426 protein-coding genes, 5 tRNA genes, 1 pseudogene and 6 riboswitches (2 of these 438 only partly in view) are annotated in these 449,970 nt (G+C 69.0%); of the genes and pseudogenes, 186 read left to right on the top strand and 246 right to left on the bottom strand.

Translation table 11 applies throughout. The features are described from left to right. On the bottom strand, positions 1-313 hold the 5' portion of the coding sequence (locus tag AC1MFI_RS08895) for a hypothetical protein (RefSeq protein ID WP_479816243.1). The gene continues 440 nt to the left of window position 1, outside the view; the window shows 313 of its 753 coding nt (coding positions 1-313); the start codon lies at positions 311-313; its stop codon lies off the left edge, out of view. Positions 314-493: 180 nt separating this feature from the next. On the opposite strand from AC1MFI_RS08895, the gene AC1MFI_RS08890 reads away from it, so the two are divergent. The 6 genes from AC1MFI_RS08890 to AC1MFI_RS08865 all read left to right on the top strand — a co-directional run bounded on the left by AC1MFI_RS08890 (position 494) and on the right by AC1MFI_RS08865 (position 6,859). Next, a complete protein-coding gene (locus tag AC1MFI_RS08890) occupies positions 494-1,201 on the top strand; it encodes a winged helix-turn-helix transcriptional regulator (protein ID WP_479816240.1) in 708 nt (235 codons plus the stop codon). A gap of 211 nt (positions 1,202-1,412) precedes the next feature. After that, a complete protein-coding gene (gene mshD, locus AC1MFI_RS08885) occupies positions 1,413-2,384 on the top strand; it encodes a mycothiol synthase (protein ID WP_479816237.1) in 972 nt (323 codons plus the stop codon). A gap of 75 nt (positions 2,385-2,459) precedes the next feature. Next, the gene (locus tag AC1MFI_RS08880) at positions 2,460-4,682 is read left to right on the top strand and encodes an RNA degradosome polyphosphate kinase (protein WP_479816235.1); all 2,223 of its coding nucleotides are present in this window, start codon (positions 2,460-2,462) and stop codon (positions 4,680-4,682) included. Beyond that, positions 4,682-5,650 (top strand): NUDIX hydrolase, encoded by a 969-nt coding sequence (locus tag AC1MFI_RS08875; RefSeq protein ID WP_479816233.1) that lies wholly within the window; start codon positions 4,682-4,684, stop codon positions 5,648-5,650. Before AC1MFI_RS08880 ends, AC1MFI_RS08875 begins: the two co-directional genes overlap by 1 nt. A 134-nt stretch (positions 5,651-5,784) precedes the next feature. After that, on the top strand, positions 5,785-6,024 hold the full coding sequence (locus AC1MFI_RS08870; RefSeq protein WP_479816231.1) for a hypothetical protein: 240 nt from the start codon (positions 5,785-5,787) through the stop codon (positions 6,022-6,024). 67 nt (positions 6,025-6,091) lie between these two features. After that, complete coding sequence (locus AC1MFI_RS08865) at positions 6,092-6,859, top strand: 4'-phosphopantetheinyl transferase family protein (RefSeq protein ID WP_479816229.1); 768 nt, start codon at positions 6,092-6,094, stop codon at positions 6,857-6,859. A gap of 104 nt (positions 6,860-6,963) precedes the next feature. On the opposite strand, the gene AC1MFI_RS08860 is transcribed toward AC1MFI_RS08865, so the two are convergent. Both AC1MFI_RS08860 and AC1MFI_RS08855 read right to left on the bottom strand, forming a co-directional pair. After that, positions 6,964-8,331 (bottom strand): M1 family metallopeptidase, encoded by a 1,368-nt coding sequence (locus AC1MFI_RS08860; protein WP_479816226.1) that lies wholly within the window; start codon positions 8,329-8,331, stop codon positions 6,964-6,966. Beyond that, positions 8,321-12,244, bottom strand: coding sequence for a Pls/PosA family non-ribosomal peptide synthetase (locus AC1MFI_RS08855; RefSeq protein WP_479816224.1), 3,924 nt, complete (start codon positions 12,242-12,244; stop codon positions 8,321-8,323). The genes AC1MFI_RS08860 and AC1MFI_RS08855 overlap by 11 nt, the downstream gene beginning before the upstream one ends. 144 nt (positions 12,245-12,388) lie before the next feature. Between AC1MFI_RS08855 and AC1MFI_RS08850 the strand changes: the two genes are divergently transcribed. The 7 genes from AC1MFI_RS08850 (at position 12,389) to AC1MFI_RS08820 (ending at position 18,090) form a co-directional block, all read left to right on the top strand. After that, complete coding sequence (locus AC1MFI_RS08850) at positions 12,389-13,168, top strand: thymidylate synthase (protein ID WP_479820834.1); 780 nt, start codon at positions 12,389-12,391, stop codon at positions 13,166-13,168. After that, a complete protein-coding gene (locus AC1MFI_RS08845; RefSeq protein WP_479816222.1) occupies positions 13,165-13,728 on the top strand; it encodes a dihydrofolate reductase in 564 nt (187 codons plus the stop codon). Before AC1MFI_RS08850 ends, AC1MFI_RS08845 begins: the two co-directional genes overlap by 4 nt. Positions 13,729-13,835: 107 nt before the next feature. After that, positions 13,836-14,801 carry a hypothetical protein gene (locus AC1MFI_RS08840; RefSeq protein ID WP_479816220.1) on the top strand — a complete coding sequence of 322 codons (966 nt, stop codon included), beginning with the start codon at positions 13,836-13,838 and terminating at the stop codon, positions 14,799-14,801. A 16-nt stretch (positions 14,802-14,817) separates the two neighbouring features. Further along, entirely contained in the window at positions 14,818-15,480 is a 663-nt protein-coding gene (locus AC1MFI_RS08835; protein ID WP_479816218.1) for a hypothetical protein, read from the top strand. A gap of 1 nt (position 15,481) precedes the next feature. After that, a complete protein-coding gene (locus tag AC1MFI_RS08830) occupies positions 15,482-15,898 on the top strand; it encodes a hypothetical protein (protein ID WP_479816216.1) in 417 nt (138 codons plus the stop codon). Between the two features lie 56 nt (positions 15,899-15,954). Then, positions 15,955-17,094, top strand: coding sequence for an aspartate-semialdehyde dehydrogenase (asd, locus tag AC1MFI_RS08825; RefSeq protein WP_479816214.1), 1,140 nt, complete (start codon positions 15,955-15,957; stop codon positions 17,092-17,094). A 567-nt stretch (positions 17,095-17,661) separates the two neighbouring features. Continuing rightward, a complete protein-coding gene (locus AC1MFI_RS08820) occupies positions 17,662-18,090 on the top strand; it encodes a hypothetical protein (protein ID WP_479816212.1) in 429 nt (142 codons plus the stop codon). A gap of 306 nt (positions 18,091-18,396) precedes the next feature. Here AC1MFI_RS08820 and AC1MFI_RS08815 read toward each other — a convergent pair whose 3' ends face one another. The 6 genes from AC1MFI_RS08815 to AC1MFI_RS08790 form a co-directional block, all read right to left on the bottom strand. Then, positions 18,397-20,166, bottom strand: a complete 1,770-nt coding sequence (locus tag AC1MFI_RS08815) for a DUF222 domain-containing protein (protein ID WP_479816210.1) — start codon at positions 20,164-20,166, stop codon at positions 18,397-18,399. 290 nt (positions 20,167-20,456) lie between these two features. After that, positions 20,457-21,548, bottom strand: coding sequence for a UDP-N-acetylmuramate dehydrogenase (locus AC1MFI_RS08810; protein WP_479816208.1), 1,092 nt, complete (start codon positions 21,546-21,548; stop codon positions 20,457-20,459). Next, positions 21,545-21,985: a MaoC family dehydratase gene (locus tag AC1MFI_RS08805; protein ID WP_479816206.1), complete on the bottom strand. Its 441-nt coding sequence runs from the start codon at positions 21,983-21,985 to the stop codon at positions 21,545-21,547. The genes AC1MFI_RS08810 and AC1MFI_RS08805 overlap by 4 nt, the downstream gene beginning before the upstream one ends. 2 nt (positions 21,986-21,987) lie before the next feature. Then, entirely contained in the window at positions 21,988-22,437 is a 450-nt protein-coding gene (locus tag AC1MFI_RS08800) for an FAS1-like dehydratase domain-containing protein (RefSeq protein ID WP_479816204.1), read from the bottom strand. A 77-nt stretch (positions 22,438-22,514) separates the two neighbouring features. Beyond that, complete coding sequence (locus AC1MFI_RS08795) at positions 22,515-22,745, bottom strand: hypothetical protein (protein ID WP_479816202.1); 231 nt, start codon at positions 22,743-22,745, stop codon at positions 22,515-22,517. Positions 22,746-22,779: 34 nt separating this feature from the next. Continuing rightward, positions 22,780-23,727, bottom strand: a complete 948-nt coding sequence (locus tag AC1MFI_RS08790) for a DUF2797 domain-containing protein (RefSeq protein ID WP_479816200.1) — start codon at positions 23,725-23,727, stop codon at positions 22,780-22,782. Between the two features lie 191 nt (positions 23,728-23,918). On the opposite strand from AC1MFI_RS08790, the gene AC1MFI_RS08785 reads away from it, so the two are divergent. Beyond that, positions 23,919-24,341: a pyridoxamine 5'-phosphate oxidase family protein gene (locus AC1MFI_RS08785; RefSeq protein ID WP_479816198.1), complete on the top strand. Its 423-nt coding sequence runs from the start codon at positions 23,919-23,921 to the stop codon at positions 24,339-24,341. A gap of 6 nt (positions 24,342-24,347) precedes the next feature. Here AC1MFI_RS08785 and AC1MFI_RS08780 read toward each other — a convergent pair whose 3' ends face one another. Continuing rightward, a complete protein-coding gene (locus tag AC1MFI_RS08780) occupies positions 24,348-25,418 on the bottom strand; it encodes an ATP-dependent DNA ligase (RefSeq protein ID WP_479816196.1) in 1,071 nt (356 codons plus the stop codon). A 49-nt stretch (positions 25,419-25,467) separates the two neighbouring features. Next, complete coding sequence (locus AC1MFI_RS08775) at positions 25,468-26,034, bottom strand: type 1 glutamine amidotransferase domain-containing protein (RefSeq protein ID WP_479816194.1); 567 nt, start codon at positions 26,032-26,034, stop codon at positions 25,468-25,470. A gap of 193 nt (positions 26,035-26,227) precedes the next feature. Between AC1MFI_RS08775 and AC1MFI_RS08770 the strand changes: the two genes are divergently transcribed. Then, the gene (locus AC1MFI_RS08770) at positions 26,228-27,493 is read left to right on the top strand and encodes a DDE-type integrase/transposase/recombinase (protein ID WP_479816192.1); all 1,266 of its coding nucleotides are present in this window, start codon (positions 26,228-26,230) and stop codon (positions 27,491-27,493) included. 104 nt (positions 27,494-27,597) lie between these two features. Here AC1MFI_RS08770 and AC1MFI_RS08765 read toward each other — a convergent pair whose 3' ends face one another. Beyond that, a complete protein-coding gene (locus tag AC1MFI_RS08765) occupies positions 27,598-28,182 on the bottom strand; it encodes a helix-turn-helix domain-containing protein (protein WP_479816190.1) in 585 nt (194 codons plus the stop codon). 93 nt (positions 28,183-28,275) lie between these two features. On the opposite strand from AC1MFI_RS08765, the gene AC1MFI_RS08760 reads away from it, so the two are divergent. The 3 genes from AC1MFI_RS08760 (at position 28,276) to AC1MFI_RS08750 (ending at position 31,203) form a co-directional block, all read left to right on the top strand. Beyond that, positions 28,276-29,343 (top strand): NAD(P)/FAD-dependent oxidoreductase, encoded by a 1,068-nt coding sequence (locus AC1MFI_RS08760; protein WP_479816188.1) that lies wholly within the window; start codon positions 28,276-28,278, stop codon positions 29,341-29,343. Further along, on the top strand, positions 29,333-29,962 hold the full coding sequence (locus AC1MFI_RS08755) for a class I SAM-dependent methyltransferase (RefSeq protein ID WP_479816186.1): 630 nt from the start codon (positions 29,333-29,335) through the stop codon (positions 29,960-29,962). The genes AC1MFI_RS08760 and AC1MFI_RS08755 overlap by 11 nt, the downstream gene beginning before the upstream one ends. Before the next feature lie 71 nt (positions 29,963-30,033). Then, positions 30,034-31,203, top strand: a complete 1,170-nt coding sequence (locus AC1MFI_RS08750) for an RtcB family protein (protein ID WP_479816184.1) — start codon at positions 30,034-30,036, stop codon at positions 31,201-31,203. A 163-nt stretch (positions 31,204-31,366) separates the two neighbouring features. Here the strand turns inward: AC1MFI_RS08750 and AC1MFI_RS08745 are convergent. The 7 genes from AC1MFI_RS08745 to AC1MFI_RS08715 all read right to left on the bottom strand — a co-directional run bounded on the left by AC1MFI_RS08745 (position 31,367) and on the right by AC1MFI_RS08715 (position 38,172). Further along, positions 31,367-31,440: transfer RNA gene (locus AC1MFI_RS08745), tRNA-Met, on the bottom strand. A 55-nt stretch (positions 31,441-31,495) separates the two neighbouring features. Then, positions 31,496-31,567: transfer RNA gene (locus AC1MFI_RS08740), tRNA-Thr, on the bottom strand. A gap of 127 nt (positions 31,568-31,694) precedes the next feature. Then, entirely contained in the window at positions 31,695-33,608 is a 1,914-nt protein-coding gene (locus AC1MFI_RS08735; RefSeq protein WP_479816183.1) for a DEAD/DEAH box helicase, read from the bottom strand. A 336-nt stretch (positions 33,609-33,944) separates the two neighbouring features. Next, the gene (locus tag AC1MFI_RS08730; protein WP_479816182.1) at positions 33,945-34,601 is read right to left on the bottom strand and encodes an MOSC domain-containing protein; all 657 of its coding nucleotides are present in this window, start codon (positions 34,599-34,601) and stop codon (positions 33,945-33,947) included. A gap of 36 nt (positions 34,602-34,637) precedes the next feature. Continuing rightward, complete coding sequence (locus AC1MFI_RS08725) at positions 34,638-35,312, bottom strand: response regulator (protein WP_479816181.1); 675 nt, start codon at positions 35,310-35,312, stop codon at positions 34,638-34,640. Then, on the bottom strand, positions 35,309-36,850 hold the full coding sequence (locus AC1MFI_RS08720; protein WP_479816180.1) for an ATP-binding protein: 1,542 nt from the start codon (positions 36,848-36,850) through the stop codon (positions 35,309-35,311). Before AC1MFI_RS08720 ends, AC1MFI_RS08725 begins: the two co-directional genes overlap by 4 nt. Then, on the bottom strand, positions 36,850-38,172 hold the full coding sequence (locus AC1MFI_RS08715; RefSeq protein WP_479816178.1) for a glycosyltransferase 87 family protein: 1,323 nt from the start codon (positions 38,170-38,172) through the stop codon (positions 36,850-36,852). Before AC1MFI_RS08715 ends, AC1MFI_RS08720 begins: the two co-directional genes overlap by 1 nt. A gap of 146 nt (positions 38,173-38,318) precedes the next feature. On the opposite strand from AC1MFI_RS08715, the gene AC1MFI_RS08710 reads away from it, so the two are divergent. Together AC1MFI_RS08710 and AC1MFI_RS08705 are read left to right on the top strand one after the other, a co-directional pair. After that, positions 38,319-39,518, top strand: a complete 1,200-nt coding sequence (locus AC1MFI_RS08710) for an amidohydrolase (protein ID WP_479816176.1) — start codon at positions 38,319-38,321, stop codon at positions 39,516-39,518. A 6-nt stretch (positions 39,519-39,524) separates the two neighbouring features. Beyond that, positions 39,525-39,950 carry a hypothetical protein gene (locus AC1MFI_RS08705; protein ID WP_479816175.1) on the top strand — a complete coding sequence of 142 codons (426 nt, stop codon included), beginning with the start codon at positions 39,525-39,527 and terminating at the stop codon, positions 39,948-39,950. Positions 39,951-40,019: 69 nt separating this feature from the next. Here AC1MFI_RS08705 and AC1MFI_RS08700 read toward each other — a convergent pair whose 3' ends face one another. Both AC1MFI_RS08700 and AC1MFI_RS08695 read right to left on the bottom strand, forming a co-directional pair. Next, positions 40,020-41,183, bottom strand: coding sequence for a cystathionine gamma-synthase (locus tag AC1MFI_RS08700; RefSeq protein ID WP_479816174.1), 1,164 nt, complete (start codon positions 41,181-41,183; stop codon positions 40,020-40,022). A gap of 27 nt (positions 41,184-41,210) precedes the next feature. After that, the gene (locus AC1MFI_RS08695; RefSeq protein WP_479816173.1) at positions 41,211-42,587 is read right to left on the bottom strand and encodes a cystathionine beta-synthase; all 1,377 of its coding nucleotides are present in this window, start codon (positions 42,585-42,587) and stop codon (positions 41,211-41,213) included. 190 nt (positions 42,588-42,777) lie between these two features. On the opposite strand from AC1MFI_RS08695, the gene AC1MFI_RS08690 reads away from it, so the two are divergent. From AC1MFI_RS08690 to AC1MFI_RS08680, 3 genes are read left to right on the top strand one after another with little or no spacing between them, the layout of a single operon-like run. Beyond that, positions 42,778-43,854: a tartrate dehydrogenase gene (locus tag AC1MFI_RS08690; protein ID WP_479816172.1), complete on the top strand. Its 1,077-nt coding sequence runs from the start codon at positions 42,778-42,780 to the stop codon at positions 43,852-43,854. Positions 43,855-43,890: 36 nt separating this feature from the next. Continuing rightward, a complete protein-coding gene (locus AC1MFI_RS08685; protein ID WP_479816171.1) occupies positions 43,891-44,862 on the top strand; it encodes a DNA-3-methyladenine glycosylase family protein in 972 nt (323 codons plus the stop codon). A 48-nt stretch (positions 44,863-44,910) separates the two neighbouring features. Next, positions 44,911-45,201 carry a putative quinol monooxygenase gene (locus AC1MFI_RS08680; protein ID WP_400482395.1) on the top strand — a complete coding sequence of 97 codons (291 nt, stop codon included), beginning with the start codon at positions 44,911-44,913 and terminating at the stop codon, positions 45,199-45,201. 57 nt (positions 45,202-45,258) lie between these two features. Here AC1MFI_RS08680 and trxA read toward each other — a convergent pair whose 3' ends face one another. Continuing rightward, complete coding sequence (trxA, locus tag AC1MFI_RS08675; protein ID WP_479816168.1) at positions 45,259-45,642, bottom strand: thioredoxin; 384 nt, start codon at positions 45,640-45,642, stop codon at positions 45,259-45,261. An 89-nt stretch (positions 45,643-45,731) separates the two neighbouring features. On the opposite strand from trxA, the gene AC1MFI_RS08670 reads away from it, so the two are divergent. Beyond that, positions 45,732-46,163 carry a DUF1810 domain-containing protein gene (locus AC1MFI_RS08670; protein WP_479816166.1) on the top strand — a complete coding sequence of 144 codons (432 nt, stop codon included), beginning with the start codon at positions 45,732-45,734 and terminating at the stop codon, positions 46,161-46,163. A 44-nt stretch (positions 46,164-46,207) separates the two neighbouring features. Here AC1MFI_RS08670 and AC1MFI_RS08665 read toward each other — a convergent pair whose 3' ends face one another. Continuing rightward, positions 46,208-46,645, bottom strand: coding sequence for a MarR family winged helix-turn-helix transcriptional regulator (locus tag AC1MFI_RS08665; protein WP_479816164.1), 438 nt, complete (start codon positions 46,643-46,645; stop codon positions 46,208-46,210). A 95-nt stretch (positions 46,646-46,740) separates the two neighbouring features. Here AC1MFI_RS08665 and AC1MFI_RS08660 point away from each other — a divergent pair, with 95 nt between their 5' ends. Beyond that, positions 46,741-47,226, top strand: a complete 486-nt coding sequence (locus AC1MFI_RS08660; RefSeq protein WP_479816162.1) for a DUF6314 family protein — start codon at positions 46,741-46,743, stop codon at positions 47,224-47,226. On the opposite strand, the gene AC1MFI_RS08655 is transcribed toward AC1MFI_RS08660, so the two are convergent. After that, positions 47,200-48,228: an acyltransferase family protein gene (locus tag AC1MFI_RS08655; RefSeq protein ID WP_479820758.1), complete on the bottom strand. Its 1,029-nt coding sequence runs from the start codon at positions 48,226-48,228 to the stop codon at positions 47,200-47,202. The two genes, AC1MFI_RS08660 and AC1MFI_RS08655, sit on opposite strands and share 27 nt — an antisense overlap. Before the next feature lie 213 nt (positions 48,229-48,441). Between AC1MFI_RS08655 and AC1MFI_RS08650 the strand changes: the two genes are divergently transcribed. Beyond that, the gene (locus AC1MFI_RS08650) at positions 48,442-50,547 is read left to right on the top strand and encodes an acyltransferase family protein (RefSeq protein WP_479820757.1); all 2,106 of its coding nucleotides are present in this window, start codon (positions 48,442-48,444) and stop codon (positions 50,545-50,547) included. Positions 50,548-50,622: 75 nt separating this feature from the next. Here AC1MFI_RS08650 and AC1MFI_RS08645 read toward each other — a convergent pair. Continuing rightward, a tRNA-Tyr gene (locus AC1MFI_RS08645) sits at positions 50,623-50,704 on the bottom strand. An 89-nt stretch (positions 50,705-50,793) separates the two neighbouring features. Beyond that, positions 50,794-51,168 carry a hypothetical protein gene (locus AC1MFI_RS08640; protein ID WP_479820756.1) on the bottom strand — a complete coding sequence of 125 codons (375 nt, stop codon included), beginning with the start codon at positions 51,166-51,168 and terminating at the stop codon, positions 50,794-50,796. 164 nt (positions 51,169-51,332) lie between these two features. On the opposite strand from AC1MFI_RS08640, the gene AC1MFI_RS08635 reads away from it, so the two are divergent. After that, entirely contained in the window at positions 51,333-51,821 is a 489-nt protein-coding gene (locus tag AC1MFI_RS08635) for a YajQ family cyclic di-GMP-binding protein (RefSeq protein ID WP_104051037.1), read from the top strand. Between the two features lie 70 nt (positions 51,822-51,891). Here the strand turns inward: AC1MFI_RS08635 and htpX are convergent, their stop codons facing one another. Further along, positions 51,892-52,770 (bottom strand): zinc metalloprotease HtpX, encoded by an 879-nt coding sequence (gene htpX, locus AC1MFI_RS08630; protein ID WP_479820755.1) that lies wholly within the window; start codon positions 52,768-52,770, stop codon positions 51,892-51,894. Between the two features lie 116 nt (positions 52,771-52,886). Next, the gene (locus tag AC1MFI_RS08625; RefSeq protein ID WP_479820754.1) at positions 52,887-54,173 is read right to left on the bottom strand and encodes an MFS transporter; all 1,287 of its coding nucleotides are present in this window, start codon (positions 54,171-54,173) and stop codon (positions 52,887-52,889) included. A 117-nt stretch (positions 54,174-54,290) separates the two neighbouring features. Between AC1MFI_RS08625 and AC1MFI_RS08620 the strand changes: the two genes are divergently transcribed. Continuing rightward, the gene (locus AC1MFI_RS08620; RefSeq protein ID WP_479820753.1) at positions 54,291-54,986 is read left to right on the top strand and encodes an SDR family NAD(P)-dependent oxidoreductase; all 696 of its coding nucleotides are present in this window, start codon (positions 54,291-54,293) and stop codon (positions 54,984-54,986) included. 34 nt (positions 54,987-55,020) lie between these two features. Here the strand turns inward: AC1MFI_RS08620 and AC1MFI_RS08615 are convergent, their stop codons facing one another. Continuing rightward, complete coding sequence (locus AC1MFI_RS08615; protein ID WP_479820752.1) at positions 55,021-55,725, bottom strand: esterase/lipase family protein; 705 nt, start codon at positions 55,723-55,725, stop codon at positions 55,021-55,023. Positions 55,726-55,820: 95 nt separating this feature from the next. On the opposite strand from AC1MFI_RS08615, the gene AC1MFI_RS08610 reads away from it, so the two are divergent. The 7 genes from AC1MFI_RS08610 (at position 55,821) to AC1MFI_RS08580 (ending at position 61,264) form a co-directional block, all read left to right on the top strand. Then, positions 55,821-56,288: a Fur family transcriptional regulator gene (locus AC1MFI_RS08610; protein ID WP_479820833.1), complete on the top strand. Its 468-nt coding sequence runs from the start codon at positions 55,821-55,823 to the stop codon at positions 56,286-56,288. A gap of 27 nt (positions 56,289-56,315) precedes the next feature. Beyond that, complete coding sequence (locus tag AC1MFI_RS08605) at positions 56,316-57,803, top strand: catalase (RefSeq protein WP_479820751.1); 1,488 nt, start codon at positions 56,316-56,318, stop codon at positions 57,801-57,803. 113 nt (positions 57,804-57,916) lie between these two features. Further along, positions 57,917-58,456, top strand: coding sequence for an N-acetyltransferase family protein (locus AC1MFI_RS08600; RefSeq protein ID WP_479820750.1), 540 nt, complete (start codon positions 57,917-57,919; stop codon positions 58,454-58,456). 61 nt (positions 58,457-58,517) lie between these two features. Next, the gene (locus tag AC1MFI_RS08595; RefSeq protein ID WP_479820749.1) at positions 58,518-59,528 is read left to right on the top strand and encodes an adenosine deaminase; all 1,011 of its coding nucleotides are present in this window, start codon (positions 58,518-58,520) and stop codon (positions 59,526-59,528) included. 81 nt (positions 59,529-59,609) lie between these two features. After that, positions 59,610-59,996 carry a DUF7793 family protein gene (locus AC1MFI_RS08590; RefSeq protein ID WP_479820748.1) on the top strand — a complete coding sequence of 129 codons (387 nt, stop codon included), beginning with the start codon at positions 59,610-59,612 and terminating at the stop codon, positions 59,994-59,996. 108 nt (positions 59,997-60,104) lie between these two features. After that, positions 60,105-60,743 carry a YitT family protein gene (locus AC1MFI_RS08585; RefSeq protein WP_479820747.1) on the top strand — a complete coding sequence of 213 codons (639 nt, stop codon included), beginning with the start codon at positions 60,105-60,107 and terminating at the stop codon, positions 60,741-60,743. 131 nt (positions 60,744-60,874) lie between these two features. Further along, the gene (locus AC1MFI_RS08580) at positions 60,875-61,264 is read left to right on the top strand and encodes a DUF7793 family protein (RefSeq protein WP_479820746.1); all 390 of its coding nucleotides are present in this window, start codon (positions 60,875-60,877) and stop codon (positions 61,262-61,264) included. 181 nt (positions 61,265-61,445) lie between these two features. Here the strand turns inward: AC1MFI_RS08580 and AC1MFI_RS08575 are convergent, their stop codons facing one another. Together AC1MFI_RS08575 and AC1MFI_RS08570 are read right to left on the bottom strand one after the other, a co-directional pair. Further along, positions 61,446-63,995 carry an MMPL family transporter gene (locus tag AC1MFI_RS08575; protein WP_479820745.1) on the bottom strand — a complete coding sequence of 850 codons (2,550 nt, stop codon included), beginning with the start codon at positions 63,993-63,995 and terminating at the stop codon, positions 61,446-61,448. A gap of 60 nt (positions 63,996-64,055) precedes the next feature. After that, a complete protein-coding gene (locus AC1MFI_RS08570) occupies positions 64,056-64,730 on the bottom strand; it encodes a TetR/AcrR family transcriptional regulator (protein ID WP_479820744.1) in 675 nt (224 codons plus the stop codon). Positions 64,731-64,859: 129 nt separating this feature from the next. Between AC1MFI_RS08570 and AC1MFI_RS08565 the strand changes: the two genes are divergently transcribed. The 3 genes from AC1MFI_RS08565 (at position 64,860) to AC1MFI_RS08555 (ending at position 69,219) form a co-directional block, all read left to right on the top strand. Continuing rightward, entirely contained in the window at positions 64,860-65,834 is a 975-nt protein-coding gene (locus AC1MFI_RS08565) for an aldo/keto reductase (RefSeq protein WP_479820743.1), read from the top strand. 91 nt (positions 65,835-65,925) lie between these two features. Beyond that, positions 65,926-67,368, top strand: coding sequence for a DUF2254 family protein (locus AC1MFI_RS08560; protein ID WP_479820742.1), 1,443 nt, complete (start codon positions 65,926-65,928; stop codon positions 67,366-67,368). Between the two features lie 66 nt (positions 67,369-67,434). Beyond that, the gene (locus AC1MFI_RS08555) at positions 67,435-69,219 is read left to right on the top strand and encodes an N-acetylglutaminylglutamine amidotransferase (RefSeq protein WP_479820741.1); all 1,785 of its coding nucleotides are present in this window, start codon (positions 67,435-67,437) and stop codon (positions 69,217-69,219) included. A gap of 13 nt (positions 69,220-69,232) precedes the next feature. On the opposite strand, the gene AC1MFI_RS08550 is transcribed toward AC1MFI_RS08555, so the two are convergent. Then, positions 69,233-69,979 (bottom strand): GAF and ANTAR domain-containing protein, encoded by a 747-nt coding sequence (locus tag AC1MFI_RS08550; RefSeq protein ID WP_479820740.1) that lies wholly within the window; start codon positions 69,977-69,979, stop codon positions 69,233-69,235. Between the two features lie 132 nt (positions 69,980-70,111). Here AC1MFI_RS08550 and AC1MFI_RS08545 point away from each other — a divergent pair, with 132 nt between their 5' ends. Together AC1MFI_RS08545 and AC1MFI_RS08540 are read left to right on the top strand one after the other, a co-directional pair. Next, the gene (locus AC1MFI_RS08545) at positions 70,112-71,029 is read left to right on the top strand and encodes a cation diffusion facilitator family transporter (protein WP_479820739.1); all 918 of its coding nucleotides are present in this window, start codon (positions 70,112-70,114) and stop codon (positions 71,027-71,029) included. Between the two features lie 2 nt (positions 71,030-71,031). After that, the gene (locus tag AC1MFI_RS08540; RefSeq protein ID WP_479820832.1) at positions 71,032-71,352 is read left to right on the top strand and encodes an ArsR/SmtB family transcription factor; all 321 of its coding nucleotides are present in this window, start codon (positions 71,032-71,034) and stop codon (positions 71,350-71,352) included. A 45-nt stretch (positions 71,353-71,397) separates the two neighbouring features. Here the strand turns inward: AC1MFI_RS08540 and AC1MFI_RS08535 are convergent, their stop codons facing one another. The 5 genes from AC1MFI_RS08535 to AC1MFI_RS08515 all read right to left on the bottom strand — a co-directional run bounded on the left by AC1MFI_RS08535 (position 71,398) and on the right by AC1MFI_RS08515 (position 78,273). Then, positions 71,398-71,814 (bottom strand): DUF779 domain-containing protein, encoded by a 417-nt coding sequence (locus tag AC1MFI_RS08535; protein ID WP_479820738.1) that lies wholly within the window; start codon positions 71,812-71,814, stop codon positions 71,398-71,400. An 8-nt stretch (positions 71,815-71,822) separates the two neighbouring features. Continuing rightward, on the bottom strand, positions 71,823-73,346 hold the full coding sequence (gene exaC / locus AC1MFI_RS08530) for an acetaldehyde dehydrogenase ExaC (protein WP_479820737.1): 1,524 nt from the start codon (positions 73,344-73,346) through the stop codon (positions 71,823-71,825). 137 nt (positions 73,347-73,483) lie between these two features. Beyond that, entirely contained in the window at positions 73,484-75,310 is a 1,827-nt protein-coding gene (locus AC1MFI_RS08525) for a M23 family metallopeptidase (protein WP_479820736.1), read from the bottom strand. A 133-nt stretch (positions 75,311-75,443) separates the two neighbouring features. Beyond that, positions 75,444-76,790 (bottom strand): GAF domain-containing protein, encoded by a 1,347-nt coding sequence (locus AC1MFI_RS08520; protein WP_479820735.1) that lies wholly within the window; start codon positions 76,788-76,790, stop codon positions 75,444-75,446. 61 nt (positions 76,791-76,851) lie between these two features. After that, positions 76,852-78,273 (bottom strand): FAD-dependent oxidoreductase, encoded by a 1,422-nt coding sequence (locus AC1MFI_RS08515; RefSeq protein ID WP_479820734.1) that lies wholly within the window; start codon positions 78,271-78,273, stop codon positions 76,852-76,854. A gap of 104 nt (positions 78,274-78,377) precedes the next feature. On the opposite strand from AC1MFI_RS08515, the gene rarD reads away from it, so the two are divergent. After that, complete coding sequence (gene rarD / locus AC1MFI_RS08510) at positions 78,378-79,412, top strand: EamA family transporter RarD (protein ID WP_479820733.1); 1,035 nt, start codon at positions 78,378-78,380, stop codon at positions 79,410-79,412. A 36-nt stretch (positions 79,413-79,448) separates the two neighbouring features. Here the strand turns inward: rarD and AC1MFI_RS08505 are convergent, their stop codons facing one another. From AC1MFI_RS08505 to AC1MFI_RS08485, 5 genes are all read right to left on the bottom strand, one after another. Beyond that, the gene (locus AC1MFI_RS08505) at positions 79,449-79,970 is read right to left on the bottom strand and encodes a MarR family winged helix-turn-helix transcriptional regulator (RefSeq protein WP_479820732.1); all 522 of its coding nucleotides are present in this window, start codon (positions 79,968-79,970) and stop codon (positions 79,449-79,451) included. Positions 79,971-80,079: 109 nt separating this feature from the next. Beyond that, positions 80,080-80,922, bottom strand: coding sequence for a universal stress protein (locus AC1MFI_RS08500; RefSeq protein WP_479820731.1), 843 nt, complete (start codon positions 80,920-80,922; stop codon positions 80,080-80,082). A gap of 93 nt (positions 80,923-81,015) precedes the next feature. Further along, a complete protein-coding gene (locus tag AC1MFI_RS08495; protein ID WP_479820730.1) occupies positions 81,016-82,536 on the bottom strand; it encodes an APC family permease in 1,521 nt (506 codons plus the stop codon). Then, positions 82,533-83,432, bottom strand: a complete 900-nt coding sequence (locus AC1MFI_RS08490) for a universal stress protein (protein WP_479820728.1) — start codon at positions 83,430-83,432, stop codon at positions 82,533-82,535. The genes AC1MFI_RS08495 and AC1MFI_RS08490 overlap by 4 nt, the downstream gene beginning before the upstream one ends. Beyond that, the gene (locus AC1MFI_RS08485; RefSeq protein WP_479820831.1) at positions 83,429-84,862 is read right to left on the bottom strand and encodes a flavin monoamine oxidase family protein; all 1,434 of its coding nucleotides are present in this window, start codon (positions 84,860-84,862) and stop codon (positions 83,429-83,431) included. The genes AC1MFI_RS08490 and AC1MFI_RS08485 overlap by 4 nt, the downstream gene beginning before the upstream one ends. 116 nt (positions 84,863-84,978) lie before the next feature. On the opposite strand from AC1MFI_RS08485, the gene AC1MFI_RS08480 reads away from it, so the two are divergent. Further along, positions 84,979-85,650 carry a TetR/AcrR family transcriptional regulator gene (locus AC1MFI_RS08480; protein WP_479820727.1) on the top strand — a complete coding sequence of 224 codons (672 nt, stop codon included), beginning with the start codon at positions 84,979-84,981 and terminating at the stop codon, positions 85,648-85,650. Here AC1MFI_RS08480 and AC1MFI_RS08475 read toward each other — a convergent pair. After that, positions 85,638-86,216: a TetR/AcrR family transcriptional regulator gene (locus AC1MFI_RS08475; protein WP_479820725.1), complete on the bottom strand. Its 579-nt coding sequence runs from the start codon at positions 86,214-86,216 to the stop codon at positions 85,638-85,640. The genes AC1MFI_RS08480 and AC1MFI_RS08475 overlap by 13 nt on opposite strands. 220 nt (positions 86,217-86,436) lie before the next feature. Here AC1MFI_RS08475 and AC1MFI_RS08470 point away from each other — a divergent pair, with 220 nt between their 5' ends. Continuing rightward, entirely contained in the window at positions 86,437-87,039 is a 603-nt protein-coding gene (locus AC1MFI_RS08470; protein WP_479820724.1) for a GNAT family N-acetyltransferase, read from the top strand. Positions 87,040-87,101: 62 nt separating this feature from the next. Here the strand turns inward: AC1MFI_RS08470 and gabT are convergent, their stop codons facing one another. Continuing rightward, a complete protein-coding gene (gene gabT, locus AC1MFI_RS08465) occupies positions 87,102-88,487 on the bottom strand; it encodes a 4-aminobutyrate--2-oxoglutarate transaminase (RefSeq protein ID WP_479820723.1) in 1,386 nt (461 codons plus the stop codon). Positions 88,488-88,513: 26 nt separating this feature from the next. Next, positions 88,514-89,944 (bottom strand): aminobutyraldehyde dehydrogenase, encoded by a 1,431-nt coding sequence (locus AC1MFI_RS08460; RefSeq protein ID WP_479820722.1) that lies wholly within the window; start codon positions 89,942-89,944, stop codon positions 88,514-88,516. Between the two features lie 166 nt (positions 89,945-90,110). Here AC1MFI_RS08460 and AC1MFI_RS08455 point away from each other — a divergent pair, with 166 nt between their 5' ends. Beyond that, positions 90,111-91,538 carry a PucR family transcriptional regulator gene (locus AC1MFI_RS08455; RefSeq protein ID WP_479820720.1) on the top strand — a complete coding sequence of 476 codons (1,428 nt, stop codon included), beginning with the start codon at positions 90,111-90,113 and terminating at the stop codon, positions 91,536-91,538. Positions 91,539-91,675: 137 nt separating this feature from the next. Further along, complete coding sequence (locus AC1MFI_RS08450; RefSeq protein ID WP_479820718.1) at positions 91,676-92,941, top strand: GAF domain-containing sensor histidine kinase; 1,266 nt, start codon at positions 91,676-91,678, stop codon at positions 92,939-92,941. Here the strand turns inward: AC1MFI_RS08450 and AC1MFI_RS08445 are convergent. Beyond that, positions 92,938-94,623, bottom strand: a complete 1,686-nt coding sequence (locus AC1MFI_RS08445) for a sensor histidine kinase (RefSeq protein ID WP_479820717.1) — start codon at positions 94,621-94,623, stop codon at positions 92,938-92,940. The two genes, AC1MFI_RS08450 and AC1MFI_RS08445, sit on opposite strands and share 4 nt — an antisense overlap. 233 nt (positions 94,624-94,856) lie before the next feature. On the opposite strand from AC1MFI_RS08445, the gene AC1MFI_RS08440 reads away from it, so the two are divergent. The 3 genes from AC1MFI_RS08440 (at position 94,857) to AC1MFI_RS08430 (ending at position 96,803) form a co-directional block, all read left to right on the top strand. Continuing rightward, on the top strand, positions 94,857-95,957 hold the full coding sequence (locus AC1MFI_RS08440) for a SpoIIE family protein phosphatase (RefSeq protein ID WP_479820716.1): 1,101 nt from the start codon (positions 94,857-94,859) through the stop codon (positions 95,955-95,957). A 62-nt stretch (positions 95,958-96,019) separates the two neighbouring features. Further along, positions 96,020-96,352 (top strand): STAS domain-containing protein, encoded by a 333-nt coding sequence (locus AC1MFI_RS08435; RefSeq protein WP_479820715.1) that lies wholly within the window; start codon positions 96,020-96,022, stop codon positions 96,350-96,352. Then, positions 96,345-96,803, top strand: a complete 459-nt coding sequence (locus tag AC1MFI_RS08430; RefSeq protein WP_479820714.1) for an ATP-binding protein — start codon at positions 96,345-96,347, stop codon at positions 96,801-96,803. The genes AC1MFI_RS08435 and AC1MFI_RS08430 overlap by 8 nt, the downstream gene beginning before the upstream one ends. Positions 96,804-96,816: 13 nt before the next feature. On the opposite strand, the gene AC1MFI_RS08425 is transcribed toward AC1MFI_RS08430, so the two are convergent. Beyond that, positions 96,817-97,785 (bottom strand): alpha/beta hydrolase, encoded by a 969-nt coding sequence (locus tag AC1MFI_RS08425; protein ID WP_479820713.1) that lies wholly within the window; start codon positions 97,783-97,785, stop codon positions 96,817-96,819. Between the two features lie 125 nt (positions 97,786-97,910). On the opposite strand from AC1MFI_RS08425, the gene AC1MFI_RS08420 reads away from it, so the two are divergent. The 3 genes from AC1MFI_RS08420 to AC1MFI_RS08410 all read left to right on the top strand — a co-directional run bounded on the left by AC1MFI_RS08420 (position 97,911) and on the right by AC1MFI_RS08410 (position 99,506). After that, entirely contained in the window at positions 97,911-98,546 is a 636-nt protein-coding gene (locus AC1MFI_RS08420; protein ID WP_479820711.1) for a trimeric intracellular cation channel family protein, read from the top strand. 61 nt (positions 98,547-98,607) lie between these two features. Next, a complete protein-coding gene (locus tag AC1MFI_RS08415; RefSeq protein WP_400482346.1) occupies positions 98,608-99,033 on the top strand; it encodes a hypothetical protein in 426 nt (141 codons plus the stop codon). Then, the gene (locus AC1MFI_RS08410) at positions 99,033-99,506 is read left to right on the top strand and encodes an HIT family protein (protein WP_479820710.1); all 474 of its coding nucleotides are present in this window, start codon (positions 99,033-99,035) and stop codon (positions 99,504-99,506) included. Before AC1MFI_RS08415 ends, AC1MFI_RS08410 begins: the two co-directional genes overlap by 1 nt. 169 nt (positions 99,507-99,675) lie before the next feature. Here the strand turns inward: AC1MFI_RS08410 and AC1MFI_RS08405 are convergent, their stop codons facing one another. From AC1MFI_RS08405 to AC1MFI_RS08390, 4 genes are all read right to left on the bottom strand, one after another. Further along, positions 99,676-100,500 carry an endonuclease domain-containing protein gene (locus AC1MFI_RS08405; RefSeq protein ID WP_479820709.1) on the bottom strand — a complete coding sequence of 275 codons (825 nt, stop codon included), beginning with the start codon at positions 100,498-100,500 and terminating at the stop codon, positions 99,676-99,678. A gap of 287 nt (positions 100,501-100,787) precedes the next feature. Continuing rightward, positions 100,788-101,882 carry a polyprenyl synthetase family protein gene (locus AC1MFI_RS08400; RefSeq protein ID WP_479820708.1) on the bottom strand — a complete coding sequence of 365 codons (1,095 nt, stop codon included), beginning with the start codon at positions 101,880-101,882 and terminating at the stop codon, positions 100,788-100,790. A gap of 9 nt (positions 101,883-101,891) precedes the next feature. Continuing rightward, positions 101,892-103,208 carry a geranylgeranyl reductase family protein gene (locus AC1MFI_RS08395; RefSeq protein ID WP_479820707.1) on the bottom strand — a complete coding sequence of 439 codons (1,317 nt, stop codon included), beginning with the start codon at positions 103,206-103,208 and terminating at the stop codon, positions 101,892-101,894. After that, a complete protein-coding gene (locus AC1MFI_RS08390) occupies positions 103,209-103,970 on the bottom strand; it encodes a demethylmenaquinone methyltransferase (RefSeq protein ID WP_479820705.1) in 762 nt (253 codons plus the stop codon). Between the two features lie 157 nt (positions 103,971-104,127). Here AC1MFI_RS08390 and AC1MFI_RS08385 point away from each other — a divergent pair, with 157 nt between their 5' ends. The 4 genes from AC1MFI_RS08385 (at position 104,128) to AC1MFI_RS08370 (ending at position 108,004) form a co-directional block, all read left to right on the top strand. After that, complete coding sequence (locus tag AC1MFI_RS08385; RefSeq protein ID WP_479820704.1) at positions 104,128-105,468, top strand: isochorismate synthase; 1,341 nt, start codon at positions 104,128-104,130, stop codon at positions 105,466-105,468. A gap of 118 nt (positions 105,469-105,586) precedes the next feature. Next, the gene (locus tag AC1MFI_RS08380; RefSeq protein WP_479820703.1) at positions 105,587-106,372 is read left to right on the top strand and encodes a transporter substrate-binding domain-containing protein; all 786 of its coding nucleotides are present in this window, start codon (positions 105,587-105,589) and stop codon (positions 106,370-106,372) included. An 82-nt stretch (positions 106,373-106,454) separates the two neighbouring features. Continuing rightward, positions 106,455-107,240 (top strand): amino acid ABC transporter permease, encoded by a 786-nt coding sequence (locus tag AC1MFI_RS08375; protein WP_479820702.1) that lies wholly within the window; start codon positions 106,455-106,457, stop codon positions 107,238-107,240. Positions 107,241-107,245: 5 nt separating this feature from the next. Next, positions 107,246-108,004, top strand: a complete 759-nt coding sequence (locus AC1MFI_RS08370) for an amino acid ABC transporter ATP-binding protein (RefSeq protein ID WP_479820700.1) — start codon at positions 107,246-107,248, stop codon at positions 108,002-108,004. Here AC1MFI_RS08370 and menD read toward each other — a convergent pair whose 3' ends face one another. The 4 genes from menD to AC1MFI_RS08350 form a co-directional block, all read right to left on the bottom strand. Beyond that, positions 108,005-109,792 carry a 2-succinyl-5-enolpyruvyl-6-hydroxy-3-cyclohexene-1-carboxylic-acid synthase gene (menD, locus tag AC1MFI_RS08365; protein WP_479820699.1) on the bottom strand — a complete coding sequence of 596 codons (1,788 nt, stop codon included), beginning with the start codon at positions 109,790-109,792 and terminating at the stop codon, positions 108,005-108,007. 109 nt (positions 109,793-109,901) lie between these two features. Further along, complete coding sequence (locus tag AC1MFI_RS08360; protein ID WP_479820698.1) at positions 109,902-111,962, bottom strand: PhoX family protein; 2,061 nt, start codon at positions 111,960-111,962, stop codon at positions 109,902-109,904. A 134-nt stretch (positions 111,963-112,096) separates the two neighbouring features. After that, a complete protein-coding gene (locus tag AC1MFI_RS08355; protein ID WP_479820697.1) occupies positions 112,097-112,900 on the bottom strand; it encodes a gamma-glutamyl-gamma-aminobutyrate hydrolase family protein in 804 nt (267 codons plus the stop codon). Positions 112,901-113,030: 130 nt separating this feature from the next. Beyond that, positions 113,031-114,071 (bottom strand): o-succinylbenzoate synthase, encoded by a 1,041-nt coding sequence (locus AC1MFI_RS08350; protein ID WP_479820696.1) that lies wholly within the window; start codon positions 114,069-114,071, stop codon positions 113,031-113,033. An 84-nt stretch (positions 114,072-114,155) separates the two neighbouring features. Here AC1MFI_RS08350 and AC1MFI_RS08345 point away from each other — a divergent pair, with 84 nt between their 5' ends. The 3 genes from AC1MFI_RS08345 to AC1MFI_RS08335 all read left to right on the top strand — a co-directional run bounded on the left by AC1MFI_RS08345 (position 114,156) and on the right by AC1MFI_RS08335 (position 116,930). After that, a complete protein-coding gene (locus AC1MFI_RS08345) occupies positions 114,156-115,073 on the top strand; it encodes a phosphatase PAP2 family protein (RefSeq protein ID WP_479820695.1) in 918 nt (305 codons plus the stop codon). A 105-nt stretch (positions 115,074-115,178) separates the two neighbouring features. Continuing rightward, positions 115,179-116,327: a zinc-dependent alcohol dehydrogenase gene (locus tag AC1MFI_RS08340; protein ID WP_479820693.1), complete on the top strand. Its 1,149-nt coding sequence runs from the start codon at positions 115,179-115,181 to the stop codon at positions 116,325-116,327. A 9-nt stretch (positions 116,328-116,336) separates the two neighbouring features. Continuing rightward, the gene (locus AC1MFI_RS08335; protein ID WP_479820692.1) at positions 116,337-116,930 is read left to right on the top strand and encodes a hypothetical protein; all 594 of its coding nucleotides are present in this window, start codon (positions 116,337-116,339) and stop codon (positions 116,928-116,930) included. 91 nt (positions 116,931-117,021) lie between these two features. Here AC1MFI_RS08335 and AC1MFI_RS08330 read toward each other — a convergent pair whose 3' ends face one another. The 5 genes from AC1MFI_RS08330 to AC1MFI_RS08310 form a co-directional block, all read right to left on the bottom strand. Then, positions 117,022-118,260 carry an MFS transporter gene (locus AC1MFI_RS08330; protein ID WP_479820691.1) on the bottom strand — a complete coding sequence of 413 codons (1,239 nt, stop codon included), beginning with the start codon at positions 118,258-118,260 and terminating at the stop codon, positions 117,022-117,024. Between the two features lie 138 nt (positions 118,261-118,398). Then, a complete protein-coding gene (locus AC1MFI_RS08325) occupies positions 118,399-118,695 on the bottom strand; it encodes a hypothetical protein (protein ID WP_479820690.1) in 297 nt (98 codons plus the stop codon). Between the two features lie 155 nt (positions 118,696-118,850). Further along, a complete protein-coding gene (gene crcB, locus AC1MFI_RS08320; protein WP_479820689.1) occupies positions 118,851-119,231 on the bottom strand; it encodes a fluoride efflux transporter CrcB in 381 nt (126 codons plus the stop codon). Then, complete coding sequence (locus tag AC1MFI_RS08315; protein ID WP_479820688.1) at positions 119,228-119,716, bottom strand: fluoride efflux transporter FluC; 489 nt, start codon at positions 119,714-119,716, stop codon at positions 119,228-119,230. The genes crcB and AC1MFI_RS08315 overlap by 4 nt, the downstream gene beginning before the upstream one ends. Continuing rightward, positions 119,709-120,455 carry a dienelactone hydrolase family protein gene (locus tag AC1MFI_RS08310; protein ID WP_479820687.1) on the bottom strand — a complete coding sequence of 249 codons (747 nt, stop codon included), beginning with the start codon at positions 120,453-120,455 and terminating at the stop codon, positions 119,709-119,711. The genes AC1MFI_RS08315 and AC1MFI_RS08310 overlap by 8 nt, the downstream gene beginning before the upstream one ends. Before the next feature lie 113 nt (positions 120,456-120,568). On the opposite strand from AC1MFI_RS08310, the gene AC1MFI_RS08305 reads away from it, so the two are divergent. From AC1MFI_RS08305 to AC1MFI_RS08290, 4 genes are all read left to right on the top strand, one after another. Then, entirely contained in the window at positions 120,569-121,105 is a 537-nt protein-coding gene (locus AC1MFI_RS08305; protein WP_479820686.1) for a GNAT family N-acetyltransferase, read from the top strand. Positions 121,106-121,164: 59 nt separating this feature from the next. Beyond that, on the top strand, positions 121,165-121,467 hold the full coding sequence (locus tag AC1MFI_RS08300; protein WP_479820685.1) for a hypothetical protein: 303 nt from the start codon (positions 121,165-121,167) through the stop codon (positions 121,465-121,467). Between the two features lie 69 nt (positions 121,468-121,536). Then, a complete protein-coding gene (locus AC1MFI_RS08295; protein ID WP_479820684.1) occupies positions 121,537-122,556 on the top strand; it encodes an NAD-dependent epimerase/dehydratase family protein in 1,020 nt (339 codons plus the stop codon). 220 nt (positions 122,557-122,776) lie between these two features. Next, positions 122,777-123,391, top strand: coding sequence for a nucleoside/nucleotide kinase family protein (locus AC1MFI_RS08290; protein WP_479820683.1), 615 nt, complete (start codon positions 122,777-122,779; stop codon positions 123,389-123,391). Positions 123,392-123,504: 113 nt separating this feature from the next. Here AC1MFI_RS08290 and AC1MFI_RS08285 read toward each other — a convergent pair whose 3' ends face one another. From AC1MFI_RS08285 to AC1MFI_RS08260, 6 genes are all read right to left on the bottom strand, one after another. Then, entirely contained in the window at positions 123,505-124,413 is a 909-nt protein-coding gene (locus tag AC1MFI_RS08285; protein WP_479820682.1) for an aldose 1-epimerase family protein, read from the bottom strand. Beyond that, complete coding sequence (arfA, locus tag AC1MFI_RS08280) at positions 124,410-125,921, bottom strand: arabinosylfuranosidase ArfA (protein WP_479820681.1); 1,512 nt, start codon at positions 125,919-125,921, stop codon at positions 124,410-124,412. Before arfA ends, AC1MFI_RS08285 begins: the two co-directional genes overlap by 4 nt. Before the next feature lie 48 nt (positions 125,922-125,969). Further along, on the bottom strand, positions 125,970-126,896 hold the full coding sequence (locus tag AC1MFI_RS08275; RefSeq protein ID WP_479820679.1) for a carbohydrate ABC transporter permease: 927 nt from the start codon (positions 126,894-126,896) through the stop codon (positions 125,970-125,972). Positions 126,897-126,899: 3 nt separating this feature from the next. Further along, positions 126,900-127,850: a carbohydrate ABC transporter permease gene (locus AC1MFI_RS08270; protein WP_479820677.1), complete on the bottom strand. Its 951-nt coding sequence runs from the start codon at positions 127,848-127,850 to the stop codon at positions 126,900-126,902. A gap of 103 nt (positions 127,851-127,953) precedes the next feature. Further along, the gene (locus AC1MFI_RS08265) at positions 127,954-129,306 is read right to left on the bottom strand and encodes an ABC transporter substrate-binding protein (RefSeq protein ID WP_479820675.1); all 1,353 of its coding nucleotides are present in this window, start codon (positions 129,304-129,306) and stop codon (positions 127,954-127,956) included. Positions 129,307-129,592: 286 nt separating this feature from the next. Next, positions 129,593-130,609, bottom strand: coding sequence for a LacI family DNA-binding transcriptional regulator (locus AC1MFI_RS08260; RefSeq protein WP_479820673.1), 1,017 nt, complete (start codon positions 130,607-130,609; stop codon positions 129,593-129,595). 144 nt (positions 130,610-130,753) lie between these two features. On the opposite strand from AC1MFI_RS08260, the gene AC1MFI_RS08255 reads away from it, so the two are divergent. After that, complete coding sequence (locus AC1MFI_RS08255; protein WP_479820671.1) at positions 130,754-132,028, top strand: FAD-binding protein; 1,275 nt, start codon at positions 130,754-130,756, stop codon at positions 132,026-132,028. Positions 132,029-132,057: 29 nt separating this feature from the next. Here AC1MFI_RS08255 and AC1MFI_RS08250 read toward each other — a convergent pair whose 3' ends face one another. Both AC1MFI_RS08250 and yczE read right to left on the bottom strand, forming a co-directional pair. Continuing rightward, entirely contained in the window at positions 132,058-132,921 is an 864-nt protein-coding gene (locus AC1MFI_RS08250) for an MBL fold metallo-hydrolase (protein ID WP_479820670.1), read from the bottom strand. Positions 132,922-132,995: 74 nt separating this feature from the next. Continuing rightward, the gene (gene yczE, locus AC1MFI_RS08245) at positions 132,996-133,622 is read right to left on the bottom strand and encodes a membrane protein YczE (protein ID WP_479820669.1); all 627 of its coding nucleotides are present in this window, start codon (positions 133,620-133,622) and stop codon (positions 132,996-132,998) included. 50 nt (positions 133,623-133,672) lie between these two features. Here yczE and yczR point away from each other — a divergent pair, with 50 nt between their 5' ends. Then, on the top strand, positions 133,673-135,097 hold the full coding sequence (yczR, locus tag AC1MFI_RS08240) for a MocR-like transcription factor YczR (protein WP_479820668.1): 1,425 nt from the start codon (positions 133,673-133,675) through the stop codon (positions 135,095-135,097). Between the two features lie 13 nt (positions 135,098-135,110). Here the strand turns inward: yczR and AC1MFI_RS08235 are convergent, their stop codons facing one another. After that, positions 135,111-137,648, bottom strand: coding sequence for an excinuclease ABC subunit UvrA (locus AC1MFI_RS08235; RefSeq protein WP_479820829.1), 2,538 nt, complete (start codon positions 137,646-137,648; stop codon positions 135,111-135,113). Between the two features lie 157 nt (positions 137,649-137,805). On the opposite strand from AC1MFI_RS08235, the gene AC1MFI_RS08230 reads away from it, so the two are divergent. Next, positions 137,806-138,081, top strand: a complete 276-nt coding sequence (locus AC1MFI_RS08230) for a hypothetical protein (protein ID WP_479820667.1) — start codon at positions 137,806-137,808, stop codon at positions 138,079-138,081. A 15-nt stretch (positions 138,082-138,096) separates the two neighbouring features. On the opposite strand, the gene AC1MFI_RS08225 is transcribed toward AC1MFI_RS08230, so the two are convergent. The 3 genes from AC1MFI_RS08225 to pdhA are packed head-to-tail and all read right to left on the bottom strand — an operon-like array spanning position 138,097 to position 141,825. Continuing rightward, a complete protein-coding gene (locus AC1MFI_RS08225) occupies positions 138,097-139,557 on the bottom strand; it encodes a dihydrolipoamide acetyltransferase family protein (protein ID WP_479820666.1) in 1,461 nt (486 codons plus the stop codon). Position 139,558: 1 nt separating this feature from the next. Beyond that, on the bottom strand, positions 139,559-140,635 hold the full coding sequence (locus AC1MFI_RS08220) for an alpha-ketoacid dehydrogenase subunit beta (RefSeq protein ID WP_479820665.1): 1,077 nt from the start codon (positions 140,633-140,635) through the stop codon (positions 139,559-139,561). Next, positions 140,632-141,825, bottom strand: coding sequence for a pyruvate dehydrogenase (acetyl-transferring) E1 component subunit alpha (gene pdhA / locus AC1MFI_RS08215; RefSeq protein WP_479820827.1), 1,194 nt, complete (start codon positions 141,823-141,825; stop codon positions 140,632-140,634). Before pdhA ends, AC1MFI_RS08220 begins: the two co-directional genes overlap by 4 nt. 240 nt (positions 141,826-142,065) lie before the next feature. On the opposite strand from pdhA, the gene AC1MFI_RS08210 reads away from it, so the two are divergent. The 3 genes from AC1MFI_RS08210 (at position 142,066) to AC1MFI_RS08200 (ending at position 146,002) form a co-directional block, all read left to right on the top strand. Next, entirely contained in the window at positions 142,066-142,509 is a 444-nt protein-coding gene (locus AC1MFI_RS08210) for an Lrp/AsnC family transcriptional regulator (protein ID WP_479820664.1), read from the top strand. 102 nt (positions 142,510-142,611) lie between these two features. Next, positions 142,612-144,741 (top strand): heavy metal translocating P-type ATPase, encoded by a 2,130-nt coding sequence (locus AC1MFI_RS08205; RefSeq protein WP_479820663.1) that lies wholly within the window; start codon positions 142,612-142,614, stop codon positions 144,739-144,741. Between the two features lie 532 nt (positions 144,742-145,273). Further along, a complete protein-coding gene (locus AC1MFI_RS08200; RefSeq protein ID WP_479820662.1) occupies positions 145,274-146,002 on the top strand; it encodes a DUF305 domain-containing protein in 729 nt (242 codons plus the stop codon). Between the two features lie 113 nt (positions 146,003-146,115). Here AC1MFI_RS08200 and AC1MFI_RS08195 read toward each other — a convergent pair whose 3' ends face one another. Further along, a complete protein-coding gene (locus AC1MFI_RS08195) occupies positions 146,116-146,379 on the bottom strand; it encodes an HPr family phosphocarrier protein (RefSeq protein WP_479820661.1) in 264 nt (87 codons plus the stop codon). Positions 146,380-146,696: 317 nt separating this feature from the next. Between AC1MFI_RS08195 and AC1MFI_RS08190 the strand changes: the two genes are divergently transcribed. Next, on the top strand, positions 146,697-147,101 hold the full coding sequence (locus AC1MFI_RS08190; protein WP_479820660.1) for a hypothetical protein: 405 nt from the start codon (positions 146,697-146,699) through the stop codon (positions 147,099-147,101). Between the two features lie 46 nt (positions 147,102-147,147). Here AC1MFI_RS08190 and AC1MFI_RS08185 read toward each other — a convergent pair whose 3' ends face one another. The 10 genes from AC1MFI_RS08185 to AC1MFI_RS08140 form a co-directional block, all read right to left on the bottom strand. After that, on the bottom strand, positions 147,148-147,981 hold the full coding sequence (locus tag AC1MFI_RS08185) for a GAF domain-containing protein (protein ID WP_479820659.1): 834 nt from the start codon (positions 147,979-147,981) through the stop codon (positions 147,148-147,150). Between the two features lie 185 nt (positions 147,982-148,166). Continuing rightward, the gene (locus AC1MFI_RS08180) at positions 148,167-148,787 is read right to left on the bottom strand and encodes a hypothetical protein (protein WP_479820658.1); all 621 of its coding nucleotides are present in this window, start codon (positions 148,785-148,787) and stop codon (positions 148,167-148,169) included. Positions 148,788-148,956: 169 nt separating this feature from the next. Further along, positions 148,957-149,736, bottom strand: coding sequence for an enoyl-CoA hydratase/isomerase family protein (locus tag AC1MFI_RS08175; RefSeq protein WP_479820825.1), 780 nt, complete (start codon positions 149,734-149,736; stop codon positions 148,957-148,959). A 53-nt stretch (positions 149,737-149,789) separates the two neighbouring features. Beyond that, positions 149,790-150,920: a 1,2-phenylacetyl-CoA epoxidase subunit PaaE gene (gene paaE, locus AC1MFI_RS08170; RefSeq protein WP_479820656.1), complete on the bottom strand. Its 1,131-nt coding sequence runs from the start codon at positions 150,918-150,920 to the stop codon at positions 149,790-149,792. After that, positions 150,920-151,432, bottom strand: a complete 513-nt coding sequence (gene paaD, locus AC1MFI_RS08165) for a 1,2-phenylacetyl-CoA epoxidase subunit PaaD (protein WP_479820655.1) — start codon at positions 151,430-151,432, stop codon at positions 150,920-150,922. Before paaD ends, paaE begins: the two co-directional genes overlap by 1 nt. Further along, positions 151,426-152,250, bottom strand: a complete 825-nt coding sequence (gene paaC, locus AC1MFI_RS08160) for a 1,2-phenylacetyl-CoA epoxidase subunit PaaC (RefSeq protein ID WP_479820654.1) — start codon at positions 152,248-152,250, stop codon at positions 151,426-151,428. The genes paaD and paaC overlap by 7 nt, the downstream gene beginning before the upstream one ends. After that, positions 152,247-152,498, bottom strand: coding sequence for a 1,2-phenylacetyl-CoA epoxidase subunit PaaB (gene paaB, locus AC1MFI_RS08155; RefSeq protein WP_479820823.1), 252 nt, complete (start codon positions 152,496-152,498; stop codon positions 152,247-152,249). Before paaB ends, paaC begins: the two co-directional genes overlap by 4 nt. Positions 152,499-152,600: 102 nt before the next feature. Next, complete coding sequence (paaA, locus tag AC1MFI_RS08150; protein ID WP_479820652.1) at positions 152,601-153,581, bottom strand: 1,2-phenylacetyl-CoA epoxidase subunit PaaA; 981 nt, start codon at positions 153,579-153,581, stop codon at positions 152,601-152,603. A 108-nt stretch (positions 153,582-153,689) separates the two neighbouring features. After that, a complete protein-coding gene (locus AC1MFI_RS08145) occupies positions 153,690-154,082 on the bottom strand; it encodes a DUF7793 family protein (RefSeq protein ID WP_479820650.1) in 393 nt (130 codons plus the stop codon). 124 nt (positions 154,083-154,206) lie between these two features. Then, a complete protein-coding gene (locus tag AC1MFI_RS08140) occupies positions 154,207-154,662 on the bottom strand; it encodes a helicase associated domain-containing protein (RefSeq protein ID WP_479820648.1) in 456 nt (151 codons plus the stop codon). A gap of 115 nt (positions 154,663-154,777) precedes the next feature. On the opposite strand from AC1MFI_RS08140, the gene AC1MFI_RS08135 reads away from it, so the two are divergent. Both AC1MFI_RS08135 and AC1MFI_RS08130 read left to right on the top strand, forming a co-directional pair. After that, entirely contained in the window at positions 154,778-155,392 is a 615-nt protein-coding gene (locus AC1MFI_RS08135; protein ID WP_479820646.1) for a TetR/AcrR family transcriptional regulator, read from the top strand. 115 nt (positions 155,393-155,507) lie between these two features. Further along, positions 155,508-155,726, top strand: a complete 219-nt coding sequence (locus AC1MFI_RS08130; RefSeq protein WP_479820644.1) for a hypothetical protein — start codon at positions 155,508-155,510, stop codon at positions 155,724-155,726. Between the two features lie 116 nt (positions 155,727-155,842). On the opposite strand, the gene paaZ is transcribed toward AC1MFI_RS08130, so the two are convergent. Genes paaZ through AC1MFI_RS08110 form a run of 4 tightly spaced genes read right to left on the bottom strand, consistent with a single transcriptional unit; the run spans position 155,843 to position 160,837 of the window. After that, positions 155,843-157,930: a phenylacetic acid degradation bifunctional protein PaaZ gene (paaZ, locus tag AC1MFI_RS08125; RefSeq protein ID WP_479820643.1), complete on the bottom strand. Its 2,088-nt coding sequence runs from the start codon at positions 157,928-157,930 to the stop codon at positions 155,843-155,845. 14 nt (positions 157,931-157,944) lie between these two features. Further along, on the bottom strand, positions 157,945-158,892 hold the full coding sequence (locus AC1MFI_RS08120) for a 3-hydroxyacyl-CoA dehydrogenase family protein (RefSeq protein WP_479820642.1): 948 nt from the start codon (positions 158,890-158,892) through the stop codon (positions 157,945-157,947). Further along, on the bottom strand, positions 158,889-159,629 hold the full coding sequence (locus AC1MFI_RS08115; protein WP_479820640.1) for an enoyl-CoA hydratase/isomerase family protein: 741 nt from the start codon (positions 159,627-159,629) through the stop codon (positions 158,889-158,891). Before AC1MFI_RS08115 ends, AC1MFI_RS08120 begins: the two co-directional genes overlap by 4 nt. Next, positions 159,629-160,837: a thiolase family protein gene (locus AC1MFI_RS08110; protein WP_479820638.1), complete on the bottom strand. Its 1,209-nt coding sequence runs from the start codon at positions 160,835-160,837 to the stop codon at positions 159,629-159,631. The genes AC1MFI_RS08115 and AC1MFI_RS08110 overlap by 1 nt, the downstream gene beginning before the upstream one ends. A gap of 200 nt (positions 160,838-161,037) precedes the next feature. Here AC1MFI_RS08110 and AC1MFI_RS08105 point away from each other — a divergent pair, with 200 nt between their 5' ends. Further along, entirely contained in the window at positions 161,038-163,233 is a 2,196-nt protein-coding gene (locus AC1MFI_RS08105; RefSeq protein WP_479820637.1) for a S9 family peptidase, read from the top strand. Here AC1MFI_RS08105 and AC1MFI_RS08100 read toward each other — a convergent pair. From AC1MFI_RS08100 to AC1MFI_RS08080, 5 genes are read right to left on the bottom strand one after another with little or no spacing between them, the layout of a single operon-like run. After that, entirely contained in the window at positions 163,164-164,243 is a 1,080-nt protein-coding gene (locus AC1MFI_RS08100) for a LacI family DNA-binding transcriptional regulator (RefSeq protein WP_479820635.1), read from the bottom strand. The genes AC1MFI_RS08105 and AC1MFI_RS08100 overlap by 70 nt on opposite strands. Further along, positions 164,243-165,712 (bottom strand): GH1 family beta-glucosidase, encoded by a 1,470-nt coding sequence (locus AC1MFI_RS08095; protein WP_479820634.1) that lies wholly within the window; start codon positions 165,710-165,712, stop codon positions 164,243-164,245. Before AC1MFI_RS08095 ends, AC1MFI_RS08100 begins: the two co-directional genes overlap by 1 nt. Next, positions 165,709-166,623, bottom strand: coding sequence for a carbohydrate ABC transporter permease (locus tag AC1MFI_RS08090; protein WP_479820633.1), 915 nt, complete (start codon positions 166,621-166,623; stop codon positions 165,709-165,711). Before AC1MFI_RS08090 ends, AC1MFI_RS08095 begins: the two co-directional genes overlap by 4 nt. Continuing rightward, entirely contained in the window at positions 166,620-167,609 is a 990-nt protein-coding gene (locus AC1MFI_RS08085) for a carbohydrate ABC transporter permease (RefSeq protein WP_479820631.1), read from the bottom strand. The genes AC1MFI_RS08090 and AC1MFI_RS08085 overlap by 4 nt, the downstream gene beginning before the upstream one ends. Before the next feature lie 3 nt (positions 167,610-167,612). Then, positions 167,613-168,905: an ABC transporter substrate-binding protein gene (locus AC1MFI_RS08080; protein WP_479820629.1), complete on the bottom strand. Its 1,293-nt coding sequence runs from the start codon at positions 168,903-168,905 to the stop codon at positions 167,613-167,615. 463 nt (positions 168,906-169,368) lie between these two features. Between AC1MFI_RS08080 and AC1MFI_RS08075 the strand changes: the two genes are divergently transcribed. Beyond that, positions 169,369-169,800 carry a hotdog fold thioesterase gene (locus AC1MFI_RS08075; RefSeq protein ID WP_479820628.1) on the top strand — a complete coding sequence of 144 codons (432 nt, stop codon included), beginning with the start codon at positions 169,369-169,371 and terminating at the stop codon, positions 169,798-169,800. Then, positions 169,797-170,660 (top strand): SGNH/GDSL hydrolase family protein, encoded by an 864-nt coding sequence (locus AC1MFI_RS08070; protein ID WP_479820627.1) that lies wholly within the window; start codon positions 169,797-169,799, stop codon positions 170,658-170,660. The genes AC1MFI_RS08075 and AC1MFI_RS08070 overlap by 4 nt, the downstream gene beginning before the upstream one ends. Here AC1MFI_RS08070 and AC1MFI_RS08065 read toward each other — a convergent pair. After that, the gene (locus tag AC1MFI_RS08065) at positions 170,657-171,391 is read right to left on the bottom strand and encodes a DUF4386 domain-containing protein (RefSeq protein WP_479820626.1); all 735 of its coding nucleotides are present in this window, start codon (positions 171,389-171,391) and stop codon (positions 170,657-170,659) included. The genes AC1MFI_RS08070 and AC1MFI_RS08065 overlap by 4 nt on opposite strands. 106 nt (positions 171,392-171,497) lie before the next feature. Here AC1MFI_RS08065 and AC1MFI_RS08060 point away from each other — a divergent pair, with 106 nt between their 5' ends. The 4 genes from AC1MFI_RS08060 to AC1MFI_RS08045 are packed head-to-tail and all read left to right on the top strand — an operon-like array spanning position 171,498 to position 175,379. Beyond that, complete coding sequence (locus AC1MFI_RS08060) at positions 171,498-172,358, top strand: TetR/AcrR family transcriptional regulator C-terminal domain-containing protein (RefSeq protein WP_479820625.1); 861 nt, start codon at positions 171,498-171,500, stop codon at positions 172,356-172,358. Further along, positions 172,355-173,308, top strand: coding sequence for a 1,4-dihydroxy-2-naphthoyl-CoA synthase (locus AC1MFI_RS08055; RefSeq protein ID WP_479820623.1), 954 nt, complete (start codon positions 172,355-172,357; stop codon positions 173,306-173,308). The genes AC1MFI_RS08060 and AC1MFI_RS08055 overlap by 4 nt, the downstream gene beginning before the upstream one ends. Before the next feature lie 7 nt (positions 173,309-173,315). Beyond that, positions 173,316-174,446, top strand: coding sequence for an AMP-binding protein (locus AC1MFI_RS08050; RefSeq protein WP_479820621.1), 1,131 nt, complete (start codon positions 173,316-173,318; stop codon positions 174,444-174,446). A 51-nt stretch (positions 174,447-174,497) separates the two neighbouring features. Continuing rightward, positions 174,498-175,379 (top strand): 1,4-dihydroxy-2-naphthoate polyprenyltransferase, encoded by an 882-nt coding sequence (locus AC1MFI_RS08045; protein ID WP_479820620.1) that lies wholly within the window; start codon positions 174,498-174,500, stop codon positions 175,377-175,379. 27 nt (positions 175,380-175,406) lie between these two features. On the opposite strand, the gene AC1MFI_RS08040 is transcribed toward AC1MFI_RS08045, so the two are convergent. After that, a complete protein-coding gene (locus AC1MFI_RS08040; protein WP_479820619.1) occupies positions 175,407-175,712 on the bottom strand; it encodes a DUF4229 domain-containing protein in 306 nt (101 codons plus the stop codon). 30 nt (positions 175,713-175,742) lie between these two features. On the opposite strand from AC1MFI_RS08040, the gene AC1MFI_RS08035 reads away from it, so the two are divergent. Continuing rightward, on the top strand, positions 175,743-176,189 hold the full coding sequence (locus tag AC1MFI_RS08035) for a PLD nuclease N-terminal domain-containing protein (RefSeq protein ID WP_479820618.1): 447 nt from the start codon (positions 175,743-175,745) through the stop codon (positions 176,187-176,189). A gap of 185 nt (positions 176,190-176,374) precedes the next feature. On the opposite strand, the gene ccsB is transcribed toward AC1MFI_RS08035, so the two are convergent. The 5 genes from ccsB to AC1MFI_RS08010 form a co-directional block, all read right to left on the bottom strand. Then, positions 176,375-177,409 (bottom strand): c-type cytochrome biogenesis protein CcsB, encoded by a 1,035-nt coding sequence (gene ccsB, locus AC1MFI_RS08030; RefSeq protein WP_479820616.1) that lies wholly within the window; start codon positions 177,407-177,409, stop codon positions 176,375-176,377. Beyond that, positions 177,406-179,133: a cytochrome c biogenesis protein ResB gene (gene resB, locus AC1MFI_RS08025; protein ID WP_479820615.1), complete on the bottom strand. Its 1,728-nt coding sequence runs from the start codon at positions 179,131-179,133 to the stop codon at positions 177,406-177,408. The genes ccsB and resB overlap by 4 nt, the downstream gene beginning before the upstream one ends. Positions 179,134-179,188: 55 nt before the next feature. Continuing rightward, a complete protein-coding gene (locus AC1MFI_RS08020; RefSeq protein WP_479820821.1) occupies positions 179,189-179,905 on the bottom strand; it encodes a cytochrome c biogenesis CcdA family protein in 717 nt (238 codons plus the stop codon). Positions 179,906-180,010: 105 nt separating this feature from the next. Next, positions 180,011-180,580 carry a TlpA family protein disulfide reductase gene (locus tag AC1MFI_RS08015; RefSeq protein ID WP_479820819.1) on the bottom strand — a complete coding sequence of 190 codons (570 nt, stop codon included), beginning with the start codon at positions 180,578-180,580 and terminating at the stop codon, positions 180,011-180,013. A gap of 90 nt (positions 180,581-180,670) precedes the next feature. Then, the gene (locus AC1MFI_RS08010) at positions 180,671-181,345 is read right to left on the bottom strand and encodes a histidine phosphatase family protein (RefSeq protein ID WP_479820614.1); all 675 of its coding nucleotides are present in this window, start codon (positions 181,343-181,345) and stop codon (positions 180,671-180,673) included. A gap of 170 nt (positions 181,346-181,515) precedes the next feature. Here AC1MFI_RS08010 and AC1MFI_RS08005 point away from each other — a divergent pair, with 170 nt between their 5' ends. Both AC1MFI_RS08005 and AC1MFI_RS08000 read left to right on the top strand, forming a co-directional pair. Continuing rightward, entirely contained in the window at positions 181,516-182,073 is a 558-nt protein-coding gene (locus tag AC1MFI_RS08005; RefSeq protein WP_479820613.1) for a YceI family protein, read from the top strand. A 197-nt stretch (positions 182,074-182,270) separates the two neighbouring features. Next, positions 182,271-182,912, top strand: a complete 642-nt coding sequence (locus AC1MFI_RS08000; protein ID WP_479820611.1) for a hypothetical protein — start codon at positions 182,271-182,273, stop codon at positions 182,910-182,912. A 23-nt stretch (positions 182,913-182,935) separates the two neighbouring features. On the opposite strand, the gene AC1MFI_RS07995 is transcribed toward AC1MFI_RS08000, so the two are convergent. Further along, positions 182,936-183,643: a redox-sensing transcriptional repressor Rex gene (locus AC1MFI_RS07995; protein WP_479820610.1), complete on the bottom strand. Its 708-nt coding sequence runs from the start codon at positions 183,641-183,643 to the stop codon at positions 182,936-182,938. A gap of 128 nt (positions 183,644-183,771) precedes the next feature. Continuing rightward, a complete protein-coding gene (locus AC1MFI_RS07990) occupies positions 183,772-184,044 on the bottom strand; it encodes a glutaredoxin family protein (RefSeq protein ID WP_479820609.1) in 273 nt (90 codons plus the stop codon). A gap of 60 nt (positions 184,045-184,104) precedes the next feature. On the opposite strand from AC1MFI_RS07990, the gene AC1MFI_RS07985 reads away from it, so the two are divergent. Continuing rightward, a complete protein-coding gene (locus tag AC1MFI_RS07985) occupies positions 184,105-184,911 on the top strand; it encodes an HAD family hydrolase (protein ID WP_479820608.1) in 807 nt (268 codons plus the stop codon). 133 nt (positions 184,912-185,044) lie between these two features. Here the strand turns inward: AC1MFI_RS07985 and AC1MFI_RS07980 are convergent, their stop codons facing one another. The 4 genes from AC1MFI_RS07980 to AC1MFI_RS07965 all read right to left on the bottom strand — a co-directional run bounded on the left by AC1MFI_RS07980 (position 185,045) and on the right by AC1MFI_RS07965 (position 187,503). After that, positions 185,045-185,143, bottom strand: a complete 99-nt coding sequence (locus AC1MFI_RS07980) for a 30S ribosomal protein bS22 (protein WP_003792170.1) — start codon at positions 185,141-185,143, stop codon at positions 185,045-185,047. 193 nt (positions 185,144-185,336) lie between these two features. Further along, complete coding sequence (locus tag AC1MFI_RS07975) at positions 185,337-185,549, bottom strand: helix-turn-helix domain-containing protein (protein WP_400482261.1); 213 nt, start codon at positions 185,547-185,549, stop codon at positions 185,337-185,339. Between the two features lie 178 nt (positions 185,550-185,727). Beyond that, the gene (locus AC1MFI_RS07970) at positions 185,728-186,249 is read right to left on the bottom strand and encodes an ArsR/SmtB family transcription factor (RefSeq protein ID WP_479820607.1); all 522 of its coding nucleotides are present in this window, start codon (positions 186,247-186,249) and stop codon (positions 185,728-185,730) included. A gap of 51 nt (positions 186,250-186,300) precedes the next feature. Further along, on the bottom strand, positions 186,301-187,503 hold the full coding sequence (locus AC1MFI_RS07965) for an acetoin utilization protein AcuC (RefSeq protein ID WP_479820606.1): 1,203 nt from the start codon (positions 187,501-187,503) through the stop codon (positions 186,301-186,303). A gap of 135 nt (positions 187,504-187,638) precedes the next feature. Between AC1MFI_RS07965 and AC1MFI_RS07960 the strand changes: the two genes are divergently transcribed. Genes AC1MFI_RS07960 through AC1MFI_RS07950 form a run of 3 tightly spaced genes read left to right on the top strand, consistent with a single transcriptional unit; the run spans position 187,639 to position 190,961 of the window. Further along, positions 187,639-189,051 carry a TrkH family potassium uptake protein gene (locus AC1MFI_RS07960; RefSeq protein ID WP_479820605.1) on the top strand — a complete coding sequence of 471 codons (1,413 nt, stop codon included), beginning with the start codon at positions 187,639-187,641 and terminating at the stop codon, positions 189,049-189,051. Next, positions 189,044-189,712: a potassium channel family protein gene (locus tag AC1MFI_RS07955; protein ID WP_479820604.1), complete on the top strand. Its 669-nt coding sequence runs from the start codon at positions 189,044-189,046 to the stop codon at positions 189,710-189,712. Before AC1MFI_RS07960 ends, AC1MFI_RS07955 begins: the two co-directional genes overlap by 8 nt. A 25-nt stretch (positions 189,713-189,737) precedes the next feature. Beyond that, positions 189,738-190,961 carry a glycosyltransferase 87 family protein gene (locus AC1MFI_RS07950; protein ID WP_479820603.1) on the top strand — a complete coding sequence of 408 codons (1,224 nt, stop codon included), beginning with the start codon at positions 189,738-189,740 and terminating at the stop codon, positions 190,959-190,961. Here AC1MFI_RS07950 and proC read toward each other — a convergent pair. From proC to trhO, 6 genes are all read right to left on the bottom strand, one after another. Then, positions 190,927-191,784 carry a pyrroline-5-carboxylate reductase gene (proC, locus tag AC1MFI_RS07945; RefSeq protein WP_479820602.1) on the bottom strand — a complete coding sequence of 286 codons (858 nt, stop codon included), beginning with the start codon at positions 191,782-191,784 and terminating at the stop codon, positions 190,927-190,929. The genes AC1MFI_RS07950 and proC overlap by 35 nt on opposite strands. A 256-nt stretch (positions 191,785-192,040) precedes the next feature. Continuing rightward, entirely contained in the window at positions 192,041-192,838 is a 798-nt protein-coding gene (locus tag AC1MFI_RS07940) for a sugar phosphate isomerase/epimerase family protein (RefSeq protein ID WP_479820600.1), read from the bottom strand. Position 192,839: 1 nt separating this feature from the next. After that, positions 192,840-193,853, bottom strand: a complete 1,014-nt coding sequence (locus AC1MFI_RS07935) for a Ppx/GppA phosphatase family protein (RefSeq protein ID WP_479820598.1) — start codon at positions 193,851-193,853, stop codon at positions 192,840-192,842. A gap of 60 nt (positions 193,854-193,913) precedes the next feature. Next, entirely contained in the window at positions 193,914-196,661 is a 2,748-nt protein-coding gene (gene topA, locus AC1MFI_RS07930; RefSeq protein WP_479820596.1) for a type I DNA topoisomerase, read from the bottom strand. Positions 196,662-196,784: 123 nt separating this feature from the next. Then, on the bottom strand, positions 196,785-198,569 hold the full coding sequence (locus AC1MFI_RS07925) for a DUF7059 domain-containing protein (protein WP_479820594.1): 1,785 nt from the start codon (positions 198,567-198,569) through the stop codon (positions 196,785-196,787). Then, entirely contained in the window at positions 198,569-199,495 is a 927-nt protein-coding gene (trhO, locus tag AC1MFI_RS07920) for an oxygen-dependent tRNA uridine(34) hydroxylase TrhO (protein ID WP_479820592.1), read from the bottom strand. Before trhO ends, AC1MFI_RS07925 begins: the two co-directional genes overlap by 1 nt. A gap of 86 nt (positions 199,496-199,581) precedes the next feature. Between trhO and AC1MFI_RS07915 the strand changes: the two genes are divergently transcribed. Further along, entirely contained in the window at positions 199,582-200,232 is a 651-nt protein-coding gene (locus tag AC1MFI_RS07915) for a GNAT family N-acetyltransferase (protein ID WP_479820590.1), read from the top strand. A 48-nt stretch (positions 200,233-200,280) separates the two neighbouring features. Next, positions 200,281-202,767, top strand: coding sequence for a DEAD/DEAH box helicase (locus AC1MFI_RS07910; RefSeq protein WP_479820588.1), 2,487 nt, complete (start codon positions 200,281-200,283; stop codon positions 202,765-202,767). A 201-nt stretch (positions 202,768-202,968) separates the two neighbouring features. Here the strand turns inward: AC1MFI_RS07910 and AC1MFI_RS07905 are convergent, their stop codons facing one another. The 7 genes from AC1MFI_RS07905 to ssd all read right to left on the bottom strand — a co-directional run bounded on the left by AC1MFI_RS07905 (position 202,969) and on the right by ssd (position 208,375). Next, entirely contained in the window at positions 202,969-203,355 is a 387-nt protein-coding gene (locus tag AC1MFI_RS07905) for an Rv3654c family TadE-like protein (protein WP_479820586.1), read from the bottom strand. After that, positions 203,348-203,821, bottom strand: coding sequence for a TadE family type IV pilus minor pilin (locus AC1MFI_RS07900; RefSeq protein ID WP_479820584.1), 474 nt, complete (start codon positions 203,819-203,821; stop codon positions 203,348-203,350). Before AC1MFI_RS07900 ends, AC1MFI_RS07905 begins: the two co-directional genes overlap by 8 nt. Further along, positions 203,821-204,375 (bottom strand): DUF4244 domain-containing protein, encoded by a 555-nt coding sequence (locus AC1MFI_RS07895; RefSeq protein ID WP_479820582.1) that lies wholly within the window; start codon positions 204,373-204,375, stop codon positions 203,821-203,823. The genes AC1MFI_RS07900 and AC1MFI_RS07895 overlap by 1 nt, the downstream gene beginning before the upstream one ends. A 193-nt stretch (positions 204,376-204,568) precedes the next feature. After that, positions 204,569-205,177, bottom strand: a complete 609-nt coding sequence (locus AC1MFI_RS07890) for a type II secretion system F family protein (RefSeq protein WP_479820580.1) — start codon at positions 205,175-205,177, stop codon at positions 204,569-204,571. Beyond that, complete coding sequence (locus tag AC1MFI_RS07885; RefSeq protein WP_479820578.1) at positions 205,174-205,923, bottom strand: type II secretion system F family protein; 750 nt, start codon at positions 205,921-205,923, stop codon at positions 205,174-205,176. Before AC1MFI_RS07885 ends, AC1MFI_RS07890 begins: the two co-directional genes overlap by 4 nt. Positions 205,924-206,000: 77 nt before the next feature. Continuing rightward, positions 206,001-207,308, bottom strand: a complete 1,308-nt coding sequence (locus AC1MFI_RS07880; protein WP_479820577.1) for a TadA family conjugal transfer-associated ATPase — start codon at positions 207,306-207,308, stop codon at positions 206,001-206,003. After that, on the bottom strand, positions 207,305-208,375 hold the full coding sequence (ssd, locus tag AC1MFI_RS07875) for a septum site-determining protein Ssd (RefSeq protein WP_479820576.1): 1,071 nt from the start codon (positions 208,373-208,375) through the stop codon (positions 207,305-207,307). The genes AC1MFI_RS07880 and ssd overlap by 4 nt, the downstream gene beginning before the upstream one ends. Before the next feature lie 105 nt (positions 208,376-208,480). Between ssd and AC1MFI_RS07870 the strand changes: the two genes are divergently transcribed. Next, entirely contained in the window at positions 208,481-210,175 is a 1,695-nt protein-coding gene (locus AC1MFI_RS07870) for a bifunctional 3'-5' exonuclease/DNA polymerase (RefSeq protein WP_479820575.1), read from the top strand. A gap of 103 nt (positions 210,176-210,278) precedes the next feature. Continuing rightward, a complete protein-coding gene (locus AC1MFI_RS07865; protein WP_479820574.1) occupies positions 210,279-211,769 on the top strand; it encodes a WXG100-like domain-containing protein in 1,491 nt (496 codons plus the stop codon). Here AC1MFI_RS07865 and AC1MFI_RS07860 read toward each other — a convergent pair. The 3 genes from AC1MFI_RS07860 to AC1MFI_RS07850 all read right to left on the bottom strand — a co-directional run bounded on the left by AC1MFI_RS07860 (position 211,681) and on the right by AC1MFI_RS07850 (position 214,686). After that, positions 211,681-212,367: an NUDIX hydrolase gene (locus tag AC1MFI_RS07860; protein WP_479820573.1), complete on the bottom strand. Its 687-nt coding sequence runs from the start codon at positions 212,365-212,367 to the stop codon at positions 211,681-211,683. The genes AC1MFI_RS07865 and AC1MFI_RS07860 overlap by 89 nt on opposite strands. A gap of 111 nt (positions 212,368-212,478) precedes the next feature. Beyond that, positions 212,479-213,282 (bottom strand): endonuclease III, encoded by an 804-nt coding sequence (nth, locus tag AC1MFI_RS07855; RefSeq protein WP_479820572.1) that lies wholly within the window; start codon positions 213,280-213,282, stop codon positions 212,479-212,481. A gap of 63 nt (positions 213,283-213,345) precedes the next feature. Beyond that, a complete protein-coding gene (locus tag AC1MFI_RS07850; RefSeq protein WP_479820571.1) occupies positions 213,346-214,686 on the bottom strand; it encodes a PrgI family protein in 1,341 nt (446 codons plus the stop codon). Positions 214,687-214,969: 283 nt separating this feature from the next. On the opposite strand from AC1MFI_RS07850, the gene acs reads away from it, so the two are divergent. After that, entirely contained in the window at positions 214,970-216,928 is a 1,959-nt protein-coding gene (gene acs, locus AC1MFI_RS07845; RefSeq protein ID WP_479820570.1) for an acetate--CoA ligase, read from the top strand. 78 nt (positions 216,929-217,006) lie between these two features. Here acs and AC1MFI_RS07840 read toward each other — a convergent pair whose 3' ends face one another. After that, entirely contained in the window at positions 217,007-217,429 is a 423-nt protein-coding gene (locus AC1MFI_RS07840; protein ID WP_479820569.1) for an organic hydroperoxide resistance protein, read from the bottom strand. Between the two features lie 104 nt (positions 217,430-217,533). Here AC1MFI_RS07840 and AC1MFI_RS07835 point away from each other — a divergent pair, with 104 nt between their 5' ends. From AC1MFI_RS07835 to AC1MFI_RS07820, 4 genes are all read left to right on the top strand, one after another. Next, on the top strand, positions 217,534-218,118 hold the full coding sequence (locus AC1MFI_RS07835) for a TetR/AcrR family transcriptional regulator (protein WP_479820568.1): 585 nt from the start codon (positions 217,534-217,536) through the stop codon (positions 218,116-218,118). A gap of 127 nt (positions 218,119-218,245) precedes the next feature. Further along, positions 218,246-219,571 carry an MFS transporter gene (locus AC1MFI_RS07830; protein ID WP_479820567.1) on the top strand — a complete coding sequence of 442 codons (1,326 nt, stop codon included), beginning with the start codon at positions 218,246-218,248 and terminating at the stop codon, positions 219,569-219,571. 7 nt (positions 219,572-219,578) lie between these two features. Next, complete coding sequence (gene aroQ / locus AC1MFI_RS07825) at positions 219,579-220,064, top strand: type II 3-dehydroquinate dehydratase (RefSeq protein WP_479820566.1); 486 nt, start codon at positions 219,579-219,581, stop codon at positions 220,062-220,064. Positions 220,065-220,119: 55 nt separating this feature from the next. After that, positions 220,120-221,985, top strand: a complete 1,866-nt coding sequence (locus AC1MFI_RS07820; RefSeq protein WP_479820565.1) for a dipeptide ABC transporter ATP-binding protein — start codon at positions 220,120-220,122, stop codon at positions 221,983-221,985. A gap of 3 nt (positions 221,986-221,988) precedes the next feature. Here AC1MFI_RS07820 and AC1MFI_RS07815 read toward each other — a convergent pair whose 3' ends face one another. The 4 genes from AC1MFI_RS07815 to AC1MFI_RS07800 all read right to left on the bottom strand — a co-directional run bounded on the left by AC1MFI_RS07815 (position 221,989) and on the right by AC1MFI_RS07800 (position 227,485). Further along, positions 221,989-223,401 (bottom strand): reverse transcriptase family protein, encoded by a 1,413-nt coding sequence (locus AC1MFI_RS07815; protein ID WP_479820563.1) that lies wholly within the window; start codon positions 223,399-223,401, stop codon positions 221,989-221,991. Between the two features lie 349 nt (positions 223,402-223,750). Beyond that, on the bottom strand, positions 223,751-224,692 hold the full coding sequence (locus AC1MFI_RS07810) for an ABC transporter permease (protein WP_479820562.1): 942 nt from the start codon (positions 224,690-224,692) through the stop codon (positions 223,751-223,753). Next, positions 224,689-225,693, bottom strand: a complete 1,005-nt coding sequence (locus tag AC1MFI_RS07805) for an ABC transporter permease (RefSeq protein WP_479820561.1) — start codon at positions 225,691-225,693, stop codon at positions 224,689-224,691. Before AC1MFI_RS07805 ends, AC1MFI_RS07810 begins: the two co-directional genes overlap by 4 nt. Before the next feature lie 100 nt (positions 225,694-225,793). Beyond that, entirely contained in the window at positions 225,794-227,485 is a 1,692-nt protein-coding gene (locus AC1MFI_RS07800; RefSeq protein WP_479820560.1) for an ABC transporter substrate-binding protein, read from the bottom strand. Between the two features lie 213 nt (positions 227,486-227,698). Between AC1MFI_RS07800 and AC1MFI_RS07795 the strand changes: the two genes are divergently transcribed. After that, the gene (locus AC1MFI_RS07795; RefSeq protein WP_479820559.1) at positions 227,699-228,703 is read left to right on the top strand and encodes a DUF2332 domain-containing protein; all 1,005 of its coding nucleotides are present in this window, start codon (positions 227,699-227,701) and stop codon (positions 228,701-228,703) included. Positions 228,704-228,725: 22 nt separating this feature from the next. Here AC1MFI_RS07795 and AC1MFI_RS07790 read toward each other — a convergent pair whose 3' ends face one another. Beyond that, on the bottom strand, positions 228,726-229,925 hold the full coding sequence (locus AC1MFI_RS07790) for a MarP family serine protease (RefSeq protein ID WP_479820558.1): 1,200 nt from the start codon (positions 229,923-229,925) through the stop codon (positions 228,726-228,728). 242 nt (positions 229,926-230,167) lie between these two features. Between AC1MFI_RS07790 and AC1MFI_RS07785 the strand changes: the two genes are divergently transcribed. Further along, entirely contained in the window at positions 230,168-230,845 is a 678-nt protein-coding gene (locus AC1MFI_RS07785; RefSeq protein WP_087028341.1) for a Crp/Fnr family transcriptional regulator, read from the top strand. 72 nt (positions 230,846-230,917) lie between these two features. Here AC1MFI_RS07785 and AC1MFI_RS07780 read toward each other — a convergent pair whose 3' ends face one another. The 3 genes from AC1MFI_RS07780 to sp36 are packed head-to-tail and all read right to left on the bottom strand — an operon-like array spanning position 230,918 to position 232,485. Then, positions 230,918-231,832 carry an NUDIX hydrolase gene (locus tag AC1MFI_RS07780; RefSeq protein ID WP_479820556.1) on the bottom strand — a complete coding sequence of 305 codons (915 nt, stop codon included), beginning with the start codon at positions 231,830-231,832 and terminating at the stop codon, positions 230,918-230,920. Between the two features lie 3 nt (positions 231,833-231,835). Beyond that, on the bottom strand, positions 231,836-232,327 hold the full coding sequence (locus AC1MFI_RS07775) for a RidA family protein (protein WP_479820554.1): 492 nt from the start codon (positions 232,325-232,327) through the stop codon (positions 231,836-231,838). A gap of 2 nt (positions 232,328-232,329) precedes the next feature. After that, positions 232,330-232,485: a Sp36 family protein gene (sp36, locus tag AC1MFI_RS07770; RefSeq protein WP_479820553.1), complete on the bottom strand. Its 156-nt coding sequence runs from the start codon at positions 232,483-232,485 to the stop codon at positions 232,330-232,332. A 35-nt stretch (positions 232,486-232,520) separates the two neighbouring features. On the opposite strand from sp36, the gene AC1MFI_RS07765 reads away from it, so the two are divergent. From AC1MFI_RS07765 to AC1MFI_RS07740, 6 genes are all read left to right on the top strand, one after another. After that, positions 232,521-234,833 (top strand): transglycosylase domain-containing protein, encoded by a 2,313-nt coding sequence (locus AC1MFI_RS07765; protein ID WP_479820552.1) that lies wholly within the window; start codon positions 232,521-232,523, stop codon positions 234,831-234,833. A 1-nt stretch (position 234,834) separates the two neighbouring features. Continuing rightward, positions 234,835-235,782: a metallophosphoesterase gene (locus AC1MFI_RS07760; protein WP_479820551.1), complete on the top strand. Its 948-nt coding sequence runs from the start codon at positions 234,835-234,837 to the stop codon at positions 235,780-235,782. 110 nt (positions 235,783-235,892) lie between these two features. Continuing rightward, positions 235,893-237,716: an ABC transporter ATP-binding protein gene (locus AC1MFI_RS07755; RefSeq protein WP_479820550.1), complete on the top strand. Its 1,824-nt coding sequence runs from the start codon at positions 235,893-235,895 to the stop codon at positions 237,714-237,716. Then, positions 237,713-239,581: an ABC transporter ATP-binding protein gene (locus AC1MFI_RS07750; RefSeq protein ID WP_479820548.1), complete on the top strand. Its 1,869-nt coding sequence runs from the start codon at positions 237,713-237,715 to the stop codon at positions 239,579-239,581. Before AC1MFI_RS07755 ends, AC1MFI_RS07750 begins: the two co-directional genes overlap by 4 nt. Positions 239,582-239,678: 97 nt before the next feature. Continuing rightward, positions 239,679-239,755 (top strand) — tRNA-Pro (locus AC1MFI_RS07745). Positions 239,756-239,857: 102 nt separating this feature from the next. After that, positions 239,858-240,694 carry a formate/nitrite transporter family protein gene (locus tag AC1MFI_RS07740; RefSeq protein ID WP_479820547.1) on the top strand — a complete coding sequence of 279 codons (837 nt, stop codon included), beginning with the start codon at positions 239,858-239,860 and terminating at the stop codon, positions 240,692-240,694. Positions 240,695-240,725: 31 nt separating this feature from the next. Here AC1MFI_RS07740 and AC1MFI_RS07735 read toward each other — a convergent pair whose 3' ends face one another. Both AC1MFI_RS07735 and purD read right to left on the bottom strand, forming a co-directional pair. Then, positions 240,726-241,625 carry a phosphoribosylaminoimidazolesuccinocarboxamide synthase gene (locus AC1MFI_RS07735; protein ID WP_479820545.1) on the bottom strand — a complete coding sequence of 300 codons (900 nt, stop codon included), beginning with the start codon at positions 241,623-241,625 and terminating at the stop codon, positions 240,726-240,728. Further along, positions 241,622-242,914 (bottom strand): phosphoribosylamine--glycine ligase, encoded by a 1,293-nt coding sequence (gene purD / locus AC1MFI_RS07730; RefSeq protein WP_479820544.1) that lies wholly within the window; start codon positions 242,912-242,914, stop codon positions 241,622-241,624. Before purD ends, AC1MFI_RS07735 begins: the two co-directional genes overlap by 4 nt. A 111-nt stretch (positions 242,915-243,025) precedes the next feature. Here purD and AC1MFI_RS07725 point away from each other — a divergent pair, with 111 nt between their 5' ends. Continuing rightward, a complete protein-coding gene (locus tag AC1MFI_RS07725; protein WP_479820542.1) occupies positions 243,026-244,696 on the top strand; it encodes a molybdopterin-dependent oxidoreductase in 1,671 nt (556 codons plus the stop codon). Positions 244,697-244,834: 138 nt separating this feature from the next. Here AC1MFI_RS07725 and AC1MFI_RS07720 read toward each other — a convergent pair whose 3' ends face one another. Next, complete coding sequence (locus AC1MFI_RS07720) at positions 244,835-245,236, bottom strand: hypothetical protein (RefSeq protein ID WP_479820541.1); 402 nt, start codon at positions 245,234-245,236, stop codon at positions 244,835-244,837. 189 nt (positions 245,237-245,425) lie between these two features. Between AC1MFI_RS07720 and mobC the strand changes: the two genes are divergently transcribed. The 4 genes from mobC to AC1MFI_RS07700 all read left to right on the top strand — a co-directional run bounded on the left by mobC (position 245,426) and on the right by AC1MFI_RS07700 (position 248,693). Continuing rightward, positions 245,426-245,731 (top strand): plasmid mobilization relaxosome protein MobC, encoded by a 306-nt coding sequence (mobC, locus tag AC1MFI_RS07715; RefSeq protein ID WP_479820540.1) that lies wholly within the window; start codon positions 245,426-245,428, stop codon positions 245,729-245,731. Next, the gene (locus tag AC1MFI_RS07710; RefSeq protein ID WP_479820539.1) at positions 245,728-247,293 is read left to right on the top strand and encodes a relaxase/mobilization nuclease domain-containing protein; all 1,566 of its coding nucleotides are present in this window, start codon (positions 245,728-245,730) and stop codon (positions 247,291-247,293) included. The genes mobC and AC1MFI_RS07710 overlap by 4 nt, the downstream gene beginning before the upstream one ends. Before the next feature lie 91 nt (positions 247,294-247,384). Beyond that, entirely contained in the window at positions 247,385-248,062 is a 678-nt protein-coding gene (locus tag AC1MFI_RS07705) for a hypothetical protein (RefSeq protein ID WP_479820538.1), read from the top strand. A gap of 139 nt (positions 248,063-248,201) precedes the next feature. After that, the gene (locus AC1MFI_RS07700; protein WP_479820537.1) at positions 248,202-248,693 is read left to right on the top strand and encodes an SRPBCC family protein; all 492 of its coding nucleotides are present in this window, start codon (positions 248,202-248,204) and stop codon (positions 248,691-248,693) included. A 42-nt stretch (positions 248,694-248,735) separates the two neighbouring features. Here AC1MFI_RS07700 and AC1MFI_RS07695 read toward each other — a convergent pair whose 3' ends face one another. The 14 genes from AC1MFI_RS07695 to AC1MFI_RS07630 form a co-directional block, all read right to left on the bottom strand. Then, positions 248,736-249,818, bottom strand: coding sequence for a patatin-like phospholipase family protein (locus AC1MFI_RS07695; RefSeq protein WP_479820536.1), 1,083 nt, complete (start codon positions 249,816-249,818; stop codon positions 248,736-248,738). Beyond that, entirely contained in the window at positions 249,815-252,286 is a 2,472-nt protein-coding gene (locus AC1MFI_RS07690) for a ThiF family adenylyltransferase (protein WP_479820535.1), read from the bottom strand. The genes AC1MFI_RS07695 and AC1MFI_RS07690 overlap by 4 nt, the downstream gene beginning before the upstream one ends. After that, positions 252,283-253,596: a ComEC/Rec2 family competence protein gene (locus tag AC1MFI_RS07685; RefSeq protein WP_479820534.1), complete on the bottom strand. Its 1,314-nt coding sequence runs from the start codon at positions 253,594-253,596 to the stop codon at positions 252,283-252,285. Before AC1MFI_RS07685 ends, AC1MFI_RS07690 begins: the two co-directional genes overlap by 4 nt. Positions 253,597-254,021: 425 nt before the next feature. Beyond that, positions 254,022-254,765 (bottom strand): GolD/DthD family dehydrogenase, encoded by a 744-nt coding sequence (locus tag AC1MFI_RS07680; RefSeq protein WP_479820533.1) that lies wholly within the window; start codon positions 254,763-254,765, stop codon positions 254,022-254,024. Positions 254,766-254,853: 88 nt separating this feature from the next. Next, complete coding sequence (locus AC1MFI_RS07675; protein ID WP_479820532.1) at positions 254,854-255,723, bottom strand: inositol monophosphatase family protein; 870 nt, start codon at positions 255,721-255,723, stop codon at positions 254,854-254,856. A gap of 66 nt (positions 255,724-255,789) precedes the next feature. Continuing rightward, positions 255,790-256,821 carry a zinc-dependent alcohol dehydrogenase gene (locus AC1MFI_RS07670; protein WP_479820531.1) on the bottom strand — a complete coding sequence of 344 codons (1,032 nt, stop codon included), beginning with the start codon at positions 256,819-256,821 and terminating at the stop codon, positions 255,790-255,792. Between the two features lie 2 nt (positions 256,822-256,823). Further along, positions 256,824-257,582, bottom strand: a complete 759-nt coding sequence (locus AC1MFI_RS07665) for an SDR family NAD(P)-dependent oxidoreductase (RefSeq protein WP_479820530.1) — start codon at positions 257,580-257,582, stop codon at positions 256,824-256,826. 11 nt (positions 257,583-257,593) lie between these two features. Continuing rightward, positions 257,594-258,631 (bottom strand): NAD(P)-dependent alcohol dehydrogenase, encoded by a 1,038-nt coding sequence (locus tag AC1MFI_RS07660; RefSeq protein WP_479820529.1) that lies wholly within the window; start codon positions 258,629-258,631, stop codon positions 257,594-257,596. Continuing rightward, complete coding sequence (locus AC1MFI_RS07655; protein WP_479820528.1) at positions 258,621-259,316, bottom strand: beta/alpha barrel domain-containing protein; 696 nt, start codon at positions 259,314-259,316, stop codon at positions 258,621-258,623. The genes AC1MFI_RS07660 and AC1MFI_RS07655 overlap by 11 nt, the downstream gene beginning before the upstream one ends. Beyond that, positions 259,313-260,782, bottom strand: a complete 1,470-nt coding sequence (gene xylB, locus AC1MFI_RS07650; RefSeq protein ID WP_479820527.1) for a xylulokinase — start codon at positions 260,780-260,782, stop codon at positions 259,313-259,315. The genes AC1MFI_RS07655 and xylB overlap by 4 nt, the downstream gene beginning before the upstream one ends. 9 nt (positions 260,783-260,791) lie before the next feature. Further along, positions 260,792-261,418, bottom strand: a complete 627-nt coding sequence (locus AC1MFI_RS07645) for an SIS domain-containing protein (RefSeq protein WP_479820526.1) — start codon at positions 261,416-261,418, stop codon at positions 260,792-260,794. A gap of 82 nt (positions 261,419-261,500) precedes the next feature. Continuing rightward, entirely contained in the window at positions 261,501-262,574 is a 1,074-nt protein-coding gene (locus AC1MFI_RS07640; RefSeq protein WP_479820525.1) for a substrate-binding domain-containing protein, read from the bottom strand. Between the two features lie 46 nt (positions 262,575-262,620). Then, the gene (locus AC1MFI_RS07635; RefSeq protein WP_479820524.1) at positions 262,621-263,604 is read right to left on the bottom strand and encodes an ABC transporter permease; all 984 of its coding nucleotides are present in this window, start codon (positions 263,602-263,604) and stop codon (positions 262,621-262,623) included. Positions 263,605-263,623: 19 nt separating this feature from the next. After that, positions 263,624-265,180 (bottom strand): sugar ABC transporter ATP-binding protein, encoded by a 1,557-nt coding sequence (locus AC1MFI_RS07630; RefSeq protein WP_479820523.1) that lies wholly within the window; start codon positions 265,178-265,180, stop codon positions 263,624-263,626. Between the two features lie 169 nt (positions 265,181-265,349). Here AC1MFI_RS07630 and AC1MFI_RS07625 point away from each other — a divergent pair, with 169 nt between their 5' ends. Next, on the top strand, positions 265,350-266,255 hold the full coding sequence (locus AC1MFI_RS07625) for a sugar-binding transcriptional regulator (protein WP_479820522.1): 906 nt from the start codon (positions 265,350-265,352) through the stop codon (positions 266,253-266,255). Between the two features lie 137 nt (positions 266,256-266,392). Here the strand turns inward: AC1MFI_RS07625 and AC1MFI_RS07620 are convergent, their stop codons facing one another. Continuing rightward, on the bottom strand, positions 266,393-266,854 hold the full coding sequence (locus AC1MFI_RS07620) for a DUF4913 domain-containing protein (RefSeq protein ID WP_479820521.1): 462 nt from the start codon (positions 266,852-266,854) through the stop codon (positions 266,393-266,395). Between the two features lie 4 nt (positions 266,855-266,858). Further along, a complete protein-coding gene (locus tag AC1MFI_RS07615; RefSeq protein WP_479820520.1) occupies positions 266,859-268,502 on the bottom strand; it encodes a type IV secretory system conjugative DNA transfer family protein in 1,644 nt (547 codons plus the stop codon). A gap of 203 nt (positions 268,503-268,705) precedes the next feature. On the opposite strand from AC1MFI_RS07615, the gene AC1MFI_RS07610 reads away from it, so the two are divergent. Further along, the gene (locus tag AC1MFI_RS07610; RefSeq protein ID WP_479820519.1) at positions 268,706-269,752 is read left to right on the top strand and encodes an FAD-dependent monooxygenase; all 1,047 of its coding nucleotides are present in this window, start codon (positions 268,706-268,708) and stop codon (positions 269,750-269,752) included. A 521-nt stretch (positions 269,753-270,273) separates the two neighbouring features. On the opposite strand, the gene AC1MFI_RS07605 is transcribed toward AC1MFI_RS07610, so the two are convergent. Both AC1MFI_RS07605 and AC1MFI_RS07600 read right to left on the bottom strand, forming a co-directional pair. After that, positions 270,274-270,861 carry an NAD(P)H-dependent oxidoreductase gene (locus AC1MFI_RS07605; protein WP_479820518.1) on the bottom strand — a complete coding sequence of 196 codons (588 nt, stop codon included), beginning with the start codon at positions 270,859-270,861 and terminating at the stop codon, positions 270,274-270,276. A 436-nt stretch (positions 270,862-271,297) separates the two neighbouring features. Continuing rightward, on the bottom strand, positions 271,298-272,575 hold the full coding sequence (locus tag AC1MFI_RS07600; protein WP_479820517.1) for a DUF3500 domain-containing protein: 1,278 nt from the start codon (positions 272,573-272,575) through the stop codon (positions 271,298-271,300). A 142-nt stretch (positions 272,576-272,717) separates the two neighbouring features. Here AC1MFI_RS07600 and AC1MFI_RS07595 point away from each other — a divergent pair, with 142 nt between their 5' ends. From AC1MFI_RS07595 to purM, 6 genes are all read left to right on the top strand, one after another. Beyond that, complete coding sequence (locus AC1MFI_RS07595; RefSeq protein WP_479820516.1) at positions 272,718-273,722, top strand: asparaginase; 1,005 nt, start codon at positions 272,718-272,720, stop codon at positions 273,720-273,722. A gap of 13 nt (positions 273,723-273,735) precedes the next feature. Further along, positions 273,736-274,101, top strand: a complete 366-nt coding sequence (locus AC1MFI_RS07590) for a sterol carrier family protein (protein ID WP_479820515.1) — start codon at positions 273,736-273,738, stop codon at positions 274,099-274,101. Further along, a complete protein-coding gene (locus tag AC1MFI_RS07585; protein WP_479820514.1) occupies positions 274,098-275,588 on the top strand; it encodes a DUF2079 domain-containing protein in 1,491 nt (496 codons plus the stop codon). Before AC1MFI_RS07590 ends, AC1MFI_RS07585 begins: the two co-directional genes overlap by 4 nt. 19 nt (positions 275,589-275,607) lie before the next feature. After that, positions 275,608-276,030: a hypothetical protein gene (locus AC1MFI_RS07580; RefSeq protein WP_479820513.1), complete on the top strand. Its 423-nt coding sequence runs from the start codon at positions 275,608-275,610 to the stop codon at positions 276,028-276,030. A 73-nt stretch (positions 276,031-276,103) separates the two neighbouring features. Then, entirely contained in the window at positions 276,104-277,663 is a 1,560-nt protein-coding gene (gene purF, locus AC1MFI_RS07575) for an amidophosphoribosyltransferase (RefSeq protein WP_479820512.1), read from the top strand. Further along, positions 277,660-278,772 carry a phosphoribosylformylglycinamidine cyclo-ligase gene (purM, locus tag AC1MFI_RS07570; RefSeq protein ID WP_479820511.1) on the top strand — a complete coding sequence of 371 codons (1,113 nt, stop codon included), beginning with the start codon at positions 277,660-277,662 and terminating at the stop codon, positions 278,770-278,772. The genes purF and purM overlap by 4 nt, the downstream gene beginning before the upstream one ends. Positions 278,773-278,841: 69 nt before the next feature. Here purM and AC1MFI_RS07565 read toward each other — a convergent pair whose 3' ends face one another. Beyond that, the gene (locus AC1MFI_RS07565) at positions 278,842-281,880 is read right to left on the bottom strand and encodes an endo-1,4-beta-xylanase (RefSeq protein ID WP_479820510.1); all 3,039 of its coding nucleotides are present in this window, start codon (positions 281,878-281,880) and stop codon (positions 278,842-278,844) included. 86 nt (positions 281,881-281,966) lie between these two features. After that, a complete protein-coding gene (locus AC1MFI_RS07560) occupies positions 281,967-283,106 on the bottom strand; it encodes an endo-1,4-beta-xylanase (RefSeq protein ID WP_479820509.1) in 1,140 nt (379 codons plus the stop codon). Between the two features lie 177 nt (positions 283,107-283,283). Here AC1MFI_RS07560 and AC1MFI_RS07555 point away from each other — a divergent pair, with 177 nt between their 5' ends. From AC1MFI_RS07555 to AC1MFI_RS07545, 3 genes are all read left to right on the top strand, one after another. Beyond that, positions 283,284-284,309 (top strand): LacI family DNA-binding transcriptional regulator, encoded by a 1,026-nt coding sequence (locus AC1MFI_RS07555; RefSeq protein WP_479820508.1) that lies wholly within the window; start codon positions 283,284-283,286, stop codon positions 284,307-284,309. Positions 284,310-284,402: 93 nt separating this feature from the next. Next, complete coding sequence (gene xylA / locus AC1MFI_RS07550) at positions 284,403-285,593, top strand: xylose isomerase (protein WP_479820507.1); 1,191 nt, start codon at positions 284,403-284,405, stop codon at positions 285,591-285,593. 3 nt (positions 285,594-285,596) lie between these two features. Then, entirely contained in the window at positions 285,597-287,069 is a 1,473-nt protein-coding gene (locus AC1MFI_RS07545) for a xylulokinase (RefSeq protein ID WP_479820506.1), read from the top strand. A 92-nt stretch (positions 287,070-287,161) separates the two neighbouring features. On the opposite strand, the gene AC1MFI_RS07540 is transcribed toward AC1MFI_RS07545, so the two are convergent. The 5 genes from AC1MFI_RS07540 to AC1MFI_RS07520 form a co-directional block, all read right to left on the bottom strand. Beyond that, on the bottom strand, positions 287,162-287,779 hold the full coding sequence (locus tag AC1MFI_RS07540; RefSeq protein ID WP_479820505.1) for a hypothetical protein: 618 nt from the start codon (positions 287,777-287,779) through the stop codon (positions 287,162-287,164). Between the two features lie 385 nt (positions 287,780-288,164). After that, complete coding sequence (locus tag AC1MFI_RS07535; protein WP_479820504.1) at positions 288,165-290,507, bottom strand: beta-xylosidase/alpha-l-arabinosidase; 2,343 nt, start codon at positions 290,505-290,507, stop codon at positions 288,165-288,167. Positions 290,508-290,509: 2 nt separating this feature from the next. Continuing rightward, positions 290,510-291,328: a carbohydrate ABC transporter permease gene (locus AC1MFI_RS07530; RefSeq protein ID WP_479820502.1), complete on the bottom strand. Its 819-nt coding sequence runs from the start codon at positions 291,326-291,328 to the stop codon at positions 290,510-290,512. Next, positions 291,328-292,284 (bottom strand): carbohydrate ABC transporter permease, encoded by a 957-nt coding sequence (locus AC1MFI_RS07525; protein ID WP_479820500.1) that lies wholly within the window; start codon positions 292,282-292,284, stop codon positions 291,328-291,330. The genes AC1MFI_RS07530 and AC1MFI_RS07525 overlap by 1 nt, the downstream gene beginning before the upstream one ends. A gap of 9 nt (positions 292,285-292,293) precedes the next feature. Beyond that, entirely contained in the window at positions 292,294-293,592 is a 1,299-nt protein-coding gene (locus tag AC1MFI_RS07520; RefSeq protein WP_479820498.1) for an ABC transporter substrate-binding protein, read from the bottom strand. A gap of 163 nt (positions 293,593-293,755) precedes the next feature. Here AC1MFI_RS07520 and AC1MFI_RS07515 point away from each other — a divergent pair, with 163 nt between their 5' ends. After that, positions 293,756-294,835 (top strand): LacI family DNA-binding transcriptional regulator, encoded by a 1,080-nt coding sequence (locus tag AC1MFI_RS07515; RefSeq protein WP_479820496.1) that lies wholly within the window; start codon positions 293,756-293,758, stop codon positions 294,833-294,835. Between the two features lie 83 nt (positions 294,836-294,918). Further along, entirely contained in the window at positions 294,919-296,082 is a 1,164-nt protein-coding gene (locus AC1MFI_RS07510; RefSeq protein WP_479820494.1) for an ROK family protein, read from the top strand. 109 nt (positions 296,083-296,191) lie between these two features. Here AC1MFI_RS07510 and AC1MFI_RS07505 read toward each other — a convergent pair whose 3' ends face one another. Next, a complete protein-coding gene (locus AC1MFI_RS07505; RefSeq protein ID WP_479820818.1) occupies positions 296,192-296,431 on the bottom strand; it encodes a DUF3073 domain-containing protein in 240 nt (79 codons plus the stop codon). A gap of 304 nt (positions 296,432-296,735) precedes the next feature. On the opposite strand from AC1MFI_RS07505, the gene AC1MFI_RS07500 reads away from it, so the two are divergent. Continuing rightward, entirely contained in the window at positions 296,736-297,956 is a 1,221-nt protein-coding gene (locus AC1MFI_RS07500; protein ID WP_479820492.1) for a septum formation family protein, read from the top strand. Between the two features lie 73 nt (positions 297,957-298,029). Here the strand turns inward: AC1MFI_RS07500 and clpB are convergent, their stop codons facing one another. Then, positions 298,030-300,654, bottom strand: a complete 2,625-nt coding sequence (clpB, locus tag AC1MFI_RS07495) for an ATP-dependent chaperone ClpB (RefSeq protein WP_479820490.1) — start codon at positions 300,652-300,654, stop codon at positions 298,030-298,032. A gap of 186 nt (positions 300,655-300,840) precedes the next feature. Here clpB and AC1MFI_RS07490 point away from each other — a divergent pair, with 186 nt between their 5' ends. Both AC1MFI_RS07490 and AC1MFI_RS07485 read left to right on the top strand, forming a co-directional pair. Next, complete coding sequence (locus AC1MFI_RS07490; RefSeq protein WP_479820488.1) at positions 300,841-302,823, top strand: penicillin-binding transpeptidase domain-containing protein; 1,983 nt, start codon at positions 300,841-300,843, stop codon at positions 302,821-302,823. Positions 302,824-302,970: 147 nt separating this feature from the next. Further along, positions 302,971-304,464: a flotillin family protein gene (locus AC1MFI_RS07485; RefSeq protein ID WP_479820486.1), complete on the top strand. Its 1,494-nt coding sequence runs from the start codon at positions 302,971-302,973 to the stop codon at positions 304,462-304,464. 69 nt (positions 304,465-304,533) lie between these two features. Here the strand turns inward: AC1MFI_RS07485 and AC1MFI_RS07480 are convergent, their stop codons facing one another. Together AC1MFI_RS07480 and AC1MFI_RS07475 are read right to left on the bottom strand one after the other, a co-directional pair. Further along, a complete protein-coding gene (locus tag AC1MFI_RS07480; RefSeq protein WP_479820484.1) occupies positions 304,534-304,935 on the bottom strand; it encodes a YccF domain-containing protein in 402 nt (133 codons plus the stop codon). Positions 304,936-305,039: 104 nt separating this feature from the next. Next, complete coding sequence (locus AC1MFI_RS07475) at positions 305,040-306,716, bottom strand: DEAD/DEAH box helicase (RefSeq protein ID WP_479820482.1); 1,677 nt, start codon at positions 306,714-306,716, stop codon at positions 305,040-305,042. A 353-nt stretch (positions 306,717-307,069) separates the two neighbouring features. Here AC1MFI_RS07475 and AC1MFI_RS07470 point away from each other — a divergent pair, with 353 nt between their 5' ends. From AC1MFI_RS07470 to AC1MFI_RS07460, 3 genes are all read left to right on the top strand, one after another. Then, on the top strand, positions 307,070-307,240 hold the full coding sequence (locus AC1MFI_RS07470) for a hypothetical protein (RefSeq protein ID WP_479820481.1): 171 nt from the start codon (positions 307,070-307,072) through the stop codon (positions 307,238-307,240). A 50-nt stretch (positions 307,241-307,290) separates the two neighbouring features. Continuing rightward, on the top strand, positions 307,291-308,169 hold the full coding sequence (gene trmB, locus AC1MFI_RS07465) for a tRNA (guanosine(46)-N7)-methyltransferase TrmB (protein WP_479820480.1): 879 nt from the start codon (positions 307,291-307,293) through the stop codon (positions 308,167-308,169). Positions 308,170-308,413: 244 nt separating this feature from the next. Then, positions 308,414-309,445 (top strand): DUF695 domain-containing protein, encoded by a 1,032-nt coding sequence (locus tag AC1MFI_RS07460; RefSeq protein ID WP_479820479.1) that lies wholly within the window; start codon positions 308,414-308,416, stop codon positions 309,443-309,445. A gap of 72 nt (positions 309,446-309,517) precedes the next feature. Here AC1MFI_RS07460 and AC1MFI_RS07455 read toward each other — a convergent pair whose 3' ends face one another. Beyond that, a complete protein-coding gene (locus AC1MFI_RS07455) occupies positions 309,518-310,105 on the bottom strand; it encodes a TetR/AcrR family transcriptional regulator (RefSeq protein ID WP_479820478.1) in 588 nt (195 codons plus the stop codon). A gap of 26 nt (positions 310,106-310,131) precedes the next feature. On the opposite strand from AC1MFI_RS07455, the gene AC1MFI_RS07450 reads away from it, so the two are divergent. After that, positions 310,132-311,316, top strand: a complete 1,185-nt coding sequence (locus tag AC1MFI_RS07450) for an MFS transporter (RefSeq protein ID WP_479820477.1) — start codon at positions 310,132-310,134, stop codon at positions 311,314-311,316. Positions 311,317-311,330: 14 nt separating this feature from the next. Here the strand turns inward: AC1MFI_RS07450 and AC1MFI_RS07445 are convergent, their stop codons facing one another. After that, positions 311,331-312,014, bottom strand: coding sequence for an SDR family NAD(P)-dependent oxidoreductase (locus AC1MFI_RS07445; RefSeq protein ID WP_479820476.1), 684 nt, complete (start codon positions 312,012-312,014; stop codon positions 311,331-311,333). Positions 312,015-312,130: 116 nt separating this feature from the next. On the opposite strand from AC1MFI_RS07445, the gene AC1MFI_RS07440 reads away from it, so the two are divergent. Then, positions 312,131-312,538 carry a DUF5655 domain-containing protein gene (locus AC1MFI_RS07440; RefSeq protein WP_479820474.1) on the top strand — a complete coding sequence of 136 codons (408 nt, stop codon included), beginning with the start codon at positions 312,131-312,133 and terminating at the stop codon, positions 312,536-312,538. Here the strand turns inward: AC1MFI_RS07440 and AC1MFI_RS07435 are convergent. The 6 genes from AC1MFI_RS07435 to AC1MFI_RS07410 all read right to left on the bottom strand — a co-directional run bounded on the left by AC1MFI_RS07435 (position 312,495) and on the right by AC1MFI_RS07410 (position 319,765). After that, positions 312,495-313,196 (bottom strand): PspA/IM30 family protein, encoded by a 702-nt coding sequence (locus AC1MFI_RS07435; RefSeq protein ID WP_479820472.1) that lies wholly within the window; start codon positions 313,194-313,196, stop codon positions 312,495-312,497. The genes AC1MFI_RS07440 and AC1MFI_RS07435 overlap by 44 nt on opposite strands. A 46-nt stretch (positions 313,197-313,242) precedes the next feature. After that, positions 313,243-313,809, bottom strand: coding sequence for a hypothetical protein (locus AC1MFI_RS07430; RefSeq protein ID WP_479820470.1), 567 nt, complete (start codon positions 313,807-313,809; stop codon positions 313,243-313,245). A gap of 94 nt (positions 313,810-313,903) precedes the next feature. Then, on the bottom strand, positions 313,904-315,805 hold the full coding sequence (locus tag AC1MFI_RS07425; RefSeq protein WP_479820469.1) for an alpha-amylase family glycosyl hydrolase: 1,902 nt from the start codon (positions 315,803-315,805) through the stop codon (positions 313,904-313,906). Between the two features lie 3 nt (positions 315,806-315,808). Further along, positions 315,809-316,747 (bottom strand): sugar ABC transporter permease, encoded by a 939-nt coding sequence (locus AC1MFI_RS07420; protein WP_479820467.1) that lies wholly within the window; start codon positions 316,745-316,747, stop codon positions 315,809-315,811. Continuing rightward, on the bottom strand, positions 316,747-318,345 hold the full coding sequence (locus AC1MFI_RS07415) for an ABC transporter permease subunit (protein WP_479820466.1): 1,599 nt from the start codon (positions 318,343-318,345) through the stop codon (positions 316,747-316,749). Before AC1MFI_RS07415 ends, AC1MFI_RS07420 begins: the two co-directional genes overlap by 1 nt. Before the next feature lie 121 nt (positions 318,346-318,466). Then, positions 318,467-319,765 (bottom strand): sugar ABC transporter substrate-binding protein, encoded by a 1,299-nt coding sequence (locus AC1MFI_RS07410; RefSeq protein WP_479820465.1) that lies wholly within the window; start codon positions 319,763-319,765, stop codon positions 318,467-318,469. A gap of 257 nt (positions 319,766-320,022) precedes the next feature. Here AC1MFI_RS07410 and AC1MFI_RS07405 point away from each other — a divergent pair, with 257 nt between their 5' ends. Next, positions 320,023-321,765, top strand: coding sequence for a glycoside hydrolase family 13 protein (locus AC1MFI_RS07405; protein WP_479820464.1), 1,743 nt, complete (start codon positions 320,023-320,025; stop codon positions 321,763-321,765). An 86-nt stretch (positions 321,766-321,851) separates the two neighbouring features. Then, complete coding sequence (locus AC1MFI_RS07400) at positions 321,852-322,865, top strand: LacI family DNA-binding transcriptional regulator (protein WP_479820463.1); 1,014 nt, start codon at positions 321,852-321,854, stop codon at positions 322,863-322,865. Positions 322,866-322,927: 62 nt separating this feature from the next. On the opposite strand, the gene pulA is transcribed toward AC1MFI_RS07400, so the two are convergent. After that, positions 322,928-326,008, bottom strand: a complete 3,081-nt coding sequence (pulA, locus tag AC1MFI_RS07395; RefSeq protein WP_479820462.1) for a pullulanase-type alpha-1,6-glucosidase — start codon at positions 326,006-326,008, stop codon at positions 322,928-322,930. Positions 326,009-326,163: 155 nt separating this feature from the next. Between pulA and AC1MFI_RS07390 the strand changes: the two genes are divergently transcribed. Continuing rightward, on the top strand, positions 326,164-327,207 hold the full coding sequence (locus AC1MFI_RS07390; protein WP_479820461.1) for a LacI family DNA-binding transcriptional regulator: 1,044 nt from the start codon (positions 326,164-326,166) through the stop codon (positions 327,205-327,207). On the opposite strand, the gene AC1MFI_RS07385 is transcribed toward AC1MFI_RS07390, so the two are convergent. The 6 genes from AC1MFI_RS07385 to AC1MFI_RS07360 form a co-directional block, all read right to left on the bottom strand. Beyond that, on the bottom strand, positions 327,204-327,632 hold the full coding sequence (locus tag AC1MFI_RS07385) for a heat shock protein transcriptional repressor HspR (protein WP_479820460.1): 429 nt from the start codon (positions 327,630-327,632) through the stop codon (positions 327,204-327,206). The two genes, AC1MFI_RS07390 and AC1MFI_RS07385, sit on opposite strands and share 4 nt — an antisense overlap. A 52-nt stretch (positions 327,633-327,684) precedes the next feature. Beyond that, positions 327,685-328,686, bottom strand: coding sequence for a DnaJ C-terminal domain-containing protein (locus AC1MFI_RS07380; protein WP_479820459.1), 1,002 nt, complete (start codon positions 328,684-328,686; stop codon positions 327,685-327,687). Between the two features lie 178 nt (positions 328,687-328,864). Then, positions 328,865-329,527: a nucleotide exchange factor GrpE gene (locus AC1MFI_RS07375; RefSeq protein WP_479820458.1), complete on the bottom strand. Its 663-nt coding sequence runs from the start codon at positions 329,525-329,527 to the stop codon at positions 328,865-328,867. 2 nt (positions 329,528-329,529) lie between these two features. Further along, positions 329,530-331,398 (bottom strand): molecular chaperone DnaK, encoded by a 1,869-nt coding sequence (gene dnaK / locus AC1MFI_RS07370; protein WP_479820457.1) that lies wholly within the window; start codon positions 331,396-331,398, stop codon positions 329,530-329,532. Between the two features lie 140 nt (positions 331,399-331,538). Next, positions 331,539-332,852 carry a DUF2252 domain-containing protein gene (locus AC1MFI_RS07365; RefSeq protein ID WP_479820456.1) on the bottom strand — a complete coding sequence of 438 codons (1,314 nt, stop codon included), beginning with the start codon at positions 332,850-332,852 and terminating at the stop codon, positions 331,539-331,541. Between the two features lie 78 nt (positions 332,853-332,930). Beyond that, positions 332,931-333,647, bottom strand: coding sequence for an EAL domain-containing protein (locus AC1MFI_RS07360; RefSeq protein WP_479820455.1), 717 nt, complete (start codon positions 333,645-333,647; stop codon positions 332,931-332,933). A gap of 237 nt (positions 333,648-333,884) precedes the next feature. Between AC1MFI_RS07360 and AC1MFI_RS07355 the strand changes: the two genes are divergently transcribed. Then, entirely contained in the window at positions 333,885-334,109 is a 225-nt protein-coding gene (locus AC1MFI_RS07355) for a hypothetical protein (RefSeq protein WP_479820454.1), read from the top strand. Between the two features lie 84 nt (positions 334,110-334,193). Here AC1MFI_RS07355 and AC1MFI_RS07350 read toward each other — a convergent pair whose 3' ends face one another. Further along, the gene (locus tag AC1MFI_RS07350; RefSeq protein WP_479820452.1) at positions 334,194-334,796 is read right to left on the bottom strand and encodes a LysE/ArgO family amino acid transporter; all 603 of its coding nucleotides are present in this window, start codon (positions 334,794-334,796) and stop codon (positions 334,194-334,196) included. A gap of 68 nt (positions 334,797-334,864) precedes the next feature. Here AC1MFI_RS07350 and AC1MFI_RS07345 point away from each other — a divergent pair, with 68 nt between their 5' ends. Together AC1MFI_RS07345 and AC1MFI_RS07340 are read left to right on the top strand one after the other, a co-directional pair. Beyond that, positions 334,865-335,767, top strand: coding sequence for a LysR family transcriptional regulator ArgP (locus tag AC1MFI_RS07345; protein WP_479820451.1), 903 nt, complete (start codon positions 334,865-334,867; stop codon positions 335,765-335,767). 100 nt (positions 335,768-335,867) lie between these two features. Beyond that, positions 335,868-335,942, top strand: a riboswitch (cyclic di-GMP riboswitch). Positions 335,943-336,079: 137 nt separating this feature from the next. Beyond that, complete coding sequence (locus AC1MFI_RS07340; RefSeq protein ID WP_479820450.1) at positions 336,080-336,895, top strand: response regulator transcription factor; 816 nt, start codon at positions 336,080-336,082, stop codon at positions 336,893-336,895. Between the two features lie 5 nt (positions 336,896-336,900). Here AC1MFI_RS07340 and AC1MFI_RS07335 read toward each other — a convergent pair whose 3' ends face one another. The 5 genes from AC1MFI_RS07335 to AC1MFI_RS07315 form a co-directional block, all read right to left on the bottom strand. Then, positions 336,901-337,356 (bottom strand): hypothetical protein, encoded by a 456-nt coding sequence (locus AC1MFI_RS07335; protein ID WP_479820449.1) that lies wholly within the window; start codon positions 337,354-337,356, stop codon positions 336,901-336,903. A 110-nt stretch (positions 337,357-337,466) separates the two neighbouring features. Beyond that, positions 337,467-337,727, bottom strand: a complete 261-nt coding sequence (locus tag AC1MFI_RS07330) for a DUF6221 family protein (RefSeq protein ID WP_479820448.1) — start codon at positions 337,725-337,727, stop codon at positions 337,467-337,469. Between the two features lie 111 nt (positions 337,728-337,838). Further along, positions 337,839-339,368, bottom strand: coding sequence for a sensor histidine kinase (locus AC1MFI_RS07325; RefSeq protein WP_479820447.1), 1,530 nt, complete (start codon positions 339,366-339,368; stop codon positions 337,839-337,841). Beyond that, positions 339,365-340,141, bottom strand: coding sequence for a response regulator transcription factor (locus AC1MFI_RS07320; protein WP_479820446.1), 777 nt, complete (start codon positions 340,139-340,141; stop codon positions 339,365-339,367). The genes AC1MFI_RS07325 and AC1MFI_RS07320 overlap by 4 nt, the downstream gene beginning before the upstream one ends. Positions 340,142-340,285: 144 nt before the next feature. Further along, positions 340,286-342,436 carry an MMPL family transporter gene (locus AC1MFI_RS07315; RefSeq protein ID WP_479820445.1) on the bottom strand — a complete coding sequence of 717 codons (2,151 nt, stop codon included), beginning with the start codon at positions 342,434-342,436 and terminating at the stop codon, positions 340,286-340,288. Positions 342,437-342,535: 99 nt separating this feature from the next. Here AC1MFI_RS07315 and AC1MFI_RS07310 point away from each other — a divergent pair, with 99 nt between their 5' ends. The 8 genes from AC1MFI_RS07310 (at position 342,536) to AC1MFI_RS07275 (ending at position 348,931) form a co-directional block, all read left to right on the top strand. Further along, the gene (locus tag AC1MFI_RS07310) at positions 342,536-343,006 is read left to right on the top strand and encodes a MarR family winged helix-turn-helix transcriptional regulator (RefSeq protein WP_479820444.1); all 471 of its coding nucleotides are present in this window, start codon (positions 342,536-342,538) and stop codon (positions 343,004-343,006) included. A 29-nt stretch (positions 343,007-343,035) separates the two neighbouring features. Next, positions 343,036-343,833: a methyltransferase domain-containing protein gene (locus AC1MFI_RS07305; protein WP_479820443.1), complete on the top strand. Its 798-nt coding sequence runs from the start codon at positions 343,036-343,038 to the stop codon at positions 343,831-343,833. Between the two features lie 121 nt (positions 343,834-343,954). Then, positions 343,955-344,464 (top strand): low molecular weight protein-tyrosine-phosphatase, encoded by a 510-nt coding sequence (locus tag AC1MFI_RS07300; protein WP_479820442.1) that lies wholly within the window; start codon positions 343,955-343,957, stop codon positions 344,462-344,464. A gap of 23 nt (positions 344,465-344,487) precedes the next feature. After that, complete coding sequence (locus tag AC1MFI_RS07295; protein ID WP_479820441.1) at positions 344,488-345,105, top strand: LysE family transporter; 618 nt, start codon at positions 344,488-344,490, stop codon at positions 345,103-345,105. Positions 345,106-345,108: 3 nt separating this feature from the next. Continuing rightward, complete coding sequence (pabB, locus tag AC1MFI_RS07290) at positions 345,109-347,136, top strand: aminodeoxychorismate synthase component I (protein ID WP_479820440.1); 2,028 nt, start codon at positions 345,109-345,111, stop codon at positions 347,134-347,136. A gap of 55 nt (positions 347,137-347,191) precedes the next feature. Further along, the gene (locus tag AC1MFI_RS07285) at positions 347,192-347,803 is read left to right on the top strand and encodes a GNAT family N-acetyltransferase (RefSeq protein WP_479820439.1); all 612 of its coding nucleotides are present in this window, start codon (positions 347,192-347,194) and stop codon (positions 347,801-347,803) included. 138 nt (positions 347,804-347,941) lie between these two features. Continuing rightward, a complete protein-coding gene (locus tag AC1MFI_RS07280; RefSeq protein ID WP_479820438.1) occupies positions 347,942-348,067 on the top strand; it encodes a hypothetical protein in 126 nt (41 codons plus the stop codon). Between the two features lie 174 nt (positions 348,068-348,241). Then, positions 348,242-348,931 carry an LmeA family phospholipid-binding protein gene (locus AC1MFI_RS07275; protein ID WP_479820437.1) on the top strand — a complete coding sequence of 230 codons (690 nt, stop codon included), beginning with the start codon at positions 348,242-348,244 and terminating at the stop codon, positions 348,929-348,931. Between the two features lie 84 nt (positions 348,932-349,015). Here the strand turns inward: AC1MFI_RS07275 and AC1MFI_RS07270 are convergent, their stop codons facing one another. Next, positions 349,016-350,035, bottom strand: a complete 1,020-nt coding sequence (locus AC1MFI_RS07270; RefSeq protein ID WP_479820436.1) for a LacI family DNA-binding transcriptional regulator — start codon at positions 350,033-350,035, stop codon at positions 349,016-349,018. A gap of 230 nt (positions 350,036-350,265) precedes the next feature. On the opposite strand from AC1MFI_RS07270, the gene AC1MFI_RS07265 reads away from it, so the two are divergent. The 5 genes from AC1MFI_RS07265 to AC1MFI_RS07245 all read left to right on the top strand — a co-directional run bounded on the left by AC1MFI_RS07265 (position 350,266) and on the right by AC1MFI_RS07245 (position 355,998). Then, a complete protein-coding gene (locus AC1MFI_RS07265; RefSeq protein WP_479820435.1) occupies positions 350,266-351,243 on the top strand; it encodes an ABC transporter substrate-binding protein in 978 nt (325 codons plus the stop codon). A gap of 103 nt (positions 351,244-351,346) precedes the next feature. Beyond that, complete coding sequence (locus AC1MFI_RS07260) at positions 351,347-352,870, top strand: sugar ABC transporter ATP-binding protein (protein WP_479820434.1); 1,524 nt, start codon at positions 351,347-351,349, stop codon at positions 352,868-352,870. Continuing rightward, on the top strand, positions 352,867-353,898 hold the full coding sequence (locus tag AC1MFI_RS07255) for an ABC transporter permease (RefSeq protein ID WP_479820433.1): 1,032 nt from the start codon (positions 352,867-352,869) through the stop codon (positions 353,896-353,898). The genes AC1MFI_RS07260 and AC1MFI_RS07255 overlap by 4 nt, the downstream gene beginning before the upstream one ends. Then, a complete protein-coding gene (gene yjfF / locus AC1MFI_RS07250) occupies positions 353,898-354,911 on the top strand; it encodes a galactofuranose ABC transporter, permease protein YjfF (RefSeq protein WP_479820432.1) in 1,014 nt (337 codons plus the stop codon). Before AC1MFI_RS07255 ends, yjfF begins: the two co-directional genes overlap by 1 nt. A gap of 208 nt (positions 354,912-355,119) precedes the next feature. Beyond that, positions 355,120-355,998 (top strand): aminodeoxychorismate lyase, encoded by an 879-nt coding sequence (locus AC1MFI_RS07245; protein ID WP_479820431.1) that lies wholly within the window; start codon positions 355,120-355,122, stop codon positions 355,996-355,998. A gap of 108 nt (positions 355,999-356,106) precedes the next feature. Beyond that, a riboswitch (SAM riboswitch) is annotated at positions 356,107-356,224 on the top strand. Between the two features lie 33 nt (positions 356,225-356,257). Here the strand turns inward: AC1MFI_RS07245 and AC1MFI_RS07240 are convergent. After that, on the bottom strand, positions 356,258-356,389 hold the full coding sequence (locus AC1MFI_RS07240; protein WP_479820430.1) for a hypothetical protein: 132 nt from the start codon (positions 356,387-356,389) through the stop codon (positions 356,258-356,260). Between AC1MFI_RS07240 and AC1MFI_RS07235 the strand changes: the two genes are divergently transcribed. Genes AC1MFI_RS07235 through AC1MFI_RS07225 form a run of 3 tightly spaced genes read left to right on the top strand, consistent with a single transcriptional unit; the run spans position 356,388 to position 358,811 of the window. After that, positions 356,388-357,302 carry an ABC transporter substrate-binding protein gene (locus AC1MFI_RS07235; RefSeq protein WP_479820429.1) on the top strand — a complete coding sequence of 305 codons (915 nt, stop codon included), beginning with the start codon at positions 356,388-356,390 and terminating at the stop codon, positions 357,300-357,302. The two genes, AC1MFI_RS07240 and AC1MFI_RS07235, sit on opposite strands and share 2 nt — an antisense overlap. Positions 357,303-357,312: 10 nt before the next feature. Then, complete coding sequence (locus AC1MFI_RS07230; RefSeq protein ID WP_479820428.1) at positions 357,313-358,077, top strand: amino acid ABC transporter permease; 765 nt, start codon at positions 357,313-357,315, stop codon at positions 358,075-358,077. Then, positions 358,074-358,811, top strand: a complete 738-nt coding sequence (locus AC1MFI_RS07225; protein ID WP_479820427.1) for an amino acid ABC transporter ATP-binding protein — start codon at positions 358,074-358,076, stop codon at positions 358,809-358,811. Before AC1MFI_RS07230 ends, AC1MFI_RS07225 begins: the two co-directional genes overlap by 4 nt. 39 nt (positions 358,812-358,850) lie before the next feature. Here AC1MFI_RS07225 and AC1MFI_RS07220 read toward each other — a convergent pair whose 3' ends face one another. From AC1MFI_RS07220 to AC1MFI_RS07210, 3 genes are read right to left on the bottom strand one after another with little or no spacing between them, the layout of a single operon-like run. Next, on the bottom strand, positions 358,851-359,648 hold the full coding sequence (locus AC1MFI_RS07220; protein WP_479820426.1) for an energy-coupling factor transporter transmembrane component T family protein: 798 nt from the start codon (positions 359,646-359,648) through the stop codon (positions 358,851-358,853). After that, complete coding sequence (locus tag AC1MFI_RS07215) at positions 359,645-361,135, bottom strand: ABC transporter ATP-binding protein (RefSeq protein WP_479820425.1); 1,491 nt, start codon at positions 361,133-361,135, stop codon at positions 359,645-359,647. Before AC1MFI_RS07215 ends, AC1MFI_RS07220 begins: the two co-directional genes overlap by 4 nt. After that, entirely contained in the window at positions 361,132-361,740 is a 609-nt protein-coding gene (locus AC1MFI_RS07210) for an ECF transporter S component (RefSeq protein WP_479820424.1), read from the bottom strand. Before AC1MFI_RS07210 ends, AC1MFI_RS07215 begins: the two co-directional genes overlap by 4 nt. A 63-nt stretch (positions 361,741-361,803) precedes the next feature. Beyond that, a riboswitch (TPP riboswitch) is annotated at positions 361,804-361,927 on the bottom strand. A gap of 87 nt (positions 361,928-362,014) precedes the next feature. Here AC1MFI_RS07210 and AC1MFI_RS07205 point away from each other — a divergent pair. Beyond that, positions 362,015-362,275: a DUF4235 domain-containing protein gene (locus AC1MFI_RS07205; protein ID WP_400482099.1), complete on the top strand. Its 261-nt coding sequence runs from the start codon at positions 362,015-362,017 to the stop codon at positions 362,273-362,275. An 88-nt stretch (positions 362,276-362,363) separates the two neighbouring features. Here the strand turns inward: AC1MFI_RS07205 and AC1MFI_RS07200 are convergent, their stop codons facing one another. The 3 genes from AC1MFI_RS07200 to AC1MFI_RS07190 all read right to left on the bottom strand — a co-directional run bounded on the left by AC1MFI_RS07200 (position 362,364) and on the right by AC1MFI_RS07190 (position 364,877). Then, positions 362,364-363,887, bottom strand: a complete 1,524-nt coding sequence (locus tag AC1MFI_RS07200; RefSeq protein WP_479820423.1) for an arsenic transporter — start codon at positions 363,885-363,887, stop codon at positions 362,364-362,366. A gap of 116 nt (positions 363,888-364,003) precedes the next feature. After that, the gene (locus tag AC1MFI_RS07195; protein WP_479820422.1) at positions 364,004-364,426 is read right to left on the bottom strand and encodes an arsenate-mycothiol transferase ArsC; all 423 of its coding nucleotides are present in this window, start codon (positions 364,424-364,426) and stop codon (positions 364,004-364,006) included. Positions 364,427-364,475: 49 nt separating this feature from the next. Then, a complete protein-coding gene (locus AC1MFI_RS07190; RefSeq protein WP_479820421.1) occupies positions 364,476-364,877 on the bottom strand; it encodes an ArsR/SmtB family transcription factor in 402 nt (133 codons plus the stop codon). Between the two features lie 101 nt (positions 364,878-364,978). Between AC1MFI_RS07190 and AC1MFI_RS07185 the strand changes: the two genes are divergently transcribed. Both AC1MFI_RS07185 and AC1MFI_RS07180 read left to right on the top strand, forming a co-directional pair. Continuing rightward, complete coding sequence (locus AC1MFI_RS07185) at positions 364,979-365,425, top strand: arsenate reductase ArsC (RefSeq protein ID WP_479820420.1); 447 nt, start codon at positions 364,979-364,981, stop codon at positions 365,423-365,425. Positions 365,426-365,462: 37 nt separating this feature from the next. Beyond that, positions 365,463-366,797 carry an FAD-dependent oxidoreductase gene (locus tag AC1MFI_RS07180; protein WP_479820419.1) on the top strand — a complete coding sequence of 445 codons (1,335 nt, stop codon included), beginning with the start codon at positions 365,463-365,465 and terminating at the stop codon, positions 366,795-366,797. A 79-nt stretch (positions 366,798-366,876) separates the two neighbouring features. Here the strand turns inward: AC1MFI_RS07180 and AC1MFI_RS07175 are convergent, their stop codons facing one another. Both AC1MFI_RS07175 and AC1MFI_RS07170 read right to left on the bottom strand, forming a co-directional pair. Beyond that, positions 366,877-368,004, bottom strand: a complete 1,128-nt coding sequence (locus tag AC1MFI_RS07175; protein ID WP_479820418.1) for an FUSC family protein — start codon at positions 368,002-368,004, stop codon at positions 366,877-366,879. Positions 368,005-368,119: 115 nt separating this feature from the next. Beyond that, positions 368,120-369,184 carry a phosphatase PAP2 family protein gene (locus AC1MFI_RS07170; protein WP_479820417.1) on the bottom strand — a complete coding sequence of 355 codons (1,065 nt, stop codon included), beginning with the start codon at positions 369,182-369,184 and terminating at the stop codon, positions 368,120-368,122. Positions 369,185-369,343: 159 nt separating this feature from the next. Between AC1MFI_RS07170 and AC1MFI_RS07165 the strand changes: the two genes are divergently transcribed. Then, complete coding sequence (locus tag AC1MFI_RS07165) at positions 369,344-369,991, top strand: 4a-hydroxytetrahydrobiopterin dehydratase (RefSeq protein ID WP_479820416.1); 648 nt, start codon at positions 369,344-369,346, stop codon at positions 369,989-369,991. Between the two features lie 23 nt (positions 369,992-370,014). Then, positions 370,015-371,568 (top strand): FAD-dependent monooxygenase, encoded by a 1,554-nt coding sequence (locus AC1MFI_RS07160; RefSeq protein WP_479820415.1) that lies wholly within the window; start codon positions 370,015-370,017, stop codon positions 371,566-371,568. 63 nt (positions 371,569-371,631) lie between these two features. Here AC1MFI_RS07160 and AC1MFI_RS07155 read toward each other — a convergent pair whose 3' ends face one another. The 7 genes from AC1MFI_RS07155 to AC1MFI_RS07125 all read right to left on the bottom strand — a co-directional run bounded on the left by AC1MFI_RS07155 (position 371,632) and on the right by AC1MFI_RS07125 (position 378,505). After that, entirely contained in the window at positions 371,632-372,012 is a 381-nt protein-coding gene (locus AC1MFI_RS07155) for a response regulator transcription factor (RefSeq protein ID WP_479820414.1), read from the bottom strand. A gap of 127 nt (positions 372,013-372,139) precedes the next feature. Further along, positions 372,140-372,592 (bottom strand): monovalent cation/H(+) antiporter subunit G, encoded by a 453-nt coding sequence (gene mnhG / locus AC1MFI_RS07150; protein ID WP_479820413.1) that lies wholly within the window; start codon positions 372,590-372,592, stop codon positions 372,140-372,142. 4 nt (positions 372,593-372,596) lie between these two features. Then, positions 372,597-372,854 (bottom strand): MrpF/PhaF family protein, encoded by a 258-nt coding sequence (locus AC1MFI_RS07145; RefSeq protein WP_479820412.1) that lies wholly within the window; start codon positions 372,852-372,854, stop codon positions 372,597-372,599. Next, complete coding sequence (locus AC1MFI_RS07140; protein ID WP_479820411.1) at positions 372,851-373,399, bottom strand: Na+/H+ antiporter subunit E; 549 nt, start codon at positions 373,397-373,399, stop codon at positions 372,851-372,853. The genes AC1MFI_RS07145 and AC1MFI_RS07140 overlap by 4 nt, the downstream gene beginning before the upstream one ends. Then, positions 373,396-375,006, bottom strand: a complete 1,611-nt coding sequence (locus tag AC1MFI_RS07135) for a Na+/H+ antiporter subunit D (protein WP_479820410.1) — start codon at positions 375,004-375,006, stop codon at positions 373,396-373,398. The genes AC1MFI_RS07140 and AC1MFI_RS07135 overlap by 4 nt, the downstream gene beginning before the upstream one ends. After that, positions 375,003-375,512, bottom strand: a complete 510-nt coding sequence (locus AC1MFI_RS07130) for a Na(+)/H(+) antiporter subunit C (protein ID WP_479820409.1) — start codon at positions 375,510-375,512, stop codon at positions 375,003-375,005. Before AC1MFI_RS07130 ends, AC1MFI_RS07135 begins: the two co-directional genes overlap by 4 nt. Further along, the gene (locus AC1MFI_RS07125; RefSeq protein ID WP_479820408.1) at positions 375,509-378,505 is read right to left on the bottom strand and encodes a Na+/H+ antiporter subunit A; all 2,997 of its coding nucleotides are present in this window, start codon (positions 378,503-378,505) and stop codon (positions 375,509-375,511) included. Before AC1MFI_RS07125 ends, AC1MFI_RS07130 begins: the two co-directional genes overlap by 4 nt. Positions 378,506-378,659: 154 nt before the next feature. Here AC1MFI_RS07125 and AC1MFI_RS07120 point away from each other — a divergent pair, with 154 nt between their 5' ends. After that, positions 378,660-380,048, top strand: a complete 1,389-nt coding sequence (locus AC1MFI_RS07120) for an MFS transporter (protein WP_479820407.1) — start codon at positions 378,660-378,662, stop codon at positions 380,046-380,048. A 30-nt stretch (positions 380,049-380,078) separates the two neighbouring features. Here AC1MFI_RS07120 and dcd read toward each other — a convergent pair whose 3' ends face one another. Further along, complete coding sequence (gene dcd / locus AC1MFI_RS07115) at positions 380,079-380,654, bottom strand: dCTP deaminase (protein WP_400482082.1); 576 nt, start codon at positions 380,652-380,654, stop codon at positions 380,079-380,081. Positions 380,655-380,686: 32 nt separating this feature from the next. Beyond that, a complete protein-coding gene (gene kynA, locus AC1MFI_RS07110) occupies positions 380,687-381,541 on the bottom strand; it encodes a tryptophan 2,3-dioxygenase (RefSeq protein WP_479820406.1) in 855 nt (284 codons plus the stop codon). A 69-nt stretch (positions 381,542-381,610) separates the two neighbouring features. Between kynA and AC1MFI_RS07105 the strand changes: the two genes are divergently transcribed. From AC1MFI_RS07105 to AC1MFI_RS07060, 10 genes are all read left to right on the top strand, one after another. Next, positions 381,611-382,660, top strand: coding sequence for a M4 family metallopeptidase (locus tag AC1MFI_RS07105; protein WP_479820405.1), 1,050 nt, complete (start codon positions 381,611-381,613; stop codon positions 382,658-382,660). Further along, positions 382,657-383,106 (top strand): protealysin inhibitor emfourin, encoded by a 450-nt coding sequence (locus tag AC1MFI_RS07100; RefSeq protein WP_479820404.1) that lies wholly within the window; start codon positions 382,657-382,659, stop codon positions 383,104-383,106. The genes AC1MFI_RS07105 and AC1MFI_RS07100 overlap by 4 nt, the downstream gene beginning before the upstream one ends. Before the next feature lie 25 nt (positions 383,107-383,131). Further along, positions 383,132-383,202, top strand: a tRNA-Gly gene (locus AC1MFI_RS07095). A gap of 100 nt (positions 383,203-383,302) precedes the next feature. Next, a complete protein-coding gene (gene panD, locus AC1MFI_RS07090; RefSeq protein ID WP_479820403.1) occupies positions 383,303-383,734 on the top strand; it encodes an aspartate 1-decarboxylase in 432 nt (143 codons plus the stop codon). Between the two features lie 189 nt (positions 383,735-383,923). Continuing rightward, the gene (locus AC1MFI_RS07085) at positions 383,924-385,243 is read left to right on the top strand and encodes an extracellular solute-binding protein (protein ID WP_479820402.1); all 1,320 of its coding nucleotides are present in this window, start codon (positions 383,924-383,926) and stop codon (positions 385,241-385,243) included. Beyond that, positions 385,240-386,253: a carbohydrate ABC transporter permease gene (locus AC1MFI_RS07080; protein WP_479820401.1), complete on the top strand. Its 1,014-nt coding sequence runs from the start codon at positions 385,240-385,242 to the stop codon at positions 386,251-386,253. The genes AC1MFI_RS07085 and AC1MFI_RS07080 overlap by 4 nt, the downstream gene beginning before the upstream one ends. Beyond that, on the top strand, positions 386,253-387,101 hold the full coding sequence (locus AC1MFI_RS07075) for a carbohydrate ABC transporter permease (protein WP_479820400.1): 849 nt from the start codon (positions 386,253-386,255) through the stop codon (positions 387,099-387,101). The genes AC1MFI_RS07080 and AC1MFI_RS07075 overlap by 1 nt, the downstream gene beginning before the upstream one ends. 31 nt (positions 387,102-387,132) lie before the next feature. After that, complete coding sequence (locus tag AC1MFI_RS07070; protein WP_479820399.1) at positions 387,133-388,497, top strand: ABC transporter ATP-binding protein; 1,365 nt, start codon at positions 387,133-387,135, stop codon at positions 388,495-388,497. A gap of 192 nt (positions 388,498-388,689) precedes the next feature. Further along, on the top strand, positions 388,690-389,070 hold the full coding sequence (locus AC1MFI_RS07065) for a hypothetical protein (RefSeq protein WP_479820398.1): 381 nt from the start codon (positions 388,690-388,692) through the stop codon (positions 389,068-389,070). A gap of 26 nt (positions 389,071-389,096) precedes the next feature. Further along, positions 389,097-390,083: a hypothetical protein gene (locus AC1MFI_RS07060; RefSeq protein ID WP_479820397.1), complete on the top strand. Its 987-nt coding sequence runs from the start codon at positions 389,097-389,099 to the stop codon at positions 390,081-390,083. Here the strand turns inward: AC1MFI_RS07060 and AC1MFI_RS07055 are convergent. The 10 genes from AC1MFI_RS07055 to AC1MFI_RS07010 form a co-directional block, all read right to left on the bottom strand. Continuing rightward, positions 390,080-391,171 (bottom strand): SDR family oxidoreductase, encoded by a 1,092-nt coding sequence (locus AC1MFI_RS07055; protein WP_479820396.1) that lies wholly within the window; start codon positions 391,169-391,171, stop codon positions 390,080-390,082. The genes AC1MFI_RS07060 and AC1MFI_RS07055 overlap by 4 nt on opposite strands. 113 nt (positions 391,172-391,284) lie before the next feature. Beyond that, positions 391,285-393,267, bottom strand: coding sequence for an NHL domain-containing thioredoxin family protein (locus AC1MFI_RS07050; protein WP_479820395.1), 1,983 nt, complete (start codon positions 393,265-393,267; stop codon positions 391,285-391,287). Then, positions 393,264-395,399 (bottom strand): bifunctional copper resistance protein CopD/cytochrome c oxidase assembly protein, encoded by a 2,136-nt coding sequence (locus tag AC1MFI_RS07045; protein WP_479820394.1) that lies wholly within the window; start codon positions 395,397-395,399, stop codon positions 393,264-393,266. The genes AC1MFI_RS07050 and AC1MFI_RS07045 overlap by 4 nt, the downstream gene beginning before the upstream one ends. Positions 395,400-395,535: 136 nt before the next feature. After that, positions 395,536-395,814, bottom strand: a complete 279-nt coding sequence (locus AC1MFI_RS07040; RefSeq protein WP_400482070.1) for an HU family DNA-binding protein — start codon at positions 395,812-395,814, stop codon at positions 395,536-395,538. Positions 395,815-396,090: 276 nt separating this feature from the next. After that, complete coding sequence (rpsN, locus tag AC1MFI_RS07035) at positions 396,091-396,396, bottom strand: 30S ribosomal protein S14 (RefSeq protein ID WP_133081339.1); 306 nt, start codon at positions 396,394-396,396, stop codon at positions 396,091-396,093. Between the two features lie 2 nt (positions 396,397-396,398). Continuing rightward, positions 396,399-396,566 carry a 50S ribosomal protein L33 gene (gene rpmG, locus AC1MFI_RS07030; protein ID WP_019481734.1) on the bottom strand — a complete coding sequence of 56 codons (168 nt, stop codon included), beginning with the start codon at positions 396,564-396,566 and terminating at the stop codon, positions 396,399-396,401. After that, the gene (gene rpmB / locus AC1MFI_RS07025; RefSeq protein WP_043441573.1) at positions 396,566-396,802 is read right to left on the bottom strand and encodes a 50S ribosomal protein L28; all 237 of its coding nucleotides are present in this window, start codon (positions 396,800-396,802) and stop codon (positions 396,566-396,568) included. Before rpmB ends, rpmG begins: the two co-directional genes overlap by 1 nt. Positions 396,803-397,106: 304 nt before the next feature. Continuing rightward, a complete protein-coding gene (locus AC1MFI_RS07020) occupies positions 397,107-398,249 on the bottom strand; it encodes a glucose-1-phosphate adenylyltransferase family protein (RefSeq protein WP_479820393.1) in 1,143 nt (380 codons plus the stop codon). A gap of 22 nt (positions 398,250-398,271) precedes the next feature. Further along, the gene (locus AC1MFI_RS07015) at positions 398,272-398,850 is read right to left on the bottom strand and encodes a MarR family winged helix-turn-helix transcriptional regulator (protein WP_479820392.1); all 579 of its coding nucleotides are present in this window, start codon (positions 398,848-398,850) and stop codon (positions 398,272-398,274) included. A 98-nt stretch (positions 398,851-398,948) separates the two neighbouring features. Next, a complete protein-coding gene (locus AC1MFI_RS07010; RefSeq protein ID WP_479820391.1) occupies positions 398,949-399,731 on the bottom strand; it encodes an SGNH/GDSL hydrolase family protein in 783 nt (260 codons plus the stop codon). 82 nt (positions 399,732-399,813) lie between these two features. Here AC1MFI_RS07010 and AC1MFI_RS07005 point away from each other — a divergent pair, with 82 nt between their 5' ends. Continuing rightward, on the top strand, positions 399,814-400,812 hold the full coding sequence (locus AC1MFI_RS07005; protein WP_479820390.1) for a diacylglycerol/lipid kinase family protein: 999 nt from the start codon (positions 399,814-399,816) through the stop codon (positions 400,810-400,812). Between the two features lie 49 nt (positions 400,813-400,861). Here the strand turns inward: AC1MFI_RS07005 and AC1MFI_RS07000 are convergent, their stop codons facing one another. The 7 genes from AC1MFI_RS07000 to AC1MFI_RS06970 form a co-directional block, all read right to left on the bottom strand. Then, on the bottom strand, positions 400,862-402,088 hold the full coding sequence (locus AC1MFI_RS07000) for a M23 family metallopeptidase (protein ID WP_479820389.1): 1,227 nt from the start codon (positions 402,086-402,088) through the stop codon (positions 400,862-400,864). Positions 402,089-402,091: 3 nt separating this feature from the next. Further along, a riboswitch (cyclic di-AMP (ydaO/yuaA leader) is annotated at positions 402,092-402,310 on the bottom strand. A 161-nt stretch (positions 402,311-402,471) separates the two neighbouring features. After that, positions 402,472-403,524: a siderophore-interacting protein gene (locus AC1MFI_RS06995; RefSeq protein ID WP_479820388.1), complete on the bottom strand. Its 1,053-nt coding sequence runs from the start codon at positions 403,522-403,524 to the stop codon at positions 402,472-402,474. Next, positions 403,521-404,444 carry an ABC transporter ATP-binding protein gene (locus AC1MFI_RS06990; RefSeq protein WP_479820387.1) on the bottom strand — a complete coding sequence of 308 codons (924 nt, stop codon included), beginning with the start codon at positions 404,442-404,444 and terminating at the stop codon, positions 403,521-403,523. The genes AC1MFI_RS06995 and AC1MFI_RS06990 overlap by 4 nt, the downstream gene beginning before the upstream one ends. 2 nt (positions 404,445-404,446) lie before the next feature. Then, positions 404,447-405,412 carry a FecCD family ABC transporter permease gene (locus AC1MFI_RS06985; protein ID WP_479820817.1) on the bottom strand — a complete coding sequence of 322 codons (966 nt, stop codon included), beginning with the start codon at positions 405,410-405,412 and terminating at the stop codon, positions 404,447-404,449. A 107-nt stretch (positions 405,413-405,519) separates the two neighbouring features. Continuing rightward, complete coding sequence (locus tag AC1MFI_RS06980; protein ID WP_479820815.1) at positions 405,520-406,566, bottom strand: FecCD family ABC transporter permease; 1,047 nt, start codon at positions 406,564-406,566, stop codon at positions 405,520-405,522. 153 nt (positions 406,567-406,719) lie between these two features. Then, complete coding sequence (locus tag AC1MFI_RS06975; RefSeq protein ID WP_479820386.1) at positions 406,720-407,730, bottom strand: glutathione S-transferase family protein; 1,011 nt, start codon at positions 407,728-407,730, stop codon at positions 406,720-406,722. A gap of 80 nt (positions 407,731-407,810) precedes the next feature. Next, positions 407,811-408,902, bottom strand: coding sequence for a YihY/virulence factor BrkB family protein (locus tag AC1MFI_RS06970; RefSeq protein ID WP_479820385.1), 1,092 nt, complete (start codon positions 408,900-408,902; stop codon positions 407,811-407,813). A gap of 149 nt (positions 408,903-409,051) precedes the next feature. Between AC1MFI_RS06970 and AC1MFI_RS06965 the strand changes: the two genes are divergently transcribed. After that, the gene (locus AC1MFI_RS06965) at positions 409,052-410,134 is read left to right on the top strand and encodes an NAD-dependent epimerase/dehydratase family protein (RefSeq protein ID WP_479820384.1); all 1,083 of its coding nucleotides are present in this window, start codon (positions 409,052-409,054) and stop codon (positions 410,132-410,134) included. A gap of 12 nt (positions 410,135-410,146) precedes the next feature. On the opposite strand, the gene AC1MFI_RS06960 is transcribed toward AC1MFI_RS06965, so the two are convergent. From AC1MFI_RS06960 to AC1MFI_RS06950, 3 genes are all read right to left on the bottom strand, one after another. Continuing rightward, complete coding sequence (locus AC1MFI_RS06960) at positions 410,147-412,216, bottom strand: ATP-binding protein (RefSeq protein ID WP_479820383.1); 2,070 nt, start codon at positions 412,214-412,216, stop codon at positions 410,147-410,149. 247 nt (positions 412,217-412,463) lie between these two features. Next, complete coding sequence (locus AC1MFI_RS06955) at positions 412,464-413,507, bottom strand: NAD(P)-dependent alcohol dehydrogenase (protein ID WP_479820382.1); 1,044 nt, start codon at positions 413,505-413,507, stop codon at positions 412,464-412,466. Positions 413,508-413,656: 149 nt separating this feature from the next. Next, positions 413,657-414,406, bottom strand: coding sequence for a DUF7793 family protein (locus AC1MFI_RS06950; RefSeq protein ID WP_479820381.1), 750 nt, complete (start codon positions 414,404-414,406; stop codon positions 413,657-413,659). A 164-nt stretch (positions 414,407-414,570) separates the two neighbouring features. On the opposite strand from AC1MFI_RS06950, the gene AC1MFI_RS06945 reads away from it, so the two are divergent. Further along, entirely contained in the window at positions 414,571-415,941 is a 1,371-nt protein-coding gene (locus tag AC1MFI_RS06945; protein WP_479820380.1) for a dihydrolipoyl dehydrogenase family protein, read from the top strand. Between the two features lie 47 nt (positions 415,942-415,988). Here the strand turns inward: AC1MFI_RS06945 and AC1MFI_RS06940 are convergent, their stop codons facing one another. Then, entirely contained in the window at positions 415,989-416,585 is a 597-nt protein-coding gene (locus AC1MFI_RS06940) for a nitroreductase family protein (RefSeq protein ID WP_479820379.1), read from the bottom strand. A 92-nt stretch (positions 416,586-416,677) separates the two neighbouring features. After that, on the bottom strand, positions 416,678-417,337 hold the full coding sequence (locus AC1MFI_RS06935; protein WP_479820378.1) for a GNAT family N-acetyltransferase: 660 nt from the start codon (positions 417,335-417,337) through the stop codon (positions 416,678-416,680). Between the two features lie 225 nt (positions 417,338-417,562). Here AC1MFI_RS06935 and AC1MFI_RS06930 point away from each other — a divergent pair, with 225 nt between their 5' ends. Continuing rightward, positions 417,563-417,889, top strand: a complete 327-nt coding sequence (locus AC1MFI_RS06930; protein WP_479820377.1) for a hypothetical protein — start codon at positions 417,563-417,565, stop codon at positions 417,887-417,889. A 26-nt stretch (positions 417,890-417,915) separates the two neighbouring features. On the opposite strand, the gene AC1MFI_RS06925 is transcribed toward AC1MFI_RS06930, so the two are convergent. Beyond that, positions 417,916-418,899 (bottom strand): bile acid:sodium symporter family protein, encoded by a 984-nt coding sequence (locus tag AC1MFI_RS06925; protein ID WP_479820814.1) that lies wholly within the window; start codon positions 418,897-418,899, stop codon positions 417,916-417,918. A gap of 102 nt (positions 418,900-419,001) precedes the next feature. Between AC1MFI_RS06925 and AC1MFI_RS06920 the strand changes: the two genes are divergently transcribed. Further along, on the top strand, positions 419,002-419,361 hold the full coding sequence (locus tag AC1MFI_RS06920; RefSeq protein WP_479820376.1) for a hypothetical protein: 360 nt from the start codon (positions 419,002-419,004) through the stop codon (positions 419,359-419,361). Positions 419,362-419,464: 103 nt separating this feature from the next. Then, positions 419,465-419,731, top strand: coding sequence for a DUF6480 family protein (locus AC1MFI_RS06915; RefSeq protein WP_479820375.1), 267 nt, complete (start codon positions 419,465-419,467; stop codon positions 419,729-419,731). Positions 419,732-419,789: 58 nt separating this feature from the next. Here the strand turns inward: AC1MFI_RS06915 and AC1MFI_RS06910 are convergent, their stop codons facing one another. From AC1MFI_RS06910 to AC1MFI_RS06890, 5 genes are all read right to left on the bottom strand, one after another. Continuing rightward, positions 419,790-420,116 (bottom strand): PRC-barrel domain-containing protein, encoded by a 327-nt coding sequence (locus tag AC1MFI_RS06910; protein WP_479820374.1) that lies wholly within the window; start codon positions 420,114-420,116, stop codon positions 419,790-419,792. An 81-nt stretch (positions 420,117-420,197) separates the two neighbouring features. Then, the gene (locus tag AC1MFI_RS06905) at positions 420,198-421,250 is read right to left on the bottom strand and encodes an iron-siderophore ABC transporter substrate-binding protein (RefSeq protein WP_479820373.1); all 1,053 of its coding nucleotides are present in this window, start codon (positions 421,248-421,250) and stop codon (positions 420,198-420,200) included. 103 nt (positions 421,251-421,353) lie between these two features. Continuing rightward, on the bottom strand, positions 421,354-421,776 hold the full coding sequence (locus tag AC1MFI_RS06900) for a ChaB family protein (protein ID WP_479820372.1): 423 nt from the start codon (positions 421,774-421,776) through the stop codon (positions 421,354-421,356). Positions 421,777-421,975: 199 nt separating this feature from the next. Then, positions 421,976-422,821: a phosphatidylinositol-specific phospholipase C/glycerophosphodiester phosphodiesterase family protein gene (locus tag AC1MFI_RS06895; protein ID WP_479820371.1), complete on the bottom strand. Its 846-nt coding sequence runs from the start codon at positions 422,819-422,821 to the stop codon at positions 421,976-421,978. 102 nt (positions 422,822-422,923) lie between these two features. Next, positions 422,924-423,916: an ATP-grasp domain-containing protein gene (locus tag AC1MFI_RS06890; protein ID WP_479820370.1), complete on the bottom strand. Its 993-nt coding sequence runs from the start codon at positions 423,914-423,916 to the stop codon at positions 422,924-422,926. 231 nt (positions 423,917-424,147) lie between these two features. On the opposite strand from AC1MFI_RS06890, the gene AC1MFI_RS06885 reads away from it, so the two are divergent. Next, the gene (locus AC1MFI_RS06885) at positions 424,148-424,459 is read left to right on the top strand and encodes a hypothetical protein (protein ID WP_479820369.1); all 312 of its coding nucleotides are present in this window, start codon (positions 424,148-424,150) and stop codon (positions 424,457-424,459) included. Between the two features lie 58 nt (positions 424,460-424,517). On the opposite strand, the gene AC1MFI_RS06880 is transcribed toward AC1MFI_RS06885, so the two are convergent. Together AC1MFI_RS06880 and AC1MFI_RS06875 are read right to left on the bottom strand one after the other, a co-directional pair. Continuing rightward, on the bottom strand, positions 424,518-426,089 hold the full coding sequence (locus AC1MFI_RS06880; protein WP_479820368.1) for an AbgT family transporter: 1,572 nt from the start codon (positions 426,087-426,089) through the stop codon (positions 424,518-424,520). Positions 426,090-426,164: 75 nt separating this feature from the next. After that, positions 426,165-427,484 carry a M20 family metallopeptidase gene (locus AC1MFI_RS06875; protein ID WP_479820367.1) on the bottom strand — a complete coding sequence of 440 codons (1,320 nt, stop codon included), beginning with the start codon at positions 427,482-427,484 and terminating at the stop codon, positions 426,165-426,167. A gap of 182 nt (positions 427,485-427,666) precedes the next feature. Here AC1MFI_RS06875 and AC1MFI_RS06870 point away from each other — a divergent pair, with 182 nt between their 5' ends. The 4 genes from AC1MFI_RS06870 to AC1MFI_RS06855 all read left to right on the top strand — a co-directional run bounded on the left by AC1MFI_RS06870 (position 427,667) and on the right by AC1MFI_RS06855 (position 430,715). Continuing rightward, positions 427,667-427,888 (top strand): hypothetical protein, encoded by a 222-nt coding sequence (locus AC1MFI_RS06870; RefSeq protein ID WP_479820366.1) that lies wholly within the window; start codon positions 427,667-427,669, stop codon positions 427,886-427,888. A 34-nt stretch (positions 427,889-427,922) separates the two neighbouring features. Continuing rightward, positions 427,923-429,560 carry an ABC-F family ATP-binding cassette domain-containing protein gene (locus tag AC1MFI_RS06865; protein ID WP_479820365.1) on the top strand — a complete coding sequence of 546 codons (1,638 nt, stop codon included), beginning with the start codon at positions 427,923-427,925 and terminating at the stop codon, positions 429,558-429,560. A gap of 60 nt (positions 429,561-429,620) precedes the next feature. Then, a riboswitch (guanidine-III (ykkC-III) riboswitch) is annotated at positions 429,621-429,688 on the top strand. A gap of 9 nt (positions 429,689-429,697) precedes the next feature. After that, the gene (locus tag AC1MFI_RS06860) at positions 429,698-430,012 is read left to right on the top strand and encodes a DMT family transporter (protein ID WP_479820364.1); all 315 of its coding nucleotides are present in this window, start codon (positions 429,698-429,700) and stop codon (positions 430,010-430,012) included. A 190-nt stretch (positions 430,013-430,202) separates the two neighbouring features. Continuing rightward, positions 430,203-430,715, top strand: a complete 513-nt coding sequence (locus AC1MFI_RS06855; RefSeq protein WP_479820363.1) for a hypothetical protein — start codon at positions 430,203-430,205, stop codon at positions 430,713-430,715. 2 nt (positions 430,716-430,717) lie between these two features. On the opposite strand, the gene AC1MFI_RS06850 is transcribed toward AC1MFI_RS06855, so the two are convergent. Continuing rightward, positions 430,718-431,914: a TerC family protein gene (locus AC1MFI_RS06850; protein WP_479820362.1), complete on the bottom strand. Its 1,197-nt coding sequence runs from the start codon at positions 431,912-431,914 to the stop codon at positions 430,718-430,720. A 380-nt stretch (positions 431,915-432,294) separates the two neighbouring features. Between AC1MFI_RS06850 and AC1MFI_RS06845 the strand changes: the two are divergent. After that, positions 432,295-433,158, top strand: a pseudogene (locus AC1MFI_RS06845) (aldo/keto reductase). 119 nt (positions 433,159-433,277) lie between these two features. Here the strand turns inward: AC1MFI_RS06845 and AC1MFI_RS06840 are convergent. Genes AC1MFI_RS06840 through AC1MFI_RS06830 form a run of 3 tightly spaced genes read right to left on the bottom strand, consistent with a single transcriptional unit; the run spans position 433,278 to position 435,773 of the window. Further along, positions 433,278-433,943, bottom strand: coding sequence for a cyclase family protein (locus AC1MFI_RS06840; RefSeq protein ID WP_479820361.1), 666 nt, complete (start codon positions 433,941-433,943; stop codon positions 433,278-433,280). Next, positions 433,930-435,354: a purine-cytosine permease family protein gene (locus tag AC1MFI_RS06835; protein WP_479820360.1), complete on the bottom strand. Its 1,425-nt coding sequence runs from the start codon at positions 435,352-435,354 to the stop codon at positions 433,930-433,932. Before AC1MFI_RS06835 ends, AC1MFI_RS06840 begins: the two co-directional genes overlap by 14 nt. Beyond that, the gene (locus AC1MFI_RS06830; protein WP_479820359.1) at positions 435,351-435,773 is read right to left on the bottom strand and encodes a YybH family protein; all 423 of its coding nucleotides are present in this window, start codon (positions 435,771-435,773) and stop codon (positions 435,351-435,353) included. The genes AC1MFI_RS06835 and AC1MFI_RS06830 overlap by 4 nt, the downstream gene beginning before the upstream one ends. A 160-nt stretch (positions 435,774-435,933) precedes the next feature. Here AC1MFI_RS06830 and AC1MFI_RS06825 point away from each other — a divergent pair, with 160 nt between their 5' ends. Further along, on the top strand, positions 435,934-436,632 hold the full coding sequence (locus tag AC1MFI_RS06825) for an SDR family oxidoreductase (protein ID WP_479820358.1): 699 nt from the start codon (positions 435,934-435,936) through the stop codon (positions 436,630-436,632). A gap of 18 nt (positions 436,633-436,650) precedes the next feature. On the opposite strand, the gene AC1MFI_RS06820 is transcribed toward AC1MFI_RS06825, so the two are convergent. From AC1MFI_RS06820 to AC1MFI_RS06810, 3 genes are read right to left on the bottom strand one after another with little or no spacing between them, the layout of a single operon-like run. Then, entirely contained in the window at positions 436,651-437,394 is a 744-nt protein-coding gene (locus tag AC1MFI_RS06820) for a YqjF family protein (protein ID WP_479820357.1), read from the bottom strand. Continuing rightward, positions 437,394-438,557, bottom strand: a complete 1,164-nt coding sequence (locus AC1MFI_RS06815) for a glycoside hydrolase family 26 protein (RefSeq protein WP_479820356.1) — start codon at positions 438,555-438,557, stop codon at positions 437,394-437,396. Before AC1MFI_RS06815 ends, AC1MFI_RS06820 begins: the two co-directional genes overlap by 1 nt. Before the next feature lie 45 nt (positions 438,558-438,602). Further along, a complete protein-coding gene (locus AC1MFI_RS06810) occupies positions 438,603-439,670 on the bottom strand; it encodes a spore photoproduct lyase family protein (RefSeq protein WP_479820355.1) in 1,068 nt (355 codons plus the stop codon). Positions 439,671-439,759: 89 nt separating this feature from the next. Between AC1MFI_RS06810 and AC1MFI_RS06805 the strand changes: the two genes are divergently transcribed. The 4 genes from AC1MFI_RS06805 to AC1MFI_RS06790 all read left to right on the top strand — a co-directional run bounded on the left by AC1MFI_RS06805 (position 439,760) and on the right by AC1MFI_RS06790 (position 441,732). After that, the gene (locus AC1MFI_RS06805; RefSeq protein WP_479820354.1) at positions 439,760-440,401 is read left to right on the top strand and encodes a hypothetical protein; all 642 of its coding nucleotides are present in this window, start codon (positions 439,760-439,762) and stop codon (positions 440,399-440,401) included. A 45-nt stretch (positions 440,402-440,446) separates the two neighbouring features. After that, positions 440,447-440,923 (top strand): MarR family winged helix-turn-helix transcriptional regulator, encoded by a 477-nt coding sequence (locus AC1MFI_RS06800; protein WP_479820353.1) that lies wholly within the window; start codon positions 440,447-440,449, stop codon positions 440,921-440,923. After that, positions 440,920-441,177, top strand: a complete 258-nt coding sequence (locus AC1MFI_RS06795) for a hypothetical protein (RefSeq protein ID WP_479820352.1) — start codon at positions 440,920-440,922, stop codon at positions 441,175-441,177. Before AC1MFI_RS06800 ends, AC1MFI_RS06795 begins: the two co-directional genes overlap by 4 nt. Positions 441,178-441,369: 192 nt before the next feature. Then, a complete protein-coding gene (locus AC1MFI_RS06790) occupies positions 441,370-441,732 on the top strand; it encodes a hypothetical protein (protein WP_479820351.1) in 363 nt (120 codons plus the stop codon). Positions 441,733-441,889: 157 nt separating this feature from the next. Here the strand turns inward: AC1MFI_RS06790 and AC1MFI_RS06785 are convergent, their stop codons facing one another. From AC1MFI_RS06785 to AC1MFI_RS06765, 5 genes are all read right to left on the bottom strand, one after another. After that, positions 441,890-442,522 carry a uracil-DNA glycosylase family protein gene (locus AC1MFI_RS06785; protein WP_479820350.1) on the bottom strand — a complete coding sequence of 211 codons (633 nt, stop codon included), beginning with the start codon at positions 442,520-442,522 and terminating at the stop codon, positions 441,890-441,892. Positions 442,523-442,631: 109 nt separating this feature from the next. Continuing rightward, a complete protein-coding gene (locus tag AC1MFI_RS06780; protein WP_479820349.1) occupies positions 442,632-442,769 on the bottom strand; it encodes a hypothetical protein in 138 nt (45 codons plus the stop codon). Between the two features lie 30 nt (positions 442,770-442,799). Next, positions 442,800-443,846: an L-glyceraldehyde 3-phosphate reductase gene (mgrA, locus tag AC1MFI_RS06775; RefSeq protein WP_479820348.1), complete on the bottom strand. Its 1,047-nt coding sequence runs from the start codon at positions 443,844-443,846 to the stop codon at positions 442,800-442,802. 133 nt (positions 443,847-443,979) lie between these two features. Beyond that, entirely contained in the window at positions 443,980-445,101 is a 1,122-nt protein-coding gene (locus tag AC1MFI_RS06770) for a Gfo/Idh/MocA family protein (RefSeq protein ID WP_479820347.1), read from the bottom strand. After that, a complete protein-coding gene (locus tag AC1MFI_RS06765) occupies positions 445,098-445,832 on the bottom strand; it encodes a sugar phosphate isomerase/epimerase family protein (protein WP_479820346.1) in 735 nt (244 codons plus the stop codon). The genes AC1MFI_RS06770 and AC1MFI_RS06765 overlap by 4 nt, the downstream gene beginning before the upstream one ends. A gap of 114 nt (positions 445,833-445,946) precedes the next feature. On the opposite strand from AC1MFI_RS06765, the gene AC1MFI_RS06760 reads away from it, so the two are divergent. Next, positions 445,947-446,969 carry a LacI family DNA-binding transcriptional regulator gene (locus tag AC1MFI_RS06760; RefSeq protein WP_479820345.1) on the top strand — a complete coding sequence of 341 codons (1,023 nt, stop codon included), beginning with the start codon at positions 445,947-445,949 and terminating at the stop codon, positions 446,967-446,969. A 115-nt stretch (positions 446,970-447,084) separates the two neighbouring features. Beyond that, a complete protein-coding gene (locus AC1MFI_RS06755; RefSeq protein ID WP_479820344.1) occupies positions 447,085-447,558 on the top strand; it encodes an aminoacyl-tRNA deacylase in 474 nt (157 codons plus the stop codon). Positions 447,559-447,580: 22 nt separating this feature from the next. Here AC1MFI_RS06755 and AC1MFI_RS06750 read toward each other — a convergent pair whose 3' ends face one another. After that, positions 447,581-448,039 (bottom strand): GNAT family N-acetyltransferase, encoded by a 459-nt coding sequence (locus AC1MFI_RS06750; protein ID WP_479820343.1) that lies wholly within the window; start codon positions 448,037-448,039, stop codon positions 447,581-447,583. Positions 448,040-448,062: 23 nt separating this feature from the next. Beyond that, positions 448,063-448,734, bottom strand: a complete 672-nt coding sequence (locus AC1MFI_RS06745; protein WP_479820342.1) for a peroxiredoxin-like family protein — start codon at positions 448,732-448,734, stop codon at positions 448,063-448,065. A gap of 272 nt (positions 448,735-449,006) precedes the next feature. After that, positions 449,007-449,081, top strand: a riboswitch (cyclic di-GMP riboswitch). Between the two features lie 108 nt (positions 449,082-449,189). On the opposite strand from AC1MFI_RS06745, the gene AC1MFI_RS06740 reads away from it, so the two are divergent. Beyond that, positions 449,190-449,970, top strand: partial view of a glycoside hydrolase family 26 protein gene (locus tag AC1MFI_RS06740; protein ID WP_479820812.1) — the 5' portion only. It continues 362 nt past the right edge of the window; the window shows 781 of its 1,143 coding nt (coding positions 1-781); it begins with the start codon at positions 449,190-449,192; its stop codon lies off the right edge, out of view.

Genomic DNA, 449,970 nt, shown 5'->3' with positions numbered 1-449,970 from the left:
TTCCACGCACGAGCTGGATCATGAAGACGGCACCGACCCCGAGGGCCACCGACGCCGGGAACCAGGTCAGGAACGACGGTCCCGGGCTGGTGGCCGTCAGGACGACGGCGAGGAGTGCTGCCAGCCCGATGGCGGCGGACTGGCTCTTCTTGGCCGGTACGCGCAGGATGTGGGGCCAGCCGACAGCGGCGACCATACAGGCGAGAGCCGCAGCGATCGCCACGGCGGGGAGGGAGACATAGGAGGAACCGACGATCGCCCCGGTCGCCAGAGCCGCGGCTCCGGCCGCTGGGGCAACACTCGTCCTCTTCACCCTGCAATACTGCCCTACCGGCACGTGGGGTGGGAAAACGCGGGCTCGGTGGTGGGGCGCCGGCGTGCGCCGCATCACAGGGGCTGCGGCTATACTTGTCGAAATCTCTACCGCCGTGGCCCCTCGGGCCCTGACGGCGCCGCTGCCCGATGATGCGCATTCCCGACCCGTGGAGGACACATGCCGCACATCCTGATGCTCACGAACACCACCGGCTCGTCGGTCGACATACTGCCGGCCCTCGAATTGCTCAACCACAAGGTGCACATCCTCGCGGCAGAGCCCACAGCACTCCTCGAGACCGAACCGTGCGACGTCGTCCTGGTGGACGCGCGCAAGGACCTCGTCGGCGCCCGCTCCCTCACGCAGCTGCTCAAGGCGACCGGCCTGAGCGCCCCCCTCGTCCTCGTCCTCACCGAAGGCGGCATGGCGGCGGTCGCCGCCAACTGGCTGGCGGACGACGTCGTGCTGGATTCGGCCGGACCCGCCGAGGTCGAGGCCCGCCTGAGACTGGTGATCGCGCGGTCGACGGCGACCAGCGAGGAGGCGAGCACCGAGATCCATGCTTCCGGCGTCGTGATCGACGAGGCCAGCTACACCGCCCGGGTCGGAGGAGAGCCGCTGAACCTTACGTACAAGGAGTTCGAACTCCTCAAGTACCTCGCCCAGCATCCCGGCCGCGTGTTCACCCGCGACCAGCTCCTGCACGAGGTGTGGGGCTACGACTACTACGGAGGCACGCGCACCGTCGACGTCCACGTGCGGCGCCTGCGCGCCAAGCTCGGCGCCGACCATGAGCAGCTGATCGGGACGGTGCGGAACGTCGGATACCGCTTCACGCTGACGCGCCTTCCGGAGGACCGCAGTACCGTCAACCAGGACGCCTGAGCGCCGGCAGAGAACGAAGAAGCCCCTTCCACCCGCGGGTGAAAGGGGCTTCTTCGTGGTCCGGACGGAACCGGAACCGGAAGTGGAGGACATACGGGTCGAACGTATCGCGGGCACCCCACTGGTGCATCCCCCTCGAGCAGTTCACGACATTACCCCACGCCGGACCGGCGGCCAAACCCGCCTGCCGGACGGGGACTAGGCTGGGCGCATGACCGCCGCAGAGCACTCCCCCATCTGGTCCATCGACAGGATCGCCGGCACCCCGGCACCCGAGATCCTCGGGGAGATACGGCGCCTCGCCGGCTCGGCAGCCGAAGCCGACGGCAACCCGCCCCTGTCCGAGCAGACCCTCGTGACCCTTCGCGCACAGGACGCCGGGGACCGCCTGCTCGTCTTCACCGCGCGCACCCCGGGACCGCAGGAGAGCGACCTGGCCGGCGTCGCCGTCGTCACCCAGGGCGCGGAGGACGGGGCCGTCCTAGAACTCGTCGTCGGGCCGGACTGCCGTGGCGAGGGCGCGGGCACCGCGCTCATCGAGGCGGTCCTCGCCGAGCGCATCAGCGACCTCCGCGGCTGGTCGCACGGCAACCACTCCGCCGCTGCGGACCTCGCCGCGCGCTTCGGCTTCGAACCCGTGCGGGAGCTGTGGCGGATGCGCCTGACGCGCGCGGCCGTCGAGGAATCCGTCCCCGAACTGCGCCTGCCCGCCGGCGTCGTGCTGAGGACGTTCGTGCGCGGCCAGGACGAGGACGCCTGGCTGGCAGCCAACGCCGCGGCCTTCGCGCACCATCCGGAGCAGGGCGCCACCACGCGCGCGGACCTCGAGGCGCGCATGGACGAGGACTGGTTCGACGCCGACGGCTTCCTGCTCGCCGTGCGGCAGCAGGATGGCAGCCTCCTCGGCTTCCACTGGACGAAGATCCATGCCGGATCAGGCAGCCACCCTGCCATGGGCGAGGTGTACGTGGTGGGGGTGACTCCCGAGGCGCAGGGCATGGGGCTCGGGAAGGCGCTCACGATCGCCGGGATCGAGCACCTGCACGGCAAGGGCCTGCAGGCCATCATGCTGTACGTCGACGCCGACAACACGGCTGCGGTGGCGCTCTACCGGAAACTCGGGTTCACGCGCTGGGACGTCGACGTCATGTACGCGGGCAGGACGGCCCGACCCACCTTGTAAGGTTATTTTCGAGGCGCGCCCGGCTGTCCCAGCGGGGTGGCCGCCACCATGTCCGCCCACTCTGCAGGAGACGCAATGGATTCAGGAACCACACGCCGGGGTGCGTCCTTGTACGGGTCGTCCGAGACGGCTCCGGCCCGGGCCACCCAGGACCGCATCGACATCCCCGAATTCGCTCCCAGCCTCCTGCCCTCGGGGGATATCCGTCCGGACCGCTTCCTGGACCGTGAGATCAGCTGGCTCGACTTCAACGCGCGTGTCCTCGAGCTGGCGGAGGATCCCGAGCTCTTCCTCCTGGAGCGGGTCAACTTCCTCTCCATCTTCGCGTCCAACCTCGACGAGTTCTTCATGGTGCGCGTCGCAGGGCTCAAGCGGCGCATCGCCACGGGCCTCGCCGTCCCCTCCGCGGCAGGGCTGAGTCCCATCGAGCAGCTCGAGAAGATCATGCAGGACGGGTACCGGCTCCAGCAGCGGCATGCCGCAGTCTTTGCAGAGCACATCCGCCCGGCTCTCGCCGAGGAGCAGATCCACCTCACCTCGTGGGACGAGCTCGACCAGACCGCACGCGCGGAACTCCACAAGATCTTCGCCGAGAAGGTCTTCCCGATCCTCACGCCGCTCGCCGTCGATCCTGCGCACCCCTTCCCGTACATCTCGGGCCTGTCCCTGAACCTCGCCGTCGTCGTCCGCAACCCCATCAGCGAGAAGGAGCTGTTCGCCCGCGTCAAGGTGCCGGACCAGCTGCCGCGCCTCATGTCCGTGGACGGACCCCGTGCCGGCAACGTCGCGGGCCGGATAGCGCGCTTCATCCCCCTCGAGGAAGTCATCGCCGTCCACCTGGACCAGCTGTTCCCGGGCATGGAGGTCCTCGAGCACCACCTGTTCCGCGTCACGCGCAACGAGGACCTCGAGGTGGAGGAGGACGATGCCGAGAACCTCCTCCAGGCCCTCGAGAAGGAACTGCTGCGCCGCCGCTTCGGCCCGCCCGTACGCCTCGAGGTGACCACGGACATCAACCCGAGCATCCGGGCCCTCCTGTCCCGGGAACTCGGTGTCGAGGAGGACGAGGTCTACAACCTCCCGGCCCCCCTGGACCTGCGCGGGCTCAGCGTGATCGCGGGGATCGATCGCGGCGACCTCCACTACCCGAAGCACGTCCCGCACACGAGCCGCCACCTCAACGAGAGCGAGACGTCGAAGGCCGCGAACGTCTTCGCGGCGATGCGCCGCAGGGACATCCTGCTGCACCACCCGTACGACTCGTTCTCGACATCGGTCCAGGCGTTCCTCGAGCAGGCCGCCGCCGATCCCAAGGTGCAGGCGATCAAGCAGACGCTGTACCGCACGTCGGGCGACTCCCCCATCGTCGACGCCCTGATCGACGCCGCCGAGGCGGGCAAGCAGGTGCTGGCGCTCGTGGAGATCAAGGCCCGCTTCGACGAGCAGGCCAACATCTCCTGGGCCCGCAAGCTCGAGCAGGCCGGCGTCCACGTGGTCTACGGGATCGTGGGTCTCAAGACGCACTGCAAGCTCTCGCTCGTGGTGCGGCAGGAGATCGACGGCCTGCGCCGCTACTGCCACATCGGCACGGGCAACTACCACCCCCGCACGGCCCGGTACTACGAGGACCTCGGCCTGCTCACAGCCAACGAGCAGGTGGGCCAGGACCTCTCCCGCCTCTTCAACCAGCTCTCCGGCTACGCCCCCAAGTCGACCTTCAAGCGCCTCCTCGTCGCGCCGCGCTCCGTCCGCTCCGGCCTGATCGACCGCATCGAACGGGAGATCGCGAACAAGCAGGCGGGCCTCGCCGCGCGCGTGGTCATCAAGGTCAACTCGATGGTGGACGAGGCGATCATCGACTCGCTCTACCGTGCCTCGCAGGCGGGCGTGAAGGTGGACGTGATCGTCCGCGGCATCTGCTCGGTGCGCCCGGGGGTCCCGGGGCTGAGCGAGAACGTGACGGTCCGTTCCGTCCTGGGACGGTTCCTGGAGCACTCGCGGGTCTTCGCCTTCGCGAACGGCGGCGATCCCGCCGTCTTCATCGGTTCCGCGGACATGATGCACCGCAACCTGGACCGCCGCGTCGAGGCACTCGTCCAGCTCAGCGCGCCCGACGACATCTCCTACCTGATGACCCTCATGGACCGTTACATGAACCCGTCCGTGTCCAGCTGGCACCTCGACGAGACGGGCTGCTGGACGCGGCACCACAAGGACGACGACGGCGCTCCCCTCGAGGACATCCAGTCCTGGCTCCTGGCCTCACGGGCCCGCCAGCGAGCGGTATCGCGCCGCTGATGGCCGCCCCCACGAAGGACGCCACCGCCGGCACCACGCGGAGCGGCGACGCCACCGTCGCCGCTGCCGGAACGCTCTGCTGGCGGATCGAGAAGGGCCTGCTCGAGGTCCTGGTCATCCATCGTCCCCGCTACAAGGACTGGTCCTGGCCCAAGGGCAAGCTCGATCCGGGGGAGACGACGCCGGAGTGTGCCGTCCGCGAGACCTTCGAGGAGGTGGGGTTGAGCGTCAAGCTCGGGATCCCGCTCGCCACCATCGCCTATCCGGTGTCCTCCGGCGAGAAGGTGGTGCACTACTGGGCGGCCAGGACCGAACGCCTGATCCCCACCCCTGACGGCAAGGAGGTGGACCGGGTGCAGTGGGTGTCGCCGGAGAGGGCGCGTGACCTGCTGACGAACCCGTCCGACGTCGAACCCCTCGACGCCCTCGTCGAGGCGCACCGCTCGAAGGACCTGCAGACGTGGCCCCTGATCGTGGTGCGGCACGCCAAGGCCAAGCCGCGGTCCTCGTGGAGCCAGGCCGAGGGCGAGAGGCCCCTCGCGGCCACCGGACGGCGGCAGGCCATCGCGGTGAGCCGCCTCCTGCAGGCGTGGAACCCCGAGCGGGTGGTCAGCAGCCCCTGGGTGCGCTGCGTCCAGACCATCTCCCCCTACGTCAACCAGCGCAGCGCGAAGCTCAAGCTCGTCGACGCCCTGACCGAGCACGATGCCGCCCGCAAGCCGGGGCGCGCCAGGACCGCCGTGGAGAGGACCTTCGACAAGCGCCGGTCCGTCGCCGTCTGCACGCACCGTCCGGTGCTGCCGCTCGTGTTCTCCGTCCTGGGCGACCACATGACGAGCACCCTGCGCCGACTGCTTCCCACCGAGGATCCCTACCTCGCGCCGGGCGAGGCCGTGATCTGCCAGGTGAGCAGCACGAACCAGGGGCGGATCGTCTCGGTGGAGCAGTTCCGCGCCTACGACGACTGATCGCGAGGGCCGACGGGGATGATCGGTCGGCGTAGTTTCACCGCCGGTGCTGCCGCCGTTCATGCCGCGTTCACGCCCGCTGCGTACTCTCTGGACGAGACGCAGGGACCAGCACCAGGGACGGGAACACAGCAATGGCCGATGTCAGGGGCCTCGTACGGGGGCTTGCACCGCACGAGATCGAGGAGATACACGGCATCGGGCCCGCAGGGCCACTGACACCGAAGCTCCTGCACGCCATCGACCGTGCAGCCGGCGGACCCGGCGAGGGCCGCGGCTACTACGTGTACGGCACGCCCGCCGATGCCGACCGGCCCCGTCCCTTCGTGCTGCGCGAGGACGTGTGCGCCGAGCTGTTCGGCCTCCGCACCTAGGCACCATCTGCGGCGCGGTCCCCCGTTGATCCTGCCCGGGCACGCCCTCCTCGGGGAGGATAGCGGGATGGATCCCTTCCAGCGGGCAGCAGGCGCGGTAACGGTACCGGCCGGACCAGGAGCGGACGTCCTGCTCCGGCTGCATGGCACCGGACCCCAGGGCACCGGCACGGGATCGGTGCTGCCTCCGGTCGCCGCCATGTCGCTCGTCCTCGACGACGTCGAACTGGCTCGCGCCGCGCGCCTGACCGACCCCGCCCTCTCCGAATCCTTCATCGCCGGACGGTACCTGCTGCGCGCGCTGACAGCCGAACTGCTCGGCGTCCGGCCCGGCCGCCTCACGTCCGGCTTCACCTGCCCGCGATGTGCCCGGGCCGGCAGGTCGGACCATGGACGGCCCGGGTACACCCTCGACGGCGGGGTGCTGCCCGTGGCGCTCAGCCTGTCCCGCGCCGGCCAGGCCGTCCTGCTCGGTGCCGTGGACCTGCGCGGTGACGGCCCGGGCGTCGGCGCCGGGATCGGGATCGGAGTCGACCTCGAGAGGGTGGCGGACGTGGGGTTCGACGGGTTCGACGACGTCGCGCTCACGCCCGGGGAGCGGTCCTCCCTCCAGCGGTTGCCGGCGGCACACCGGGCTGCTGCGCGGGCACGCCTCTGGACGCGGAAGGAGGCCCTGGTCAAGGCCCTGGGCACGGGTTTCACCGATCGGGGCCCGAGCGGGATGGAGGTTCTGGCGGACGGGAGGATCACCGACGTCATGGGGGTCGAGGGTGTGCTGCTCCGGACCCTGGGGCTCGCGGCCGCCGTCGCCGTCGTCCCCGCGCCTGCCGGCTGACTGCAGCCCCGCCGGAGAGTGCCGGCCCTGCCGGAGAACGCCGGCCCTACCGGAGAGTGCCGGCAGCGAGGACCGGGAGCCCGCCATGGAGCGCCGTGGGCCCGTCAGAGGGCGGGGAGTTCCTCCGCGAACAGCCAGGGGGACAGCAGCGCTTCGGCGCCGATACCGTCGAGCATCCGGGCGGCGAGCGCGATGAAGTCCGGCGTGGTCACGGAGCCGAACCGGCACTCCTCCGACCACGAGCGCAGGAGACCGAAGAAGCCGTCGTCGCCGGCGGCCTTCCTCAGCGCATGCAGTGCCAGCGCGCCGCGCTTGTAGACGCGGTCGTCGAACATGTCCTGCGGCCCCGGATCCCCGATGACGAGGTCCTGAGGTTCCCGGGCGAGACGCTGGTGCGTGGACCGCGCGTGCGCATCGGCCGTCGTCGCACCGCTCGCCTCGGACCAGAGCCACTCGGCGTAACAGGCGAAGCCCTCGTGCAGCCAGATGTCCTGCCAGCGGGCGGCCGTGACCGCGTTGCCGAACCACTGGTGTGCCAGTTCGTGGGCGATCAGCCGCTGCGCATCCCAGCCCTGGTCGAGGTGGTTGCGGCCGATGATGGACAACGTCTGCGCCTCGAGCGGGATCTCCAGCTCGTCGTCCGTGACCACCACGAGGTACTGCGGGAACGGGTAGGGGCCGAAGCGCTCCTCGAAGGCGGCCATCATCTCGTGATGGCGAGCGAGGGCGATCCTCGCCGCGGGTGCAAGGGCCGCGGGCACGGCCGCGTACTGCGGTACGGGGCGTCCGGGCCGGCGCGCGGCGACATGCCCGGGCAGGCTGACGGCCGGCTGTGCGGGGTCGTTCAGCGCCACGAGGTCGTAGCGGCCGATCTGCACGGTCGCGAGGTAGGTGGCCATCGGCTCCGCCTGCTCGTAGACCCACGTGGTGCGGCTGGACTTGGCGATGCGCGAGACCAGCACACCGTTGCAGACGGCGCGGTAGCCGGCGTCGGTGGTCACAGTGAACCGGTAGCGGCCCTTCCGGGACGGGTGGTCGTTGCACGGGAACCAGGACGGCGCTCCGGTGGGTTGGCCCGCCACGATGACGCCGTCGGTCAGTTCCTCCCACCCGACCTCCCCCCAGGTGCCGGAGATGGGCGCCGGGTTGCCCTCGTAGCGGACGTCCAACCTGAACTCGGCGTCGTCGGGCACAGGGTCGCGGAAGCCGATCACGAGCTTGCCGCCGCGATCCCTGAAGGACCGCACGCGCACGGTGTCGGACGTGACCTTCGTGGTCCCCAGCCCGCGGAGGTCGAGCTGGAGCTCGTGCAGTTCGCGATGGGCGGTCATCGTGAGCACGGCGCGGCCGGACAGACGGTTGCTGGCGAGCTTGTAGTCGAGCGTGAGGTCGTAGTGCTGGACGCTGTACGCGGTGCTGCCATTGGCCGGGGTGTAGGAATCGGGCGCCGAACCGGTGGGGCTACTGCTCACGCATCGTCCCCGGTCCGGCCCACGAGCTGACCGGGTTGCCCATCCAGTAGCTTCCTGCGGGGACGGTCTCGCCGCGCATCACGAGGGATGCCGGGCCCACGGTGGCGCCTGCAGCGATCTCCGCAGCGGGAAGGATCACGCTGTGCGGACCCAGGGTTGCGCCTGCGGCGAGCTCCACGGTGTCCATGCTCATGATCCTGTCATGGAAGAGATGGGTCTGCACCACGCAGCCACGATTGACGGTGGAACCATCGCCGAGCGTCACGAGGTCCGCCTCCGGCAGCCAGTAGCTCTCGCACCAGACGCCTCGTCCGATCCGCGAGCCGAGCGCCCTCAGCCACCAGACCAGTGCCGGCGTGCCGCTGGCCGCCCGGGCGAACCACGGCGCGCTCACGCTCTCGATGAAGGTGTCCACGACCTCGTTGCGCCAGATGAAGGAACTCCACAGCGGATGCTCGCCCGCAGGGATCCGCCCCACCAGCAGCCACTTCGCGATCACGGCGCTGCCCGCCGCGACGGCCCCGAGGGCCATGAACACCACACCGCTGAGGAGCGCTGCGACCGCATGGCCGGCCTCCAGGGCCAGGGCGTCGAAGATCACCAGCGCGCCCGCCGCGATCATCACGGTGAGGATGACCGGTACCACCCGGCACAGTTCCCAGAAGGCACGGGCGGCCTTCAGCCTCCGCGGGGGCTGGAAGGTGCGGCTCTGGTCGCCCGTCACCGCGAGGCGGCGCAGGCGCGACGGCGGGCTGCCCAGCCAGGAGCTGCCGGCCTTGGCCTTCGCCGGCGTGGCCGAGAGTACGGCGACGAGCGAGTTCTTGGGTACGCGACGTCCGGCGGACGTCATGCCCGAGTTGCCCAGGAACGCGCGCCGGCCGATCTTCGCGGGGGCGATCCTGAGGTAACCGCCGCCGAGTTCGTAGGAGGCCACCATGGTGTCGTCGGCGAGGAAGGCGCCCTCGGCGATGGTTGTCATCTTCGGGATCAGCAGCACGGTGGATGCCTCGACGTTCCGGCCGACGCGCGCCCCGAGCAGCCGGAGCCACACCGGGGTGACGAGGCTCGCATAGAGCGGGAAGAGGAGATCCCGCGCCACGTCGAGGGTGCGTTCGGTGGCCCAGATCTGCCATCCCATGCGGCTGCGGGCGGGGTAGTACCCCTCGCGCAGGCCCACGCCGAGCAACCGCACGGTCGCGAGAACGAGGAGCGCGTTGACCAGGAGCCAGAGGACCGCGGCGAGAACGACGGGACCGGCGAGCGTCGGCCACGCGGCGGAGAGCGACGGAGCACCGCGGAGGGCGGCCGCCACGGGCAGGGACGCGACGACGGCCGAGATGAAGGGAATCAGGGCCAGGGCACCCGAGGCTCCCGCGAAGGCCAGGAAGGCCATCCGTGCGTGCAGCGGCGATCGCGATGGTGGAGCGTCGGGCCAGTCCTGCTTGGCCCGACCCGCCCGGACGGCGGGCGAACCGGAGAACAGCTGGCCGGCCTCGACCGCGCCCTGCACCGCGGAGCCGGGCGCCACCTCGGCCCCGGCGCCGATCCTCGACCCCGGCATGAGGGTGCTGCGGGCGCCGACCACCGCGCCTGCTCCGACGTCGATGGCTCCGATGTGCACGTGGTCACCGTCGATCCACCAGCCGGAGAGGTCGACCTCCGGCTCCACGGAGGCTCCTGCCCCGAGGGTGAGGAAGCCCGTCACGGGCGGCACGGAGTGGAGGGCGACGTCGGGACCGATCCGCGCACCGAGGGCCCGCGCGTACACGGGCACCCAGGGGGCGCTCGCGAGGCCGACGGCGCCGACGCTGTCCGAGATCTGCTCCGCGAGCCAGAGGCGCAGGTGCACCTTCCCCGAGCGCGGGTAGACGCCCGGCTGGACGTCGCGGAGGAGGATCCTGGCGGCGGCGACGGACAGTGCCATGCGGCCGAACGGGCTGACGAAGACGAGCCAGGACGCGGCGACCCAGGCCCACGGCAGCGCCGGAGCCGCCGTCAGGACGTCCAGGCCGGCCAGGAGGTTCGTGGCGATCATGGCGTAGGTGAGCCAGCGCATGCCCGCGAGGAACTGGAGCGGGATGCCAATGGCGGTCTGGAAGACCTGTGACTTCCGGGCGGTACGGCGCACAGAGCGGACAGGGGCGGCGGGTTGCTCGCCGCCGTCGCCCGTGCTCGCCGCGAAGGCCGCGAGCGCGCCGAGCCGCGGATGCGCGTAGATGTCCGCGACGGTGATCACGGGGTAGCGCGCGCGGATCAGGGACACGAGCCGCGCGGCTGCGAGGGATCCGCCCCCGTGCAGGAAGAAGTCGGCGTCCTCGTCGGCCGGGACGGTGCCCAGGACGGCCGACCACTGGTCGGCGATCCACTGCACGCGTGGGTCGAGGTCCTCGAGCGCCGTCGCGTCACCGACTTCCCCCATGCCGGCCAGGGGCCAGGGCAGCGCGTTCCGGTCCACCTTGCCGCTGGTCTTGGTGGGCAGTGCGTCGGTGACGGTCAGGAGTGGGACGAGGGCCGCGGGGAGCTGCTCGGCCAGCAGGGCACGGAGGACCGGTAGGTCGGGTGTGCCGGCGGCCGCGACGAGGTATCCGACGAGCAGCTGGTTGCCCGAAGGCGTGGTCCGGACGGCGGCGGCCGCGCCGGCGATCCCGGGAAGGCCCTGCAGAGCGGCGTCGACCTCACCGAGTTCGATGCGCCGTCCGCCGAGTTTGACCTGGTCGTCCGCCCGGCCGATGAAGACGAGGCCGGCAGCCTCGAGCTTCACGAGGTCGCCCGAGCGGTAGGCGCGGTTCCAGCCGAGCGTCGGCATGGGCGCGTACTTCTCGGCATCCTTCGCGGGGTCGAGGTAGCGGGCGAGGCCCACTCCCCCGATGATCAGTTCGCCCACGGCTCCTTCCACCACAGGGACGCCGGATTCGTCCACGACGGCGAGGTCCCAGCCGTCGAGCGGGAGGCCGATCCGAACAGGCCCGTCACCCCCGAGACGTGCGGCGCAGGCGACGACGGTCGCCTCGGTGGGACCGTAGGTGTTCCACACCTCGCGGTCGTGCACGGCGAGGCGCTGCGCGAGTTCCGGCGGGCAGGCCTCTCCGCCGAAGATCAGGAGCCGCACGTTCTCGAGCGCGTCGGCGGGCCACAGGGCGGCGAGTGTCGGCACCGTGGAGACGACGGTGATGCCCCGGGCTATCAGCCAGGGGCCGAGGTCGACGCCGGTCCGCACGAGCGCGCGGGGCGCCGGGACGAGGCACGCGCCGTAGCGCCAGGCCAGCCACATCTCCTCGCACGAGGCGTCGAACGCCACGGACAGGCCTGCCAGTACGCGGTCCGCGGGGCCGATCCGCTCCCGCTGCAGGAACAGACGGGCCTCGGCGTCGACGAACGCCGCCGCGGAGCGGTGCGTGACGGCCACGCCTTTCGGAGTCCCGGTGGACCCGGAGGTGAAGATGATCCAGGCGTCGTCGTCGGGAGTGGGTTCCCCTCCGATCCCCCGGGCGGGCCCGGCGGGGGTGAGCACCAGGCCTTCACCGACGACGACGGCGGCCCGGGACTCGGCGAAGACGACGTGCGCGCGCTCGTCGGGGTCGTCGGCGTCGACCGGCACGTAGGCCGCGCCCGCGGTGAGCACACCGAGGATCGCGATGTAGAGCTCGTTGGTGCCCGAGGGCAGGCGGACCCCGACGGTATCGCCGCGTCCCACTCCTGCTTCCCGCAGTGTCCCTGCGAACGCCTCCGCGGCGGTGACCAGCTCCGCGTAGCTGAGCGCGGAGGCGCCGTCGTCGAGCGCGGAGGCGCTCGGATGCGTCCTCGCGGTGGCGTGCAGGATGTCGAGGAGCGTGCGGGGCGTCGGCGCTAGCCCGGACGCCCCGAACTGCGCGGCGTAGGGCGCGGTGGTGGTCTCGGGCGAGGGGATGGTCACGGGGGGAGTCTTCCGGTGGAAAGTGAACGGAAGGTGTCGCAGGTAGCGCCCGTCCACTGTTCCGGCGAACTCTACCGGGGTCCTAGACTTGACGGGGTGAGCACCCCCATCCCCACCCCGTACGAGGATCTGCTGCGCGACGTGATGGCGAACGGCGCAGCGAAGAGCGACAGGACGGGCACCGGGACACGCAGTGTCTTCGGCCGGCAACTGCGCTTCGACCTCAGTGAGTCCTTCCCGCTCATCACCACGAAGCGCGTGCACTTCAAGTCCGTGGCGCTCGAGCTGCTCTGGTTCCTGCGCGGTGATTCGAACGTCCGCTGGCTGCAGGAGCGGGGCGTGTCCATCTGGAACGAGTGGGCGGACGACGACGGCGAGCTGGGCCCGGTCTACGGGGTCCAGTGGCGCTCGTGGCCGACCCCCGATGGTGGGCACATCGACCAGATAGCCCAGGTGGTCGAGGCCCTGAAGAGCGATCCGGATTCCCGCCGCCACCTCGTCTCCGCGTGGAACGTCTCGGAGATCGCCGACATGGCTCTGCCGCCATGCCACGTGTTCTTCCAGTTCTATGTGAGCCCGGGGGCCGACGGCGGCCCGGGAAAGCTCTCCTGCCAGCTCTACCAGCGGTCCGCCGACACCTTCCTCGGCGTCCCCTTCAACATCGCGTCCTACGCCCTGCTGACGCTGATGGTCGCCCAGCAGACCGGCCTCGAACCCGGTGAGTTCATCTGGACCGGCGGTGACGTCCACGTGTACGACAACCATGTGGAGCAGGTCACCGAGCAGTTGTCCCGGGAGCCATACCCGTACCCGCGGATCGAGCTGAAGCGGAAGCCCGCCAGCATCTTCGACTACACCCTGGAGGACTTCGACGTGGTCGGCTACCGGCACCACCCCACCATCAAGGCCCCGGTGGCGGTATGAACGAAGCACCGTCGCACCCCATCCTCAGCGTGCCCGACGCCGTCGGGTCCGGCCCCGTGATCGGCATGATCTGGGCGCAGACCGAGGACGGCGTGATCGGCAGGGACGGCGGCATCCCCTGGCACGTGCCGGAGGACATGGCGCACTTCAAAGCCACGACCACGGGACATCCGGTCATCATGGGCCGGCGCACGTGGGAATCCTTTCCCACGAAGTTCCGTCCGCTGCCGGACAGGACGAACATCGTCATCTCGCGCTCGGCCGAGGACCTGCCGGGCGCCGTCGTCGTCGCTTCGCTCGACGCCGCCCTCGAGGCCGCCCGCGCGAGCCCGGGTGCGGAGGAGATCTGGGTCATCGGGGGCGGTCGTGTCTACGCCGACGCCATGGCCCGGGCGAACGCCGCCCTGGTCACCGTCGTCGAGTCCACCGCGGAGGGCGACACGCTGGCCCCTACCCTCGGACCCGACTGGGCGCTGGCCGCACTCACGCCCGAGAGCGGCTGGCTCGAATCGACGAGCGGTACGCGCTACCGCATCAGCCTCTGGGCGAAGCAGGACTAGGATGGCGGCGATGGGCAGGTCTCCCCATCGCTGGAAGAGCCAGAGCCGCCTAGGCTCGATCACGCGCGGCCCCGACCACGGGGGCGGCTGAACAACTGGGGATGGTCATGTCGGACGTCTGGGGATCCAACCCTGCACAGCTGCGCGAACTGGCACGGCTGTGCGCGCAGGGTTCCGCCACGATCACGGCGGCGAGCGCCGCCATCACCTCCTCCCTCAACAACCCCTTCCTGTGGAAGGGGGGCGACGCCGATCGAGTCCGCGGCCAGTGGAACGGCTCCATGCGGTTGCAGGTCTTCGCCGCGACCGATGCGCTGGAAAAGGTGTCCGCCGAACTGCTCGGGCACGCCGACGAGCAGGATACGGCGAGCGGGGAGGACGGCGGTGCCGCCCTCCCACCCGGACCGCTGGGCGGTCCGGGTGGCGGGTCTGGAAGCTCTGGCCCCGAGGATCGGCGGAATCCCCTCGCGGCGGGATGGGAGGGCTTCACCGAGGGGTGGAACGCCTACAACACCGTCAAGGCGATCCCGAACATGCGTGCTGGACTCTACGACTTCGTGAGGATCCGGGCACTGGGAGGACCATGGACGGATGCAGCCTTCGCATCCCTGAGGAGTTCCGACGCCTTCAGCGGCGTGTTCAACGCATCCTCGGACCTCTTCGACGGCAACTTCCACGTGGCAGCGGGGCTCGCCGAGGGTACAGCTGCCTTCCGGAACTTCCAGATCCTGGGCAATACCCTGGGCGGCATCGGCATAGCCGTCGACGTCGTCGACATGGGTATGGACCTCTCCGACGGCGATTACGGTGGTGCCTTCTATTCCGGCGCCAAGGCGGTCCTCGGCGGCCTGTCGTTCGCGCCTCCGCCCGTAGGCACGGCAGCCATGGTGGCCAGCGGGGCGCTCGCCCTGTACGACAACGTACCCATCGTCCATCACACCGTGAACGCCGTCGGTGGTGCCATCGCCGACGGCGCCACAGCAGCGGCCGGTGTCGTCGCAGATGCTGCCGACGCAGTCGGTGACACACTGTCCGACGGCGCAGAGGCCGTCGGTGACTTCTTCGGATTCTGAGAGCAAGGACAGGAACATGACGGACACGATCCCTGACCGCGCGGGCGCCGGCCCATCCCCCGCGGCACCCGACGCCATCGGCTTCGGCTACGCCGAGCTGGCCGCACTCCTGGCGATGCGACCAGGACCGATATCGACGGCGAGCGCCGCAGCGCTCCGCATGACCTCGGAGGCAGCAGACGGCGAGGTGCTCCGGGCGGGCGCGTCATCGCTCGTCGCGCACGGTCTGGCGACGGTGGGTGAGGAGCGTGAGCTGATCGTCGGCGGCGCTGTCGCCGCCGTGCTCACCGCTCTCTCGGAGGCCGAGCGACGTGTCGACGTCGCATTGCTCACGCCGGGTGAATCCGGCGACAGCGTCCTGCAGGTCGAATCGTCGGACATCTCGATCCTGCTGCAGCCCCGCGCCTACTTCTGCTGGTTCGCCATGGCGCAGGATCCCGCGCTGACAGGAGCGCAGGCTCTCCTCGCGATGGTTTCCGCCCATCTCGGATCCACGGCGGGAGGCGGTGCCAGCGTCTACCGCCGGGAGACACCCGAGAAGGGCCGGTTGCTGGTGAGGAAGGACGCGACGGGCTGGACCATCGGCTACACGTACGGGGGGATCGACGAGATCGAGCAGCGCGCCGGGCTCGACGACGACGCCCTGCTGGCCGAGCTGTCGTCCGTCCGAGGAGACTGACGTGGTGTACGACGCTGCTCGCCGGCGACGGGACGACGCGACGACGGCCGAACACGAACGTCTCGTGCGTGAGACCGGGCAGATCCGACGGCTGTCCCGCGCCCAGGACGGCGAACTGGTCAGTTACCTGCCGGAGGAGTACGGCAACGGGCGGGTGGGCATCGGACCGAAGCTCACGACGGCCCGCGGTTACGTGGTCTTCGTGTGTCTCGCGTCTCTCGTGACTCTCGGCACCGTCGGCCTGATCGCGTCCCTCTACTTCAGGGACATACCGGATCCGCCGGCTTTCGTCTGGGTCATCCCCCTTCTGTTCCTCGGCGTGACCGCGCTGTTCACGCGGTACATGCTGATCGAGATCCGCGCCGACCGACTGCGCAGGGAACGCGGGTTGCCGACACCGTCGCGATCGCCCTATTAGGCCGGGCCGGGTCATAAAGATGAGCGGCTGGAGCGCCGCCGCCTAGACTGGACGGCATGACTTCAGCACCTGATAGCTCAGCCCTGCCGTCCGTCGGAATCGTCGGTTGGCGCGGGATGGTCGGCTCGGTCCTCATGCAGCGGCTCCAGGACGAGGGCGATTTCGCGCGCATCAACCCCGTCTTCTTCTCGACGTCGGCCGCCGGCGGTGCCGCGCCGTCGTTCGCCGAAGGCGCCGGCACGCTCCAGGACGCGTACGACGTCGAGACGCTCGCCAAGTTGCCGATCATCGTGACGGCGCAGGGCGGGGACTACACCGCCGAGGTCTACCCCAAGCTGCGCGACGCCGGCTGGGCCGGCCTCTGGCTCGACGCTGCGTCCACGCTGCGCATGGAGCAGGACAGCATCATCGTGCTCGACCCCGTCAACCGGTCCGCGATCGACGCCGGGCTCGCGAACGGCGTCCGCGACTTCATCGGCGGCAACTGCACCGTCTCCTGCATGCTCATGGGCCTCGGCGGGCTCTTCCGCAACGGGCTGGTGGAGTGGGGCACGTCGATGACCTACCAGGCGGCCTCCGGTGGCGGCGCCCGGCACATGCGGGAACTCCTCAACCAGTTCGGTGCGCTTCACGGCACGGTCGCCATGAACCTCGAGGACCCGGCCTCGGCGATCCTCGACATCGACCGGGCCATCCTCGCGAAGCAGCGGCACCCGAGCCTCGAGGCGAGCCAGTTCGGGGTACCTCTCGCCGGCTCGGTGATTCCCTGGATCGACAGTGACCTCGGGAACGGCCAGTCCAAGGAGGAGTGGAAGGCCGGAGCGGAGACGAACAAGATCCTCGGCACCGGCAGCCGCATCCCCTTCGACGGTTTGTGCGTCCGTGTGGGTGCCATGCGTTCGCACTCGCAGGCGCTGACCCTGAAGCTCACGCAGGACCTCCCCGTGAGTGAGATCGAGTCGATCATCGCGGCGGACAACGAGTGGGTCCGGGTCATCCCGAACACGAAGACCGACACCCTGGCGGGCCTGACGCCGGTCGCTGCCACGGGCTCACTGGACATCCCGGTGGGACGTATCCGCAAGCTCGAGATGGGCCCCGACTACATCAGCGCCTTCACGGTGGGCGACCAGCTGCTGTGGGGTGCGGCCGAGCCGCTGCGCCGGATGCTGATGATCGCAACGGGGAACCTCTAGGCCTCCACCGCTGCCAGCGGGCGCGGCACTCTGCGCGGCCACCTGGTAGATCAAGGCGATGACGACATCGCGGGGCCGCACGCTGCTGCCGTTGGACATCTGATCGAGGCGCAGGAACGCCTCACCGCTCTTCCGCACCGGTACCGACCCGGGTTGCTCGGGGTCGGGATGTCGTAGCGGTGGATGTGCAAGCTGTCGCGCCGGCTGGTCGAGAGCACGCGCTCCAGGGACTGGCGCATGGTCCGCGCGCAGAGCGTCCTCGGACTGCAGCGGGTTCTCGGGGTAGGACTCGAACGCCCGGTGCCGACGACGTCATGCATGCCGTACCGGTCGCCCCTGCCACTGCCGTGTTGACGTCCAGGATGACGACGTCCGTGCTCCGCCCTTCCACTCCCCTGTTCCGCCATTCCCGTCCTCCTCGCCCACGACCATCCCACCAGCGAGCCGGGCCGGCCACGTGCAGTCGGACGACCATCCGACGCGGCCAGTATTCCGGGCCTTCCGTCGGCACGTCCTGACTCGCCGCACGGCGGACAAAAGGTCGGTGCCCGGCGGAAGGATGTGCGCATGGACCCCGTGAACGCAGACACCATCCTCAAGCGCTTCTTTGCGTGCAGCGGCCACGTGCGGCACCCGGAGAGCCTCCTGCGCTACGAGCGGGTGCAGTGCCACCTCCGGGACTACCTTGAGCATGTCGCCGTCACCCGTCTCGCGACCGCTGACCGCGCGTTGCTCGAGCTGGAGCGACAGTTCGGCACGGCAGAGCCCTTCGTTCAGGTGATGGGTGCCCGGGAGCTGCTGCATGCCCTGCCGGACTTCCTTGCAGCCCCCCATCTCCTTCCCGACTTCCACGACCGTCTTGCCCAGATCAGCGTGGCCTCCCGCCTGGCGCAGTGGCTGTGCTCGCGGCGGCTCGTGCAGCGCGAGGACAGCTGGGGCGACGTCGTCCTCACGCGCGCCGCCGCTGAGCAGGCACGGCGCTCCGTCGCACTCTAGGAGGACTGCGCCGGGACGTTGGCACAGGTAGGTGAGTGAAGACGGGGCTGTCCGGTAGACGGTGTCCGGGGCCGGGTGGACCGCGCGTGGCCGTGCAAGGTGGGGCCCGTCGTCCTGCGCGACCTGTCGTGGTGCGAGACGTGTCATGGTGCGAGACCTGTCGTGGTGCGGGCTGGGCGGTGCTCAAAGGGGTCGACCTGTTCTGGCCGGGGCGATGAAGGCGGGCCGGAGCTTTTCACGCGGTGGTTCCGGGAGGGGCTGGTGTGTCCTGTCCCGTTCTGGCCTGTTCTGGCGTGTTCTGGCGTGTCATACCCGGGACTGCTGTGTTCCGGCGGGGTGGGTGGTTGGCGGTCTGGGGTGGTCGTGGGGTAGCTGCTGGTGTAGCTGGTCGTGGGGTACTTGTGGTTGGTACTGGTACTGGTGCTGGCGGGGTGTTGGGGGGTGGACGGTTCGTCCGGTCTGCCGGTAGGTGTTGATGCGTGGTTGGCCGGCCCGGCCTGGGTGTCCGGGTGCGTGGAACCGGGGGATGCCGTGGCGGGGTTCGACGGTCCAGGTGCCCTGGTGGATGAGGTGGTGGTGTCGTGAGCACAAGAGGACACCGTTGCCGATGCTGGTGGTGCCGCCCCGGGACCAGGGGGTCATGTGGTGGGCTTCGCACCAGGGCGCCGGGATGGTGCAGTCCGGGAAGGCGCAGCCCTTGTCCCTGGCGACCAGTGCCCGGCGCAGGTGCGGGGGGAAGAGGCGTCGGGTCCGTCCGACGTCCAGGACCTGTCCGGCGCCGCCGAGGACGACGGGGATGATGTCCGCGTCGCAGGCCAGTTTCCGGATGGTCCTGGCGCTGACCTGCCCGGCGAAGACCGCGTCTCCCGGGCGCTGGCCCGGCCGGAGGGTCCGACCGGTGAGGTCCTCGGTGAGGTCCTTGTAGTCGATGGTCACCATCACCTGGGGCCGGTGGCCGCCGGTGGCGGGAAGACCCTGCGTGCTGAGGGCGATCCTGCAGGCCGCGACGAGTCCCTCGAGCAACGCCTGAGCCCTCGTGGCCCCGCCCGCACCAAGAAGCCGACCCGAACCAGCACCCGCGACTGCACCCGATGCCGGGTCCGATCCTGAGCCTGGGTCCGATGCTGCACCCGATGCCGGGTCCGATGCGTCGACTGTCGCTGGTTCCGACCTGGTGGCACTGGTGGCACTGGTGGTGTTGGGGTGGGGTGGGAGGGTGCGGGGGTTGGCGGTGGCGTTCATGACGGTGGTGAGGTGTTCGAACTGTTCGTCGGTCGCGCCGATCTCCAGGACGTGCAGTCCGTGGCGGCGGCCCTTGAGGAAGACTCCCTGCCGTGCGTGGAGCACTTTGTCCGTGGGTTCCTGTCCGTCCTGGTCCAGCACTCCCTCCCAGCGTCGGGTCAGGACCCGGAGGATGTCCTCGTCGGACTCCACGGCCTGCCGGGTGAGGTGGTCCTCCATCGATTCGGTCTGCTCCGGGGTCGCGAAGGAGTGCACCCGCGCCAGGGCCTGGGCGATGATCGTCGCGGCCCGACCGCTGATCAGGCACCCCTCCATGGCCGCACCCAGGGTCTCCAGCCGGGCCGGGATCGCCGCACCGGTCGGGGACGGCCCGGGGAGCAGCGCCTCAGCAAGACCCAGCCGCCGTTTCGCCTCGCTCCGACTGATGCCCAGGGTCGCCCGCAGGAATTCCGCACAATCCCCGACTCCATCCCCAGCCCGCCCCGCCAACCCCGAAGACCCGGCACCCAAGGACATAGCGCTGGTGTTTGAGGAGGCCGTGTCCGAGGAGGCAGTGTCCGAGGAGGCGGTGTCCGAGGAGGCGGTGACGCGGGGTGCGGGCCCTGCTCCGGAGTGGTGTTCCTGGGCCAGGCGGGCGGCAAGGACCTGCAGATGGTCCACGATCCTCGAGGCCTGTTCGACATCGACGATGACCTGCAGCGCTTCCTGTCCGGACAGCATCCGGTGGTGCCCGCCCACGTCCCGGACGCACTCGGTGAGGGCAGCGCACGCCGCGCCCACCGCGTCCAGGGCACTGGAGGTCTGCGTGAAGCGCTCGAGCGGGGCGATGACCATACCCCGATTTTATCGAACATGTGTACTAACCACGAGGGAGACAGGGCATTGTGGAGGACAGGACAACACCCCTATCCACATACCCACGCCCACGGGGACTCCCTCGAAACCGCAGCCCGGCCGAACCCGCCAGGCACGGCCTCATGGCGCCCCTGTCCCCGCCCGACAGCCTCGGCTAGGGCAGCCCCCTGAAGGACGGGCCCCCTGCAGGACAGGCCCCTCGGCAGGGAATCAGGTCAACAGGTCCTGCAGGCTCGGAAGCGCCGATTGGTGGGACCCGGGGAAAAAGCTCAGAGCTTGCAGTTGATGAGCAGCGGCTCGGGTTCCAGGCGGATGCCGAAGGACCGTTCCACGCCGTCGCGCACCAGCCGGGCAACCGCCAGCAGGTCCGACGCCGAAGCGCCTCCCCTGTTGGTGACCGCGAGGGTGTGCTTGGTCGAGAGGGACGCACGCCCGCCCGCCGCAGCCCGGCCGTCGTCGTCTCCGAGGCCGAAGCCCTTGGAGAAACCGGCGTGTTCGATCAGCCAGGCCGCGCTGAGCTTCACCCGACCCTCCGTCCCGGACGGGTACCGGGGAGCGTCCTCCGGCAGGCCCTCCGCCACCTCCTGGGCGACGATGGGGTTGGTGAAGAAGGATCCTGTGCTCCAGGTGTCCGGATCGGGGGCGTCGAGCACCATGCCCTTGCCGGCCCGCAGCTTCAGCACCTCGCGGCGCACGTCGTTCACATATGCCCGCGCCCCCACGTCGATCCCGAGTGCCCGCGCGAGCTCCACGTACTGTATCGGCGTGCTCATGCGCCCCAGCCCCAGCTGGAACTCGACCGAGAGCACCACATAGCGCGGGGATCCGTCGACGGTGGTGCGCTTGAGGAGGGAGTCCCGGTAGCCGAACTTCAGTTCGAAATTGGTGAAGCTCCTGATGCTGTCCGTCTCTCGGTCGTACGTCCGCACCGTGGCGATGGTCCGGGACACGTCCGAGCCGTACGCACCTACGTTCTGGACGGGTGTGGCGCCCGTGGAACCGGGGATGCCCGAGAGTGCCTCGAGGCCCGAGAACGCATGCATCACCGTGTACCTGACGAGCTCGTCCCAGTCCTGGCCGGCCTGCACCTTGACCATGACGCCACCGCACGTGGCGTCGTCGTCGTCGACCGTGAAACCCGTCGAGGTGATGTGGACGACGGTCCCCTCGAAGCCGTCGTCCCCGATCAGCAGGTTGGATCCCCCGCTGAGGATCAGCAGCGGCTCACCAGCGGCATCGGCGGCGCGGACCGCCTCGACGATCTCCTGTTCGGTCGAGGCCTCCACGAGCGTGCGTGCGGGTCCTCCCACGCGCGCCGTGGTGAGGTCCGCGAGACGCGTACCGGTCAGGGGGGCCGTCATGGCAGCTTCACCACGGCCTGCGCCTTCACGAGGACCTTCTGCCCTGCGAACGTGACCGTGAGGTCGATACGCGCCGTCGATCGCCCGGTGTCGATCGCACCGACCACCCCGGTGACCTCCACGACCGCTCCGGGCTCGCCCGGCTGCGCCGTCGTGTCCTGGACGACCACGGGCTTGGTGAAGCGCGTCTGGTAGTCGACGACGGCGGCCGGGTCGCCGGCCCAGTCGGTCACGAGCTGGACGGCGGCCCCCATGGTGAACATCCCGTGGGCGATGACGCCGGGGAGACCGACGCCCTCCGCGAACGACTGGTTCCAGTGGATGGGGTTGAGGTCACCCGAGGCACCGGCATAGCGCACGAGGTCCTGGCGTGTGATGCCGATGGTGGTGGAGCCGATCTGCCGGCCCACCTCGAGGGTGGAAAGCGATACTGCCATGGCTACTGGTCCTCTCCGCGTACGAGGATGGACGACGTCGACGTGGCCGTCGGCACGCCGTCGACGGTCGAGATCTCGGCGCGCGTGGTGATCATCGCTCCCCCGCCCATGGCCCGCACGGAGTCCACGTGCAGTTCGGCGACGAGCTGGTCCCCGGCGATGATGGGGCGGTGGTGGATGAAGCGCTGGTCGGCGTGGACCACCCGGGTGAAGTCGATACCGGCACTCGGGTCGCTGATCAACCGGGCGTCGGCACGCTGGGCGACGATGATGGCGAAGGTCGGCGGGGCCACGAGGTCGGCATGGCCGAGGGAAACGGCGGCATCGACGTCGAAGTGCGCCGGGTGCGTGGCCTTCACGGCGCGGGCGAAGTCGCGGATGGCCTCCCGGCCCACGGAATAGGTCTCTCCTGCGAGGTAGCTGCGCCCCTGCAGGTCTGGGTCGATGGTCATGGATCCTCCGGTGGAAGCGGCGTGGGAGTAGGCGATGGATCGCGTGCGGTGTCGAGCGGCGAGGAACTGCGCGAGGCTCAGCGCCTGTCCTTCACGCGGCGTCGGACGTCGCGCGAGCGGACGACCAGGCCCGCGAGGTGGCACACCATGCCGACCACGATGATCGGGATGCCGGTGAGGACGAGGGAACGCTGGTCGGTGGCGGCACCGACCACCGCGACGAGGATGCCGATCGCCGTGGTCACGAGTGCGGAGACCACCAGCTTGCGGTAGAGATCCGAGCCGGTCTCCCAGGGCGTATTCAGCATGGTTCGATTCTACTGCCGGCCGCGGGGCGGTGAATCAGAAGAGTGCTTCCTGGACGGTCGGGACGGGAGTGCTGAAGTCGCCGAACCGCAGCCGCCGACCCTTGAGCTGCGCGAGATCGGCGACGAAGACGAGGTCCGTGCCGTCGATCGTGACCAGGGCCGACGGGCCGAGGACGGCGCGGAGACTGAATCCGTGCCGGCCGACCCCGAGGAACTCCGGGTAGGGCTGCAGACCGCTGTGCCCGAGGACGGCGGAGGTCGACGGCGGCGGCTCGAACTCCTCGTGCACCACCTCGAAGCCGTCGATCCCGAGCCCGCCCCCGAGCAGTCCCCGGACCGCCAGCGCGAAGCCGTCGTTGATGTGCTCGAGCTGCGCCGGGGGCAGCGGCGTGCACAGGGACGCCGCCTTCGTCGCGGATCTCACGGCCTGCTGCAGGCCGACGGTGCGGGTCACCTCGTCCTCCAGGATCCGGACCACCCGCCCGTCCTCGGCGAGCGCGACGAACTGGGCCGCCACCGCGCCCTGCTCCACGAGCCGTGCCCGCTTCCTGGGGTGCGAGGCCGTGCCCACCTTGGTCGAGCCGTCTGCGAAGGTCGCGACGTACAGCCAGTGGGGCTGGTCGAGGTAGCGCTTCAGCCCTGCGGGGGCTATGCCGGATCGGTGGATGTCATGCATGAAGCGCACGTCGTCCTGGGCGAAGCACCGCGCGCACTGGTAGCCGCGTTCCGCCGGCGACTGATCGGCGCACGGCGCCCACGTGCGGTCCTCGCGTCCGTGGACCCGATGAAAGCCGAGGCAGTACTTCCCCTCCGCCGTGACCTCGAAGGCGAGCCTCGTACCGGGCGCGAGCAGGACGTCGTGCCGCCCCTCGCCCTCCCGGCCGGGGCCTTCGGGTCCGTGCGGCGCCGGAACCGCCCGCAAGGACAGGGCAGGTCCCGAGGCGTGCCAGGTCACGCCGCTGCAGAGATAGGTGGGTCCCACCCGTCCAGCGTAGGGGCACCGACGACGACGGCGGGCTGGGACGGCACCGAAGGGGGTCCGCCCGCGTCGGCCCCTCCGCGCATTCAGGGTCGCCGGACCCTGTTGCCGGCCGTGGACGTCCGGCACACTGGTTCGCACCACTCCGCGTTCCACCGAGAGGCCGGACGCCTGACGACCAGGAGGACACCGCCATGGAAAGTGACGAACGACCCGGGACAGTCCTGTCCGACGACGAGTCGTGGGACGTGCTGAAACGCTGTCGGTACGGGCGCCTCGCCATGAGCGTGCTGGGCGAGCCGGACATCTATCCGATCAACTTCGTGGCGCACGACGGGTCGCTGTTCATGCGGACGAATCCGGGCACGAAGCTGGCCGAACTGACGGTGAACGAGCGGGTCGCCTTCGAGGTGGACGAGGTGACCGATGACGAGGCCTGGAGCGTGGTGCTCAAGGGCACGGCGAGGGTGATCGTGTCGCAGTCCGAGGTGGACGAGGCGGACAAGCTACCGCTCACCCCCTGGATCCCGACGCGGAAATACACGTACGTCCAGATCACGCCAACACACATCCACGGCCGCCACTTCGAGTTGGGCGAAGAGCCGGAACGCTACTGACGGTGGTCAGGTGGGAGGGCCTGCGCCGCCCGCCAGCACGCGGCTGAGGTCGTACGCCGCCGGGATGTCGAGCTGGTCGAAGGTGCAGGACTGCGGCTCGCGGTCCGGCCTCCACCGTTCGAACTGGACGGTGTGGCGGAAGCGGTCGCCCTCCATCTGGTCGTACCGCACCTCGACCACGCGGCGTGGGTGCAGCCGGATGTAGGACACGTCCCTGGCCGAGGCGAAGCGGTTGCGGTCGGTCGCACCGAGTTCGGCATCGCCGTCGTCGTTGCGCATCACATCGGCATCCAGTTCGTCCACGAGTTCGAGCCTGCGCTTGTCGGAGAACGCCGAGACGCCCCCGACGTTCCGCAGCTCGCCGTCGTCGTCGTACAGGCCGAGCAGCAGGGAGCCCACGCCCTGGCCGGACTTGTGCACCCTGTAGCCGAGCAGCACGGTATCGGCGCTGCGATGGTGCTTGACCTTGAGCATGCGCCGCTTGTTGGGCTCGTAGCCCGCCGCGAGGGGCTTCGCGACGACGCCGTCGAGCCCGGCCCCCTCGAACTCCACGAGCCAGCGCCGGGCGAGCTCGACGTCGTCCGTGACCTGCGACAGGTGGACCGGCGCGGAGAAGGCCTCCCCGATGCCCTCGAGCGCCATCCTGCGCTCGCTGAAAGGCATGCCGGTGAGGTCGTTGTCGTCGATCGCGAGGAGATCGAAGGCCACGTACGACGACGGCGTCTGCCCGGCCAGGAGCCGTATCCTGCTCTCGGCCGGGTGGATGCGCTGCGACAGCGCCTCCCAGTCCAGCCTCTCCGCGCCTGGCTCGCCCTGCCGTGCCACGATCTCCCCGTCGAGGACGCAGCGCTCCGGGAGATTCTCGAGCAGGGCGTGCACGAGCTCCGGGAAGTACCGCGTGAGCATCTTCGAACCCCGGCTCCCGATCTCGCAGGAGCCGTCCTCGATCCTCACGATCGCCCGGAAGCCGTCCCACTTGGGCTCGTACACGAGCCCACCGGGAACGCTGTCGGGTTCGGGCACGGAGTCAACGGCCTTCGCCAGCATCGGCTGGACGGGGAACGGCAGGTCGGTCATGTCCCGATCCTGTCGCACGGGACCGGCGCTTGGCTACGCGTCGCCGTGATTACGCAGTCTGCCCCTCGTGCGGGCCTTCCTCGATCTCCTCGAGGAGCTTGTCGTTGAAGGCGTCGAGATCATCGGGGTTGCGGCTCGTCACCAGCCCCTGGTCCACCACCACTTCCTCGTCACTCCAGTTGGCGCCGGCGTTCCTCAGGTCGGTGGCGAGCGTGTGGTAGGACGTCAGGTCGCGTCCGCTGACCACTCCTGCCTCGATCAGCAGCCATGGGCCGTGGCAGATCGACGCCACGGGCTTGTGCTGCTCGAAGAATGCCCGGGTGAAGGCCTGGGCGTCCCTGTCGACGCGCAGGAAGTCGGCATTGACCACGCCGCCCGGCAGGACCAGGGCGTCGTAGTCATCGGCCTTCGCCTCGGACACCGCCAGGTCCACCTGGAACGTGTCGCCCTTGTCCATGCCGTCGAAACCCTGCAGCGTCCCGGTCTTGGGTGAGACCAGCGTGGGGACGCCGCCCGCCTCCTCGACCGCCTTCCAGGGGCTCGTGAGCTCGATCTGCTCCACCCCGTCCGTGAGCAGGAACGCGACCTTCTTGCCTGAGATGTTGTGTTCGGACATGCTGTTCTCCCTTGCGTAGAGCGTGGCTGTCGTACGGTTTCAAGCCTAGGAAGCGCCGCGATGATAAGCAAGCTGACGACGAGACTCAGAGAAAGTCCCCGCGTAGCCAGGGGTCGTGCCTCATAGAAAAGTCCCCGGCAAAGGACGGGGTGGGGTTCGGCGACGATGGGGTATGCCGGATAAGGATGTCTCGTTGGCCACCAGGGTCGAGATCACCAAGAAATACGCTGCCGCCTACGAGGCCGCTTCGAAGAAGGACAAGTCGAAGATTCTGGACCAACTGGTCGAGGTCACCGGCTGGAACCGGGATCATGCCCGCCAGCAGCTACGACGCCGGCTGACCCAGCCCAGAGGACGCGCTACCGCCACTGTGGCAGTGATCGATCGGCGCAAGAGCCGGGGCCGGAAGTACTCCTACGACGCGATCAAAGTCTTACAGCACGTGTGGGCCACCGCCGGGGGTATCTGCGGCAAATACCTCGCCGCCTCAATGGCTGACTGGATCCAGGCGATGGAAGCCGCCAGGGCCCTGGTTCCTGGCCAAGACCGCTATAGCCAGCAGGTCCGGACTGAACTGCTGGCCATGAGCGCAGCCACCATCGATCGGTACCTGGCACCAGCGAAGGCCAGGGACCCTATCCGAGGGAAGTCCGCCACCAAACCGGGCAAACTGCTGCGCAACTCCATCAGTGTGCGCAAAGCAGGCGATGAAATCGAAGCCGAACCAGGGTTCTTCGAAGTCGACACCGTGGCCCACTGCGGGCCGACTTTGAAGGGTGAGTTCGCCCGGACGGTGAACTTCACCGATATGCATACCGGGTGGGTCTTCACCCGCGCGATCCGCAATAACGCGATGGTCAACATCGTCGCCGCCTTTGAGGAGTTCATCACCACGGTGCCGTTTATGGTCACCGGCATCGACTCCGACAACGGCAGCGAGTTCATCAACCACCAGGTGTTGGGTTGGTCTGCTGAGCGGAAGATCTTCTACACCCGGTCCCGGCCGTATCAGAAGAACGATCAGGCCACCATCGAGTCGAAGAACAACCACCTGGTCCGCCGCTACGGGTTCTACTACCGCTACGACACCGCGATCCAACGCGAACTACTTAACAGACTCTGGGACCTGGTCTGTGACCGGCTGAACTACTTCACCCCCACCACCAAGCCCACCGGCTACACCGCCGATGCCATCGGGCGTCGTCGCCGGGTCTACGACAAACCCCGCACCCCCTACCAGCGGCTATTCGATGCCGGAGTCCTCAACCCAGCCCAACAGCAGGAGCTGGCCACCTACAAGGCCTCGCTGAACGTCGTTGAGATCGCCGCTGAGATCGACACGATCCAGCAACGGCTGATCGCCTTGGCCGCGATCCCGACTCGGCGCCTGGAGCGGGAGCTCGAGGACCAAGCCGCTCGGGCAATGCCCGAGGCCGATTGGATCAAACTCTACGGCTGACCCGGACCTGTTTCGCGGGGACTTTTACATGAGGCACGGGGGATCACTTCCCGGGGACTTGACCGTGAGGCATCACGGCTGAGCATTCGCCCGCGGGCACGCGGTCACGACCGGCGTGGACGGGCGCGCACGTGCATCCGCTCGCCCTGCCGGCCGAAGAGGCTGATGAACTCGACCGCCTCCCCGTCGGCGCTGGCGAACCAGTGGGGCGTGTGGGTGTCGAATTCGGCCGCCTCGCCGGGTCCGAGCACGAAGTCGTTGTCACCGAGCACGAGCCGCAGGGAGCCGTTGAGGATGTAGAGCCATTCGTAGCCCTCGTGCACCTGCAGCGCGGGTTCGGTGCCGCGCGCGTCGCCCGCGAGCACCATCTTGTACGCCTGCACGCCGCCCGGCCGCCTCGTCAGGGGGATGGCCGTGGTGCCGTGGTACTCGATCGGGCGCAGGTGGATCCGGGGATCGCCGGTGGGAGGCGCGCCGACCAGGTCGTCGAGCGGGACGCCGTAGAGCTGCGCGATGGGCAGCAGGAGTTCCAGGTTCGGGCGCCGCTGGCCGGACTCGAGCCTGGAGAGGGTGCTGACGGACACACCGGACGCTGCGGACACCTCGCCGAGGGTCAGGTGACGTTCGGTGCGCAAGGCGCGGAGCCGGGGCCCGACGGCGTCGAGTACGGACGTGAGGTCTGCTTCCATGCGTCCTATCTTGCCACCATGGCAAAGAACTTTGCACAATTCGCGCTGGTCCGCTGATGCTGGAACCATCAGCGGACCAGAAGGAGAACAACCATGCCAGCCATCACCCAGCCCCTGCAGGACAGGTACGACGTCGTCGTCGTCGGAGGCGGAGCCGCGGGACTCAGCGCCGCCGTCACCCTCGGCCGTGCGCTCCGCTCCGTCCTCGTGGTCGACGCCGGCGAGCCCCGTAACGCTCCCGCACAGGGCGTCCACGGTTTCCTGACGCGCGAGGGCATGCAGCCGCTCGCCCTGCTCGCCGCGGGCCGTGCGGAGGCGGAGTCCTACGGGTCCACCGTCCTGGCCGCCGAGGTCTTGCGGGTGCGGGGCGACACCGACGGATTCGCGGTGGAGCTGTCCGACGGGCGCACGGTCCTGGGCCGTCGACTGCTCCTCGCCACCGGGCTCGCCGATCGGCTCCCCGACATCCCGGGGCTCCGGGACCAGTGGGGTGCCGGTGTGGTCCACTGCCCGTACTGCCACGGCTACGAGATCCGCGGCCGACGCATCGGCGTCCTCGGGACGGGTCCCCTGTCCATCCATCAGGCCCTTCTCTTCCGCCAGTGGTCGGAGGACATCACACTGTTCCTCAATGACACCGTGAAGCCCACCGACGAGGAGTGGGACCGCCTCGCCGCGCGCTCCATCCGGGTGGTCGACGGCGCCGTGTCCGGCGTGGCCGCGACCGACGGCGTCCTCACGGGGGTGACTGTGGCAGGCAGGAGCTTCGACCTGCAGGCCCTGGCCGTCGGAACCCGCATGGAGTCCCGGGGCGGACTGCTGGAACCGCTCGGGATCACTGCCCAGGACCATCCGTCCGGCTTGGGCCGCTTCGTCGAGGCCGGCCCGAGGGGCTCGACGGCGGTGCCGGGCGTCTATGTCGCCGGCAATGCCTCGAACCTGGCCGCCCAGGTCATCGTCGCGGCAGCTGAGGGCACGATGGCGGGCGCGGCGATCAACGCGGACCTCGTCGAGGAGGAGACGGCCTGGGCCGTCGAGGGCTACAGCGGCCCCTTCTCGGCGTCGTCGGAGGCCGAGGTCTCGGTGCGCGTCCTTGGCACGCGCCGCCATGGGCTCGATGATGGGGCAGGAACGGAAGAAGGGGTGCGCCGTGCGGGTTGAGTACACGCAGGAGTTCTGGGACGACCGCTACCGGCAGCGCACGAGGATCTGGAGCGGCAACCCGAACCGGCAGCTCGTCGCGGTGGCCGGGGACCTGGCGCCGGGCCGGGCGCTCGACGTCGGCTGCGGCGAGGGCGCCGATGCCGTGTGGCTCGCCACGCGCGGGTGGGACGTACTCGGCGTCGACGTCTCCGAGGTGGCACTCTCCCGCGCCCGGGCCCATGCGGAGGAACTCGGCGAGCAGGTCGCGGACCGCATCGAGTGGCGGCAGGTGGACCTGCTGGCCTCGCCCGGGCTGCCCGGCGGTCTCGACCTCGTGTCCGTCCAGTTTCTGCACCTCCCGGAACCGGAGCGCTCACGCATCTTCCGGGCACTGGCGGAGCTCGTCGGCGTCGGGGGAACCCTCCTGATCGTCGCCCACGACCCCTCGGACCTGCACACCGGGATCGGCCGGCCGCCGCACGCTGACATCTTCTACCGGCCGCAGGACATCGCGGTGCTGCTCGACGACGCCTGGGACATCAGGGTGTGCGAATCGCGTCCGCGGGTGGAGCGGACATCGGACGGCCGCGACGTCGACATCAGCGATGCCGTGCTCATGGCGATACGGACCCGCTGAGGCCTGCGCAAGGGCCCGGCGGGACGGCATCCGGCGTGCTGTCCCACCGGGCTCCTCGGTAGCCTCGAGCAATGCAATGGATCACCGAGAACTACGTCAATTTCGCCAGCATCATCGATGACGCGACGCTGGCGCAGAACAGGATGACGAGTTCCATGCCGTTCGTGTACCCGCACTTCGCCTCCATGCCCGACGCCCACCTCGGTCTGGGCTGCGCCGTCGGCTCCGTCCTGCCGACCCTCGGAGCGATCATCCCGGCGGCGGTCGGCGTGGATATCGGCTGCGGCATGGTGGCCGTGCGGACCGATCACACCGCGGGCAGCATCGGACGCCTGGATCGCCGCATCCTGCGCCGATCGATCGAACGTGCCGTCCCCCTCTCGGCCGGCAACAACAACAAGCGGGTGAGCACCACGGCCCAGCCCCGCATCGCCACCCTCGAACAGGACGCCCGGTCGGCGGGATTCGACCCGTCGAGCTACGTGAAGGACTGGCGCCTGCAACTCGGCACCCTCGGCTCCGGCAACCACTTCATCGAGGTGTCCCTCGACGAGGAGGACAACGTCTGGCTCTTCCTGCATTCGGGCTCGAGGGGTATCGGGAACCGGATCGCGCAGCGTCACATCCGTGCGGCGCAGGACTACTGTGCGGGCCGGTCCGTTTCCCTGCCGCACCGGGACCTGGCGTACCTGGAGGAGGGCACGCACGAGTTCGACCGCTATATCGGCGAGTTGCTGTGGGCGCAGAAGTTCGCCCTGCTCAACCGCGAGGAAATGATGGACCGCGTGGTCGGCCAGTTCACGCACTGGATCGGCAAGCCCGTGCAGGAGCGCGAGCGCATCAATTGCCATCACAACTACACGCACCGGGAGACGCACTTCGGCAAGGACGTGTGGCTCTCCCGCAAGGGTGCCATCGCGGCGGACCCGGGGCGTCCGGGCCTCATTCCCGGCTCGATGGGCACACGCTCCTACGTGGTGACGGGGAAGGGCAACAGGGAGGCGATGAACTCGGCCCCCCACGGGGCGGGGCGGGAGTACTCGCGCAACGCGGCGCGGAAGACGTTCACGCAGGACCAGCTCCGCGCCGCGATGCGGGACATCGAGTTCCGGGACACCCCGGCGTTCCTCGACGAGATCCCGGCGGCGTACAAGGACATCGACGCCGTGATGCAGGACGCCCGGGACCTCGTGGACGTCCGGCACACCCTCCGCCAGATCGTCAACGTGAAGGGCGACTGACGGGCCGGACGCGTCGACGGAGTGGCAACCGTTGGACTGGCGCCATGTCGCAGCCGCTTCGATGCCTGGATCGAAGCCCGGCAGGAACGCCTGCCGGGCTTCGTCGTTCCGGAATCCCGAGAATGGAAAAGGCCCCGGAGCCGAAGCTCCGGGGCCTTGCCTGTAGCGGTGGTGGGACTCGATCCCACGACCTCACGATTATGAGTCGTGCGCTCTAACCAGCTGAGCTACACCGCCCTAAATGAGGCTGCCCGCACCGATCAAATGATCGTCACGGGCCCCCTCATTCACGAGCCCCCCACCGGAATCGATCCGGTGACCTCGTTCTTACCAAGAACGCGCTCTACCACTGAGCTAGGGGGGCAACAGCAAGAAACTTTACCAGTTCCCGGCCGCTGGTGCGAAATCGACAGCCGCCCTGGTGGACGGACCCCGGATTCCGCATCGGACCCGTGCAGGCACGGGTCCGACGAGGTTCGGCTAGCTAGTTCCTACCACTGCTCGGACTGCGCCGAGGAGCGTCCTGCACCGGCGCCGGCACCCTTTGCGGAGCGGGGCTTGCGGTTGGCGTCTCCCGAGAACCGGGTGTCGCCGTCACGCTTCGGGAAGTCCTTCTTGAAGGGCTTCTTGAACTCGCCCGCACCGCGGTTGCCCGCAGGCTTGCGGCCCTTGTCGAGCTCGAGGTGGATGAGCTCGCCGCCGATGCGCGTCTTGGAGAGCGCACGCAGCTGGTCCGTGGACAGGTCAGCGGGCAGCTCCACCAGGCTGTGGTCAGCACGGATGTCGATGCCACCGATCTGCGAGGAGGACAGGCCGCCCTCGTTGGCGATCGCACCCACGATCGAGCCGGGCATCACGCGCTGGCGACGGCCCACCGCGATGCGGTAGGTGGCGTTGCCCTCGGTGAGCGTGCGCGTCGGGCCACGCGACCCGAAGGCATCCTTGCGTCCTTCGGCACGCTCGCGCTGCCCGGCGGGAGCGACGGGGATGTCCTGCACGAGGATCGGCTGGCTACCCTGCGCCATGACGGCGAGGGCTGCAGCGATCTCGTTGGCGGGCACGTCGTGCTCGCGCTCGTAGGTGGCGATGAGGTCGCGGAACAGCGCGACATCCTTGCCTGCCAGTGTCTGCGTGATCTTGTCCGCGAACTTGCTGAGGCGCAGTTCGTTGATCTTCTCCGTGGAGGGCAGCTGCATCTGCTCGACCGGCTGGCGCGTGGCCTTCTCGATGGAGCGGAGCAGGTACTTCTCACGGGGGGTGATGAACAGGATCGCGTCACCTGAACGCCCTGCGCGGCCGGTGCGGCCGATGCGGTGGACGTAGGACTCCGTGTCGTTCGGGATGTCGTAGTTGACGACGAGCGAGATGCGCTCCACGTCCAGCCCACGGGCGGCGACGTCCGTGGCGACGAGGATGTCGATCTTGCCGTCACGCAGCGCCTCGACGGTGCGCTCGCGCTGCTGCTGCGGGATGTCGCCGTTGATGGCTGCGGCCGAGAAGCCCCGTGAACGCAACTTGTCCGCCAGGTCTTCGGTGGCCGCCTTGGTGCGGACGAAGGCGATGATGCCGTCGTAGTCCTCCACCTCGAGGATGCGGGTCATCGCGTCGAGCTTGTGCGGGCCCATGACCTGCAGGTAGCGCTGGCGCGTGTTGGTGCCCGTCGTCGTCTTGCCCTTGACCGAGATCTCGGCCGGATCGTTCAGGTACTTCTTGGCGATCCGGCGGATGGCCGGGGGCATGGTCGCGGAGAACAGTGCAACCTGCTTCTCGGCCGGGGTGGAGGCGAGGATCTTCTCGACGTCCTCGGCGAAGCCCATGCGCAGCATCTCGTCGGCCTCGTCGAGCACGACGTACTCGAGGTTGGAGAGATCCAGCGACCCCTTCTCGATGTGGTCGATCACGCGGCCGGGGGTGCCGACGACGACCTGGGCACCGCGGCGCAGGCCGTTCAGCTGGGGACCGTAGGGCGATCCGCCGTATACGGGGAGGACGGTGAAGCCCTCCATGTGCTTGGCGTAGGAGGTGAAGGCATCGGCCACCTGCAGCGCGAGCTCGCGGGTCGGTGCGAGCACCAGCACCTGCGTGTTCTTGCTGGGGCCACCGTTGACGTCAGCCAGTTCCGCCATCTTCGACAGCGCGGGAACGGCGAACGCGGCGGTCTTGCCGGTGCCGGTCTGCGCCAGCCCGACGACGTCGCGGCCTTCGAGCAGCACGGGGATGGTCGCTGCCTGGATGGGTGAGGGCTTCTCGTAGCCGAGGTCGGTCAGGGCCGCGAGGATGCGGCCGTCGAGGTTGAGCTCGGTGAAGCGGATGGTCACGCCGTCGTCGTCGGATCCTGCTGCGGGAACCGCTGCGGTGGCCTCGGTGACGGGGGTGGTGATCTGCTCGGACAGGTTTTCAGGCACGGAAGAATTCCTTCAGGTAGGTGCCGGACGGCCTGACAGGAAGGAGCCTGCAGTGCCGAATGAACATGGAAATCCGGCACTGTTTCAATCCCGGGGCCGAACTTCCTCGTCACACCGTGTTCTCTGCTCTCTCAGCAGTGATGTGTGACTTTTCTTCTAGCCGGCGCTCCCTGATGAATCTGCTCGCGAGTCTGTGCTCCGAGCCCCAACACAACCTATCCGGCCCGAAAGGGGCGGAAATAAAGGGAATACCGGTGTGGGGGATGCTTCCAGTCTACCGCACGGCGGGAGCCGCGCGCTCCATCCGGGGCCCTGAGGGAGGTGACGTTCGGCACGTCAGGCCGGCAGGGCAACCCTCAGCGCCCGGAGCGCCGCCTTGCGGACCTGGGGGGTGAGTGTCAGGTGCCCCGCGGCTGCGGAACCGAGCAGCCTGTCGGCCTGCGGCTCGTCGAGGCCCGCGTGGACCTGCGCCGCGGTGACACCGTGCTCGGGGACGCTCACCACGCGGATGGTGTCGCCCGCGACGATGCTGCCCTTCGCGACGACGCTCAGGTAGGTTCCCACACGATTCGCCTCGGCGAAGCGCTTCACCCAGGACTTCTCCCCGAGGTAGCGGGCGAAGTTCACGCAGGGCGTGCGCGGCATGGTGACCTCGAGCAGCACCTGGTCCCCCACGCTCCAGCGCTCACCGATGACGGCTCGGGAGGCGTCGATCCCCGCCACCCGGAGATTCTCGCCGAAAAGACCCGGCGTCACCTCGCGGCCCAGTTCCTGCGACCAGAAATCGGCGTCGTCCTGCGCATAGGCGTAGAGGGCCTTCATGGGTCCACCGTGATGTTTGCGGCTGGCCTGGATGTCACCCGTGAGGCCGAGGGGGTGCACGTTCACGGGCCCGTCCGCCGCTCGCTTGTCGATCGCGGTGACGCCGGTGGAGTCCCTCGTGGGCAGGAGTTCATGCACACGGCAGACGGCGAGGAGGGTACCGGTGGTCATGGCGACCATCCTATGCGGGGGCTGCGGCGGGCGGGCTCACGGCTCGAAGCGGTAGCCCATCCCGCTCTCGGTGACGAAGTACCGGGGTGTGCCCGGGTCCGGTTCGAGCTTCTTGCGCAGCTGCGCCATGTACACGCGCAGGTACTGCACGTCCTTCGCATAGGCCGGCCCCCACACATCGAGCAGGAGCTGCTGCTGGGAGACGAGCCGGCCCGGGTGGGCGATCAGCCGATCCACGATCTTCCACTCGGTCGGCGTCAGGCGCACGTCCCCGCCGTCCTTCACCACGCGGCGGGCACCGGCGTCGAGCGTGAAATCGGGTGTCTCGATGACCGGCGCCTCGACCGCGACCGCCGCACGCCGCGTCGCTGCCCGCAGCCGCGCCAGCAGCTCCTCGAGGCCGAACGGCTTCGTCACGTAGTCGTCGGCCCCGGCATCGAGCGCATCGACCTTGTCCTGCGAGCCGTGGCGGGCGGACAGCACGATGATGTGCACCTGCGACCAGCCGCGGATCCGGCGGATGACGTCCACGCCGTCGATGTCCGGCAGGCCCAGGTCCAGCACGATGATGTCCGGGTGGTGCTCCGACGCGGCGGCCAGCGCCGTCTCGCCGTCGACCGCCGTCACGCACACGTAGCCATGGGCGCGGAGGTTGATCTCGAGGGCACGGAGGAGCTGCGGTTCGTCGTCGACCAGCAGCACGCGCGTCATGGCTCGACGACGCCGGTCGAGATGGGCAGGCGGATCACGAGCGTCAGGCCGCCGCCAGGCGTCTGTTCGGCGTCGAGCATGCCGCCCATCACCTCGGTGAAGCCCTTGGCAACCGCCAGTCCGAGCCCCACGCCGGCGCCGGACGGCGCGTCGTCGAGCCGCTGGAACGGACGGAACATGGCCGCGACGTCCTCCCGTGACACACCGTGCCCGTGGTCGATGACGCGCAGTTCGCTGGCAGGGAAACCGTTGACGAGTGCCCTGCCCGTCCCGCCCACCGACGCCGTGACCTCGATCGGCGCGTCGGGCGCGTACTTGACGGCGTTCTCGACGATGTTCGCGAGCACGCGCTCCAGCAGCCCGGGGTCCGCCTCGATGGCCGGCAGGTTCGGTGGGATGTGCACGCGGACGCGGTCCTCGGCGACGTTCGCGAGGGCGGGCCCGACGACGTCGGTCCATGTGAGCGGCCGCACATGCGCGTTGACCGCGTCACCGGTGATGCGCGACATGTCGAGGAGGTTGTTCACGAGCGCATCCAGCCGGTCGGAGTAGTCCTCGATGGTCTCGAGCAGCTCGTCCTCGTCCTCCTGGGAGAAGGTCACGTCGGACTGCCGCAGGCTGCAGACCGCGAGCTTGATGCCGGCCAGCGGCGTGCGGAGGTCGTGGGACACCGAGCGCAGGATCGCCGTACGCATGACGTTGCCCTCGACGAGCCTCCGGTTGGTCCGCGTGCTCGCGAGGAGCTCCTGCCGCTGCAGCAGCGATCGCAGCTGGCCGGCGAAGGCCGTCAGCAGGCCGCGATCGCGCGCCGAGAGCGGGTGTCCGTACAGGGCGAGCGAGAACTCACCGTCGACCGGCTCCACCGCCGTCGCGTTCTCGAGGGTCCACCGGTCCGGCTCCTGCCGGGCCGAGGGCTGCTTCCCTGGACGCTGCTGCCCGGGCCCGGCGTCGGCCCCAGCCGTCTCTCGCACTGCGAGCACCTTGCGCTCCACGCCCTCCGCGCCGTCCTGCCCGTCACCCGTGCCGCCGACACGTCCGAACAGGGCCACGCCGTCGTCGTCGAACTGGGCCTGGACGTGGCGCAGGAACCCCTGCAGGGTGTCCTCCTCCGCAAGGACCCCGCGCGCGAGTTCGCCGAGCAACGCCGCTTCCTGCTGCGCCAGGACCGCCTCCCTCGAGCGGCGGGCCGACAGCCCGACCACGAGCGACACCGTGACCGCGACGGCGATGAAGATGAGCACCGTGACAACGTTCTCGGCGTCCGCGATCTCGAGCGAACCGAACGGCTCGGTCGACGTGTAGTTGAGGATGATGCTGCTCCACAGGGCCGCGAGCAGGGCGGGCCAGAGTCCGCCGATCAGGGCGACGGCGATGACGCCCGCCAGCTGGAAGAGCACGTCGACGGCCAGCAGGGACGTGCCGACCGAGAACAGGGCGGCCTCGAGCAGCGGGGGCAGGACCAGGGCGACGGCGCATCCGGCAGCGAAGCGCAGGCGGCCCAGCGGTGCCGCAAGGGTGCGCCGGGCCGCCGAGACCATCAGCGGTTCCGCGATCCGGTGGCGGCGCCGTCGTCCAGGGCGCGGATGCCGGCCTCGTCGTCGCCGGGTGATCGTTCGTCCTCCGGTCCGGTGGCGGGGAGGGTCCGGGACAGGAGGATCCAGAAGGTGGTGATGGCGAGGGCGCAGAAGACTCCGGCACTGGAGGCCATGAGCCAGCCGGTGGTCAGCTGCGAGTCGAGGTCCTCGGCGCCGAGCAGTACGCCGATCGTCTTCGGGGAGTAGACGAAGACGAGGAGGGTGATCGCGAACAGGACCGCAGCCGCCCTCCGGTACGCCCGCAGTGGTGCGGGAAGCCCGGCGGCCTGGCCGGCGAGGACCGCAAGGACCACGACGATCCAGACCCAGTGGTGGGACCACGAGATCGGCGAGATGAGGAGCATGAGCAGCGAGGTCATCGCGATCGGCAGGAACCGGTCACCACGCCGCTGAGCCGCCCGGACGATGTACGCCGTCGCGGCGACGAGCAGCAGCGAGACGAGCAGCCACGGCGCGGTGGAGGGGAAGTCGGGCCCCAGGAAATGGAGGATGGCCCCGCGGACCGAGAGGTTGTCCACATAGCCTTCACCACCGATGCGGCCCGTGTCACGGAGCATCTGCAGCCAGTAGGTCGCCGACTCGCCGGGCAGGAGGAGGAACCCGAGCGCGATGGTCCCGAAGAACCCGCCCGCCATCGTGAACAGCTGCTTCCACTCGCCGCGCACCAGGAAGTAGAGGCCGAAGACCAGGGGCGTGAGCTTGATGCCCGCAGCGATGCCCGTGAGCAGCCCCGTGGGCAGCCGGCGGTGCGGACCGGAGAGCAGGTCCGCGGCGATCATTGCGAAGAGCAGGATGTTCACCTGCGAGAAGGCCATGGTCTCGCGCCACGGACCGAGCAGGCAGACGACGCCGGTGCCCGCGATCGCCAGGGGCAGCGCGGACGGATGGGCCAGGACCTCCCGTACGCCTGCGAACCCGCCGAGATAACGCGTGATGAGCAGTGACGTCGCGGCGGCGACGAGGACCGACAGCCCCACGAAGAGGATCGCGCCGGTCTCCGCGCTCACCAGCGTCAGTACGGTGAAGGCCAGCGCGGCGAACGGCGGATACGTGAACAGCAGCGAGCCCTCCCCCTCGCCGAAGGACCGCGTGTAGAGCGATCCGTCGCCGTCCACCACCGACTGTCCGCCCATGCGGTAGACGCGGAAATCGAGGCCGATGAAATCGGCCCAGGCGAACGCCCAGACCGCCAGTGCCGCAGCCACGACCACTGCGGCGACGACGCCCAGCGCCCTGACCGTTGCCGGGGTACTGCGCTCGCTCATGCTTTCCTTCCGAAGGACCGGGTACCGGTGCCGGCCCGGGTTCTCCCCGCGGAACGGCTCATCCAGTGTAGGCACGGCCCGGAGAGGCGCTCGCGGACGGGTATGTTGGAAATCACCCCGTCCCCTTGCGAAAGGCCGATGCACCGATGCCCTCCCCCAGCGGAAACACCCCTCCCGCCACCGCCATCACCAACGCCCATGTCGTCCCGATCGACGGCGAGCCCTTCCACGGCACCCTGGTCATCGAGGACGGCCGCATCACGGCCCTCGGCGCCTCCGTGGCGGTGCCCGAGGGTGCCACGGTGATCGACGCCGACGGCAAGTGGCTGCTGCCCGGCTTCGTCGACGCCCATGTGCACCTCGGCACGCACGAGGAGGGCGAGGGTGCTGCCGGTGACGACACGAACGAGATGACCAATCCGAACACCGCAGGCGTCCGGGCGATCGACGCCGTCAACCCCTACGACCCCGGGTTCGACGATGCCCTCGCGGGCGGCGTGACCACCGTGAACGTCAACCCCGGCTCCGGGAACCCGATCGGCGGGCTCGCCGTCGCGATCCACACGCACGGCCGCTACCTCGAGGAGATGGTGCTGCGCTCCCCCAGCGGACTGAAGTCGGCGCTCGGCGAGAACCCCAAGCGCGTGTACGGCGGCAAGGACAAGACGCCGTCCACCCGCCTGGGCACCGCCCTCGTCATCCGCGAGGCGTTCATGAAGGCGCAGAACTACATGGGCAAGGCCGACGAGAACGCGCGTGACCCGCACCTCGAGGCTCTTGCCATGGTGCTGCGCCGCGAGATCCCGTGGCGCCAGCACGCGCACCGGGCGGACGACATCGCGACCGCCATCCGCATCGCCGACGAGTTCGGGTACGACCTCGTGCTGGACCACGGCACCGAGGCGCACCTGCTCGGCGACGTGCTGGCCGAACGCGGCACGCCGGTGCTGATCGGACCGTTGTTCACCACGAAGTCGAAGGTGGAACTGCGCGGCCGCTCGATCGCCAACCCGGGCAAGCTCGCGAAGGCCGGCGTCGAGATCTCGATCATCACCGACCACCCCGTGATCCCGATCAACTTCCTGGTGCACCAGGCGACGCTGGCGATCAAGGAGGGGCTCGACCGGGAGACCGCGCTGCGCTCCATCACGATCAACCCGGCGAGGGTCCTCGGCCTGGCGGACCGCCTCGGCTCGCTCGCTGTCGACAAGGATGCGGACCTGGTGCTGTGGAGCGGCGACCCGCTCGACGTCATGCAGCGGGCCCTGCAGGTGTGGATCGGCGGCACGGAGGTCTACTCCTACGACACCGAAACCTCCACCGGTACCGTCGCCCCGCGAGGATAGGCGGCCTTGGGTCCCCGTACGAACGCACTGCCGCCGCGGCCCTTCACGCTGCGCGCGGCGATCGTCCTGTGGCTCGTGATCGCGGTGCTGCTGCTGATCGCGGCGGGCACCTTCATCACGTCGGCCGCGATGCAGGACCTGGACCGGGCAGGCTTCATCGGGCTCGGGGCGCTCTTCGGGGCACTCGCCATCCTGCAAGTGGTCCTCCTGCTTCCGCTGCGCCGGGGCAGGAGGGGTGCGCGGGAACTGCTGAGCACCATCGGCATCATCGTCGGGGTGCCCATCCTCGTGCGCGGGACGCCGGGCCTGTCCCTGATCGCCGGGGCCATGCTGGTCGCGGTGCTGCTGATGTGGCTTCCGCAGAGCAGCGACTACTTCCAGCTGACCCAGCCGAAGGCGAAGAAGCGCTTCCGGCTGCCGGGTTCCCGCTAGCGGGGCCTGCCGGCGCCTCCGGACACGCGGAAGGCCCCTCCCTGCGGAGGGCCCTCCGGTGGAGCAGGGCTAGCGCAGCGCGGCGATGGCCTGCTCGAGGTCGCCGATCAGGTCCTCGATGTCCTCGATGCCGACGGACAGCCGGATCAGGTTCTCGGGGACGGCGAGCTCGGTGCCCTTGACGGAGGCGTGCGTCATGTCGGACGGGTAGTTCATGAGGGACTCGATGCCGCCGAGGGACTCGGCGAGCAGGAAGACGTGCGTGGACTCGGCCACCTTCCTCGCAGCCTCCGCCCCGCCCTTGAAGGTCACGGAGATCATGCCGCCGAAGTCCTTCATCTGGGCTGCCGCGAGGTCGTGGCCCGGGTGCTCCGGGAGGCCCGGGTAGTACACGCGCTCCACCTCGTCCTGCTCCTGCAGCCACTGCGCGATCGTCATCGCGTTCGAGGAATGCCGGTCCATCCGGACGCCGAGGGTCTTGAGCCCGCGCGTCGTGAGCCAGGCTTCCATCGGCGCGGACACGGCGCCCACGGCGAACTGCACGAAGCCGACCTTCTCGGCGAGCTCGTCGTCGTCCACCACGACCGCGCCGCCGCTGGCGTCGGAGTGTCCGCCGATGTACTTGGTGGTCGAGTGCACGACGACGTCGGCACCGAAGGTGAGCGGCTGCTGCAGGTACGGCGACGCGAACGTGTTGTCGACGACGAGCAGGGCGCCGGCCTCGTGCGCGAGCTGGGCAGTCGCAGCGATGTCGGTGATCTTCATCATCGGGTTCGACGGCGTCTCGACCCAGACCATCTTCGTGTTGTTCGCGGCGATGGCGGCCCGCACGGCGTCGGCATCGGCCATGTCGACGGCGGTGTTCGTGATGCCCCACTGGGACAGCACGCGGTCGATCAGGCGGTAGGTACCGCCGTAGGCGTCGTTGCCGAGCACGATGTGGTCGCCCGGACGGAGGGCTGCCCGGATGAGCGCGTCCTCGGCGGCGAGACCGGACGAGAAGCTGAAGGCGTGCTTCCCGCCTTCGAGCGCCGCGATCTGGACCTGCAGGGAATCGCGGGTGGGGTTGGTGCCGCGCCCGTATTCGTAGCCGTTGCGCAGCTTGCCGATGCCGTCCTGCGCGAAGGTGGTGGTCTGGTACAGCGGCGGGATCACCGCTCCGGTCGTGGGATCGGGGGTCTGGCCTGCGTGGACGGCTCGGGTATTGAAACCCTGGGCGTTCGAGTGCGTCACGATGCTCCTGAGATGCGGGTGGGGTTGTTACTTGCTCATGTATGTCAGCAAGTCGTGGCGCGTGAGAATTCCCACGGGCGACCCGACGAACGTCACCATCAGCGTGTCGCTGTCCTGGAGCCGCTCCCGCGCCGTCCCGATGGACTCGAGCGAGCCGATGAGGGGAAGCCTCGCGTCCATGTGCTGGGAGATCCGGTCCGTCAGCTTCGCCTCGCCGTGGAAGATCTTGGCGGTCAGGGAGCGCTCGTCGACCGACCCCAGCACCTCGCCCATCTTCACGGGTGGCTCCTGCGACAGCACCGGGATGCTGGAGACGCCGTACTCGTCCAGGATCGAGATGACGTCGCGCACCGTCTCGGTGGGATGGGTGTGCACGAGATCCGGGATGGAGCCGCTCTTGGCGCGCAGCACCTCGCCGACGCTGGCGTCGTCACCGCTGTCCATGAAGCCGTAGGACTTCATCCAGTCGTCGTTGAAGATCTTCCCGAGGTAGCCCCGGCCGCCGTCGGGGAGGAGGACGACGACGACGTCGTCCTCGGTCAGGTCCCTGGCCACGCGCAGGGCCGCGACGACGGCCATGCCGCAGGAGCCGCCGACCAGCAGGCCCTCCTCGCGGGCGAGGCGCCGGGTCATCTCGAAGCTCTCGGCGTCGGTGACGGCGTGGATCTCGTCCGGGATGGAGGGATCGTAGGACTCGGGCCACATGTCCTCGCCGACACCTTCGACGAAGTAGGGGCGGCCGGTGCCCCCGGAGTAGATGGAACCGTCGGGATCGGCACCGATGATCCGCACGGGTCCGCCCTCGCGGTCCGCCGAGACCTCCTTCAGGTAGCGACCCGTACCCGTGATGGTGCCGCCCGTGCCGACGCCGGTGACGAAGTGCGTCAGCCTGCCGTCGGTGTCGTTCCAGATCTCGGGACCGGTGGTCTCGTAGTGGCTGAGCGGTCCGTTCTGGTTGGAGAACTGGTCGGGCTTGTAGGCGCCGGGGATCTCGCGGACGAGGCGGTCGGACACGCCGTAGTAGGACTGCGGGCTGTCCGGGGCGACGGCGGTGGGCGTGACGACGACCTCCGCACCGTACGCCTTGAGCACGTTGCGCTTGTCCTCACCCACCTTGTCCGGCACCACGAAGACGCACTTGTAGCCGCGCTGCTGGGCGACGAGGGCGAGGCCGACGCCGGTGTTGCCGGAGGTCGGTTCGACGATGGTGCCACCGGGCTTGATCTTGCCCTCGGCCTCGGCTGCGTCGAGGATCTTCGCAGCGATGCGGTCCTTCACCGACCCGCCCGGGTTGAGGTACTCGACCTTCGCGAGGACGGTGGCCTTGATGCCGTCGGTGACGGAGTTGAGCTTGACCAGCGGGGTGTTGCCGATCAGGTCGACGATGGAGTCTGCGTACTTCATGACTACAAAGCTACCGGCTGGCCGCCCTACCTCCGCGCCGCCGTTACGTCCGGGGACGTGCCCGGCGGTTGTGGTGCATCGTCGTGGCCCTGCGCGCGACGGGCGTCGGGCGCCGTCGTCGTGCTGTGGCTGACCGGCAGCCGAGCCTAGGCTGGACAGGAGAGCCACCTGTCGAGAGGGAGCAGCAGCCATGACGAACACCTACAGGATCGCGGTCATCGCGGGGGATGGCATCGGCAAGGAGGTCATGCCGGAGGGGCTGCGCTCGCTCCGGGCGGCAGCGGACAGGTACGGGTTCACGGTGGACGCCGTCGAGTTCGGCTACGCCAGCGCCGAGTACTACCAGGAGCACGGGCAGATGCTCCCCGACGGCTGGTTCGAGGAACTGCGCACCTTCGATGCGATCTTCTTCGGGGCCGTCGGCTGGCCCGACGTCGTCCCGGACCACGTGTCCCTCTGGGGCAGCCTGCTGCAGTTCCGGCGCCACTTCGACCAGTACGTGAACCTGCGCCCGGTGCGGTTGCTGCCGGGCATCACGAGCCCCCTGGCGGGGCGCGAGCCCGGCGACGTCGACTTCTACGTGGTCCGGGAGAACACGGAGGGCGAGTACTCCAGCGTGGGCGGCAGGATGTTCGAGGGCACCGACCGGGAGACCGTCATCCAGGACACGGTGATGACGCGCACCGGGGTGGACCGCATCCTCCGCTACGCCTTCGAGCTCGCACGGAAGCGGGGCGCGAAGCACCTCACCTCGGCGACGAAGAGCAACGGCATCTCGATCACCATGCCTTACTGGGACGAGCGCGTGGAGGCGATGGCGGCGCACTACGGCGACGTCCGCGTGGACAAGTTCCATATCGACATCCTCTGCGCGAACTTCGTGCTCCACCCGGACTGGTTCGACGTCGTCGTGGCCAGCAACCTCTTCGGCGACATCCTCTCCGACCTCGGTCCGGCCTGCACCGGGACCATCGGCGTGGCGCCCAGCGGCAACATCAACCCGGACCGCACCTTCCCCAGCCTCTTCGAGCCCGTCCACGGGTCCGCCCCCGACATCGCCGGCAAGGGGATCGCGAACCCGGTGGGACAGATCTGGAGTGCCTCGATGATGCTCGAGCACCTCGGCGAACCGGAGGCCGCCGCCGGGATCCTCTCCGCCATCGAAGCGGTGCTCGCCTCCGGAGGCGATTCCCTGACGCGGGATCTGGGCGGAACGGGGACGACGGCGTCGCTCGGCACGACGATCGCGGACGCCGTCGCGGGTTGAGCGGGCCCGGTCGGCCGGCCGTGACACCATGGATGCATGACCATCGTCCCAGCCGTCGTGCCTCCGGGTGCGGAGGCCACGGAGTGGATACCCGGCGGCCCGTACAACCTGGCCGGGACGGTCGGCACCCTCCAGTGCGGGGCGCACGACCCCGCCTTCATCGTGCAGGGACCGGACTCCTGGCTCGCGTTCCGGACCGCGGACGGACCGGCCACCCTGGCCCTGCGGCAGCACGGCTCGCTCAATGACAGCCGCATCCAGGCAACCGCCTGGGGGCCCGGCGCGGCCCGGGCCCTCGAGTCCGTTCCCCGCCTCCTCGGCACGGACGACGACTGGAGCGCCTTCGACCACGCGGAATTCCGTGCAACGCTTCCCGAGCTCGCCCGCAAGGGCAGGTACCTCGATCCGGGGCTGCGCCTGCCCGCCTGCGGCCGCATGCTCGACACCGTGGCCCGGGCGATCCTCGAACAGAAGGTCACCGGCATCGAGGCCAAGCGCGCCTGGCGCTACCTGCTGACCCGCTACGGGGATCCCGCTCCCGGTGCCGGGAACGTCGCTCCCGCCGGGCTCCGCCTCCCCCCGACCGCCGAGCAGTGGCGCCGCATCCCCTCCTGGGACTGGCACAGGGCCGGCGTCGATTCGAAGCGCTCGGCGACCGTCCTCAAAGCGGCACTCGTGGCGACCGGCCTGGAACGCCTCGCATCCCTCCGGGGCGCAGCCGTCCATGCGGGTTTGCGGTCCGTACCCGGCATCGGCGTATGGACGGCGGCGGAAGTGGTGCAGCGGACGCATGGCTGCCCCGACTCCATCTCGGTGGGCGACTACCACCTCGCGGCCTACGTCGGCGCGGCGTTGACGGGACGGCGCACGGACGACGCCGGGATGATCGAGCTCCTCGAACCGTGGAAGGGCCAGCGGCAGCGGGTGGTCCGGTCCCTCTACTCCAGCGGATTCCGCAAGCCGACCTTCGGGCCCCGGCTCTCCCCCGAGGACCACCGCCGGCGCTAGGGGACGCAGGAATGCGGAGGACGGGCGGGCCGCCGCTAGGGTTGGAGGATGAGCCAAACCGTAGACGTCACCGCAGTATTCACCCCGCTCGACGGAGAGTTCTTCCGCGTGAAACTCGCCCTGGACATCGCCATCGAACAGGTCGTGCAGGAGCCCGGGTGCATCCGGTACGAGATCACCGACGCCCAGGAGGACAGGATCGTCCTCACCGAGCAGTGGGAGTCCACCGAGTTGCTCGACACCCACCTGCGCGGGCCGGCCGTACAGGACCTCGGCGAATCGCTGAGCGCACTGCTCGCCAGGCCGGCGGAGGTCGTCCGCTCGGACCAGGCGGCCTAGCAGGACGCGAAGGAGCCCCGCACTCGGTGAGTGCGGGGCTCCTTGGCGCCTGCGGTCCTACTCGGCGCCGGGGGCGCCCTGGGCCTGCTGCTGCGCGATCTGCTCGTGCACCGCCTTCATGTCCAGGCCCTTGACAGCCTCGACCAGCTCGCCGAACTGCGTCGCGTTGAGCGCACCGGGCTGGGAGAAGACGAGAACCTTGTCCCGGAACGCCATGAGCGTCGGGATGGAGGTGATTCCTGCTGCAGCGGCCAGCGACTGCTCCGCCTCGGTGTCGACCTTCGCGAAGGTGACGTCCTCGTGCTGCTGCGAGACGGCCTCGTACACCGGCGCGAACTGCTTGCACGGCCCGCACCAGTCGGCCCAGAAGTCAACGAACACGATGTCGTTGCCCTCGATGGTTTCCGGGAAGCTTGCCTCAGTGATATTGATTGTCGACATCCCTTAACGCTAGCGACCACCCTCGGGCCTGTCAGGCCTGTTCGCTACCGATGAAGAATCCTTGAGCACGTCGACGTACGGAGGTACGCGTGAACGACCCCTATGACCTGGCGAGGTTCGTCGAGGCCCAGGACGCCCATGGCACGTACACGCAGGCCCTCGACGAACTGCGGCGTGGGCGCAAGACCGGGCACTGGATCTGGTTCGTCTTTCCGCAGATCGCAGGACTCGGCAGCAGCCCGACCTCGGTGCGCTACGCCCTGACGTCACTCGACGAGGCGCAGGCATACCTTGCGCATCCGGTGCTGGGACCCCGCCTGCTGGAGAGTGTCCATGCCCTCCTCAACCTGCAGGGCGACGATCCGGTCGAGGTACTCGGCGGGATCGATGCCCGCAAGCTGCAGTCCTCCATGACGCTGTTCAACCGGGCCGGCCCCCAGGAGCCGTGGTTCAAGGCTGTGCTGGATCGGTACTACACGGGAGCGGAGGACGAGGCGACGATGTCGATCATCGCGGGATGACGCCGTCGTGCCCTGGTTCCTCCCCAATGGTCGGGCGGCCGTCCCTACGCGGTGTGGTTCAGTCTTCCGATGATCGGCAGGGCTGCGGCAAGGGTGGTGCGGTCGTCCTCGTCGAGATGCTCGAGCAGCGCGGCGACGCGCTGGTTGCGGCGCCGGCCGGCATCCTCCCACGCCGCACGGCCCTTGTCCGTCAGCTGGACGAGGACCGCACGGGAGTCGGTCGGATCCGGCCCGCGGCTGACGAGGCCCGCCTGCTCCAGCTTGATGATCTGCTCGGTGGCGGAGGGCACCCGGATACCGAGGTTCGCGGCCACCCTGCTCACCCGGAGTGGTTCCTCGGCAGCCATGCTCAGGGTGCTCATCTGCATGGTGGTCAGTTCCCCGTCACCGTCCATGGACCGGCTCAGGTAGACGGCGTGGCGCAGGGTCGTGCGGAAGGACTGCGCGAGTTCCAGCAGGCGCGGATCCGAAGTGGGACTCATAGTTAGGTAGCCTAACATTTCTTGCGCTCTCCGGCAAGATGCGCAGCCCCCCTGACGGCGCTAGCGTGATCCGGAGGACACGTCAGGGGGAAAGAATGCAGGACGCCGCGCCACGGGCCACCATCTCCGTCGAGGATCCGCTCGCGTTCCTCACCGGGAGGTGGTCCACGCAGCGAGGATTGCTCGACCGCTCCACCGGCCTACGGGGAACCTTCTCCGGGACCACGACCTTCACGCCCGACGACGGCGGTCTCCGCTGGGACGAGGAGGGCACGGTGTCCTGGCCCACCTTCCAGGGGCCGGCCTCCCGCTCCTACAGGGTCGCGGCCGGGCATGCGGCCCTCGAGGTCCGTTTCCCCGACGGCCGGCTGCTCTGCCGCCTCGACCTCCGCTCCGGGGCGGCGCGGGATGAGCACGCGTGCACGCCGGACACCTACCTCGTGGACTTCCGGATCACGTCTCCCGGCACCGTCGAGTACTCCTGGGACGTCACGGGACCGGCGAAGGACCTCCTGCTCACGACGACGCTCTTGCGGGAGGACCGAAGGGGCGGGTCAGGCCCCCGCCCGGCGGAGGTGTGACGCGCGCTCGCGTGGTCGCTGCTTCAGCGCCGGCAGTTCGAACAGCAGGTTGACCGAGAGATGCTCCCTCGTGGAGTACATCCAGGCGAGTCCGAGCGGGGCTCCGACGGCGACCACGAGCAGCAGCGGGAACAGGAACCACTCCCCCACGAGGCCCGCGGCGTCGGCCAGGGCAAGGGTGATCATGATCGGTCCGAGATGGGCCACGTAGAAGACGATCGAGTAGCGCCCCACGAACTCGAGGGCAGCCGTCACCCGATTGCTGCCGAGCCTCGGGAATGCCCAGCACACGACGACGAGACCGCCGAGGACCCCCCAGGCATACTCCGCGCGGTACAGGACGACGTGGTCGAGGACGTTGAGAACGCCCACGGCCACGGCCGACACGGCCCCCGCGGCCGGCACCCACCGCCGTGCGAGAGCGTGTTCCACGGAGCGGGGGTGCCGGGCACACCAGGCTCCGAGGAAGAAGAAGGCGGCGAGGAAGGCCATCATCCCGGGGCGGCTGCCGTCGGGCAGCACAAGCGAGGCCACGAGCCCCGTGGCCGAGGCGATCAGTGGCGGGATGCGCCGCAGCGGGTAGGCGAGCGCGTAGAAGACGAGGATGAACCAGAGGTACCAGAGGTAGGTCGGGGCGAGGTAGAAGACCTGCAGGACACCGCCCGGGCGGAGGTCGCCGCTCGCCGCCAGGATGATCAGCGACCATACAACGTAGGGCCACGCCACCATGGAGACCTTGCCGGCAAAATACTCCCGCCCGGTCTTGGCCACCGATCGCGGGAGGAGGATGCCCGAGAGGAACATCAGGACGGGCATCCGGAAGGGCTCGAGGAAGTGGTTGAACCCGTCGACACCGGCAATGGCTGCACCCGCGAGCCGGAGGGACTCCCCTGCGTGCAGCACCACGACGAGGAGGATGGCGACGCCGCGCAGGCTGTCCAGCCAGCCGATGCGTGTACCCGTGGTCGTGCTGATCGTGGCCTCCCCCGTCGTCGATCTCAACCGTATGCATGCGTGTGGGAGGTTCGTTGGAGGACCCCAGGAGGATGGCCCTCCTGGGGCGATCCGCGCCTGAGGTGGTAGAACCTGCCGGGATGCACCCGGTCGCCTTCCCGATCAGATCAGGCTGCCGGATACAAGACCGGTACGGCCACGTCGCGGCACTTACGCTGGGACCAACGTCCGGAACTCGCACAGTCCCTTCAGGAGGTCCCCTTGGCCGGTGATCTGCTCAGCCCGGCCACGCGCACGAAGGACGTCGCGAGGACGTCGTCCTTCCGCCCGGACATCCAGGGTCTGAGGGCGGTGGCGGTGATCGCGGTGCTGCTGTACCACCTCGAGGTGCCCTTCGTGCCGGGAGGGTTCGTAGGCGTCGATGTCTTCTTCGTCATCTCCGGGTTCCTGATCACCGGGCTCCTGCTCAGGCAGCTCATCGATACCGGACGTATTTCGCTGACCGGTTTCTATGCCCGCAGGGCCAGGCGTCTGCTGCCCGCCGCGACTCTCGTCCTCGTCGCCACCGCGGCGCTGACTGCCGCGTTCCTGCCCGTCACGCGCTGGGCTTCCATCGGTCGGGACACCATCGCATCGGCTTTCTACGTGCAGAACTGGCGGCTGGCCGAGGACTCGGTGGACTACCTCACGAGCGATGCCGCTCCCAGCCCTCTCCAGCACTACTGGTCGCTCGGTGTGGAGGAGCAGTTCTATCTGGCGTGGCCCCTGCTGCTCATCGCCGCCGGCGGGCTCCTGACGAGGAAGAAGCACCATCCTGGGCCCATCGCCGGCGCCGGGCTGTGCCGACTGCTGGTCTTCGCGCTCGCCCTGGTGCTCCTGCCTTCGCTGGCCTGGTCCATCCACTACACGGCGGCAGAGCCCGGGCCCGCCTACTTCGCCTCGACCACGCGGTTCTGGCAGCTCGCGCTCGGCGCGCTTGTCGCCGTGACCGTCGCGCAGCTCGAGAAAGTACCCAACGGGGTCGCGACGATTACGGGCTGGGCCGGGCTGGCCGGCATCCTCGGCTCGGTGGTCTTCATCGACGGCTCGGTCCCCTACCCCGGAGCGGCTGCCCTGATCCCCTCCGTCTCTTCCGCCCTCGTCATCGCGTCGGGCGTGCGACGGGCGGCGCTCGGACCCGAGCTCGTGCTCGGCACCCGGCCCATGGCCTTTCTCGGAGACATCTCCTATTCCCTGTACCTCTGGCACTGGCCGCTGATCATCCTCGCGACGGCGCGTCTCGGCGAACCGGGCCACGAGGTGAGCATCGCCATCATCGGGCTCTCCCTCGGCCTCGCATACCTCACCCACCGGTTCGTCGAGCAGCCGTTCACCGGATGGCGGGCCGTCGGTGGTGCCGCCCGTCGCGGCATCCATGCCGGCGTGGTCCTCATGGTGGTCGGAGGCATCGCGGGCAGCCTGCTCGTCCACGCGGTCCGCGTGGAGGTCGAGGAGGCGGAGTCCGCCCGCCATCGGGCGGGGTCGGGCCTCCACGGGGCGATGACCCTGCCGGCGGCGCCTCGGACGTCGAGGCACGAACCGCAGGGAACCGCGGACGTGGTGACGCCGATGCCCGTCGTCGCAGCGAAGGACTTCCCGACCTGCGACTCGGCGAGGATCAGCGAGATCCGGATCACGTCCTGCGAGTACGGAGACGCGGATTCGGACCGTCACGTGGCCCTGGTGGGCGACTCGCACGCGAAGCAGTGGATCCCGGCCCTCGACCGCATAGCCCGGGATCGTGGCTGGAGACTCACGGCATACATCCACGACGCCTGCCCCTTCGCGACCGGGGAGCTGGAGCGGAAAGGCAGGCTGTACACGACCTGCATGGACTGGAACGCCCGGATGCAGGAGCTGCTGGGAGACGACAGGCAGCTCGGCATGGTCATCACCAGCAGCTACACGATGGCCGCCGGGGTCTCCGGGGCGGACGATGACGTCGTCGCCATGGCGGAAGCCTTCCGGCGATCCTGGAGCACCTTCACGCAGCGCGGGATTCCCGTCGTCGTCATCAGGGACACCCCCGCCCCGGGGATCAATATCCCGGAGTGCGTCGCGATGAACCTCGAGGCCCTGGCCGAATGCTCGGTGCCGCGCCGGGTCGCGGCCGACGACAAGGGCCTGGCCCAGCTGCTGGCGGCGGAATCCCTCCCCGGGACCACCGCGATCGACCTCAACGACTTCATCTGCCCCGCGGAGCAGTGCCCTCCGGTCATCGGAGACGTGCTCGTGTACCGCGACAGCGACCACCTGACCGCGACGTACGTGACATCACTCGCGGGCCGTCTTGCCGAACCGCTCGAGGCCCTGGTCCCCGCGCGATGACCAGCTCGGCCGGCTCGAACACAAGAGGCCGGTACTTCCGCTGTTCCCAACGGTAGTACCGGCCTCTCCTTGCTGTGGCAGATGAGGGATTCGAACCCCCGTAGGCGTTGCCAGCTGATTTACAGTCAGCCCCCTTTGGCCGCTCGGGTAATCTGCCGAACGTCTTCACAGGAAGACCGCCCGCAGCAAGCGCGGGCAAGACAACTTTACAGACAAACCGCCCCTGTGACGAATCGAGGCCGGGCCCTACAGACCTGCGGCCACCCGACGCTCGATCTGCGCGTAGAAACCGTCCGCCTGCTCGGGCGTGACCAGGTGCAGCAGCACGGCGCGGTCCAGGTCGGCGCGCACTCCCGCGAGGCGTTCCTCCGACGACTCCGGCCCGGTCGTGGCGGCGACGGGGGCAGCAACGGTGGCCGACGACGGCGAATCGAGCCCGAGCGTGAAATCGCCGGCCTCGTGGTCCGTGCTGTCCGGGCTCGTGGTGATCACCCGCAGCGGTACGGCCGGTGCCGGTGCCGCTGTCAACCCCGTCAGCGACGCCGCAGTGGCGGCGGCGAGAAAGGACCCCGCCACAGCCGTGCGGAGGCGTACCTGGTAGCGACGTCGTGGGTCGGGCATGTCGGGTCTCTCTCCTCGGGATCTGCTGGTCATCCCACCGTTCCATCGAACCGTGAGCGCGCCCCCGGTGCTGCCTGACCGTCGGCTGCGAAGGACTCCGCACTGCCGCACGGGCGTTGCGGATAGTCTTTAAGGCAAGAACCCAACCACCCCTAGGAGGCATCGTGGCGAGCGAATCCACGTTCGACGTCGTAAGCAAAGTGGACAAGCAGGAGGTCGCCAACGCGCTGAACCAGGCGCAGAAGGAGATCGCCCAGCGCTACGACTTCAAGGGAGTCGGCGCCGAGGTGGACTTCAGTGGCGAGAAGATCCTCATGAAGGCGAATTCGGAGGAGCGCGTCCTGGCTGTGCTCGACGTCCTGCAGTCCAAGATGATCAAGCGCGGCATCTCCCTGAAGTCCCTCGACACGGGCGAGCCGTTCCCCTCCGGCAAGGAGTTCCGCCTGGAGACCTCCATCAAGGAGGGCATCGCCCAGGACATCGCGAAGAAGATCAACAAGCTGATCCGCGACGAAGGGCCCAAGGGCGTCAAGTCGCAGATCCAGGGCGACGAGCTGCGTGTCAGCTCCAAGTCGCGCGACGACCTGCAGGCCACCATGGCCCTGCTCAAGAACTTCGACGAGGCAGACCTGCAGTTCGTGAACATGCGCTGACCCGAGCACGAGGCACAGACGACGGCGGCCCCACCTGCGGAAGGTGGGGCCGCCGTCGTCGTGAGGCAGTTCAGTTGAGCGGGCGCCCCGCCATGCCCTCGAGGCGCGCGATGCGCTGGTCCATCGGCGGGTGGGTGGCGAAGAGCCGGCCCACGCCACCGCCCTTGAACGGATTGGCGATCATGAGGTGCGAGGTGTTCACGAGCCGCTGGTCCTGGGGAAGCGGCGCGCGCTGCGTCCCCCGCTCGAGCTTGCGGAGGGCGGACGCGAGTGCCAGCGGATCGGCCGTCAGGACGGCGCCGTCCTCGTCGGCGTCGTACTCACGGGTGCGGCCGATGGCCGTCTGGACGAGGCCCGCGGCCAGCGGGGCGAGGAGGGCGAGCAGCAGCGCGCCGATGGCGTTGCCGCCCTGGTTCCGGTTGCCGCCCATCATGCCGGTGAAGGCGAACATCTGTGCCACCGAGGTGATGACGCCTGCGACGGCGGCCGCGATGGAACCGGTGAGGATGTCGCGGTTGTAGACGTGCATGAGCTCATGCCCGAGGACGCCGCGCAGTTCGCGCTCGTCGAGCAGCTGCAGGATTCCCTGGGTGCAGCACACCGCGGAATTCTCGGGATTGCGGCCGGTCGCGAAGGCGTTCGGAGCCATGGTCGGCGAGACGTAGAGCCTCGGCATCGGCTTGTTGGCCCTCGAGCTGAGCTCCCGGACGATCCGGTACATGGCCGGCGCCTGCTGCTCCGTGACCTCGACGGCACCCATGCTGCGGATCGCGATCTTGTCGCTGTTCCAGTAGCTGTAGGCGATGGACCCGACGCCGAGCAGTGCGAACAGCCAGATGAACATCGAACTGCCGGTCGCCGCGGCGATCACCGCGCCGAACACGAGGAAGATCCCCATGAGGGCACCGAACAACAACGCCGTCTTGGCACCGTTGAAATGGTTGTGCACGTCTGACTCCTTGCGATCCGGAGGCCTCGCAGCCCATCGATACAACGGAGGGGCGGAGCGGCCTGTTCCGATCATCGTACGGCGAGGCGCTGCGCGATTGCTGGGAGGGACCGAGGTCAGGGCTCGGGACGGCGGGAGTCGTACTGGGCGAAGCGCGGCTGCCAACGGGCGACGGCGAGGACCAGCACGATGCAGGCGACACCTCCGACGACGGCGGTCCACCCCTCCCCCAGCCAGGCCGCCTGCCCGCCGGCCACCATGTCACCGAGACGCGGACCACCGGCCACGACCACGATGAACACGCCCTGCAACCGCCCGCGCATGGCGTCGGGCGTGGCGGACTGGAGGATGGTGTTGCGGAACACGCTGCTGACGGAGTCCGCGATGCCCGCGAGGACGAGGCAGGCCGCGGCGGGCACCACCCACGCCGACAGTTCTCCCTCGCCGGGGGCCGGCAGGGACGACGAACTCGCCATGACGACCACGAGACCGAAGCCCGCCACGGACGCACCCCACCCGACGATCGACCAGATCACGGCCTGGCCGTGCTTGTGGACCCGGCCGAGGGGTCCGGAGAACAGTCCCGCCAGCACAGAACCGAATGCGGCCGAGGCGAGCAGGAGACCGACGGTCAGCTCGCCCCCGCCGATGAGTACCGCGCCCACCGCAGGCAGCAGCGCCCGCGGCTGGGACGTGATCATGGCGATGAGGTCGAGGACGAAGGTCATGCGGATGTTCGGCCGTGTACCGAGGAATCGGAACCCCTCGAGAACCGTGGCCAGGCCTGCCCGCCGGGTAGGGCCCTCGGGAGGCAGGGGCGGAAGCCGGAAGACCGCCCACAGCGCGAAGGTGAAGGTGACGACGTCGACCGTGTACGTCCAGGCGTAGCCGACCTGCGCCACCAGGAGCCCGGCCAGCAGGGGCCCGACGGTGAACGCGAGACCGAAGGTGATCATGCTCAGCGCATTCGCGGCGGGCAGCAGTTCCGGGCGGACGAGGCGCGGGATGATCGAGCTCCTCGTGGGCTGGTTGATGCCCGCGGCCCCGGACTGGATGGCGATCAGGATGTACAGCAGCCAGACGCTGTCGACGCCCATCCACGCCTGTGCTGCGATGGCCGTCGTGGTGCCCCACAGCGCGAAGCCGGAGTAGAGGGCGACGGTGCGACGGTCCTGGGCGTCGGCGATCGCCCCGCCGTAGAGGCCCGCGACGACCAGGGGTACGAGGGCGAACAGGCTGAGCAGGCCGACGCTGAACGTGGACTGCGTCAGGGAGTAGATCTGGAGGCTCACCGCCACGATGGTGAGCTGCGTGCCGACGGCCGAGAGCGCCGTGCCGATGTAGAGCCTGCGGAATGCCGGGCTCTCCTTCAACGAGGTGATGTCGGCGAGGAGTCTGGGCACGGGGAAAGTCTAGCCGCGCATTGATTCGCTCCAGCAACGACTCCGGCCGGGGAGGACCGGCGGTCCGTGGATCAGCCCGCCCTGCACGGACGCACGGGAAAGCGACAAGCTGGGGACATGACAAACACACTCATCACCGGGGCCAACAAGGGCCTCGGCTACGAAACCGCCCGCCAGCTCATCGGCCTCGGCCACACCGTGTATCTCGGAGCGCGCGACGAGGAGCGCGGACGGGCCGCCGCCGCGGCCCTGGGCACACCCTTCGTGCTGATCGACGTGACCGACGACGCCTCGGTGCAGCGCGCGGCCGAAGCGGTACGGCAGCAGGCCGGCACCCTCGATGTCCTGATCAACAATGCGGGGATCAGCGGCGCCCGCAAGCCATTGACCGATTTCACCGGCGCCGACGCGCTCGAACTCCTGGACACCAACGTTGCGAGCCTCGTGCGGGTCACCAACGCGATGCTGCCGCTCATGCAGGCCTCGGGGAATCCCGTGATCGTCAACGTCTCCAGCGGCCTCGGCTCCATCCCGATCGCCCTGGACCCCGCCCGCGTTGAATCGACGACGCCGCCGCTGCTCTACTCGGCCACGAAGGCCGCCGTGACAATGCTCAGCTTCCAGTATTCCCGGGCGCTGGCCGGCATGCGCGTGAACGCCGTCGACCCGGGCTACACGGCCACCGACCTCAACGGCAACCAGGGTACGCAGTCGATCGGGGAGGGCGTCATCGCGATCGTCAGGATGGCGACCCTCGGACCGGACGGGCCGACCGGCACGTTCCAGGACCGCAGCGGGCCCGCACCCGTGTAGGCCTGTCCACAGCCGGCGGCAGAGCGCGGCGCCCTCAGGCGGCGTCACGCTCGCCCGCCCCGATGGCCCGGCCGATCTCCCGCAGGACGCGCGCATCCGCGATGGGACGGAAATGGCCCATCGTGTCCAGCCGGACGTTGCGCGCGCCCTTTACAAAGCTGCCGCCCGGGATATGCGGATCGAACCGGCCGTAGATGGACGTGATGCGGGAATTGAGTTCGAGGTTCGCAAGGAGGGCCTGCAGCGTCCTGTCGTGGGGGGAGAAGGCGCGGATGCTCGGCAGGAGGAAGAAGTTGGCGTAGACGGATCCCGAGAAGGGGGTGTTGATCGCCACCAGGCGGCTGATGCGTGGGGCGACACTGGACATCGTCATGAGGAACTTGCCGATCAGGCCGCCCTTGCTGTGCGCGACGATGACGACGTCGGTGAGGTCGTGCTCTTCCAGGTACCCGGCGGCGAGCTGGGCCATGGCAGCCACCGTGCCCCGGTTGTACCCGAGCTTCTGCACCACGTGGACCGGATGCCCCGCCCGGTGCAGGTCGGCGGCGATCGGCCGCATGAACTGCCACGTCTCGTAGATGCCGGGAATGAGCAGCACGGGCGCCTTGCCGCCGGGTGCTCCGGGCGCAGGAGTCAGGTACTGTCCCGGATCCTCTCGGAAGAGGAAGCCCTGCACCTGCCAGAAGCCGACGTACGCATAGTCCAACAGCCAGGCCCAGCCGCGCTCGAGAAGGTTCACCCTTTCCACGGTACCCACCGCGCGGACCACGTGGGGCGCAAGTTAGCGCGGCCTTATTATGACTAATTCAGATTTACTGGTTGACTGAGGCCATGATGCAGACAGCCAAGACACCGGAGGCCCGCGAGGTCCAGTGGTCCGCTGCCCTGCACTCCCACCACCGCCGCGTGACGCGCCAGCGCCTCGCCGTCCTCGCCGCCGTCGAGCGGGTGCCGCACGCCACGGCCGACGACGCCGCGAGCGCAGTACGCGCGGAACTGCCCCACATCACGGTGCAGTCCGTCTACGTGATCCTTGCCGACCTCACCGACATCGGCCTGCTGCGGCGCATCGAGACGCCGCACTCCCCCGCCCGCTTCGAGACCCGCGTGGGCGACAACCACCACCACGCCGTCTGCACCGGCTGCGGCCGGATCGAGGACGTCGACTGCGCGGTGGGGCACGCGCCCTGCCTGACCCCCGAGTGGTCCCCCGGCGCCTCGCGCATGACCATCCAGATCGCCGAGGTCCTCTACCAGGGCCTCTGCGACGACTGCCGCCCGGCAGTCCCGAGCCACCACTGATCCCCAACCCCTAGGAATAGGAGCACTATGTCCGCGAACTTCAGCACCACGCAGTCCGGCGCCCCCGTCATCGACGACAGCAACTCGTCCGTCCTCGGCCGCGACGGCGCCATCCCGCTGACCGACCACTACCTCGTCGAGAAGCTGGCCCAGTTCAACCGCGAGCGCGTCCCCGAGCGCGTGGTCCACGCCAAGGGCGGCGGAGCCTTCGGTGTCTTCGAGACCACCGAGGACGTCAGCATGTACACCCGGGCAGCGCTGTTCCAGAAGGGCGCGACGACGGAGACCCTCCTCCGCTTCTCCTCCGTGGCCGGCGAGCAGGGTTCGCCCGACACCTGGCGCGACCCGCGCGGCTTCGCCCTGAAGTTCTACACCTCAGAGGGCAACTACGACCTCGTGGGCAACAACACCCCCGTGTTCTTCATCCGCGACGGCATCAAGTTCCCCGACTTCATCCACTCGCAGAAGCGCCTTCCGGGCACCAACCTGCGCGACGCCGACATGCAGTGGGACTTCTGGACCCTCAGCCCCGAGTCCGCGCACCAGGTGACCTGGCTGATGGGCGACCGTGGCCTGCCGAACTCGTGGCGCACGATGAACGGCTACGGCTCGCACACCTACATGTGGATCAACGAGTCCAACGAGAAGTTCTGGGTCAAGTACCACTTCAAGTCCAACCAGGGCCACGAGGTGCTCACGGTCGACGAGGCCGAGGCGCTGGCCGGCTCTGACGCCGACCACCACCTGCGCGACCTCTCGGAGAACATCGCCAGGGGCAACCACCCGAGCTGGGACCTCAAGGTCCAGATCATGCCGTACGACGACGCGAAGACGTACCGCTTCAACCCGTTCGACCTCACCAAGGTGTGGCCCCAGGGCGACTACCCCCTGATCCCGGTGGGCAAGCTCACGCTGAACCGCAACCCGGAGAACTACTTCGCGCAGATCGAGCAGGCCACGTTCGCGCCGTCGAACTTCGTACCGGGCATCGCCGCCAGCCCGGACCGGATGCTCCAGGCCCGCATCTTCTCCTACGCGGACGCACACCGCTACCGGGTGGGCACCAATCATGCCCAGCTGCCGGTCAACATGCCGAAGAACGAGGTGCGCAACTACTCGAAGGACGGCGCTGCGCGCTACTACTTCAACTCGGCCTCGACGCCGGTGTACGCACCGAACTCGGTGGGCGGACCGGCTGCCGATCCCGCGCAGTACGGTGCGCACGGCGGCTGGGAGAACGACGGCGACCTCGTCTACGCGGCGCACTCGCTGCACGCGGAGGACGACGATTTCGGCCAGGCCGGCACGCTCTACCGCGACGTGTTCGACGACGCGCAGCGTGCGCGCTTCCTCGAGACGATCACCGGTGCCGTCGGTGGCGTGAAGAGCGACGAGATCCGCGCACGGGCCGTCCAGTACTGGGCCAACGTGGACGCCGAACTCGGCGCTAAGCTCGCCGCCAACCTCGGGCACGGCGTCACGCCGGCCACGGAGTCGGAAGCGGCGCTCTACTAGGGCCGGCTCCGGCACTCGATGAGACGGCAGTGCGGACCCGGGCGGGTCCGCACTGCCGTCTCTCTGCCCACTGTGCCCTGCCGCCGGCCCCCGGATGTTGGCACAATGCACTCATGCGCTCCCCTACCGTCCGCCAGGCGACCGTCCACGATGCCGCCGCCTGCGCTGCCATCTACGCGTACCATGTCCTGCACACCGTCGCGTCCTTCGAGACGAAGCCACCGGGGGCGGCCGAAATGGCGGACCGCATCTCGGACGCCCTGGCCACCCACGCCTGGCTCGTCCTCGTGGACGAGGGCGCCGTCGTCGGCTACGCGTATGCAGGTGACCACCGCGCCCGGGCGGGCTATCAGTGGACCTGTGAGGTGAGCGTCTACCTGCAGGAGGGCCGACGACGGTCCGGCGGCGGCAGGGCCCTCTACGATGTGCTGCTTCCAGCCCTGGCCGCCCGAGGGTTCCGCACGGCGCTCGCCGGGATGACCCTGCCGAACGAGGCGAGCGAAGGGCTGCACCGGGCCTTCGGCTTCGAGCCGGTCGGCGTGTACCGCAACGTCGGGTTCAAGGACGGCCGCTGGCACGACACCAAGTGGCTTCAGAAGGATCTCTCGCCTCTCGGCGGCATCGACGTGGGACACCCCGCAGTGCCGGCCTGACGCCGGTCCGCCCCGGGCGCCGGTGTGGCAGGCATGGGGCGTTCCCTCCTAGGCTGGGGCGATGCTCCCACTGCCCTGCGCCGAACTGCACCTGCACATCGAGGGCACCCTCGAGCCGGACCTCATCTTCGCCCTCGCCGCCCGCAACGGCCTCCGGCTACCATACGCCGATGCGGCGGACCTAGCCGCGCGGTACGACTTCACGGACCTGCAGTCCTTCCTGGACCTGTACTACGCGAACATGGACGTGCTGCGCACCGCGGACGATTTCGCCGACATGACCCGGGCCTACCTGCGGCGCGCCGCGGCAGCGGGCGTGCGCCACGCGGAGATCATGATGGATCCGCAGGCGCACCTCGCCCGCGGTGTGGCCCTGGAGACGTGTGTCGGCGGTGTGGCCGCAGCGCTCGCGACGAGCGAGACCGACGTCGGCATCAGCACCGCCCTCGTCGCCGCTTTCCTGCGCGACCGTCCCGCCTCGGAGGCACTCGGGGTCCTGCGGGACCTCATCGCGATGAAGGCTCCGATCGTCGGCATCGGGCTGGATTCGGCGGAGGTGGGCTACCCGCCGTCGCTCTTCGCCGAGGTGTACGACGCCGCGCGGGCTGCCGGGCTGAAGTGCATCGCGCACGCGGGAGAGGAAGGTCCTCCCGCGTACGTCTGGGAGGCACTCGACATCCTGCGCGTGGACCGACTGGACCACGGTATCCGGTGCCTCGAGGACGAGGCACTCGTCGAGCGCCTCGTCGCGGATCGCGTCCCGCTGACCGTCTGCCCGCTTTCGAACGTCAGGCTCCGCGCCGTGGACACCATCGGGGACCACCCACTGCCGGAGATGCTCGCCCGCGGGCTGAACGTCTCCGTCAACTCGGATGATCCCGCGTACTTCGGCGGCTACGTGGACGACAACGTGGCCGCTCTCCAGGAGGCGTTCGGGCTGGGAACGGACGACCTCGCGACACTCGCCGCCAACTCCTTCCGCTCGGCATTCCTCGACGAGGGGCGCCGCGCCGTCCTACTGGGCGAGGTGGAGGCGTGGCGGACCGCGCTGCACGCGCCCGGTACCCGGTAAGGGCCCCGGCAGTGGGAGACTGCTGTCGGGACTCCTGAGCGATCGGGTACAGGTGCGGGACGGGACGGGAGAGGCATCAGCGTGGATGACTTCACGATCGACCATGACACGGGCGTCCTCGAGGTGACCTGGCGCCCCGGCATCGTGATCGGCCCTGCCCACCTCGACGTCCTCGCGAACACGATCACCCACTTTCCCCACTGGCACCGCACGCCGATACTCGTACGCCTCGACCTCGTGCGGCACATCACCCCCTCCGCGCGCCAGATGCTCGTCGCGTACCGGCACCTCGCTCCCATCGCCCTGACCGGCAACGATCCCGTGGATCGGGTCCTCGCGGCCTTCATCACCCAGTCCCGCAGCCGCACCCGGTACTTCCCGCGGACCGCCGAGGCCCGGACATGGCTCTCCTCCATCCGGCAGGAGGAGCCGGCTCCGGAACCCGTGCCGTCGCCGTCCCTCACCTGACCTGACCTGACCCGCCCGAGCCGGCCCACCGCGCTTCCGGATGTGCTTTCCTTCACAACCGCGCCTTTCCGTGGTGCCCGTGCATCCAGCCGGTGATAGCTTGCCGCCATGGATACGACAACGGCGAGACCGGACTCCGACACAGCGGACCCCGTGGTCCGGCACTCGGCACTGGAGGACGTCCTCGGCATCGTCACGGGTACGTTCACCGTGTCCCTCGGCCTGTTCCTGCTCAAGGCGAGCGGCGCTGTCACCGGCGGTACCGCCGGTCTCGCGCTGCTCCTGAGCTATGCGGGCGGGATACCGTTCAGCGTCCTGTTCTTCACCGTGAACATCCCGTTCTTCGCACTGGCGGTCTGGAAGAAGGGCTGGGATTTCACGCTGCGCACCATGCTCGCCGTCGCGCTGGTCTCGGGCCTGTCCTACCTCCACCCGCTGGCCCTCGGCGGCCTGACCCTCGACCCGCTCTACGCTGCCCTCGGCGGGAACCTGCTGGCAGGCGTCGGGCTCCTGATCCTCTTCCGGCACAAGGCGAGCCTCGGCGGCTTCAACATCCTCGCACTCATCCTGCAGGAACGCCTCGGCTGGCGGGCAGGGTACGTGCAGATGGCACTCGACACGACCGTCGTGCTCGCCGCCTTCACGGTCGTCGGCCCCGCGAGTGTGCTGCTGTCGGCCATCGGCGCCGTGCTGCTCAACCTGGTCCTGGCCCTCAACCACCGACCCGGTCGCTACCTCGGCACGTGACGCGCCACCGAGGGGCAGTATGGGTCGTCGATCACGCTCCTGCCAGGTTCCACGACCACGGCCCACTCGGTTGGAACGGCTAGGGGCGGGACGGTGCGGCCATTAGACTGCGGACAGGGATGGGGGCGGCCATGGGGGCACCGCAGGACAGATTTTCAGTGCAGGTGGAGAACGGGCTGGTCGCCGTGCGCTGGGAGCCGCGGATCGTCCTCCGTGATTCCGACGGCGAACAGCTGACCGCGCAACTCCGCAGCGCACAGCCAGGGCTCCGTGTCCATCTCCTCATGTTCCTCAACGGCATGGAGTCGCTCAGCCAGGATTCGCTGGCCTTCTTCGCCAGGCGCGCGCCGTTGTCCGCCGTCGCGCTCGTGGCACCGTCCGTCCTCGATCAGGCCCTGATCGAGCTGTACCTGGAGGTCTACCGGCCCCCGTACCCCGTGGGCTACTTCCAGAACGGGGCCTCGGCGCGGGCCTGGCTCGGGCTCCAGCCCACTCTCGGCCCGGCCGCTCCGCGGAACTGAGGAGCGGCAGTCCCGCTCGGTCGGTCGGCGTCCGCGCCGCAGGTCGGGCGTAGCGTGGGGAGATGAACGATGCACAGGGCGCCGACGGCCGCGCTCCGGCCGACACCGTGCCACCCTGCGACAGCCACCACTTCCGCCGCGCGAACCTCCTCCGGCCCTGAACCGGACGCGGCGAAGGGGGCTACACCGGAACAGGCTCCTTCTCCTTCTCCTCGCGGAGGAGCTTGGCCCCCTCGACGTCGACGTCCGGCAGGATCCGCTCCAGCCAGGCCGGGATCCACCAGGCGCGCTTGCCGAGCAGGTACATGGCCGCCGGGACCAGCGTCATGCGGACCACGAAGGCATCCAGCAGTACCCCGAAGGCGAGCCCGAACCCGATGGGCCGCACCATGGCCAGGTGCGAGAACACGAAGCCCGCGAACACGGAGACCATGATGATCGCGGCCGCCGTGACCACGCGCGCCCCATGGCTGAAGCCGATGCGGACGGCCGCCTTCGGATCGTCCCCGTGCACATAGGCCTCGCGCATGCCGGAGACGAGGAACATCTGGTAATCCATCGCGAGGCCGAACAGCACGCCGATCAGGATGATCGGGAGGAAACTCAGGATGGGCCCGGGATTCGTGACGCCGAAGAAGTCAGCCAGCCAGCCCCACTGGTAGATGGCCACGGTCGCACCGAAACTGGCCAGCAGCGAGAGCAGGAAGCCCGCCGTCGCGATGATGGGCACGAGGATCGAGCGGAAGACCAGCAGCAGCAGGATCAGCGACAGCCCCACCACGATGCCGAGGTACAGGGGCAGCGCCTCCATGAGCTTGGCGGACACGTCGATGTTCGCCGCGGTCTGGCCGGTCACCGCGATCGGGACGCCGGTCTGCTCCTCGAACTCGTCGGTCGCGGCGCGCAGGTCGCGGACGAGGTTCTCCGTGGTCTCGCTGGCAGGTCCCTCCTCGGGGATCACCTGGAAGATGGCCGTTCGGCCGTCCTCGCTCACCGCCGCGGGTACTGAGGCTGCGACGTCGGGAACCTCGCTCAGGAGGTCGTTGACGTCCAGCCGCAGGGCGGTGAGTTCCGCCTCGTCGGCCGTCTCGGGCATGGAACCGACCACGATCAGCGGACCGTTGGTGCCTGCACCGAACCTGTCCCCGATGGTGGTGTAGGCCTTGAACGCGGTCGAATCGGCGGGCTCGGTACCGCCGTCGGGCAGCCCGACGCGCAGCTGCGCCGCGGGAATCGCGATCACGCCGAGCAGGACGACGCCTGCGATGACCGTCAGGACGGGCTTGCGGGTGGCGAGGCCGCCCCAGCCCGCCCCCTGCGCGGCGCGCTCGTCGGCACGCGACGCGCCGTCGCCGGTGTCGATGGAGGCGGCGGCGGAGTGCTTGTGGCCGTGGGCCTTCGCCCAGCGCCGCCGGGAGACGACGCGCCGCCCGATCAGGGCGAGCAGAGCCGGTGTGAGCGTGAGTGCCACCAGGACCGACACCGCGACCGTGCCGGCCGCGGAGAGGCCCATGACGGTGAGGAACGGCAGCCCCGGGACTGCCAGTGCGGCGAGGGCCACGACCACCGTGATACCCGCGAAGAGGACGGCGTTGCCGGCGGTGCCCGTGGCGCGCGCGATGGACTCCTGCATCTCCATGCCGTGCAGCAGCTGCGTCCGGTGCCGGTTGACGATGAACAGCGAGTAGTCGATGCCGACCGCGAGGCCCAGCATCAGGGCGAGGACCGGGGAGATGCTGTTCATCTCGACCAGGCCGGAGAGCGCGAAGGTGATGCCCACGCCCACCCCGACGCCCACGATGGCCATGAGGAGCGGCAGCCCGGCGGCGATCAGCGTGCCGAGCATGAGGATGAGCACGACGGCGGCTACGGCCAGGCCGATGGCCTCGGTGGCGCCGACGATGCCGGAGACGTCCTCGACGATCTCCTTGCTGTACTCCACTGTCACCCCTGCCGATTCGGCCTCGGCGGCCTGCTCCTGCACGGCCTCGCGCAGCTCCGGTGAGACACCGTTGATCTGCTGCTCGAACTGCACGCTCGCAACGGCGGTGGTGCCGTCCTCGGACAGGAGCCGGACCCCCGAATTCGCCTCGAGCTGGCGCTGCGCGAGGTCGAGCTCGGTCCTGCCGGATTCGAATTCCTCACGGCCCGACTCGAGCTGGGCCCTGCTGGCGTCGAGCTGGGCCTGGCCCTGCGCGAGCTGCTGGGCCGTCGCGGCAGCCTGCGCCGGTGGCAGCTGCGCGCGGGCCTGGTCGAACTGGGCACGCTGCTGGTCGAGCTGGGCCTGCCCCTGCTCGAGCTGCTGCTCCCCGGCGCTCAGTTGCTGCTCGCTGGCATCCAGCTGCGCGCGCCCGGACTCGATCTCCCGGGCACCGGAGGCCACCTGGTCCGCGACGTCGAACGGGTCGACGACGCCACGCACGCCGTCGAGCCCTGCGACCGCGGCGAGGGCTTCCTGCACGTCCTCACGCTGCTCGGCGGAGAAGGGCGCGCCGTCGGCCGTGCTGAAGACCACGGTGCCGGTGCCGCCCACCGCCTCGGGCAGTTCCTCCCTCAGGCGGTCCGAGATGCGCTGCGACTCGGTGCCGGGGATGGTGAAGTTGTTCGTCAGCGTGCCGGAGAACGCGACCGCAGCGCCACCGACCGCGAGCATGATCGCGAGCCAGGCCGAGATGACCCACCACCGCCTCCGGAACGCGAACGAGCCGAGACGATAGAGCAGAAATGCCATGGAGTGGTCCTAGCGGAGAAGGAGCGGACAGCGGAACGGGAGGAGCGGAGAAGGCAGGAGTCAGGAGCCGTGCAGCGGGACGGCTGCGGCGGCAGTGGCAGGATCCACCGTGGGATCGGTGAATCCGTCGCGCAGCATGGTCAGCGACGCGAGGATGCGCGCCTCGAGCTGCTGGCCCGAGTCGTCGGCGGTGTCGGGGGTGTGGGCTGCCCAATCACGCATGGCGGCCTTGGTGCAGGAGAGCACCGATCCCACGAGGGAGGTGAGGTAGAGGTCCGATGCGGCGGACCCGAGGCGACGGCGCATGCCCTCGACGATGCGGGCCTCGGCCCGCTCCCAGGCGTGCAGCTGGGCGCGCAGGAGGTCCGGGTCCCTGTCCGCCATGCGGAAGAGCTCGCCGTGCTGCGAGAGTCCTTCCATCCGCGTGGTCTCGATGAAGGCCTGGACGATGGAGTCGAACAGAGGCTCGTCCTGCGGCAGCCGTCCGAAGACCTCGAGAGCCACCTCGAGGAATCCGTCCGTACGGACGGTCAGGGCGTCGTCGGCGCTGTGGAAGTAGTTGAAGAAGGTGCGGCGGGACACACCCGCCCGCGCGGCGATCTGGTCGACCGTGAAGGAGCCCGGCCCCTCGGACAGGGCGAGCTCGAAAGCGGCGTCGGCGATCGCACGGCGCGTGTCGATCTTGTTCTGCTCACGGCGGCCCAGGGGCTCCGCGCTGTCGGTTGTACTCGGCACGGTCCCAGCGTAGGCGAGAAATTGCACTCTGTGCAATCAGGCACCCGGCGGGAAATATCCACTCCCCCGTCGCCCCTCCCGGCGTACTCTGGCCCCGGCACCATTCCCTCCCCACAAGGCGGCCCCTCAATGAAGACCATCACCCTCGGCTCCGGCCTCGACGTCTCCCGGCTCGGGCTCGGCTGCATGGGCATGTCGGCGTTCTACACCGGCAGCGGAAAGAACGACACCGGTTCCACGAAGACGATCCAGCGCGCCCTCGACCTCGGCGTCACGTTCTTCGACACCGCGGAGATGTACGGCCCCTACACCAACGAGGAACTCGTGGGCCGCGCGCTCAGGGACAGGCGCGAGGACGTCGTGCTCGCCACGAAGTTCGGCACCATCCGCCACACGGCGGGGGACACGATGGGTGTGGACGGCAGCCCGGAGAACGTACGCCTCTCGGTCGAGGGTTCACTGAAGCGCCTCGGGACGGACTACATCGACCTGTACTACCAGCACCGCATGGACCCGTCCGTACCCGTCGAGGACACCATGGGGGCCCTGGCCGAGCTGGTGCAGGAGGGGAAGATCCGGCACATCGGGCTGTCGGAAGCCGCACCCGGGACGATCCGCCGGGCACACGCCGTCCACCCCGTGACGGCCCTGCAGACCGAGTACTCACTGTGGAGCAGGGATCCGGAACACGAGATCCTTCCGCTCCTGAGGGAGCTCGGGATCGGCTTCGTCCCCTACTCGCCGCTCGGCCGCGGCTTCCTGACGGGAACCATCCGCTCCGTCGATCATCTCGACGAGTCCGACTTCCGCCGCAACAATCCCCGATTCGCCGGGGATAACCTGCAGGCCAACATCCGGATCGTCGAACAGGTCGACGCCGTCGCCCAGCAGCTCGGCGCGACCCCGGGCCAGGTCGCCCTCGCCTGGCTCCTGGCGCAGGGAAGCGACATCGCGCCCATCCCGGGCACCAAGCAGGTGCGCTACCTGGAGGAGAATGTCGCAGCGGACGACCTGACCCTCTCGGAGGACCATCTTGCGCAGCTCGACGCCGTCGCCGCCCCCGTGGGGGACCGCTACGGGGACATGTCCGGCGTGAACCGCTAGCAGGACAGCCAGCAGGAGCCAGCGCCACCGGACGGTTCGCAACCGCAAACTTCCTGCCTGGGCGCTGGTGGCCCCGTGATAGACCGTAAGCATGCTTGCTGATTCGCCAGGGGTCCGCCCTGACCCGCTCCGCAGTTCCGGCCGGCTCCACGAAGCCAACCGGTTCCAGCGCGGGGTCGCGGAGTTCCTGCGCCTCCCGCTGCTGGTGACCATCGCCTTCTGCCTTTTGGCCGTGGGCACATCCCTCCTGGACCGCCTCACTCCCGACGACGCCGGTTTCCGCACCTTCGTCCGGTCGATCGTGTCCGAGGGCGGCGCCATGGACTTCCTCTCCGCCGTGGCCACGAGCCTTCTGACGGTCACGTCGATCACCTTCTCCGTGCTGCTCCTCGCGGTGCAGCAGACGGCGAGCTCACTCACCCCGGTGGTCTTCGACCAGTTCCTGCGCAGGACCGCGAACCAGGTGTACTTCGGGTTCTTCATCGGAGCGACAGCCTTCTCCTTCCTCGTCCTCGGCCTCGCACACCGGCAGCCCGCCCCGCTCTACAGCGCCGCCCTCACACTCGTCCTGGTGGTTGCGTCCCTCGTGGTCCTGCTCATGCTGATCCACTCGACGATCGACCAGATGCGCCCCGAATCCGTGCTCCGTTCCATCCATGAGCTCGCGTTGCGGGCCCGCGAGGTGGAACTGAAGATGCTGGGCCGCACCAGGATGGCCAGGCACTCGGACCCGGACCGGCCCGAGCGCAAGGTCCACGTCGTGGACACCGGGTTCGTCGTCACCGTCGACATCGAGAAGCTCGGGAAGATCGCCAGAGCTGCGGGCAGGGACGCCGAGGTGCTCGTCGAGGGCAGGCTCGGCGAGTACATGGTGTTCGATGACCTCCTCGTGCGGCTCGTGGGCGTCGATCCGGAGGACTCCGGTTATGACGAGGACGTCATCGGCGCCTTCGGTATCGACGACATCCGCGACGTGAACGTGGAGTCCGGATACGCCCTGGACCAGTTGGAGAACATCGCCTGGGAGACGGGCACCAGCGCCTCCCAGAGCCCCCACACGGCGGCGACCGCGATACGCACGCTCAGCGACCTCCTGGGCCGGTGGCTCATGGCCGGCGAACGCGACCGCTCGGTCAGGAGCACCGAGCGGGACGAGCTCCCGGTCGTCTACACCGACGGCGCCGTCGAGCGGGGCCTCCTCGCACTGTCCACCCTCCTGGTGGGGTCCTCCGAGTCCCGCCAGGCCCAGACGACGGCGAAGATCCTGCACTCCTTCGCCCGCCTGCTGCCCAGGCTGCAGGACAGCGACCGGGCAGCCTTCGACGACGCCCTGGATTCAGCGCTGCCCGCGGTGATCCAGCAGGCGGAGATCCCGCCGCTCCGGGACGCCCTCGCCGAACTCGAGAAGGTCATGCACCGGCACGGACACGACACCGAACGCGTCCGGCTCGTCCGGAACCTCATGACACGGGCGACGGTGCAGATGATGCCGAAGCCGTCGGACGAACCCGAGGCCGCTCACCCCGGAAGGTAGGCGACGGGCGGACGCATCAGGGGCTCGGCAGCGAGGCGGAGCCCAGAACCAGAAGGAGGAGACGATATGTGTGGAATCGCCGGGGAGGTAGCCTTTCGGGGTGCCCGTGCCGAACAGGAACCCGTGGCACGCATGACCGCCGCAATGGAGGCACGCGGACCCGACGGGCACGGCAGCTGGACCAACGGCTGGGTGGCACTGGGGCACCGGCGCCTCACCGTCATCGACCTCTCGGACGCGGGTGCCCAGCCGATGCACGACGCCGCGTCCGGCCTCTCCATCGTGTTCAACGGGTGCATCTACAACTATCCGGAGCTCAGGGCCGAGCTCGGCGGCGACCGGGTCTTCACCTCGACCAGCGACACCGAGGTCATCCTCCGTGCGTACGAGCGCTGGGGCGAGGACTTCGTGGACCATCTGGTGGGCATGTTCGCCGTCGCCATCGTGGACGAGCGCCGGCAGCGCGTCGTCATGGCCCGGGACCGGCTCGGCATCAAGCCCCTCTACATCGCCGAACTGCCCGGGCGCCTGCGCTTCGCCTCCACCCTTCCCGCCCTGGTGGCCGGTGGCGGCATCGACACCTCGATCGACGAGGTGGGCCTCCACCACTACCTCAGCTGGCACTCGATCATCCCCGCCCCGCGCACCATCCTGCGCGGGGTGCGCAAGCTCCCGCCGGCCACCGTCCGGGTCATCGAGGCCGACGGCAGCCAGCGCGACCGCGTCTACTGGAGACCCGACTACGTCCGCGATCCGGCCAAGGCCGGATGGAGCGCGGGTGACTGGCAGGACGCGCTGCACGCCTCCCTGACCACGGCCGTCCGCCGGCGCCTCGTCTCGGACGTACCGGTCGGCGTGCTGCTCTCGGGCGGTGTCGACTCGAGCCTGATCGTCGCCCTGCTCGCCGAACTGGGGCAGGAGGGACTCAGCACCTTCAGCATCGGGTTCGACGGCGCGGGCGGCGAGGAAGGTGACGAGTTCCGCTACTCGGACCTCATCGCGCAGAAGTACGGGACCACGCACCACAGGATCCACATCGACAGCAGTGAGCTGGTGCCCGCCATCGAGGACACCATCGGAGCGATGACCGAGCCCATGGGCACCCAGGACGTGACGGGCTTCTATCTCCTGTCCAAGACCGTCTCGGAGCACATCAAGGTGGTGCAGTCCGGCCAGGGCGCCGACGAGGTCTTCGCCGGCTACGCCTACCATCAGCCCGCCGGCTCAGCCGTACGTGGTGCCGCCCTGGACGCGTTCCGGGGAGCGTTCCTCGACCGCACGCACGAGGAGATCTCCGACGTCGTGCAGCCGGAGTGGTTCGTTCCCGCGGATGTGAGCCGCGAACTGCTGGCGGCCCACCTCGACACTCCCGGCGCGGACACGGCGCTCGACGCCGTCCTCCGGCTGGACACGCACCTGCTGCTGGTGGACGATCCCGTGAAGCGCGTGGACAGCATGACCATGGCGTGGGGCCTGGAAGCGCGGGTGCCCTTCCTCGACCAGGACCTCGTGAGCCTGGCCGCGCAGTGCCCGCCGGAGCTGAAGGCGACGCAGGGCGGGAAGGGAATCCTCAAGGACGTGGCGCGGAAGGTCATCCCCGCCGAGGTGATCGACCGGCCCAAGGGGTACTTCCCGGTGCCGCCGGTCAAGTACCTCGTGGAGCCGCTCCTCACGACGGTGCGGGAGGCCCTCAGGGCTCCCGAGGCGAAGGACCGCGGGCTCTTCCACGCGGACTATGTCGACCGCCTGCTCGACGAACCGAACAGCCACTACAGCCCGGGCGGCAACAACATGCTGTGGCAGCTGGGCGTCCTCGAACTCTGGCTGCAGCGGCACGGCATTACGGGATGACGGCGGCGGAGCCTCAAACCCGTCGCGTGGGACGCGTGGGGAGGCTTCCCGTTCTCGTCAGCTCGTCGGCGACGGCGAGGAGCTTGACGTTGGTCTGGGAGGACACCTGGACCAGCATGATGAACGCCTGGCCGGCAGTGATGCCGTACCTCTCCATCAGGATGCCCTTGGCCTGCCCGATCATGTCCCGCGTAGCAATGGCGTCCTTGAACTGGTGCAGCTTCTGGGCGTCCGCGAAGGCCACGGCGGCGTGTGACGCGACGAGCCTGCCCACGTAGTCGGACTCCTCGGTGAAGGCGTGCGGGGTGCGCCCCACAAGGTTCAGCGCGCCGAGATTGTCACCCTGCACGAACAGCTGGAAGGAGAGCATGCTGCCGGCTCCGGCCCCTGCCGCTTCCGCCGAGAACGCGGGCCAGCGTTCCTCGGTGCGCAGGTCCGGCACATTGACCGTCTGCTCCTCGTAGGCGGCGCTCATGCACGGTCCTTCGCCGGTCCGCTCCTGCAACTGGTCGAGGGTCCGTGCGAGATCCCCCGACGGTGCACGGGACTCGACGCGGCGACGCCCGCGCACCAGCGTGATGGATCCTTCGTCCGCACCGGGCACGAGGGTGACCGCAGCGCGTACGAGCTGCTCGAGCACCGCATCCTCGGAGTTCTCCCGCTGGAGGGTACGCGCGAGGTCGCTCAGCTTGCCGGCGACGTCGTCCCGCGGGGCACTCCAGCCTTCGCCACCCATGTCCTGCGTGTCATCCGTAGCCATGTGAGCCCTCCTGCCACGCTCGGCACCCTGCTCGGAGCGGACGAGCGGCGCGGTCGGTGGCCGCAGACCACAACGGTACCAGCGATCCCTGTCCCGGCCCCCGCGATTCACGGAGCGCTGTACTATCGAAGCATGGGTTCGCACCACCACCACACACCGACGACAGCGGCCGCTCGCGGGCCGCTCGCCGGTGCGCTCATGATCACGCTGGGCGTCTTCGCGCTCCAGATCGTCGGGGCACTGTGGACCGGCAGCCTCGCACTGCTCTTCGACTCCGTGCACGTGCTGACGGACGCAGCGGGGCTGGCGATGGCCCTCGGGGCTGCCACGCTCTCGGTCCGGCCGGCGACTCCGCAGCGGTCATGGGGGTTCCGGCGGGCCGAGGTCATCGCCGCACTGCTGCAGGCGGCGTTCCTGCTCGCGGTCGGCGCCTACGTGCTGGTCGAGGGCGTCCGACGCCTGATCACACCCGAGGACGTCGCCGCGCCGGAGATGATCGTGTTCGGCGCCGTGGGCCTCGCCGGCAACCTCGCCGCCCTGGCACTCCTCGCCCGGCACCGCAGCGCTACCTTCAACCTGCGGGCCGCGTTCCTCGAGGTGCTCAACGACGCGCTGGGCTCGGTGGCCGTCATCGCCGCTGCCGTCGTCATCACGCTGACCGGCTGGATGCGGGCGGACGCCATCGTGGCCCTGCTCATCGGCGCCCTGATCATCCCGCGGACCCTGAAGCTGCTGCGGGAGACCATCGACGTGCTGCTGGAATCCACACCGGCCGGCATCGACCTCGAGGAGGTGCGTGCCCACATCGCCCGGCTGCCCCAGGTCCGGGACGTCCATGATCTCCACATCACCCAGATAGCCACCGGCCTGCCCGTCCTCACGGCGCACATCGTCGTCGAGGATGCCTGCTACCGCGACGGATCCGCCCACGCCGTGCTCGATCAGCTCCAGGAATGCGTCGGGCAGCATTTCGACGTCAGTATCGACCACTGCACCTTCCAGATCGAGCCGCTGGGCCATGTGCCGCACGAGACGGAGCTGGCGCACTGATGCTGGGGACCCTGACCTCGACCTCGGTACTGGAGCGCGTCGGGACCGCCCTGTCCGATCCCACGCGCGTGCGCATCCTGGTGGCGCTCCGCGACGAGCCGGCCTACCCCAGTGAGCTGGCCGATGCGCTCGGGGTCAGCCGCCAGAGCCTCTCCAACCACCTCGCGTGCCTCCGGGGGTGCGGCCTGGTGGTGTCCGTCCCGGAGGGCAGGCGCTCGCGCTACGAGCTCGTGGGCCCGAAGCTCGGCCACGCCCTCACCGATCTTCTCGGGATCGTCCTCGCCGTGGACCCGGAGCACCGGGACCACGGGCCCACCTGCTGAGGGGCAAGGCAGAGGGGACCAGTTCGAACCGGCCCCCTCCTCCAACTAGCCCATCAGCCTCGAGCGGATGAGGAACCGCTTGCCCTCGGGCGCCTCGACGGAGAACCCGCTCCCCCGCCCCGGCACCACGTCGACCGTCAGATGCGTATGGCGCCAGTACTCGAACTGCTCCCGCGACATCCAGAACTCGATGAGCCGCTCGCCCGCGGGTGGATCGTCCTCAGCCCCGTGGGGGCGGGTCGTGACGTCCAGGATCCCGAGCAGCACATCCGCCTCCGCCGTGATGAACTCCCCCGCCGGGTAACACATCGGCGACGAGCCGTCGCAGCACCCGCCGGACTGATGGAACATCAGCGGCCCGTGGAGGAGCCACAGTTTGTCCAGCAGCTCGACGGCGCTGTCCGTCAGCGCCACCCGTGAGACGGTCTCGCCCGGGATGGTCACCGAGGCTTCGACGGTCATGGCATCACCTAGAAGAACCCGAGCTTGGACTCGGAGTAGCTGACCAGCAGGTTCTTGGTCTGCTGGTAGTGATCGAGCATCATGGCATGGTTCTCGCGGCCGATGCCCGAGGACTTGTACCCGCCGAACGCAGCTCCCGCCGGGTAGGCGTGATAGTTGTTCACCCAGACCCTGCCGGCCTGGATCTCGCGACCGGCGCGATAGGCGACGTTGCCGTTCCGCGACCACACACCGGCCCCGAGGCCGTACAGGGTGTCGTTGGCGATCTCCAGGGCCTCTGCGTAGTCGGTGAACCGGGTCACCGAGACCACCGGGCCGAAGATCTCCTCCTGGAACACCCGCATGCTGTTGGTGCCCTCGAAGACGGTGGGCTTCACGTAGTAGCCCTCGGCGAGATCGCCGCCGAGCATGTTCCGCTCGCCGCCGGTGAGGACCCTGGCGCCCTCCTGGCGGCCGATGTCCATGTAGGAGAGGATCTTCTCGAGCTGGTCGTTCGAGGCCTGGGCGCCCACCTGCGTGTCCGTGTCCAGCGGGTTGCCCTGCACCATCTTCTCCACCCGGGCGATGGCATCGGCCATGAACGAGTCGTAGATCGATTCCTGCACGAGCGCGCGGGAGGGACACGTGCAGACCTCGCCCTGGTTCAGCGCGAAGAGCGCGAAGCCCTCCAGTGCCTTGTCGTAGAACGCGTCGTCATCGTCCGCGACGTCGGAGAAGAAGATGTTCGGGCTCTTGCCGCCGAGCTCCAGCGTGACGGGGATGAGGTTCTGGCTCGCGTACTGGCTGATGAGGCGGCCGGTGGTCGTCTCACCGGTGAATGCGATCTTGCGGATGCGCTTGCTCGACGCGAGCGGCTTCCCGGCCTCGACGCCGAACCCGTTGACGACGTTCACCACACCCGCCGGCAGGATGTCGCTGATGAGCTCCATGAGGACGAGGATCGACGACGGCGTCTGCTCCGCCGGCTTGAGCACGACGGCGTTTCCGGCGGCGATCGCGGGGGCGAGCTTCCACGTCGCCATGAGGATCGGGAAGTTCCACGGGATGATCTGCCCGACGACGCCGAGCGGCTCACGGTAGTGGTAGGCCGTCATGTCCTCGTCCAGCTGGGACAGCTGGCCCTCCTGGGCGCGGATGGCCGCGGCGAAGTACCGGAAGTGGTCGATGGCGAGGGGGATGTCCGCGGCGAGGGTCTCCCGGACGGGCTTCCCGTTGTCCCAGGTGTCCGCCACCGCGAGCATCTCGAGGTTCTCCTCCATACGGTCCGCGATCCGGTTGAGCACCATGGCCCGCTCTGCGGCGGAGGTTTTGCCCCAGGAGGGTGCGGCCTTGTGCGCGGCGTCCAGCGCCAGTTCGATGTCCTCGGCGGTACCGCGGGCCACCTCGCAGAAGGGCTTGCCGGTCACCGGGGAGATGTTCTCGAAGTACTGGCCCTTGATGGGTGGAGCCCACTCACCGCCGATCCAGTTCTCGTACCTCGGCTTGAAGCTGACCTTCGATCCATCCTGGCCAGGCTGGGCGTAAACAGTCATCGTCGAACTCCTTGAACTCCGTGGATGCGGGACGTCGTCGTCCCTGGTGCCCACACTAGGAGCCACATGGTTGCATCGACGTTGCATGGGAGCCGAGGCCCTGGCGGTCCCCGTCCACCGCCCTAGCTGCAGCCGCCCTACCCCTGTTCGCGCGCGGGCGCTACTGCACCCTCCGTCGGCTGGGACGGTGCGGGCAGCCCCGGTTCCTCACCGGCAGCCGGCACAGGAGTCGCTGCGGGGTCGTTGCCCGGCGCGGGCTCGGACGGCACGCCGGACTCGCCGCAGGTCGGATCCACGTCCTCGCCTACGGCCGGCTCCGTACCCGGCGCAGGCTCCGTGCCCGGCGCAGGCTCCACCTCCGGCGCGGGAGTGTGCGGCTGCGGCTGGGTACCCGGCGCCGGCTCGGTGCCCGGCGCAGGTTCCACCTCCGGCGCGGGAGTGTGCGGCTGCGGCTGGGTACCCGGCGCAGGCTCGGTGCCCGGCGCAGGTTCCACCTCCGGCGCGGGAGTGTTCGGCTGCGGCACGAGTGCCCCTCCAGAGGAGGGAGTCACCGAATCCGGCGTCACTGAATCCAGAGTCGGCGAATCCGGCATAGACGGATCCGTGTCGCACGACGTACCAGGGTCCGGATCGATGGGATCCGCAGGGGGATCCGTCGGATCCGGGTCGACCGTGACCGGGGAAGTTGCGCCCGGCGTGCCACCCTCAGGCGCCGGAGGAGACACCACGCCCGGCGTCCTATCAGGAGGCGTGCCACCCTCAGCCCCACCCGGAGACACCACGCCCGGCGTCCTATCAGGAGGCGTGCCACCCTCAGCCCCACCCGGAGACACCACGCCCGGCGTCCTATCAGGAGGCGTGCCACCCTCAGCCCCACCCGGAGACACCACGCCCGGCGTCCTATCAGGAGGCGTGCCACCCTCAGGCGCCGGAGGAGTGAGCGGACCGGGACCGGAGGACGAACCTCGCGGAGGCGTCGGAGGCGTCGGAGGAACCGGAGGCGTCGGATCGGAAGGCTGTCGGCCGGCGTCCGAGCCGGCGGCGGAACCGCCGTCCGATCCGGAAAAAGCCTCGGCGAACGTGTCGGTGGCAGGAACCGGGACGTGCTGGTCGGAGCGCGTGGAGGACCGGGCCCACGCCGGTACATCGGCGGCGCCGCTGCCGCCGGGCGTGTAATCCTTCAGCTCGCCCTTGCGGACTCCGTGCTCGGTGGGGACCAGCTTCCAGCGCAGCGGGTCGACGTGCTCGCCGTGGAGGATGGTCTCGAAATGCAGGTGGCAGCCGGTGGAGGAGCCGGTTGTGCCGACTTCCGCGATCGGGTCTCCGCCCCTGACGGTCTCTCCCGCGACGACCGAGATGCCCTGCAGGTGGTTGTAGCTCGTGATGAGGCCGTTCCCATGATCCACCTCCACGCGGTTGCCGCCGCCCCACTGGTGCCAGCCGACAGCCCGCACGGTGCCGGAGTCCGCGACGAAGACGGGGGTGCCGCAGGGGGCGGCGTAGTCCTGGCCCGTGTGGAACTCCCCTGCCTCGCCCGTGATGGGGCTGGTACGTAGACCGAAGGAGGAGGTCGGGGCGAGCCCGTCCAGCGGCGCTAGGAGATCGCCCTCCGCAGGTCGATTCGGGCTCGCGCCGGCTGCAGCCCCTGGGCCGCCAGCAGTCGCGTCGGCCTTCGGAACGGTACCGGCCCGCGGTGTCGTGGCGTCGAGGCTGTCCGGCGGCGCCAGGAGGGACGGACCGACGATCCCTGTAGGACGGGAGTCCTCTCCCTGGAGCAGACCGCTCGACTCGCGCTGGCCCGAGGGTGACAGCGCGGACGCCGGCTCCCAGGACTGCGGAACGATTCCCTGGAACCCGACGAAACAGACGATCATCGCCAGGCTTGCATTCATCTTCGCGCGGGATGAACGGTCGATACGCCCGTGCACCCGTGCGGTGCCCGAGTGCTGTCCAGCCTGCGTCACGAAAAAATCCCCTTGTCGATGCGGTGCCCCTGGTACGCCGGAGCGACGGAGGTCGCTGCCACGGAAGGCCTCCGGTCACCGCTCACAACGTTAGCCCGATCACAGCAGGGTCGCGAGGGATTATCGCGGTTCGCTAACAAAATTTCGGATTGCTCGGGCGGACAGCGGCTGAAGGGGCGAGTTCCGCCTCGAGCCATTCGCAGTGCGCGACGACGGCGGCGCGCCGGGGCGAGCGTTGGGGCAGCACCCGCAGCGCCCATTGCCATGCCTCGGTGTCGTACTCCGCCTCGGCGAGCGTCAGGTACTGCAGGACTGTCTCGGGCGCCCCGTCATTGAGGACCGCCTCCCGCAGGAGGGCCGACACGTCACCGCGGAGCCGCACGATGGCGGGAGCCTGCGACCGGGGAAGGACCGCGCCGCGGTAGATGCCGAGCGCCATGCGATGGGCACCGCGGTGGAGGTAGTTCAGGACCTGCACGGCATCGACGACCAGCTCGGACGGCAGCCGGTACGGCCGGGACTGCGGCACGACCCCCTCGCCGTGACCCGCCAGCACCCTGCGCAACCGCAGCATCTCGGCCCGGACGGTGATATCGGAGGCGTCCTCCGGGTACGCCATGATGGCCAGCTGGTCCGCCGTGAGCCCTTCGGGGTGCAGTGCCAGCAGGGTGAGCAGTTCGGCATGGCGGAGGCTGAGTTCCAGCGAGCTGCTCCCGGCATGGACGATCCCATGGTCCGTGCCCAGGATCTGCAGGCTGTTCCGGTAGAGGATGGCCGGCGTGCGCGCCGGCCGCTTCCTCCTCGGGAGGCGGCTCTGGAGGCGATGGATGCTGAGGTGGGCCTCCGCCGCTGCGACCGCGGCCTCCACGAGGGACAGCGTGTGGGTGGCGACGGCCTCCGACGACCCGGTGATGTCGATGACGCCGAGTACCGTACCGGAGTCCGGGTCGTGGAGCGGAACCGCGGTGCAGCTCCAGGGATGGGCCTGCGGGCTGAAGTGCTCGGCACCCGCGATCTGGACGCTGCGCTGGAGCGCCAGCGCGGTACCCGGCGCACTCGTGCCGACGGTCGCCTCCGACCAGTCGGCTCCGGCCATGAACATCATGCCCTCGGCCCGGCGGCGCAGGTCGCGGTCACCCTCCACCCACAGGAGCCGGCCGTTCTCGTCGCCGACCGCCACGAGCATCCCGGACTCGAGGCTGGGCCGCACCAGGAGGCGGTCGATCACGGGCATGATCGCGGCGAGCGGGTGGCCCTGGCGGTAGGCCTCGAGCTCCTCTTCCGAGCAGAACAGCCTCGCCCGCGCCGTGGCGGGGCTAGGGAGCGAGGCCAGCGACCTGAGCCAGGATTCGTGGACCATGCCACGGAGGTTGCTGCCGACGCTCGTACCCTGGCCCAGGGCTTCGTGCGCGGCGAGGGCCTTCCGCTGCAGCACCTCGGAGGAGAGCTCCGCTACAGGGATCGAACGGGACGGCGACATCGGCACTCCGCTTCGTGACCTGTCCCGCGTGGGGCGTGGGACAGGTCACAGTGTAGCGGGACTATTCACCGCGAGAAATGGTCACCATGTCGTCGCGGGGAACGAGCTTCACGCGCTCGCGGACGAGTTCGGCGTTGCCCGAGGTGTTGACGAAGTTGGAGCCGAGCTTCAACTCGTGGGCGTCCAGCTTCAGCCAACCGTCCCAGGTTGTGTAGCGCACGCCGCGCTCTTCGAGGAGGTTGATGATGGCGTCCTCGGACGGGTCCTCGGCGGGAGGGAGGTTCAGCCGGTCCTCGAGGAGGAACCCGATGGTCTCGAGCGCATCGCCCTTCGTGTGCCCGATGAGCCCGACGGGGCCGCGCTTGATCCAGCCCGTGGCATAGATGCCCGGTACGGGCTTCCCCTCCTCGTCGATCACGCGGCCTCCCTCATTGGGGATGACGCCGCGCTTCTCATCGAAGCCCACCTCCGGAAGCTCTGACCCGAAGTAGCCGATGGCGCGGTAGACGGCCTGCACGGGGTAGTCGATGGTCTCTCCCGTTCCACGGACATTCCCGTCGCCGGTCAGCTCCGTGCGCTCGAACTTCATGCCCGCGACCCTGCCCGGCGTCTCGGGCGCGTCGTAGATCTCGACGGGCGAGTGCAGGAAGTGGAGGTGCAGTCGGCGCGATGCCCCGCTCGGCTCGTCCTCGACGAGCCAGTTGGTGAGCGTCTTGACCATCGTCTTGGTCTGGTTGTTCGTTGCGATCTGCTCCTCGGAGCCCGCGTCGAAGTCGAAGTCCTCGGGATAGAGCACGATATCGACGTCGCGCGAGTGCGAGAGTTCCCGCAGTTCGAGCGGCGTGAACTTCACCTGTGCGGGCCCACGGCGACCGAAGACGTGGACGTCCGTGACGGGAGAGGCCTTGAGTCCCTGGTAGACGTTGTCCGGGATCTCCGTGGACAGCAGGTCGTCGGCGTGCTTCGAAAGGATGCGCGCGACGTCCAGGGCCACGTTGCCGTTGCCGATCACGGCGATCTCCCTGGCCTCGAGCGGCCACTCACGGCTCACGTCCGGGTGCCCGTCGTACCAGGAGACGAAGTCGGCGCCGCCGAAGGAGCCCTCCAGGCCGATGCCCGGGATGTTCAGGTCCGCGTCCTTGATAGCGCCGGTCGCGAAGATCACGGCGTCGTAGAAGCGGCGGAAGTCGGACAGGGTGAGGTCCTGCCCGTAGTTCACGTTGCCGAGGAAACGGATGTCCCCGCGGTCCAGCACCTTGTGGAGCGCGTTGACGATCCCCTTGATGCGGGGGTGGTCAGGAGCAACCCCGTAGCGGATCAGGCCGTACGGTGCCGGGTACTGGTCGAACAGGTCGATACTGACGGCGAAATCGCCGCCCTGGACCTCGTTGGACTTCGTCAGGATGTCGGCGGCATAGACGCCTGCCGGACCGGCGCCGATGATCGCGACCCGCAGCGGTCGTGCCGCAGCTGAGGTAGACACTGATTAGCCTTCTTCCCGGTGGAATGCTCCTGGTGGAAACAGCGGCGCAGAATAAGCGCACACTTCCCTATTCTAAATGCCGTCGGGCAGCACAGTCGAAAACAGTGGCAGGGATCTCCTCGTCCCACTCCGTGGAGGCGGGGAATAAAGGCTCCACCCGGCCCGTTCCGGACCTCGTGAGTGGAACAGGTGCGGAAGGCAGTCGTCCGGCACGGAGCGAGAACTCCGTCGGCATCCTCTTCGGGATCAGCGCCTACGGGCTGTGGGGCCTGCTGCCGCTCTACTTCCTGATCCTTGCGCCGGCCGGGCCCGTCGAGATCGTGGCGAACCGGGTGGTCTGGTCCCTCATCTTCTGCACACTCCTGCTGACCGCCATGCGCTCCTGGCGACCGGTGCTGACAGCCTTGCGCACCCCGCGGATCGTGGGGACGCTGACGGTCGCGGCGCTGCTGATCGCCGTCAACTGGCTGGTCTACACCTATGGAGTGACCTCCGGTCAAGCCATCGAGGCCTCCCTGGGCTACTTCATCAACCCGATCGTCTCCGTCCTGCTGGGCGTGATCGTGCTGCGTGAGAAACTGCGTCCGCTGCAGTGGACCGCGATCGGCATGGGGGTCCTCGCGGTGGTCGTCCTGGCCGTCGGGTACGGGGCCGTGCCCTGGATCGCACTGACGCTCGCCTTCTCCTTCGGGCTGTACGGCTTCGTGAAGAAGAAGGTGGGTTCGCGCGTTGACGCCGTCTCGAGCCTCAGCATCGAGACGGTGGTGCTGACGCCGATCGCCGTCGGGGTGATGCTCTGGCTCAGCTCGACCGGCGGCGCGACCCTGCTGAGCGAGGGGCCGGGCCACTTCTGGATCATGGTCGCCTCCGGCGTCATCACCGCGGTGCCCCTGATCTTCTTCGGGGCTGCCGCGCGCAGGCTCCCGCTGACCACGATCGGACTCCTGCAGTACCTCGCCCCCGTCCTCCAGTTCCTGCTGGCCCTGCTGGTCCTGAAGGAGGAGATGCCGTTCGAGCGGTGGATCGGTTTCGGCCTCGTGTGGGTGGGCCTGATCCTGCTGACCATCGACATGCTGCGGACCGTGCGCCGCCAGCCCCGGCTCGCCGAGGCACCGGAGCCGGCAGTCACGGCTGCCTGACGACCGCCGGCCCTGCCGACACGGATCAGCCGCGGATCATCGCCCCGCTGGGGGCAGCGCGACCGGCGAGGTGACCGGGCCGTCGGGGACCTCGGCGCTCAGATAGGCCGCGTTGAAACGCGAGAGGAGGCCTACGAGCTCGACGACGTCGGCCCGGTCCCAGCCCTCGAGCTGCCTGCGGAAGTGCGTGCGCCTGCGCTCACGTGCGCGGTCGACGCGCCGGGTCCCCTCCTCCGTCAGCGTGACGGGGTGCGAACGCTCGTCGTCGCCCGTGTTCCCGCGCTCCACGAGGCCGAGACGCTGCAGCGCAGCAACATGTCCGCTGACGGCCGGCTTGCCCATGCCGAGTGTCGCGGCCAGGTCCGTCACCCTGGAGGAACCCAGCATGCGAACGGCGGAGAGCACGCTGTAGGCGCCGGGCTCCATCGCCCCATCGATCCCGCGGGCGAGCGTCCAGCAGACGAGCTGCTCGTTGCGGCACATCGCTGCGGCCTTCTCCTCGACGACGTCGAGCACGGCGCGACGGGATGGGTCTGCGCTGCCTTCGTGTCCTCCCATGGCCGAATAGTAGGCACGTAGAGGGGCGTCCGGACCCGAAATCGCCCGCATTACCTACCGTGACGCAGGTCCGGGCCGGACGCCTCGCAGCCGCCCCGCGCTCCGGACGTCAGCCGGCGGTGCGCACCCAGTCGCGGGGCACCACGACCATCGGCACGGGCAGGGCCCGCAGCATCTTGTTCGCCGTCGCTCCCAGGAAGATCTGGCGGTGCTGGGCGAGGCGGCTCGATCCGACGATGACGAGCTCGCCGGCATCCCACTCGATGTCGTCGATGGCCTCTTCGATCGTGCGCCCGTGCGCCACGATGATGGAGGCCTCGTGCCCCGTGGGCAGCTGCTCCACGGCGCGGGCGAGCACCGAATGTGCATGCTGGTGCGCCTTGTTGATCGCCTCGCCGGAATCCGCGGCCTCGTGGACGTCGAGTGCGACGAGCGAGATCAGACGCAGGGGCAGTCCGCGGCGGGCCGCGGACTCGACGGCGACATCGAGCACGGCCTCCGCACCGGCCCGCGCTCCGACGGCACAGGTCATCCGGCTGAAGGTGGCCCGGTGGCGGTAGCCGCGCGGCGCGAGCGCCACGGGAACGCGGGAACTGTGGAGTACTGCATTGGCGACGCTGCCCACGGTGAAGCGGCGGAGAAGGCCGTTGCTGGAGGCACCGATCACGATCAGGCCTGCGTCGATCTCGTCCGCCACCTCGAGCAGCCCCTGGGCGAACGAATCGGCGAGGCGGACGTGCGTGGTGACCTCGACGCCGTCGGGCACGCCCTGCGCCGCCCGGTCGAGCGCCTCCTGGGCCCTCCGCCCGCCCGGCGCCATGCTGCCGTCCTGCGGCCAGTCGAGGACCGTCACGAGGTCGATCGCAGCGGACTGCGTGAGGGCCAGCGAGGTGGCCAGTTCCAGGGCGTCCTGCCCGCGGTCGTTCTCGGTGTAGCCGACGACGTAGCGCACGGATCTCCTCTGCCTCGTTGGGATGCGCAGCAGCCTGGCCGACAGGCGCCGCAGAGTCGGTCCACTCTAGCGCAGCGCCTGCCGGCCGGACCGCTACTCCTGCGGGGCGGACCCCTGCGTGAGCACTTCCTGCCGGAAGAAGGCCGGGTTGATGCGCGACCAGACCAGCATCAGTACGGCTCCCAGGAGGATCACGCCGATCCCGAGGATGAACACCATGCCGATCCCGAACAGTTCCGAACCGGAGCCGTACGCGGGGTCCATCGAATCGACGGCGGTCTTGAAGAACATGACCATCAGGATGACCCCGCCGAGCAGGGGCGCCAGGAAGCGGAAGACCATGTTCCGCGCGGACGAGAAGGCCTGTGCGCGGAAGTACCAGACACAGGCCAGCGCGGTGATGCCGTAGTAGAAGCAGATCATCAGGCCGAGCGCCGTGATGGTGTCCCAGAGCGCGTTCTCCGACACCACCCGTGTGAACACGTAGAACCCGGCGGCGGCCGCTGCCGCCGCGACGGTGGCGTAGCTCGGCGACTTGTACTGCGGGCTGATGCGCCCGTAGCCCTTGGGCAGGGCCTTGTAGTGGCCCATGGCGAGCAGCGTGCGGGCCGGGGAGACGAACGTGGACTGCAGGGACGCGGCGGAGGAGCTCAGGACGGCCATGGACATCAGGATGGCGAACGGGCCCATCACCGGCCCGGCGAGCGTCGCGAAGATGCTCTCCTGGTTGTCCGGGTTCCCGGCGCCGAGTTCGCCGTCGCCCACGCCTGCGAAGGCGAGGGTCGCGAGCGCGACCGTGAGGTAGATGACCACGATGACGACGACGGTCAGCGCACCTGCCCGGCCCGGCGTCTTCTTCGAATTGGTGGTCTCCTCGTTCATCGTGAGGGTCACGTCCCAGCCCCAGTAGATGAAGATCGAGAGCGAGACGCCCGCGGCGAAGGCGGAGAAGGAGCCGACCGCGAACGGGTTGAACCAGTCGGCGCTGATACTCGTCGCGTCGAAGGCGGTGCCGTTGGCCACATGGACGAAGGCCGCGATCGCGAACCATGCGAGGACAACGAGCTGGAAGGAGACCAGCACGTACTGGACGGTCTTGGTGGCCTCCATGCCGCGGTAGGACACATAGCACGCGAGGGCGATGAACACGAGAGTGGTGGCGATGTTCAGCGGGAGGTTGAGCGTGAGGTCCGCGATCGCGGGGTCGTTCATCAGCTGCGAGAGCATCAGGTAGAAGAAGTCCACCGCCACGGCGGCGAGGTTGGACAGCACGATCACGGTGGCGGCGATGAGGCCCCACCCGCCCATCCAGCCCACCCACGGCCCGAAGGCGCGCGTGGCCCAGGTGAAGGACGTCCCGGAGTCGGGCATGGCGCTGTTCAGCTCACGGTAGCCGAGGGCCACGAGCAGCATGGGGATGAATCCCACCAGGAAGATGGCCGGCAGGTTCACCCCGACCTCCGCCACCGTGGGCCCGAGGGCCGCGGTGAGGGTGTAGGCGGGTGCCACGCAGGACACCCCGATGACGACGGCGCCCAGCAGGCCCACCGTCCCTGAGTCCAGGCCCTTCCTGCTGAGCCCTGTTCCCCTTTGTGTTGTCTCGTCGATACTCATGCGTCCGCCTCTGTGGGTAAGGCGCCCGGGCCGGAAGTGGTGCCGGGCGTTGCGTACGTACGCGGGACGACGACCATGGGGATGGTCAGCGTACGCAGGATCTTGTTGGCCGTGGAGCCGAGGAAGATGCGCATGTGCTGCGCGAGGCGGCTCGAGCCGACCAGCAGCACCTCCCCCTCGTCCCAGGACAGGGCCTCGACGGCCTCCTCGACGGAATCACCGCGCGCCGTCTCGACACTCACGCGTCCGCCTGCGGCCAGCGACGATGCGGCCTCCGCCAGCCGGCGGTTCGCCTCGTCCTCGGCGCCGTCCGGGTCGGGCTGACCGGAGTCGAGCGCGACGAGGGACACGAGCCGCAGGGGCAGACCGCGGCGCTGCGCCGAGGACACCGCCACGGCGACGACGTCGTCGGCCCCTGCCCGGCGCCCGACCGCGCAGGTGAGGCGCGTGACGGGCTCCGTCCGCCGGTACGCCCTGGGTGCGAGGGCGACCGGGACGGGGGACGCGTGGAGCAGGCTGCGGGCGACGTTGCCGATGTTGAAGCGGCCGGCCAGGCCGCGGGAACTGGCCCCGATCACGATGAGCGAGGCTTCGGTGTCCTCCGCCGCCTGAATGAGGCCCTCGGCATTCGATTCGGCGCGGACCACCACGCCGCGGGCCGTCACGTCGTCGGGTACGAGCGCGAGGCCCTGGTCCAGCCACTCCTGCATCTGGGCGGTCAGGAGGGTGTCGAAGCTCTTGTCCGGCGGGTAGGTGCCCGCGTAGAGCGAGTGCTCGGGGGTGACGAGCACGAGGTCCAGCGTGGCGTCCTGGCGCCGTGCGAGCGCGACGGCCAGGCAGACGGCGTCGTGCCCGCGCTCGTCCGCGGTGTAGCCGACGATGTAGCGCATGCTCATGCCTCCTTGGTGGTGCCGGCGGACTGCAGGCCCGGGGTCAGGACCTCGTGGATAGCGGCGGCGGTGCGCTGCCCCATGCGGATGGCCCCGTCGACGTGCTGGTAGCCCTCCGCGGCGATGTCGGAGCATGACCAGTAGATGGGGCCCACCGGGGTGCGCTGGTCACGTCCGTACCGGTGCAGGCCACCGAGGTCGTAGCTCGAGGCGTAGGCGCCGCGTGTCCATTCCTCGGACGCCCAGTCGGATTCGTAGTACACCTCCGGCTCGAGTGCCTGCGGGCCCAGGAAGCCTGCGATGGACGCGAGGATGCGTTCGCGACGCTCGTGCGGCGGGAGCTCGAACATCGCGTCCGCCTTCTCGTCGGAGACGAAGCCCACCAGGGTTCCGCGCGGATCCTCGTGGTTGCTGTTGTCGTACACCTCCTGGACGACCGACCCGGCGCTGAAGCCTGTCCCCGAGAGCCCTTCCTCGCGCCAGAACGGGGTCGTGTAGACGGCGTGCACCTTGATCACCAGGCCCAGCGACTGGTGCTGGTGCATCTGGTGCTGTCGGCGTGGCAGCGGCGGCTCGTAGCTGATGCGCGAGTACAGGTTCGGCGGCACGGCGACGACGGCGTAGCGCGCGTGCACCGTCGTCGTGTCCGAGACCACCGTGACGCCCTCCGGGCCGCCGCGCCCGTCCATCCCGCTCCAGCGCAGGGTGCGTACCGGGCTGTTCAGGATCACCGAATCCCCGAGGTCGGCTGCCATGCGTTCCGACACCGACTGCATTCCACCGATCACGCGCTTGTCGAGGATGAAGTCCTCGTCCACGAGGTTCGAGAAGGAACCGGCGGTGGCGGCCATGAGGATCGCCTGCAGCGCGGAGAAGGAGTGCGCGGGCTTGGTCAGCATTCCGCCGGCGATGAAGAGGCCGATGTTGTCGCATGCCTCCTCGTCGTCCGACTGCCGCCTCAGCCAGTGGTGGAAGGAGATGGTGTCGAGGGCGCGGGCATCGGGGTGGTTCCAGGGGGCCTCCGGTCCCGCTTCGGCGACGAGCCGGTCGAGCAGGGCGATCAGCCGCTCCATCTCCTCGCGCGTGTAGTCGCTGACGGGGAACATCTCTCCCGAGTAGCGGACGGGTCTGCCGTCGGGGCCGATATAGACGGAGTCGCCCTCACGGTAGCGGGAGAAGGTTCGGAGGCCCAGCTCGTCGAGGAGGTCGATGAGGGCGGTCTGGTCCGGCGAGACCCACTGGCCCCCGACCTCGAAGACGGCGCCGTCGATGATGTCCGTATGCGTCCGCCCGCCTACGCGGTCCCGCGCCTCGAGGACGGCCACGGTGTGCCCGGCCCTCACCAGTTCCCGTGCCGCGGTCAGGCCCGAGGGCCCGGCTCCGATGACGACGACGTCGCGCTCCAAGATGTCCACGTGATCCTCCCGTGTCCGCATGACGCGGACCACAAAATGAATGTCATTCATTATTTCGCCCTACTATAGCCATGGGCGCCCGGCGAGGGAAGGGATCGCCCGTAGAGTTAACGCCACGGCAACAGGGAGCAGGATCGATGACCGCAGCAACACCTGCGCCCCGGCGCGCCGGGAGGCCTCCACGCAGCGTCCTCTCGAAGGGCCGGATCACCGCAGCCGCACTCGACCTCATCGCCGCGGAAGGGTATGCGGGACTGACCATGTCAGCCCTCGCACGGCGGCTCCGGGTAGCGCCATCCGCGCTGTACAACCACGCCGAGTCGAAGCAGGAGGTCCTCGGATGGGTCCAGGACCACGTCATGACCATGGTGGACTTCAGCGCCTTCGGCCGCGAACCATGGGACGAGGCGGTCCGGCAGTGGGCCTGGTCCTACCGGGAGGTCTTCGCCCGGCACGCACCCCTCGTGCCCGTCATCGCCGTCATGCCCGTCACGGACGCCGCGGAGACCCTGCGCATGTACGAGGAGGTGGCACGGGGCTTCCTGGAGGCGGGGTGGCCCGAGGACCGGATCGTGCCGGCGATCGTCGCCCTCGAGTCCTTCATCTACGGATCGGCGCTCGATGTCGCCGCGCCGGGAGACATCTTCGACTCGGGCACGCTGGCGGACCAGTTCCCCCTCTTCACCTCCGCCGTGCGTAGCGCCACCGACTCCGCGGGATCCGCCCGCGCTGCGGATGCCGCCTTCCGCGCCGGCCTGGACGGCATGATCACAGGGCTCCGGCAGCAGCTCGCGGCCTATTCGTCCTGACGCGGAGGGCGGACGAGCCTGCCCATCCGGTATGCGGTGGAGTGCAGCACATCGACGAGGGCGGCGCCGTCGGTGTCGAGCCAGTCCGTGAGTGCCAGCTCGAACACCATGACCGCATAGCGTGCCACCAGGCGGGCCTCACCCCGCTCCACACCGTGCCGTAGAAGCGCCTCGGTGATGACGTCTGCCAGGAGCACATTCTTCAGCAGTGCGCGCTCGCGCAGGCCCGGGTCGGAGCCGATGATGGCGCGCCGCGTCCGCATGTCCTCCCGCCAGCCCTCGAGCGGCCCGGCTGCCATCGCCTCGAAACCGTGCATCACGAGCCCGAGCGGCGACAGGAATGCAGGAGCCCCGGCCACGAGGGCTGCGACGACGGCGGGAAGTTCCCGCTCGCGCAGGAAGAGCACCTCGCGCTTGTCCGGGAAGTGGCGGAAGAACGTCCGGGTGGTGAGGCCCGCCCGGGCGGCGATCTCCGGCACGGACGTACCCGTATAACCCTCCTCGCTGAAGAGTTCGAGAGCCGCACGTTCAAGGCGCAACGCCGCATCAGGGGCCCATCGACTCATGGCTCAACCGTAGTCGACGACACGAAATGTCATCACCTGATGTCACAGCAATGACACGCCGTGACATCACCTGGCACCCGATCCCGGAGGGACAGGTAGCGCCGCACTCGTGAGCCTGCTGATTGCTAGAGCGGCTAGCTTTACGGATCCTGAGCTGACTGTTACGGTCGGAGGACGGTCAAGCAGCGGCCCATCACTCTCTGATTCCTCGAGGTTCGTCATGTCGGTTGCCCCTCCCTCCCTGGCCAGCGCTCCCCAGCAGGCCGATCGTGACTCGCTGAGCACGTGGCCGGATCTGGACACTGTGGATTTCGCCGCCACACCGGATTCCCCCGGTGGCCTCGGCCCGGCGGCCCCTGATCTCCCCCATGACCTGTCCGCCGTCACCACCCGCGAGTTGCGCATCCTGTGCAACGAGCTCTACCGCGCGCTCGATACCGACTATCCGCCGTTCGGAGTGCAGGAGGACTACGAGGCGGTCGCCGAGGTGCTCGCCGAGCGCGAGGCACACGCGGCCGAGCGCACCGAGAGCGTGAAGCTTCGCGAGAAGTTCCGCGACAACCCGCTGAACTCGCGCTTCGAGCTGTTCCATGACGGCACCATGGTCGGATACGTGAAGTACGACATGCGGGCGGGCCGCATCCACCTGCTGGAGACCGTCGTGGGAAACGACCACCGCCGGGCCGGCCTGGAACCCGTCCTCGTCCGCGAAGCGCTGCTGAACGCCCATCGCCGCCGCCTGGCCCCCGTGCCCTACTGCAGGCACGTGCAGGCCTTTCTGGCCGACAACCCGGGGTTCCGGGCGTTGATCCCGATCGGCTGACACCCCGTCCGAACGCGCAGAAGGCCCGCAGCAGCGCTGCGGGCCTTCTGCGCTTTCCGGGGTCAGCCCGCGTTGGCCGCTCTGATCGCGCGTGCCAGCACGTCGAGGCCGTCGGCGAGCAATTCGTCGGTGATCACGAGCGGCGGCAGCAACCGGACCACGTTGCCGTAGGTGCCGCAGGTCAAAATGATGACACCTTCGCGCAGGCACTGGGCGGCGATGGCCTTGGTGGCATCCGCGTTGGGCGCCTTGCCACCGGGCTCCACGAACTCGATCGCCAGCATGGCTCCGCGGCCGCGGAGCTCACCGATGATGCTGTGCTCGCCCAGTTCGGCCTGCAGGGTGTCGAAGCGCTCGGTGACCTGGGCCTCGATGCTCCGGGCGCGGCCGGCGAGGTCCTGCTCCCTCATCGTGGAGATCGCCCCCAGCGCTCCCGCGCACGCCACCGGATTGCCGCCGTACGTGCCGCCGAGGCCACCGGGGTGCACGGCGTCGAGCAGGTCAGCCCGGCCCGTGATGGCCGAGAGCGGCAGACCGCCCGCAATGCCCTTCGCCATCGTGATGATGTCCGGCACCACGCCCTCGTGGTTCACCGCGAACCACTCGCCCGTGCGGCAGAAGCCGGACTGGACCTCGTCGGCGATGAAGACGACACCGTTGGCCCTGGCCCACTCGGCCAGGGCCGGGAGGAAACCTGCCGCCGGGACGATGAAGCCGCCCTCGCCCTGCACGGGTTCGATGATGATCGCGGCGACCGACTCGGCGCCGATCTGCTTCTCGATCATCGTGATGGCCCGCTGCGCGGCCTCGGCACCCGTGATGGCGGGGTTCTCCTCCCGGAACGGGTAGCTCATCGGCACACGGTAGATCTCGGGGGCGAACGGACCGAAGTTCGTCTTGTAGGGCATGGACTTGGCGGTGAGCGCCATCGTCAGGTTGGTGCGGCCGTGGTAGGCGTGGTCGAACGCGACGACGGCGTTCCTGCCGGTGGCCAGGCGTGCCACCTTGACGGCGTTCTCCACCGCTTCGGCACCCGAGTTGAACAGGACGGTGCGCTTCTCGAAGTCCCCGGGGGTCAGCTCCGCGAGCTGCTCGGCGACGGCGATGTACCCCTCGTAGGGAGTGACCATGAAGCAGGTGTGCGTGAAGTGCTCCACCTGCTCCTTCACGGCCCCGACGACTGCGGGATCGGAGGCTCCGACGCTCGTCACGGCGATGCCCGAGCCGAAGTCGATGAAGGAGTTGCCGTCGACGTCGTGGATCACGCCGCCGTCGGCGTCGGCGACGTAGACGGGGACGGTCGAGGCGACCCCCTTCGCGACGACGGCGGCGCGCCGCGCGGCCAGTTCGGTGGACCTGGGGCCGGGGAAGTCCCCGATGATGCGGCGTCTCTGCTCGAGCCGGAAGCTCGGCGCGGCGGTACCGGGAGGAGTTGCGTACGTTGTCATGGGGGTTCCTATCCTGAACGGGACGGTCAGACGTCCAGCACGCTCATGACGTGCTTGATGCGGGTGTAGTCCTCCACGCCGTACATGGAGAGGTCCTTGCCGTAGCCGGAGTGCTTGAAACCGCCGTGCGGCATCTCGGCGGTGAGCATGATGTGGGTGTTGATCCAGACGGCACCGAAGTCGAGGTCGCGCGAGACGCGCATCGCTGTTCCGTGGTTCGAGGTCCAGACGCTGGACGCGAGGGCGTAGTCCACCCCGTTGGCGAGCTCGACCGCCTCCTCCTCCGTGGTGAAGGTCTGCACCGTGAGGATCGGCCCGAACGTCTCCTGCTGCACAACCGGGTCCTCCTGACGGGCTCCGGTGATGATGGTGGGCTCAAAGAAGTAGCCCTTGTCTCCGGCACGCTTCCCGCCGGTCGCGATGCTGCAGTGGGCCGGCAGAGCATCCACGACGGCATTCACGGCGTTGAAGTGGTTGATGTTGTTGAGGGGCCCGAAGTAGTTCTCCGAATCGTCCTCGCTGCCGGTCTTCAGGGTGGCCGTGTGCTCCACCATGGCAGCGACGAGCTCGTCGTGTGCCTCCTCCTGCACGAGCACGCGGGTGATGGCGGTGCAGTCCTGGCCCGCGTTGAAGAAGGCGAACTCGGTGATCGCCTCGGCGGTCCTCCGCAGGTCCGCGTCGGCGAAGACGACGGCGGGCGCCTTCCCGCCGAGCTCGAGATGTGCCCGCTTGAGGTCCCTGGCCGCGCTCGTGGCGACGGCGATGCCTGCACGCACGGAGCCGGTGATGGACACGAGCCCCGGGACGGGGTGCTCGATCATGGCGGCACCGGTCTCGCCCGTGCCGAGCACCACGTTGAGGACGCCGTCGGGCAGGATCCCCTGCGACAGGCGCGCCAGCACGAGGGTGGATTCCGGCGTGGTGTCGCTCGGCTTCAGGACGACGGTGTTGCCGGCGGCGAGCGCGGGGCCGATCTTCCAGATGGCCATCAGGAAGGGGTAGTTCCAGGGGGCGACCTGGGCGACGACGCCGATGGGCTCGCGGCGGACGTAGGAGGTGTGGCCCTCGAGGTACTCGCCCGCGGACTTGCCTTCGATGATGCGGGCAGCACCGGCGAAGAACCGCAACTGGTCGGCGCCCGCGGCTACTTCCTCGGCTGCGATCATCTCGCGCACCTGGCCCGTGTTGCGGTGCTGCGCCTCGACGAGTTCCTCGCTGGCACCCTCGATGGCGTCGGCGAGCCTGAGCAGCAGCAGCTGGCGCTGGCTCGGTGTGGTCCGCTTCCAGGTGGCGAAGGCACGCGCCGCGGCCTGCATCGCGTCGTCGACGTCGGCGGTCGACGAGACGGGTGACTGCGCCACCACCTCACCGTTGGTCGGGTTGACGATGTCCAGGAGATCGGTCCCTGCGGGCGTCACGAACGCGCCGTCGATGTAGTTCTGAAGGGTCTCGGCCACGCTGCAGTGCCTTTCACGAGGTGGTGTCCGCAGGAAGTCCGGGTGGTTCCGGGCCGCGGGTATCGACAGAACGGTACCGGCCGACGATGACCCGTGCCACGTGTACATGCACAGTATCGAGGGGAGGTCGCGGTGCATCGGCACAGCGTCAGCGTAGGCTTGTCCCATGGCCATCTCGTTGACCGATCTCCTCGCCGACGCGGCCCTCGGGCTCGTGATCGAGGGCCGTACGGAGGCTCCCCCGCACCCCATCCAATGGGTCGCGGTCACGGAGCTGGAGGATCCGCGGCCCTTCCTCGGCGGAGCGGAGGTGGTCCTGACCACCGGGCTCCGGCTGAAGACCGGCGCCGCGCAGCGTGCCTTCGTGCGGCGGGCACACGAGGCGGGGGCGCTGGCCCTCGGGTTCGGCGTCGGCCTCACGCACCGCCGGATTCCCGCGGCCCTGCTCGCGGAGGCGGACGAGGTCGGCCTGCCGGCCTTCCGCGTGCCGTACGAGGTCCCGTTCATCGCGATCGGCAGGAGGGTCGCCGACGCCCTGTCCGCCGACCACTACGCGGGCCTCGAGGAACTCCTCGAGGGCCATGCCGTCCTGGCCTCAGCACTGCTCGGGGCCGGTGGCCTGGGAGCCCTCCTGGGCGAACTCGCCCGCATGCTCGGCACCGACGTCGCGCTCTTCCAGTACGGGGCGCGCATCGCCGGCGCCACCTGCCCCGCCCGTCCGGTGGACACCACGGGGTCGACGGCATGGCACCGGCTCCCGATCGCCACGGGTCTCAAGGACCGCTGCACCCTCGCGATCGCGGAACCCTACGGGCACGCCGCCGTCGTCGACTACGCGCAGAACCTGATCTCGGTCGAGCTGACCAACCAGGCCCGTAACCGGACGGGCGCCCGGACCGCGGTGGGCCAGCTGCTCGAGGACGTCGTGCGGGGCACGCTCACCGGAGCGGAGGCCGCCGTGAGGCTTGCCGGCTCGGGCATGGACACGGCCCAGCGACACCGCGTGCTGATCGTCGACGTCGCCTCGGGGCAGCGCCGTTCCCTGCGGACCCTCCCGCTGCCCGACGGGTGGGAGGGTGCCTCGGCGGGGCTCGTCGACGAACGCCTCGTGCTCGTCCTCCCCGCCCCTGCCGCCCCGGATCCCGCCGAGCTCAGCCGCTACCTGCACGGGGCCGGATTGACGTCGCGGATCGGCGTCGGCGGCACCTACGCCCACCCCAACGGGGTGCGCTGGAGCTATTTCGAGGCCCGCGAGGCCCTGCAGCGCGGGCAGGCCCTCAACCTCGCCGACCGGCTGAGCCTGACCTCCCTGCTCATGTCCAGTGCCGACGCCCCCCTCGCCGATCTCGCCGCCGAGACGCTCCAGCCGCTGGAGGCCTTCGACGAAGCGCACGGCTCCGGCCTCCTGTCCACGCTCCAGCGCTACCTGGACCTCGACGGTTCGGTGTCCGCGGTCGCCGCGGATCTCGACCTGCACCGCAACACGGTCCGGTACCGCCTGCAGCAGGTCGTCGCCCTGACCGGCTACGACCCCGCCGTCACCGCCGACCGCGTGCATCTGTACCTCGCCCTGCGGGTCCGCGCGCTCGGGTGACGCCACCGGCCACGGCTCCAGGCCACCCATCCGGGCCCTCCCGCACCGGCCGACGGTCCCACCACCACGCCACCGGCCCGTCCGCATGGAATAGTTGGAGCCACATTGACAGGTCTCACAGATCCACGGGGGTATGCATGTCACTGCTTCACGCCGATGAGATGGAGGTGCAGGAGCTCGCCCGCCAGGCGGTCCTGCAGGACTACCGGCTGCCCTACGGCGAGACCGGTGGCAGGCCCGTGGAGAAGCTCGACTACGAGACTCCCCCTGAACTGCTCAACCTGGTGAAGCTCGCCGTGCGCGTCAGCGGGATGGACGCCGGCGTCATCAACATCATCACCGCGGACCAGCAGCACCAGATCGCCGCCGTCGGGGTGGACGCCTCCGTCTGCTCACGGGACGACTCGATGTGCTCCAAGGTCTTCACCTCGGGCGCCATGACAGCTCTCACGGACGCATCGCTCGACCCACGTTTCGCCGACAACCCCTTCGTCAACGGTGGAATCGCCGACGTGCGGGCCTACGCCTCCGTCCCGCTCGTCACCGCGGACGGTTTCGCCCTCGGCACCCTGTGCGTCTTCTCCCTTCGAGCCCTCGGTTTCGGCACCGAGCAGAGGGACGGACTCGAGATCCTCGCCCGCCAGGTGGTGGAGGTCCTCGAACTGCAGTTCAGGACCCGCCAGCTCGTCGAAGCCCTCGACGTCGTGCGCCGCAGCAACGAGGACCTGGCGGGTTTCGCCGCCCGGGTGAGCCACGACCTGAAGAATCCTCTGACGGCGATCCTCGGCTACACGGAACTCAGCGAACAGGACACGGAGGTCGCATCCTCCGGACCCGCTGCACGCTATTTCAGCATCATCCGCGGCAGTGCCCGACGCATGCTGTCCACGGTGGAGGAGGTCCTGGAGTTCTCACGGATCGGCGGAGCGATCAGCCGCCGGAAGATCCGCCTCAGCACCATGATGAACGCCGTGCTGCAGGACGTGCTCCCGCTCAGCGACGCCTACGACGCCGTCGTCACGGTGCGGGACGCCCAGCTCACGGTGGACCAGGCGCAGGTCACCGCGCTGCTCCAGAATCTCGTGTCCAACGCCATCAAGTATTCGACGCCGGGCGTCCCCCCTCGCGTCGAGGTCCTCGCGAGCATCGGCGACACCCAGGTACTGCGCGTCATCGACCACGGCAAGGGGATCGACCCCGCGGACCGGCTGCGGGTGCTGGAGCCGCTCGTCCGGCTGCACCGCGACGGCGATCCCTCGGGCAGCGGAATCGGCCTCGCCACCTGCGCCCGGATCGCGTCCGCGCACGAGGGCTCCATCAGCCTCGCCGAGACTCCGGGCGGCGGGACCACGGTGACCGTGGACCTCGGGCCGGCTGCCCGAGAACGGGCTGGGACTGCCTAGAGCTCCTGGGACTGCAGCTGCTGGTCCCGGCCGGCGTGCGCGAGCGGCAGGCGGAACGTGAACGTGGATCCTTCGCCCTCGGCGCTGCGGCAACTGATCGTTCCGCCGTGGCGCTCCACGATGGCCTTCGAGATGGCGAGACCGAGGCCGACGCCGGGGATCGCCGCATTGCGTGCCGCCGACGTCCGGAAGAACTTCGAGAACAGACCCTTGAGTTCCTCGGGGGACATCCCGCTGCCCTGGTCCGCCACGCTGCACTCGACGGCGCCGTCGACCTCCGCGGCCCGGACCGTCACGCGCCCTCCACCGGGTGAGTACTTGATGGCATTCGAGAGCAGGTTGTCCAGCACCTGGCTGATCCGCGGAGCGTCGCACAGCGCGACGAGTCCCGGAGCGGTGTGGTCCTCGAAGTGCACCAGCGGATTGGCATTGCGCTGCTCCGCCGTCGTGACCCGCTGACGCACGAGCCCGGAGAAGTCGGTGGGCCGGGGCACGATCTCCGGTGATCCCTCCGCCGTCGAGAGCAGGTCCACCACGAGCTTGTGCAGGCGCTCGGAGTTCCGGGACACCACTTCGAGGCCCGAGGCGACCTCGGGCTCGAGATCGGGCATGCCGGTCAGCAGTTCGAGGTACCCCCTGATCGCGGTGAGCGGCGTCCGGAGTTCGTGGGACACGGTGGCCACGAACTCGTCCTTCGCGTTGAGGGCCCTCACGAGTTCGGTGACGTCGTTGTACGTCACCACGGACCCCTCCCGGTGGCCCGACTGGTCGGTCATCAGGCGGGACGACGTCGAGAGCACCCGCTGGTCGGGCCGCTCGCCCCACCACAGGAGGTAGTCGGAGAACACCTGGCCCTCGGCCGCCCGCCGGGTGGGCCGCCGTGCCTCCGGCATGACCGTCCCGCCGTCCTGCTGGAAGATCCGCAGGTCCGCCTCGGCGGTGTCGCTGCTGCCTCCGGCGAGAACCTTGAACTGCTCGAGCTTGCGGTTCGCGAGGACCTGCCGCCCGGTCTCGTCGACGGCGATCAGCCCGATGTCCACACTGTTCACGACGGTCTCCAGGAGCCGTTCACGGCGGGCACTCTCCTCCAGGAGCACCTGCAGGGCGCGGTCCTTCTCCTCGACGACCGCCTGCTGGGCCATCATGCTCGCCGTCATCACCCGGATGGTCACACCGATGGCCAGCATGATGAACGGCAGGAGGAAGGACTGCGTCAATGACTGCGAGGTGACCGCCACATCGGTGACGAACACGGGCACCCAGACGATCGCGAGGGAGGCGAGGAAGCCCGCGGCGAGGACGGCCCGCGGGAACAGCCCCGAAGCGGCCAGCCAGATGATGGGGAACACGGTGAGAAGGCCGACGCCGGTGATCACGGTGCCCGCCCCGTGGCGCATGAGTCCGATGGGGATGAAGTCGAGCAGCGGGATGACGAGGAAACTCGCGTGCGGGAGCCGGTCCCACGGCACGAGGACGCACAGCGCCAGCAGGACGGCCTGCAGCCCGATGCCGACCATGAAGGCCTGGCTCGCGAAGAGGTCCCGGTGGAAGAAGAAGCCCCCCACGACGATCAGCACGACCGTCAGGGACAGCGGGAGCTGACTGAGGACGACGCGGGCCCGCAGGGTCAGTTCGTGGAACTGCCTCGTATTGAGCGTCAGGTAGGAAAGCACCCTGTCCATCTGCCGGCCGTCCCCCCTGTCCGTCGTCGAGCTCTTCCACCACTTTCGTGGCGGAGCAGGCACGCAGAGGCGCACCGGCCCCCAAAGAATAGCGTGGCAGTCCCTCGAATCCGGCCGCCGCGGAGTGGTACCGACCTCAAGATCCCATCAAGTTCAGCGCAACATAGCCATGATCACGGCGAAGCTACTGCGTGCGTGCAGCGGATCCAGCGCCGTAGCGTTTAATGAGGATCATGACTGCCTCCCCGGAGCTCCGCCGTGCACTGGTCGTCGAGGACGACGTCGACATCCGGGGTCTGCTCGTCCAGATCCTCAAACGCGAGGGCTTCGAGGTGACCGAGGCCGCCACCGCCCGCGAGGGACTTGAGAAGGCCCGCGCCGGTGCCGACCTCATCACGCTCGACCTCAACCTGCCCGACGGCGACGGCGTGGACGTCTGCCGCCAGATCCGAACCTTCTCCGACGCCTACATCCTGATGATCACGGCCCGCACCGATGAGATCGAACGCCTGACCGGGCTCGAGACCGGCGCCGACGACTACATCAGCAAGCCCTTCAGCCCCCGGGAGCTCGTGGCGCGCATCAATTCCCTCTTCCGGCGCCAGAGCCGCCAGGCCGCAGCCGACGTCGCCAACGCCGACGAGCGCCAGCGCGCCGCGGAGGTCCAGCAGAACCTCCTGCCCCGCGACCAGCTCCGGCTCCGGGACTACGAGCTGGCGGGGCGCTTCAGGCCCTCCCGCAGCGTCGGAGGCGACTTCTACGACTGGTACGGCACACCGGACGGACTGCACCTGACCGTCGCCGACGCGATGGGCAAGGGCATGGGTGCGGCCCTGATCGCGGCGACCGTCCGGGCCATCATGCGATCGGTCGCGTCCCAGCCGAGCATCGAGACCGCCTTCGCGACGGCGGCACGAGCCACCGAAGCCGACCTCGAACACACCAACTCGTTCGTGACGCTCTTCCACGGCCGCCTCGATGCCGCCACCGGCGTCGTGGGCTATGTCGACGCCGGCCACGGGCTGGCGCTGCACGTCGCGGCGGACGGCGGCGTCACGCGGCTGCCCTCCGCCGGCCCTCCCGTCGGCGCCTGGCCCGACCAGACGTGGTCGGCGGGCACGGTGCAGCTCGGGCCGGGCGACTCCCTCGCGATCGTCAGCGACGGCCTGCTGGACATCTACGAGACGGTGGACGAGTTCACGGAAGCCGTGGCCGGCGTCGTCACGGCCGCCGCAGGCGCCGAGGACGCCTGCGCGGTCCTGCTGGACATGGCGGACGTACCCGAGGTGGCCGACGACGTCACCGCCGTCATCCTCCGCCGCCCGCAGCGCTGACGCAGGGAAACTGCTGGGGAAGACCCCAGGACCACGGACAGGTATCGGAAAAGGAAGCACACATGGAATTCACCACGCAGGACAAGGGACGCTACACCGAGGTACTGGCCAATGGCCGCCTGAACATGGTCGCCGCACCGAAGTTGCGCGAGGTCATCAACGACGTCGTCGGCGCGGGAGGAAAGCGGATCGTGGTCAACCTCTCGGAGACCACCTTCATGGATTCCTCGGGACTCGGAGCGCTCATCGGGTGCCTCAAGCTCGCACGCCAGTCCGGCGGGGACCTGCGGATCGCCGCCGTGCAGCCGCAGGTCACCATGGTCCTCGAGCTCACGAGCATGCACCGCGTCCTGACCCCCCACGCGACGCCCGAGGAAGCCTTCCTCAATGACTGACATCCTCGCCCGGCGCACCCTCGAGCAGCCTGCCGCAGAGCAGGCGATCGAGGATCTGCACGGTGTCCTCGACCAGCTGTGGGTGGACGCCGCCTTCGTGCCGGCCATGGACCAGATGGCCTTCACCACGGCCGTGATCGAGGCTGCGAGCAACGTCGTCCAGCACGGTGTCCCCGCGGCGGGCGCCGATCTCCTCCTGGGCGTCGAGCTCACGGTCGCCGCCGGACGCCTGCGGGCCGTCATCAGCGAGATCGGCGCGGCGCCACTGGACCCCGTGCCGGACCTCGACGGGCCGCCCGACGCACCCCTCGAGGAGGACGCGCTGCTGGAGGACTACGACGAGTCCGGCCGCGGCCTCTCGATGATCCGCGCGCTCGTCACCACCGTCACCGTGGAGCGCCAGGGCGACACCAACGTGTGGGTGCTGTCCCGCGATTCCGCCGGGGCCTGACCGCGCCGGTCCCCTAGGGGAGTGACGGCCGGCCGAGGAAGGCTGCGACGTCGGCGTAGACCTCCCGGGACTCCGGCAGGCGCGGGAACGCCGGGAACACGTGGAACCCGCCGGGATACACCTTCAGGGTGACGTCGGCGCCGGCAGCGACCGCCCGGTCCCGGAACACCAGGGCGTCCGCCATGCAGACATCACGCGTGCCCTGGTAGATGCGTGTGGCCGGCACCGCGGCCAGCAGGTCGTCCGGCGCGCAGGCGGGGCTGACGAGCGGAGTCCGGGGATCGTCCCCACCGGCCCACCACAGCCCTGCCTGCACGCCGCCGGCCACGGAGAGCATGGGGTCCACGGCGTCGTACATCGGGATCCCGGGATTGGTGGCGGTGACGTCGAGCCAGGGCGAGAAGGCGACGATACGGCCCGGGGCGGGCAGTCCGGCGTCCCGGAAGGCCCAGGGCTGGGCGATGGCGAGCCCGCCACCGGCAGAGTCACCCATCAGTGTGACGTCGGACGGCTCGGCGGTGCGGAGGACCTCCCTGTAGACGGACACCAGATACGGGAAGGCCTCCCGGTAGGTGCTCTCCGGTGCGAGGCGGTAGAGCGGCACGGTGACGGCCGCGCCCGTCCGCTTGGTCAGCTCGGCGATGATCCACCAGTGCGGGCGCCCGAGCTCATTGATGTAGATGCCCCCGTGCGTGTAGATGATGTGGGAACGGGTGGCCCCGAGGATCGGACGGACGGTGATGGTACGGACGCCGTCGATCCGCTTCTCCTGGATGGTGTGGGTCTGCTTGAACGTCCAGGGGATGGCGGCCATCGCGGGGTACGTCCGGCCGGGGTACTTCGAGTTCACCCAGTCGGTCCCGGTCAGGTTCCGCTTGGTCGGCAGGAAGCCGATCAGCCGCGAGGCGATGCGCATGGCCCGCGAGCCGTCGGCGGTGCTCGGTCGGGCCGTCTCCGTGCCCACCGGGCGTCCGCTCGTCATGAGGCCAGCCTAGCGCCGGGCGGATCGGGCGCGCGGGCTCTGTCATGCTGGTCAGGGCCGTGGCGCGCCGGTTGACGAACGGCTGCCGCCCTGTCCGCAGCCGTTCCGGTCCGCCGAAGGAAGAGATGGATACCGCTTCGCATATTGCCCTCGCCGCCGACCTCCTCGGTGTCTTCTTCTTCGCCGTCTCCGGTTCCCTCCTGGCGGCGCGCAAGGGATTCGACATCGTCGGGTCGCTCCTCCTCGCATCCCTCGCCTCACTGGGCGGCGGCGTGGCCCGCGACCTCATCATCGACGTCCCACCGGCCGCCTTCACCAATCCCGCCTACCTGCTGCCCCCGCTCCTCGCCACGATCCTCGTCTACTTCGTCGTCTCCGGCGTGGAGCGGGTCAAGCGGGTCCTGGTGATCTTCGACGCCGCCGGCCTCGCCCTGTTCTGCATCACCGGCACCATCAAGGCGCTCGACGTCGGGCTCAATCCCGTGTCCGCCGTCCTGCTGGGTGTCACGACCGCCGTCGGCGGCGGCCTGCTGCGGGACGTCGTCGCCAACGAGATCCCGCAGCTCTTCGACCCGCGGGACATCTATGCCCTTCCCGCGATGCTGGGCGCCGTCGTCGTCACCGCCCTGTACCTGACGGACACCTTCACCCTGGTCACCGGCACGCTGGCGGCGTCGCTCGTGTTCTCCCTGCGCGTCCTCGCCTGGCGCTACGGGTGGCACGCGCCGCTCGCGGCCCGGACGGCCGGCGCACGACGGTGACCTGCGCGACGGCCGCGGCCGCTAGGATGGGACCACCCCCACCACCACTCCTGGAGTACTTGTGACTGAGCTGTTTTCCGACAAATTCCGCGCCCTGGTGCCCTCGTACTTCGAGGACGAGTGGGTCGAGGAGGACGGCCTGTCCGAGGACGAGCTCGCCGGGATGCTCGAGGGCAAGGACTTCGAGCTGCCCCTGGCCCTGCGCGAGTTCTACCGCGCCGTCGGTGCCACCGAGGACATCATGGAGGCGTTCCACTTCTTCTGGGACCCCGACGAACTCGAGATCGAGGACGGCTTCCTCCTGTTCCTCGAGGACGAGGACGAGCAGTACACGTGGGGCATGAAGGCTGACCAGCTGAACGTGCCGGACCCCATCGTCTGGCGCCGCAACAATGCCCGCGGTGAGTGGCAGAGCGAGGAAGGCACCTTCAGCGAGTACGTGCTCGACCTGTTCGAATGGGTCTTCGAGGAGGACGAGGAGGACTGATGGAGTTCGTCCACCACGCGCCCGAGGGCTACCAGTGCCCTTTCTGCGACCTGGCGCGCGGGGATTTCAGCAACCCGAAGAACCTCTGCCGCCCGGGCGACGTCGTCTACTCGGACGACCTGGTGCTCGCGTTCATCGCCTCCCACGGCTTCGACCCGAACCCCGGCCACGTGCTGATCACGCCGCGGCAGCACATCGAGCTGCTGTACGAACTGCCCGACGACGTCGCCGCTCGCATCATGACGCTGACCCGCGACATCGCCATCGCCATCAAGCTGGCCTGGACCCCCGACGGCGTCTCCACCCGGCAGCACAACGAGCCCGCCGGCAGCCAGCACGTGTGGCACTACCACCAGCACGTCCTGCCCCGCTGGCACGACGACGGCTTCTACTTCACGCCGAAGAGGCCCGTCGTGGATCCCGCCGTCCGGGCGCGCAAGGCCGACGAGCTGAGGACGTTCCTCCCGTCGTAGCCGCGCCCGCTTGCCCTGCTGTCACCCCGCCGCCACCACCACCCATCAGCCTGCCGCCGCCAAGTGCGGCTTCGTGCGCGGGCTTTCTGGCGGAAATGCGTGTCGTGCGAGGGCACGCCGGTTATCAGGGACAGTCGGCTCCCAAGGGCGTGCACGACGCCGCAGCCCATCAGGGGACAGGACGGCGTCCGAGCGCCTCGAGGACCAGAGCGATGACGTCACCCGGCTGGAACAATACGTCCTCGTAGCAGAAGCGCAGCACGGTGTAGCCGGCGATCACCGTCATGTTGTTCCTTCTGCGGTCGTGCCGGAGCGCCTGGCGGTCGGAGTGGAACGCTGCGCCGTCGATCTCGACGACGAGGCAGTCCTCCACGAGGAAGTCGACCCGTCCCACGCCCTTGATCGGGACCTGCGAGCGAACGCGGAGTCCGGCCCCGCGCAGCAGGAGCCGCGCTGCGACCTCGATGGCGGACTCGCCGGTGAGGTCCACCGACGCCAGGGCGGCGCGGGCCGGGCCGTTGAACGGACCCGTCAGCCGGCATTCGAGGAACGCCGCCACCGTGTCCCCGCGGCGGAGCGCGCACTCCACCATGGGCACGGACTCCTCGGCCGGCCGGCACTGCAGGACGTGCACGAGGACATCGGCGAGTCCGACAAGGGGCAGACGTGGGTGCGGAGGAACGGCCCTTCCCCGATGATTGGTGCATCCCTCCGCCGATCGCCCCGATCGGCTGACATGCAGCTCCGACGCGGGCCGGATGCACCAGAGCCCGTAGTGGGCGGCCGCGGACAGGCAGGTCAGGCGTGCTCCGGCCGACAGCGCGCGGACGAAGTCGGACGGCGCATCGGGAAGGGCCAGGACTCCCCGTCGTACCCGGAGGACCCTGCCGTCGTCGACATGGCGCTCGATCACGCGCTCCCCCACCCCGCGCTCCAGCAGGGCGCCCGTGCGGGCCACTCCTCCACAGGACCTGAGAATCTGCTCGAGTGTCATGGAACAACCCAAGGTGCTGCAACCCGTCGTCGTCACAGCGCTGCGGCTATGTGGACAAGGTGCAAGCCCGGGCGGGCGAATGCCGAGCACGCCATGCCGTCGCGGCCAGCCGCCGATGCGGCACCGTGCACGGGCTTCAGTACGTGAAGCGCGTGTCGTAGCGCGACACGCCGGTTATCAAGGACATCGAGCCTGAAAGGTCGTGCGTGTTGCTGCAGGACACGCCGCTACCAGGGGGCGGTCGGCTGAAGACGCAGGGACGACGGCGGCAGGGCCGGCGAGACGGGCTAGACGTCCCTGCTGACGACGGCCTGTGCGAAGCTCGCCAGCGCCTGCTTCACGACGCCGTCGGGCAGCGGATCGAGGGCCGCCACGGCGTCGTCCGCCCACTGCTGAGCCACTGCCCAGGCCTCCTGCGTCTGCGGGTGCGAGCGGACGGCGGCGACAGCCTCGGCCAGTGCCTCGTCCGAGGACAGGTCGCCGTCGACGAGCGCGACGACGTCGGCCGCGGAGGAGTCTCCGGCGGCGGCGGCGCGGCGCAGCAGGATGACAGGCAGGGTGGGTACGCCCTCGCGCAGGTCCGTGCCGGGCGCCTTGCCCGACGTCACCTTCAGGCCGGTGACGTCGATGACGTCGTCCGCGAGCTGGAACGCGACGCCGACCTTCTCGCCGTAGGAGACCATCACCTCGACGACCTCCGGCGAGGTGTCCGCGAAGAGTGCACCGAGCTGCCCGGAGGCCGCCACGAGGGAGCCGGTCTTGTCCGCGATGACGGAGAGGTAGTGCTCCAGGTCGTCCTGGCCGTCGCGCGGACCCACGGTCTCGTGCAGCTGGCCGAGGCACAGCCGCTCGAAGGTCCGTGCCTGGATGCCGAGGGCCTCGCCGCCCAGTTCGGAGACGAGGATGGAGGCCCGGGCGAAGATGAGGTCGCCGGTGAGGATGGCGACGGAATTGCCCCACACCTCGTGAGCGGTGGGGGCTCCCCGCCGGTAGGGGGCGGAGTCCATGACGTCGTCGTGGTACAGCGTGGCCAGGTGCGTCAGCTCCACGACGACGGCCGCCTGGACCACCTTGGCGTGGGCCGGGTTGCCGAGGTGGGAGGCGAGGATCGTCAGGAGGGGGCGGATGCGCTTGCCGCCGGCCTCGACGAGGTGGCGGCTCGTGGCGTCGGCCAGGGGATCGGAGTTCGCGATGGCTCCGCGGAGCTGCTTCTCCACCTCGGCAAGGCAGGACGAGACGGACGGCCCCAGCTCCGGGTCCTCGGCGATGAGGGCGAAGCCGGGAGGGAGACGCAGAGCGTCGGCGTCGTCCGGGGTGTCCGCCGTGTCCATCGCGCTGTTCGGACCCACGCTGGTCCACCCGGAGTTGAAGGATTGTGTCACTGTCTAAGACTAACGAAGTGGGGCGGCGCTTTGCGCACGCAGGTGGTCCGTCAGGGACGGCTGGTTGGAGGTGGGCGGTACGAGCGACTCGAGCAGGTGGATCACGCGGTCCTCGAAGCCGCGGCCCCCGGCGTCGGTGAGGTTGGCGAGCATCCGCACCACGAAGCGCATGAGGACGGGCACCGGCATGCCGGTGCGCAGGGCCAGGGAGAGGATCGCGGGCTTGCCGATGAGCTGCGCGAAGATGCGGCCGAGCGTGAAGTGGCTGCCCCACTGCTCCCGCACGTACGGTGCATACCCCGACATGACCTGGTCGCGCCCGAGCGGCGACGCCACCCCCTGGGCCCGCTCGATGAACTCGGCAGCGTAGCGCGCCGACTCCATGGCGTAGGAGATCCCCTCGCCGTTGAACGGCGACACCATGCCGCCGGCGTCGCCGAGGAGCAGCAGCCCGGGACTGTAGTGCGGCGTGCGGTTGAAGCCCATGGGCAGTGCGGCCCCGCGGATCTCCCCGACCTGGTTCTCGGGGGTGAAGCCCCACTCGGACGGCATGCCGGCCGTCCAGTCCCGCAGGACCTGCTTGTAGTCCAGCTTGCCGAACTCCGCGGAGGAGTTGAGGATGCCGAGGCCCACGTTGGAGGTCCCGTCCCCCACGCCGAACACCCAGCCGTAGCCGGGCAGCGGCTTCCCGGCGGCGTCGGGCAGCTCGAGCCAGCCCTCCATCCAGTCGTCATCGGTACGGGGGCTCGTGAAGTACGTGCGGACGGCGACGCCGAGGGGTCGGTCGTCACGCTTCTGCAGGCCGAGGCTCACAGCGGTACGCGTCGAGTTGCCGTCCGCGGCGAGCACGACGTCGGCGGTGAAGGTGCGCGTCTCCCCCGTCTTGCGACCGTCGGCGTCGATCAGGTTGGCGGTCACGCCGGTGACGCGGCCGGCGTCGTCGCGCAGCGCGGAGGTCACCGAGTGGCCTTCGAGGATCGTGGCGCCGGCGGACCGGGCATGCTGCGCCAGGGCGTCGTCGAAGCCGAGGCGCGTGCGGACCAGGCCGTAGTCGGGGAAGTCGCTGAGTTCGGGCCAGGGCACCTCGACGGTCCGCTTGCCGGCGATGAGCCGCAGGCCCCTGGTGCGACGCCAGCCCTCGCTCTCGTCATGCGGCAGGCCGAGGAGCTGCAGTTCCCGCGTGGCGCGGGGCGTCAGCCCGTCGCCGCACACCTTTTCGCGGGGGAAGAACGTCTTCTCGAGGACCGTGACCTCGATCCCGGCGCTCGCGAGGTAGTAGGCCGCGGTGGAACCGGCCGGGCCGGCACCGACGATGAGGACGGACACCTAGACGGCCGCCGACGTCCGGCGCAGGCGGACCTGACCGGGCAGGAGCGGCTCCTCGCCGGGCGCCGCGGGAGCCTTGGTGGCGCGGTGGACGGCGACGATCCCGCCGTTCAGGTTCCGGTACTCGACGTCCTTCCAGCCGCTGTCGCCGATCCATGCCGCGAGCTCGTCCTGGTTCGGCCAGGCACGGATGGACTCCGCGAGGTAGACGTAGGCGTCGGGGTTCGAACTCACCTTCCGCGCGATCGCCGGGAGTGCGCGCATCAGGTACTCGGTGTAGGTGGTCCGCCACAGCGCCACGGTGGGCGAGGAGAACTCGGCGATGACCAGCCGACCGCCCGGCTTCGTGACGCGCAGCATCTCCGCGAGCGCCTTCTGCGGCTCGTTCACGTTGCGGAGCCCGAAGGAGATGGTGGACGCGTCGAAGGAGTTGTCGGCGAACGGCAGGTTGGTGGCGTCACCGGCGACGAAGTCGATGTCCGGCCTCCTGCGCTTGCCGACCTTCAGCATGCCGAGCGAGAAGTCGCAGGCGACGACGTCGATCCCGGCGTCCGCGTAGGGCTCGCTGGAGGTGCCGGTGCCCGCGGCGAGGTCCAGGACACGCTGTCCCGGCTCGGCGCCGACGGCGTCGACGACGACTCGGCGCCAGCGGCGCGTCTGTCCCATCGACAGGACGTCGTTGACGACGTCGTACTTGGGCGCCACGTCGTCGAACATGGCTGCTACTTCGTCAGGGCGCTTCTCCAGCGATGCACGATTCACTCGGCCATTGTCTCAAACAAACGCGGCGTGCCCGACCGGCAGGCGGGACCGCGTGGCTCCCGCTTCCCGTCACACCGCGCCCGTCGCTGGGCGACGTGCCCAACCTCACGGCACAGCAGGGATGCGGCGGGGTGCCGCGGAGTAGGCTTGAAGCATCATGAGCACTCCGTCCCTCACTGCGCTGACGCCTGCGCCCGGACAGTCCCGCGGGCTCCGCAGCATCACGGTGGCACGTGGCGACATGGATCCCCGGACCGGCCTCCTCGAGTACGTGGTCCGAAACGACGCCCATACGTGGATCCGCCGTGGCGGCGGTCTGGTCGCGTACGGCGAGACCGCCCGTTTCACCGTCACCGGTCCGGACCGGTTCACGCTGGCGCAGGAATGGTGGCGCCGCGAGCTCGCCGGCGCGGAGGTCCTGGACGACCTCGGCGTTCCCGGGTCCGGCCTGATCGCCTTCGGGTCCTTCGCCTTCTCCAAGACCTCCCCGCACGAGTCCCGCCTGATCGTTCCCGAAGTGGTCATCGGCTGCAGTGAGGGCAGGGCGTGGCTGACCTACATCACGGACGACGCCGAGGCGGAGCTCAGCGCGGAGACGGCGGAAGCCGCCCTCGCGGCCTATCTCCTCGAGCCCGACGCCGGCCGCTCCCCCGGGCCCGGCGACCGCCTCGGTGCTGGAGTGCTGAGCGAGGAGCAGTACAAGCACGCCGTCGCCGAGGGCGTGAAGCATGTCCAGGCAGGCGAGCTGAGCAAGCTCGTGCTGGCGCGGGATGTCGTAGCGGAGCTGGAGACGCCCGTAGCCACTGCTCAGGTGCTGCGCGAACTCGCCGTCCGCTACGAGGACTGCTGGACGTACGCGGTCGACGGCCTGATCGGCTCGACGCCGGAGATGCTGATCAAGGTGGAGAACAACACCGCGCAGGCGCGCGTGCTGGCCGGTACCCTCGACCGGGCCAACGCCCCTGCGGGTGATCCGGGCTATCCCACCCGCGTCCTCGCCGGGTCCGAGAAGCAGCTGCACGAGCACCAGATCGCCATCGACTCCCTCACCGAGACGCTCCAGCCCTTCACGAGCTCGATGACCTCGCACAGCGAGCCCTTCGTCCTCCAGCTGCCGAACGTCTGGCACCTCGCGTCGGACGTCACCGCGCAACTGGCGGCCGACGGCGACGGCCAGGTGCCGACGTCGTTGGCCCTGGTCCAGGCCCTCCACCCCACGGCTGCCGTCTGCGGAACGCCGACGACGGTCGCCGGGGCGCTCATCCGCCGCCTCGAACATCTCCAGCGCGGGCCGTACGCGGGACCGGTGGGCTGGATCGACGCCGGCGGTAACGGCGAGTGGGGCATAGCCCTGCGCGGCGCCGTGGTCGAGACGCCCACGCGGGTCCGGCTCTACGCGGGCTGCGGGATCGTGGAGGGCTCCCAGCCGGAGGCAGAACTGGCGGAGACCTGGAGCAAGTTCCGCCCCATGATCGAAGCTCTCGGCCTGTCCCGCTGACCGAGGACCTTGGTTACCAATAGGCAATACCTGTAGCCTGTGACGCACATCTCTCTTTCCTAGCTAGAATCAGCAGGATCTTTTTCCGATCCGACCCGTCCGCCCAAGTGAGGTACCCATGTTCTCGAAGAAATCCGCAATGCTGGCCGCCATGGCAGCCGGCGCCCTCGCGCTGAGCGCGTGCGGCGGCTCGTCCGAGGAAGGCTCCGGCGAGGCCGGCGGCCTGAACCTCGTGTCCGAGGGCTCGCTGACCGTCTGCTCCGACATTCCCTACCCGCCCTTCGAGTTCGAGGAGAACGGCGAGTACACCGGCTTCGACATGGACCTCATGAAGGAGATCGCCTCGGGCATGGACCTCGAGCTCGCGGTGCAGGACGTCGAGTTCAACGGCCTCCAGAGCGGCGCCGTCCTCGCGGCCCGCCAGTGCGACATCGGCGCCAGTGCGGTCACCATCACCGAGGAACGCAAGGCGAACCTCGCCTTCTCGGACCCGTACTACGACTCGCTCCAGTCCCTCCTGGTGCCCGTGGGTTCGGACATCGCCTCGATCGACGACCTCGCGGGCAAGAAGGTCGGCGTCCAGCAGGGCACCACCGGCGAGACCTACGCCTCGGAGAACGCACCCGAGGCCGAACTGATCCAGTTCCCGTCGGACGCCGAGATGTACGCCGCCATCCAGGCCGGCAACGTCGACGCCCTCCTGCAGGACCTCCCCGTCAACATCGGCCACACCGAGGACGGCGAGTTCACCATCGCCGAGGAGTTCAAGACCGACGAGCAGTACGGCTTCATCATGGCCAAGGACGGCAGCGAGGCCCTGGTCTCCGCGGTGAACGAGCAGCTGACCGCCCTGCGCGACAACGGCAGGTACCAGGAGATCTACGACACCTACTTCGCGGAGTAGACCCGCCCTACCCGGACGGCGCCGAGGGTCCCCGCCCCGGCGCCGTCCGGGTGCCACCTCCCGAAGGAAGGTAGTACCCCGCGTGAAACGCTCGACACGCAGACGCCTCATCCAGGGCGTCCTCTATGCGGTGTTCGCCGCCCTCGTCCTGTTCGTCATCCTCGCCGTCGACTGGGGCCGGATCCAGCCGTATTTCCTCAACCTCGACGTCGCCGCATCGACCTTCCCCGAGGTCGTCACGATCGCCGCGAGGAACACCGTCGTGTACACGGCGATCGCCTTCGTCGGTGGGATGCTGCTCGGACTCCTGCTCGCGCTCATGAAACTCTCCCCGGTGCTGCCGTACCGCTGGCTCGCCACCGTGTACATCGAACTGTTCCGGGGGCTTCCCGCCCTGCTCGTCATCTTCGGCTTCGCCTACGCACTGCCGATCGCCATCGGGTGGCGGCCGCCGGGCGGCAATGCGGGTGCAGGCCTGATCGGCCTGATCGTCGTCTCCGCCGCGTACATCGCCGAGACCATCCGCGCCGGTATCGAGGCGGTCCCCAAGGGGCAGGTCGAGGCCGCCCGCTCCCTCGGGATGAACCCCGCCTGGACCATGGTGACCGTCGTCCTCCCCCAGGCCTTCCGGATCATCACGCCTCCCCTGACCAACGAACTCGTGATCCTCATCAAGGACACCTCGCTGCTCTTCATCGCGGGTATGGCCATCGCGGACCGGGAGCTGACCACGTTCGCCCGTGATGCGCTGACCAGCCAGGCGAACGCGACGCCCCTCGTGGTGGCCGCGCTGATGTACCTGGTGATCACGCTGCCGCTGACCCAACTGGTCGCGAAGCTCGAACGACACAACAAGAGAGGCCGGTGATCCGGATGTCCCAGCCAGCATCGGGTACCGCGGCTGTGCCCGCCATCGAGGTCCGCGCACTGTGCAAGAGCTTCGGCAGCAACGAGGTGCTCAAGGGCATCGACTTCCACGTGGACCACGGCGAGGTGGTCTGTGTGATCGGGCCCTCGGGATCCGGCAAGTCCACGCTGCTGCGCTGCGTCAACCGGCTCGAGGAGCCGACCTCCGGCACCGTCATGGTGGAGGGTGTCGACATCACGGACAGCGAGACGGACCTCGATGACGTGCGCACGCGCATCGGCATGGTGTTCCAGCAGTTCAACCTGTTCCCGCACCTCACGGTCCTGAAGAACCTGACCCTCGCGCAGCAGCGGGCGAAGAAGCGCGGCAAGGCCGAGGCCACGGAGGTCGCACGCCGCAACCTCGCCAAGGTGGGCCTGGCCGAGAAGGCCGACGCGTTCCCCGCGCAGCTCTCGGGCGGCCAGCAGCAGCGCGTGGCGATCGCCCGCGCGCTCTCGATGGATCCGGACATGATGCTCTTCGACGAGCCCACCAGCGCGCTCGACCCCGAACTCGTCGGCGACGTGCTCGAGGTCATGAAGCAGCTGGCCAGGGAGGGCATGACCATGATGGTCGTCACGCACGAGATGGGCTTCGCGCGCGAGGTCGGCGACCGCGTGGTCTTCATGGACGGCGGCGTCGTGGTGGAGCAGGGTGAACCCGCGGACGTCCTCGGGAACCCCCAGCACGAGCGGACGAAGCTCTTCCTCTCGAAGGTGCTGTAGCTAGAAGACCGTCGCGTCCGCCACGGCACGGCGGACGCGTGCGTGGAGGTCCCGGAGCGTACTGCGGTCGGCCCGGACCTCGAGGATGGAGCGGCCCGTGATGGGCCGCTCCATCGCCGTATCCAGCTCGTCCAGCGTCGTCACCCGCTCGTACCGCAGCCCGTAGGCCGCGGCGAGGGCGGCCACGTCGACGGTGTGCGGCGTTCCGAAGAGACGCTCGACGGCGGCGCCGTAGCGCGCCGTCGTGGTCTCCGCGCCGTGCTCCAGCAGTCCGAAGATCCCTCCGCCGCCGTCGTTGAGGACCACGATGTGCAGGTCCGGCTGCGGCTCACCGCTGCCGAGGAGCAGTCCGCCGACGTCGTGCAGGAACGTGAGGTCGCCCAGAAGGGCGCGCGTCGGGATGCCGGCCGCCAGGGCAACGCCCGTAGCCGTGGAGATGGTGCCGTCGATCCCGGCCAGCCCACGGTTGGCGAAGACCTCCAGGGGATGCCAGTCCGTGGCCGCCACGAGGTCCACGTCGCGGATGGGATTGGAGGAACCCAGCACCAGGTTGCCGTCCGTGTGCTCCCAGACGGCATCGGCCAGGTGGAGTCCGGTGATGCGCTCCTCGTCGGCGAGGAGGGACTGGATCGCGGCGTCCGCCGTCGCCCCCGCCTCCCGCCAGGAACGGAGCCAGCCGTCCTCGCCGCGGCCCGCGAAGGCGAGCAGCTCCGGCAGGTTGTCGATGATGCGCTCCGCGCGCCGGCCCTCCTCGAACCAGGCCACGGGCCCCGGCAGGTACAGTGCGTGCTCGACGTCGGGACGCGCCAGCAGGGCGGTCACCGGACGGGAGAGCGTGGGGCGCCCGAAGGTCACCACGCGCGTGACGGCGGGGCCGATGTGCTCGAGCAGCAGCCGGTACGGGGCGATGGCGCTGCTGCCGAAACGCGCGTTCGACGACGGCTCGGCGAGCAGCGGGAGGTCCAGGTGGGCCGCGAAGACGGCCGCGAGCTCGCCCGCGTCGTGGCCCGCGACGACGACGGTGGTACTGCCGGCGCTCGGGCGGGCGCCGGCCTCCCCCCGGTCCGCCAGGACCGCGTCGGGGGTCGGGGCCGGCGCGTCGTCTTCCGGGCCGTAGACGCCGTCGGACACGGCGGTTCCGTCCTCGACGGCGCTGCCGGGGTCCACGCCCGCGGTGCCGGCATGCGACCCGTCGAGGCCACGGACGGGAGCGCCGCCGGGCACCAGCGGGTCACGGAAGGCGAGGTTGAGGTGCACCGGCCCGGGCGGCGCAGCCGCACCGACCGCCGGACGGCCGAGGGCCGCGCGGAGGGCCTCCGCGACGGGGGCCGTGGGATCCTCGCCGGCGCCGACGTCGAGTGCCGCACGTACGTGCACGCCGAACAGTCCGGGCTGCACGGTGGTCTGGTTGGCGCCGGTCCCCCGGAGCTCGCCGGGCCGGTCGGCGGAGAGGACCACCAGGGGCACGGCGGCATGGTTCGCCTCCATGACCGCGGGAAGGAGCTCCCCCACCGCAGTACCCGACGTCGTCACCACGGCCGCCGGCCGCTGCCCTCCGAGCGCCAGGCCCAGGGCAGTGAAGGCGCCCGAGCGCTCGTCGATGCGCACGTGCAGGCGCACCCGGCCGGCCGCCTCGGCCTCCGAGAGGGCGTAGGCGAGGGGCGCGCTGCGTGATCCGGGAGCGACGACGACGTCGGTGACGCCGCCGGCGACGAGCGCGTGGACCACTCGTGCGGCCGAAGCGGCGGAGTCGAGGGGAGCTGGGCGGGCTGCAGCGGAATCGGTCACGGATCCATCCTCACATCCCGGACGCGAACGCACCCCCTCCCGCAGGGAGGGGGTGCGTCGAGGGGTGGACAGCGCTGCCGTCCTCGCCCCGTGGGGTGCTCCCCGGAATCTAGGCGCGGTAGACCTGGACCACCGATGGGCGCGGAAGGGCGGCCGCACCGTTCGCGGGCACGGTGCCGGCCGGCACGTAGTCGGGGAAGTAGGAGGTCTGGGCCGCCCAGCTCCCGTCCTCGCCGGGGTGCTGCACGGCGACGAACACGGTGCCGTCCTGGTCGTGGATGACCGGACCGCACGTCTCGGCGTCCCGCGGCACCGCGAGGAACTGCTGCACGCGGCCGCGCTCGGTGCCCTCCAGGCCCACCTTGAACAGGCCGTCGTTGAAGCCCACCGTGCTGGGCTGGCCGTCGGTGGAGATCCACAGGTTGCCCTGGGAGTCGAAGGCCACGTTGTCGGGGCAGGAGATCGGCGAGACCTTGTCCTTCGGGTAGCCGCCGAAGTAGGTGGCCTGGTTGCGGGCCGGATCGCCGCAGACCAGGAGCAGGTTCCAGGTGAACCGGGTCCCGGACGCGTTGCCGCCCGCCTCGGTCAGCTCCACGATGTGGCCGTCGCGGTTCTGCGTGCGCGGATTCGCCTCGTCCGCGGGGGCATTCGAGCCGACGCCGCGGTTGGTGTTGTTGGTGCAGGCGACATAGACCTTGCCCGTGGCCGGGTTGGGCTCCACGTCCTCGCAGCGGTCCATCTTCGTGGCGCCCATCTTGTCGGCGGCGAGGCGCGTGAAGACGGCGACCTCGGCGGCCGTCATGCCGGCCACGACGGACTGGTTGTCGATGAGCAGCGGGAGCCACTCGCCGACGCCGTCGAACGCGCCGTCGGAGGGCAGCGTGCCGGTGCCGTTGATCTCGGCCACGGAGTTGCCCTGGAAGCGCGCGACGTAGAGCGAACCCTCACTCAGCAGCGTCATGTTGGCCTTGCGCGCAGCGGCGCTCGTGCCGGGCTGCACGGTGTTCTTCGAGACGAACTTGTACAGGTAGTCGAAGCGCTCGTCGTCGCCCATGTACGCCACGACGCGGCCGTCGGAGGCCACGGTGACGTTGGCTCCCTCGTGCTTGAAGCGTCCGAGCGCGGAGTGCTTCTTCGGAGTGGAGGTCGGATCGAAGGGATCGACCTCGACGATGTAGCCGAAGCGGTGCTTCTCGTTCTCGTAGCCGGCGTTCCGTGTGTCGAAGCGCGGCTCGTCGATCTCCCAGCCACGTGCGGTCGGGCGGTTCGTGATGCCGTAGCGGCGGTCGCCGTCGCTGGTGCCGGTGGCCACGAAGTAGCCGTTGAAGTTCTCCTCGCCGGAGAGGATGGTGCCCCAGGGCGTGGTGCCGCCGGCGCAGTTGCCGAGGGTGCCGAGGATGCTGCGACCCGCGGGGTCGTCCTTGGTCTTGAGCAGGTCGGAGCCCGCGGCGGGGCCTGTCACCTCGTACGGAGTGGTGGTCAGGTAGCGGCGGTTCAGCGGGGCGCCCTGCACGTAGGACCACGGCTTGTTCTTGTTCTTGCGCTCGAGTTCGACGACGGACAGTCCGTGGGCTGCCTTGCCGATGCCGCGCACCTCGGCGGCGGGCGTGGTCGGCGGGACCATGATGGTCTCGTTCGTGTACTCGTGGTTGGCGAAGAGCACCGCGCGGCGGCCCTTGCTGCCCTCGACCTCGAGGACGTCGGTGTAGTCGCAGTTGTACCCGAACTGCAGCGACTGCGCGGCGGCGGTCTGGTGCTCGGCGTCGAACGCGGGAGAGGTGCTGAACAGCGGATCGCCCCAGCGGATGACGGGCTTCCAGCCGTAGCCCTGCGGCACCGTCATGTCGTCGACCAGAGCATCGACGGGCGCGATGGGGTCGAACGGCAGGTTGCTCTTCAGGTAGCCCTTGCCGGGCGGCGGTGCGGCCTGGGCCGAGCCGGCTCCGGTCTGCATGCCGACGAGGAGCGTCAGCGCACCCGCAGCACCGGCGCCGAGAGCGCTGCGGCGCGAGAACTCACTCGAGACGATGTCCCGGAAGTAGTTGTTGGCGGATGTGTTGCAGACGGCGTCGGAACACGCATTGTCACACTTGAGTGCGCAGGTGACGGCACTGCGCTTCCCCTTGGTGTGGCCGAGCATGGGCAGCAGGCGGCGCGTGGTTTCAGTCATGGGGGTGATACCTCTTCCAGGGATGAACGGTGTCCGCCCCCACCCTGTCGAGGGCACCTGAACATCCATGGTGCGAGACGGTGAACTCCGGGTGAACGGCGCCCGAACAGGCCCTCCCCGCCGGATCGGGCTCCTCAGCCGGCCGGCAGGCTCATCGCCCGGAGGTTTCCTTCCAGGTGCAGTGGGCGGGTCCGGCCCAGCTGCCGTTCCCGGGCGGCCTGCACGAAGGCGTCGAACAGCGCAGTCTCGGTGGGGCTCTGCTCGGGGTGCCACTGGACGCCGATGCAGAAGCGGTTCTGCGGCAGTTCGATGGCCTCGACGATGCCGTCACTGCTCCAGGCCGAAGCCTGCAGCCCGAGCCCCAGCCTGTCCACGGCCTGGTGGTGGGAGACCGGGACGGCGTCGAGGTGAGTCGCCCCCATCAGCTGCGCCACCTGGGAGCCCGGCCGGAGATCCACCGGGATCGGGTTGAACCGGTGCTCGCCGAGCTGGTACACCGTCGTGCCGCCGAGATCGGGCAGGTGCTGGTGCAGCGATCCGCCGAGCGCCACGTTCAGCATCTGCTCACCACGGCAGATACCGAGCAGTGGCAGGTCCGTCCGGACGGCCTCACGGACCACGGCGTGGTCCCACGCGTCCCTCAGCCGGTGCGGATGGTCCGTCTCCCCGTGGGGCTCTGCGCCGTACCGCGACGGGTCGACGTCCCACCCGCCGACCACGATCACGCCGTCGAGCCTCGGCAGCAACTCCTCGACGACTCCGCCGTCGGTCCCCTGCGGCGGGAGCAGCACCGGGATGGCACCGGCGGCGAGGACGGGCGCGAGGTAGTTCTGGGGCAGGAAGGCCGCCTCGACGGTGCCGCATCCCGCCGTTCCGGCAGGATCGAGGTAGGACGTCAGCCCGACGACGGGGCGCGGCAGGGAATCCGAAGATGTCAAGGTTCTGTTCCTCTCACAAAGACCATTGACAATTAAATCTAGCCCGCGAGTGTTGAGCCCGTATTTCAGGGGTGTGATGTTCCCGTGTCGTTCTTCCCCGAGCGGCTCTCGAGCCTCCGGCCCGACGCTCCTAGCCGAGGGCGTCCCGCTGCGCCCCGGACAGGACGGCGTGCGCCCGGCCCAGGCGTTCCAGCCACCACTGCCTCCGCTCGGGCGGGGCGGCGAAACGGTGCAGCTTCTCCTCGGAGACCTCCACGTCCCGCACCGCGACCGCACCGTCACGCGGCATGAGCGGGGCATCGGTGACGTCACCGGCCATGAGGGAGACCGTTGCGAGCCCGCACGCGTAGGGCAGCTCCGGCAGGGCGGCGGCGAGAGCCACCCCGGCACGGATGCCGACGGAGGTGTCCAGGGCGGAGCTGACGACGGCGGGGAGGCCGGCGCTGCCGATGATCTCCAGCGCCCGCCGCACGCCCCCGAGCGGAGGAGCCTTGATGACGAGGACGTCCGCGGCATCCTCCCGCGCGACCTTGAGCGGATCCTCCTGGCGCCGCACGCTCTCGTCCGCGGCCACGAGGACGTGCGACCCGCGTCGGCGCAGTTCGAGCCGCACGGTGCGCAGCCCGGGGATGTCCGCCACCGGCTGCTCCACGTACTGCAGGCCGAAGCGCTCCAGAGCGTCGAGGGCGTCGAGGGCCTGGCCGACGCCCCATCCGCCGTTGGCGTCGACCTTGATCCCCGCGTCGGGCAGGAGGCGCCGTACCTCGGCGACCCGCGCGACGTCGTCGGCCAGTTCCTGCCCCTTCTCGGCGACCTTCACCTTGACCGCTCCCACGGCTCCGAAGCGCGCCAGCACGCCCTCCACCGCCCCGGGCCCGACGGCGGGCACCGTCGCGTTCACGGGGACGCAGGCGCGTACCGGGTCGGGGAACCCGTACCAGGCCGCCTCGACGGCGGATGCGAGCCAGGGTGCCGACTCGGCGTCGTCGTACTCCAGGAACGGGCAGAACTCGCCCCAGCCGGCCGGGCCACGGACCAGCAGGGCCTCCCGCTCGAGGACGCCGCGGAACATCACGCGCATGGGCACCGAGACCACGCGCGCCGATGCGGTCAACTCCACGAGGGAGGGCAGTGGCAGCGGATCCGGCGGGGTCGGAGGTCGAGTGTGCACAACCTCAGGCTACGGGAGCAGCAGGGCTGCCCGGATGCCGCGGCCGGCTACGGGACTCCGCGAATGGTGTGGAACGATTGGGGCGTGACGTCGCAGCGAACCTCCACCGGACCGGCGCGGGCAGCACGCTCGCCGCTGCTGTTCGTGCTGGCAGCGGTGGCCTGCGCGACGGCTCTCGGCTGGACCTACTGGGCGTTCGTGAGGACCACCACGGGCCAGTTCGCCGACGAATCGGCCTGGCGCGAGGCCGGCGTGGCAGCACCGGACACGCAGCTGCCGTTCCTGCGCTTCCTCGACACGCTGCCCACCATCTCGGTGATCGTGGCGGCAGCGGCCATCCTCTTCGTCGCCGTCCGGCGCCGACGGTATGCCGCGGCACTCATCGCGGTGGCCGTGATCGTCGCCTCCAACCTCACCACGCAGCTCCTCAAGAACGTCGTGTTCGACCGGCCGGATCGCGGTGTCGCGACGCTCGACTTCAATTCATTACCGTCCGGGCATACAACGCTCGCGGCATCCGCAGCCGCCGCCGTCTTCGTGATCATGGCGCCGCGGTGGCGCCCCTTCGCCGCAGCGGCGGGCGGTGCGTACTCCGTCCTCGCAGGGGCCGCGACGTTCATCAACCTGTGGCACCGACCGGCGGACGTCGTCGCGGCCCTCCTGGTCGTGGGGACCTGGACCCTCCTCGGCGGGCTCATCATCATGCGGACCGGCGACCAGTGGAACAACTGGCGGGGCTTCGGTGCGCACTGGGCCTCCTCACGCGGGTGGCTGGTGCTGTGCTGGGTGCTGGGACTCGGCTGCCTGGCCCTGTCCGGTGTGCTCTACGCCTCCGTGCAGGCCATCGGCCCGGCTCCGGAACCGGGGTCCGCGAACGTGCCCCTGTTCTTCTGGTGGGGCCTGGCCTGGGTCGTCGGGGTCGGGTTCACGCTCGCGGCAGCGGCAGGCTGGCTCTTCGCGGCGCAGGCCCGCCGGACGGCGGACCACGCGCACCGGCCGTAACACCCCGGGGGCTCCTCTGCACGCCCTTTCCGCGCACCGCCCGGCCGTTGATGTGCCGGTGCGGCGGTGCGACGCTGGCCGGACCAGCGACGAAAGAGGCAGCCGATGAGAGCCATGGTGTACCGCGGTCCCTACAAGATCCGGGTCGAGGAAAAGCCGATGCCGAAGATCGAACACCCGAACGACGCCATCATCCGGGTGACGACCGCCGCGATCTGCGGCTCCGACCTGCACCTCTACCACGGGCTGATGCCGGACACCCGGGTGGGCCACACGTTCGGCCACGAGTTCATCGGCGTCGTCGAGGAGGTGGGTCCCTCCGTCCGGAACCTCCAGCGGGGCGACCGCGTCATGGTGCCCTTCAACGTCTACTGCGGCTCCTGCTACTACTGCGCCCGCGGCCTGTACTCCAACTGCCACAACGTCAACCCGAACGCGACGGCGGTCGGCGGTATCTACGGCTACTCCCACACCACCGGCGGGTACGACGGCGGCCAGGCAGAGTTCGTGCGCGTGCCCTTCGCCGACGTCGGGCCCACGATCATCCCCGAATGGATGGACAGCGAGGATGCGGTACTGCTCACCGACGCCCTGGCCACGGGCTACTTCGGAGCGCAGCTCGGCGACATCGGTGAGGGCGACACCGTGGTGGTGTTCGGGGCGGGGCCGGTAGGGCTCTACGCCGCGAAGTCGGCCTGGCTCATGGGCGCCGGGAGGGTGATCGTCATCGACCACCTCGAGTACCGGCTCGAGAAGGCACGGGTGTTCGCGCACGCCGAGACCTTCAACTTCGCGGAGTACGACGACATCGTGGTGGAGATGAAGCGGACCACGGACTACCTCGGAGCCGACGTCGTGATCGACGCGGTCGGGGCGGAGGCGGACGGCAATTTCCTCCAGCACGTGACGGGAACCAAGCTGAAGCTGCAGGGGGGGTCCCCCATCGCCCTCAACTGGGCCATCGATTCCGCGCGCAAGGGCGGCACGATCTCCGTGGTCGGGGCCTACGGGCCCATCTTCAATGCCGTGAAGTTCGGGGATGCGCTCAACAAGGGACTGACGCTGCGCATGAACCAGACCCCGGTCAAACGGCAGTGGCCCCGATTGTTCGAGCACATCCGCAACGGCTACCTCAAGCCCAACGACATCGTGACCCACCGGATACCGCTCGAGGACATCGCCGAGGGGTACCACATGTTCTCGGCGAAGCTCGACAACTGCATCAAGACGCTGATCATCGCGAACCCCAGCTAGGAGACCTGCATGCCGTCATCTATGCCGCCAACGCCATATGTCGCGGACAAGCCCCGGGACATCCCGACCGCGGAGGCCCTCCGTGCCCGGATTCCGGGGTGGGGGGTGGACCTCGACCCGAAGGACCGCCCTTCCGTCCCACGGGAGGTCTTCGACCCCGGGAGCACGGGGGCGCACTGGGACTACCCCGAGGAGCAGCAGGGCAGGGAGGGCCTGGAGCGGTCCATCGAGCACGGGCAGCTGACCCCGGTCTTCGGCACCAGTGCGCCGCTGCACGGAGTTTCCGGGAGCATCCGCAGGTATGCCTACCGCTACGGGGAGGGCCGCGCGGCGCACTGGCTCATCCTGATCGTCGCCGACCGCGTGGACGCCTGGGGTGGGCACCTGAGGTCGTTCGCGTCCCTCCGGCCGGACAATCCCATCACCGAGACCGGCGTGCTGTCCGAAGGGCGCAGGCACGGCATCGCGTCCAGGCTGGGCAGGAGGCGCGTCGACGTGAACCACCAGTGGCTGGACCCGATCGTCGTCGGCGGACCGTGGGTGGCGGCGACCGCGGGGGCGGCGCTGGCGGCCCGGGCCATCGCCCGCCGGCGGCGGCGCTGAGACCCGGTCCGACGTCGTCGCGCCGCGGCGCCGGGAGGCTGCTCGGCGGGCGCTGTGGGGACGACGCCGGCCTCATGCGGGGTGCCACGCGTCAACCGCGCACCGCAGCCGGCTGTGCGGACCCCGGTGCGGCGCGCGGGATCCAGTACCAGAGGACGGCCGCGCCGAGGAACCCGAGGACGGCCGTCGCCCAGATTCCGGCGGACAGCGTGGCCAGGGCCGTCACGAGTGCGAGCAGCGCCGGCCCGCCCATGTTCCCGGCATCGGTGAGCAGGCGCCAGATCCCCAGGAACTGCGGCCTCCCGGGGGACGGCGACAGGTCGGCCCCGAGCGTCATCACGATTCCCGACCCGATGCCGTTGCCGAAGCCGATGAGCAGGGCGACCAGGAGCAGGCCCGTCGCGTCCCCCGCGAGCGGCAGCAGGGCGAGGGCCGTGCCCATGATCAGCATGCACGGCACGGCGATCCAGCGGCGGCCCCTGGTATCCATGACCTTCCCGGCCGGGTAGAAGATCAGCATGTCGATGGCCCCGGACAGGCCGTAGATCAGGGCGGTAGCCGAGGCATCCAGCCCGATGCTCTCGGCCCACAGGGGCAGCACGGCCTGGCGCGTGGCGCGCACCGCGGCGATCAGCAGCACGCCGATGCCGACGGTGATGAAGATGCGGGTATGGCTGCGCAGGACCGAGCGCAGCGTCGGCGCCGGTGGTGGAGCCAGTGCGGCACCGAGGGGCGACGTCGCTGCGGACCTGCCCCGGCCGGAGGCCTCCAGCTCGGGAACGCGCCAGCTGAGGGCTGCCGCGGCGAGGCTCGCGACGCCGCCGACCCAGTATGCGCCGTCGAGGCCCAGCCGGCTCATGGCGAGGGCGGCTGCGAAGGGGCCCGCGAAGACACCGATCCTCGTGACGCCGCCGAGCGTGGACAGCGCCCGGGCCCGGAAGTACGGCGGTACCGCCTCGGTGAGGTAGCTCTGCCGTGCCAGCCCGAATACGGCCCCCGCCATGCCGACCATGAAGACCGCGGCGGCGAAGACCGGGAGGGTCGGGGCCGCGAGTGCCAGGAACATCGCCGCAGCGCACCAGATCGCCGCCCCCACGAGGGCCTTCCGCTCGCCGAGACGCGTGGCGATCAGGGTGGCCGGCACGTTGGTGACGAGCGAGCCGATCCCGGAGAGCGTGATGACCAGGGCCGCGGTCGCCACGTCTGCGCCGAGGTCCCGGGCGGTGAGGGCGATGACGGGCAGGATGGCACCGGTTGCGACCCCGTAGAGCAGCGACGGACCGTAGGCTCCGACGGCGATCGCACGGAGGTCGAAAGTTTCCCTGGGCACTCGTCCACCCTAGTCCGAGGGGATGCGCCCCGGCGGAGTGCTGCGGTGGAGACCTCCACGGCGGGTGAACAAGCCTCGCCCTCGATCCCGAGCGGATCGGTGCAGCAGGACGGCCCGAACGTCGCCCGGTGCGAGGAGCTACTCCCCGCCGCCGTCTCCTCCGCCACTGCCGCAGTCGACGTACCCTAACGGATCGGCCTGCTGCCCGCCGTCCGCGACTCCCGCGAATGTCTGTCCCGAATCACCCGCGCGCAGCGAGGCGATCGTCGTGTAGTCCGGCGCACCGCCGTCGTGTTCCCGGGCCGCACCGTCGGCCGGGTCCAGGGGCACTCCGGGAGACGATCCACCGGGCACGTGGGCTATCCGGTCCGCGCCTGCTGCGTCGTCCACCAGGAGCAGCCGCAGCGGCACCTCGACGTCCTCATCCATCGCCATGGGATCCTCCTCGACCACTCGCGGCGCCTGTGCGCCGTCCCTGGACTGATCGTCCCCCTTCCCCGGCTGCTGTCAAGAGGCGGGGTACGCTGCCGGACGGGCTCGGTGACCGGCGCCGCCCTGCGCCGTGGAAGAGGCTCCGGCACAGGGAAGGTCTAGGCCAGCAGCAGTCCGGCCGCGAGGCCGAGTCCCGCCGCGGCCAGTGCCGCCACGGCGGTTCCGGCGCCCGACAGCAGCGCTGCCCGCATGCGGCCCGCCTGGAGCAGGCGCACGGTCTCGCTGCTCGCCGTGCTGAACGTGGTGTAGCCACCGAGGAAGCCCGTTCCGCCGAGCAGTGTCCACGTGGGCGGGAGTGCTGCGGCGAGGACGAGCCCGGTCAGGAGCCCGAGCAGCAGGGATCCGCTGACGTTGATGGCCATCGTGCCCACCGGGACCTGCCCGCGGGCGCGTGAGCGGATGATCCCGTCGAGCAGGAAGCGCGCCACCGACCCGAGCCCACCGGCGATCCCGAGCACCAGCACGGCGCCCACGCTCACGGAACGGCTCCCGGCGCAGCCGGCGGCGGGCGCCGGATGCGGCCTCCGACCACGATGCCCGCGGCGGTGGCAGCCAGCCCCATCAGCACGGAGCCCGCGAGGTAGGCCACGCCTTCGGCCGTGCGTCCAGCACCGAGGAGGAGCGCGGAGTCGACGGCGAGCGCGCTGTAGGTGGTGAAGCCGCCGAGGAACCCCGTGCCCAGGAAGAGGCGCAGGGCCCGACGTCGGCCCTCGTCCGGGCCCCGCCGCGCGAGTGCGTCGAGGAGGAGGCCGAGGGCGAAGGCGCCCGCGAGGTTGATGGAAAGGATTCCGAGCGGAAGGCCCGCGGGAGTCGGGAGCGCCTCCGCCAGGCCGAAGCGGGCCAGGGTTCCCGCCATTCCGCCCAGGAAGACGAGGCCGAGGTACGCGGGGCGGAGGTGAGGCGGCCCCCCATCGCGCGCAGCGAGCCCGTTCGGGCGACGCCGTGGGGTGCTCGGATCAGCCAACGTGCAGCGCGAGGAAGTCCAGGGTCAGCTTCCACGCGTCCTCGGCCGGGCCCGGCCGGTAGGCGAAGCGGTTCGAATCGTTGAAGAAGGCATGCCCTGCGTCCGGGTACACCGTGGCGGTGAAATCCGCGCCGGCATCCGCCATCGCCGCTTCGAGCGCTGGAAGGCCCGTGATCAGGCCCTCGTCGTCCTGTCCGTAGAAGGCGAGGACGGGCGCGGTGATGCGGGCGAGTTCCTCGTGGCCGAAGTCGGCATGGCCGTAGAACGGGATGCAGGCCCGAAGGCGCGGCTCGTGCACGGCGAGGGAGAAGCTGTAGGACCCTCCGAAGCAGAACCCGGTGACGCCCACCCGTCCTGCGACCTCCGCGTCGTCGTGCAGGAACCCGAAGCAGGCCCTGACCCGCTCCGTGGTCAGGGCTGCGAACCCCGGGTCCCGCAGCGGCGCCAGGAGCGCCCTGAGCTTCGGCTGGGCCTCGTTGCGCGCTTCGGCGTCCGGTCCCGCGAGGGCCTCCCCGATGCCGGCCGTGTTCTCCTCCGTGATGCCCTGGTCACCGAGGAGGTCGGGCGCGACGACGACGTAGCCTTCGCGGGCGAAACGGTCCGCGACGTCGCGTGTGTGGCCGACGAGCCCCCAGACCTCGTGGATGAGGACGAGCCCGCCCCTGACCGGCCCGTCGGACCGCGCCACGTAGGCGGGGAGCGGGCCGACGTCGGTCGGGAGGTCCTGCAATGAGCTCATGCGCCTAGGCTTGCACGCTTCGCGATGCTGCGCCAACCGCCTGCCCGGTCGTCCGCGATGATCGTCCGGAAGATGCCGCTGCCTGCTTCTGCCGCCTCGACTACAGTTGCCGGGTGTCCGCACCCACCCTGCCATCCGGAGCCCGGCTGCGTCTGCTCGCACCGGGGGATTCCGCCGACCTCGCCCGGGCGTATCGGGAGAACCGCGGGCACCTCGCTCCCTGGGAACCCCTGCGCGACGACGCCTTCTTCACTGCGGAGGGCCAGGCGGAGCAGGTGTCCCGAAGGCTGGAAGGCATGGCATCGGGCACCGACGTGCCCTGGGTGCTGGAGTATGAGGACCGGATCGTCGGCACGATCACGCTGAGCGGGATCGTCCGAGGGCCCTTCCTCAGCGCCCATGTCGGGTACTGGGTGGATTCACGCCTGCAGGGCCGGGGCGTCTGCTCGGCGGCGCTCCAGGTGGTGCTGGCGTACGCCCGGGACGAGCTCGGACTGCACCGGGTTCAGGCGTCCGTCATGCCCGGCAATGCGGCGTCGACGGCGGTCCTCCACAGGGCGGGCTTCGCCCTCATCGGCACCGCGCCGTCGTATCTTCGCATCGCCGGGTCCTGGCGGGACCACCTGCTCTACCAGCGCCTCCTCCACTGATCGCGGTACGGGGAGTACTATCGGTGCCACCACCCTCAGTCAACGACGACGGACGTGTGATGAACACCAGGTTCCTTGTTCCACTCGGCATGCTCAGTACCTCCCTCGGGATCCTCGCACTCTTCGCCGGGGCCCGGGACTACCCCCTCCTCCTGATAGCCGCCGGCGGCATCGTCCTCGCGCGATCCTGCTTCCACCCGGGCCGATGCCCGCGGGCGTCGCAGCCCGCCACCGACAGCGGACAGGCCGGTTTCTCGATGCCTCCGGTGGGCACCTGCCCTCCCGAGAGGTTGCGCGAGGCGCGCGACCTCGCTGCGCGCGTCGTGGAGTCGTCGAACGCCGCCCGGCGGGACCGGCCGTGACGTGACCGCTGCCCGACGCGTCGGCTTGCTCTCTTCCGCCACCCGCGCACGTCCTGTTGAGTGGGCGGTATGAGACGCATCCTGATCCTCGGCGGCACCGCGTGGCTCGGCCGTGAACTCGCCACCCAGCTCCTGGAGGGTGGTGACGCCGTCACGTGCCTCGCCCGCGGCACCGCAGGCCCGCCTCCACCCGGCGTCTCGTTCGTCGCCGCGGACCGTGCCCGTCCGGGAGCCTACGATGCCGTCCGGGACACGGACTGGGACGAGGTCATCGAGGTCTCGTGGGACCTCGGGCACGTCACCGGGGCACTCGATGCCCTCGGCGCACGGGCCGAGCACTGGACGCTGATCTCCTCCTGCTCCGTCTACGCCTCGAACGCCGGATGCGGGGCGGACGAGTCGGCCGCGCTGGTGGACCCGCGCGACGACGCCGACGGGGACTACGCAGCGGCCAAGGTGTCGTGTGAGCGGGCATCGGCGGCGGTGCTCGGTGATCGCCTGCTCATCGTCCGTGCCGGCCTGATCGGCGGGCCGGGCGACGGCAGCGACCGCTTCGGCTACTGGGTGGCGCGCTGCGCGCTCGCGCAGGACGAGGACGTTCTCGCGCCCACCCTCGCGGACCGGTACGTGCAGGTGATCGACGTGCGTGATCTCGCGGCATGGACCATCAGGGCCGGCCGGGCCGGTGTCACGGGGGCGATCAACGCCGTCGGGGACGTGCACACCTTCGAGGACCTGCTCGCCCGGGCGCGCTCGGCCGCCGGCCACACCGGGGCCGTCGTCGAGGCCGCACCGGGATGGCTGGTGGACCAGGGCGTCGCCTGTTGGGCGGGCCCGCGCTCCCTGCCGCTCTGGCTTCCGGAGGACTTCAGCGGTTTCAGCCGTCGCAGCAACGCCGCGTTCCACGCTGCGGGCGGCGTGCTCCGGAGCCTGCGTGACACCCTCACCGACACGCTGGACGACGAACGCGCACGCGGCCTCGACCGGGAGCGACGGTCCGGGTTGACCCGGGCGGAGGAACGCGAACTCCTCGCGACGCTCGCGGACCGATCAGCGGACCGATCAGTGAACCATCAGCGCCGTCCCTGACGTGGGCGAGCGGTGACCACTCGGTGGCACCTCGGACGAGCAAGCCCGCCGGCAGCGAGGGCGCCGACGATCGTGTCCGCCATGCCTGTCCCCTCCTCATCGGCGGCCGGTGCGCCCCTACCGCCGGCACCACGGTTCGGCGTCGATCACCGGCGCTCGAGGACTCCGGGCTCCGCGCGGGGTACCGGACACACCGGGAACGGCCCCGGCACGGCTCCCGTTGAACACCAGGACCACGTTCTCGAAAGGCACACCCCTGCGCATCCTCCTGACAGGTATCGACGGCTCCGGCAAGAGCACGGCCGCCCTCGGCCTCACCCGCGCCATCACGGAGCGCGGAGGCCGCGCGGTCATGCTCAGGACCCCCGCGGGGCGCAGGACCATGGCCGGCTGGTGGGCGGCTCTCGGATGGACGCCCGGCCCGAGGCTGCAGGACGCCCTCGAGACAGGCGCGCGGGTGTTCAACGCGCTCCTCAACGAACTGCGGCTGCGCCGGTTCGACGGCATCGTCGTCCTGGATCGAGGACTCGTCTGCCAACTCGCGCTGCGTGAGGCGCGCGGCCTGCCGCGCGGGATCCTCCTGCCCTGGCTGCAGGGGGTCCTTCCCGCTCCCGACGTCGTCCTGCACTTCGAACTACCCGTCGACGTCGCCCTCCGACGCGTCGCTGCACGCGGCACCGACGCCGAGACCGGGTCGGGTCTCGCGGCACTGGCGTCCGGCTACCGGAAGCTCCCTGAGTACGCGTCCTTCACGCTCATCGACGCCGACCGCTCCGCCGACGCGATCGTGGAGGACCTGCTCGCCGTCGCGTGCGGCCAAACGGCCGCGCCGTGAATTCGTCGACCACTCGGGCGGACGGCAAAGACCCCCGGTAGAGCGATCGGGTGGCCATGTCTGTCCGCTCGACGCCGGGAGACCCCCTGCCGCCGACGCGACGCGTGGCGGAGCTACAGGGCCGAGATCGTCCAGCCGGTCCGGTGCGTCTCCCCCGGCTCGAGGACCACGAGGTCCTCACCGGTGTTGAAGGCGTCGGGCGGGCAGGTCATGGGTTCGACGGCGAGGCCGAGCCTGGTGCTCTCGGGTTTCTTCGGCAGGTCGGCCGTGTGGATCTGCACCCAGGGGCAGGTCTCGTCCCACACCATGGCGGCACCGGTGCCGGAGGCCGGATCCGTGACCCGCACCGCGGCCCGCCCGGAATCGTCGCGGGCGAGGCCCGTGAAGGCATGGTCGATCCGGACGTCGCCCAGCGCACGGGCGGCCCGGAAGTCGAAGGCCGTACCCACCACGGGTTCCTTGGTGACCGGCAGCAGGCGGTCGGGGGTGACGGTCAGGACGGTCGAGGCGGGGAGCTCGAGCACCCACTCGTCGAGCGGCGACGGACCGGCGACGAGGTACGGGTGGGGGCAGACGCCGTAGGGCGCCCGCCGCGATCCCGTGTTCAGGGCGGTGACGTCCGTCCGGAAGCCCTCCGCACCGACACTGAAGCGTGCATGCAGCGCCACCGTGAAGGGGTACGCCTCCGTCGGCTCGATGGTGCAACCCAGCACCACTGCGGACACCGTGTGCTCCACGAGTGTCCAGGGGAGGTCGAACACGAGCCCGTGGAGGGCCGTGCCGCGCTCGGGCTCGTTGATCGGCAGTTCGTACGAGGAGCCGTCGAACGAGTAGCGTCCGTCCGCGATGCGATTGGGCCACGGAGCGACGAAGGCTCCCCGGAAGTTCGGCATCTCCTCGTCGGCTCCGAAGCCGACCACGAGGGGCCGCCCTTCGTGGGTGAGTTCGCGGACGGCGGCTCCGAGACCGAGGACGACGGCCGTGTAGCCGCCGCCCTCGATCCTGTATTCGGGCTGGTTCATGCGAGGGATACGGCCGTCCAGGACACGGGGGGAAGCGTGATGGTGACGGCGCCGCCGTCGAGCTTCGCTGAGGTGTTGGTCTTCATGGTCACGCGCTCGGGCTCCTCGAGGGTGTTCTTGGCATACACGTCCGTATCGTACAGCGACTCGGCGGTCACGGTGCTGAACCCGTCGAGCGCGGCGATGTCGATGGTCACGGTCGTCTCCTCGGTCTGCGAGCGGTTGACGAGGAACACCGCGGTGGCGCCCGTCTCGTCGTCGTGCGTGGCCACGGCGTCCACGAGCGGCACGACGCCGTACTCGCCGGTCTCGTACGTGCCGGCGTCGAGCTTGAGCTCGAGCACCGAACCCTGCGCCAGCTTCGACGTGATGGAGAACGGGAAGAACGTGGTCTGGCGCCAGGCAGGTCCACCCGGCTCCGTCATGATCGGGGCGATCACGTTGACGAGCTGCGCCAGCGACGCCGAGGTGACGCGGTCGGCGTGCTTGAGCAGCGAGATCATCAGGTTGCCGAACACGACGGCGTCGGCCACCGAGTAGCAGTCCTCGAGCAGGCGCGGGGCCACGGGCCAGTTGTCGAGGCCCTCGATCTTGTCCACGTTCTCGAAGCGGCTGATGTACCAGACGTTCCACTCGTCGAAGGAGATGTTGATGGTCTTCGAGCTGCCGCGGACGGCCTTCACGTGGTCGGCAGTGGCGACGACGGATTCGATGAAGTGGTCCATGTCGACCGCCGATGCGAGGAAGGAGCCGAGGTCCCCGTTCTTCTCCTCGTAGTACGCGTGGCAGGAGATGTAGTCGACGACGTCGTACGTGTGCGAGAGCACCACGCGCTCCCACTCGCCGAAGGTCGGCATGTGGGCGCTGGAGGAGCCGCAGGCCACGAGCTCGATGGAGGGATCCAGCTGGCGCATGGCGCGGGCCGTGATGGCCGCGAGCTTGCCGTAGTCCTCGGCGGAGCGGTGGCCGAGCTGCCACGGGCCGTCCATCTCGTTGCCCAGGCACCAGATCTTGACGTCGAACGGGTCGGGACGACCGTTGGCCATGCGCTGGTCGGCGAGTGCGGTGCCCTTGGGCAGGTTCGAGTACTCGAGGAGGTCGAGTGCCTCGGACGTCCCCCGTGTGCCGAGGTTCACGGCCAGCATCAGGTCGCTGTCCACCTTCTGCAGCCAGGACGCGAACTCGTGCATGCCCACCTGGTTGGTCTCCGTGGAGTGCCAGGCGAGGTCGAGTCGCGTGGGGCGCTCCTCACGCGGCCCTATGCTGTCCTCCCACCGGAAGCCGGAGACGAAGTTCCCCCCGGGGTAGCGGATGGTCGAGACGCCCATCTCCTTGACGAGCTCGATGACGTCCTGGCGGAAGCCCTCGTCGTCCGCGGTCGCGTGGCCGGGCTCGTGGATGCCGTCGTAGACATGGCGGCCGAGGTGTTCGACGAAACCGCCGAAGATGTTGCGGTTGATCCGCCCGACCGTGAAGGAGGGGTCGAGTGTGAGGCGTGCGTTCTGCATCGAACTGCTTTCTGTTCGGGGTGGCGTGCGGTCGGGACGGGATGCGGGCTACTTGAGCGAGCCCAGCGACAGCCCGCCCTGCCAGTACTTCTGGAGGGAGAGGAACGCGATGATCAGCGGGATGATCGAGATGAAGGCGCCCGTGGTGATGAGGTTCCACAGCGCCTCGCCGCCGCTGCCGGCGTTGGAGAGGGCCTGCCAGCCGTTGAGGCCCACCGTGACGGGGAGCAGCAGCGGGTCGCTGAGGACGGCGAGCGGGAGGAAGAAGTTGTTCCAGGTCCCGACGACGGACAGCAGGAGCACCGTCACGATGGCCGGGCGCAGGAGCGGCAGGGCGATCTGGAAGAACGTCCGGATCTCCCCGGCGCCGTCGATCCGTGCTGCGTCGAGGAGTTCGTCCGGCACGGCCTCCTGGGCGAAGACCCTCATGAGGTACACGCCGAACGGGCTCAGCAGCGAGGGCAGGATGACGGCCCAGATGGTGTTGACGAGCCCGACCGAGCTCAGGAGGACGAAGGTCGGGATGACGAGCGCCGTCAGCGGCACCATGACCGCTCCGAGCAGGATGCCGAAGAAGGCGGCCCGTCCGCGGAAGTTGTACTTGGCGAAGCCGTAGCCGGCGAGGACCGCCAGGATGGTGGCGCCGACGCCGCCGGAGATGGCATAGAGGAACGAGTTGCCGAGCCAGCGCCAGTAGATGCCGTCCTGGCGCTCGAACAGGCCCTGCAGGTTGCTGAAGAAGTGGAATTCGTCGTCGAACCAGAGCGGTCCGCCTGATCCACCGAACAGTCCCGCGGTGTCCTTGGTGCTCGCGACCGTCAGCCACCAGAGGGGGGTGATGAAGTAGATCACGAGGATCAGCAGGAAGATGTGGGAGCCGATGCGGGGGCCGCCGTTGCGGGCCCGGTTCCGTGATGCGGAGCCGCGGCCCTTCCGGCCGTCCTGCCGCTGTGGGGTGTCTGTGACGAGTGCCATGGCTTATTTCAGTCCGCTCTGCTTGCGGGTCAGGAAGAGGAAGATGAAGGAGAAGACGAACACGACGATGCCGAGGGCGAACGAGATGGCAGAGGCGTAGTTGAACTGGCTGTAGGAGAACGCCAGCGTGAACGCATACATGTTCGGCGTGTACGAGACCGGGATGGCTCCCTGCGCCACCCCTCTCAGGACCTGCGGTTCGGTGAAGAACTGGAGGGTGCCGATCAGGGCGAAGATGACCACCATGACCAGGGAGGAGGAGATCATCGGGACCTTGATGCGCAGGGCGATCTGCCGGTCGGAGGCGCCATCGAGCACGGCCGCTTCGTAGATCCCGGGGTCGATGCCCCTCAGGGCGGCGTAGATGATGATCATGTAGTAGCCGGCCCACTGCCAGGTGACGATGTTCACGAGGCTGCCGAAGATGTTGTCCTGTGCGAGGAATTCCGGTGCCGCCAGTCCGAAGATGCCGAAGATGGTACTGGCCGGACCGAACCGCGGGCTGTAGAGGAAGCCCCACATCAGGGCGCCGATGACCACGGGTACCGCGTAGGGGATGAAGATCATCAGGCGTGAGAACTTGGAGGCCCAGGTGGCCAGGTTGTCGAGGACGAGGGCCGCGACGAGGGCCACGAGCATCTGCGCCGGGATCATGATCAGGGCGAACTTCGCCACGGTGCCGAGGCCCTGGAGGAAGATCGGGTCGGAGAACGCCTTGAGGTAGTTGTCCGCCCCGACGAACTTGTTGCCGGTCGCGAGGGTGCTGGTGAACAGGCTCATCCGGAAGGCGTAGACCAGCGGAAGGATGAGGAACGTCAGGAAGATGAGGGCGAAGGGCGCCACGAAGAGCCATCCCCAGCGCTGCTTGCGCCGGTAGTTCCTGTCCGGGCGGTGCTTGACCTGGTGGGCTGCCTCGGCGGGGTGTGACGACGTCGGCGCGGTGGTCGTGGCCATGGTGGTCTTTCCTCGAGCTGTGGGACGGATGTGCGGTGGACGGACGCCACCGGGGGCGGAGGGAAGGTGCCCGCCACGCAGGCGGGCACCTTCCGACGGCGGCCTACTTCAGGGTGAAGCCCTGCTCGGTCGCGTACTTCTCGAGCGATACCTGGAGGTCGTCGAGCGCCTGGCCGGCATCCTTCTCGCCCTGCACCATCGCGTAGAGCTGCTCGGTGAGCTGGTCGTAGGCGTAGTTCTGGAACGGGCTGAAGGTCGCACCCTCGTAGCCTGCGGCGGCGTCGAGGAACACGTCCTTGTTGATCTGCTGTCCGCCGAAGAACTCGTATGCCTTGTCGGCGAACTCCGGGGAGTCGAGGACCGGGGCGTAGGACGGGAAGAGTGCTCCCTTGTCGACACCGAGGTTCATGCCCTCCTCGTTGCCGAAGATGCCCATGGCGACCTTCGCTGCGAGCTCCTTGTCCTTCGCCTGTTCCGTCACGGCGAAGGTGGAGCCGCCCCAGTTCACCTGGACGGGATTGGTTGCGTCCCACTGCGGCAGCGGCGCCGCACGCCAGACGGCGGTCGGATCGGCGTCGGACAGTCCCTGCAGGTAGCCGGGGCCCCAGGCCGCGGCGAGGTAGACGGCGTAGGAACCGTCGACGAGCTTGGTGTTGTAGTCGGCCGTGAAGGCGTCGTCGGTCGCGACCAGGCCGTCCTTCACGAGGCCGTCCCAGTACTCGAGGACCTTCTTCGCGCCCTCGTCGTTGACCTTGATGCCGATCTCCTGCGGGTTCGCCGAGTCGTACTCGAACGGTACGGAGCCGGCCTGGGCGAAGAGCGCCTGGTTGAAGGCACGGCCGTTGGTCGGGAAGTCGCCGATGACCGCGCCGCTGCCGGACTCCTTCAGCTGACGGGCCGCTGCCTCGAACTCCTCCCAGGTGGTCGGAACCTGGATGCCTGCGGCATCGAAGAGGTCCTGGCGGTAGAGCATGCCCATGGGCCCGCCGTCGACCGGGATGGCGTAGACGGCGTCACCGCTGCTCGCGTCCTCCCAGGCGCCCTCGGCGTAGTCCGCCTTGACGTCGTTGGCGCCGAACTCCGTGAGGTCCACGAGCGAGTCGCGGATCGTGAAGCTGGAGAGGACCTCCGATTCGAGCTGGATGACGTCGGGAGCGCCGGAACCGGACTCGATCGACGTCGAGAACTTCGTGTACTCGTCATTGCCCTGGCCCGCGTTGGTCCAGCAGATCTGGACGTCGTCATTGGCGTTGTTGAACTGGTCGACGACCTCGTTGAACGCCGGGTACCAGGCCCAGACCGTCACCTGGGGCGCTTCGGCGTTGACGATGGTGTTGGTGCAGGAGGCCGCTTCCGAGCCGCCTCCCCCGTCGCTTCCGCTTCCCCCGGAGCAGCCGGTCAGTGCTACGGCAGTGGCGGCGACGATGCCTGCCGATGCCAGAAACTTGGCTTTCATATCTCTTGCTTCCTCTCGCGGTGGTACTCCACCGTGGTCCGCCCCGGAGGGCGGCCGGTCCAGGTGCTGCAGGGAGGAGGATCGCCGGGGCACAGGTGCTGCGCCCGCTCGAATCTTCCTTGATCCGGGTCCGCCCTCCTGCAGTCCACCTCGCTGGGAGAGGGGTTCCGCAAGAGCCGGTTCCGTCGTTTACATCGTTGTAGGTAAACGATGTAGAAAGAAGCATGCAGAGTGAACCGGGTCACTGTCAAGCAGCTGAGCGAAAATTTCGGTCGCGGTCGGAGCACTAGTCCGGGAGAGCGGAGGATTCGCGTTCGATCACGTGGAAACGCGCCTCGATCTCGCGTGGCGGGACGACGCCCTCCCGCGCCGAGATGCGCTCCTGCAGGACACGCACGGCGGTGTCGGCGATCTCGTCCCGACCAGGATCGATGGTCGAGAGCGTGGGCAGGGAGTACCTGCCCTCGTCGAGATCGTCGAAGCCGATGACGGCGACGTCGTCGGGTATCCGGAGCCCCGCCTCCTGCAGCACGCGCATGGCCCCGAGGGCCAGCGTGTCGTTCAGACCGAACACCGCGTCGAATTCGACCCCGGACTCGAGCAGTTGCCGCATCGAGGTGGCACCGTTCGAGCGATGCCACAGGGTCGTATAGCCCAGCAGCTTCGGGTCGAACGGCACGCCGGCCTCCGCGAGGGCCTGCCGGTACCCCCGCAGGCGGAGTCCGGCAGAGCCGATCACCTCGCCCTCGTGCGCACCGACGACGGCGATGCGTCGCCGCCCTTTCGACAGCAGGTGTGCCGTGGCGGCCTGCGCCGACTCGACATTGCTCATGGTCACGTGGTCGGTGGGGCCCCCGAAGATCCGTTCGCCGAGGAGGACGAGCGGGAAGTTCACGTTCAGGTGGTGTGCGTCCTCGTTCGACATGCCGAGGGGGCTGAACAGCAGACCGTCGGTCATCTGGAGCCGCGGGCTGGAGAGGATCTCGAGCTCGTGGGCGCGATCCCCTCCGGTCTGCTCGATGAGGACCTTGAGGCCGCGCCGCTCGGCGGCCTTGATGATCGAGTCCGCCAGCTCGGCGAAGTAGCTGAGCGAGAGCTCGGGGACCGCGAGCCCGATCACGCCCGTCCTGCCCGAGCGCAGGCTGCGCGCCGAGAGGTTGGGGCTGTAGCCGAGTTCGGAGATGGCCTCCATGACGCGCTGCTTGGTGTCCGCGCGGATGTGCTGGTAGTCGTTGATGACGTTGGAGACGGTCTTGATCGAGACGCCGGCCGCCAGCGCAACATCCTTCAGTGTCGCTGCCATTCCGCTCCCTCGATCCAGCCGTGATGCCCGATACCTCACGCGTGAGGAGAGTCTACAACGTTGTAGGATGGGCGGGCACCCTGTGCGGGCGTGGTGCTGCAGCACCTGTCCCATCGTCGCGATACCGGTTAGACAAGGACCACCATGATCGAGGAACAGGTACGGGACAGGCTCAACTGGGCGGGCAATTACGAGTATCGCGCCCGGACGATCGAGCACCCCACGTCTCTCGCGGACCTGCAGCGCGCAGTGGCCGGAGCCACGCGCGTCAGTCCGCTCGGCTCGCGCCACTCCTTCAACGACATCGCCGACAGCCCCGGGACCCTGGTGTCCCTGGACGTGCTCGATCCCGGCGTCGAGATCGATGAGGCCGCGCTCACGGTGACGGTCGGCGCCGGCGTTCGGTACGGCATCCTCGCCCAGCACCTCCAGCGCCGCGGCTTCGCGCTCCACAACCTGGCGTCCCTCCCGCACATCTCGATCGGCGGGGCCATCGCCACCGCCACCCACGGCTCGGGGAACGCGAACGGCAACCTCGCCACCGCCGTCGTCGGCATGGAACTCGTCACGGCATCGGGCGACGTCCTGACCGTGGCCACGGGCGACGAAGGCTTCGACGGCATGGTGGTGGGCCTGGGTGCACTCGGCGTCGTACACCGCGTGACCCTGCGCATCGAGCCCTCCTTCGACGTGCGCCAGGACGTGTTCACCGATGTGCCGTGGGACGGGGTGCTCGCTGACTACGACGCCGCGACCTCCTCCGCCTACAGCGTCAGCCTCTTCACCGACTGGTCCGGCGACAGCATCGGACAGGCCTGGCTCAAGAGCCGCATCGACAGCCCCACCGCCGCACCGGGCGAGTTCTACGGGGGAACACCCGCTGACCGCGCCTACCACCCGGTGCCGGGTGTAGCCGCGGATCACTGCACGCAGCAGCTCGGCGTGCCGGGGCCGTGGTCGGATCGCCTCGCGCACTTCCGTCTCGCCTTCACCCCCAGCAATGGGGAGGAACTGCAGACCGAGTACCTCGTGGGCCGCGAGCACGCCGTCGAGGCCATCGAGGCGATGCGCGCCCTCGCGCCGCGGATCACCCCCCTGCTGCAGGTCTCCGAGGTGCGTTCGATGGCTGCCGACGAGCTCTGGCTCAGCAGCAACTACCAGCGCCCCGGCATCGGCCTGCACTTCACCTGGAAGCCGCTGCAGCAGGAGGTCGAGGCGCTCCTGCCCGAACTCGAGGCGGCACTCCTGCCCCTGGGCGCCCGGCCGCACTGGGGAAAGGTGTTCATGGCGGACGCCGCGCAGCTCGCACCGCTCTACCCCCGCTTCGAGGACTTCCGGGCACTGGCCGGGCGCATGGATCCCGAGGGCAAGTTCCGCAACGCCTTCCTCGAGCGCACGGTCTTCGGCGCGTCGGCCTAGCCGGGAACACGCCGAGCGGGCGAGCCCCGCTAGTGCTTGCGCGTGAGCCACTTCCAGTGCGCGAGGGTGCGCAGCCGGATCAGGAGGACCCTCGACTGCTCGGGGCCGTACGGCAGGATGGGGATGGCCTTCGTCATGTCGAGCGATGCCTCGTCCATGGCCAGCCGCGTCACGCGGATGGCGCTGCGCATCTTGTTCATCTGCGTGATGACCTCGGCCACTGCCACCGGCTCCCCGTGGCCCGGCACGAACACCTCGTAGAGGTCCTCGAGCGCCACCATCTTGCCGAGCGTCCGCACCCAGTCGGCGGGGAACGAGTCCTCGAATGCGGGATCGGCCCCCTCCTCCACCACGTCTCCGGTGAACAGGACGTTGCCCACGCCGACCAGGAGGTCGTGGTCGGTGTGGGCCTGGCCGAGGTGGAAGAGCGTGACCGACTGCTCCCCGAGGTCGAGGTCCACAGGCTTGCCCTCGACGAGCCGGGTGGCCGGGAGGATGCTCGTGGAAGTCCCGTCGCCCGCGCCCATGGCCGGCTCCACGGCGGCGACCAGCGCACGCTGCGCCTCGCCGGTCTCCGCCTGCACCTCCCTGCACCGCGCCGTCGCCCAGAACTCCTCCACACCCTGCCCGGCGAAGTAGGCGTTACCGAAGAAGTGGTCTGCATGGGCATGCGTGTTCACGACGATCAGCGGAAGGGCGGTGACGTCCCGGACCTGGGAGTACACCTCTGCGGCACCCAGGGGCCCCGGTCCGGTATCGACGACGAGGGCGCGCTCGGTCCCGACGATCAGCCCGACGTTCGTCCGGAAGCCGGCGGTCCGCAGCACGTAGATGCCCTGTCCGAGCTCACGCCACGGCCCGTGGGTCTCGGCACTGGGGGCGTCGGTCGTCATGGTGTCCTCTCGATGGCGGGACTTCCAGTCTAGGTGCGCAGCCGCGGGACGCCGTGGTGCCCGCGACGGCGTGGTCAGGTACCCGCGGCGACGGCGTCCGGCGCCGCGCGGGGACGCTCGGGAACGAGGAACACGGGCAGCGACACGTTGATCATCGGCCCGATGAGGAGCGCGAACGCCACGGTCCCGAGACCGACCGATCCCCCGAGCAGCCAGCCGAGCAGCAGTACCGTTCCCTCGATGGCCGTGCGCACGAGCCAGATCGGCAGCCCGAAGCGGCTGTGGAGGCCGGTCATCAGGCCGTCGCGGGGGCCCGGCCCGAAGCGTGCGCCGATGTACAGTCCGCTCGCCACGGCCAGGAGGACGAGTCCCCCCGTGAACAGGAGCACGCGCGCCCAGAGCTGGGTCGGCTCGCCCAGGATCGCGAGCCCCACCTCGGCGCTCGGTCCCACGAACAGGACGTTGAGGACCGTGCCGACGCCGGGGCGCTGGCGGAGCGGGATCCAGAGGAGCAGGACGATCCCGCCGATGATGTTGGTCATGAACCCGAACGGGATGCCTGTCTGCAGGGAGCCGCCCTGGCTGAGCACGTCCCACGGCGAGACCCCGAGGGTCGCCCTGATCATCATCGCGAGCGACAGTCCATAGAGGAAGATACCGATGATGAGCTGCAGGCCGCGGCGGGCACCAAGAATCGTCATGCTCCCAGTAGAGCCGCTGATTGGCCTTACATCAAGATGCCAATTATGGCATGGTGGCCTCCATGATGGTCCTCACCGCCCGCCGTCTCGCAACCGATCTCGGAGCCTGGCGCGCCGCGGGGCCCGCCTACGGCGCCCTCGCCGACCGCATCCGGCTGCTCGCCCTCGACGGACGGATTCCCCTGGGGGCCCGCCTGCCGGCCGAGAGGGAGCTCGCGGCACAGCTCGCCGTCAGCCGGACCACGGTGGCCGCGGCCTATGCCCGCCTGCGGTCGGCCGGCTATCTCGAGAGCACACGCGGCTCGGGCAGCGTCGTCGTCATGCCGGGACGCGGTGCGCCGGGGCACGACGGCGGCGGTGACGGTGTCGTCCTGGATCTCAGCACGGCCGCGCTCCCCGCAGCCCCGCAGGTGGGCGAGGCAGCGGCCCGGGCGTCGAGCCAGCTGCCGGCCTACCTCAACGGCAACGGCTACGATCCGCTCGGCCTCCCGCGGCTGCGGCAGGCCCTCGCGGACCGGTACTCGGCGCGGGGCGTGCCCACGGCGCCCGGGCAGATCATGGTCACGCTCGGCGCCCAGCACGCCATCTCGCTGCTCGCACGGACCCTCCTCGGCCGCCAGGACACCGCACTCGTCGAGGCACCCAGCTACCCGCACGCCTACGAGGCCCTCCGCTCGGCCGGGCGCAGCCTCGTCCCCGTGTCCGTGGATGCGCACCGCGGCTGGGACGACGACGGCCTCGAGCAGGCGTTCCGCCGGGCGCGCCCGGCGCTGGCCTACGTCATGCCGGACTTCCACAACCCCACCGGCGCGGTGATGCCCGCCGGGCAGCGCGACCGCCTCATGGCCGCGGCCGGACGCCAGGGCACCGTGGTCATCGCCGACGAGACCATGGCCGAACTGCGCATCGACGGCGTCGCCGAGCTCCCCCTCGCCGCGTACGGGCCGGCCGTGCTCATCGGCTCCATGGGCAAGACCGTCTGGGGCGGGCTGCGCATCGGCTGGATCCGCGCGGACGAGGCCCTGGTCCACCGCCTCGTCCAGTCCCGGTATGCGCAGGACCTGGGAACACCGGTCCTCGAACAACTCATAGCGCTGGAGATGCTCGGGAACTACGACGAGCTGCTGCGGTTCCGGGCGAAGCAGCTGGCCGAAGGCCGCCACACGCTCGAAACCCTCCTCGGGGAGGTGCTGCCGGAGTGGGAGGTACCTCGCGTGTCCGGCGGGCTCTGCACCTGGGCCGACCTGGGTGCGCCGGTGAGCTCGCAACTGGCCCTCGCCGCCCGCGACCGCGGGCTGCTGCTCGGCGCCGGCCCCCGCTTCGGTATCGACGGGGTGTTCGAGAGCTTCCTGCGGGTCCCCTTCAGCTACGCCCCCGAGGACACGCGGCGGGCCGTGGGCATCCTCGCGGCCGCCTGGCGGTCGCTGGACGCCGCGGCACCCCTGCGGGACGACTTCGTGCCGGCGCTCGTGTAGGAGCGCCGGCGCCTCAGCTGCTCGGGGTCGGATGCCGGCGATCGAGATGCGCTGCGAGGTACGGGGCCGTGACGCTCACCTCCGGCGCGAGCGCGGCGATCCGGCGAGGAGTACCTGCGGCCACGATCCGCCCGCCGTCCGAGCCACCTCCGGGCCCGAGGTCGATCACCCAGTCCGCCGCCGCCACGACCGCCATTGTGTGCTCGACGACGACCACCGTGTTGCCCGCGCCCACGAGCCTGCGCAGCTGCGCCAGGAGCAGGACGACGTCGGCCGGGTGCAGCCCGGTGGTCGGCTCGTCCAGCAGGTAGAGGGTGTGTCCGCGCCGGGCACGCTGCAGCTCGGTGGCGAGCTTGATGCGCTGCGCCTCCCCTCCGGACAGCTCGGTGGCCGGCTGGCCCAGCCGCAGATAGCCCAGGCCGACCTCGCGGAGCGTGGCGAGGGAGCGGGACGCGGACGGGATGTCGGCGAGGAACACGGCGGCGTCGTCGACCGTCATCGCGAGGACATCGGCGATGGTGCGCCCCCTGAGCGTCACCGAGAGGGTGTCCTCGTTGTAGCGCGCTCCGTGGCACACGGGGCAGGGTCCGTAGCTTCCGGGCAGGAACAGGAGCTCGACCGAGACGAATCCCTCGCCCTGGCAGGTCTCGCACCGGCCGCCCTGCACGTTGAAGGAGAACCGTCCGGCGCCGAAGCCCTTCGATCCGGCGGCGTCCGTCGCGGCGAAGGCCTTCCGGACGGCGTCGAAGAGCCCGGTATAGGTGGCGAGGTTGGAGCGCGGGGTGCGGCCGATGGGTTTCTGGTCGACCCGCACGAGGCGGTCGATGCATTCCAGGCCGGTGATGTCCGCGACGACGGTGCTGCCCGCCTCGGCGTCATCCTCCCCCGGCTCCGCGTCCACCGGGGTGTCGTTGCGCACGTGCTGCCCGACGGCCTCGGCGAGGACGGTGCTCACCAGCGTCGATTTGCCGGATCCCGACACCCCCGTCACCGCGGTGAGCACACCCACCGGCACGTCGGCGTCCAGTCCGTCCAGGTTGTGCCGCCGGATGCCCCGGAGCCGCAGCCAGCCTGCCGGCTCGATCACTGCCCCATCCTCCGGGGCTGGTGCGGCCCCCAGCGACAGGAACGGAGCCGTGACGGATCCACGGACCTGCGCGAGGCCGTCGACGGGACCGCTGTAGATGATCGTGCCGCCGCCCTCCCCCGCGCGCGGACCGACGTCGACGATCCAGTCCGACCGCCGGACGACGTCCATGTTGTGCTCGACGACGAAGACGCTGTTCCCGGCGTCCTTCAGTGCTTCGAGCACGGCCAGGAGCGGCTCGACGTCGGCGGGATGCAGCCCTGCGGACGGCTCGTCCAGGACGTAGACGACGCCGAAGAGACCCGACCGGAGCTGCGTGGCGATCCGCAGCCGCTGCATCTCGCCCGGCGAGAGCGTGGGCGTCCCGCGGCTGAGGCTCAGGTACCCCAGGCCGAGGTCCACGAGGGTCCGGACCCGCTGGACCAGGTCCCTGCTGATGGTCGCCGAGACGTCCGCCCCCTCGCCCGAGGAGGCCGATCGGAGCGCTGCAGCGGGCCGTTCGATGGCGGCTGCGGGCTCGAGGTGGGCCACGAGGTCGGCCAGGGGCAGGAGATTGGCCTCCGCGATGGAGAGTCCGCCGAACGTCACCGCGAGCGCCTCCGGCCGCAGCCCGCTGCCACCGCAGGCCCCGCAGGGACCGGACTCCATGAAGGGCAGCACGCGATCGCGCATCTGCTGGCTCTTGGAATCGTGCAGCGTGTGCAGCACGTAACTCTTGGCGCTCCAGAAACGCCCCTTGTACGGCTTGGCCACGCGATCGCGCTGCGGCACGACTTCGACGACGGGCTGTTCCTCGGTGAACAGGAGCCAGGCCCGTGTCTCCTCCGGCAGCTCCCGCCAGGGGACGTCGATGTCGTGACCGAGCTCGCCGACGACGTCCCGGAGGTTCTTGCCCTGCCAGGCGCCGGGCCACGCTGCGATGGCGCCCTCACGGATGGTCAGGGACGGGTCCGGGACGAGCGTCTGCTCCGTGACGTCCCGCGCAATCCCGAGGCCGTGGCAGCGGGGGCAGGCACCCGTGGCGGTATTGGGCGAGAAGGCGTCCGATTCGAGCCTGCCCGCGGCATCCTCCGGATAGGTTCCGGCTCGGGAGTAGAGCATGCGGAGGGAGTTGGAGAGCGTGGTGAGCGTTCCCACCGTGGAGCGCACGCTCGGCGTGCCCCGTCGCTGCTGCAGGGCGACGGCGGGAGGCAGCCCGGTGATCGACCGGACCTGCGGATTATGTCCCTGCTGGATGAGCCGGCGCGCATACGGTGCCACGGATTCGAGGTAGCGGCGCTGGGCTTCCGCGTAGATGGTCCCGAAGGCGAGCGAGGACTTCCCGGACCCCGAGACACCGGTGAAGGCGACGACCGCGTCCCGCGGGCAGTCGACGTCGACGCCGCGCAGGTTGTTCTCGCCGGCGCCTCGCACGCGGACGAATCCTTCCCGGGTACTCGTCGCATCGGCAGGGGCGTCGTTCATCAGCTCGGTCACCAACCCCACCCTACGGTCGTGCGGGGCACTCCGAGGCACGGCCCCCGGCGCCGCTGATCATAGGCCGCGACTCATGCGAGTGGAAGGCACGCACCGGACCGATCGCGTGGTCGACCCGGGCAGCGCACCTTCCTAGGGTGGAGGGATGGCTGACATCAATGAAGAGTTCCCGACGCTGGACGACCTCAACCCCGACAACGACGCCCTGCCGCGGCCCTCCCGCCAGACGCACGGCAAGGCCGACGACCACGTGGACGACGACGCCCTCGCCCTCGCCACCGAGCGCGAAGAGGTTGCGCTCGGGCTCAAGGACTACGTCCCGGAGGACGTCCCCCCTGCCACGGACCCGCTTCCCGAGCAGTCGTCCGCCGAAGCCGACCTGGCCCAGCGCGGACTGCTGCACGGCCCCGACGACAGCTGACGATTCCAGCTCGCGCTACAGGTCGGCGAGCATGCCGCCCGGGTTCTCCATTGCGTCCGCGACGAACCGCAGGAACCCTCCGGCGGTGCCGCCGTCACAGACGCGGTGGTCGAACGCGAGCGTCAGCTCGGTCACCTTGCGCACCGCGAGATGACCGTCCAGGACCCACGGGCGGTCCATGATGCGTCCCATGCCGAGGATCGCGGACTCCGGATGGTTGATGATCGCCGCACTGCCGTCGATGCCGAAGACTCCATAGTTGTTGAGCGTGAAGGTGCCGGAGGAGAGGTCCGACGGCGTGGCCCTCCCCTTCCGCGCCAGTGCCGCGAGGCGGCGGATCTCGGCGTCGAGCTCACGCGCCGACATGGTGTCGGCACGCCGCACGCTCGGCACCACGAGGCCCCTGTCGGTCTGCGCGGCGATGCCGAGGTTGACGCCCTCGACCCGCACGAGCTCCTGGCTGCCGTCGTCGCCCGTCTCGATCCTGCTGTTCAGTTCCGGGTAGCGGGCGAGGCCGGCGACGACGAAGCGTGCCACGAACGCCAGGATCCCGGGCGCGTCGTCCGGTGTGCGGCGCTTGATGCCGTCCCGCAGCTCGACCAGGGCCGTGACGTCGACGTCCACCCAGACCGTCGCCTCCGGGATCTCGCGCCGGCTGCGGGACATCGCATCCGCGATCGTCCGGCGGACCCCGCGCAGCGGCGTCCGCTCGAGCACCGTGAGTCCGGAGCGGGCGTCCGGGGCCCCGGACGGCGTGACCTCCGCAGCCGCCTGCGAACGGGCCGCGATGGCCTGCTCGACATCGCGGCGCAGGATGAGCCCCTTCTCCCCCGAGCCGCTGAGGGCGTCGAGGCGCAGGCCGTGCTCCCGCGCGAGCCTGCGGACCAGCGGGGAGACGCAGAGAGGCGCCATCCGGTCCGCCGCCGGCTCCGGGGGAGCCGGCGGCGTCGCGGCCGCAGCGCTTCTCGGCGCGATCCCCTTCCGCGGTCGCGACCGTCCGCCGGACAGGCCGCCGGGGGTGCCGTACCCGATCAGCACGTTGCCCGATCCCTCGCCGGCCACGGGAGTGCTGTCGTTCCCGCCTGTCGCCGACGTCGGCACGCCTGCATCCTCGCGCAGCTCGGCGGCCGCGGCCCGCGTCCCGGAATCGCCGCGGGGGGTCGACGGGGCCGCCGTCGGCCCGGTGGGCGCTGCGGTTGTCGGTATCCCGAAGCCCGCCGGCCGGACCGACAGGAACGGCGCCCCGACGTCGAGCACCTCCCCTGGCCGTCCGTGCAGGACGGCGACGGTGCCGGCGAAGGGGGACGGCACCTCGACCACGGACTTGGCGGTCTCCACCTCGGCGACGGGCTGATCGACGACGACGGTGTCTCCCTCGGCCACGAGCCAGGACACCAGCTCGGCCTCGGTCAGGCCCTCCCCGAGATCAGGGAGGGAGAAGACCAGGAGCTTCGGCGTGACGGTCGGTGCGCTCATGTCAGTCCTCCCACTGCAGGTTGTCCACCGCGTCGAGGATGCGGTCCACGCTCGGCAGGTAGAGGTGCTCCAGCTTGGGCGACGGATACGGGATGTCGAAGCCGGTGACGCGGAGCACCGGCGCGGCGAGCGAGTGGAAGCAGCGCTCCTGCACGCGTGCCACGATCTCGGAGGCCACCGAGGCGAAGCCCGGAGCCTCGGCCACGACGACGGCGCGGCCCGTCCGGCGGACGCTCTCGCACACGGTCTCGTCGTCGAACGGGACGATGGAGCGGAGGTCGATGACCTCGATCGATCGGCCCTCCTCGGCGGCCGCAGCAGCTGCGGCGAGCGCCGTCGGGACGGACGGGCCGTAGCTGATGAGGGTCGCATCGGCGCCCGGCCGGGCGACGACCGCGCGCCCGATCCGCCGGGGTGCGTGCCCATCGTCGAAGGTCCTGCGGAGCTCCGCGAGATCGACCTCCTCCTTGGACCAGTACAGCTTCTTCGGCTCGAGGAACACCACGGGATCCGGTGACGCGATGGCCTCGCGGAGCATGAAGTAGGCGTCGCGGACGGTTGCGGGGGCCAGCACCGTGAGGCCGGGCGTGTGGGCGTAGTAGGCCTCGGACGAGTCGCAGTGGTGCTCGACGCCACCGATACCGCCGGCGTACGGGATGCGGATGACGATCGGCAGGCGCACCTTGCCCCGCGTGCGGTTCGGCATCTTCGCCACGTGGCTGACCACCTGCTCGAAGGCAGGGTAGGCGAAGGCGTCGAACTGCATCTCGACCACCGGCTTCATACCGTTCATCGCCATGCCCACGGCCATGCCCATGATGCCGGCCTCCGCGAGCGGCGTGTCGAAGCAGCGCCCCTCGCCGAAGCGTGCGGTCAGGCCGTCGGTGATGCGGAAGACCCCGCCGAGCACGCCGACGTCCTCGCCGAACATCAGGACGGCGGCATCGGCCTCCATCGCATCCGCGAGCGCGGCATTGAGCGCCTTCGCGAAGGTCGTCGTCGCCCTGGGCGCCGGTGCGGGGATGGCCTCGGGCCGGCGTGCGGCCTCCGGAGCCCGCGCTTCCGTGGCCTGCGTCATCGCTCCTCCCCGTCCGACCGGTCCTGGGTGCCGTCGTCCTCTGCATCGGCTCCGGCGTCCGCTCCGGTGCCTGCGTCCGCGTCCCGCGCCAGTTCCTCGCGCAGTTGCTCCGCCTGTTCGCGCAGCTGGGACGTCTTCTCCGTGTACACGTACTCGAAAAGCTCTGCCGGGTTCACCTCGGCCTCCGTGCTGAGTCCTCTGCGGATGGTTGCGGCGATCGCATCCGCCGCATCGGCAAGCGCCCGCTCGCCCTCCTCGTCCAGCAGGTTCAGCGCCCGCAGGTACGTGCGCATCCGGACGATCGGGTCCTTCGGCACCCAGCGCTCCACCTCGTCGGCGGAGCGGTAGCGCGTGGCGTCGTCGGCGTTGGTGTGCGCCTGCATGCGGTAGGTGTGGGCCTCGATGAGCGAGGGGCCCCCGCCGTCGCGGGCCCTGTCCACGGCGGCTCCGAGAACCGCGAGGAGGGCTGCGAGGTCGTTGCCGTCCACGCGCTCCCCGGGCATCCCGTAGCCGATCGCCTTGTGGGCGAGCGACGGAGCCACCGACTGGTTCCTGAGCGGCACGGAGATGGCGAACTCGTTGTTCTGGATGAAGAAGACCACGGGTACGTGGAAGACGGCGGCGAAGTTCAGAGCCTCATGGAAGTCGCCCTCGCTGGTCGCCCCGTCCCCGCACATGGCCAGGACCACCGTGGATTCCCCGCGGAGCTTCGCGGCATGGGCGACACCGACGGCGTGGAGGAGTTGGGTGGCGAGCGGCGTCGCCTGGGTGGCGACGCGGTGCTGGTGCGGGTCGTAGCCGCCGTGCCAGTCGCCGCGCAGCAGGGTGAGTACCTGGAGCGGATCGACGCCGCGCGTGATGACCGCCACGGTGTCCCGGTAGGTGGGGAAGAGCCAGTCCTCGTCGCCGAGCACGACGGCGGCGGCCACCTGGCAGGCCTCCTGGCCGTGGGACGAGGGGTAGACCGCCATGCGTCCCTGCCGGACGAGCGCGTTTGCCTGGTCGTTGATGCGCCGACCCGCCACGAGGTGCCCGTAGGCCCTGAGCAGTTGCGTGCCGTCGGGAAGGGGATACCGGTCGTCGTGGGTGTGCTGCCCATCCGGGTCCACCAGTCGAACAGGCTCCGCCGAGGGGAGCAGGGCACTGCCCGCCGTGGGCTGCGCACCGCCGTCGGGCGCTCCCCCCATCATGCTTCCGCGGCCGCCGTTGGTTGCCGTACTCATGTCCGCCTCCACTACCGGCCGCCCACGCGGCGCCCCTTCGAGGCGCCGGGCGGTAGCTCCGGCGCTGGATGCTGTGGGATCCAGTATGGTCAGCTGGCTCTCTTTGTATCCACGAAGGCGGGAAAGTGTGGATGATCACGATTTCTGAGGGGTATTCTGTGGACGAATCGGCAGTGTGAGCTGCATTACGCGAAGGAGCGTGGACACGTGGTGGATGGAGTTCTCGACGACGTCGACCGGAAGATCCTCGCCGAGCTCACGCGGGACGGGCGGCAGTCCGTCACCTCCGTGGCGGAACGCGTCCACATCTCCCGCGCCCATGCCTACTCCCGGATCGCCAGGCTCACCGAGGACGGCGTCCTGACGCGGTTCACGGCGATCATCGACCCGGCCAAGGCGGGCCTCCGATCCTCCGCCTACGTCACGCTGAAGGTGCGGCAGCATTCCTGGCGCGAGCTTCGGGACCGCCTCCGGCACGTCCCGGAGATCCATCACATCGCGCTCGTCGGCGGGGACTTCGACGTCATCCTCCTGGTGCGGGCCGAGGACAACGTCGGGCTGAGGCGCGTCATCTTCGACCAGTTGCAGTCGATGCCCGGAGTGCTGGACACGCAGACCTTCCTCGTCTTCGAGGACCTCGACACACGGTGAACCCGGGCGGACGGCATGGCAGGGTGCGGCGCGGAGCCGGTGGGCCGATCGCGCAGGCCCAGGACCTTGGCAGCATACCCGTGGGGGGTATACCATGAACCCATGGAACCGGCACAGCAGCACTCCCACCGCCACGGCCTCGGGCCCGGCCTCGAGGCCGGACACCACCGCATGGAGGATCACGGAGCCCTGACGTCCCATCCGGCCGGACCCGAGAGCCATGGCGGTCACGGCGGCCATGAGGGCCACGGCGATCATGTGGGCCGGTTCCGGCGCCTGTTCTGGATCATGCTCGTCCTGGCCGTACCTGTGGTTCTCCTCAGCAGCATGTTCGCGATGATCCTGGGCTACAGCCTGCCGGACATCCCCTTCGTCGCCTGGGTCTCCCCTGTACTGGGCACCGTCATGTATGTCTGGGGCGGCGCGCCGTTCCTCACGGGAGCCGTGGGTGAGCTCAGGAGTCGCAAGCCCGGCATGATGCTCCTGATCGCCCTGGCCATCACGGTGGCATTCGCCGCCTCCTGGGGTGCGAACCTCGGGCTTCTGCATCATGCGTTGGACTTCTGGTGGGAACTGGCCCTGCTGATTGTCATCATGCTGCTCGGGCACTGGATCGAGATGCGTTCCCTCGCGCAGACGTCGTCGGCCCTCGAATCGCTGGCTGCCCTGCTTCCCGATGAAGCCGAGAGAATCGAGGGCGACCGGATCACCACGGTCACCCCGTCCGAGCTGATGGTCGGGGACCTCGTCATGATCCGGCCCGGCGGCAGAATCCCGGCCGACGGGCGGGTCCTTGCCGGGACCGCCGACGTCGACGAATCGATGATCACCGGTGAATCCCGGCCGGTACGCCGCGGGCCCGGCGATCCCGTCGTCGCAGGAACCGTGGCCACCGACACCGCCCTGCGGATCGAGATCACCGCGGTGGGAGAGGACACGGCGCTGGCCGGCATCCAGCGGCTGGTCGCCGAAGCACAAGGCTCCTCCTCGCGTGCGCAGCGCATAGCCGACACGGCAGCAGGCTGGCTCTTCTGGTTCGCCCTCATCGCCGCGGCCATCACCGCCGTGGCATGGACCCTGCTGGGGTTCCCGGATGACGCCGTGATCCGCACCGTCACCGTTCTGGTCATTGCCTGCCCCCATGCCCTGGGATTGGCCATTCCGCTGGTGGTCTCGATCGCCACGGAGCGGGCTGCGCGCGGCGGCGTCCTCGTCAAGGACCGGCTGGCACTGGAGACCATGCGCACCGTCGATGCCGTGCTGTTCGACAAGACCGGCACCCTCACCAAGGGCCGGCCGGTCGTCAGTCACGTCGCATCCGTGGCCGGGCACACCGGACACGATGTCCTCAGCCTGGCTGCCGCAGCCGAGACGGACAGCGAGCACCCCCTCGCTCGAGCGATCGTCGACGCTGCCCGGCAGGGAGACCTCCCCGTGCCGCGGGCGACGGATTTCCGGTCATCGACCGCAGTGGGAGTCAGCGCAACCATCGACGGGCGCACCATCAGCGTGGGCGGTCCCGGGATGCTCCGACAGCACGCCGGCACACCGCTGCCCGAGACCGAAGCATGGAAGGACCACGGGGCCATCATCCTGCATGTCATCAGCGACGGTGCAGTCATCGGCGCGGTCGGCCTGGCCGACGAGGTCCGCCCGGAATCACAGCAGGCCGTCGACGCGCTGCACGCCCTCGGCATCGAGGTGGTCATGATCACCGGCGACGCCGAAGCCGTGGCCTCCTCGGTGGGAGCCGAGCTGGGGATCGACCGCGTCTTCGCCGGCGTCCTTCCCGAGAACAAAGCGGAGAAGGTTGCCGCACTGCAGCAGGAAGGCCGGAAGGTCGCGATGGTCGGCGACGGCGTCAACGACGCTCCTGCCCTCGCACAGGCCGACGTCGGCATCGCCATCGGCGCCGGCACGGACGTCGCCATCGCCTCCGCCGGCGTGATTCTCGCCAGCGATGATCCGCGTTCGGTGCTGTCGGTCATCGAGTTGTCCCGGGCGAGCTACCGCAAGATGAAGCAGAACCTGTGGTGGGCAGCGGGCTACAACCTGATCTCCGTGCCGCTGGCGGCGGGGGTCCTCGCACCCGTCGGATTCGTCCTGCCCATGGCTCTCGGCGCGGTCCTCATGTCCGTGTCCACGATCGTCGTCGCCCTGAACGCGCAACTACTGCGACGACTGGACCTCAGGACTCACCACGGTGTCCCCACGGGACAGGCACGACGCTGAGGAAAGGAGCAAGGACAATGACCCGGAACCCGGGTGTACGCGCGCTGATGTCCCTGCCGCGTTCCGTCCTCCCGTCCCTCCTGACCCTGGCAGGCCTGACGGCCATCATGGCCGGAATCCTTGCCATGCACGTCCGGATGGGCGGCCACGGTTCCACCGCCCCGAGCAGCCTCTGCGGTGGCGGCTGCGTGGACGAGATGATGCTGGGAATGTGTGCTGGCGATGGTCGTCGTCGGCATCGCGGTTCTGCCGGTTCCTGCCGGCCGCGCCCTCCTGTCCGCCATGCGCCGACGGGGGCTCCCTGCGCCGTCGGGGACGAACCGACCAGCGCCTCCTCCTTCACTGACTCGGCTCTGCATCAGCCGCACCTAGGATCCGCGGCCCGCACCCGCCCTTTACCGTGGGCGGCAGGACCCCTGTCCGGGCAGGACCGCGCTCGTACGCGCGGCCCGGCCCTCGCGGTGTCCGTCGTCTTCCTGCACCACACCACCCGTTGATACCCCACATCCGAGCATCGAAGGATCTGACCACCATGAAGCATTCCCTGTCTCTTGCGTCCCTGTCCGTGGCCGCCCTCATCACCCTGTCCGCCTGCGGCTCATCCTCGGGCGGAGACGCCGAGGGCGTGGGCGGCACGGGTGGGGAGAGTTCCGTGGCGACCGCCCCCAGCACCACCGCCGAAGCCGGCACCGGGTCCACCGCCGATGCGACGTCAGGCGCATCCGAGGCCACGGCCGAGCACAACCAGGCGGACCTGATGTTCACCCGGATGATGATTCCCCACCACGAGCAGGCCGTGGAGATGAGTGACCTGATGCTCTCCAAGGACGACATCAGCCCGGAGATCGAGGACCTCGCGACACGCATCAAGGACGCCCAGGGGCCCGAGATCGAGACCATGAAGGGCTGGCTGGAGGCCTGGGACGACGTCATGGGGCCGGACAGCATGGAAAGCGCGGAGATGGGAGACATGGACCATGGGGGTGGAGACACCGACGGGCACACCATGGGATCAGGGTCGGGACGCATGGACGGCATGATGAGCGAGGACCAGATGTCCGAGCTCGCGGCCGCCGGGGGAACCGAGGCGTCGCGCCTGTTCCTGGAATCCATGATCGCCCACCATGAAGGCGCGATCGAGATGGCGCGGGACGAGATCGACAACGGCCGGAACCTGGAGGTGATCGAGCTGGCCAGGACCATCGAGACGACCCAGGAGTCCGAAATCGCCGAGATGAAAGAGCTTCTCGCGGGTCTGTGATCTGCGCGAGCAGAGGCGAGCCGGATGGATCAGTTCCCGGCGCTGGGTGGGCGATCGACAACACCCCGGTCGCTTCACGGAGTGCGTGTGGCCGGTGGCGTGCAACGGAACGCTCAGTCGCCGGACAGCACGGCGACGATGGCGTTCAACGTGTGATCGGCCCCCACCCCGTCGCAGGTGACGGTCAATGATTCTCCGGCTGCGACCCCGAGACTCAGAACAGCCATCAGCTTGGACGCGTCGACCTGGTACAGCGGATCCCCGGTCAGGGCCAGGAGGACCTTCGCGCCGCAGTCTTCGACAATGGCTGCAATGCGGGTAGCCACGATCGCATGGAGCCCGCCCTCGGTGCGGACGATGACCTTCCGTTCGACCACGAGGTTCCCCTTCCGTCCGTCGGACCGACTCCGACGAGTCTTGCAGTATCGACGGCAAATGAGAAAGACCATCGGCACCCGGGTCGGGCGAGTCCCCTGGAGGCGTGGCTCGATCCCTGGCCCTCGACGCCGGGCGTGCGCGCCGTTTGCGACGAAGACAGGTAGCGCCTACTCGTGTGCGGACCGCGAGGACCGGTCACTGTTGCCAGAGTTGCCGGCGTGGCACGGGGAACAGGAAGCAGCAGGTATGCCATGGCGCAGGACGGTCCGATCCCGACTGGTCTGCGCCACCTGCAGCCGGCATGGGGAGGCACAGCATGATTCCAGTCCTCGACACGGCCGTCTTCGAGCAACTCGCCGAAGACCTCGGCTCCTACGCCGTCGTGTCCGATTTTCTGGCCTCCTTCGCTTCGCTGCTGACCGATCGCATCCAGCGGATAGAACGATCCGCCGGAGAGCAGGACGAAGCGGAGCTCATCACGGCGTTACTGAGCCTGCAGGCAAGTGCTGCGATGTCGGGGGCAGCCCAGCTAGAGGCATCAGCAACCCGCGCACTGGCCCAGCAGCCGGTTGGCTCGACGCCCACCGGGCCGCTCGTGCTGAGACTCCGGAAACAGGCCGACGCGTTCAGGGATGCTCTTGCCGACTTCCACCACGCCGGTTACGCCCCTGATGCACAGGCTCACCACTCGGGACGGTGGAGTTCCGCGACGGGGAACTGATGCGCCGGTCCGCACGCACTGCCACGACTGGTGCACGAGGGCACCGCTAGGGCTCGGAGAGCGGCTCCGAGCATGTTTCCCCTGGCTCGTCGGGCAGGATTCGTGGCCCATTGACCTCGTCCTCGACCTGCCGGGCGAGCGTGCGCAGCTTCTTGCCATCACGCATGGAGTATTCCCGTGGTTCCTGGTCGATCACGCACAACGTACCGATCGTCCAGCCTCCGGGACCCCGCAGCGGATAACCGGCGTAGAACCGGATGTAGGGCTCCCCCAGAACCAGCGGGTTGTGCTTGAACCGATCATCCTCACGAGCGTCCCTGACGATCAGCGGACCCGCAGTGCGGATCGTCGCGTTGCAGAAGGAGATCTCCCGCGGCATGTCCTGCCGGACCGGCCCGATCACGGACTTGAGGAACTGGCGGCGGTCATCGATCAGCGCGACGATGACGGAGCTGACGCGGAAATAGTCCTTCGCTTCCCTGGTGATCCGGTCGAATCGCTCCTCCTGCACGGTGTCCAGCAACCCGGTCCGGGTCACCGCGTGCAGGCGTTCCTGCTCCTGCTCCTCAGTGGTGAACAGGAAAGCTCCCGCGGCACCCAGCGCTCGCCGGGAGTCCGCCGATGAGCCCGACGGTGCATCATCGGAGCAACGGTTGATCCTGTTCCTGGCACCGAACCCGGACAACAGCTCGTTGGTCGCATCGGCCAGGATGTCGCACTCCTGGTCCTGCAGCACCAGCAAGCCTCCCAGGTACGCCTCGAGCTCGAAGAGAGAGACCGCCCCGCCCAGGCCGTAGTAACCGACCCACACGTTGTCGAGGGTGAGTGCCGTCTCGGACAGGGCCCTTCTCAGCTGCTGGATCTGAAGCTGTGCGCTCATCGTTCAAAACCTCCGCGTCGGCGGCCCCGCCCAAGGCGTCGGGCTGCCGTCGTATCACCTAGCCATGTGGTCGCCGCGCCCATTCATCAGCAAGCTTATTGCCTCAGGTTAGCAGTCCGGACCGCGGCGGCGGTCCTGTCCCGCGCCGGCCCGTGGGCCATGACCGCTCCGGATGTGCCTTCCCGCTAGCTGCGGCGCCGGACCGCCTTGGCTTCGGGGCTGAAGGTGACTGCCTGGAGACTGATGACGGGCGTGTACCACTGGGCCTCCGATGCCGGCAGTCCTGTCAGCCGCGTCCTGATCCAGGCACTGAGGTCGCCCGTCTGCCGGGTGTCGTCGATGACCTGTCGAAGCAACCAGCCTCCGCTTCGCGGCAGCGGTACCTTGGTCCCGTTGAGGAAGGACAGGACGAACTTCACATGCGCCGGAGCCCTCTGCTGCGACGATTCCTGGTCTGCCTCGTGCCGCAGGGCGGTCAGGGCGTGGTCGAAGAGGAGCTTCGAGCGGTCGAAGGCAGGGTGGGCGGGACGGATCACCGTGTGGAACGACACCCGGTGAAGGGGATGGACATCGGAGATGACGGTGAGGGCACCAGTCCGGGCCCGAATCTGCAGCCACACCAGATCATCCGGCACTCCGGACTGCTCGGCCAGGATGGGACGGACGCTGCAGGCGTCCCAGAGGGAGTCGATGGTGTGGTGCGACACGGGGAGATCCGGACAGGTCATGACGAACCCGTCTCCGACTTCCTCGACATCTACCTTGAAGACCAGCATCGCGTACCGCCTGCCGGGTGTGGACGACACCCGTGTTCTCAAGGTAGGAGCATGGTCACGCTACCGCCAGCAGCAAGGGGCCTCGCCGCTGCTGCAGAAGATGTGTACAAAACGGCATGACAGGAGTATCGGCCTCGCTGCGCGCGCTGATCGTCCTCCGGCCAGGCGGGTCGGTCGCACCCCGGGGGAACGTCGGGTATCAGGAACCGAAGCGCGGCGCCCGCTTCTCCCGGAACGCCTCGAGGCCCTCCCGGTAGTCGTCCGACCCGCTGAGTGCGCCCTGCACATCGTTCTCCGCGCTGATCGCCTGCCACAGGCCGAGCCGCTCGTCGCGGATCCTGCCGACGAGTTGCTTGGAGGCGACGAGGGCCGGCACCGGCCCGCCGGCGGCGTGCGCGGCCTTGGCCCGCGTGAACTCGAGCAGACCGTTCGCGGGCACGGCGCGGCTGAAGAGTCCGCCGTCAACGGCCTCGGCCCCGCTCATGAGGTCGCCCGTGTACATGAGGTCGAGGGCGCGGTGCGGCCCGAGCCGCTCCGTGAAGAGCCAATGACCGCCCGAATCGAGCACCAGTCCGAGGCTGGCGAACGGCGAACCGATCTTCGCGTCCTCCGCGACGTACACGACGTCGGTGGCGATCAGCAGGCCCAGCCCGACGCCGAGGCACGCACCCTGCGCCGCGGCGAACGTCGGTGCCGGGAAGTCCGCCATCGTCCGCAGCAGGGGACTCACGGTGGTATCGAGGAATCCGTAGGCGTCGTCGGCCCCCGGTTCGATCGATCCGAGGTTCCGGCCCGCACAGAACGCGCGCCCCTCCCCCCGCAGCACGAGAGCCCGGACCGTGCCCTCGCGGACGCCGGCTGCGGCGTCGTCGTAGGCCGACGAGAGGTCGGCGAGCGCCTGCTCGTCCACCGCGTTGAGCCGGGAGGGCGCATCGAGCACCACCTCGGCGATACCGTTCGCGATCGTGAGGCGGATCATGCCGTTGTCCGCATCCGGGGGCGACGGCGTCGTGGGGGCGGCCATGATTGCTCCTAGGCGTCGTAGTCGACGGACACGGCGTCGCTGGTCGGGTGGGCCTGGCAGGTGAGGACGAAACCTTCGGCGACCTCGTCGGGCTCGAGCGCATAGTTCTCCTGCATCTCCACCGTTCCCTCGACCACCTTCGCCCGGCACGTTCCGCAGACTCCGCCCGCGCAGGCGAAGGGCACATCCGGCCGAACCCGGAGCGCGGCGTTGAGGATGGACTCGCGCGCGTGGGTGGGGCTCTGCACCGATCCGCGCAGCCCGTCGAGGTTGAAGGAGATGGTGTAGTTCTCGCCGTTCCCGGCCGGGGCTACCGGCCGGCCGATGCTGCCCTCCGGACGGGCAGGCTCCCCGGTGGTGAAGAGCTCGAACCGCACCCTGTCGGCAGGTACGCCCCGCGCGGCCAGGACGTCCCTGCACAGCTGCACGAGGTCGAAGGGGCCGCACAGGAACCATTCGTCCACGTGCTCGGCGGCGACCACCGTGCCGAGCAGTTTCTCCAGCTTCTCGGCGTCGATCCGCCCGGACAGCAGGGGTGAGATCCGCTGCTCCCGGGACAACACGTGATGCAGTGCGAAGCGGGCCGGGTAGCGATCCTTCAGATCGGCCAGTTCCTCGAGGAACATGACATCCATTGCCGCACGGTTCGCGTAGATGAGGTCGAAGCGGACGTTCGGGCCGCTCGCGAGCATGGACCGGGCGATGGCGATCACCGGCGTGATGCCGGACCCGGCCGCGACGGCGACGAGTGAGAGCGCCTGCTGCCCCGGAGTGGTCTGCGGTGTGAACTGCCCGAGAGGGCTCATCACGTCGAGGGCGTCCCCTGCCTTCAGGGTCTCGTTCACCCACGTCGAGAAGACCCCGCCGAGGTCCCGCTTCACCGCGACGCGCAGCTCCCCGGGGCGCGGGTCGGCGCAGATCGAGTAGTTGCGCCGGATCTCCTTCGGTTCACCGTCGACCTCGAGCAGGGCGCGCAGTGCGACGTACTGCCCGGGCAGGTAGTCGTACTTCTCCTGCAGCTCAGGGGGCACCTCGAGCGTGACCTCGACGGCGTCCTCCGTCAGCCGGCGCACGCCGCTCACGGTCAGTCGGTGAAAGGCGCTGCGCCGCCTGGTCGAGGGGGCGAGGACAACGGCCATCAGTGCACCTTGAAGTAGTCGAAGGGTTCCCGGCAGTCGGTGCACACGTAGAGCGCCTTGCAGGACGTGGATCCGAAGCGGGTCATCTCGCGCGTATTCAGGGACGAGCACTGGGGGCACTTGACGCTCAGCCCGATCCGCACCGGGCCGGTCGCCGCCGTCCCCGAGGGAGGCGCGATGCCGTACGCCGAGAGCTTGGCCTTGCCGCCGTCGCTGAGCCAGTCCGTGGTCCAGGCCGGTGCGAGCACCAGGCGGACGACGACGTCGTCGTATCCGCCTCCGTGGAGCGCAGCCGCCACGTCATCCCGGATGGCGTCCATGGCCGGGCAGCCCGAGTACGTCGGGGTGATGGTGACGAGCACCTGGCCCGACTCCGTGACACGCGCGTCCCGCAGCACGCCGAGGTCCTCGATCGTGAGGACGGGGATCTCCGGGTCGCAGACGGTGGCGGCGATGTTCCAGACCTCGGCGTCGGGCGTGGCGGAGGGGCGCGGCCCCGTGACGGTCACCACGACGCTCCCGGATGCTCGCGGGCGAGGACCTGGAGCTCGGCGAGGATGTACCCGAGGTGCTCGCTGTGACGTCCGAGCCGCCCACCGCCCACGGCCCCGGGTACCGCGGGAAGCGCGAGCTCGGCCTCGTCGAGGACGCGCTGCACGGCGGCGTCGAAGGACGCCCGGAGGGTGCTGGGACGGACCCCGGCGTCGCCCACCGCGTCGACGAGCGGGTAGTCGGTGAACAGCTCGTCCACGTAGGGCCACGTCAGCTCGAGTCCGGCGATCATGCGGCGGCGGGATTCGTCGGTGCCGAGGGCGAGGCGGAGGAGCCACTGGATGCTGTGGTCGCGGTGGTAGTCCACCTCCTTGACGGCCTTCGCGGCGATCGCGGCGAGCGTCGCATCGCTCGAGTGGACAAGGCGTGAATACAGCTCCCACTGGTAGAGCGCGACGGCGAACTGCCGCGCTATCGTGCGGGCGAAATCGCCGTTGGGCTGCTCGACGAGGTGCACCGAACGGAACTCGGGCTCGCGTCGGAAGTAGGCGAGATCATCCTCGGTCCTGTCCCATGCACGGCCGGCGTAGGTCAGGAAGGACCGCGCATGGCCGATCTGGTCCAGCGCGATGTTCGCGAGGGCCACGTCCTCCTCGAGTTCGGGAGCGCGTGAGATCCACCAGCCGAGGCGCTGCGCCAGGATCAGGGCGTCGTCGCCGAGCCACAGCGCGTACTGCCCGACGGCCTCGCCGGGCTTCGTCTCCAGCAGCGCGATGTCCTCCGGGCGCAGCGCGTTGCCCGGCGTGATGCGCGTGGCGCTGGCGTCGGCCTCGCTCACAGGTGCTTCACCCCCTCGCTCTTGGTGTAGTACGTGGCGTGGCGGTAGTCCTTGCCCTGCGGCGACTCGAAGAAGGTGTCCTTCGCATCGGGATCGCTTGTGATGATCGCGGCCGCAGGGACCACCCAGAGGCTCACGCCCTCGTTGCGCCGCGTGTACAGGTCGCGGGCGTTGCGCACCGCCATCTCGGCGTCGGGGGCGTGCAGCGACCCCGCATGGACGTGCGAGAGGCCGCGCGACGACCGCACGAAGACCTCCCAGAGCGGCCAGGCTGCGCGCGTCCGGTGCGGCTCCGACGACGGCGCCGTCGCCGTCGCCCCGTCGTCGCCCGTCGTCGATCCCCCGGTCACCTAGGCCACCTCCGCCGTCGTGAGGGCCCGCTTCGCCGCGTAGGCCGCCGCGGCGTCGCGCACCCAGGCGCCCTCTTCGTGGGCCTCACGGCGCCGCTCCATACGCTGCGCGTTGCAGGGACCGCGACCGGCGAGGACCTCCTTGAACTCGTTCCAGTCCAGTGGCCCGTGCTCCCAGCGGCCGGCCTCCCCGTTGTAGCGGACGTCCGCGTCGGGCAGGTCGAGGCCGAGGACCTTGATCTGCTCCACCACCATCCCCACGAAGCGGGAGCGCAGCTCGTCGTTGGAGAACCGCTTGATGTTCCACTCCATGGATTTCCGCGAGTTCGGCGACTCCTCGTCCGGGGGCCCGAACATCATGAGCGACGGGGCGTACCAGCGGTCGACGGCGTCCTGCGCCATCGACCGCTGCTCGGGAGTCCCGCTCGCGAGCTCGAGGAGGATCTCGAACCCCTGCCGCTGGTGGAAGGACTCCTCCTTGCAGATGCGGACCATCGCGCGCCCGTAGGGTCCGTAGGACGCGCGGCACAGGGGCACCTGGTTGCAGATGGCGGCGCCGTCGACGAGCCAGCCGATCGCACCGATGTCGGCCCACGTCAGGACGGGGTAGTTGAAGATGCTCGAATAGCGCGCCCTGCCTGCGATGAGGTCCTCGGTCATCTGGTCGCGGGAGGTCCCGAGGGTCTCTGCCGCCGAGTAGAGATAGAGTCCGTGCCCGGCCTCGTCCTGGACCTTGGCCATGAGGACGGCCTTGCGTTTGAGCGACGGCGCCCGGGTGATCCAGTTCGCCTCCGGCTGCATGCCGATGATCTCGGAGTGCGCGTGCTGGGAGATCTGGCGGGTCAGGGACCTGCGGTAGTCGGCGGGCATCCAGTCACGGGGTTCCACGCGGGAGTCCCGGGCGATGAGCTCGTCGAAGAGCCGCTCGCCGGCGGCGTCGGAGTCCGCGCGGTGTCCTGCGTCGATTGCCGTAGACGTCATGGTGCCTGCCTCGCTCGTCGGGACGCCCGGACTAATTACCGACCGTTCGTTCAGTATAAGGAGGCGGTGGAGCGCCGGTCAACGGCGCGCGGCGCCGTCCCGCGCGGCTTACTCGTCCTCGCGCGCCGTGCGCGCCGCAAGGGAGGCCTGCAGCCACTCCCGGGCGCTCGACTCCGAGGTGAAGAACCGGGTGGCGTGCACGGCCTTGCAGGCTCCGGCGGCCAGGACCTCGTCCATGGGCCCCTCTCCCACGAGTGCCGCCGCCACCACGAGCACCTCGGAATTGAACACGGCCCGGGCACCTGGAGGAAGGTCGATGATGCTCGTCATGTGGACGAGGATCGCGTAGGGGGCGCCTGCGGACATCAGCCTGCTCGCGGCGAGGACGGCACGGGCGTCGTCGGGCGTGATGCCTACCCGCGCGCTCCACCGGAGCCGCTGGATCTCGGGTGCCACCAGCGTGAGCGTCGCCTTGCCGCCCGCCGCCACCAGGGTTCCCATGTCTTCCCCTCGGATGAGCAGTGCGGCAGGGGGTCTTGCGCTGCATGTGCGCAGAAACTATCACGGGTACGGGCGGCACGACAGGGCCCACCCGGCCGGACCGGGCGCTTGAACCGTTCCGGCCTCAGGCCATGTGCGCGAACTCGCGCGCGCCCCGGCTCCCGGCGGCCTCGAGGATGCCGCGCAGGGCCTCGGCCGGCGCCGTTGCAGAGGTACGGCCCGCCAGTTGCGCATGCATCCAGGCCGCGAGCCGCTTCTCACCCGCGGACGCAGGAGAGGTCAGGGACGGGAGCCGCGACTCCTCCTCGAGGAACTCCGCGATGCTGGCGACCTTCAGCCAGGCCGCACCGGTGCGCGGGTCGGCATTCCCCTCCCCCGCAGCGAGCAGACCTGCTGAGCGGAGCTGCTCGACGCGGGTGCCGTCGAGCCGGCCGGCGCGGACGGCCTTGCGCTGTTCGTCCAGCCACAGAGCCAACCGGTGCTCCCCAGGGGTCGAGGCCCGGGGGGACGGCTCCCGGCCCTCCCCGGAGATGAAGATCGCGAGTGCCCGGAGTCGGAGCTCCCAGGATGTGGTCGGCACGTCAGCGCCCTCTCAGAGGTCAAGCAGGATGGTACTAGTAAGGCTACTACCATCTAGACAGGCTAACTATCCTTGACGCGCCGGGCCGCCCGAACGGTCATGCGAAAATGGCCGTATGACTGCCACAGGGTCCACGCCGACGTCGACCGCCCGGCGGGGCCGGCCGGGCTACGACCAGCAGTCGGTCCTCGCCGTCGCGGTCGCCGCCTTCAACCGCCACGGATACGAGGCGACGTCGATGGGCATGCTGGCCGAGGACCTCGGCATCAGCAAGTCCGCCATCTACCACCACGTACCGTCCAAGGGCGACCTGCTGCGGCTCGCGCTCGACCATGCGCTCGGGGGGCTGGAGGCGGTGCTCGAGGACGGCCGGGCGGGTTCCGGTCCTGCCGATGCCCGTCTCGAGTTCGTGCTTCGCGGAACGATCGCCGTCCTGACCGAGCGGCTCCCGTTCGTCACCCTCCTGCTGCGGCTGCGGGGCAATACGGAGGTGGAGCGCGAGGCACTGGACAGGCGGCGGACTTTCGACCGCGAGGTGTCGGCGCTCGTCGACGCGGCCCGGCACGAGGGCTCCATCCGCAAGGACATCGACCCCCGGACCACGACGCGCCTGATCTTCGGGACGATCAACTCCATCGTCGAGTGGTACCGGCCCGGCGGCCCCCTGACGGCGGAGAAACTGGCCGACGACGTCATCGGCATGGTGTTCGACGGGCTCCACCGGCGCTGACCGCGCGTAGTCGTCGGACCGGCGCCCTCAGGGGATCGAAGCCGTCCACCTACGCGCCCAGGGCACGCCGAACCCCTCACCGACGCGTCACGCTGCTCGCACGGACGTCGTGGAAGTGCCGACGAACCGTGGCGGAGTCGCCCGTACGCGCGGCACCAGTAGCCCGGCTCCCACCGGGGCCCATGAGCAGGGAAGGGCGGTCCGGATCGCTCGCTGGATCTCCGCGCTGGAGGGCTACGACGGCGACAGGGTGGCGGCGCTGGCGGCGGGCACGGACGTGGCCTGCACCAGCGCGGCGCGGCAGCGCGGACTGTGGGTGCTGCGCCGACCGTGACTCCTCCACGTGGGCGTCGGTCACGGACGGGCCAGGGCCGGCTTCCACGTCGCGTCCCAGGTGCACGTTGCCGGTGTGGGCCGAGGCAGGAGCGGGCGCCCTCCCGCGGGCGCCGGCTACTTCCGCACGAGGGTCAGGACGTCGTAGGTCGCCACGATCTCGTCCTCCTGGTTCTGTAGCACGGCATCCCAGGCGACCTCGCCGTACTCGTCCGTCTCGCGCGGCGTGATGCGTTTGGCCGTCAGGGTGACGCGGATCGAGTCCCCCGCGGCGACCGGCGTGAGAAAACGCAGGTTCTCGAGGCCGTAGTTGGCGAGGACGGGCCCGGGAGCGGGGTCCACGAAGAGGCCGGCGCCCCAGGAGACCAGCAGGTAGCCGTGCGCCACGATGCCCGGGAAGAACGGATTGGCGGCAGCAGCCTCCTCGTCCGTGTGGGCGTAGAACGTGTCGCCGGTGGTCTCGGCGAACGCGGTGATGTCCTCCAGCGTCACCTGCCGCAGCTCGGACCGGACGGCATCGCCGATCCGCAGCGTCGAGAGGTCCTTCCGGAACGGATGCACGACGTCGAACCTGCGGTCCGCCCCGGCGTGCCACTCCCCCGTGACGGCGGTGAGCATGTTCGGCGACCCCTGCACGGCGGTGCGCTGCATGTGGTGGAGGACCGAGCGCATGCCGCCCAGCTCCTCGCCGCCGCCTGCCCGGCCCGGCCCGCCATGCACCAGGTGCGGGACGGGCGAGCCGTGTCCGGTGGAGGTGCGGGCGTCCTCGCGGTTGAGGATGAGCACCCGCCCGTGGTGCGCGGCGATGCCGAGGACCAGTTCCTGCGCCACGCGCGCATCATCGGTGCAGACCGTCGCGACGAGGGACCCCGAGCCGAGGGTGGCGAGGTGGACGGCGTGGGCGAGGTCGCTGTAGCCGATGACCGATGCGACCGGGCCGAAGGCCTCCACCGAGTGCAGGGCGCCCGCCTCCACGTCCTGCCAGGTGAGCAGCACCGGCTCCATGAACGCACCATCAGGGGCCTTCCCGGAGGTGTTGTCGGCGAGCACGACGTCGGGCGCGTCGAGCGAACCGAAGGCCACCGACGCCCCTCCGTCGATCAGCTCGCGGACGGCGTCCTGCACCCCTTCGAGCTGGGCGAGTGACGCGAGCGCACCCATGGTGACGCCCTCGGCGCGGGGATCACCGAGTGTCACCCGCGACCGGATGCGCTCGCCGGCAGCCCGCACGACGTCGTCGACCAGGGCCTCGGGCACGATGGACCGCCGGATGCCGGTGCACTTCTGGCCCGCCTTCACCGTCATCTCGGTGACGAGGGATTTCACGAAGGCGTCGAACTCCGGCGTCCCGGGGACGGCGTCGGGGCCGAGGATGGCGGCGTTGAGGGAGTCGGTCTCGCAGGTGAAGCGGACGCCTCCCCGCTCCACCGACGGATGTGCCTTGAGGTGGTTCGCGGTCGAGGCGGAGCCGGTGAAGGATACGAGGTCGCGGTAGTCGAGGTGGTCGAGGATGTCGCGGGCCGGTCCGGAGATGAGCTGCAGCGCGCCGTCGGGGAGGATCGCCGAGCCGATGATCAGTTTCACGACGGCGGCGGTGAGGAACCCGGTGGGTGTCGCGGGCTTGACGATGGTGGGCACGCCGGCGAGGAACGCGGGCGCGAGCTTCTCGAGCATGCCCCACACCGGGAAGTTGAAGGCGTTGATCTGCACCGCGACGCCGGGGATGCGCGTGTGGATGTGCGTCCCGAGGAAGGAGCCGTCCCTGGACAGCACCTCGGGAGGGCCGTCGACGATCACGTGCGAGTTCGGCAGCTCGCGGCGGCCCTTCGATCCGAAGGTGAACAGCACGCCGATGCCGCCGTCGATGTCCACCATCGAGTCGACCCTCGTCGCCCCCGTCCGCGCAGACAGCTCGTACAGCGGCTCACGGTGCGCGTTCAGGTGCTGCGCCAGTTCCTTGAGCTTCAGGGCACGCTCGTGGAACGTGAACCGGCCGAGGGCGGCCTGGCCCGTGGTCCTCGCGTGGCGGACGGCGGCTGCCGTGTCGATGCCGGCGGTGCTGACGACGGCGAGCTCCTCGCCCGTGCTGGCATCGCGCACCACCGTGCCGTCGCCATCGGCCGCCGAGCGCTCCGGCGCCCACCAGGAGTCCTCGAGGAAACTGGGGACGACATCGATCTGTACTCGTTCCGGGGCGGTTGTCATGGTCCGCTCGCCTTTCACTGGTGCTGCGGGGATGGGTCCGGGCGCGTACCGGACGGGAGGTGGTCGGTCGATGGAACAGCAGGCGACGGGGAGGCAGGCGACGGCGGGGCGACGTCCCAGGCGAAGAAGCCGCGGCCGCTCTTGCGCCCGACCTCGCCCCGCGCCACCTTCTCGCGCAGGATCGCCGGTGGGGCGAAGCGCGGCCCGAGGGTGGATTCGAGGTACTCGGCGATGCCGAGGCGGACATCGAGCCCCACGATGTCCGTGGTGCGCAGCGGGCCGACCGGGTGCCTGTAGCCGAGGACCATGGCGGCGTCGATGTCCTCGGCCGACGCCACGCCCTCCTCCAGCATCCGCATGGCCTCGAGCGCGATGGCCACCCCGAGGCGCGAGCTCGCGAACCCGGGGGTGTTCCGCACGACGACGGGCGTCTTGCCGAGCTTCGTCACCCAGGACCGCGTCTCCGCCTCGAGCTCGGCCGACGTGCGGGCCCCCAGGACCACCTCGATCAGGGCCGATGCGGGCACGGGGTTGAAGAAGTGGAGGCCGCAGAAGCGCTCCGGGCGGCGCAGCGCGTCCGCGAGCGCGTCGACCGAGAGGGACGACGTGTTCGTCGCGAGCCACGCGCCGTCGTCGAGCACATCCTCGACGGCGCGGAGCGCGGCGCGCTTCAGGGGGAGGTCCTCCGGGACGGCCTCGACGACGAGGGCGCAGGGGCTGAAGGCCGCGTAGTCCGTCGACACCGAGACGCGGGCCTCGAGATCCGCGAGCGTGGCCGTCGTCGCCCCTCGTTCCACGCTGCGTGCGAAGGCCTCCCGGACGCGGTCGAGGCCGGCCGCCACCGAGGCGTCGTCCCGTTCGACGACGACGACGTCGGATCCGGCGAGGCAGAAGGCGTGGGCGATGCCCGCTCCCATGCGTCCGCCCCCCAGCACGCCGACGCGGTGGGGGAAGCCGCTCATGAGTCCTTCTTCCGGTCGAGGAAACGCTGCATGCGCTCGAACTTCGCCGCGGACTCGAAGAGCACCGCCTGCGCGAGCTGATCGATCACGGGATGCGCGTCGCGTGGCGCGTGGAACACGCTCTTGGTGATCCTGACGGCGAGCGGGTCCAGCCGGCCGATCCGGTCCGCGAGCTCGTGCGCGGCCTGGAGGAGGTCCTCGGGGGCATGGATCGCGGTGACGAGTCGCGCGGCGAGGGCTTCCTCGGCCGAGAGGATCCGCCCGGCGAGGAGGATCTCCAGGGCGAGCGGCTCCCCCACGAGTTCCTTGAGCCGCCAGGTGGCACCGGCGGCGGGCAGGATGCCGAGGCCGGTCTCCGGGTTGCCGATCCTCAGGCGGGGCGTCGCAAGGCGGAAGTCCGCGGCGAGGGCCAGTTCCGCCCCACCGCCGAGGGCAAAGCCGTCGAGGGCCGCGATGACGGGCATGGGGAGCTTCGCGATCCGCGCGAAGAGTGTCGAGTTGATGCCCGCCAGCGCATCGTCACGCCTGCGTTCCCGCAGCTCCGCGATATCGGCGCCGGACGCGAAGACGCCCTCCGCCCCGGTGAGGATGAGCATCCGTGGTTCGCGCTCCAGGCCTTCGCACACCGCATGCAGGTCGTCCACCATCCGACGGTCGATCGCGTTGCGCACCTCCGGCCGGTGCAGTGCGACGACGAGGCGGTCCGGGCCCTCGGTCAGTTCCAGCGACGCGTGCATCACACGGCCTCGATGAGCATGGCGGTACCCTGTCCGACGCCGACGCACAGGGTCGCGAGGCCGAGGCGCCGGGACGGTCCGGAGAGCTCGCGTTCCATCCTGCCTAGCAGGGTGACGGCGATCCGGGCGCCCGAGGAACCGAGCGGGTGCCCGAGGGCAATGGCGCCGCCGTCGCGGTTCACGATCTCCTCGTCGAGTCCGAGGCGCCGGATGCACGCGAGCGACTGTGCGGCGAAGGCCTCGTTGAGTTCGACGGCGCCGAGGTCGGCGACGGTGAGCCCCGTGCGCTCGAGGACCCTGTGCGTCGCCGGCACGGGACCGATGCCCATGATCTCCGGCGGGACACCCGCTGACGCCCCGTCGAGGATCCGGGCGCGGGGGGTCAGCCCGTACCGCCCGATGGCGGCCTCGGAGGCGACGACGACGGCCGAGGCGCCGTCGTTCAGCGAGCTCGAATTCCCGGCCGTGACGATGCCGTCGGGGCGGACCACGGGGCGGAGCCGGGCGAGGACCTCGAGGGTGGTGTCCGCCCGGGGTCCCTCGTCCGTGTCCACTGAGAAGGACGTCCTCCCGCGGTTGACCTGCACGGGCACGATCTCGTCGCCGAACCGTCCCGCCTCCATCGCCGCGAGTGCGCGCTGGTGGGATCGCAGCGCGAAGGCGTCGGCGTCGTCGCGCGTGATGCGATCCAGCGCCGCGAGCTCCTCCGCCGTCTCCGGCATGGAAGAGGTGGCCTTGTCCCTGGCGGCGAGCAACGGGTTGGTGAAGCGCCAGCCGATCGAGGTGTCGAACACGGCGCCCGGCGTGGCGAACGCCCTGTCGGGCTTCTCCATGACCCACGGCGCGCGGCTCATGGACTCGACCCCGCCGGCCACCACGACATCCGCGGCTCCCGCCTTGACCATGTGGGAGGCCATGATGATGGCCGAGAGGCCGGAGGCGCAGAGCCGGTTGACGGTGATGCCGGGGACGCTGTCGGGGAAGCCCGCGAGCAGCGCCGCGAGCCGGGCCACATTGCGGTTCTCCTCGCCCGCTCCGTTGGCGTTGCCGAGGATCACCTCGTCGACGGTGGCCGGATCGGCGCCGGCACGCTGGATGACGGCGGACAGCACCAGGGCGGCGAGATCGTCGGGGCGGACGCCGGAGAGCGCTCCGCCGTAGCGGCCCACCGGCGTGCGGACGCCGCCCACCAGGAAAGCCTCGGCCATCTTCGTCTCCCTCGTCGTCTCCGGTCCGTCGGCGAATTACCGAACGTTCGTTCTGTAAAAAGCCAGCTCCAGAATTGCATGCCCACCCGGGACGGTCAACCGGGTGCTCCTGCAGGGATCGGCAGGAGCATCGGCAGGGGTATCGGCAGGGGTATCGGCCGGGCATCGCCCGCCGGACCGGCAGTGGCAAGATGGGAACCATGACCGTTGATGCCACCGCACCCGTCGTCCCCGTCCCGCCCCCGGCCAGGAAGGTGCCCCACCTGCGCACGCACCACGGCGATACGTTCGTGGACGCCTACGAGTGGATGCGCGAGAAGGAGAGCCCCGAGCTGATCGACTACCTCAAGCGCGAGAACGAGTACACGGACGCCGTCACGCGTGACCAGGAGCCGTTGCGCGAGGCGATCTTCAACGAGATCAAGGACCGCACGCAGGAGACCGACCTGTCCGTCCCCGCCCGCAAGAAGGGCTGGTGGTACTACTCGCGCACGGAGGAGGGGAAGCAGTACGGCATCCAGTGCCGCGTGGCCGCCGAGGACACGGGGGATCTCGGCCGTGACTGGACGCCGCCCGAGGTGGTCGCCGGGCGGCCCGTCCCCGGCGAGCAGGTCCTGCTCGACGGCAACGAACTCGCCGAGGGCAAGCCGTTCTTCTCCCTGGGAGGGATGTCCGTCACCGAGGACGGCACCCTGCTCGCCTATTGCGAGGACAACGCCGGCGACGAGCGCTTCACGCTGCGCATCAAGGATCTCGGAACCGGGGCGCTCCTTCCCGACGAGGTGCCGAACATCTTCTACGGTCTGTCCTTCTCGCCCGACGGCTCGCGCGTCTACTACACGGTCGTCGACGACTCCTGGCGCCCGTACCAGGTGCGGGCGCACACGCTGGGCACGCCCGTGGCGGACGACGTCGTCGTGTACCAGGAGGACGACGTCGCCCTGTGGACGGGCTTCGAGGTATCGGCGGACCGGACGCAACTGCTCATCAGCATCGGCTGCTCGGAGTACAGCGAGTACCGCGTCCTCGATCTCTCCCGGCCGGAGGGCGGGCTCACCACGCTGATCCCGCGCGACGAGCGCATCCTCTACGACGCCGAACCCGTCAGCATCGGCGGCGTCCCGCACTACCTGCTGACCCATGACCGCGGCGCGAAGAACTCCATGGTGAGCCTGGTCGCTGCCGCGGAGTTCTCGCGGCCGCTCGCCGAGCAGGCGTGGACGACGGTCGTCCCGCACGACGACGACGTGCGCGTGAACGGCGTGGCGGTCACCCGCACCCACCTGGTGCTGTCCGTGCGGAAGGACACCATCGAGCGCGTTCAGGTCCTCCCGATCGCCGGCCTCGGGACGCCGGACCAGGGGCTGCCGACGGAACCGGACTTCGACGAGGAGCTCTTCACGAGCAACCTCGCCAATGCCGAGTTCGACTCCCCGATCATCCGGCTGTCCTACGCCTCCTACCTCACTCCCCCGCGCGTCTACGACTACGTCCTCGAGGGCGGCTCATTGGAGCTGCGCAAGGAGACGGAGGTGCGCGGCGGCTACGACCCCGCCGACTACGTCGCCGAACGGCAGTGGGCGCCCGCCGCCGACGGGACGCTGATCCCGCTCTCCGTCGTCCGCCGTGCGGACCTCGCACAGGACGGCACCCATCCCGCCGTGATCTACGCCTACGGGAGCTACGAGGCCAGCATGGACCCGGCGTTCTCGATCGCCCGGCTTTCCCTGCTGGACCGGGGCATCATCTTCGTCACCGCGCACATCCGCGGAGGCGGCGAGATGGGCCGCAGCTGGTACGAGCAGGGCAAGAAGCTGGCCAAGAAGAACACCTTCACGGACTTCGTCGACGCCACGACCCATCTGGTCACCTCGGGCTGGGTCGATGCCGGGCGGATCGCCGCGATGGGCGGGTCCGCGGGTGGCCTGCTCATGGGCGCCGTCGCCAACCTCGCACCGGAGAAGTACCGGGCGATCGTGGCGCAGGTACCCTTCGTGGACGCCCTGACGACGATCCTCGACCCGGAACTGCCGCTCTCGGCCCTCGAGTGGGAGGAGTGGGGCAATCCCATCACGGACCCCGAGGTGTACCGCTACATGAAGGAGTACACCCCGTACGAGAACGTGCGGCCCGTGGCGTATCCGCGGATCGCCGCCGTGACGAGCTACAACGACACGCGGGTGCTGTACGTGGAACCCGCGAAGTGGGTCGCGCAGCTCCGCGAGACGACCACCGGCACCGAGCCGATCGTCCTGAAGACGGAGATGGACGGCGGGCACGGCGGGGCGAGCGGACGGTACTCGCGCTGGCGCGACGTCGCGTGGGACTACGCGTTCGCCGCGGATGCCGTGGGAGCCACCGAGGTGCTGGCGCGTTCCACGAGCTCCGTCGAGTAGACGACCGGCTCCGGGTGCGAGCCCGGAGCCTCGATCTCCTCGAGGAGCATCGACCCCGCCTTCACGGCCATCTCGACCATGGGCTGCGTGATGGTGGTGAGCGGCGTCGGCGCCGTCTCGGCCACCGCGTGGTTGTCATAGCCCATCAGTGCGATATCCCCGGGGACCGTCTTGCCCGCGGCGTGGATGACCTCCATGACGCCGAGCGCCATGAGGTCCGACGCCGCGAAGATCCCGTCGATATCCGGATGCTCGGCCAGCAGCCTGCGTGCTGCCACGGCGGCGCCGTCCGTGGTGAAGTCCGCGTGGACCACGGGGCCCTCGGGCAGGCCCGCTTCGGCGAGGCCGGTCCTCCACCCGCGCAGGCGGTCGACGGCGGCGGTCATGTCCGCAGGACCGGCGACCGTCGCAAGGCGCCGCCGGCCGATGCTCGCCAGATGCTGCGCGGCAAGGCGTCCGCCCCCGACGTTGTCGGTGTCCACATATGTCACGTCGTAGGTCGTGTCCCACGGCCGACCGATGAAGATGGTCGGGAGGCCCGTCTGCGCCAGCGACCTCGCCCAGGAGTCGGACTTGTGGTGCGAGACCACGATGGCGCCGTCGACGTGCCCGCCCCGCAGGTAGCGGAGGGTGCGGGACGAGTCGTCGTGGGTCCTCGACATCAGCAGCACCAGCTGCACGTCGGTCTCCCGGAGCGCCTCCGTGATGCCGGTGATGACGACGGCGAAGAAGGGATCCATCATGACGCGGACGTCCGGCTCCGGGATGACCAGGGCTATCGAGGACGTGCGGCGCGTCACCAGGCTCCGCGCCGCCCTGTTCGGGATGTACCCGAGGTCGACGACGGCACGGTCCACCGCCGCCTGGGCCTCAGGGCTGACGCGGTCCCCTCCGTTGATCGCTCGCGATGCGGTGGATCGCGAGACGCCGGCAGCCCGTGCAAGATCCTCGAGCGTGGGGCTCGGGCGGTGCGCGGCCTGGCGCAGCGATCGGGGCGGGGAGGCGTTCATCACCTCGACAATACGACACCCTCCTTCTGGGAGCCCGTGGCCGCGTTCTTGTCAGGCAGCACGTTGGAGGCAGCGAGACGCGCGTACCACAGGGCACTCGCCTTCGGGATGCGCTCCTGCGTCTCGTAGTCCACGCGCACGAGGCCGAAGCGCTGGTGGTATCCCCAGGCCCACTCGAAGTTGTCCATGAGCGACCACGCAAGGTAGCCGCGGAGGTCCACACCGTCGTCGATCGCGTCCTTCATGGCCCGCACGTGGACCTCGAAGAAGCCGAGGCGGTCCTGGTCGTCGACGAAGCCGTCGGCGTCCGGGACGTCGTTGTAGGCGGCGCCGTTCTCCGTGATGTAGATCGGGATGCCGGCCGGCCCGGTGTAGTCGTCCTGCAGCCGGTTCAGGAGGCGGCGGAGCCCATCGGGCTGCACCTCCCAGTCCATCGCAGTCACGGGCAGCCCGCGCGGTACCGAACGCACGCCGTGCGCAGCGACGTAGGGCGAGGAGACCGGGCGTTCGAGCGGTGCGTGGCCCTCCTGCGGGGCGGCCTCGCCGGACGGCTCCTTGGTCACGGCCTCGCCGTGGTAGTAGTTCACGCCGAGCACGTCGATCGGGGTCGCGATGATCTCCAGATCGCCCGCACGGATGTGATCGGTCAGCCCCAGATGCTCGACGTCCTGGAGGACGTCCTCGGGGTAGGCGCCCCGCAGCACGGGGTCGAGGAAGATGCGGTTGAACTGTCCGTCGATGCGGCGGGCGGCATCGCGATCCGCCTCGCTCGAGGGGTCGAGGGGGTCCGGCACCGTCAGGTTCAGGGTGATGCCGAGCGTCGCGTCCGCATCACGGCGGCGCAGTTCCTGCGTCGCGAGCCCGTGTCCGAGCAGGAGGTGGTGCGCAGCCGCGAGGGCCGCCGTCGGCTCCTGCCGTCCCGGTGCGTGCACGCCGGCCGCGTACCCGAGGAAGGCCGCGCACCAGGGCTCGTTGAGGGTGGTCCAGATGCGGACGCGATCGCCGAGGGCCTCGTGCATCACCGCTGCGTACTCGGCGAAGCGGTAGGCGGTGTCGCGGTTGGTCCAGCCGCCCTTGTCCTCGAGGGCCTGCGGGAGGTCCCAGTGGTAGAGGGTGAGCCACGGCTTGATGCCGGCCTCGAGAAGCTGGTCCACGAGCGTGGAGTAGAAGCGGATGCCCTCCACATTGGGGGTGACGCCGTCGGCCATGCAGCGGGACCACGACGTCGAGAAGCGGTACGCCTGCAGGTTGAGGCTCTTCATGAGCGCGACGTCGTCCGCCGAGCGGTGGTAGTGGTCGCACGCCACGTCGCCGTTGTGTGCATCCGCCACGGCTCCCGGGACCCTGGCGAACGTGTCCCAGATGGACGGCCCCCTGCCGCCCTCCTGGGCCCCGCCCTCGATCTGGTAGGCGGCGGTGGCCGCTCCCCAGAGGAAACCCTCGGGGAAGGTGATGTCGGTGCTGCTCATCCTTTGACTGCTCCTTGCATGATTCCTGAAACGAGTTGGCGTCCCGCTACGGCGAAGAGAAGCAGCAGGGGGATGGTGGACAGCACTGCTCCGGCGAGCACGATCGAGTAGTCGACGAAGTGCGCTGCCTGAAGCAGTTGCAGTGCCACCGGGAGGGTGGGATTGGACGGATCCAGCACGATGAACGGCCAGAAGAAGTTGGTCCAAGTCGCCACGAACGTGAAGAGAGCCAGCATCGCCGCTGCCGGCCGTGCGGCCGGGAGCCCAACGTACCAGAAGGCCTGGATCATGGACGCGCCGTCGATCCGGACTGCCTCGATGAGCTCGTCCGGCAGGGCGTCCCGCAGGTACTGCGTCATCCAGAAGACGCCGAAGGCCGTGACCACGCCAGGGACGATGACCGCCCAGAGCGAGCCCGTCCAACCGAGCTTCGCCATGACGATGAACAGCGGCACCACGCCCAGCTGGGTGGGAACGGCCATCGTCGCGATCACGAAGACGAGCAGGCCCTTACTGCCCCGGAAGCGGAGTTTGGCGAAGGCGAAGCCGGCGAGGGTGGAGAACAGCACCACGGACGCCGCCGTCACGGTGGAGACGATGATGCTGTTGCCGAGTGCTTTCCAGAACGGGATGCTGTCCAGCACGGTGGCCGCGTTGGCGAAGAAATTGCCACCCGGCAGCAAGGGGACACCCTTGCTGATCACCGAGCTGTCATGGCTCCCCACGAGGAAGGACCACCAGAGCGGGAACAGCGAGCCGAGGATGACCGCCCCGAGGAATCCATAGGTCAGGAAGCCCGGGCGCCGCATGGTACCGCCCGCAGCGCCGCGGCGCTTGGCGCCGAGCCCGCGCTGGGCCGCGCGGGCAGCGCCCTTGCCTGCGGTCTGCTCGATCATGGGGATGGAGCTCATCGTCGGCCTCCCTGGCTTGCGATGCGGCGGGTGATGAGGAAGTTGGCCATCGCGATGATGACGATGATCAGGAACAGGAGCCAGGCGACAGCCGAGGCCCTGCCGAAGTTGCGCTGGCCCCAGCCGAGCTCCCAGATGTACATGGTGAGCGTCTGCCATTGCCGGTCAGCCCCGCCGAGGCCCGCCTGGTCGAAGACCCTGGCCTCGTCGAAGATCTGGAGTCCGCCGATGGTGGCGGTGATGACCACGAAGATGATGGTCGGGCGCAGCATGGGGACGGTGACGGAGAAGAATTGCCGGAGCCGCCCGGCACCGTCGATGGTCGCCGCCTCGTAGACGTCACGGGGGATGGCCTGCATGGCGGCGAGGAAGATGAGGGCGTTGTAGCCCGTCCAGCGGAAGTTGACCATCGTCGCGATGGCCGTGTGACTCGCGAGCGAGTCGGCGTGCCAGCGGACCGGGTCCAGCCCGATCCCCGTCAACAGCTCGTTGAACAGGCCTGCCTGGTCAGCGAAGAGGTTGTTGAAGATCAACCCGACGGCCACGGGGGCCACCACGAAAGGTACGAGGACGCCCATCCGCCAGAACGTCTTGGCCCTCAGGTTGGCGTCGAGCACCGCCGCGATGGCGATGGCGAGGACTACCTGCGGGACGGACGAGAGGAGGAAGATGCTGAACGTATTGCCTACGGCATTCCAGAAGAACGGCTGCGAGAGCACGAACTGGAAATTCTCGAGCCCCGTGAACGCGCCCTGGCCACCGATGAGGTTCCAGTTGTGGAGCGAGACCCATGCGGTGTAGAGCAGGGGGAACAGGCCCGTGATGGCGAAGAGCACGAAGAACGGCGAGATGTAGATATACGGGGACAGCTTGACGTCCCACTTCGAGACCTTCTGGGAGAAGGCCAGCCGCTTCACGCTCTTGTCGCGCGGAGCCTGCCGGTTCGTGTCGGGAGGTGGGGATTGGACCCGGTCCGTGACGGCCATCTGCTACAGAGCGCCTACAGCGGTGACGAACTTCTCCCAGGAGGAGGCGGGGTCGTCGGTCTTGTCGACGTCGACACGGGTCAGGGCCTGCTGCATCGCATCATTGATCGCGAAGTACTTGGGGCCCTTGAACGGCGTGACCTCGACGGCGGTCGCGCGGTTGGCCAGGATCTGGCCGGTCGGCGCGTCGTTGAAGAACGGATCGACCTGTCCCTGCAGTTCCTCGCTCTCGAGCGCCTCGACCTGGCTGGGGAACGTGCCCTTCGACTCGAAGGCCTTGACCTGCTGCTCGGGCGCCGTGAGCCAGTCGGCGAGCTTCTTGGCTTCGGCCTGGTTCTCACCCTGGGTGGGGACGGTCAGGTACGAACCGCCCCAGTTGCCGCCGCCGCCGGGGAAGACATCGGCGATGTCCCAGCCCTCGACACCTTCGGCGTTGCCCTCGATGACGCCGAGCATCCAGCCGGGGCAGAGCTTCGTGGCGAACGCATCGGACTGGAAGCTCGCTACCCAGTCGTCCTCCCACTGCGTGAGGTGTGCGGAGAGCCCGTCCTCGACCGAGGCCTGCAGGACCTGCTCGTAGATGTCCTTGACCTCGGGGTTCTCCGTGGCCATGACCGTTCCGTCATCTTCCTCGTAGGCGTTCTGGACCTGGTTGATCATGCCCTGGTAGGTGGCTCCGGCCGAGTCGAACCAGGCCACGCCGCCGCTCGCGGCGACGAACTTCTTGCCGGCGTCGAAGTAGTTCTGCCAGTCACCCTCGAGCATCTCCGCGACGGCCTCGCGGTCGCTGGGCAGCCCGGCCTTCTCGAACAGGTCTGCCCGGTAGCACACGGCCTGGGGGCCGACGTCGGTCCCGTAACCGATGAGCTGCCCGTCCTCGGTGGTGGCGGCTTCGGTCTTCCAGTCGAGCCACCGGCCCTCCACGGCAGGGTCGGAGAGGTCGGCGAACTGGTCGGGGAACTCCAGCAGTTCGGGCAGCCAGTCGACCTCGATGGCCTCGATGTCGGAGAGGCCCGAACCCGCGGCGAGTCGGGTGGTGAGGTTGTCGCGGGCCTCGTTCGAGGTGGCGGCCTTCTTGTGCTCGATGGTGACGTTCGGGTTGAGCTCTTCGTATTCCTTGAAGAGTTCCTCGTAGCCGAACTCGTTGAACGTGCCCACGGCGAGGGTGACGTCCTCCGCGCCGGTCTCTCCTTCGACTCCGGCATTCTCCGTACCGCCGGATCCACAGGCGGTGAGTGCCAGGGCGAGGCATGCGGCGGCGGCGGACAGTGCGGTGATGCGTGCTCTGCTGTGCACGGGTGACTCCTTTGTCAGCTCTGATCCCGCTGCGGGGTGCAGCGGGCTCTGGGTAGGACTTTCCTGGTGGGCGTGGTGTCCGGACGGGACGCGGCCGTCGGGCCGATCGGTGCGGATCGGGTCCAGGACGATGGTGCGGCGGCGGGCACGGGAGCACCCGCGACCCGCCACCGGGCGAGTGGTGGCATCAGCGCGAGTCGCGATCCGGGCCGGGAGATCAACCCCGGTGGGAGCGCTCTCACGCTGTGGATCCATCCTGACTGTGACGTAGCACACTGTCAAGTGGGAGCGCTTCCACGCGGTCCGCCATGGGCCGAAACCCTGCATAAACGCAGGTCAGAGAGGGGTCGACGAATTCTCTGTGATCGTATTGTTATGACCCGCTGCTTCCCGGCGCTGTGTTCACGGAGGCTAGAGTGGCGGACGAACCCCGCCGGATCACACCGCCAGGAGCACCCCCGCAATGACGCATGAGCCACATTCCCCGTGGACCATCACGCTCGGTGAGCTCGACGAGAAGATGGGCGTCGCCATCGTCGAGCAATCCGTCGACCGTGTCGTGGCGACCATGCCGGTGGAGGGCAACCGCCAGTCCTTCGGGCTCCTCCATGGCGGGGCCTCCCTCGCCGTCGGCGAGGCCGTCGGGTCCTGGGCCGCAGTGATCCACGCCTCGATCCTCGGGAAGACGGCGGTCGGGGTGGACGTCTCAGCCACCCACCACAGGGGCGCGCGGGAGGGTACGGTCACCATCACCGCCACGCCGATCCACCTGGGCCGGACCCTGACCACCCACGAGGTACTGATCACCGATCAGGCAGGTCGGCGCCTCTGCACCCTCCGTATCACGAATCTGCTCCTCGACAGGCCCACGTCCGCGAGTACGGTTGGGCCATGACCTCCCCCATGCGCCCCCTCCGGAACCACATCCTCAGGACCGTCACCCTCGCGGCCGCCACCTGCGCCGTCCTTGCCGGCGGAGCAGGCCCGGTCGTCGCAGCGCCGAAGGAGCCCCTCGCCTACGTGGCCCTGGGGGATTCCTACGCCTCCGGCTACGGTGCGGGCTCCTACGTCAATGCCTGCGGACAGTCTCCGCTCGGCCTGCCCGGGATCCTGGACGGCAGGAAGCAGGTGGAACTCGTGGCGGACGCGACCTGCGCCGGCGCGAAGGTCGCGACGGAACCCGGTGGCGCCCTCGACCTTCCGGAGCAGGTGGCGCGGACACGTGCCGCCGGAGCACTGTCCCCCTCCACGGACCTGGTCACCATCTCCGCCGGCGGCAACGACGCGGGATTCGGGGAGGTGGCCGGCGTCTGCGCCACCCAGCCGGCCCCCGTGTGCGCGCAGGCCGTCGCAGGCCGGAACGAGGCGTCGCTGCCGGTCCTGGCCTTGGACCTCGATGCCCTGTACCGGTCCATCCGGACCGCCGCACCGAATGCCACCGTGGTGGTCACGGGATATCCGCATCTGTTCTCGCCGGAGTTCGGCAACCCCGTCATCCCCGTGGCATCGCAGGCCGCCTTCAACGCCGGCACGGACGCACTCAACACCGTTCTGCGCCAGCAGGCCACGGCGAACGGTTTCACGTTCGTCGATCTGGTCCCGAAGTTCGACGGCCACGGCCTCGGCTCGCCGTCGCCCTGGATCACCTTCCGCGCCGGCGCCGGGGACAACCTGCACCCCACGGCCGAAGGCTACAAGTCCGGCTACTTCCCCGCCGTGCGCAGTGCGGTGAACGTCGCCCAGCTGCAGCGCTAGGCACGAGGGGCCCGGCCCGCCTCCCCCACCCTGCCCGGCAGGGCTGCAGCGCGGGAGCCCGTCCGGCGGAACCCCATGAACGTGAGATAGATGCCCAGTGATGCCTCCCACGCGATCTCCGGGAGCGTGGCCAGCCCGGACCAGACCGACGTCTGCTCGTACGCCCCGAAGAGCACCGCGATTCCGGACACCGACATGAGAGGCCCGCCGATGAGCCCCAGCAGCGCCATGCGGCGAGGCACGAGGCCCGACCGGTACATGAGGAACCCGAGCAGCAGGCCGTTCCCGATCCCGACGGTGAACCCGGGCCCGAGCAGGAACGTCCAGTCATGGAGTGCCACGAGGGCGCGGGCCACGGGCACGTAGGACTCGCCGTCCCCGCCGCCCTCCTGGGCTGCGGCCTGGCGAAGGGTCACGACGGCCAGCACGCCGAGCATCCCGACGACGATGAGCGCGCACTCGATGATCCGCGCAGCGACGTAGCCGAGTGCCGCAGCCTCGTGGTGACGCCGGAGCACGGGGAAGAGGACGATCGCCGTGCCGACGTTCGTGATCACCAGCACTATCTCGCACACGGCGCCGAGGAGGATGCGGACGTCCGCTCCCGGTCCGCTGACGTAGTCCGGGTCGCCGAGCACCGGCGCGTAGAGCACGGCGCCCGTGATCGCCGAGACGAACGTGACGAGGAAGAAGATCCCGGCTACCCGGGCAACCCTGTCGTCGGATGTCATGATGCTCCTGTCGGCCTGATGTGTACGGCGTACACTTGTGCCTCGACGGTAGGTGTATTGCGTACACTTTGTCAATGGACCAGTACGCACCCCGGGAGGAGCATCCGTGGCCCAGCAGGAAGAGTCAGGGCGCCGCCGCCTCAACAGGCAGGCGGTACTGCGTGCCGGCATAGTGCTCGCCGATGGCGTGGGGATCGACGGCTTCACGATGCGCACGCTCGCGCAGGGGCTCGGAGTGGTTCCGATGGCCCTGTACAAACATGTCGCGAACAAGGAGGACCTGCTCGACGGGATGGTGGACATCGTCTGGGGCGAGGTGACCGAGCCGGGCGCCGAGCAGGGATGGAAGCGCGCCATGCGCGAGCGCGCCGTCTCGCTCCGCGCCGCGCTCACCCGGCACCGCTGGGCGATCGGACTGATGGAGGCCCACGGCAGACCGGGACCGGAGAGCCTGCGGCAGCACAACGCCATGATGGGCTGCCTGCGCGAGAGCGGCTTCTCCTTCCGGACCACCGTCCACGTGACCTCCGCCCTGGACGCCTACGTCTACGGCTTCGCCCTGCAGCAGAAGACGCTCTCGTTCGAGACGCCGGAGGAGTCCGCCGAGGTCGCGGCTGCGACGCGGGAGGGGCAGCCGGCCGACGCCGCGGAGCTGTACCCCTACCTGATGGAGGTCGTCGTCGAACTGGCGCGGTCGGGCTACGACTACGACGAGGAGTTCGCCGTAGGACTGGACCTGCTCCTCGACGGGATCGATGCGCTGCGGGAGTCGTGGCGCTCGGACACGGCCGGAGACCCCGCTGCCACGCCGGCTCGTGGCAACACCTACCACCCTCCGGATCACGCCGGACCTCGCCTGCCCCCACGTCCGCCGGGTCGACCGGACCCGGAGGCCGCCGGTCCTGCATCCCCGAGCGGACCGGCGGGAGTTCCCGCCCACCGACGCGCGGCTAGACTCGACGGGTGACTTCAGAGCTCCCCGCCAAGGCATCCGACATCTTCGACCCCACCCGATGGCGCATCGTCACCGGGTTCGAGGACTTCACGGACATGACGTACCACCGCCAGGTGGAGCGCGACGCCGAGGGCACCGTGGTGCGCGACCTCCCCACCGTCCGGATCGCCTTCGATCGCCCCGAGGTCCGCAACGCCTTCCGCCCCGGCACCGTGGACGAGCTGTACCGCGCCCTCGACCACGCCCGGATGACGCCCGACGTCGCCACCGTGCTGCTGACCGGTAACGGCCCGAGCCCCCGCGACGGCGGCCACTCCTTCTGCTCCGGTGGCGACCAGCGCATCCGAGGCCGCGACGGCTACCGGTACGCGGAGGGCGAGACGACGGAGACGATCGATCCCGCACGCGCCGGGCGCCTCCACATCCTCGAGGTGCAGCGGCTCATCCGCACCATGCCCAAGGTGGTCATCGCCGTCGTCAACGGCTGGGCGGCAGGTGGCGGACACAGCCTGCACGTCGTCGCCGACCTGACCATCGCCTCCGCGCAGCACGCGAGGTTCAAGCAGACCGACGCCACCGTGGGCAGCTTCGACGCCGGCTACGGCTCGGCGCTCCTGGCCCGGCAGATCGGGCAGAAGAAGGCACGGGAGATCTTCTTCCTTGCGCGCACATATTCCGCGCAGGACATGGTGGAGATGGGCGCGGTCAACGAGGCGGTGGACCACGAGGAACTGGAGACGACGGCGCTCGCGTACGCCGCCGACATCGCCCGCCAGAGCCCGCAGGCCATCCGCATGCTCAAGTTCGCCTTCAACCTCGCCGATGACGGCCTCGCGGGCCAGCAGGTCTTCGCCGGCGAGGCGACCCGCCTGGCCTACATGACCGACGAGGCAGTGGAGGGCAAGGAAGCATTCCTCGAGAAGCGCAGCCCGGACTGGTCCTCGTTCCCCTACTACTTCTAGGAGCGGCGTGGAACTCCTGCCCATCCACACACCCGAGGGATTCGATCCGCTCGGGCTGCTGAAGCCCCTCGCAGCGGCGCTGGCCGGCGAGGGACCCGCCGTCGCGCCCCACGCGCGACCGGACCAGGCTTTCGACGGCCTCCTGCCCAACGACGAGATCGCTGCAGTCATCAGCACCTCGGGGTCGACCGGCACCCCCAAACAGACGATGCTCAGCGTCGACGCCCTCGCCGCCTCGGCCATGGGCACGGCATTCGCCCTCAAGGCCGAGGGCCAGTGGCTGCTCACGCTGCCCGTGCACTACGTCGCCGGTCTCCAGGTCCTCGTGCGGTCCCTCTACGCCGGGACGCAGCCGTGGGTCATGGACACCGCTGCGGGCTTCACACCGGAGTCCTTCACGGACGCCGCCGCGGAACTGACGGATCGCGTCCGCTTCACGTCACTGGTTCCCACCCAGCTCCACCGGCTGCTGGCCGATCCCTCCCCCGAGACACTCCGGCTGCTGCGACGCTTCGATGCCATCCTCCTCGGGGGCGCACCGGCGGGGGCGCCGCTGCGCGCCCTCGCCCGCAGCCACGACCTGAGGATCGTCGAGACCTACGGCATGAGCGAGACCTGCGGCGGATGCGTCTACGACGGAACCCCGCTCGACGGCGTCGAACTCCGTTCCGTGGACGGCCGCCTGCGCATCGGCGGCCCGGTCCTGGCGGACGGCTACCTGAACGCTCCGGAACTCACCGAGGAGCGGTTCGTCTTCAACTCCGGCCAGCGCTGGTTCGTGACGGACGACGCCGGTGACGTGGCCCTCGACGGGTCCGTCACGGTGCACGGCCGGCTCGACGACGTCATCGTCACGGGCGCCCTGAAGGTCTCCGCCGCCAGGGTCTCCGACGTCATCGAGGCGCTGCCCGGTGTCGAACAGGCCATGGTGCTCGGCATCAGCAGCACCGAGTGGGGTACTGCCGTCGCAGCGGCGATCGTGGGCGATGTCGAGGCCGACGTCATCCGGCAGGCGATCCACGTGGAGCTGGGGGCGCACGCCGTCCCCAAGGCCATCGTGACGCTCGACGCCTTCCCCCTGCTGCCGGGCGGAAAGCCCGACCGCCGGACCATCCGGACTCTCCTCGAACGCGCCTAGGCCGTTCCCCGGGCACCCGCACCACCACCGACCCACCAGAAGGAAGAACCTGTGGCGACTGCCGCTCAATGGCTTGAAGGAGCCCGCCCCCGCACCCTCCCCATGGCTTTCGCTCCGGTGATCATCGGAAGCGCCGCCGCGTACGGCCTCGGATCCTTCAAGCCCCTCAACGCGGTCCTCGCAGCAATCGTCTCGGCGCTGCTGCAGGTCGGCGTGAACTACGCCAACGACTATTCCGACGGCATCCGCGGAACGGACGACGAGCGCGTGGGGCCGCTCCGCCTGACAGGTTCGGGCGCCGCCCCTCCGCAGCAGGTCAAGCTCGCCGCCTTCGCGTGCTTCGGCCTCGCGGTCCTCGCGGGCCTGGCGCTGATCATCCTGTCGCAGGCCTGGGTGCTGCTGCTCGTCGGCGTGGGCTGCATCGCCGCGGCGTGGGGTTATACGGGCGGGAAGAACCCCTACGGCTACCTCGGTCTCGGCGACGTCTTCGTGTTCGTGTTCTTCGGGCTCGTCGCCACCCTGGGGACCACCTTCACGCAGGCGGACAGGCTGAGTGGAGCGGCCTGGATCGGCGCAGTCTCCACCGGCCTGATCGCCATGGCCCTCCTGATGGCCAACAATGTCCGTGACATCCCGACGGACAGCGTGGTGGGCAAGAAGACCCTCGCAGTCCGGCTCGGCGACACCGCGGCCCGGATCAGCTACGTCATGATGCTCGCCGCGGCCGTCCTGCTGCCGCTCTTCCTGAGCAACGAGTACCCGTGGGTGCTCCTGGTCCTGCTGCTCATCCCGGCGTGCCTGATGCCGAGCTGGCTGATGCTCACGGGCAAGAAGCGCAAGAGCCTGATCCCGGTACTGAAGCAGACCGGACTGATCAACCTCGCCTTCAGCGTGCTGTTCGCTGCGGGGATCGCGATCACGGTTCTCGCCTAGGCCGCACGCCGCCGTACGGCTCGGGGCTCAGGCGGCGTTGCCGCGCGGCCTACGGTCCGAGTTCACCCGGGTGTTGGGGTCGAGGGAGTCCTCGGCAGCGGCGTCGTCGACCTCCACGGCCGTCCGGATCGGTGGGGCCCCGGGCGTGAACCGGCGCTGCAGGGCTGCCGCGGCGGCATCGCGGAGCTCGCGGAAGAAGAGGTAGGTCACGCACCAGGCGAGGATGGCGGCCACCACCGCGGACAGGAAGAGCCCCAGGCCCAGCAGCACGCATGCCACGTAGAACACGACGATCAGCAACAGACGCAGGGCGGTGAATTTGAGGAAGGCCACGCTCCAAGTTTACTCGCCTACAATTGGCGCATGCCTCGCCTCCTGCTCTTCGCCGCGATCCTGGGGGTCGCCGTCGTGATCTACGCACTGATCGACTGCGTCATGAGCCGAAAACACGAAGTGCGGAGCATCTCGAAGACCGCGTGGTTCGTCACGATCCTCATCCTTCCCCTGATCGGCGCCGGAATGTGGTTCCTGTTCGGCCGTCCGCGCAGTGATGGGCCTTCCGGTCCGCAGCGCCCGGCCCCCCGCAACCCCACGGCTCCCGACGACGATCCCGCGTTCCTGCAGAACCTCGAGGCACAGCGCCGCCAGCGGGCCCGCGAGCAGGAGCGCCGCCGCCGCGAGGAGGAGCAGCGGGAGCGCGAGGCCAAGGCCCGCGAGGCCGGCAAGGACACTCCGCCGAAGGACGACAAGCAGGACGGCGAGGGCAACGACGACGCCGGATCGGGCTCCACGGGAGCGCATCGCCCCTGACCCGCGCTTCCCCTGCGCGGGAACTGCCCGCTGAGCTGCTTCCCCGCCGGGAGACCGCCAGTGACGCAGGCCCCCGTCCGCAGCACGCTCGCCAGGACCGGGCACCCGCGGAAACGCGGAAGCCCCGCAGCTGATGCCACGGGGCTCCCGATCCCTGCCTGCGCCCTGCTGGGGACGCGCTCTTCCTAGACTCCCGCGTAGCTGTGCAGCCCCGAGAAGTAGATGTTGACGATCGTGAAGTTGAAGACGATGCAGAGGTACCCGACGATCGACAGCCAGGCGGCGCGTGTGCCCGTCCAGCCGCGCGTGGCGCGGGCGTGCAGGTAGCCGGCGTAGACGGTCCAGATCACGAACGTCCAGACCTCCTTGGTGTCCCAGCCCCAGTAGCGGCCCCACGCCTGCTCGGCCCAGATGGCGCCCGCCATGAGGGTGAAGGTCCAGCCTACGAACGCGACGGCGTTGAGCCGGTAGGAGAGGTTCTCGAGGCTCAGTGCGGAGGGCACGAGGCGGAGGAACTTCGCAGTGTCCGCCTTGCCGGCGAGGAGCTTCGCCTCGCGTGAGGTCTGCAGGAGCTGCAGCACGGACATGGCGAACGTGATGGTGAACAGCGCCGAGGAGGCGACGGCGATGGAGACGTGCACGATCAGCCAGTAGCTCTGCAGGGCCGGGATGAGGCGCGCGACGGGGGTAGGGAACCCGACGGTCGCAGCACACAGCATGATGACCACGAGTCCCACCACGAAGGAACCGACGAAGCGCAGGTCCTTGCGGGTGAGCGTGATGAGGAAGATGGCCGCGACGAGGAAGGCGCCCGTGGTGCAGAACTCGTACATGTTGCCCCACGGCACCCGGTGAGCTGCGACGCCGCGGGTGATGACCGCTGCCCCGTGGATGACGGCTGCCAGTACGGTCAGCGAGACGGCGATGCGGGCCGTCCCGCGCCGCGGCCCGGCGCCGTAGTCCATCGAGTCGTCGGCCGTGGTGGGGTGGGCAGGCGCGGTGGCCGTCGTCGAACCGGTGCTGCCCACCCCGGCACCCGCGAGTGCACGGGCGGGCACGGCCTGCTCGCTCGCCAGCCGCGTCTCCAGGCTGCCGATGGTCGAGCTGGACTTCACGAGGTCGAGCACGAAGAAGACGAGGGCCACCACATAGGCGATGGAGGCCAGCAGCATGAAGAGCTCACTGACCTGCCCGAGCTCAGCGTTGACTGGTGGTGTCATGAGTTGTCCTTTGCGTTGTGGTGCGACTGCCCCGTGCCGGGTGCCGGCGTCGCGGCCCCCGGCTCCCTATTTTCACCCGTGGCGCCGGACGGCACCAACCAGCGGTCCGCCAGCAGCTTCTCGACAGCCTTGCCCTCCATCGGGAGCCGGTGGTCCTCACCGCGCGCCAGCAGCCCGTACTCGACCATGATGCGTCCGTCGGGGTGCTCGCCGGTGCGCACCCACAGCCTGCGCCGTCCGATGAACAGGGACGCGGACAGGCCGAGCAGCGCGAGGGTCGAGAACACGAGGGCTCCCACCTCACCCGGATCGTGGTGGATGTCGAGGGCCACGTAGCGCTTGAGGCCGTCGAACGTGACCGACCCCTTGCCTTCGGGCAGGTCGTAGGTGTCGCCGACGCCGAGGACGATCCCGCCGTCGTCGTTGTTCCGGCTGTTGAGCTCGGTGAGGTTCTCGGTGTCCAGTACGTAGACGTTCTCAGGGGTGCCGTCGTCGAGCCCCAGGTCCCCGTAATAGGAGTTGAGGTTGAGTTGCGGGTTGAAGGGGTCCGGATCCCGCGAGAAGGACACGCCCTCCTCGTCCACGAACGCGGTGGGGAGGAAGAATCCCACGAACCCGAGCTGGTCCGGCTTCGCATCCGGAGCCTTGAGGACGATCAGCGAGGTGTACAGGCCGTCGGACGGGACCGAGACGACCGGCCCCTGCGACGCGATGTTGCCCTCGCCGTCGCGCACGGTCACCACCGGTGCGTACCCGTTGCCGACGAGGTATACGTTCGTCCCGCCGATCGTGATCGGCGCGTTGACCTTGAGGACCTGCTGCTCCTCGTCCTGTCCGGGGCCGTCCTGCGTGGTGACGTTGGCCGTGAAGTCGAGCGGCTGGCCGTAGTGGCTCTCCTGCTCCCGGTCGAAGCGGACGTCGAAGGAGTCCAGCCGGAGGGAGTAGGGCTCCAGCTGGTCGTCCGAGAAGTTGGAGCCCGGGTTGAAGCTGTCGTACCCGATCAGGGTGTTGACGAAGCTGTCACCCTCGACGATCACCTTCTGGCCGTTGTAGCCGAAGAGCCCGCCGACGGCGACCGACACCAGGACCCCGATGAGCGAGGTGTGGAAGACGAGGTTGCCGAACTCCTTGGCGAGGCCGCGCTCGGCACCCACGGACGGACGGTCGGTCCCGGCGTCGCGCACATCCACCCGGTAGCCCCGCTTGCGGAGCACCGCGGCCGCCTGCTCGGCCGCGGACGACGGCGTGAGGCCGGCGTCGCGCGCCTGGTCCGCCGGCACCTCGAGCGTCCCGTAGACGGGCAGGCGTGAGAGGCGCTTGGGCGTGCGCGGCGGCTTGGACCGGACCGCCCTGAAGTGGGCGATCGCGCGGGGCACCACGCACCCGATCAGGGAGATGAAGAGCAGGAGGTAGATCGCGGAGAACCAGACGGACGAGTAGACGTCGAAGAGCTGGAACCAGTCGAGGACGGGCCCGGAGTCCGGGTTGTCCTGGATGTACTGCGTGACGACCGCGGGATTCGCGGGCCGCTGCGGGAACAGCGATCCGGGGACCGCAGCGACGGCGAGCAGGAGCAGGAGGAACAGCGCCGTGCGCATGCTCGTCAGCTGCGTCCAGGCCCACCGCAGGGTGCCGAGGAACCCGAGTGAGGGCAGGACGACGTCGGCCCTGGAATCCCGGGCACCCGCCGTGTCCCTCGTGTCCTGCGTGACGTCCTGCTTCACTGTGCCCTTCCCATCAGAATCGGTTCGCGTGCGTGGCTTCCGTTCATCGCCGTGCTCAGATCGGCAAGACCACGGTGCCGATCAGGAGGTCCTGCAGCCGCGTGATCCAGAAGTTCCAGACACCGGTCACCATGAGCACTCCGACGAGCACCAGGAGCCCCCCGCCGGCGCGCTGCAACAGCAGCCGGTGCTTCCTGAAGAAGGCGAGGGCGCCCATCCCGCGCCGCACCCCGAGCGCGATCAGCAGGAACGGCAGGCCAAGGCCGAGGCAGTAGACGAAGGTCAGGACAGCGCCCTTCAGCGCCGTCGCGTCATTGCCCGAGATGGCGAGGAGCTGTACCGCACCGAGGGTGGGGCCGATGCACGGCGCCCAGCCGAGTCCGAAGGTCAGCCCGAGCATCGGTGCTCCGAGGAGTCCCGTGGGAACACGCGCATGAAGTCGGCTCTCGCGCTGGAACCAGGAGAAGCCACCCATGAAGACGATGCCCAGGAGGATCACGACGACGCCGAACACCTGGATGAGCCAGCCCTGCGACACGCGCAGGAAGGCCCCGAGCTGCCCGAACAGGGTGCCGTAGGCCATGAACACCACCGAGAAACCGAGCACGAACAGCCCGATCCCCGCCACCATCCGGCCCTTCTTCTGCTTCTCGAGATCCACCCCGGTCAGTCCCGTGACGTACCCGAGGTACCCGGGGACCAGGGGCAGTACGCACGGTGAGGCGAAGGAGACGAGGCCCGCCAGCAGTGCGACCGGCAGGGCGAGGAGCATGGAGCCGTTGAGGACGGCGTCGGCGAAGGCGTTCCCCGCAGCGAGGGGGACGCCTGCGGTCGACGGCGTCACGAGCCCGGTCACCGGCAGGACCCGGCAGCCGCGCTACTCGGCGAGCGCATCGCTGATCAGGGCCTTGAGGGTGCTGCGATCGGCCAGGCCGAGGATGCGCGCGGACACGCGCCCCTCGCGGTCGAGGACGATCGTGGTGGGGACGGCCTGCGGTGGGACGTACTGCGTCATGTCGAGCAGCACCCCGCCGTCCTTGTCGTCGAAGCTCTCGTAGGGGATGGCGAAGCTGCGCTCGAAGGCCTCCGCCGTGGCCTGCTCGTCGCGGATGTTGACGCCGTAGAACGCGGCGCCCTGCGGCCCGTACTCGTCATGGAGCGAGACGAGGTCCGGTGCCTCTTCGCGGCAGGGGGCGCAGGAGGCGTACCAGAAGTTGAGGACGGTGACCTGGCCGTTCCACTCCGCACTGGACACGGGGGTGCCGCCGAACAGGGTGCCGGACACCTCGACGGGCTCGCCCCGATCCGCTTCCGCGTACTCCGTGACCGAGCCGTCGCCGGCGATGTAGTTCTTGCCGTCACCCGCAGCGGCCTGCTGCGCGAGGGGATCCTCGGCCGAGCAGGACGTCGCCACGAGCGAAACCGGCACGGTGAAGGCCAGGGCCATGCCCAGCTTCAGCAGGAGGCGGCGCTTCGTGGGACGGACGGTTGTGGTCACGGCTACTTCCGTTGATTTCTACGACGTGTAGTAATTCTATTACGCCCCGGGGACATTCGCCGCACCGGGCAGCAGGTCGGCGCACGGCTCCGCGTAGCGCACGCGCCGGATGGTGTCGCCGTCGAAATCGAGCGACGTGATGGAGGTGAGGGTGCACTCGCGCTGGCGCGGATCGTGCCAGAGCCGGCGGTGCTCGGCGGCGAGCCTCGTGACCCAGATCGGAAGCTGGTGGCTCACGAGGATGGCCTCGACGGGCCGGTCCGTCGCTTCCCCGGCGAGTTCGAGGGCACGACGGCGGGCGTCCTGGACGCCCGCGAGGACACGTTCGGCCTGCTGGTTGTAGGGCTCCCCCCACGAGGGCCGGAACGGATTGACGAGGAGCGGCCAGTACCGCGGCTGGCGGAGCCTGCTCTTGATCTTCGACATCCCCTCGAAGCGGTTCTCCGCCTCGATGATGCGGCCGTCGGTGGTGATCGTGAGGCCGAGCGCCTCGGCGACCGGCTGCGCCGTCTCCTGGGCGCGGGTCAGCGGGGACGCCACGAGGTGCACGATGCGGGCGCCCTCGTCCCGTCGCTGCGCGAAATAGCCCGCCATCCGATCGGCCATCTGCCGGCCCAGCTCGGACAGGTGGAACTCGGGGAGCCTCCCGTAGAGGACCCCCTCCGGGTTGTGGACCTCACCGTGGCGCACCAGGTGGACGGTTGCTCGCTGCATCCCTCCAGTTTCCCGCATGCCCCCACCCCACGGCCAATCGGACCTTCCGCCCCCGGCGGAACGCCTGCAGAATTAGTTGAACCTTTGAGTGTAGAGTGGAATAAAACATGCAAACGCATGCTTCTACAGATCGTCAGCATTCACCAGCCACCACCCTTCAGGAGTTCCCCATGACTGTCCCCTCAGGCCTCACCTCCGGCACCTGGTCCTTCGATCCCGCCCACAGCGAGGTCGGCTTCAGTGTCCGCCACGCCGGCATCAGCAAGGTCCGCGGCTCCTTCAAGGACGTCGACGCCTCACTCACCGTCGGCTCCTCCCTGGAGGACTCCAGCATCACGGCGACCATCAAGACCGCGTCCTTCACCTCCGGAGACGAGAACCGCGACGGCCATGTCAAGGGCGCCGACTTCTTCGACGTCGAGGAGTTCCCGGAGATGACCTTCGTCTCCACCTCGCACACCGGCTCCGGTGAGACCTACGAGATCCACGGTGACCTGACCATCCGCGGCATCACCAAGGCAGTGGTCCTCGACGCCGAGTTCAACGGCGTGGCCGTGGATCCCTTCGGTGCCACCCGCGCCGGCGTCTCCGCCTCCACCAGCATCTCCCGCAAGGACTTCGGCCTCACCTGGAACGCAGCCCTCGAAGCCGGCGGCGTCCTGGTCGGGGACAAGGTGACCATCACCATCGAAGCCGCATTCGTGGCTCCCGCCGTCGCCACGGTCTAGTCCGTCCGGCCTCCGGGCCACTCGCGTCCCGCCGCCCCGGCCGACGTCGTCCTTCGACGACGTCGGCCGTCGGCGTTCAGTCCCTGTTCCCGCCGTGAACGGACGAACTAGGCTGACAGGACCACATCCACGACGGGACGTCCATGGGGGCACCGTCGGATGGATGACGCGACGAGATCACAACGGAGGACGCCGAGATGAGCACGCCACAGGACCCGCGTTACGGGCAGGGGAACAGCCAGGGGAACGGGCAGTCCCCGTTCGGCCAGCAGGGCCGGTCAGGGCCGGACGGCAGGCAGGACGACGGCGGCCAGTACGGCTACCAGGCGGCCCAGCAGTCCGGCTACGCCTATCCGGGAGGCGGAACGCTGCCCCAGCAGGCGGAGAAGGGCCCCGCCCCCAGGGAGGTCCAGCGGGCCTATGTCCTGATCCTCGCCGCGGGAGTCCTGTACCTCGCCTCCGCCATCATCTCGGCGCTCACCTCCGAGGTCCCGGACATGGCGGGCGCCTCGCTGGGCGTGGGGATCGGCCTCGTCTTCTCGGTGGTGTTCGCCGCGGTCTACGTGGTCCTGGCGGTCTTCATCCGGAAGGGCCACAACTGGGCCCGCATCACGGCGACCGTGCTCGCGGCCCTCAACGTACTGGGCCTCCTCGCCAGCGTCCTGTTCCTCCCCCTGGCCAGCCAGGCGGCCGAGGCGAGCGGACAGCCCGTGGCCGCGCCGTCCGGCCTGTCACTCGCGCTGAGCGTGATCGTCACGCTCCTGGGCGTCGCGGGCGTCGTCCTGACGTACCTGTCGCCCGCGAGGCCGTACTTCGCACCGCGCAGGCTCGGGTACTGAGCCGGGGAACCGCGGACTGCCGCCTACTGGGCGCGGGAGATCGGACCGAGGTCCGGCTCCTGCGCCCGTTGCGCGTGATAGGCCAGGATCTGCAGTTCCGTGGACATGTCGACCTTGCGCAGCTGCACGTGCGGTGGCACCTGGAGCACCACGGGAGCGAAACTGAGGATGCTCGAGATACCCGCTGCGACGAGACGGTCGCACAGCTCCTGCGCCACGGACGCGGGCACGGAGAGGACCGCCATGTTGGTGCGGGTACGTTCGAGCACCGCCTCGAGGTCATCGACGGCGCTGACCCTCAGATAGCCGACCTCGGAACCGACCACGAGCTGGTCCGCGTCGAAGAGCGCGACGATCTCGAAGCCCCGTGATCCGAACCCGGAGTAGCCCGCGAGTGCGCGGCCGAGGTTGCCCACTCCGATGATGGCCACGCGCCAGTCGAGCGTCAGCCCCAGGGCGATCGAGATCTGCCGGTTGAGGTACTGGACCTCGTAGCCGACGCCCCGTGTGCCGTAGGACCCGAGATAGGAGAGATCCTTGCGCAGCATCGGGGAGTTCACGCCGGCGGCATCGGCGAGCTCCTCCGAGGACACGCGTTCGATCCCCTCGGCGAGCAACGAGTTGAGCGCTCGGAGGTAGATGGTGAGGCGGGCTACCGACGCAGGCGGGATGTGGCGCGCGGCATCACCCACAGGGTGGAGGCCTGGCGTGTCCGGCGTTGTCACTGTCATCGGCTCCGTTGATCGCTCCGCCGCACCCGGTCGGCGCGTGCCGGATCCCGGGTCCCTCGACGTCGGGGGCGGAAGTATGACCACTTTATGCCGACGACGCGGGGCCACCAAGCCCGGGCCGGGTGGGACTAGGCCGTCCGGCGCCCGGCGAGCAGCCGGCGCAGCCTCGACTCGTCGATGGACCAGAAGTCCCGCTGTACGCCGTCGATGAACAGGACGGGCAGTTCCTCGGCGAACCGGGCACCGAGTGCGGGCGCCTCGGCCACGGACAGTTCCCGCCAGCCGAGGCCGAACTCGCCGGCCACGCGCCCCACCACGGTCCGCGCGTCCTCGCACAGGTGGCACTCCGGACGGGTGAGGAGCACAACGCCGGCACCCGGCGACTCGACTGGCGTTTCCATGCTTCCACCGTACTGCCGCGCCGCGGCCGGGCCGCAGGGGCGAAGAACTAGACTCGGAACATGCCGTACGTCGCCCGGGGCCTGCAGCCCCCACAAGAGCCACCGGCCACGGGTGAGGCGGCCTTCTTCGACGTCGACAACACGCTGATGCGCGGCGCGAGCCTGTTCCACGTGGCCAGGAAGATGTACCAGCGCAAGGCCTTCACCCTGAGGTTCGCCGCGGGGCTGGCCTGGAAGCAGCTGCGGTTCATCATGCGCGGCGAGACCATGACCGATGTGAACTCGGTGCGTGACGCGGCCCTCGCCTTCGCCATCGGCATCGCCCACGAGGACATCCTGGCCCTCGGCGAGGAGGTCTACGACGAGATGATCGCTTCCAAGATCTGGCCGGGCGCCCGGGCCCTGGCGGAGCAGCACCTGCGCTCGAACCGGCAGGTATGGCTCGTGACGGGTACGCCCGTGGAGGTTGCGGCGGTCATCTCCAGCAGGCTCGGGCTGACCGGCGCCCTCGGCACGGTGGGAGAAGTGGCCGACGGCCTCTACACCGGGAAGCTGGTCGGCGACTTCCTGCACGGCCCGGCCAAGGCCGCCGCCGTCCTCGAGCTCGCCGAGCGGGAGAGCCTCGACCTCGCACGCTGCTGGGGCTACAGCGACTCCTACAACGACATACCCCTGCTGACCGTGGTCGGACATCCGGTCGCCATCAATCCGGACAGCAGGCTGCGCCGCCACGCCCGCGCGAACAACTGGCCGGTGTACGACTTCCGCAGTGGCAGGCGAGCCGCGACGTTGGGGCTGCGCGCGGCCACCGTGGCCGGGACCGTCTACGGGCTGTGGCGAGGTTTCTCCCGCTTCAGGAGCCGCTGACGCCGGGGCCTGGAGCACGGGGCCACGACGCTCCCGGACGCCGGAGCCGCGAACGACGACGGCCCGGCTTCCACGCCCTGAGGGGCGGGAATCCGGGCCGTTCGGCACACTCCGGCTTCTGGCCGGGCGCCGGCTACTTCTTGTTGCGGCGCTGGTGACGGGTCTTGCGAAGCAGCTTGCGGTGCTTCTTCTTTGCCATACGCTTGCGGCGCTTCTTGATTACTGAACCCATAGAGTCCTCACAAACTGTTGTTCGGCAGCACGGACTCCGGGCAGAAGCCGGGAGGCCAGCGCTGGGGTGACGAAAGGCGCGTACCTGGTGGCAGTCGCCCAAATGATGCAAAAACGGAGCGGGCCCAGACCCGCCCAAAACGCTCCTTAACAGGGTACATCCGTTTGGCGAACGGACTGGACCGCTGCCCCGCTCAGGCGCTCTCGGACTGGCCGTCGACCTGCGCGTGGTGGAGGAACTCCTCGACCGCCGACTCCGGGACGCGGTAGGACCGGCCGAACTGCACCGCCGGCAGGTCTCCTGCATGGACGAGCCTGTACACGGTCATCTTCGAGACACGCATGAGTTCGGCCACCTCGGCGACCGTCAAGAACTGCACATCCGAGAAGTTATTCCCGTCTGCCATCTCACCACTATTCCTTTGCATGGAGGCCTGAAATTTCACCCTGAGACCGGCATCGAGAAGGATACCCGGGAGCGACTGAACGGCGTGTCGCCTTGTGCCTAAGGATTATCCGCCTAAGGGTTCACTCTAGTGGCTGGTGTGGCCAAAGTGAAAGGCTGCCGCCGTCCTGTGGACTGCCCTACGAGGACGGGTCGCGACGGCGCCGCAACTGCGACAGGAGGTCGGCGGCCCGCTCCGCGGCCCGGCCCATGGTCCTGCCGATCTGCTGGCGGGGAACATCCGCGCCGACCGGCGATTCCTGGCCCGCGAGGACGGCAGCAGCCAGCACCCCCGCCTCCGCCGTGTCCGGCGCCTCGGCGGGAACGATGTCCGTCGCCGGCTCGAGCACCAGGTCCCCGAGGTCGTCGCGCACCTCGCTCACGGCGTCGTCCGCGGGCGCCTGCGCCTCGAACTCCGCCAGCCACTCGCGAACGCGGGCCAGCGGTGCCGTGTCCAGGGAGTAGTAGCGCTTCTGGCCCTGGGCCCGCATGCTGACCAGCCCCGCTTCACGCAGCACCTTCAGGTGCTTCGACACCGTCGGCTGGCTCACCTGCAGCTCGACGACGAGCTCCCCCACCGCCTTGTCGCCGTCGCGCAGCTGCTTGAGGATCTGCCTGCGCGTTCCTTCGGCGATGACAGCGAATACATCATCGATTCCCATTCGACCACCCTAGCGATATATACGCCGAACGGCATCCTGCCGGTCGGCGCTTCAATCGAACCATGGATCGAGGCCGTGCAGCGGGAACACGGCCTTCCGCGTGGCCATCACGGTGCGGTCGAGATCGTCATTGGGGTCGTACCCGACCTCCCAGGAGCGCCACCACGAATCAGCGCCGTCACCCATCAGGATCGGGGCGTCGAGGCCGTGCCTCTCGAGGACGTAGTCCCGCCAGGCGGCAGGCACGGGGGTCTTCGGGCCGATGGCCGCGCCGGCCGCCACGGCGACGAGCAGCGTCCACGACCGCGGCACCACGCTCGCGAGGGCGTATCCGCCCCCGCCCGTGGCGATCCACCGCCCGCCGCACAGGCGGTCCGCGAGGTCGCGCACGCCGAGCATCATGGCGTGCTGGGCATCGACGCTCACGCGCAGGTTCGTGAGGGGATCCTCGCGGTGCGAGTCGCAGCCGTGCTGGCTGACGATCACGTCGGGGGCGAAGGCCTCGGCCAGCTGCGGCACCACGGCGTGGAAGGCCCGCAGCATCGCGGCATCACCGGCGACCGTGGGCAGTGCGACGTTCACCGCATAGCCCTCCGCCCCCGGCCCTCCGGTTTCATTGGCGAATCCGGTGCCGGGGAACAGGCTCATACCCGTCTCGTGCAGGGAGATCGTCATGACGCGGCGGTCATCCCAGAAGATGCTCTGCGTGCCGTCGCCGTGGTGCGCATCGACGTCGATGTAGAGGACGCGCTCCGCGCCGCGGTCGAGCAGCCGCTGGACGGAGGCAGCGGCGTCGTTGTAGATGCAGAAGCCGCTCGCGCGCGAGCGTGCGGCATGGTGCATGCCGCCGCCGAAATTCACCGCCCGCACGGCCGAGCCCTGCATGATCGCCTCCGCGGCACCGAGGGAGCCACCTGCGAGCCGCGCACTCGCCTCGTGCATGCCGGCGAACGCGGGGTTGTCCTCCGTGCCCAGCCCCATGCCCGCGTCCGACGCCGCCGGATCGGCGCTGACCCGGCGGACCGCCCGAATGTAGTCGGCGCTGTGGACCGTGGCGAGCTCCTCGTCCGATGCGACGAACGGTGCGGTGACCGTCACGCCGTCGAGGTCGAGCAGCCCGCAGTTCCGCGTGAGCCGGGCGGTCAGGTGCAGCCGCTCCGGGTTCATGGGGTGCTGCCCGCCGAAATCGTAGGCCAGCATCGAGTCGTCCCAGACGACCTGGAGGGGCACCGCCGGCCTTGAGTGCGTAGACATCCCTGCAAGGCTACGCGATGCGTGATATTTCGACGACGCACCCCGGCAGGATGCTTTACTACTGCAGGGGACAATAAGGATGATCACGGTGCCGCTTCGGCGGAAGGACCAGCAAACGGGGCAGAGCGGGCGTCAATGGTAAGTCAACAGCCACGGTGGCTGACGGACGATCGACACGGATACGTCAGGCTGCTGGCCTCGATCCGCGACTTCGTCGACTCCTTCGCGAACAGCTCCCCGGCGCGCCTCGCCCTCTTCATCTTCACCGGCGTCATCCTCGTCTTCACCGCCCTGCTGAGCCTGCCCGTCGCGGCCAGCAGCGGCCAGGCCACTCCCCTGCACGACGCCTTCTTCACCGCGGTGTCCGCCGTCTGCGTCACCGGCCTCACCGTGGTGTCCACGGCCACGCACTGGTCGTTCTTCGGTCAGCTGGTGATCCTGCTCGGCATCTTCATCGGCGGGCTGGGGACCCTGACGCTCGCCTCCCTCCTCGCCCTGATCGTGAGCAAGCGGCTCGGGGTGCGCGGCAAGCTGCTGGCCCAGGAGGCCCTCAACAACGCGAGCCGGCTGGGTGAGATCGGCACGCTCCTGCGGATCGTCATCACCACGTCGGTGGTGATCGAGATCGTGCTCGCCGTCGTACTGATCCCCCGCTTCATGATCCTCGGCGAACCCTGGTGGCAGGCGCTCTGGCACGGCGTCTTCTACTCCATCTCGGCCTTCAACAACGCCGGATTCACCCCGCACAGCGACGGCCTCGTGCCCTACGAGACGGATCTGTGGATCCTGACGCCGCTCATGGTCGGTGTCTTCCTCGGCAGTCTCGGCTTCCCGGTGATCATGGTCCTGGTGCAGGTGCGGCACCGCTTCAGCAAGTGGACGCTGCACGCGAAGCTCACGGTGTACGTGTCGCTCATCCTCCTCGTGGCCGGGACCTTCGCCTGGGGTTTCCTCGAGTGGGAGAACGATCGGACCATCTCGAACCTCAGCGTGGCCGACAAGTCCATCCATGCCCTCTTCGCATCGGTCATGATGCGCTCCGGCGGATTCAACCTGGTGGACCAGAACGACATGAACTCGACGACGATGCTCCTCACCGACGCGCTCATGTTCGCCGGCGGCGGCTCGGCGTCGACCGCGGGGGGCATCAAGGTCACCACGATCGCCGTCATGTTCCTCGCGATCGTCGCCGAGGCTCGGGGCGACGCCGACGTCCGGGCCTGGGGCCGCACCATCCCGCAGGGTGCGATGCGTGTGGCCATCTCGGTGATCTTCATGGGCGCCACGCTGGTGCTGGTCGGAAGTGGACTGATCCTCGCGCTCACCGACGAACCCCTCGACAAGGTGGTCTTCGAGGTCATCTCGGCCTTCGCGACGTGCGGGCTCAGCACCAACCTCAGCGCAGAACTGCCCCCTGCGGGCAAGTACATCCTGTCCGCCCTGATGTTCGCCGGGCGCATGGGCACCATCACCCTCGCCTCGGCCCTGGCGCTGAGGCAACGCAGCACGCTGTACCGCTACCCCGACGAGAGGCCGATCATTGGCTGAAAGACCCGCCCACAACGCACCCGTCCTCGTGATCGGCCTCGGCCGCTTCGGTGCCGCCACGGCCGAGCAGCTGGTCCGGCAGGGCCGCGAGGTCCTGGCCATCGAGCGGGACCCGCAACTGGTCCAGAAGTTCTCGGGCATCCTCACCCACGTGGTCGAGGCGGATGCGACGAACATCGATGCCCTCCGGCAGCTCGGCGCGCAGGAGTTCTCGGCCGCCGTCGTCGGGGTGGGAACCTCGATCGAATCCAGCGTGCTCATCACGGCCAACCTCGTGGACCTCGGCATCGACCACCTGTGGGTCAAGGCGATCACGCCCTCGCACGGGAAGATCCTCAAGCGCATCGGCGCGAACCACGTGATCTACCCCGAGGCCGATGCCGGCCAGCGGGCGGCGCACCTCGTCGGCGGCCGCATGCTCGACTTCATCGAGTTCGACGACGGCTTCGCGATCGTGAAGATGTACCCGCCGAAGGAGACGCAGGGGTTCACGCTCGCCGAGTCCGGGGTGCGCTCGAAGTACGGAGTCACCGTCGTCGGCGTGAAGTCCCCGGGGGAGGACTTCACCTATGCGCGGCCCGACACGAAGGTGTCCGGCCGGGACATGCTGATCGTCTCCGGGCACGTGGACCTGCTCGAGCGCTTTGCCGGCCGACCCTAGGGTGGGTCACCGCTCCCCCGGTCTGATGCGCCGCGCCGACCGCCCAGCGCGGACGGCGGCGCTCACCGCTGCTGCCGGCGCGGTGGTGCTCGCCCTCGTCGTCCTCGCCGCGCAGATACACGGGCTCGATCTCTCCGTGTACCGCCAGGGTGCGCTGGCGCTGCTCGGTCGCGCCGGCGACAAGGGCCTGTACGACGACGCCCTCGTGCAGACCGATACGCGCGGACTGCCGTTCACCTACCCGCCGTTCGCCGCCATCCTCTTCGTGCCCCTCGCGCTGGTCCCGGAGGGTCTCGCTCTCGGGATCGTCACGGCCCTCTCCTGCGCCTGCCTCGTCGCGGTATCCGTCGTCGTCGTGCGGTACCTGCGCCCGGGCGGGACGCAGCACCGCCATGCGGCCAGGACCCCCGCCGCCGTGGTGGCCGCGATGCTGCTGATCGGGATCAGCGGGCCCTGGCGGGAAGGCCTGGGGTTCGGCCAGGTCAACGCCCTCCTGATGGTACTGATCCTCGCGGACCTCCTGCGGTCCACCCGGCTCCCCTCCGGGGTCCTGGTCGGCCTCGCCGCAGGGATCAAGCTCACGCCGCTCGCCTTCGGGCTGGTCTTCCTCGCCCGGCGGGACTGGCGCTCCCTCGCCTGGATGGCGGCGTCCTTCGCCTCGACGGTCGCGGTCGGCTGGAGTCTCGCGCCCCGGGAGTCGGCGGCCTTCTGGCTCGACGCCCTCTTCGACTCCTCCCGCGTGGGAGCCACGGCAGATCTCTACAACGTCTCGCTCAACTCGATCGTCGCGCAGTCGGGACTGGTCGAGGAGCTGCAGCGACCCGCCTGGGTGCTGGCATGCCTGGCCGTGATCGCCGTCGGCTACGTCGCGATCCGGCGGGCCGACGACGACGGCGACGACCTGCGGGCCATCTCGGCCAATGCCGTCGTCATGCTCGCGGTCTCACCGATCTCGTGGTTCCACCACTGGGTGTGGATCGCCCTGGTCTTCCCGGTCGGTCATGTGTTCGCCCGCCGTCAGGCCGGCGCGCTCCGGACGGCGGGCCGGGTGCTGCTGGCCGCGCTGGTACCCGTCATGATGTTCTCCTCCATCACCGTGACCCTCACGCTCACCGGCACCGTCTCGGGCGAGGGGCCGCTACCCCTTCGGCTCTTCACCGGTCTGGGTGTGGTCCTCCCGGTCGCACTGCTGGCCCTGTGGGCCCTCCGGCCCCTCAGGACGGCGCCGGACCTGCCAGCTCGCGCGTGATCTCCGCCGCGCGGACCGTCGCGGCCCGGGCTCCCTCGGCGATGGTGCGCGGCAGGCCCAGCTCCTCGAACGTCTCGATAGCGCTCTGCGTGGTCCCGTTGGGGCTCGTGACGGCACGGCGGAGGGCCGCGGCATCGGCGCCCTCCTCGGCGAGCATGAAGCCGGCTCCGGCGACCGTCTCCCGGGCGATCAGCTCGGACAGACCGGCGTCGAGGCCGAGTCCGACGCCGGCCGCCGCCATGGCCTCGGTGAGGTAGAACGCGTAGGCGGGCCCGGAGCCGCTGACGGCCGAGAGGGCATCCACCTGGTGCTCGGGGATCTCGACGACGGTGCCGGCCGGCCGCAGGAGGTCCCGGGCCCGCTGCATGAGCTCAGGGCCCGCCGTGGTTCCGGCCGAGATGGACAGCACTCCCCTGCCGAGCCGCGACGGGGTGTTGGGCATCGAGCGGATGACGGCCTGGCCCTCCCGCAGGGCGCCCTCGATCATCGCGATGGACACCGCCGCGGCGACGCTGAGCACGACGGCGGACGGCTTGAGCGCCGAGGCGATCTCCCGGGCCAGCGGGACGATACCCACGGGCTTCACGCCCAGGATGACGACGTCGGCATCGACTACCGCGGCCACGTTCGCGCCACTGTCAGCACCGGTGGCGCGGGCGTCCACGCCGTGCCGCTCCCTGAGCTCCCCGGCCCGCTCGGCCCGTCGCACCGTCGCCGTGACCAGGGCGGGGTCGAGGCCTGCGGCCAGCAGGCCCGCGAGGATGGACTCGTTCATCGATCCGCAGCCGAGGAAGGCGATGCGCTGCGAGGGTTGCGTCGTCATGGCCCCATCCTGCCACGAGGGGCTCCCAGCCTACTCCCAGCGCCCTTGGTGCTCCGGCACAAGGAGGAGCCCTAGTGTTGGGAACACCTCATAAGGGTGCGAGTGATGAGGACCGGAATTCCTGAGCCGGTCCGGCGTCGGTGGCAACAGATGATCCCCCAACATCTGGCGGTCCACCGGCGCCATTCCGCGTTAACGCACGTGTCCCGGCGCCCCGAAGGCGCCTCCCGGTACCCCACGCCCGTCCGGCGACCCGTCAGTGCCGCAGGTGAGCCCTCGCGAAGCGGAGGGTCTCCGCCAGCCACTCCTCGCGCTCCCCGGCTCCCCTCGCCCTGCGCGTGCTCACCTCGACGGCCACCACGCCGTCCCACTCCGACTCCGCGAGGTGGCCGAGGGCCTCGGCGCACCGCTGCTGGCCCTGGCCCGGGAGCAGATGCTCGTCCTTGCCGTTGGGCGTACCGTCGGTCAGGTGCACATGCGCCAGCCTGCTGCCGAGCGTCCGGATCTCCTCGTACGAATCCATGCCGGCGATCGCTGCGTGGGAGAAGTCCCACGTGATGCGCTCGTACGGTTCCGGTACCGGGTTCCAGTGCGGCAGGTACGCTTTCGCCTCACGCCCCCGGACCTTCCACGGGTACATGTTCTCGACGGCGATCTCGACGCCGTACTCCGCTGCGACGCGCGAGATCCCCTCGGGGAACTCCTCGGCGTAGCCGGTCTGCCAGCGGAACGGCGGGTGGGTCACCACGGTCCGGGCACCCACCTCGGCGGCCATCGCGGCGGACATCTGGATCTTCGTCCAGGCCTTGCCCCAGACCTGCTGGGTCAGGAGCAGGGTCGGGGCGTGGATGGCCAGGATCGGCAGCTCGTAGCGCTCGCTCAGCACGTTGAGCTGGTCGGGGTCCTGGCTCACCGAGTTGTTGGTGACCATGACCTCCACGCCGTCGTACCCGAGGTCCTGCGCCAGGGCGAAGGCGTCGTGGACGGCGAGCGGGTAGACCGATGCGCTGGAGAGTGCGACCGGGATCGACGGCCCGCCGGTCGGCTGGACCATGTCAGGCTCCCGTCTTCAGGGGGGTACGCCGGATCGAGTCGAGCTGCGCATGCCCTACTCCGGCTCCCGGCAGGGGCTCGTCCGCCTGGAACATCTTCGCGTCGAAGCGCCGCAGGAGCAGCCCCTCGCGCAGCGCCCAGGGGCAGATGTCCATGGAGGGCACGTCGAACAGCTCGAGGGCGCATTCTGCGACGAGTGCTCCCGCCAGGACCTGCGGTGCGCGGAGCTCGGAGACGCCGTCGAGGTTGCTGCGGTCCTCGATCGTCATCGCGGCCAGACGCTTGGACCACAGCTTGAGGTCCTCGAGGCGCAGCTCCCGGCGGACGAACGGGCCGGCGGCGGACGGAGCGGCGCCGGCGAGGCGGGCCAGCGAGCGGAAGGTCTTCGAGGTGCCTGCGACCAGGTGCGGTTGGCCCAGCTGGGCGAACTGCGGAACGGCGTCACGCAGGGTGGCCCTGATGTAGCGGCGCAGTTCCTTCACGCTCTTGGCCGAGGGCGGATCCCCGCGCAGCCAGTCCCGCGTGAGCCGGCCCGCTCCGAGAGGAACGGAGAGCGCCACTTCGGGGAGCTCGTCGGTGCCCATCGCCATCTCGAAGGAACCGCCGCCGATGTCGAGGTTCAGGATCGATTCCGCCCCCCAGCCGTACCAGCGGCGGACGGCCTGGAAGGTCACCGCCGCTTCCTGGTCGCCGGAGAGCTCCTGGAGGTCGACGCCGGTCTCCTCCCGCACGCGGGCGAGGACCTCGCTCCCGTTGCCCGCCTCGCGGATGGCCGAGGTGCAGAACGCGAGGAAGTCCTCGGCGTCGTGTCCCGCCGCGAACTCCCGTGCCTCCCGGACGAAGCCGACGAGTTCGTTCTGGCCCTTGCGGGAGATCCTGCCGCGCTCGTCGAGGTAGGCGACGAGCTGCAGGGGCTTCTTATGGGACGCGAAGGGCACCGGCCGACCGCCGGGATGGGCATCCACGAGCAGCAGATGGACCGTGTTGGACCCTATGTCCAGTACTCCTAGCCGCATGTTCCCCGCGCTTCCAGCTCTCGACCCGTTGTTCCGTGTTTCCCCGTACCGCGGTGCAGGCTACTTGCCCGCCGCGACCTTGCGCTTGGCCGGTGCCCTGCGCGTCGTCTTCTTCGGGGCCGGGCCCTTGGCGCGCTTCTCGGCGAGCATGTCGATCGCCTGTTCGCGCGTCAGTTCCTCGATGGCCATGGAGCCGGGCACCGTGATGTTCGTGACGCCGTCCGTGATGTACGGGCCGAAGCGGCCGTCCTTCACCACGATGGGCTTCTCGCTCACCGGATCGTCGCCGAACTCCGCCAACGGAGGAGTCACCGTCCGGCCACCGCGCTGCTTGGGCTGCTTGTAGATCTCCTGCGCCTGCTCGAGGGTGATCGAGAAGATCTCCTCCTCCGAGCCGAGCGACCGGGAGTCGCTGCCCTTCTTCAGGTACGGCCCGAAACGGCCGTTCTGTACGGTGATCTCCTTGCCGTCCTCGTCCGTACCGAGGACGCGCGGCAGGTTCATGAGCTTGAGGGCATCCTCGAGCGTCACGGTGTCCACCGACATGGACTTGAAGAGCGACCCGGTGCGCGGCTTGACCTTCGCGGGCTTCTTCGGCGGTTTCGGCTTGCCGTTCTTGTAGTACTCGACCGGCTGGCTCGCGAGCTCCTCCGCGGTGACCTCCGGAATCAGCTCGATCACGTACGGTCCGTACCGGCCGTCGCGGGCCACGATGGTACGTCCCGTCTCCGGATCGGTGCCGAGCACCCGCTCCTGGGACACCGGCGCTTCCATCAGCTCGAGTGCCTTCTCGGCCGTCAGTTCGTCCGGCGCCAGGTCCTCGGGGACGTTGGCGCGCTGCGGCTCGGTGCCTTCCGGGGCATCCGCCGGCAGGGGCTTCTCCAGGTAGGGCCCGAACTTGCCGACGCGCAGCGTGATACCGTCCGCGATCTCCACGGAGTTGATGCGGCGTGCGTCGATCTCGCCGAGCTCCTCGACGATCGTGTGCAGGCCCGTGTCCTTGCGGTCACCGTAGTAGAAATGGTTGAGCCACTCCACCCGGCCGGTCTCGCCGCGCGAGATCCGGTCGAGGTCCTCCTCGAGCTCCGCCGTGAAGTCGTAGTCCACATAGTCGTTGAAGTGCTCCTCGAGCAGGCGCACCACGGAGAAAGCGATCCAGCTCGGCACGAGGGCCTGTCCCCGGGAGGTCACATAGCCGCGGTCCATGATGGTGGACATCGTCGCGGCATAAGTCGACGGACGGCCGATGCCGCGCTCGTCGAGCACCTTCACGAGGGACGCTTCCGTGTAGCGCGGGGGCGGCGAGGTCTCGTGGCCGACGGCCTCGATCGCCGTTGCCCCGAGGGAATCACCCTTGGTGACGTTCGGCAGGCGGGTACCCTGCGCGTCGTCGTCCGTCCCGTCCTCGGTGCGGTCGGCGTCGCGCCCCTCCTCATAGGCGGCCATGAAGCCGCGGAAGGTGATGACGGTGCCGGAGGCGCCGAACTCGGCATCGCGTCCGTCCGCGCTCTTCGCGCCCAGGCGCAGGGACGCCGTGGAGCCCTTGGCGTCCGCCATCTGCGATGCGACCGTGCGCTTCCAGATCAGCTCGTACAGGCGGAACTCGTCACCGCGCAGGGACTGCGCCACCTGGGCCGGCGTGCGGAAGGAGTCGCCGGCGGGCCGGATGGCCTCGTGCGCCTCCTGGGCGTTCTTCGCCTTGCCCTTGTACACGCGGCGGGACTCGGGGACGTACTCGGGGCCGTACAGCTCCGACGCCTGGCGGCGCGCGGCGTTGATCGCCTGGTCCGAGAGCGCCGACGAATCGGTACGCATGTAGGTGATGTACCCGTTCTCGTACAGTCGCTGGGCCACCTGCATGGTCACCTTCGAGCTGAAGCGCAGCTTGCGGGCCGCTTCCTGCTGCAGGGTCGACGTCGTGAACGGGGCGGCAGGACGGCGCGTGTAGGGCTTGGTCTCGACCGAGCGCACCGTGAACGCGGCACTCTCCAGGCCGGCGGCGAGCGAACGGGCGGACTCCTCGTCGAGCCTCACCGCGTTCGCGGCCTTCAGCTCCCCGCGGTCGGAGAAGTCCTTGCCGGAGGCGATACGGCTGCCGTCGACGGCGACCAGCTTCGCCGGGAACGCGCTGCCCTTCGAGGAGTCCCCGGGGGTGAACGTGCCCGTGAGGTCCCAGTACGACGCCGCGCGGAACGCCATGCGCTCGCGTTCCCGCTCGACGACGAGGCGCGTCGCCACCGACTGCACGCGGCCGGCGGACAGGCCGCGCGCCACCTTGCGCCACAGCACGGGGGAGATCTCGTAGCCGTACAGGCGGTCGAGGATGCGCCGGGTCTCCTGGGCGTCGACCATGGGGATGTCGACGTCGCGCAGTTCGCCGAGGGCACGCGTGACGGCTTCCTTGGTGATCTCGCCGAAGGTCAGGCGGTAGACGGGGACCTTCGGCTTCAGGACCTGCAGCAGGTGCCACGCGATGGCCTCGCCCTCGCGGTCGGCGTCGGTTGCGAGGTAGAGCTCGTCGGCGTCCTTCAGGGCGGCCTTGAGCTCCGCCACGGTCTTCCGCTTCTCGGGCGACACCACGTAGTAGGGCTCGAAATCCTTGTCGAGATCCACCGCGAACTTGCCCACCGAGGACTTCTTCAGCTCCGCCGGGAGATCCGACGGCTGGGGGAGGTCACGGATGTGCCCCATGGACGCCGCGACCTGGAAACCCTCACCGAGGTACCCCGAGATGCTCTTGATCTTGCTCGGGGACTCGACGATGACGAGCTTCTTGCCGTGCTTCTTGTCCGTGGCCTTGGTCGGCACTTCTCTCCTATATATACGGGTGCGATGCCGCGGCAGCGACGTGGGCGTCCGGTCCGGATCCCGCTGCCGGGCCTCACGTCACAGTATGCGTCATGAGTACCTGCACAAGGGTAACCGCTGGTTTCAGGGGGCCGGAATCAGGAAGCCCTCGCGGATGAGCTGCTCGACGTCGACCAGCAGGCCCGCCGTGAACGCCGCGTCGGGCCTCTCCAGCAGCATCGCGAGCGCACCCGCGATCTGCCCGGCCGTGAGGTCGCCGTCGCACGCGGAGACGAATCCGGCCAGTTCCGTGCTCAGCAGGGTGGTGCGCCGGAGGCCCGCCCCCTGTCGCAGCAGGATGACCCCGGGGTGTTCCGCGCCGGGCCGCTGGTGCCGTTCCTCGGTGACGTCGTCGGCGACGAGCAGGTATTCGTCGGCGATGCCGATCCCCGAGGCCGACTGCTCGGTGTGGGCCGCCAGCCAGTCGTTGCGCCGGACCGCCGCGGCCAGGTGCGGGCCCACGGGTTGTTCGATCTCGTGCGTGACCTCCTCGAGCGTGACCCGGACGAGATCGCTGGAAGTGGCCGGCCTGCGCAGCCACATCGACCCGAAGCCGATCCCCTCGACGTCGCGCGAGGCGAAGTCCGCGAGATAGTCGGCGAAGCTGTCCAGGTAGGCGTCGCGGTCGCGGTTCTCGGCGGCGTCCCGCAGCCATGTCTCGGCGTACTGCACCGGTGTCAGCTGCTCACGCTGGATGATCCAGGCGTCGACGCCGGGGGGCACGAAGCCGCGGACGCGCCGGTCCCACGCCGCACCCTCGGGGATCTCCCAGTTGCCGAGCAGTTGCGCGGCTCCGCCCGGCGCGAGGACTGCGGGGAGGTCCCGGACCAGGGTCTCGACGAGGGCGTCGCCCGCCAGGCCGCCGTCACGGTAGGTATAGGCCTCCTCCGGTGGGCCGGTGCGGGGCGTGATCACGAAGGGAGGATTGGACACCACGAGGTCGAACCGCTCGCCCCCCACGGGCTCGAGCAGGCTGCCCAGGCGCAGGCTGACCCGCTCGTCGGGACGCTCCGGATCGAGACCGAGGGCGGGCGCGTTCAGCAGCAGGTTGAAGCGGGCGAACGCCAGCGCACGCGCCGAGATGTCCGTCGCCGTGACGTGGCGGGCATGCGGGAGCAGGTGGAAGACCTGGATGCCGCAGCCCGTCCCGAGATCAAGGGCACGGTCCACGGGCGTCCTCATGACGGTCTGCGCGAGCGTCAGGGAGGCGCCGCCGATACCCAGCACGTGGTCGTGGCGCAGGGGCCCCGGCCGCTGCTCCGACCCGAGGTCGCTCGCCACCCACAGGTTGCCGCCGACGTCCGAGGCATAGGGGCGCAGTTCGACGGCGGCACGCCAGGAGCGTTCCGTGGGAGCGGTCCTCCCGCGCTGTCTCCGCGGGTCCGCCGACGGATCCTTCCGCAGATCCTCTGCCGGGTCCGCCGGCTCCTCCGGGTCCGCCGGGTCCTCCGCCGGCTCCGCCGTCGAGGGCTTCACGTCCTGCTCCGACGGGCCCCGGGCTCCGGCGTCCCCGGTCCGCTCGATGAGCCGCAGCTGTTCGAGGCCCGTCACGCCGATGCCGGGGAAGGCGACCGCGAGCTGCTCCTCCGGAACGGTCTCACCGAGGAGCCACAGCAGCACGGGGACAGCCGGTGCACTCTCCTGAGCGCGCAGGAGGCGTCGGCATTCCAGGAGCGCGGGGACCAGCTGCCCCCTGCCGAGAGCCGAGTATGCCGGGGCGCCGAGGAGGGTCTCGACGCCGTCGACCGTGTAGTCGAGGGCCGTCAGGTCCGCGGCCAGCGCCGCCAGTGCGGGAAGATCGCGGCTCGACGGTGCGGACACGACGTCGTCGTCGAATTCCTGCCGGTCCACGGTGGCTAGGGGCGGCATCAGGCAGCGCCCGCTGCCGTTGCTTCGGCCTCGTCCGACTCGCACCCCTGCGGGCATCGCAGCGTCGCGGGGTCCGCCGCGCAGCCGGCGCAGTACAGGGTGAGGTTGCGGCAGGACGTGTTGGAGCAGTTCTCGAACCTGTTCGTGGGGGCCTGGCAGCGCATGCACGTGCCGAGCGTGACGGCGGAGTCGCTGAACTCGAGGTGCATGCGCTTGTCGAAGACGTAGAGCGAGCCCTCCCACAGCCCGCCGTCGCGGTACTTCTCGCCGTAGCGGACGATGCCGCCGTCGAGCTGGTAGACCTCCTGGAAACCGCGATTGACCATGAGGCTGGACAGCACCTCGCAGCGGATACCGCCCGTGCAGTACGTGACGACGGGCTTGTCCTTCAGGTCGTCGTACCTGCCCGAGTCCAGCTCCCGGACGAAATCCTGGGTTGTCCGTACGTCGGGCACCACGGCTCCCTTGAAGCGGCCGATCTGAGCCTCGAATGCGTTCCGTCCGTCGAAGAAGACGACGTCCTCCCCCGCTGCGCGCTTGGCATCGACCAGTTCGTGCAGTTCCTCGGGCGCGAGGTGCCTGCCGCCATCCACCACACCGTTCCCGTCGACCTTCAGCTCACCGGGAGCCCCGAAGGAGACGATCTCCTCGCGCACCTTGACGCTCAGCCGGGGGAAGTCGTCGGCGCCGCCGTCGGACCATTTGATCTCCATGCCCTTGAACGCCGGGTACTCGCGCGTGGTCTTGACGTACTGCTTCACCGCGCCGATCTCGCCGCCGACCGTGCCGTTGATCCCGTCCTTGGAGATGAGGATCCTTCCACGCAGCCCCCACTTCTCGCAGAGAGCACGCTGCCAGAGCCTGATGGCTTCGGGATCGGGCAGTGGTGCAAAGGCGTAATAAAGGGCAATACGGTTCATCGACACGCCTTAAAGCCTACTTTGCGTCTCAAAACGGCAACCCTCACGGCCGTCTATTCTCTTGGCCCCCTTCGAGAACTATCGTTCAGCACATGGGCGTACATGCAGACGATGAACTCCTCCGGACCTGGATCACCGGATGGTCCGCTTGTCGCGGGTACGAGCCGCACGACGACGGCCGCAGCACCTTCGTCCGGCTGACGGACCAGCAGGACCAGACGGAGCACTTCCTCTTCGAGCCCACAGAGGAGCAGTTCCTCGAACTGGCGACCGCGACCAAACAGGACCCGATGCGGATACTGACGGTCGTCACCAACCGGATGCAGGACCTGATCGACGCCGCCGCCCCCCTCGGCATGCGGGTGACGGACCGCCAGCAGTCCCTGATGAGCGTCGACATGAGCGGCCAGGACGTCGAGGACCCTCGACCGCCGGGTGACGATTTCACGCTGGAGCGTGAACGAAGCGGGGCCTGCCGGCATGTGACGGTGCGCTCCAACGGCCACCTGGCAGCCCGGGGCTCGGTGTCGGTGGTCGACGAACACGCCGTCTACGATCGCATCGTCACCGAGGACGGCTTCCGCCGCCGCGGGCTGGGCAGCTATGTGATGCGCGCCCTGACCGCCGGGGTCCTCGAGGACGACGTGACGACCGGCCTGCTCATGGCCTCCGCCGATGGCCGGGCACTCTATGAATTCCTCGGGTGGCAGCACCTCGCCGACGTGTTCGTCATCAGAGGATAAGCGCCTTTCCCGCCGCCCTCAGCGCCGCCCCGGTGGGACAATTACGGCGTGGCCGCGCAGAACTCCCTGATTCCCCTGCTCGGGGGTGGACCCGATCCCGAGCAACTGCTGCATGTCCGCGAGATCCCCGCCCGTGAAGCGGAGCACGCGCCGTGGCCCGACTGGGCCCACCCCGACGTGGTCGGCGCCTTCGCCGCACGTGGGGTGCGCGAGCCGTGGCGCCATCAGGTGGAGGGCGCCAGCTCCGCCCACGACGGCGTGCACACCATCATCGCGACGGGCACGGCCTCCGGGAAATCCCTCTGCTATCAGCTGCCCGTCCTCGACGAGATCCACCGCAGCGAGCTGGCCAACCGGGCCACGCTCGCCCCGAACGGGTCGGTGGCCCTCTACCTGGCGCCCACGAAGGCACTCGCCGCCGACCAGCTGTCGGCCATCGACGCGCTGAAGCTGCCGACCGTCCGCGCCGAGACGTACGACGGCGACACGGAGTCGGGCTCCCGCCGCTGGATCCGCGACCACGCCAACCTCGTCCTCGCGAATCCTGACATGCTCCACTACGGCATCCTGCCCAACCACACCTGGTGGGCACGGTTCTTCCGGCGGCTCAAGTACGTCATCATCGACGAGGCGCACAGCTACCGCGGAGTGTTCGGTTCCCACGTCGCGAACCTCCTCCGACGACTGCGGCGGATCTGCGCGAGCTACGGCGCGGACCCCGTGTTCATCGGGGCATCGGCGACGTCGGCCGAGCCCTCCGCTTCCTTCGGCAGGCTGATCGGCGCACCCGTGCACGCCGTCGACCGGGACAGCTCGCCCCACGGCTCCACCACGGTCGCCTTCTGGGAGCCGCAGCTGACGGGCATGAAGGGCGAGAACGGGGCGGCGAGCCGCCGGACCGTCATCGCCGAGACGTCCGACCTGCTCGCCAACCTCGTGTCCTCGCACGTGAGGACCATCGCGTTCATCAAGTCCAGGCGCGGCGCGGAGAGTATCGCCCAGACGTCGAGGCGCATGCTCGAGGACGTGCACCCGAGCCTCCCGCACCGCATCGCGGCCTACCGCTCCGGTTACCTGCCCGAGGAACGGCGAGCCCTCGAGTCGTCGCTGCGCAGCGGTGAGCTGCTGGGTGTGGCCAGCACCTCCGCGTTGGAACTCGGGATCGACATCTCCGGCCTCGACGCCGTGCTGGTGGCCGGTTGGCCGGGCACCCGCGCATCCCTCATGCAGCAGATCGGCCGGGCGGGCCGCTCGGGCCAGAACGCGCTGGCCGCCTTCGTCGCCAGCGACGACCCCCTCGACACCTATCTCGTGCACCACCCGGAGGCCGTCTTCGATCTCGCCGTCGAGGCCACCGTCTTCGACCCCTCCAATCCCTACGTCCTCGGCCCGCACCTGTGTGCTGCCGCCGCCGAGTTGCCCCTCAGCGACGACGACCTCGAGTTGTTCGGTGCCACGTCCCGGGATCTGCTCGGCACCCTGTGCGACCAGGGTTTCCTCCGGCGTCGGCCCGCAGGGTGGTTCTGGACCCACCCGCAGAGTGCCGCAGCGATGGTGAACCTGCGGGCCGACGGCGGCGGGCCGATCAACATCGTGGAGGCGGAGTCGGGCGCCCTGCTCGGCACGATGGACTCGCCGCAGAGCCACTACCAGGCTCATCCCGGCGCCGTGTACGTGCACCAGGGCCGGACCTACGTCGTCCAGGAACTCAATGAGCAGGATCACTGTGCGGTGGTTTCCCGCGCACACCCGGACTACTACACGCAGGCACGGGACGTGACGCAGATCGAGGTGATCGGCCGCGATGTGAGCCGGTTGTGGGGCGGCGTCCTCGCGAACTTCGGCGACGTGAAGGTCACCACCCAGGTGGTCTCCTTCCAGCGCAAGGCCTTCTCCTCGAACGAGATCCTCGGCGAGGAACCCCTGGAACTCGAAGCCCGGGACCTGTTCACGAAGAGCGTGTGGTTCGAGATCAGCCCGGAGCTGCTCGAGGCCGAGGGGATCCTCGCGGAGGAGCTTCCCGGAGCCCTCCATGCCGCAGAACACGCGGCGATCGGGCTGCTGCCGCTCGTCGCCTCGAGCGACCGCTGGGATATCGGAGGGGTGTCCACCGCTCTGCACGCCGACACCGGTCTGCCGACCATCTTCGTGTACGACGGGCATCCCGGCGGCGCGGGCTTCGCCGAACGCGGGTTCGAGGCTGCCCGCACGTGGCTGTCCGCGACACGGGATGCCATCGAGGCCTGCGAGTGCGAGTCGGGGTGCCCCTCCTGCGTCCAGTCGCCCAAGTGCGGCAACCGGAACAACCCGCTGAGCAAGGGCGGGGCCGTCGCTGTGCTGTCCCTCATCCTCCGGGAGGCCGCGGGCGCTACCGCGGGTGCCTCGACAACGGATGACCGGCCCCGCCGGGGAACCGGCGACGGACTCCTCCCCCGGACCGGTGCAGCCGACGATTCCGCATCCGCCGGTTCCGCGCCCGCACGGGTCACCACGCCCGCCGATACCGGGGACGACCAGCGGGCCGCACTCCGGTAGACCTCCCGTCCCGGACCCGGACGGATCACCGGCTCCTCCCCCGGCAGGCGGGTGCGTGCGGGTCCCCGCAGATCCCGCGCTGCACCAGCTCGACCCGGCCGTCACGTCGCCCGCGGACCACGCCCCGCTATCCCCGCCATGCGCCCGCCCTGTCGGTTCCGCCCTGCGCGCCCGCCCTGTCGGTTCCGCCCTGCGCGCCTGTCAGGGCGGCGGACCTGCTCGTGCAGTGCCCAGCGCGTCCGGCAGCAGGCCGGGGACGCCGACCGACACCGTCACGAGTGCCGTCCCCGGGCCGGTCTGCCCGATCCTGCACGCCTGCACCGCTGCACCGTGGCGCTCTGCTACCGTCCCCGCTGCCGAGCAGGGGTCCCCCGGGGAAAGCCCTCGGGCAGTATCTGCAGCGGCCAACGCCGACAGATCAGCAGCGGTTGCTGCTTTCGATGCTGCGGCCGCTGCCTGCAGCAGGAGGGCCGCCGAAGCGACGAGCAGCAGCGCCAACAGGGCAAGACCGGCCATCAGTAGCGTCCCGGCGCCGCACTCGGAGCCGAGGCGAACCGGTCCGCTCCCCCTCGACCTGCGGTCACCCATCGTGTTCCTCCCGCCCCGACGCCGTCGCACTGAGCTCGATACCCATCAGCTCGACCACGGGCCCGTCCACCCGCGCACGTACCTCGACCGTCGTCCACCCCTCACCGGAGGCCACGTCCGCCGTGGCGGTGCTTCCTGCCAGCCGCTGTACCGTCTGCTCCACGGACGCCATGGATTCGCCCCGCATCACCTCGCGGGCACCCGCCCGGGCAGCCTCCTCGAGCCGCAACTGCACCGCACCGATGTGCGCCGTCCCGAGCAGGAGGGCGAGCAGGACGACCAGGGCGGGAAGCACGACGGCGACTTCAGCGGTGACCGAACCCAGCTCCGCATGAGCGGCGTGCCGCATCACCGTCCGGCGCACGAGGGACAGGGCGTCCGTGCCCTCGGTGCGATGCCGGTATGCCGACCTACCCGACGAGGACCGCTCGGCTTCGTGCTTCGTTCCGCCCTGGCCGGCGCTCATCAGCCGAAGTTCAGCGCAGAGGTGATGAGGGACATGAGGAGACCCTTGATCTCGCCACTCGACAGGACGGCGACGAGCAATGCGGCGAACCCAACCGCCGCGAGGGTGGCGATCGCGTATTCCGCGGTCGCCATGCCTGCTTCGCGGTCCGGAATCGACTGCCGCCGATGGCGGATCGCCCGCTCATTGGATCGCTGACGGCGAGCTTCAGCACGACGCGCCGACCGGTTCCTGGCACGGCCCGAGCCGGCACTGTCGCTGTCACGGTCATCTCCGCTGTCACGGTCGCCTCCGCTGTCCCTCGGCCCCGTCACGCGCCGCTCCCGTTCCGCTCGCAGGGCAGGAACGGCGGCGTCCCCCTGAAGAGCAGGTCCCAGTGGCGCTGACCCCAACCGGCCCGTTCCCGGCTGTCCTCCCTCGTCGCGGAGCCGGACGCACTCCGGATCGAACTGTCCCAGGTACCCACCGCCGAGGCACCGCGCCTCGCCTGCGGGTGCTGCGGACGCCCGGAACACCGACCCTTCGACCTCCGCCAGGTGCAATCTGTCCGACATGACATCTCCTTCCATCGACGCGGGGCGTGGCCCCACATGCTGTGAGCGGCGATCGCCGCAGGACCAACTTTGGCGATGGATGGCGATGTGCCGGTCGAGGAGTGGGGGTAAGTGGATAACCGCTCCATGATCCGCGGTCGTGCGCCGCCTGTCTCCTCCTCCGGCGGTGAGCGGCCGGCGGTCGCCCATCGGATCAGAAAGCCGGCAGGAGACCCAGGACCACGGGGACCACTCCCAGGCAGATGAACGCCGGCAGCGAGCACAGACCGAGCGGCAGGACGAGGCGCACCCCGAGTGCAGCGGCCTTCCGCTCGGCCTCGCGGTTGTGGCGTCGCCGCAGCTGGGCAGCGTGGGCATGCAGGAGTGCCGCCGACGGCGCGCCGGTCGCGGTGGCGAACCGGAGCCCCTGCCGGATGTCCGTGAGAACCTGCCCGGCACGCCGTGCGGCCGGTGACGTGCGGACCCGCCTTCTGCTCGCCTCGACCGTACCGACGCCGGCAGACCCCGCTTCCCACGCCGCAGTCCATGAGGCCCCGAGAAGTCGGGCGGCGTGGACCCGGGTCAGAACGGCACCGATGCGGGGTTCACAGGATCGGGCGACGACGGACAGGGCGGCCTCGACCGGCGAACCGGCCGACAGCATCGCCGCCATCAGGTCGAGTACGAGTGGTGCGTCCCGAATGCCCGATCGCGGCACCTCATCCTCGGCCGTACCGGCCGTCCGCCGGATGCGCCCCGACCGCGCAGCAAGGACCACCGACCCCGTTGCCAGAAGAAGGGACACGAGCACGCCTGCGCTCACGGCTCCCCGCCCTCGGCAAGCCGCACCAGCCGGCGGGACCATACGCGTGCCACCGCCATGAGGAGCGCTCCGGTGCCTAGCGCTGCCCAGCCCAGCGGCGACCCGAGCAGCACCTCCAACGGGTTGATGCCGAGGGCGAAGCCGAGGACAAGACCGACGGCCGGCAGCCAGGCGAGGAGCACCACCGTGGCACGCGGTCCGGCCAGGGCTGTCTCCCTGGCCGAGAGGCCATCGAGCTGGGCGTCGAGCTGAGCGGCATAGTGCTCTAGGATCTCCGCCAGGGGGGCACCGCTGCGCTCCGCCACCATCAGGCATCCGGCGAGATCGATCCACAACCGTTCGACGTGTCTACTGCCCCGTGCTTCGGCACGATCCCCCGCATAACCTCCCGGCGTGTGAAGAAGGGCATCGGGAACGCTCAGACCGAGTTCAGCAGCCCGCCGGGCCGTCGCGATGGCAGGAGAAGCAACGGCGGCGAATCCACCCCGGCCATCGGCATACACGAGTTCCATGTCCGTCCACAGCGTCTGCGGCGGCCGTCCCGCCCTGAGGAGCCCGGCCATCTGATGGACGAAGAGCGGCAGCTCGTGGAGATCGATTCCGGGGCGCCCACCGAGCCCGGTCCTCCGGGAGAGCTCGGCGAGTCCCTGCCGGCGTGGGCCGGTGCTGCGGGGGCAAAGGGGGCCCGTCGGGGCAGTAGAAACCGCAACCGCGCCGGGCGCGCCGGGGTGCTCCAGGGCTGACACCGTACCTCTCCGTGCCGGCCGGGGCAGCATGAGGATCGCACAGGCGTTCGCGAGCAGAAGAGCCACGACGATCCCGATCATGAGGAGGGCCCCGACGTGCGCGCCGGCTCCCACTCGGAACCGGCAGATCCGACCCGGCGCGCGAAGTCGCTCCACCCGGCGGCACGACGGCATTCTGTTCCGGTATCGACGAGGACGGGACGGACGATAAGACCCCGACCCGGGTCCAGTTCCAGAAGCCCGACACTCTCCACGCGCCGCCCTTTCGCGTCTCGTACGGCGTGCACCACGACATCGAGGGCGCTCGCCGCCTGCAGGGCAAGCGCACCGGGTGTCAGGCCCGTGAGGGCCGCGAGCGCGGCTAAGCGCGCCGGTACCGCCTCTGCGGAGTTCGCGTGGACCGTTCCTCCGCCGCCGTCGTGCCCCGTATTCATCGCCGTCAGCAGTTCGCGTACCTCAGCGCCCCGGCATTCGCCCACGACGAGTCGGTCCGGCCTCATCCTCAGGGCCTGCCGCACCAGTTCGGTGAGGTCCAGCACCCCGGCACCTTCGAGGTTGCCGTGTCGCGACTGGAGCCCGACCGTGTGGGGGTGGGCGGGGTTCAGTTCCGCGGCGTCCTCGACCAGCACGACCCGCTCGTGCGGTCCGGCCAGCCCGAGCAGCGTGGAGAGCAGCGTGGTCTTGCCCGTGCCCGTGGCACCGCTGATGAGGAAGTTCAGGCGCTGCTGCATCATCAGCGTCAGGGCCTCGGCCATGAGTGGCGCGACTGTCCCGCTGACGATGAGTTCCGCGAGCGAGAAGACGCGCGCGCGCCTGATCCTGATGGAGAGGAGCGTTCCCGCCGTCGAGATGGGAGGAAGCACCGCGTGGACCCGAAGCCCTTCGAGGCGGACGTCGACGGCCGGGCACCCATCGTCGAGGCGTCGGCCCCCGGCGGCGACGAGGCGGACGGCGAGCGAACGCACCTCCTCCTCACCGGGGAATGCCCGACCGACGCGCTGGAGCCCGGCGGTCCCGTCGACCCAGACCTCCTCGGGCCCGTTGACGAGGATGTCCGTGATCGATTCATCCGCGAGGAGGTGCTCCAGCGGCCCCAGTCCCCTGAGCTCGGCACGCACGCGGTCGAGGGCTGACAGGGTGCCCTCGGATCCGAGCAGCCTGCCGCTCGATCCGACGGCATCCGCGAAGGCGGCACCGGTTGGCAGGACGCCGCCGGTGAGGACGGCCCTGCGCACGACACCGACCATGGATGAAGCGTCCGTGTCGCCGGGTGGTGCCGCGCCGGCCGGCATCCAGTCACCCTGCGCCGAGGGGTCAGGACCACTCCTCGCGGAGGTGCGCAGCTGCCGCCGGGCCGGCAGGCCGGAGGTCTCCCGCTCGCTCATCGCGGTCGCACTGCATCCGCCACGAGGGATGCAACGACCTTGCGTACCCGTCGGGACAGGGAGAATCCCAGCATCCCGCCACCGGCTTCTGCGGTTGACGCTCCTCGGACGAAGGGAAGGTAGGGCAGGGGGCCCGCCTGACCCAGCAGGTCCGCGACGAACCATGGGTCCAGTCCGTCGAGAACGGGGCCACGCAGGACGACCGTCACGGGCAGGGGCCCGTACGCCGAGAGGACCGCCGGGACCGCCGCGGCACTACGTGGCCGCGAAGGGACGAGGAGGACGAGGCGGTCGCATGCCCCCGCCAGCGACGGAACGGCAGCACCGCTGCCGAGATCGACGAAGGTCGTGTCGAAGGCCCCTCGCGCGGCGTCCAGCACGACGTCGGCCGATGCCATGCCCTCACCGAGCACGGCACGGGCACTGTCGGGTCGCGCGGTATGGGACAGGACCGAGAGCCGGCCCTCGGCGGGTAGCGCGGACGCCAGCCGCTCGGCGCTCAGTGTTCCCCTGGTCTCCCGGAGGTCGTGCCACCTCACACCAGGACGTTCCTCGAGGCCGAGGGCGAGATCGAGGCCACCCGCCATCGGATGGCCGTCCACCAGGAGTGCAGGGCTCCCCTGCTGTGCTGCATGCCGCGCACACCAGAAGGCGAGCGTGCTGACGCCACATCCCCCTGCCGCTCCCAGGAAGCCGACCACCGAGCCGGAGGCAGCCGGGTTGAGGCGCCGGCCGAGGTGTTCGGCGAGCCATCCTGCGCCCTGGGGCAGGATGACGACACGCGACGACGGAAGCGCGGCTGCGGCTCCCCAGACCCTCGATTCGTCGTCGGCCGTTCCGACGACGATGACGTCCTTCCGGCCCGGCATGCCGACTTCCACCTGTTCGTGCGCCACGATCAGGACCGCCGGCTCCAGTGACGGTGCTTCGGCGAGGTCCCGGACGAAGACCGGGCTGATCCCGGCGGCTGCGCAGGACCTCGCCACCTGATCCTTGACGAACTGGGAGCCACCCACGACGACGACCGGTCGCCCTCGAGCGTTCGGGGTCCACGTCTGCTGCGTCATGGTGCGAGCATTGCGGGGCCGCACCCGCTCCGGGTTCTGCATCAGCACTATGTGGACAAAGCGACCGATTGCAGGAATGACACCGCCGCCGCGGAGAATATGACCATGTACATCGCCGTGGCGCCCCTGCCGTCGGACCGCGGGAACAGCGCGGACGTAGCGCTCCAGCACCTCGACGCCGATGGTGGTCGGATCGGTGCAGCGACGCGACTCGACCGGGGAGCGTTCGCGGAGGCTGTCGCCGGCTCGGAAGCTCGGCGTCCGCGCTGGGTGTGGAACAGCACCAGGCTCTGGTATCCCGACCTGCTGTCCGCGGGTGTCGACGTCGACCGCTGCTGGGACCTGACGCTGACCCGCGCCATCCTCGCCTATTCGAGGTCCTGCCGGCCTTCTCCCTACATCGATTCGCTGAGGGCCGCGGCCCCGACCGACGACGGGACCGATCCGCCCCGGCTCCTGCTGCCACCCCCGCCGGCGCCGAACCAGCACTCTCTCTTCGACGAACCGCAGGACCCCGCGGGACCCTTCCTGGACGAGGTCGTCGAACAGTTCGGCCACCAGCTGAACGCCATCGCGCACGCTGCGGAACCCGCCCGGCTCAACCTCCTCGTCGCCGCCGAATCCGCGGGCTCGCTCATCGCCTCCGAGATGGAGCACGGGGGGCTGCCCTGGCGCAGGGACATCCACGAGGACCTGCTCGAACGAAGCCTCGGACCACGACCGCCGGAGGGAGCCCGGCCGGCGGAGCTGGAGAGGCTTGCCGGCGAGCTGCGCGCCGCGCTGGCGAATCCCACCCTGAATCCCGACTCGCCGCAGGAGGTCCTGCGTGCACTCCACCGGGCCGGGGTCGAGGTCAGGACGACGCGCTCGTGGGAACTGGAACGGCAGCAGCACCCTGCGATCGGGCCTCTCCTGGCCTACAAGAAACTGTCGCGCCTCCTGACGGCCAACGGATGGAACTGGCTCGACGCATGGGTTCATGACGGCCGCTTCCGGCCCGAATACGTGGTGGGCGGTGTCGTCTCCGGCCGCTGGGCGTCCCGAGGCGGCGGCGCCCTGCAGATCCCACGGCAGGTGCGCGACGCCGTGAGGCCGGACGAGGGCCATGTGTTCATCGTCGCCGATGCCGCGCAGCTCGAACCCAGGGTCCTGGCGGCCCTCGGGCAGGATTCGGCGCTCGCAGCCGCCGCCCGGGGCAGGGACCTCTATCAGGGCATCGCCGACCAGGGATTCGGCGGCGACCGGTCGAAGGCCAAGCTCGCCATGCTCGGTGCCATGTACGGAGCGACCAGCGGCGAGTCCGGCAGGCTGATGCCGCAACTGACCCGCGCCTATCCGCACGCGATCGGCGTCGTGGAGTCGGCGGCCAGGGCCGGGGAGTCGGGTGAGGGCGTCTCGAGCTACCTCGGTCGCGGGTGCCCGCCCGCTTCGGATGAGTGGCGTGCACGGCAGCGGACGACGACGGCAGAGGAACAGCGCCGGGCCGATGGTGCGGCACGGGCGCGAGGGCGCTTCACGCGGAATTTCGTCGTCCAGGCATCCGCGGCGGAGTGGGCGCTGTGCTGGCTCGCGGAGATCCGGCGGCGACTGTCCGCGAGCACCATCCCGCAGCCGCGAAGCCGCATCACCTTCTTCCTGCACGACGAAGTGGTCCTGCATGTGCCGGAAGGGCAGGCCGGCGAGGCTGCTGCCATCCTCGATGACGCGGCGAGAGCGGCAACGCGCCTGATCTTCGGAGACATCCCCATCGAGTTCTCCATCACCACGGTCACCGTCTCGTCCTACGCGGACGCGAAGTGATGCAGACGGTGCTGCTGCCGTACTTGTCCACATAGGCCTGTCCCACGATCCGCAGCAGGTGATCCCCCGTACGGTTGCACCACGAATGGGGAAGGCGGAATGCGTGGGCGTCCTGAAGATCGATACCGGCCGGTACGGGGAAGCAGCGGGGATGGCCGCCGCTTCCGGGCGCATGATCGCCGATGCAGTCGCAGCGGCAGGATCCGCACTCTCGCGCACGGCAGGGATGGCGGGGTGGGATGCACTGGGCGTCGAGTGGGCGGCCGGCTACGACCCTGCAGCCCGGGAGGTCCTCGCCGCGTGCCAGGACCTCGCGCTCGCATCCTCCGATACCTCACGCGCCCTGACCGTGGCCGCCGGCAACTACATCACCGCCGAGCACGTCGCATCGATGGGCGCAGCCGCACTGATAGCGCCTCTGATCCGGGCGGGTCTTCCCGAGGTCACCCCTCCGTGTGTTCCCTGTGCCAGCGACGGGAATCCCGGCTGGCCCCCACCCTGCTGGGACATCGTCGCCGGCATCGCGGGAGTGGTCTGGCCCGCCGGCGACCCCGAGCTACTCCGAGCGGCGGGGGCGGCCTGGACCGCGCTCACGCATGACATCGAGGCGAGCGTCGCCGGGCCTTCCGGCCAGGCGCGCAGCGCTCTCGACGGCCTGCTGGCCGAAGACCTCACCCTCTTCCGTGAGCGGAGCGCCGCGATCGAAGATTCCGCCCGCCTACTCGCGCAGGCGTCGAGGGACATCGCCATGGGGTGCACATCACTCGCCGACGCCGTCGAGTCGGCGCACCAGGAGCTGATCGACGAGACGCGGTCCTTCGCCCTCGAATGCGCTGCCCTGGCCGCCGCCGGAACCGCGCTGAGCTTCGTCACGCTCGGAGGGTCGGCAGCCATCACGGCACTGATCGGTGCAGCACGCACGGCGCAGATGGTGGCGCGCGTCCACCAGGTACTCGCACGCCTCGGTTTGCTCGCACGGTCCGTCTCGGTCGTGTCCCTGAGGATGCCGGGGGCGGCACGGCTGAGGGCTGGGCTGCAGGCACTGGCAAGGAGACCGGCCGTCCTCCGATCAGCGGTACCCGGAGTCCGGCACGCCTTCGACACGGCATCGGGGGCGATGATCTCCTCGGGCAGGCTGTCCAGGCTCGCGCCGGCGGTACGCCTCATCCGGCCCGTCGGCGCGTCGGGCCTTCGCATCATCGATTCCAAGGCGGTCTCCGTCGCACTGTCCAGCCCGGCTGCCCTGGTCCGAGAACACCTGTCGATCCAGGTACGCCGCGGCATGTTCCCGAAGGCAGTCCCGGGCGGAGGACCCGAGCAGGTCCTCGCCCTGCTGCGCCATACCCGTGCCTCGCCGATCATCCCGGCCGCGGAGTCCGTGCTCAGGAACAAGGATCGGGTCGAGACGGCCACCGGGCTCGTGGCACTCCCTGTAGCGCTCAGGGACCGGTACGCTCCCGGCAGGATCGAGGGTCCGTCGCCGCGATCTGCAGGACCGGGTCGTCTCACAGCGGTGCAGGTATCTCGCGCGAGCGGTCCCACGGCTTCGTCCAGCCGAGCCCGTCGAACGCCGCATCCAGCAGCATCGCCGTGAACCCCCAGATCACGGCGTCCGGCGTCAGGAACGCGGGAGTGCGGCTGATGAACCCGTCACGGCGCACGACGGCGGTCCTCCGGCGTGACGAGTCGAGCAGCGTACTGACCGGGCACCGGAAGACGCGTTCGGACTCCGCCGTGTCCACGGCGTGGACCGGGGACTGCTCGACCCACCATCCGACGACGGGTGTGACGATGAAGCTGCTCACGGGGAGCCCGACGTCCGGCAGCGTTCCGAGGATCCTGATCCCCTCGGGGTCCAGCCCGGTCTCCTCCCGGGCCTCGCGGAGCGCGGCCGCGGCTTCGTCCATGTCTCCGTCGTCGATGGCACCGCCGGGGAAAGCCACTTGGCCGGGATGGTTCGCGAGGGTGCTGGCCCGCATGACGAACAGGATGTCCAGGTCGTCCGGCTCGAGGCTTTCCGGGGCAGGACAGGCGTGATGCCCATCCCGGGCACCGAAGAGGATGAGGACAGCCGCCCTGCGGCTCGTCTCGGGATCCAGCGTGGCGAACTGCCAGCCCTCGGGCCGGAGCAGCACCGCGTGCTGCTCCTGCATCTTCCGCACCCAGCCCGCCACTTCGTCGCGTGCCGTCATCCGAGTTCCTGCCGGACGCCTCGAGCCGGTGGGATCGGCTCTACCGACGGCTCTACCAGCGCCTCCACGGGCGGCACCCACGGTACCCGGACCGTGCCCGGCCTCGCGCAGCTAGGCACCCAGACCGTACCCGGCCTCGCGCAGCTCCGCTCGGGTACGGCCGGCTCTCATCCGCTCGAGAAGTTCCTCCCGGCCGGGCGCGAGCTCATACTTGAGCAGCTTCGCGGCCTTCATCGGATCCGTCTCGCCCTCCCCGTAGGACGGACACAGTGCAGCGATCGGGCACACGCCGCACGCCGGCTTCTTGGCATGGCAGATGCGGCGTCCATGGAAGATGACGCGGTGCGAGAGCATCGTCCAGTCCCTGCGCTCGAAAAGGGCGGCGACGTCGAGCTCGACCTTCACCGGATCCTCGGAGGCTGTCCACCGGAACCGGCGGGACAGCCGACCGAAGTGGGTGTCCACGGTGATACCCGGAACGCCGAAGGCATTGCCCAGGACGACGTTGGCCGTCTTGCGCCCCACGCCCGGAAGCGTCACGAGATCCTCGAGCCGGGCCGGCACCTCGCCGTCGAACTCGTCGACCAGCCGCCGGGAGAGCGCGAGGATGCTGTTTGCCTTCGCACGGTAGAAGCCGGTAGGCCGGATCAGTTCCTGCACCTCGAGTTCCTGGGCCTCGGACAGCGCCCGTGCGTCGGGGTAGCGCTCGAACAGGGCCGGAGTGGTGAGGTTGACCCTCACATCGGTGGTCTGGGCGGAGAGTACGGTCGCCACCAGGAGCTCGAACGCGTTCCGGAAGTCCAGTTCGGCCACCGCGTACGGGTAGGTGTCCCCGAGGATCCTGTTGATCCTGCGTGCCCGTCGCTTCAGGGCGACCGGCGACTCCTCCTCGATCTTCGCTTTCCTGCCTGCCACTGGCATCTCTCCTGTCGGACGGTACTCGGTGAACCACTGGTCGGCGTCGGCAGGGGCCAGGAATCAGTCGCGCGGGGCGCGCTCGATGTTGCGCAGGTCCCGCAGGACGCCGACCGCTCCCGTGCGCTTGTCCTGCACCAGGAACTCGTTGCCGCGGTCCTCGATGCCGACTTCCCAATCACCGGGCTGCAGCGTGAAGGCCTCCCGCCCGGTCTGCTCGTCGAAGACCCGTCGCGGCGATCCGACCGCGAACCAGAACGCCTCGAGGACAGGCTCCTCCTCCGCGGACCGCGTGGCGGTAATGGGTTCCTGACGGCCACGCTCCTCCGGAGAGGTGTCCGTTGCAGCATAGGTCCGCGTGGAATCGTCCCGGACCACCTCGTTCACCCGCGTCTCGTCGACAGCATGGGCACCCGCCTCGGAGCCATGGGCAGCCGGGCTCGCCGAAGCCTCGTCGTGCGCCGCGGTCTCCTGGGATGCTCCGCGCTCCATGCCGGACTGTCCTGATGCTGCCGCGCCCGCTCCCACCGCTCCCGCGCCGCCTGCACCATACAGGCCCGCGCCGTTCTGGAGGACCGCCGCCGCGGCAGGGTTCACTCCACCCGAATCGGGCCGGCCTGCGTCGGAAGCGCCTACCGGGCCGCTCGTCGCCGGCCTCGACGACTGCGTCACCCGGGACGTCACCCGCGCCGCAAACTTGGCGGGCTTGGCCTCCTTGGCCTCCTTGGCCTCCTTGGCCTCCTTGGCCTCCTTGGCCTCCTTGGCCGGTCGCGGTCGTGCAGCGGTGATCGGGCGTGCGGCGACCCGCGCCGGCACCTCCGGCCGGTCCGAGAAATCGTTCTTGAGGACGGGGAGGAACGGACCGGCAACGGTTGCTGCCAGCATGCCCAGGGACCCGATCAAGGCCACCAGCGGACCGGCGTGGAACGCGGTGACGGTCTGCAGGAAGAAGAAGGTCGCAGCCAGAACCGCGGACACCGACGCGAACTGGTCCACGGACAGGGAACCGACGCGGAGGCCGGAGCTACCGAGGCGGCGCCCCGCAAGGAGAGCCAGCGCGATCACGGGCAGCAGGATCCCGATCCCGATGAAGAAGAGGGGGGCCGTGTTCCAGAAGGTGGCATAGCGCACCACGCCGTCGATGAAGGGAAGCAGCGTGCCGATGAACACGAGCGCCACACCGCTGCCGAAGACGAGCTCCCGCAGGGTGAACGGTCCAAGCACGGCCTCGCTCGGGCCCGAGGACCCGGACACCGAGGTCTGCGTCTCAGGACCGGACTGCGTGGCCTTCCCGGGACGGTCCTGCGTGCCGACAGCTGATGCGCCTGCCTCCCCGGAGGAGTCCGGCCGGGCCGCCCCCTGTTCGACGACGGCGCTGCGCTGCCCCTCGGATGCTTCGGTCATCTCGTACTCCCGTTCGTAGCGCTGGTCGCCGGCGGATATCGATCACCGGCGTCGGTTACCTCCTTCCACCCTAGCCACCGGTCCGCCCCATCTCCACCGATGAGGCGAGGCGCGAGAGCCGCTCATCGCACAATCCCGGCATCTCGGCTAGGTCCTGTGACGCCGGGCACACGTCGGGCGGGAGAACTCGATAGTGTTCCCCTAGAGCACGTGGTGGTGCGGCGAACCGTTGCACCACTCAAGCGTCCCGTCCGTCACCGAACACGTCACAAAGGGGTAGAACATGAGCGCCGAACGGCAAGGCGATGCTTTCGAGAACCTGCTGCACGAGGAACGCCGCTTCCCACCGAGTGAGGACTTCGCCGCGAAGGCCGTTGCGCAGCCATCCCTCTACGACGAGGCGCGCGAGCTGGGCACCGAGTTCTGGGCGAAGCAGGCCCGGGAACTCCTGACCTGGGACCGGGACTTCACCGAGACGCTCGACTGGTCCGACGCACCCGTGGCGAAGTGGTTCGTCGGCGGGACCGTGAACGCCGCGTACAACGCACTGGACCGCCATGTCGAGGCCGGACTCGGCGACCGCGTGGCGATCCACTTCGAGGGCGAGCCCGGAGACACCCGTACCATCACCTATGCGGACCTGACCCAGGAGGTCAAGAAGGCGGCGAACGCGTTCGAGGCGCTCGGCGTGCGGAAGGGCGACCGCGTCGCGGTCTACCTCCCGATGATCCCCGAGGCGGTCATCACCATGCTCGCCTGCGCCCGGATCGGCGCCGTCCACTCCGTGGTCTTCGGCGGCTTCTCGGCGGACGCCCTGCGCAGCCGGATCGACGACGCCGAGGCCAAGCTCGTAGTCACCTCCGACGGCACGTACCGCCGGGGCAAACCGAGTCCCCTGAAGCCGGCCGTCGACGGCGCACTCCAGCGGGAAGGCCACACCGTCACGAACGTCGTCGTGGTCCGTCGCAACAACGAGCCGGTCGAATGGACCGAGGGACGCGACGTGTGGTGGCACGACGTCGTCGACGGAGCTCCGGCCGAGCACACGGCCGTAGCCCATGATTCCGAGCACCCGCTGTTCATCCTCTACACCTCCGGGACCACAGGGAAGCCCAAAGGCATCCTGCACACCACCGGCGGCTACCTCACGCAGACCGCGTTCACCCACAGGAACACCTTCGACCTGCGACCCGAGACCGACGTCTTCTGGTGCACGGCGGACATCGGGTGGGTCACCGGCCACAGCTACGTCACCTACGCGCCACTCGTGAACGGAGCCACCCAACTCATGTACGAAGGGACGCCGGACACCCCGCACCAGGGCCGGTGGTGGGAACTGATCGAGAAGTACAAGGTCTCCATCCTCTACACCGCCCCGACGGCCATCCGCACCTTCATGAAGTGGGGCCGGGACATCCCCAAGAAGTACGACCTCTCGTCCATCCGCGTGCTCGGCTCGGTCGGCGAACCCATCAACCCCGAGGCCTGGATGTGGTACCGGGAGGTCATCGGCGGCGGCAGGGCACCGATCGTGGACACCTGGTGGCAGACGGAGACCGGTGCTCACATGATCGCGCCGATGCCCGGGGTCACGGCGACCAAGCCCGGTTCGGCCCAGGTGGCGGTGCCCGGGATCGCCGTCGACGTCGTCGACGAGATGGGCGAGTCCGTTCCGAACGGCTCGGGGGGCTACCTGGTCATCCGAGAGCCGTGGCCCGCGATGCTGCGCGGCATCTGGGGTGACGCCCAGCGGTTCAAGGACACCTACTGGTCCCGCTTCGACGCCATGTACTTCGCCGGGGACGGTGCCAAGAAGGACAGCGACGGCGACATCTGGCTCCTCGGGAGGGTCGACGACGTCATGAACATCTCCGGCCACCGCCTGTCGACCACCGAGATCGAGTCCGCCCTGGTGAGCCACCCCTCGGTGGCGGAGGCGGCCGTGGTCGGAGCGAGCGACGAGACGACCGGTGAGGCGGTGGTCGCGTTCGTCATCCTGCGCGGCTCTGCGAAGGACGACGACGATATCGTCACCACTCTGCGCAACCACGTGGGCAAGGAGATCGGCCCGATCGCCAAGCCGCGCAACATCCTGGTGGTACCCGAGCTACCGAAGACCCGCAGCGGGAAGATCATGCGCCGCCTGCTCAAGGACGTCGCGGAAGGCCGTGAGGTCGGCGACGCCACCACGCTGTCCGATCCGACGATCATGCAGCAGATCGCGGTCTCGCTGCGGAAGTAGCCGATACGGAGCGAGACAGGACAACGACAGGACAGGCCCCCGCACCGCGGGGGCCTGTCCTGTCGTTGTCAGGCCTGATCAGCCGATGGTGGCGTCGACGGTGACCTCGATGTTGCCGCGTGTGGCGTTCGAGTAGGGGCACACCTGGTGCGCCTGCTCGACGAGCGCGTCGGCCGTCTCCTGGTCCACTCCGCCGATCTCGGCGTGCAGGGCGACGGCGAGCTGGAATGCTCCGCCGTCGGCGGGGTTGATGCTGACCTCCGCCGTGACGGCGGTATCGCTGATCCTGGCCCTGCTGCGGCTCGCGACGAGCTTGAGCGCACTGTGGAAGCAGGCCGCGTAGCCGAGGGCGAAGAGCTGCTCGGGGTTGGTCGCACCCCCGGCACCGCCCATCTCCCTGGGCACGGCGAGATCGACGACGAGCTGCCCGTCATCGGTGTGGGCCTTGCCGTTTCGGCCGTCCCCGGTCGCGGTGGCCACTGCCGTGTAGAGAGCACTCATGTGTCGATCCTTCCGTCGTGGGAGCCTGGGTGACATCCGCTCCTCCGGTAGACTAACTAGTAACTCCACCCAGGCCCAAATCCCTTCCTCCCGCACAATGGAGCATGATGAACGCCCAGCTACCCGTCCGCGACCGCATTCTCGCGTCCGCCACTCGGCTGTTCGACGCCAACAGCATCCGCTCCGTCAGTGCGGACAAGGTCATCTCCGACGCCGGGACCACCAAGGTCACGTTCTACCGCCACTTCCAGTCCAAGGACCACCTGGTGGTCGCCTACCTCGATGACCAGCTCGGGCGACTGCAGGCCGCCGTCGAGCGGGAGCAGGCCGCCGGCCGGGACGCCTGCGCCGTCCTGCTCCACCTGGCCACCGCCAACGGGAACGCGGCCTGCCAGCCGGGCTTCCGCGGGTGCACCTTCATCAACGCCGCTGCCGAGTACCCCGCGGACGGCAGCCTCGTGCGGGACGCCGTGGACCGTTACCGGGTGTGGTTGCACGCCGTCGTCGAAGATCTGCTGGCCGATCTCGGCGCGGACCGGCCCGACGTCGTCGCGGACCAGCTGATCATGCTGCGGGACGGCGCCATGGTGCACGGCTTCATGGGTGATCCCGCCTCCGTGACGGATTCCCTCGTCACTGCAGGGCGCGCGATCATCTCCGCCCACCTCGGCGCTCCGCTTCCGGCCTGAAGGCACGCACCGGCTCGCCTCCCCTGGGAAGCCCGCCGGCCCGCCGGCGGGTGAAGAGCCACCGGATGCGGTGTGACGTTCGTCCTGAAAGATGGCCCGCACCCCTGGGGCAGAGGATGATTTCAGCGTGTCCACAACCGTGCAGCAGCCCCCCGTATCGAATCCGCGCATGGCCCGTCGCGTCGCCGGAGCCTCCTTCGTCGGAACAGCCCTCGAATCCTATGACTTCTACGTGTTCGGCACTGCCGCCGCACTCGTCTTCAACACCGTGTTCTTCACCGAGCAGGATCCGCTCGCGGGGACGCTCTCGGCCTTCCTGGTCTTCGCGATGGGCTTCGTCGCCCGCCCCCTCGGCGCCATCCTGTTCGGGCACCTCGGCGACAGGATCGGCCGCAAGCGCACCCTGATCTGGACCATCACGCTCATGGGCCTCGCGACGGGCACCGTGGGCCTGCTGCCCGACTACAGCACCATCGGGGTCTGGGCGCCGATCATCCTGACCGTGCTGCGCCTGCTCCAGGGCCTCTCGCTGGGCGGCGAGTGGGGTGGGTCCATCCTCATCGCCACCGAGCACGCCGAGCCGCGCAAGCGAGCGCTGTACGCCTCGATCCCGCAGCTCGGCTCGCCTGTGGGCACCATGCTGATCTCGGCCATCTTCCTGCTCCTCGCCGTCGTCGCCCCCGACGTCATGACGACCTGGGGCTGGCGCATCCCGTTCCTCCTCGCCTTCCCGTTCCTCGCCGTCGCGATCTACCTGCGCCTCGCCATCGACGAGACGCCGGTCTTCAAGGAGACGAACCGGACGCACGCACTCCCCCGCGTCCCCTTCCTCGAGGTCCTGAAGTCGCAGCCGGTCGCGATCGTGGTCGCGATCGCCGCGGCGGTGCTGGGCATCGGATCCTACTTCCTGATGGTCACCTACACGCAGGCCTACGGCACCGAGACCCTGGGGCTCTCCCAGGCGACCGTACTGAACGCGGCCCTCGTGGGGTCCATCCTGCAACTCGGCACCATCCCCGCCTTCGGCTACCTGGCGATGCGCATCGGTTCGGCGAAGGTGGTCGCAGGCGGCGCCCTCGGGACCGCACTCATCGCCTTTCCCCTGTACTGGGTCATCAGCATCGCCACCGAACCGATGTACATCGCGGCCATCATCCTCGGCGGCATCCTCCCGACGGCCAGCTGGGCGGCCCTCGGCGGGCTGATGGCCGACATCTTCAAGCCAGCGACGGCGTTCACCGCACTGTCCTTCGCCTACAGCATCGCCGCGATCGTGGCCGGCTTCGCACCCTCGATCACCCAGCGGTTCGGCATCGCGACCGGTGGCGCCTGGTGGCATCCCGGCGTCGTGCTCGCCGTCATGAGCCTCGTGACCGTGGCGGGCGCGGTGGGCGCCGTCAGGTTGCGCGCGCAGGCCGCACGTGCGGTCCCCACGGGCACGCGTGCGGCATAGTTAGGGCATGGACCCGGCGCGCACATCCAGCATCCTCGTGATCAACGGACCGAACCTGAACCTGCTCGGGAGCAGGGAACCGGCCGTGTACGGCACGGCGACGCTCGACGACGCCGTGCGCCTCGCCGCCGACGCCGCGCAGGAACGGGGCTGCACCACGACGGCGATGCAGTCCAACCACGAGGGCGAGATCATCGACGCCATCCATGCGGCACGGGGGACGTCGGACGGGATCGTCATCAACGCCGGGGCCTTCACGCACACCTCCATCGCCATCCGCGACGCCCTCGCCGGAGTCGGGCTGCCTGTCGTCGAGGTGCACATCAGCAATGTGCACCGGCGTGAGTCCTTCCGGCACCACTCCTACATCTCGGGGGTGGCCGATGCCGTGATCGTCGGTGCGGGCATCGACGGCTACCGGCTCGCCGTGGACCACCTCGCCGCCCGCCTGGCGGCAGCGGGAGCCGGCCCCGCATCGTTCCCGAAAAGTTAGGCCGACCGCCGCCGGTTGGGCGGTGAAGTCCTTCCTGATAGGGCACGATGGTGCTATGACGGACATCACTCCCGCCGGAAGCGCGACCGCCCAGTTAGAGAACCTCGACGCACCCCTGCTCGAGGTGAGGAACCTCGCGGTGAGTTTCCGCACGACCCACGGGGAGGTCCGTGCGGTCGAGGACGCGAGCTTCACGCTCAAGCGCGGCAGTGCCCTCGCGATCGTGGGCGAATCGGGCTCCGGCAAGTCGACGACGGCGATGGCCTGCATCGGGCTGCTGCCCGGCAACGGCCGCGTGACCTCCGGCAGCATCCTGTTCGAGGGCCAGGACCTCGTGAGCCTGCCGGAATCGAAGATGCGCTCCATCCGCGGCAGGGCGATCGGCCTCGTCCCGCAGGACCCGATGTCCAACCTGAACCCCGTGACGAAGATCGGGACGCAGGTCGCAGAGACCCTCCTCGTGCACGGCATGGCCACCAAGAAGAACGTCAAGCAGCGCGTCATCGACGTGCTGACGGCGGCCGGTCTGCCCGACGCCGGCGAGCGCGCCAAGCAGTACCCGCACGAGTTCTCGGGCGGCATGCGCCAGCGCGCCCTGATCGCGATCGGCCTCGCCTGCCAGCCGCGGCTCCTCATCGCCGACGAGCCCACCTCCGCCCTCGACGTCACGGTGCAGCGCACCATCCTCGACCAGATCGAGACGATGACCGACCAGCTCGGCACGTCCGTGCTCCTCATCACGCACGACCTCGGCCTCGCCGCCGAACGTGCCTCGCAGCTCGTCGTCATGCACCGCGGACGCGTCGTCGAGACCGGACCGGCCGAGCAGCTGCTCAACGATCCGCAGCACCCCTACACCCAGTCGCTCGTCCGCGCGGCTCCCAGCGTCGCGGCGGTGCGCCTGCGTCCCGGCGCCTTCACCGCGGACGCCGCGACGCGGCTGAAGCTCGCCGAAGCGGTCTTCGCGGAGCACGAAGCCGGGCACGAGGGCCCCGTACCGATCGACGACGGCGTGTCGGCCGGCGCACCCGGCGGAACCGCGGGAGCCCACGCGGCGACGTCGTCGTCCGACCGCCCGGTGGCTCCCGCCGGTGCCGCGGCTCCTGCGGTCCCTGCCGCTCCGCGGAACATCGTGGAGATCCGGGACCTCACGAAGATCTACAAGCGCCGTGGCAGCAAGGAGGACTTCTATGCGGCGAAGAACGTCACGCTCGACGTCCCCCGCGGGCAGACGGTGGCGATCGTCGGAGAATCGGGGTCCGGCAAGACCACCACGGCGCGAATGCTGCTGAAGCTGATCGAACCGACGTCGGGCACCATGACGTTCGACGGCATGGACGTGGCCACGCTCGACAAGGCGCAGCTCAACGACTTCCGCCAGCGCGTGCAGCCGATCTTCCAGGACCCCTACTCCTCGCTGAACCCGATGTTCACGATCGAGCGCATCGTGGAGGAGCCCCTCAACGCCTACAAGCGCGGATCCAAGAAGGAACGCTCGGCGCGGGTCCGCGAACTGATGGACCAGGTCTCCCTCCCGCAGAACGCGCTCCGGCGGTACCCGGCGGAACTCTCCGGCGGCCAGCGGCAGCGCGTCGCGATCGCGCGGGCCCTCGCGCTGCAGCCCGAACTGATCGTGTGCGACGAGCCGGTCTCCGCCCTCGACGTCCTGGTGCAGGCGCAGATCCTGAAACTCCTCGGCGACCTCCAGTCCGAACTCGGCCTGAGCTACCTGTTCATCTCGCACGACCTCGCCGTGGTGCGCCTCATCTCGGACTACGTCTGCGTGATGAAGGACGGCGAGCTGGTCGAGGCCGCCAGCTCGGAGGAGGTCTTCCAGAACCCGCGCCACCCGTACACCCGGAAGCTGCTCGCCTCGATCCCCGGCAACGAGCTCAACATCGGCGAGGAACTGGCGTCCTGACCGTCACCAGGTGATGCGGTCGAAGGCTTCCCGGAGCTTTCGACCGCGCTGCGGGTTGAGCGCTGAGACCCATGCGATGCGACCGGCGAGGTGTGCCCGGAGATCGCGCCGGCCGCGCCGCTGCGACGCGGGCCCGTGCACCACGCAGTTGTGCAGCAGCGCCTTGAGGGCGTCGTACTCCGTCCGGGCCACGTTCGGATGCGCGTTCACGACGACGCCGGTGACGGACTGGCGCACCGATGCCACCCGGACGCGCGTCTTGCGCCGGTTCACGGCGTGCCCCTCCGCCTCGACGATGCGCTCCACCCCGCTGATGAACGCATCGGCACGCCTCGCGAGCGTCGCCGGCCCACTGAACGCGAGATCGTCGGCGTAGCGCGTGTAGGTCCCTCCCGCCGCCTGTGCCCAGCCCGTCAACCGCGAGTCGAGCCTGCGCACCGCGAGGTTGGCCAGCACGGGCGACGACGGCGCACCCTGCGGCAGGTGTGCTGTCCTCAGTGCGTGGGCGAGACCGAAACGCTCCTCCTCGCTGCCGCCGTCGGGCATGGATCGCAGGACCGGTTCCGGCACGGCATGCGTGCAGAGACCGGTGAGGACGTGCGCGGTCGCCTCCGGGTAGCCTGCCTGCCGGAGGACGCCGAAGATCCGGCCCGGGGTGACGTGGGCGAAGAACGCGGTGAGGTCGAGCGAGATCACGACCTCGGAGCCGGTGTGGGTGGAGGCGCCGGTGACCGCGCTCCGCCCGGGCACGAAGCCGTGCGCCGCCGCGTGCAGGGGAATCGGCGCCAGGAGGCGATCGAGAGCCCTGCGCTGCACCGTGCGGAGACGGATCCCCGGCACCTCCAGCAGCCGCGGAACCCGCCCCGGGCGCGGCCGCCACTCGTAGCGGTAGTGCTGGAGGTCCGGGTTGTGCGCCCTCCCGTTCCAATGCCGGGTGTCGGCGAACCAGTCGAGCTCGCCGGGCGTCAGCCTCAGCTCCCGTGCAAGCCAGCCGAGGTCCCGCGGAGGCGCAGGCTCGACGATCCCGGCCGGTCCCGCCGGGACGGCCGCCTCGATGGGCCCGTCGGGCGTGATCTCATCCCGGACCAGACAGGCGGCCGGGACGATCGCGGTCCCCCTGGCTGCCGCCTTCGACACGGCCTCCGAGAAGACGGGTTGCGCCATGATCCAGCGGGCGAGCTCGCGCGGTGCACCACCGGGCCGCCTCGGATAGCCGGAGAGGACGGCACGGACGAGCGGACCCAGCCACCGCCGTCGGGCACCGAGGACGAGCGCGCCGGCGTGCACCAGGTCCTCGCGCTGCCATCCGGGAGCATCCAAGAAGGCACCGGCGAGGAGGAACGCGAGCCCCCGGCGGCCCGGCGTGGGCCTCCGGGCGAGCGTCCTGGCCCCCGCCGTCGGCCTATGGAGCTGCACGCCGCGGGCACGTGGTGGTCCGTCCGCGCGGTCGCCCGCGCGGTCGCCCGCTGTCCGTTCCGGATCGTCCATGGCTCCCCCTCGGCCCGGGCGTCGCCGCACTGTCGTGCAGCGGTTCGACGGATCCCGGCCGACCTGTCCTTCTGTTCGGGCGCTGAGCTGCGCGAAGCGCAGTCAGGTGCCTGAGGCGCCATGTGCTGGTCGGTCTGCGTACCCCGGGGTAGCCCCGGAGAGGAACGCGTACTGCGTACGTGTTCCGCCTCGGCCGGGATCCGTCCATGCCACCCTAACAATGTCCGCTGCGGCGACCGACGTCAGGTCGGTGGCCGCTTACATGTCGGCGGTAGGACTATTTCCTGCGGGTCTTCGGGTCGAGGGCCTCGCGCAGGGACTCGCCCAGCAGGGTGAATCCGAGCGCGGTGATCGCGATGCAGGCACCCGGGAGGAAGGCGAGCTGCGGCGCGACCGAGAGCTCGGCCTGCGCATAGGTCAGCATGCGCCCCCATTCGGCGGCCTGCGGCAGTCCGCCGCCGAGGCCGAGGAAGGACAGCGCGGCGGCATCGATGACGGCGGTGGCCAGCGTCAGCGTCGCCTGCACGATCACGGGCCCCATGCTGTTCGGCAGCAGGTGGCTCATGGTGATCGTCCGGCGGCTGAGCCCGAGGGTCTGCGCCGCCAGGATGTAGTCCGCACCGCGCTGCGAGAGCATCGACGAGCGCAGGAGACGCGCGAAGATCGGGATCTGGGAGACACCGATGGCGATCATGATCGCGTAGGAGCTCTGGCCCAGCACCGCGGCGATGCTCACGGCGAGCAGCAGGTTCGGGACGGAGAGCAGGATGTCCACGAAGCGCATGATCACGTTGTCCACCCAGCCGCCCAGTCCGCCGGCGAGGACCCCGAGCAGCATGCCGCCCGCGAGCCCGAGCGCCGTCGAGACCACACCGATCAGGAGTGACGCCTGCGCGCCCCAGATCAGCTTGCTCAGGACGTCGCCGCCGAAGCGGTCGAGACCCAGCGGGAAGCCCTCGATCTCGCCGGGTCCGGGGATGGTGGTGGGGGTGATGAAGGTCCGGCCGGGGAGGTCGTCACCACCGTGCGGGGCGAGGATCGGGGCGAGGATCGCCACGAGCAGGAAGAGACCGATGATGACGGCGCCCACGATGGCCTGCGGGTTCTTCCTCAGGCGGAGGAAGGCATCCTTCCAGAGGCCGGTGCCGCGCCCGGTGTCGATCGCGGGATCGGTGGGTGCCGCTGAGCCGTCGGCGGCGGGAGGCAGGATGGTACTCATTGCACACGCACCCTCGGGTCGATGACGGAGTAGGACAGGTCCACGATCAGGTTGATCAGGGCGTACAGGATCGCGATGAAGATGATGAACCCCTGGAGCACGGGGTAGTCGAGCCCGAAGATCGCGTCGCGCAGGAACCGGCCGATGCCGTTGAAGGCGAACACCGTCTCGGTCAGCACCGCCCCCGAGATCAGCAGGCCCAGCTGGAGGCCGATCGTCGTGACGACGGGCAGCATGGCGTTCCGCAGGATGAAGCTGCCGCGGATGGTGCGCTCCATGAGGCCCTTTGCGCGGGCCGTGCGGACATAGTCGGCGTTCTGCACCTCGAGGACCGAGGCGCGCGTGATGCGGACGATGATCGCGAGCGGGATGGTGCCGAGGGCCAGGCCCGGGAGGATGAGGTGCAGGAACGCGTCCCAGGCGGCGTCGTACTCGCCCGTCAGCAGCCCGTCGAGCACGTAGAACTGCGTGTAGTGGGTGGCATCCATGCGGGGGCTCTGCCGGCCGTCGGGCGGCAGGAGGGACCACTGGATGGCGAAAAGGTACTTGAGGATGAAGGCCAGGAAGAAGACCGGCACCGTGATGCCGACGAGGCTCAGCACCACGGAACTGTGGTCGAGGAAACGCCCGTAGTGGCGCGCGGCGAGGTAGCCGAGCGGAACCCCGACGCCGATGGCGAAGATGAGGGCGACGACGGTGAGCTCGAGCGTCGCGGGGAAACGGGTGGCGAACTCCTCGAGCACCGGCCGGCCGGTGTTGATCGAGACACCGAAATCGCCCTGCAGCAGCCTGCCCATGTAGGTCAGGTACTGGGTGATGAGGGGGCGGTCGAAGCCGTACAGCTCGTTGACCCGGGCGATCGCCTCGGGCGTGGCCTTCTCTCCCAGCAGGGCGGTCGCCGGGCCGCCGGGGAGGCTGCGCACCCAGAGGAACAGCAGGACGGACAGGCCGAACAGGGTGGGGATGAGCAGCGCTAGCCGCTTACCGATGACGCGTAACACTCAGGATCCTTCCGGGTTGACCGGCTTCAGCCGGACAGGGGTAGTACAGCAGGATGGAGCCGGTCCCGGGATCGGGACCGGCTCCACACGGGTACTGCTGCTACTCGCTCAGCTCGATGTCGGTGAAGACCTCGTCATTGACGGGGCTCGCCGGGTAGGAGGTGACGCGCGGGGCGAAGGCCAGCGACGGAGCCGGGTGGGCGAGCGGGACGGCCGGGTTGAACTCGGCGATCTGCTCGTTGATGTCCTTGTACATCTCCGTCTGCTGCTCGCGGTCGCTGAGTCCGCGGGCCTCGTCGAGGGCCGCGAACAGTTCGGGGTTGTTGAAGCCGAACTCGAGCTTCTCCTGGCCGAAGAAGACGCCGATGAAGTTGTCGGTGTCGTTGTAGTCGCCGGTCCAGCCCAGGAGGTGCAGACCGTGGTCGGGCGTGCCCTGGACCTGGTTCAGGTAATCGGGCGACCAGGCCGCGGGAGCGGGGTTGACCGTGATGCCGACCTCGCTCAGCTGTGCCTGCAGGTTCGTGAAGACCTGCTCGGGGGTGGGCATGTACGGGCGGGAGACGTTCGTCGGGTAGTTGAACGTGACGTCGAAGCCGTCCGGGTAGCCCGCCTCGGCAAGGAGTTCCTTGGCGCGCTCGGGATCGTAGTCGTACGTCGTGACGTCCTCGTTGTAGCCGTCGACGACCTCGGGGATGAACTGCGTGGCGACCTTCGTCCCCTCGGGCAGGGTCTGCGCGACGAGCGCATCCTTGTCGATGGCGTGGGAGATCGCCTGGCGGACCTTCGGGTCCTTGAGCTCGGGGATGGCCTGGTTCATGCCCAGGTAGAGGATGGTGAACGGATCGCGCGGGGTGATGTTGTAGCCGGCGTCCTTGAGCGACTCCGTGTCCGCGGGGGCCACGAGGTCGTAGCCGTCGATGTCCCCGGCCTCGAGTGCCTGGCGGCGTGCCTGCGGGTCGTCGATGATGCGGAAGATCGTGTTGGTGATCTGTCCCTTGTCGCCCCAGTAGTCGTCGTAGATCGAGATCTCGAGCTGCTGCCCGACATCCCAGGAATCGAACTTGAACGGCCCGGTGCCCACGGGGTGGCCCAGCGCGTACTCGCTCAGCGACGGGGCTTCCGCGGTGCCGCCGATCTCGTCGGCCGAGAACTCCTCGAGCGCCGTCGGGCTCTGCATGGCGAAGGCCGGCAGCGACAGTGCGGCGATGAACCCGGCGAACGGCTTGGCGAGGTTGACGGTGACTTCGTTGTCGCCGTTGGCCTCGCAGGACTCGTACACGGCGTTCTCGGGGCTGTCCGCGAAACCGCGGAACAGTGAGCCGTAGTAGTACGACGTCGTCTCGGCCTGCTGGATGCCGGTCCAGTTGTACCAGCGGTCGAAGTTGAAGCAGACGGCTTCCGCGTTGAAGGGCGTTCCGTCGTGGAAGGTCACGCCTTCCTTGAGCTGAAAGACCGTGGACAGGCCGTCCTCGGCGGTCTCCCAGGACTCCGCCAGCAGCGGGGCGGGATCGGCGGTGCCGGCTTCGACGCCCACGAGGCCCTCGAAGATCTGGCGGCTGACGCGGAAGGACTCGCCGTCGCTGGCGAAGGCGGGGTCGAGCGACTTCGGGTCCGAGGAGGCTGCGAAGACGAACGTGGAGTCGACGGCGGAGTCGCCCTCGGCGCCGGTGTTCTCCTCGCGCTGGCTCTGGACGCAGCCGGTGAGGAGGAGTGCGGCGATGGAGAGTCCTGCGGTCAGTGCAGCGCGTTTCCTCGCGACTGCCCCCCGCACGGATGTGCCTCGGTTAGACATGTGTTGCTCCCTGGTGAACGAGTGATTCGTACCGGATGGACCGGTATCCATGGGGACCACAGCGGCGATAGCGTGCTGATCCGTGTGACGAGCCTAACTTCCGTGAGGGCCGTGAGCGGCATTTGCCGGGCATCAGTGGTTACGATTTGGCATCGCGGCCGGGACTCCCCACCGATGTCACCGGCATGAAATATCCCCGAAACCGGAGGATCGATGATGGAAACAGACGCAGCAACATCCGTGCGGTACAGGAGCTTCGCCGAGATCGAGGCCCGCGGCTACTCGCCCCTGTACGAGGAATGGTGCCTGGGCATCAGCGGCGACCGCGAGCTCCTCGCCCGGCTCGACACGCTCCCGGCCGCGCGCCGCCAGCCCGTCCTGTTCCTCGGGGCAGCGCGCTTCCTCGACGTTCCGCTCGGCGACTACGCCGCCTTCCGGTCCTTCGCGCTCGAGCACTGGGACGGCATCCGGTATGTCATGCTGACCCGCGCCACCCAGACGAACGAGGCCGGACGCTGCGCCGTCCTGCTGCCGAGCCTCGCGGCCATCAGCGCCGAGGAGGGCAGGCCGCTGGCGCTGATCGAGGTCGGGGCGTCGGCCGGCGCCTGCCTCTATCCGGACCGGTACGCGTATGCCTACTCGCCCGGGCCGCTCCTGGAACCGGCGGGCGGGTCGTCCGTCCCTGCCCTGGAGTGCTCCGTCCAGGGCGAGGTCCCGCTGCCGTCCGCGCTCCCGCGCGTGAGCTGGCGTGCCGGGGTGGACCTCAATCCGCTGGACGCGGGGGACGACGACGACGCCCGCTGGCTCGAGGCGCTCGTGTGGCCCGAGCACGCCTTCCGCGCGGAGCGCCTCCGCGCCGCCCTCGGGGTCGTCCGGGCGGACCCACCGCTGCTCGTGCGCGGTGACCTGAACGAGCAGATCCTCCCACTGGTGGACCGCGCGCCGTCGGACGCCGTCGTCGTGGTGTTCCACAGCGCCGTGCTCGCCTACCTCGATCCGGAGGGACGGCGCCGCTTCCGCGCCACGATGCTGCGGCTCGCCGCGGACAGGGACCGTCCGGTGCACTGGCTGTCGCACGAGGGCCACCGCACGCTCGACGGTGTCGCCGGGGCCCTGGAGAAGGCCGACGGAGAACAGGACGGACGGTTCGTGCTGCAGCACAACGGACGGACGCTCGCGCGCACCGGCCCGCACGGGCAATCCATCGAGTGGCTGTAGGCGGACTGCTGCCCTGTGGCGCCTAGCCGCGCGTGCACTGCCCGGCAGAGACGGCTTCGTCCAGTGCCGGGGCGCTCTCGGCGATGGGACGCAGTTCCTCGAGCGAGAGCGCATAGCCCACGGGCGCGTCGGCGGTGGACTTCGCGAACACCACGCCGGCCACGCGTCCCTGCAGGTCGAGCAGCGGCCCGCCCGAATTCCCCTGCTGCACGTTGGCCGCGAGGCTGTAGACCTGGAGCGGCTGGGGCTCGGCGCCGTAGATGTTGTTGACCAGCACGGGCGAGAGGCCCTGGACGCTCGCGGGCTGGATCCGGTAGGGGCCACCTGCCGGGTAGCCCGCGAAGGCCGCCGTCGCGCCGTTGTCGAGTTCGTCGCCGAGGGGCAGTGGGGCGGCCCGGAGGTCGTCGACCGCGATCACGGCGATGTCGCGCGCGGTGTCGAGCTGGACGACGCGGCCGGGCAGGGCTCCCCCGCCGGGCACCTCGACGACTGGCTCGTCGACCCCGGCGACCACGTGCGCGTTCGTGATCACGCGGCCAGGCGCGACGACGAAGCCCGAGCCGGTCTGATTCTGACCGCACTGGAAGGCGGTGCCGGTGATGCGGACCACCGAGGCGGCCGCAGCCGCCAGCTCGGGGGTGTCCACCGAGGCGTCCGGCACATCGGCCGCCGTCGCGGGCGCCACACTCTCGAGGATGGTGGGGATGCCGTCGTCGACGGCGATGGTGCGGAGCTGCGCCATCCAGGTACGCACGGGCCCCGGCGTCGCCGTGTCGATGCCGCGGATGACCTGGGAGGACGCCAGTTGCTGCGACAGGAACGGGACGCCCAGGGTCCCGACGCTGAACGCGAGCATCGAGAGGACGAGCGCGGCGACGACGACATTCACCACGCCGCCGAGGAGCCGGTCGATGATGCGCAGGGGCGGGAAATCCGACCACCGGCGGATGGACGCTCCGAGTGCTGAGCCGACCGCCTGACCCACGATGACAAGGACGATCAGGGTGCCGATGACGGCGATCAGCCGCCAGGGGTTGTCCGGCACCCACCCGCTGACGAGGGGGATCGCGAAGAACGCCGCGACGGCGCCCGCGACGAAGCCTGCGATACCGCCGAGCGTCACGAGGAAGCCGTTGCGGAGCCCGGCCACGAGGTAGCCGAGGAGGACGACCACCAGGACGAGGTCGAGGAGGGTGAACTCCGCGAGACTGAATTCCGGCACGTACATTCTCCCCTGGCTATGGACGGCGGGAGACGGCACACCTCCCGGCACTGCGAGCGATTCTAGCCGTGAAGCATGGGAGGAGCGTGGGAGAGATGGTTGCTGTGCTCGGTATGGACCGGGAATACGGGCCTGGCAGGTGTGTATCAGTCGTCACAGCCGCTCAGGTACGGCAAGATGGACAGGAGAAGACAGCGGGGACCGCCGCAGAACGACGCACTAGAGACGCATCAGGAGAATTCATGGACATCGAGGTACTGCGCCGGGCGCCCCTCTTCGCATCACTGGGAGACGATGTGTTCGCCGCCCTGACGGACGAGCTGATCGAGGTCGACCTGCCCCGCGGCTCCTCGGTCTTCCGCGAGGGCGACCAGGGCGACCAGCTGTACTTCATCGTCTCGGGCAAGATCAAACTCGGCCGCACCGCACAGGACGGCCGCGAGAACCTCCTCGCCATCCTCGGCCCGGGTGAGCTGTTCGGTGAGATGGCACTGTTCGATCCGAGCCCGCGCACCGCGACTGCCACAGCAGTCTCGGAGACGCGCCTCGCCGGACTCAAGAACGAGAACCTCCGGACGCTCCTGGAGACCCGCCCCGAGGTCTCGGCGCAGCTGCTGCAGGCCCTCGCCCGCCGCCTCCGCCGCACCAACGAATCCCTCGCGGACCTCGTCTTCTCGGATGTGCCGGGACGCGTGGCGAAGGCCCTGCTCGACCTCGCGGACCGCTTCGGCCGCCCTGCGACGGACGGCATCCTCGTGGCGCACGAACTCACCCAGGAGGAACTGGCGCAGCTCGTCGGAGCGTCCCGCGAGACCGTCAACAAGGCACTCGCCGAGTTCGTCCAGCGCGGCTGGCTCCGCCTCGAGGCCCGTGCCGTCGTCATCCTCGACATCCAGCGGCTGCGCCAGCGCAGCCGCTGATCCACCCGGAACGACAGAAGGCACCTGCCCGAGGGGAGGTGCCTTCTTCGGTCCTGCGCGAGGGAGCCGGCGCTACCGGCCCCGCTGGACGGACCCGCCCTCGCTGAGCTTCGGGCATTCGACCTGCAGCATGAGGTCGCCGTCCTGCTCGAGGAGCTGGGGGTGGTAGACCTTCACCGGGCGCTTGTGCGAGAGATAGGCGATGCAGCCCCGCGAGGACCCGATCTTCTCGAGGATGATCTCCACGGCCGGTACCGCAAGCTCGCTGAGGGTGCGGCCCACCGTGTTCGGCTGGCCCACTTCGTCCCCGAGCCTCGTGGTGTCCCGGTCCGCGATCTCCTGCGCAGCCCAGCGCCACTGGCCCCAGACGCCCTTGCTCCCGAGGATGCTCGGCTCCTGGTTCACGGGCTGCGCGGCCGCGAAATAGTGCGTGTCGAAGCGACGGTGCGCGAAGTCTGGCGTGAGCCAGTGCGAGAGCGGCTTGATGAGGTCGGTGCGGACGCCGAGGCCGCGGCGGCTCAGGATGTCCGCGAAGCGGCATTCACCCTCGTTGATGGCCTCGCGGGCCTTCATCCACTCCTTGGCCTGCGTACCCTCCACCAGCGAGGAGGCGTCGGGGCCGGCGAGCAACACCCCGGTCTCCTCGAACAGCTCACGGATGGCGCACAGCACGTGCCGCCGCGCCATCCGGTGGTCGTCGACGCCTAGGGTCTTCGCCCACATCGACGGCGTGGGCCCGAACCACGGGACGTCGTCGTCGTCCGACTCCTCGATGCTTCCACCGGGGAATCCGATGACTCCCAGCGGCGACTGCCCGCGCCGGTAGGACAGGTAGGTCTCGGTGCCGATCGCGCTGTCGCGCAGGAGGACCACCGATGACGCCGGCCGGGCTTTCAGGGGCGTCCGCTCCCCGTGCTCCATCCAGCTCTGGGCGGCGGTGCGCTGGTCCGGAGCCACGGGGAAGAACCTGGTGCTGAGGCGGTCCACGATCTAGACGAACTCCGCGATGATCTCGACCTCGACGGGCGAGTCGAGGGGAAGCACAGCCACTCCGACGGCTGAGCGGGCGTGGACTCCGGCATCGCCGAGGACGGCGCCGAGAAGCTCCGAGGCTCCGTTGATGACGCCGGGCTGGCCGGTGAAGGACGGATCCGAGGCCACGAAGCCCACGACCTTCACGATCCGCGTGATGCGGTCGAGGTCGCCGATCTGGCTCTTGATCGCTGCGAGGGCGTTCACCGCGCAGGTCGCCGCGAGGGACGTGGCCGTCTCGGCGTCGACTCCGCCCGCCGACGCGCCGACCTTGCCCGAAGCTGGGAGTTTGCCGTCAATAAACGGGAGCTGGCCGGAGGTGTACACGTGGCTGCCGCTGATCACCGCGGGGATGTAGGACGCCACCGGCGGAACCACCTCGGGGAGCGGGATGCCGAGGTCCGCGAGGCGCGCCTCGACGGCGGAAACGGCCGTGTTTCCAGCAGACACCGCTAGCTCTTCTCCCTCTTGAGATACGCCACGAGGCCCTTCCCGTCCGGTCCGGGAACCACCTGCACGAGCTCCCATCCATCATCGCCCCACTGATCGAGGATCTGCTTCGTGGCATGAATGATGAGCGGAATCGTGGAGTACTCCCATTTCTTCATGAGGAAAGCCTAGCGCGTGCTTGTAAACTGGAATAATGGCTGCGCGCAAATCACCCCTCTTCGACACGGCTACCACCCTCGGCAAGATCATCGCATTCCTCGGGATCAGTGGACTCGCCGGCGTGCTCGCCGCAGGCCTGCTCGTGCCCGTGGCTGCTGCCGCAGGGACGGGAGCCTCCGCTTCGATCCAGTTCTTCGAGGAACTGCCGGCGGAACTGGAGCGCGAGGCGCTCGCCCAGCCGACCAGCATCCTGGCGGCCGACGGCTCCCTGATCGCGACGCTGTACCAGGAGAACCGCCAGCCGGTCACCCTCGACCAGGTGTCCCCGACCATGCAGGACGCGCTCATCGCGATCGAGGACTACCGCTTCTACGACCACGGCGGCGTGGACATGGAAGGCATCCTCGGCGCGATCGCCAGCAACCTCACGAGCGACACCACGCGCGGCGCTTCCACCCTGACCCAGCAGTTCGTGACGAACGTGCTCAACGACACGGCACGCCAGAACAACGGGACCTCGGTCTTCAACGGCAACAAGTCGGTGGGCGACAAGCTCCGCGAGATGAAGCTCGCCATCGCCGTGGAGAAGGAGCTCTCCAAGGACGAGATCCTCGAGGGCTATCTCAACATCGTGCAGTTCAACGGCACCACCTACGGCGTGCAGGCGGCCTCGAAGTACTTCTTTGACGTGGATGCGAAGGACCTCAACATCCAGCAGAGCGCGCTGCTGGCGGGCGTCGTCAACGGGCCCACGGTGTACAGCCCGGAGCTGAACCCCGAGGGAGCGCTGCAGCGACGCAACCTGGTCATCGGTGCGATGCTGACCCGCGGGAAGATCACGCAGGAACAGCACGACGCCGCGATCGCCACGGACCTCGGCCTGAACATCACTCCGACCCTCAGCGGATGCGTGGGCGCGGCCCAGGCGCCGTACTTCTGCGACTACATCACGCACCTGATCCTCAACGACCCCGCCTACGGCGAGTCCCCGGAGGACCGCGAGAAGGTGCTGTACCGTTCCGGTCTGACCATCAAGACCACTCTCGATCCGCGCGTCCAGGCCGCAGCGCAGACCGCCGTCAACGAGACCGCGAACCCGGACACCACGGACGGCGCGGTGGGTCACTCCATGACGAGCCTCCAGCCCGGAACCGGCAACATCCTCTCCATGGCCCAGAACACCCGGTACAACCCGGGTGAGGCCTCGGGCGACTCGGTCCTGAACTTCAACGTGGACCAGTACCAGGACGGAGACCCCGCCAGGAGCCTCGGCGGTGTCGGTGGATTCCAGCCCGGCTCGACCTTCAAGCCCTTCACCGTCGCCGCCTGGGTGGACTCGGGCCGATCCCTCAACGCCGCCATCGACGGGCGCAAGCGCACCTATCCCGAGGGTGACAAGTGGCCGGCAAGCTGCCTCCCCGGCGGCTCCTACACCGTCCTCAGCGACGACGCGAAGGGTTACACGCCGCAGAACTACGGCGACACCAACTACGGCACCTTCACGGTCCTCCGTGGCCTCGCCCAGTCCTACAACACCATCACCATGGAGACCGCACGCCAGCTCGACATGTGCAAGATCTTCGACATCGCCTACGACATGGGCGTGCACAACGGCAAGAGCGCCAGCGGCCAGCAGGAGAAGCTCGACGTGCTCGCCCCCGGACTGATCGGAGGTGTCCAGGACGTCGCCCCCCTCTCCATGGCGACGGCCTTCGCCGGTTTCGCCGCCGAGGGAAACGTCTGCCAGCCCCGGGCCCTCACCGAGGTGACGGCCGCCGACGGGACCAGCTACCCGGTCCCGGCCGTGAGCTGCAAGCAGGCCATCTCGAAGGAGACCGCCCAGGGCGTGAACTACGCCACCCAGGAGGTCATGAAGTCCGGCTCGGGCCAGTTGCTCCAGTACGGCGGCATCCCGATGGCCGGCAAGACGGGCACCAACGACCAGCGCTCCCAGACGTGGTTCATGGGCTACAACTCGGGCATGGTCACCGCGAGCTGGATCGGCAACTGGAAGGAGGGGAACACCTCGCTCAGCGGCCTCCAGATCGGCGGACGCGTCTACCCCGAGATCGACGGCTCCCTGATCGCCGGCCCGTCCTGGGCACGGTTCATGCAGCAGATCCCGGGCCAGTACGTCGGGACGCCCTTCACCAACCCTCCCGCCCGCACGCTCAACGGGACGCAGCGCGGCACGAACAACAGCCCAGCCCGCCCGACCACTCCGGCAGCCCCCGGCACACGCACGAACACCGGAACCGGCGCAAGTGGCACGGGCGGCTCCACCGGTGGTACCACTGGAGGGGGAACCGCCGATAGCGGCACCAACGGCAACGGAGGAAACGGCTAGCGTGAAATCTACTCAGACATCCCGGAGCGGGGCACCGCTCGGCTGGGCGGCAGGGCTCACCCTGACCACCGCGGCCGCAACCCTCGCCTACGCCTCGGCTGTCGAGCGCACGCTGTACCAGCTGCGCGAGGAGACGCTTCCCATCCTCCCGGAAGGCGCCGCTCCCCTGCGGGTCCTCCACCTCTCGGACATCCACATGGTGCCGGGGCAGAAATCGAAGGTCGACTGGCTGCACAGCCTGGCGAGCCTGAACCCCGACCTCGTGGTGAACACGGGCGACAACCTCAGCCACAAGAAGGCCGTAGGACCGCTGCTCGAGGCACTCGAGCCCCTCCTGAGGTTCCCGGGCGTGTTCGTCCCAGGCTCCAACGACTACTACGCACCCGTGTTCAAGAATCCCCTGCGGTACTTCGCGGGTCCGTCGATCGCGCTGAAGGAGGCCCAGGCACAGGACCTGCCGTGGGCGGACATGTTCAGCGCCTTCGGCGCCGCCGGCTGGGTCGACCTGACCAACCGCTCGCAGTCCGTCGGCTTCAGGAACTTCCGCATCGACTTCACGGGTGTGGATGATCCCCACCTCGGCCGGGACCGGTACGCGCCCTACCCTCCGGGCAGCAGCACCTCGGCCGAAGCGCCCCACATCCGTGTCGCGGTCGCGCATGCTCCCTACCAGCGCGTGCTGGACTACTTCACCGACGGCGGGGCGGACCTGATCCTCGCCGGCCACACGCACGGCGGACAGGTCTGCATCCCGGGTTACGGAGCCCTCGTCAGCAACTGCGACCTCCCGACCTGGCGGGCGCGCGGCCTTACGCAGTGGGACTTCAACGGTCGCAGCGTTCCGCTCAACGTGTCCGCGGGCATCGGGACGTCACGCTTCGCGCCCATCCGCTTCGCCTGCCGGCCCGAAGCGGTGCTCCTGACGCTTACTCCCCGGAACTCGCCCTAGCCGCACTTCGTGTTTCTTCGGGCCTGGAGAACGTGACGGGCGTTACAGCACCGCTGTCCTAGGATGGTTGCTGAGGGACACCAACAACCATCGTTCACCGAAGAGATGGCATGAAGAACCAGAACACCCTGTGGGAATCGCTCGGTCGGCTCTATCCGCACGTCCGGCCCATCATCCCCCGGCTGCTGCTCGGACTGTTGTGTGCCCTGGGCGCGAGCGTCATGGCGCTCGCCATCCCCCAGGTCCTGCGCGTGCTCATCAACGACGCCTTGGCCGAAGGCGGGTCGGCCCGCACGGTATGGATCGCCTCCGGGGTCGTGCTGTTGCTCGGGGTCCTCGAGGCCACCTTCGTTGCGCTCCGGCGCCAGTTCGTCATCGCGCCGGCAACGACGGTCGAGACGAACATGCGTACGTCCTTCTACCGCCATCTCCAGGACCTGACGGTCGAGTTCCACGACCGCTGGGGCAGCGGACAGCTGCTCTCCCGTGCCATGAGCGACCTCAACCTCATGCGCCGGTGGATGGCCTTCGGCCTCATCATGCTGGTGGTCACCTCGCTGACCGTGGTGATGGGAGTGATCGTCATGTTCCTCACGAGCTGGGCGCTGGCCCTGATCTTCGTCGCGGCCGCCGTACCCCTCATGGTCTACGGGTACCGCTTCCGCACGTCGTACAGCCGCGTCTCCCGCAAGAGCCAGGACCAGGCAGGCGACCTCGCCACGACCGTCGAGGAATCGGTGCACGGCATCCGCGTCCTCAAGGCCTTCGGGCGGAGCCGCGAGGCGCTGGAGGACTTCGAGGAGCAGGCGGAGGAACTCCGCCGGACCGAGATCGTCAAGGCGAAGTCCCTCGCGAACTTCTCCATGATCGTGACCCTCCTGCCCGAACTCGCGCTCGGCGCCTCACTCGTGGTCGGCGTGGCCCTGGCGGCTGACGGAGACGTGAGCATCGGCGCGCTCGTGGCCTTCTTCGCGACGGCGGCCGCCGTCGCCGGTCCCGTCGAGTTCATCGGTCCGCTCCTCGCCATGACCTTCACGGCGAAGACGGCGATCGACCGGCACTACGAAGTCATGGAGTCGGAGATCACCATCACCGATGCCGCGGAGCCCGCCCACCTCGAAGCGCCCCGGGGTGGCGTCGTGTTCCACGGAGTCCACTTCCGCTATCCCGATGCGCAGGACGAGGCGGACGATGTCCTCGACGGGATCGACCTGCAGTTGCGGGCAGGCGAGACGATGGCACTGGTCGGGGTCACCGGCTGCGGGAAGAGCACCCTCCTCCAGCTCGTGCCCCGCCTGTACGACGTCACCGGTGGCGGCATCAGCATCGACGGCGTGGACCTGCGGGACTTCACCCTCGGTGAGCTGCGGACCCTCGTGTCCGTCGCCTTCGAGGACACCACGCTCTTCTCCAACTCGGTCCGGGACAACGTGCTGATGGGCTCCGACGCCGCCGGTGACGAGGCCGAGCGGGTCCTCGCCGAAGCTCTCGAGGTGGCACAGGCGCAGTTCGCCTACTCCCTGCCCGAGGGGCTCGACACGCTCATCGGCGAGGAGGGACTCAGCCTGTCCGGCGGCCAGCGGCAGCGCATCGCCCTCGCGCGTGCGATCGCAGCCCGCCCCGCGGTGCTGGTGCTGGACGATCCGCTCTCGGCCCTCGACGTGGCCACCGAGGAACGCGTGGAGGAAGGCCTCCGTGCGGTGCTGAGCTCGACCACCACGCTCATCGTGGCGCACCGGCCCTCCACCGTGGCCCTCGCGGACCGCGTGGCCCTCATGCAGGACGGACGCATCGCCGATGTCGGCACGCACTCCGAACTGCTCGCACGCAACGACCACTACCGCTACGTCATCGCCAGCCTCGACGACGAGGAGATCGCGCAGCTCGGACGCGTACCCCGACCCGCGCACGACGACGAGGAGGCCCTGGCATGAGCCGCACCACCACAGCGCCCGGAGGGTCACCGAAGGACAGGGACGCACGGGACGACGGCGCCACCTCCTCCGGTGTCCTCAACGAGGACGACGTCCTCCTCGACCGGGCCCAGAGCAGGTCGGTGCGCTCCAGGTCCTTCCGGCTCCTGGGGTCGCTGATCCGGCCGAACCGCGGGCAGTTCGTCTGGACCGTCCTGCTGGTGGTCATCTCCCAGGCGGCGCGCGTCGCAGGACCAGCCATCATCGCCTTCGGGATCGACCGCGCACTGCCCTCCCTCATCGCGGGCGATTCGCTCCAGCTGTGGGTGGCCGGCGGCACCTACCTCCTGGCCGCGGTGCTCGCCTCCGTGCTGACCGCGGGTTACGTCCGCGCAACCGCCCACTTGAGCCAGGCCATGCTGCTGGACCTCCGCCTGCGGGTCTTCCGCCATACCCAGCGCCTGAGCCTCGAATTCCACGAGAAGTACACGTCCGGCCGGATCATCTCCCGGCAGACCTCGGACCTGGAGGCGCTCCGTGAACTCCTGGACTCGGGCGTGAGTTCGCTCGCCTCGGGTGCGATCTTCATGCTCTTCACGGCGGCCACGATCTTCGCCCTCGACTGGCGTACGGGCCTGCTGATCCTGGCAGCCGCTGTCCCGATGTTCTTCCTGGCACGCTGGTACCAGAAGCACTCCCAGATCGCGTACCGCGAGTCGCGGGTGGTGTCCGCGAGGCTGATCGTCCACTTCATCGAGACGATGACCGGCATCCGCGCAGTGAAGGCGTTCCGCCGCGAAGCGGCCAACGCCCGGCGCTACGACGAACTGGCGGAGGACTACCGCAAGGTCACGGTCCGCTCCATCAACCTCAACGGCGTCTTCCAGCCCGGGCTCGTGCTGATCGGCAACGTGACCGTCGCCGTCGTGCTCGTGGTCGGCGGATTCCGGGTGCTCGGCGGCAGCCTGGAGGTGGGCGCCCTCCTCGCCCTGATCCTCTACAGCAAGCGCTTCTTCCAGCCCGTGGACCAGATGGCCATGTTCTACAACTCCTTCCAGTCCGCCGCTGCCGCGCTCGAGAAGGTCTCCGGCCTCCTCGAGGAGGTGCCGACCGTCCGGCCCCCGAAGCATCCGGTGGCCCTGCCGAATCCGCGGGGAGAGATCGCCTTCCAGGGCGTGGAATTCCGCTACGGGAACGGGCCCGTGGTGCTGCCCACCATGGACCTGTCCATCCGCGCAGGGCAGACGGTGGCCCTCGTGGGCCAGACCGGCGCGGGCAAGTCCACCCTGGCCAAGCTCATTGCACGCTTCTACGACGTATCCGAGGGCAAGCTGACGCTCGACGGCGTGGACCTCCGCGACCTTGCGCCGAATGACCTGCGGCGCGCCGTCGTCATGGTCACCCAGGAGGCCTTCCTCTTCAGCGGGTCGGTCGCGGACAACATCGCCCTGGGCAGGCCCGAGGCCGGCCGGGAGGAGATCATCGCCGCTGCGCGGGCCGTGGGCGCGGAGGGGTTCATCCTCGACCTGCCCGAGGGCTTCGACACGGACGTCAACAAGCGCGGCGGGCGCGTCTCCGCCGGACAACGCCAGCTGATCAGTTTCGCGCGTGCGTTCCTCGCCGATCCGGCGGTCCTCATCCTCGATGAGGCGACCTCGTCGCTCGACATCCCCAGTGAACGCCTCGTGCAGGAGGGCCTGCAGAAGCTGCTGGGCAACCGGACGGCACTCATCATCGCGCACCGGCTCTCCACCGTGGCGATCGCCGACCGCGTGCTCGTGGTGCACGACGGTCGGGTGGTGGAGGACGGGACGCCTGCGGAGCTGATCGGCGGCACCGGTCGGTTCGCCGCGCTGCACGCGGCGTGGAAGGACTCGCTCGTCTGATCCGCCCCGCTCAGCGGCCCGGTTTTCCTCGCCGCTGATCCTCGGCTATTCTTGGACAGTTGCTGTTCGGCGGGCCAAGGCCTGCCGGGTGCGACACCGGGGTGTGGCGCAGCTTGGTAGCGCGCGTCGTTCGGGACGACGAGGTCGCAGGTTCAAATCCTGTCACCCCGACCAGAGTGGATCACGGGAAGGGCCCGTCGGCGGAAGCCGGCGGGCCTTTCGCGTCGTTCCCAGGAGGTAGCGTGGGACCAGCCGCGAAGGCACGAGGGAGGCGCAGTGGGCGAGGAACGCAGGCGGGAACTGGGCGAGTCGGATGCACCCGTCGAGGACGAACTGAAGGAGTCCTTCGACAGGACGGTCGGCGAGGGTGCCGAGAGACTGCATCGGACCATGAGGAACATCCTCGTGACGGGCGTCTTCGGGGGCTTCGAGATAGGCCTGGGAATCATGGCCTACCTGGCCGTCATGCACGAGACGGGGAACCACCTGCTAGCCGGGCTGGCGTTCAGCGTGGGCCTCGTAGCCCTCCTCCTCGCGCACAGCGAACTGTTCACCGAGAACTTCCTCATGCCGGTCGCGGCTGTCGTGGCCAAGGAGGGCAGCGTCGGGCAGTTGGGCAAGTTGTGGGGCGGCACCCTCGTGGCGAACCTCGCCGGCGGGTGGGTCTTCGTCTGGATCGTCATGCAGGCCTTTCCGCAGTGGACCGGCACGGTGAGTGAGAGCGCCCACCACTATGTCGACGCACCCTTCTCACTGCAGGTCGTGGCGCTGGCGGTGCTGGGAGGCAGCACCATCACCCTGATGAGCAGGATGCAGCAGGGCACGGACAACGACGTCGCCCGGGTGGTCGCGACGGTGATCGGCGGCTTCCTCCTCGCAGGCCTCCAGCTGTTCCACTCCATCCTGGACTCGCTGCTGATCTTCGCGGCGATCCATTCGGGCTCCGACATCACGTACGTGCAGTGGCTGGGCTGGTTCGGCTACACCTTGCTCTTCAACGTCCTCGGCGGGATCGTCCTCGTGACGCTCCTGCGACTGGTCCGCACGAAGGAGCTCATCGACAAGAGCCGCGCTGCCGCACCGGAGGATCCGGAGGCGAGGCACGGAGGCTGATCCGACCGCTCGCCCCGGCGGGCGCGGAGCCTCAGGCGAACGTGCGCCCCGTCAGCCGCTCGTACGCCTCGACGTAGCGGGCGCGCGTGCGCTCGACGACGTCGTCGGGCAGTGCCGGCGGCTCGGACCGACGGTCCCAGCCGGAGGCGTCGGAGGTGAGCCAGTCGCGCACGAACTGCTTGTCGAACGACGGCTGCGCCTGCCCGGGCTCGTAGAGGGCGGCGTCCCAGAAGCGCGAGGAGTCGGGCGTCAGCACCTCGTCGCCGAGCGTGATGCGGCCCGTGACGGGGTCGAGCCCGAACTCCACCTTCGTGTCCGCGAGGATGATCCCGCGCTCCCGGGCGATCGCCTCGGCCCTCGTATAGATGTCGAGGGTCAGCGAGCGGAGTTGCGCAGCTGCGTCGTCACCCACGGCCATGACGACGGCGTCGTACGTGATGTTCTCGTCGTGCTCCCCCACCTCGGCCTTGGCCGACGGCGTGAAGAGCGCCGGTTCCAGGCGTGAGCCGTTCACCAGGCCCTCGGGCAGCGGCAGGGAGCACACCGTCCCCGACTCCCGGTACTCGAGCAGCCCGCTGCCCGTCAGGTAGCCACGGGCGATGCACTCGATCGGGTACATGATGAGACGGCGGCAGATCATGGCCCGGCCCTCGACGGCGGAGGGCACCCCGCCCGCCACATCGGAGGCGATCACATGGTTGGGGATGCCGGTCAGCCGTTCGAACCACCAGAGGCTCAGCTGCGTCAGCACACGGCCCTTGTCGGGGATCTCGGTCGCCAGGACGTGGTCGTACGCGCTGATGCGGTCGCTCGCGACCACGAGGACGACGTCCTCGCGCCCGTCCGCCGGCTCGTACAGGTCGCGGACCTTGCCCGAGTAGACGTGGCGCCAGCCCGGCAGGTCCAGGTGCGGAGGGGCGAAGGCGCTCATGCCGGAGCCGCCGCGGGTCCCGTGACCGTGACCTCGGCGCGCGAGGCCTTCAGCGCGATGTCCGTCCGGAACTGCCCGCCCTCGAGCTCGATCAGCGAGAGGCTCTCGTAGGCCGTGGAGCGGGCGGCCTCGAGGGAATCCCCGAGCCCGACGACGGCGAGCACGCGGCCGCCGGCGCTGACCACCTTGCCGTCGCGAAGCGCTGTGCCGGCGTGCAGGACGTGCGCGCCGTCGACCTTCGCGGCCTTTCTGAGGCCCCGGATACGGCGTCCCGTAGCGGGGGTGTCAGGGTAGTTCTCGGAGGCGAGCACCACGGCGACGGCCGTCTTCGGCGACCAGTTGAGCTGGTCCACCTGGTCGAGGGCGCCCTTGGCCGCCGCGAGCAGCACGCCTCCCAGCGGCGTCGTCAGGCGGGCCAGCACGGCCTGGGTCTCCGGATCGCCGAAGCGCGCGTTGAACTCGATGACCCGCACGCCGCGCGAGGTGAGGGCGAGCCCCACGTAGAGGACGCCGGCGAACGGCGTGCCGCGGAGGGCCATCTCGTCGATGACGGGCTGCGCCACGCGGGCGATGACCTCGTCCACGAGGCCTGCGGGGACCCACTCCAGCGGTGAGTAGGCGCCCATGCCGCCGGTGTTCGGCCCCTGGTCGCCGTCGTGGATGCGCTTGAAGTCCTGGGCGGGTGCGAGCGGCACCACCGTGCGACCGTCGGAGAGGACGAACAGGGACACCTCGGGTCCGTCGAGGTACTCCTCGATGACCACCGTGCCGCCGGCCCGGAAGCACGCCGAGGCGTGGGCGCGGGCCTCGGCGAGGTCCTCGGTGACCACGACGCCCTTGCCGGCAGCGAGGCCGTCGTCCTTCACCACATAGGGGGCGCCGAAGGTGCAGAGCGCCTCCGTGGCCTCCTCGTCCGTCGCGGCGACGCGCGCCATGGCCGTGGGGACGCCGGCTGCGGCCATGACCTGCTTGGCGAACGCCTTGGACGCCTCGAGCTGCGCCGCCGCCCGCGTGGGCCCGAAGACGGGGATCTCCGCCTCCAGCAGGGCATCGGCGACGCCCGCGGCGAGGGGTGCCTCGGGGCCGATGACCACGAGGTCCGCGCCGAGCCGGCGGGCGAGGTCCGTCACGACGGCGGGATCGTTCGCATCGACGTCGTGGGTGGTCACATCCTCGGCGATACCGGCGTTGCCGGGGGCGGCGTGCACCTCGCGGACGAACGGGTCGGCCAGCAAAGCCCGGACGATGGCGTGTTCGCGGCCTCCGGGGCCCAGCACAAGAACCTTCACAGTAGGACAGCGTACTGGAGGTACACGAGCCCACACAGCATGGAGTCCCTGTTACGGCGCCTCGCCGCTCCCCCTACCCATACCCGCTGCGTCCTTCTCCGAATACCTCGCATGAGCAACTCCACCAAGCACCGCCGCGGCACGGTCCTCCTCGCCGCCCTTGCCGGGATCGTCGCTGCCGGCGTGGTGCTCGGTGTCGCAGAACTCGTCGGCGCCTTCTTCCGCGCGAGCGCCACTCCCGTGATCGCCATGGGCTCCACCTTCATCGACTTCACGCCGCCGTGGATGAAGGACTTCGCGATCGACACCTTCGGCACCAATGACAAAGCGGCGCTCCTGGTCGGCATGGGCGTCACCATCGCGATCCTTGCGGCCGCCCTCGGCGTCGTGGCCTATCGCCGGTGGGCGCTCGGTGTTGCCGGGGTGCTCTTCATGGGAGCGGTCATCCTGGCGTGCGTGCTGACTCGCGCGGGGGCCTCATTGCCGGACGCCGTCCCGACGGTCGTCGGCACGGCCGCGGGCCTGCTCGCCCTGCGCTGGCTCGTCGCCCGCCTTCGCCACGCCGCCGTCCCTGCCGTCACCGCAGGCGCCGTCCGTTCCGCGACACCTGCTCCTGCCGGTGTCACCGTGATCGAACCCGGCACCGCATCGGACGACGTCGTCCCCCCGTCCGGCAGGCGATCGGCGGCACCGGCCGCGGGGCCAGCCGGGACCACGTCCCGCCGCGGTTTCTTCGCCGCCGCCGGGGTCACCGCCGTCGTCGCTGCAGCTGCCGCCGGCGGCGGGCGACTGCTGGCCGGCGCCCGCAACAACATCGCCGCGCTGCGTGACGGCCTCCGGTTCCCCGCTCCCGCCAGCCCCGCGCCGGCGCTCCCCGCGGGCGTGCAGTCCCCCGTTCCGGGCGTGACACCCTTCGTCACCCCGAACGGGGACTTCTACCGCATCGACACCGCGCTCAGCGTCCCCCAGCTGACCACCGACGATTGGGTGCTCCGGGTGCACGGCATGGTCGAGGAGGAGTTCGAGCTGTCCTTCCAGGACCTCCTCGACGCCGACCTGATCGAACGCCACATCACGCTGACCTGCGTGTCCAACCCGGTGGGCGGCTACCTGGCCGGCACCGCGAAGTGGCTGGGTTACCCGCTGCGCGAGGTGCTGGCGCGGGCAAAGCCCCTGGACGGCGCGGACATGGTCCTCTCCACGAGCTCGGACGGCTTCAGTGCGTCCACTCCCCTGCCCGTGCTGCAGGATGACCGCGATGCCATCCTCGCCGTCGCGATGAACGGCGAGCCGCTGCCGGTGGAGCACGGGTTCCCCGTCCGCATGGTGGTGCCCGGGCTGTACGGGTACGTCTCGGCGACGAAGTGGGTCGTGGACCTGGAGGTCACCCGCTTCGCGGACAGGACGGCGTACTGGACGGATCGCGGCTGGTCCGAGCAGGGCCCCATCAAGACGATGGCCCGCGTGGAAGTCCCGCAGTCCTTCGCGTCCGTCGACGCCGGCAAGGTCATGATCGGTGGCGTGGCGTGGTCGCAGCAGCGCGGCATCACGAAGGTCGAGGTCTCCGTGGACAACGGCGACTGGGAGGCCGTGACCCTCGCGGCCGAGGCATCCGTGGACACCTGGCGGCAGTGGTCCCACGAACTGGACCTCGAGCCCGGCCTGCACACCGTCAGGGCGAGGGCGACGGACGCGGCCGACGGCGTGCAGACCGACGAGCGCGCGGATACCGTGCCGAACGGGGCCTCGGGCTGGCAGTCGGTGCAGTTCACGGTCAAGTAGCCGCCCTTGCACGGAAGGCTGCAGAGCCTGCGCCCACCGGATGACCGTCCTCTCCGGTGGGCGCAGCCGCAACGTCCAGGGGTGTGAGCTCGGGAGGCTCAGGTGGCCGGCTGGAGCACGCCCGACCCCACCATGGCCTCACGGATCGGCGACGATGGCGCTGATGGCACTGCGCAACGCCGGTTCCTGGACCGGGATGCCCAGGAACACCGTGGCGCTGATCAGTCCGTCGACCAGTCCGACGATCAGAGCAGACTTCTCCTCCGGTCGGCTGGCACCGATGGAACTCAGAGCGTCCGCACCCCACGCGATGAGTCGTCGCCGTCCGTCCGCCAGCGCTGCTGCGGAGGACGGAGCGTCCGAGGCATGGACCAGAAGTGCCTGGCGGGCACGCGCGTACTGCCGGCCGCTGGTTCCGGCCGCTGACACGAAGCCGGCCAAGTTACCGGCTAGGTCCTCCGCGGTCTCAGGAGTCGAGCTCTGGAGCCGCTCCAATCCCCGGTAGTCCGCTCGTACCAGAAAGTCGACGACGGCGCTCACCAGAGCCTCCTGCGTTCGGAACAGATTCGACGTCGAACCGAGCGGTAGGCCTGCCTCGCGGTCCACCGCGCGATGGGTCAGCGCTCGCGGGCCGCCCGCGGCGAGCAGGGACACGGCAGCGGCACATAGAGATTCTCGACGTTCCACACGACAAAACTACACCTGTTGTGGTTGTACGTGCGGGTGTCGATGTCGGAGCTGGAGCGTGCTCAGCTGCTGCAGTTGGAGGCTCAGACGGGTCTGTCGCCGTCCGCGATCCTCGTCGACGCCGCGCTCGGTTCCGGTGACCCCGCGGTCCTGACGGTCAAGAAGCAGGAAGTCGTGACGCTGCTGGAGATTCGCCGGCTGGTGGGAACGGCGGCGAACAACGTGAACCAGCTGGCACGCCACGCGAACGCCACCGGCGAGGTCAAGGACAGCGCCCTGGCAGCCGTGCAGGAAGCACGCCGACTCATGCGCCAGATCGAAGCGAAGATGTACGAGTTGAAGCCATGATCCCGAACATCACCAAGGGTTCCCGCACTGTCGGGCTGATGAAGTACCTGGTCGGTCCAGGCAAGCGCAATGAGCACACCGACCCGCACCTCGTGACGGGCAGTCCGGTCATCATGTCGTGGTTCGATGACGCCCAGCTCAACGACCAATCCGCGGTCCTGGTCGCGGATGAAGTAGACCTCAACAAGCACATCAACGACGTCGAGATGGACAACCACGACTGGCACTGCTCCCTGTCACTGCGCGCTGACGAGCGTCCCGTCAGTGACCGCGAGTGGGCGGACATGGCGGAGAAGTTCATGGACGACATGGGTTTCACCGGAAGCGACGGCAAGGCACCCTGCCAGTGGGTCGCCGTGCACCACGGCACGAGCACCGCCGGTAACGACCACATCCACATCGTCGCCTCCCGCGTCCGTGAAGACGGCACGAAGTGGAGCGACTGGCCCGACTTCCCGAAGGCACAGACCGCCGCCCGGAACCTCGAAAAGCAGTTCGGACTCATGGAGCTGGGACAGCACTCCGAGCGCGGTCTGAAGCCCGCCGAGCAGCTGACGGACCGCCGTACCGGGAACCCTATCGAACCGGCCCGTCACCGCATGGAGCGCGTCGTCAGGGCTAGTGCTGTCGCCTCTGAGAGTGAAGCCGAGTTCGTGCGCCGGCTACGCCGCCAGGAGCTGCTCGTCAGTGCCCGCTTCGCTGACGGTGGCCGCTCTGTCGTCACCGGATACTCCGTTGCGGAACGATCATCGAAGGGCATGGACCCGGCGTGGTTCGGTGGCGGGAGGCTGGCAAAGGATCTCACTCTTCCAGCGCTGCGCACCGAGTGGTCGGATACTCCGGAGGCGTCTCAGGAAGCAGCAGAGGAACGGTGGGCTGCCAAGCGTCACCAGCGCATCGTTCACGCGCAGGCCCCGGACATGCTTCGTGGTCCTCGTGCGACGACTGTGTTCGGTCGTGCGATCGACGAGGAAGCAGCGCGGAAGCTTGCGCTCGACATGGCCAAGGCTCGCAACGTCATGTCCTCAGTGGCCCCTGATGATCACCAGACGTGGGTGCACGTGGCCCGGGAAACCTCCGGCGTCCTCGATGCTTGGTCGAAGGCCACGGAAGCCGAACCCGGACCCCTTGCACAGGCGTCGCGGGCCCTGGCCCGGTCGGCGCACCGCTCCGGTGTCACAATCTCAGAACCCGTACAGGCCCCGCTGAGAATGACCGGTACAGCTGCGTTCCTCATGGCCGCAGCGGCCGCACCGTCACCGGTCGCGCAGGCGCTCATCATGCAGCAGGTCGTGCGCACCATCCGCCTCCTGCGGGACATGCAGCACAGCAACAATGACCTGCGTGAAGCCCGGGTGCTGACCGACAGCGTGCGTCAGCAGCTCGCCATCGTCGCAGCACCGCTGCCCGAGGTGCCAGAGCCCCAGCTGCCGACACCCGAAGGGATGACGCCGAAGGCCGTCCGTCCACTGACCGAAGCGCAACCGACGATCATGGTGCCGCCTCGAGCCAAGCAGCACCAAGGGCACGGTAGGGGTAATGACCAGGAGATGGGGAGATAGAAGAATGAATCACGACGCACCAGATGGAGCCGAAGGACTGTTCCGGCCTCAGCTGCAGTCTGCACTAGCTGTAGCCGGCCGACTTGGAGAGATGCTGGCACGCCAACGTGCCGAACGGAACGAACAGATGCAGCGCGCCGAGGAAGCGCAGCGCCGGCAGCTCGAGGAACGATTCGAAGCCGAGCGAGCAGTCATGCGCACCCAACTTGCGGCAGTTCACCAGCCGCAGTTCTGGGAATCAGCTCGCCCCGAGGACATCGCCTCGCACTACGCAATGGCCCAGCAGTGGGAGAAGCTCGACACCATGGCACTGGCCTCCCGCGAGCACATGCACGATGAGATCCGCACCAGGTACAAACTGACCCCCGAGGAGTACCTCGAGGCACATAAGGGCGGCCAGGAGAACGACGTCGAGCTGGAGCAGGCATCGGAAAACAAGGACGCTCAACGCGACCATGCGGCCGCTGAGCAGCAATCAAGCGAGGTCATCCGCGGGAACCTCCAAAACGATGTAGATACCCAGAACGCAGCCGCGAACTCGGAGGAGTTGTGGGACTCAGGAGACCGCCGCGCAGCCCTGGCCGACACACTGATGACCCAGTTCGGGGACGACGCCGCCGCACGCGAAGGAGTCGAAGCCTTCCTCGCCGCAGACCTCAGCAACGGCACCCCACCATCTGCATCGGTCACGACCACCAAGCGACCCTTCCAGGGACGGCCAAAGACGCCCCATACGCCAGCCCGTGAGAAGAGCTTCGGCCTCGAGTAACGCGGCCGAAGGGTTGTGATGCGGCTGCTCCCGCGACATGAGGAGGCATCATTGCTCATCGAAATAGCGATGGGTTGCTTTACTGACGGCTAGCTACTCCGTCTTCGAGTGGCGTTTTAGACAGAAGGGGGAAGGTAGCTTGCTCATCCAGCGCACGAAGGACGAGGTAGTTCGGGTCTCACACTCCACCCATATTTCAGCCTCACCAGCTGAAGTATGGGCGCTCATCCGGCCAGCAGAGGCCGCGCTGTTCCTAGACCCATCGATCGTCCGGGCTTTCCATGTGCCAGGCACCCCAGATGGGGTAGGGGAGATGCAGGGATTTATAGCCTCCCGCGATGGTGCTGAACACGTTCAACTCATCGAAGTCGTTGAGGAAGTCCCCGAGAGCCACGCTGTAGTGCGATACCTAGCGACCAACGACCCGACAGCTAGAACGAGCTATCAACTCACGGCGAACGCTTCAGGAACAACCCTCGAGTACGAACACGCCTTCACGGTCCCAGGTGTGCACGTCAGATCGATCCCGGCTCTCCGGAGACAGCATGACCACGCGGCGATCACCTTCCTAAGTCGGGTGAAGTACATCCTCGAGGAGGACCGGCGACCCCGCCGGGGACGGCATCGCTAAGTAAGGGTGAACCAGGGCGAAGCCGCTAGTTGTTGTGGGTCATTACGTTGGTGACACGCCGAGGTCGGGCGTGTAGGCGGTGATGAGTGTGCGCGTGAGTTGTTCGCCTCTCAGGGCGAGTGCCTCGAGGTCCGTTTTGGTCATCGCTGCGAAGTTCGTGGGGTAGGCGTGCACGGCGCGGCGCGGAACGAGATCAGCCACAGGGGTTGGGAGCCGGTGGTCCTGCATTCCGAGGTAGACGTGGATGAAGCCCTTGATCTCGGCTCGCTCACCGGCGAGGTGGATGCGGCTGCGGGCGGCGTCTTGGGACTTGGTGTGGGTGATGTCGAAGCTTTGTGCGAGTCGTCCGGTGAGGAAGCGCGATGCCGTTCGTGCGCCGCGTCCTCGACCAGCGTCAACGGCCATTATGTAGTCCAGGTCATAGACGTGAGGGCTGTACCGGGTGGACCTACCGGGTAGCAGTGGGGCAACGCCTAGGTTGTCGTAGACGCCGCCATCGGTCATCACGAGCGTCTCGTTGTGGCGGGTGCCGTCGGTCCGTTCGAACGCATAATGCCGATGGAGGGCGGGGAGCAAAACGGGGAACGCGGCCGAGGCAGCGACGGCTTCGGCGACCCTCACCTCATCGAGGATGCGTCCGTATGGCGAGGACGCACTCAGGGCGCTGCCGAACCTAACGGCGTTCCCGGTGCTCATGTCGGTGGCGGAGATGATCGTGTCTAGGCCGGTGTGCGTGACGTCGGTCATCTGTAAGGCGCCGAATGGGCGTGCGGCCAGTGCCTCGACGAGGGCGTCGGTGCGGGAGTAGGAGCGTCCATGCCGTGTGCCGAGGGTACGCATCGTGCTGAACGTTGAGCGCAAGGCGGCGCGTGGGGTGAAGGCGCGGCTGACGAGTTCATTCTGTAGGCCGCCTCGGAGCAGAGCGGTGACCGTGTCGTCGAACTCGTCGAACCGTCGGGGCCCGTAGGCCCACAGTGCCGTCAGGAGGCTGCCACCGCTGATGCCGGAGACGACGCTGATCTTGTCCAGGACGTCGCGGTCGTGGAGGGCTCGTAGTGCGCCGAGACCGAAGGCTGCGGCGCGAAACCCGCCGCCGGACAGGGCGAGGCCGATTTTTGCGGTCATCGGTGGTCACCCGAGCGCTCATGCTCGTCGTCTGAGGCTCTGTGGCTCGGGTAGGCGTATCCGCCCGGGAACCATGCGCTGGTCGAGATGAGGTGGGATGCGATCGGCCCTTCGGGCCGGGACTGGGTCGTACGGTTCACCACGCGCACGTATAGGTCGGGTGGTGTGCCTGTCTCCAGCCATGCCTGCCAGGTGGTGCTGCGTCCACCGAGGATGAGCATGACGGCTCGGCGCCCCGTACCGTCGGGCGAGACGATGTCAGCCATGCCGGCCTCGTCGGTGCGGCTCGGTGAGGCGATGCCGTTCGGATGGGTGTGCCACATGCCGACGAATCCGACCCGGTCGACGGTCGCGGTGCGGATGTTCGTGACGATGTCCTGGGTGCCCTCGATACCGTGGTCGAAGTACGTCGCGGACAGGTGACTGTCGGGCGACGGGCCGGTCGCGCTATCGATGTAGACGGTCTGGGTGGCTTCATCGAGGCTGCCCAGGATCATTCCCCCGGTCTCAATGCGTTCCCCGCGTACCCGTCGTCCTCGCCGCGCCTCGGTGCGCATCTCGGTCAGCGCCCGTTCGCTGATGCACACGTTGTACTCACCGGTGTGGTCGGTGAGAGTGAGATCGTTTGGCCAGGTTAACGGCACGGGTCGAGCACCTGATGCTGTGGGTGCCAGGTCGCAGCCGACCGCGGACATCGGTGCTGCGTTCGTGTCGGCGACGATGACCAGGGCGGCGGAGAACAGGGTGGATGCCAGTGCCGTGACCTCGGCTGCTGCGCCGGTGAAGGTGGGAGCTGAGCAGCCTGGCTCGGGGAAGAATCGATCGGCGCGCGGCGGGTTCGGGAACAGGTCTTCTGTGATCGCTTTCCACCCGGGGGGTGAGATGGTGACGGTGTCGATGGCAAGGCGACGCAGGATGTCGTGGCCGCTGCCGGTAGCTCCGGGCATCGAGACCGTGGCGATGCCTCGCTGCGCGGTGTGCCCGAAGAGCGCGCTGATCATCGGGGGCCAGTGTTCGCGCGTGACTGCGCGTGCGCGTTCGATCCCGACCCGCACCCCGATGTCGGCGGTCGCGTCGATGATGAGGTCGTACTCGAGCAGTGTTGCGGGATCGGCGAGGGTGCCGGTCACGATATCGAACCTGGAGCTGGTGACGGTGAGGTCTCGGCGGATACGAGACAGCCGCTGCGCGAGTCGTTCGGCCTTGTTATAGCCAATGTCCGCGTCGTCGTAGGGCTGCCGGACCAGGATTCCGGGCGTGACGACGCCCTTGTCGACCACGTGCAGCTGCGCCACGCCGGCGCGAATGCAGTGTTCCGCGATGGGTGCGCCGAGGGCGCCGCATCCCAGGATCAGCACCTTGCGGCCCGTGAGCCATTGGGAGGGCGATCCGGAGTCGCGGCGTCGGGTCACCTCTGAGCGGGCTTCATGAATGACCATCCACTGAATCTTTGCGAAGCCCAGCCAGCTCTTCGCCAGGTCGTGCACTTGTTGGGTGAGCTCGACATGTTCGGGGCTGACGTCTTGGAGTAGATCAGTGATCTGCGCCCCCAGGTCATCCAGAAGCCAGGCCGTGACGTGAGCTAGCGCCTGCCCGGGGTTGAGCCGGCGTGCGGGGGTGCCGAGCAGCATCATGGCGGGGACGGCACCGTCTCCGTCGAGCGCGACACCGACTGCTTTGTTGATGGTGCGGGCGGTCACGAAAGCCCGCAGCAACTCGTCGCGGCTGTACCCGTAGGTCTCAAGCGAGGCCGCAAGGGCGTCGGCCGTGCTGGGGTATTCCATGTCGAGGGTGTCGCTGATCAGTACCAGCGGGGCAGCGAAGTGAGCCGTGCCGTCCTCGTCGCGGGCCCGCAGTTCGTCAGCCATCAGACGCTGGTAGACCTGCGGCCCAGTCAGCCACTCCAGCACATCGATCCGTTCGCCACGCTGGGCGCACCAGGCGAATAGCAGGCGCACCCGCGCGGCATGAGGTTCGGTGTTCGTCCAGGGGGCGAGGTCGCCCAGATCTGGTCGGACTACGACCCAGCCGTTCTTGTACGAGCTGTAGGCGACCGGCGGGTGCAGCGGCTGACCGGCCGGGTCGAGCTCCCCAGCCGCAGCACGCTGCAACCAAAGGTTGAGCCGGCCGATCAGGCCGCGCATCCCGTCTGCAGGGTTCCACTCCACCGAAGGAGCCGCGTACAGGCACAAGACGCGTCCCCACTGCACATGGGGCGTCCCTGCCCATCGCCGGTGCGTGACGTAGACGTTTGGATGCGCCAATGGGAAGGAATGCCCGACAAGGATCTCGAATCGTTCCCGCGCGCGCACGCGGATACCCGGCCCGCGCGTGATGACCCCGGAGGTGTCGAGGGAGACGGTGAAAGTGGTCAGGCCCTTGTCATCGTGCTCGACTCCCAACAGCTGGATCGCGCCGCTGCTAACGTCAGCGAGATCGGACAGCTGCCGGTGAGCCAGCTCGCTCAACGGCCAAACCCGACCGGCGTCTCCGGGGCACTGCTGCCGCCCCGGTCGGCAGCGACCGCCGCGTCGACACGCTCCGGGCCCGCACCCGACGGCGCAGCGGCTTCGGCGATGGAAATCGCGTTACCAGCGGCAACGGCGGCTGCCGTGATGGCAGCGAAACGACGACCAGTCGCCGAGGCGGCCAGCTCACTTTTGGCCTCGGTCGCAGCGCTGTGGACGAGGTCGCCACGAATGACGCGTGCGCCGGCCGCGTCAACGCCGAACACGACTGGGGACGGTGCCGCTTCGTCGACCCAGGACATGGTGCAGATGACCTCGTCCGCGATCTCCGAATACCGATCCGCTGCCATCCGATGGGGTGGGTTATGCCCATCGACATCCACGTCGGGGAACACTCCGCTGCTGCATACGACGGTCCCATTCGGGCGGGCGTTGCGCTCGAACGCGTTGAGGACATCCAGCTGGAGCTGTTCGTTGCCGTCGCTGTCTCTCTCGTACATCACGCGCTTGGAGCAGTGATGGGGGGCCAGAAGCAGATCCCACGCCAGGTACTGTTCGCGGTTGTAGTACTCGCTGTAGTCGAAGATCTTCATGATCGTGTCGTGGGCCAGGTCTCCGAACAGCAGCACCTTGCCGTCGACGCCGGTCTCGTCGGTCAGGGTGACCTGCATGGACAGCGACGTCTCGTTCCGCGCCGATGCGGCGTCGTCCTTGAATGGCGCGTGGATGAACGCCTCAAATACGCCAGCTCGCTCGTGCCCGTCCAGCACAGTCAACGATTTTCCAGGCCACGCGAGGTACTCATCCGGCAACTCGTCATAGGCATGGGAAGTGTGCTCGTCGTCGTACCCAATAACCCGGATGCGATCGCCACTGGTCGGGGCCGCTCCGGCGTTCACGGCTTCCATCGTTGCCGCGATGCGTCGCTCGGACTCTTCCCGGAAAGCGATCGCGTCGCTGCACAGAGCCGGAGCGTCTGGGTCGTTGTACTCGCGCCACAACCGGGGCGTGGACCACAGTTCACCGATTCTGACCCGGTCAACTAGGTCCGCGAAGCCTAAACAATGGTCCTTATCAGCATGTGTCAGCGCGAAGGTCGCCAAGTACGGCATACCGTCTATCTCCGGCAACGCCTCGATCAGACGGTCGACCACCGCGACCTCAGGCATAGCCTCATCATCGGCCTTCGCCATGTCATGCAAATCGACCTGCAGCACAACGAGGTCGTCAACGACGACCGTCGTGCTGTCGCCGGTGCCGACCGGCCAGAACACCACACCACGGGCAGGGAGCCCCTCAGACTGGACCACGCGATTGCCTCTCTAGCCGCCGGTCGTCGAACGCGACACTAGGCCTACATTGAGATTAGCTGTGGGCACCGACATCTCCATCAATAGGCTCTTTACTCACCAACGGCATTGCAAGCATTACGAGCCAGCGCGTCCGTCATGGCGCGGAGGCCGAGGCGGCCGGTTAATTCGCACCAGCTGCGAACATGCCAGGGTAAAATTGACATAAGATAGGTTATCGGCGATTAGGGCCCAACATCGGGTGTCGACCGTTCGGATGGTGATTGCCGCTCAAAGGAGTGCCCTGGAAACCAGCCCACTCAAGTCTAACTTCGCGACATTGGGTGGCATTTTTTCGGGCCAGCGACACCAACGAAGCTTTAACCATCGGAGAGCAGGAACAAGGCTTAACGATGACCGAGTAGTTTCACTGTTGTAGGTGCCGCTTAGACAGTAGTGAAGCCGCCGTCTATTAGGACGTTGGTGCCGGTGATCATTGCGGCGGAATCGCTCGCGAGATAAGCGATGAGGGAAGCTATCTCATCGGGTCGAGCGAACCTCCCGACTGGGATCGCTTGTCTCGCCTTCTCTCCTTTTTCTCCTGCCCAGGCCTTCAGCCCGAGGGGGGTTTCAACAACAGTTGGAGAAACAGCGTTGACGGTGACCCCTCTGGGTGCCCATTCCAAGGACAGGACGTGAGTGAGTCCCACAAGGGCGGCTTTGGAAGCACAGTAGGCGGCATGTTGGTCGAGGCCGATGACAGCTGCTTGAGAGGCTAGATTGATAATGCGGCCGTAACCGGCCTCGATCATGGCGCGGCCAGCGGCTTGGGCCATGTAGAAGCTGGCGCTGAGGTTGACATCCATTGTGGCTTGCCAACGCTCTGCTGGGACATCCACTGCAGGATCCAGCAGAGCGATGCCAGCCGAGTTCACTAGAATATGAGGTGTGCCAGTTACCCGTATGGCTTCCGCAATGACCTCTACGGCTGCGTCCGGGGCAGTGAGGTTCCGGCAGATGGCGTGATGACCGGTCCCGGGCAACTCCGCCATAAGAGCGCTAACGCGATCGGAAAGGTCGACACCGATTACGCGGGCTCCGCGCGAAGCGAAATGGTGCGCTACATCGTATCCGATCCCACTTGCCGCACCGGTCACGACTGCGATGCGACCTTCAAAACCTTGTTCCATTGCTCTTACCCTTCGTAGGCGGAATTTTCTCGAACCTTTTCGCGCGGGGATCTCTTGGCACCAAACTTATAGCGCCTATTGGTTGGCTTTACCGGCTTCGTGCTCGACCCGGATGGGGGTAATAGACGTACAACTCTTTCAGCACCGTTTCGAGTTGTGTAAAGGTGGCCGGGGGCGCAGCTATGAGTATTTCACTACTCTCTGGTTGGCCATCGAAGCCACCGACTGTAGCTCCTGCTTCCCGGGCAATGATCGAACCCGCGGCGTGGTCCCAAGGATTTACGAAGGACTCGTAGTATGCGTTAGCTCGTCCGCTTGCCACTGCGCAGAGGTCTACGGCTGCAGAGCCTGACCGACGCATGTCGCGAACGCTGCCCATAAGACCACTAAGAATCTCGGCCTGCCGGACCCGACTCTCGGCTGAGTACGTAAATCCGGTGGCGACCAGACTCATTGCCAAATTTGAGGCTTCGACGGCCCTAATCGGTTTGCCATTAAGCGTTGCACCTTGGCCGAGGGCGGCCGTGTACGTTTCCCGTAGGGGCGGAATTACTACAGCGCCAGCCAATAGTTTCCAGGACCTAGGGTCCGGTTCGCCTTCGACCACGGCGACGCTGACAGCCCAAAAGGGCAGGTCATAGAGGTAATTGACGGTGCCATCGATCGGGTCCACAATCCACGTCAGGCCACTACTTCCTCCAGATGATCCGCTTTCTTCACCGAGGAAGGCGTCATTGGGGCGAGCGTCGGAGAGTGAGTGCCGAATGTACTTCTCGGTTTCGTGATCGGCCTCAGTGACGACATCTTCTGGCGACGACTTAGACTCCAACAGAGCGACCCCGGCCCGCCTACGACGCAGCGCATTTGCTCCCGCGTTCGCAGCGATCTCAGCAGCAAGAGTGCGGAGTTCGTCGTTGCCTTGTGCGTGGTGGATATGGGATTCCTGATGGCTGAACATGAGTAGTGTTCCTTTCTGTGAAGGCCAGCCCTGTAACGGGCTGGCCCCCAACACCTGCGGGACTTGTCAGGAACCCACCGTAATCAGGACCTTGACCTGCTCGGGATCATCAGAGGTACGGAAAGCCTCTGCTGCCTGTTCTATGTCGAACATTGCGGTCACGACCTCTTCATGCGGGAAAGGCTTCTCGCGAAGCAGTTCGATCGCCGCAAGGACGTCCTTGCGCACGAACATCAAATTGCCCATGATGGTCAACTCACGGTCCTGTACCAGGTCGAGATCGATAACTGTTGGGCCTGCTGGAACACCGACCGTCATCAGTGATCCGCCCTTGTCGAGTACCTCGATGGCCAGGTGAACCGTGGACTCACGAGAGACGCAGTCGAAGGCTACGTGCGCTTTGCCCTGCAGAGCCGCTAGGGCCTCTTCTGCGGCATTCGAGGAGCTGGAGTTGAAGCTGCCATGGGCACCGAGGCGAATGGCCCGATCCATTTTCGACTGGAGGATGTCGGCAACGACGACCCGCTCGGCGCCAGCATGAAGAGCCGCAATCGCTGTGAACAGACCGATCGGCCCGGCACCCAGTACGACTACCCTCTTACCGGTGAGGTCGCCTGCGCGCCGCACAGCATGCATCGGGGTGGACATGGGCTCGATCAACGCGGCCCACTTGTCCTCCAAGTCATCCGGCAACGGGATCACGCGGTCGCTGGCGATGGTAAACATGTCAGTCATACCGCCCGGTGTCTGACAGCCGAACACTTCGAGCTTGGAGCAGATGTTGTACCGGCCCTCGCGGCACTGGTCACATTCTCCGCACGCGAGGTTCGGTTCGATAACGACCCGCTTGCCGTTCAGGATGTCGTCGACGTCGCTGCCGACGCCGATCACAGTGCCCACCACTTCGTGGCCTGGCCAAAAGGGCAGCGACATGAAGGGGTGACGACCGTGTGCGGCGTGCATGTCAGACCCACAGATACCGACGATTGTGCTGCGGACGAGCACCTCGTTCTTGTTTGGGTGTGGTGTCGGAACGCTCTCGATGGCGATGTCGTCGAAGTTGTTGACGACGATCCGCCGGATTGCTTGCTCGCTCATGGTCATACCGCCGTATATCCGCCGTCGGCAACGAGTACCGAGCCTGTGATGAAGGAAGCGGCGTCGCTGGCGAGGAAGACTACCGCGGGGGCAATTTCTTCAGGCAGTGCGAACCGTTGCTGGGGTGCGTCCTCGACCCAGTAACGCTGGAAGTCAGGGCGATCAACCGGGGCCATTTCGGTCTTGACGTAGCCGGGGGCGACAGCATTGACGCGGATGTTGTGGGGTGCCCACTCGACGGCGAGGGACTTCGTCAGGTGGTGAACGGCGGCCTTGGAAGCGTTGTAGGCGGGCTGCCACTGCGGCCTATTCACAATGAGTCCTGACATGCTCCCGATGTTCACGATGGAGCCGGAGCCTTTGTCGCGCATGTGCCCGCCCACCGAGACGCTCGTCTTCCACAGCGCCCGAACGTTCAGCCCGAAGACGTCGTCCCACTCCTGGTCGGTGACGTCAAATGAGGGGTTGTGGTAGCAGGTGCCCGCGTTGTTGACGAGGATGTCGATGACTCCCAGACCGGTGATGGCCTCGTCCTTCATGCGCGTGACTTGCTCGTCATCGGTGATATCGGCGGTGATCGTCACGAATTCGTATCCTGCCTCCTTCGCCTCGGTAGCGACCTGGGCGTTGCGCTCGGCGCTACGGCCAGCGATGGCAACCTTGGCTCCTGCTTCTGCCAAGCCGAATGCGAACGCTTTGCCCAGTCCTTGGTTTCCACCGGTAACGAGGGCCGTTTTTCCTGTCAGTGAGAACGATGACACGGGATTTCCTTTCACTTGGAGGGGTATACGACGGATTTGAGGGAGGCAGGGTCCTGATCGCTCTCGAGAGCTTGTTCGACTTCGTCGAGTCCGAATCGGCCGGTAACGAGGGAGTCGAGGTCAATCAGGCCGCTGGAGACCAGGTGGATTGCTGCTGGCCAGGTGTCGGTATAACGGAAGATTCCCGTGACATTGATTTCGTAGTTCTGGATGTGTTCTACCGGCAGGGTCATTTCGGAGTTTCCGAGCCCGACAAGCACCACGTGCCCGGCCGGACGTACAGCCTTGATGCCGGCGGTTACTGCGCGCGGGGCTCCACTGGCATCGATGAACGCGTTGACGTCCAAGCCAGCGGTGGCGACGTCGACGGCGGCCGGGTCGATGACGCGGGTCGCGCCGTAGGTGAGGGCGCGTTCGCGTCGTTCCGGGACAAGATCGGTGACGATGATTTCGGATGCTCCGAAGGCCTTGGCAGTCTGTGCGCAGATGATCCCAATGGGTCCAGCTCCGGCAATGAGGACACTGCTGCCGGGTACGACATGTGCCTTACGCATGGTGGTGATTGCGACGGACAGGGGTTCCAGAAGTGCTGCTGCCTCGTCGGTGAGATTGTCTGGAATGGCGTGAGCGAAAGTGCCTTGGATGACCGCGTATTCAGCGAAGGCACCATCGACCGGCGGGGTGGCGTAGAACTCCATGTGGCGGCAGAGGTTGTAGAGCCCGCCACGGCATTCCCGGCACTTACCGCACGGCCGCTGGGGCTCGATGGCCACTCTCAGGCCGACACGGGACGGGTCGACGTTCGCCCCTGCAGCGACCACGGTGCCGGATACTTCGTGGCCCAGCACGAGCGGTGAGTCAACGACGAAATCACCGATCCGGCCGTGCCTGTAGTAGTGCACGTCCGATCCGCACACCCCGACGGCTGCGATCTTGACGAGGACCTCGTCGGCGCCGTAGGCAGGAAGACTTCGGTCTTCAATGATGAGGTTCTTTGTGCCCATCAGCACGCTGGTGCGCATGGTCTTGGGGAGGGTATTAGTCGACATGAAATGCCTTTCCGATCGTGGTGGTCGATGTGAACAGGGCCCTACCGGAAACGAGGATGCTAGCTCCGTGGGCCAGGCCGTCGGTTGCGACGACTTGGGTGACACCGCCGTCGATGCCTACGGTCGTCGTCGGTGAGAGAGCAGCTACCTTCCGTAATTGCGCGGGGTCCGCTTCGTGGCGTGTGCCGGACTTGATGAGCATCACCAGTGCACCGTCAAATCCCTCTTCGAGGACCGGGTCAGCATCGACGCTGATTTCTGCCCAGATCGATACGTGAGCTTCGCGTAGACCGGACACCAGCGCAGCGAAAGTTTCGGCGGCCTCCGGTGAGAGCGCCAGTGTTGTGGCTTGGGCCCGTCTTGAGGCTTGAAGTGCTGCCGCTGCTGCTTCGCCTACGGGCTCGGTGACAGCACCAGGAGGAAGAATGAGATGAACATCAAGAAGCGCTGCCGGGGCTGCTGCACGGATGGCCAGCAGCTCCTGCGGTGTGATACCGACCTGCTCCCCGTCCTCGCTGATGATGACGTCGGCGTGTACTCGGTGGCCCTGTGCGGTGAGGAGGTGCGCAGCTTTAACCCGTTGTGCCGGCGGAACGGGGTACAAGCTGCCACTGATTGTTCCCGGCTCGAATTGTGCGGCCCAAACGTTAAGGACGATTACAGGAGCATGCGTCGCGTCGATCATGGCTTGTCATCCAGCTCTGTCACGTCAGCAACTCGCAAATAGTCAGCAAAGGCCTGATCCCGTGATGCGGTGCGCGGCTCGGCGACTTGAGTCATGGTCGGCGTCCATGCGTCGCGGATTTCCTTCACTGTGCGCTGCGTTGCCACGGCCGCTGCCTGCACTGCTGCTCCCCTAGCGGTGGCTTCCCCCTCATTGGGGACCAGAATCGGCCTGCTGGTGATATCCGAAAGAATCTGCTGGTAGCCCCTCGAGCGGGCACCTCCACCCACCGCGATGATCCGCCCGGAGGTATCAACACCGACGCGTTCAAGGTTCTTCTGCCCCCGATACAGTCCGAACACGACTCCTTCGAAAGCGGCACGGGCCACTTCCTCACGGGTGGTGGCTGTGGTGATACCGGCGAGCATGCCAGAGGCAGAGGGCCGGTTGGGGGTTCGTTCTCCGTCGAGGAAGGCTGCCAGTGAAGGTCCGGAGCTGTTGGGGGCGCTCAGGGCAAGATTGGCCATCTCATCCTGGCTTGCTCCCAGGATGCGAGCGAAAGTATCAGTTACCTTGGCGGCATTTAGGGTGCATACCAGCGGCATGTACTCGTTGGTCATGTCGGCTACACCGTTGACCAGGCCTTCGGCGTCGTAGACCGCGTCCGGATGGACGCCGGAGACGACTCCTGAGGTGCCGAAGGAATAGACAACATCGCTGCGCTGCATACCCAGACCCAGTGCCGCTGCGTGCTGATCCCCTCCCCCAGCACCAACTGTCACCGTTCCGGTGAGTCCAAGTTCTTCAAGAATCTCTCCACGCACCTCACCGGCGACTTCGTCCGGGTCGAGCACCTCCGGGAGCATCGCTTCCCAGTCCCGGTCAGCGATGTGCTTTAGGAAGTGTGGAAGGTAACTGTTCGTTGCTGAGTCGAAATATCCGGTCCCGGATGCCTCGGATCGGTCGGTCACGTACCGTCCCGTGAGTCGGAACGTCAGGTAGTCGTGTGGAAGGAGGATACGGCGCAACCTCTGAAAATTGGCAGGCTCCGATTCGGCGAGCCATGCCACTTTAGAAATCGTAAATGCCGCTGTCGGCAGGGACCCGATGGCCCGAATGAAAGCCTGGTCCCCAATTTGGCGCATGAGCTTCACGAGCTGTGGGGCGGTCGTGGTGTCGTTCCACAGTTTTGCCGGTCGTATGACCTGATCTGAGTCATCGAGGGCGACAAAGCCGTGGCATTGACCGGCGACCGAGACGCCGACAATTTGGTCGGAGGACGCGCCAGCTTCGGCGACGGCTGAACGGAAGGCCTGTGTAAAGGCCGCCCACCACTGGTTGGGATCCTGCTCACTCAATGGTGGGAAAGTAGGCGTATGTGGGGCAGTTCCGGTTGCGACGAGAGATCCGTCGTCGGCATGGCGCAACTGCACCTTGCACGACTGGGTTGATGAGTCGACGCCGGCGACCAGCAAAGTTTTGCTCACGAGACAGTCCTACAAGTCAACGGCGGGAGGTAGATCGATCTGCTGACCCACGATCCCTCCGGGATGGATGTGAACAACCTCTTCCCAGGTGTGGCCGCGCAATGCCATAAGGACAGTTGCAAGAGCATCACCCCACGCTCCAGCGACGAGGGTAGAGCCCATAGCAATCAGCCCTCCCGGATCGGCGTTCACGGGGCTGGTTTTCACGGCAGCAACCGTTCGTGCGGCCTGAGCGAACGGTGAGTCGGTGTCTTCGGTTAGGGCGATTACCGGGATGCGCCGTTCTCCTAGGCGGGTAACCAGCTCGATGAGTTCGCTCGACTGTCCACCCTTCGAGAAAGCGATCACGAGGTCACCTTCGGTGATGGACCCCATCCCTCCATGGAGCGCATCCAGGCAGGAGAGATAGAACGCTGGTGTTCCAGAGACGGCCAAGAGGTGGGCGAGACGCTCGGCCATGATGCCGGATGTGCCGGTACCAGTCGTGATGATCTTGCCCGGAAGGTCCAGAATCTGCTGAACGATCTCGGCGAAAGTTTGGTCTATCTGCGCTGCAAGCCCTTCGACCGCCTGGGCTTCACGGAGTATCGCCGCGCGGGCGGCATCGACGATGGTACCGGTGCTGGTGCTCGACATAGCTAGGGGTCACCAATCTGAGGTAGTCGGGGCAGTTCGGGCAGCAGAGGGCCTGCTGCCCGAACCGGCAAGAAGGGCTCTGCTACTTGGTCTGGCCCGGGAGTCCCTCGTAAGCGACGTTGCCGCTTTCAAGGTTCTCGTTGGTGAGGTCGGTCAGGCCGGAGAGGAACTCCTCACGTTCGGTGACGACGTGCTTGATAGCATCCTCAACGTTCTCCTGCGTAATCGGCGGCATATCGTAGACGTATTCCTTTTCCGTCTCCTCGCCACGGGCAATCTTGGCGGCCACGGCAACGCCGGCCGACAGTTGAACGGTGCCGTTCTGGAGGGACGTGCCGATGAAGTCGCCGGCCTTCACGGCGGCCAGGCCATCCTCGATACCATCGATGCCGACCACGGGAACGTCCTGAAGCCCTGCTTCACGCAGTGCCTGAACGGCTCCCAAGCCCATGTCGTCGTTCTGCGAGATGACGCCGTCAATCTCGCCACCGAATGCAGAAATCCAGTTCTTCATCTTGTTGACGGCTTCTTCGCGGCTCCAGTTCGCTGTGTCTTTAGCGAGTACCTTGACGTCAGGGTTTTCGGCGAGGACCTGATCGATGCCCTTGCCGCGGTTGATCTCACCGGATCCACCCAGTGGCCCCTGCAAGATGACGACGTTGCCCTTGTTGCCGAGCTCCTCCATCATCATTTCCGCTTCCTGAGCGCCTGCCGCCACATCGTCGGGCTGCACGCTGGCTGTGATGTCCGGGTTGTTCAGGGTCGCATTGACGTCGAGGATAGGAATCCCTGCCGTCTTGGCGGCTGCGATCTGTGGCTGCAAAGTGTCGGCCTGGACTGGTACGACGATGATGGCGTCCACGCCTGCACTGACGTACTGGTCGACCTGACTTGCCTGCGTACTCACGTCATTGTTGGCGGAGTTCCAGAGAACTTCAATGTTGTTTTCCTCGGCGTACTTGTCGATGCCTTCCTTGCCTTCGGTGATGAAGGAGGACATGTTATAGACGGTGACGCCGATCCTGACGGGTTGCTCGCCGCCTTCAGATGCGTTTTGTGCGCTTGGGTCACCGGCGCCGCAGGCACCAAGCGTGAGCGCCAGGGTTCCTGTCGCAACCACGGCAGTCGCGCGGCGGAAGAGCGGGGTAATCTTCATTGATTTGATCTCCTGATATTTTCGGGGGTGGGCGGAAAAGTGGGTATTAGATCCGGCGCTTGCTAGCCCAGACATCAACGGCGACCGCGGCGATGATCAGCACGCCCTTGATGACGTCCTGCCAAAATGCGGGGACGGTGAGGATGTCCAAGCCGTTGTTGAGGGTCTGAATGAGTAGCAGGCCGAGGGCGGTGCCCCAGATGGTGCCGCGGCCACCCATGAGACTGGCTCCGCCGATAACAACGGCTGCGATTGCGTCCAGTTCGTAGCCTTGGCCGAGAGTGGGCGAGCCGCTGATAACTCGGGAGGAAAGCATGATGCCGGACAGGCCGGCGAGGGCGCCGCTAATTGCGTAGACACTGAACAGGACCCGTCCGGTCTTGACGCCCGCAATCTCCGACGCGAGCCTGTTGCCGCCAACGGCGTAGATCCTCAGCCCGTAGGTCGTCCGGCGCATCACCAGCCCGAATCCGACGATTCCCAGGATCATGAGAATGACGGGAATGGTCAGGCCCAAGATCTGGGTGTTTGCGATTTGACCGAAGGCCGCGGGCAGGCCGTTGATGGGTGCACCGCCGCCGACGACGAAGGCAAGTCCGGAAGCCAGTGTGAGCATGCCCAGGGTCGCGATGAACGGTGGCACGTTGATCAGTGCGATGACGGCTCCGTTGATGCTGCCGGCGATGAGACCGACGAGCACAGCGATGGGTACCGCTAGCCATACCTGATCAGGGAAAGACTTCGCGAAAAGTGCTCCGGACATGGCGCTGAGCGCGATGACGCTACCTACGGACAGGTCGATGCCGCCGGTGAGGATGACGAGGGTCTGCCCAAGAGCTATGAGGGCGAACGGGGCCGCCGCGATGAGGATGGTTGTAACGTTATCGACGGTTCCGAAACGAGCGCTGCGGTAGAGGAAGAAAGCGATCACAAGGATCATGACCAGGACCATTGCGTAGCGAATGGCCAGATTCTTAAACCATTCACCACTGAATCGCTGTGTGGTTGGGCTAGCTGTAATTGTCGTCATGGTTCGTTTCCTTCAAAATTTACTGGGACAGGCCGCTGGCGAGGCGGAAAATTTTCTCCTGCACGTCAGGTCGGTCGAGTTCTTCGCGGTTTAGTTCGCCCGCAACTTCTCCGCCCCGCATCACAAGGGCGCGATGGGACAAGCTGAGCACTTCAGGCATGTCGCTGGATGCCATAAGAACAGCCATCCCCTGCGACGCCAGTTCCACGATGATGCGGTAGATCTCGCTGCGGGCACCGACGTCGACGCCTCGCGTCGGCTCGTCCAGGAGCAGGACGTCCACGGGTCCTGTGAGCCAGCGGGCGAGAACGACCTTTTGCTGGTTGCCGCCGGAGAGGGTTTCCATCGGCTGCGTCAGTCCACGACTGCGGAGGTGAACTGATTCCGTTGCTTTCTGCACTGCTGCCCGCCGTGCGCCCTGTTTCAAAAAGCCAGCGACGGCGAAGTCGGAGAGTCTGGGCAAGCTGCCGTTGTCGAGGACATCCATCGACAGGACGGCCCCTGAGCCCTTGCGATCCTCAGGGACAATCGCGATTTTCGCCTTGATAGCAGCCGAAGGAGAATCTTTCTTCAAGGTGTTGCCTGATACTCGGACCTCTCCGTCCATAGTTCGACGCATTCCGAAAACGGTCTCTAACAGTTCTGTCCTCCCTGCACCGACGAGGCCTGCAAGTCCGACAATCTCCCCCCGTCGCACAGACAGGGATACGGGGCCACCCGCACCCTCCACCAGCACGTCGTTAACTTCGAGGATGACGTGCTCATCGGGAGTGTTGCGGTCAGGAAACAGGTCTTCCAGCTCGCGGCCAATCATGGCGGTGACGATGTCGTCGTCGTGCAGGTCAGCCAGTGCCTTGTCCAGAACAAGGCCTCCATCACGCAGAACCACTACCCGATCCGCGACGGCACGAATTTCTTCCATCTTGTGCGTAGTGAAAAGCAACGCCACACCGCGGTCCCGCAGACGACGCATGACAGACAGCAGACGCTCTACTTCACGTTCGGCGATAGCGCTAGAAGGCTCGTCGAGCAGAATGGCCCGAGCGCCGGTGTTGGTTGCCTTAATGATTTCGATGATCTGGCGCATCCCGACAGGCAAGCTGCCCATCCTGATCGTCGGGTCAATGTCCAAGCCAAATACTTCAAGGCTTTCTCGCGCTTGGACGATCATTGTTTTGCGCTGCAGGCCGAAGGGGCCCCGTAACTCACGTCCGATGAAGATGTTTTCGTAGACGCTCAAGTCCATCACGGACGCGAGCTCCTGAGGAACGATGCTGACGCCAAGGCGGTGAGCCAACTGGGCGTTTCCCGAAGGCAAGTTCTCGCCTCGTACAAACACATTCCCTACGTCGGGCCTGTACTGCCCCGAGGCAATCTTCATGAGAGTCGACTTACCAGCGCCATTCTCGCCGGCAAGAGCTGTGATGGTGCCTGGCTGCAAGGCCAAGGAAACCCTCTTGAGAACCGGTACCCCACCGAACGCTTTCTCGATGTCGCGGCACTCAAGAGTTGCTGGAGCATTCGGGTCTCCGTCAAGCAACGTCGCTAACTGGGCCCCGGCAGATGCGCTGGTCATATCTGTCCTTCCGCTGAGGACGCCATCGCCCTCCACTTGCTGGTGTGCAGAATGTAACCAGGAACACATCAAACGTGCAACACCTCCGCTCATATGAGCGTAAGAAGTGGTAGACTCTCCACATGAGGAAACGATTAGGACAGTGACCGGGCCGGAGGAACGGCTGCGGATGGCCTACGTCGCGCGGCGCTTCTACCGGGACGACGCAACACAGTCCGAGATAGCCGACGAAATTGCCGTCTCCCGGTTCAAAGTTGCACGGATGCTCGACCGCGCAAAGGAACTGGGAATCGTAAAATTTGAGATCAGTGCAGGCGAGCTAGTCGACACCGACCTCTCCCTAGACCTTCAAAAACGCTTCAGTCTGCGACGAGCAATCGTCGTGACGGCACCGGGCGACAGCCAGGACATTATGCGGGAGTACGTTGGGAAAGCTGCTGCTCACCTTCTCTCCGAAGTTGTTGAACAAGGCGATGTCGTGGGCTTCACCTCAGGACGCACCGTTTATGCCGTTGCGAGCTTCTTAGAGTCACTGGCATCCTGTGATGTTGTTGCGCTGTGTGGCGTCGCGGGACAGGCTACTGAACACGGAGTGGAAATTCTCCGACGCATACAGCGCATCGCCGGAGGGAAAATGTGGCCCATATTCGCGCCCCTGGTCGTTCGGGACCCATCGACCGCACAAGCACTTCTGCACGATCCACTCATCCATGAGGCATCTTCACGTTTTGCGCAAGTGACCAAAGGTGTTGTCGCGGTCGGGAGTTGGGATCCCCCCAATTCCCAGCTCTACGACGCGGCACATGAACTCGGGTATGCCAGCAGCCTGCTCGCCGAGGGTGTTGTGGGAGAAGTTGCTGCCACGCTCTTCGCCGAGGACGGGAGAATCATCAGCACCATCGATGATCGCACCATCGCCATCCGCGCAGAGTCTCTCAAAAAAATCCCCGAAGTCATTTGCGTGGGAGGCGGAGCGTCAAAAGCACGCGCCATGCGTGCCGCCATAGCAGCCGGTCTCGTGAACTCCGTCGTCACGGACGCCGCCCTGGCTCGCGAGCTACTCGCTTTGAAATAGTGCCTACCCATATCCCGAAGATCTCCCATTCCCGTGCGTTCTGGCGGCCGTGCCGACGTAGAACGGGGTGTTCCGCACCTGCCCATCTCGGACCTTCACTACGATCGCGCGTGTGTTGCCGAACGGAACTGCTTCGCTCACTGATTGGAGTAGAGGCCCTCCGGTGCCGGCACCACGGGTAGAGGCTTGTTTGCTGGTTTATGCTCCGTCGCTGTGCACCCTTGAAAGGGACCGGTGCCGGAGAAGAGGACGGTCATTGTGGGGTCGGCGTAGCTGTTCCACCAGTTCGCGAGTCCTGTTGTCGGGTCCGTGCGCAGTGCTTCCCATGCGCGCCAGAGCGCGTTGAGCCGATTGACGGCTTCCTTGTGCCGCCACCAGCTGGCGCACCAGGTGAACTCCGCACGACCGTACGACTCCACGGGCCGCTGATACTGGTGCACCAGGAACTCGGTCACGAACTCCTCGAGGTTGTTGAAGACCAGTTCGGGAGCAGGCTGCGCGGTCCCCTGAGCTCGGGAAACGCTATCGGTCTCGTGCTCCTCACCCGGGAATACGTCATCATCAGTGTCATCAGTGCCGAAGTGTGCCTGCAGGTCCACTCCCCTACTCCTTCACCATGGCCGACCAGCGATTACCGCCGGCCGCGACAGCAGGGCTGGCAGGAACCTCGGCAATGCCTTCCGCCACCGGAGGTGTCGCGGCAGCGGAGGCAGAGGCAACTCGTGTGCCGTTGTGAGCGGCTTCCGACGCCGCAACCTTGTCGGCGTAGGGACGGTCGCTGACTGGGACTGTGCGCAGCAGGACGGCGCGGGAGCCGGAGCCGAGCATGATGGCTCGGCCTTTGGGCATCGCGGCGAGGTCCGCGACGGAGAGGATGTCGTCGGTGGAGTCCTGGCGGCTTGTGGAGCGGCTGTCCTTCTGCCTTGAGGTCGATACCGAGGTGTATCGGTATTGGCCTACGAGGTCGGAGAGCATCTTCAGGAAGCCTTCTTCTTTGACGTTGCCGCCGTAGGTGAAGACGTTGGCCGTGGAGAACAGCTTTTTCATTCCGGACTCTCCCCAGACGTCGACGCCCTGAGACCAGGATTGTAGGAATGTAGAAACCACGATTCCTCGGGACCCGTAGTGGCTGTAGAGGTCGGGTAGGTTCTCCCATCGGCACACGTTCGCAGCCTCATCCAGGACACAGACCATCGGGACCGCGAGGCGACCACCGGGCTGGGTAGCTGCGTACTCCTCCGCCGCGGTGGCCGTGGCCACGGTCAACGACGTCACCAGCGGGCCTGCGGTGCCGGCGCCTTCCTTGGACAGCGCGTAGAGGGTGTTCTTGCCTTTGATGAAGTCCTCGGGCGTGAACTGCGGCCGCGGATCATTCGGACCGCTCGGATTCACCCAGGCGGCGATCTTCTCGTTCTTCAGGCACGTGGCCATCTGCCGTGCGGTGCCGTAGACGCCTTCGCGCTGCTTGTCCGGCAGCGCCATGGTGCTGCCCATCGAGTCGGCTTCCTTCCGCCATCCGGCGTCGAAGAGAAGACCGGCGACTTCCTGATTCTCGGAGTGGGAGAGCCACGAGTGGACCTGACTAATCGGCCGGCCGCTGACCGCGGCAGCGAGCAGGTACCCGGCCAGCAAGTCCTTGCCTGCGGTGTCGAAGTACGCGTCGCCGCCCTTCGCCCCGACGGAGCGCGAGCCGAGGGCGAAGTTGTTCGCCATCTCTGCGACGCGTTCGGCGTCGATCACGTAGCTGAGCGGGTTCCACCACCAGGTGGGCTTTTCGTTCGCGACGCCCTGCGGGTCGAAAATCCACACGTCGCCGTTCTCGGCACGGATGTCACGGGTCAGATCCGACAGGTCCCGCTTGTTCGACGTCGCGATCACCGGGCCGGGTGCCTCGATGATCGAGGGCGCGGCCTGCGTCGTGGTCTTACCGGTGCGGGTGCCCCAGATGTGCAGGAGCGTGTCCTCCCACGACGCGTACAGGGTGTTCCCGCCGCGCACCATGCGCCCGAGCATCACGCCCGGGGACGCATCGGAGGCTTCCATACCGAACCGGGCGGCTTTGGCTTTGACCTGCTTCTCGGTGAAGGGTGCGACGTCTTTGAGGGACGCCATCTTTATCGCGGCCCGGTCGTGCTTGACGTGTTTTCGGCCCTTGCGGATGCTCAGGACGATGTACAGCACGAACAGTGCCAGGAGCACCACGCCGGCGATGATCGCCAGCGTTATCTCCGTGGACCGCCACGGCATGATGCCGGTGAAGTTCCCCAGGGACCGGGGTTAGAACCCGGTCGGGATTCCTTCGGGCCGGGGTGCGAGCTGGTGCCCGAGGTGTTCAGCCCATACAGGGCTCCCGGGACGCCGACGAGGGCGACGATGAGGACGACCAGCAGGCCGGCCTCACTGCCGAGACCAGCTTTATGCTTTGACTACATGTGCAGTACGGTCTCGGCATGACGACAGCAATGGTGGTGGGCGCCGGGATCGCGGGACTCGCCGCCGCAGTGGGGCTGCGCCGTGCGGGGTTGTCCGTGCAGGTCCTGGAGCAGCGATCGGAACTACGCACCTCCGGGACAGCGGTCGTATTGCACCGGAGCGCAGTGAAGGGACTCGAATCCCTCGGACTGGGACCCGGTATCGCCACTCTGGCGATTCCACTGACCGGGCTTCAGCTCCGCACGCACACGGGTGTTCCGATCACACCGTCCCGACCCGGATCGGGCTCCGTATTGATCGAGCGGTCGGCGCTCGTCAATCTTCTGCGGGCCTCGCTGCCGGAACCGGTGGTCGCCCTGGGCCGACCCCTGGGGGTGCACGACCTTTCAGATGCACGCGCGCAGGCCGATCTCGTCGTAGCAGCCGACGGCGTACACAGCTCCCTGCGCCAGGAACTGTTCGGGCGTGCGTACCGCTCAACAGCCACCGGCACCACCGTGTGGCGCGGAACAGCGGACATGGCGACGACCGGCCTGACTGAATACTGGGGCCAACGACGACGCTTCGGTATCAGTGACCGCCCGGGCGGAGGAACGAACTGGTACGCGACGGCACGACTGCCGCCAACCCGGGCCGCATCGGTGCAACCGGACCCCGACGAGCTTCGACGGCTGTTCGGGCGCTGGAACGCTGCGGTAGCAGCAATACTTGCGAAGATCGACGAAGACACTGTCCTGCGGCACGAGATCCATCACCTGGCCCGAAGGTTGCCGCGATATCACCGCGGAAACGTAGCCCTCGTCGGTGATGCAGCCCATGCCATGACACCGGACCTCGGACGGGGCGCCAACGAAGCGATCCTTGACGCCCTGTCCCTGACGCGCAGTCTTGAGGCGGGCCGCGAGGTCGACGTCGCGCTGGCCGCCTACGACAGGTCCCGTCGCCGGGCGACCCAAGGGGCGGCGACCGGATCCGCGATCCTCGACACGCTCATCCACCGTGCGCTATTCCAGCCATCCGTGGAGACACCGGATGCGCCACCCACACCCTCCAAGGGCCGCTGAGCGGGCGGATGCGACTGCTCTGGCAGCTGATGGTCCGCCGGGCACACGAGGCGCTCCTGCAGGACCTGGTCGACACCCTCGACCGCGGATCTACGCGGCGACTGCTCAACGGTCCGGCGCACTGGTCTCCGTGCGCACGGTTCCTGCGCCGGATCAACCGAGCCCCTCCGCAATCCACCATCAGGAGAACAGGGCGGGGCTGACGGGATGCCGACCCGCCCATCTCAATCTCTCCCAACGTCGGCGAGGACGAGACGGGTCATCGCCTCAGCCGACGACCCGACCTTCATGTGCGTGGTCATCCCTGCCGCCGTGCTCATCGTGGGCTCGAGCTACTCCGTCATACTGTCGTCGCTTCCTCGACGGTCAGGCGCAGGCCCCACGAGGACGAACTGCCGTGCCGCAGGCTCCTTGATGTCAGAGATCTGCGATCAGCGCGCGGAGGGCTTCCAGATACCTGCGCTGCGGTCCTTGCCGTTGCGTTCCAGCACCGTTCTCCATCCGTTCCGGACTACGAGTCCCTACTCGGCGATGAACTGCCTGATTGCTGTGATGGCCTCGAGGGCCGCGCGCTCTCGGGCCTGGGTATCGTCGCTCTCGGACTCGTACACGAACCTTGTGACGCCGCGTCGACTGCCGCAGTAATCGATGATGCCGTGTTCTATCTGGGTCCGGAGCGCCTGTTCGTAGCCGTGCCGGTCGTACACGCCGGCATCGTCGCCGGCAACGGGTATCAGGTGCGTCGTGAGGTTCACGAGGTTACGTTTCATGCCGCCCTCCGTGCCGACATCGAATGCCCAGCCGTTGACGAAGACGCGGTCTATCCACCCCTTGAGCAGGGCAGGCATCGACCACCAGAAGACGGGGAAGATCAGGACGAGGTGTGCGACGCCGTCGAGCCTTCGTTGCTCAGCGGCGACGTCAGGGGCAAAATCGCCTCCGACGCGGTATGTGTGTCGATCGGCGAGAGTGAACCGTGGGTCGAAGCCTTCTGCTGCCAGGTCGACGAGCTCGACCGTCCCGGACCGCAGCGCCTTCTCGAGTTGGCTGGCGATGTGATGTGTCAGCGAATCAGGATCAGGATGAGCGGTCACGACGAGTGTCTTCACGCACCCATTGTGACCACAGCTCACACCAGATCAGCCCCTGACGCCCGTTCGCGTAACCGAGCGGATTCGCAGCGAAGACAGCAGCCACTCCGAAATGGGGCGCTCACCGCACCCTGGATCCCGGCGCCGAGACCGGCCACACGCTGTGCGATTGAAGACGCATCCGGCCCATCTCGATGGCGCCCGTGCATTCGCTCCGGCCCTGACGTGCCTGGCCATGCGGCATGCTGAAGGCGTTGCGTGTCTGTCGAGGGCCCTAACCCCCTTCGATCTGGCAGGTGTCGTTGCGAGCTGAAGGCTATGCCATCGACAGCCAACGCTGCAGCTCCCCGTTCCACCGGCTTCACCCTCGATCCCGAACCCCCGGTAGACCTTCAGCCGGCAGGTGCATCCGCCGTGCGGGTACCCCTGCTCTCGCTTGTAATCTCTCCCATTCCTATCCGTTGGGTGGCCCGCCGGGAGCTCCCATGCCGCCCACGCCGGTAGCTTCTTCCTGTGTGACGCTGCCGGCGTAGTCGTTGGTGGGGTCGCGGTAGATCGTGTGGATGTGTCCCCAGCCACCGGTCACGACGCCGGTGACGTCGGCGCCGGCCGATCCCTGCTGGTTGGAGAACTCGATGAAGACGTCAGGTCCGGAGATCTGGAAGTAGATGCCGTCGCCCTGGGTCATGTCGTAGACGGTGGCGCCGGACCAGTTGATGTAGGTCTCGTCGAGGGTCGCTTCGATCCCGGCGAGGGCGTCGGCAGTGGTCTGCTCGTCGGCCAGGCCCACCCAGTTCGCGATCACGTCGAGCAACAGCTGCTTCTGCTCGTCGGTGAGGTCCGAGCCGGCGATACCGGTACCGGTCGGGTAATCACAGGTGCCGCCTGGTGCACACGTCAGGTCGGAGACTTCGGTGCCCTGGTATACGACGGCCTGCTGCTCGGCGCTCAGGCTGTCGTAGAACGCGAACGCCGTCTCGTACATCCCCGACAGGGGTTGGACCTCCGTGCCGTCCGCTGCGGTGTAGACGGCGGGCTGGGATCCGAGGTGCGTGGGTGCGAAGGTGATGGCGTCGGCGGTGCCGTCCAGGGTGGCGTTGATGCCGAGGTGGTGGCCACCGAACTGGACCTCCCATGTGCCGGTGTCCGAGGGATCACCGAAGAAGGCGATGTAGTACTGGCCGAGGGAGGCCTCCGTGCTCGTGCTGTTCTCCAGGAGGTATCGGTCGCCGTTCATGATGCCGGTGACCTCTGCGTAGGCGTCGTCGCTGAGGAGGGATTCGAGGACTGCGAGGGCCGCGGTCTGCTGCTCCCCGGTCAGGTCGGTCAGGTTGATGCCGGCCCGCTCGACGAACGTCACCGGGAAGTTCGACCAGGACGTCGTCTTCGTCGAATCATCATAGGAGTAGAGGATCTGCTCCTGCTGTTCAGTCGTGAGTGTCGCAAGGAAGGCCTGCGCTGCTTCCGTGGTCCCCGTGATCGTTCCAGCGGTCGTCGCTACGCTGTCCGTCGTGGCGCTGTCCGTCGCCGCAGTGGCGGCGGCGGATGCCGTAGTGCTCGATGACGCGGTGGATCGGGCCGTGGCAACGGGAGAGGCGGTACCGGTGCCGGTCGAGGACGGGTCAGCCGGGGTGCTGCAGGCAGCCATGGCTCCGGCCAGGGTGAGGGCGGCGATCGAGGACGCGAAGCGGACCCGGAACCTTCGGGTCGAGAAGGGAGATGAAGTAGTCATAGGAACAGTCAAGGGCCCCACCCTGTTCCAGCCTTAGCTTCGCCCTGTGTACCGCCTGTGAAGGAGCAGGACGCAGCCCGAGGAGTCGTGCACAGGACGAACAGACGGCAAGCGCGCCCACCCGATGAGGAATACTGGACGCATGCCCTCCACCTTCACGACGTCCGACGCCGTCGACCTCGCCGTCCTCGAACGCAACGGCTTCATCGAGTCCCGCCACGTGGGTGCCGCCGTCGTCCTGGCAGCGGACGGCTCCGTGGTGACGGAACTCGGGGACATCACCAGCCCGATCTTCCCCCGCTCCACGCTCAAGCCGTTCCAGGCGCTCGCCAGCATGAAGGCGGGGGTGCCCCTCCGCGGCCCGCAGGTCGCCCTCGCGGCGGCGAGCCACGTCGCCAGCAACGAGCACATGGACGTGGTGCGCACCATGCTCGCGGCTGCCGGCGTCACCGAGGACGACCTCCAGTGCCCCGAGGACTGGCCGCAGGACGAGGAAGCCCGCAACGACCTCGTGCGCAGCGGCAAGGGCAAGCAGCGCATTGCGTTCAACTGCTCCGGCAAGCACGCGGCCTTCCTGTGGGCCTGCACCGAGAACGGCTGGGACACCGCGACCTACCTCGAGCCCACGCACCCGCTCCAGCGCTCGGTGGCCTCGGTCATCGAGGAGTACACGGAGGAGTCCGTAGCGGCGTGGGGCGTGGACGGCTGCGGCGCCCCTGTCGCCGCGGTGTCGCTGACAGGCCTCGCCCGCGGAATCGGCAAGGTGTCCAGGGCGCCCTCGGACAAGCATGCCGATGCCCGCGCGGCGACGATCGCCACCGCGATGCTCGACTACCCCTGGGCGGTGCACGGCAACGGCCTGGAGAACTCCGTGGTCATGGACGATCTCGGGGTGGTCGCCAAGAGCGGCGCGGAGGGAGTGCTCGTCCTCGGTGCGCGCACCGGCGCCTCCCTCGCCCTGAAGGTCCTGGACGGCAACTCCCGTGCGGCGACCCTCGTCGGCCTGACCCTCTTCGCCGCGTCCGGCGCGATCGACGCCGAGAAGGTCGGGGCCGTCCTCGAGAAGGTCGTCCCCCCGGTCCTCGGCGGCGGCCACCCGGTCGGCAGCCTGCGGCTCGCCGCTCCGGTCCTGGCCCTGCTCGACTGAGCGCGGCAGCACCATGGCACGACGACGCATCGCAGCCGAGGACGGCCACCGGGCGCTGGCGCAGGTAGCCGACGGCTCGGCCGTCCGCGCGGATCTGGCGGCCGCCGTGCGCTTCACGCTCGAGGAGCTCGCAGAGCTGGCCCCGGGCAACAGCGTGGAGGTACGGGTGCCTCCCTTCGGCGTCACCCAGTGCGTCGAAGGACCGCGCCACACCCGCGGCACCCCGCCGAACGTCGTCGAGACGGACGCCACCACGTGGCTCGCCCTCGTCACGGGCAGCATGACCTGGCCCGAAGCCGTGACCGCCGGCAGGGTCGCGGCCTCGGGGCAGCGCGCCGACCTCAGCGCCTGGCTCCCCCTGTTCGGCCGCCGCACGTGAGCAGGACCGGACGGTCGGGCGCCCACCCGACGGCGGCGACCGCCCGCCAGGAGGATCCCGCATCGGCCAGCGCCTTCGACCGCTTCGGCACCCTCCGGGCGCGGACCGTCGCGGCGGTCAGGAGGCAGCCCCTCGGAGCCTGGCTGACGGGTCTCGCGGCCGCACTCGTCTACACCCTCTTCTCCGTCACACAGTGGTACCGGTTGAGTGCCCCGTCCTGGGACCTCGGGATCTTCACGCAGCTCGCGAAGGCCTACTCCGGTTTCGGCGCCCCGATCGTTCCCATCAAGGGCGAGGGCTTCAACCTGCTGGGTGATCACTTCCACCCCCTGCTCGTGCTGCTGGGACCGGCCTACGCAATCGCGCCGTCGGGCCTCACCCTCCTGATCGTGCAGAACCTCCTGTTCGGCCTGTCGGTGGCGGTGGTGGCACGCGCGGGGATGCGGCTGGTCGGCCCGCTCGCCGGGATCGCCGTCGGCATCGCCTACGCCCTGTCCTGGGGCCTGCAGTCGGCGGTCGCCGCGCAGTTCCACGAGATAGCGTTCGCCGTCCCGCTCCTGGCACTGAGCCTCGAGGCCGTCCTGCGGCGGCGCGTCCTGCCCGCGGTGGTGTGGGGAGGGCTGCTCGTCTTCGTCAAGGAGGACCTCGGGCTCACCGTCATGGCACTCGGACTGGTCGTTGCCTGGCGGCTCCGGAACGCTGCGGGCCTGTGGCTGTCCGTGTGGGGGGCCCTGTGGCTGATCCTCTCGGTGCGGCTGATCCTGCCCGCGCTGAACTCGGCCGGCCAGTACGACTACTCCGACCGGATCGACGTCGGCGCCATGATCGCGGACCCTGCAGGCGCCGTCGTCGATCTCGTCTCCGGCACCGCCAAGCACGAGACGCTCCTGCTGCTCCTGCTCGCCGGCGGGGTCCTCTTCCTCCGCTCCTCGCTGAGCCTGGTCCTGCTGCCGACCCTCCTGTGGCGGTTCGCCTCCGGCCAGGGCGGGTACTGGGGACCCGAGTGGCACTACAGCGCGGTCCTCATGCCCGTACTGTTCCTGGCCCTCCTCGACGGCGTGGCCACGCTGCGGCGGAGCCCGCAGGAGTGGGTCCGCCGGAGTGCGCTGACCGGTGTCCCCGTGGCCGTCGTCGCCTGCCTGGCGCTGCTGCCCGCCCAGAAGTTCGCCGCCCTCGCCGAACCGGAGACGTACCGGCAGTCGGAGCGGTGGGAGGCCGCGCACCGCATGATGGACCTCATCCCCGAGGATGCGACGGTGGAGAGCGGCGTGGTGCTCATGGCCTACCTCGTCCCCGGGTCCCGGGTGTACTGGCTCGGCAACACGAACCCGGCGCCGGAGTACCTGATCGTCGATGCGGACGACTGGAGCTGGGGTGCCTCACGCCCGAGCGACGCAGAGGCCCACGCCGAACAGCGCTACCCGGGCACCGACTACACCCTGGTGTTCGGCGAGGCGGGCTACCAGCTCGTCCGGCTCGAACGCTGAGTCCCGGTAGCCTTAAAGCATGACCTCCGAGCAGCCTCTTCCGAACAGCACGCCCGAGCAGCCCGACGCACGCGGCGCGGTGCCGGCGGACGGTCTGCCCGCTCCCACGGACCGGGATGCGACGCCGGTCGGGGCTCCGGAGGGAACCGGTTCCACGGATGCCCCCGGGCATCGCGAGGTGGCCGTCCGGAGGGCTCCGAAGTTCATCCCCTTCATGGCCGTCGGCGCGATCCTCGGCTTCCTCGCGGCGCTCGTGGTCGCCTACACCGGGCCAGAGGATCCCACGCTCACGCGCGAGTCCATCCTCGGATTCTTCACCGTGGCCTTCGCCCTGCCCGGACTGCTCCTCGCAGCCCTGCTGGTGCTCATGGTGGACCGGCGCAGCATCAGGCGGGCCGAGCGCGCCCGCGCCGAGCGCACGTACGACGACGACGCCGCCTGAGCTGTCGGGTGCCGGCCCTGCGCCGCCTTCCGACCGCGCGAGGCGGCATTGCCCTTCGTGAGAGAATGGGCGCATGGTGCGCGGCGACGGACAACTCTCCCATGATCTTCTTCCCGGCGAAAAAGGACCCCAGGATGCCTGTGGCGTCTTCGGCGTCTGGGCGCCCGGCGAGGAGGTCGCCAAGCTCACCTACTACGGCCTGTACGCGCTGCAGCACCGCGGCCAGGAATCCGCGGGCATCGCTACCAGCGACGGCCAGAGGATCAATGTGTACAAGGACATGGGCCTCGTGTCCCAGGTCTTCGACGAAGCGACGCTCAACACGCTGACCGGCCATATCGCCGTCGGGCACTGCCGCTATTCCACCACCGGGTCCTCGCACTGGGCCAACGCCCAGCCGACCCTCGGTGCCACCGCCGCCGGCACCGTGGCCCTCGCTCACAACGGCAACCTGACCAACTCCGCCGAGCTCTACGAGATGGTCCTCGCCCGCCACGGGAAGCCCCGCGCCGGCGAACTCGCGCAGGGCAACACCACCGACACCGCGCTCGTGACCGCCCTCCTCGCGGGCAACGACGGCCGCTCGCTCGAGCAGACCGCCATGGAGCTGCTGCCGGGCATCCGCGGCGCCTTCTGCTTCGTCTTCATGGACGAGGGCACCCTCTACGCCGCACGCGACGCCTACGGCGTCCGCCCCCTCGTCCTCGGACGCCTCGAGCGGGGCTGGGTCGTCGCCTCCGAGCAGGCCGCGCTCGCCACCGTGGGCGCCAGCTACATCCGGGAGATCGAGCCCGGCGAGTTCATCGCGATCGACGAGGACGGCGTGCGCAGCAGCCGCTTCGCCTCCCCCACCGCCGCCGGCTGCGTCTTCGAGTACGTCTACCTGGCCCGGCCCGACGCCGCGATCGCCGGCCGCTCGGTCTACGAGTCCCGGGTGGAGATGGGCCGCCAGCTCGCCCGCGAGAACTCTGCGCAGGCGGACATCGTGATCCCGGTCCCCGAATCCGGTACGCCCGCCGCCGTCGGCTTCGCGGAGCAATCGGGCATCCCCTTCGCCCACGGTTTCGTGAAGAACGCCTACGTGGGCCGCACATTCATCCAGCCCAGCCAGACCCTGCGCCAGCTCGGCATCCGGCTCAAGCTCAACGCCCTCGAATCGGTCATCCGCGGCAAGCGCATCATCGTCGTCGACGATTCGATCGTGCGCGGCAACACCCAGCGCGCCGTGGTCCGGATGCTGCGCGAGGCCGGCGCCGCCGAGGTCCACGTCAAGATCTCCTCCCCGCCCGTGCGCTGGCCCTGCTTCTACGGCATCGACTTCGCCTCGCGCGCCGAGCTGATCGCCAACGGCGCGGCCATCGACGAGATCAGCAAGTCCATCGGCGCGGACAGCCTCGCGTACATCTCCGAGGACGGCATGATCGACGCCACGCAGCAGCCCCGCGAGCGCCTCTGCACGGCGTGCTTCACCGGCACCTACCCCATCGAACTGCCCGACGACGACCGCCTCGGCAAGAACCTGCTCGAGCGCTCCAATCCCGCCGACAAGTCCGGCGCCACGGGCTGCGATCCCGGACCGGACGCCGAACTCGAAGCCGTACTGACCGACGAAGACAGGAAAGAGCGGGTATGAGCGCGTCCAACCCCATCACGTATGCCAGCGCAGGAGTGGACGTCGAAGCGGGTGATTGCGCCGTCGAGCTCATGAAGGACGCCGTGCGGGCGACGCACGGCGAGCAGGTCCTCGGCGGGGTGGGCGGTTTCGCCGGACTCTACGACGTGTCCCGCCTCCTCACCTACACGCGGCCCCTGCTCGCGACGTCGACCGACGGCGTGGGCACCAAGGTCGCCATCGCGCAGGCCATGGACATCCACGACACCATCGGGTTCGATCTGGTGGGCATGGTGGTCGACGACATCGTGGTGGTCGGCGCCGAGCCGCTCTTCATGACCGACTACATCGCGTGCGGCAAGGTGGTGCCCGAGCGCATCGCGGACATCGTCCGGGGCATCGCGGCGGCCTGCTCGGCCGCCGGCACCGCCCTGGTGGGCGGGGAGACCGCCGAGCACCCGGGCCTGCTCGGTGAGCACGAGTACGACGTCGCGGGCGCCGCTACCGGTGTCGTCGAGGCCGACCGCGTCCTCGGCCCGGAGCGCGTCCGCTCAGGGGACGTGGTCATCGGGATGGCGTCCTCGGGCCTCCACTCCAACGGATACTCCCTCGTCCGCCGGGTGATCAACCAGGCCGGGTGGGCCCTCGACCGGCAGGTCTCCGAACTCGGGCGGACGCTCGGTGAGGAGCTCCTCGAGCCCACGCGCGTCTACGCCTCCGACTGCCTCGCGCTGGCCCGCAACGACGCCGCGCAGGTACACGGCTTCAGCCATGTCACGGGCGGCGGGCTCGCCGCGAACCTCGCACGCGTGCTCCCCCGCGGCCTCGAGGCCACGGTGGAGCGCTCCACCTGGGAGCTCCCGCCGATCTTCACCCTCGTCTCGCAGCTCGGTTCCGTGCCGCTGCCGGACCTCGAGCGCACCCTCAACCTCGGCGTGGGCATGGTCGCCATCGTCGGTGCCGCAGGCGCCGACGCCGCCCTGGCACAGCTGAACGCCGCAGGTGTTCCCTCCTGGGTCATGGGCAGCGTGCGGGCGGCCGGGAACGGGAGCACCGACGGGCCGGATTACGTCCAGGGCGCCAAGGGCGTCGACGGCGGATCGGTGCGGCTCCTCGGCGCCTACGCCTGACCGGCTTCCACGACGAAGCCCCTGCCCTCCGGAGAGGACAGGGGCTTCGTCATGTCCGGTGCAGTCCGGTCAGGGCCTGCCTGCCTGCTTGCGGGTCACCACGATGTCGAACGAGCTGGTCCGGGTGTTGCCGGCCTCATCCGTCGCCGTGCACGTGACCGTGGTGATGCCGACGGGGAAGCGGGCTCCCGACGCCGGCGCGCAGTCGAGCGGCACCACGCCGTCGAGCGTGTCGATGGCCGACGGCAGCGGGTAGCTGACCTTGGCGCCACTGGCCCCGTTGGAGACGGCGGCGATGTCCGACTGGTCGGCGATCCGCGGCGGCAGCACATCGGCGGGCCGGGCGGGAAGCCGGGACGGGTCGACGATGCCCCAGTAGGCCGGGGTCACCTGCAACTCGTCGTCGAACGGCAGGGGCTGCTCCCACGGCCGGGCCATCGGCCAGGTCCGCAGCCAGGTACGGGCGTTGCTGATGCCCCAGAACGTCACCGAGTCCACGGATGCGTTGTGCTCGCGCAGCATGGCGAAGAGGTCGCGGTAGTAGTAGCCCACCTCCGCCGCGGCATCGGCATCGTCCTCGAACGCGGGGCTGTACGGATCCACCGGTCCGCCGCTGACGTCGGCGCCCTGGTTCTCGGTGGACGCATTGACGTCCAGTTCCGTGATGGCCTGCAGGAGCTTCGGATCCAGTGCCTCGACGGCCTTGATCGAGTCCTCGAGCCACTGCACGGGCCGGGCGACATCCACGTGGGCCTGGTGGCCCACGCCGTCGATCGGCACGCCCCGCGCCGTGAGCGAGCGGATCAGGTCGAGATAGTCCGCGCGCTTCTCGGGCATCTCGGTGTTGTAGTCGTTGATGAAGAGCGCTGCCTCGGGGAAGTAGCGGTCCGCCAGGCGGAACGCCTCGTCCACGAAACCCTCACCCAGGACCTGGAACCAGCGGCTGTCACGCATGTCGTGCGGGTTCGCCGTGTCGCCGTCCGCGATGACCTCGTTCACCACGTCCCAGGCCCAGATGGGGCTGTTCCCGTCCGGGTAGCGGGCGTCGATGTGATCGGCGATGCCCTTGATGTGCGCTTCCATGCGTGCCTTGAGGAGCGCCTGGTCGGCGGGGCTGTCGGTGAGGTCCCGGGCTCCGTCCTTGAAGAACCACGCCGGGGTCTGCGAGTGCCACGCGAGCACGTGCCCGTAGACCTGCACGTCGTTGGCATCCGCGAAGTCCAGGAGCTGGTCCAGCTGGGTGAAGGCGAACTGCCCCTCGACCGGCTGGACGCTCTCGGGCTTGCCTGCGTTCTCCGGGGTGAAGGCGTTGAAGTGCTTGCGCACGAGGTCGGCGGCCGTTCCTACGGTCTCCCGCGCATCGATGGCCACGCCGACGTGCTCGATCCCGTCGGCGCCGAGCACGTCCTTCAGCCCCGGCACGTCCGTCTGGATCGGCTTCTCCGCGAACGGAGCGAGGCTGAAGTCGTCCAGCAGGAAGTCCACGCCCACCGGTCCCTCGACGTACACCTGCGCCTTGTCGGCAGCGGCGCCGAGCGTGTAGGTGCCCTTGAGCTGGGTCCAGCCATCGGCGGTGACGGAAGCACCGGCGCCGGCCACACCGTCGTAGGCACTCCCGCCGCCGTTGTCGCGCTGCACGGAGATCTTCAGCGACGCCGGTGCCTGTCCCGGTGCCAGGCGCGCCCAGACGGAGACCTCCACCGCGACTCCCACCGGGAGTCCCGCCGTCACATCGAGGGCGGCGCCGTGCCACGGCTGCGTGCGGTTCGTGACGAGCAGGCTGCCGCTACCGGTGCGGGCGGTGCCGCTGGTCGCGACCTGGACGCCGTCGCCGCGCGCCGTCCAGCCGTCGGTGCCGGTCTCGAAGCCGGAGGTCACAGCGACCGGAGCGGCAGCTGCGCCGCCGCTCGGAAGGGTGAACGTCCAGCCCTCGGCGAGCTTCTCGCCCACGACCGTCGCGACGGCCCGGACGGTGTTCGAACGGTCACCGCCGCCGTCGTGGGCGAGGACCACCGCGCCCGGGGTGAAGGCCTTGCGCAGGTTCTCGGTCAGCGTCGCCTCGCTGAGGTCGTTGCCGTCCCAGTCGAAGATGACGTTGCCGAGGCCGAGCGGCTGCATGCCGAGCGCCGCCGCGACCTCGCCGGTGGCGCCCCAGCTGCCGTTCGGTGCCCTGAAGTAGGGCACCTCGAGCGTGGGATCCCCGGCGGCTGCCCGGATGATGCGCAGGTTCTCCTTGAGGTCCGCCTCGACCTGCGACTGCGTCCACGAGCCCATGTCCGCGTAGGACGTGCCGTGGTTGCAGAGTGTGTGCCCTTCGGCGACGATCCGCTGCAGCAGGTCGGCGCCGCCGGCTGCCTGTACGTTCTGGCCGATGATGCAGAAGGTGGCCGTGATGCCCTTGTCCCGCAGGAGATCGAGCACGGCAGCGGTCTCTCCGGGGTTCGGACCGTCGTCGAACGTCAGCGCGACGGCGTTGCCGGCGCCGCGGGCGGTGGCCAGGGGTGTTGCCGTCGGGTTGGCGGCTCCTCCCGGCACGAACGCGGGATCAGGGGTGGGCTGCCAGGCCCCGCCGTCGCCGGGCACGGCCGTGCCGGTGATCACGACGTCGTCGATGAGGTAGTCGTACGGTGCACCGAGGTCTCCTGTTCCGAGGTAGGCCCGGAGGGTCGCCGGGTCCGCACCGGCGGGAGCGTTGAACGTCCCCTTGACCGTGGTCCAGGTGTCCGCCGAGACCGTGGTGTTGCCCACCCAGCTGTAGGCGGGCTCGACGACGAAGCGGGCCGACGTCGTCGTGCCTGCTGCGGCCGAGAGCTTGACCTGCGCCGAGAAGGTGTAGGTGCCTCCCGCCTGCAGGAGGCTGGCCGGTGTCTTGATGCCGTCGTAGTCGTTGGTCCTGCCCTGCACCAGCAGGGCCTTGTCGCCGTCGGCGTCGACCACCGACAGTGCCGATCCGCCGTTCTGCGTCAGCGGGCTGAAGCTGCCGTCCTCGAAATCCTCGCTCAGCAGCACGGACGGTTCGTCGGCCTGGGCGGCCGGCAGCGTCAGCACGCCGGCTCCCGTGATGAGGCCGAACGCCGTCGCGCCCGCGATCAGACGTCGTTGTCTCATGGTTCTCCTTGGTGGTGTGGCCCGCCCGCTTCGGGGCGGGCCACGGCCTGCTCTGGGTGTCGTGCCGGGTGTCGTGCTGGTGATGCCTAGCGGTTGCCGCGCCCCGGGGACGCCTGCTCGAGGCTGTCCTGGAGCGCGTAGTAGGCGGGCTTGCGGGTGAAGTCGTTCCACATGACGGTCGCTTCGCCCTCACCGGAGAAGAACACCGGGACCCACGAGTACTTGTCGGTGAAGCCCCAGATGGTGAAGGAGTTGCACTCGTCCACCGAGATGCAGGCGTCGAGTGCCCGCTGGTAGTAGCTCGCCTGCTTCGCCAGCTGCGCGTCCGTCGGCTCAGTTCCCGCTGCCACGTCCATCCGCACGTCGATCTCGGTGATCGCCGTCTCCAGCCCGAGGTCGTCGAAGCGCTGGAGGTTGGCCTGGAGGTCGCCCGGGAAGCCGTAGCGGGTGCTCAGGTGCCCCTGGATGGCGAAGCCGTCGACCGGGACACCCTGGGCCTGCAGCCGTGGGATGAGTTCGAGGTAGGCGTTGCTCTTCGCGTTGACGCCCTCCACGCCGTAGTCGTTGAAGAAGAGCTTCGCCTTGGGATCCGCCTCATGGGCCCAGCGGAACGCGTCGGCGATGATCTCCGGGCCGAGTTCGCGGATCCAGATGTTGTCCGTGGTGCGCAGGGTGCCGTCACCGTTGAAGATCTCATTGGCCACGTCCCACTGCTGGATCTGGCCCGCATAGCGGCCTACGACGGTCTGGATGTGCTCCTTGAGGATGGCCCGCAGTTCGTCCTTCGAGAAGTCGCCCTCCTCCAGCCACGCCGGGTTCTGGCTGTGCCAGAACAGGGTGTGTCCGCGGACCACCTGCTTGTTCTCCTGGGCGAACCGGACGATGGCGTCCATCTCGGCGAAGCGGTAGGTGTCGCGTTCCGGGTGCACGAACTCCCACTTGAGCTGGTTCTCGGGTGAGACCGAGCTGAACTCCGCGGCGAGGTGCTGCAGGTATTCCTTGTCGTTGGGGAACGGGGCCGGATAGGGCTGGGTCTCGTGGTGTCCGCCGCCCGCGACGGCCGTGCCGATCTTGAGGTCCTGCGGGGCGACCCAGCGGAGGGTGTCCTGCTTCTGGATGCCGGGTGCCTCGGACCTGTGGTCCGGTGCCGCGAAGGCGGGGGCTGCGGTGGGAAGGATCAGTGCCGAGGCGAGGACCGCGGCAGCGAGTGAGTGATGGACCTTCATGAGCTCTCCTTTGAGGTACCTGAGGTACGGCCGTCCGATCATTCGATCGGAACTTTTCCGGAACTTTCCGGAAATACCGTTGCTGTAGGTTAGGAACATCGCGCCCGGGAGGTCAAGGGCGAATATCGAAATGGTTCGGGGGTGCCGTAGCGGTCCCGGACGCCCGGAGGAGGATTCGTGCAGGACAACGCCCAGCCCGCGGTGACCATCTCCGCGATAGCCTCCGCCGCCGGCGTCTCCGTCCCCACGGTCTCGCGGGTGCTCAACGGCCGGTCCGACGTCGCCCCGGCCACCCGCCAACGCGTGGAACTCCTGCTCCGCGAGTACGGCTACCGCAGGCGGGGAGCGGCGCAGGCCGCCCCATCGGGTCTCGTGGACCTCGTCTTCAACGACCTGGACAGCCCGTGGGCCGTCGAGATCATCCGCGGCGTCGAGGAGTCGCTCAACGCCGAGGGCATGTCCGTGGTGGTCTCCGCGATCCATCGCAGGGGAGGTGCCGACTCCACCCGCAAGTGGCTCGACACCCTCGGTGCCAGGACGAGCGACGGCGCCATCCTCGTGACCACCGACCTCGACTCGTTCCTCCACGCGGAACTGCAGCGCCTCAACCTGCCCGTGGTGGTCGTCGATCCCGCCGGCGTCCCCGACCTCGAGGTGCCGACCATCGGCGCGACCAACTGGACGGGCGCGGTCACCGCGACCGAGCACCTCACCCAGCAGAACCACCGCCGCATAGGGTTCGTGGCGGGCCGCCCCGGGCTCTGGTGCAGCCGCGCGCGCCTCGACGGATACCGGGCAGGGCTCGACGCCGCAGGTATCGCCTTCGACCCGGCACTCGTCATCAGCGGCGACTTCGACTACGCGTCCGGCTTCGTCGCAGGAGCCGAGCTCCTCGCGCTGACCGACCGGCCGACCGCGATCTTCGCGGCCAGCGACCAGATGGCGCTCGGGGTGTATGAGGCGGCGCGGCAGCAGGGCCTGCGCATCCCGGACGATCTCAGCGTGGTCGGGTTCGACGATCTGCCCGAGGCCGGATGGGCATCGCCGCCGCTCACGACCGTCCGCCAGCCCCTCTCCGAGATGGGGAGCCTCGCCGCGCGCACCCTGGTGCGGCTCATCCGGGGTGAGACGGTCGAGAGTCCGCGCATCGAGCTCTCCACCCGACTGGTGCAGCGGGCGAGCGTCCATGCGCTGGGCAGCTGAAGGAGTGCGAGGTTCCCGCTTGACTCTGGGCGTAAACCTAATATGTTTGTAACGGCAACATATTGGTCACACACACACTTCCTGGAGCACTCAATGGCGATCGAGCCCACACGCGATGACAAATTCTCCTTCGGACTCTGGACGGTGGGCTGGGAGGCCCAGGATCAGTTCGGTTCGGCGACCCGGGCACCGCTCGACGTCGTCGAGGCCGTCAACCGCCTGAGCGACCTCGGTGCCTACGGCATCACCTTCCACGACGACGACCTCTTCCCCTTCGGCTCCAGCCCCGCCGATCGCCAGCGCGAGATCGACCGCCTGACCGGCGTGCTGAAGTCGACCGGCCTGATCGTGCCGATGGTCACGACGAACCTGTTCAGCCACCCGGTCTTCAAGGACGGCGGCTTCACGAGCAACGACCGCGGCGTCCGCCGTTTCGCGCTCCGCAAGGTCCTCGACAACATCGACCTCGCCGCGGAACTCGGCGCCAAGACGTTCGTCATGTGGGGCGGCCGCGAAGGCAGCGAGTACGACGCCGCCAAGGACATCCGCGGCGCCCTCGAGCGCTACCGCGAGGCCGTCAACCTGCTCGGCGACTACGTCACCGACAAGGGCTACGACATCCGCTTCGCGATCGAGCCCAAGCCCAACGAACCGCGCGGCGACATCCTCCTGCCCACGCTCGGGCACGCGATGGCCTTCATCGAGACCCTCGAACGCCCCGAGCTCGTGGGCATCAACCCCGAGACGGGCCACGAGCAGATGGCGGGCCTGAACTTCACGCACGGCATCGCCCAGGCCCTCTACCAGGGCAAGCTGTTCCACATCGACCTCAACGGCCAGCGCAGCATCAAGTTCGACCAGGACCTCGTCTTCGGACACGGCGACCTGCAGAACGCGTTCTCGCTCGTGGACCTGCTCGAGAACGGCGGCCCCGCCGGCGGCCCTTCCTACGACGGACCGCGCCACTTCGACTACAAGCCGAGCCGCACCGAGGACATGGACGGCGTCTGGGACTCGGCTGCGGCCAACATGCAGACCTACCTGCTGCTCAAGGAGCGCGCTGCAGCGTTCCGCGCCGACCCCGAGGTCCAGGCCGCGCTCACCGCATCGCGCGTGTCCGAGATCAACGAGCCCACCCTCAACGCCGGTGAAGGCTACGAGGCCCTGCGTGCCGACCGCGCCTCCTACGAGGAGTTCGACACCGACGCCTACTTCAACGGCAAGGGCTTCGGCTTCGTGAAGCTCCAGCAGCTCTTCATCGAGCACCTGCTCGGAGCCCGCTGACCCATGGCCCTCGTTGCCGGAGTCGACTCGTCGACACAGAGCTGCAAGGTCGTCGTCGTCGACACCCTCACCGGTGCCGAGGTCCGCAGTGGTCGTGCCCTCCACCCGGAGGGCACGGAGGTGGACCCGAAGGCGTGGTGGCAGGCACTGCTCTCCGCGCTGTCCGACGCCGACGGCCTCGGGGACGACGTCGACGCCCTGTCGATCGCGGGGCAGCAGCACGGCATGGTGCTGCTGGGCCGTGATGGACGTGTCCTGCGCGACGCGCTCCTGTGGAACGACACACGATCCGCGGGCGCGGCCAGGGACCTGATCGCCGAACTGGGCCTCGACGAGCTCGTGGCCCGCACCGGGTCCGCGCCCGTGGCGTCCTTCACCGGCACCAAGGTGCGCTGGGTGCGCGACGCCGAGCCCGACGTCGTACCGGCCATCGCGGCCGTGGCGCTGCCGCACGACTGGCTGACGTGGCGACTGCGCGGGTTCGGTCCCGAGGGGGAATCACCCCTGGGCCCGGTGCTCGAGGAACTGGTGACCGACCGCTCGGATGCGAGCGGCACCGCCTACTGGAACCCGGCGACCAACGCCTACGATCTCGCGCTCTTCGAGCAGATGCTCGGCCGTCCTGCCCGCGAGGCGCAGGGTGAGGGCGATCAGGCTGCAGTGGTGCTCCCCCGCGTCCTGCAGGCGGACGCCGGAGCCGGCACCGTGCATTCCTCGTTCCTCGCGTCGGCCGACCGCCGCATCGTGCTGGGGCCGGGTGCCGGCGACAACGCCGGCGCCGCCCTGGGGCTGGGTGCGGAGGAGGGCGACGTCGTCGTGTCCCTCGGGACCAGTGGCACAGTCTTCGCCGTCGCCGCCGATGCCGTGGCCGACCGGTCCGGGACGGTGGCGGGCTTCGCCGATGCCAGCGGCCTGTTCCTCCCGCTCGTGGCGACCCTGAACGCCGCGCGTGTGCTGTCCTCGGTCGCGGGGATCCTCGGGGTGGACCATGACGGCTTCGCAGAACTGGCCCTGGAGGCCGCGCCGGGTTCCGCCGGCGTCGTCCTGGTCCCGTACTTCGAGGGCGAGCGTACGCCCAACCTCCCGACGGCGAAGGCGAGCTTCCACAACCTGAGCATCGCCTCTGCCACCCGGGCCAACATGGCCCGCGCAGCCATCGAGGGGATGCTGTGCGGGCTGGCGGACGCCCTGGACGCCGTGCGCGCGGCCGGCGTGGTGCCGCGGCACCTCCTGCTCATCGGTGGCGCCGCGCAGAACGCGGCCGTGCAGGAGGTCGCCGCACAGGTGTTCGACCTGCCCGTCCGGATCCCCGCGCCGGGCGAGTACGTGGCCCGGGGTGCTGCCGTCCAGGCTGCCTGGACCCTGACGGGATCACGTCCGCGGTGGACGGTCGAGACCGTCCAGGACCGCGCCGCCGATCATCAGCCGGTCATCCGCCGGCAGTACAGCACTGCAGTGGGCTCCCTGACGTTCTAGGCGCTCCGGCCCACGACGAAAGAGGCACCATCCCGTTCGGGATGGTGCCTCTTTCGTCGTGCCCGCGCCGGCAGTCGCGGGCGGGGGACCTGCTACAGCCCGGTCCGGTGGTCGATCCCCACCTGGTCGACCTTCCGGTGGAAGCGCATCCCGGCCTTGCCGCCGATGATCGCACCGATGAGGGGGACGAGGATCGCGATGGCGAGCCCGATCAGCCCGCCGGCCGTCAGCGCACTGCCGTCGACCGGGATGTTGGGCTGACCCTGCACCTGCTCGAGCACGTTGAACTCGTTGCCGGCCACGGCGGCGAGGATCGCCAGGATGATCGCGATGATGATGCCCCAGAGCCAGACGGCGACGCCCTGCTTCACGCCGTCGAAGCGTGCCATGCGGCCCGCGACGTATCCGCCGCAGTAGTAGGCGACGAAGAGGATGATCGCCAGCACGATCCCGCTGACGATGCCGATGGTCTGGGCGTTCTCGGTCGCCTGGTTGGCGGCGTCGTTCGCGTTGCTCGTGTTCGCGGCACCGATGCCCACGCCGACCGCCGTGGCGAGTGCGCTGAGGATCACGGTGAGGCCGATCGCCGTCAGCCAGCCGAAGAACGCCGACCCGAACTTGATGCCGCCGAACTGCTCCTTCTCCGCTGCGACGACGTCGTTGCGCCGGCTCCTCGGGGTGCTCGCGCCCGATGTGTTCTCTGTTGCCATGGTGTTGATACTCCTCGGTAGGTGGAAGTGACCCTCCGGGCCGCGGCACCGGAGTACCACCACCAGAACGATCAGCCTACTTACTACCGTGGACGAATCCGATGGCTGACGCAACCTCCTTGTCTTGCCCTCCGTGCAGGAAACCGGGCGACCTGAGGCCGCGCGGTACCAGCCCCCCTGTTCTGCCGCGGAAGTTCGCTGTGGCCCCATCGCCCCGGATCGGGCCATCCCCGGAAGAAGGAGTACTGCACCGGCTCGTGATCGAATTGCCGCTTGCCGGAACGTGATGTCCGGGTGCGGGTGCACGGTGCCTCCAACGCGGCAACCCGCCCCCATGGACGGGAGCGGGTTGCCGGTGATGCCGGTGGTGCGGTGAGGGCGGAGCTCAGGCAGCGTCCACCCGCACGTCGCAGTGCAGCCGGCGCGTGTGGTCCACGGGCCGAACGCCGCCGGCCAGGGTGAGGGGCAGGGCAGCGCGGATATCGCTGCTCGAGGCCCCCAGTCGCAGCTCGAGCGCGCCGGGCTCGACGATCCGCAGTCCGTCCCGTCCCGTGAAGGACGTGACATCTGCCGGCACGGTGAACACGACGCGCGCCGAGGCTCCTGCCGCCAACGGCACGCGCGCATAGGCGACGAGGCGCTGCACGGGCCGCACCACGGACGCCACGGGATCGTGCAGGTAGAGCTGTACCACCTCGACGCCGTCCCGCTCCCCCGCATTGGTCACCGTCACGTGGACGGTGGCCTCGCCGTCGGTGGACGCCGAATCGGCCGTCGATCCCGCATCCGCCCAGGTGAAGTCCGTGTACCCCAGGCCGTGGCCGAAGGCGAAGGCCGCGGTCGGGTCGATGTTGGACACTCCGCTCGCCTGCGCCAGAGGAGCCGCCAGGTAGGTGGAGGGCTGGGCGCCGGGCGAACCGGGGATGCTGACCGGAAGCCGTCCGCTCGGGTTGATCCGCCCGCTCAGCACGCCCGCGACGGCTGCTGCGCCCTCCTCGCCGGGGAAGAATCCCTGGACGACGGCGGCGGCCTTCGTCGCGGCGGACCCGAGGGCGTAGGGGCGCCCGGTCAGCAGGACGACGACGACGGGCTTCCCGGTCGCGAGCAGCTCGTCGAGCAGCTGCTGCTGCACGCCGGGAAGCGCGAGGGACTCGGCGTCGCACCCTTCACCGCTGGTGCCGCGGCCGAAGAGTCCGGCACGGTCACCGAGGACGGCGACGACGACGTCGGACGCGCCGGCGACGGCGAGGGCCTCGTCGAAGCCGGTGGTCGCGGTGCCGTCGATGGTGCATCCTCCGGCGATGGTGATGTCGCTGTCCCCGAATTCCCGCTGGAGCGCGTCGGCTACCGTCGGAATGGACAGGCCCATCTCGATCTCGGGGTGCTGCTCCCCCACGTGGGCGGGGAAGGAGTAGCACCCCAGGAAGGCGCGGTGGGTGTCGGCGTTGGGGCCGATCAGGGCGATGCGCGGAGTACCGGCGAGGGGCAGGATGCCGCTGTTGCCCACGAGCACGATCGACTGCTCCGCGAGCTCCGTGGCGATGGCACGGTTGCCGGGAGAATCGAGGTCGACGGCGGGCATGCCCGCCTCGGCCGTCTCCAGGGCCGAGGGCACGGGCGACCAGTCCGGATCGAGCAGGCCGAGGTCCAGCTTCTGCCGCAGGACCCGGCGGAGCGCGCGGTCCACGAGCCCCTCGTCCACCCGGCCGCCGTCGATCTCGGCGAGAAGGTGCTCACCGAAGGTGTGCACCGTGGGCAGTTCGACGTCGACCCCAGCGGTCAGCGCCGCCCCGGCGGCTTCGCCGAGCGTCGCGGCCACGCGGTGCAGTTCCTTCAGGAAGGCGATGCCGAAGTAGTCGGCGACCACCGTGCCGTCGAAGCCCCAGGTGTCGCGGAGCAGCCCGGTCAGGAGCGAGGCGTCGGCCGCCGTGGGCACGCCGTCGATGTCCGTGTAGGCGTGCATGACCGAGCGCACCCCGGACTCACGGATGGCCATCTCGAACGGAGGGAGCAGCACGTCGGCCCGCTCCCGTTCACCGATCGAGACGGGCGCGAGGTTGCGGCCGGCCTTCGACGCCGAGTAGCCCACGAAGTGCTTGAGCGTCGCGACGATCCCCGCGCGTTCGAGCCCCTGGACGTAGGCCGTCGCGATGGTCCCGATGAGGTAGGGATCCTCCCCGATGGTCTCCTCGACCCGGCCCCAGCGGGCGTCTCGGACGACGTCGAGCACCGGGGCGAGCCCCTGGTGCACGCCCACCGAGCGGAGGTCCGCTCCGATGGCCGAGGACATCGTCCGTACGAGGTCGGGGTTGAACGTGGCGCCCCAGGCGAGGGGCACGGGGTACGCCGTCGCCTTCCAGGCGGCGAAGCCGGCGAGGCATTCCTCGTGCACGAGCGCGGGGATCCCGAAGCGGTTCGCCGCCGCGACCCGCTCCTGCGTGCGCTGCAGCGACAGGGCGCCCAGTGCCGGCTCCACGGGAGCGGTGCCGAAGGGACGGGTCAGCTGCCCGAGTCCGTTCGGCAGGAGCTCGTCGAGGTCCGGGGCCTCGTTCATCTCGTGCTGGTGCGGAGCGACCTCGCCGCCCTCGGTGTTGGCGCCGACCCAGACGCCGACGAGCTGGGCGACCTTCTCGCGGGGAGTCATCGCCTGGATCAGCGCCTCGACGCGGTCCTCGGGCGCGGCGGAGGTGTCCCGCCACGGGGCGTCGTTGAGTGTCGTTTCGGTCATGATCACTTTCCGCCAGCGCCCATGAGGCCCTGGACAAGCGCGCGGCGCGCAAACAGGTAGACGAGCAGCACGGGCACCATCGAGAGCGTGACCGCGGCGAGCAGCCCCGGGATGTTGATGCCGTACTGGGTCTGGAAGTTGAAGAGGCCGAGGGTCACCACGCGGGTGCTCTCGGACTGGGTCAGGATCAGGGGGAACAGGAAGCCGTTCCACGCCTGCAGCGCGGAGAAGACCGCGATCGTGGAGATCCCACCCTTGGACAGCGGCAGGACCAGGCGGAAGAAGGCCCGGGCCGGGCTCGCGCCGTCCATGGCCATCGCCTCGTACAGCTCGCCCGTGATGTCGCGCATGGTGCCGCTGAGGATCAGCGTGCAGATGGGCAGGGCGAACGCCGCCGTCGGGAGGATGACGCCGATCAGGTTGTCGTAGAGCCCCACCGTGTTGATCAGGTAGAACACCGGGACGATCACGGCCTGCGCGGGGATCGCGAGCCCCAGCAGGAAGAAGCGGAACACGAACGACGCAGCGCGGCTCTGGCTGCGCACGATCGCGTAGCTCAGCGGCGGGACGAGCAGGAGGACGATCGCGACGACGCCGACCGTCACGACGACGGTGTTGAGGAAGTACCGGCCGAAACCGCTCGTGATCGCATCCACGTAGTTCTGGAGCGTGAAGCTCGTGGGGAAGGACAGCGGGCCGTTGTCCCCGAAGTCCTCACGCGTCTGGAAGGTGCCCGAGATCATCACGTACAGGGGGATCGCGACGATCAGCAGCCAGACGAAGGAGCCGATGCCGGCGAAGTAGTTGGGGCGGGTCTTCATCAGAGTCCTTCCAGCGAGCTGTTCATCTTGTCGTAGCCGGACACCTTGACCACCACGAGGGAGATCAGGGTGGCGACGACGACGAGCACCAGGGCGATCGCACTGCCGACGCCGAAGTCGAAGCTCTGGAACGCCTCCTGGTACATGTAGAAGGCGGTGATGGTGGTGTCGGTGCCGGGTCCGCCGTTGGTCAGGATGAGCACCGTCTCGAAGGTCGTCAGGCCGCCGACCACCATCAGGATGATCGAGGTGATCGCCGTGTTCCGCAGCTGGGGCAGCGTGATGGAGAAGAACTGGCGCACCATGCCCGCGCCGTCGATCGACGCGGCCTGGTAGAGCACGGTCGGGATGCCCTTGGCCGCACCCTGGTAGATCAGGGTGTGGAAGGGAGTGAACTGCCACATGCCGACGAAGATCAGGACGCCGATCGCGCCGGACTGGGTGCCGAGCAGGTTGCCGTCCCCGAAGAGCCAGGACATCTGCCCCGGAATGCCGAAGTTCGGATCCAGCAGCGCACGCCACAGCACGGAGATGGCGGCCGAGGACAGCAGGAGCGGGATGAAGTAGATGGCGCTGAGGACAGCACGGTTGCGCTGGTTGCCCGCAGCCCACACCCCCAGCAGGATGCTCAGGGGTGTCTGCGTGACCACGCCCAGGACGATGAAGAGCAGGCTGAGCCAGAGGCTCTTCAGCATCACCGGATCGGCGATCAGCGTCTCCCAGTTCTCGAGCCCCACGAACTCCGGATCGCCGAGGCCGCTCCACGAGGTGAAGGACAGGACGGCGACCGCAGCCAGCGGCACGAGGGCGAAGAGGGCGAAGAAGATGGTGGCAGGCAGGGCCCAGGCGAAGCCGGGGCGCCCCACGGATGAGGCGCCCGAGCGGGCCGGGCGGGCCGGGCGGCTCGGAGTGGAGCCGCCCGGCGATGCCTGCCTGCGCGTTGCAAGCGTTGTCATGGGAATGTCCTAGAGACTCTGCATGGCCTTGATGAAGCCGTCTTCATCGATCTGGCCGCTGAAGAACTGGGCCACGGCGGTGTGGATGGTCACCGTCGCCTCGGGAGGGTAGGCCTGGTCCCAGGAGAGCTGGAAGTGCGGCGCTTCCTTCACGAGGTCGAACTGGTACTTCGCGTACTCCGGGTTGGAAGCCTCATCGAGGAACTCCTCCGTGTTGGTGGTGGTGGGCAGATTGCCGATGGCGATCTGCTCCTGCACGAACTCGTCCGAGTACATGAGCTTCAGGAACTCGCCGGCCTCTTCGGGGTAGCGGGTGTCCTTGTGGACCGAGTAGAAGTTGTTCGTGTTGCCGGCGAGGTTGTCGGGATCGCCCTCGCCGCCTTCGATCGCGGGGAATTCGCTGTAGCCGAGGACGTTCTCGGCGAACTCGGGGTTGGCGTCAAGGTGCGTCGCGTAGGCCCACGACCCCATGAGCTCGAAGCCGGCCCGGCCGCTCGAGAGCAGGGTGGGCGATCCACCGTCGGTGAACTTCACGGAGTCGAAGTTGGTGCCGAAGGCACCTGCGTCGATCAGTTCGCGCAGCTTGCCGAGCGCCTCACGGCTCTTCTCGGAGTCCCAGGCGTCCGTGTCGCCGTCGAGCGCCGACTGGAACAGGTCCTCGCCGGCGACGCGGTCGAAGACGTACTGGAACCACATCTGGGTGGGCCACTGGTCGGCGCCGCCGAGCGCGATCGGCGTCACGCCGGCCGCCTTCAGCTTCTCGACGTCCTCCAGCAGTTCGTCCCAGGTGGCGGGGGGTGCATCGATGCCGGCCTGCTTGAGCACCTCGGAGTTGTGGAAGAGCATGACGGGCTGGGTGCCGCGCATCGGGATGCCGTAGCTCTTGTCGTCGATGACGGCCGTCTCGAAGACCGACGGCAGGAACGCTTCCTTGAGCTGCGGGTCCTCCTCGATGAAGTCGTCGAGCGGCATCAGCAGATCCGCCTTCACGAAGTTCGCGATGCTGCCACCGCCCCAGTTGAAGAAGATGTCCGGAGCGGAATCGGTATCGATGATGGTCTGCAGCTTGGTCTGGTAGTCCGCGCCGGGGATCGTGTCGAGCACGATCTTGACGTCGGAGGTCTCGTTGAACTTGTCCACCATGGCCTGCTCGACCTTGTTGCTGGCATCACCGTAGACGGCGAGGTGCAGCTCGTTCTCGGGCCGGCTCGACGCGTCGCCGCCTCCGCCGCACCCTGCAAGGGTGAAGCCCAGCATCATGACCGCGGTGCCCGCAAGGCTGCGGGACATCCAGGTTCGGTTGTTCATCGTCGAACGCCTCTCGAAAGTTTCGGTAATAATACCGAAAGTTATGTGATGGCACGAGTGTATGTAGAGCCCGTCCGGAAGTGCAACACGAGATGTGCGAGCCGTCACGAAGGGCGGTGAGCGGCAGAGATACCGTGGCGAACCGCACATGTAAGCTGTCCGCATGTCGATTCCGGCGGAAGAACCGCGCGTCACCCTCGCTCAGCTCGCGACGGTGGCGGGCGTGTCGCTGTCAACGATCTCCAAGGTGCTCAACGGGCGAGCCGACGTGTCGCCGAAAACGCGGGCGAAAGTTGAGGAACTCCTCGAGGAGCACGGCTACCGGCGCCGCAAGGTGTCCGCAGCCAGGGCAGCGCTCGTCGAGCTGGTCTTCCACGAGCTGGAGAGTGCCTGGGCGCTCGAACTGATCCGCGGTGTCGAGAACGTCGCGCGCGAGCACGGCATGAGCGTGGTCCTGACCGAGACGGGGACGCGGCACGCTCCCGGCAACGAATGGATCGAGGGTGTGATGGCGAGGCGCCCGGCCGGCGTCGTCCTCGTGTTCTCCGACCTCCCGCAGGACTTCCGCAGCAAGCTGGATGCCCGCTCCATCCCCTTCGTCATCATCGATCCGGCAGGGGACCCCTCCCCCGACGTCCCGTCCGTCGGCTCGGCCAACTGGTCGGGTGGCATGATGGCCACCCGGCACCTGATCGACCTCGGCCACACGCGGATCGCCGCGATCAGCGGACCCGAGGACATGATGTGTTCCCTCGCCCGCATCGACGGCTACCGGTCCGCCATGGGCATGGCATCCCTTCCGATCGATCCGGAGTTCATCCGCTACGGGAACTTCCACGTGGACGGCGGACGGGACCACGCCTTCTCGCTGCTGCGCAGCCCCCACCCCCCGACGGCGATCTTCGCAGGCAGCGACCTGCAGGCGCTGGGCGTGCTCGACGCCGCCCGCCAGATCGGGCTCCGGGTACCGGACGAGCTGTCGATCGTCGGCTACGACGACCTGCAGCTGGCGCAGTGGTCCAGCCCCGCCCTGACCACGGTGCACCAGCCGCTGATCCAGATGGCGGAGGAAGCCACGCGCATGGTGTTGCGCCTGCGGGACGGCGAGCGACCGAACAACCTCCGGCTGGACCTCGCAACCAGCCTCGTGGTCCGCCAGAGCACCGCAGCGCCCTCCGCGCCCGCTCCCGCCTCCGTGCCGGCGAATGCACGGGCAGCGGGCACCGCCCAGCAGCGGGCCTGACCGACCGCCCCCGCGGGCTGGATACGATAGGGGCCATGCCAGGTGCGCGGAAGGCTCCTGCAGGACGAAGGAGAACCAGGGCTGTGCGGTCATTACCCGGCGCGGCGAACGGCACGGAAGGCCTTCGCGCACAGAACCTGTCGCAGATCCTCACGATGGTCCACCGGCACGGACCGCTGTCACGATCGGAGCTGACCCGTCGCAGCGGATTCAACCGCTCGACAGTCGGCGCACTCGTCTCCGCACTGACGGAGAAGCAGCTGGTCCGTGAGACGGACCCCGCGGGCGGCGGCGGCCGCGTGGGCCGTCCGAGTCCCATCGTGCAGGCCAATCCGGGCATCGCCGTCCTCGCCGTGAACCCGGACATCGACGCCCTGACCGTCGGGGTCATCGGCCTCGGCGGCCACGTCCACCGACGCGTGCGGCGGGAGACGGCCCGCGTCCCATCCCTCGAGGACGCCGTCCGGCTCACCCTGGACATCGTGTCCGACCTCCAGCCCGTCCTCGCCGGCCTCGACCGCGTGCTCGGCGTCGGTATCGCACTCCCCGGACTCGTCAACGCCGGCACGGGCCGCGTGCTCGTCGCGCCGCACCTCGGCTGGCGGGACGCCGACCTCACGGGTCCCTTCGGCGGCGCGCTCGGACTCCCGGCCGTCGCCGCGAACGACGCCTCCCTCGGATCCCTCGCGGAGAGCATCTTCGGTGCGGCATTCGGCGTGGACGACGCCGTCTACCTCAACGGCAGCGCGAGCGGCATCGGCGGCGGGATCGTGACCGGAGGAGCGCAGCTGGTCGGCAGCCGTGGGTACGGCGGCGAGCTGGGGCATACGCTCGTCAGTCCGGGCGGCTTCCCGTGCCACTGCGGCCGGTCGGGCTGCCTGGACGCCGAGGTCCGGCTCGAGCGGCTCCTCGAGGCCGCGGGCCTGGACGGTGGTGGTATCGAGGCACTCGAGCGGGTGCTCTCGGACGACCCGGCTCCGGCCGTGCGGACGGAGGCGGAACGGCAGCTGGAGCTGCTCGCCGTGGCGCTCGTGGACTTCGTGAACATCTTCGATCCGGAGCTGATCGTGCTCGGCGGTTTCCTCGGGTCCCTCGTGGCCTTCCACGGGGACCGGCTCGCCGACGCCGTGAACGCGCGATCGCTCGCCGGTCGCGTGCAGGTCCGTCGCGCAGCACTGGGCCCCGAGCTCCTGCTCGTCGGAGCTGCGGAACTGGCCTTCCAGCCCCTCCTCGCCTCCCCGTCCTGAGCCGCGGACCGGCGGCGCGGCGTCCGGTCCGAGGGTACACAAAACGGCGCATCCGCCCCGTGGGGCCTGATGCGCCGTGTGTGGTTCACAGGAGGGCGGCTGACGGGAGTCAGCCGGTGCGGCGTGAGCCGCTCTCCTCGCCGTCGTCGTCGAGCTCGTCGGCGTACTTGTCCGCATACTCCGAATAGTCCGGTTCGACCGGCTCGATCGGTTCGGTACGTCGATTGGATGCGCGACTACCCGGGCCTGTGAGCTCTCGCTGCAGTGCCGAATAATCTGTGGCCGGGCTGAAGTACTTCATATCCCGGGCCTGCTTGGTAGCTTTTGCCTTTTGACGGCCGCGCCCCATGGCGTGACCCCCTTTGTGCGTCGATCCGGAGGTGGTCACTGGGGCACGAGGCCCAAGGCTGCAGCGAGGCCCCGGAGTATTTGGTCAATTTGTCGTAAGTATAGGTTACATGCTTTCCGGGGCACCCGACCGCCGGCTCGGATCGGCGGTCGCGGCGGGCCTGCGGTCGGAGCCCGAGGTCGCGGTCATGACGTGCCGCCGAAGCGGAGACACTCGCCACCGGGGTGATCTTGGATAGAGTCGGAGCCACGTCGGAGCGCGCCGGCCACGAGCGACCAGGAATACAAGGAGACAGCGGCCCACCATGAGCAACGAGGAGCAGGCACCGAAGGGTTCGGGGCACGAACCCGAGACGGACGGCCGGCAGGAGCCGGACGTCCTGGATCCCGACGACGTCGTGCTCGACGACGGCGACATCCGCACCGAGGCCCTGGAACCGGAGCTGTCGGTATCGCCCGACACCCTCGACCTGGCGGAGCCCTCCCTCGAACCCGCCCGGATCAGCAGGGAGACCGCCGACGCCGCGTCCCTCGAGGAGGCGGCGGCCGAGGCCCGCGCCGTGGCAGCCGAAGCGGAGGAGACCGGGACGCTCGTGGGTGGGCCGATACCCGCCGATGCCCCGACGGCCAGGGCAACGCCGGAGGGTACGGCGCCGGCCGGTGGGGTTGCGGGGGACCTGGAGCCGACGGCGACCGCCGGCGGTGGACCGGCGGCGGACGACCGCACCGGCCAGGAGGCCCCCGGAAGCAGCGACGGTCCCTCGGACGGCGGCAGCCCGGACGGCGGCAGCCCGGACGGCGGCAGCCCGGTCGGCGGCCCCTATGCCTTTCCCCCCGCCGGCGGGGAGACCGGGCTCGGCCACCCCGGGCTCTACCCCGGCACCGATCCCGCATCGATCGGTCCGGCAGGGGCCGACCCTTCGGCGGAGCCGGTTCCGGGCTCGGGCGACGGCGCAACAGCGGCCCGGCCCGCCTGGGTCCCCTCGGCGCAGGGAGCCCTCCCCGGCACCGACGCGGGCACCGGCGCCGATGCCCATCCCACACGGGACCGCACCCGGGCCAGGAGCAGCACCCTTCCGCTGCTCCTGGTCATCGCCGGCGCCGTCGTGCTCCTCGGACTCCTGGTCTGGCTGCTCGTCTCCCTGTTCGGCGGCTCGGACGAGGAGGCGCGCGTGGACCCGTCGTCGCTGGCCCAGGGCGAATGCCTCGCCGACTTCACGGACATCACCGAGGACGCCGCGCTCGTGGACTGCGCCGAGCCGCACAACGCCCAGCTCGTGGCGAGCGAGGACTATCCGGAGGACGCAGAGTTCCCCGGCCGCGACCAGCTCGGTCGTCGCGCCGAGGCAGCCTGCGCTACGGCCTCGGCCGACATCGATCCGGATGTGGTCACCGAGGATCTGCAGGTCACCCTCCTCCGGGCGACGCCGACGGCGGAGACCTGGGCGGACGGTGACCGCCGCGTGGACTGCTTCGCCGTCGTCGGGAACGGTGGCACCGTGAGCCAGAGCCTCCTCACCCCCTGAGGGCTACGGTCAGGACGGACGAACAGAAAAGGGAGGAACCGCAGGGTCCCTCCCTTTCCTGCGTGCCCTGCCGCTACCGGGCGGCGTGCACCAGCAGGCCACCCGAGTCAGGGCCCGCCTCCCCGAGGGCGTCCGCGTCCGGCTCCTGCCGGTCGACGACGACGGTGTCGCCGTCGACGATCTCGCCCGCGAGGATGCCCCTCGCCAGGCGATCGCCGATCTCACGCTGGACGAGCCTGCGCAGCGGCCGGGCACCGTACGCCGGGTCGAAGCCGGTGAGCGCGAGCCACTCGCTCGCGGCGGCGCTCACCTCGAGCTCGAGACGACGGTCATGCAGCCGGTCGCCCAGGGATCTGACCTGCAGGTCGACGATCCGCGAGAGCTCGTCGAGGCCGAGCGGATCGAAGATCACGACGTCGTCGAGCCGGTTCAGGAACTCCGGCCGGAAGTTCGCGTTGACGGCGGACATCACGGCGGAGCGCTTGGCGGCGTCACTGAGCGAGGGGTCCACGAGGAACTGCGACCCGAGGTTCGAGGTCAGCACGAGGATCACGTTGCGGAAGTCCACCGTGCGGCCCTGGCCGTCCGTGAGGCGCCCGTCGTCGAGTACCTGCAGGAGCAGGTCGAAGACCTCCGGGTGTGCCTTCTCCACCTCGTCGAGCAGCACCACGCTGTAGGGGCGGCGCCGCACGGCCTCGGTGAGCTGGCCGCCCTCCTCGTAGCCCACGTATCCCGGAGGAGCACCGACGAGGCGCGCCACCGAGTGCTTCTCCGAGTACTCGGACATGTCGATCCGGACCATGGCGCGCTCGTCGTCGAACAAGAAGTCCGCGAGCGCCTTGGCGAGCTCCGTCTTGCCCACGCCGGTGGGGCCGAGGAACAGGAAGGAACCCGTCGGGCGGTTCGGATCGGACACACCGGCCCGGGCTCGCCGGACGGCGTCGGACACCGCGGACACCGCACGCTTCTGCCCGATCAGGCGCGCGCCGATGACCTCCTCCATATGGAGGAGCTTCTCGCTCTCGCCCTGGAGCATGCGCCCGGCCGGGATGCCCGTCCAGGCGGAGATGACCTCCGCGATGTCGTTCGCGCTGACCTCCTCGGCGACCATCAGCTCGGGGGCGTTGGCGCTCTGCTCCTCGGCGGCCTGCGCCGCGCGGAGCTCGCGCTCCACCTGCGGGATCTCCCCGTACAGGATGCGCGACGCCGTCTCGAGGTCCCCTTCGCGCTGGGCTCGGTCGGCCTGCGAGCGCAGGTCGTCCAGGGACGCCTTCAAATCACCCACACGGTTCAGGCCCGCCTTCTCGGCCTCCCACCGTGCATTCAGCCCGTCGAGCTCCTCCTGGCGGTCCGCCATCTCGGCGCGCAGGGTGTCCAGTCGCTCGAGGGAGGCCTCGTCCTTCTCGCGGGCGAGCGCCATCTCCTCCATGCGCATGCGCTCGAGGGACCGTCGCAGCTCGTCGATCTCCACCGGCGCGGAATCGATCTCCATGCGCAGCCGCGAGGCGGCCTCGTCCACGAGGTCGATCGCCTTGTCGGGAAGCTGGCGGCCCGGGATGTACCGGTGGGACAGCGTGGCCGCGGCCACGAGCGCCGAGTCGGCGATCGAAACCTTGTGGTGCGCCTCGTAGCGCTGCTTCAGTCCGCGCAGGATGCCGATCGTGTCCGGCACGGAGGGTTCGCCGACGTAGACCTGCTGGAACCTGCGCTCCAGGGCCGGGTCCTTCTCCACGTTCTCGCGGTACTCGTCCAGCGTCGTCGCGCCGATGAGCCGCAGCTCGCCGCGCGCCAGCATCGGCTTGAGCATGTTGCCCGCGTCCATCGAGCCCTCGGAAGCACCCGCTCCCACCACGGTGTGGAGCTCGTCGATGAAGGTGACCACCTGACCGTTGGACGAGCGGATCTCGTCCAGCACCGCCTTCAGCCGTTCCTCGAACTCGCCGCGGTACTTGGCTCCGGCGATCATCGAGCCGAGGTCGAGGCTGATGAGGGTCTTCCCGCGGAGCGATTCGGGTACGTCGCCGGCGACCATGCGCTGGGCGAGCCCCTCGACGACGGCGGTCTTGCCGACGCCGGGCTCGCCGATCAGCACCGGGTTGTTCTTGGTGCGGCGGCTGAGCACCTGCACCACGCGCCGGATCTCGGCGTCGCGTCCGATGACGGGATCGAGCTTCCCGCTGCGGGCCACCTCAGTGAGGTCCACCCCGAACTTCTCGAGGGCCTGGAAGGTGTTCTCCGGGTCGGGCGTGGTCACGCGCCGGTCGCCCCGGACCCCCGGCAGCGCGGAGGCGAGGGCCTCCCGCGTGAGACCGAGCGTGCGGAGGATGCTGCCGGCCGCCCCGGTGTCGGCGGCGAGCGCCAGCAGGAGGTGCTCCGTGGACACGAACTGGTCGCCCAGCGTCTCCGCCTCCTGCTTCGCGGCATTGATGACCTGCAGCGCCCCGCGCGAGAACTGCGGCTGCGCCACGGAGGACCCCGACGACGACGGCAGGGCCTTGATCGCGGCACTCGCCTGCACGCTGACGCTGTCCGGATCAGCGCCGGCCGCCTTGAGGAGCGCGACGGCGATACCGTCGCGCTGGTCCAGGAGCGCCTTGAGGAAGTGCGGCGCCTCGATCTGGGCGTTGCCCGCCGTCGAGGCGTTCATGGCTGCGGCTGAAAGCACCTCACGGCTCTTGGTGGTGAAGTTGGTGTCCACGCGAGGATCCTTCCTGTTCTGACGTAGGGGCGAGATACCCGACCTCTATGTTGAGTGTACTCGACTCAACTTTGGTTGGGGCAGATAAATTCCGCCTGCTGCTCGAGGGTGAGAAGCAGGAAGACCGCGTCCGGCACGGACATCGGGACGGCGGCGCGCCGTGGGTTCTCGGACATAATGGGCCGTATGGGGAAACTTCATCGCGCCACGTCCGTCCTGACCACCGCCGTCCTCGCGCTCACCCTCGCGGCCTGCACGGACGACCGCCCCACCGCCGAGGATGCGGCGCGCACGCTGGCCGAGGGGCTGGCCCGGCTCGACGTCGGGCAGTCCGCCTTCACGTCCATGGAGTCCACCGAGGTGACGGACCAGCTCGCCGCGATCACGGAGGGCTTCGCACCGGAAGCGCCCGAGGTCACCGTCGCCGGCGTCGAGGAGACCGGCGAGGACAGCGCGACGGCCACCCTCGACTACGTCTGGGACCTCGACGACACCGACCAGGACTGGACCTACAGCACGACGGCGGCCCTCACGCGCGTCGAGGACGCGTGGCAGACCGCCTGGGAACCGGACGTGTTCGTCCCGAATCTCCTGCCCGACGAGAAGCTGACCCTGACGAGCGTTCCCGGTGACCGCGGCGACATCACCGGAGCCGGCGGCGAAGTCATCGTCACGCAGCGGCCCGTGATCCGGGTGGGCATCGACAAGACCCGCGTGCCCGAGGAGCAGCAGGGCGCCTCGGCGCGTGCTCTCGCGACGCTGCTCGAGCTCGATCCCGCCGGCTATGAGCAGCAGGTCGCAGGTGCCGGCGCGGACGCCTTCGTGGTGGCCGTCGTACTCCGCGACGACGCCACGCGGACCGTCACCGACGCGCAGATCGATGCCGTCCCTGGTGCCCTGCGGCAGGCGGACACACTCGAACTCGCTCCGACCCGGACTTTCGCACGGGAGCTGCTCGGCGGTGTCGGCGAGGCGACCGAGGAACTCGTGGAGCAGTCGGACGGGGCCGTGCGGGCCGGTGACATCACCGGGCTCGGCGGATTGCAGCTGCAGCACAATGCCCAGCTCGCCGGCGTCCCGGGCCTCGAGGTCAACGCCGCCCGGGCGGACGCTCCCGGAACGCCCACCCAGCGGCTGTTCGCGAAACCCGCCGTCGACGGAGAGGACCTCGCCACCACGCTCGACCCCCGCCTGCAGAGCCTCGGCGAGCAGGTGCTCGCCGAGGAGCCCTCGGCGTCGTCCATCGTGGCCCTCCGCCCCAGCACGGGCGAGATCCTCGCCGCAGCGAACGGCCCGGGCAGCGAAGGCCTGCAGACGGCCCTCCTCGGCCAGTACCCGCCCGGCTCCACGTTCAAGATCGCCACGAGCCTCGCGCTCCTGAGGAAGGGCTTCACACCGGAGTCGCCGACCGAGTGCACCGAGGAGGTCACCGTGGACGGTCGGACGTTCAACAACGCCAGCACGTACCCGGCCCAGTTCCTCGGGACCATCCCCCTCCTCGAGACCTTCGCACAGTCCTGCAACACCGGATTCATCTCCGCGCGGGACCGGATCAGCCAGTCCGATCTCGAGAAGGCCGCCACCGATCTCGGGATCGGCGTCGAGGCGAGCATCGGGACGCCCGCGTTCTTCGGAGCCGTACCGACCGAGGCGGAGGGTACGGCCCATGCCGCCGCGATGATCGGCCAGGGCGAGGTCCTGGTCTCCCCGCTGTCCCTCGCCACCATGGCCGCGTCCGTCGGCAACGGTGCGCGTGTCACGCCGACGCTCCTCGCGCCGGGTGGGTCGGCGGAACTCGACCCCGGATCGGAGGGTGCGGCGGCATCCCAGGCGCCCACCGACGACGCGTCGGCCACCACCGACCCCGCAGCACCGGAAGCGGCGGAGCCGAGTGCCTTCACCGCGGCGGAGTCGGCGACCCTGAAGACCCTCATGGCCGCCGTCGTCGCCCAGGGCGGCGCCCAGCTCTTGCGGGATGTCCCCGGCGGGCCCGTCCTGGCCAAGACCGGCACCGCCGAGTTCGGCAGCGAGACCCCTCCGCGGACGCACGCGTGGGTCGTCGCCCTGCAGGGAGACCTGGCCGTCGCCGTCTTCGTCGAGGAGGGCGAACTCGGCTCCACCTCCGGGGGGCCCCTGATGCAGGCGTTCCTGACGGGAGCGGCCTCTTAACAGCCACCATCTCGCGCCGACGAGGTGCGGGGTATCCGCTTCGATGACTTGGGGGTCAGATCAGTACCGTGCACGCAGTAGCTTGATCATCCTCCGGCGCGCGCCTGCTGCGCCGGAGGCAATTCGAAGACCGTTGAAAGGGTCGCAGTGGATCTCACGTTCATCCCGCTCATCATCGGCGCGGTGGTATTGCTCGTCGCCATCGTCGTCGCCATCGTGCTCGCCCGTATGGCTCTGCACATCGCCAGCCCGGACCAGGCGCTCATCATCTCCTCGAAGGACAGCAAGGGGCAGCCGGATCCGGACAGCCAGCGCGTCGTCTTCGGCCGCATCTTCATCAACCCGTTCTCGCAGCGGGCCTATCCGCTGTCCCTCGCGTCACGCCAGGTGTCCCTGCGCATCGAGGGCATCTCCAAGAACGGCATCAAGCTCCATCTGACGGGCGTGGCCCAGGTCAAGGTGGGCGGCGACGCCGACGCCGTCCGGAAGGCCGCCCAGCGCTTCCTCAACCAGCAGGATGCCATCGACCACTACACGCAGGAGACGCTCTCGGGTTCCCTGCGCTCCATCGTGGGAACCCTCACGGTCGAGTCGATCATCCGCGACCGCGCCACCTTCGCGAAGAGCGTGAAGGAGGAGGCGGAACACTCGATGCACAACCAGGGCCTGGAGATCGACACCTTCCAGATCCAGTCCGTGGACGACGACTCCGGCTACCTGAAGAACCTCGGCCGGCCCGAGGCCGCCCTCGCCGAGCGCAACGCCAAGATCGCCGAGGCCCGGTCCATGCAGGAATCCGAGCAGGCACGCGCCCTCTCCGACGAGCAGGTCGCCCTCGCCCAGCAGCAGCTGATCATCCGCCGTGCCGAGCTGAAGGAGGAGGCCGACGCCCGACAGGCGCGTGCGGACGCCTCGGGCCCCCTGGCCCAGGCGGAGCAGCAGGAGCAGGTCATCATGCGCGAGCAGCAGGTGGCGCAGCGGCGCGCCGAGCTCCGCGAGCGGGAGCTCGACACCGAGGTGCGCAAGCCCGCGGACGCCGAGAAGTACCGCCTCATCCAGCAGGCCGACGCGAAGCTCGAGGAGCGCCGTCGTGCCTCCGAGGCCACGGAGATCGAGGCCCGCGTCGACCTCGCACGCCGCAAGCTCGTCGCCGAGGGTGACCGCGTGGCAGCCGAGGCGGACGCCGCCGCGAACACCGCACGCGGTACCGCCGAGGCGGCCATCGACGAGGCGAAGGGCCGCGCCGACGCCGCGGTCATCGCCTCACGCGGTGACGCCGAGGCCGGGTCGACGGAGGCGCGCGGGAAGGCGGAGGCGGCGGGTATCGCCGCGCAGGCCGAGGCGTACGAGAAGTTCAACCAGGCAGCCATCCTGTCGAAGGTCCTCGAGGTGCTCCCTGCCATGGCACGCGAGATCGCCGCACCGATGTCGGCGATCGACACCATGACCGTCGTCTCGAACGACGGCGCGAGCCAACTCAGCAAGAACGTCTCCAGCGGAGTCCACCAGACCACGCAGATGGTGAAGGACACCACCGGACTGGACATCATCGCGCTGCTGGGCGATCTGCTGAAGAACGCGGACAGGCCGGGCATGAACGGGTCCGCCGGCGGTTCAGTCACCGTCAGCGGATCCGACTAGGGCGCTACCGCGGGTCGCTGCCGCGGGCCCGGCCGAGGGGTCGCTGCCGCAGGAACCGGCGGCGGCCCCTCAGCGGTAGGTCTGCAGGTACGCCCCCGAGGACGGGACGATCACCTTGCCCAGCGGTGCCAGCGACACCGGGATGAGCTTGAGGTTCGCGATACCCAGCGGGATCCCGATGATGCTGAGGAACATCGGGATGGCCGTCAGCACATGGCCGATGGCGATCCAGATACCCGCGACGAGCAGCCAGATCACATTGCCGACCGCCGCGAAGGCATAGGTGCCTCCGCCCCGGCTGACCACCGTGTGCCCGAACGGCCACAGCGCGTAGGCGCCGATCCTGAACGAGGCGATCCCGAACGGGATGGTCACGATCAGCAGGCAGCAGATGATGCCGGCCGCGAAGTAGCCGAGGGCGAGCCAGATGCCGCCGAACAGGAGCCAGATGACGTTCAGGAGTGCGTTCATGCGCCCATTGTTCCGCACACGGCCGGGCACTGCACCACCCTGAACGCACGAAGGGCCCCCTACCCGTGCGGGTAGGGGGCCCTTCGTGCGTTCAGGCGACCGCTCTAGCGGGAACGGCGGTCGTTCGACGCCGGAGCGCTGGCCCTGCGGGAACCGGCGGCGCGGCGCGCACCCTCGGTCCGCGGGGCCGACGACGGCGCGTGGCTGCGCTGGCCACCGGCGGCAGGAGCTGCAGCGGCGGGACGACGCACGGCGTCGCCCACACGCTGGCCCGAGGCCGGACGACGGCTGCGCGTCGTCGTCTCCGAAGCGGTCCGCGGCTCATCCGAACGGCGGCGTGATCCACCGCTCTTGGCGGCGGCGCCGGAGTCCGAGCCGAAGCGCGGCGCCTGCGGCTGGTCCTTGCGGCGATCGGCGCGGTTGCCCTGGGCGGCCTGCGGGTCGGCGGAGACGCGTCCACGCCCACCCCGGCCGCCACGGCCACCTGCAGCCGGAGCTGCGGCACCGCGGCGGGCGCGCTTGCGCTCGGCGTTGGCGCCCGTGGAGGTCCCCTCGCCCCGAGCGGCCTCGCGGGAGGCCAGCAGGGCCGCACGGGTGCGGGGATCGATCTTCTCCGCGACGTCACCGATCAGGGACAGGACGAGCGGGGACGTTGCCTTGACGTTCTCGAACGCGACGTCGACCCCGGCGGCCTTCATCAGCTTCTGCACCTCGGACTTCTGCTCGGGCAGCGTGATCGTGACCACGGTCCCCGAGGAGCCTGCGCGGGCCGTACGGCCCGAGCGGTGCAGGTACGCCTTGTGCTCCGTGGGCGGATCCACGTGGACCACGAGTTCGACGTCGTCCACGTGCACGCCGCGGGCGGCGACGTCGGTGGCCACCAGGACGCGGACATCGCCGGTGGAGAATTCCGCGAGGTTCCGGTCGCGGGCGTTCTGCGACAGGTTGCCGTGGAGGTCGACGGCCGGGATCCCGGCGTCGGTCAGGGTCTTGGCGAGCTTCCGCGCGTGGTGCTTGGTGCGCATGAAGAGCAGGCGGCGTCCGGTCCCGGAGGCCAGCTGGACGATCAGCTGCTTCTTCTGCGTCTGGTCGCCGATCATCAGCACGTGGTGCTCCATGGTGGTGACCGCGGCCTGCGGGTCGTCCACGGAGTGGGTGACGGGGTTGGTCATGTAGCGGTTGACCACCTTGTCCACGCCGTTGTCGAGCGTCGCCGAGAACAGCAGGCGCTGGCCGTCGGCGGGCGTGGTGTCGAGGAGCTTCTTCACGACCGGCAGGAAGCCGAGGTCGGCCATGTGGTCCGCCTCGTCGAGGATGGTGATCTCCACCGACTCGAGGGTGATGAGCTTCTGGCGCATCAGGTCCTCGAGACGTCCGGGACAGGCGATGACGATGTCGACGCCGGCACGGAGGGCCTTCTCCTGGCGCTGCTGGGACACGCCGCCGTAGATCACGGTGGTGTTGAGTCCGAGCTGCTGCGCGAGCGGCTCCACGGTGGCGTTGATCTGGGTGGCGAGCTCGCGGGTCGGAGCCAGCACGAGCGCCAGGGGGCGCCCCGGCTTGCGACGGTAGGCGGCTTCCTGCTCCGCGAGGCGGGCGACCATGGGCAGCGCGAAGGCGAGGGTCTTGCCCGAGCCGGTCCGGCCGCGGCCGAGGACGTCGCGTCCGGCGAGGGAGTCCGGAAGGGACTTCACCTGGATGGGGAATGGTTCGGTGATCCCCTGCGCGGCGAGGTTCTCGACCAGCGCTTCGGGCACACCAAGGGCGGCAAAAGTAGTCATGTAAAGTACACGAACTTTCTTCTCATCTTCCCCGGCACCGGTTGGCGCAGGGGTTCGCCGAAGAAAAGTCAGACAGTGTCCACCGCGCTCACGATCCTGGGAGCTCAATGCGGGACAAAAGAATGCGTTCTATCGACGCAGGCTGCGCGTTCAACTGGCGGAAGTGATCTGCCGTGCGCAGGCAAGTAGTTCCAGTTTACCAGCAGGACCGCCATAAGCCCGCATCCGGGAGCGTATCGAGCTGCCGGTGACCGGACCCCGCCCGCCCTCGACGGGCGTACCGTACGGCTCGGCGATCGGCGGCGTGGTGCATGCGTGCGGCCACGACCTGCACACCGCGATGCTCGCGCGTCATGATCCGGGAAGGGATCCTGGAGGCGGCCGCGGAGATCGTCACCTCCCGGTCCCTCGTGGGTGAGCGGGCGCCCATGGTGAAGCTGGACCCACGGACGAGGTTCACGGGGAGGGTTCTCGCGGCGGTGTCCCCTGCGGGCAGGAGCGACAAGCAGATCGTGGCGGACTGAGACCATCAGTGCCACGGGAACACGCACGGGCTGCCGGTAGCCTTGGAGGAATGGATCCGCACGCACAGACCCCCGACCAGCCGCACCGCACCCAGCCCGTCTCGTTCGTCCGGCGCGGCTCGCGCCTGCAGGGCCGGCGTCGTGAGGCGTGGGACGAGCTCGCGGAGGCCTTCCTGATCGACGTCCCGCGCGTCGAGAACGCCGATACCTCGGTGGCACCGGGTTTCGTGCTCGACGTCGAGGGCGCCTTCGGACGGTCGGCGCCGCTGGTCGTCGAGGTGGGGTCGGGGCTCGGCGAAGCCATCACGCATGCCGCCGAACTCGATCCGGACCGCGACTACCTGGCCCTCGAGGTCTACCGTCCGGGGCTCGCCCAGACCATGCTGCGCATCAGCCAGAAGGACCTCGCCAACGTGCGGACCGCGCAGGTGAATGCTGCGGAGGCCTTTGCAGGCATGGTCCCGGCGTCGTCCGTCGCCGAGCTGTGGACGTTCTTCCCCGACCCCTGGCACAAGGCACGCCACCACAAGCGCAGGCTCGTCAAGGAGGACTACGTGGACCTCGCCGCCCGGGTCCTCCAGCCCGGGGGGATCTTCCGCCTCGCCACGGACTGGTCCAGCTATGCCGTGCAGATGCGCGCCGTGCTGGACGCGAGCGACCATTTCGAGAACCTGCACGGCGGCGAGCGCTCCGGCGCCGAGAGCCCTCTCACACAGGTGTGGGAGAGCGGCGTGGAGTCCGTGGTCGGCGGGGCGCCGGTGCGTGAGGGCCGGGATCCGGTGAGCACGGGGAACACGGGTGTCAACGAGGGCACCGACGAACTCGGCGGGTGGGCGCCCCGCTTCGACGGCCGGACCCTCACGAGTTTCGAGAACAAGGCGATCAAGGCCGGACGGATGGTCTTCGACCTCACCTATCGCCGCCGCTGAACGGGCGGCACGGTGGGTGGGCGGGGCACTTCCGGCTAGGTGCGCCGCTGGAAGCCCATTCCCAGCCGGCGGGAGACGGCACGGAATGCCTCGGGATCCATCCTCCTAGCCTATGCGGATCCCCGCCCCTGCACGACGGCGGTGAAAACTCCGCCGTCTGCCCAGGAGCGCCCCTGGCCGGGTAGATTCGCTGGAGTCGGGGCGGCCGGGAGACCCCGGACGCCGGCACCAGGGAGATGCGGGGATGATGGGTATTTTCAGGCGTCGGGCCTCCGGCCGGGGCACCGGCGAGGATCCCATCGTGGCCTTCTGGCGATGGTGGGCCGAGGACGGCGAGGATCTGCTGACCACCGCCACGCGGGCCGGCGACTTCGAGGCGTACGTCGACGTGCTGACCCGGCACGTGAAGGCGATCGCCCGGGGGCTCGAATGGGAGACGCGCACGGGCAGCGACGCCGAGCACACGCTCTGCGTCTCGAGCGGCGGCGACGCCGCGCTGCGCCCCGTGGCCGAACGGTGGTACCGCGCATCCCCGCCGGCCGGCCGGCGCTGGGAGTTCGTCCCCGCCCGCAGTGCGAAACCGGACATGCTGGACTCGAGCATCACCTACCGCGGCAGGACCTTCGACCTCCGGCGCACCAGGGTCCACGCGGCGGTGACCAGGTCGGGTGACGGCCTCATCGTGTCGGTGCACAATCCCGGCTTCACCGGGCAGTGGGACGACGAGTACGGGCTGTGCGTCCTCCTGCTCGAATGGCTGCTCGGCGAGGACGACGTCGAACGCTGGATCCGTCGCGTGGACTGCATCGCGTACGACGTCGTCGACAGCATCCCGGCCGCCGACCTGCCCGCGAGGGTCGCCGAACTCGCCCACACACTCCCTGCACCGGGCTGGCTGCTCATGCGGGGGACCCTCGGGGCCGGTGAGCCGATCCTGGTCCGGGTCCTGCGCCCGCTGCGGTGGATAGACCACCCGCGCTTCGACCTCCACACGGCACTGCGGGTCCCCTACGATGCCGACGAGCAGGGCCTTCCGACCCCCGAGTCCTCCGACGCCCTCTCGGACCTCGAGGACTCGCTCGTGGGCGCCATCGGCATCCGCGGGATGCTCGTCGCGGCCGAGACCTCGAAGGGGGTGCGGACGTTCCACTTCTACTCGGACTCCGAGGACCAGAACGGCCGGGACGTCCTCGACGCCGCGGCTCGCGAACACCGGCCGGTCTCGGTCAGACACACCCCCGATCCTGGCTGGAAGAGAGTGCAGGACTTCGCCTGACCTTCGGCGGTCCCCTCGTGGAGGTGCGACGGCGGACTGCGGTGCTGAGGGGACCGGCCGCGGCCGGTCGCGCTAGGAGAGGTCCTGCGTGCCGACAGTACGCAGCATGAGGGCGGCGATGCGGCGCCCGTCGGCGATGGCGGCGTCGGCGTCCGTGCCGCGCAGGATCATTCCGAGCACGCCCGTGTAGATCAGGACGAGATGCTGAGCCACGACGGCCGCCCGGCCCGGATCCGGCAGGGCGGCGGCCAGTTCGCCGAGCCGCTGCGTCAGCAGCCGGGTGTCGGCCAGCAGTGTCTCCTCGAGTGCGGGACCCGGACGGGCTGTCTCGGCCGCGATGCCCAGGAACACGCACCAGCGGGACGGGCTGAGGTTCCGCCGGTGCCGGGTCAGTGCGGTGAAGATCGCGAGCACCTTCTCCTCCGGGCCGTCCGCCTCGTCCACGCACTCCTGCCACGTGGTGTCCCACCGCGAGAGCCTGCGCCGCAGGGCCTGCGTGATCAGACCTTCCTTGTTGCCGAAGTGTGCATAGAGCGTTGCCGGGGACACCTGGGCGCGCTCCAGGATCGCGTCGACGGGTGTCGCCGTGACGCCCTGCGTCGCGGCGAGGTCCTCCGCCGCATCGAGAAGCCGGTCCCGCGCCGCTGCTTGTGGTCGCACTCCACAAGGATATAACGTTCGTTTCAATGAAACGCACGTTACAGTCTTCGACCGACCTCCGGGGTCTGCTCTTCGGCGTATCGGCGGTAGCGCTCATCGCTGCCACCTACGGCCTGGCCCGGCTGGGCTACGGGTTGTTCCTTCCGGCCTTCGCGGCGTCGTTCTCCCTGTCCCCCACGATGAGCGGGATCCTGTCCTCCGGCGCCTCCGTGCTGTACTGCGTCTCGGCGGTGATCGGCTTCCGCTACGCAGGCCGCCATCCCCGCGCCGTGACGCTCCTCGCCGGATCGACAGCCGCGCTGGGCAGCGTCGGGATCGCCTGCGCACAGCACACCGTGGCCTTCGCCGGCGCGGTACTCCTCGCCGGCATGGGGGCGGGTCTCGCCTCCCCCGCCCTCGTGGAGCTCGTGCAGCGCAACACCGAACCGACCCGGCAGGGGCGCCTCCAGTCCGTCGTCAATTCGGGCACGGGCTTCGGGGTGGTCGCTGCGGGCATCCTGTCCCTGTCCCTGGGGGAAGCCTGGCGGATCGCCTGGGTTCTGGCGGCGGCGATCGCCGCGGTGTCGATGCTGGCCGTCCTGCGACTGGACGGCAGTGCGGGGAATGCCCCGGATCAGGACCGCCCTGCACCCTCGCTCCTCACCAGGTCGAGCTTCCACGGGCTCGCCCGGCCACTCTCGGGCGCCTTCGTCTTCGGATGCGGATGCGCCGCCGTGTGGGTCTACGGCAGGGCCACGCTCGAACAGGCCGGCGGCATGAGCACCGGGATGTCCGCCGTCGCGTGGATGGCGCTCGGAGTCGGAGGCGCCGCCGCCACGCTGGGCGCGCGCTGGCTCGCGGACCATGCCATCGCGCTGACGTGGTCCGTGACGACCCTCGGCACCGCCGGAGCCACTGCGGTGATCGGATCCGTCCAGGGCAGCCTCGTCCCGGTGTATGCGGCGGCGGCCCTCTTCGGCCTTGCCTACACCGCGGCGACCTCGGTGCTCATCCTCTGGGCGTCCGAGGCCACGGCGGACAGCGCGGCCGCCACCTCGCTCCTGTTCACCGCCCTGGTCCTCGGCCAGGCGGCCGGGGCCCCGCTCACGGGGGCCATGATCGAAGCATCCGGCCCTGCGTCCGCCTTCTCCGCGGCGGCTCTCACCTGCGCAGCCGGTGCCCTCGCCGTCGCCGGTTCACGCCGACGGGTGCGCCCACCGCTCCACCGCTGAGCAAGAGCGGGGCGTCAGAACGACGACGACGGCAGGTCCCGCTCGCCGTTCCGGATGGCCGTGACGATGCGCTCGGCGACAGCGACCGGATCCTTGCCCCGGGGCAGCTTCGGGGCCTCGCCGGCGATGGGCCTCGAGGCGAGTCCGGTCTCGGTGTGCGGGGGACGGGCATCCAGCACGCGCACGCCCTGCCTGCGCAGCTCCAGTGTCAGGGCCTTGCCGTAGGCACTGAGGCCCGCCTTGGTGGCCGAGTACGCGGCCATGCCCGCCGTCGGGCTCTCGGCGACGACGGCGCTGATCTGCGCGATGAACGAACCCTTCGTGAGCCTGGGCGCGACATCGCGCATGAGGCGCATGTATCCGAGGAGGTTCACGAGGACGAGTTCGTCGAGGGTGTCGTCGTCGACCTCGACCGCAGGACCGAACGCGACGACGCCCGAGGCGAACACGACGCCGTCGAGTTCCCGCCCGTAGATCGCCGCCGCGATGTCGGCGGGGCCGGCGGCCCTGCCCAGGTCCGCTGCCACGCGCCCGACGACGGCGGCGCCGAGCTCGTCGGCCAGCTTCGAGAGCTTCTCCTCGGACCGCCCGGACACCGTGAGGTGGGCTCCCTGCGTGGCGAGCTGACGCGACAGCTCCGCCCCGAGGACTCCGGTGGCGCCGACGACGAGGACGTGGGAACCGCTCAGCTCAGTCATGGGCCGAGTGTAGCTTCCGGCGGTGTCCGACGGGCGGCGCCCGCAGCGCGGGAATCGCCACCCGCGAGGACCTGTCGCGCTGGCTGAGGGACCGGGGAGTCACCGGGTACAACCTGATGAGCGTCGACTGGGAGGTGTTCGGGCTCCCGGAGTCCTTCCTGCGCTCCGCCGATGAGCTGTACGACGCCCAGTACGCGGACCGGCCCGCCCTCCGAGCCGTCGCGGATCGCATCCTCCTGTGGGCCGCGGAGACCCCCGAAGCGGTCATCCAGATGCGCAAGACCTACGTATCGCTCCAGACCTCGCGGCGGAAGTTCGCGCAGCTCACGCCGACCACCAGGACCGCGGTGGACCTGTTCCTCCGGCTGGCGGTCCCGGGACTGCCAGGGCTCGAGCCGGTGCGGGCCACCGGCGACGCGTTCGCGTGGCGCCTCCGGCTCCGCCGGGAGGAGGACGTGGACGACGCCGTCCTGCACGCCCTCAGGACTGCGCTGGAGGATAGCCTCGGGAACCCCTCCGCTTGAGCTCCTCGAGCTCCTGCTGCGCGGCCGCCTCCGCCTCGAGCTCCTCGAAGGCCTGCTGCAGGCGAGGCGATGACGGATCGGTCCACGAGAGCTCCTCGCGTGCCTGAACCTGGGCTTCGAAGCGCCGCACCTCGAGTTCGGTGCTGCGGCGCGCGGCGTCGATCGCCGCCGCTTCCCGCGATGACGAGGCCAGGGCGTCATGGACGCCGATGGCGGCCTGCGCCGCCGCGCGCCGCGCGAGCATGGCGTCGTACTCCATGGCGTTCTGCCGCACGCGCTGTTCGAGCCGCTGGACGTCCTCGTGGAGCCGGCGCGCCTGCTGCTCCGCTTCCTGCAGTTGCCGGGTCAGTGTCTCGAGTCGTCGCCGCGCCGTCATCGACTCGCGGATGGCTGCACGGGCGGCGTCGTCGTCGCCCCGCTGCACAGCGGCGGCGGCAGCGGCCTCGACCCGGTTCAGGTAGGCGGCGGCGTCGTTCGCGGCCAGCCCCACGCGGTGGTGGTGTGCGGCGACGTCGGCGGCCCCGCGACGCGCCTGGTCCAGCAGGTTACGCTGCGCCACCTGCGCATTCTGCGCCTGGACGCGGGGATCCTGCTTCGATTCGACCACCGCATTGCGGTTGGCCTGCACGATGCGCGTGATGCGGCGTTTGATCGACATTGCTCGGACCCCCGGCTGGTTGTGGTGTGGCTACCTGCTCAACCTCTTACCACGCCTGCCGGTTCCCGTAGGTGTCCCGCCAGGTGCCCATGGCCGAGATCTCGGTGCGCAGGCGCGTGGTGGCGCGCTCGAGCTGGAGTGTGTCGATGGACCGCGAGGTCTGCAGCAGACAGCGGCGCAGATCGGCCGAGAGTTCGTCGAGGGCGCGTGCCTGGGTGGCGAGGTCCCTCGTCCATTCCTCCTTGAGCGCGCGGTTGGGCTCCCGGTCCGCCGCCCTCAGCAGGTTCTCGAGGGAGGCCGCGGCCCGGTCGATCTCGGCGGCGGCACGCGGCAGGTCGCCGACGGGTCGGTTCTGCGCGGTCGCCTCCGCGAGGGCGAGGTGCGTGGCCCGCGAGGACCGGGACAGATTGCCGATGAGCCGCGCGGGTTCCCGCGTCAGCGCGTCCGGGGAGTAGGCGCGGGCGGCCAGCATGCCGCGGTCCTTCGTGCGCTCGATGATCCGCGAACTCCTGACCTTCCGAACCACGACCCAGCCGGCGACCCCGGTGCCGGCACCGAGCGCCAACAGGACCCCCACGCCGATGGCGAAGGCTTCGACGAGCTCCTCAAGCATGGCGATCCTCCAGGATGTGTTCCATCCATCCAGTCTGACCGCCTCCCCGGACAAATGCCACCCGCCCCATCCCACCGGCGGCGGGACATCGCGGCTACGGCCTGCCGCCGGTCCGCACCCCGGGAAGGCGCCACACCTGGACGCCGGGGCCGTGCCCCGAGATCTCGAGGGCGCCGCCCGCTTCCTCCACTGTTGCTCCGCCCGGGCCCAGGTCGACCGGCCGGGCTGCGTCCCACGGACCGGGCAAGAGGTCCGATGCCACCCGCACACCGCCGAAGTCCGCCCGGGCCGCCGCGACCACGAGGCATTCCTCCTCGTGCTCGCGCACGAACACGACGACGTCGGGTGCGGCGACCAGCCAGCGCACCGCTCCGTCCCGCACCGCGGGCGAGGCCCGCCGGAACGCCGCCAGGTCCGCGAGGAACCCCCGCCTGTCCGCCGGTCGCCGACCCGGGCTGTCCCACGGCATGGGCGTGCGGGCGTCCTCGCCGGTGGCGCCCCCGAGCCCGAACTCGTCGCCGGCGAACATGGTGGGCAGGCCCGGCAGCAGGAAGGTGAGGGCGAGCCCGACGGCGGCACCGCCGTCGACCATCACGGTGGCGGCGCGCGCGGTGTCGTGGGTGTTCAGCGCCGTCATGTTCTGTGAGCGGACCCGCCAGGAGAAGCCCGACGCGAGCGCCGTGTGGGTGGCGACGAGGCCGTCACCACCCATCCGGGGTACGCCCGCCGACGGCGTGCCGAAGAAGTTGATGGCCGCCGTCTCCTGGTACCCGCGCGACAGCCACTGCCACAGCGGGCGCGTGAGGTTCGAGTAGGTCATGCCGCCGTCCCAGGTCCGCCCGGACAGGTCCTCGGTGGCGTCGCCCGTGGATTCGGCGAGCAGCATCAGCCCTGGCCCGACGGCGTCCATGGTGGCGCGGATGAGCGCAGCGACCTCCCGGTTGAGGTCCACCTCCCCGTGCCGCCCGGTCATGTTGGCGACGTCGATCCGCCAGCCGTCGAGGTTGAAGGGGGGAAGCAGCCACCGGGCGACCACGGACTCCGGCCCCTCGACGAAGCGCCGGCGCAGTTCAGGTGAGGACCAGTCGAGTTTCGGCAGGCTGGGGACGCCGAACCAGCAGGCGTACTCCGTGCCGTCCTCGCTGAAGTAGTAGAAGCCGGCCTCCTCGCAGGTCGGATCGGCGGAGGCCTTCCGGAACCAGTCGTGGGCGTCTCCGGTGTGATTGACGGTGAGGTCCCCGAGGACGGCGATGCCGCGCGCGTGGGCGGCCTCGACGAGCCGGACGAGGGCTGCGTCGCCGCCGAGGAGCGGGTCCACCTCGTCGAACGTCGAGGCGTCGTACCGGTGGTTGGACCGTGCCGGGAAGAAGGGCGTGAGGTACAGCACGGTGGCGCCGAGGTCCCGGATGTGGTCGAGGCGCTCGGTGATGCCGTCGAGGTCTCCCCCGTACACCTGCCGGGGCGTGAGCTCCCCGTGCGGCCGAACCGGTTCGTCCCAGGAGCACGCGACGGCCCAGTCGGGCAGGGCGTCGAGGGGCACCGCGGCGGAGGACCTGGCGTACCGGTCGGGGAACACCTGGTAGATCACGGCGTCGCGAGCCCACGACGCCGGCGCGGGGCGGCAGTCGATCCGGAAGTCGTCCCGGTCGGGGGTGTCCCGCGGGGCCGTGCCCGTGGCGGTGAGCCAGCGCAGCACGGGCCCGTCGCCGCCCGGGAACTCGAACAGGAACCGGTAGCGCAGCGTCGGGTTGACCGCGGTGACCTGCGCTTCCCAGCATGACCATCCGTCGTCATCCCCGAACGCCCCGGGGAGCGGCCGGGCCTCGTCGTAGTGCCCCTCGCCGTCGCGGATCGAGCGGACGAACACCCGCCCCGGCATTCCCCAGCGGGCGGGGATCCGCACGCGCACCGCCAGGGTGTCCCCGACGGCCGGCGACTGCTCGGGCACGTACAGGGGCGAGCCGTCGTGGTGCGGTGCGAGGAACGGGTCCTGCACGGGTCAGCCCTTGACGGAGCCGGAGACGAGCCCGGTGGTGATGTACTTCTGCAGGAAGAGGAACAGGGCCATGACGGGTACGGCCGCGAGGACCGCGCCCGCGGCGAAGACGCCCCAGTTCTCGGACCGCTGCTGCGCCACGTAGGAGTACAGTCCGACGGCGAGGGTCTGCGAGTCGGGGTCCGTCAGCACCACGCTGGCGATCACGAACTCGCTGCTCAAGCCGATGAACGCGAGGAGCCCGACGACGGCGAGGATGGGCGTGACGAGCGGCAGGATGATCGTGAAGAACACCTGCACGTGGCTCGCGCCGTCGATCCGCGCGGCCTCGTCGAGGGACTTCGGGACCGTGTTGAAGAACCCGTACATGAGGTAGGTGTTCACGCCGAGCGCGCCGCCGAGGTAGACCATGATCAGGCCGAGCTGGCTGCCGAGGCCGAGCCACGGCACGACGTCCGTGATGGCGTTCAGGAGCAGGAAGATCGCCACGACGGCGAGCAGCTGGGGGAACATCTGCAGGATCAGCAGCGAGAGCAGGCTCACCCGGCGACCCGTGAAGCGCATGCGGCTGAACGCGTAGGCGGCGAGGGCCCCGAGGAAGACGGTGGCCGCCGAGGTCACCACCCCGATGATCAACGTGTTCACGAACCACCGGCCGAAGGGCCTGCTCGGGTTGCTGAAGAGCGCCTCGAAGTTGCCGGTGTCGAACCTGCTGAACAGGACGTTGGAGCCGGCCATGGTGCCGTTGGAGTTCAGGGCTGCGGAGAGCACGTAGAGCAGCGGGAACACGGCGAAGGCGGTGGTCGCGATGCCGACGACGTGGCGCCACCCCTTGTGCCTGAACCACTGGCCGAACGTGCGCCTGCGCTGCTCCGGGATGTTCCCGGGCCTGCCCGTGGTCGTTGCGGCGGGGGCCGCCTGGGGATCGGTGAACGTGGTCATCAGTTGATGTCCTCCAGAGCCTTGGTCTGCCGGAAGCTGATGGCGGAGATCGCGGCGACGATGAGAAAGATGATGATGGACAGGGCGCTGGCCAGGCCGTAGTCGCGGCCCACACCGGTGCCGAACGCGATCTCGTAGACCATCGTGATCAGGATGTCGGTATGGCCGATATTGGCGGTCGTGCCCGAGAAGCGGGGGCCGCCGTCGGTCAGCATGTAGATGACGTTGAAGTTGTTGAAGTTGAACGCGAAGCTCGCGATGAGCAGGGGCGCGACCGAGACCAGCAGGAGGGGCAGCTTGATGGCGGTGAACGTGCGCCACGCGGTGGCGCCGTCCATGCGGGCGGCCTCGTTGACCTCCTCCGGCAGGGACTGCAGGGCCCCGGTGCACACCAGGAACATGTAGGGGAACCCGAGCCAGAGGTTCACGACCAGGACGCTGACCTTGGCGAGCAGAGGATCCGTCAGCCACGGGATGTCCGCGCCCCCGAAGAAGGTGTTGTTGACGAAACCGAACTCGGGGTTCAGGAGGCCTGACCAGACGAGGCCGGCGAGGAAGGCCGGGAACGCGTACGGCAGGATCATGAGGATGCGGTAGATGCGCTTGCCGCGGAGGTCCGGCAGGTTGAAGGCGTTCGCGAGGAACAGTCCGAGCGCGAAGGTGGACAGCACGGAGACGATCGCGAAGGTGAAGGTCCACAGGGCCACCTGGAGCAGCGGGCCGCGGATGTCCTGGTCCGCGAACGCCTTCACGAAGTTGTCGAAGCCGACGTTGATCTTCCAGCCGGTGCTGAGCTGCTCGCCGTCCGCGGACCGGAAGGAGCCCTCGCCGGTGTCGGAGTAGGTGGTCCCGGTCCCGAGGTCGGTGAAGGTGCTCGTGGCCTCGTCGTAGCTCAGCGACGGGCGGTAGACGTAGGCGCTCGAGCCGTCACTGGTCCTGAGGCTGCCGTCCTCGGGGTCGTCGGAGAACGGGACGGTGATCGCCAGGATGTCCTCCTGGTTCGCGAGGACCTCCCCGAACTGGAGCGTGCGGTAGCCCTCGAGCTCCACGGCCTTGCCGGTGCCGTCGGTGACGGCGTCGTCGGCCTCCTCGAGCGGCTCCCCGGTGGTGCCGACGGACACCCCGCCGTCGGGGTCGGTGGCGAGGAGGTGGAACACGCCATCGGCCTCGAGGACCGAGACCCGGTAGGCGGGCGAGTCCGGCACGCGCTGCTGTGCGGAGAGCTGGATCGCGTTCACGGCGTCGGCCTTGGTGCTGTTGTGTCCGTCGCCGTAGTTGGTGAAGGCGACGTAGCCGCTGTAGATCATGACGAACACCTGGAACACCACGAGGAAGAAGATCCCGGGCGCCAGGTACTTCGCCGGCAGCCCGCCCCGGCGCAGGTAGATCCAGTTGACGAGGACCGTGACGGCCGCGCCGACGAGGAGGATCACCCACTTCTCCTGCAGGAAGAGCGTGATGAGGACGTAGACCGCGAAGGCGTCCACGAGGCCGAGCAGCACGATCTTCGCGAGCAGGCCGAGGGTCGAATCGGAGCGGACGGCGGTCTTCTTGGGAGGACGCGTTGCGGCCGGGCCGGGAGGGGCCGATGTGAGCATGGCGGAGGCTTTCGGTGTTCGGCGCGGAAGGCCGCTGCTGTGGTGCCGCCACCGCGAAGGGGTGGCGATGAGAAGGGCGGCGCCCGCCGCCTGAGCGACGGGCGCCTGTGTACTGCGGGTACTACTGGGCGGCGATCTTCGCCTCGATGTTGCCCACCATGGTGGTCCACGCCGCGGCGGGGTCACCCTCACCCTTGATCAGGGCGAGCTCGGTGCCTCCCCAGTCGGCCCAGACGGCCTGCATCTCGGGCAGTGCGGGCATCGGGACGCCATTCGCGCCGATCTCACCGAAGGCGGCGACGATGGGATCGGACGCTGCCTTGTCGAAGCTGGCCTTGAGCGCCGGCGGGCGTCCTCCGACGTCGTACATGGCATCCTGCGCCGCTTCGGTGCTCAGGTAGTTCACGGCGAACTCGTTGGCGGCGAGCGCGTTGGCGCTCTGCGCGGAGATGAAGAAGCCGTTGACGCCGATGAAGGGCTGGGCGTCCTGGTCGCCGACCGTGGGGAGTTCGTCGACGGCGAGGTTCAGGCCGGCGGCCTGCGCGTCGGGGACGTTCCACGGGCCGGTCAGGAAGTAGGGCGACTCGCCGGCATTGAACTTCTCCTTGGCGATGTCACCGGTGATGTTCGAGTTGAAGATCTTGGACCCGGTGTCGCCCCACTCCACGAGCTTCTTGGCGAATTCGACGCCGTTCGGCTCGCCGAGCAGCAGTTCGTCGGCGTTGTAGCTGCCGTCCTCGTTCTGCCCGAAGACCGGGACGCCCATCGAGGTCTGCAGCGGGTACATGTGGTAGGGGTCGCCCTGCTTGGGGTCCAGGCCCACCAGGAAGGGATAGGTCGCGTCGCCTGCTGCGACGGCGGCCTGGCCGTTGGCGATGACCTCGTCGAAGGTGCCCGCTGCCTCGGCGACGAGATCCGTGTTGCGCAGCAGGCCGATGTTCTCCAGGGAGTACGGGACACCGTAGACGCTGCCGTCATAGGTCATGGCCTGGATGGTGGACTCCTGGAACTCCGACGCCTTGTCGCCGAGCTCCACGGGCGCCACGACGCCGTTCTGCACGAAGGTGCCCAGCCAGTCGTGCGGGCCCACGATGAGGTCGGGTCCCTTGCCGGTGGGCACCTGGGTGATGAAGTCGTCACGGACCGCGGCGAAGTCCTTGACCGCGAGCTTCACCTCGATGCCGGTGTCCTCCTTGAAGGACTTGGTGATCTCCTCGAGGGCCGGGGCGCGTTCGGCGTCGACCCACATGGTGAGGGTGGTGGCGCCTCCCTCGGCGAGATTCGGGGCGGCTGAACTGGAACCGGCCGAGGAGGGGTCGGAGGCTCCTCCGCCGCAGGCCGTGAGGGCCAGGACGGCCACCGACACGACGCCGGTGAGCAGGGCGTGCCGACGCGTCGGCTGGGGGGATCGCACCTTCATTGGTGAACCTTTCATGAGCGGCTTCTGTCGATCTCCCGGCAGGAAGCGCGGGGCTTCGCGGACCGGGAGATGTGCGTGTCGCAGCCGCTCCCTACTCGGAGGCGACGGTGACCCGACTCACACTGTAAACGCTTGCATCCGATTTGACCAAAGAAGGGCGAGTGGCTGGCAGGAACCTCAGGAAAGACGCAAGGACAGGAGGCTGATCAATGAAAACGCTTCCACAATCCGGCTGCTCGGGGTCTAGGATGATCCGCATGTCTGAGATCGCCCCCCTCCTGCTCGGCGAGGCCCTGTCCTCACCCGACGCCTTCCATGCACCACTCCACGCTCCGTCCGAGGGCGACCAGTGGTGGCGCTCGTCCGTCATCTACCAGGTGTACCCGCGCTCGTTCCGTGATTCGAACGGGGACGGGATGGGCGACCTCCCGGGCATCACGGCGGAGCTCGGGCACCTCGCCGAGCTCAGCATCGATGCGGTCTGGCTCTCGCCGTTCTTCACCTCCCCCCAGCGCGACGGCGGGTACGACGTCGCCGACTACTGCGACGTGGACCCCCTGTTCGGCACACTGGCCGACTTCGACGCACTCGTGGCCCGCGCGGACGGCCTCGGCATCCGCGTCATCGTCGACCTCGTGCCGAACCACTGCTCCAACGAGCACGTCCTCTTCCAGGCCGCCCTCGCGGCTCCCGCGGGTTCCGCGGAACGCGCGATGTTCATCTTCCGGGACGGCCGCGGCGAAGACGGCGGCGATCCGCCCAACAACTGGCAGTCGCACTTCGGCGGGCCGGCCTGGACGCGCGTCATCGATCCCGACGGCACGCCCGGGCAGTGGTACCTGCACCTGTTCGACTCCTCGCAACCCGACTTCAACTGGGACAACCCCGCGGTGCGGGCCGAGTTCGAGCGCGTCCTGCGCTTCTGGCTCGATCGCGGCGTCGGCGGCTTCCGCGTCGACGTGGCGCACGCGCTCATCAAGGCGGAGGGGCTGCCCGACTGGGGCGGACGCGCCGACGGCGGTTCCTCCGAGGGCTTCCCGGGTTGGGAAGCGCCCATGTTCGGCCAGGACGAGATCCACGCCATCTACCGGCAGTGGCGGGCCATCCTCGACGAGTACGACGGCGAGCGCATCCTGTGCGCCGAGGCCTCGATCGACCCCCTGCCGCGGCTCACGAACTGGGTCCGCCCGGACGAGATGCACCAGGCGTTCAACTTCGCCTACCTGCACCACCCGTGGAACGCCCATGGCCTCCGGCACGTCATCTCCTCCTCGCTGACCGCGTTCGACGCCGTCGACGCCCCCACCACGTGGGTGCTCAGCAATCACGACGTCGTCCGGCACGCCAGCCGGTTCGGACTGACGGACGGCCCGCCGCGCGGAGGCGACGGCATCGGCCACGCCGACGCCCAGCCCGACACCGTGACGGGCCTCGCCCGGGCCCGCGCGGCGTCGCTCGCGATGTTCGCGCTGCCCGGTGGCATCTATCTCTACCAGGGCGAGGAGCTCGGCCTGCCCGACCACACGGCGATGCCCGACGACGCCCGGCAGGACCCGACGTTCGTCCGCACGGCCGGCGAACGGATCGGCCGCGACGGATGCCGCGTCCCCCTTCCCTGGCAGGCCGAGGAGCCGTCGTTCGGGTTCGGTGGCGCCGAGGGGACCGTCACACCGTGGCTGCCCCAGCCCGAGGGCTGGGCCGAGTACGCCCGCGATGTGCAGTCGGCGGACGCCGAGTCCACCCTGTCGCTGTACCGCAGCGCCCTGCAGCTCCGCCGTGACCTGCGCCTCGGTGCCGGTTCCCTCAGCTGGTCCCGCGACTTCGAGGCGTCCGATGTCGTCGCCTTCCGCAACGGGGAGGTGCTCGTGGTCCTGAACATGGGCGAGTTCGCCGCTCCGCTGCCGGACGGAACGGTCATCGCCGCCAGCTCGCCGGACTCCGTGACGGACGGCCTGCTCGCCCCGGATGCGTGTGTCTGGCTGATGGCCGCCGCCGGGTAGGAGATCCGCCACCGATCCGGAATGATCGGATGGGGACACCCTGGCCGGGGTGTCCCCATCACTGCTGCGAGCGCGGAAGGGGGCCCATGGCGGGCATCAAGGACGTGGCCGAGCTGGCCGGCGTCTCCACCGCCACCGTCTCCCGCGCCCTCAGCGGCAACGGGCGGGTCTCGGAGCGGGCGCGCGCACGCGTTCTGCAGGCCGCGCGGGAACTCGGATTCGTCGTCAGCTCGACGGCGTCCTCCCTGGCGTCCGGGCGGCACCGCAACATCGGGGTCGTCGTGCCGTCGGTGGCCCGCTGGTACTACTCGCAGATCGTGGACAGCCTCGCGGCGTCGCTCCTCACCGCCGGCTACGATCTGACGCTCTACAACCTGAACGAGGACGCCGGGATCCGCGACCGCGTCCTGTCGGAATTCCTGCTGCGCCAGCGGTGCGACGGCGTCATCCCGGTCTCGCTCGAGCTGAGCCGGGAGGAACTCGGCCAGCTCCTCGCGGTCGGCAAGCCCGTCGTCGGGATCGGCGGGCCGCTCCCGGGGGCCGAGACCTACAGCGTCAACGACCGCGAGATCGCCGAGCTCGCCACCGAGCACCTCATCGGCCTCGGCCACCGGCGTATCGCCCACATCGGCGGGTCCGACGCCTTCGAGAACGACTTCCGGATCGCCGGGACCCGACGCCACGGCTACGAATCGGCGATGGCCGCGGCCGGACTGGAGATCCTCCCGACCTGGCGCGTGGACGCGGACTTCACCATCCAGGGCGGCTACAGCCAGGCGAAACAGCTCCTCGGCTACCCGCGTGACACCCCGACCGCCGTCTTCTGCGCCTCGGACGAGATGGCCATCGGCGCGATCCTGGCCGCCCGTGAGCTCGGCCTGCGGGTTCCCGAGGACGTCTCGGTGATCGGCATCGACGGCCACGAGCTCGGCGAGGCGCTCGGCCTGACCACCGTGGCCCAGTTCCCCCAGCAGCAGGGGAAGCGGGCCGTCGAGCGCCTGCTGCAGATCCTGCAGGACCCCGACGCCTACCGTCCGATGAACCACTCGGCCCGCACGGCGCTGATCATCAGGTCGAGCACCGCCGCGCCGGCGTCCTGAGGCCCCTGCCACGCGCAGGGCCCGGCACCCCGCAGGGGATACCGGACCCCGGGGAGGCCGGACTACCGCGCCTCGAACACCGCGACCGTGCGGGCCGGGACCGTGAACGATCCGTCCGCGCCGGCTGCTGCCTGACGCACGACGTCGTCGCTCCCGTCCGCCTGGACGGCGTGCAGCGCGAAGCCCGTGCCGGCAGCGGCCGGCACGCGCTGCGTCGTGGCCTCGTCGGAGGCGTTGAAGACCACGACGATGCCCTTCCGCTCCGGATCGACGTCCGGGCCGACGGTGTCGTCCAGGTGCATCACGATCACGCCGGGCACCTGGTCGGGACCGCTGCCCGGGAAGGACAGCTTCTGCTGCACGAGTTCGGCGGTGCCGAGGCTGAACAGGGGGCTGCCCTGCCGGATCCTCAGCAGGTCCTGCGCCTGGGCGCTCGCCGCCCCGATGTCCGCCGGGGACGGCTTGAGGGCCGGATCGGCGAGCAGCGGCTGCATGAACGCGTACTTGGACTCGTTGTCCGCCCGCGGCGGCAGGCCCCGGCCGAAGCCGTTGTCCGTGCCGGTGTGGTCGAGGATGTTGAACCAGTCGCCGGAGTCGTAGCTGTTGCGGTCCAGCGACTTGCTGCGCAGCGCCTCGCCGCCCGCATGCCAGAAGGAGATACCCTGGCCCAGCGCGGTGGTGGAGAGCGCCAGGGTCTGCATCCGAAGGCGGTCCGCCATCGGGGTATCGGCCGGGAGCTTGAACGCGAGTGCGTCGAAGAGGGTCTCGTTGTCGTGCGCCTCGACGTAGGTGATGCTCTCCTGCGGGTCGGCGGCGTACCCGGCGGGGGCACCGTTGTAGTCGACGTCGGCGCCCGTGACCTGATTGCCGAAGCGGTCCGTGAACGCGTAGTCCTTCAGGTTGCCGGTGAGCCCCACCCGGATCTGGTCCTGGGACAGCAGCAGCCGGGCGCGCTGTTCGGCCTCGGTCCCGTTGCCCGCGACGCCGTTCGGGTCCGTCAGGAGCCCCGAGGCGAAGCCCTGGATCCTCGGGTCGTCGTCGAAGGGTCCGCCGCCGCGCACGGCGTCCCGGAGCCGGTCGTTGAACGTGCCGATGCCGGTGCCGGCCATGGTCGCCTGGGTGGCCTGCACGAAGCGGGCGTTGTCCGCCACCTCGCCGAAGTTCCAGCCCTCGCCGTAGAGGTAGATGGACCTGCCGTCCACGCCGTCGCGCTCCAGCGTCAGCGCGTCGAGGGCCGCGCGGACCTCGAGGATGTTCTGCTTCGAGTGATGCCCCATGAGGTCGAACCGGAAGCCGTCGAGCCTGTAGGTGCGGGCGAGCGTGACGATCGAGTCGACCATCAGCTTGCCCATCATGGTGTGCTCCGTCGCCGTGTTCGGGCAGCAGGTCGAGGTCTCGACGGCGCCCGACCCGGGGTCGAGGCGGTGGTAGTAGCCGGGCACGATCCGGTCCAGGTTGTTCGTCGAGGACTGGCCGGCGCCCGCCGTGTGGTTGTACACGACGTCCTGGATGACGCGCAGGCCCGTCTCGTTGAGTGACGCGACCATGCCGCGGAACTCGCGGATGCGGGTGGCGTCCGCGGGGTTCGTCGAGTAGGAGCCCTCAGGCGTCGTGTAGTGCAGCGGGTCGTAGCCCCAGTTGAAGCCGTCGCGGGCGGCGACGTCGGTGACGCACTCCTGCTGCTCCGTGCTGTCGGGGGCGAACGAGGCGAGGTCGCAGGCGGGTTCGGTCTGCCGGGCCCTGTCCTCCTCGATGGTGCCGATGTCGTTCACGGGCAGGAGGTGGACGGCGTTCAGGCCGCTGTCGGCGAGGCCCGAGAGCCGCTGCATCCCGTCGCTCCCCGGCCGGCTGAAGGCCGCGTAGGTCCCGCGTTCGGCCGTGGGCACCGTGGTGTCCGTGATCGAGAAGTCGCGCACGTGGAGTTCGTAGACGGACAGTTCCTCGGGGCGCTGCAGGGCCGGCTTGGCCAGGCTGGACCACGACGCCGGCAGCAGGGCCGGGTCCGAGAGATCCACGAACAGGGAACGCTCCGAGTTGGTGGACAGGCCGACGCTGTAGGGGTCGGTCACGAGGTTGTGTTCCACGGCGCCGGTCTCGGGCACGAAGACCTCGACGTCGTACAGGTAGTACGCCCCGTTCCAGTCCTTCTCGCCGTCGGCGCTCCACACGCCGTCCTTGCCCGCGCGGAGGGGACGCGTGGCGATCGGGTCTCCCCCGGAGCCGTCACGGAAGACCTGTACGGACACGCTGCGCGCCGTCGGGGCCCAGAGGTCCAGGTGGGGTTTCCTGCCCTTCCAGCTGAGGCCGAGCTGCTGGCGTGCGGCGCCCGCGTAGAGGTCGTCGAGGACGCCGGGCACCTGGACGCCCGTGGTCGCCAGGAGCTCTCCCTCCGGCGAGACGGCGGCGAGGAGCAGCTGCCCCTTCAGCAGGTCCGCGGCCTTCCGGGCGTCCTTCTTGCCCAGCGTCATGGTCGGGAGGTCGGCCAGGTGCGGGTACCGGGCGGCGAGATCGGCGGGCAGGGCATCGCTCTGCCGCGCGAGGTCGAGGTAGGTGCCACCCGTGACGGTGTCGTCCCCTGCCACCAGTCCGCCCTCCGGGGCGGAGTACAGCCGGAAGCGCGCATCCGCGGGCACGTCCGCTCCCCAGGCGAAGGTGCCGGCGGTCAGCCAGTGCGCCGCCATCGAACCCGTGGGCGCCTCCGCCAGGTCGCTCGAGACGGCGTGCGTGCGGTGGTTGTAGGTGAAGGTCACCGGGCCCCCCGGGGCCTGCAGCACCAGGTTCGCGCCACCGGCGGCGCCCCCGGCGCCGTAGTTCTCTCCCCACGACTCATTCAGCGCCACCTTGTACTCGTAGGATCCGGCGGGGACGTCGAAGGTCGCCGACCAGGTGTCCGGCGAACCGTCCACGGGTAGGAGTCTCGTGGCCGCACACGCCGGCTGCCAGTCGTCGGGGCAGCCGAGCTCTGCCTGCAGGGAGCCGACGAGCGCGACCGTGCCGGGCGCACCCGTGTGGTCGGCCAGCGCGGGCGCGGGCATCAGGGCCGCGAGGAGCGGCGCGGTCAGGACGACGGCGGCCAGCCGGGACCTGCGCCGACGGGCCGGCCTCTCGGCGGTGCGGCCCGCATCCGTGGTGTTCAGGGTCATGGTGGTCCTTCCCGGGCCATGCGTCGCTGCAGGCCGGACTGAGGAGGTGTGGATATCACGACCCTAGGGAGGGAGGAAGCCGAGCGTCAAGCAATTGATGAAACTTTCACGCAATCTTTCGCGTGAGGTTGCGGTGCTGCGCTAGATTGAGCCCCATGACTCCCGTCAACCGCAGCGAGCGGCCACGCCTGGACGACGTCGCCCGCACTGCCGGTGTGAGCGTCCCCACGGTGTCGCGCGTCCTGAACGGCAAGGGCGGCGCCTCCCAGGAGACACGGCAGGCCGTCCTCGCGGCGATGGACAATCTGGGCTACGAGCGGCCCGCGCGCACGGCCGGGCGATCGAAGGGACAGATCGGCGTCGTCGTCCCCGACCTCGTCAACCCCATCTTCCCGGCGTTCGCGGGCGCCATCGCGGCCCTGCTGGCGCCCAACGACTACATCCCCGCCCTGTGCACCCTGCCCGGCGGCGGCATCACCGAGGACGAGTACGTCGCCCTCCTGCTGGACCAGGGCGTCAGCGGGATCATCTTCGTCTGCGCCGCGCACTCCGACGGCCGGGCCAGCATGGAACGCTACCGGCGCCTGCGCGGTCGCGTGCCGTTCGTCCTGGTCAACGGGGCCAGGCCGGAGATCGACGCGCCCTCCATCTCGAACGACGACGCGACCGCCATCCGCACGGCCGTCCGGCACCTCGTGGCGCAGGGCCACCAGCGGGTCGGCTTCGCGACCGGCCCCGACCGCTTCATCCCGAGCCGCCGGAAGCTGGAGGGATTCCGGTCCGGGCTCGTCCAGTTCCTCGGCGACGACGACGCCGACCCGCACATCGCGACGAGCATGTTCACCATCGAGGGCGGGCAGAGCGCCGCGAACGAACTCATCGACAGCGGCCATACCGCGATCGTCTGTGCCTCGGACGTCATGGCCCTCGGCGCCGTCCGCGCGGCGCACACGCGTGGCCTGCGCGTCCCGGAGGACATCTCGGTGATCGGCTTCGACGACTCCCCGCTCATGGCTTTCACGGATCCGCCGCTGACCACCCTGCGGCAGAACGTGGCGGCGATGGCGGAAGCGGCCGTGCACGCCCTGGTCACCGAACTGGACGGGGACCGGACCACACGGACGGACATCCTGTTCCAGGCGGACCTGGTGGTCCGCGGTTCCACCGGCGCGGGACCGGCGGTGCGCGGCGGCGCCTAGTTCGCTGTCCTGGACGTGTCCGGCCGCCACACCACGAGCGCCTGGCTGCGCGGGCGGGGTCGCTGGCCGCGGGCCAGCGTGACGACGTCGCCGGCAAGACCCGCAGCGAAGATGCGGCTGGTCTCGGACTGGATGCGGCGGGATGCCAGTTCGGAGGACAGCTCGGTGATGCGCGACTGCAGCGCCGAGACCTGGTTCTCGAGTTCGAGGATGCGCCGGATGCCCTCGAGGGACACCCCTTCCTGCGACAACTTCTGGATCTCTCGCAGAGTGCCGACATCCTTCTGCGAGTACCGCCGTGCCCGTCCCGGCGCCCGGCTGGGCGTCACGAGACCCAGCCGGTCGTACTGCCTGAGCGTCTGCGGGTGCATGTCGGCGAGCTCGGCGGCCACGGAGATGACGTAGATGGGCACTGTGTAGTCCACTGCCTTGCCTCCTTCCGTTGCCGGTGCTCCCGGCAGTTGCTCGAACGTACTCCTACAGGCGCGCCTTCGCGGCGAGCCCCGCCCGGGGATCGGCGTCCTTCGTCGCGGCGCGGAACGCCTCGACGGCGGCCTCCGCCTCCTTGGACAGGTTCTGCGGAACGACGACCTCGACGGACACCAGGAGGTCACCGGTGGCCTTGGAGGTCTTCACCCCCCTGCCCTTGAGCCGCAGGGTCCTGCCCGACGGCGTCCCGGCAGGGACCCTCATCTTCACGAGTTCGCCGGTGACGGTCGGCACCTCGATCTGCGCGCCGAGCGCGGCCTCCGGGAAGCTGACGGGAACCTGCACGCGGATGTTGTCGCCGTCGCGCTTGAAGAACGGGTGCTCCTTGACGTTGACGGTGACCATGAGGTCGCCCGGTCCGGCCTGGCCGGGCTGTCCCTTGCCCTTGACCCGGACCTTCTGGCCGTCGCGGATGCCGGCCGGGATGCGCACGTCGATCTGCTCGCCCGAGGGCTCGCGCAGGCCGATCGTGGTTCCGTTGATGGACCCCGCGAAGGAGATCGACGTGCTGGCGGTGCGGTCCGCGCCCTTCTGCGGGCGCGTGGACTGGAAGCCACCGGGGAACCCGTTGCCGCCCGCTCCCCCGCCGCCGAACAGGTCCGCGAATTCCGGGGGCAGGTTGCTGTTCGAGAAGCCGGTGCGCTGACGCGTACCGGTCGCCGCGCCCTGGCCGAACAGGTTCCCGAAGATGTCCTCGAACCCGGCACTGCCGCCGGCTCCCCCACCCGCACCGCCGGCGGAGAACCGGGCTCCGCCGCCCATGGCGCGGATGGCGTCGTACTGCTGGCGCTGCTCGGCGTCGGACAGCACGGAATAGGCCTCCGATACGTCCTTGAACGTCCGCTCGGACGCGGCGTCGCCCTGATTCTGGTCCGGGTGGTACTTGCGGGCGAGCTTCCGGTACGACTTCTTGATGTCTGCGTCGGACGCATCTTTGGAGACACCCAGGATCTTGTAGAAATCCTTGTCGACCCAATCCTGACTAGCCAATTGGCGTCTCCTTTCCTAGGAACAGCTGAAGAATGTGGTCCGGGTTGCGTGGTCCCTGAGGACCACGCAACCCGGGGAACCGGGCGGAGTGCCGAGGCGGCTTCGCTATCTCCCAGCAAGCTCTGCGAGCTGAGAGATCCCGTTGCCGCCGTCCGGCATCCGCCCAGGGGCGGACGACCTACTCCGGCACCGCCACGATGACCTGCGCGGCCCGGAGGACGCGCTCGCCCTTGCGGTAGCCGGCGCGGAGGATCTGGCTGACGCTATCAGCCTCGACGTCCGCGCTCGGCTGCTGCATGAGCGCTTCGTGGATGTTCGGGTCGAACGCCACGCCGACGTCGTCGATCCGGGTGAGCTCGTACGTCCTGAGGACGTTCTCGAGCTTGCCTGCGATCGCCGCGAACGGGCCCTCGGCCAGGTCGCCGTGCTGGCGCGCGGCGTCGATGTCGTCCAGCACCGGCATCAGCGAGTTGATGACGCCGATGATCGCCTGGTCCCGCGCGACGTCGCGGTCACGCTCGACGCGGCGCCGGTAGTTGACGTACTCCGCCTGCAGGCGGAGCAGGTCGTTGCGGAGCTCGGCGACGACGTCGACCGCGGGGTTCGTCTCGCCTTCGGCGCCGGCCTCGTTCAGGATGGCCTCGGCCTGTGCCAGGGCATCCCCCTCGGAGGCATCGCCATCGGGTACGGCCTGCCCTCCGGCCGCGGATTCCTCCGCGGCCGGAGCGCCGGCGTCGTCCTGCTGCCCACGGACTTCGCCCGTCTCGGGGTCGATCTTCCGGTTGTCGCGAAAACTCACCGGCTCTGACTGGTGCTCTTCTTCATTTCCGTGGTGCGGCATGGCTACTTCTTCTCGCTGGTGTCTTCGTCGACGACCTCGGCGTCGACGATGTCCTCGTCGGTGCCTCCGGAGGCTGACTGGTCATCGGCCGGGGCGCCGGCGGAGCCCGCGTCCTGCTGGGCGGACGCGTAGATCGCCTCCCCGAGCTTCGACTGCGAAGCCTGCAGCTTCTCGAAGGCCGACTTCACCTCGTCGTCGTTGTCCTGCGACTCGAGCGCCTTCTTGAGGGCGTCGACATCGGCCTGGACGTCGGTCCGGACGTCCTCGGGCAGCTTGTCCGAGTTGTCGGCGATGAGCTTGTCCACCGAGTAGGCGAGCTGCTCGGCGCCGTTGCGGGTGTCAGCGGCCTCGCGGCGCTTCTTGTCCTCGGCTGCGTGTTCCTCGGCCTCGCGCACCATGCGGTCGATGTCCTCCTTGGAGAGCGAGGAACCGCCGGTGATGGTCATCGACTGCTCGGTACCCGTGCCCTTGTCCTTGGCGGACACGTGCACGATGCCGTTGGCGTCGATGTCGAAGGTGACCTCGACCTGCGGGACGCCGCGCGGAGCCGGGGCGATGCCGGTCAGTTCGAACGTGCCCAGCGGCTTGTTGTCCCGGGTGAACTCGCGCTCGCCCTGGAACACCTGGATGGCGACGGACGGCTGGTTGTCGTCCGCCGTGGTGAAGGTCTCGCTGCGCTTGGTGGGGATGGCCGTGTTGCGCTCGATGAGCTTGGTCATCATGCCGCCCTTGGTCTCGATGCCGAGGGACAGCGGGGTGACGTCGATCAGGAGGACGTCCTTGCGCTCGCCCTTCAGGACACCGGCCTGCAGTGCGGCGCCGACGGCGACGACCTCATCGGGGTTGACGCCCTTGTTGGGCTCCTTGCCGCCTGCGAGCTCCCTGACGAGCTCGACGACAGCGGGCATGCGGGTCGAACCGCCGACCAGGACGATGTGGTCGATGTCGGCCACCTTGATGCCGGCCTCGGAGATGACGTCGTGGAACGGCTTCTTGGTGCGGTCCAGCAGGTCCTTGGTGAGGTCCTGGAACTTGGCGCGCGACAGGTGCTCGTCGAGGTGGACGGGTCCGTCCGCCGTGACGGAGAGGTACTGCAGCGAGATGTTGGTGGACGTCGCCGAGGACAGTTCCTTCTTGGCCTGCTCCGCAGCCTCCTTGAGGCGCTGCAGGGCGATCTTGTCCTTCGACAGATCGGCACCCTTCGCCTTGGCCTGCGAGAGCAGGTAGTCGACGACGCGCTGGTCCCAGTCGTCGCCACCGAGGCGGTTGTCACCGGCGGTGGAGCGGACCTGGATGGTGGAGAAGGCGTCCTCGTCCTTGCCGACTTCGAGGAGCGAGACGTCGAACGTTCCGCCGCCGAGGTCGAACACGAGGATCAGCTCGTCTTCCTTGCCCTTGTCGAGGCCGTAGGCCAGGGCTGCCGCGGTGGGCTCGTTGACGATGCGCAGGACCTTCAGGCCTGCGACCTCACCGGCCTCCTTGGTGGCCTGGCGCTCGGCGTCGTTGAAGTACGCGGGGACGGTGATGACCGCGTCGGTGACCTTCTCGCCGAGGTAGCTCTCGGCGTCCGTCTTGAGCTTCTGGAGGATACGCGCGGAGATCTCCTGCGGCGTGTACTTCTTGTCGTCGATGGCGACGGTCCAGTCGGTGCCCATGTGGCGCTTGACCGACGAGATGGTGCGGTCGATGTTGTTGACGGCCTGGCGCTTGGCGATCTCGCCTACCAGCACCTCGCCGGACTTGGAGAAAGCGACGATCGACGGCGTGGTGCGCGCGCCCTCGGCGTTCGCGATGACGGTGGGCTCGCCACCTTCGAGGACCGAGACGACCGAGTTGGTGGTTCCGAGGTCAATACCTACTGCACGTGACATGCAATTTCCTTTCGACTGCCCGGGATTTGCGAGGCGCTCATCCGCCGGGCGCGTAGATTGAGCGTTCTGCACTCAAGTATAGGCGCGCCGGCGCCGAGGATCAAAACGAAGTTGAGTCCTCCTGACTCAACTCCTGCTCCTCAGGTAGCGGGGACGGCGGTGATGAGGCCTTCCCGGAAGGCGTCGACGAAGAGTGCGTGATCGTTCCGGACCGTGTCCGCGTAGGTCTCGCCGAACTCGACGATGTCCTCGATGAACTCGGTACGCGAGCGCTCGACGGCGCCGAGGATGGCGGTCTCGGTGCGGAACGGCACCAGGTCCTGGTCGGTGTCCTCGTCCGTGGAGCAGTGAATCTTCGCGGTGGCCTGGCCCAGTGCCTCGAGGACGGGTTCCATCTGCTCCGGCTCCGTGAGGTCGTCCCAGGAGAGGTCCCGCTTGTAGGGGGAGAGTTCGGACACCACGAACGAGACGCCACGGATGGTGGTGTAGCCCAGGAAGGGATCGGTGTGGGACTGCAGGGAGCGCTGGCTGATGACGGCCCGGTGCCCGTCGTCCGCGAAGTAACCGCGGACGCGCTCGTCGGCCACGATCCTGCTCGGAGCGGCGATGTTCGACTGCTTCATCGTCAGGATGATGTCGTTCTCCTGCGCTTCGTCGAATCCTTCGATCAGCACGTTGTAGGTCGGCAGGCCGGCGCTGCCGATCCCGAAGCCCTTCTTGCCCACGATGCCCTTCACCCGGTAGAAGACGCGGCGGCGCGAGCGTTCGCTGTCGGGGATGGTTTCGAGGTAGCGCTCGAAGGCCGCCGCCACCTCGGCATGCTCGTCCTCGTCGAGCACCCTGATCGAGCCGTCGTCGCGGAACTGGCGCTCGTAGTCCTCGATGAGCGTGAGCGAGTCGAGCAGTCGCGTGCGCCGCGCGGCGCGGGCCTGCTGCAGCACGTGGTGGATGGGGCCCTCCGTGTTCTCGAGTCCGAAGGCGAAAGCAGACTGTTCGTCCTCCACGTAGTCGGCGACCCGGCCGAGGTACGCCTCGAGGTAGGTGCGCGCGAGGTTCCGTACAGCCTCTGACGGCAGGGCCTTCTGCCAGCACAGCAGCGTCAGCGACGCCACGAAGCGGCGCAGGTCCCAGGAGAAGTGACCGACGTACGCCTCGTCGAAATCGTTGACGTCGAAGGTCAGCCGGCCCTCGTTGCTCATGTAGGTGCCGAAGTTCTCGGCATGCAGGTCCCCGTGGATCCACACCCGGCCCGTGCGCTCATCCGCCCAGCTGTCCTCGAGGTCCGCCATGTCGGTGTAGAACAGGGACGCACTCCCGCGATAGAAGGCGTAGGGATCCGCGGCCATCTTCCGGAACCGCGCGCGGAAGGCGAGGGGGTCGACGCCCATCAGGTCCTGATGGGCCTCGACGAGGGTGCTCACGATGTGCTGCTGACGGGATTCGGTGGCTGCCATCCGCCCACGGTACGCCTGTGCCATTCCCGCCACCCGGACCGGGCCGTGGCCGGCTCGGGTCCTGCGTCTTCCCGAACGCTAAGCGACAGCGGTGACGCCAGGCGCACACCATCGGTTCACGTCCGGGAGCTCCTCGAAGGCCGGCTTCGCGAACCAGTACCCCTGGAACAGACGGACACCGACTGCCTCGAGGAACAGGAACTCGGACTCGGTCTCGACGCCTTCCGCGAGCACCGTGATACCCAGCTCGTCGGCGATACCCACGACGCCGGTGACGACGGCCTGGCGGGCCGGACTGCCGTCGACTCCTCGGATGAGCTTCATGTCGATCTTGAGCAGATCCGGCTGGAACTCGACCAGGAGCCCCAGCCCTGCATGGCCGGCGCCGAAGTCGTCGATGGCGGTGGTGAAGCCGTGCTTGCGATACTCGGCGATGATGTTCCGGAGGTGGGCGGTGTCCGCCACCTCCTCGTCCTCCGTGAACTCGAACATGATGGACGTCGTCGGGAAGCTGCACCGCTCGGCTGCACGCAGCGTCGCCCGAAGGCATGCAGCCGGTTCGTAGACCGCGTTCGGCATGAAATTGATCGACAGCTTCAGATCCTCGCCCGCAGGAAAGAGGCGGGACGCCAGCTCGATCGCCTTGATCCGACAGTCCTGGTCGAAGCGGTACTTCTGCTCCGGACCGACCTTCGACAGGATCTCGAAGGCACTCTCACCCGACAGGCCCCGGACCAGCGCCTCGTAGCCCCACACGCGGCCGGCGACCGCGTCATAGATGGGCTGGAAAGCCATGCTGAAATCGAAGTCGAGTCCCGACGATGTCGCGCAGCCACTGCATGCCATGCAAAGTGCCCCCTCACTGGTTCCGTCCGCGCCCAACGATATCGGGTCCGGCATGCATCAGGCGTGCCGAAGAAGTCCGGGCAGAGGCGTGTCGACACGGGCATCCAGGACAACCGAGCTTCAGGACCTCAGCACACTGCGAACCTGTCGGAACCGGTCGCCACTGCTGGATGCCATACTTCGGGCATGGATCTTGACCAGTGGTGGAACGATGTGATGCCGGAAACGCGGGACTGGCTCGTCGCCGACAACGGGGACGCACTGACGCCGGAGGTCGTCGCCGACATCAGCCGCGCAGGTGGCCTCATCGCGACGGATTCCTGGTGGATGGGCGAGCGCGGGCCCGACGGCGTCTTCCTGTCCGACGCGGCGAGGCACTGGATCCAGGAGCGCGCCGACGGCGAGCAGTAGCAGCCGCTGCCGGGAGCACGCCGACGCACCGGGCGGGCACCGTTGCCTGCCCGGGGTGACCGTGGCTGTGAGGCCGGCCTCCGGCTACCGGGCGACGAGCATCACCGCGAGGAGGAGCATGACGACGGCGATCAGCGCGTCCAGGACCCGCCAGGCCCACGGCCGGGTGAAGAGCGGGGCCAGGAAACGGGCCCCGGCGCCGAGAGCCGTGAACCAGACGATGCTGCCGAGGCCGGCCCCGGCGGCGAACCACCATTTCCCCTCGGCCCCGTGCGTGCTCGCGAGGGAGCCCAGCAGCAGCACCGTGTCGAGGTACACGTGGGGGTTGAGCCACGTCAGGGCCAGGCATGTCCCGAGGGCCGCCTTCCACGACGTGGCGCGCCCGCCGGCGGCTTCAAGGCGCCCACCCCGGAGCGCACGCCGCGCCGCGAGAACGGCATATCCGCCGAGGAACGCCGCACCCGCCCACCGGACCACCTCGAGGAGCACGGGCGCCTGCTCGATGGCCACGCCCAGTCCGCCGACGCCGAGCGCGATCAGCACGAGGTCGGAGACGGCGCACACCACCACGACCAGGAGGACATGGGACCGGAGAAGCCCCTGCCGCAGGACGAAGGCGTTCTGCGAACCGATGGCGACGATCAGGGTCAGGCCTGCAGCGAGGCCTGTGGCAGCGGTGGTGATCACCTCATCAACCTAGGGTCCGGCAATGATTCAGGCCAGCTAAAGCTTCTTCAGTATGATAAGAACTGCTTATGAAGCACGTCGAACCGGCCCAGGCGAAGGCGCTCGCCGCCATCGTGGGCGAGGGCAGCTTCGAGGCCGCAGCCGCCGCCCTCTCGGTCACCCCGTCGGCCGTCAGTCAGCGCATCCGCTCGCTCGAGATCGCCGTCGGCCGCCCTGTCATCACCAGGACCAGGCCGCTTCGCCCCACGGAGGCCGGTCAGGCGATCGTCCGCTTCGCGCGACAGCTCGAGCTTCTCTCGGCGGATCTCGCGGCGGAGCTCGACGCGGGCGGCGAGGGGCAGCGCCCGCGCATCACCATCGTGGTCAACGGGGATTCGTTGCACACCTGGGTGCTGCCCGCACTGGCCCCGGTCGCCGCGACCCTGCAGATCGAAGTGCTGCGGGAGGACCAGGAGTACTCCCTCGAACTGCTCCGCAGCGGGGCCGCTGCGGCTGCGATCACCTCCGTGGCCGAGCCCGTGCCGGGGTGTTCCTCCCATTCCCTCGGCATCATGCGCTACGTCCCGGTCTGCACCCGCGAGTTCCACCGGACGTGGTTCCGTGGAGGCGCGACACCCGAGCATCTCGGCGCGGCCCCCGTGATCGTCTTCGACCGCAAGGACGATCTCCAGGACCAGTACCTCCGTTCGAGGACGCTCCGCGCCCTCGACCCGCCCCGCCACTACGTCCCGGCGGCGCAGGAGTTCGCCGACGCGATCCGACTCGGCATGGGATGGGGGCTCATGTCCGAGCTGGAGCTCGGGAACGAGCCCGCTGGACGGGGCCTCACCGCGCTGGAGCCGGACGGCTACGTCGATGTGCCGTTGTACTGGCAGCAATGGCGCCACGGTTCGGCGGCGCTCGCGGCCGTCGACGACGCGGTGCGCCGCGCATCGGCCCTCCTGCGACCGCCTGCCGCCGGGACGAGGTGACGGTGTGGACCGGGCCGCAGCAGAGTCCCTCGCCACCGCCAAACGTCCTGTCCTTGAAGTGTCAGGCAAGATTGCTAGTATCGTCGGGCGAGCAGCCGCTCGCCGACAATGGCAAACCCGGTGCAAGCCGGGGACGCAAAGCCACGGGACCCACGCGGTCAGCCGGGCCGCCGAAGGGAACAGGTCCACGGAGTATGCCCAGGACAGGTCAATTCCATACAGTCTCCGCCCAGGGCATCCCGCCAGTACTGGGGCACTCGTCGCCAGGCGCCGCCTGGAGCGCGCTGCGGCGCCACCACGGGTCGTCAGGCCATGAGTAGCCTCCCGGCCGGTGAGCGCCGGGCCGCCGTCGTCATCGAGGACGATCTCGACATCCGCAACCTCGTCTGCGCCGTCCTCGAGCAGGGGGGCTTCCAGGTCACTGTCGCCGCCACGGGCCGGGAGGGCGTCGATGTCGTCCGGCAGCAGCATCCCGCGGTGGTCACCCTGGACATCGGGCTGCCCGACATCGACGGGTACGAGGTGCTGAGGCGGCTTCGCTCCACCACCGACTGCTACGTGATCGTCCTGAGCGGGCGCGCCGACGAGACGGACATCCTCACCGCCCTGCAGGCCGGCGCGGACGACTACGTGGTGAAGCCGTTCCGACCGCGCGAGCTGAGGGCCCGCATCGACGCGATGCTCCGCCGCCCCCGCCTTCTCCCAGCCCATCCGCACGCCCAGTCAGCAACGCCGGCCGTGGCCGCACAGAGCCGCGGCGCCGGCGACGACCCCCGGGAAGGATCCGACACCCTCCTGCGCAACGGGAACCTCGTGGTGGACAGCGAGGCCCGCACGGCCACCTGTTCCGGCGCGGAACTGCCGCTCACGAAGACGGAGTTCAACCTGCTGCACGAGCTCATGAAGAGCAACGGCGCCGTACGGACCAAGGAGGAACTGGTGCGCGTCTCGCGTGGCGGCGACTACCGCGGGTACAACTTCGTCAGCCGGACGGACGAGCGTGCCATCGAGGTGCACATCGCCAACCTCCGCCAGAAACTCGCCCGCAGCGAGGGAGACCCCGACCTGATCACCACGGTGCGCGGGGTCGGCTTCCGCATCATGCCCCGACGCACCGCGCCACGCTAGGCGGCCTACGTCGAGGGGCGTTCGGGGTATGTCTCCTGCAGCGCATGGATCGTATCGGCAGCGCACGCGCGGAGCAGTGGCATCGATCGCCGGGCGCCGTCGAGGCCGTCGGTGGCGATGAGCCGCTGCGTCGCGAGTGCTGCGTGGCCCAGGCGGACTGCCCCCGCCATGGCCGCCGACGCCGTCACGCTGAGGACGGCGTCCTCTGCCCCGCTCGCGTCTCCCGCGCGCATCCGCTGGTCGAGCCGGTCGATCTTCTGCTCGAGCGTCGAGGCGACGTCGCGCGCGAACCTCCCGACCACCGACGGGTCCGCGAAGTCACCCTCCATGTCCCGGAGCACCGCGGCATCGAGGAGCGGTGCCGCTTTCCCGGGCGCGCTCGCACCAGCCTCGCTGTCAGGGTGTGCCGCCCTGCCGCCCGGGTGCTGGGCAGGATCTACCGGAGTCGAATGGATGGGCACATCCCAAGGGTAACGACGGCGGAAGGTCACGCCACAGGATCGACCGCTTCTTGCGCAAAGCTTGTGGAAGGACGGCGGGAGGGCTTACACGGAACCGGCGCCCTGTGGTCCTAGGCCTTCCACGCGGCCCTGAACTCGCTGTGACCCGCCCACGGAAGTGCCACCAGCCGCAGGACGGCCAGACCCTCGGCCTCATCGAGTCCGGCACTCGCGTAGTCGATGATCCGCCGCTTGGACCGGCACTCCTCGAGGACCCGCTCCGGGTCGTACCAGCCGCGGGCCCCCCACACTTCCTCGGGGAGATGACCCACGCGGGCGGCTTTCTCGTCCTCGGAGATGCGGGCGTCCAGAAAAGCGGCGAGTTCATTCATACCCTCGAGCGTAGCGACAGTCTGCGCCACCCCGAGCCTGCGCCACCCGAGGCTCCGGCAGGCGTGGGCGCCCGGCCGTACGAGCGGGCAGTCCGGTCCTCCGGGTGCGTGCTAAGGGAGTTCCCGGTCCTGGATGCGGACGGCCTGTGCAGCCTGCTGTGGGAGCGGCAGTTCCACCCGGAACCGGGTGTGCCCGGGCTCGCTGGCCACGCTGATGGTTCCGCCGTTGGCTTCGACGAGGGCCTGGACGATCGCAAGTCCCAGACCCGTGCTGGTGGCAGTGCCTGTGCCGGCGGACCGTGCGGCGTCGCCCCTGCTGAAGCGCGTGAAGATGGTGTCGAGGAAGGCCGGGTCGATGCCCGTGCCCGTGTCCGTGACGGTGATGCTCACCCTTTCCTCCCCCACTGCGAGTGCCGTGGAGACCGCGGTACCCGGCGGGGTGTGCCTGTGCGCGTTGGAGAGGAGGTTGATGAGCACCTGGCGGATCTCGGCCTCCACCGCGCGTACCTCGACGGGCTCGTCGGGTAGGTCGAGGCTCCAGGAGTACCCGGGCGCAGACACCTGGGCGTCGCTGGTGGTCTCGATGACCAGTTCCGTCAGGTCGACGTCGGACACCTCGCCACGCTGGCCCTCGTCGAGCCGGGCGAGCAGCAGGAGGTCCTCGACGAGGGAGGACATGCGCTTGGACTCGCTGTCCACGCGCTCGAGCGCGGACCGCCCGGACGGGCTGACGTTCTCGCTCATGAGGATCAGCTCGGTGTACCCGCGGATGGATGTCAGGGGCGTGCGGAGCTCGTGGCTGGCGTCGGCCACGAACTGCCGGACCTTCGTCTCGCTCGCGTGCCGTTCCCGCAGGGCGCTGGTGACGTGGTCGATCATCTCGTTCAGGGCCAGTCCCACGGTGCCGACCTCCGTGCCGGGCTGGGCGGCGGCAGGGGGTACCCGCACGGGGATGGCCACCTCGCCGGAGGACAGCGGAAGCTGCGAGACGGACGTCGCGACGGCGGAGAGTTCCTCGAGCGGACGCAGCGACCGGCGGATGATCACCGTTCCGGCGAGGCCGGTGAGCGCCAGGCCCGCGAGGGACAGCCCGGCGACGGTCAGGTCGAGGCGGACAAGGGTGCTGTCACGCTCGGTGGTGGACAGGCCGGTGACCAGGACGGCGCCGTCGAGGTACGCCGGCAGTTCGGCTGCGTCCACCCGGTAGCGGCCGGTGCTCAGGGTCAGTTCCTCGGGGCCGGCGGCAGGATCGATCTCCTCCAGGAGGTCGAGGTCGGCGTCGGTGAGCGGTTCGGTGCTGCCGTCGTCCTGCACGAGCGCCGAGTTCAGCACCGCTCCGTCGTCGAACACCGCGTTGAGCGTGCCCGGCCGCTGCCCGGCCGCATTCTCGGGGTCGACGTCCCCGGATGGTCGCTGTCCGCCGCCCGGTGGACGCCCGCCGGGAAATCCCGCCCGCCCTGCAGCAGGCTCGAGGGCCGTGTCGAGTTGCCGCGTGAGGTAGTCGCTCATGGCCAGGTGGCTGAAGACGCCGATGGCCACGCAGATCGCCGTGAGCAGTGCGAGCGTCGCCAGGACCAGCTTCGTGCGCAGATGCAGCGGCCGGCGGCCCGGCAGGGCACCGGCATCAGGGGAAGCGGTCACGGAGCCGCCGGCTTGAGGACGTAGCCGGCACCGCGGACGGTGTGGATCATGGGTGTGCGTCCGGCGTCGATCTTCTTGCGCAGGTAGGAGATGTAGAGCTCGACGATGTTGGCCTGGCCGCCGAAATCGTAGTTCCAGACGTTGTCGAGGATCTGGGACTTGCTGACCACGCGGCGCGGGTTCTCCATGAGGTAGCGCAGTAGCTCCCACTGCGTGGCGGTCAGCACGATGTCCTCTCCATTGCGGGTCACCTCCCGGGTATCGACGTTCAGGACGAGGTCGCCGACCACCAGTTCGGCGGAGTCCGATGCCGCGACGCCGGAGCGCTGGACGAGGCGGTGGAGGCGCAGCATGAGTTCCTCCATGCTGAAGGGCTTGGTGACGTAGTCATCACCGCCCGCGGACAGGCCGGAGATGCGGTCCTGCACGGCGTCCTTGGCCGTGAGGAACAGCGCGGGGACGTCGGGGGCGAAGGTGCGGATCTTCTTCAGCGCCTCGATGCCGTCGACACCGGGCATCATCACGTCGAGGACCAGGACGTCGGGGCGGAAGTCCCGTGCCGCAGCCACCGCAGTGAGGCCGTCGTTCGCCGTCGTGACGCTCCAGCCGGCCATCCGCAGGCCCATGCTCACGAGTTCCGCGAGGCTCGTCTCGTCGTCGACGACGAGCGCGCGGATGGGGCTGCCGTCCGGGTGCGCGAGGCGGGGCAGGTTGTCCGTCATGGAATGGTGCGAGGCATCGGTCATCGTGTCTACCCGGGTGTCTTCCGTCATGTCGTGCATCGATACCGGTGGTGCCGGCGGTGCCGGACCGATCGGGGGCCCGGCGCTTGCGCTCCAGTATCCAGCACGGACGTAGACCCCGCCTTTCCAGAAGCTGTGCGGCCCCTGTGCGGGGAACTCCCAGCCGGCGGCGAGTCACCGCGGGGACGGCACCCTGCCGAGCTTCGAGGGCCACCAGATCTTCGGCCCGATGTCGTACGCGAGGGCCGGGATCAGCAGCGAGCGGACCAGCACGGTGTCGAGCAGTACACCGAACGCGACGATGAACGCGATCTGCGCGAGGAACAGGATGGGGATGACTCCCAGTGCCGCGAAGGTCGCCGCCAGCACGATGCCGGCCGAGGTGATGACCCCACCGGTGACCCCGAGCCCGCGGAGGATGCCGGGCCTCGTGCCGATCCGCAGTGCTTCCTCACGCACGCGGGTCATGAGGAAGATGTTGTAGTCCACGCCGAGAGCCACGAGGAACACGAAGGCGAACAGCGGCACCGAGGCGTCCGCGCCCTCGAACCCGAAGACCCCGTTGAACACCAGTGCGGAGACCCCCAGCGCCGTCGCGTTCGAGAGCGCCACACTGGCCACGAGGAGCACCGGCGCGAGCACGGAGCGCAGCAGGATGATCAGCACCAGGAGGATGACGAGCAGCACGATCGGGATGATCCTGACGAGGTCGGCGAGGGCCGTGTCGTTCGTGTCGATCGCCACCGCCGTGACGCCGCCCACCAGCGCGTCGGAGCCGGCGTCGTCGAGTGCGACGCGCAGGTCCCGCACCACGTCCTCCGCCTGCTCGGAGTCCGCCTGGAATTCGAGCGTCCCGCTGATCAGCACCCGGCCGTCCTCGACGACGGTCGCGCCGGTCGGATCGGTGGTCACGGTCGCCTCGGAGATGCCCTCCTGGGCCGTGACGACGCTCAGGGCCGTCTCCTGGTCGGCCTCGGGTGCGACGACGTAGACCGGGCTGCCCGATCCGGCGTCGAAGTGGCGCCCGAGGGCCTCCTGGCCGTCCACGGCGTTCGACGGCGTCAGGATCAGGGCGGACTGCGGGACGCCGCTGGCCTGCAGCTGGGTGAGACCGAGTGCACCGGCGACGAGGATGAGGAGCGATGCGATCCACACGACGCGCGGACGCAGGGCCACCAGGAGGGCGACTCGCTTCCAGACCCCCTTGAGCCGCTCCAGCCCCGTCTCGGCGCCGGCTCCGGTCGGCGCCGCGTGCTTTCCGTGGTGGGGCGTGATGCCGGCCGCGGCCTCCGGACTGAAGCGCGGCCGCAACGGCCAGAAGGCGGCGCGGCCGAAGAGCAGCAGGAGCGCCGGGAGGAGGGTCAGCGCTGCTGCGAGTGAGAACACGATGCCGATGGCGGCAATCGGGCCGAGGCTCTTGTTCGAGTTGAGGTCCGAGAACAGCAGGCAGAGCAGGCCGAGGATCACTGTTGCACCGGAGGCCAGGATCGGCTCCACCGACCCGCGGAACGCCACGCGCATGGCCTCCCACCTCGTCTCGTTCTCCCCCAGCGCTTCGCGGAACCGGGCGACGAGCAGCAGCGCGTAGTCCGTTGCCGCTCCGATCACGAGGATGGACAGGATGCCCTGGCTCTGGCCGCTGAGCTGGATCCAGTCCAGCTTCGCGAAGCCGAAGACCAGCAGGATCGACGTGGCCAGCGCGAACACCGAGGTCAGGAGCACGAGGAACGGCAACACGATGGAGCGGTAGACGGCGAGGAGGATGATGAACACCGCGCCGAGCGCCACACCGAGGAGGATCCCGTCGATCCCGCCGAAGGCCTCCACCAGGTCGTTCGTGAAGCCCGCCGGACCGGTGACGTAGCCGGTCACGCCGTCGGGCAGTTCGTCAGCCAGGACCGCGCGCAGCTCCGTGACGACCTCGGCGAGCTCGGCGTCCGAGGAGACGAACGCGATGTACTGGACCGCGAAGCCGTCCTCGGACGGGATGGGCCCCGCGACGGCGGGGGCTCCCTGGGCCGGCGGCTCGAGGCCCTCGACTCCGCCGAGTGCGGCGCCGAGCTCCTCGTACGAACCGAGGTCACGTGGATCGATCGGAGAGCCGGACTCGGCCACGATGACCGCGGGAATCGCGTCGGAATCGCTGAACCGCTGCTGGAGTTCACCGGCTTCCGTCGATTCCGCGCTCGCGGGGAGGAATGATGCCTGATCATTGCTCGAGACCTCCTCGAGCCGGCCGAACGTGGGCCCGCCCACCGCTGCGCCGACCAGCCAGATCAGCACGACGACGACGGGCAGCAGGACCCTCAGCCAGGTGTTCTTCATGTCCTCCGCGCCTCTCCTCAAATATCTCTACGGGAAAGTATATCTATCATAGAGATAATGGGAACAGACCTACACTGAAGGCGAAGAAGGTGAGGGATCATGGCCGCGAGGGACGAGCTCATGGCGCTCATGCAGCAGTTCACGGTCGAGACGGACCGCTATGTCGACGTCGCCAGCGAGCGCGACAGCCTCCACCGGACGGACCTCCACGCGCTGAGCATCATGATCGGCGCTGCACGCGCCGGCCTCACCGTGACCCCCGGGCTCCTGCGTGAGGAGCTGAACCTGAGCTCACCCGCGACGACCGCCCTCGTCGACCGCCTCGATTCCGCAGGTCACGTCACCCGTCGGCGCAGCGAGGTGGACCGGCGGCAGGTCCACCTCGAGATGACGGAGAAGGCACGCACCACGGGGGCCATGCTGTTCGCGCCGCTCGCGCGCCACATCAGTGCTGTCCTGGACGAGTATCCGGAGGAACAGCTGGCACTCCTGCGGGACATGGTGCGGAAGGTGACCGACGCCACGATCGCCGCCAAGAATGAGGCGCGGGACGACGCCGCCGCTGACTGACGGGCCTGCTACAGGCTAGCCTTCGAGACATGAACGACGAGGTCTACTCCCACGGACACCACCCGAGCGTGACGGCGGCGCATGCGTCCCGCACCGTCGCATCGTCGGCCGCCTATCTCGAACCGCTCCTCGAGGCCGGCCTGGACCTGCTGGACCTCGGCTGCGGCCCGGGCAGCATCACGGCCGGATTCGCCGACATCGTCGCACCCGGATCGGTCCTCGGCATCGACAGCTCGGCGGACGTCGTGGCGCAGGCCTCCGGAGCCCACGCCGACGTGGCCAACGTCGAGTTCCGCGAGGGCAACGTGTACGACCTCGACGCGGCCGACGAGTCCTTCGACGTCGTCCACGCCCACCAGCTCCTGCAGCACCTCGCCGATCCCGTGGCCGCGCTTCGCGAGATGCGCCGGGTGGTGCGGCCCGGGGGGATCGTGGCCGTCCGCGAAGCGGACTTCGGCGCGATGACCTGGTATCCCGCCAACCGTGAGCTCGATGAGTGGCGGGAACTCTACGGGACGCTGGCCCGCGGCAATCGCGGCGAGCCCGACGCCGGCCGGAGGCTGCCCGGCTGGGCTGCAGAGGCCGGGTTCTCCGACGTCGAGGTCTCGTCGTCGAACTGGATCTACGCGACCGCCGAGGACCGGCGTTCCCATGCCGAATCATGGGCGGAGCGTGTGCTGCACTCGGCCTTCGCCGATCAGACGCTCGAGCGCGGCCTCGCCGATCAGCAGACCCTCGACCGCCTGGCCGAAGGGTGGCGCCGATGGGCGCGCGCGGACGGCGGCGTGTTCCTGATGCCGAGTGTGGAGATCCTGGCCCGGGACTAGCTGTACCGGCCATCAGGTCGGTGACACTCGGAGGACGGGTGAGGTCCCGATGGTGCGGTTGAAGCGTGCTGCTGTGCCGTTGCTCCGGGGGCAACGGGCTTGCCACAGCTAGGCTGGCGGGATGTACCGCATTGTCACCGTCTGTACCGGGAACATCTGCCGCTCCCCCATGGCCGAGCTCATGCTGGCCCACGCCTTCGCGCGGGCCGGGATGGCGGAGGACGTCGCCGTCGACTCCGCGGGCACCACCGACTGGGAGTCCGGCCGGCCCATCGACGAGCGGGCAGCGGCGAAGCTGACCGAGCTGGGCATCGAGAGCCACCTGCACCGCGCGCGTCGCTTCGAGCCGGGCTGGTACCGGGAGCGGGACCTCATCCTCGCCCTCGACCTGGACCACTACCGGGAGCTGCGTGGGGACGCCCCGGACGACGACGCGCGCGACCGCATCCACCTCCTGCGCGAATTCGACCCATCGACCACGGCTACGGACCTCGAGGACCTGGGCATCTACGACCCCTGGTACGGCGATGCGAGCGATTTCGAGGCCACCTGGAGGATGGTCGACGGCGCGGTGGACGGCGTGGTCGACTACGTGCGCCACGAGCTCGACGCCGGCGGTTCGGGCGCCTGACGCGCGGCGCATACCATGAACGGGTGAATCCCTCCCTCTGGCTGGCGCTGCTCGGCGCCCAGACGCTCATCAGCTTCATGCCCGGCGCGGGAGCGGTGAACACGATGAGCAACGCCCTGGCCGTCGGGTTCCGCCGCTCCATCTGGGGCATCCTCGGGCAGCAGGCAGCCCTGCTGGTGCACATCGGCATCGCCGGTGCGGGGGTGGGACTCCTCGTCGCCAACTCCCCCGTCGCCTTCGACCTGATCCGCTACACCGGCGCCGCCTACCTGGTGTACCTCGGGGTGCGGAAATTCCTCGCGAGGCCGGAACACGGCGACGTCAGCGCCCTCCAGGGCAGCGAGGGACCCCTCTCGATGTTCCGTCGCGGCGTGTGGGTGAACCTGCTCAATCCCAAGGCCATCGTGTTCTTCCTCGCGCTGATCCCCCAGTTCATCCGACCGGACCAGCCGCTGCTCGGCCAGTACGGCGTCCTGGCGGCGACCGTCGTCGCCATCGACGTCCTCGTGATGTGGTTCTTCTACGCCGGCACGGCGCGCTCGTTCCGGCGTTTCACCCGGCACGATCGCGGCCAGGTGGTCCTCAACCGCACCTTCGGCTCGCTCTTCGTGGGTGTCGGCGCCCTGCTCGCCCTGGCCTGACCCGTGCCTCCCGCGACACCGCTGCTCATCGCGATCGACGGCCGGTCCGGCGCCGGCAAGACGACCCTCGCCGTGGAACTCGCAGCCCTCCTGCGCGAGCACCACAGCGTGAGCCTCTTCCACCTCGAGGACATCTATCCGGGGTGGGACGGGCTCGAGGACGGCATGGCCCGCTACGTGGAGCGCGTCCTCCGTCCGCTCCGGGCCGGGCGGCCGGCGCGCTGGAACGCCTGGGACTGGGGCCGCGGGCAGGACGGCGCGGAGCGCACGACGACGGCAGCGGAGATCGTCCTCCTGGAAGGGGTGGGCGCGGCGGCCGCTGCCGCGAGGTCCCTCCTCGACGCCGTCATCTGGATCGAGGCCGACCACGAGGTCAGGCGCCGCACGGCGATCGAGCGCGACGGCGACACCTATGCCCCGTTCTGGCACCGGTGGGCGGACCAGGAGTCGCGCTGGCTGGCCGATGACGATCCGGGTGCCGTGGCCGACGTCGTCGTGCAGGGCCATCAGGGACCACCCTCGCCCCAGGCGGTCCGCCTCGCCCTCACCGGGCTGCCCTCGTGCGCCATGCTGCTCGCTCCCGAACGCGCCGGGCGGCGCGGGCTCACGGTGGATTCCGAACGGGTCGACGCGGCGCCTGACCCCGCTGCGCTCTTCTCGACACTGTACGGAGCCGCCCCCGCAGCGGTGTGGCTCGACAGCTCCGATGCCGACTCGGCCGGCCCACGCAGCCGCTTCAGCATCATGGCCGACGCCGCCGGCGCTTTCGGGCAGCAGGCGCTGCACCGCAACGGTGTCACGGAGATCGCGGCCGGCCCCGTCACGGCGCGCGTCCGTGAGCCCTTCTTCCGCTGGCTCGACGACGTCTGGGGTCGCCGGGCCGTGCGCATGCCCGACGCCCTCGGGGGCGGGTTCGGACTGGGGTGGCTGGGCTACCTGGGGTACGAACTCAAGCGGGAGACCGGCGGGGCGGGCGGCCCGGCTGCCACCGGCCTTCCCGATGCCGCCCTTCTCTTCGCCGGCCGTGCCGTGGTCATCGACCACGCCGAGAAAGCGGTCTTCCTGCTGACCCTGACCGACGGGCGGGCCGATCCGGACCGCGACGCCTGGCTGGATCGGGCACGGAGCGCCGTCGCCGCGCCCGCCCCCGTGCCGCCGTCGCCCCGGCTGCCCGTCCCGTACTTCCGCGCGCGTGATGCGCGGGAGGAATACGTCGCGAAGATCCGGCGCGCCCAGGCCGAGATCGACGACGGCAACACCTACGAGGTGTGCCTGACGACATCGCTCTCGGCCCGCACCGAGCGCCTCGAACCGCTCGCCGCGTACCTGCGCCTGCGCGCCGCGAGCCCCGCACCGTTCGCGCACTTCCTGCGCTTCCCGGGCTTCGCCGTCGCGAGCACATCGCCCGAGCGCTTCCTGCAGGTCGACGCCGACGGCCTCATGCGGGCGGAGCCCATCAAGGGAACACGCGGCCGCTCGGCGGATCCCGCGACAGATGCCCTGCTCCGGGAGGAGCTGAGGACCTCCGCGAAGGACCGCGCGGAGAACATCATGATCGTGGACCTCCTCCGCAACGACCTCTCGCACCATGCGGTGCCCGGTTCGGTGACCGTCAGCAGGCTGTGCGACATCGAGACCTACGCCACGGTGCACCAGATGGTGAGCACCATCGACGCCCGGTTGCGGCCGGGCAGTGCGCGGGCCGGCGTCGTCGCGTCGGCGTTCCCCGCCGGCTCGATGACGGGCGCGCCGAAGATCAGCACCATGGCCATCCTCGACCGCCTGGAGCAGGCCCCGCGCGGCCCGTACTCGGGCGTGGCGGGGTATTTCAGCCTGACCGGAGCCACGGATCTCGCCGTCGTCATCCGTACCCTCGTGCTCGAGGAGGAGGACGGCGGCGGCACCCGCCTCACCCTCGGGGTGGGCGGGGCGATCACCGCCGACTCCGATCCGGCAGAGGAGTGGGACGAGGTGCGCACGAAGGCACACGGCGTCCTGTCGGCACTCGGGGCCACGTTCCCTGCATCCTGACGGCGGGCGGCGATGCCGCCCGCCGTCCCGCACGGACCCGAACTACTCTCGGTGCATGACCGCCTTCTGCCAGCCGACCACCCTGCGCGGCACCCGAACCGTCCTCGAACCCCTGTCGCCGGACCACCACGACGGCCTGGTGGAGGCAGCCCGCGATGGTGAGCTGTGGAGGCTCTGGTACACCTCCGTGCCGGACCCGGACGGCATGCGGCAGGAGATCAGCAGGCGCCTCGCCCTGCAGGACGGCGGCTCGATGCTGCCCTTCACCGCACGCCTCGTGGACCCGGACACCGGGGACGCCGCGAGGATCATCGGGATGACCACCTACATGAACATCGACCGGGACACCCCGCGCGTCGAGATCGGCTCGACCTGGAACGCGGCCTCGGCACACCGGACCGGCACCAACACCGAGTCCAAGTACCTCCTGCTGCGTCACGCCTTCGAGGTGTTCGGGTGCCCCGCCGTGGAGTTCCGCACGCACTGGCTCAACCACCAGTCGCGTGAGGCGATCATGCGGCTCGGCGCGAAGCAGGACGGCGTGCTTCGAAGCCACACCCGAGCCAGGAACGGCGAGCTGCGCGACACCGTGGTGTTCTCGATCCTCGCCCACGAGTGGCCGATGGTGCGCGACAACCTCCTGTACCGGATGTCGCGCCACCCCTGAATCGTCAGGTGCCGGCGGTCCTGTCAACCGGCGTCCCGCCCTGGCATCGCCGTCTGCCCCCGGCGCACCATGGTCACGTCATCCTGCGGCGACGGCCTCGGGCCACAACCGCAGGCCTCTTCACGAAAGGATCAACCCATGGCGGACATCGGTGGAATGGCGGACAAGGCCAAGGACTACGCGCAGGACAATCCCGAGAAGGTCGACCAGGCCAAGGACAAGGCCAAGGACACCCTCGACGGCAAGGACGGCGACCAGAAGTAGCTGACCGCGACCGGAGGCCGGACCACCCACGGGGTGGTCCGGCCTCCTCCGTGCACGACCGTCCTCCCTCTCCGACGCCGCACGGAGCGGATTTCCAGCCGATGCGCCCCGTGGAAAGCCGGGAGCGCCGGGCAGTCGCACACGAAGGGACAGCGAATACCCCAGACTGTCCTCATGGAGTGGACGCGCGCGAAGGACTGGTTGATCGGTGCTGCCGGGATGATCCTGGTCCTGGTGATCGCGGTAGCGATGCTGTGGTGGGCGGTGAGCGATCCGGCCGGTGGGGAGGAGCCAGGATCCACGCCGTCGTCGGGACCGGATCCCGACCGGTCGGCCGGGGCGCAGCCTCCATCGGACCTGGGCGAGGACGAGGTGTGGCTGGCCGACGTCGTGCTCGACGCCGGGACGGTCGTGACCCGCGGCTCTGTGCTCCGCGACGTCCGGGCCGTCGGAGAGAACGTGACCACCGGTCCCGATGGGTTGGTCGCGGCCCGGCTCACCGTGGATGCGACCGTGCCGTTCGAGGCCGTCGCCGACGAGCTCGGCGCGGGTACCGACGTCCGGGCCGACGGCGGTCAGGCCGTGGTGGTCCGCACCGTCGAGGTCCTGGGCCGGGAGCTGCGCGTCACCGCCACCGGCACGGTCGAGGTCGAGGCCGGCAGGCTGGTCGTCGAACCGCGCTCGATCGACATCGGCGGACCGGACCTCCTCTCGGAGACCACCGCGGCCGTCGTGCGCCGGCTCGTCACCATCGAGCACGACATCGAGGGCCTGCCCGAAGGCCTCGTGCTGCAGGACGTCGCCGTCCGGGGCGACGGCTTCCGGGCCGCCCTGCGCGGCGAGGACGTCGAGCTCGTCCCCTGACCTCTCCCATCCCGTCCTGGCGTGGATCATCCCGCAGCACGGCCAGCAGCGACGACGCCATCCTGCCCGCCGACGACCGGCCGCCTAGGACCGGCCGCCGCGGGGCAGGAACGGTGCCGTGCTCTCCCGGATCATCAGGCGCGGAAGCGCGATGCCGGCGTGCCCCGGACGGCCTGCGTCGTCTATCAGGGCGTCGATGCATGACCTGCCCAGCTCCTGGAACTCCTGCCGCACCGTTGTCAGGGACGGCTCGTAGAACTCGGCTTCAGGAACATCATCGAAGCCGATGACGCTCATGTCCCGTGGAACGCTGCAGCCCCGCTCTCGGAGAGCCTTCATGACACCGAGCGCCATCTGGTCGTTGCCCACGAAGACGGCGGTGGTTCCGTCCGCGAGATCGAGCCGCCTCCCGACGTCGTACCCTGAATGAGCGCTCCAGTCCCCCTGGTGCAGCACGCCTTCACCGAGGTGATGCGCACGAAGCGCAGCACGCCAGCCGTCCCTCCGGCGCCGTGCGTCGACCCAGTCGAGGGGACCGGCGAGGTGCGCGATCCTTCGGTGTCCGAGTTCGATGAGGTGCTCGACCGCCCGTGCCGCTCCGCCTTCCTGATCGAGCGAGACGTCACCCGGCCCGAGCCCGCCCCCGACCGTGACCATCGGGATGCTGGTCTGGACCTTCGCAAGCACCTCGAGGGCGGAGACGTGCGGCGTCACGGCGACGACACCCTCGACCCCCTGGTTCAGCAGTCCGCTGAGCGCCTCATTCACCGCGCTCTCGGAATAGTCCTTGAGGGTCACGACGGTCAGGAAGTAGCCGGCGGTCCGGGCAGCATCCTGGATGCCCATGAGGACACTCGAGGGACCGTACTGCGCCAGTTCGCCCGCCAGGACGCCGATGGAGTGGGTCCTCCCGGTTGCGAGCCACCGGGCGGCGGCATTGGGACGGTAATCCAGCTCCGCGATCGCGGCGCGCACCTTTCGGCGGGTCGCCTCGCTGACGTTGGGGTGCCGGTTCACGACGCGGGACACCGTCTGGTGCGAAACCCCCGCAAGGGTCGCGACGTCCGTGAGGCTCGGGCCTCGCGGTGTTGTCACTTCGGCCATGTCCGTTGATCGCCCATCTCCCCGACGTGGTCCAAGTATGCACGATTCCTCCTCGCGGCATCTTCTGTCAGGTCGGCGATGGCTCCTGTCAAGCCCGATCCGAAGAATGTGGCCAGAATCACTTGACCGCCCATTTGTTAGCGTTCACAATTGCAGCCAGGGCACGACGCCCGCGCAGCAATGACGGTGCAGATGCTCCTTGCTGTGGATCCGAATTCCAGGAGGCAGCAGTGTTCAAGAAATCCTTCGTAACGGTTATCGCCGCCACAACGCTCGCCCTGACGGCATGCGGTGGCGGATCCGGCTCCGGCTCCGGTGGAGGGTCCGATGACGGGATCACCATGGGCTTCGCGCAGGTCGGCGCAGAAAGCGGCTGGCGCACGGCGAACACGAAATCGGTGCAGGACTCCGCCAAGGAAGCGGGTATCGACCTCAAGTTCTCGGACGCCCAGCAGAAGCAGGAGAACCAGATCAAGGCGATCCGGTCCTACATCCAGCAGCAGGTGGACGTCATCGCCTTCTCACCGGTTGTCGAGTCGGGCTGGGACACCGTGCTGAAGGAAGCCAAGGACGCCGACATCCCCGTGATCCTGACGGACCGTGCCGTCGATTCCGCCGACACCTCCCTGTACAAGACCTTCCTCGGCTCGGACTTCATCGAGGAGGGCAAGAAGGCCGGCGACTGGCTCGTGCAGGACTCGGCATCGACGGACGGCCCCGTGAACATCGTCGAACTGCAGGGAACCACCGGCGCCGCTCCCGCGATCGACCGGAAGGAAGGATTCGAAGCCGCCATCGCGGCGGACCCCGACCTGAAGATCGTCCAGTCCCAGACCGGTGATTTCACCCGCAGCGGCGGGAAGCAGGTCATGGAGGCATTCCTCAAGAACACACCCGACATCGACGTCGTCTACGCCCACAACGACGACATGGGTCTGGGCGCGATCGAGGCCATCGAGGCCGCCGGGAAGGTGCCCGGCAAGGACATCAAGATCATCACCGTCGACGCCGTGAAGGACGGCATGACCGCCCTCGCGGAAGGCAAGATCAACTACATCGTCGAGTGCAACCCGCTCCTCGGGGACCAGCTGATGGATCTGGCCGAGAAGGTGGTCGCCGGCGAGGAGGTCCCGGCACGCGTCGTCACCGAGGAGTCGGCCTTCACTCCGGAGCAGGCCAAGGAAGTCCTGGCCAGCCGCGAGTACTAGGAGGGCCGACAGCAGGATCCGGGCGTCCACCAGCGGGCGCCCGGGCGGACGACAGGGGATGCGGCGGGCTCGTCCCGCCGCATCCCGACAGGAGGACAGAGTGATGAACGAGATCGTTCCCGTGGTCGAGATGAGCGGCATCTCCATCGAATTCCCGGGCGTGAAGGCCCTCGACGGAGTGGATCTCCGTTTGTTCCAGGGGGAAGTGCATGCCCTCATGGGCGAGAACGGCGCCGGGAAGTCGACCCTCATCAAGGCGCTGACCGGCGTCTATGCCATCGACGGCGGAACGATCACCGTGCTGGGCTCGAAGCACCGTTTCTCCTCGCCGGCGGAAGCACAGGCCGCACGCATCAGCACGGTCTACCAGGAGGTCAACCTCTGCCCGAACCTGTCCGTCGAGGAGAACATCCTGCTGGGACGCGAACCCCGCAGGCGCGGAAGCATCGCGTGGAAGGACGTCCGGCGGAGATCGAAGGAGGTGCTCCATCAGCTCCACCTGGGGCACATCGACCCCGGGTCCCTCCTGTCCTCCCATTCGATCGCGCTCCAGCAGCTCATCGCGATCGCTCGCGCCGTGCAGGTCGACGCCAAGGTCCTCATCCTCGACGAACCCACCTCCAGCCTCGACGCCGACGAGGTCCAGCAGCTGTTCGCGGTCATCCGGACCCTGCGTGACAGCGGGGTGGCCATCCTGTTCGTGTCGCACTTCCTCGAGCAGGTGTACGAGATCTCCGATCGCATGACCGTCCTGCGCAACGGCCGGCTCGTGGGTGAATACATGACCCGGGAGCTGCCGCGCATGGCGCTCATCTCCAAGATGATCGGCAAGGAGATGGATGCCCTCGCCGAACTCGAGAAGGCCGAGAACCGCCGCCAGTCGGATCGGGCGGAGGGATCGCCCCTGCTGGAGGCCGAGAACCTCGGGAGAAAGGGCTCGGTCCACCACGTGACCGTCGCCATCCATGCCGGAGAGATCCTTGGCCTGGCCGGGCTGTTGGGCTCGGGACGCACCGAGACGGCGCGGCTGCTCTTCGGAGCGGACCGTTCCGACCAGGGCAGCCTGCACATCGGCGGCACCGCGCGCACGCTCCGGACCCCCCGCTCGGCCATCGACCAGGGCATCGCCTTCTCCTCGGAGAACAGGAAGGAAGAAGGACTGATCGGGGACCTGTCGGTCCGCGACAACCTGGTCCTGGCCATGCAGGCCAGCAAGGGCTGGTTGCGGCGTGTCCCCCGGACCACCCAGGATCAACTGGCCGACAAGTTCATCGCGGCACTGGACATCCGCCCCGCCAGCAAGGACGCACTGATCCGGAACCTGAGCGGAGGCAACCAGCAGAAGGTGCTGCTGGCCCGCTGGCTCATCACCAACCCCCGTCTGCTCATCCTGGACGAGCCCACCAGGGGAATCGACATCGGCGCGAAGACGCAGATCCAGAGACTCATCAGCAGTCTCGCGTCGGACGGCATGTCCATCATCTTCATCTCGGCCGAACTCGAGGAAGTACTGCGCCTGAGTGATCGGATCGCCGTCCTCAAGGACCGGCAGATGGTCGCCGACCTGGCGAACGACGGAGTCACCATGGAGGACGTCATGACGATCATCGCGGGAACCAACGCATGAACGCCCTGCTGAAGCACCGACTCACCTGGCCCGTGCTCGCGCTGGTCCTCCTCCTCCTGCTCAATCAACTCTTCCGTGCGGATTTCCTGTCCGTCCGCGTCCAGGACGGACACCTGTACGGCAGCCTGATCGACATACTGCGGAACGGCGCTCCGACGGTCCTCATCGCCCTGGGCATGACGCTCGTCATCGCCTCGCGGGGCATCGACCTGTCCGTGGGAGCGGTGGCGGCCATCTCCGGAGCGGTGTCCTGCACCTACATCTACAACTCGCCGGACCCCTCGTCACCCACGACGGCGGCGGTGGCCGTGACCATCGCCGTGGTCGTGGGACTGGCGCTCGGGCTGTGGAACGGGTTCCTCGTCTCCGTGATCGGCATCCAGCCCATCATCGCCACCCTGGTCCTCATGACGGCAGGCAGGGGGCTGGCGCAACTGGTCACGGACGGCCAGATCATCTCGGTCTCCAATGATTCCTACCAGGCGATCGGAGCCGGCTTCTTCCTCGGACTGCCGATCTCCATCCTCATAGCGGCGGCGGCGTTCGGCGTGGCCGGGCTGCTGACGCGGCGCACAGCCCTTGGCACGCTCATCGAAGCGGTGGGCATCAACCCGGTGGCCAGCCGCCTTGCCGGAATCAACGCGCGCAACGTCACCTGGATCGTCTACGTCTTCAGCGGGCTGTGCGCAGCCGTCGCCGGACTGATGATCAGTTCGAATGTCACGGCTGCGGATGCCAACAACGCCGGCCTCTACATCGAGATGGACGCCATCCTCGCCGTCGTCATCGGCGGCACCTCGCTGGCCGGCGGGCGGTACAGCCTCGTGGGAACCCTCATCGGGGCGCTGATCATCCAGACCCTCACGACCACCGTCTACACCCTGGGCATTCCCCCCGAAGTGACCCTCGTGTTCAAGGCGCTCGTCGTCATCATCGTCTGCCTCCTCCAGTCCAGCAAGGCCCGAGCCCTCCTCGGGCAACGCAAACGCCCCGTGACCGAGCAGTCCGACGTGAAGGTGGCCATCTGATGTCGGTCCTCACCCGCACCCCGGCGCCCCTGAACCGCCCTCGGATCAGCCGCCTCCAGGGCAAGGCGCGCTATGCGCCGGCACTGGCCACGACCGGCCTGTTCCTCGCGATGTTCGCCGCGGGCGCGGTCATGTATCCGGGTTTCCTCTCGGGACAGGTGTTCCTCAACCTCCTGATCGACAACACCTTCCTGATCGTCCTCGCCGTCGGGATGACGTTCGTGATCCTCACCGGCGGGATCGACCTCTCCGTCGGCTCGGTCGTCGCCCTCTCGATGATGATTGCGGCGGCCCTCCTCCAGGCCGGCTGGAACCCGATGGCCGTCATCGCCCTCGTGCTCCTCACCGGCGCGACCTTCGGCCTGCTCATGGGGCTGGTCATCCAGGTCTTCGAGATCCAACCGTTCATCGTCACCCTCGCCGGGCTGTTCCTCGCGCGCGGGCTCTGCTACGTCATCAGCGTCGATTCGATCACCGTGACCGATCCCTTCTTCACGGCGATGGCCCAGGCGAGGATTCCGCTGGCCGACACGCTCTTCATCTCACCCGGCGTCGTGATTGCGCTGGTCGTCATCGCGCTCGCCTTCTACGTCCTGCACCAGACCCGGTTCGGCCGGACCGTGTACGCCATCGGCGGTGGGGAGTCCTCAGCCCTGCTGATGGGACTGGCCGTCCCGAGGACGAAGGTCCTCGTCTACGGGATCAGCGGCCTGTGCTCGGCGATCGCGGGTATCCTCTTCTCGTTCTACAGCCTCTCCGGCTACAGCCTGGCGGCGACCGGCCTGGAACTGGACGCCATCGCCGCGGTGGTGGTGGGCGGTACGCTGCTCACCGGCGGATACGGCTACGTCCTCGGCTCCCTTGCCGGGGTGCTCATCCTCGGCATCGTCCAGACGTTCATCTCCTACGAGGGCACCTTGAGCTCCTGGTGGACGCGGATCGTGATCGGCGCCCTGCTCCTCGCCTTCATCCTGCTGCAGAAGCTCTTCTCCCGGAAGGCCAGGCTCACCTGACGGCTCAGGCGGAGCGGCCGGCCCTTCATCAGCACGGGGCCGGCGGGGCAACCGCCGCCGGGATCCCATAGGCCCGGCGTGCTGTCGGGGGCGCGATACCCCGGCAGCACGCCGATGATCACGCGCCGCAGGTCCTCCACCCGTCGGGCCGGACCTGCAGCCTCCGACCGCCCGGCCCGAGAAGAATGGCAACGGATACGCTGGTGCCATGACTGTTCTCGTGTTCCTCGACCCGGCCCACGACGACGGCAAGGTCGTCGACGCCTCGCAGCCGCAACTGATGGCCACCGACCTCGGTGCCACGCGCGGGGACGGCATCTTCGAATCGCTGCTGGCCGTCGGCGGAGCTCCCCGGAAGGAGCAGGCGCACCTCGCACGGCTCGCGTCGTCGGCCGCTGCCCTCGATCTGGTGGTGCCCGGGGCGGAGGCCTGGAGCCGCGCCATCCGCACCGGGCTGCGGGAGTTCGCGGCGGCCGAGCCGGACCACGGCAACGCCGTCGTGAAGCTGATCGCCACGCGTGGAGTGGAGGGCGCGGGACATGCGACGGCCTGGGTCCAGGTGGCGCCCGTTCCGGCGTCGACCCTCGCACAGCGCGACGCCGGCCTGAAGGTCCTGTTCCTCGAGCGTGGGTACGACAGCACCGTTGGACAACGCGCGCCCTGGCTGCTGATGGGCGCCAAGACCCTCTCCTACGCCGTCAACATGGCGGCCATCCGCCATGCGAAGGCGCACGGCGCGGACGACGTCATCTTCACATCCTCCGACGGCAAGGTCCTGGAAGGACCGACGTCCACCGTGCTCCTCGCCTACGATCGCGACGGGCAGAAGACGCTCCTCACACCGCAACTGGAGAGCGGCATCCTGGCGGGCACGTCCCAGAGCGCTCTCTTCGCAGCGGCGAAGGAGCAGGGGTGGGAGCTCGGCTACGGTCCGCTCGAACCGCACCACCTGCTCGACGCCGACGCCGTCTGGCTGATCTCGAGCATCCGGCTCCTCGCACCCGTCCTCTCGCTCGACGGCCAGGACCTGCGCACGTCGGCCGCGCTCACCGCCGAACTCACCGAGCTCGTGGACCGATTCGTGTAATCTCCGCCACAAAATGGCCGCATAAAGGCCCTCTACGGCGTCAAACGCCGATTTTCACCCGTTGCCGTTTTGACCGGGTGCTTCACCCTGCCCTAGCGTTTTTCCTGAAATCAAGAGTTCCAGCCCTCGGCCCTGGCCGGCTGGACAGCAACCCTCTCCCGTAGTGGGGTGCTCCAGGTGAAGATTCGGCCGCCGGGACCAGTCCCCCGGTTGGCAAGTACGGCGTCGTGCGGTGTCCCGGGATTGCTGGGTAGCCACATCACAACGCGCAGCCCAGAACAGCGAGCGTGTCACCCAGCAGCCAGCAGCCTCCTTCCGTGCCGTCGACCGGCACCTCCGAAAACCCCTCACCTGTGCGCCCGGAATCCGGGCCGGTATCGAAGGACATCATGACCATCTCCCGTAAGGTCCTCGCGGCATTCGCCGTACCCCTCCTCGCCCTGACCGTCTCCTGCGGCAGCTCCAGCAGCGAGCCCACCGAGACCACCGACGCCCTGGCCGGCAGCGACCAGCAGTCGCTGGACCAGTACACCACCGAGGACAGCACGCCGATCGACGAGATCGACACCTCGAAGCTCGGTCTCATCACGGAGGGCACGCTGCGTGTCGGCACCCTCTCGGACGCCCCTCCGAACATCTTCATCGAGAACGGCGTCTTCACGGGCTACGACAACGAGTTGCTGCGCGCCATCGGCGACGAGCTCGGCCTCGAGGTCGAGTTCGCCTCCACCGACTTCTCGGCGCTGCTGGCGCAGGTGCAGAACAAGCAGTTCGACGTCGGGTCCTCCTCGATCTCCACCACCGAGGCCCGCCGCGGGAACGTCGGCTTCACCAACGGCTACGACTTCGGCTACATGGCCGTCGTCGCCAAGAACGGCTCCACGGTCACGGGCTTCGACTCGCTGTCCGAGAGCACCCGCATCGGCGTGGTGCAGGGCACCGTGCAGGACGACTACGTCACCAACACCCTGGGCCTCGAGCCCGTGCGCTTCGCCGACTACAACACGGTGTACGCCAACGTGAAGAACGGCCAGGTGGACGCGTGGGTGGCGCCGTCCCAGCAGGCCACCGGCCAGGTTAAGGAGGGCGACGACACCGCGATCGCCGAGACCATCATCAACACGGAGAACTTCACCGCCTACGCCGTGAACAGCGAGAACCAGCCCCTGATCGACGCCCTGAACGCGGGCCTCGACGCCGTGGTCGAGGACGGCACGTGGTCCGAGCTCACCAAGGAGTGGTACCCGGACCGCGAGATGCCCACCGACTGGAAGCCCGGCAGCAAAGCCGTGGAAGTAAAGTAGCCGACCCTCCATGAATGCCCTTGAACAGCTCGCGCAGACCTTCTTCGACTGGGAGGCGATGGCCGCCGTCCTGCCGGAGCTCCTCGCGGTCGGCCTGCGGAACACCCTGATCCTCGCGATCGCGTCCGGAATCATCGGGACGGTCCTCGGCATGGTCCTCGCGATCATGGGGATCTCCCGCAACCGGCTGCTCCGCTGGGCGGCGCGCATCTACACGGACATCTTCCGTGGGGTGCCCGCCGTCGTGATCATCCTGCTCATCGGCATCGGACTCAGCCCGATCTACCGCGAGGCCACCGGCAGCACGAGCCCGTTCCCCATGGGGATCCTCGCGCTGTCGCTCATGGCGGCGGCCTACATCGGCGAGATCTTCCGCTCCGGCATCCAGAGCGTGGAGAAGGGACAGCTGGAGGCCTCGCGCGCCCTGGGCTTCAGCTACCGCTCGTCGATGCAGCTCGTGGTGGTCCCCCAGGGCGTGCGGCGCGTGCTGCCCGCCCTGGTGAACCAGTTCATCGCGCTGATCAAGGAATCCTCGCTCATCTACTTCCTCGGGCTGCTCACCAGCGAACGTGAACTGTTCCGGATCGGGAACGATGCGGCCAGCAACACGGGCAACCTCTCGCCGCTCATCGCCTCCGCCGTGCTGTACCTGTGCCTCACGATCCCGCTGACCCACCTGGTCAACTACATCGACAACAGGTTGCGGACGGGCAAGCGGGAGAAGCCGGAACCGGACGAACTGGCCGCGAAGATCGGCGAAGGAGCCAAGGCGTGAAGACCATCGATTCGGGAACCCTGACCGGCAGGGACCTCCACCTGTCCTTCGGGACCAATCACGTGCTGCGCGGCATCGACCTGCACGTGGAGCAGGGCACGACGGCGTCGGTCATCGGCCCGTCCGGGTCCGGCAAGTCCACGCTCCTGCGTGTCCTCAACCGGCTGATCGAACCGGACAGGGGGGACATCCTGCTCGACGGCCGGTCCGTGCTGAAGGACAACCCGGACGAGCTGCGCCGCCGCATCGGCATGGTGTTCCAGCAGTTCAACCTCTTCCCCCACAAGACCGTGGTGGACAACGTCTCCCTGGCGCTGCGGAAGCTCCGGAAGATGTCCGCGGACGAGGCCCGGGAGAAGGCGCTGGCGCAGCTGGACCTGGTGGGGCTGAAGCACAAGGCCGACGTGCGGCCCGGCAACCTCTCGGGCGGCCAGCAGCAGCGCGTCGCGATCGCCCGGGCGCTGGCGATGGACCCCGAGGTCATGTTCTTCGACGAGGCCACGTCCGCCCTGGACCCGGAACTCGTCAAGGGCGTCCTCGCCCTCATGGCCGATCTGGCCTCGGCGGGCATGACGATGGTCGTCGTCACCCACGAGATGGGCTTCTCCCGCAACGTCTCCGACACCGTGACGTTCATGGACGGCGGCGTGGTCGTGGAATCCGGTCCTCCGGCCGCGATCTTCGACGACGCGCAGACGCCGCGCCTGAGGTCCTTCCTCGCGGACGTGCTGTAGCAACCCGCTGCACCAGCGCTGTCACGGCGGTCGCCCCGGTCAGGACAGGATGAAATTCCAGGTCCCGGCCAGGACGGCCGCCGTCACTGCGCTTGCAGCGATCAGGAGCCCGACGACGGCGACGCCGGCGTCGAGCGGGGAGAAGGTGCTCGTCCGCGCCCACGTGCGCGTTCCCCCGCCGAACCCGCGCGCCTCCATCGCGGTCGCGAGCCGTGTGGCGCGCCGGATGGCCTGCACGATGAGCCCGAAGGACTGCCCCAGCAGGTTCCGGGTGCGGGCGACGACGGACCCGTCCGATCCGATGCCCCGGGCGTGGCGCGCGAGCCCGAGCGTCTCCCACTGCTCCACCAGCAGGCCGACGAGCCTCAGCGATGCCAGGCCGCCGAGCACGAAGCGGTGCGGCAGGTGCAGTTTCTGCGCGAGGGCATCGGCCAGGTCCGTGGGGTCGGTGGTGAGGAGGATGAAGATGCCCGGCAGCGCGAGCGCCAGGCCCCTCAGCCCGACGGCGATCCCCGCGGCCACCGATCCCTCGGTGAAGAGGAACGGCCCGACGTCGAGCAGGACCCCGCCGCTCTTCTCCGCCAGCAGGGCGGTCCCGTAGGCGCCGACCACGGCGGCGATCAGCAGGGGCCAGATACGCCGCGCGAGGCCCACCACACTGATGCCCAGCAGCGGCATGAGGGCCAGCTCCGAGGTGAGCACCACCGCGGCACTGACCCAGTCGATGCTCGCCATCAGGGCGAACGTGATGACGGTGGCGGCGAACAGCTTGGACACCGGATTGGCCCGCACGAGCGTCCTCCCGGTCAGGACCGGGGTCAGGTGGTCGCTGCTCATCGGGACACCAGCCGTCCCGCTCCACCGATGATGTGAAGCGATGCTCCGCCGAGCGCGGCGATGAAGTCCGCGTCGTGCGTCACGGAGAGGACGGCCACGCCGTCGTCGATCAGTTCGCGCAGCAGGGTGACCAGTTCGGCCCAGGTCCCGGCGTCCTGGCCGAAGGTGGGCTCGTCCAGGATGAGGATGCGCGGGGCCGTGGCGAGCATCGTCGCGACCGACAGGCGGCGCTTCTCCCCGCCGGACAGCGTGAACGGATTGGCCTTGAGCAGATGGGTGAGCCGGAGCCGCTCGGCCAGCTCGGCGATGCGGCGCGGGTCCACGCTCCCGCTGACCCTCCTCGGACCGAACTCGAGTTCCTCCGCGACGCTCGCCGTGAGGAACTGGTGCTCGGGCTCCTGGAAGACCGTTCCGACGCGCTGCACGAGCTGGGAGGAACGCCAGCGGAACGGGTTCCTTCCGGCGTCCCCGGCGAGCCGGGCGGACGCCTCGAGGGTCCCTGCGCGCGGGCGGAGGAGGCCGCCGAGCGTGAGCGCCGCCGTCGACTTCCCCGCACCGTTCGGCCCGGTGATGCTCAGGGCCTCCGCAGCGCGCACCTCGAGCCCGAGGCCCTCCACGGCGGCCGGCCCGTGCTTCGTCCTTGCCACGGCCAGGCCGTGCGCCGAGAGGAGCACCTCCGCACCGCCGCCGGGCATTCGCCCGCCCACGGGGGGCCGCAGCCCCGGGACCCATACGCCCGCCGCAGCGAGCCGGCTTCGCGTCTCCTCCCGGCCGAGCACGGTTGCCGGGGCACCGTCCGCGAGGACGCCGCCCTCGGCATCGAGCACGATCACGCGATCGACGACATCGGCCCACACCGCCACACGGTGCTCCACGACCACGAGCGTCGACCCCGTACGCTCGAGGACCCGGGCGACGGCGTCGCGCACCTCCAGCACGCCGTCGGGGTCGAGGTTCGCGGTGGGTTCGTCGAGCAGGAGCAAGCCGGGTTCCATGGCGAGCACGGAGGCGAGCGCGAGGCGCTGTTTCTGCCCTCCGGACAACGCGGTGGTCGGGTGGTCGAGCGGGAGGTCCAGGCCGACGTCGTCGAGCGCCCGTCCCACGCGCCGCCAGATCTCCTCCCGCGGCACGGCGAGGTTCTCGGCGGCGAAGGCCACCTCGTCACCCACGCGCGCCAGCACGACCTGCGTCTCCGGATCCTGCAGGACGAGCCCCGCACGCCCCCGCGCCGCGGCGGGCGGGGCGCCGTCGAGCAGGAGTTCACCCTCCTGCTCGCCCTCGTCGTTGGTGCCGAGCACACCGGCCAGTCCGTGCAGCACGGTCGATTTGCCCGCGCCGGACGCCCCGAGGAGCAGGACCCGCTCCCCGGGCCGGATGTCGAGGTCCAGCCCGCGCGCGGCGAACGCCTTCCTGCCGGCATGGCGCCAGCCCCATCCCCGGGCGCGGACGTGCACCGCTCCGGAAGATGGCGCGTCGGCTGGTGTCACACGTCCGCCGTGCGGCCCGCGGCGAAGGAGGACAGCACGCCCGTCTTCGCGAGACCACGCATGGCGAGCCAGGACAGCAGTCCGGCGATGACGACGCCGGAGATGGCAGCGAACACGGTGTAGAGGACCTTGAACTCGATGGTCCACAGCGCGTTGTACATGATGTTCTCGCTGATCGCGAGGGCGAGCCCCGCTGCGAGGCCCGCCAGCAGTGCCACGGGCAGGTTCCACTTCCGGTAGAGGAACAGCAGGAAGACCAGCTCGGCCCCGAGTCCCTGGATGAGCCCGGAGACGAGGACGAGGATGCCGAACTGGGTGCCGATGAGCGCCGAGACCGCGGCCGCGAGCACCTCGCAGTAGACGGCGGCGCCGGGCTTCCGGATGATCAGCCCGCCGAGCACTCCGGCGATCAGCCAGCCGCCCGAGTAGAGGCCTGCCAACGGCGGGAAACCGGCGGTGAGCACGCTGATGCCCGAGTAGCCCGCCGACCAGGCGAAGAACAGGACGCCGACGGCGACCGCGATGACCGAGGCCACCACGATGTCGACGACACGCCACTGGGTGGTGCGCGGAGAGGTGCCCGTGAGGGACGCTGGTGATGCCATGGTGATTTCCTCCTGAGGTACAGGAGGGGAGAGTGCCGGACTGCCGTGGAAGCAGCATCCGCGCACTCTGAGAACTCGACTCCCTTCGCCGGTACTAGCCGGATCAGGTTCGAGGGTCTGCGGCGGTCCGCACTCTCAGCGCCCGCTCCGCAGCCTGCTGCGAATCGGCGCTCCCCTGTCGTTTGTTGGTTGAGCGCTACCGATCCTACACCTGCGAAGGGCCGTGGGCCGCGACTAGGCTAGGCCCAGGACTATCGGACTAGAAGGAGAAACCATGAACGTGGTGTTCAAACTGCTCGGCGCCGGCATGAGCGTGGGTGCGGGCTTCGTCGGGACCAAGCTCGTCGACTTCCTGTGGGAGAAGATCACCGGCGAGGCCCCGCCGAAGAGCAAGGACGGGCTGGAGAACACCCTGCGCTCGGCCCTCGTGTTCGCCGTCATCTCGGGTGCGGTCAGCACCACCATCCAGGTGCTCACCAACCGCTCCACGCAGAAGGCGATCGACCGCTTCTCGAAGACACGCGACCTGACCTGAGTCCTTCGCGGCAGGGCTGGAGGAGGGCTGGAGGAGGGCTGCCCGCCGTTTCGTGCGCAGGGTTCATGGCGGCCCCCCCTCCTGGCGCTCAGACGCCGATGACGGTGAGCCATCCGGCCAGGGCGAGGAGGGTGATGGCGAGCACCGGGAGGGTCAGCACGATGCCGACACGGAAGTACTGGCCCCAGCCGATGTGGATGCCCTTGCGGTCCAGGACGTGCAGCCAGAGCAGGGTCGCGAGGCTGCCGATGGGGGTGATCTTCGGGCCGAGGTCCGAGCCGATCACGTTGGCGTAGATCATGGCCTCCTGCGTCAGACCGGCAGCGCCGGCCGAGCCGATGGCCAGCGAGGCGATGAGGACGGTGGGCAGGTTGTTCATCAGGGACGCGAGGACGGCGACGATGACGCCGACACCGAGAGCGGTGACCAGCACCCCGTTGGAGCCGATGCTCGAGAAGACGCCGGCGAGCTCGTCGGTCAGGCCCCGGTTCCGCAGCCCGTACACGACCAGGTACATGCCGATGGAGAACAGGACGATCTGCCACGGCGCTTCCTTCAGGATCCGTGGAACGGAGATCCTCCCGCTCGGGAGCGCGACCCCAGCGGCAGATGCTTCGTCCTCCTGGTCCGGACCGGCGGTGGCACCGATGACGGGCGTGACGTGAGGCCGGGCCGTCGACCGGCGGGACGCGCCGACCGTCTCGTAATCGAGGTCCGCCGCCCGTCCGGCGCCTTCAGGTGATCCTGGCGCCGGCCCCGGCGCTGCGGACGTGCCGGTGAGGGCGCGCGTACGGGGGAAGAGGAAGGCCGGCTGGCGGGAGGCGACGATCATCAGGACGACGGCTCCGACTCCCGCGACGGCGGAGAGCGGGATCTGCAGTGGTTCGGCGGCGAAGTAGCCCACGAGCAGGACCCCGAGGATCACCCAGCCGGCCCTGAACGTCAGCGGGTCCGCGATGGCGGACTTCGGACTGGCGAGGACGGTGACGTCGTAGCGGCGCGGGATGACCTTGCGGAAGAACAGCAGCAGGACGCCGAGGCTGGCCGCGACGGACACGATGCCGACCGGGACCATCACGACGGCGTAGCGGGCGAAGCTGATGTCGAAGAAGTCCGCGGTGACGATGTTGACGAGGTTCGACACGACCAGCGGCAGACTGCCGGCGTCGGCGATGAATCCGCAGGCGATGACGAAGCCGAGGGACGCCTTGGCCGGGAACTTCAGGGCCAGGAGCATCTGGATGACGATCGGGGTGAGGATCAAGGCCGCCCCGTCATTGGCGAAGACTGCTGCGATCGCTGCCCCGAGCAGGACGATGAGCGTGAACAGCAGCCGTCCGTCACCCCTGCCCCAGCGGGCGACGTGCAGGGCTGCCCAGGTGAAGAACCCGGACTCGTCGAGGATCAGGGAGATGATCACGATCGCCACGAACGCGAAGGTCGCATTCCACACGATGTCCCACACGATCGGGATGTCGGACAGGCTCACCACCGTGGTGATCAGGGCTACCGCCGCACCACCGAGGGCGGACCAGCCGATGCCGAGGCCCCGGGGCTGCCAGATGACCAGGGTCAGGGTGGCGAGGAAGATCAGGATGGCGACCACGGTCATGGCAGGACTCCTTAGGGGAGGGACACGCAGGGGGAACGCATGGAAGAGGGCAGGGAGGAGCCCGGCGAGGGAGCAGACGGGACCGGCTGTCGACGGCCGCGATCCGCGCCGGTCGGCTACGGGGCCATCACGGTGGCGTGCAGGGCGGTGACGCGTTCGAGGATGTCGTCGCGGACCAGGCGCATGCGCTCGATGCCGTCGATGCCGCGCTCGCTGGGCTCGTCGGTCTCCCAGCGCTCGTAACGGGCGCCCTCGACCTCGTCGACGTGCGCTTCAGGGCCCAGGATGACGACGAGGTCCGCCTGCTCCTGGTCCTCGCGGGTGATCGGACGGGGGACGTTCTGGCTGATGTCGACCCCGATCTCCGCCAACACCTCGGCCGAGAGGCCGTTGACCGAGGATCCCGGCCTCGATCCGGCCGACGCCGTGGTGATGGAATCACCGGCGACCTTGTGCATGAGGCCCGCGGCCATCTGGGACTTGCCTCCGTTCTTCACGCACACGAACAGGACAGCGGGCTTGTCCGCCTTGAAGCTCACAGGGGTTCTCGATTCTTCTGAGCGGGCAGGAGCCCGGAGAGGTCGGGGGTCACGCGGGTTCGGCGAGGACGCCGGCGAGGGAGGTCAGGGCTCCGGGCACGAGGGAGAAGTACGCCCACACCCCGCGCTTCTCACGGTGCAGGATGCCCGCGTCGACGAGGATCTTCAGGTGGTGCGACACGGTCGGCTGCCCGAGATCCAGCGGCTCGGTGAGGTCACAGACGCACGCCTCGTGCCCGGCGCTCGAGGAGATCAGCGAGATCAGGCGCAGACGGTTCGGGTCGGCGATCGCCTTGAACTGCCTCGCCAGTTCCTCGGCCCGATCCGCGCTCATCGCCGGTGCCCCCGACGGCACGCAGCAGGGACCCTCTGCACCCGCCGCATCAGGGGTCGCCGTGGCGGCTCCGGTCGTTGCGGGGTCCGCAGTCCTGGACTCGGTGATCGTCGTCATTCACCTACCGTACCCTGATATTGACAACCATCAATATGCTTTCCATACTCGAGACCGACACCGGTCGATCTCCGGGACCGGGCGCTGAACGAAGGATCACCATGAGCATCGAGACGACCACCGAGGTCAGGAAACCGTCGGTCCTGTTCGTCTGCGTCCACAACGCGGGGCGGTCGCAGATGGCAGCGGCGTACCTCAACCACCTCTCCGAGGGGCGCATCGAGGTTCTGTCCGCCGGGTCCCAGCCCGCCGACCAGGTGAACCCCGCCGCGGTCGAGGCCATGAAGGAGGAGGGCATCGACATCACCGCCGAGACACCGAAGGTCCTCACCGCCGAGGCCGTGAAGGCTTCCGACGTCGTCGTCACCATGGGGTGCGGGGACGAGTGCCCCTACTTCCCGGGCAAGCGGTACGAGGACTGGGTCCTCGAGGATCCCGCGGGCAAGGGTGTCGAGTCCGTCCGCCCCATCCGCGACGAGATCAAGGGCCGCATCCAGCAGCTCATCAGCGAGCTCCTGCCCGCCGACGGGACCGCAGCTCATGCCTGAGACCACCCCCGGAACAAGTCCCGCCGCCGGGTCCGGCATGACCGATCTTCCTGTCGCCGTCATCGGCGCCGGACCCATCGGCCTCTCGGCGGCCGCGAACCTCCTCGAGCAGGGCCTGACCCCGATCGTGTTCGAGCAGGGGCCCGGCGTCGGCGCGGCGATCCGGCAGTGGGCGCACATCCGCCTGTTCTCACCCTGGGAGTACGGCATCGACCCCGCAGCCCGACGGCTGCTCGAACCCACCGGTTGGGCCGAACCACGCCGTACCGCACTGCCGTACGGCCGCGAACTGGTGGAGTCCTACCTCGAGCCCCTCGCCGCCGTCCCAGCCATCGCCGACACCCTCCACTTCGACAGCCGGGTCATCGCGGTCACCCGCCTCGGCATGGACAAGACCCGCACCAAGGACCGCGACACCACCCCGTTCCTCGTCCGGGTCACCGCACCCGACGGCACCACGGACCACCTCGTGCGAGCCGTCATCGACGCCTCCGGCACCTGGAACCGGCCCAACCCGCTCGGACAGGCCGGACTGACGGCACCCGGGGAAGGCGCGGCGTCCCAGTTCATCACCAGGCCGTTGCCCGACGTCGTCGGCGCTGACCGGGCACGCTTCTCAGGCCGGACGGTCATGGTCGTCGGCGCCGGCCACTCTGCCGCCAACACCCTGATCAACCTCGGTCAGGTCGCCAGGAACGAGCCCGGCACCCGCATCCTCTGGGCCGTCCGCGGCAGCGCGTCGGCCCGACGCCTCTACGGCGGCGGGGACCTCGACGGCCTGCCCGCCCGCGGTGCACTCGGCAGCCGCCTGAAGACCCTCGTCAGGGACGGCGTCGTCGAACTCATCACCGACTTCACCATCACCTCGCTCACCGGAACCGGATCGGGCCTCACCGTTGCAGCGTCGACGCCGGACGGTTCCCGCGCCGTCGACGTCGACGTCCTCGTGCCCGCCACCGGGTTCCGCCCCGACCTCGACATGCTGCGCGAACTCCGCCTCGAACTGGACCCGGCCGTCGAGGCGCCCCGTGCCCTCGGGCCCCTGATCGACCCGGAGTTCCATTCCTGCGGAACAGTCCCGGCCCACGGGGCGGACGTCCTGGCGCACCCCGAGAAGGACTTCTATCTCGTCGGGATGAAGTCCTACGGGCGAGCCCCCACCTTTTTGCTGGCCACCGGGTATGAGCAGGTCCGTTCCGTCACCGCCGCGATCGCGGGTGACCCCGAGGCTGCTTCGCGCCTGCAGCTCGAGCTGCCTGAGACGGGCGTCTGCAGCACCGACCTGGGCGGATGCTGCTCGGAACCGCAGCTCGTCAGCATCGGATTCCCCACCGGCACGGCCCACGGACGCTCCGGCGCCCCCGACCACTGATCGGACACGGGTCGGGCCGGCGGGCGGACAGACCCGCGCCAGGAGCGCGGACCGGCCGCGCGGCGCGGCGCATCACGGACTAGTCCTCGTCCCCGTTGCTGCGGCCGGGCGTCACAGCCTGCAGGATGCGGTGCAGGCTCATCGCGATAGCGGCCGCCGCCCCGAAGGGGATATCGCGGGACGACGCCTCGTACGCTGCGGCTTCGAGCGCTGCGAGGCTGCGCTCGGCGGCCTGGAACGTCTCGGCGTCGTTCTCCTGCACCGTCCACAGGTCGAGCACGTCCCCGACAGCAGTGAAGGCCTCCCGCAGGGGCGGCCGGACCGCGTTCGGCAGGGGGTGCTCACGGGACGTCCCGTGCAGCGCATCCTGCAGCATGTTCGTGATGTTGAGGGTGTGGAATGCGACGACCTCCAGGACTTCGACATGCCGGTAGTCGCGGCGGACGTCCCGCGGGTGGAAGCGCCGCCGGACGTTTCCCTTCCGGCTCTCGTCCGCGTACTGCAGGGCCGCCCTCGCGTTGCGGGACGACTCCGTGAGCTCGTCCCGCCGCTGCGCCCAGCGCGGGTCATCCGCGGCCCAGTCCTCGTCCAGCGCCTCGCCCATCTCCTGGAGCTGCCTCGCGGCCGCCCTGCGGAGCCGGCTCATCTGGCCCACCGCGTCGTCGAGGTTCAGTGGTGGCAGGATGAGCACGCTGACCGCCAGCCCGACGCCGACACCGACTACCGTCTGGACGAAGTACCCCAGCGAGTATCCGAGGTTGTCATTGCCGATGACCAGAACGAACAGTCCGGCGGAGGCGATACCGGATCCGCCACCCGCCGTCCTCTTCAGGGCACCCGCCAGGAGCACGCCCATGCCGACCACGAAGGCGATCGTCAGCCCGTCGGGCTCCCCAGCCCAGTTCGCGACGTGGGCCAGCACGATCCCGATGGTGAGGCCGATGACGGTCTGCAGCCCGGACCTGAGCGTGCTGGCGACGGTCGGGTACATCGCGAGCAGCGCACCCAGGGGCGCGTAGTACGGATAGCGGGAAGCCTCACCGGGTATGCCCAGAGCGATGATCCAGGCGAGCGCTGCGGCGAGCGCGGCCTTGCCCGCGAGGAGGAGCTGCGGATTGACCACGGCTGCGCGGAGGCGATCGTCCAGATGGCTGCTCAGGCGCGCCGCGAGCACGCCACGGCCGGGAAAGGTTCTGTTCTTGGCCATCTCCGCAGTATGGCATCTGCCCCTGAGCAGGTCCTGCACGCCCGCACCGGATGGGACGCCGCCGCAGCCGGACACCCATGGAGGGAAGCCCGGGGACAGGCCTCCGGGCCGGCAGCTAGAGGGGGCTTCCCGCCGCGACCGTCATCTCCCGGGGGGAGGAGATACCGCTCGTGAGTCCCGGTCCGGTCGCCCTCAGTGCCAGCCAGGTCGCGAGCGCGCCCAGCGCCGCACCGGCGATGACGTCGACGAGGTAGTGCCACCCGAAGTAGACGGTGGCGAGGGCGGTGAGCAGCACGTAGGCCCAGAGGAGCACCCTGAGAACGAGCGGCATGCGGATCAGGTGCGCGACGAGGGCGGCGGTCACGACCACGGAGACGTGGAGGGAGGCGAAGGCGGCGATGCCGTGCACGGACTGCGTGGCGTGCGGATCGTCGAGGACGCGCACCCGGTTCCGGTACAGGGAGTCCGCGAGTTCGGTGACGGCGGTATCGGGAAGGTCGGTGAAATGCTTCCGCTCGACGAAGACCGGGCCCAGGGAGGGCAGCACGTAGTAGCTCGCAGCCCCGAGGATCCAGTTGAAGGACAACGCGCTGACGTACCAGGCACCGTGGGAGATCTGCCGGGACCAGACGAGGGCCGCGGCAACCGATACGGGGACGAACATGAGGTAGGACAGGTACACGGCGGACAGGACGTGCGCACTGATGCCCGTACCGAGCAGGTGCTGCAGCGCATCCCCGGGATGGTGTCCGCCGGTCAGCCAGCGATCACTCGCCTGAAGGAGCGGATCCGTGACCCGTTCGCGGACGAACGGCAGGAAGCTCTTCATGTTGCGGTACGAGACGTACGCGAGATAGAAGGTCGCCAGCCCCAGGGAGGTGGCCAGGATTCGTGGCACGGGCCAGCTGCAGCGGAATTCGGCCAGTGCGACGCGGAGGACGTTCCGCAGGCCGGGCCGCCCGAGCAGGGTGCGCGGAGCGATGTCCGCCAGGATCATCGCGACGAGGAGCGCGGGCAGCCGCACGTAGCTGGGACCGAGGAAACCGTCCGGGTCACGCAGGGGCAATCCGAATGCCACGGCCGTCAGGACGGTGAGGGCGGTGAAGGATGCCGCCACCGTGAGGGGCACGCGGAACAGTCCTGGTGGAAACCGCACCGACGCCGTGGTATTTAACTCCATCAGATACTTCTAGCACCTCCTGGCGCCTTCGGGCGCGATTGTCGGCAGTTACGCGCCCTGTTTGCTGCGTCATCTGCTGATTCCGTCGGTGCCCGGGCGCCAGGCCGCACGAGGCCGTGGCACCTTCTCCAACCGTCACGGGCGGGCCATACTGGCGGCATGAGCATCCTCAGCACGCAGCAGATCCTCGACGCCGGCCTCGATGACTGGCGGAAGCTGGCGCAGGCCCTTCACGCCCGCTTCCTGACACGGGACTTCGCCACGGGCCTCGCCCTCGTGACCGCCATCGGCGGTCTGGCGGAGGAGGCCGGTCACCATCCGGACATCACGCTGAGCTACCCGCACGTCGACGTGTCGCTCATCAGCCACGATGCAGCCGGTGTGACCGCGCGCGATCTGGACCTGGCACGTCGCATCAGCGACCTGGCAGAAGAACGCGGCATCATCGCCGATCCTGCGGCACCCGCCGTCGTCGAACTCGCGCTCGACACGGCGGACGTGGCCGCCATCGGACCGTTCTGGGCGGCGCTGCTCACCGGCGATCCGGGTGCCGTGGACGGCGACGACGTCGCGGACCCGGGCGGGCGGGTACCGCTCCTGTGGTTCCAGCACACCGACGCGCACGCGACACCACGCCAGCGCTTCCACATCGATCTCTGGGTGCCGCACGACGCGGCGGAGGCCCGCATCGCCGCCGCCGTCGCGGCCGGGGGCACCGTGGTGGACGAGGCACAGGCGCCCTCCTTCACGGTCCTGGCCGATCCCGAGGGCAACAATGCCTGCGTCTGCACCGTCCTCGGGCGCTGAGGACTCCGGCGGGCGATCCGACGATGCAGCAGGCAGGACCGCAGGACGGCGGGCGCGTGGACGTCCTCGTGGTGGGCGCGGGTCCCACCGGACTCATGCTCGCCAACTGGCTGGTGAAGCTCGGTGCGAGCGTCACCGTGATCGACGGGAAGGCGGGCCCCACCCGCGAGTCCCGGGCCCTGGGCGTGCACTCGCGATCCATGGAGATCTACGACCAGCTCGGCGTCGTCGACCGGGTACTCGCCCAGGCCGTCCGTGCGGAATCGATGCGGCAGGGCTTCGGGCGCACCGCCTTCGCGCCCATCCCCCTGACCGGCCTGGGCCGGGGCCTCACCCCGTACCCCGGCATGTACATCCTCGAGCAGAGCGCCAACGAGCGGATCCTCGCCGACCACCTGCAGGAGGTCGGCGGGTCGGTCCGGTGGCGGCATCGGCTGTCAACGCTCACCGAGCAGGACGGCGGCGTGCTCGCCGTCGTCGACGGCCCCATCGGATCCTCCACGGTGCGCGCCCGCTTCGCGGTGGGCTGCGACGGGGCGTCCTCCACCGTCCGGTCCCGGTGCGGAACCCCGTTCGAGGGCACCACCAGCAGGCAGACCTTCTACCTGGTGGACGCGGTGGGCGTCCACGGACTCACTCCTGCCTCGGTCAACATCCGCCAGGGTGCCACCGGGTTCCTCCTCGCCTTTCCCATGCGGACCGACGCCTCCGGCAGGAACGGACAGCGGCTGATCGGGATCGCCGGCGACGACGACGCCCCCGCGGTCACGGAGGACTACGCCCGGCACCGCTTCGCCGAATCGTTCGGCGTCACCTACGAGGACTCCCGCTGGTTCTCCACGTATCGCGTCCACCACCGCATCGCCACGCACTTCCGCACCGGTCCGGTGTTCCTCGCCGGCGACGCCGCCCATGTGCACTCCCCCGTGGGTGCGCAGGGCATGAATACCGGGCTGCAGGACGCCCACAACCTCGCCTTCAAGCTCGCGGACGTGGCCTCGGGGCGTGTCCCGGAGACGGTCCTGGACCGCTACGAGTCGGAGCGACGGCCCGTCGCACTGCGACTCCTGAAGACCACGGACGCCCTGTTCCGCGGCATCACGTCGCGTTCGGCGGCAGCGATGCTGGTGCGCAGGTACGTGCCGCGGGTGGTGCTGCCCGCCGTCGTCGCCCTGCTCCCCCACCTGCCCATCGGCCGCCACCTCGCCGGCTACCTCGGCCAGCTCCGCATCCACTACCGGATGGAGGGCGCTCCGTCGGGGCGCCGCCGCGACGCCGTCGTAGGCCGCCGGCTGCCGTGGACCGGGGAGAACTTCGACGTGCTGCGATCTGCGGCGTGGCAGGTTCACCTCTACGCGGCCGAGCAGGAGGCAGCACTCCAGGCGGCCTCCGCCGCACGCGGCCTCGGACTTCCCCTCCACACCTTCGCCACCACCGGCACCAGCCCGTTGCGACCCGGCGTCCTGTACCTCGTGCGGCCCGACGGATTCGTGGCAGCCGCTTCACCTCCCGCACAGGCCGCCGCCCGTTTCCGCTCGACCTGCGGGGACCAGATACCCCGTCTGCACGAGGGCTGACCCCGGAACGGACGCGTTCCGGCCGGCCCCGGTCTTGGGTGCGCGGATGGACACGCCGGCGGGCTAGGCCACTCCCACGCGCGGGAAGACGTCGTCGAGGTAGGAACCCAGCATCCTCGGACTGAAGGGCTTGGGGATGAAGTGGTCCGACCCGGCCACCAGGCACTGCTCCGCGGTGAGCTGCGGAGGTCGGGCCGAAATGGTGAGGATGTGCGCGTCGGAGCCCGCCCTGAGCTGTGCACAGAGATCGATGCCGTCCATGTCCGGGAGGTTGAGGTCCAGCGTGACGAGCCGGGGGTCCACCGTGCCCACGAGCCGACGTCCCTCGCTGCCCGTGATGGCCTCGTGCACGGTGAAGCCGCGCGAGGACAGGACGATGCTGAGCAACTGGCGGATGTCGGCGTCGTCCTCGATCACCACCGCGTCGCGCCGCAGCCCATCCATGTGTGCCTTGAGTCCCAAAGTGTCCGTCCCCTGATCAGCAGTAACCTTACCGTTCGCTGCCGGCGCCGACCACCGCGGCGCTCTCGGTTCCGTCCACGGCCCCGCGTCGGACAGGGAAGCATCGGCGTCAGCGACCGGGGGCGGAGGTCCCCGAGCCGGCGATACCGGTGCTGCCGGTACCGCCCGCGCTTCCCGTGGCCGCGCGCGGCGGCGGCTGCTCCCGGGGGCCCGCCACCCCGCCGTCCACGGCCCGCTCCACGACGTCGTCCAGTTCGTCGAGCGTGAGCAGGTCACGCCGCAGATGGCGCGTCCGGTAGCCCGCACGGCCCACCATGTGCGCGGACACGGGGCTCGTGAGCAGCTGGAAGACCCAGCACAGGACCAGCAGGGGCACGAGCGGCCAGCTCCCGGTCTCCACCGCGAGCGCCAGGAGGAAGAGCAGGAGCCCGAGGACCTGCGGTTTGGTTGCCGCGTGCATGCGCGAGAGCAGGTCGGGGAACCTCACGAGGCCGATCCCGGCGGCGAGTGACATGAGCGCCCCGCCGACCAGGAGGACAGACACGATGACGTCGTCGATCATGGCGTTACTTCCTGTCCGTGACGAAGCGGGCAACGGTGACCGAGCCGATGAAGCCGATGAGCGACACCGCGACGAGGAGGATCAGGTTGTCGAGGTGCCGGTTCACGATCATGTTCAGCACGAGCGCGGCGCCGATGATGGCGAGGACGACGTCGAGGGCCAGGACGCGGTCGAGGATGGACGGTCCCCGCACCGCGCGGTACAGCGCCAGGAGTACTGCGACGGAGAGTATTCCCCCGACTACATATGTAACGGCCGTCATCGCGACCCCTCCTCGACCCGGAGGGCCGCGAGGTCGGCCCTGCTCCCCATCACCCGGATCAGCCAGGCCTCGGTTGCGCGGACGTCACGGCGGACCGCATCGGCATCCGCCGCGGACGCCACGTTGAGGCAGTGGAGGTAGAGCGTCGACGAGGAGCGGTCCACCTCGAGGACGAGCGAACCGGGGATGAGGGAGATCGCATGGCCCGTCGCCGTGACCAGGAAGTCCGAGGAGCTGCGCAGCTCCACCGCGACGACCGCGTTCCGGAGGGCCGGACCCTTGCTCACGGCGAGCCAGAACACCTGCAGGCTGGCCGTCACCAGCTGGAGGAGGAACCGGCCGATGAACGGGACGAGCCAGAGCACGTTGAAGCGGCCCGTCAGTTCGACGGGAGGCAGGTAGAAGAAGTTCACGACGGCGTACGAGATGATCGCTCCGAACACGAGGTTGCCCCCACCGAAGTCCTGCCACAGGGCGCCCCAGACGAGGACGAGCCAGATGACGAGCGGGAGTTCGGTGATGAGGGGGATGCGCTGCCGGCTCATTCGTCCGCCCCCGCTCCGAGGACGGCCTCGATGTACGGAGTGCGGTCCAGCATCTCCTGCGCCGCACCGTCGCTGAGTGCGAAGAGCGGCCCGGCGAGGACCGTGAGGGCGAGCCCGAGCGCCACGAGGCCGATGGTCGGGCCTGTCATGGTGCCGGGCATCAGCGTCACCGGGTCCTTGCCTGCGAACCGCCCCGAGTCCTCGCCGGTCACGTGGCGTGATGTCCCCACGCTGGAGCCGTCGGCCTTGCTGGCGAGCAGGATGGGATCGGGATTCTCGGCGTCGGCAGGGCTGCGCCAGAAAGCGCGGTTCCAGACGCGGGCCATCACCAGGAGCGTCAACAGGCTGGTGAGGACTCCCCCGGCCACCAGGACGTACGCCAGCGGGGTCCCGAGCGCGACACCCGCCTGGATGAGTCCGAGCTTCCCGAGGAATCCCGAGAACGGCGGGATGCCCGCGAGGTTCATGGCCGGGAGGAAGAAGAGGATGCCGAGGAGCGGGGACAGTTTCGCCAGCCCCCCGAGCCGGTCCACGTTCGCCGTCCCGCCGCGGCGCTCGATCAGTCCCGTGACGAGGAAGAGGCTGGTCTGGACGGTGATGTGGTGGGCCACGTAGTAGACCGCGGCGCCGAGGCCTATCCGCGTGGAGACGGCCAGCCCGAAGACCATGTACCCGATATGGCTCACCAGCGTGAAGGACAGGAGTCTCTTGATGTCAGCCTGCGCCAGGGCGCCGAGGATCCCGACGATCATCGTGAGCAGCGCGACCACCATGAGGAGGGAGTTGATCCGGTCGCCCGGGAAGAGCAGCGTCTCGACGCGCACCATGGCGTAGACGCCCACCTTGGTCAGCAGGCCCGCGAACACCGCGGTGACCGGCGCGGGCGCGGTCGGGTAGGAGTCGGGCAGCCAGAAGGACAGCGGGAAGACGGCGGCCTTGATGCCGAACGCCACGAGCAGCATCAGGTGCAGCACCATCTGCGTGGCCGGGTCGACCGTCTCGAGCTTCACCGCGAGGTCCGCCATGGTGATGGTGCCGGTCGCCCCGTAGATCATCGCGATGGCGATGAGGAACAGCATCGAGGAGACCACGCTCACGACGACGTACGTCACGCCCGCCCGGATGCGCGGCGCCGTGCCGCCGAGGGTCATGAGGACGTAGCTCGCCGTCAGGAGGATCTCGAAGCCCACGTACAGGTTGAAGAGGTCCCCCGTGAGGAACGCGTTGGACACCCCGGCCACGAGGATCAGGTAGGTCGGGTGGAAGATCGACACGGGGCCGTCCTCGTCGCCGTCCGCCATGCCCTGGCCCGCGGCGTAGACCAGCACCGCGAGACTCACGGCGGAGGAGACCACGAGCATGAGCGCTGAGAACTGGTCCACCACGAGCACGATGCCGAACGGCGGCTCCCAGCCGCCGAGCCTCACGGCGTACGTCCCGGTCGACGGTGCGGCGAGGAGCATCACCACTTCGATGAGCAGGGTCACGCCGAGCGTCGTGATGCTCACGGCGCGCTGCGCCCGCGCGTGCCGGATCAGGATGAAGGTGGCGGCAGCGCCCAGGAACGGCAGGACGACGGCGAGCGGCGCGAGGTCGGCGGCGATCATCGCGCCTCCCCCACCCTGCCGGCACCGGCACGGCGGCCGTCGTCGTCGTCGTCGTCGTCGTCGTGGGGGCCTACACGGCCTTCCGTGTCGGCGTCGGAGAACTCGGTGGTGTCCGCGGCGATATCGGCGTCGTCCTCGTAGTCGTAGCTGTCCTGGTCCGCCACGCGCCGGTCCTCCGGGTCGTCCTGGACGTCGTCCTCCCGGCCCAGCACCCAGGACCTGTAGATGATGCCGAGCATGAAGGCGGTGACGGCGAACGTGATGACGATCGCGGTCAGGATCAGGGCCTGCGGGAGGCTGTCGCTGTAGTCCTCCGGCGGTGTCCCCGAGGCGTAGAGGGGAGACTTCCCTCCACCCCCGCTCATGGCGAGCATCAGGATGTTCGCCCCGTTGCCCATGAGGATCAGTCCGAGCAGCACGCGTGTCAGGCTGCGTTCGAGCAGCAGGTATATCCCTGCTGCGAACAGTGCCGCCATGAGCACGATGAGCGTGATGTTGACCGTCACGGCCGGACTCCTTCGGTGGCGGGCGGGACGAGCGCGTCGGGTCCGGCGTCCTCGACGACCGGCCCGTCCGCCTCGCTGCGCTCGTCGATCTCCGACCCGAGGCTCCGGAGCACGTCGAGGACGAGGCCGACGACGATGATGTACACACCGATGTCGAAGATGGTGGACGTCACGAACTTCACGTCGCCGAAGACCGGCAGCCAGAACTCGAGGACGTAGCTCTCGAGGACGGCCCCGCCGACGAGGAGTGGGGCCGCGGCGGTCAGGGAGACGATCGCGAGGCCGATCCCCAGGAGCGTTCCGGCACTGACCGGACTGGCCTCGGCGAGTTCGAAGCGCCCGCCCGCGAGGTAGCGGACGGCGAGCGCGAGGCCCGCCGTCAGGCCTCCCGCGAAACCGCCGCCGGGGAGGTTGTGGCCGGCGACCAGGAGGTAGATGGAGAGCACGATGACGGTGTGGAAGAGCAGGCGGGTGATCACCTCGAAGATGATCGAACGACGCTCGGGCGCCAGGGTCCGCCCGGCCACGAGCCAGGGATCCCGCGGAACGTCGGCGAAGCGTGCGGCGAGGAGTCGCGCGGCGCGTGACCTGCCGCCGGCGTCCAGGGGTTCCTGCCCGCGGTCCACGGACCCGTCCGCGACGCCGTCGGCCCGGTGCCGCTTGTCGCCGCGTCCGCGGATGAAGATGAGGCTGGCGATGCCCGTGGCCGCGATCGCGAGCACGGTGATCTCACCGAAGGTGTCCCAGGCGCGGATGTCCACGAGCAGGACGTTGACCGTGTTGGCGCCGCCGCCGTCCTCGTAGGCCAGCTGCGGATACGCCAGGGAGATGGGAGCGGCGGTCCTCGACGCCATGGCCGACATCGCGATGACGGCCATGACGCCGCCGAACGCGACACCGAGGGTGGCACGCAGCAGCCGGTGCCGGCTCTCGGCGCGGTTCCACAGCCGCGCGGGCAGGGAGCGCAGCGCGAGGACGAAGGCCACGAGCACGATCGTCTCGACGAGCATCTGCGTCAGCGCGAGGTCCGGTGCTCCGTGCAGCGCGTAGACGACCGCCATGCCGTAGCCGGTGATGCCCACCATGAGGACGGCCATGAACCGCTTGTTGGAGCGCAGTGCGGCGAGGATGCCCCCCAGGATGACGATCGCCGCCACGACCTGCGCCGGCGATTCCGCGATCGTGAACCGGGAGGGAAGCGGCGCATCGAAGATGATGAGCGCCGTCAGGGGCGTGATGATCGCGGTGGACAGGATGACGAACAGGTAGAAGGCCAGCGAACCGCGCTGGGTGCGGCCCGTGACCCACACCGCGACGTCGTCGAGCACACCGATGGCGGAGCGGTACACCGCCTCCGCTTCCCTGACGGCGGGAAGGCGCCCCTGCAGCCGTTCGATGCGCGCACGCAGCAGGTACAGGGCGACGCCCGCCGCGATGGTGAGCGCCGACAGCAGGAGCGGGAGGCCGAAGCCGTGCCACAGGGCGAGGTGCGGTGCGGGGTCGGCGGACGGGAAGAGTGTCGCGTAGGGCGCGACGGCGGCGTCGAGCGGTGCGGGCCAGACGCCGAGGGCCAGGGATGCGACGGCGAGCAGCGCGGGTGCCAGCAGGAAGGACGTCCGGACACGCCTGAACGGCGTCTGCGGCCTGCCGTGCTTCAGCGCGAAGGCGCCCCAGACGAACCGGGCGCTGTAGGCGAAGGTGAGGATGGAGCCGATCACGATCCCGCCGAGGAGGAGCGTGCCGGCCGTGCCGTCCTCGGCGCGGTGCACGAAGGCCTCGAAGACCGACTCCTTGGCGACGAACCCGAGCAGGGGCGGAACCCCTGCCATGGATCCGGCCGCCACGAGGGCGACGGCGAACAGGGCGGGCGAGGTGGCTCCGACTCCGGACAGGACCCGCAGGTCGCGGGTGCCCGACTGGTGGTCGATGATACCTACCACCAGGAACAGCGTCGCCTTGAAGAAGCCGTGGGCGAGCAGCAGTCCCAGGCCTGCCACCGCGCCGTCCGGCCCGCCGAGTCCCACCACCATGGTCAGGAAACCGAGCTGGCTCACCGTCCCGTAGGCCAGGACGAGCTTCAGGTCGAACTGCCGCAGGGCGCGCCACCCGCCGAGCAGCATGGTCGCCATGCCGAGGACGAAGATCACCGGGTGCCAGAACGCCGTCTCTCCGAACCCGGGGGCGAAGCGCGCCACGAGGAACACCCCGGCCTTCACCATGGCCGCGGCGTGCAGGTAGGCGCTGACGGGGGTGGGTGCCGCCATGGCGCCGGGCAGCCAGAAATGGAAGGGGACGAGCGCCGACTTGGTGATGGCCCCGACCAGCACCAGCCCGATCGCGACGTCGACCAGCGTGCCGCGTGCCGCCAGCGCGTCCGCTCCGGCGAGGATCTCGGAGATGCGGTAGGTCCCCGCTTCCTGTCCGAGCATCACCAGGCCCACGAGCATCGCCAGCCCGCCGAAGGTCGTGATGATGAGCGCCTGCAGGGCGGAGCGTCGCGCCGAGAGCCGGTGGCGCGAGTAGCCGATGAGCAGGTAGGACAGGATCGTGGTCAGTTCCCAGAAGATGAACATGAGGATCAGGTCATTGGCCGTCACCAGCCCGAACATCGCCGCGGCGAAGGCGAGCAGCTGCGCGCCGAAGGCGCCGACGTCGGGATCGTCGCTCTTGAAGTAGCGCGCACAGTAGAAGAGCACCAGGGCGCCGACGCCGAGGATCAGGATGCACAGGACGGCGGCGAGGGCGTCGAGCCGGAAGGCGAACTCGAGCTGAAGGCTGGGGATCCACGGAACCGTGACCGACGGCGGTGCGTCGGCCCGGCCGTTCGGAGCGCCCTGCTCGGCGGCGAGGACCTGCGGCAGTCGGACCATGAGCCAGACGAAGCCGGCAGCAGGCGCCGCCGCGAGGACGAAGAATGCCGATCTGCCGAGCCGGGAAAAGAGAATGGGCGCTCCGAGTGCGAGCGCGAACATCGCGATCAGCACGGTGGGCATGGGAGTCTCGATCTTCCGCTGGGGGTCGGTCGGGCTCCGTCCAGTCTACCGAAGGAAAGACGGCCGGCCCTGCCCGGAGCGGGCCGATCACCTGCACAGCGCGCCGCGGGCGCTCGCGGCGTGACGGGGATCATACGGAGCTAGCATTCACCCTATGAGTACGCACCAGCAGCTTCCGCCGCCGACGGATGCCCCTGCACCCCTTCCTGCCGCGGGCTCCGGCCGCATCTTCAGCAAGCCCGTCCTGGCATGGGCCTCGTGGGACTGGGGCTCGGCCGCCTTCAATGCGGTCATGACCACCTTCGTGTTCACGGTGTACCTCACCTCGGAGTCCTTCGGCGGTGAGGAACGGGCCTCGCAGGTGCTCGGCTGGGGCCTCGCCGTCGCCGGTCTGCTGATCGCCCTCCTCGCTCCCGTCACGGGCCAGCGATCCGACCGCGGGGGACGCCGCAAGCTCTGGCTCGGCGTCAACACCCTGATCGTCACCGTGCTGACGGCCCTGTGCTTCTTCGTCCTCCCCAGCCCGGAGATGCTGATCCTCGGTGTCGCACTGATCGCGGCCGCCAATATCTTCTTCGAGTTCGCCGGCGTGAACTACAACGCGATGCTGACCCAGATCTCGACGCCGTCGACCATCGGCCGCGTCAGCGGCTTCGGCTGGGCGATGGGATACGTGGGCGGCATCGTCGCACTCGTGGTGGTGCTCGTGGTGTTCATCCAGCCGGTCGTCGACTGGGCGGGCGCCTCGAGCGACGAAGGACTGAACATCCGTCTCGTGGCCGTCTTCTCCGCCCTGTGGTTCGCGGCGTTCGCGCTGCCCGTGATGATCACGGTGCCCGAGGTCCCGCGCAGGGCCGCGGCCGCGCACCTGGGCCTCGTGGCCTCCTACGGTCTGCTGGTACGCCGGGTGAAGGCCATCTACCGCGCGAGCCCGCACACGATCTACTTCCTGCTGGCGAGCGCCATCTTCCGGGACGGCCTCGCCGCGGTGTTCACCTTCGGCGGCATCCTCGCCGCCGGCGCCTTCGGCTTCTCCGCGAGCCTGGTGATCGTCTTCGCGATCGCCGCCAATGTGATCGCCGCGATCGGCGCCGTCATCGGCGGGTTCCTCGACGACCGCATCGGCCCGAAGCGCGTGATCATCGGTGCCCTGGTGGGACTGCTGGTGGCCGGGACCACGATTCTCCTGCTCGGCACGGAGACACATTCCTTCTTCGGCATGCAATGGACCTCGGACACCACGTTCTGGGTCTTCGGCCTGCTGCTGACACTGTTCGTCGGACCGGCCCAGGCGTCGTCGCGAGCCTACCTCGCGCGCATCGCGCCGGTGGGCGACGAGGCCGAACTGTTCGGGCTGTATGCGACCACGGGCCGCGCGGTGAGCTTCCTCGCTCCCACCCTCTTCGCCCTGTGCATCGGGATCTTCGGCTCCCAGCTCTACGGCGTCATCGGGATCCTCGTCGTCCTGCTGGCCGGTCTTCTCGTGCTGCTGCCGGTCAAGTCGCCCGCACGGGTCGGGCGCGCCGTGGTACCCGAGGCCTGAGCGCCGTCCCCGGCCAGTCCGGGCAGGCGGTCAGATGTCCGTACGGTGGAAGTTCAGATGGCTGCGCGACGCCGTCGGGCCCCGCTGTCCCTGGTAGCGGTTGCCGTACTCACCCGAGCCGTAGGGGTGTTCGGCGGGGGACGTCAGCTTGAAGAAGCACAGCTGCCCGATCTTCGAGCCGGGCCACAGCTTGATCGGCAGCGTCGCCATGTTGGACAGCTCGAGGGTCACGTGGCCGGAGAACCCGGGATCGATGAACCCCGCGGTGGAGTGGGTCAGCAGTCCGAGGCGGCCCAGCGAGGACTTGCCCTCGAGGCGCGCGGCGATGTCGTCGGGCAGCGTGACCGTCTCGTAGGTCGACCCGAGGACGAACTCGCCCGGGTGCAGGATGAACGGCTCATCCGGCGCCACCTCGACGAGGCGCGTGAGGTCCGGCTGGTCCTCCGCGGGGTCGATGTGCGCGTACTTGTGGTTGTCGAAGAGCCGGAAGTAGCGGTCGATCCGGACGTCGACGCTGGAGGGCTGCACCATCGCCGGATCGTGCGGTTCGAGGACGATCCGCTGGGCGGCGAGTTCTGCTCGGATATCACGGTCTGAGATCAGCACCGTCCAAAACTACCAGCCCCCGCGTAGCCTCCTCAGCGCCCGATCTCGGTACGCACCGCGAACAGTTCGGGGAAGAACGTGAGCTCCAGCGCCCGCTGGAGGAAGCCGACGCCGGACGAGCCGCCCGTCCCCGCCTTGAATCCGATGGTCCGCGCCACGGTCTTCAGGTGCCGGAACCGCCAGAGCTGGAAGTTGTCCTCGAGGTCCACGAGCTCCTCGCACGCCTCGTAGACGTCCCAGTGGCCTGCCGCGTCCTCGTAGACCTGCTTGTAGACGGCGACCAGTGCGGGGTCGAACTCGTGGGCGACGCTCACATCGCGGCGGAGCAGGTCCTCCGGGACCGCGTAGCCACGCCGCGCGAGCAGGGCGATGAACTCGTCGTACACGCTGCTCTGCGCCAGGAGGTCCGAGAGCAGGGCGCGGGCTGCCGGGTCGGACTCGAAGACCTCGATCATGGCGGCGTTCTTGTTGCCCAGCAGGAACTCGACGGCGCGGTACTGGTAGGACTGGAACCCGCTCGCGGAGCCGAGGTCGCCCCGGAACTCCGCATACTCGGACGGCGTGAGCGTCGCCAGCACCGACCACTGCTCGGTCAGCGAGCGCTGGATGTGCTTGATCCGGGCAATACCCTTCATCGCGGCCCGCAGGTCGTCGGCCCGCAGGTGCACCCGCACGGCGCGCAGCTCGTGCAGCACGAGCTTCAGCCACAGCTCGGAGGTCTGGTGCTGGATGATGAACAGCATCTCGTCGTGGTGTTCCGGGGAGCTGGCGGGGTGCTGGGCGTCGAGGAGCCTGTCCAGCTCGAGGTAGGCGCCGTAGCTCATCCTGTCGGAGAAATCGCGCTCGATCCCCTGCTCCAGCCTGCGGGTGTTCCGCTCTCCACTCATGCGGCAAGCCTACGTCCGCCGGAATGTCGGGCCCCGGGTCTAGGTTGGGACCAATCCAAGGAGGCTCCCATGCAGCGCATCCACTGCAGCATCGTCCCACCGCACCTTCTCGCCCGCCTGGCCGCCCTTCGCGATCCGCAGCTCTCCGCCGCGGCCGAAGCCGCTCGCCACGCGCTGCTGGAACTCGGCCCGGTCCACCAGGTCCGCTCCCGGGCACTCAGGGCGCCCGTCCAGCGGGGTTCAGCCGTCGTCGGGACGCTGACACGGCGCATCTACGACGCCGGCAGCCGGGAGGAGCTCCCCGGGGACCTCGTGCGGGCGGAAGGCGCCCCCGCGACCGGGGACACGGCGGCGGACGAGGCTTACGACGGACTCGGCTCCACCTACCGGCTGTTCAGCGAGGAATACGGCCGCTCGTCCATCGACGGCGCCGGCAAGCCCCTCGAGGCCACGGTCCACTACGGCGCCAACTACGACAACGCCTTCTGGGACGGCGCCCGCATGGTCTTCGGGGACGGCGACGGCGAGATCTTCGGGCGCTTCACCGCATCCCTCACGGTGATCAGCCATGAGCTCACCCACGGCTTCACGCAGTACTCCACCAACCTCGAGTACCAGGGACAGTCGGGCGCGCTCAACGAATCACTCTCGGACGTGCTCGGCGTGCTCGTGGAGCAGCGGGAACTCGGCCAGGACGCGGGGTCGGCATCGTGGCTCGTGGGCGCCGGCATCTTCACGGACCAGGTGGAGGGAGCGGCGCTGCGCTCACTCAGGGCGCCGGGCACGGCCTACGACGACGACGTCCTCGGCAAGGATCCACAGCCTGCCACCATGACGGACTACGTCGAGACGGAATCGGACAACGGCGGCGTCCACATCAACTCCGGCATCCCGAACCACGCGTTCTACCGCGCGGCCACCGCACTCGGCGGCCCCGCCTGGAAGGGCGTGGGACGCATCTGGTACGACGCCGTCCTCAGCGGCAGCATCCCGCCCGACTGCGATTTCCCGACCTTCGCGAACGCCACGATCAGCGCGGCGCGCAAACGGTTCGGTGACGGCAGCCGGGAGCCGGGCGCCGTCGCGGAGGCATGGGCGCAGGTCGGCGTGCTGCCGTGAAGATCGAGATCACCCGCTCCGGTGGCTTCGCCGGACTCACCCGGACCTGGACCCTCGAGGTCAGCCGGACGGAAGCCGAGCAGCGGTGGCTTCCGCTCGCGGAAGCCGAAGCGGGGAGCACCGGGTCCGGGGCACCACCTGGCGTCACGTCCCCGGGCGGGGTTTCCTCGGACGGGGCGGCGGACGCATCGGCCACCGCGGCGCAGCGCGATCGCTTCACCTACCGGATCGCCATCGGCTACACGGAGGTGCACGTCCCCGAGAGCCGCCTCGAGGACCCGTGGCGGGAACTGATCGAGCGGGCGCGCGCAGCGCCTCCGGTACCCGGGACTCCCCCGGCTCCCGGTGCCGGGGACTCCCAGTCGGCGCCCGCTCCGGGAGGACCCGGAGCCACGGACGCGGGCCACCCCGACACCGATCCGGGGAAGCCGCAAGAACTGTTGTAAGGTGATGGAGCGGTTCCACCACCGTGCGGGCGTAGCTCAATGGTAGAGCGCTAGCTTCCCAAGCTCGATACGCGGGTTCGATTCCCGTCGCCCGCTCTTCTCGTCCTCCGGCGAAGGCCCCCGGCACCCCGGGGTGTGCCCAAGGACACCTCTCCCACCGGTCTCCCGGTGCGCCTTCGGCAGTATCCTTGAGGCGATGAATCGCACAATGTTCAAGTCGAAGATCCACCGTGCCACGGTCACCCATGCCAACCTGCACTACGTGGGTTCCGTGACCGTTGACCTCGACCTGCTCGACGCCGCGGACATCCTCCCCGGAGAACTGGTCTCGATCGTCGACATCACCAACGGCGCGCGGCTCGAGACCTATACCATCGCCGGCGAGCGCGGCTCGGGCGTGATCGGCATCAACGGTGCCGCCGCCCACCTCGTCCAGCGTGGCGATCTGGTCATCCTGATCACCTACGCGCAGATGACCACGGAGGAGGCGCGGGCCTTCGTTCCCACCGTGGTCCACGTGGACGCCGCCAACCGGATCGTCGAACTCGGTTCCGACCCCGCCGAAGCGGTGACCGGCGACGTCGAGCGTCCGCCCTTCGCCCTCGACAACTCCGCCGTTCCGGCCTGAGCACTTCCCGGGTCACGGGTACCTGTCCGTACCCTTTCCGCATATCCTGCACCCGCTGCCGAATAGCAAGCACCCTGCCTAGCGATTTGGGCCCCCAAGGCATAGGGTCGAAAAGCAAGCTTGCTTAGGCTGTCGATTCCAGCGAACCGTCAGCCGGGCTGTCTACAAGGATGTGGAGGCTCGGTACGAATGCCGACTAGTCGAAGAACACGCAGTGCAGGAAAGAGCCGCCCGAAGGCCACCGTCCTGGCCGGCCTGGTGATGGGCACGCTGGTCATGAGCGGATGCGGTCCCGCGCAGGCGGACAACGCGCTGACCTGGTACATCAACCCGGACGCCGGCGGCCAGGCGGACATCGCCAAGAAGTGCAGTGACGAGTCGGGCGGCCGCTACCGCATCGAGACCTCGCTCCTGCCGAGTGATGCCGCATCGCAGCGCGAGCAACTCGCACGCCGCCTGGCAGCGGGTGATTCGTCGCTCGACATCATGAGCCTCGATCCGCCCTTCATCCCCGAGCTCGCGGAGCCCGGCTTCCTCGCCCCGGTGCCGGACGACGTCGCCCAGGCCACGACGGAGAACGTCGTCGAGGGCGCCATCGCCGGCGCGACCTGGAAGGACGAGCTCGTCACCGTGCCGTTCTGGGCCAACACGCAGATCCTCTGGTACCGGAAATCGGTGGTGGAAGCCGCCGGTATCGACGCGACGCAGCCCATCACCTGGGACCAGGTGATGGAGGTGGCGCAGAGCCAGGACAAGACGCTCGGGGTGCAGGGCGCCCAGGCCGAGTCCATGACGGTCTGGCTCAACGCGCTGATCGAGTCGGCGGGTGGCTCGATCATCGTCGACCCCGAAGCCACGGCGGAGGAGATCGAACTCGGCCTGGACTCCGACGCCGGGCTCGCCGCCGCCGAGGTGATCTCCACGATCGGCAAGGACGGGCTGGGCGGTCCGGGGCTCCCCACGCAGGACGAGAACGCGTCCCTCATCGGCTTCCAGGGCGACTCGGGCTCCTTCATGGTGAACTGGCCGTTCGTCTACCCCGCCACCGTCGCCGCCGTCGAGGACGGCACGCTGGACCAGGCCGTCCTCGACGACATCGGCTGGGGCATCTACCCGCGGATGTCGGCCGACCAGGAGTCGGCACCACCGCTCGGGGGCATCAACCTCGGCGTCGGTGCCGAGAGCGACAACCCTGAGCTGGCGTACGAGGCCATCGAGTGCATCGTCTCCGTCGAGAACCAGTCGGAGTACTTCGTCACGAACGGCAACCCGCCCGCCAATACCGAGGCCTATGAAGATCCACGCATCGAGGAGTCCTTCCCGATGGCCGAGACCATCCGGGATTCGCTCCAGGTCGCGGCACCCCGTCCGCAGACCCCGTTCTACAACGAGGTCTCCACCGGCATCCAGCAACGCTGGGCGCCTCCCGCCGCCGTCGACCCGGACAGCACGCCGGGGTCCTCGAGCGACTTCATCACATCGGTCCTTCGAGGGGAGCAACTCCTGTGACCTCCGCCATTCCCGCCAAGGCGACGACGGCGTCGCCCACCGAGCCCGGTCCGCGCCTCGAGCGCGACACCGCCAAGGGCAACGGCAAGACCAGAAAACCGCAGGCTCAGTACAGCGACCGCGTACGAGCGGAGCGGCGGCTGGGCTGGATGCTCGCCGGCCCGGCGTTCGTGATCATGCTGCTCGTCACGCTGTACCCGATCCTGCAGGCCATCTTCGAGTCACTGTTCCGGTTCCGTCTCACGGCGCCGGACGAGCGCGAGTTCATCGGCCTCGGGAACTACGCCGTGATCCTCTCGGATCCCGTCTGGTGGTCGGGTCTGTGGACCACCGTGCTGATCACCGTCGTCACGGTCGTCGTCGAACTCGTCCTCGGGTTCGCCCTCGCCCTGGTGATGCACAAGGCCCTGAAGTCCGTCCGGGGCCTGCTGCGCACGGCGATCCTCGTCCCGTACGGCATCATCACCGTCGTGTCCGCGTTCGCCTGGTTCTACGCGTTCGACATCAACTCCGGCTACATCAACAGCTGGTTCGCCTGGCTCCCCGGTATCGACGAGAACCTCAACTGGTTCGCGCAGGGTGGCACGGCCCTGTTCGTGATCATGGCCTCGGAGATCTGGAAGACCACGCCGTTCATCTCGCTGCTCCTGCTCGCCGGGCTCGCGCAGGTCCCCGACGAACTCAGCGAGGCGGCGAAGGTCGACGGCGCCACCTGGTGGGAGCAGATGCGCAAGGTCATCATCCCGAACATGAAGGCGGCCATCATGGTGGCCGTGCTGTTCCGGGCGCTGGATGCCTTCCGCATCTTCGACAACGTGTTCATCATGACCAACGGGGCCTACGGCACCGAGGTGCTGTCACTGCTCGCCTACCGGCAATCGATCAGCAGGCTCGAGATCGGACTCGGTTCCGCCGTCTCCGTCCTCCTGTTCCTGTGCGTCCTGCTGATCTGCTTCGTGGCCATCAAGCTGTTCAAGGTCGATCTCGCCGGAACCCAGGGAGGCAAGTAATGACGAACACCAGCACCAGGGGCAAGGTCCTCTGGGCCATCGTGACGGTCCTCGTCCTGATCTACGCACTGTTCCCCGTCCTCTCGATCCTCGCCACGTCCTTCAAGACACCCAGTGACCTGACGAGCGGCAAGTTCCTCCCGTCGTCGGGCAAGGCCACCACCAGCAACTACGAGCAGATCCTGGTGGGTGACGCGCAGGGACTCTTCCTCTCGGCGCTGCGCAACTCGATCGGGATCTCCCTGATCGCGACGTTCATCGCCGTCGTGCTGGCCACGCTGTGCGCCTACGCGATCGCGAGGCTGGACTTCCCGGGCAAGAAGCTGGTGCTCACCACGGCACTGGCGGTCTCGATCTTCCCGGTCATCTCGATCGTGACCCCCCTGTTCAACCTGTGGCGCACCATCGGCCTGTACGACACGTGGCTCGGCCTGATCATCCCGTACCTGTCGCTCACCCTCCCCATCTCCATCTGGACCCTCGCCGCGTTCTTCCGGCAGATCCCGTGGGAACTGGAGCAGGCGGCGCAGGTCGATGGCGCCACCACGTGGCAGGCCTTCCGCAAGGCGATCGTCCCCCTGGCCGCACCCGGCGTCTTCACGACGGCGATCATCGCCTTCTTCATCGCATGGAACGACTTCGTGTACGGCATCTCGCTGACGTCGACGGAAGCGGCGCGGCCCGTGCCCGCCGCGCTCGCGTTCTTCACGGGTGCCTCGCAGTTCGAGGCACCGACAGGAGCCATCTCGGCGGCGGCGATCATCGTCACCATCCCGATCGTCCTCCTGGTCCTGCTCTTCCAACGCCAGATCGTCTCGGGCCTGACCTCCGGCGCCGTCAAGGGCTAACGCCCCCGGTTCAAGTAAAGGATTTCGCACCATGGCTTCCATCACCCTCAATCACCTGGTCAAGAAGTACGGCGACGGTTTCCCCGCCGTCAACGACGTCAGCATCGACATCGCCGACGGCGAGTTCATCATCCTGGTCGGCCCCTCGGGCTGCGGGAAGTCCACCCTGCTGCGCATGATCGTGGGCCTCGAGGACATCACCGACGGCGACCTCCTCATCAACGGCCAGCGCGTGAACGACAAGGCGCCCCGCGACCGCAACCTGGCGATGGTGTTCCAGAACTACGCGCTGTACCCGCACCTCACGGTGTACGAGAACATCGCCTTCCCCCTGCGCCTGGCCAAGGGCAAGCACTCGGAGGCGCAGGTGGACAAGCTCGTCACCGAGGCCGCCGCCACCCTGGAGCTCACGGACCATCTGCAGCGCAAGCCGGCCAACCTCTCCGGTGGCCAGCGCCAGCGAGTCGCGATGGGCCGCGCGATCGTGCGCCAGGCCGACGCGTTCCTCTTCGACGAGCCGCTCTCCAACCTCGACGCCAAGCTGCGGGGGCAGATGCGCTCCGAGATCTCCCAGATGCAGCGCCGCCTCGGCGTCACCTCGGTCTACGTGACCCACGACCAGACCGAAGCCATGACCCTCGGCGACCGGGTGGCGGTGCTGAAGAAGGGCGAGCTCCAGCAGATCGCCTCGCCGCGCGAGTTGTACGAGCAGCCCGTGAATCTGTTCGTCGCGGGCTTCATCGGCTCGCCATCGATGAACTTCCTGCCGGCCACCCTCGAGGGCACCACCCTGAAGACCGCGATCGGGGACCTCGAGATCCCGCAGGACAAGGCGCAGAAGGCTGCGGGAAAGAAGGTCGTCCTGGTGGGTGTGCGCCCCGAGTTCTTCGAGGACGCCAAACTCGTGGAGGAACACAAGAAGGCCAACGGATCCACCTTCACCGCCACGCTGACCCATACCGAGTGGCTGGGCAACGAGCAGTACGGGTACATCAACTTCGATCCTGCTCCCGAGATGAGGGAACTGCTCGACAGCCTTGCGCGCGACATGGACGCCGACGAACTGCGCCCGCAGGTGGTCGTCACCCTGGATGCCGCGAGCCGCATCCGCGGTGGACGCGAGGCGGAGATCTGGCTCGACACCCGCAAGCTCCACCTGTTCGACGCCGAGAGCGGCGAGAACCTGACGCGGGACGCCGAGGCGGGCGCCCAACTGACGCGTGAGGCCGCGGAGGAGCGTGCCGAGGAGATCGCCACCGCCCAGCAGGCGGACGGCCACGGTCACGGCAACGGTCCCAGCAACGGGACGTCCGGGCACGCCTCCGCTGCCACGGTCGATGCCGGGGCCGGCCGTTCGGGCGGCGCGACGGCGGCGGGCGGGAAGCACGCCGGCTGACCCACCGCATTCCGTCGGCCGCTCCGACAGCGTCCGACCGGCAGGGCCGGCACCCCGGAGGGGGCGCCGGCCCTGCTGTGTACTCTGGCCCTATGGTCGAACATGACGGCGCTCCCCGGACGGTCGGCCGCTCGGGTGCGTCCCCGAGCGGCCGGCCGTCCGGCGCGGAGTGATCCTGGTGGGCGCCGGCCGATGGTCGTGATCGAGATCCTGAGTTCCACCCTCATGGCGTTGGGCGTGGGACTGCTCCTTGCTGCGCTCCTCATCCGGCTGGTGTACGGCTCGTGGACCGGGACGCAGGCCGTCGCCTTCGAGCACAAGGGCCACCCGTACCTCCGCTGGCACGATCACCGGTACCGCATCATCGAGGCGCTGTGGTCCAGCGGCATCCGACGGCGGCAGCGCGGCCCCGTGGTTCCTCCGCCGCCGGGCACGGACGTCCCGATCTACTTCCACGCCCGCAACCCCACCCAATGGTCCCTCGAGGAACCGTATCGGGGCACCCGGGTCGTCGCCCTCGTCGGGCTCGCGTGCGCCGTCGTCGGGGCCCTGCTGGGCTTCCTTCCCGCCTGACGGGACACATTCGGTACCGTTGATGGGTGCACACCACCCCGGTAGTGAAGGTTCTGGCAGCCTGGCTGCTCGGCCTCATGCTGGTCGGCGCGGGCTTCATCGTGACCGTGTCCGTCCTGAACGCACGGCTCTACGGCCCCGAGCACCAGGTGGGTCTGTACCTCGACGCCCTGCACGACGGCGACGGGGGCAAGGCCCTCGGCCTCCTCAACGCGTCCGTGCCGGAGGGCGCGAATCCCGCCCTGCTCGATGGCGACGCCCTACGCCGGGCGAGCGCGTCCCTCGAGGACGTCGACGTCGGGGATGCCCGGGAGGCAGGAGCGGACCGCGTGGAGGTACCGGTGACCTACACGCTCGACGGGGCCGAGACGACGACGGTCTTCCCCCTCGAGCGCACGGGTACGGAGTGGGGCTTCTTCAATGTCTGGCGGTTCGAGCGGACCGTGCTGCCGCTCGTCGAGGTATCGGTGCTCAACGGCCTCGAGGCCACGGTGAACGGCGTCCCGGTGGGGCTGCCCGGCGGCTCGGCAGCCCTGGCCACCTTCTACCCGACCGCGATCACCGCGCAGCACGAGGGGACGTACTTCTCCGCTCCCGAACGGCGCGCGGCGGTCACGAACCGGGAGGCTACCCCGCCTCCGCTGGCCCTCGCCACGGAGGCGACGCCGGAACTCACGCAGGCGGTGACGGACCAGTTGCATGCCTTCCTGGATGCGTGTGCGGAGCAGACCGTCTTCCAGCCCGCAGACTGCCCCTTCACCTACCCGACGAACGAGCGGCTCGCCGGCGACATCACCTGGTCCGTCGAGGAATACCCGTCGGTGTCCATCACGCCCGGCGACGGCCAGTGGCTCCTGGCACCGCTCCGGGGATCCGCGCGCATCGAGACCCGGTTGCGGGACCTGTTCTCCGGCGCGGTCCGGGAGGTCTCGGAGACCGTGCCCTTCGAGTTCGGGGCCGACCTGCAGGTGGGCGAGGACGCCGTCACTGTCACGCCCGTGGTGCGCTACTAGGGAATGAGGTTGTCGGCGCGGTACCGCTCGAAGAGCGAGGTGAACGCGTCGACGGTCCGCCGGTATCCGGTGAAACCCGCGACCCGGCTCTTGCCCATGTCGGTCACCACCTCGATACCGCGTCCGAGATCACCGTCCGTATGCCACCAGGACGCCATCCGGTCCAGGTCCGGTTCAGCGAGCCCGTGCCGCCGGGCGAGCTCCCGCCACTGCTCCTGCCGCCCGGCCATGGCCTGCTCGAGCGGACGGGGGGCCCCGCTGTAGCCTTCCCACTCGACGCCGAAGTATGCGGCGAGCTGCGGCCACATCCAGCGCCACCGGAAGACGTCCCCGTTGACGATGTTGAAGGCTTCGTTCGCGGCAGCGGGTGTCGTGGCGGCCCACAGCATGTGCTGGGCGAGGAGCCCGGCGTCGGTCATGTCGGTCAGCCCGTTCCACTGTGTCTCGGAGCCGGGGAAGACGAAGGGCTCGCCCGCTTCCCTGCACAGTACCGCCTGGGTGGCGAGCGTGAGGCCCATGTTCATGGCGTTGCCCACGGCATGGCCGATCACCGTGTGCGCGCGGTGCACCGACCAGGTGAAGCCCTGCTCCGCCGCCGCGGCGAACAGCTCGTCCTCCTGCGCGTAGTAGAAGTTGCGCGCGGGTAGGCGCGGCTCCTCCTCGTGGAAGGGGGTGTCGGGCATCTCGCCGGCGGCATAGGCCTCGAACGGGCCGAGGTAGTGCTTGAGCCCCGTCATGAGGGCTGCGTGGGCCACCGGCTTCCCGCGGAGGGCGGCCAGGAGGTCACGGAGCATCCCCGCGTTGACCTCGATGTTCTCCTCCTCCGTCTCGCGCCGGGACCAGGCGGTGAAGAAGACGTGCGTCGGCTGTTCCGGTGCGAGAACCGCTGCCAGCGACTCGGCCGAGGTCAGGTCCGCCGACAGCCAGCGTACGCCGGCCCGCTCTGCGCCGGCCCGGCGGGACAGGGCCAGCACCGGCCATCCCTCGGCGGTGAGTTCGTCGACGAGTGCTGATCCCGCGATGCCCGTGGCTCCCACCACGAGTGCGGTGCGCGCGCCATTGCCTGGTGTCCGTTGCTCGGTCGTCATACCGGCGACAAGTCCGCCCGGCGGGCGGATATTCCTGCGGTGCCGTCCAGTCCCCCTGCGACGCAGGAAGGGCACCGGCCGAAGCCGATGCCCTTCCTGCCGTCTGGACGACGTCAGTCGAGTCCGCGCAGATCCAGGGTCAGGGTGGTGTCCCCGCCGGCCGAGATCGAGACCGGGATGCCCCAGTCCTGCTGGTAGAGGTGGCATGCCGCGTGGTCGGGGATCTCCCCACCCGGCTCGCCGTCGCAGGACGCCGCACGCGCCGTGATGTGCAGGACCCCGTCGCCCGCATCGGGTGAGAGGACGAGCTCACGCGTCAGTCCCGTGGACGTGCCGCCGCCCGAGACGAGGAGGGACTCCGGCGAGGCACTGATCTTGAGCTGCGTGGGATCGCCCCAGCGGTCGTCGAGCTTCTGGCCCTTCGGGGCGGTGAAGCGCACCGTGAGAGCCACGGGCCCGGCCGACATCGGCGTCTTCGGGCGCTGGGTCTGTGATGCTCCCTCGTCCACGGCGAGCGCCTCCTTGGGCAGCGGCACCCGGACCAGCTGGTGCCGGTTCGTCTCGACCACGATGAGCAGCGGATCACCGCCGTCCGCCACGGGCGTCATGTCCACGAGGACGTCCGACGGCTCGGAGAGACCACGGAGCAGGGTCGACACCTGGCGGGTCGCGGGATCGTACCGGCGGACAGCGCCGTTGTAGGTGTCCGCGATGGCGATCGAACCGTCGGGCAGTGCCGTGACGCCCAGCGGATGCTGCAGGCGTGCCTGCTCGGCATCGCCGTCGCGGAAGCCGAAGTCGAACAGTCCGGTCCCCACCGCCGTGCGGACCTGGACCGCGCTGCGTCCGTTCACCTCGACGAAGGACAGGAGGCGCACCGAGGACGTCTCGGAGTCGGCGATCCAGATGGTGCCGTTGGAGTCCTCGGCGAGGCCGGAGGACTGGGCGAACCAGGCCGCAGAGGCGTCGCCGTCGAGCAGCCCCTCGAGCCCCGTCCCGGCGAGGACCTCGACGGCGTGCGTGCGGGGGTCGTAGCTGAAGATCTGGTGCGTGCCGGCCATGGCGATGACCACACGCTCCAGCACCGACGAATACAGCACGTCCCACGGCGAGGACAGCGAGATGTTCAGGGCATCGGTGCCGAGCTGCGTCTCGGTGAGGCGCGGCGTCTCGCTGGGGGCGTCGACCTCGTGGGAGTTCTCCTGCCGCCCGGTCTTGGTGTGGTTGCCGGCGTCGAGCAGTCGCTGGGTGCCGTTGCCCGCGAGTGTGCGCACGTCCCCTGTGGCCAGGTCCACTCCACGCAGGCGGTGGTTCACGGAGTCGGCGACGACGACGTCGTACCCGACCTCCGCGGCCAGCCCGGCCGGCAGCAGCGCGACGCCCTGGGGCTCGTTGAATTCGGCCTCGCCGGCGCTTCCGTCACGGAAGCCCTTCCGACCGGAGCCGATGGTCCGCCGCACGGTGACGAGGTCCGCTTCGAGTTCCACGAGCCTGTGGTGCCCGGTGTCACCGGCGAGGAAGGTGCCGGTGGCGGGCAGCGCGAGGAGCTTGCCGGGGAACTTCAGGTCCCCCGCGGTGCTTGTCGCCGGGACGTAGGGGCCATCCCCACGGTGCAGCGTTCCCTTGGCCTCGTGCTCGGCCACGAGCTCCTCGACGAGCGAGGTGAGACCGGCGGCGTGGCCCTCACCGGAGAGGTGCGCCACGATGTACCCCTCGGGGTCGATCACCACGAGCGTGGGCCACGCACGCGCCGTGTAGGCCTGCCAGGTGGTCAGCTCGGGGTCGTCGAGGACGGGGTGGTGGATGTCGTACCGCTCGACGGCGGCGGCGAGGGCCACCGGGTCGGCCTCGTGCTCGAACTTCGGCGAGTGCACGCCCACGGTGACCAGGACGTCCGAGTACTGCTCCTCGAGGGGCCGGAGCTCATCGAGCACATGCAGGCAGTTGATGCAGCAGAACGTCCAGAAGTCGAGGATCACGATCTTCCCGCGGAGGTCCTCGAGCTGCAGCTGCCTACCGCCGGTGTTGAGCCAGTTACGGCCGGTCAGGGCTGAGCCGCGCACGCGGTAGCCGGTGCGCACGGTGGTCTCGGTCATTCATCGTCTCCTGCTGTGGTGGTCACCCGCGCCGTGCCCTGCTGCCCAGGACCGCGGGGGCCGGCATCGCGCGCGGCGAGGTCGGCGAACATGTTGTTGTAAGCGGCGAGGTCGGCGTCGTTATTCCTGTCCGCCGCGCGGTCCTTGCGCTTCGTCTCGCGCGCATCCGAACGGGACCACATGACGGCCACGCCGATCGCGAGCAGGAGCGTCGGCAGTTCACCGACCCCCCACGTGACCGCACCGCCCACCTGCTGGTCGGCCAGGGCGGAGGCACCCCAGTTCCGGCCCATGTTGCCGAACCAGGAGGCCTCGAGCAGCGACGTCGATCCCATGAGCGTGACGCCGAAGAAGGCGTGGAAGGCCATGGTCGCGAAGAGGAGCAGGATCCGCATCGGGTACGGGGCTCGCAGCGGAACGGGATCGGAACCGATCATCGAGAGCACGAAGATGTAGCCGGTGATGAGGAAGTGGGTGATCATCAGCTCATGGCCCACGTGCTCGCGGAGGGCGAAGCCGAAGAGCGGCGAGTAGTAGAAGACGATGATCGAGGCCACGAAGTTGCCAGCGGCGAACAGCGGATGGGTGATGATCCGCGACGGCCACGAGTGCACGATCACGAGGATCCACTCCCGCAGGCCGCGGGTGCCGTCGCGCCGTGCGCCGAGAGCCTTCAGCGCCAGGGTGACGGGCGCGCCGAGGACGAGGAAGAGCGGTACCACCATGGTCAGCGCCATGTGGTCCACCATGTGGGCGCTGAAGAGGACCATGCCGTAGATGGCCGGCGCGCCGGAGGTGAAGTAGGTCAGGAGCGCCAGACCCACGAGCCAGCTGATGAGCCTCACCGGCGACCACGAATCTCCGCGGCGGTGCAGCTTGGCCATGCCGAGGACGTAGGCGACGCCGAAGGTCAGGGCGACGGTGATCCACAGCCAGTCGGGCCGCCACTCGGTCAGCCAGCGGGCCGCGGTGGGCTCGGGCGGGAGATCGTACCCCGTCAGGATCCGCGCCGGGCCGGCCTCCGTGGGCAGCTCCTCGGCGCGCGGTGGTGCTGTCCGGCCGAGGGCTCCGGCCACTCCGGACACGGCGCCCATGAGAACGAGCTCGACGGTGATGAGCTGCCACAGCACCCGGCGGGCGGACAGCTTGGAGGCCGCGGTACCGGCGGGCGCCTCGAGCTGCGGGATGATCCACTGCCGGTGCATCCACCCGATGCCGCCCAGCAGCAGCGTGGCGATGGTCTTGAATGTGACGAGGAGCCCCCACTGGGAGCTCAGCTGCGCGAGATCGGTGATCCGGAGGCTGGCGTTCACGACGCCCGAGCCCACCACGAGGAGGAAGGCGAAACCCGCGAGCGCGGAGAAGCGCTTGAGGACCGGGAGGGCGTCCCGGCCCAGTGCGCCGCCGACGACGGCGAGGGAGATGATGCCGCCCACCCAGAGGCAGACGCCGACGAGGTGCAGCGCGATGGAGTTGACCGCTGCGTTGTGGTCGTCCCCACTGGCCGAGTGCCCGATCAGCGCCATGGGCAGCAGGTTCAGGAGTGCGAGCACCATGGACAGCGCCAGGCCGGTCTGGGACCGGACGCCGAAGAGGATCGTGGCCAGCACGGCGGAGACGATCGAGGTCACCAGCCAGGCGCGCCCCGTGGAGAAGTCCGTCAGGAAGGCGGCGAGCCCCTGCGTGTAGGTGGGATCGGTGCTCAGCGGCAGCCCCGCCGCGTCCGAATACGTGAACACCATGACGCCCAGTGCCCCGAGCGTCCACGCGACCGCCGAGACCGAGGCGAGGAGGAGCACACGCGTGAAGGCAGGGTGCTCCGCGGCCGACTCCTTCGGCTTCCTGCCGTTGCCGCCGACCTTCCGGGGCAGCATGACGACCGCGAAGACGAGGGCCCCGATCGTCGCGGCAGCTGCCGTGTTGTTGAGCACCTTCGCGACGGGCAGGCCCCACCGCGTCAGGGCGCCCGGATCGCCGAGCTGCCTCGCTGCTGCGGCACCCGAGTAGAACAGGGCGATGACGAGGGCGGCGAAGACGACGACGCCGGCGGCGATCAGCCAGCCGACCCCGATGGCACGCTCCGGCGCGGCACGCGTGAGCGCCTCACGCGGTTGCTTCGCAGTAGTCGACACATACACCATTCTCTACCCGGAGTAGAAATAGGGCCAATTCCGCGGCCGCTCCCGCGCGCGGCCCGGCACGGCCGCGAACGCTTAAACGACGGAGGACCGCTGCCGTGACGGCAGCGGTCCTCCAGCGATCCGCGAACTACTTGGCGGAAGCCTTCAGCTTCGAGCCGGCGGTCAGCTTGACGCTGTGGCCGGCGGCGATCTGGATGGTCTCACCGGTCTGGGGGTTGCGACCGGTGCGCGCAGCGCGGCTGGTGCGCTCGACGGCGAGCCATCCGGGGATGGTGATCTTCTCGTCCTGGGCGATGGACTCGGCGAAGACGTCGAACAGAGCGTCAAGGACGCTGTTGACTGCAGCCTGGCTGGTGTCAGCCTTCGCTGCTACCTCGGCAACAAGATCACTACGGTTTTTAGCCACTTTTGGTCCTCCTGGACGTCACTCTTCTGAACGAGCTTTTCACGGTAGTCGAAAAGCCTCTGTGCGAAAACCTATCAGTTCGGCCGCCCTCTTCCGCGTGTTCACGCGGCTTTTCGGCATAATGCCGGGCGTTTCCGGGCCGTTTGACGCCGGTGGCTGCCGCACCTGCAGCCGCACCGGGAAACGGAGAAGCCGGCAACCCGAGGGTTGCCGGCTTCTCCGGTCACCGCGCGAAACGGCGGGTGCTGCTGCTGGGACACGGGGTCCCGGAGGCTGCTACCAGCTCGACTTGGTCACGCCGGGCAGTTCACCCTTGTGAGCCATGTCGCGGAAGCGGACACGCGAGATACCGAACTTCTGGAGCGTGCCGCGGGGGCGCCCGTCGATCTGGTCGCGGTTGCGCAGGCGCACCGGCGAGGCGTTGCGGGGAAGCTTCTGCAGGCCGAGGCGTGCCGCTTCGCGTGCTTCGTCGGTGGCGTTCTCGTCGACGAGGGTCTTCTTGAGCTCGAGGCGCTTGGCCGCGTAGCGCTCGACGATGACCTTGCGCTGCTCGTTGCGAGCAATCTTTGACTTCTTGGCCATGTTTAGCGCTCCTCTCGGAATTCGACGTGCTTGCGGATCTTGGGGTCGTACTTCATGAGGACCATGCGATCCGGATCGTTACGACGGTTCTTGCGCGTCACGTAGGTGTAGCCCGTCCCTGCGGTGGACTTCAGCTTGATGATCGGACGTACGTCCTTGTCCTTTGCCATTAGAGCTTCACTCCCCTCGCGAGGATGGACGCGACGACAGCATCGATGCCGCGGACGTCGATCGTCTTGATGCCGCGGGCCGAGACCTGCAGCGTCACGTTGCGGCGCAGCGAAGGCACGTAGTAGCGCTTCTTCTGAATGTTGGGGTCGAACCGGCGCTTGTTGCGGCGGTGCGAGTGCGAAATGCTGTGTCCAAAGCCGGGCTCGGCTCCGGTCACTTGGCAGTGGGCTGCCATAACTCTCCTCCAGATTAGATGAACGTGACGGAATCACTTGTTGGGCGTCCCGCCACCAGTAATGACACCGTTATTACTGCAGCTTTCCGGAGGTTGGCCTGGCAGGGTGAGAACCTGCCGAAGCGCCTCGCCGCGGGGAAGACGGTGAAGATCGGGCGGCGCGGCCTTCCGGCCGGCGCAGCCCTACATTCCAGGTAGTCGCGGGTAGCCGGGCGGACTCCGCTCCGTCCGCAGACGGGTCGGCATCAGCCACAGCCAAACGCCTTACCATACTACCGGCAGGATCGGGCCTGACCAAAACGGGTCAGTCGTCCATCCGCCCGTGCCGGTCCACCACAGCGGGGTCGTCCGGGCCGGCACCCACGCGCTCACCGGAGACGACGGCGCCGGAATCGACGATCGCGTGCCGCACCGTGGCGCCGTCGGTCAGCCGGACGCGGTTCAGCAGGACGGAATCCTCGACGACGGCGCCGGCCTCCACCGTGGCCCCCGACCCGACGACGCTCCTGCGGACCGTCCCGCGCACCACCGCGCCCGGTGCGATCATCGAGTTCGCGATCACGGCGCCCTCACCGATGAAGGCAGGGACCAGCTGCGGGGGTTCGGTGAGGATGGGCCACTGCGGATCCGCGAGATCCAGTCCCTTGCCGTCCACGAGGTCGAGGTGCGCCCGGAGATAGTTGGCCGGTGTCCCGAGGTCGCGCCAGTATCCCTCGAGCCGGTGTTCGACGACGGAGCCCTGCTCCACGAGGTGCGGCACGAGGTGGTGGCCGTAGTCCCCCAGTCCCTCCTGGTCGTCCTGCAGCTGCTCGAGCGCATCGAGGAGAGCCGCTGCGGAATACAGGAAGACCTCCGCCGAGACGACGCTCGTCCGCGGCTCCTCCGGCTTGTAGGCGAAGCCGGTGACCCTGCCGGTGTCGTCCACGTCGACCACGCCGTGGTTGGAGGCGTCGCCGTCGAAGTCGACCGTGACCATCGTCAGGGCGGCGCCGGCGGCGCGGTGCGTGTCCACGACGTCGCGGTAGTCGAGGCGGTACAGGTGGTCCGAGCTGAGGACGAGGACGAGGTCCGGCGCGAAGTCCCGGATGAAGGAGGCCTGCCGGAGCAGGCCGTCCGCATTGCCCTCGGCGAACCCCTCGCCCTCGCGTCCGCTGAAAGGAGGAAGCACCAGCAGGCCTCCGCGCGTGCGGTCGAGGTCCCAGGGCCGTCCGTTGCGGAGGTGGTCGTTGATGGTCTTCGGCTGGTACTGCTCCATGATCCAGACGTCGGAGATGCCGCTGTGGTGCAGGTTGGACAATGCGACGTCGATGAGTCGGAAGCTGCCGGCCAGCGGCATGGCGGGCTTCGCTCGGTGGTCGGTCAGCGCTCCGAGGCGGCCTCCCGCACCGCCCGCCAGGACGATCGCCAGGATCCGTGGCTGGTGCCGGAACTGCGCGTGCTGGTTCATCTGCCGTCCTGTCCTGCCAGGATCACTGCCCGGCGTCGTGTGCCTGGTGGAGTGCAGGCAGCGGCTCCCCGCTGCCCGATGAGGGTGCGGCGGCCCCGCCTGGCAGGGCGTCCTCGGCGGCTGCCTCGCCGTCGGACAGGATCCAGTGGGCACTGTCCATGCCGCGCAGGATCTTGCGACCCACCCGTTCGAGGTCCGCTACGTCCTGTCCGTCGAGGGCGTCGAAGACCAGGGAGCGCACCTGGGAGACGTGGGACACCGCGAGCTCGGCCAGCATCCCGAGGCCGGCGGGGGTGAGGGACGCGGTGGTCACGCGGCCGTCCGCGTCGGAGGGCGACCGGGTGACCCAGCCCCGCCCCTCGAGCTTCTTCACCACGTGGCTGAGACGCGAGAGCGAGGCCGTCGAACGGGCTGCGAGCTCGCTCATCGGCAGGCACGTGCCCTCCGACTCCGACAGCATCGCCAGCACGTGGTAGTCGAACAGGGTGATGCGGGCCTCACGGAACAGGTGGGCGTCGAGTGACGCGGGGAGCAGTGACGTCAAGGCGTAGAGAGCCAGCCATGCCCGCCGCTCGTCGGGTGTGAGCCATTGCGCCGCCATTGCCTCATTCTGGCATACCGCTCGGCAGGCGCCGCAGGGCCCACCCCTGCCCGTCGACGGTTGCGGGCGGCCCCGGGGCCGTGTTCCTCCGGAGGCCCTCAGGCGTTGACGGACGACCAGTGCGGGTGGCCCAGGGCCGGGTACTTCGGCACCAGTTCGTCACCCGAGGAGACACCGCGCAGGCGCCTGCCCACCCACGGCGTGAGGTACTCCCGCGCCCACTGCGCGTCGGCCCGCAACTGCTCGACCCGCTTCAGGGCCGGGCGGGCCTCGAGTTCCGGCAGGTCCACCTGGTGCGAGGCCTTCATGGCCTCGAGGACCCGCGCGGCCATGAGGGTGTGGCCCGCCGTGGACATGTGCATGCGGTCCGTGTCCCAGTAGCTCCAGTCCTGGAACTCACGGAGGCGCCAGTAGTCCACCACCGTGGCGGCGCGCTTGTCGGCGATCTCGCGCACCCACTCGTTGTAGACGGCGGTGCGGCCGCGGGTCTTCCCGAAGACCGCGGAGCCCGAGGCGTCGAATCCGGTGAAGAGCACGACGTCGGCGCCTGCCGCGCGGAGCCGGGCGATGCCGGCGTCGTAGTGGGACATGAGGAGGTCGATGTCGATGCGCGGGCGCAGGATGTCGTTCGCGCCCGCGTAGATCGTGACGAGCGTCGGCTCCAGGGCGAGGGCGGCGTCGATCTGCTCGTCGAGGATCTGGCGCATCTTCTTACCGCGGATCGCGAGGTTGGCGTAGCCCCAGGACGGGTCGGCGAGGACGAGCTGCTCGGCGACGCGGTCGGCCCAGCCGCGGACGCCGTTGGGGGACTCCGGGTCCCAGTCGCCCACCCCTTCCGTGAAGGAATCGCCGAGGGCCACGTATCGAGAGGTGTAAGTCACGTCCAAAAGATTACCCTCGGCTCCGGAGGGCGCCGGGATAAGCTCGACGCACCCACCCGTTGACACCCGCACGAAGGACACCATGCCCACCGACGCTACATCCGAGGCGACCGCCGGCGCGGTCGCGGACGCCGGATCGGGCGGCCGTCGCGCCGCGCTCATCATCAATCCCATCAAGGCCACCACCTCCGATGTGGAGGGCGCCGTCCGTCGCATCTCCGCCGAGGACGGCTGGGAGGATCCCCTCGTCATCGAGACCACGGCGGACGATCCGGGTCACGGCCAGGCGCGCCAGGCGCTCGACGCCGGGGTGGACCTCGTCATCGCTGCCGGCGGGGACGGCACGGTCCGCTGCGTCGCCGAGGAGCTCGCCGGGACCGGCACCATGATGGCGCTCGTGCCGCTCGGCACGGGGAACCTCCTGGCCCGCAACCTCGATATCGCCGTCGACGACCCGGATGCCGCCGTCGAAGCCGCCTTCCGCGGGACCGAACGCACCATCGACGTCGTGCATGTGACCGTGGACCGGGCGCAGGACGCCCACGTCTTCCTCGTCATGGCCGGCATCGGCTACGACGCCGCCATCATGTCCGACACGCGTGACGAGCTGAAGGACAAGGTGGGCTGGCTCGCCTATGTGGACGCCGGGATCAGGAACCTCCCCGGCAGGCCGGCGCGCACCACCATCTCCATCGACGGCGGCAGGCCCTTCGAGCGCCGTCTCCGCAGCGTGATGGGCGGAAACTGCGGGAAGATCATGGGCGGCCTCGAGATCTTCCCCGGCGCGAAGATCGACGACGGCCTGATGGACCTCATGACCGTCGCCCCGAAGGGCAAGCTCGGCTGGCTCGCCGTTGCCGGCAAGCTGTTCGCGCGCGGCAGGGGCAAGGACCCCTCCCTCGAGTACTTCCAGTGCCGCACGGCAGAGGTCACCCTGCGCGAGCCGCTCGAGGTGCAGCTCGACGGCGACCCGCTCGGCAAGGCGACGCACATGGCCTTCGAGATGAAGCCCGACTCGCTCCGCCTCCGGATGCCGCTGGGCTACAAGGACCCCGCCGTCGTCAGCGAGCCCCTGCCCTAGCGGAAGGAGGCGGCACCTCCCGGCCCGGGACGTGCTCCCCGCCGGGTACTCACAGCCAGGGCTGCGGATCCACCTTCTCGTCATCGACCAGGACCTCGAAGTGCAGGTGGCAGCCGGTGGAGTTGCCCGTGCTGCCGACCGCGCCGATGACGTCGCCGCGCTGCACCGTGGCCCCGACCACGACCCCGAGAGCGCTCATGTGGTTGTAGGTGGTCTTCAGGCCGTCGCCGTGGTCGATCACGATGCGCTGGCCTCCGCCGTACGCGTGCCAGCCGGAGTCCACGACGGTCCCCGCGTCGGCCGCCCTGACCGGCGTGCCGCACGCGCTGGCGTAATCCTGACCCGTGTGGAGTTCGGACGCGGAGCCGCCCAGGGGGTTGACGCGGTACCCGAAGGTCGAGGCGACCACCGGGTTGTCCACAGGAGCACCGAAGGCCTTGCGCTCCTTCGCAGCGGGTGTCAGCGAGGCCGAGAGCGCCCGCGCATCGGCGATGCTCGGCGCGATCCCCTCAGCGGCCGGACCTGCGCTCTCGAGGGCGAAGATGACCGTGGCCTCCGCCGGCGCGGTGACGGCCGGAGCGATCCCGGAGGCGAGGGCGACGCCGTCGGCGGGCGTGGTGGCGGCCGACGGCGCGACGGCCCCCATGAGGAGGCCCGCCGAGGCGAGCACGATACCGGCGGTGGCTGCGTTGTCACGCAGCCGGGCCAGCGGCGTCGGCCCGGCTGCTGCCAGGAGGAGCGTCGAGGAGCGGACCGCTGCGCGCCGTGCGGACCGGGCCTGTGGGCGCCCGCGCAGATCCGACGCGCGAGCGCTCCGCCGGGTGGGGAGGTCGGGTACCGGGGCGGCCGGCGTGGGCGCGGCGACCTCGGGCATCGGTGCACCGGCGGCCGCCTGGCGCTCGACCCTCTCCCTCTCGCGCAGTTCACGGCGGGTCGGGTCCGGCGCGGTGCCGAGCCCGCCCGGTACTGCAGGAACGGGCACGCCGGGAGCAGGAACCACGGAGGGAGGGGCGGGCAGAACGGGCGCCGGCAGGACGGCGATCGGCGCAGGTACCCGGAAGGCGGACCCGTGCTCCGCAGGTGCACCGGGAGCGGCCGCGGATGCCGTAGCTGCAGTCGCAGGAACGGCAGGACCCGCCGGGCCGGAGGAATGCGCCTGGGCGCGGAGCGAGCGACGGCTCGGAAGCGGGGCGTGGGCAGAGCGGCGGGGGGTCGGCTGGTGGTGCGCGCGCTCGTCGGACGCGCGACGGCGCCCGGACAGGACCGTCTGGGTCAACTGCATACCTCTCTCAGGACGCCCACGGAGTTAGCTGTCGGATTTGAGCAAGAGTTGACTCGGCCCCCTCGGCGCGGGCTCGGACGGCGGCAGGACCGCACCCGAGGCGCGCCGTGCTGAGGGCTTCACCCCAAGACGGCACGAGCCGCCGGAATGTGGATCCTCCACCCCTGCCACAGGTTGTTCAGGCGGTCCGCTGGCAGGGTTAGGCGTGCGGACCTGGATCACATGGACCAGCTTTGACTGGTCAAACATTAGGCGAGGACACGCGTAGTTACAATTCCGTTATCCAGCCTGTGGATGATCCGTGCGATACTGCGTTCCGGCATCGGAATCCTGCGGAAAGACGCGGGAGAACCTGAGTTTCGGCCGCCGTCGGTGCTTCAGGAAAGCTCTGCGCGCCCCTTGCGCCAATAGCCCATGAAGGCAACCTGTTTCCTGTCCACCCCTACGTCCCGTACGAGGTAGCGACGCAGTCCACGCACCACGGCTGCCTCGCCCGCGATCCACGCATAGAAGGGCTGGCTGCCCGGGAGGCGCCCGGGATTGACCGTCGATCTCACGATCGCCGCCTCGAGCCGCTGCGGTGTCTCCCAGAGGATGGTCCTGTCGATGTCCACGTCCTCGGGCTCGCGTCCCCCCGCAACCGGCTCCGGACCCGAGAGCGACACCCAGCCCGGAACCCGGACGGCGTCGCGGACCGCCGACTCGAGGAGTTCGCCGTGGCCCCGCCGCCCGCGCACGAGCCAGGTGATGGCGACGGACGACCGCGTCCGGATGTCCTGGATGTCCTGCCCGTCCGGCACCTCGAGGAACGCATGACCGCTGATGTCCCCTGGCAGCGCCTCGAGAATCGCGCTGATGGCCGGCACCGCCGTCTCGTCGCCCGCGAGGAGCACGTGCTGCGCGAGTCCCGGGCTCCATTCGATCCCGCCGTAGGCGCCCGCCGTCGCGCACTGGGCCGCCGAGGAGTTGGGGCCGATCACGCAGACACGGTCACCGGGCCGGGCCGCTGCCGCCCATTCCGACGCGGGCCCACCGCGCCCGTCGGCGTCGAGGTGCATGACGAAGTCGACGTCGATCTCCGGCTGCGCGCCCCCGCAGCGGGACTCGCGGACGGTGTAGGTGCGCATGCAGCCTCGCTCCTCCGCCTCGAGGCCGAGCCACAGCTGGTACCAGTTCGCCGAATCACCGCGCTTCATCATCCCTGCGATGTCGGGGCACTCGCGCCCCGCCGCGGGAATGACGATCTTGATCCGGAGATCGAGGGTCTCCCCTGCCACGCCGAACGCCGCCAGGCAGGTCCCGCCGAAGGTGATGCGGCGGAACGTGGGGCTGAGGTCCTGCACCGCCGTGACGACGACGTCGAACGCCAGCACCATGGGCTCGGTGTCCGCCGTGGTGCGCCGCGAATTCCGCTGGCTGACTTCGGTCATGATGCTGCCTCCACGTGGGCGGGAACGGTGTCCTGCGGGTTGGGTCGGTAGCCCCGGAGCGGCTCGTGGCCGGCCGGGGGTGTCGGGGGACGGACGGGGGCTGCGGCACCGTGGTGCCGACTCATGGGAACCACCATGGGCGTGCCGGACACCGGGTCCTCGATCACGCGGCACGCCAGGTCGAAGACGTTCGAGACCATGTCCTCGGTGACGACGGCGGACGGCACCCCCTCGGCGACGATCCGGCCGTGCCGCATCGCGATCAGGTGGTCCGCGTAGCGCGCCGCGAGGTTCAGGTCGTGCAGCACCATGACGACGGTCGTCCCGGAGCGCCGGTTGAGGTCGGTGATGAGGTCGAGCACCTCGATCTGGTGGGTGACGTCGAGGAACGTGGTGGGCTCGTCGAGAAGCAGGATCCCCGTCTGCTGCGCAAGGGCCATCGCGATCCACACGCGCTGGCGCTGGCCGCCGCTCAGCTCGTCGACGCTGCGGTCGGCCAGAGCGAGCGTGTCCGTGGCTTCGAGCGCGTCCGCGACGGCGGCTTCGTCCTCCGGCGTCCACTGCCGGAACCAACCCTGGTGGGGGTAGCGCCCTCGCCCTACGAGATCAGCGACGCTGATGCCGTCCGGGGCGAGCGGAGTCTGCGGCAGGAGCCCGAGCACGCGGGCCACGGCCTTCGTGGACTGCGCATGGATGTCCGATCCGTTGAGGACCACCGTGCCGGCGACCGGTTTGAGGAGTCGGGCGAGGCCCCGCAGCAGGGTCGACTTGCCGCACGCGTTGGCGCCGACGATCACCGTGACCTTGCCCGCCGGAAGGTCGACGGTCAGGCCGTCGACCACGGTGCGCTCGTCGTACGCGAGTGTGAGCCCCGCAGCGGACAGGCTGTCCGGCACCGTGGGGTCCTGGCGTCCAGCCATTCTCAGCCTCCCTGGCCTGATCGGTTCGCCGTGGCGAGCAGCCACAGCAGGAACGGCGCGCCGAGCGCGCCGGTCACCACTCCGACGGGCAGCGACGTCCCGGGGATGAGGTTCGCGGCGACGAAATCCGCCCCGAGGACGATTCCGGCACCCACGAGGGCGGCCATCACCAGCGATGGACGGTTGCCGAGCAGGCGCCGCGCTATCGGCCCGGACAGGAAGGCGATCGCTGCGATGGGCCCGGCCGCCGCGGTGGCGACGGCGGCGAGGGCCACGGCACTGGACATGAGGCCCAGCCGCGCCGCCTCGACGCGGACGCCGAGGCCGGCGGCGGCGTCGTCTCCGAGTTCGAGTCCCTGCAGGCTGCGGGAGAGGATCGCGGCGGCGGGCAGCAGGACGACGAGGGAGGCGACCAGCACCGTGACGCGATCCCAGGTGCTCGAGTTCAGCGACCCGTTGAGCCACAGCAGCGCTTCGCTCGCCGTGCGGAGGTCCGCGCGGGTGATGAGGAAGCTCACGAGTGCGTGCATCACCGCCGCGAAGCCGATGCCGACGAGGATCAGCCGGTATCCCGAGACTCCCCCGCGGCGCGAGATGAGGTAGATCGCCGCAGCGACCACCATGGCCCCGATCAGCGCGGAGAAGGACACGGCGGCGCCGGCGGCGCCGAAGAGGACGATCGCCGTCACCGCCGAGGCGCTCGCCCCGTAGCTGATGCCGATGATGTCAGGGCTCGCGAGGGGGTTCCGCAGCATGGTCTGGAAGACGGACCCGGCGATGCCGAAGGCGATGCCGACCAGGAGCCCGATCACGGCCCGCGGCAGCTTGTTCTCCATCACGATGAAGCTGGCGCCCGGGATGTCGGCGCCTCCGAGGATGCGGAAGAAGTCCGGGATGGTCACGGTGTAGGTGCCGAGCAGGATGTTCACGGCGAACAGCACGACGACGGCGCCGCCTGCCGCTGCCATGCGCGCGCCGGTGCTCCGGCGGCGCTGGGCGCGTGCGGCGGCGAGGCCTGCTGCGGGACGTGCCGCATCCCGCGGAAGCGCGACGGGAGCGGGATCGAGCGATGTGCTCACAGGTGCGCCATCCTGCGCCGGCGCACGAGCCAGACGAAGAAGGGAGCGCCCACGACCGCCGTCATGATGCCGACCTGCACCTCGCCCGGCGGCAGGACCACCCGGCCGATGATGTCCGCCCCGAGCAGCAGAACCGGCCCGAGGAGGGCCGAGAACGGCAGGATCCAGCGGTAGTCGGCACCGACGAGGAGGCGCACCATGTGCGGGATGACGAGCCCCACGAAGGCGATCGGCCCGGCTGCTGCGACGGCTGCACCGCACAGGACGACCACGCCCAGGGCGGTGATGCCTCGGGCCAGGTTCACATTCTGGCCGAGGCCGCGGGCGACGTCGTCGCCCAGGGCGAGGCTGTTGAGGACCTTGCCCGTGGGGAGGGTGAGCACGAGGCCTGCCAGGAGGAAGGGGGCTACGGTGCCGATGACCTCCCAGCCCCGGCCGGAGAGCGTTCCGACCTGCCAGAAACGGAAGGCGTCGAGGGTTTCCTGGCTGGACACGAGGACGGCGTTGGTGAGGCTCCCGAGGCCCGCGGCAAGGGCCGCACCGGCCAGCGCGAGCTTGACCGGTGTCGCGCCCTCCCGTCCGAGGCTCGCGACGGCGTAGACCGCGAGCGCTGCCGCACCCGCACCCGCGAAGGCGAACCAGATGTAGCCGGCCGCGGTGGAGAGTCCGAAGACGTAGATGCCGAGGACCACGGCGAGGGAGGCTCCGGCGTTGATGCCCAGGATCCCCGGATCTGCCAGCGGGTTCCGCGCGATCCCCTGCAGGGCGGCCCCCGCCGTTGCCAGCGCCGCCCCGACCAGCAGCCCGATCACCGTCCGCGGTACGCGTGAGAGGACGACGGCGTGGTCGCCGTCCGAGGGATCGAAGGCCGTCACGGCGTCGATCACGGTGGCGAGGCCGACCGAGCGGGCACCGATGGCGAGCGACGCGAAGCAGAACACCAGGAGGACGAGGGCGGCCAGGACGAGCTTGGCGAGGGTGCGGGATACCGGTACCCGGCGGCGTACGACCGGGCCCGACATCCTGCCCTGAGCAGGTCGCATCACGGAGGCCTGGACTGCCATGGTGCCTCCCTCGGACGGTCGATCGGTCTGAGGTAAGGGTAGCCTGTGCTACTCACAATTAAGAAACGTCTTTGTTCCCTAATGCCTGTGCGTGAGTGGCCTGGCGCAGGTCGGCAGCTGCAGCCCTCCCGGCTACTCCGCGGCCGGCGGCGTCCCGTTCCCGAAAGGGCGTCCACCGAGGGATTCCCGCCCGTGCGGGGTCGTCCAGCCCGCGAGGTCCGGCCCCTTGGGGACGATCCCGGTGGGATTGATGTCCTCGTGCACGATGTAGTAGTGCTGCTTGATCTGCTCGAAGTCGATCGTGTCGCCGAACCCCGGCGTCTGGAACAGATCGCGGGCATAGCCCCACAGGGCGGGCATCTCCGTCAGTTTGTTCCGGTTGCACTTGAAGTGGCCGTGGTAGACGGGGTCGAACCGGACGAGCGTGGTGAACAGCCGGACATCCGCCTCGGTGATGGTGTCCCCCACGAGGAACCGCTGTGAGGTCAGGCGTTCCTCGAGCCAGTCCAACGCCGCGAAGAGGCGGTCGTAGGCGGCCTCGTACGCTTCCTGCGAGCCTGCGAAACCGCACCGGTACACGCCGTTGTTCACCTCGGTGAAGACGCGCTTGTTGACGGTGTCGATCTCCTCCCGGAGCGCCTCGGGGTACAGGTCGGGGGCGCCCGCGCGATGGAAGTCCTTCCACTCGCTGGAGAAGTCGAGCGTGATCTGGGGGAAGTTGTTCGTCACCACGGCGCCGGTGGTGGTGTCCACGATCGCCGGTACGGTGATGCCCCGGGAGTAGTGGGGGTCCCGCTTGAAGAAGGCCTCCTGAAGCCGCTCGATGCCGAGCACGGGATCCCTGCCGTCCGGATCGAGATCGAAGGTCCAGGACCGGCTGTCGTGCGTGGGGCCGGGGGTGCCGAGCGAGATCGCGTCCTCCAGCCCGAGGAGGCGTCGCACGATGATGGTGCGGTTGGCCCAGGGACAGGCCCGCGCGGCGATCAGGCGGTAGCGGCCCGCCTCGACCGGATAGCCGTCGGTGCCGTCGCGCGTGATCCTCGTCTCGATGTACTGCGTGTCCCGCGTGAATTCCTCACCGGAAGTCACGTAGGCCCCCTTGGTGCTGTGCCCTGACGTGTCGGACTGCTGTGGATCGGTCATGCTGCCAGTCTAGGACGCCGGACATGCAGGAGGCCCGGCCGTTGACACGACCGGGCCTCCTGGTACAGGGTTCGTCCGGCTCAGCTCCGGTCGGCCTGCCGCCCGTACTTCTCGCGGAGTTCGCGCCCCTCGTTGACGAGCTTGAGGTGCTTCTCGTGCTTCTTCTCGGCGGCCTTGGTGTCGCGCGGTGGCAGCTGGATGGTCTCCTCCGCCTCGATACCGCCCTGGAGCTCGCGTCCACGCTCCATCTCGGCGTCGAACTCCACACCGAACAGGAGGGAGAGGTTCGCGAGCCAGATCCACAGGAGCAGGACGATCACGCCGGCGATGGCTCCGTAGGTCTTGTCGTAGCTGCCGAAGTTGGCGACGTAGAGCGAGAACGCAGCGGTGGTGATCGCGAGGACGACCAGGGCGATGAGGCCGCCCAGGCTCATCCAGCGGAACTTGGGCTGCTTGATGTTGGGAGCGCCGTAGTAGAGCACGGCGATCATGAGCACCGCGAAGAACACGATGACGGGCCACTTGGCGATGTTCCAGATGGTGAGGGCCGTCCCGCCCAGGCCGATCGTGTTCCCGACCGCCTCTGCCACGGGCCCTGAGAGGACGAGCATGAGGCCCATGATGACGATCAGGACGAGCACGACGACGGTGATGAGGAGCATCTGCGGGCGGAGCTTGAAGAACCCGCGGCCCTCCTCGACCTCGTAGACCCGGTTCATCGCCCGGGAGAAGGCATTGACGAACCCCGATGCCGACCAGATGGCGCCGAGGAGGCCGATCACGAACGTGAGTCCGGCGGCCTGGTTCGATGCGAGGTTCTCGATGGTCGGCCTGATCGTGTCGACCGCATCCTTCGGCGCGAACTGTCCGATGATCTCCATGACCTGGTTCGTGGTGGCCTGCGCCTGCCCGAACAGTCCGAGGAGGGACAGCAAGGCCAGGATGCCCGGGAAGATCGCGAGGACCGCGTAATACGTCAGTGCGGCGGCCAGGTCGGTGCACTGATCCTTGCCGAACTCGTTGAGCGCGCGTTTGAACACGTACTTCCAGGCCGGCTTCTTGACGTCCTTCGGGTCATCCGGCTTCCGCGGATCGTTCGGATCGGGCGCCGTCTGCGCCTTCTTCGCCGTGTCACTTCGCGGCTCGCTGCTTACCCTGCTGTTGTTGCTCACGGATACCTCCCGCTGTTGCCATGGAACAGGCGTCGTGCCCGCTGCCGCCTGTACGTCTTCTTCAACTGCACCATAAGCTTACTTAGTAGTCCAGTCTCGATCAGGACGCACGCGTGTCCGGCACAACCAGCAGACCCAGGAGTAGAACCATGCGCATAGCAGTCATCGGTGCCACGGGAAACGTCGGCACGGCGGTCCTCTCCCGGTTGCAGCGGGCCGCCCGTGACCGGGAGGCGATACAGCACTCGGGCTACGACACGTCGGGTGACACGGAAGGCATCTCCATCACCGCGGTCGCCCGCACGGTGCCGGACACCTCTCGGGCCCCCTATGACGGCGTCGACTGGCACGCCATCGACATCGGCACCGACGAGGGCCGGGACGCCCTCACGCTCGCCCTGGCCGGGACCGACGCCGTCGTGCACCTCGCGTGGGCGATCCAGCCGAACCGCGACGAGGCAGCCATGCACCGGACCAACGTGACCGGCACGGCCAACGCCCTGCAGGCGGCGGGGGCGACCGGAGTCCGCCAGTTCGTCTGCGCATCCTCCGTCGGCGCCTATTCACCGTCGGACAAGGACACCCGCAGGGACGAGTCCTGGCCCACCGGCGGCGTCCAGTCCTCCCACTACAGCCGGCACAAGGCCGAGCAGGAGCGGCTGCTGGACGCGTTCGAGCGGGACCACCCCGAGATCCCGGTAGCGCGGCTTCGACCCGGACTGATCTTCCAGGAGCGCGCCGGCAGTGAAGTGGGCCGCTACTTCCTGGGGCCCCTCGTGCCGAAGATCCTGGTGGGCGGGCTGCCGCTGCCCCTGATCCCGATCCCGAAGGCCTTCGTCTTCCAGGCCGTGCACGCGGAGGACGTCGCGGACGCCTACTGGCGTGTCGTGGCCCGCCGCGCCTCCGGCGCCTTCAACATCGCTGCCGAGCCCGAACTCACCCCGGAGCGCGTCGCCGACCTGCTGGGCGCGCGCCGCGTGCTGGGGTTCCCCGTGCGCCTGCTGCGGTGGCTCGTCGGCGCGAGCTGGGCACTGGGCCTGCAGCGGACCGATCCCGGCTGGATCGACATGGCCGCGCAGAGCCCGGTCATGGACACCTCCAAGGCGTGGAACGAGCTGGGGTGGGAGGCGAGGCACTCGTCACGCGAGGCCATGGCGGAGGTGCTGGCCGGTCTGCGCAAGGGCACAGGCCACGGCGGCTCACCCAAGCTGTTCCCGCGCTCGGGAGGGTAGGTCCGCGTCGGGTCAGGGAGCCGGGACCCGGGAGGCTTCCTCCGCATCGACCAGCGCAATGCCCGGAGGCAGCTGGTTCGGAGCTCCCGGCAGGCTGACGGTGAACTCCGCCCCGCCCTCCGCGACGTTCCGCACGGTGATGGACCCGCCGTGGCCCTCGACGATACGGCGGCAGATGGCGAGCCCCAGCCCGGTACCCGTGGCCTGGCCCAGACCGTTCTCGGAGCGGTGGAATTCCTCGAAGACACGCTCGAGGTCCTTCGCCGGGATACCGATGCCGTTGTCACGCACCCGGACCAGGGTCCTGCCCGTGGACTCCTCCACCGACGTCGTCACGGCCACCTCCCCCGTACCGTCGGTCTTCCCGTACTTCATGGCGTTGCCCACGAGGTTCTCCATGAGCTGCAGGAACAGGCGTTCGTCGGCGTAGACCGGGTGGGGCGCGCAGACCTCGAAGTGGACTGCGGGAAGCTGCATCCCGGGCAGCGCCGTCCGCAGGTCGATGATGCCCTCCACGATCCGGCCGACGTCGACCCTCGAGGCCGTCAGCCGCTCCTCCTTGGCCAGGCTGTAGGCCAGGAGGTTGCGGATCAGGGTCCGCATGCGCAGGCTCGCCTGCTGGAGCCGCTCGATGCTCGCCTGCCGCTCGGCGACCGGGAGATCCGGGTCCTCGAGGAGTTCGAGCCAGCCGTCGAACACCGTGAGCGGCGTCAGGAGGTCGTGCGCGACGACGGCTGCGAAGCGGCCGAGGTCGCGCTGGTACAGGCGCTCGTCGGTCACGTTCCGCATGACCACCACCGCACCACGCTCACCGGGCAGGGGGATGGCGTCGACGGACAGATGGATGACCTCGCCCGACAGGTGCCTGAGGTCGACGTCCATCCTCTCGGTGACCTCCCCCTGCAGGGCGAGCGTCAGCGGGTTGTCCGCCTCGGCCAAGGGTTCGCCGGTCGGCGTCGTGACCTCGTAGTCCCGTCGCCACACCTCGCCGGGGCGGGCCGTGCCCTGACCCAGCCACCGCTCGCTCGTCTCGTTCTGGAAGATCAGGCGCCGGTCCGGACCGGCGACCAGGACGCCGTCGTTCATCTTGCCGATCACGAGGTCCCGGAGGTCCGCTGCTGCCTTCGCCTCCTCGTTGGCGCGGTAGAGGCTGTCGATCAGGCGGCGCCGCTCGTCCATGCTGAGGGCGAGAACCGCCGAGAGCGAGAACGCGATGAACATGAAGGACTGCGCCACGTACGCCGCGACGTTCTCACCGAGATCCTGGAACGGCCCCAGGCCGGCGAGGGTGAAGAAGAGGAGGAACGCGCCGCTCACCAGCCCGTGCAGCATGGCCCAGCCCGCCCGGAGCCGGAGGCCCGCCCACATATGGGCGGGAATCGTCGTGTAGGCGACCGGCAGTGCCGCGGCGGCACCGAACGTGCCGACGTAGAGGATGACGGAGACCAGGGTCAGGAGCGCATACTCGGCGCGCCGTGCCACGCTCAGGGGCGGCCGGAACTCGCCTTTCGCGCGGGCCACGATGCCCGAAGCAATGACGATGCCGAGCGATCCGAGTGCCGCCAGGGACACCGCGTGGCGGACCAGCCAGGGGATGAAGGCCGAGAACGGCTCGGCGGAGCCGTCGATCGCGCTGCCCGTGACGATGAACAGCGCCCCCACCGAACACGCTCCGAGGGCCACCCCACCGAGCAGGAGGTAGTCCCCCACGGTCCGCACGGTCAGGGCCGGGACGAGCCGCCGGAAGAAGTACACGGCGACGGATGTCTGGACGACGCTGCCCACGGCCACCGCCAGGCCGAGCGTCAGGCTGAGGCCGGTGACGACGTTGACCACGGCCAGGATGGGCAGCGCGGCTGCGAGGGCGACGGCGACATCCCGCCTGGACCGCGAGGCCCACAGTCCCCACAGGAAATGGATGCCGGCAGCGGGCCACACCAGTGCCAGGCCTGAGGCTTCGAGGTTCGTATTGCGTCCGAAGATGGCGGCCAGGGCCAGCAGCACGGCGAAGAGGACGTGCATCGACGCAGGGGACAGCGATGCCAGCCTCCCCATGACTGCCTGCATCCGCCCCTCGCCCATGCCACTACCTGTTCAGAGAATTCATGTCCTACCGCGGCCGGACCAGGACCGGCGGGGCGTAGCCGGAAATGGCCACCGTGGCACACAGCTTACTTGCTACCGCACCTTCGCGTGTTCCGCCGGCGGGATCGCCCGCGCGAGCGGTCCGTGCCGTGCGCCGGACGGCGCGGCCGGTCCCCGGTCCTGCTCCGGGGACGGAACGGGCGGAGCTCCCGGGGGTGACCCCGCCCGTGTCCCGGCGTCGGTCCTAGCCGAGGGTGGCCGTGTCGATCACGAAGCGGTAGCGCACGTCGGAGGACAGCACGCGCTCATAGGCCTCGTTGACGGCATCGGCGGAGATGACCTCGATCTCGGGTGCGATCCCGTGCTCGGCGCAGAAGTCCAGCATCTCCTGCGTCTCGCGGATGCTGCCGATACCGGATCCGGCGAAGGAACGCCGCTGGTTGAACAGCGTGAAGACGTGCAGCGGCAGGGGATCGGCAGGAGCACCCACGTTGACCATGGTCCCGTCGAGTCCCAGGAGGGAGAGGTACGCGTCCAGGTCGATCTTCGCACTCACCGTGTTGATGATGAGGTCGAAGGTGTTGGCGAGCTGCTTGAACGTGTCGGGGTCGCTCGTGGCGTGGTAGTGCTCGGCCCCGAAGCGCGTGCCGTCGTCCTGCTTGCTGAGCGTCTGGGACAGGACGGTGACCTCGGCGCCCATGGCGTGGGCGATCTTCACCGCCATGTGGCCGAGGCCGCCGAGTCCGACGACCGCGACCTTCTTCCCCGGTCCCGCGTTCCAGTGCGCGAGGGGCGAGTAGGTGGTGATGCCCGCGCAGAGCAGTGGGGCCGCGGCCTCGTAGGGGATGCTCTCGGGGACGGACAGCACGAAGTCCTCGACGACGACGATGTGGGTCGAGTACCCGCCCTGGGTGATCGATCCGTCGCGGTCCACCCCCGCGTAGGTACCGGTGTTGCCGTTCAGACAGTACTGTTCCTCGCCCTGCCTGCAGTTGGCGCACTCGCGGCACGAGTCGACCATGCAGCCGACACCGACGCGGTCGCCGACCTTGTGGAGCGTGACCTCGCTCCCGGTCTCCTCGACGACGCCGACGATCTCGTGGCCTACCGTCAGCGGGTACTGCTGCGGCCCCCACTCCCCGCGGACGGTATGGATGTCGGAGTGGCAGATGCCGGCGTACGCGATCTTGATCAGCACGTCCTTCGATCCGACGTCACGCCGCTCGATGGTCGTGGGGACGAGCGCGTCCGTGGCGGACGGGGCTGCATAGGCCTTGACGGTCTTCATGGGGTTCCTCCTGGAGGATCGGGGGCCGGCGGGCGGGATCGCACGCCGTGGTCTTGGTGGGGGCAGTGCTTCCCTGCGGGGTCTTCGACCCGGTGGTCCGCGGGTGCAGGTCATGGGCGGTCCGATGCACGTGACGGTCCCCGTGCGGCTCAGCGCTTCCGCCCGAGCTCCAGCCAGTTCCGGGCCTCGGGCACCGATCCGAAGAACCTCGTGGGGTAGGGCGGCTTGTGGAGCTGCTTGTAGTAGGTGGCGACCAGGCGGTCCCCCTCCGCTCCGACGATCGCGAGCGCCGCCACGCTCAGCCGCCGCGCGAAGACGTCCAGCGCTTCGGACGCCAGCGAGACCATGTTGTTGTTGAGCGCGAGCATGGGCGGACACGTCGAAGGGTTCAGGACGGCGGCAGTCTCGACGAGCGACGTGGCCACCGCGGTGGTCACGCTGGCACCTGGATCCCACTCCACCGTCAAGATGCCGTCCTCCATCCAGGCCCTGAAGGGCAGCGGCTCCTCCGGCTTCCTGCTGGTGGTCTCGCCCGCATCGGACCGGCCCGTCAGCCACGCGATCGCATCGGCCTCGTCGGTGAAGTAGCGGCTCGGCGTCACGGAGCGGTAGTTGAAGGCCGTCAGCACCTTCCCGACCTCGTCGACGCCCACCACTGCGGTCCGCAGTGAGCACGTGTCCTCGATGAGCAGCTGCCGGGCGTCCGGGGTGATGGCGTCGACCAGGCCGATGTTCACCAGCAGCGGCCGCCTGCCCGCCGTCGACGCAGCCATCACCGCCGCCGTCGTCGAGCGCACATCGGACCCGCCGATCGTGACTCCCGCTGTCCATCGCAGGCGCAGGAAGGCGCCGTCGTCGGTCAGTGTGTAGCGAGGCTGCTCCCCGACGTCCCCGGCCATGCGCATCCATTCGTGTCGAAGCTGAAGTCCGATCCTAGGCGCAGGACCGTCCCGGCGACAGCTTCGATGATTCCGGCAGCTCCGCCGGGCCGCCTCATTGTCGCTCCGGCGGCATCCGGTGGAGGATGGGACCGACCACCCCTGCCGGATCCAAGGAGCTACGCATGGACTACACGTTCGATGTCCTCGTCATCGGAGGTGGACCCGCCGGAATGGCGGCCGCCACGCGCGCCGCCGAACTTGGGGCACGCACCGCCGTCGTGGAGCGCTCGGCACTCGGGGGCACCTGCGTGAACTCGGGCTGCGTCCCCACCCGCGTCCTCGCGAAGACCGCCCGCCTGTTCCGGGAGGTCCGGACCGCGTACGACTACGGGATCGTGGTGGACGAGCCGTCCGTCGACTGGGACAAGACCGTGCAGAGGGTGCACGCCACCGTAGCGCGGGTCCTCGACGCCAAGGGCTACGGCCCCACGATGGAGCGACTGGGCATCGAACTGATCGAGGGCGACGCCGAACTCACGGGCGAGCACGGCGTCCTGGTCGACGGGCGCGAGGTCACTGCAGGCTCGATCATCCTGTGCATCGGGGGAAGCGGCCGGCGCCTGCCGATCGAGGGGGCCGAGCACGCCGTGCTGCCCCATGAAGTGCTGAGCCTCGCGAGCCTGCCGGGCACGGTGGCGATCATCGGAGGCGGTCACACGGGCGCCCAGATGACCACCATCTTCGACGCGCTGGGATCGGAGGTCCTCCTGCTCGACGTCGCTCCGCGCATCCTGATGACCGAGGACGAGGACGTCGCCGCGGCGGTCACCGCGAGTTTCACCGGCAAGGGCATCCAGGTGGAGACCGGCATCGGCGGTATCGACAGGATCCGGGCGGAGGGCGAAGGCCTCACCCTCACCTGGCAGCGGGACGGCGAGCCCGCGTCCAGGTCCGTCGACGCCGTCGTCATGGCGGCGGGCTGGCCCGCGAACCTCGCCGGACTGGGCCTCGAGGCGGCCGGCATCAGGACCGCCCGCTCCTTCATCCCCGTGGACGAGTACCTGCGCTCCAACGTCCCGCACGTCTACGTGGCGGGCGACGCCAACGGCAGCAGCATGCTGGTCCAGGCGGCCGTCTTCGAGGGCGAGACCGCGGCCGAGAACGCCGTGCTCGGCGCCACCCGCACCACTCCGCACCACCTCCTGCCCGAAGGCGGCTTCACCGACCCGGACTACGCGGGCGTCGGGCTCACCGAGGCGACGGCGCGGGAGCGCGACGTCGAGTGCCACGCGGTGACGGTGCCCTACGCCGTCGTCGAGCGGCCGATCATCGACGACCGCGAACAGGGCTTCCTCAAGCTCGTGGTCGACCGGAGGCGCGAACTGATCCTCGGCGCGCACGCGGTCGGCGAGAACGCGGTCGAGGTCATCACCGCCGTCGCCTCGGCCATGGCAGGGGGCACGGACCTCGCGACCCTCGCCCGCGTCAAGTTCGCCTATCCCACCTACAGCGCGGTCATCGGGCACGCGGCCCGGGCTGCCCTGCGCTCATAGGGCGCAGCGCCGGGACGGCATACCCCTCCCGGCGGTAGTGCCGACGCCTAGCTGCGGAGCAGCACCAGTTCCTCCAGCGGGAGGCGTGTGCGCGGCGCGGTCTCCCGCTCCGCCAGGGCCTCGGGCAGCCTGTCCGCCTCGGCGACGGTGCCCACCGCCGTGACCGTCATGGGCACCATGTTCTCCGGGAGGTCGAACGCCGCGACGATCTTCTCCCACTCGACACCTGCCATCTGGTGGGTGGCCAGGCCTTCGGCTTCCGCCTGGACCGTCAGGTGGGCCACGGCCTGCCCGAGGTCGTACTCCGCATAGGGACGCAGGTCCCCCTCGACGGTGGAGGTCTCGGCGATCGCGACGATCAGGGCCGAGGCCGTGTGGGCCCATGCGGCGTTGAATCCCACGAGGGCCGAGACGATCGTGTCGAACGGGTGCGTTCCCCGCCGGGCGACGATGAACCGGCGGGGCTGGTTGTTGCTCGCCGACGGCGCCCAGCGTGCTGCCTCGAGCAGTGCATCGAGCTGGGCATCCGCGATGGTCGCCTCGGGATCGAAGGACCGCGGGCTCCAGCGCCTGGCCAGTTCGCTGATGATGGGGACGCTGGTCTCGGCGGTGCGGAGAGTCGTCGTGGCAGGGCTGAGCGGCATGGAGTACTCCTGGGCTTGATCCGTCTGTCGGCGCACCATCGAGCCTCGTGGGCGACAACAACGAACCCCCCATCGCCATTCCGGCTGCCGGTCTAGCCTCGGGGTACCGGTGCCGCAGCGGAAGGAAGCCGGCCCGGCATGCGCGCCAGGGTGCGGTACTGCGGATTCCGGTCCAGGAACGTGTGGGCCGCCGCACATGCCGGCACCACGGTGAGTCGCCGCTTGTGGGCGTTCAGCATCGCCCTGCGCATCAGTACCGGCTCGAGGCCACGCCCCTCGAATCCGGGCAGCTCGACAAGCGCTCGCAGGGTGAGGTGACCGGCCAGCATGGAGTACTTGATGTACGCCGCCAGGGCACCGTCGAGGTACAGCTCGAAGCGTGAGTTGTAGGACGAGTCCTTGAAGACGTCCCGGACGCCGGCACCCCCACGGGCGGCTGACCGGCGTGCACGGTGCTCGATCTCGGCGACGGCGGCGCTGTAGCGATCCAAGGCGTGCATCGGTGGGTGGTCGGAGTCCAGGAGGCGGAACATCCTGTTCGCCATGACCCGGAGATCGGCCAGCGAGACGGAGGCCGTGTCGGCGGCGTCGATGGCGGACGCCATCCACTGTGCGTCGCGCTCCCGCTTGGTGGGAGGCGCGTCGGTGGGCGTGTCGTGGTCCGTTTCGGCACCGGCGACGAGCCGGTCCGCGGGAGGTGATGCGGGATGGCCTCCGATCGGGCCGGCGGGATCGGTCAGGAGTTCTGTCATGGGGAGTCCGATGATGGTCAGGAACCGAAGCCTGCTACTAGACCGTGGTTCGAGGAACACTAGCCGGTGCCACCCCCAAAAAATCCGAAGGGCATCCAGCGCGCCCACCAGGACCCGGAGGCACCTCACGGTCCTGGTGGCACGGACCGGACCCTTCCCGGAAATCGAACATGTGTTCTATCGTGGGAGGGAGTGATCAGCAGGCAGACCGAAGGACGAGCGGGCATGACAGCACAGGCCATCCACGCAGGCAGCGGAGAAGAGCGGGCTCTCGACGAGCCCGCCGCGGTCCGCTTCACACCGACCGGCGCGCCACTCGCCCTTCGGTGGCGGGGCACCATCTGGCAGGCCGTCGGGGATCCCCACCGGTGGTCCACGGCGACAGGTCGGCTCCCGGATGGGACCGGAGCGCAGGCGCGGGGTACGACGTCGTCCGCCTGGCGCTTCACGGCGCAGACCGGGCCCGCTTCCCCCGTCCTGGAGTTTGGGATCGCCTTCGACGCGCGGCGGGACGAATGGCGGCTGCTCAGCGTGGGCGGCGCCCCCGGCTGAGGCTCGTGGCAGCCGGCGGACCCGCGTCAGCGGCCGGCAATGCCTGCAGGGGCACCTGTGCGTGCGTCGCGACGGCGCCAGTACGCAGCCAACGCCGCCCCGGACACGTTGTGCCACACCGAGAAGATCGCGCCAGGCAGCGCGGCCTCCGGCGTCAGGTAGGTCCGTGCGAGGCCGGCAGCGAGGCCGGAGTTCTGCATGCCCACCTCGACCGCCGTCGTCCTCCTCGCGGCGGTGGGCAGGCCGAACAGGCGCGCAGCGCCGTAGCCCAGTGCGTAGCCCAGGCCGTTGTGCAGGATCACGGCGGCGAAGACCAGCAGCCCGGCGGAGAAGATGATGCCGGCACTGCCCGAGACCACCGCGATCACGACGACGGTGATGGCCCCAACCGAGATCCACGGCAGTGCCGGGAGGAGCCGCTCGACCACGCGGGGAAGGAAGTACCGCACGGCCAGTCCGATGATGACCGGGATCAGCACGATCTGGAGTATCGACAGGCCGATGGCGGTCGCGTCGACGGGCATGTACTGCCCCGCGAGCCACAGTGTGAGCACCGGCGTCAGGATCGGAGCCAGGATCGTGGACACCGAGGTCATCGCCACGGACAGGGCGACGTCCCCCCGGGCGAGGTAGGACACGACGTTCGACGCGGTCCCTCCGGGGCAGCACCCGACCAGGATGACCCCGGCCGCGAGCGCCGGGGGAAGCCCGAGTGCCATCGAGACGCCCCAGCCCAGCAGCGGCATGACGGCGAACTGCGCCACCACCCCGATCACCACCGGAATAGGCCTCTTCCCGATCAGGGCGAAGTCCGCCGGCCTGAGCGTCAGGCCCATCCCGAACATGATGACCCCGAGCAGCGGATTGATCAGTGGGGCCAGCCCGGTGAAGGTGCCCGGCGTGAGGACCGCGACCAGCCCGCCGGCCAGGATCAGGAGCGGGAACAGTGTCACCGCGACCCTCGCACTGCGTTCTTCCGCGGCCTGGGGTTCGAACGTCTCTTTGCTCATCATTAACGGAATACCACGTGTCACCCCGTGTGACCCACTGCTAAAGTTGCTCTCACCCGAAAGCAAGGGTACTGATCTCCTCACTGACGGCAGGGGAAGACGATGACGACCACCGACAGGAAATTCACCGCTACCGAGGAGTCCACCAGCAAGCATCCACACGACTGGGGACGCGCCATGGCGGTGACCATCTGTCGCCTCACGGACATGGCGAGGGAGGCGGGTGACCCGGTGCACCACGAGGCGCTGATCGGCGAGGACCTGCACCTCTTCGTGGAGGAGACCGAGGAGGGCGTCGCCATCACGATGTCCTGGACCCCCCGCGAGCAGGGCGCTCGGGCACCGGCGGGCAGCGCCGGGGCGGATGAGCCGGGCGCAGCCGATGCCGGCGGCGCCGGGCACAGCGCGGCCGGCCAGAGGTTCGACCCGACCGGCGGGAGCACCGCCGGCCTCGGTCAGTAACCCCGGGGCGCCGCCGCTGTACAGCTCACCCGTCGGTAAGCATGCTTAGTGTTCGCGGAGTAGGGTGGATCAGGATCGCCCGACCAACGACGCGGAGGACAGCATGAGTGAACGCCCGGACCCCTCGAATGCAGGGAATCCCGACCCGGTGGAGAACCACATCACCGGCCTGGAGCCAGGCGGTGGCGTGCCCCCGGGGGAGACACCGCCTGCGGAGTCGAGCACAGCCTGGCAGCAGCAGGGCCACGCCGACGAGGAAAAGCCGTCCAAGGGACGCCAGGCGCTCTGGATCACCATCATCGGCATCGTGGTCCTGCTGGCGCTGCTGTACTTCGTCGGCTACATCGTCGGCATCATCGACCTGTTCTGAGTACCCATGGCAGGAGCCCCGCCCGCATCAGCGGACGGGGCTCCTGCCATGACACCGTCTAGGAGGACACGGCCTCGTCGCGCAGCCGGTAGTAGTCGATGAGCGCCGACTCCTCCTCCGCCGAGAGCTCCAGGCCACTGGCAGCATGCGGCGCGTCGGCGATCTCGTCCTTCGTCCATGCCAGGTGGAGCGCGTCACCCTCGAAGCGCGAGTTGGCGAGGGGGACATAGTGCTTGCGCGAGTTCAGCAGGCCGAGCGACACCGTGATCCAGGCGGGAATACCGGATTCCTTCTCGAGGTGGACGTCGTTCACGTCTCCGAGTTTCTTGCCCTTGCTGTCCCAGGCCGTTGCTGCCTGGAGTTTGTTGATTTCCGCCTGGGCCATCGGGGTTTCCCTTTCGTCGCACGAATCGGTTCGTCTCCCATTCCAGCCGAGATGCGGCCGAAGGACAATCGGCGATCCCCGTCAGGCCTTGTCCGCGGCCTCGCCGAGCATCGGCAGGAACCGGTCGAGCGCCCAGACCAGGCTCAGGGGATTGGCTGCGGAGACGGACAGGGTCAGCGTGTTGTCGCTGTCGGCGACGAGCGCACCGCTCTTCACGGCCGGGATCTGGCCGAGCAGCGGATCACCGGCAATGGCCTCCTTGGTGCCCTCGTCCGGCACCCAGGTGACGAAGATGTCGGAGTCGAGCTCGTTGGCGCGCTCCGCGGACCAGGGGATGAAGAACTCCTCGGAGTCCTTCGTGTTCTCGGTGACGACGTCGGCCTGGACCATGCCGAGCTCGGTCAGGAACCTGGGACGGTTGTCGTTGGCGGTGTAGATGCTGACACCCTCCGCGCTGGCCGGTTCGAGATTGCCGTAGATGAAGGTCTTGCCCTCGAGCTGCGGGTACTCGGCGGCGGCGTCGGCGATGGCCTGCTCCGTCTCCGACACCAGCTCCTCGGCGTCGTCGGACAGGCCCAGGGCCTCGCCGATGATGCGCGTGGAGTCCTGCCAGGCGGTGCCATAGGCGACCTCGGGATAGGCGACGACCGGGGCGATCTTGCTGAGGGTGTCGTAGTCCTCCTGCGACAGCCCGGAGTACGCCGCGAGGATGACGTCCGGGTTCGTGGCAGCGATGTCGTCGAACGCGATGCCGTCGGCCTCGGAGTACTGGGCGGGGGCGTTGTCCGTCCCGATGGCGGCGTCGAGTTCCTCGAGCTTCGCGTCCTTCCACGGCGTGGACTGGTTCTCGTTGCCGCCATAGGTGTCGGTGGGCATACCCACCGGCACGACGCCGAGGGCGAGGGAGACATCGGCATTCACCCAGGACACCGTTGCGACACGCTCCGGCTTCTCGGCCAGGGTGGTCTCGCCGAAGGCGTGCTCGATCGTGACCGGGAACGCCTCGGCGTCGACCGAGGCGCTGCTGTCGCCGGCGGCTGAGCCGCTCTCGGCCGGACCGGTGGAGCAGGCGGACAGGGAGAGGACGGTGACGGCGGCGACGGCGACCAGGCCGCGCAGGCGGGAGGGGGCCATGAGGCTCCTTGGCTTCTGTGGCCTCGCTGAGGCCGGGGGATCGGACAGAAGTAAGGCTAGCCTAATAAGATCGCAATTAGGAAATGCTTTCGTTGCGTAATGGCTACAGCTCGCGCGCCCTCCGTGTCTCCCGGTCGTTCGCCTTCTGCAGCGCCTCGACGAGTTGGTCCTTGGACATGCGGGAACGGCCCGGCACGTCGAGTTTCCTCGCGAGGTCGTAGAGGTGCTTCTTCGAGGCGTTGGCATCGACTCCGCCCGCCGTCGGCCGTGCCTGCGCACCGCCGCCCGCCGCCTGCTCGTCGGACGGACCCTTCTTCTCCTTGGGCTCCCAGTGGTCCCCCACTTTCTCGAAGCCGTGCTTGAGCGAGGCGAAGGCCGTCCGGCGTGCCCGCTCCCCGTCTCCGTACTGCTCCTCGGCGGCATCAAGCGTGGCGGCGAAGGTGTCCTGCGCCTTCTCGTCGGATCGTTGCAGCGTGCTCGGGAGCGTCTCGGACCTGACCTTGCCGTCCTTCGTGAAGCGGGACATCGGTACGTCCTTCCGGGTCGGCGCCACCCCGCCGGGCGACCGGGTGCATACGAGCACGCTACCCCAGAGTCCCCGCGGTTCCGAGGCGTTCAGGACCCTGTGCACCGAGCCTGGTGGGCGGTACCGCGAACGGCCCGCGCGCGCCACCCGGGCCGGCCGTCGCTGTCTTCTCGGCGGGACGGCGCCGCCGCGCGATGCGTCAGCCGCGTGCCGCCAGGAACGCCTCGAGAGCGGGCAGGTCGTCGGTGTTGATGTGGTCCACGCCGGCGTTCGCCAACTCGCTCCAGACTGCTTCGCGGGCGGCGCCGGGCACGTCCGGCGTCGCCCAGAAACGCACGCGGGCCCCCTGCTGGTGAGCAGTGGCGACATACGCCTGGAGCCTGGCCCGTTCGGCGGACGGCATCTCCCCCACACCCTGCCAGGTGAACAGCTGGTTCCAGTTGTTGCTGATCAGCGGCATCAGGCTCGGCGGGAGGGCCGAGCCGAGGTCGGACGCACGTCCGTCGTAGAAGCTGAGCCGCTGCCGATCGGCGGCCATGGTCGCGAGTGGCCGGTTCCCGCTGATGACCACGCTCACCGCGCCCTGCTTGACCTTGCCGTTGCTGACGCGGCTGAGCATGGCGCGGTGCCCGTGGAGTTCGGCCTCGATGGCGGCCCACGTCTGCTCGGCGTCGCCCTTGATGTCCACGAGGAGCTGGAACTCTCCGTCCCAGCCGGGATACACGCTTCCCGCCCTGCCCTGGACGAGGTCCTCGAGCGGATCGAGGTAGAGGCTCTCGAGGGTCAGACCGGGTGTGACGTCCTCGAGGTCGTGTGCCACCAGGAGCTCACCGTCGACGAGCCAGACATCCGCCTCCACGCTCGTGAAGCCGTGTTCGAGCGCGTCGTAGAGCGGGCGGTCGTGCTCGTAGTCGTTGTGCGCATGGGCCGCGGCATGCGGCGTGCCGAGCACGATGTCGTCGGACACCGGAGCGGCCGTCGCCGGCAGGGCGACGGAGAGGGAGGCGGTGGAGACGAGCAGGACGGCGAGAGGGCGGAGCTTCATGGCTTCGGCTTTCCTTCGGGTGCAGTGACCCCACCACGCTAGGAAGCCGAGGTGATGGGCAGACCTACGCAGGCCGACGCCGCGGTGAACAGGAAGGACCGGTCACCCCAGCGTGGCGAGGTACCTGACCAACTCCCGGGGTGCGGACTTCGGCGCCACCGCCTCGACGGCGGCGTTGTAGTTCGTATTGGTATTCACGTCGTACGTCAGGATCCGACCGTCCGCCGCCTCGATGAACTCGATACCGCAGACCTCCAGGTTGTTGCGCCGCGCGAACTCCTCGTACCGGGCGATGACCGGGTGGTCGAAGCCCTCACGCAGACTGAACAGCTGCTGATCCGGCTCGGGGGCGATGGTGGCACCGGGCGGCATGATGGGCCTGCCCGTCTCCGGGTCGATGGCGCAGGCGTCAGCGGGGCACAGCTGGAATCCGCCGCGCGCGGTATCGGCCTTGATGGCGTACACGAACGTCCCTCCGACGATCTCCGCGCGCGTGATGAACGGCTCGGCGGCCTGGATGAATTCCTGCACGAGGGTGATGCCGTCCTGCGGCTCCTCGAACTCGCTCGACGCCACGTACTCGGCGAGCTCCTCGTGCGAGTCGAACTTCCGCACACCGAGGCCCTTGCCGCCCTGGTTGTGCTTCACGATGAAGGGTGTCTCGAAGCCCCTGGCGGCTTCGACGATCCGCTCACGCCCGACGGCGGCGACGGTGCGGGGCGTGTCGATGCCTGCGGCCTTCAACGCCGTCAGCTGGTCCACCTTGCTCATCTCGAGCTCGAGGACACGGCGCCCGTTGACCGTACGGCGGCCGTGGGCTTCGAGCCAGGACAGCACCGACCGCGCGTAGTCCTTGGAGAGGCCGTGGTCGCGGGTATGGGCAGAGGCGCTGATGCGCGACCAGAAGATGCCCTCCGGTGGAGCGGCGTCGAGGTCGAGCACCCCGTCCGTCAGCAGCCATTCGACCACCTCCACGCCTTCCGCCTCGAAGGCGCGGGCGAAGGGCGGGAACCAGTCCGGGTTCTCGTGCAGGGCGTAGACCGTGGTCACGGTGGTCCTTCCGATCGGGTATGCGTTCGTCCGGATAACCGGCATTCCACGGCCCCTATTCCTTCGAGTTGTTCCTTTACCTCAAAGGCACGGCCTACGCCACGGAAATTTGATCAAACCTTTTGATTGACAATGCAGCCCGTATGACATTCGACCAGCATAATGGTGGCTATCGGCTTTTTCATGGCCGTTGGCCGTGCAGGAGATCGGGGGTTGCACCGGCAGATGCCCTTTCGCGCACCGTGCTGCGTGAACCCACCGGATGGAAAGCGACACATGAACAACCAGTCGAGGACTCAGGCTGCTGATCTCTTGGATGACGGTCTCGAACTGATCCAGAAGCTCGAGGCGACGCTTCATCAATGGTCCCTCCTGCAGCGGGCAGGAAGCGGATCCGGCCCTGCCTCCCGCGCCGATGTCGAAGCGGTCGAATGGATCCACCAGTGCCTCACTGACCTCTCCGCGACCATCGACGGCATGCAGCATCACGCTGCCCGCATCGAAGGACGGAGGAAAGCCCTCCACGGCTCCGTGTCCGAGCTCGCGGTCGCGGTGGAGCCACCGTGCGGGCTGCAGCAACCGGCATGATGCTGCACGTGGACGTTCGCCGTCCCGGTGCCCTGGCAGGGCTCCCGCCGCTGCACTCCTACTGCTGGATGAAGATGTCGTTGCCCGGCCCCAGCGGCAGGTCGAGGTAGAAGAACACCGTCAGGATGGCCACCCACGCGAGCCAGAACGGCACGACGAACGGAAGCATCCGGGCCATCAGCGTTCCGAGGCCCGCTTCCGGCTCGTACTTGCGCAGCATGGTCAGCAGCACGATCATGTACGGATTCAGCGGCGTGATGACCTGCGTCGCCGAATCGCCCACGCGGAACGCGCCCTGGATGAAGGCCGGCTCGTAACCGAGCAGCGCGAACAACGGCACGAAGACCGACGCCATCAGCGTCCACATCGACGATCCCGAGATGATGAAGAGGTTCAGCACGGAGGCCAGCAGGATGAACGCGAGCACCGCCGGGTAGCCCGTCAGCCCGATGCCCTCGAGGGCTCCGGCACCCGCGACCGCGATCCAGGAGCCGATACCGGACCAGTTGAACAGCGCGATGAACTGTCCCAGGATGAACGCGAGGACCAGGAAACCGGCCATGTCCTTGATGGCCTCGCCCATGACACGGGGCACGTCGCGCCCCGTGGTGATGGTGCCGACGATCCGCCCGTAGACGAGCCCGGGAACGGTGAAGAGCAGGAACACGATGAAGACGATCGAGCTCAGGAGCGGTGAGCGTGGCAGGAAACCGCCCGCCTCGTTGCGCCACGGCGATCCGGGCACTATCACGGAGACCAGGATCACCAGCGCGACGACGAGGCCGACGATCATCGACCACTTCAGGCCGCGCGCTTCCTGCGGCTCCAGTTCCGCCTTGAGGGCCACGGGTGCCGATGCGTGCTCGCCGTCCTCCACGAGTTCATCGACGGGCACGTTCTGCCGAGCGAGCCGGGGCTCGAGCACCCTGTCGATGATGAACCCGGCGATGAGGATCAGCACCAGCGATGACGCGATGTTGAAGTAGTAGTTCGACAGTGGCGTGACGGGGGCGCCCGCGTTGGGCAGGTTCTCCGTGACCGCCGTCGTGATACCGGCGAACAGGGCGTCGAGGCTCGTGACGAGCAGGTTGGTCGAGTAGCCCGCGCCGGCCGCCGCGAAACCTCCGAGCAGGCCTGCCACGGGATGCCGGCCGGCCGCCTTGAAGACGAGCGCCGCGAGTGGCGGGATGATGACGAAGGCGGAGTCGGACATGACGGACCCGACGACGCCCACGAAACCGACGGCATACGGCAGGGCCCACCGGGGAGCCGAACCGAAGACCTTCCGGATCAGTGCTCCGAGCAGGCCGGACTTCTCGGCCACGCCGACCGCCAGCAGGATCGGGAGCACCGTGGCCAGCGGCGGGAAGCCGAGATAGTTGGCTCCCAGGTTCTGCGTCAGCCACGTCATGCCCTCGCCCGTGAACAGACCCTTGATGACCGTCGCCTCGTCCGCGCCGGGCACCTGCACGGTCACGTTCGCGAGCGCCATCCCGGTGGTGACCACGGCCGTGATGCCGAAGAGGATCAGGAAGAGCATGAACGGATCGGGGAGCTTGTTGCCCACCCTCTCCACGCCCGTGAGGAACCGGTCCGTCAGTCCCGGTCGGGGTGCTGCAGTGGTTGACATGCGTTCTCCTTGGCGGTCGATGCTACGGATACTGCGTCGTGTGGCGGGTCGTCGCGATGCGCCGCGACGGGCGGCTCAGTCGAAGTAGGACGGGACGTCGACGACGCCGCCCTGGTCCTCGAACTCCTCGTGCACGGCTGCACGCAGGGAGCCGTCGACGAGGTAGTCGAGCGCCGTGAGGGCCAGCCCGACGGCGCCGTCGAGGGCCGCCTGCTCGGCCGCCGCGCTCCTGGCGGCCTCCGCGAACCCGCGAGTGTGCAGGGCCGTGGAGGGCTCCGCGATGCGGATCAGGGGATGGATCCCCGGGACGCGGTAGCTCACGTTCCCGAAGTCGGTGGACGCGGCGAGGGTCTCCGAGACGACACCCCGAGGAAGCGGGGAACGCCCACGCCGCTGCTGTGCCGCGACCCAGCGGCCCGTGAGCGCACTGTTGGTGCGGATGGGCAGGGACGGCGGATGCTCGTCCCAGCGCAGTTCCACGCCCGTCCCCGTCATCAGGGCGGCGCCGCGGGCCACGTCGTCGAGGCGTGCGCTGAGGTCCTTCAGGGTCGCGGGCTGCTGCGAGCGCGCGTACAGCTTCAGGACAGCCCGGCCCGGGATGATGTTGGGGCTCTCCCCGCCCTCCGTGATGGTCGCGTGGACACGGTCCGACGGCGGCAGCTGCTGCCGCAGCAGTCCGATGCCCTGATAGGCGAGGTTCGCGGCGTCGAGGGCGTTCCTACCCATGAAGGGCTGCGCGGAGGCATGGGCCTCGACGCCGGTGAAGGTGATCGTCAGCAGCCGCCGCCCGAGCCAGACCTGATCGGCGAGGTCGTAGCCGTAGGGGTGCACCATGATGGCCGCGTCGACGCCGTCGAAGGCGCCGTTGCGCGCCATGACCTCCTTGCCGGAGTGCCCCTCCTCGGCGGGCGTCCCGAGGAACAGGACACGGCCCGGCAACCGGTCCGCCACGGAGGCCAGCGCCGAAAAGGCGCCGAGGGCCGCGGCCGCGATCACGTTGTGCCCGCACGCGTGCCCGATCCCGGGCAGGGCGTCGTACTCGGCGAGGATCGCGATGGTGGGGCCGTGTCCGGGGCTGCCCGCCTCCGCCCGCACGGACGTCTCGACCCCGTGCACGCCGGTGCGCGCCGCGATGCCGCGGCGGGTGAGTTCCTGGTGCAGGAGCATCGCGCTGCGGTGCTCCTGGAACGCCGTCTCCGGGTGGGCGTGCAGGTGCTGGACCACGTGCCGCAGCCTGTCCGCGACGCCGTCCACCGCCTGCTCGACGGCGTCGGCGAGCTCGCCGGGCGCGCCGTCGAAGGGTGACCGGCCCGGCACGGCCTCCGCCAGGAGCCTTCGCGTCCGCTCGTCGATCGAGGCCAGGTAGGCCGTATCCGGTGGGGTGGGTTCACTCATTCGAGTAGCTTAGGCAACGATCAGCACGCTGGGCAGTCCCCCCTGTGAACGCCGTGTAACACTGCGACCGGACCTCGGAAACATAACCTTCCGGAAATATCCCGGCAACACCGCTCCCGAATCATGGAGGAAGCAGCCCGCCAGTCTCAACGGGCCGCACCCTGAACCACCAAGGAGCACCCATGACCGCCATCGCCACTCCCAGCACCGCCCGCATCCTCGACCTCGGTTCCCTCACCGCCGGAACCGTCGTCGAGGCCCGCCGCAAGAACGAGGTGCACTACCGCGGGTGCGTCGAGGACACCGCACCCGACCTCGGGGTGGTCTGGGTCCGTGATGACCTGGCCGGCCACCGTGCCATTCTCAGCCTTGATGAATACAGCATCTGGCACGTCGCCGCCTGACCTGCGGACCGTCTCCCCCTCCTAGACTGGAGGAATGACTGCAACCCTCGTGGCGAAGGACCTGTCCGGGGGCCACGCCCACCGCACCCTCTTCTCGAAGCTCGACCTCACCGTCGCGCCCGGAGACGTCGTGGGGGTGGTGGGTGCGAACGGCGCGGGCAAGACCACGCTCCTGCGCCTGCTCGCGGGAGCAGATACGCCGATCGCCGGCACCGTCCGGACCACGCCGCCCGACGCCTTCGTGGGGTGGCTGCCGCAGGAGCACGAGCGGCTCGAGGGCGAGACGGTCGCCGGGTACATCGGCCGTCGCACCGGGACGACGGCTGCGACGGCGGCCATGGAGGATGCGGCCGCTGCCCTGGGGAGCGGTGCGAAGGGTGCCGACGACGCCTACGCGCAGGCGCTCGACCACTGGATGTCCTCGGGGGCCGTGGACCTCGAGGACCGCGTGCCGTCCGTCTTGGCCGACGTGGCCGGAAGCATCGACCCGACCACCCCCACCGCGGCGCTCTCCGGAGGCCAGCTCGCCCGGGTGGCCCTGGCGGCCCTGCTGCTGAGCCGCTTCGACATCGTGCTCCTCGACGAACCGACCAACGACCTCGACCTCGCCGGCCTCGAGCGCCTCGAATCCTTCATCCAGAACCTGCGCGGCGGCGTCGTCCTCGTCTCCCACGACCGTGAGTTCCTCGCGCGCTGCGTGACCACCGTCGTCGAACTGGACATCGCACAGAACAGGGTGGCCGTGTACGACGGCGGGTACGACGCCTTCCTCGAGGAGCGTGCGGTGGCCCGCAGGCACGCCCGCGAGGCCTACGAGGAGTTCGCGGAGAAGAAGCAGGACCTCGTGGGACGCGCCCGCACCCAGCGCGAGTGGAGTTCGCAGGGGGTGCGCAACGCGATGAAGAAAAGCCCGGACAATGACAAGATCCGCCGCAGAGCCAGCATGGAGTCCTCCGAGAAGCAGGCGCAGAAGGTCCGCCAGATGGAATCGCGCATCGCGAGGCTGGACGAGGTCGAGGAGCCCCGCAAGGAATGGCAGCTGCAGTTCACCATCGGCTCCGCGCCACGGTCGAGCGCCGTCGTCGCGACCCTGAACAACGCCTCCGCCACGCAGGGAGGCTTCACCCTCGGTCCTGTCTCGCTCCAGGTGAACGCGGGCGAGCGCATCGGCATCACGGGCCCGAACGGCGCCGGGAAGTCCACCCTCCTGCGCCTGCTCCTGGGCCACCAGGCGCCCGACGGCGGCGCGGCCGCCCTCGGTTCCAGTGTCGCGGTCGGCGAGATCGACCAGGCCCGCGGACAGCTCGACGAGACCCTTCCCCTCGGCGCGGCGTTCGAGGCCCTCGTCCCCGAGATGTCGCAGGCCGAGGTACGGACCCTCCTCGCCAAGTTCGGCCTCAGGGCCGACCAGGTGCGCGCCGTCGTCGGCTCCCTCTCGCCCGGCGAGCGGACCCGGGCCGGCCTGGCGCTGCTCCAGGCCCGGGGCGTGAACCTGCTGGTCCTGGACGAGCCCACCAACCACCTCGACCTCCCCGCGATCGAACAGCTCGAGGACGCCCTCGAGTCCTACACGGGCGCCCTGCTGCTCGTCACGCACGACCGCAGGCTGCTGGAGAACGTCCGCCTCGACGAGCGCTGGCAGGTGGAGGACGGCAACGTCACCACCGGCTAGGAGGGCGCCGCCCGGCAGCCGACGCGACGGCGGCCCGCACCCGTTCCGTGACACCATGGAAGCGAGGCGGTCATCGTCGCCTCCCGGACGAGGGGTGCCGTACCCGGTGTGCGACAAGACGGCCCAGGGAGAGAATCATGGCCTGGCTCGTCCTCGTGCTGTCCGGAGTCCTCGAGGCCGTCTGGGCCACCGCGCTCGGCAGGTCCGAAGGCTTCAGCAGGCTGGCGCCCACCGTGGTGTTCGGGGTCGCCATCATCGCGAGCATGGCCGGACTGGCCTATGCGATGCGCACACTGCCCGTCGGAACGGCCTACGCCGTCTGGGTGGGCATCGGCGCCGCCCTGACCGTCATCTACGCGATGGCCACCGGCACGGAACCGGCGTCGCTCCTCAAGATCGTCTTCCTCGCGATGATCGTCGGCGGCGTCGTCGGCCTCAAGATCGTCCACTGACCCTCCGCGCCGAGCGGCTGGGCGGTGGCAGGGCGGGGATGCGCCCGTTCCTCTGCTTTTGCTCCTCCCGGCTTGAGGTGCGCCGTCCTACCTTGCGTGAAAACTGAGCCTGGACAGCCGGTTCGCTTGAAACGCGTCCGAGAAGATCGAGGAAGGCTCAGCTGGGGGCCACGACGAGGAGCTGAACGCGATGCAGAACGACGACACCCTGACGGCGATGGAATTCGCCGGGCTCTCCGCCTATGAGACATGGATGCACTACTGCAACATGGGCGGCTTCACCGACTACTTCGAGTTCGACGCGTACCTCCACGGCCTCTACGCGTTCGATGCCGAGGACGCCGACCTCGTCTCGCAGGCCGTCAACGAGCTCATCGACGACGTCTGCCCCGTCGAGGAGGCCGGGCTCTGCCGCGCTCCCTACTCGTGGACGTCCTCCTCGAGCCCCGGCTTCGTGGACGCCGCGGATGGGGAGGACGACGTCGAGGGGTTCCACGACGCTCCGCTCCGCGTGCCGGTGGACGACCTCGTGGCTCCCCACTCCGCGGAGACCTTCGGTTCACGCTTCCTGTCCGGCCTGGATCTCGGCGCCCTGACCGGCTGCCCGGGCATCCCCCTTCCGCCCGGAGCGACCGTCGAGCTGCTCGGTGAGGTCCTCGACAGCGGCGTCATCGGGCGGATCGTGTCCGGCGAGCGGAAGTAGCCCTACCTGCCCGGTTGGCGCTCGAGTGCCTCGTCGTGCTCGGCGTGGGCCTTCCGGATCATCGCCATGAACTCGGCCTCGTTGCGGATCAGGCGCTTGTACTTCTCCGGGAGTTTCCTGAGGTCGTCTTCCTCGGCGCACAGCCTGGCGAAGATCTTCTCGCGCTCGGCGATGTCCGTCTCGTAGTTGAGGTCCAGGTACTCGGCGGCGTGCCGCTTCGCTCCGGAGATGGCGTTCTTGGCCTTGCCCTTGGGGCTCAGGACCGAGGCCAGGACGGTCACCACCAGGACGCCGAGGATCACGCTCAGCGAGAGGCCGGTGCTGATCTCGACGACGTTCACGTGCTCGCCCTCGTTGATGAACGGCAGGTTGTTCTCGTGCAGCGCGTGGAGGATGAGCTTCACGCCGATGAAGCCGAGGATCACCGCGAGGCCGTAGGAGAGGTAGATCAGCCGGTCCAGCAGCCCGTCGATGAGGAAGAACAGCTGACGCAGGCCCATGAGCGAGAAGGCCGTGGCGGTGAACACGATGAACGTGTTCTGGGTCAGGCCGAAGATCGCGGGGATGGAATCGAGGGCGAACAGGATGTCGGTGGCACCGATGGCCACCATGACCAGCAGCATCGGCGTCAGGACACGCTTGCCGTCCTCGACGGTGAACAGCTTGTCCCCGTCGTAGTGCTCCGACGCCGGGAGGACGCGCTTGGCGAGCCGGATGATCACGCTCTCGCCGTCGTCGTCGTGCCCGCTGGGCTTGAGCAGGTTGCCGGCCGTCATGAGGAGGATCAGGCCGAAGATGTAGAACACCCAGGCGAAGCTGTTGATCAGGGCGGCGCCGAGGAAGATGAAGCCGGTGCGGGCGATCAGCGAGAACACGATGCCGAAGAGGAGCACCTTCTGCTGATCGGCACGCGGCACCCTGAAGCTCGACATGATGATGAGGAACACGAAGAGGTTGTCGACGGAGAGGGCCTTCTCCGTGACATAGCCCGCGAAGTACTCGGTGCCCATGGTGGGCCCGCCGAGGACCAGCACGCCGACGCCGAACAGCAGCGCGATGCCCACGTAGATCGAGGACCAGATCGCGGATTCGCGGAGGCTCGGAGTGTGTGCCTTCCGGACGTGGAAGAAGAAGTCGAACGCGAGCAGGCCGGCGATGCCGATCACGGTCGCGATCCAGACGTAAAGCGGTACTTCCATGCTGCAGCTCTCCTCCGGGATTCGTGCTGGCGTCGTGGCGTCCTGCTCCGGTATTCGCTTGTGCCCGTAACGGTACCGGCCCCACCTGGACTTGGGCAGTCCGTACCGTGGCCTGAGGCGGTGCCATCAGCCCGCTGAGGCGCGCCGCGGTGCTTCGCGCCGTCGGACTGCCCGCCCCCTACCGGGAGAGGCCCCCCTGTCCCTGGAGCTGGTTCCCGGCCTGCGGTGCGGTGGTGTCCGTCGGGAGCCTCGACGCGCTCGCCGACGGCAGGGTGGTGCGCAGGATCTTCACAAGGGGCCAGGGATTTTGTTGTGGTTCGCGACAAACTCCGAAGCATGCTTACGATGAGGCCTGCACGTCTATCCGAAGGAGAACGACCATGCAGCAACGCTCAATCGGCGGAACCCCGATCAGTGCCCTCGGCCTGGGCGGAATGCCCATGTCCATCGAGGGTCGCCCCGACGAGGACCGCTCCATCCGCACCATCCACGCCGCGCTCGACGCCGGCGTCACCCTGATCGACACCGCGGACGCCTACCACCGCGACGCCGACGAGGTGGGCCACAACGAGTCGCTCATCGCGAAGGCCCTCTCGAGCTACGGCTCGGACACCACGGGCATCCTCGTTGCGACCTAGGGCGGGCACCTGCGCCCCGGCGACGGCTCCTGGACCCTCAATGGCCGCCCGGACTATCTCAAGGAGGCCGCGAAGGCATCACTCAAGCGGCTCGGTGGCGAGGCGATCGACCTCTACCAGTACCACCGCCCGGACCCCGAGGTCCCCTACGAGGAGTCGGTCGGAGCCCTCAAGGACCTGCTCGACGAGGGCGTGATCCGCATGGCGGGCATCTCGAACGCCACCGTGGACCAGATCAGGCTGGCGAACGAGATCCTCGGCGGCAGGCTGGTGTCCGTGCAGAACCAGTTCTCCCCCGCCTTCAGGTCCAGCGAGGACGAACTGACGTACTGCGGCGAGAACGGCATCGCCTTCCTGCCGTGGAGCCCACTCGGCGGCATCAAGAAGGCCGGCGGGCTCGGCGAGCAGTTCACGCCCTTCCAGGAACTCGCGGACAAGCACGGGGTCAGCCCCCAGCAGGTGTGCCTGGCGTGGGAACTGGCACTCGCCCCCACCGTCATCCCGATCCCGGGTGCTTCGCGTCCGGAGAGCATCCAGGACTCGGCGCAGGCCTCGGAGCTCGAACTCACCGCTGACGAGATCGAGAGCCTCTCCTCGACGAGCTGAGCCCTCCGCACGTCCGGCGCCCGCACTCCGGCCAGGAGTGCGGGCGCCTGCCTGGAGCAGGACGCCCGCGGCCGTGCCGCCGGCGGACCGGCCCGCCCGGAGGACGGCGGCGGCGAGCGTCAGGGGGCCTCGTTGTGCCCGGGCAGCTGCATCGCGACAGCGCGGACGGGGGCCCCGTCCGCGCCGGAGAGCGCGAGGGGGAGCGCCGAGACGATGGGCCGGTCCCAGGTCACGGCAGAGAGATTGGCCAGATTCTCGATGATGACTCCGCCGGCCCCGAGCAGTGCCGTGTGGAACGGCAGCCGCCCGTCGTTGCGCAGGGTCGAATCGGGATTGAGGGTGTCGACGCCGACCATCGTGATGCCCGCCGCCAGGATCCGCTCGGCCAGCTCCGGCGCCAGCACCGGGTGCTCGAGGTAGCGCGGTCCGCCGAACCAGGCCGACCATCCCGTCTCGAACAGCACCATCGCGTGGCCCTCCAGGTCCTGCAGCTGGGGCGCCACGGACGCCCAGGTGATGACGTCGTGCTGAGCCAGTCCGGTGCACCGCACGATGCGCGCCGGACCGACGAGACGGCCGAGGTCGATGCCGTCGACGGACTGCCCTCCGGCGATCGAGTGGAGCGGCGCATCGAGGTGCGTCCCGGTATGGGACCCCGCGTGGATCGAGGCCACCTGGTAGCCGTCCTCCGCGATCGTCGCGACGGTCGTCAGGACGACCTCCGGGTCACCCGGGTAGACCTGCATCCCCGTCCGGATGGGCTGGGACAGATCAACGATCCGCATGGCTGCCGTGCTCCTCCGGAAGATCCAGGAGGTGGACATGCGGGCGCTTCGCCCGGTCGATGCGGCGTGTCGCCACCGCCCACGCGAGGTACACGACGGCAGAGAGCACGAAGGTCGGGATGGTCGCGCCGATCGGACTGGGGAGGACGTAGGTCAGGAGGAGTGACGCGCCGGCTCCGACGACCCAGACCAGGACCGCGGCCACGTTCACCCCGCCGCTGTACCAGTATTCGCCACCCCTTCCCCGCAGGATGTCCCGGCCGTAGTGACGTGAGCGCACGAGGTAGTAGTCGACGATCATGATGGCGAAGACGGGGATGAAGAGCGCGCCGATCACGGTCAGGAAGGCCGTGAACTGGTTCAGGAGCGCAAGCCACGTCGAGCCGAGGATCGAGACGACACCGAGGACGATCGCGGTCGGCAGGAACGTGACGCGCCGGGAAGGCACCATGTTGACGACGGACGCGACCATCCCGTACACCACCATGGTGTTGGTGGCCATGACGGACAGGAAGATCACGACGGCGAGCGGGGCGCCGAAGGAGGCGACGATCACGGTCGGGTCGAAGGCCACGGCCTCACCGCCGTCGAGCACCACGTAGCCGATGGCCGTGGCGCCGAGCGTCATGGCGAGCACGGTGGAGATCATGTACCCGATCCCCGAGCCGATCATCCCCGCGGACTGCGTCCGGGCGAGGCGGTTGAATTCCGCGGAGAGCACGGTCCAGGAGATCGCCGTGGCGATCACGACGTCGAGCGCCGTGACGGCCGTCCACCCCGACGCCGTGTCCTGCGGTATGGACGCGATGTCCGAAGGGCTGTAGGCGAGGAACGCGGTGACGAAGATGTAGGCCATGAAGGCGAGGATCACGAGGGCGAGCCACGGCTCCACGCGCGCGATCCCGGTATGGCCGAAGATCGCCAGGCCCACCACCAGCAGCTGGCACAGCACCGAGAACAGGACGGGACTCGAGAATCCGGTGGCCTGCTCGACGAGGAAGTTCACCGTCACGCCGGCGAGCATCGCCTGGACCCAGCTCCATCCCATCAGCGTGATGACGTTCGCGGCCACGGGCAGGAAGGAGCCCCGCAGCCCGAAGGAGCCTTTCGTCAGGGACATCGTGGCGAGTCCGGTGCGCGTGCCCATGTTGCCCACGAGCACCAGCACGGATCCGCCGATGAGGGTTCCCAGCACGATCATGCCGACGGCGAGCGGCCAGCTGATGCCCGGGACGAACAGCGTCCCGGTGAGGAGGGTGGTCACCACCAGGTTCGCGGCGAGCCAGATCATGCCCATGCGGGCAGTACCGAGCGAGCCCCGCAGGGGACCGTAGCCGTCGGAGTTGCTGTCGAGGTGGTCGGACAGGCGCCGGTAGGCGGAGCTGGAGCGGGGAGGGTTCACGGTCGTCATGGCGCACTTGCTTCCGGTCGGGCGTCGGGCGCGGGGCTGAGGTGTTCATGGACCGCCAGGAGGGTGCCGGCGCAGCGGCGGAAGACGATCGTCTCGCGCTCCTGCGTGGTCTCCCGCAACCCGGCGACCGAGGTGGTCGTGAGGACGGTGTGGGTGAAGACCGCGACGTCCCCGAGCAGCTGCACCAGCGGATCGCTGCTGGAGCAATCGGTCACGCGCCAGCCCTCCTCGATCCACGACCCCCACAGCCGCTCGTAGGCGCCCCTGGACTCGAGCCTGCGGCCCTCGGTGTGGAAGACGAAGGTCGCGTCCTCGGCGAAACAGGCGAAATACGCCTCGGTGTCCGTGGCACGGAAGGCATCGACGAGGGCGGCTGCCGCGCGCACCACGTCCTCCTTCATCAGGTGAACGTCCGTCATCAAGAGCCTTTCGTACCATCGAGCCCACGAAAGTTGCCCTTAGGTGAACATTTGTTGTTCAGCGAGTGTGTGTGACGCGAACGACATTGTCAACGGGGAAGCAATCCTCCGGCTTCTTGATGACGCTCGCCGACGAGCGGCGCATTGCTAGGGTGAGGACATGTCCTCCAACCCCGTTGCCCTGATCACCGGCGCCTCCCGCGGGATCGGCCGCGCCATCGCCGACGAGCTCGGCTCGACGCATCACCTGCTGCTCGGCGGCCGCGACCTCAGTACCCTGGCGGAACTGTCGTCGTCGTTCCCGTCCGCGGAGCCCTTCGCGGCTGAACTGCGCGACGCCGGCCAGGTGGCTGCCGCCGTCGCCGGGATCCCCCGCCTCGACGTCCTGGTCCACTCGGCGGGCGTGCTCCGGATGGGGCCGGTCGCCGACCTGTCCGACGACGCGTGGCGCGAGAGCTTCGAGGTCAACGTCTTCGCCGTCGCGTCACTGACACGGGCCCTGCTGCCGGCGCTCCGTGCCGCCCACGGCCAGGTCATTGCGATCAACAGCGGTTCGGGCTACACCTCGGGTGCCGGCTCGGCGGTCTACAGCGGCACGAAGTTCGCGCTGCGGGCCCTCACGGACGCGCTGCGGGAGGAGGAGCGGCAGCACGGCGTGCGCGTCAGTTCCATCCACCCCGGCAGGGTAGCCACCGACATGCAGGAGGAACTGCACGCGTGGGAGGGCAAGGACTACCGGCCCGAGGCCTGGATCCAGCCGGACCAGGTGGCCAGGGCCGTCCGGCTCGCCGTGGACGCGACGCGGGAGTCCGCGATCGAGACGCTCAGCATCCGCCCCTCGGGCATCGCGCTCGGGTAGCCCCTCCACCGGAGGGTGCTAGCAGGACACCACGCGCGGCTTCCCGAATTGGGTCTGCACCCCTGGGGAGTACAGCACCGACTCCGGGGGGCCCTCGACCCGCAACCCTGCCGCCCCCAGCAGTGCGTCGTCGAACTCCGTGAGCGTGGCCGGGTGGAGCTGCCACGGGGCGTGCGTGTTCGGGATGTAGAGCGTGCGGCCGGCCAGTGTGCTGTGCAGCCCGAAGCGCGCGGTGAGCTCGAGCGACAGCGTGTCCTCCACCGTGGTGTCCGCCTGCGGCCGGACCGCGAAACGGGACGTGGCCTGCCTGCGATACCGGACGACGTCGTACCCGTACTCGCGCTGCGCGCCCTCGCCCCGGCGGATCGGCGAGCACTTCGACCACACGTACGGAATGCCGCCGGCGCGCGCGGCGAGCACGACGGCGAGGCGCGAGGCGTCGAGGGTCACGAAGACGACCCCCCGGGTGCCGTCAGGACCCCGCGAGTAGAGCCGGACGTTGATCTCGGCGAACGAGCCGAAGTACGGCACGGGCAGCCCCTTCCCCAGGCCCGCCCCCACCATGCGGAAACCGATGAGACCGACCCAGGACGAGCCGTCCACCTCGTCCGGCACGACGCCGGGTGGCATGAAACCGGCCACCGCCGCAGGGTGGATGCGCCAGTGCAGGAACACCGCGTCCAGCCAGGACTGGTCCATGATGACGGGACGCGGCAGTTCGGGTGCGAGGTACCGCTCCTGGCCCTGCTGGTGGTCCGTCATCAGAAGACCTGCTCCCCGCACTCGACCGGCTCCTCGGCGAAGCGGTACCACTCGGGCAGTGCGGCCGTGAACTCGGAGCGGACCGCCGGGTCCTCCACGGCGGTCCAGTCGACGGCGGCACCCACTTCCGGTTCCATCTTGTTCCACTCGAACCAGTTGACCATCCGTAGCCCGGGGAATTCCTCCTGCACCGCCGGGTCGAAGACCTGCTGCCACCAGGCGCGCTTGATGTTGAGGCTCCGCAGGTCCCCGATACCGTCGACCACGAGGGAGGCCGTCTCCGGGATGGCCACGGGCTTGCCGCGACCTGCGCCGTACTCGGCATAGAAGTCCGGCAGCATGGAGTCGTCGCCGTTCTTGCCGTCATAGTTCCCCGTGAGCTGGTCGACGAACTTGCCGTCCTCGGGCATCTCGCTCTCGCCCCACGGGTAGGTGCCACCCCAGTGGTAGAGCGACATGCCCACCCAGTCGGCAGCGTCGTCGCCCGGGTAGTAGGGCGCATAGGGGTCGTCGAAGGATGTCAGCACACCGTCGCCGTTCGTGTCCAGAGGCGCGAACGCGGAGGCGCCGGGCAGGGCCTCGAAGGTACCTCCGGCGAAGGGATAGCCGCCTCCGTAGTTCGGGGCCCACATCATCGCCGACCCCGGCGCATCCCGGTGCACGGCGTCAGCCACCCGGCGGAAGGCGGCGATGTACCCGTCGGGCTGCTGGCCCCAGGGGTACCAGGAACCGTTCATCTCGTGGGCGAACCGCACGATGACCGGCACCCCGTTCGAGTTGAAGCCTGCGACCATTTCGGCAAGCTCGGCCGCGTGGTCCTCGGTGACCGCAGCCAGCCCGTCCACCGGTTCGAGCGTCAGCAGGAGCATCCCGCCCTCCTGCCGTAGCTGCTCCACGGCCGACGCGATCAGGCCCGGATCCTCCTCCTTGAACGGGAAATCCGCGAAGGACACCGCGACCGCCGGGCGTTCCCCGAGCTTGTCCGAGTACTCGGCGAGGGTCTCCCTGCCCCACTCGAGGTTCACCCCCATCAGGGTGCCGTCGGCAGGAGCGAGATTCCGGCCGTCGATCTCCTCGCACGCCACCGCGCGGGGATTGATGTTGCAGGCACAGAGGGACAGGAGCAAAAACGCCATGACCAGGCGTACGAGGGTTGAGACCACGTGACCAATGTACCGTCGCGCCGGCGCCGCCCGAACGTGGGCGGGCTAGAAGGCGTAGCGGATCCGGCAGTAGGGCACGCCGGTCTGTGCGAGACGAAGGAACTCATCGAGGTAACCCCGCTTCTCGTAGGCGATGTAGCGCACGTTCGCGAACCCGTTCTGGGACTGCTTGCCCTCCTGGAGGTCCGGCCGCCAGAGGATTTCCTCCGCCTGCGGGTGCCACCCGAGGTTGACCTCGTGCAACTGCTGGTTGTGCGTCAGGAAGATGACCTCCGCGGCGAGCTGCTGCTTGGCCGCCGGTGACAGCGCGGCGTCGAGCTGGCCGAACAGCTCGCGCCAGTCGTCCTGCCAGCCAGGGGTGACGATCACAGGGGAGAAGTTCACGTGCACCTCGTAGCCCGCCTCCACGAAGTCGTTGATGGCGGCGATGCGCTCGGCGACCGGAGCGGTGCGCACGTCCACAGTCCGGGCGAGCTTCTCGGGCATGAGGGAGAAGCGGATGCGGGTGCGCTCCTGCGGGTCCCACGACAGCATGTCCCGGTTCACGTACTTCGTGGCGAAGGAGAGCTTGGCGGTCGGGAGTTCCCGGTAGAGATCCACGAGGTCGCGCACATTGTCGCTGACGAGCGCGTCCACCGAGCAGTCGCTGTTCTCCCCGATGTCGTACACCCACGCGTGCTCGTCACACTGGTTGGGCTCCAGCTTGATGCCCTGACGGGCAACGTGCCGCTCGAGGTAGCCGCTGATCTGGTCGATGTTGGTGAACACGGTGATGGGATTGCTGTATCCCTTGTGGCGGGGGACGTAGCAGTAGGCGCACGCCATGGCGCAGCCGTTCGCCGTGGACGGTGCGATGAAATCCGCGGACCTGCCGTTGGGCTTCGCGGTGAGGGACTTCTTGACGCCGAGGACGAGGGCCTCCGTCTTGATCCTGACCCAGCGCCGCACGTTCGCCTCGTCTCCGCTGAGCTCGGGGATACGCCAGTGGCTTGCCACTTCGACGACGTCGGCGTCCGGCCACCGCGCGAGGATCTCCTTGCCCCGCGGGAGCTCGGCTGCGGCCGGCTCGACGTAGATGCGGCTGACCTGCAGCAAGGAACTGGCCTGGAGCATACGACCCTTTCTGGTAGCGGCTTCATGTCGACGGTACCGGCCGCCACCGACACTTCCGGGCCCCTCCGCGAGGGCCTTACGCTGGTCGCATGGCTCATCGGGACGGCGCTGAGGGCACCCGCCGGCAGGTCGAGATCGTCGACCTCGGGGTTCGCGACGCGCCCCCGCGCCCCTGGCACGGTGCAGCATCGGGCACAGCTTCCGGGGCGTCCCCCGGCGCACTCCCGGGAGCCCCTGCCGTCGGTACCGGTGCCGCTCCCCCGGCCCCGGTACCGCCGCGTGGTCGTCGGATCTACGTCGCCATCGGGGTCACGGCGCTGCTCGTCCTCGCGGCGAACCTGATGCCCCGCGGCGACGCGGCGCCACCGCTGGCGAAAGCCGCCCAGGGACAGAACCGCGCACTCAGCGTGTGCGAAGCCGTCGCTTTCGCCAACACGACGGGCGGGCTGCCGTCCGAGCCGACTGTGCTGCCGAGCCGCGCCAGCGGCTACTTCGCCTTTCTGGAGCCCACCAGTCGCTCCGCCGTGGTCTCGGGGCTGTCCTACGAGGACGGCACCATCTCGCTCTGCCGTCCCGTCGGGGAACCGGGCTCCGGCAGCCCCCAGCCCGGGCAGCGCGAGCTCCCCGTGCTCGGCAAGGGTGAGAGCTATGCGTACGAGATGCGGGCGTCGGTCCTGGTGCTGATCGGTGAACGCGCCACGGACGGAACAGTCGCCCGGTACGCAGACTGAGTACACTAATAGTTGCTACGCTAACGTTCCAGCACCGAAGGAATCATGGACACCTCGCACGACGACGACCTCCTGCTCGAGAGGCAGCTGTGCTTCGCCCTGTCGGTTGCCTCCAGGAGCGTGGTGGGCGCCTACAGGCCCGTCCTCGAGAAGCTGAACCTGACCCACCCGCAGTACCTCGTGATGCTCGCACTCTGGGAGGAGAGCCCGCGCTCGGTCCGCAGCCTCGGGCAGGCCCTTGCGATGGAGTCGGCGACCCTCTCACCGATGCTCAAGCGCCTGGAGGCCCTGGGCTTGCTCACGCGCACGCGTGTCCCCGGCAACGAGAGGGCGCTCGCCGTGACGCTCACCGCAGCCGGTCGCGACCTGCGCGCGAAGGCGCGCGAGATACCGGTGACCATGATGGAGCGGCTCGGGCTCACTCGCGAGCAGGTGGAAGGCCTCAATGAGGCCATGCACGGAATCATTCGTGCGACGGGAACCTCATGGCGGCCCGCCAGCAGCAGCCAGGACGTGGGATGACCCCCGAAGGACAGATGGACGAACGCAGGAAGAGAGTTGCTGTGAGCAAGAAGGAACCGTTGTCGGCGCGCTTCATGACCGCCACCGGAAGGTTGCGCATGTTCTTCGGGCCGGCGCAGCATGGCACCACCTCCGGCCCGATCGTCTACCGCGACGACGAGGCGCAGCGGCTGCGCCAGGAGGAACTGCAGCAGTGGACGGTGGTGCGGAACCCGGACGGGTCGACCTACCTCACCAGCAAGCGGGAGCACTAGCGGACGCTTGCTCGTTGCCGGGTGACCGGGTGCGGGCACGCCGGGTCCGGTGAACCGAGCGGTAACTTGCGGAATTCTTGCGTCAGAATCGACAGGGAAGACCGCTCACTGGTGGCAGACTGGGGTTGTCTATGCTCCTTGCCCGCGGGGATTTTCAGGGCGCCATCTTGACTCAGAAGAGGTCTCGGATTCATGAGTACACCGCGCCCGTCTACGACGACGCCCAGCGACACCCCCGTCCTCCCGCGGACCACGCTCCTCGTGATGCCCGGCGGCCGTGACGCCCAGGGCGCCGGCGCCGTGGCCGACCGACTCGCCGCCGAGACGGACGAGCTGCTCGACACCCTCGAGGGGACCGTCGCGCGCCTGGCCCTGGCCCACCGCTCCTGCACCCCGGACCCGGAGGCCCAGGGGATGGATCAGGAAGCCTTCGTGTGGGTCCAGCAGTCCCTCGAGGACATCTCGGCAACCCTTCGCGGTCTGGCGCTCGGGCGTGCACCGGAAGGTCCGGTAGCGGACGAAGCACCGCTCCGCGCCGCGACCGGACGGGCCTGACCGGCGCCTGAGCGGCATCCGGGATTCCCACCCCGCTCCCAGAGCATCCGGTCGGGCTCGGCTCTTCCGACGTCGTATAGCCCCACGCGCCGTCGTTGCGGCGCCCGAGGGTGGACCAGCATGCCCGTGCGGGCATGGCTGATCCTTCGCACTCCGGCTAGATGGACTGGCGGGCGCGGATACCCGCCCTGCCCATCGCATCCGTGTAGGCGGACTGGATGTCCTTCAGCCACAGCTCCTGGTTGGCCGGCGTGCCCTTGAAGGCCCGCTCCCCGGGGGATCGGACTTCGTAGATCTTGAATCCGCGCTTGGCGATGGCACGGTTCTCGAGCTTCATGAGCCGACGAGCGGCCTTGTGGGCGTCAGCACCGTGCGCCACGAGTGCCGACGCCCTCGGGACCTGCTGCAGGAACGTGAGCAGCGGCTTCACGCCGTCGGAGATCTGGTCCATGGTCAGGGCCCGCTCCTTGCCTTCCGGCAGGTACCACGGGTAGGCGTTCCACGGCATGAACGCATCGGGACGCAGGCCCACTGCCTCGTAGATGCCCGCCATCCGAATCGAGCTCACGTCGTCGTTCTCGAACGAGACGAATCCGGAGGGCAGCGATGCTCCCGGGTTCGAGAAGAGGCTCACGATCTTGCAGCCGTCGACGTCATGGATCGGATCGATGTACGGCACCGCCGATCCGGGCTTGGACTCGGCCAGCGTGTCGCACAGCCGGTTCACGTCCTCGATCTGGGGGTCGTAACGCTGTTCCCACTGCTGGGCCCTGTACGTGGGGTCTGCCATGCGCTGTACCAATTCCGCCTCCTCGCGAACGGCGCCTGAAGTGGCGCGAAACGTGTCCGCAGGCTTCCAGCCTACGCCAGTGCTCCCTCGGCATCCCTGCCACGCGCCATCACCAGTCGTGGACGGTGCCGTCGGAGAGGCGGTTGTAGGGCAGGTAGGCCTGCTGGTAGGGCAGCTCCGGCCGGTCCCGGCCGGAGGCATGCGTCGCCCTGGTCCGTGCCGCACGTATCCGCACCGTGCGCGGCATGTTCCTCGACGGGAGCCTCATCGCTGCCCGTCAGGCCTCGAGGGCTGCGGCCCAGAGGTTGATGTCGGATTCCACGGCGAACTCGTCGATGGCGTGGAGCTCCGCGGACGTGAAGGACAGGTTCCGCACGGCCGCCAGACTGTCCTCGAGCTGACCCACACTGGAGGCACCGATCAGCGCCGACGTCACCGGCGTGCCCTTCACCTGATCCCGCAACACCCACGCGATCGCCATCTGCGCCAGGCTCTGCCCGCGGTCCTCCGCGATCGCGTGCAGGCCCCGGATCCGGCCCAGGTTCTCCTCACTCAACTGACCCGCATCCAGGGACTTGTCCGCCGCCGCCCGTGAATCCGCCGGGATGCCGTGGAGGTACTTGCGGGTCAGCAGACCCTGCGCGAGCGGGGAGAACGCGATGGACCCCGCTCCCGCGGTCTCGAGAGCCTCGTACAGGTTGGGGGCACCGTTCTCCGTCCACCGGTTCAGCATCGAATACGACGGCTGGTGGATCAGCAGCGGCGTGCCCAGGTCCGCCAGGATCGCCGCGGCTTCCACCGTCCGCTCCGGAGAGTACGAGGAGATCCCCGCATACAACGCCCGCCCCGACCGGACGGCCGTATCCAGGGCCCCCATCGTCTCCTCCAGCGGGGTCCCCGGGTCCGGGCGGTGGCTGTAGAAGATGTCCACATAGTCCAGACCCATCCGCTCCAGGGACTGATCAAGGCTCGCCAACAGGTACTTCCGCGACCCGAAGTTCCCGTACGGGCCCGGCCACATGTCGTAGCCGGCCTTCGTCGAGATCACCAGCTCGTCCCGGAACGGCCGGAAATCGTCCTTCAGATGCCGCCCGAAATTCGTCTCCGCACTGCCGTAGGGCGGCCCGTAGTTGTTCGCCAGGTCGAAGTGCGTCACCCCGAGGTCGAAGGCCCGGCGGAGGATGTCCCGCTGGATGTCGAAGGACCTGTCGTCCCCGAAGTTGTGCCACAACCCGAGGGACACGGCAGGCAGCTGCAGCCCGCTCCTCCCCACACGGCGGTACGGCATCGAGTCGTAGCGGTCATCAGCAGGGTGAAAGGTCATCGGAGCATCCGTTCGTGGTGTGGCGGTTGCCGGGCTCGCCCGAGGGTTCGGACGACGGCCGAGGCGGGCGTCGTCGGATCAGGAGGAACCGGACGGTGGGCGCCGCGAATCGTACCCGCGGCGCCCGTCGGGATCAGGCGAGGGTCGACACGTGCGGGTCCCAGTCCTCGGGCAGTGGCTCGGCAGCGGTCGCCGTGCTGGAGAGCGAGACGAATTCTCCCGTCTCGATGCTTTCCGAGATCGAGACCATGGCGTCGAGCACGTGGTACGCCATCTCGCCCTGGGCTCGGTGCGGACGGCCCTCGCGCAGGGCTCGTGCCATCTCGAGCACCCCACTGCCGCGCGTCGACGTCGCGCCGACAGCCGGAATCACCTCGGCCTCGTCGGAGCCGCGTCGCGTGAGCATCAGGTCGCCGGTGAAGTTGTTCGGATCCGGGAAGGCAAGCGTTCCCTCGGTCCCCGTCACCTCGACGAACCCGGCACGCTTGAGCGGTGAGTCGAAGCTGAAGATACTCTGCGAGGACTCGCCGTTCGCGAACTGGGCGATCGCGCTGACGTGCGACGGGACGGTGACGTCGAAGACCTCCCCTGCCTTCGGACCCGATCCGATGGTCCGGGTCTCCCGGGACTTCGAGCCGAAGCCCGCGACCTTCGTGATGGCACCGAACGTCTGGACGAGCGTCGTCAGGTAGTAGGGGCCGATGTCGAACAGCGGACCGGCGCCCTCCTGGAACAGGAACGCGGGATTCGGGTGCCAGGACTCCGGACCCGGTGACTGCATGAGGGTCAGCGCCGTCAGTGGCACCCCGATGTCGCCGCGTGCCACGAGGCGCAGTGCAGTCTGCAGGCCCGCACCGAGGAATGTGTCCGGCGCGCAGCCGAGGCGGAGACCGGCGGCATCGGCCGTCTTCAGGAGACCGATACCGCTCTCACGGTCCAGGGAGAAGGGCTTCTCGCTCCAGACATGCTTGCCTGCGCCGACCGCAGCCGTGGCCACCTCCACATGGGCGGTGGGGATCGTCAGGTTCACCACGATCTCGACGTCGGGATGATCCAGGGCGTCCTGGACGCCACCCGAAGCCGGGATGCCGAACTCGGCGGCCCGGGCTGCTGCGACCTCCTCGAACATGTCGGCGACGATGTGCACCTTCACGTCGGGGAAGCTGGTGAGGTTCGCCAGGTATTCCTTGCTGATGACTCCCGCGCCGATGACGGCGATTCCGACGGGACCGCTGCGCAGTTCGTCCGTGCTCATTTCTTTCCCTCGTTCAGGTAGGCCAGGCTGTCGGCGACGGCGGTGAAGATATCACCGTCGAAGTCGTCGAGTTCCACGACGGCGGCTTCGAGCCCGGGAACGGCGTCGAGCACGTCCCAGACGCGCATCCTGCCTGAGCCGACCGCCACCTGCTCCTTGTTGTCCTTCGTGAGCGGGCCGTCCTTGATGTGGACGAAGCGCACCCGGTCGCCGAGGCGCCGGAGCAGTTCCGCGGGGTCCTCACCACCGACGGCCGCCCAGTACGTGTCCACCTCGAGGACTACCTCGGGATCGAGGTAGCCGGCGAGGACCTCGAGCCCGGAGACTCCGTCGATGCGCTCTTCCAACTCGAATTCGTGGTTGTGGTAACCGACAGTGATGCCGTGCTCGGCGCCCTTCTTCGCTGCCGCATTGAGCGCTTCCGCGGTCGCCCTGATGTCCTCGTCCGAGGTCCAGTGGGAGCGCTCGACGTGGGGGTCGATCACCGTGCCGATGCCGAGCTTGCGCGCGGCCTCGAAGATCTCGTCCTGGTCGGCGCGGAGGAGGGGTGCGTGGCCGGAAGGGGCGGTGAGGTCGTTGGCCTCCAGCGCCTCGGCCAGCTCGTCCGCGGTGGCGACGAAGTTGTACGGCTCGACCGCGGTGTAGCCCAGCCCCGCGACACGCTTGATGGTGCCCGGCAGATCCTCCCCTATCGCTGTCCGCAGTGTGTAGAGCTGGAGTGAATACGTCACGGAGATTCTCCTCGCTGAGAAAGTGGGGGTTTACTGAACCGGTTCAGGCACTACGTCGAACGTAGGGGATATCCGGAGGTCGGTCAAGCAATTCCTGGGGCTACGCTGTAGACCATGGCCAAGGAAACCATTGCGGGTCTGGCGAAGAGGCTGGGCATTTCGAAGGCATCCGTCTCCTACGCCCTCAACGGCCAGCCGGGTGTCAGCGAGCTGACCCGCCGTCGCGTCCTGGAGCTCGCCGAGGAACTCGAGTGGTACCCGAGCTCCTCCGCGAGGGCCCTCTCGCGGGCACGGGCGGGAGTCGTGGGGATGGTCGTCTCCGCCGACCCGGTCCTGATCGGCACCGAACCGTACTACATGGGCCTGCTCACCGGCATCGAGACCGCCCTCGCGGAACGGGACATGGCCCTGATGCTGCGGATGGTGGGCAAGGATCCGGCGCAGGAGCGGACCACCTACGAGCGCTGGGCCGGCGAGCGGAAGGTGGACGGTGTCCTGGTTCTCGACCACCTGCACGACGACCCCCGCCCTGCCCTGCTGGACCGGCTGGGTCTGCCGTTCGTGGTGCACAGCGCTCAGGAAACGGATACTCCACCCCCGTTCTCCGGCACGACGACGGACCATGCTGTGGACGCCGCCACCATCGTCGACCACCTCCACGCAGGCGGGCACCGCCACATCGCACACGTCTCGGGACCCCGGACGTTCCTGCACGAGGAGGAACGGGTCAGGGGCGTCCGGCAGCGCGGCGCCGGGTACGGGATGACCGTGACGCAGCACGAGGCGAACTACGCCCTCGAGGCCGGTCACCGCGCCGTCCTGTCCCTCCTTCGGACCCCCACCGGCCACCCCGTCACCGCCGTGGTCTTCGGCAACGACCTCATGTCCATGGGCGGCCTGCTCGCACTCCGCGAGCTCGGACTGCGCTGTCCGGAGGACGTCGCTATCGTGAGCTGGGACGACTCGCTGCACTGCCAGCTCGCCACGCCGGCGGTGACCGCCCTGTCCCGGAACCCCGGCATGCAGGGGCGGGTCGCGGCCGAACTCCTGCTGTCCGTGCTCGATTCGGGGACCACCCACACCCGTTCGATGCCCGCGAGCGAGCTCGTGGCGAGGGCCAGCACCACAACGGGCTGAGCGGCCGGCCCGCTACTGGCTCCGATCGACGAAGGAGGTGGCGCAGCCTGACCGAAGGTCTCGTGCGGCCGGATGTCGCCCTGCCGATGGCGGGTCTCCCTTTAGCATGGGCATCATGGACCGTCCCGCCAGCCGCCCCCTTCCGTCCGAACTCGACGCCGAGGGCCGCGGTCTGGCCGTCGTCCTGATGCCGGCGGAGGGAGACGGTGCTTTCGCCGACGCAGCGCAGGCCCAGGGGCTCACAAGCGCTGACGGTGTCAAGACGTTGGTGGTGAAGGTCAGCGGCGGCACAACGTCGTTCGTCCTGATCCCGGGTACGCGCCGCCTCGACTGGTCCAAGCTGAGGGCGCTGCTCGCCGTGAACAAGGCATCACTCGTCACGCCGGACGCAGCCCTGGAGATCACCGGGTATGAACCCGGAACCATCACACCCCTTGGCAGCCGACAAGTTCTTCCGGTCTACGCCGACAAGCGCATACCAGGACGCCGCATCGGCATGGGATCCGGTTCACGGGACTTCCTTTTGTTCACCGAGGCGGATCCGCTACTGGCTGCACTGCGTGCGACGGTCGGCGACATCACGTCCTGAATCGCGATCGGGACGGTCCGGCTCAGGTCAGTGCGCGCGCAAAGCAGACCGAGTGCTCCTGGCCCGCGTACGCGCCGAAGTTGGCGATGCGGTGGTAGCCCTCCCGCTCATAGAACCGCATGGCATCAGGCTGCTCGACGCCTGTCTCGAGCCGCAGCTCCCGACATCCGGCAGTGCGGGCTTCTTCCTCGATGCGCCGGAGGATGGCGGTCGCGACCCCCTGTCCACGGAACTCGGGGACCACGTACATGCGCTTCACTTCCATGCCGCCGGGTCCGAGTGGACGCAGCCCCCCGCACCCCACAGCCATTCCCTCGGCGGTGCTCGCTACGAGGAAGAACGGCACGTTCTCCGCCGTCGGTGGATCTCCCGGCTCGTGGTCCTCGCTTCCGTACCGGACGTGGAGCTCTGCTTGCTGGGCATTGCGCAGGACCTCGGCATCAGCGGCGTCGAAAGGGACGCGTGCAAGGGTCAGCTGCATCGGGGTCTGCCTGTGGGCGGCCACTACAGCGTGACCAGGGCGTCGATGATCTCCCAGGTCTCCGTCCGCGTCGTGTAGTCCACCCGAACATCGATCAGGCGGATGGTGCCGGTGGCGTCGACCACGACCACCGTGGGGAAGGGGATGGCCGCAGTCCGGTCCATGTTGGACCCTGCGACATCGATTCCGAGGGCGGTCCGGGCACGCATCGATTCCGCGCTGGGCACGGTCACGATCCCCAGGCGTGCGGCGAGCGCGTTCCCCTCGTCCGAGTACAGCGCGAAGTCCAGGCCGGCGTCGCTCGCCGTACGCAGGGAGATCTCGGGCGCCTGCGGGCTGATCGCGATGAGCCGGGTCCCGAAGGCCTCGACGACCGGGCGCAGCTCGCGCTGGTAGGTCTGCAGGGCGATGCTGCAGTACGGGCACCAGGAGCCGCGGTAGAACACGATGATGGCCGCTGCTGCTCCGAGCGCGTCACTCAGCCGGGTCCGATGCCCCGTGGTGTCGAACAGGACCGTATCCGGAAGCCTGTCGCCGACGCCTGCGATCCCGCTCGGGAGCCCCGCCCTGCGGAGGTCCTCCTGCTCGCGCGCGAAGACCGCTGCGAGCACCGGGCCGACCTGCGCCGCGAACGTGGAGTTGTACTCGCCCACCTGCGTTGCGATGGTATTCGTGAATGCCGGTCTCTGCTTCATTCGTTCCCCTCAACGCCCCCGCCGCAGGAGCCTTGACCCGCAGCAGAACCCATTGTGGTCCAGGACCCGGTAAATTCCCAGCACCGGGCCCGAGAGCGGCGAAACCGACGGCGTGCGGCCGCTCCTACGCCCTGAGCCCTCCGTACCTGCGCAAGACCTGCATCAATCCTTCGTCGTCCTTCGGCCCATCCCAAGCTCCTGGCGATAGGCCGCACCGCACAATGGAAGAGGCCCCGCGACCCGGCGGGGACCAGGACGCTCGGGCAACCGCTCGGCGACAAGGGCAAACCCGGTGCGAGCCGGAGACGCAAAGCCACGGGACCCCTGCGGTCAGCCGGGCTACCGAACCAGCGAGGCCGATCATGCTTTTCCTTCCAGCGAAGTCCGCATCCGTGAGCGATGCACGCACAACCACGGCGCGCCTGCTCCTCCTCGTCACGGCGATCGTCGTCCTGATGGTCGGCCTGACTCCGCCGCCCGCCCAGGCAGCAGCCACCATCACACTCAGCAGTACGTCCGGAGCAGCCGGCACGACGGTCACGGTGACGGGCGCCGGCTTCCCCAAGCGGACCAAGGGAACGGTCGTCGCGGGGACCACCCAGGTGGCCATGACCACCACGGCGTCGGGTTCGTTCCAGGCCTCGATCGTGGTGGCGGTGTCCGGAACCGTCACGGCAACGGCCGGAAGCGCCGCTGCGAGCGCGTCCTTCGCCGTCGTCGAACCCGCACCGGTCTCCACAGGACCCAAGAGCATCCGGTTCGGCGTGGGGACCAACGGCGGCCCGGCGGCCGGCGGAGAGCTCGACGAGGTGGCCGGCATCGCCGGCGAGGCCCCCTCGATCGTGCTCTCCTACAAGGACTTCAACCAGCCCCCACCCATCGCCGAGCTCGATGCAGTTCGCGCCCGCGGCGCGGAGACCCTGCTGACCTGGGAGCCGTGGACGTGGGGAGGCGGCGCCTCCCAGCCCGCCTACTCCCTCGACCGCATCGCGGCGGGCGACTTCGACACGTACCTCCGCGAGTGGGGCGTGGCGCTCGGACAGTGGGGCCAGCCCGTGTACCTCCGTTTCGCCCACGAGATGAACGGGGACTGGTACCCGTGGGCGGAGGGCGTCAACGGCAACGGCACGGGTGACTACGTCGCGGCGTACCAGCACGTGCACGACGTCGTGGCATCGACGGGCGCGACGAACATCAGCTGGGTCTGGAACCCGAACGTGCCCTACTGGGGCTCGA

The sequence above is a fragment of the Arthrobacter sp. BC5 genome, from assembly GCF_056680255.1.
Note: the sequence above shows the minus strand (reverse complement) of the source record. Positions and strands in the feature narration are given on the sequence as shown.

Bases quoted from the DNA above. Each gene is read 5' to 3' on its own strand.
- AC1MFI_RS07285 (WP_479820439.1), top strand. From the start codon at position 347,192: ATGACCGCCTTCTGCCAGCCGACCACCCTGCGCGGCACCCGAACCGTC.
- AC1MFI_RS07120 (WP_479820407.1), top strand. From the start codon at position 378,660: ATGAGTACGCACCAGCAGCTTCCGCCGCCGACGGATGCCCCTGCACCC.
- AC1MFI_RS07305 (WP_479820443.1), top strand. From the start codon at position 343,036: ATGAACGACGAGGTCTACTCCCACGGACACCACCCGAGCGTGACGGCG.
- AC1MFI_RS07415 (WP_479820466.1), bottom strand. From the start codon at position 318,345: ATGCTCACATCGGCCCCTCCCGGCCCGGCCGCAACGCGTCCTCCCAAG.
- AC1MFI_RS08015 (WP_479820819.1), bottom strand. From the start codon at position 180,580: ATGGCCCTGGCCTTCACCGTGCCGGTTTCGCTCGTGGCGACGTCCTGC.
- AC1MFI_RS08360 (WP_479820698.1), bottom strand. From the start codon at position 111,962: ATGACTGAAACCACGCGCCGCCTGCTGCCCATGCTCGGCCACACCAAG.
- AC1MFI_RS08100 (WP_479820635.1), bottom strand. From the start codon at position 164,243: ATGAACGCCTCCCCGCCCCGATCGCTGCGCCAGGCCGCGCACCGCCCG.
- AC1MFI_RS07595 (WP_479820516.1), top strand. From the start codon at position 272,718: ATGCCCTCCACCTTCACGACGTCCGACGCCGTCGACCTCGCCGTCCTC.
- AC1MFI_RS08695 (WP_479816173.1), bottom strand. From the start codon at position 42,587: ATGAAGTACGCAGACTCCATCGTCGACCTGATCGGCAACACCCCGCTG.
- AC1MFI_RS06920 (WP_479820376.1), top strand. From the start codon at position 419,002: ATGACGACCACCGACAGGAAATTCACCGCTACCGAGGAGTCCACCAGC.
- AC1MFI_RS08720 (WP_479816180.1), bottom strand. From the start codon at position 36,850: ATGGTCTCGGCGGCCCGGCGCACCCTTGCGGCACCGCTGGGCCGCCTG.
- AC1MFI_RS07895 (WP_479820582.1), bottom strand. From the start codon at position 204,375: ATGTCGGACAGATTGCACCTGGCGGAGGTCGAAGGGTCGGTGTTCCGG.
- AC1MFI_RS08340 (WP_479820693.1), top strand. From the start codon at position 115,179: ATGAGAGCCATGGTGTACCGCGGTCCCTACAAGATCCGGGTCGAGGAA.
- AC1MFI_RS06745 (WP_479820342.1), bottom strand. From the start codon at position 448,734: ATGAAGCAGAGACCGGCATTCACGAATACCATCGCAACGCAGGTGGGC.
- AC1MFI_RS08310 (WP_479820687.1), bottom strand. From the start codon at position 120,455: ATGAGCTCATTGCAGGACCTCCCGACCGACGTCGGCCCGCTCCCCGCC.
- AC1MFI_RS07075 (WP_479820400.1), top strand. From the start codon at position 386,253: ATGACGAACACCAGCACCAGGGGCAAGGTCCTCTGGGCCATCGTGACG.
- acs (WP_479820570.1), top strand. From the start codon at position 214,970: ATGAGCGCCGAACGGCAAGGCGATGCTTTCGAGAACCTGCTGCACGAG.
- AC1MFI_RS07515 (WP_479820496.1), top strand. From the start codon at position 293,756: ATGTCGATTCCGGCGGAAGAACCGCGCGTCACCCTCGCTCAGCTCGCG.
- AC1MFI_RS07390 (WP_479820461.1), top strand. From the start codon at position 326,164: ATGACTCCCGTCAACCGCAGCGAGCGGCCACGCCTGGACGACGTCGCC.
- AC1MFI_RS07475 (WP_479820482.1), bottom strand. From the start codon at position 306,716: ATGACTACTTTTGCCGCCCTTGGTGTGCCCGAAGCGCTGGTCGAGAAC.
- AC1MFI_RS07355 (WP_479820454.1), top strand. From the start codon at position 333,885: ATGGATCTTGACCAGTGGTGGAACGATGTGATGCCGGAAACGCGGGAC.
- AC1MFI_RS07015 (WP_479820392.1), bottom strand. From the start codon at position 398,850: ATGGCGGCGCAATGGCTCACACCCGACGAGCGGCGGGCATGGCTGGCT.
- AC1MFI_RS07915 (WP_479820590.1), top strand. From the start codon at position 199,582: ATGGGCGTACATGCAGACGATGAACTCCTCCGGACCTGGATCACCGGA.
- AC1MFI_RS08775 (WP_479816194.1), bottom strand. From the start codon at position 26,034: ATGTCCGAACACAACATCTCAGGCAAGAAGGTCGCGTTCCTGCTCACG.
- AC1MFI_RS08300 (WP_479820685.1), top strand. From the start codon at position 121,165: ATGAACACCAGGTTCCTTGTTCCACTCGGCATGCTCAGTACCTCCCTC.
- AC1MFI_RS08685 (WP_479816171.1), top strand. From the start codon at position 43,891: ATGACCATCGTCCCAGCCGTCGTGCCTCCGGGTGCGGAGGCCACGGAG.
- AC1MFI_RS08710 (WP_479816176.1), top strand. From the start codon at position 38,319: ATGCCCTCCCCCAGCGGAAACACCCCTCCCGCCACCGCCATCACCAAC.
- AC1MFI_RS07480 (WP_479820484.1), bottom strand. From the start codon at position 304,935: ATGAACGCACTCCTGAACGTCATCTGGCTCCTGTTCGGCGGCATCTGG.
- yczE (WP_479820669.1), bottom strand. From the start codon at position 133,622: ATGACGATTCTTGGTGCCCGCCGCGGCCTGCAGCTCATCATCGGTATC.
- AC1MFI_RS07020 (WP_479820393.1), bottom strand. From the start codon at position 398,249: ATGAACCAGCACGCGCAGTTCCGGCACCAGCCACGGATCCTGGCGATC.
- AC1MFI_RS08780 (WP_479816196.1), bottom strand. From the start codon at position 25,418: ATGACCGACCTGCCGTTCCCCGTCCAGCCGATGCTGGCGAAGGCCGTT.
- AC1MFI_RS07440 (WP_479820474.1), top strand. From the start codon at position 312,131: ATGAGCGTCGACTGGGAGGTGTTCGGGCTCCCGGAGTCCTTCCTGCGC.
- AC1MFI_RS08450 (WP_479820718.1), top strand. From the start codon at position 91,676: ATGTCACTGCTTCACGCCGATGAGATGGAGGTGCAGGAGCTCGCCCGC.
- gabT (WP_479820723.1), bottom strand. From the start codon at position 88,487: ATGACAACGTACGCAACTCCTCCCGGTACCGCCGCGCCGAGCTTCCGG.
- AC1MFI_RS07085 (WP_479820402.1), top strand. From the start codon at position 383,924: ATGCCGACTAGTCGAAGAACACGCAGTGCAGGAAAGAGCCGCCCGAAG.
- AC1MFI_RS08760 (WP_479816188.1), top strand. From the start codon at position 28,276: ATGCCAGCCATCACCCAGCCCCTGCAGGACAGGTACGACGTCGTCGTC.
- AC1MFI_RS07530 (WP_479820502.1), bottom strand. From the start codon at position 291,328: ATGAAGACCCGCCCCAACTACTTCGCCGGCATCGGCTCCTTCGTCTGG.
- AC1MFI_RS08475 (WP_479820725.1), bottom strand. From the start codon at position 86,216: ATGAGTCGATGGGCCCCTGATGCGGCGTTGCGCCTTGAACGTGCGGCT.
- AC1MFI_RS06940 (WP_479820379.1), bottom strand. From the start codon at position 416,585: ATGCCGCTCAGCCCTGCCACGACGACTCTCCGCACCGCCGAGACCAGC.
- AC1MFI_RS06875 (WP_479820367.1), bottom strand. From the start codon at position 427,484: ATGAGTGAACCCACCCCACCGGATACGGCCTACCTGGCCTCGATCGAC.
- AC1MFI_RS08410 (WP_479820710.1), top strand. From the start codon at position 99,033: ATGGAGTTCGTCCACCACGCGCCCGAGGGCTACCAGTGCCCTTTCTGC.
- AC1MFI_RS08295 (WP_479820684.1), top strand. From the start codon at position 121,537: ATGAGACGCATCCTGATCCTCGGCGGCACCGCGTGGCTCGGCCGTGAA.
- AC1MFI_RS06950 (WP_479820381.1), bottom strand. From the start codon at position 414,406: ATGGCCGGGGACGTCGGGGAGCAGCCTCGCTACACACTGACCGACGAC.
- AC1MFI_RS07710 (WP_479820539.1), top strand. From the start codon at position 245,728: ATGATCCCGAACATCACCAAGGGTTCCCGCACTGTCGGGCTGATGAAG.
- AC1MFI_RS08205 (WP_479820663.1), top strand. From the start codon at position 142,612: ATGGAACCGGCACAGCAGCACTCCCACCGCCACGGCCTCGGGCCCGGC.
- AC1MFI_RS07005 (WP_479820390.1), top strand. From the start codon at position 399,814: ATGCCCACCGACGCTACATCCGAGGCGACCGCCGGCGCGGTCGCGGAC.
- AC1MFI_RS07490 (WP_479820488.1), top strand. From the start codon at position 300,841: ATGGGGAAACTTCATCGCGCCACGTCCGTCCTGACCACCGCCGTCCTC.
- AC1MFI_RS08470 (WP_479820724.1), top strand. From the start codon at position 86,437: ATGTCGGTTGCCCCTCCCTCCCTGGCCAGCGCTCCCCAGCAGGCCGAT.
- AC1MFI_RS08620 (WP_479820753.1), top strand. From the start codon at position 54,291: ATGACAAACACACTCATCACCGGGGCCAACAAGGGCCTCGGCTACGAA.
- AC1MFI_RS07245 (WP_479820431.1), top strand. From the start codon at position 355,120: ATGACTGTTCTCGTGTTCCTCGACCCGGCCCACGACGACGGCAAGGTC.
- AC1MFI_RS07340 (WP_479820450.1), top strand. From the start codon at position 336,080: ATGAGTAGCCTCCCGGCCGGTGAGCGCCGGGCCGCCGTCGTCATCGAG.
- AC1MFI_RS07670 (WP_479820531.1), bottom strand. From the start codon at position 256,821: ATGAGCGAGCAAGCAATCCGGCGGATCGTCGTCAACAACTTCGACGAC.
- AC1MFI_RS07180 (WP_479820419.1), top strand. From the start codon at position 365,463: ATGACCGATCTTCCTGTCGCCGTCATCGGCGCCGGACCCATCGGCCTC.
- pdhA (WP_479820827.1), bottom strand. From the start codon at position 141,825: ATGATGGGGGGAGCGCCCGACGGCGGTGCGCAGCCCACGGCGGGCAGT.
- AC1MFI_RS08810 (WP_479816208.1), bottom strand. From the start codon at position 21,548: ATGACGGCCCCCCTGACCGGTACGCGTCTCGCGGACCTCACCACGGCG.
- AC1MFI_RS07765 (WP_479820552.1), top strand. From the start codon at position 232,521: ATGGCTGCGCGCAAATCACCCCTCTTCGACACGGCTACCACCCTCGGC.
- AC1MFI_RS06770 (WP_479820347.1), bottom strand. From the start codon at position 445,101: ATGAGCACGGACGAACTGCGCAGCGGTCCCGTCGGAATCGCCGTCATC.
- AC1MFI_RS07280 (WP_479820438.1), top strand. From the start codon at position 347,942: ATGGCGGACATCGGTGGAATGGCGGACAAGGCCAAGGACTACGCGCAG.
- AC1MFI_RS08565 (WP_479820743.1), top strand. From the start codon at position 64,860: ATGAAGACCATCACCCTCGGCTCCGGCCTCGACGTCTCCCGGCTCGGG.
- AC1MFI_RS08010 (WP_479820614.1), bottom strand. From the start codon at position 181,345: ATGCAGCGAGCAACCGTCCACCTGGTGCGCCACGGTGAGGTCCACAAC.
- AC1MFI_RS07800 (WP_479820560.1), bottom strand. From the start codon at position 227,485: ATGTCTAACCGAGGCACATCCGTGCGGGGGGCAGTCGCGAGGAAACGC.
- AC1MFI_RS06855 (WP_479820363.1), top strand. From the start codon at position 430,203: ATGCAGAACGACGACACCCTGACGGCGATGGAATTCGCCGGGCTCTCC.
- AC1MFI_RS07140 (WP_479820411.1), bottom strand. From the start codon at position 373,399: ATGAGCCGGCAGCGCATCCCCCTCATCACCGAACTCCCGCTCGTCATC.
- AC1MFI_RS08105 (WP_479820637.1), top strand. From the start codon at position 161,038: ATGACCGTTGATGCCACCGCACCCGTCGTCCCCGTCCCGCCCCCGGCC.
- AC1MFI_RS08840 (WP_479816220.1), top strand. From the start codon at position 13,836: ATGTCGGACGTCTGGGGATCCAACCCTGCACAGCTGCGCGAACTGGCA.
- AC1MFI_RS08800 (WP_479816204.1), bottom strand. From the start codon at position 22,437: ATGACCATCGACCCAGACCTGCAGGGGCGCAGCTACCTCGCAGGAGAG.
- AC1MFI_RS06805 (WP_479820354.1), top strand. From the start codon at position 439,760: ATGGCTCATCGGGACGGCGCTGAGGGCACCCGCCGGCAGGTCGAGATC.
- AC1MFI_RS07070 (WP_479820399.1), top strand. From the start codon at position 387,133: ATGGCTTCCATCACCCTCAATCACCTGGTCAAGAAGTACGGCGACGGT.
- AC1MFI_RS08440 (WP_479820716.1), top strand. From the start codon at position 94,857: ATGACTGCCTCCCCGGAGCTCCGCCGTGCACTGGTCGTCGAGGACGAC.
- AC1MFI_RS06930 (WP_479820377.1), top strand. From the start codon at position 417,563: ATGACAGCACAGGCCATCCACGCAGGCAGCGGAGAAGAGCGGGCTCTC.
- AC1MFI_RS07165 (WP_479820416.1), top strand. From the start codon at position 369,344: ATGAGCATCCTCAGCACGCAGCAGATCCTCGACGCCGGCCTCGATGAC.
- AC1MFI_RS08110 (WP_479820638.1), bottom strand. From the start codon at position 160,837: ATGGCCGAGGCTTTCCTGGTGGGCGGCGTCCGCACGCCGGTGGGCCGC.
- AC1MFI_RS07565 (WP_479820510.1), bottom strand. From the start codon at position 281,880: ATGAGACAACGACGTCTGATCGCGGGCGCGACGGCGTTCGGCCTCATC.
- AC1MFI_RS08190 (WP_479820660.1), top strand. From the start codon at position 146,697: ATGATTCCAGTCCTCGACACGGCCGTCTTCGAGCAACTCGCCGAAGAC.
- AC1MFI_RS07750 (WP_479820548.1), top strand. From the start codon at position 237,713: ATGAGCCGCACCACCACAGCGCCCGGAGGGTCACCGAAGGACAGGGAC.
- AC1MFI_RS07330 (WP_479820448.1), bottom strand. From the start codon at position 337,727: ATGAATGAACTCGCCGCTTTTCTGGACGCCCGCATCTCCGAGGACGAG.
- AC1MFI_RS06910 (WP_479820374.1), bottom strand. From the start codon at position 420,116: ATGGCCCAGGCGGAAATCAACAAACTCCAGGCAGCAACGGCCTGGGAC.
- AC1MFI_RS08880 (WP_479816235.1), top strand. From the start codon at position 2,460: ATGGATTCAGGAACCACACGCCGGGGTGCGTCCTTGTACGGGTCGTCC.
- paaZ (WP_479820643.1), bottom strand. From the start codon at position 157,930: ATGACAACCGCCCCGGAACGAGTACAGATCGATGTCGTCCCCAGTTTC.
- AC1MFI_RS07310 (WP_479820444.1), top strand. From the start codon at position 342,536: ATGGCCGCGAGGGACGAGCTCATGGCGCTCATGCAGCAGTTCACGGTC.
- pulA (WP_479820462.1), bottom strand. From the start codon at position 326,008: ATGACCCTGAACACCACGGATGCGGGCCGCACCGCCGAGAGGCCGGCC.
- AC1MFI_RS08600 (WP_479820750.1), top strand. From the start codon at position 57,917: ATGCGCTCCCCTACCGTCCGCCAGGCGACCGTCCACGATGCCGCCGCC.
- exaC (WP_479820737.1), bottom strand. From the start codon at position 73,346: ATGACTGTTTACGCCCAGCCTGGCCAGGATGGATCGAAGGTCAGCTTC.
- AC1MFI_RS07735 (WP_479820545.1), bottom strand. From the start codon at position 241,625: ATGAGCGCCTTCGCCCCTCCGCACCTGGACCTGCCGGGCTGGCGCCAC.
- AC1MFI_RS07985 (WP_479820608.1), top strand. From the start codon at position 184,105: ATGCCGTACGTCGCCCGGGGCCTGCAGCCCCCACAAGAGCCACCGGCC.
- AC1MFI_RS07850 (WP_479820571.1), bottom strand. From the start codon at position 214,686: ATGACCGAAGCATCCGAGGGGCAGCGCAGCGCCGTCGTCGAACAGGGG.
- proC (WP_479820602.1), bottom strand. From the start codon at position 191,784: ATGACGACGCAACCCTCGCAGCGCATCGCCTTCCTCGGCTGCGGATCG.
- AC1MFI_RS07535 (WP_479820504.1), bottom strand. From the start codon at position 290,507: ATGACCGAAACGACACTCAACGACGCCCCGTGGCGGGACACCTCCGCC.
- sp36 (WP_479820553.1), bottom strand. From the start codon at position 232,485: ATGAAGAAATGGGAGTACTCCACGATTCCGCTCATCATTCATGCCACG.
- AC1MFI_RS08285 (WP_479820682.1), bottom strand. From the start codon at position 124,413: ATGAACCAGCCCGAATACAGGATCGAGGGCGGCGGCTACACGGCCGTC.
- AC1MFI_RS08845 (WP_479816222.1), top strand. From the start codon at position 13,165: ATGAACGAAGCACCGTCGCACCCCATCCTCAGCGTGCCCGACGCCGTC.
- AC1MFI_RS07220 (WP_479820426.1), bottom strand. From the start codon at position 359,648: ATGAGCAGCGACCACCTGACCCCGGTCCTGACCGGGAGGACGCTCGTG.
- AC1MFI_RS07505 (WP_479820818.1), bottom strand. From the start codon at position 296,431: ATGGGGCGCGGCCGTCAAAAGGCAAAAGCTACCAAGCAGGCCCGGGAT.
- AC1MFI_RS07840 (WP_479820569.1), bottom strand. From the start codon at position 217,429: ATGAGTGCTCTCTACACGGCAGTGGCCACCGCGACCGGGGACGGCCGA.
- AC1MFI_RS06820 (WP_479820357.1), bottom strand. From the start codon at position 437,394: ATGACGGACCACCAGCAGGGCCAGGAGCGGTACCTCGCACCCGAACTG.
- AC1MFI_RS08085 (WP_479820631.1), bottom strand. From the start codon at position 167,609: ATGGCCGTCACGGACCGGGTCCAATCCCCACCTCCCGACACGAACCGG.
- AC1MFI_RS08455 (WP_479820720.1), top strand. From the start codon at position 90,111: ATGGCCATCTCGTTGACCGATCTCCTCGCCGACGCGGCCCTCGGGCTC.
- AC1MFI_RS07695 (WP_479820536.1), bottom strand. From the start codon at position 249,818: ATGACCGCAAAAATCGGCCTCGCCCTGTCCGGCGGCGGGTTTCGCGCC.
- AC1MFI_RS07200 (WP_479820423.1), bottom strand. From the start codon at position 363,887: ATGACCGTGGTCGCCATCCTGATCTTCCTCGCCACCCTGACCCTGGTC.
- trmB (WP_479820480.1), top strand. From the start codon at position 307,291: ATGGATCCGCACGCACAGACCCCCGACCAGCCGCACCGCACCCAGCCC.
- AC1MFI_RS06985 (WP_479820817.1), bottom strand. From the start codon at position 405,412: ATGGCAGCGGCAGGCGGCGCCGTCGTCGTGCTGTTCGCCGTGAACATC.
- AC1MFI_RS07320 (WP_479820446.1), bottom strand. From the start codon at position 340,141: ATGACGGAAGACACCCGGGTAGACACGATGACCGATGCCTCGCACCAT.
- AC1MFI_RS08020 (WP_479820821.1), bottom strand. From the start codon at position 179,905: ATGCTCCTCGCCCTGCCGGTCGCACTGCTGGCGGGCCTCGTCTCCTTC.
- dnaK (WP_479820457.1), bottom strand. From the start codon at position 331,398: ATGTCACGTGCAGTAGGTATTGACCTCGGAACCACCAACTCGGTCGTC.
- AC1MFI_RS07520 (WP_479820498.1), bottom strand. From the start codon at position 293,592: ATGAACAACCGAACCTGGATGTCCCGCAGCCTTGCGGGCACCGCGGTC.
- AC1MFI_RS06990 (WP_479820387.1), bottom strand. From the start codon at position 404,444: ATGGCTGGACGCCAGGACCCCACGGTGCCGGACAGCCTGTCCGCTGCG.
- mnhG (WP_479820413.1), bottom strand. From the start codon at position 372,592: ATGATCGACGACGTCATCGTGTCTGTCCTCCTGGTCGGCGGGGCGCTC.
- AC1MFI_RS08795 (WP_479816202.1), bottom strand. From the start codon at position 22,745: ATGCTGAATACGCCCTGGGAGACCGGCTCGGATCTCTACCGCAAGCTG.
- AC1MFI_RS08730 (WP_479816182.1), bottom strand. From the start codon at position 34,601: ATGACCACCGGTACCCTCCTCGCCGTCTGCCGTGTGCATGAACTCCTG.
- AC1MFI_RS08425 (WP_479820713.1), bottom strand. From the start codon at position 97,785: ATGACGAGCGGACGCCCGGTGGGCACGGAGACGGCCCGACCGAGCACC.
- AC1MFI_RS08335 (WP_479820692.1), top strand. From the start codon at position 116,337: ATGCCGTCATCTATGCCGCCAACGCCATATGTCGCGGACAAGCCCCGG.
- AC1MFI_RS08550 (WP_479820740.1), bottom strand. From the start codon at position 69,979: ATGGCTACGGATGACACGCAGGACATGGGTGGCGAAGGCTGGAGTGCC.
- AC1MFI_RS06900 (WP_479820372.1), bottom strand. From the start codon at position 421,776: ATGTCCCGCTTCACGAAGGACGGCAAGGTCAGGTCCGAGACGCTCCCG.
- AC1MFI_RS08380 (WP_479820703.1), top strand. From the start codon at position 105,587: ATGTTCTCGAAGAAATCCGCAATGCTGGCCGCCATGGCAGCCGGCGCC.
- mobC (WP_479820540.1), top strand. From the start codon at position 245,426: ATGTCGGAGCTGGAGCGTGCTCAGCTGCTGCAGTTGGAGGCTCAGACG.
- AC1MFI_RS08750 (WP_479816184.1), top strand. From the start codon at position 30,034: ATGCAATGGATCACCGAGAACTACGTCAATTTCGCCAGCATCATCGAT.
- AC1MFI_RS06790 (WP_479820351.1), top strand. From the start codon at position 441,370: ATGAGTACACCGCGCCCGTCTACGACGACGCCCAGCGACACCCCCGTC.
- AC1MFI_RS07935 (WP_479820598.1), bottom strand. From the start codon at position 193,853: ATGCGGCTAGGAGTACTGGACATAGGGTCCAACACGGTCCATCTGCTG.
- AC1MFI_RS08145 (WP_479820650.1), bottom strand. From the start codon at position 154,082: ATGGGAACCCTGGTGGCGGCGGGCGGCAAGGCGACGCTCACGCTGGTG.
- AC1MFI_RS08435 (WP_479820715.1), top strand. From the start codon at position 96,020: ATGGAATTCACCACGCAGGACAAGGGACGCTACACCGAGGTACTGGCC.
- AC1MFI_RS06755 (WP_479820344.1), top strand. From the start codon at position 447,085: ATGGACCGTCCCGCCAGCCGCCCCCTTCCGTCCGAACTCGACGCCGAG.
- AC1MFI_RS07705 (WP_479820538.1), top strand. From the start codon at position 247,385: ATGCTGGCACGCCAACGTGCCGAACGGAACGAACAGATGCAGCGCGCC.
- AC1MFI_RS07275 (WP_479820437.1), top strand. From the start codon at position 348,242: ATGGAGTGGACGCGCGCGAAGGACTGGTTGATCGGTGCTGCCGGGATG.
- AC1MFI_RS06840 (WP_479820361.1), bottom strand. From the start codon at position 433,943: ATGCGGATCGTTGATCTGTCCCAGCCCATCCGGACGGGGATGCAGGTC.
- AC1MFI_RS07660 (WP_479820529.1), bottom strand. From the start codon at position 258,631: ATGTCGACTAATACCCTCCCCAAGACCATGCGCACCAGCGTGCTGATG.
- panD (WP_479820403.1), top strand. From the start codon at position 383,303: ATGAATCGCACAATGTTCAAGTCGAAGATCCACCGTGCCACGGTCACC.
- AC1MFI_RS06785 (WP_479820350.1), bottom strand. From the start codon at position 442,522: ATGGCAGACCCCACGTACAGGGCCCAGCAGTGGGAACAGCGTTACGAC.
- AC1MFI_RS07270 (WP_479820436.1), bottom strand. From the start codon at position 350,035: ATGGCCGAAGTGACAACACCGCGAGGCCCGAGCCTCACGGACGTCGCG.
- AC1MFI_RS08185 (WP_479820659.1), bottom strand. From the start codon at position 147,981: ATGAGCGCACAGCTTCAGATCCAGCAGCTGAGAAGGGCCCTGTCCGAG.
- AC1MFI_RS07630 (WP_479820523.1), bottom strand. From the start codon at position 265,180: ATGACCAGCGCATCTGCCGGGGCCCAGTTAGCGACGTTGCTTGACGGA.
- AC1MFI_RS07655 (WP_479820528.1), bottom strand. From the start codon at position 259,316: ATGATCGACGCGACGCATGCTCCTGTAATCGTCCTTAACGTTTGGGCC.
- AC1MFI_RS07640 (WP_479820525.1), bottom strand. From the start codon at position 262,574: ATGAAGATTACCCCGCTCTTCCGCCGCGCGACTGCCGTGGTTGCGACA.
- AC1MFI_RS07925 (WP_479820594.1), bottom strand. From the start codon at position 198,569: ATGCCGCCCCTAGCCACCGTGGACCGGCAGGAATTCGACGACGACGTC.
- AC1MFI_RS07345 (WP_479820451.1), top strand. From the start codon at position 334,865: ATGAAGCACGTCGAACCGGCCCAGGCGAAGGCGCTCGCCGCCATCGTG.
- AC1MFI_RS08660 (WP_479816162.1), top strand. From the start codon at position 46,741: ATGCAGGACGCCGCGCCACGGGCCACCATCTCCGTCGAGGATCCGCTC.
- AC1MFI_RS07210 (WP_479820424.1), bottom strand. From the start codon at position 361,740: ATGGCATCACCAGCGTCCCTCACGGGCACCTCTCCGCGCACCACCCAG.
- AC1MFI_RS07055 (WP_479820396.1), bottom strand. From the start codon at position 391,171: ATGACGACCGAGCAACGGACACCAGGCAATGGCGCGCGCACCGCACTC.
- AC1MFI_RS07960 (WP_479820605.1), top strand. From the start codon at position 187,639: ATGGTAAGTCAACAGCCACGGTGGCTGACGGACGATCGACACGGATAC.
- mshD (WP_479816237.1), top strand. From the start codon at position 1,413: ATGACCGCCGCAGAGCACTCCCCCATCTGGTCCATCGACAGGATCGCC.
- AC1MFI_RS08220 (WP_479820665.1), bottom strand. From the start codon at position 140,635: ATGACGCAGGCCACGGAAGCGCGGGCTCCGGAGGCCGCACGCCGGCCC.
- AC1MFI_RS06905 (WP_479820373.1), bottom strand. From the start codon at position 421,250: ATGGCCCCCTCCCGCCTGCGCGGCCTGGTCGCCGTCGCCGCCGTCACC.
- AC1MFI_RS08250 (WP_479820670.1), bottom strand. From the start codon at position 132,921: ATGACGACCGACGCCCCCAGTGCCGAGACCCACGGGCCGTGGCGTGAG.
- ssd (WP_479820576.1), bottom strand. From the start codon at position 208,375: ATGACGCAGCAGACGTGGACCCCGAACGCTCGAGGGCGACCGGTCGTC.
- AC1MFI_RS08850 (WP_479820834.1), top strand. From the start codon at position 12,389: ATGGCGAACGGCGCAGCGAAGAGCGACAGGACGGGCACCGGGACACGC.
- AC1MFI_RS07315 (WP_479820445.1), bottom strand. From the start codon at position 342,436: ATGAAGAACACCTGGCTGAGGGTCCTGCTGCCCGTCGTCGTCGTGCTG.
- purM (WP_479820511.1), top strand. From the start codon at position 277,660: ATGAGCGCGTCCAACCCCATCACGTATGCCAGCGCAGGAGTGGACGTC.
- AC1MFI_RS07980 (WP_003792170.1), bottom strand. From the start codon at position 185,143: ATGGGTTCAGTAATCAAGAAGCGCCGCAAGCGTATGGCAAAGAAGAAG.
- AC1MFI_RS07725 (WP_479820542.1), top strand. From the start codon at position 243,026: ATGAGCAACTCCACCAAGCACCGCCGCGGCACGGTCCTCCTCGCCGCC.
- AC1MFI_RS07525 (WP_479820500.1), bottom strand. From the start codon at position 292,284: ATGACAACGCTTGCAACGCGCAGGCAGGCATCGCCGGGCGGCTCCACT.
- AC1MFI_RS07975 (WP_400482261.1), bottom strand. From the start codon at position 185,549: ATGGCAGACGGGAATAACTTCTCGGATGTGCAGTTCTTGACGGTCGCC.
- AC1MFI_RS07870 (WP_479820575.1), top strand. From the start codon at position 208,481: ATGTACATCGCCGTGGCGCCCCTGCCGTCGGACCGCGGGAACAGCGCG.
- AC1MFI_RS06980 (WP_479820815.1), bottom strand. From the start codon at position 406,566: ATGCGACCTGCTCAGGGCAGGATGTCGGGCCCGGTCGTACGCCGCCGG.
- AC1MFI_RS08225 (WP_479820666.1), bottom strand. From the start codon at position 139,557: ATGAGCGCACCGACCGTCACGCCGAAGCTCCTGGTCTTCTCCCTCCCT.
- AC1MFI_RS08820 (WP_479816212.1), top strand. From the start codon at position 17,662: ATGGACCCCGTGAACGCAGACACCATCCTCAAGCGCTTCTTTGCGTGC.
- AC1MFI_RS08235 (WP_479820829.1), bottom strand. From the start codon at position 137,648: ATGAACGACGCCCCTGCCGATGCGACGAGTACCCGGGAAGGATTCGTC.
- AC1MFI_RS08445 (WP_479820717.1), bottom strand. From the start codon at position 94,623: ATGGACAGGGTGCTTTCCTACCTGACGCTCAATACGAGGCAGTTCCAC.
- AC1MFI_RS08200 (WP_479820662.1), top strand. From the start codon at position 145,274: ATGAAGCATTCCCTGTCTCTTGCGTCCCTGTCCGTGGCCGCCCTCATC.
- AC1MFI_RS07125 (WP_479820408.1), bottom strand. From the start codon at position 378,505: ATGCCCACCGTGCTGATCGCGATGTTCGCGCTCGCACTCGGAGCGCCC.
- AC1MFI_RS07170 (WP_479820417.1), bottom strand. From the start codon at position 369,184: ATGGAGTTAAATACCACGGCGTCGGTGCGGTTTCCACCAGGACTGTTC.
- AC1MFI_RS08120 (WP_479820642.1), bottom strand. From the start codon at position 158,892: ATGAGCGGCTTCCCCCACCGCGTCGGCGTGCTGGGGGGCGGACGCATG.
- AC1MFI_RS08835 (WP_479816218.1), top strand. From the start codon at position 14,818: ATGACGGACACGATCCCTGACCGCGCGGGCGCCGGCCCATCCCCCGCG.
- AC1MFI_RS06850 (WP_479820362.1), bottom strand. From the start codon at position 431,914: ATGGAAGTACCGCTTTACGTCTGGATCGCGACCGTGATCGGCATCGCC.
- AC1MFI_RS07580 (WP_479820513.1), top strand. From the start codon at position 275,608: ATGACCTCCGAGCAGCCTCTTCCGAACAGCACGCCCGAGCAGCCCGAC.
- AC1MFI_RS08520 (WP_479820735.1), bottom strand. From the start codon at position 76,790: ATGTCGCCGTCCCGTTCGATCCCTGTAGCGGAGCTCTCCTCCGAGGTG.
- AC1MFI_RS08230 (WP_479820667.1), top strand. From the start codon at position 137,806: ATGGCTGACATCAATGAAGAGTTCCCGACGCTGGACGACCTCAACCCC.
- AC1MFI_RS07500 (WP_479820492.1), top strand. From the start codon at position 296,736: ATGAGCAACGAGGAGCAGGCACCGAAGGGTTCGGGGCACGAACCCGAG.
- AC1MFI_RS07435 (WP_479820472.1), bottom strand. From the start codon at position 313,196: ATGTCGATCAAACGCCGCATCACGCGCATCGTGCAGGCCAACCGCAAT.
- AC1MFI_RS08640 (WP_479820756.1), bottom strand. From the start codon at position 51,168: ATGCCCGACCCACGACGTCGCTACCAGGTACGCCTCCGCACGGCTGTG.
- AC1MFI_RS08485 (WP_479820831.1), bottom strand. From the start codon at position 84,862: ATGCGGACACGGGAGGATCACGTGGACATCTTGGAGCGCGACGTCGTC.
- AC1MFI_RS06955 (WP_479820382.1), bottom strand. From the start codon at position 413,507: ATGAAGACCGTCAAGGCCTATGCAGCCCCGTCCGCCACGGACGCGCTC.
- AC1MFI_RS08890 (WP_479816240.1), top strand. From the start codon at position 494: ATGCCGCACATCCTGATGCTCACGAACACCACCGGCTCGTCGGTCGAC.
- AC1MFI_RS07900 (WP_479820584.1), bottom strand. From the start codon at position 203,821: ATGAGCGCCGGCCAGGGCGGAACGAAGCACGAAGCCGAGCGGTCCTCG.
- AC1MFI_RS07625 (WP_479820522.1), top strand. From the start codon at position 265,350: ATGGCCTACGTCGCGCGGCGCTTCTACCGGGACGACGCAACACAGTCC.
- AC1MFI_RS07590 (WP_479820515.1), top strand. From the start codon at position 273,736: ATGGCACGACGACGCATCGCAGCCGAGGACGGCCACCGGGCGCTGGCG.
- AC1MFI_RS06865 (WP_479820365.1), top strand. From the start codon at position 427,923: ATGACTGCAACCCTCGTGGCGAAGGACCTGTCCGGGGGCCACGCCCAC.
- AC1MFI_RS07430 (WP_479820470.1), bottom strand. From the start codon at position 313,809: ATGCTTGAGGAGCTCGTCGAAGCCTTCGCCATCGGCGTGGGGGTCCTG.
- AC1MFI_RS08035 (WP_479820618.1), top strand. From the start codon at position 175,743: ATGCCTCGCCTCCTGCTCTTCGCCGCGATCCTGGGGGTCGCCGTCGTG.
- AC1MFI_RS08325 (WP_479820690.1), bottom strand. From the start codon at position 118,695: ATGGCGATGGATGAGGACGTCGAGGTGCCGCTGCGGCTGCTCCTGGTG.
- rpmB (WP_043441573.1), bottom strand. From the start codon at position 396,802: ATGGCAGCCCACTGCCAAGTGACCGGAGCCGAGCCCGGCTTTGGACAC.
- AC1MFI_RS06965 (WP_479820384.1), top strand. From the start codon at position 409,052: ATGCGCATAGCAGTCATCGGTGCCACGGGAAACGTCGGCACGGCGGTC.
- AC1MFI_RS07470 (WP_479820481.1), top strand. From the start codon at position 307,070: ATGATCCGGGAAGGGATCCTGGAGGCGGCCGCGGAGATCGTCACCTCC.
- AC1MFI_RS06885 (WP_479820369.1), top strand. From the start codon at position 424,148: ATGAACAACCAGTCGAGGACTCAGGCTGCTGATCTCTTGGATGACGGT.
- AC1MFI_RS08255 (WP_479820671.1), top strand. From the start codon at position 130,754: ATGATCGAGGAACAGGTACGGGACAGGCTCAACTGGGCGGGCAATTAC.
- AC1MFI_RS08075 (WP_479820628.1), top strand. From the start codon at position 169,369: ATGACGCATGAGCCACATTCCCCGTGGACCATCACGCTCGGTGAGCTC.
- AC1MFI_RS07610 (WP_479820519.1), top strand. From the start codon at position 268,706: ATGACGACAGCAATGGTGGTGGGCGCCGGGATCGCGGGACTCGCCGCC.
- AC1MFI_RS07185 (WP_479820420.1), top strand. From the start codon at position 364,979: ATGAGCATCGAGACGACCACCGAGGTCAGGAAACCGTCGGTCCTGTTC.
- AC1MFI_RS06960 (WP_479820383.1), bottom strand. From the start codon at position 412,216: ATGGGCGAGGGGCGGATGCAGGCAGTCATGGGGAGGCTGGCATCGCTG.
- arfA (WP_479820681.1), bottom strand. From the start codon at position 125,921: ATGCAGAACGCACGCCTCACACTCGACCCCTCCTTCACGGTCGGGCGG.
- AC1MFI_RS07820 (WP_479820565.1), top strand. From the start codon at position 220,120: ATGACGGACATCACTCCCGCCGGAAGCGCGACCGCCCAGTTAGAGAAC.
- AC1MFI_RS08505 (WP_479820732.1), bottom strand. From the start codon at position 79,970: ATGGGAGGACACGAAGGCAGCGCAGACCCATCCCGTCGCGCCGTGCTC.
- AC1MFI_RS07965 (WP_479820606.1), bottom strand. From the start codon at position 187,503: ATGTCTACGCACTCAAGGCCGGCGGTGCCCCTCCAGGTCGTCTGGGAC.
- AC1MFI_RS07105 (WP_479820405.1), top strand. From the start codon at position 381,611: ATGCAGCGCATCCACTGCAGCATCGTCCCACCGCACCTTCTCGCCCGC.
- AC1MFI_RS07995 (WP_479820610.1), bottom strand. From the start codon at position 183,643: ATGACAGTGACAACGCCGGACACGCCAGGCCTCCACCCTGTGGGTGAT.
- AC1MFI_RS08495 (WP_479820730.1), bottom strand. From the start codon at position 82,536: ATGAGTATCGACGAGACAACACAAAGGGGAACAGGGCTCAGCAGGAAG.
- AC1MFI_RS08610 (WP_479820833.1), top strand. From the start codon at position 55,821: ATGCAGACAGCCAAGACACCGGAGGCCCGCGAGGTCCAGTGGTCCGCT.
- AC1MFI_RS07680 (WP_479820533.1), bottom strand. From the start codon at position 254,765: ATGGAACAAGGTTTTGAAGGTCGCATCGCAGTCGTGACCGGTGCGGCA.
- AC1MFI_RS06750 (WP_479820343.1), bottom strand. From the start codon at position 448,039: ATGCAGCTGACCCTTGCACGCGTCCCTTTCGACGCCGCTGATGCCGAG.
- yczR (WP_479820668.1), top strand. From the start codon at position 133,673: ATGGTGGCCTCCATGATGGTCCTCACCGCCCGCCGTCTCGCAACCGAT.
- AC1MFI_RS07155 (WP_479820414.1), bottom strand. From the start codon at position 372,012: ATGGATGGGCTGCGGCGCGACGCGGTGGTGATCGAGGACGACGCCGAC.
- AC1MFI_RS08580 (WP_479820746.1), top strand. From the start codon at position 60,875: ATGGGGGCACCGCAGGACAGATTTTCAGTGCAGGTGGAGAACGGGCTG.
- AC1MFI_RS07635 (WP_479820524.1), bottom strand. From the start codon at position 263,604: ATGACGACAATTACAGCTAGCCCAACCACACAGCGATTCAGTGGTGAA.
- AC1MFI_RS06890 (WP_479820370.1), bottom strand. From the start codon at position 423,916: ATGCCGGTTATCCGGACGAACGCATACCCGATCGGAAGGACCACCGTG.
- AC1MFI_RS08535 (WP_479820738.1), bottom strand. From the start codon at position 71,814: ATGACCGTCGAAGCCTCGGTGACCATCCCGGGCGAGACCGTCTCACGG.
- AC1MFI_RS08000 (WP_479820611.1), top strand. From the start codon at position 182,271: ATGAGCACGCCACAGGACCCGCGTTACGGGCAGGGGAACAGCCAGGGG.
- AC1MFI_RS06795 (WP_479820352.1), top strand. From the start codon at position 440,920: ATGACCCCCGAAGGACAGATGGACGAACGCAGGAAGAGAGTTGCTGTG.
- AC1MFI_RS06925 (WP_479820814.1), bottom strand. From the start codon at position 418,899: ATGAGCAAAGAGACGTTCGAACCCCAGGCCGCGGAAGAACGCAGTGCG.
- AC1MFI_RS07860 (WP_479820573.1), bottom strand. From the start codon at position 212,367: ATGACGGCACGCGACGAAGTGGCGGGCTGGGTGCGGAAGATGCAGGAG.
- AC1MFI_RS07675 (WP_479820532.1), bottom strand. From the start codon at position 255,723: ATGTTCAGCCATCAGGAATCCCATATCCACCACGCACAAGGCAACGAC.
- AC1MFI_RS07240 (WP_479820430.1), bottom strand. From the start codon at position 356,389: ATGATGTCCTTCGATACCGGCCCGGATTCCGGGCGCACAGGTGAGGGG.
- AC1MFI_RS07600 (WP_479820517.1), bottom strand. From the start codon at position 272,575: ATGACTACTTCATCTCCCTTCTCGACCCGAAGGTTCCGGGTCCGCTTC.
- AC1MFI_RS07230 (WP_479820428.1), top strand. From the start codon at position 357,313: ATGAATGCCCTTGAACAGCTCGCGCAGACCTTCTTCGACTGGGAGGCG.
- AC1MFI_RS08680 (WP_400482395.1), top strand. From the start codon at position 44,911: ATGAGCCAAACCGTAGACGTCACCGCAGTATTCACCCCGCTCGACGGA.
- paaE (WP_479820656.1), bottom strand. From the start codon at position 150,920: ATGGCCGTTGTCCTCGCCCCCTCGACCAGGCGGCGCAGCGCCTTTCAC.
- AC1MFI_RS07400 (WP_479820463.1), top strand. From the start codon at position 321,852: ATGGCGGGCATCAAGGACGTGGCCGAGCTGGCCGGCGTCTCCACCGCC.
- AC1MFI_RS08095 (WP_479820634.1), bottom strand. From the start codon at position 165,712: ATGAGCAGCACCGACATCACCTTCCCCGAGGGTTTCCTCTGGGGAGCG.
- AC1MFI_RS08815 (WP_479816210.1), bottom strand. From the start codon at position 20,166: ATGGTCATCGCCCCGCTCGAGCGCTTCACGCAGACCTCCAGTGCCCTG.
- AC1MFI_RS08430 (WP_479820714.1), top strand. From the start codon at position 96,345: ATGACTGACATCCTCGCCCGGCGCACCCTCGAGCAGCCTGCCGCAGAG.
- AC1MFI_RS08715 (WP_479816178.1), bottom strand. From the start codon at position 38,172: ATGAGCGAGCGCAGTACCCCGGCAACGGTCAGGGCGCTGGGCGTCGTC.
- AC1MFI_RS07835 (WP_479820568.1), top strand. From the start codon at position 217,534: ATGATGAACGCCCAGCTACCCGTCCGCGACCGCATTCTCGCGTCCGCC.
- AC1MFI_RS07050 (WP_479820395.1), bottom strand. From the start codon at position 393,267: ATGACCGAGACCACCGTGCGCACCGGCTACCGCGTGCGCGGCTCAGCC.
- rpsN (WP_133081339.1), bottom strand. From the start codon at position 396,396: ATGGCCAAGAAGTCAAAGATTGCTCGCAACGAGCAGCGCAAGGTCATC.
- asd (WP_479816214.1), top strand. From the start codon at position 15,955: ATGACTTCAGCACCTGATAGCTCAGCCCTGCCGTCCGTCGGAATCGTC.
- AC1MFI_RS06830 (WP_479820359.1), bottom strand. From the start codon at position 435,773: ATGACGGACGTTCACCTGATGAAGGAGGACGTGGTGCGCGCGGCAGCC.
- AC1MFI_RS07755 (WP_479820550.1), top strand. From the start codon at position 235,893: ATGAAGAACCAGAACACCCTGTGGGAATCGCTCGGTCGGCTCTATCCG.
- AC1MFI_RS08115 (WP_479820640.1), bottom strand. From the start codon at position 159,629: ATGCACGCGTCGCTGGAACTGACCGAGGGCCCGGACCGCCTCGTCGTC.
- AC1MFI_RS08265 (WP_479820675.1), bottom strand. From the start codon at position 129,306: ATGAAAGCCAAGTTTCTGGCATCGGCAGGCATCGTCGCCGCCACTGCC.
- AC1MFI_RS07545 (WP_479820506.1), top strand. From the start codon at position 285,597: ATGGCCCTCGTTGCCGGAGTCGACTCGTCGACACAGAGCTGCAAGGTC.
- AC1MFI_RS06880 (WP_479820368.1), bottom strand. From the start codon at position 426,089: ATGTCAACCACTGCAGCACCCCGACCGGGACTGACGGACCGGTTCCTC.
- AC1MFI_RS08385 (WP_479820704.1), top strand. From the start codon at position 104,128: ATGAGCACTCCGTCCCTCACTGCGCTGACGCCTGCGCCCGGACAGTCC.
- AC1MFI_RS08595 (WP_479820749.1), top strand. From the start codon at position 58,518: ATGCTCCCACTGCCCTGCGCCGAACTGCACCTGCACATCGAGGGCACC.
- AC1MFI_RS07205 (WP_400482099.1), top strand. From the start codon at position 362,015: ATGAACGTGGTGTTCAAACTGCTCGGCGCCGGCATGAGCGTGGGTGCG.
- AC1MFI_RS07950 (WP_479820603.1), top strand. From the start codon at position 189,738: ATGCGCCGCGCCGACCGCCCAGCGCGGACGGCGGCGCTCACCGCTGCT.
- AC1MFI_RS07970 (WP_479820607.1), bottom strand. From the start codon at position 186,249: ATGGGAATCGATGATGTATTCGCTGTCATCGCCGAAGGAACGCGCAGG.
- AC1MFI_RS07065 (WP_479820398.1), top strand. From the start codon at position 388,690: ATGGTCGTGATCGAGATCCTGAGTTCCACCCTCATGGCGTTGGGCGTG.
- AC1MFI_RS08275 (WP_479820679.1), bottom strand. From the start codon at position 126,896: ATGGCACTCGTCACAGACACCCCACAGCGGCAGGACGGCCGGAAGGGC.
- AC1MFI_RS08420 (WP_479820711.1), top strand. From the start codon at position 97,911: ATGGATACCGCTTCGCATATTGCCCTCGCCGCCGACCTCCTCGGTGTC.
- AC1MFI_RS08175 (WP_479820825.1), bottom strand. From the start codon at position 149,736: ATGATCCGCCTCACGATCGCGAACGGTATCGCCGAGGTGGTGCTCGAT.
- AC1MFI_RS08270 (WP_479820677.1), bottom strand. From the start codon at position 127,850: ATGGCCACGACCACCGCGCCGACGTCGTCACACCCCGCCGAGGCAGCC.
- aroQ (WP_479820566.1), top strand. From the start codon at position 219,579: ATGGACCCGGCGCGCACATCCAGCATCCTCGTGATCAACGGACCGAAC.
- rpmG (WP_019481734.1), bottom strand. From the start codon at position 396,566: ATGGCAAAGGACAAGGACGTACGTCCGATCATCAAGCTGAAGTCCACC.
- AC1MFI_RS07160 (WP_479820415.1), top strand. From the start codon at position 370,015: ATGCAGCAGGCAGGACCGCAGGACGGCGGGCGCGTGGACGTCCTCGTG.
- AC1MFI_RS08865 (WP_479816229.1), top strand. From the start codon at position 6,092: ATGGATCCCTTCCAGCGGGCAGCAGGCGCGGTAACGGTACCGGCCGGA.
- AC1MFI_RS08805 (WP_479816206.1), bottom strand. From the start codon at position 21,985: ATGGCAGTATCGCTTTCCACCCTCGAGGTGGGCCGGCAGATCGGCTCC.
- AC1MFI_RS07190 (WP_479820421.1), bottom strand. From the start codon at position 364,877: ATGACGACGATCACCGAGTCCAGGACTGCGGACCCCGCAACGACCGGA.
- AC1MFI_RS07255 (WP_479820433.1), top strand. From the start codon at position 352,867: ATGAACGCCCTGCTGAAGCACCGACTCACCTGGCCCGTGCTCGCGCTG.
- AC1MFI_RS08585 (WP_479820747.1), top strand. From the start codon at position 60,105: ATGGATACGACAACGGCGAGACCGGACTCCGACACAGCGGACCCCGTG.
- AC1MFI_RS07365 (WP_479820456.1), bottom strand. From the start codon at position 332,852: ATGGCAGCCACCGAATCCCGTCAGCAGCACATCGTGAGCACCCTCGTC.
- yjfF (WP_479820432.1), top strand. From the start codon at position 353,898: ATGTCGGTCCTCACCCGCACCCCGGCGCCCCTGAACCGCCCTCGGATC.
- AC1MFI_RS07450 (WP_479820477.1), top strand. From the start codon at position 310,132: ATGAAACGCACGTTACAGTCTTCGACCGACCTCCGGGGTCTGCTCTTC.
- AC1MFI_RS07235 (WP_479820429.1), top strand. From the start codon at position 356,388: ATGACCATCTCCCGTAAGGTCCTCGCGGCATTCGCCGTACCCCTCCTC.
- AC1MFI_RS07135 (WP_479820410.1), bottom strand. From the start codon at position 375,006: ATGATCGCCGCCGACCTCGCGCCGCTCGCCGTCGTCCTGCCGTTCCTG.
- AC1MFI_RS06800 (WP_479820353.1), top strand. From the start codon at position 440,447: ATGGACACCTCGCACGACGACGACCTCCTGCTCGAGAGGCAGCTGTGC.
- xylA (WP_479820507.1), top strand. From the start codon at position 284,403: ATGGCGATCGAGCCCACACGCGATGACAAATTCTCCTTCGGACTCTGG.
- AC1MFI_RS08545 (WP_479820739.1), top strand. From the start codon at position 70,112: ATGGGTTCGCACCACCACCACACACCGACGACAGCGGCCGCTCGCGGG.
- kynA (WP_479820406.1), bottom strand. From the start codon at position 381,541: ATGAGTGGAGAGCGGAACACCCGCAGGCTGGAGCAGGGGATCGAGCGC.
- AC1MFI_RS08135 (WP_479820646.1), top strand. From the start codon at position 154,778: ATGACTGCCACAGGGTCCACGCCGACGTCGACCGCCCGGCGGGGCCGG.
- AC1MFI_RS07645 (WP_479820526.1), bottom strand. From the start codon at position 261,418: ATGTCGAGCACCAGCACCGGTACCATCGTCGATGCCGCCCGCGCGGCG.
- AC1MFI_RS08490 (WP_479820728.1), bottom strand. From the start codon at position 83,432: ATGAGCATGCGCTACATCGTCGGCTACACCGCGGACGAGCGCGGGCAC.
- AC1MFI_RS08070 (WP_479820627.1), top strand. From the start codon at position 169,797: ATGACCTCCCCCATGCGCCCCCTCCGGAACCACATCCTCAGGACCGTC.
- AC1MFI_RS08005 (WP_479820613.1), top strand. From the start codon at position 181,516: ATGACTGTCCCCTCAGGCCTCACCTCCGGCACCTGGTCCTTCGATCCC.
- AC1MFI_RS07795 (WP_479820559.1), top strand. From the start codon at position 227,699: ATGATGGAAACAGACGCAGCAACATCCGTGCGGTACAGGAGCTTCGCC.
- AC1MFI_RS08260 (WP_479820673.1), bottom strand. From the start codon at position 130,609: ATGGCAGCGACACTGAAGGATGTTGCGCTGGCGGCCGGCGTCTCGATC.
- AC1MFI_RS07785 (WP_087028341.1), top strand. From the start codon at position 230,168: ATGGACATCGAGGTACTGCGCCGGGCGCCCCTCTTCGCATCACTGGGA.
- AC1MFI_RS07880 (WP_479820577.1), bottom strand. From the start codon at position 207,308: ATGAGCGAGCGGGAGACCTCCGGCCTGCCGGCCCGGCGGCAGCTGCGC.
- AC1MFI_RS08665 (WP_479816164.1), bottom strand. From the start codon at position 46,645: ATGAGTCCCACTTCGGATCCGCGCCTGCTGGAACTCGCGCAGTCCTTC.
- AC1MFI_RS08575 (WP_479820745.1), bottom strand. From the start codon at position 63,995: ATGGCATTTCTGCTCTATCGTCTCGGCTCGTTCGCGTTCCGGAGGCGG.
- AC1MFI_RS08480 (WP_479820727.1), top strand. From the start codon at position 84,979: ATGACCGCAGCAACACCTGCGCCCCGGCGCGCCGGGAGGCCTCCACGC.
- trxA (WP_479816168.1), bottom strand. From the start codon at position 45,642: ATGTCGACAATCAATATCACTGAGGCAAGCTTCCCGGAAACCATCGAG.
- AC1MFI_RS08870 (WP_479816231.1), top strand. From the start codon at position 5,785: ATGGCCGATGTCAGGGGCCTCGTACGGGGGCTTGCACCGCACGAGATC.
- AC1MFI_RS08690 (WP_479816172.1), top strand. From the start codon at position 42,778: ATGACGAACACCTACAGGATCGCGGTCATCGCGGGGGATGGCATCGGC.
- AC1MFI_RS06915 (WP_479820375.1), top strand. From the start codon at position 419,465: ATGAGTGAACGCCCGGACCCCTCGAATGCAGGGAATCCCGACCCGGTG.
- AC1MFI_RS07375 (WP_479820458.1), bottom strand. From the start codon at position 329,527: ATGCCGCACCACGGAAATGAAGAAGAGCACCAGTCAGAGCCGGTGAGT.
- AC1MFI_RS07410 (WP_479820465.1), bottom strand. From the start codon at position 319,765: ATGAAGGTGCGATCCCCCCAGCCGACGCGTCGGCACGCCCTGCTCACC.
- AC1MFI_RS06975 (WP_479820386.1), bottom strand. From the start codon at position 407,730: ATGACCGATCCACAGCAGTCCGACACGTCAGGGCACAGCACCAAGGGG.
- AC1MFI_RS06860 (WP_479820364.1), top strand. From the start codon at position 429,698: ATGGCCTGGCTCGTCCTCGTGCTGTCCGGAGTCCTCGAGGCCGTCTGG.
- AC1MFI_RS07175 (WP_479820418.1), bottom strand. From the start codon at position 368,004: ATGGCCAAGAACAGAACCTTTCCCGGCCGTGGCGTGCTCGCGGCGCGC.
- AC1MFI_RS08560 (WP_479820742.1), top strand. From the start codon at position 65,926: ATGCTTGCTGATTCGCCAGGGGTCCGCCCTGACCCGCTCCGCAGTTCC.
- AC1MFI_RS07615 (WP_479820520.1), bottom strand. From the start codon at position 268,502: ATGCCGTGGCGGTCCACGGAGATAACGCTGGCGATCATCGCCGGCGTG.
- AC1MFI_RS06780 (WP_479820349.1), bottom strand. From the start codon at position 442,769: ATGCCGCGCACGGTGCGGATACGTGCGGCACGGACCAGGGCGACGCAT.
- AC1MFI_RS08405 (WP_479820709.1), bottom strand. From the start codon at position 100,500: ATGACACTCGAGCAGATTCTCAGGTCCTGTGGAGGAGTGGCCCGCACG.
- AC1MFI_RS06825 (WP_479820358.1), top strand. From the start codon at position 435,934: ATGTCCTCCAACCCCGTTGCCCTGATCACCGGCGCCTCCCGCGGGATC.
- AC1MFI_RS07810 (WP_479820562.1), bottom strand. From the start codon at position 224,692: ATGAGTACCATCCTGCCTCCCGCCGCCGACGGCTCAGCGGCACCCACC.
- AC1MFI_RS07460 (WP_479820479.1), top strand. From the start codon at position 308,414: ATGATGGGTATTTTCAGGCGTCGGGCCTCCGGCCGGGGCACCGGCGAG.
- AC1MFI_RS06935 (WP_479820378.1), bottom strand. From the start codon at position 417,337: ATGACAGAACTCCTGACCGATCCCGCCGGCCCGATCGGAGGCCATCCC.
- AC1MFI_RS08065 (WP_479820626.1), bottom strand. From the start codon at position 171,391: ATGACATCCGACGACAGGGTTGCCCGGGTAGCCGGGATCTTCTTCCTC.
- AC1MFI_RS08725 (WP_479816181.1), bottom strand. From the start codon at position 35,312: ATGACGCGCGTGCTGCTGGTCGACGACGAACCGCAGCTCCTCCGTGCC.
- AC1MFI_RS07145 (WP_479820412.1), bottom strand. From the start codon at position 372,854: ATGACGGCCGTTACATATGTAGTCGGGGGAATACTCTCCGTCGCAGTA.
- AC1MFI_RS08370 (WP_479820700.1), top strand. From the start codon at position 107,246: ATGTCCCAGCCAGCATCGGGTACCGCGGCTGTGCCCGCCATCGAGGTC.
- AC1MFI_RS08555 (WP_479820741.1), top strand. From the start codon at position 67,435: ATGTGTGGAATCGCCGGGGAGGTAGCCTTTCGGGGTGCCCGTGCCGAA.
- AC1MFI_RS07405 (WP_479820464.1), top strand. From the start codon at position 320,023: ATGTCTGAGATCGCCCCCCTCCTGCTCGGCGAGGCCCTGTCCTCACCC.
- AC1MFI_RS07940 (WP_479820600.1), bottom strand. From the start codon at position 192,838: ATGGTCCAGCCGACCGGCGGGCCGTCGATCCCGGTCGCACTCTCCAGC.
- AC1MFI_RS06870 (WP_479820366.1), top strand. From the start codon at position 427,667: ATGACCGCCATCGCCACTCCCAGCACCGCCCGCATCCTCGACCTCGGT.
- AC1MFI_RS07990 (WP_479820609.1), bottom strand. From the start codon at position 184,044: ATGGAAACGCCAGTCGAGTCGCCGGGTGCCGGCGTTGTGCTCCTCACC.
- AC1MFI_RS07300 (WP_479820442.1), top strand. From the start codon at position 343,955: ATGTACCGCATTGTCACCGTCTGTACCGGGAACATCTGCCGCTCCCCC.
- paaA (WP_479820652.1), bottom strand. From the start codon at position 153,581: ATGACGTCTACGGCAATCGACGCAGGACACCGCGCGGACTCCGACGCC.
- AC1MFI_RS07360 (WP_479820455.1), bottom strand. From the start codon at position 333,647: ATGGCTTTCCAGCCCATCTATGACGCGGTCGCCGGCCGCGTGTGGGGC.
- AC1MFI_RS07260 (WP_479820434.1), top strand. From the start codon at position 351,347: ATGAACGAGATCGTTCCCGTGGTCGAGATGAGCGGCATCTCCATCGAA.
- AC1MFI_RS08875 (WP_479816233.1), top strand. From the start codon at position 4,682: ATGGCCGCCCCCACGAAGGACGCCACCGCCGGCACCACGCGGAGCGGC.
- AC1MFI_RS08090 (WP_479820633.1), bottom strand. From the start codon at position 166,623: ATGAGCTCCATCCCCATGATCGAGCAGACCGCAGGCAAGGGCGCTGCC.
- AC1MFI_RS07540 (WP_479820505.1), bottom strand. From the start codon at position 287,779: ATGGCAACAGAGAACACATCGGGCGCGAGCACCCCGAGGAGCCGGCGC.
- AC1MFI_RS06760 (WP_479820345.1), top strand. From the start codon at position 445,947: ATGGCCAAGGAAACCATTGCGGGTCTGGCGAAGAGGCTGGGCATTTCG.
- AC1MFI_RS06895 (WP_479820371.1), bottom strand. From the start codon at position 422,821: ATGAAGCTCCGCCCTCTCGCCGTCCTGCTCGTCTCCACCGCCTCCCTC.
- AC1MFI_RS08765 (WP_479816190.1), bottom strand. From the start codon at position 28,182: ATGGAAGCAGACCTCACGTCCGTACTCGACGCCGTCGGGCCCCGGCTC.
- ccsB (WP_479820616.1), bottom strand. From the start codon at position 177,409: ATGACACCACCAGTCAACGCTGAGCTCGGGCAGGTCAGTGAGCTCTTC.
- AC1MFI_RS06835 (WP_479820360.1), bottom strand. From the start codon at position 435,354: ATGACGACCGTGAACCCTCCCCGCTCCAGCTCCGCCTACCGGCGCCTG.
- purF (WP_479820512.1), top strand. From the start codon at position 276,104: ATGGTGCGCGGCGACGGACAACTCTCCCATGATCTTCTTCCCGGCGAA.
- AC1MFI_RS07445 (WP_479820476.1), bottom strand. From the start codon at position 312,014: ATGACTGAGCTGAGCGGTTCCCACGTCCTCGTCGTCGGCGCCACCGGA.
- AC1MFI_RS07905 (WP_479820586.1), bottom strand. From the start codon at position 203,355: ATGGGTGACCGCAGGTCGAGGGGGAGCGGACCGGTTCGCCTCGGCTCC.
- AC1MFI_RS08605 (WP_479820751.1), top strand. From the start codon at position 56,316: ATGTCCGCGAACTTCAGCACCACGCAGTCCGGCGCCCCCGTCATCGAC.
- AC1MFI_RS07560 (WP_479820509.1), bottom strand. From the start codon at position 283,106: ATGAAGGTCCATCACTCACTCGCTGCCGCGGTCCTCGCCTCGGCACTG.
- AC1MFI_RS08785 (WP_479816198.1), top strand. From the start codon at position 23,919: ATGGAAAGTGACGAACGACCCGGGACAGTCCTGTCCGACGACGAGTCG.
- AC1MFI_RS06810 (WP_479820355.1), bottom strand. From the start codon at position 439,670: ATGCTCCAGGCCAGTTCCTTGCTGCAGGTCAGCCGCATCTACGTCGAG.
- AC1MFI_RS06945 (WP_479820380.1), top strand. From the start codon at position 414,571: ATGGACTACACGTTCGATGTCCTCGTCATCGGAGGTGGACCCGCCGGA.
- AC1MFI_RS07420 (WP_479820467.1), bottom strand. From the start codon at position 316,747: ATGACCACGTTCACCGATCCCCAGGCGGCCCCCGCCGCAACGACCACG.
- mgrA (WP_479820348.1), bottom strand. From the start codon at position 443,846: ATGACCTTTCACCCTGCTGATGACCGCTACGACTCGATGCCGTACCGC.
- AC1MFI_RS06995 (WP_479820388.1), bottom strand. From the start codon at position 403,524: ATGACCGAAGTCAGCCAGCGGAATTCGCGGCGCACCACGGCGGACACC.